Source organism: Streptomyces sp. NPDC007917 (assembly GCF_042959105.1).
Classification (GTDB): domain Bacteria; phylum Actinomycetota; class Actinomycetes; order Streptomycetales; family Streptomycetaceae; genus Streptomyces.
In genome coordinates this window covers 55386-516758 of sequence record NZ_JBIBKK010000001.1, presented here as the reverse complement: position 1 = coordinate 516758, position 461373 = coordinate 55386, and the positions used below count along the sequence as shown (strand labels likewise).

The following is a 461373-nucleotide window of genomic DNA, read 5'->3' as shown; positions in this document are numbered from 1 at the left end:
TCTCCACGGTCGGCGCGAACCGCACCGGCCTGCGGAGGTTGTCGTACCAGTAGCGGGCGTCGGCCTCAGGGCCCGCCATCAGCCGGCCGGTCACCGTCGAGTACCAGGGGACACGGGCCGGTCGCGGGCGGATGTCGGCAAGCTCGTTCAGCAGACGGTCACGGATGGGCTCGACGTGGACGGAGTGCGAGGCGTAGCGGACCGGGATGACCCGGGCCCGTACCCCCTCGGCCTGGTACTCCCCGGTCTGGTACTCCTGGGCCAGCGCGGTGATGGACGCGGTGTCTCCTGCCAGGACCAGGGAGGAGGGCCCGTTGTACGCGGCGACGCTCACCCCGGGCATTCCGCTGATCCGCTGCTCGACGTCGGGTGCCGACTCGACGGACAGCAGCAGACCGGTGCCGGCCAGGGAGGAGCAGAGCGTGCTGCGGCGGACGACCGTACGGGCGGCGTCGCGCAGCGACAGCACGCCCGCGATGTGCGCGGCCGCGATCTCCCCCTGCGAGTGGCCGACCACGGCGTCGGGCACGACGCCGTGGGACTGCCACAGGCGTGCCAGCGAGACCATGACCGCGAAGAGGGCGGGCTGGACGACTTCGTCCCGGCGCAGGGCCGACTCGTCGCCGAGGACATCGGTCAACGACCAGTCGACGAACTCGGCGAGCGCGCGCTCGCACTCCGCCATCGCGGCGGCGAAGACGGGGGAGGAGCCGAGCAGTTCGACCCCCATGCCGACCCATTGCGCGCCCTGGCCGGGGAAGACGAACACCGTCCGGCCCCGCAGGTCCGCCTGACCGGTCACCGCGGCACCGGGCGCCCCGGCGGCGAGCGCGGCCAGGTCGTCCCGGTCGGCGCCGAGCACGACGGCGCGATGGTCGAGCCGTGCGCGCGTGGAGGCCAGCGAGTAGCCCACGTCCGCGGGTTCGGCCCCCGCCTCAAGGAGGGAGAGCACCCGTGCGGCCTGGTCGCTCAGCGCCTGTGGTGACGCCGCCGAGAGGATCAGCGGCACCCCGGCCGCCGGTCGGCGCGCGACGGTCGCGTCCTCGTCGGCCGTTTCGCCGTCCGGCGGGGCTTGTTCGACGATGACATGGACGTTGGTGCCGCTGATCCCGAACGCGGAGACGCCGGCGCGGCGCGGCCGCCCGGTCTTGGGCCAGGGCACCGGTTCGGTGACCAGGCGCACCGCTCCCGCGGTCCAGTCCACGTGCGGGGTGGGCTCGTCCACGTGCAGGGTCCGGGGCACCTCTCCACGGCACAGGGCCATGATCATCTTGATGGTGCCGAGAATGCCGGCGGCGGCCTGGGTGTGGCCGATGTTCGACTTCACCGAGCCCAGCAGCAGCGGGCGGTCGCGGTCTTCCCCGTAGGCCTCCAGGATCGCCCGCGCCTCGATCGGGTCGCCCAGCCTGGTGCCCGTGCCGTGGGCCTCCACCACGTCCACATCGGCCCCCTGGAGCCCGGCCTGCGCCAGGGCGCGGCGGATCACCAGGCGCTGCGCCGGGCCGCTGGGGGCGGTCAGACCGTTGGAGGCGCCGTCCTGGCCCACGGCCGTGGCCCGGATGACACCGAGGACGCGGTGGCCGGCCCGGCGGGCGTCGGAAAGGCGCTCGAGGACGAGCACCCCGACCCCTTCCGAGAAGCCCGTCCCGTCGGCCGCGGCGGCGAACGCCTTGCACCGCCCGTCGGCCGAGAGGGCCTGCTGCCGGGTGAACTCCGTGAAGGTGGCGGGGGTCGACATGACCGTCGCCCCGCCGACCAGCGCCAGCGAGCACTCCCCGTCCCGCAGCGAGCGCGCCGCCAGGTGCAGGGCCACCAGCGAGGAGGAGCACGCCGTGTCCACGGTGAGGGACGGGCCGCGAAGCCCCAGCACATAGGAGATCCGGCCGGAGGCGACACCACTGGTGTTCCCGGTCACCGTGCCGCCGTCGGCGTCCTCGGCCGTTCCGGCGCAGCGCGTTATGTAGTCGGAAGCCATCATGCCGACGAAGACCCCGGTTTCGCTGTCCCTGAGCGAGCCGGGGTCGATCCGGGCGTGTTCGAGCGCTTCCCATGCCGTCTCCAGCAGCAGCCGCTGCTGGGGGTCCATCGTCACGGCTTCCCGCGGGGCGATCCGGAAGAAGTCGGAGTCGAACCAGGCGGCGCCCGGCAGGAAACCGCCGCGGGAGGTGCACGAGGCGCCCGGGGCCAGGTCCCAGCCGCGGTCGGAGGGAAACCCGCCGATCGCCTCCTCCCCGGCCGCCAGGAGGTCCCAGAACTCCTCGGGCGACGCGCCGCCGCCCGGCAGCCGGCACCCCATGCCCACGACGACGACCGGATCGTCCTCGGCGGACCGGGAGCGGAAGGGCGCGTCGTGCCGCTTGCCGGTCTCGCCGGTCTCGCCGCTGAGGAGACCGGTCAGGTGCCGGGCCAGCAGACGCGGAGTGGGCAGGTCGAAGGCGATGGTCGTCGGCAGACCGAGTCCGGTGGCCTCGACGAGTCCGGCGCGCAGCCTGACCGCGGTCAGCGACTTCAGCCCGTACTCCGTGAACACCTGGTCCGGGCCGATCCGGTCGGAGCGTCCGAGCACCGAGGCCAGGAGTTCGCCCACCAGATCCAGCGCCGGCGAAAGCCGCTCGGAGGGGGGCAGCGCCAGGACCCGCCGGGCCCACGGCGTACGCGTGGGCGCGCCCCCGCGGTCGAGCAGCGTGACGAGGCGGCTTTTGGCGATCTTCCCGGTCGGGGTGCACGGCATGTCGTCGAGCACGACCAGCTCGACGGGGATCTTGTACTCGGCCACCCCCTTGGCGGCCAGATGCCCGGTGATCTCGTCCAAGGTGACGGACGCGCCCTCGCGCAGGGTGACGGCGAGGCACGGATACTCGCCGAGACGGTCGTCCGGACGGCCGACGACGGCGATCAGCTCCAGACCGGGCAGATCGTCGAGCAGCGCCTCGACCTCCGGTGCGCCGAACTTCACCCCGCCGACGTTGATCACCTCGGCGTCGCGGCCCCGGAAGGCGATCGTGCCGTCCTCGTTCACGCTCGCCAGGTCACCGGTCCGCAGCCAGCCGTCGTCGGTGAACGCGTCCCGCGTCAGCTCCGGGTCCTCGAAGTACCCCTGGAAGACCGACGGACCGCGGAACTGGAGGTCCCCGGTCTCGCCCGGGGCACACGGGCTGCCGTCCTGCGCGACCACCCGCGCCCGGCCACCGGAGACCGGGCGGCCGATGCTCTCGGCCGCCGTCTTCGGCGGGTCGTCCGGCCGGGTGTACAGGCCCGCGCCCAGCTCGGACATGCCCCAGTGGGTGACCATGCGCGCGCCCAGCAGCCGCCGGGCGTCCTCGACCAGCGTGGCGGGCACGGCCGCGCCGGCGGCCCGCACCTCGCGCAGCCGCAGCCCGTCCGCGTCGTCCGTGTCGCCCGTGTCGTCCGACGAGCGCAGCCGGGAGACGACATCGCGGAGCTGCGCGGGTACGGCGAAGAGCACGGTCGGGTCGCTCTGCCGGGCCAGCGTGAAGAAGTCCGCCACGTCCCACCGGCGCAGCAGCGCCTGCCGGCCCCGCGTCACCAGGCTGAGATGGACCGACAGGAGACCGAAGAGATGGCTGAACGGGCTGCCGCTGACGATCGTGTCGGTGCCGAGCGCCTTGCCGTCGGCGGCCACGGCGGCCGCGTTGGCCAGCAGACCGTGGTGGGTGTGCACACAGATCTTCTGGCGGAGCGAGGTCGTGCCGGAGGACGGGAGGAGAACGAACGGATCGTCCGGCGAGACCCGCACCGGCAGCGGCCCGGTCCCCTGCCAACGGCGCACCAGCGCGTCCAGGGACAGCACATCGCCGCTCCCGTCGCCCTCCGCCCCGTCGGTGACCAGTACGCGCTCGAGCGCCGTCGCCCCCTCCAGGAGCCGCCGGACGAGCTCGCCGCACGGCGGGTCCTGGTGGCCGGGGGCGAGGACCAGCGTCCCGGCCCGGGTGCGCTCGAGCAGCGAGCGCAGCTCCTTCACCCCCAGGCCCATGTGCAGCGGGAGCATCACGGCCCCCGTGGCGGCGACGGCGACATGGACGGTCAGGAACTCCCAGCAGTTGGGCAGGCGCACGGCGACCACATCGCCGCGTCCGACGCCCAGCTCCTGCAGGCCGCGGGTCAGCGCGTCCGCCTCCGCACGCCACCGCGCCCAGGACCGGTATCCGCCGTCGGTGAACACGGCGGGTTCGTCCGCGGCGGCGTCCGCGGCCGCGGCGAACAGTGAGGGAAGCGTGTCACGCATGCTCACTCCAGACGTCGTCACCGGTCGGACCCGAGCGCGCCGCGCAGCACCTTGCCCATCGGGGACCTGGGGATGCGGGGCACGGCCTCGATGCGCCGGATCTTCTTGTACGGCGCCACCCGCTCCGCCACGTACGCCGACACCTCGTCGAGGGGGACCGGGGCGCTGAGGACCACGTAGGCCTTGGGGATTTCTCCGGCGGCCTCGTCCGGGACGCCCACGACGACGGCGTCGCTGATATCCGGGTGGCCGAGCAGGATCGCTTCGAGTTCGGCGGGCGCGACCTGATGGCCCTTGTACTTGATGAGCTGCTTGCACCGGCCGGTGATCGTGACATACCCCCGTGCGTCGCCGCGGCCGATGTCGCCGGTGTGCAGCCAGCCCTCGGCATCGGCCACGGGGACGACGCCGTCCGGCCCCTGCAGACAGCCGGGGGAGATCTGCGGACCGCGGATCCATATCTCGCCGGAGGCCCCGTTCCCGACGTCGAGGCCGGTGTCGGGGTCGACGAACCGCGTCTGCGTGCCCGGGACGGGGACCCCGATCGACCCCGGCGGGCTGGGGCTGCCGTCGGGCGGGGCGTGGGTGCAGCCGGCCGCCTCCGTCATGCCGTAGCTCTGCACGACCTCGGCCCCCAGGACGCGTGCGCAGGTCTCGGCGATCGCCAGGGGGAGCGGTGCGCCGCCCGAGTGCAGCATCCGCAGGCTGGAGGTGTCGTACCGCTCGACGCCGGGGAACCGGGCGAGCTCGGCGAGCACGCTCGGGACCACATAGGCGACCGTGACGCGGTGCCGCTGCACGGCGTCGAGCAGGTTCTCGGCGCTGAACGGTGTGGCCAGGGAGACGAGCGTGCCGCGTGCGCGCAGCGTGCGGTTCATGGCGATCTGCATCCCGTACAGATGCCGGAACGGGGTGATGCCCAGCACCACGTCGTCGGCTGTCAGCCGGTGCACGAAGTCGACCTGGAGGATGTTCGCGGCGAGGTTGTGATGGGTCAGCACGATCTGTTTGGGCGTGCCCGAACTGCCGCTGGACGCGGCCAGCAGCGCCGTCCGGGCGCCGCCCTCGGCCGCCTCGGCCGCCTCGGTGGCCGTCTCCGCGCCGAGCATCCGGTCCCAGTCGGCTGCTTCGACCGTGGGGGACGCCGGCCGGGTGCCGCCTTCCCCGATGACGAAGACGTGCCGGAAGGAGTCCGCGAAGGCCTGCCCTTCGAGCTTCTGCCACACCGTGGCGGTCACGACCGCGAACCGTGGCCGGGTGTGCGACAGCGCCGTGTGCCACTCGTTCCCGCTGCCCAGGGGCTCCAGGGGGAGGACCACGCCCCCGGCCCACAGCGTGCCGTAATAGGACGCGATGAATTCGCCGCTGTTGTCGCAGACGATCGCCACGCTCTCGCCGGGGCGAAGTCCCCGGCGCCGCAGGGCGGCGGCGAACCTGCGTCCGGCGAGCAGCAGATCCTGGTACCGGTGGGTCCGGCCGGTCGGGTGCTCGATCAGCGCGACCCCGTCGCCCTCTCCCGTCCCCCAGACGACGTCGGCGAGGTTCCGCCGCCCCACGGCGGCCTCCGCGTCCCACCCCACGCCCGTCACCGGGGGCTCCAACCGCCGTCGGGAACCGTCATCGTGAACGCGCCGCAGCTGAAGCTGAGACCGAACGCCACCAGAAGGCCCACTCCCGCCGGACGGTGCACCTGCTCGGCCACCATCAGGGGGACCGAACACCCCAGCGTGTTGCCGTGGTCGCGCAGCACCCGGTAGGACGAGGCGACGGATTCGGCGTCCTGGGGATGGCCGAACTGCTCGCACAGGGTGTCCAGGATGCGCACACTGCCGGTGTGCAGGAGCAGCACCGAGGCGTCACGGGGGTCGGACAGGGTGCAGGACTCGTCGGCCAGGACCATGCGGACGGTTTCCCGGGCGTAGAAGGATCCGCGCGGAGTGACGTCGGGGCCCAGCGTGTAGGCCCGCCGCCCGTGCACCACCGGAATGTCCGACCCGCCGTCGGGAACGGTGCCGAGCTCGGCGTCCTCCGGCCGCTCGTTCGTCAGATTGGACACCGGGCCGAACGACGGTCCCTCGCCCTCCGCGCCGAACAGCATCGCCACCGCCGCGTCCGCGAAGAGAAAGCCGTGCAGCACGTTCACCGTGTCCTGGTGCTCGTCCTTGGCGACTTCGGAGAAGTGCGAGTAGAAGCCCGGAAGCTCCGGGGACAGCGGTGTGATCGCTTCCATGAAGCAGACGAGGACCCGTTTGCCGGGATTGCAGCTCAGATACCAACGGGCCGTGTCGACGACCTTCGACATCGCGGAGCAGCCCATGTACTCGATGCTCAGATTGGCCGCGGTCCGCGGCAGTTCCGGCATCCGCGCGAACACATCGCACACCAGGCTGGGCAGCAGCCGGCCGGGGGTGCTTGTCACGCCCAGCACCAGACCGATCGACTCCGCCGGCACATCGGCCTTGGCCAGGCATTTACGGGCGGCGCCGACCGCGAGGTCGACCGCGAGCGTGTCCAGTTTCGGTTCGGCGCCCTGGAAGAGGACGTCCGGGTAATTGGCGAGGACCGAATGCCTCTTCTCCACCCCCAGACTGCCCAGCATCGCCGCGAGCTTGTCGGAGCAGTGCCCCCGGCCGGCCTCGAGTAATTCCTCGGTCGAGTACACGGGGCGAGGCATTTCGGTGGCGATCGAGATGAGCCGGGGATCGATTCCGGTGACGGCGGTCATGCACTCGCTCCTGTTTCTCGGGGGGAGAGCGTCACGTGTATCCGGTCGTCGGCCGCGTCGTAACGGGCCAGCGTCACCTGGTTGTCCAGGCGGTGATCGGCGGTGGGCAGATCGGGGCGGAAGAAGAAACCGCGAGACTCCCCGCGCGCCATGGCCGACCGTGTGTATGCCTCGGCCAGGATGAGCAGATCCATGTCCTCGTTGTCCGGCGTGCCGTCCGCCCGCCGCCGCGCCCGTTCACTCCGGCACCAGCGCGCGAACCGCTCGGCCGAGGCCAGGGAGAATCTGCTGTCCTGAAAGGCGTCCAGACGGTGCCTGATCTCCTGGCGCAACGACGCATCCGGACCCGGCTGGGCCGGCCCGGCACCGAAGTCGGTGTCGGCGACGCCGGTCGACCGGCTCGCCAGCGCGTCGGCGAGCATACGGCCCTTGGCGAGGAACGACGGGAAGGGTTTGCCGGAAATCGAGTCGACGGCCAGGCCGTAGGCGCATTCGCCGGTGGCGTGGACATTCCGCACGGTGGGGGCCAACCGCGTGGCCATGCCCCCCATGCTGAATCCCCTGACTGGCCCGAGCCGGAACGCACCGTCCGCCAATTCCACGGTGTGCGGCACATCGAGGTTGCGGGTCCAGTAGTGCGCGAACACGTCCACGTCGCACCGGTCTCCCTGGTACGCCTCGAGCGCCTTCTCCAGCTCGCTCGCCCGCTCCCCGGCCCGCAGCAGCCGGGGCTGCCCGTCGAAATCCGACGGGTAGAGGGGGCGGCCCAGGTCCGGGAGGCCCAGCGGGAACCGGTTGAACAGTTCGAGACTGGCCAGCCGGCCGCCGTGCCGCGCATAGGTGCCCAGCAGACACCCGGTGTTGCTGCCGACCCCGTCCGCGAACAGTCCGCAGAACCCGCCCGACGCGAAGACCAATTGGGCGCAGAGAATCCTGCCGGGCACGCCATGGTGTTCATAACGCACACCCAGACAGACGTCACCGTCGACGACGAGATCGGTCACCCGCCCCTGGATGACGGTCCCGCCCAGTTCCTCGAACCGTGCCAGCACCGCGTCCACCACACTGCCGCCGCCGCCCATGTGAATACCCGGTTCGGCGAGGCGCGGATGCAGATAAGGACCGAAGGGCCCGTATTCCACCAGCCGGGTCAGTTCCTCGAATTCCTCGGCGACATACGTGGCCATCATGGGCGCGTAGGCCGGGTCCTGGGTGCCGGAGCCGTCCGCGAACACTTCCGCCGCGGGCGCGGTGGCACAGTCGAAGACCCGCTGTTCCACCAGACCGAACGCCCACTGCCGGGATGTCGCCGGCGCATGCTCCTCCGTGGAGATCAGCACCGTCTCCACATCTCGCTGAGCCAGCCGGTAGGCCAGCCAGGCCCCCGCGATACCGCCACCGATGACGGCCACCTCGCTGGTGCGGAGACCATCCCGACTACCGGGCATCGAGATCACCCACAACCTCGTCGCGCCCCTCGCAGGGAGCGGCGAGCACCGCCGCCCTGGCCCCGGTGTCCACACTCTCTCCCAACGGCGAAGCAGCCGACTCGAAGCCGAGATCCCGTCCCCGGGTCTCGGCGGTGTGCCAGACCACGGCGGCGCTGACCAGGCAGGTGGCCAGCATGTACAGCGCGACCAGCCAGGGGGCGTCGCCTCCGGCGGCCGACAGCAGAAGCGCCCCGATCAGCGGCGCGAGGCCGCCACCGACGACGGCGGCCAACTGGTAGCCCATGGACACCCCGGTGTAGCGGGTGCCGGTGCCGAACATCTCGGAGAACAGCGCGGGCACCGGGCCGAGCAGCGAACCCATCGGCAGCGGCGCGAGGATTCCCAGCGCGATCAGCATCAGCGGCAGCGACCCCGTGTTGATCAGCGCGAAGACCGGGAACGCCATGGCGCCGAGGGTGAGCGCCGCGCCCAGGAGGACCGGACGCCGTCCGACCCGGTCGGACCAGGCCGCGGAGACCGGAATCGCGATGGCCGCCGCGACGCCGTTGACCAGCTGGCCGATCAGGATCTCGGTGCGGTCATAGCCGACGTCCTTCGCGAAGCTGATGGTGAACACGCTGGTCAGGGCCTGGGACACGGTGGCCCCGAAGACCACGAAACACGCCTGGAGCAAGGGCTTGGGCTTGCGCAGGATCTCCACCAGCGGTCTGCGCACCACCGCCTTGCTCTCCTGGACCTCGGCGAACAGCGGGCTCTCGGTCACCTTCAGCCGTACGAACAGACCGATCGTGAGCAGGGCGGCACTCAGCAGGAACGGAATCCGCCAGCCCCAGGACAGGAACTGGTCGTCGGGCAGGGTGGAGAACAGCATGAGGGCGAGCGTGGACAGCACCGTGCCGGCCGGCCCTCCCATCTGCACCAGGCTGGTCAGCAGTCCGCGCCGGCGCGAGGACGCGTGCTCGGCGGTCAGCAGCGCGGCCCCGCCCCACTCGCCGCCGACGGCGACACCCTGGACGAGCCGCAGGACGATCAGGAGCGTGGGCGCCAGGTTGCCGACCTGGTTGTGCGTGGGCAGAAGCCCGATGAGCGTGCTGGCGATGCCCATCATCGCCATCGAGACCACCAGCATCGTCTTGCGGCCGAGCCGGTCCCCGAAGTGGCCGAAGATCGCCCCGCCCAGGGGGCGGGCCAGATAGCCGACGGCGAAGGTGCCGAAGGAGGCGATCGTCCCGGCCACGGGGGAGAGGTTGGTGAAGAAGAGCTTGTCGAACACGAGGGATGCGGCAGTGCCGTAGAGCAGGAAGTCGTAGTACTCGATCGTGCTGCCGAGCCAGCCGGACAGCACGACGCGGCGGATCTGCGCACGGTCTTCCGTGCCGGACCCCGGGTCGAGCTGGGACATCGCGATACCCCTTTGCCTGTGCGGATACGGTCGTGCGTGGACGTTGATCCGGACTGCGGGAGCGTGGGGGCGTCAGACCGGCCGGCAGGTCTCCCGGTAGTGGGCGAGGGCCCGGTCGACGAGTTCACCGGCGGCACCGGTGTAGCGGCCGGGGTCGAGCAGTTCGGCCAGTTCGGCCGCGTCGACGTGGCCGGCCAGACCGGGAAGGTCCAGCAGGACCGCGCTCAGCGGTCTGCCGGTGCGCGTCGTCTCCGCCGCGGCCCGGCTCATCATCGACTTCGCCGTGGCCTTGCCGACGGCGGGCGCCAGCACGGCGGCCAGCCGCTCGGTGATCAGCAGGCTGCCGGTGATCCCCAGGTTCCCGCGCATCCGTTCGGGGCGTACGCTCAGCCCTTCGGCCAGCTCGACAGCGGTGTGCGCGGCGCCTCCCGCCAGGCGCAGACACTCCCTCATCGGCTGCCACTCGGCGTGCCAGACCCCTGCGGGCCGCTCGTCCTCGGCCAGCGTGGCCTGGGCCAGCACCATGGCGAGGGCGGGGACTTGAAGGGCCGCGGAGCGAATGAGCGTGGCCAGCGCCGGGTTCCGCTTGTGCGGCATCGCCGAGGACACTCCGCGACCCGCCGCCACCGGCTCGGCAACCTCGGCGATCTCGGTGCGGGAGAGCGTCTGGACGTCCACGGCGAACTTGCCGAGCGCCCCGGTGACCTCGGCGAGCGTCGACCCGATCCGGGCGACGGGAGCGCGCGCCGTGTGCCAGGGCAGCACCGGTTCGGCCAGCCCCAGCTCGGCGGCGAAGGCGGCGATCAGCTCCTCCCCGTACCCCGCGGCGCACCCGCCCCCGGCCTTCCCGCCGTCACCGGGAAGAGCGTCCGTTCGGTGCTGGATACGGGCGTACTCCAGATAGCCCGCCAGGGTGCCCGCCGCACCGCCGAGCTGGGCGGGCAGCTGGGCGCGCAGCCCGCGCAGCCGCTCCCCGGCCTCCAGGACGGCCTGCAGCCAGCCGGCCGCCTTCAGCCCGAAGGTGACGGGCACCGCGTGCAGCGCGAGGGTGCGCCCCGGCATGGCGGTGTCCCGGTGGCGCTCGGCGAGCCGGGCCAGTGCCGCGGTCACCCGGTCCAGGTCGGCCAGGATCAGCCCCGTCGTCCGGTGCGCGACCAGCATCGCCGCGGTGTCCATGATGTCCTGGCTGGTGGAGCCCCGGTGGACGTACTCGGCCGCGTCCGGGTCGGTCACGGCCACGGCGGCGGTCAGTTCCTCCACCAACGCCACCACCGGGTTGGCGGCGTCGCGGCCGCGGCGGGCCAGGCGTACGAGGTCGAGCCGGCCGGCCCGGGCGGTACGGGTGATGGCCTCGGCGGCCTCCTCGGGCACGACACCCAGCCGGGCCTGGGCCCGGACGAGACCCGCTTCCGAGTCCAGCAGCGCCTGGAGCCATGCCTCGTCACCGGTCGCGGCCTCCGCCGGCGTGCCCGCGCGCACCGGGGACAGCAGCCCGGAGTCCAGGCCGCGCCCGGAGGCCGGGGAGGGGGCGTCCCGCGAGGTCATACCGAAGCCTTCGTGGTCTCGGATTCGCTCCCGGACACCTCCGTGGCCAGGGAGAGGGCGGCCCGGGCGATGGCATCGGCGTCGCTGAGCGTCACCGAATTGACGCCCGGACGGATACCCGCGGCGGTCACCCAGTGCACCGCTTCGGTGGGCACGCCGAAGGCGAACCGCCTCGGATGCGGCCGGCCCGCCGCGTCGAGCAGGTGGAAGAGGCCCTCGGTCACGTCCAGGCCGCCGGTCTGGTAGGCCGTGCCGTCGGGATTGGGTATCCGGTGCGGTCGGCACTGGCCGCTGGCCATCAGGTACGTCAGCAGGGGGTCGGCGGTCCTGCGCACGTCGATGTCGGGCAGCCGGGCGTCGACGAGGACCGTGGTCCACACCTCGGACCCCGGTACGGAGCCCGCTTTGACGGCGAAGACCCCGGCCTCCTCGTCGGCGTGCGCGGTCACATCGGGGCCCAGGATCTCCAGCAGGCCCGCCTCGATCAGGGCCACGGCCTCCTCGATCCGCTGTACGGGCGGGCCTATGGAGAGGAAGGCGTTCAGCGGCGTGTACCACCGCTCCAGGTCCTGGCGGTGGGAGCGGCCGGTGAGACCCCGGTTGTCGACCAGCAGCCGCACCTCGTTCCGCAGATCGCGCAGGACGTCCAGCGCGGCCTTGAGCGGACCGCTGACATTGCCCGCCCGCGCCTCGGCGATGTCCTGGCGCAGGTGGTCAAGCACCCAGCCGCGGAAGTCGGCCGGGCCGGTGAACTTCCGGTCGCCGTACGGGCGGGCCATCTGCTCCCAGTCCCATCTGCGGTCGCGGGGGAAGCCGAAGGTGTCCAGGAGCCGGGACTCCGCCGGTGTGCCCCAGGGGAGGGCGAGATAGCGTCCGCGAAACGCCTCGGCCGCCCGTACGCCCTGTGCGGCCGCGAGAAAGGTGGTGTAGTAGACCGTCTCCACCTCTTTGGCCACCAGCGGCCATATGTCGCGACGGAACTCGATGCCACCGTCTGCCGCCCGCGCGCGCAGGCTCTCGACCACCTCGGGGGTGAGGACGACGGGAACGTGCCGCCCGTGCGGGCCCTTCTCGTTCTCGCCCCGGGAGTGGAAGGGGACTCCACGCCGCGAACCCGCGTACAGCCGCGGCTCGTTGCCCGACGGGAGGTAGGTCAGGGAGCCGTCCTCCTCGCGCTCGAACCGGCCACCGCGCCCCACGGTGAACAGGGCGATGTAGTCGAAGGCGCAAAGGCCGAGCCCGAGGAGGGCGACGAGCTCCTTGGGGCGCACCCGGCCGAGATCCGCGTCCGCCGGGTTGGCCGGCGGGATGTACAGCAGTCCGCGCTCGGCCGCGAAGCGGCTCAGCGCGGCCTCACGCCCGGTGGCGGCCGTGGGCAGATGGCCCTGGGCGAGCACCACCGTGTGCAGGCCGTCCAGGCGGGTGCCGTCGTCCAGATGCACCGTCTGCAGATCACCGGCCCCCTGGGCGTCTTCCCCGGACGCCGTCGCGGGGGGAGCGTCGTCGTCCAGGGCGACGGCGCGTGCCCGGTGGACATGGACCTGGACATGGTCCGGGGCTGCGCCCACGACGCGTTGGAACACCCATTCCAGATAGTGTCCGTAGAAGGCCCGGCTCGGATACGAGTCCGGCCCCAGGGCGGCGGCCTCCTCGAGGACGCCGGGCCCGTACTGGTGCCCGTCGATGGGCCCCATCAGGGTGAGGAACCTGGCCCATTCGTACAGGCTCGGGCCGGGGGACAGCGGACCTTCGAGGTCCACACTGGTGTCGGTGAACATGGTCACCTGCGAGGCGACGGTGTTCATCAGGAGGTGTCGCGACTGGGCGGTGCGCCACACCTTGCCCGCCCCAGCCGGATGGGGATCCACGACATGCACGGAGATCCGGGTGTCCGCCCCCGTGTGCCGGGCATTGGCACAGACTCTCTCCAGCACCGAGAGTCCCCGAGGCCCCATGCCGATGATGCAGATGTCGAGTCGTCGGCCAGCCATTACCTTCTCCAATGGGTCGCTTGCGTCAAACCGACGGACAGCAGCCCACGGCGTGGACGGCTGTCTGCGCGCACTCCACCGCCCCGCCGCCCCGCGACGTCCGGAACGTCCGGGGCGGCGAGGGGCGGATCACAGGAGCTTCAATCCGAACTCTGTCGACAGCCCTTCCGCGCCCTCGGGGGTCACCACGACCGCCCGCTTGTGCTCGCGCGCCCGGGTGATCCAGCCCAGCTCGAACAGCTGGTCCGTCAGGGCCGTCGCCGCGGTTCCGGCCAGGTGGTGGCGGCGCTCGCTCCAGTCCACACACCCTTTGATCAGCGGCTGTCCCTCGGCCTTCAACGGGTCGGAGGCCAGGCCGAGCGGTTTGTGCGCGTCCCAGCGCTCCGCGTCGATCTCCAGACCGGTCTCCGTACGGCGCACCAGCCCCAGGTCGAGCAACGCGCCCGCCAGCTCCACCCCGAGGCGCCCGGCCAGATGCCGGTAGCAGGTGCGCGCGTGGCTGAGCGTCTTCAGCAGCCGCGCGGACCGCAGCGAGGTGGGGGGCCGCAGCGGTGCGATGACCGCCAGCGCCTCGATCAACTCGGCCACCTGCGGACTTGAGATCCGGTAATAGGCGTGGCGCCCCATGCGGTCGACGGAGAGCAGACCGCGGTCCACCAGCCGGGAGAGGTGTTCGCTCGCCGTGGGCCTGGAGACGCCCGCGATCGAGGCGAGTTCACCGGCGGGCATCACGAAGTCTCCCGCCAGCGCGCTGACCATCGTCGCGCGTGTCGCATTGCCCAGGAGCTCCGCCACTGTCGCGATATCGGGCCGTGCTTGCCCGGGGTCCAGCATGCTCTCTCCGTTGTCACGCCGTGGGTTGTGATCGGGGAACCAGCGCTACGCACTGCACCTCCACGCGGAGGTTGGGCAGGGGCAGCCCGGAGACGGCCACCGCGGTGCTCGACACCAGAATGTCGCCCAGGATCTCCCTTCGGATCTCGAAGAAGCGAGGAGCGTCGCGCATGTCGGTCAGATAGATGGTCATGGACACCAGGTGTTCCAGACCGCCGCCCGCCGCGCTCAGCACGCGCCGGACGTTCTCCAGCGCCCGGTACGCCTGCTCGTCGAAGCTGTCACTGACCGGCTGGTACTCCTCGTCGATCCCGAGCTGACCCGAGACGAAGAGCAGTCCGCCGGCGCTCGCCGCCTGCGCGTAGCCGAACTTGCGCGGATCGCCGACACCGGGCACATCCACATACCGGACGATCTCCTCGTCCGCCGCTCCGCCGCCGTCCTGACGGTCCGTGGTCATGCCTGCTCTCCGATCCCGGATTCCGATACAGGGAGGGCCTGAATGCTGCCGGCCGGAAGTCCCGAGCCGTCAAGCGGCGCGGTGAAGCGGGTGGGCAGCCGCTCCTGGGAGCAGCATTCCGTGAGGTATTCGACGATCCGGCGCCCGGTGGCGCTCTCGGGCGCCACCGGCACCGGTTCGTTGCCGGCGTCGATCAGCGCCGGGCAGAACCCGGCGGAGAGCACCCCCTCGGAGCCGACCCGGACCACGGCCACGCCGGTCATCCGCGCGTCCGGGTGGAAGGGCAGCAGGGGGTATTCCTCCTTGGGGCTGATGCGGAACTCGCCGAACCGGCGGCTCAGCTCGATCTCGTCCTGCGGCCGCGCCGCGCTGAGGTAGCCGTCCTTGGCCAGGCGCTGGGGCAGGTTCGGCAGATCGAAGACGTAGTGCCCGAGCCCGTAGAAGATCGGCTTGCCCTCGTACCACTCGATGCCGCGCAGCATGTGGTGGTGGTGCCCGAGGACGATGTCCGCGCCGGAATCCACGGCGAGCCGGGCCAGCCGGCGCTCGTTGTCGGTCAGCACGAACGGGCGGGTGAAGTCCCCCCAGTGGAAACTGATCGCGACGATGTCCGCCTGGTCGCGCACGGCTCGGACGTCACGGATGAAAGCCTCCACGTCCTCGGGGAAGTTCTCCGTGGAGACACGGGGGAGAAGCCCGGGGTTCCATTCGTTGAGTTCCCACGGCGTATAGCGGGTGTGGGCGCGCAGCGGGGCGAGTCCGGGAACCCCCGCGCGGGCTTCATAGCCGTGGGGGAAGACCGAGGAGTAGGCGAGGAAGGCGATGCGCACTCCGTCCCGCTCGACGATCGCCGGAGTGCGTGCCTCCGCGATGTTGGCCCCCGCGCCGACCGTCGAGATGCCCAGGTCGTTGAGCGTGTCCCGGGTGTTGAGCAGCGCCTGGTGACCGCCGTCCACGCTGTGGTTGTTGGCCAGCGACATCACATGGAACCCCGCACCCGCGAGCGGTGCGGCGTTCTTGGCCGGGGCCACGACGGGGGAGCCGGAACTCGGCGCCCTTTCCCAGGTGTCGCTGAAAACTCCTTCACAGTTGCCGAAGACGACATCCCCGGTGCTCAGTAGATCTCTGGCCACATCGAACGCGGTCTCGGGATTCTCCCGGTCGATGAACACATCGCCAACCGCGAATAAGGAGACTGCCATATTCACTCTTTCGGACGCTGGAGGCGGGCGTGGTAGATGTCCACTCCGTTTTGCCGAATAAGTCTAAATGCGCCATGATTCGGGGCGGGCCGAATCGTCGTCGGCACGGCGGCCGGGCACCGCCCCGCCCGCGCGGGGGTCAGCCGGTCAGCGGATGGCGGCCCGCGTGGCCGACCATGAGGAGCCGGTGCATCGGCGCCTCGAGCACCGCCACACGCTCCAGGCCCGCCTCCGCCAGCCACTGGTCGTAGGCGCTCAGCGTGTAGGCGTCACCGCCGCCGGTGGCCAGCATGGAGGCGGCGAACAGCATGGCGAAGCGGTCCTGTGCCGTCACCGGCCGCGCCTCGTCCACGACGATCTGGTCGGCGATGCAGATGAGGCCGTCAGGGGCGAGGACGTCGGCGGCGCTGCGCATCAGCTTCTGGACGGAGTCCGGCGTCTGCAGGTGGAAGATGTTGGCGAACAGGATCAGGTCGACGGTCTCGCCCCAGCCGTCCTTCCAGAAGTCGCGGACCGTGCCGGTGAAGCGCGAGGCGACGCCGAGCTTCTCCGCCTGCGCCGTGGCCAGGCGGATGATGGCCGGAGCGTCGATGCCCTCCGCTCTCCAGGTGGGGAACCGCTCCAGGAGCAGCTGGCTGTACAGGCCGGTGCCGCAGCCGACATCGAGGACCGAGACCGCCTCGTCCTTCTTCCAGCCGGCCTCGGTGACCGCGGCGGACAGCACGTCCACGATCGGAGGCGCCCAGAAGTTGATGCCGGAGGTCAGGTCCTCGTAGTTGGACTCGGAGATCTGGTTCGTACGGTCGTTGCCCGACTGGTCGCGGGTGCCGTGCCGGACGGCGTCGCCGAGGTTCCGCCAGCCGTCCCAGGCGACATGCCGGTCATGGAGCATCTTCCCCACCAGGCTGAAGATCCCGCCCGGGAGCAGCGCGTGCCGGAACTCGCCCGGAAGACAGTAGCGGACCTCGCCGTCGACCACGGAGCGCTCGACCACGCCGTAGGCGAGGAGCCCGCCCAGCAGGACCCGGGTGGCCCGCTGATCGGTCCCGAGATCGGCGGACATCTCCTCCACGGTGCCCGACCGGTCGGCCAGCCAGGAGAAGACCCCGATGTCGTGGGCGGCCTCGATGACCGCGGGCGCCCACAGACCTATCAGATGCTCGTAGATCTGATGAGCCGCGCGGACCGTCTTCTGCTCGCCGGTCGTGGCGGACAGATAGGTGAAGTCCACCAGTGCTCTGACGCTGTCGTCACGGCGGGAGGGGATGTCGGACGCGTACGCGCGGTCACCGAGTCCGACGACGGAGCTGTGCGATTGCTCAACCATGTGGGTGTTTCCTCTCATTGCCGGCCACACGGAACCGGCCACACGGAACCGGCCCCGGGGAACGGCCGGCGGGAAGGGGCGGGCGGGGAATGGCCGGCGGGAAGGGGCAGGGGGGATGTGACGGCCGCCGTGCGGGCAGGGAACAGCGTGTCCGGCCGCGGCCGCGGCCGCGGCCGGACACGCTGGGTCGAAGGCCGCCGCTAGGAGTTGCCGCGGGCCTGGAATCGGGTGTCGAAACGCGTGGTGCCGTCCGGAACTCGGGCCGGCCGTTCCTCCCCGTGGACGTCGATGGACCACAGTCGCAGCCAGCCGTCCCGGCTCGCCGCATAAAGCGCGCCGGATTCGACACGCAGCATTCCCGGAGCTTCGGGCTCGGGGAACTTACGGCCCACGTCCTCCACGGTCAGGACGGTGAGCCGGTCCCCCCGGTCGGTGAACACATAGGCACCGGGCCTGCGGTATCCGGCACGGACGGTCCTTGAGATCGCCGCACTCGACTGGGTGAAGTCCAGCCAGTAGTCGCGGTCCTCCGGCTTGCTGAAGTAGCTCCGCAAGTCGGCCGCCTGCGGCGAGGTCGTGTATTCCCGTGCGATCAGCCGTGGGAGGAGCAGCCGCAGCAGCGCCACATTGGCCATCGTATGGGATTCCCTGACCTCCAGGGCCGTTTCGTTGCCGGTCAGCCGGATGGGCTTCTGCATGATGACCGGCCCGCCGTCGATCTCCGGCGTCACATCGATGGCGGTCACACCACTGTCGAGTTCTCCTTCTCTGACCATCCAGAAGAAGGGTGCCCAGCCGGCGTAGCGCGGCAGTGGGCTCGGGTGGAAATTGACCGTGGTGACGGTCGGCACCGCCAGGATGTCGGGCCGGAGGATCTGCTGGTAGTTGCCGATCAGGAAGTAATCCGGCCGCAGTTCCGCCAGTTCGCGGACGACCTCGGGGTCGTTGACCTTCGCCGCGCGGAACACGGGAACGCCTCGTTCACTGGCCTGCTTCTCGAGGTCGACCTGGTCCTCTTCCCCAATGAAGTAGGGGCAGAGCTTTCCAGGCGGGCTGGTGACCACACCGACCAGCTGGACCAGCGGATGCTCGGCGAGAATGGACAGGAACGGGGAGCCGAGCTTCGAGTTGACTTCGGAGAAGAGTACGACCCGGATCGGGTGTAACTCGCTCACTTATTCCCACCACTTCCCCGGGACCATCTTCGCCGTCCAGCTCACCGAGTCGAAGATGGCGTAGCCGGGCTGGACGGGGAGGGGTTCGAGGCCCGGGATCTCAAGGATCTCCAGGGCCAGCCGCTCGGTCAGGATGCCCTCGGCCATCGGCGGACAGGCGCCGAAGATGGGCATGCGCTGCATGTCGACGAACCAGTGGTCGATCATCTCGCGTCCCGGATAGGGCGGCATGACCGCGATGGCCCGCTCCACCAGCTTGTTGATGACCTCGGGGGTGAACTCGGCGTCCTCGGGGATGTCGTACACCTCCTCGATGGTCATCGAGTCCTTGGTGTACTTGTAGACGATGACCGTGTGGCCCACCGTCGGTATCTTGAGCATGAACTTGCACCGGTCGGACTTCCGGAACGCACGGTGCAGCGCATACCGATTCTTTACCTGGTAGAACTCCATCTGGTCCATGACGTAGTCACAGCCGTCCATGAACTCTTCGGCTGAATCCGGCGTGATCCCCTCGGGGAACACATCGATGTTCACATCCTTGGTCAGGTCGTACGTCATTTCCGCGACGACCTCGGCCTTGTTGCGGCCGATGGTCTTGACATCCGCCCCCATCTGTCGCTGCACGTTCGACAGCTCGAAGATGTCAGGGTCGGCGAGCTTGAGATTGCGGACTCCCATACGGGCGAGCCGCATCGCGACCGCGCCGCCGATGCCGCCGGTCCCGACGATTCCGATGACGGAGTCGCGAAGCTTCTCCTGGCGGGCCCGCTGCTCTTCGGGGGTGTTGCCGAGCCAGCCGAGGTTGCGGTCGACACGCTCCCAGTAGAATTTCTCGTCGTAGGTGCCCCGATAGGTGATCCTGTCAGCCATCGCGTGGATCCTCTCGTCAATGAGCGGACAACTCAATGCACCTGGGCGCAGCCGAGGGGGATCGGTGGATCCTCGTTTCCCTCGGGCGTCTGCTCAAAAAGTTACCTGAAGAACAGTTCGGGACCCGCCTAAGTGTGCGAAATGCGCAGGGCGTTTGTTCCGGAAAGAGGAATACCCCGTTCCGTTCCGATGGGGAGTGAATCCATCGACTCCGCCGATTCGCTGGAGGCAAAGATTCCGTTCCTGTACGTCAGGCCGAAAATGACTGTGGAATTCCCTACTTCGGCGTGTCGCAGAGCTTGCCCCCCGCAGTACCGAGGTTAGGGTGATCGACATGGGACGATCAACGGAGTTCGGGCCTGATATCGCCACTGTGGCACAGTTGTTAGGTGACCGGACGCGTGCTCTCATGGTTGGCGAGTTGACAACCGGACAGCCATTGTCGGCCAGTTCGCTGGCGGCCCTGGTGGGTATTTCCAGGCCAACTGCCAGTGAACATCTGCACAAGTTGGTCGAAGGAGGAATACTTCACGTCGAGCGTGTCGGGCGGCACGCCTATTACCGGCTCGCGAGCAACGAGGTCGCAGTCGCATTGGACGCCCTGGCCTCAGTGGCCCCGGATCTGACACCGCCGGCCCCGCCGGCCCACAGTCCGGGCATCCTGAGCGCGACGAGAACGTGCTACGACCATCTCGGCGGGCAGTTGGGGGTCGCGCTCACCGACGCACTGCAGGAACAGGGGCTGATCCGCCGGGACGCCAAGCAGTGGGAGGTCGCGTTCGAGGCCTGGGACGAGCGCCGCCCGCTGGGCATCATCTGTGCCCCGCTCAAGGACTCCCGGCGGCCGATCGTCCGGGGCTGCGCCGACTGGAGCGGGCCCCGCCACCACATCGCCGGGGGCCTGGCCGCGGTCATGACCCGGCGTCTTTTCAGCCTGGGCTGGCTGACCCGGGCTTCCGCGGGCGACCGTATCGTCGCCCCGACGAAGCTCGGTGTGGTGGGGTTACGGCGGACTTTCGGACTGAGGATGAGCGAACTGGGGCCTGCCCGATGACCATTCGTCATCGGCCAGGCCCCAGTTCTTGGAAGCGGCAACGGCACGCCTGGAGCGGTCAGGCGTCGATCGTCCGCATGATTCCCTCCGGATACCGCTCTCCCGACACCGCGTCACCGGGCGCCAGCGCGTCCAGTTCACTGACCTGGGCGGCGGTCAGCACGATGTCGGCCGCCGCCGCGTTCTCCTCCACGTAGCGCACGCGCTTGGTGCCGGGGATGGGAACGATGTGGTCGTTTTTGGCCAGGAGCCAGGCGAGTGCGATCTGCCCGGGGGTCGCTCCCGCCTCGGCGGCGAAGGACTGGATGCGGTCGAACAGGGCGAGGTTGCGGACCAGGTTCTCGCCCTGGAACCGGGGGTCGGTGTGCCGGTAGTCGTCGTCGGACAGCCCCTCCAGGGTGCGGACCGTGCCGGTGAGCATGCCCCGCCCCAGCGGTGAGAAGGCGACCAGTCCGATGCCGAGCTCCAGGCACGCCGGCAGAATGGCGGGCTCGTTGTGCCGGGCGAACAGCGAGTACTCGCTCTCCAGGGCCGCCAGGGGATAGGTGGCGTGCGCCCGGCGGAGCGTGTCCTCGTTGACCTCGGACAGGCCGATGTGGCGGACCTTCCCCTCGGTCACCAGCTCGGCCATGCCGCCGATGATCTCCTCGATGGGCATCGAGCGGTCCCTGCGGTGCAGATAGTAGAGGTCGATGACGTCGGTCTTCAGCCGGCGCAGGGATGCCTCGCAGGCCTGCTTCGCATACGCCGGGCTGGAGTCGAGGACGAAGCTGCCGTCCTTGGACCAGCCCTTGATGCCGAACTTGGTGGCGATCGCCACCTCGTCCCGGCGTCCGGCGATGGCCTCGCCGATCAGCTCCTCGTTGTGCCCCATCCCGGATACGCTCGAAACCCCGTACATGTCCGAGCTGTCGAGGAATGTCATGCCGAGGTCGAGCGACCGGTGGATGGAGGCGATCGACTCACCTCGGTCGGCGGGACCGTAGTTCTGCGACATGCCCATGCAGCCGAGGCCGATGGCGGAGACCTCGAGTCCCCCCAGCGTACGTGTCTTCATCGTGGTGCCCTCCCGTCGATGTGCTTCACTCAGGGTGCAGTTCGAGTTCCGCCGCGATCTCCACCGGCACATCCCACGGCAGCCCGGCGATGCCCACCGCCACCCGGGCGTGGTAGCCGATGTCCTCGCCGAACACGTCGAGCAGGAGCTGCGAAGCCGGGTTGAAGACGGCGGGGAAGTCGATGAAGCCGGAAACCGAGTTGGCCATGCAGTGCAGCCGGCACCACGCCTTCACCCGGCCCAGGTCCCCCACCGTGCGCTCGACGCTCGCGAGGATGGACAGGACCGTGCGCACCGCGGAGTCCTGGGCGGAGGGCAGGCCGACGGTGTCACCGATCTTGCCGTAGGGGCCGGTGAGCTGCCCCTCCGTGCTGATCGGCACATGACCGGAGACAAAGACCCGGGGGCCGACCACCCGCACGAGCTGGGCCGGGATCTTCACATCGGGGCCGATCGGGATGCGCCAGGGTTCCGGCAGCGACAGTCCTCGCTCCGCGAGCCGTTTGGACACCTCCTGGCTCGACACCCGATCGGCGGCCGGCACCGGATGGTGCGCTTCCACGCTGCTCGTTGCGCTCTGCGCCACTATGCGTTTCCTCTTCTAGGCTTCGTACGGCTGACGTTGGGTGACCTCAGGCGGTGTCCCCGGAGTACCGCGCCCGCAGGGTCTTCTTGTCGATCTTGCCGATGCTGGTCTTGGGCAGTTCGGCGACCGGCTCGATGGTGTCCGGGACCCATGAGGCCGCGACCCGGGAGGCCAGGAACTCGCGCAGCTCCTCTCCCGTCACCGACGCGCCGTCCTCCGGGCGGAGCACCACACACGCCAGCGGACGCTCCCCGGTCCTGGCGTCGGGGACCGCGACGACAGCGGCCTCCACCACGGCGGGGTGGTCGAGAAGCTGCTCCTCCAGCTTGAGCGAGGAGATCCACTCCCCGTCGGACTTCACCAGGTCCTTCATCCGGTCCACGATGCGGATGTAGCCCAGCTCGTCGATGACGGCCACATCACCGGTGCGCAGCCAGCCGTCCATGAACTTGTCGGGCTGGGCGCCCTCGTGGGCGTACTGGCGGGCGACCCAGGGGCCACGCGCCTGCAGCTCTCCCATGGTCCGGCCGTCCCGCGCCATCTCCGTCCCCGCGTCGTCGGCGATCCTCATCTCCACCAGCGGCAGCGGGCGGCCCTGTGAGGTCGCGTAGTACGTGCGGGTCTCCTCGGACGGGTTGTCGCCCACCTCGGCGGGAAGCCCGCTGAAGCTGCCGTGGCCGCTCGTCTCGGTCATGCCGAAGACCTGGACGATCGGGAAGCCCACCTCCTCGTCGAAGGCGCGCGAGAGCGGGCGGGCGACCGGGGAGCCGCCGCACACCATGCGCTTGAGCGAGGACAGGTCGGGGCGCTTGGCCCGCCAGTGGTCGAGCAGCCCGGTCAGCGCCGCCCCGAACCCGACGGCCACGGTGGGGCGTTCCCGCTCCACCAGCTCGCACACCCCGGCCGGGGTCAGATCGCGGCCCGGCAGCACCAGCGCCGAACCGTGCAGGGCGGCGGCGAAGGGCAGCCCGACCTGGCTGAGTGCCAAGGGCACCAGGGCCAGCAGGGTCTCGGTCGAGGAAAGCCCCTCGGCGTCGGTGAGGCCGGTGCAGAAACTCTGCAGAACGGTGCTGCGGTGGCTGAAGACCACGCCCTTGGGGCGCCCCGTCGTACCGGTCGTATAGCTGGTGTGGGCCGGCGCGCCCTCTTCCACGACCGGCCAGGCCTCCACCGGCTCAGCCGCGGCGAGCAGCGCCTCGTAGTCCAGCGCGTCTCCGTCCTGAGAGGTGTCGTCGGTGTCGGGCAGGACGATGACGCGGCGCGCGCGGCTCAGATGCTTCTCGGCCAGCCGCCACTCGGCCAGGAGGCTGCGGTCGCAGAGCACGATCGCGTCGTCGGCGTGGTCGACGATGTAGGCCACCTGCTCGGCGGGGAGGCTGATGTTCACCGTGTGCAGCACGGCACCCATCGATGGTACGGCGAGATAGGTCTCGACGTGCCGGTGCGTGCTCCCGGCGAAGGTCGCCACCCGGTCGCCCGGCCGGATGCCGAGCTCCCGCAGCGCCCCTGCCAGCCGGCGTGCCCGGTGCACCACCTCGCCCCAGGTCGAGCGGTGAATGCCGTCCCCGACCCGGCTGATCACCGGCCGGCCGGCAAACAGCTTCTCGGCCCGACTCGTGATCATCGACGGGATGGTGAGCGGGACCTCCGTCACTGCCTGCTGCATCCGACTACCTTTCCCATGAAGAGGCACTCCACCTGCGGGTCGGTCCGGAGCGCCGGCACGGAGTGCGTACCGGCCGCCCCGTTCCAAGTATTCGGAATTACCGTTTGGCAGGGGCCGAAGTGTGCCCGTGGCGGTGCGGCGACGGAGTGTTACCGCGGGCCGAGCCCCCGCAGAAAGGTGTCGACCACCATGTCGGCGGCCTGGGCGTCGCTGAGCCGGGGCAGCTGCTGTGCGGCCAGGTGCATGAGCTGCGGCAGCAGCGAACTCGCCCATGCGGGTGGGGTGTCCGCGCGGAGCAGCCCCTCGTCGGTGGCGCGCTTCAGGAAGGAGTCGACCTCCCGGATCAGGCCATCACGCCGCTCACGGATCGTTTCGTCGGCCCGCATCCGGGTGAGCTCCACGGGCCACTTGCGATTGACCCCGATGATCCCTTCGACGTACCGGTGCAGGGCCACGGCGACGGGGGCCTCGCGCAGCCTGGCGTCCTCGACGGCCCGCTCGACGGCGTCGTAACGCGCCTGGTAGATGGCCGTCAGCAGGTCCTCGCGGCAGGCGAACCGGCGGTAGACGGTGCGTCGGTCGACCCCGGCCTCGGCGGCGATGGCGGCGATGCTCGCGGCCGGATCGACGGCGAGCATGCGCGCTCCGGTCGTCAGGACGGCCTCCAGGTTGCGTGCTGCGTCTGCTCTCACGGGGCGAGCATAGCTCGGTGTGTGGAACCTGACTCGTGTATTGACTCACTAGCGAGGCCGTGTACTCCCTAAGTGCTACATTGAAGTGACAGATATCGGGAGTGACCCCTTCGGTCTTCTGAGGAGAGCAAATGATCACCTACGACCGACTCTTCATCGCGGGTGCCTGGACCGCGCCGAGCGGCCCGGACCTGCTCGACATCCGCTCGCCCCATGACCAGGAGGTCATCGGCCGTGCCGCACAGGCCCTGCCCGACGATGTGGACCGTGCGGTGGCCGCGGCCCGTGCCGCCTTCGACGAGGGCTCCTGGCCCCGTACGGCGCCGGCGGAGCGCATCGCCGTCATCCGGCGGCTCAACGCGCTGCGCGAGGCCCACGCCGAGAAGATCGCCGCCCTGATCTCCGCCGAGAACGGTTCGGCCGGATGGTTCACACGGGCCGGACAGTCGGGGCTCACCCGGCAGGCGGAGGCCTATCTCAAGGCGGCCGAGGAGTTCGGCTGGGAGGAGACTCTGACGCCCTCCGACCCCGCTTCCACCAACCGGAGCGTGGTGCGCCGCGAGCCCATCGGCGTCGTGGCCGCCGTCATTCCGTGGAACTCTCCGTTCTCCGCGGCCATGGCCAAGATCATCCCTGCGCTGCTCGCCGGCAACACGGTCGTCCTCAAGGTGTGCCCGGAGAACTCGCTGAGCATGGGATTCCTGGCCGAACTGCTGGAGCGGACCGGTCTGCCGGAGGGAGTGATCAGTGTCCTGCCCGCCGACCGGGAGGCCAGTGAGTACCTGGTGTCGCACCCCGACGTGGACAAGATCGCGTTCACCGGCTCGACCCGGGCCGGCCGCAGGATCGCCTCCATCGCGGGCGAGCAGCTGAAGCGGTTCAGTCTGGAGCTGGGCGGCAAGTCGGCCGCCGTCATCCTGCCCGACGCCGATGTCGAGGCGGCGGTGCGGGGGCTGAAGTTCGCCTCCCTGCTCAACAACGGCGAGGCGTGCATCGCGCAGACCCGCGTCCTGGCGCCCCGCGGCCGGTACGAGGAGGTCGTCGCCGCGCTCAAGGACCTCGTGGAATCGCTCAAGGTCGGCGACCCGGGCGACCCCGACACCTTCATCGGCCCGATGGTCCGCCGTGACCAGCAGCAGCGTGTACGCGACTACATCCAACTCGGCATCGAGGAAGGCGCCCGGCTCGTCACCGGCGGTCCGCAGGTCCCGCGGGGACTGGAGGGGGGCCACTACGTCACCCCGACCGTGTTCGCCGACGTCGACAACGCGATGCGGATCGCCCAGGAGGAGATCTTCGGCCCGGTCCTCGTCGTCATCGCCTATGACGACGAGGACGACGCGGTGCGGATCGCCAACGACTCCGCGTACGGCCTCTCCGGTGGAGTGTGGTCCGCCGACCGGGCCCGTGCGCTCGACGTCGCCCGCCGCCTGCGGACCGGCACGGTCACGGTCAACGGCGCGCCGATCGCTTTCGACGGCCCGTTCGGCGGCTACAAGGCCAGCGGGATCGGTCGCGAGTACGGCGCTGTCGGGCTGGCCCAGTACGTCGAGTACAAGACCGTCGCCCTGTGACCCGCCCTCGGAAGGACGTCCACGGCACCGAAAGAATCGCGTCACCTGTTTGACCGGTGACGGAGCCTGTGCGACAGTCCCGACACCGGACCGACACCCGACGACGCGGAGGCTTTCCCATGATCAACAGGCGTACCTTCGGCAGGGCCCTGGGCACCGGTGCGGCCGCCTCGCTGACCGGTCCGCAGGGCCTGCCGACCGCCTCCGCCGCCACGTCGAACGCCGCCACGTCGAACGCCGCCGCACCGAACGACACCGCGCGATCGACCCTGCCCCCGGCCGCCCCCGGCGCGCACCCCGCCTTCCCGCGGCTGAGGCAGGTCAGGGCCGGGCTGCTCGACGTCGGCTACGCCGAGTCGGGTCCCGCCCGCGGCCCCGCGGTCATCTGTCTGCACGGCTGGCCCTACGACATCCACAGCTTCGTCGACGTCGCTCCGCTCCTGGCCGAGGAGGGCTATCGGGTGATCGTCCCCTATCTGCGCGGCCACGGCACGACGCGCTTCGTCTCGGACCGTACGTTCCGCAACGCCCAGCAGTCGGCCGTCGCCCTCGACATCATCGCCCTGATGGACGCCCTCAAGATCGAGAAGGCCGTGCTGGCCGGCTTCGACTGGGGGTCGCGCACCGCCGACATCATCGCCGCGCTGCGGCCCGAGCGGTGCAAGGCCCTGGTGTCGGTGAGCGGCTACCTCATCACCAGCCTCAAGGCCAACCTCGACCCCATCGCGGCGAAGGCCGAGTACAGCTGGTGGTACCAGTACTACTTCGCCACGGAGCGGGGCCGGCAGGCCATGGAGGACCGGACCCACCGCCTCGAGCTGACCCGGCTCGTCTGGGAGACCGTCTCCCCGACCTGGGGCTTCGACGACGCCACCTTCGCGCGCACGGCGGCGGCGTTCGAGAACCCCGACTACGCGGCCATCGTCATCCACAACTACCGCTGGCGGCTGAGTCTCGCCGACGGTGAGCGCCGCTACGACGCCCTCGAGAAGCGGCTCGCCGCACGACCGCGTATCGCGGTGCCCACCATCACCCTCGACCCCGAACGCGACCCCTTCACGGCGCCGGGCAACGGCAGCACGTACCGGGACATGTTCACGGGCGCCTACGAGCACCGCACCCTGGAGGGCGTCGGCCACAACCTGCCCCAGGAGGCGCCTACGGCGTTCGCCCAGGCCGTCGTGGACGTCGACCACTTCTGACCAACTCCGCGCGGCCCGGGACTCGTCGGCGCGGTCGCGATCGGCCAACGCCGCGCGGCGGAGCCGCATATCGATGGGGGTGTGGAGGTTTCCCCTCCGCGTGACACCTTGGCAGGGCCCGGAACTGTGTTTATGGTGCAGTGCAATGCTACACGGCACTGGAGGTCGGATGGCTCGTCAGACCGTGACGCCCCTGGAGGGCTCACGTGTGCGCATCACCGGGGGACTGCTGGCCGACTGGCAGCGGCGCAACCGCGAGGCCACCGTGCCGCACACGCTGGAGCAGCTCAGGAAGGCCGGCAACCTCGACAACCTCCGCCGGCTGCTGCCCGAGGTGTCAGAGGAGAAGCGGAGCGAGGCGCCCTACCGCGGCCGGTATCCGTTCCTGGACACCGACCTCTACAAGACGTTGGAGGGCCTGGCCTACGAACTCGCGCGGCCGGACGGCGGGGACCGGCAGCAGATGCGGGACTTCTACGAGGAGACCGTGGGACTGCTGGAGCGCGTCCAGGCCCCCGACGGCTACCTCAACTCCTTCTTCCAGGACCCCGACTGCGCCAAGGCCCCTTGGGAAGATCTTTCCTGGGGCCATGAAATGTACAACCTCGGTCATCTCATCCAGGCCGCGGTCGCCGCCCACCGGCAGCTCGGGGACAAACGGCTGCTGGACGTGGCCGTCCGCTTCGCGGATCTGGTGGTGGAGCGCTACGGACCTCGGGGCGAGGAAGCGGTCTGCGGCCATCCCGAAGTGGAGATGGCGCTGGTGGAGTTGTACCGGGAGACCGGCGAGGAGCGGTATCTGACCCAGGCCCGGCTGTTCGTCGACCGCCGCGGCCGAGGCACGGTGGCCTCGCGGGGCATGGGCTCCGCGTACTTCCAGGACCACCTGCCGCTGCGCGAACTCCCGTCGGTGACCGGACACGCGGTGCGGATGACCTACCTGGCCGCGGGCGCCACCGATGTCTTCCGGGAGACCGGCGACCGGACCCTGCTCGACGCGCTGCGGCGGCTGTGGGACGACATGGTGGCCACCAAGCTGTATGTGACCGGAGGGCTGGGCAGCCGCCACTCCGACGAGGCCGTGGGGGACCGTTACGAACTCCCCTCCGAACGCTCCTACAGCGAGACCTGCGCCGCCATCGGCACCATGCAGTGGGCCTGGCGGATGTTCCTGGCCACCGGCGACGCCCGCTATCCCGACATCCTGGAACGCGTCCTGTACAACGCGTTCGCCGTGGGCCTGTCAGCGGACGGGCGCGCCTTCTTCTACGACAACCCGCTGCAGCGGCGCCCCGACCACGAGCAGCGCAGCGGGGCCGAGGAGAGCGGCGAGCCGCTGCGCCGGGCCTGGTTCGGCTGTCCCTGCTGCCCTCCCAACGTGGTGCGCTGGATGGCCCAGCTCGCCGACTTCCTCGTCGCGGAACGGGACGGAGAGCTGCTGATCGCCGGGTACGCCCAGGCCGGTGTGGACGGGGCGGAGGCCGCGCTGGACATGGCGACCGGCTATCCGTGGGACGGCGAGGTGCGGCTCACCGTGCGCCGGGCGCCCGACCGGCCGTACCGGATCTCCCTCCGGGTGCCCGGCTGGGCGGACGCCGGACAGGTCCGGCTCACGGTGGGCACGGCGGGCGAAGAGGCCGCGGCCGGGGACGTGGCGGACGGCTGGCTGACCGTCGAGCGGCGCTGGCGCCCGGGCGATGAACTGCGGCTGAGCCTGCCCATGCCGGTCCGCGGCCATGTCTCCCACCCCTACCTGGACGCGACGCGCGGCACGGTCGCCGTGGCCCGGGGGCCGCTGGTCTACTGCGCGGAGCAGCAGGACTGCACGGCCGGCGTCGACGACGTGGTGATCGGCGCCGAGCACATCGCGGCAGCCCGGACCGTCGTCGCCCCGGAATCCGGCGGTGTGCCGTCGGGCGCGGTGCTGATCCGGATCGCCGCGGACGTCGCACCGCCGCCCTCACCCGAGCTGTATCCCGTGCTCGCGACCGGTCCGCAACCGGCCGCTGCCGGCGCCGACACCGCCGAGCTGACCCTCGTTCCGTACTTCGCCTGGGGCAACCGAGAGCCCGGCCCCATGCGGGTGTGGATCAGAAACACCTGATCGACCTCCCCGCCTGCATCTCCCCCCCCCACACGTACGTCCCCCCGCGTACGTCCCTTGTCCGTACGTTCCTCACTTCCGGAGAAGGTGCCATGAGAAGATCCGTCCTGTCCTGCGCCGCCCTGTGTACCGCCATTCCCCTGACCCTCACCGCCTGCAGCGGAGGCGGCCCCGCCGCCTCCGGCCAGGCCAAGCCCACCGCGGACCCCGCCACCGGCGGCACCGTGCACTTCCTGGAGAAGCCCGACTTCTCGCACCTCGATCCGGCACGCGGTTTCGACGGCGGGGTCAACAACTTCTACCGCCTGATCTACCGCACCCTCACCACCCGGGAGGCGGCGGGCCCGCACAGCGACGGGACGAAGATCGTCGGCGATCTGGCCACCGACACCGGCCGGCCGTCCGAGAACAACAAGACCTGGACCTTCACCCTCAAGAAGGGGCTGTACTTCCAGAACGGCGCCCCGATCACCAGCCAGGACGTCAAGTTCGGCGTGGAGCGGGCCTGGGACCCCGACGCGGGCATCGGCTCGCCGTACGCCAAGCAGGTCATCGCCGCGCCCGCGGACTACAAGGGCCCGTACCAGTCGGGCGATCTGGACACCATCGAGACCCCCGACCAGCGCACCATCGTCTTCCATCTCAAGAAGTCCTATCCGCAGTTCTCCAGCGTGGTCGCACAGCCGAACTTCACCCCCTTCCCCAAGGGCACCGGCGCCAAGGCCGCGTTCGACACCAAGCCGATCGCGTCCGGCCCGTACCGGGTGGCGAGCTACCGGCGGGGCTCCTCGCTCGAACTGGTCCGCAACAAGCACTGGAAGCGCTCCACCGACACGGTGCGCGCCGCCCGCCCGGACAGTTTCGTGTGGACCTTCGGGCTGGACGCGGCGACCATCGACGAGCGCCTGATAGCGGGGCAGGGCAAGGACATCAACGCCATCGGCCCCAAGGTGCAGCCCGCGACCATCGCCCGGCTCCGCACACCGCAGCTCAAGCAGCGCACGCTCTCCAGCGTGACCGGCTGCACCACGTACATGAGCCTGAACACCACCAAGGGGCCGCTCCGGGACGTCCGGGTGCGCCAGGCGATCGAGTACGCCGTCAACAAGCAGACCACGGTGGACGCCCTCGGCGGCTCCGCCCTGGCCACCGCGGCCACCTCCATCGAGCCTCCGTCGATCCCCGGGCGGGACGCCACGGATGTGTATCCCTCCAAGGACGGCACCGGCGATCCGGCCGCCGCCCGCGAACTGCTGAAGCAGGCGGGCCACGCGGGCGGCTTCACCCTCACCGTGGACACCCGGGCCAACGCCACCGAGCAGGCGGTGGCGGTGGCCGTCCAGCAGGGGCTGAAGCGGGTCGGCATCAAGGTGAAGATCAACACCATTGACACCTCGACCTTCTACGAGGTCATCGGCACGCCCTCGCAGCAGCACGACGCGGCGCTCACCGGCTGGTGCCCCGACTGGCCGGGCGGCACCACCTTCCTGCCGCCGCTGTTCGACGGACGGCTCATCTCCGACAAGGGCAACTCGGTGCTCTCCATGCTCGACGACAAGAAGATCCAGAAGCGCATCGACGAGATCGCGGGGATGGACGACGAGACGGCGCAGAACGCGGCCTACGGCAAGCTCGACGCCGAGATCATGAAGCTCGCCCCGATCGTGCCGCTCAACTACAGCAAGAGCGTCCTGGTGGTCGGCACCAATATCGCGGGCGCCCATGTGTCGATCGCGTACAGCGGCGGCATCGACCTGGTCGGCGTCGGCCTCGCGGACCCGAAGAAGTAGCCGGCATGGCGACCACCACCCCACTCCACGAGGCGCAGCCGCAACTGCCCTCGACCCCGGCCGGCGCCGCGCCACCCGGGGGCACCGGGCGACGTGTCCTGCGCGAGCTGCGGCGCGACATCGGGGCCGTGCTCAGCACCGCGTTTCTCGCCCTGCTCGTGCTGATGGCCCTGTGCGCCCCGCTGATCAGCATGGTGTCCGGGCACGGCCCGGACACCTTCGACAGCGCGGCCGTCGACAAGGACCTGGGCGGGCTGCCCAAGGGGTCCCTCGGCGGCATCAGCGGCGACCACTGGCTGGGCGTGGAACCGCAGAACGGCCGCGACATCCTGGCCCGGATCGTCTACGGGGCCCGGATCTCGCTGCTGATCGCCGTCTCCGCCACCCTGCTGACCACCGTGATCGGCGTGGTGCTCGGCCTGCTGGCCGGGTTCTACGGCCGCTGGGTGGACCAGGTCATCTCCCGGCTGATGGACTTCCTGATGGCCTTTCCGGCCCTGATCTTCATGATCGCGGTGCTGTCCGCGCTGCCGGCCGGCAACCGTCCGGTGCTGCTGGTGATCGTGTTGAGCGGCTTCGGCTGGCCGTATCTGGCGCGTGTGGTGCGCGGCCAGACGATGACCCTGACGGGGCGTGAGTTCGTCGAGGCCGCGCGGGCCTCCGGGGCGGGCAGCCGGGCGCTGATCTTCGCGGAGATCCTGCCCAATCTGCGCAGCACGATCATCGTGATGACCACGCTCACCGTGCCCGGATACATCGGCACCGAGGCCGGACTCTCCTTCCTCGGCGTCGGGGTCACCCCGCCGACCGCGTCCTGGGGGCAGATGATCGCGGGCTCGGTCAGCTGGTACCAGGTGGACCCGATGTACTTCGTGATCCCCGGGACCTTCCTCTTCGGCACCGTGCTCGCCCTCACCGTGGTGGGGGACCGGCTGCGGCACGCCCTGGACGCGGGGGAGGCCTCCTGATGCTCCGCTACGTCGCCGGACGGCTCTCCTGGGTGCTGGTCATCCTGCTGGCCGTCTGCGTGTTCACCTACGTCATCTTCTTCCAGCTCTCGCCCGACCCCGCGGTGATGATCTGCGGCAAGACCTGCACCCAGGAGCGCATCGACACGATCCGGACGTCCCTCGGCCTCGACCGCCCCTTCTTCGAGCAGCTGTGGGACTTCCTGCGCGGCATCGTGGCCGGCCGCGACTACGGCTCGGGCGCCAATCTGGTCCACTGTCCCGCCCCCTGCCTCGGCTACAGCTTCCAGAGCGGCCAGTCGGTGTGGGAGATGGTCCAGCAGCGGCTCCCGGTGAGCGCCACCGTCGCCGTCGGCGCGGCCGTGCTCTGGCTGCTCGCCGGGGTCGTCGCCGGGCTGCTGAGCGGGGTCAAGGAGGGCACGTGGTGGGACCGCTCCACCATGGCGCTGGCGCTCGGCGGCTCCAGCATCCCCCCGTACGTCCTCGCCCTGGCGCTCCAGTACCTGCTGGTGGTCAAGTTGCAGGTGCTGCCGTTCCCCGCGGCGATCCCGTTCGGCGACGATCCGGTGGCCTGGTTCCAGTCGTATCTGATGCCGTGGATCGTGCTCGCCATCGGATACGCCTGTCTCTACGCCCGGATGACACGGGCCAACGTCATCGACACCCTCGCCGAGAACTTCATGCGCACGGCCCGCGCCAAGGGGCTCGGACCGGTGCTGATACTCCGCCGGCACGCGCTGCGTCCGGCGCTCACCCCGATCGTCACCATCTTCGGGATGGACTTCGCCGGCCTGCTCGGCGGCGCCCTCATCACCGAAACCGTCTTCGGCCTCAACGGCGTGGGCAAGATGGCCTCGGACGCGATCGCGAAGAACGACCAGCCGGTGATCATGGCGGTCACGCTGCTGGCCGCGTTCTTCGTCGTGATCGGCAACGTCGTGGTCGACCTGCTCTACACCGCGCTGGACCCGCGCGTAAGGATCACCGCGTCATGACCGAATCCCCAGCCCTGCGGGGCGCACCGGCCGGGCCTGACAGACCGGAGGAGACCGCGGACCTGCTGGAGGTCGAGGGGCTGACCGTGACCTTCCCGACCACCCGCGGGCCGGTGGACGTCGTCCGGAACAACACCTTCACCCTGGGACGCAACGAAACCGTGGGCATCGTCGGCGAGTCGGGCTCCGGCAAGTCCATGACCGCGCTCGCCGTCATGGGGCTGCTCCCACGCGGCGCGCGCACCAGCGGCAGCATCCGGTTCCGCGGCACCGAACTGCTCGGCCGCCCGGACGCGGAGCTGCGCCGGCTGCGCGGAAACGTGATGTCCATGGTCTTCCAGGACCCGCTGTCCTCGCTCAACCCGTACTACACCGTGGGCCTTCAGATCGCCGAGGTCTACCGGTGCCACCGCGGCGGCTCGCGCCGCGCGGCGCGAGCGATGGCCATCGACGCACTCGGCCGGGTCGGCATCCCGGACCCGGCCGAGCGGGTCGACCGCTACCCGCACCAGTTCTCCGGCGGGCAGCGTCAGCGCATCATGATCGCCATGGCGCTGATCTGCGAACCCGCCCTGCTCATCGCGGACGAGCCCACCACCGCGCTGGACGTCACGGTGCAGTCCCAGATCCTCGAGCTGCTGGCCGAGCTGAAGCGGCAGACCGGCACCGGCATGCTCTTCATCACCCACGACCTGGCGGTGATCGCCACGATCGCACAGCGGGTGCTGGTGATGCGCGAGGGGGAACAGCTCGAATACGCCGACACCGAGCGGGTCTTCTCCGCACCGCGCCACCCCTACACCCGGATGCTGCTGGAGAGCATCCCGCGCATCGACGACGAACTCGCCGCGCCGGGCATCGTGTCACCGACGGCCCGACCGACCCGACCAACAGATCCCGCCCCGGCCCAGGAGGAGGTCCGGTGACCGGCAGCCGAGGCAGCCACGCCGACGTACCGCCGCTGCTGCGCGTCCGCGGCCTCACCAAGCGCTTCACGACGCGGGCCGGGGGCGGTCCGCTGGGGCGCACGTCGCATTTCACCGCGGTGGAATCGGTCAGCTTCGAGGTGTTCGCGCACGAGACGCTGGCCCTGGTGGGCGAGTCCGGCAGCGGGAAGTCCACCACCGCGCGCCTGGTGGCGAAGCTGATGGAACCCACCGACGGCACCCTCGAGTTCGCCGGACGGGACGTCACCCATGCCCGCGGGCCCGAACTGGCCCGCTTCCGCAACGACGTCCAGGTCGTGTTCCAGGACCCTTTCTCCTCCCTCAACCCCCGCCACACCGTGGAGCGCATCCTCACCGCACCCCTGGTCTACCAGGGGCTCCCCATCCCCGGAGGGCGGCGGGCCTTCGCCGGGGAGCTGATGGAACGGGTCGGCCTCAACCCCGACCATCTGCACCGCTACCCGGCGCAGTTCTCCGGCGGACAGGCCCAGCGGATCGGTATCGCCCGCGCCCTCGCGGTCGGCCCGAAGCTGGTGATCTGCGACGAGGCGGTCTCCGCGCTCGATGTGTCGGTGCAGGCGCAGGTGATGGACCTGCTGCTGCGCCTGCAGCGGGAGAGCGGCTTCTCCTACCTCTTCATCGCCCACGACCTCGCCGTGGTGCGCCGGATATCGCACCGTATCGCGGTCATGAAGCAGGGTGTCATCGTGGAGTCCGGCCCCTGCGCGGAGGTCTTCGATCGCCCCCAGGACCCGTACACCCGCACCCTGCTGGCCGCGATACCCCGCATCGATCCGGAATGGGACCGCCGGCGCCGCGAGGGCGCCGGTGAGCACGCGTCCATCACCGCCTCACACGAGGAGCTGTCATGACCGACGACCTGTCCCCCCGCTCCGGTACCGCCACGGTCACGGACACCCCCGCCCCCGCCGCACAGGCCCCCGCCCCCGTGTCGCCGCCCGCACCGCAGTCCTCGCCGCGGCCGCCGCAGCCGGACCCGCGCATGCCCCGGCTGGCCGAACTGCCCTCCTTCACGGCGTACATGGCGGAGGGCTGGGACACCCCCGACCGCAGCGCCCGGACCGTGCCGGGAGCCGCGGACGCCGCCGCACACCACCGGGGGCGGCTCAGCGCCGCCCACCCGGGAGCGCCGATCGTGGTGGCCGCCGGGCGGGCCCTGGTGCGCTCCAACGACACCAACTACGACTTCCGCCCGGACAGCGACTTCTTCTGGCTGACCGGGTGCGCGGTGGAGCACGGCGTGCTGGTGATGCGCCCCGTACCGGGGGGCCATGACGCGACCCTCCACCTGCCCGCCCCGGCCCGCCCCGGGAATCCGGCGTTCTTCTCCGACGCCGCGTACGGCGAGCTGTGGGTCGGCGGCTCACCCGGTCTTGAGGAGTGGAGCGAGGCGCTGGGCCTTACCGTCCGCCCGCTCGACGAACTCGACGCCACGCTGGCCGCACTCGCGGGGCCGCTGCTGACCGGCGCGCTCGACCCCGACACCGCACACCGCCACGGCCTCGGCCCGTCCGCCGATCTGGGCCGTACCCTGTCCGAACTGCGCATGGTCAAGGACGCTTGGGAAATCGGTCAGCTGCGGCAGGCCGTGGACCGCACCGTGGAGGGGTTCGGCGCCGTGGTGCGCGAGTTCCCGGCGGCCATCGCCGGCGGCGGGGAGCGCTGGCTGCAGGGCACCTTCGACCGCTACGCCCGCACTTACGGCAACGGCCCCGGGTACGCGTCCATCGTGGGCAGCGGCGCGCACGCGGCCACGCTGCACTGGGTGCGGTGCGACGGCCCGGTGGCCGAGGACCAGGCGGTGCTGCTGGACCTGGGTGTGGAGACGAACAGCTACTACACCGCCGATGTGACGCGCACCTTCCCGGCCTCGGGCCGGTTCAGCCCGGCCCAGCGCGCCGTGCACGACCTGGTGGAGCGGGCGCACCGGGCGGGCCTGGCCGCCGTCGGCCCGGGCCGGGACTTCGCCGACTTCCACACCGCCGCCATGGAGGTGGTGGCGCGGGGCCTGGCCGACTGGGGGCTGCTGCCGGTCTCCGTCGACGAGGCGCTGTCCCCGCAGGGCCAGCACCACCGGCGCTATCTGGTCTGCGGCATCGGCCACCACCTGGGGCTCGATGTGCACGACTGCGCGCGGGCGGACTACGCGGCCTACCAGGGGGCGAAGATGGTGCCCGGCATGGTGCTCACCGTGGAGCCCGGGCTGTACTTCCATGAGCACGACCGCACCCTCCCGCCGGAGCTCCGCGGGATCGGGATGCGCATCGAGGACGATGTGCTGGTCACCGAGGAGGGCGCGCAGGTGCTGTCCTCGGCGCTGCCGCTCGACGCGACGGGTCTGGAGCGCTGGATGACGACCCGCTGACCGTCGGCCGGGCCCCTGGCCGACGGCCCGTCGGCCGGGGCGGCAACGAGCCGACGCCCCTCGTATGCACTCCCAGTCGTATGTAACATTGCACTGCTCCGAAGGAGGAGGACCATGACTGCTGGCCCCGACACACCCTGGCGCGGTGTTCATGTCGCGACACCGCTGCCACTGCGCAGCGACCTCTCCATCGACTACGACGCCTACGCGGAGCACGTCCGCTTCCTCGCCGCGGGCGGCTGCGACGGCGTCTGCCCCAACGGCTCCCTCGGCGAATACCAGACCCTGACCGACGAGGAGCGCGCCCGCATGGTGCGCACCGCCGTCGAGGCGTCCCCCGAGGGCCACACCGTGATGCCCGGCGTGTCCGCGTACGGCGCGCTGGAGACCCGCCGATGGACCGAGCAGGCGGCCGAGGCGGGCGCCGACTCGGTGCTGCTGCTGCCGCCCAACACCTACCGCGCCGACCGCGAGGGCGTGGTGGCGCACTACCGCGAGGCGGCCGCGGTCGGCCTTCCGGTCGTCGCCTACAACAACCCGTACGACACCAGGGTCGATCTCACCCCCGAGCTGCTGGCCGAACTGCACGGCGAGGGCCTGATCGTCGCCGTCAAGGAGTTCAGCGGAGACGTCCGCCGCGCCTATGAGCTGGCCGAACTCGCCCCCGGCCTCGACCTGATCGTCGGCGCCGACGACGTACTGCTCGAACTGGGCCTGGCCGGGGCGGTCGGCTGGATCGCCGGCTACCCGGGCGTCCTCCCGGAGAGCTGCGTCGAGCTCTACCGGCTCGCCACCTCAGGCGAACCCGCCGACATCGCCAAGGCCCTGCCGCTCTACCGCGATCTGCACCCGCTGCTGCGCTGGGACTCCAAGACCGAGTTCGTCCAGTCCATCAAGCTGTCCATGGACGTCGTCGGGTTGCGCGGCGGCCCCTGCCGCCCGCCGCGCACCCCGCTCCCGCCCGAGATCACCGAGCGGGTCGTCCGGGACACCGAAGCCGCCGTCGCCAAGGGATACAAGTGAGATCCAGCCGCGTCTTCCACACCGTCGAATCCCATACGGAGGGCATGCCCACCCGGGTCGTGGTCGGCGGTGTGGGCGTCATCCCGGGGGAGACCATGGCCGAGCGCCGCTCGTGGTTCATGGCCAACCGCGACGACGTACGCACCCTGCTGATGTACGAGCCGCGCGGCCACTCGGCGATGAGCGGCGCCATCCTGCAGCCGCCGACCACCCCCGAGGCCGACTGGGGCGTGCTGTTCATCGAGGTCACCGGCCTGCTGCCGATGTGCGGCCACGGCACCATCGGAGTCGCCACCGTGCTGGTGGAGACCGGCATGGTCGAGGTGCGCGAGCCGGTCACCGTGATCCGCCTGGACACCCCGGCCGGCCCGGTGACGGCCGAGGTGGCGGTGGAGGACGGCCGGGCGCGCTCGGTGACCCTGCGGAACGTCGTCTCCTTCGCCCACGCCCTGGACCGTACGGCCGAGGTGCCCGGCCTCGGCAAGGTCCGCTACGACATGGCCTTCGGCGGCAACTTCTACGCCATCGTCGATCTGGCGGAGCTGGGCCTGCCGTTCGACCGGAAGGCCGGCGCCGAACTGCTGGCGGCCAGCATGGCCATCATGGCCGCGATCAACGAGCAGGACGAGCCGGTCCACCCCGAGCGCCCCGACATCCGCGGCTGCCACCACGTCTATCTCAAGGCGCCCGGCTCGACCGCCGCCCACTCCCGGCACGCCATGGGCATCCACCCCGGCTGGTTCGACCGCTCGCCGTGCGGCACCGGCACCAGCGCCCGCATGGCGCAGCTCCACTCCCGTGGCGAACTGACCCTGGGAGCGGAGTTCGTGAACGAGTCCTTCATCGGGACGCGCTTCATCGGGCGGCTGATCGAGGAGACTGAGGTGGCCGGACGACCCGCCGTGGTGCCCACCATCACGGGGCGGGCATGGGTCACCGGCACCGCCCAGTTCACCCTGGATCCGGACGATCCCTTTCCGGCCGGATTCCTGCTTTAGAAAGAGGCAACCCAGTTGGACGGCGAACGGCCGGTCACGGAGGAGCCGACGACGCACCTCCGCACCGTGGGTAAGCGCGAAATCCTCCGTGACCGGGTGAGAAACGCCCTGCGCGCCGCGATCATCTCCGGAGAGCTGACACCCGGCACGGTCTACTCCGCGCCGACGCTGGCCGCCAAGTTCGGGGTGTCCTCAACCCCGGTGCGCGAGGCGATGATCGACCTGGTCAAGGAGGGTCTTGTGGTGGCGCAGCCCAACAAGGGCTTCCTCATCACCGAGGTCTCCGAACAGGACCTGGACGAGGTGACGGCGGTGCGGCTGCTGGTGGAGCCGCCCTCCGTCCGGGCCGTGGTGCCGCTGGTGCCCGCGGAGGCCTTCCCCGCCCTGCGCGAGCTGGCCCAGCGGATCGTGGAGGCCGCCGAGAAGGGTGACCTCATCGGCTATGTCGAGGCCGACCGGGTCTTCCACCTCGCCCTGCTGGGGCACGGCGGCAACCGGCGGCTGCTGGAGGTGGTGTCCAGCCTCCGCGCCCAGACCCGGCTGCTGGGACTGGCGCCCCTGGTCAGCAAGGGCACCCTCGTGGAGTCCGCGGCGGAACACCACCAGCTGCTGGACTTCGTCGAGTCCAGGAACGCCGAGGCGGCCGAGCTGTTCATGCACCGCCACATCGGACACGTACGGGGCATCTGGGCGGGCGGCACATGACCGGGTCGGCTCCGCGGAGCGATCCGCCGGCCCGCGCCGACACCGCCGACCTGGTAGTGATCGGGGCCGGGGTGGTCGGCGCGGCGGCCGCGTACTTCGCGGCCCGCGCCGGGCTCCGGGTCACCGTCGTCGACCGCGGCCCGCTCGCCGGCGGCACCTCCAGCGCCGGCGAGGGCAATCTGCTGGTCTCCGACAAGGAGGCCGGGCCCGAACTCGACCTGGCCCTGTTCTCCCAGCGGGTCTGGCGCGAGGACCTGGCCGAACACGCCGGTCTGTGGGAGTTCGAGTCCAAGGGCGGCCTGGTGGTGGCCGCCACCCCGGGCGGCGCGGACGCGCTCGCGGGGCTCGTCCTGGAGCAGCGCGCCCAGGGGATCGAGGCCGTCGACGTACCGAAGGACGAACTGCCCGACTACGAGCCCCAGCTGTCGCCCGAGCCGGCCTGTGGCGCCTACTACCCGCAGGACGCGCAGGTCCAGCCCATGCTGGTGGTGGCGCATCTGCTCCGTATGGCGCGGCTGGCGGGCGCCCGGGTACGGACGGACACCGAGGTCACCGGGTTCCTCAGGGACGGCGAGCGGATCACCGGGGTCCGCACCAGCCGCGGCCCGCTCAGCGCGCCCGCCGTGGTCAACGCCGCGGGCACCTGGGCCGGCGCGGTCGCCGAACTGGCCGGGGTGCGGGTGCCGGTGCTGCCCAGGAGGGGATGCGTCCTGGTCACCCAGCCGCTGCCGGTCATGATCCGGCACAAGGTCTACGCGGCGGAGTACGTGGGCGACGTGGCCAGTTCGGACGCGGCGCTGCAGACCTCGCCCGTCGTCGAGGGCACCCGCGCGGGCACCGTCCTGATCGGCTCGTCCCGGGAACGGGTCGGCTTCGACCGCGAGGTCCCGCCGTCCCTCCTCGCCGCCCTGGCCCGCAACGCGATCGCGCTCTTCCCCTTCCTGGCCTCCGTCCAGGCCATCCGCAGCTATCTGGGCTTCCGGCCCTACTGTCCCGACCACCTGCCGGTGATCGGCCCCGACCCGCGGGCCCCCGGGCTCTGGCACGCCTGCGGCCACGAAGGCGCCGGGGTGGGCCTGTCGGTGGGCACCGGCAAGCTGCTCGCGCAGGCGCTGACGGACCGCCCGACCGGCCTGGACCTGACCCCCTTCTCGCCCGAACGATTCGAGCGAGCCCTGCCCGGCGACGAGGTGAGCCCCGATGCCCCCTGACCCGATGCCCCCTGACCCGATGCCCCCTGAGACAGCACAGCCCTTCGACCTGTCCTTCGACGGGCGGACCATCCACGCCCGGCCGGGCCAGAGCGTCGGGGCGGCGCTGGTCGCGGCCGGGGTGGTCGCCTGGCGCACCACCCGCGGGGAGGGCAGGCCGCGCGGGCTGTTCTGCGGGATCGGCGTCTGTTACGACTGCCTGATCACCGTCGACGGCCGCCCCGGCCAGCGGGCCTGTCTGGTGCCTGCGGCCGACGGCATGCGGCTGGAGTCCGGACGTACGGGGAGGGACGCCGATGCGCGGGAACGGTGACGTAACGGCAGAGGCAGTGGCAGATGTGGCGGTGGTCGGCGCCGGTCCGGCGGGGATGGCGGCCGCGGTCGAGGCGGCGGCGGCCGGGCTGACCGTGGCCCTGGTGGACGCCGGCGAGCGGCCCGGCGGCCAGTACTGGCGGCACGGTCCGCACGACGAGGGACCCGTACGAGGTCAGCACGGCCGCCGCACGTTCGCCGCCCTGCGCGCGGGCCTGGCCCGTACGCGGACCCGTACCCTCTTCGGACACCAGGTGTGGCTCATCGCCCGTGACACCGACCGGTTCACCCTCCACCTGCGGCCCACGCACGACGGCCGCGGGCCCGGGACCAGGACGTTGACCGCGCGCTCGCTGATCCTCTGCCCCGGCGCGTACGACCGCCAGCTCCCGGTGCCCGGCTGGGATCTGCCCGGCGTCATGGCGGCCGGCGGGGTGCAGGCCCTGCTCAAGGGGAGCGGCACCCTGGCCGGGCGGCGGGCCGTGGTGGCGGGGACGGGACCCTTCCTGCTGCCGGTGGCCACCGGTCTCGCCGCGGCGGGCGCCGAGATCGTCATGGTCTGCGAGGCCAATCCGCTCCGCGGCTGGCTGCGCGACCCGGGCGGCGCGCTCCGGGAACCGGCCAAGGCGGTCGAGGGCGCCCAGTACGCCGCGCTCCTCGCCCGGCACGGCATCCCGTACCGCACCAGGACCGCCGTCACCGAGATCCGCGGCGAGGACCGGGCGCGGTCCGTCCGGATCGCACCGCTGGATCGCGACGGACGCCCGCGCGACGGGGTGCGGATCGAGGTGGACGCCGATCTGGTCGCGCTGGGCTGGGGGTTCACCCCGTCGCTGGAGCTGCCGCTGATGGTCGGCGCGCGCACCCGGCTGGACACCGACGGCTCGCTGGTCGCCGTGGTCGACGCCCGGCAGCGGGCCGATGTGCCCGGCGTCTATCTGGCGGGGGAGGCCACCGGGGTCGGCGGCGCCGTGCTCGCCGTCCGCGAGGGCCGTCTGAGCGGGCTCGCCGCGGCGGCCGACCTGGGACGGGCCGTCGACGAGGGGCGGGTGCGCCGGCTCCAGCGCGCGATCCGCAGGGGCCGGCGCTTCGCCGCCGCCCTGCACACCGCCACTCCGGTGCCACCGGGCTGGACCGACTGGCTCGACGGGTCCACGCTCATCTGCCGCTGCGAGGAGGTGACCTACGGCGAGCTGTGCCACGCGGCCCGCGAACTCGGCGCGCGGGACCCACGGACGCTGAAGATGCTGGCCCGGCCCGGTATGGGGATGTGCCAGGGCCGGGTGTGCGGCTTCGCGACCGCCCAGGTGGCGGCGGCGCTCACGGGCGGATCATCCGGCGCGCCCAGCGCGGACGCCCTCCTTCCGCTGGCCCGCCGACCGCTGGCCACCCCGGTGACGCTCGGCGAGATCGCCGCCCTGGGCGAGGAGCCCTGACGCGCGCGCTCAACCGTCTGACGCCTGCCGGGTGGCGGCCCGCGCGCGGTCGTTGCTGAGCACCGTCTCCAAGTACTCGGCGATGGCGTCCCGGTTGCGCACCAGACAGCCGATGCGCTCGGTCATCCGGTCGCGTTCGTGCTCCAGCGTGGCGATCATCTCCGGTGTCGCGTCCGAGAAGTGGATGACCCGGGGCTTGTCGAGACAGGGGAGGATCTGTTTGATGATCCGGGTCGGCAGCCCGGCGTCGAGCAGCCCCCTGATCTGCAGGACCCGGTCCACGAAGCGCTCGTCGTAGTCGCGGTAGCCGTTCGCGCAGCGGGCCGCGGCGATGAGCCCCTGCTCCTCGTAGTAGCGCAGCAGCCGGCGGGGCGTGCCGGTGCGTTCCGACAGCTCTCCGATGCGCATGTGCTCCCCCTCAAACACCGTCGCTTGACCTTCACATCAATGTGATGGTTCGAGCATACGCGGCGTGCGCAACGACACCACACAGAAACTTCCCCTGCCCGCGCTGCTGGCGCTGGCCACCGCCGTCTTCATCACCAGCCTGACCGAGACGCTGCCCGCGGGCGTACTGCCCGCGATGGGCGCCGACCTGGGGGTCGGCGAATCCGCGATGGGGCAGTCGGTGACCATCTACGCGATCGGGACCGCGCTCACCGCGATCCCGCTGTCCGCGGCCACCGCGGGCTGGCGCCGCAAGCGGCTGCTGCTGGCGGCGATGGCAGGCTTCGCCGTCGCCAACACCGTCACCGCGGCCTCGGCGAGCTATCCCCTGACCATGGCCGCCCGGTTCGTCGCCGGGGTCGCCGCCGGGCTGGCCTGGGCGCTGCTGGCCGGATACGCCCGCCGTATGGCGCCCGTCCCGCTGCAGGGCAAGGCGGTCGCGGTGGTGATGACCGGCATACCGATCGCCCTGTCGCTGGGGGTGCCCGCGGGCACCTACCTCGGCGAAGTGCTCGGCTGGCGGGTGACGTTCTCCCTCATCACCGCGCTCGCCGCCGCCCTGATCGGGTGGATCGCCGCGCTGGTACCCGACCACCCCGGGCAGCGGCGGGACGGCCGCACCCCGATCCTGCGGGCCCTGACCGTCCCCGGCGTGGCACCGGTCCTGTTCGTCACGCTGGTCTATGTGCTGGCCCACACCATCCTCTACACCTACATCGCCACCTTCCTCGACGGGCTGGACATGGGCGGCTCCACCGATCTCGTCCTGCTGGTCTTCGGCGCCGCCTCCATGGTCAGCATCTGGATCGTCGGCGCCCGGATCGACCGCCGGCTGCGGGCCCTGACCATCGCCGCCACCATCCTGTTCGCCGCCGCGGCCGCCGTCCTCGCGGCCCCGGCCGACAGCCGCGCCCTGGTCTACCTCGCGGCGACGCTGTGGGGCCTGGGCTGGGGCGGCGTCCCCACGCTGCTGCAGACCGCCGTGGCCGACGCGGGAGGCGAGGCGGCGGACTCCGCGCAGGCCATGCTCGTCACCCTGTGGAACGCGGCCATGGCCGGCGGCGGAGTCGTCGGCGGCATCCTCCTCGACCTCGCCGGCACCGGCGCCTTCCCCTGGAGCGTTCTGGCGCTCCTGGCGCCCGTACTGGCCGTGGTGATCGCCGCCCGCGCCCACGGCTTCCCCGCACAGCGGGCGCGTACGACGTGAGGGGTGCCTACTTCTGAGCGTGGCGCTCCGCGGCGGCATGCCACCAGCCGGGCGGGGACGGTCCCACGACCGCCGCGGTCGGCTGGTCGGGGTGCAGCCCGAGGCGTCGCAGCGCGTCGGGGTGGGCCTGGATGTGGATCCAGCCGCGCCGACGGCCGTCGGGCCCGACGCCGCACATCACATCGCAGCGGATCTCATCCGGCGCGAGGGGCATCCAGTCGATGCCGCGGTCGCGCAGTCAAGCGCGAGCGGCCGCCGGGGGCCGCGGACAGCCGGGCAGGTTCTCGTAGGACGCGATGGTGATCCAGGCGTCCGGGGCCGGAGAGGTCATGGCGTCCATGATGCCCGGTACGCCACGGAGTCGGCGGTCCCGGTCGCCGGGCGGCCGGGGCCATCAACGTGCCCATGCGAAGGTTCAGCGTCTGCTGGGTGCGGAGCACCCGCATCGCAGTCAGGCGGAACCGGTGAGGGCGAACGTGTGAGTGATTGGGTCGCTCGTGCAGGTGACTGGTGTACGGAACCGAAATGTTTGTACGCCTGACGCACGTAGGGTCGCGGTCATGAAGCTGGTGGTCCAAGTGAAGCTCCTGCCGACGCCCGAGCAGGCGTCGGCCCTGGAGGCGACCCTGACCGCCTGCAACGAGGCGGCCACCTGGGTCAGTTCGCTCGCATACGAACGCGGCGTCAGCCGGAATTTCGCGCTGCGCAAGCTCGCCTATGCGCAGATCCGTGCCCGGTGGGGGCTCGGGGCGCAGGCCGCCCAGCATGTCGTAAAGAAGGCGTGCGATGCGTACGCCACTTTGAAGGCGAACTTGAGGGCCGGGAACCTCGGCAGGCCAGGTTCGAAGCGCTACCGCAAGGCCACCGGGAAGCCGATCACCTTCCGCCCGGAGGGTGCCCAGCCGTACGACGACCGGATGCTGTCCTGGCAGACCGCCCAGCGGCGGGTCTCGATCTGGACACTGACCGGCCGCATCAAGGACGTGGCGTTCACCGCCTCCGTTGAACAGCTCGCCACCCTGGCTCTGCACCGCAGGGGCGAGTCGGACCTGGTGCGCCGGGACGGCATGTGGTTCCTCATGGCGACCTGCGAGGTGCCAGAACAGCCGCCGAACACCGAACCGGCGGACTTCTTGGGTATCGACCTGGGCATCGTCAACATCGCCACCACCTCCGACGGCGAGATCCTGGCCGGGCGCTGCCTCAACCGCACCCGGGCCCGCGAGCGCAAGCTGCGCACCAAGCTGCAGAGGAAGAACACCCCGTCGGCCAGGCGCCGGCTGAAGAGGCGGCGCCGCAAGGAGGCCCGGCGGGCCAGAGACATCAATCACAAGATCGCGAAGCATTTGGTGGCCGTGGCAGAACGCACCGGTCGCGGGATCGCCTTGGAAGATTTGACGGGCATCCGTGAGCGGGTACGGCTTGGTAAGCCCCAACGGGCCACCGTGCACTCCTGGGCCTTCGCCCAGCTGGGCAGCTTCATCGCATACAAGGCCCGCAAGGCCGGAGTGCGGGTGGTGCACGTCGATCCGGCGTACACCTCCCGCACCTGCGCCGAATGCGGCCACATCGACAAGGCGAACCGGGTGAGCCAAGCCTGGTTCGCATGCCGGTCCTGCGGATTCGTTGATCACGCGGACCGGAACGGCTCCCGCAACGTCCGCGTCCGCGCGCGGCAGTTGTGGCGACGCGGGGCCCAGTCAACGGTCCCCGCCCCACCCCCGAAACCCAAGGGTAGGGCTGGACGCAAACGCAGCATCACCGCCAGTGATGCCCGTTGTGCAAGCCCGGGAACTTCAGTCCCGGGTAGTTGACTACTCGTCCACCGTGGTGCCGTCCGGGACCCGGAAGCAGGCGGACACCAGGTGGAACATGATCCCCGGCTCCGCGCCGCTCCTCCGGGCGTCCCTTTCGGTCGGGATCAGCAAGGTGGCTTTCACGGTGAACTTCTTCCGGGTGGAGTCGACCATCATGTAGGGGGACTGGGCGACGGTCGGCTCCCGGCCCTCGTGGACGATCTCCCAGCCGTGCCGGGGAAGATCCTCCCTGAGGCCCTGCCAGGCGGCCTCGAGGTCCCCGGCCGGCACGCCGTACACCGACCACAGATGGCGGATGACGTAGAACGTCTCGGGGTCCAGGTCGCCGCACACATCCACGCCCGGGCCGGGTGCGGTCGTCTTCCCCTTCACCCGCAGCAGGTCGTACAGCTCGCTGGAGAGCCGCCTGGCCTCCTCCCGGGGCACGGAGACCTCCCGCACCTCGGGGGCGTAGCCGAGACCGAACTCGTCGGGGTCGGACATCGAACACCACTCCCGCTACTTCAAGTGGACCTCGTCGTAGCGTCCCACCACGACTCTCGCCTGGTTCTCCAGGCTCTCAGAACCGGCCAGCCAGTAGTTCCCGTGCCCATGGGTGTCGGTGGCCATCTGGTTGGCGCCGAAGATGGGGTCTTTGGGGGTGATGAACTGCGTCAGACCTTCGTGGTGGCCATGGGTGGGCGCGCCCCACTTGGGCACCCAGTCACCCTCTGCCTTCTGGTTCCACACATGCCCCTCGGGCACGTCCAGATCCTTGGCCCGCCCGACCTGGACGCCAGGGCTGCCGCTGAGCATCACATCGTCCGCCTCCAGGGTGCCCTGGCGGGCGGCGGAGCCCACCACCACGGTGCCGTAGCTCTGCGCCTGCACCGACAGGTGGTCATTGGCCGACGGGTCGTGGGCGGTGTGCAGCCCCGACAGGAACTGATTGAGATCCGGCCCTGCCTCGTCGGCGTACTTGTCCTTCATGGCTTCCGGGAAGAAGCTCTGCGGCGCGTCGTACCCGTGCCAGGTGATGGTCGACACCTTGGGCTCGCCCGGCATCGCGCTGGCGGCCTGCCAGAGGTTGGTGCCCGCGATGACGGGTTTGTTGATGCCGCCGAGCGTGCCGTTGGTGCCGCCGACCATGACGGCGGTGTGATCGGCCGTGTCCGGGTTGCCGTTCGCGATGATCGCGCGGCCGTTCTTCTCGGGGTCGAAATCCAGCAGATACGCGGGCGGCAGACCGTCGCCGGTCGGCTTGTACCCGGAGGGCCGGGTGTTGTCGAAGGCGTCGACCTTCCCCGTGTCATCGAAACGCATCTGAATGCGTTTCATACCGTTGAGGGAGGACTCCAAATGCTTCTTGTGCTCGTCCCACTTGGTCCATTCCCGATTGAGGACCATGGACCGTCCGGCCAGGATGTACTTGGGCTTCGGCTCGGGCGGCAGATTGGCCAGCTCGGTCTGGTACTTCGCCCGCTGCTCGTTGAACCAGATACGGTTGGCCTCGTCGCGGTCCTCGGCGGGAAGGCCGTCCAGCTTGCCCACGCTCGCCGGATAAAGGGAGATGTACTCCGCCTGCTGCTCTTTGCTGAGGCTTTTCCACCAGGCCGCGTTGTCCTTGGGGGACTTGTCCTTGGGAACGTCGCGCAGATAGTCGCCGACCGTCTTCTTGACGTCTCCCCGGTCCTTTTCGGCGTCGGTCCAGTCGTCCTTGGTGACCGACAGATCGGCCGTCGTGATCAGCTTCCCCAGCGTTTTGGCGTACTTGCCGTCCGCCTCCGTCGCGTCCTTGAGCGCGTCACCGATCCGGTCCGCGAACCCCTGGGCCTGCTCCTTGGGCGTCGTCGTGACGAACGGGGTGCGGCCGTTTCCGGGCTGCTCGTACTCCTGGCCCGGGAGCAGCACCACCGGGGGCTTGTACTCGACCGAACCGTCTTCCTTGACGGTCATCCCCGCGTCCTGCGCGTCCTGGACGGCGTTGTCCAGCTTCTTCTTCGCCGCCCGCAACTCCCCGGCCAGCCCGTTCAACGCCGTCAGGATCAGCGCGCACTCCACCTGCATGTAGTGGAAGTTCTCGCTCAGCCGCTCCAGCCGGCCCAGCGCCGCGCCGACTCCCTGGCCCTTCAGACCCCCGCGGAGCTTCGCGTTGATCTCATTGTCCAGCCGGTCCTTGGCCGCACTGGCATTGCTGCTCACCTTGTGCCAGCCGTCCGCCGCCTGCTCGAACTGCGCGGGGTCGACCGCCTTCAACTGCGCGAAAGTCACCATGACGCGGGTCACCAGCTCCCGGACGGGCCGCCCGGCGGGGGTATCGGCCTCGTATCCTGCGCCTTGAACAGCGCCTCTATCGCGTCGTCCTGATTGGCGAGGTCCTTGCCCGCCTTCTGCAGCTTCCCCATGAGTTCGCCGCATTCATCGCGCAGGACGGTCAGCCGGGCCTCCCAGGAGTTGAAGACCCGCTGCTGCATGGACGTGCTCTCCAGCCCCTCGACGCCCTTGCTGGCGACCCCCGCGCCCTCTTGGCCGTGCTTGAGGTCGCCCAGCGCGGTCGTGGCATTCCGGCGCAGATCGTCCAGGGCGTTCGACGCGGTATTCCACGGCCCCTTCGACGATTTCAGATTGCCACCGGAGCCGCCCTTGCCGCCCTCTTTATCCCCATCCGCACTGGCCAGCCTGGTTTGGACGTCTTTGCCGCCGGTATCCGTTCCGCCCGCCGCGTCGTAATACGCCTGCCAACGCTCAGACAGTCCTGTGTCCCCCATACTGCCTTCCTCCACCCGTGCACCATGTTCTTCATGGCAGAACAAGGAAGGTAACAGAGCGCAATAACGGAAGGGAACTTGTCGAGAGCCGGGCCGTGGAGATCCTGGCGAGGCGGCCGGCCGCCGTCGACGACCACCGCACCCACGACCACCGACGCGGACCGGTCTGGTTTGTACGGGGTTTGCAACAGCACCGTTCCGCCGGCTGATTGTGGCGTTGAGTGAACCTATGGTGTCAAAGGTCGCTAGCCGTGCGGGTGGGACCGGGCAGGGCGCGACAGCACGTTGCTCGAACGGCCGCTGATCGGGGGATAAGCGCTCATGGGTCTTGGGGATTTCATTCCGGACTCGGTGGAGGACTGGGTCGAGGACCGTGTCGAGGATGTCGGTGAATTCATCGACGACGCGGGGGACTGGACCGCGGACCGGCTGGATGACGTCGGCTGGGAGAGCGGTGCGGACTGGGTCCGGGACAAGACCGACTCGGCGGCGAACGCGCTGGGCGCGGACGTCGACGAGATGCAGCTGGGGGAGACCGAGGACCCGAAGAAGCTGGTGCACGGCAGTCCCGACAAGCTGCGCTCCACGGCGGGGCATCTGAGGGACTTCCAGACGGCGTTCAACGACGTGGGCAAGGGGCTGCAGGGGCTGGACGCCGGCCATCTCAAGGGGCAGGCGGCGGACGCGTTCCGGGAGAGCGTGTCGGTCGAGCCGAAGAAGTGGTTCACGGCGGCGGACGCGTGCGAGAAGGCGGCCGGGGCGCTGGACAGCTTCGCGGGGACGGTGGAGTGGGCGCAGAAGCAGGCCGAGGACGCCATCGCCCGCTACAAGAAGGGCAAGAAGGCGTCGGACGACGCGCGGACGGCGCACAACGACAAGGTGTCCGCGTACAACACGGCGGTGGACGCGTACAACGCCAAGCCCGCTGACGAGCGTGACAAGTCGACGCTGCCGGAGAAGCCGGGGGAGTTCCACGACCCGGGCACGTCGGACATCACTGCCGCGCAGGACATTCTGAAGGAGGCGCGGCGGCAGCGGAACGAGGCACATACGACGGCGAAGTCGGCGGTGGAGACGGCGCGTGACAAGGCGCCGCAGAAGCCGTCGTACGGCAGGCAGCTGATGGACGGCGTGAACGGGCTGAACCTGGACGCGTCGCATTTCGTCGGCGGCATCGTCAAGGGGACCGCGGGCATCGTCAGCTTCGCGCGGCAGATCAATCCGCTGGACCCGTACAACATCACGCATCCGGCCGAGTACGTGACCAGTCTCAACAGCACGGCCGCGGGTCTGGTGCGGGTGGCCAACGACCCGTGGGGGACGTTGGGCAACATGTGGGACACCTTCCAGAAGGACCCGGGGGAGGGCCTTGGCCGCCTGGTGCCCGAACTGATCGGCACCAAGGGCCTCGGCGGCATCAAGAAGGCCGCGACTCTCGGCAGGCGCGCGGCGGAGATCAAGCCGCCCGGCCGTGGCCTCCTGGACGAGGCGGGGCCGGCGGAGCGGGCCAGGACCGACGGCGGAAAGGCGACCAAGGGGTCGGACCCGATCGACTTCGCGACCGGTCGGATGTTCCTGCCGCAGACGGATGTGGTGCTGCCGGGTGTGCTGCCGCTGGCGTTCCACCGGCGGGTGGAGTCGGGGTACCGGGCGGGGCGGTGGTTCGGGCCGTCCTGGTCGAGTACGGCCGACCAGCACCTGGAGATCGGGCCGGAGGGCGTGGTGTTCGTCTGCGAGGACGGACGGCTGCTGGACTACCCCCATCCGGCGCCTGACCTCCCCACGCTGCCCAGGGCGGGGGCGGCGCGCTGGCCGCTGGAGCGCACGGCCGACGGGGACGCCTACACGGTCACCGATGTCGACACCGGCCGTACGTACTCCTTCACCGCGCTCCAGGACGGGCCCGATGGCATCGCGCCCATCGAGGAGATCCGCGACCGCAACGGCAACCGGATCAGCTTCCACTACGCCCTCGACGGCACCCCGACCGCGATCGTGCACTCGGCCGGCTACCACCTGAAGCTGACCACCGCGGACGGCCGGATCACCGCCCTCCACCTGGCGGGCGCGGCACCCGACGGCTCGGACCAGGAGATCGTCCGCTACGGCTACGCCGACGGCAATCTCACCGAGGTCATCAACTCCTCCGGACTGCCGTTACGGTTCGAGTACGACGACGAACGCCGCGTCATCTCCTGGACCGACACCAACGACCGCCGCTACGACTACGTCTACGACAACCGCCACCGCTGCATCGCCGAGGGCGGCACCGAAGGCCATGTCTCCATCCGGCTGGACTACCACGGCGTCGACCAGCGCACCGGCCACCGGATCACCACCGTCACCACGGCCTCCGGCCACAGCGCCAAGTACCTGATCAACGACGCCTGCCAGGTCGTCGGCGTCATCGACCAACTGGGCACGTACACCCGGACCGAGTACGACCGGTATGGCCGGGTACTGGCCCGCACCGATGCCCTCGGCCGCCGGAGCGAGTGCCGGTACGACGAGTCGGGCCATCGGGTGCGCCTCACCCGCCCCGACGGCAAGGAGTCGAGCGCCGTCTACGGCCCTCTGGGCCTGCCCACGGCGATGACCGGGGCGGACGGGACGACCTGGACGCACGAATACGACGAGCGCGGCAACCGCGTCGCCGAGACCGACCCCACCGGGGCCACCACCCGCTACACCTACGACGACTTCGGCCGGCTGACCTCGATCACCAACGCCCTGGGCGAGACGACCCGAGTGCGCTGCGACCCGGCTGGTCTGCCACTCGAGATCACCGACCCCCTCGGCGCGGTCACCGTCTACCGGCGTGACGCCTTCGGCCGCCCGGTCGCCATCGTCGACCCGCTCGGCGCGACGACTCGTCTGACGTGGTCGGTCGAGGGCAAGCTGCTGCGCCGGCTCGGCCCCGACGGGGCTAAGGAGTCGTGGACGTACGACGGCGAGGGCAACTGCACGAACCATGTCGACGCGGCGGGCGGGGTGACCTCGTACGAATACACCCACTTCGACCTCCTCGTCGCGCAGACCGGCCCGGACGGGGCTGGCTATGCGTTCGAGCACGACGCCGAGCTGCGCCTGACCAAGGTCATCAACCCGCACGGACTCACCTGGACCTATGAGTACGACCCGGCGGGCCGACTGATCACGGAGACCGACTTCGACGACCGCACCATCCACTACGAGTACGACGCGGCCGGGCAGCTCATCGCGCGGACCACACCACTGGGCCGGCGTATCGCTCTGGAGCGCGATGTGCTCGGACGCGTGGTCACCAAGGACGTCGACGGCCAAGCCACCACCTACCGCCATGACACGGCCGGGCGGCTGATCGCCGCTGTCGGCCCCGACGCGGAGATCGTCTTCCAGCGGGACCGGATGGGCCGGGTGAAGTCCGAGTTCGTGGCCGGCCGGGTGATGACACACCGGTACGACGCCCTGGGCCGCCGTACCCGCCGCACCACCCCCAGTGGCGCCACCACCACCTACACCTACGACGCGGCGGGCAACCGCACCGCCCTGACCGCCTCCGGCCACGTGCTCGAATTCGAGCACGACGCCGCGGGCCGCGAGACATCCCGCCGATTTGGCAGCACCCTCTCCCTGACTCAGATCTGGGACCCCGCCGGACGTCTCACCGGCCAAACCCTGACGGGCCCGACCGCCGACACACTCCAGCACCGCGCGTACACCTACCGCGCGGACGGCTACCTCACCGCCATCGACGACCTGCGCACCGGCCGCCGCACCTTCGATCTCGACGCGGCAGGCCGGGTCACCACGGTCCGGGCGAAGGGCTGGATCGAGAGCTACGCGTACGACGAGGCGGGCAACCAGACCCAGGCATCCTGGCCGGACCGGCACCCCGGCGCCGAAGCGACCGGCACACGCGCCTACACCGGCACGCGGATCACCCGTGCGGGCAACGTCCGTTACGAGTACGACGACGCGGGCCGCCTCACCCTGCGCCAGAAGACCCGCCTGTCGAAGAGGCCCGACACCTGGCGCTACACCTGGGACGCCCAGGACCGCCTGACCTCCGTCACCACCCCTGACGGCACGGTGTGGCGCTACCTCTACGACCCCTTCGGCCGCCGCATCGCCAAACAGCGCTTGGCCGCGGACGGTGAAACGGTCGCCGAGCAGACCGACTTCACCTGGGACGGCGCCACCCTGGTCGAACAGACCACCACCACGGTCGACCTCCCCCACCCCATCACCCTCACCTGGGACCACCGGGGCCTCCACCCCGTGGCCCAGACCGAACGCATCACCGACACCACCACCCAGCGCGAGATCGACCAGCGATTCTTCGCCATCGTCACCGACCTGGTCGGCACCCCCACGGAACTCGTGGACGGATCAGGCGACATCGCCTGGCGGACCCGCACCACCCTGTGGGGCACCACCACCTGGGCGGCCACCAGCACCGGCTACACCCCTCTCCGTTTCCCCGGCCAGTACTACGACCCGGAAACCGGCCTCCACTACAACCACCACCGCTACTACGACCCCACCACCGCCCGCTACCTCACCCCCGACCCCCTCGGCCTCACCCCAGCTCCCAACCCCGCCACCTACGTCCACAACCCCCACACCTGGGCCGACCCCCTGGGTCTCGCGCCGGAGTATCCCGAGGGCGAGCCCCCTCCGAGCACCTGGGTTCCGGACGAGAACTATTCGCCGGAAGCGATCGAACGGCGTGTGGCGGGGAACGCCGACCGCAAGGCGTGGCTCGAAACTCCGCAGGACGTCCACGACCTGGTGAACGATCTCATGAACAACCCCAACTACCCGCAACGTGTGACCGGTCCGAAGGGAGCCGAAGAGCTCGACTTCTACCAGAACCACGGGAACGTCCGTGCCGGGCATCGATGGGTGGACTCGCCCATCTACGACAACGGGAATCCTTCCAGCCAGTTGCGCGTCATGGTCGATGATGACGGCAATATCGCCTACCTCGGCAGGCGCAAGGACGGCTCACACAACTACGATCAGATCATTCCCTACCCCTGGGCGAAGAGGCCGCCGGCCGGCTAGCCCTACGCCCGCCCCTACCCGTGATCAGCACCTCAGAGGATTTCATGCAGGAAGCAGAACTGGCAGAAGGGTTGGCCGCAGCGGGCTTGACATACCTGGGCCCGGTGGATCCGTCCACCCCGCTCATTCCGCCGCGCCTGGCAGCCTTCGCGAATTCGACGGCGGCGGAGGGAAAGGAGTGGGCCGCCAGTGTGGAATCCGACGCGCCGGACTTCCGTGAGAGGGTCAACCACGAGTGGTACATGCTGGCCGCGGACCAGGGGCTGTTCCAGAGACAGAACCCGGAGTTCCTGCTCGCTGTCGCCGGAAGGGAACCGGAACACGGCGCCTCATGGTGGGCACGGGTGGCGCTGCGAGCTGAATGGGACCTTGCGGGAGCCGGCGCCGCGGCCCACGTGACGGGGTGCGGATGGGGTCACCCCGAGTTCGTGATGCTGTCGCTCGACGGCGATGTCATTGTTCGAGGGTCGCAGGGACAGAAGTGGACGGATTTTGTCTGCCTGCGGAATCCGCACCACATCAGGTCCCTGCGCGAGATGGGGGCGCACATGACCGAAAGCAGCTCGATTCCGCAGGAGACGCGAGAGGCCATCACACGCTGGCTGGACCATACGTCGGGACGATAACGCGCACCACGGCGTTGAGCTCCTCATGCCCGCCGCGATGGCCTCCTCCACGCTCATGTCCGGCGCGGCCAACTCGGTTCCGCCGGCGCGGGAGAGCACGGCGGCGATCTCGGAACACCACCCCAACGGCGCGGCCGAGATGGAGCGGCTGCTGACACTGGTCACGGAGGGGCTGGCGCCGCGCGGCACCGGCGGCTGATCGGCCCGGCCCGGCGCGGCGCGCGCCAGCCGTCGGGGTTCACGGACTGACGAGGTGGCGCGAGCAGAATCGGGGATCGGAGAGGCGAGCCGTCGAGGGAGCATCGACGTCGTGGAAGCGGGCCACGACGTCATCACCGGCAGCGCGCACCGCCACTCCCTGGGCTGCTCGTCGCTGGTCACCGACGGCACCTGGCTCTGGCGCCAGGACTTCCCGCACTACGTGGAAACGCACCACGCCCTGCTTCCCAAGGCGTTCACCCAGCACGTACGAGACCTGAACTACCGGATGGCGGCCATCATCACCGCGCGGTTCGCCCCCCACGACAACGAGACCATGCCCCTCGTCGGCTGGGCCTCCGCCGTCCCATGGCGATCGACCACGGCTGTGCTGGAACCCGGACCACGAACAGTCACAACCAAGGCCGAATTCGACGCGGCCACGCTAGCCCGGAAACGAAACCGGCCACACGGCGTGTGGGCCAAGCCTCGCAAGTCCAGGAGGGCATGAGTCGGCAGCCACTGGGCTCGGGGTCCATCCGGGACCGACCCCACGCACTGATCGCGACACGCCCCCGATGGCGGTGACAGTGCGTCGCATGTCGAATACCGTTGCGTAGCACGGGAGTTCGGCCAGGGAGGGTGAGGGGCGTGACGTGCCTGCCGGGGCAGATAGCGATACGACGGGGTGGCTGCTGTGAGCTCGCTACGCGTGTAGTGGAGGAACTCAGACACGCCCTGTGCATCGCCCTGCCCGGGGAGGGCGCCCGATGAGCGGTGGTGGCGGAGGTGGCGGCAAGGAGCCGGACCTGAAGCTGGACAAGGAAGCGTTACAGGACATCACCAAGGGTCTGCGGGCGGCCATCAGCGAGTTGAAGGACATCGGCACGGCGACGGACGCGGTGATGGGGTCGGGGTTCGACGAGTTGTCGCTGACGTCGATGGAGGCGGGGCACAACGGTCTGGCGAAGGACTTCGAGGACTTCTGCGAGCGCTGGGAATGGGGGGTGCGCGGCCTGATCCAGGACGCGAACAAGCTGGCGAAGAAGGTGGGTCTCGCGGCGGGGATGCAGTGGGAGGAGGACCGGTACATCGAGGGCACGTACAAGGTCGTGGCGAACTCGGTGGCCGGGAACCCGCATCTGAGCGAGGAGGAGGTCACCCAGAAGGAGTGGGGCGAGCTGTTCTCGGGGGAGACCTGGCGCCCGGACTACAGCAAGGAGTCCTACGAGAAGGCGAGCGAGGAGATCAAGGGCACCTGGCAGGCCACGGGCGACAAGATCGGCGGCACCAGCAGCATCGCCCAATACGCCCTCCCGCCCGATCAGCAGGCCCCTGAGCAGGATGGGGGTGCGGGCTGATGGGCGGGCTCGACCTGACGCCCGACTGGGTCGATGACGCGGTCGAAAAGGGCACGGAGGTCATCGGCGACGGCATCGAGTGGGGCGGCAACAAGGTCGCCGACGGCCTGGACAAGGTGGGCCTGGAGGACGGCGCGGACTGGGTCCGTGACAAGTCCCGCTCGGTGGCGAACAAGCTGGGCGCGGATGTCGCCGAGATGCAGCTGGACGAGACCGAGAACCCGAAGAAGCTGATCTTCGGCAGCGCGAGCAAGATCCGCTCGACGGCTAGCCATCTGCGGGACTTCAAGAAGGCGTTCAACGACGTCGGGGACGGCCTGAAGCGGCTGGACTCGGCGCACTGGAAGGGCAAGGCGGCGGACGCGTTCCGCGAGGAGGTGGCGGTCGAGCCGAAGAAGTGGTTCAAGGCCGCCGACGCGTGTGAGAAGGCCGCGCTCGCGATGGAGACGTTCGCGGGCACGGTGGAGTGGGCGCAGCTCCAGGCGCAGGAAGCGATCAACGACTACAAGGCCGCGAAGAAGGCCTCGAGCGACGCGAGATCGGCCTACAACGAGCAGGTCGACGCGTACAACGCCGCCATCAAGGAAGGCAAAGAGGTCTGCAAGCCCGGGGAGTTCCATGACCCGGGCCCGGGAAAGGCCAAACTGGCCCAGCAGAAACTGGACGAGGCCCGCCGCCAGCGCAACGAGGCCGCGGACACGGCCCGTACGGCCGTGAAGGCCGCGCGGGATGCGGCTCCGCCCAAGCCCTCGTACTTCGAGCAGGCGGAGGACGGCCTGACCGGCCTGAAGCTGGACGCCACGCACTTCACGGCGGGTGTGATCAAGGGCGGTGCGGGGGTCATCGGCTTCGCGCGAAGCGTCAACCCGCTGGACCCGTACAACATCCTGCACCCGGCCGAGTATGCGACGGGCCTGAACAACACGGCAGCGGGCCTGGTCAACGTGGCCAATGACCCCTTCGGCGCGGGCAAGCAAGCGCTGGACGGGTTCGCCAAGGACCCGGGGGAGGGGTTGGGGCGGCTCGTCCCCGAGGTGGTGGGCGCCAAGGGGATCGGTGCGGCCCGCAAGGGGGTCACGGCGGGCAAGTACGGCCGGCCGCGGGGCAGGATCCGCGACTCCTTGAAAAAGTGGGGAAAGAAGGCTTTCAGCCGCAAAGAGAAAGAGACCGGAGGTTCGGACCCGATCGATCTGGCGACGGGAAAGATGTTCCTGCCGCAGACGGACGTGACCCTGCCCGGCGTGCTGCCGCTGGTGTTCACCCGTCGGGTTGAATCGGGTTACGCCGAGGGCCGATGGTTCGGCCCGTCATGGTCGAGCACGGCCGACCAGCGGCTCGAGATCGACGCGGAGGGTGTCGTCTTCCTGACTGAGGACGGCATGCTGCTGTGCTACCCGCACCCTGCGCCCGGCCTGCCCACCCTCCCCGACGCGGGACCTCGCTGGTCACTTGAGCGGGACGAGCACGGTGACTACACCGTCACCGACCCCTCCGCCGGTCACGCGCTCCACTTCACCGGCCCGAGCGGCGGAGGCGACGGGACCGCGCGGCTGGAGCAGATATCGGACCGCTCCGGCAACTTCATCACTTTCGCGTACGACTTCGAGGGCACACCGACCGCGATTGTCCACTCCGCCGGTTACCACCTGAAGCTGACCACTCAGGACGGCAGGATCACCGCTCTCCATCTGGCAGCCGCAGCCCCCGACGGCGGGGACCAAGAACTGCTCCGCTACGGCTACACCGACGGCAACCTCACCGAGGTCATCAACTCCTCCGGACTGCCGCTGCGGTTCGAGTACGACGACGAGCGTCGCGTCATCGCTTGGACCGACACCAACGACCGCCGCTACGACTACGTCTACGACAACCGCGACCGCTGCATCGCCGAAGGCGGCGAAGCGGGCCACATGGCCCTGCGCGTCGACTACGACCAGATAGACCAGGCCACCGGCCACCGCGTGACGACCCTCACGACGGCTGACGGCCATGCCACCCGCTACCTGTTCAACGACTCCTACCAGGTCGTCGCCGAGACCAACCCCCTCGGTCACACCACCCGCACCACGTACGACCGCCACGATCGTCCCCTGACCCGCACTGACCCGCTGGGCCACACCACGGCCTGCACGTACGACGAGGCAGGCAACCTCACAAACATCACAGCTGCGGATGGCCACGAAACCTCTGCCACATACAACGCGCTGGGCCTGCCCACGTCCGTAACCGGCCCCGACGGTGCGACCTGGAGCCAGACCTACGACGAGGCAGGCCACCGCACCAGCGTCACCGACCCGGCCGGCCACACCACCCACTACACCTACGACGACCACGGGCACCTGACCGCCATCACTGACGCGCTGGGCCACACCACAGGCGTGCGCTGTGACGCGGCGGGTCTGCCGGTGCAGATCACCGACCCCCTCGGCGCCACCACCCGCTACCTGCGCGACGCCTTCGGCCGCCCGACCCTCCTCACCGACCCCCTGGGCCACACCACCCACCTGCGGTGGACGGTCGAGGGCATGCTCGCTGCCCGCACCAACCCGGACGGGACGACGGAGAGCTGGACGTACGACGGCGAGGGCAACTGCACGCGGAGCGTCGACGCGGCGGGTGGGGTCACCTCGTACGAGTACACCCACTTCGACCTGCTGGCCGCCCGCACCAACCCTGACGGTGTCCGCTACGAATTCATGCACGACGCGTCGCTGCGCCTGGCTCAGGTCACCAACCCCCAGGGCCTGACCTGGTCGTACGCCTACGACCCGGCGGGCCGCCTGGTGGCGGAGACGGACTTCGACAACCGCACGCTCACGTACACTCACGACGCGGCGGACCGCCTCACGGCCCACACCAACCCGGCCGGCCAGACGGTCCGCTTCGAGCACGACGCGGCCGGCCGCGTCATCAGCAAGAACGCCGAAGACCGCGTCACCCACTACACGTACGACCCCGTAGGCCGCCTCCTGCAGGCCACCAGCCCGGGCGCCGAGGTGATCCACCAGCGCGACCGGCTGGGCCGTGTGAAGGCCGAAATGGTCAACGGCCGAGTGTTGACCCACACCTACGACGCCTTAGGCCGCCGCACCCGCCGTACCACGCCCAGTGGCGCCACCACTACGTACACCTACGACGCGGCGGGCAACCGCACCACGCTCACGGCCTCCGGCCACACCGTCGCGTTCGACCACGACGCCGCAGGCCGGGAAACCAGCCGCCGCATCGGGGACGAGCTAACCCTGTCCCAGATCTGGGACCCGGCGGGCCGCCTCACCGAACAGACGCTGGCCGGATCAACCGCCGATACGATCCATCACCGGGCATACACCTACCGTGCCGACGGCTACGTCACCGCGATCGACGACCGCCGCACCGGCCACCGGCGCTTCGACCTCGACGCGGCGGGCCGCGTCACCACGGTCCGGGCGCGGGGCTGGACCGAGAGCTACGCGTACGACGAGGCGGGCAACCAGACCCAGGCGTCCTGGCCCACCGAACACCCCACCCAGGAAGCCACCGGCGCCCGCGCCTACACCGGCACGCGCATCACCCGCGCGGGCACCATCCGCTACGAACACGACCAGGCTGGCCGCCTCACTTTCCGTCAGAAAACTCGCCTGTCCACGAAGCCCGACACCTGGCACTACACCTGGGACGCCGAGGACCGCCTCACCTCCGTCACCACCCCCGACGGCACGGTGTGGCGCTACCTGTACGACCCCTTCGGCCGCCGCATCGCCAAACAACGCCTCGCGGACGACGGCGAGACGGTGGTCGAGCAGGTGGACTTCTCCTGGGACGGCTCCACCCTTGTCGAACAGACGGCCACCACGCCTGACCTCCCTCACCCGGTCACCCTCACCTGGGACCACGACGGCCTCCACCCCATTGCCCAGACGGAGCGCATCACCGAGGCCACCACCCAGCGGGAGATCGATCAGCGGTTCTTCGCGATCGTCACCGACCTCGTCGGTACGCCCACGGAACTCGTTGACGAGACCGGTGCCATCGCCTGGCACACCCGCGCCACGCTCTGGGGCACCACGACCTGGACCACCGACAGCACCACCTACACACCGCTCCGTTTCCCGGGCCAGTACTACGACCCCGAAACCGGCCTCCACTACAACCACCACCGCTACTACGACCCCACCACGGCCCGCTATCTCACTCCCGACCCCCTCGGGCTCGTCCCAGCTCCGAACCCCACCACGTACATCCACAACCCCCACACCTGGGCCGATCCCCTGGGATTGGGTCCGTGCCCCAACCGTAAAGGCAAGGAAGGTGAGGACCGGGCGGAATCAGAATTACGGAATCGCGGTTACACAATCATAGGGAGGCATGTGAAGATCAGAACCTATCACGGTAAGCATTCCTATGTCGATTTCGTTGCCATGAGGGATGGGGGTCCTGAGTACTTCGAAGTTAAGAACGGGCCTGGGGCGGCATTCAGCTCCCGACAGAAAAAGGCGTATGCTCAACTCGAAGAAGAGGGCATCCTGCTCGACACAGATCAATTGGAGAAATGGGGACTGAATAAGGGAGACTTCCTGCCGGCGTCGCGCGTCCAGGTCATCCTCTATGGTGGAGCAAGGCCATGGGCTCACTGAGCAGTTCACGGCGGTAAGCTATGGGACAGGATCCGGCCGCAGTTGAAGAGCAGAAAGCAAGAGGGTATCTCCAGTGGGATTGAATCTCTACCCGGACAGCAGTGACGCAGAAGACGTTGAGTCGAGCTGGTCGTACTCAGGCTTCGATGCGTTTCGAAGTGCGCTTGCAGCGGCCGAGGGTATCGACCTCCAGACGATGCAAGGCTTTGGAGGTGACCTACCATGGAGTGGGGCCACAACTCCGCTCAGGGCTTTGCTTGATCATCCGGATGATCGAGGTCAGCTCTCGGTAGCCGAATGTGAACAAGTGCTTCCGAGGTTGAGGGATATCGTGGCTCATTGGGCCGCTGGAGACCTTGGAGATTCTGTTGAGGATCTCTTGGATGACGCTGAGGATCTCGTATCGGTCCTGGAAGTCTGCGTGCGACAGAGTGTGCCCATGGTCTTCGCGTGAGCATGGCTTTTGCTTGGTCCAGAGTGTGTCCGGAGGCTTCAATAGCCACTCCCTGGATGTAGCGGCCGCGGTGCTCGCCTTTAGCAGGTTACGGGTGGATAAGGTGGTCGAACCTGCCCTCCGTGGTCGCCCGTATGAAGACGCCGAGGGCGGCGGGGGTGGTGGTGAGGCTGACGTCGGGGTTGTCGCTCTCGCGTAGTTTGATGATGCCGGCGGTGGGGGCCGCGACGTTGAGGCAGGCGGACCCCTCCTGGCTATGCGACGACTTCTGCCAGTCGTAGGCGGACACGTCCGTTCCCTTTCAGGTGTCTTGGGCGATGTGGTGGATCAGGTCGCGGGACTCGGCCGGTTCAAGTGCGCAGGCCGCCATCCGGTCCAGGACGGTCCGGTACTTGATCAGCTGAGGTTGGGCGTCATGGAACTCGGATCCGTAATCCGTGTCGAGCTGCACTGTGTCGAGCTGTGGCACAACACCGTTGAAGTAGACAATGGACTGGGCGGCGTCGGTTGGTGCTGTAAATGACGCCTTGCCTCTTGAGGCGGAACGAGACGCGGTGTTCCACGTCTGGGGGAGCCAGTGGTGGAACGACATCGCTGATGACTGCCCGGGCGTGGTCCCTGGTCTGGAGGAGTCCGGGCATGTGGATCACTGAGGCGACGCGCATCGCGGTGGCGTGATGTTCGAGCTCGGCCAAGTCGAGTGCCCCGGGCGGGAGGATGTCCCGGTATTCCTCCCACCATCCGCGCGTCTGGCGGCCGGTCATCTGGGTCAGGCTCTCGATGAGCTCCTGATCTGTGCAGCTGTAGGAACGGGCGATGGCGCGTACCCGATCCGCGCTCACCGCGTAGCGTCCGGCTTCGATGCTGCTGACGCGCGGCTGGTTGGCGCCCAGGAGGGTGCCTGCCTGGGTGGCCGAGAGGTCGGCCTGCTCGCGGAGCCTGCACAGTTCGGTGCCCAAGCGCCGTTGGCGCACCGTCAGCCGGAGGTGCTCGGGGGCATCGCTCTGCTGTTCCCGACGCGACCATCGCCGCCTGGGGGCTGGCGTATGACGACGGGAGCGCCCACGCCGTCACCGTGGACGGCTGACACCGCCTCACCCTCAAGTCAGGCGAGCGGGCCGCCTGGTGGTTCGGGCGCCACGGCGACACCACCATCCGGCTCCTCTGGTTCGCAGCACCCTCCGCACCCACGTTTGAACCACTGCAGGCGGCCTGAAACCAACGCGGGCCACTACCCCCTAAGTTGCAGTGAGTATGGGACAGCGACACGCCGACACCATGGCGTGTCGCTGTCTCATACTCACCGCAAAGTGCTGGCATACCCTCAGCGCCGCACGGTCCGGCTCTCATCGAGCAGACCACTGGGAGGGCGCTGGACCACCCCCTCCGAAAAAATACGGTTGAGGAGGACCCGCCGGGCCGCCGGGCCGCCGACCCGCCGGGCCGCCGGGCCGCCGACCCGCCGGGCCGCCGACCCGCCGACCCGCCGGGCCACCAAGCCGCCGACCCGCCGGACGGCGACGGCGCGCTCCGCCCCCTCCCCGTTGCCGGCCGCCTTGCGCCGAAGGCGCGAGACGATGCCCGCACCCGCCAGAGCCGCATGCCGCCCAGCGGCGCGCGGGCGGCTGCCCCCGCGCCCTCCGTGCCCACCTTCGAGCCCGCCCAGGCGGCCTGAAGCAAACCAACGGGCCGCGCCACCCCCGCAGGGACGACGCGGCCCGTGCCGGACACAAAGACCCGCTACGCCAGCAGCTCCACCTCCGCCAGCGTCGCCTTGCCGCCCTCCGGCACCAGCCGGTACCGCTCATATGACCCCGGCGACCGTACCGAGAAGATCCGCGTCTGCTTGTCCCACGCGAAGGACTCGCCCGACCGCCGGTCCACATCCGTCCACTTCTCGCCGTCGCGGGACCCCTGCAGCACCCAGCCCGACGGGGCCTTCGTCCGGTCCCCGGGCGACGTCAGCGTGTACTGCGGCACCCGCGACGACCCAGCCGCCACCGGAAGGTCCACCGACTCGAACGACTCCTCCGTCCCCGACGTGTCGTCCAGCAGCGCCGAACCCCCATCCGGCGGCGGCACGGTCACATCACGGCGCGGCGTCGGGACCTTGTCGTCCGTCGTGATGGACGACGGTGCGGCGGACGCGCCCGTGGCCCACTTCGACGGCTTTGGGCCCATCGCGAACTCCAGCGTCCCGCCCCGCGCGAGCACATCGTGCGGCAGCGCGGTCGAGTTCCACGGCTTGCCGTTGACCCTCAGCCCCTGGACGTAGACATTCCGCGTGCTGTTCTTCGGGGCCCGGATGACCAGGTCGCGGCCGTTCTCCAGGTGCACCGTGGCCTTGGTGAACAAGGGGGACCCCACCGCGTACTCGGAGCCGCCCATGACCAGCGGATAGAACCCCAGGGCGCTGAAGACGTACCACGCCGACTGCTCGCCGTTGTCCTCGTCGCCGTGGTAGCCCTGGCCGATCTCGCTGCCGGTGTAGAGGCGGGCCAGGACCTCGCGGACCTTCTCCTGGGTCTTCCAGGGCTGGCCGGCCGCGTCGTACATGTACGTCACATGATGGGCCACCTGGTTGCTGTGGCCGTACATGCCCATGCGGACGTCCCGGGCCTCGGTCATCTCGTGGATGACGCCGTTGTAGGAACCGGCGAATTCGCGGGAGGCGGTCTCCGGGGTGGAGAAGTAGGTGTCGAGCTTCTTCGCGAGGCCGGAACGCCCACCGTAGAGGTTGGCGAGGCCCCGGCTGTCCTGGGGAGCGGTGAAGGCGTAGCCCCAGCCGTTGGTCTCGGTGTAGTCGTAGCCCCAGATCCGGGGGTCGTACTTGTCGGAGTCGACGCGCCAGCGCCCGTCCGCGTCCTTGCCCTGGAAGAAGCCCGCCTTGTCGTCGAAGAGCGTGACGTAGTTCTGGGCGCGGCGCAGGAAGTACTCGGACTCTTCCTTGTAACGCGCCTTCTTGGTCTTCGCGTAGAGCGCCTTGCCCATCTTCGCGAGGCCGAAGTCGTTGAGGTAGCCCTCCAGCGCCCAGGACAGGCCCTCGTGGGTCTTGGTCGTGGTGTAGCCGAGGAAGACGGACCGGTCCATGCCCTTGCGGCCGACGCCTGACGAGGGCGGGACGGTGGTGGCGTTCTTCAGGGCGGCCTCGTACGCGGCCTCGGCGTCGAAGTGGACGCCCTTGAGGTAGGCGTCGGCGAAGGCGACGTCCGAGCTGGTGCCGGTCATCAGGTCGGAGTAGCCGGGGGAGGACCAGCGGGAGATCCAGCCGCCGTCCTTGTACTGCTGGACGAAGCCGTCGACCATCTTCCCGGCCCGGGCCGGGGTCAGCAGGGAGTACGCGGGCCATGTGGTGCGGTAGGTGTCCCAGAAGCCGTTGTTGACGTAGACCTGGCCGTCGACGATCTCGGCGCCGGTGTGGGTCGGGGTGTTCTCGCCGACCGGCTTGGAGAACGCGCTGGCGTACTGGTACCTGGGCTTCTCAACGGTCCCGGTGTTCTCGAAACCGGAATTGGGATACAGGTACAGCCGGTAGAGGTTCGAGTAGAGGGTGGTGAGCTGGTCGCGGGTCGCGCCCTCGACCTCGATCCTCCCCAGGATGTCGTCCCAGGCCCCCTGCGCACGCGCCTTGACCTGGGCGAACGAAGCCGACGCGGGGATTTCGCGGTCCAGGTTCGTCTTCGCCTGGTCGAGGCTAATCAGGGACGTGGCGATCCGGAGCGTGACCGTACGGTCCGCGCCGGGCTTGAAGCGGAAGTATCCGGTGACGTCCTTGCCGCCCCCGCCGGACAGTTTGCCGCCCGCGCTGACGGGGGCGTCGAAGACGCCGTACACGAAGATGCGGCCCGCTCCCGTGCTCCCGCCGCTCTTGACGTCCGAGTAGCCGCTGACGACGCCGTGCTCGGCGTCCAGTGTCAGCCCGCCGTCCCCGTTGACGTTGTCGAAGATGACGCTCGCGTCGTCGCCGGGATAGGTGAAGCGCATGATCGCGGCGTGGTCGGTGGGAGCGATCTCCGTCTTGAGGCCGTTCTCGAACGTCACGCCGTAGTAGTGCGGCCGGGCGGTCTCGTTGGTGTGGCGGAAGGGGAGGGCGCGGGCGGTGCGCCCGGCGTCGGGCACGTCGGACGCGACCGAGGGCATGACCTGGAAGGTCTGCCGGTCGCCCATCCAGGGGCTCGGCTCATGGCTCGCGCTGAAGGCCTGGACGGTGGGGAGGTTGTCGGCGTTGTTGGCGCGGGCGTACTCGTAGAGCCAGCTGGTCGAGCCCGCGTTGGTGACCGGCGTCCAGAAGTTGAAGCCGTTCGGGAGGGCGGTGGCCGGGAAGTTGTTGCCGCGGGAGAAGCTGCCGCTGGAGTTGGTGCCGCGGGTGGTGACGGCGTAGTCGGAGAGGTGCTTGAGGCGCTTCTCGGGGGCCTTGGGGGCGATGGATATGTCGTCGACCCAGCCGCGGAACGTGGCCGCGCCCTTGGGGGAGTCGTACGCGACCAGGACGCGGTCGATCGTCTTGCCCGCCGCGACCGTGCCGATCCGCGACTCCTTGTGGTTCCACTGGTTGACGTACAGCGTCTTGGAGTCGGCCTGGCCCTGGGGGCTCAGCCGGGCGCCGTGCTGGTCGACGGCGCCGGGCAGGTCGCTCAGGTAGGTGCCGTCGGTGAAGGCGAGGTCGACGGAGACGTGGGTGGCCGGATAGTTGAGGTCGGTCTCCGGCATCGAGGGGAAGATCCGGTACGAGAGCAGGGTATCGCGGGTGACGGCCGTGTCCACGTCGAAGATCTTGTTGTACGAGTACGCCCGGCCGTCCGGCTTGTGGGTGCCCGCGTACAGCAGGGCGCGCGTGCCGGTGAAGCCGGCCTTCGCCTTGGCGGTGGGGGAGCCCACGGGGCCGCCGCAGTCGACGTGGGTGCGCATATCGGCGGGGGCGGGCGGGGTGGTGTCGGCGGTCGCGAGCTGCAGTTCGGCCAGTTGCACGATGTCGTCGCCGGCGTTGCGGGTGATCTCCAGCCGGTAGTGCCGGTAGGCCGTCTCGTTGTCGAAGCTGAACTCACGGGTCTGGTGACGCGAGGCGAAGGACTGGTTCTCGCGGGTGTCGAGGGTCTTCCAGTCGGAGCCGTCGGCGGAGCCCTTGAGGGTCCAGTCGGCGGGGTCGCGGCCGGGGGCGTCGTTGGCGGAGGTGAGGGCGTAGCGCACGGCCTTGACCGGGTCGCAGAGGTTGAATTCCAGCCAGGCGGTCTTCTCGAAGACCAGCCACTTGGTGCTGGTGTCGCCGTCGACGAGGTTCTCCTTCACCTCGCCGCCCCCGGTGTTCTCCCCGTTGGCCCGGACCGTGCTGACCTTGTCGGTGACATTGCCGGGGATGCCGCTGTTGTAGTCGCCGTCGACCCCGGAGGCCTTCTTCTCGCCGTCGTCGCCGGTCTCGACCGTGTCGCTCCAGTCGGGTTGCGGGTCGTCCGCTTCGAAGGACGACGCGAACGACGACGCGAACGACGACGCGAAGGACGACGCGAAGGACGACGCGAAGGACGGCTTGGAGGACGAGGGGGTGGGCTCGGCGTGCGCGGCGGCGGCCGCCGCGCCCTGGGCCGTCAGTGTCAGCACAACGGCCGCCACCAGGGCGGCCGGTCGTCGGGGTGCGTGCCATGGTCTGGGGCTGGGGCGTCTCCGTCGCATGCTCCGCCTCTCCACGAGCTAGACAACGTTGTCTGTTCCGTAGCGCAGAGTTAAGTAGGGAGGGGGCGCCCCAGTGGTGTCAAGGATGTGTAGGGGATTTCGGAGCCGGGTGAGCGAACGGGAACGGGCCGGGAGGGCGGGACCGGCCGCGGTGGGGGTGGGGCCGCTCCCGCCTCCAGGTGCTCATCGGCGGCTCGGGGCGCGGTCGTCCGCGGCTCAGCGCGCGTTCATCGACGGCTCAGGACGCGGTCTTGGTCTTGGTGCCGAGGGAGATCCGGCACTTCTTGGCCTTCTTGGAGGAGTCCGCCAGGAGACCGACCACCTTGACGGTCTTGGTGGTGTCTCCGGCCACCGCGGCGTCCGACTCGACCCCCGTGGTCACCGCCTTGTCGTCGGCGCCGACAAAGCCGACCAGCAGCGAGTAGTAGGAGGTGGTGGAGTCGGAGTTGGTTATCTTCACATTGGCGTACGGAATGTTGTCCGAGCCCCATCCGCAGGTGATGCCCTTGATGTCCGGGCTGACGAGGGCGCTACCGCCGGTCGGCGTGTCCGTGGGGTCGTCCGTCGGGTAGTCCGTCGGGTCGTCGGTCGGGCTGGGGGACTCGGTCGGCTCCACCGGGAGCTCGGCCATGCCCTTTCCGAGCGCCGCGCCGCCCTTGGTGTCGCCGGCGGAGGATCCGCCCCCTTCGGAGCCGCACGCCGATATCGACGCGAGTGTCGCGACCACGACAAGCGCGGTGGCGAAGGGGAATTGCTTCCGGACCACAGGGGCCGCCTTTCTTGTTGGTTCACGCGCACGGCGGCGTGCCGTACGGGCTGCGTCCCCTACGGTATGTCGGACAGGTCTCAACTCGGGAAAGACTCTGGCCCAATGACCATTCGATCTTGCCCACCTGAGGCCCAGTGGACTATACCTGTCGCCCCGGGGGGAGGCCGCCATGCGGCCCCACGTCGCGCCCGCCCTTAGCGGGCCTCCGTGCTCCCCGGAGCACACTCAGTAATACTCCGTTTTACGCTTCAACTGACCCGCGGTGTCGGGCCCCTCGCCGGAGGCGAGTATGTACGGGAAACCGCTACACCGCCTGAGTCCTGACGAAGGCGAGGACTTGAGCATGGGATCCACCCCAGATTTCGGCCGTCGCGACCTGATCAAGCGGTCCGCGGCGCTCGGACTGGTTGCCGTGCCGTCCATCAGCACCCTGACCGCCTGCGCGAGCGGCGGTGACGACGACGGGAACAAGGTCGACAAGGGCAAGAAGAGCGACAAGAACCCGCTCGCCGTCAATGAGAGCGCCGCGCTCGACGTCGTCATTTTCGATGGTGGTTTCGGCCAGAAGTACGCGAAGGACGCCGAGGCCGAGTACGCGAAGGCGTACCCGAAGACCAAAGGCAAGATCAAGCACTCCGCCACCCAGAAGATCCAGACGGTGCTGCAGCCGCGGTTCAACGGTGGCACCCCGCCGGACCTGATCGACAACTCCGGCGCCGAGCAGATGGACTTCGGCACCCTGGTCGCCAAGAACCAGCTGACCGACCTGACGCCGCTGCTGGACGCCCCCTCCGTGGACGACCCGAGCAAGAAGGTGCGCGACACGCTGCGCCCCGGTGTCGTGGAGATGGGCCAGTTCGACGGCAAGCCGGTGTGGATCCTGTACTACGCCTACACCGTCTACGGCGTCTGGTACTCCAAGACCAACCTGGAGAAGCTGGACGCGGAGTACCCGGAGACTTGGGACGACATGCTCAAGCTCTGCGAGAAGGCGAAGAAGAAGGGCGTCGCCGGCTGGACCTACCCGGGCAAGTTCCCGTACTACCTGCCGTTCAGCCTCTACCCCTTCATCGCGAAGATCGGCGGTCCCGACACCCTGATCGCGATCGACAACCTGGAGCCGAACGCCTGGAAGCACCCGGCCGTCAAGGCCGCCTTCGAGGCGTACTACGAGCTCTACAAGAAGGGTTACGTCCTCAAGGGCAGCCCCGGCCTGACCCACATCGAGTCGCAGACCGCGTGGAACCAGGGCAAGGCGCTGTTCATCCCGAACGGCTCCTGGGTGGAGAACGAGGCGAAGAAGACCACGCCGGACAACTTCCAGATGGCCGTCGGCGCGCCCTCCAGCCTGGACAGCAGCGACAAGATGCCGTTCGGCACGATCTGGGCCTCGGGCGGTGAGCCCTTCATCGTGCCGAAGGCCGCGAAGAACCCCGAGGGCGGCATGGAGCTGCTGCGGATCATGCTCGGCGAGAAGTCCACCAAGAACTTCGTCAAGCAGGTCTCCTCGCTCACCTCGCTCAACGGCGGCACCGACGGCCTGAGCCTGCCGCCGGGTCTGGCGTCCGCCCAGGAGGCGCTGGAGAAGGCCGGGAAGAACGTCGTCAACCCGCGTCTCCAGGACTGGTACGTGGCGCTCCAGAAGCAGCAGATCGGCGTCGGCGCGCTGGGCGAGATGATGGCGGGCCGGATGACCCCGGCCGAGGCGATCAAGAAGATCCAGAAGTTCGCCGACGACACGGCCAAGGACGACGCCGTGAAGAAGTACAAGCACGCCTGATGAGGTTCGAGCGTCACCAGCGGCCCTGCGCGCAGGGAAAGACCGAGGTCGGTAGAGATGCAGCACGGTAAGCACCAGTCGGCTACGGCGGTGGTCGCGAAGGTCCCGGGCGGTAAACACCCGGGTGTCAAGCAACCGCGCGTCAAGCTGTCCACGCGGCAGAAGATCGAGCGTGCGTATCGGCAGTACGGGTTCCCTCTGGGATTCCTGGCCCTGCCGGTGGTCATTTATGCGATCTTCGTGATTTCGCCGTTCGTCCAGTCCATTTATTACTCGTTCACGGACTGGACGGGACTGAGCTCCGACTTCAAGATGGTCGGGTTCAAGAACTACGACTGGCTCCTGCACGACGACCTGTTCTGGACGGCGGTGGGGCACAATGTGCTCCTGCTGCTGGTCGTGCCGCTGGTGACGCTCGGTCTGGGCCTGTTCTTCGCCTTCATGCTCAATGTCGGCGGCCGCAGCAAGAAGAACGCGGCCGTCTCCGGGGTGCGCGGGTCGAGCATCTACAAGGTGGTGTACTTCTTCCCGCAGGTGCTCTCGATCGCGATCGTCGCCCTGCTGTTCCAGTTCACGTACAACCCGCGGAACGGCGCGCTCAACGCGTTTCTGGGGGGCATCGGGCTGGATTCGCTGCAGCAGGAGTGGCTGGCCGATCCGAAGCTCGCGCTGTGGTGCCTCATGGTGGTCATGGTCTGGTGCAACGTCGGCTTCTATGTCGTCCTGTTCTCCGCCGGAATGAGCGCCATCCCCAAGGACTTCTACGAGGCGGCGCTGCTCGACGGCGCCAACCGCATCACGACCTTCTTCAAAATCACCCTGCCGCTGCTGTGGGACACGGTCCAGACCGGCTGGATCTACATGGGCATCCTCGCCCTCGACGCGTTCGCCGTCGTGCAGATCATGACCGTGGGGCCGGGGGGACCCGCGGACTCCACCCAGGTGCTGGGCTACATGGTCTACACGAAGACGTTCCGCGACGGGCAGGCCGGGCGTGCGACGGCGATCGGCGTCGCGATGCTGATCGTGACCCTGATCTTCGCGGTCATCGTGGGCAGGCTCGGCCGGCGCGAACGGCTGGAGTACTGATGGCTGGAGTACTGAGGGTCAGGCTCTCTTTCGCACACCGGAACCGCCGTATCTCCGCCGACCTGGGGGTAGCACAGTGACCGCGCAAGCACAGCCCTCGGAGCTCCCGGGCGCGACGAAGACGGAGGACGCGCCCGCCCCGGCGTCCCCGGCCAAGGGGCAGCGCCCGCCGAACTTCACCCCCAAGGGCCGCATCAGCAGCGAGGGGAAGGTCCTCAACGTCTTCTCGCACGGCATGCTGGTGCTCTGGGGGCTGCTGGTCACCCTGCCGCTGCTGTGGGCGGTGATGAGCTCGCTCAAGACCGACAAGGAGATCTTCACCTCTCCCTGGGGTCTGCCGTCCAGCCTGCACTTCGACAACTGGTCGCGGGCCTGGAGCAAGTCGAACATCGGCGACTTCTTCCTCAACACCGTCCTGGTGGTGGGGTGCTCGCTGATCGGGACGATGCTCCTCGGGGCGATGGCGGCGTATGTCCTGGCCCGCTTTGAATTCCCGGGCAAGCGGCTCATCTACTTCATGTTCGTGGGCGGAATGAGCTTCCCGGTCATTCTGGCGCTGGTGCCGCTGTTCTTCGTCATGCGGAACATGGACCTGCTCAACACCTTCCACGGGCTGATTCTGGTCTATATCGCCTATTCGCTGCCGTTCACCGTCTTCTTCCTCACGTCCTTCTTCAAGACGCTGCCCTCGTCGGTGGCCGAAGCGGCGCTGATCGACGGTGCCTCGCAGACCCGGACCTTCTTCCAGGTGATGCTGCCGATGGCGAAGCCGGGCCTGATCAGCGTCGGCATCTTCAACTTCCTGGGGCAGTGGAACCAGTACATGCTGCCGACCGTGCTCAACACGGACGAGGACAAGCGGGTGCTGACGCAGGGCCTGGTGCAGCTGGCGGCCAGCCAGCAGTACAAGGGGGACTGGTCCGCGCTCTTCGCGGGGCTGGTGCTGGCGATGCTGCCGGTGCTCGGCGTGTACATCGTCTTCCAGCGCCAGGTCCAGGCGGGCCTGACGGCGGGGGCGCTCAAGTAACAGGGTGTTCCAGGCCCCGCCCTTCCCCAGCACGGGGGAGGGCGGGGCCTTGGTCTGCCGCGGCGTCACTGATTTCCCGATGATGTTGCCGCCAATCCCTCTCACCCGCGCGGTACTCGCCTGTATGGTGCCCGTAGTTTCCCGGCGCTGACCCGGGCGACAAGTCGCTGTTTCCGGGCGGCAATTCCTCAATGGCGGCATTGCGCGTCCTGTGGCGGAATTCCGGGACGCCGGGGCAATCAGGCGATGAGGCTTACAACGGGGAGGAGCCGCGGTGTCCATGGGACTGTGCGAGGAGATCGCGAGCCGGATCGCCGATCCGGGCCGCGTCGCCGTCAGGGAGCAGGCCGGTCACACCTGGAGCTGGGACGGGCTGCTGCGGGCGGCCGAGGACCTGGCCGAGCGCCTGAGGCCGCGGGGGCCGCTGCGGCTGGCGGCGGTGCGTACGAGCAGGCCCGTACAGACCCTCGTCGCCACCCTTGCCTGCGATCTGCTCCAGGTGCCGCTGATGCACCTGGACTCCGGCCAGCCGGAGGCGGAGTACGCCCGTGTCACCGCCGCCTTCGGGCCGCATCTGTTGCTGGCCGACCCCGACCCCGACGCCGACGCCGACGCCGATGCCGGTGCCGACGCCGCATCCGTATGGGAACGTCACGGGCTCTCGCTGGCCGTCTCCGCGAGCGGGGGCGAGGGCGGGGGCGCCTTCCCCTCCCCACGCTCCGGGATCTTCCTCACCTCCGGCTCGACGGGCGAGCCCTCGGGCGCCGTGCGGTCGACGCGCGCCCAGATCGTGGACTCGCTGCGGTGCGCCGAGGCCATGGGCTACGGCCCCACGACCCCCGTGGTGTGCGCGGCGCCGGTCTTCCATCTGTACGGACACACGCTGGGCCTGCTCGCCCCGCTGCTCGCCGGCGCGCCGGTGACGCTGTGCGGATCGCGCGTGGTGCCCTCCCAGATCGCGGCCGCGGTCCGGGACAGTGGGGCGCGGGTCCTGATCGCGCTGCCCTTCCACTACCGGCTCATGGCGGCCGACACCACCTCCCGCTTCGACGGCCTGGAGCGCGCGCTGTCCGCCGGCGCCCCGATCCCCAGCGGCGCCGCGGCGGCGGTGATGAAGACGCACGGCTTCGCGCTGCTCAACATGTACGGCTGCTCGGAGGCCGGGGCGATCACCGTGAAGCCGGTCGATCCGGAGGGCGACCGCCCCGGGGACGTCGGGCAGCCGCTGCCCGGGATCGTGGCGACGCTGCGGGAGGTGGAAGACGCCGATGACGCCGTCGGCGCGGGCGAACTCCAGCTGGCCACGGAGACGCTGGCCGACGGCTACGCCCATGTCGACGGGGTGCGCCCGCTGTCCCTGAACGGGGAGCTGCTGCGCACCGGGGACCTGGCGACGCTGGGCCCCGACGGCTCCATCAGGCTGATCGGCCGGCTCGCCCGGATGATCAACGTCGGCGGGAAGAAGGTCAATCCGGTCGAGGTGGAGCGGGTGCTCGCCGAGCACCCCGCCGTCACCGACGCGCAGGTCTTCGCGGAGGCGGACGGCGGACGGGGCCAGGTGCCGGTGGCCCGGGTCGCCGCCCCCGGGCCGGTGACGGCGGACGAGCTCATCCGCTGGTGCCAGGAGAGGCTGATGGAGCACAAGATTCCGCGGCGCATCCAGGTGACCGAGGAACTGCCCCGGTCGACGACCGGCAAGGTGCTCGCCCCGCGTGCCGCCGCACCTGGGCCCGGGGCCGGGACGGAGCACGAGGCCGGGACGGAGCACGAGGCCGGGCCGGAGCACGAGGAGGAAGGAAGCGCGTGATGGACCGCGAGAGCTTGGTCGAGGAGATCGCCCGGCACATCACGGTGGTGGTGCCCGCGCTGGCCGAGGCCCCGCCCGGCCCCGGCACCAACCTGCTGGAGATCCCCGACTTCGACTCGATGGCCATGCTGGAGCTGCTGGTCTGGCTCCAGGGGCACTACGGGATCGACGTCCCCGACGGGGAGATATCGCCGGAGAACCTCTCGACCGTCGGCCGGATGGCGGACTTCGTGCTGAGGCAGCGTTGACCGGCGCGGACCAGATGAGCATGGACAACAAGGGCGTGGACGGGAAGGCCGCGGGCGAGGAGTCCCTTGGCGACGGGGCCGTTCGCGAGGAGGTCGTCGAGTTCGGCGGGCTGCGCGCCGTACGCGCCCCGCTGACCTGGGGCCAGCAGGTCATCTACCGCGCGCTGCAGAGCCGCGCGAGCCGGGCCCACTACGACTACAACCAGCGCATGTCGCTGCCGGTGCCTGAGGGCCGCTCGCTGCGCGAGGTGATCGACGCCGTACGGGAATTGGTCACCGCCCACGAGAGCCTGCGCACCGTGTACCGGGACGGGACCGCCGACTCCACCCCGTACCAGGAGGTGCAAGGGGAGGGGCGGCTGACGGTCCGGGTCGTCCACGGCGACGACCCGGCCGCGGCGCTGGACGCCCTGGCCGTGACGGACTTCGACCTGTCGCGGGAGTGGGGCATCCGTGTCGCGGTGCTGACCGGGCCCGGCGGCGGGCCGCGGCGGCTCGCGCTGTACGTGTCGCATGTCGCCGTGGACGGCTGGGCGATGGGCCTGGTCGTACGCCGGCTCAAGGCCCTGCTGGCGGATGGCGCCGCCGTACCCGCCGAGGCCGCGCCCGGTCAGGCCGGACCCGCCGAGGCCGCGCCCGGCTCGCCCGCCCCCACCCCGCCCGTACCGCAGCCCGCCGACCTCGCCGAGGCCGAGCGGTCCGAGGCCGGGCGGACCGCGGACCGCCGCGCCGACGCGTACCAGCGCTCGCTGCTGCGGCGCGCGCCCCGGACCATGTTTCCCGCCCGCCCGCAGGCGCTTCCCGCGCCGGCCGGCACCGCGGGGCCGCAGGGTTGGGCCCACGGCGAGTTCCGGTCGGGGCGGCTGGAGGCGGCGGCGCGGGAGGTGGCCGGGCGCTGCCGGGCCGGTGAGGAGACCGTGTACCTCGCGGCGCTCGGCACGTTGCTCGCGCGCCGGGCGGGCCTGGCGCAGTGCGTACTCAAGACGATCTTCGCGAACCGGATCGGCGCCGAGCGGCAGGCGATGGTGACCCCGCTCGCCTCGGACGTGCTGCTCTGCTTCGAGGTCTCCGGGCCCTTCGACGACTGCGTCCGCGCCGCCCACCTCGCCAAGCTGCGCGGCTACGCCCGTGCCCAGTACGACCCCGGCCGCCTGGAGCGGCTGGTCGCGGAGGTCGGCCGGGAGCGCGGTGAGCAACTGGACCTGTCGGTGCTGCACAACGACCTCGGCGCCCTCGTGGCCCCGGGGGAGGACGGCGGCGGCCGCCCGGCGCGCGACCCCGGCGCGGTGGAGACCTCCTTCCGCTGGGCCGAGCCCTTCCAGCTCCCCTCGGTCAAGCTCTACTGCGACGTGCGCACCACGGAGCGCGGCGAGCGGGTGATCGGCCTGGCCGCCGACACCCGGTATCTGCCCGCGCCCGACCTCCGCGGGCTGCTGTACGGGATGGAGGAGCTGGTGGTGAACGCGGCGGGCGGGCCGGGCGAGCGGCCAGGACAGACGCGGGACCGGGATCGGGATCAGGACGTGGACGAGCGGCTGTCGGCCCATGTCTCGTGAGACGGTCGGGGTGGTGATCGCCGCGATGAACTCCGCGGCGTTCATCGACCAGGCGCTCGGCTCCCTGGCCATGCAGACCACGCCCGCCGACCAGGTGGTGGTGGTCGACGACAACTCGGAGGACGACACCGTACGGCTCGTCGAGCGCTGGCGCGCCATCCTGCCGCTGACCCTGCTGCGCAACCACGGCCCGCGCCGGCTGGGGGTGTGGGGTGCGCGGCGGGCCGCGATCGAGGCGCTGGAGACGGATCTGGTGCTCCAGCTGGACGGCGACGACCTCGTACTGCCGCACCACGTGGCCGCGATGAGCGAGGCGTACGCGGCCTCGCCCGGCCTGATCAGCCCGCGCCCGCTCACCTGGACCGGTCAGGGCCCCTTCCGCCCCGCCACGTACACCAAGGGCGGGCTGCCGCTCCCGGGCGACCAGCTGATCCAGCTGCTGGCGCAGAACTACGTCGTGGTGGGGGCGTTGTACGCGCGCGGGCTGTACGAGCGGGTCGGCGGCTACCGCCATGTGGCGTACGGCGAGGAGTGGGACCTGTGGCTGCGGCTGGTGGCGGCGGGGGCGCGGGTGAGCAAGCCGGACGAGCCGTCGTACGTCTACCGGGTGCGGGCCTCCAGCTATGCGGGGAGCTTCGTCCGGAACGAGGCGGAGACCGAAGTGCTGAACCGTTTCCTTGAGGACGCCGAGCACCCCGTCCACCGGCAGGCCGCGAAGGTGGCCCTGCTGCAGCGGACGGGCCTCGCCGCGCTCGGCGCGCTCACCCCGGTCAGCGGCCCGCTGCCCGAGCCCGTACGGGCCTTCGCCGCCGGGCACGAACGGCCCCTGAGGCGGGCGTACCGCGACCCGGACCTGGGCTGGGTCCTCGCTTTCGGCTCCGGTGCCGGGAACGTCGGCGCCGAGGTGGCCGTGACCGACGACGCGGCCCGGGTGATCGTGCACGTGGTCGAGAAGGACGGGAACTACGAGGCCGTGGAGACAGCCGATCCGCTGATGCGCCGTGACGCGTCCTCGCTGCGCGACATCCTGCGAGGTGAGCGATGAGCCGCGAGCAGGCGGTCAAGGAGGTGCTGGAGCGGGCCGCGCGGGTCCCGCACCGCTTCCGGCGGTTCGAGGTGGGCGCCGAGACCGCGGCCCGGGTGCACCGGATCGACGGGGCGCTGCTGGACGAGGCGCTGCACCTCGGCCTCCCGCACGAGGGGAGCGGCGCGGACCGCCGCTTCGACGACTTCGACCTGAAGAACCTCGGACTGGCCTTGCGCATCCCGTCCCCCGCCTGGCTGCAGGTGCGGCTGTCGGCCCAGCCCTTCAACGCGGCGGAGATCGGCACCACCACCTACCGGGCGCGGTTCCAGGGGCGGGTGCCCGGCGGGACCCTGGACGCCTCGGCGCAGCTGGCCTCCGGGGTGGTGGACGGCACGCTGCGGCGGATGGGGCCCGATGTGTTCGAGGCGGACCTCCACGTCTCCGCCGGCGAGAACGCGCCGGACGCGGAGGAGGGCGCCGCCGACTGCGCGCGGGAGCTGGGGCCGGTACTGCCGGAAGCCGCGCGGCTGGAGTACTACCTCGTGCCCGACGAACTCCGCGACGACGCGGGGTTCGTACGGGAGACCCGGCTGGCGGACTGCCGCGCCGGCACCGCCTATCTGGTGCGCGTCGCGGAGGAAGCGGGGGCGGCCGTACGGCCGGCTAGCGGGCTGCTGCTGGCCGGCGCTTTCCCGCTGCCGCACGCCTGGCTCGAGGTGCGCCGCGGCGATCGCTGGCTGCCCGCGGATCCGTACTACCTCGTCAGCATGGCCGGATACGGGCTGCTCGACGGCGAACGGTGGCCGCCGCACCGGTCGGTCGCGGGGACGGTGTGGAGGATCTGCGGCTCGTACCCGGAGCTGTGCTTCCTGGCGGGCGACGGCCGGCCCGTGAAGACCTCCGTCAGGATTCTGCGGCGATCGCCCTGAGCGCCTTGCGGTCCGTCTTGCCGTGACCGGTGAGCGGCAGCTCCGGGACCACCAGGCAGCGGGCGGGGATCTTGTACGGCTCGATCTCCCGCTTGAGCGCGGCCAGCACCTCGCCGGGGCGCAGCGAGGAGCCCGCCACGCACAGCACCGCCTCCTCGCCGTCCCCCGGCGGCGGCAGGACGGCCGCGCCGCGCACCCCGGGCACCCGGCGGGCGGCGGTCTCCACCTCCTCGGCGCTCACCCGGAACCCGCGCTGCTTGTACAGATCGTCGCGGCGCCCGGAGAAATACAGATAGCCGTCCTCGTCCAGATGGCCGAAGTCCCCGGTGCGCAGCTCGGGGAAGAGCCCGTCGGCGCGCGGGAACCGCTGCGCGGTCTGCTCCGGCCGCCGCCAGTAACCCGCCATCACATGCGGGCCGCGCACCACGATCTCGCCCACGGTGCCGGGTGCCACCCGCAGCCCCCGCTCGTCCACCACCAGGACCTCCGTACCGGGCAGCGCCCGTCCGCACGCGCCCGGTCTGCGCAGGTCCTCGTCCGGCGGCATGATGGCCACCCGCTTGCACTCCGTCAGGCCGAACATCAGCTGGACCCGCAGCCCGGGCAGCGCGGCGCGCAGCTCGGTCAGCACCCGCGGCGGCATCGCGGAGCCGGTGTTGGTGAGCAGCCGCAGCCGTATGCCGTCGGCGCCGTAGCGCGGCAGCATGCGGGCCAGGCCCTGCGCGAGCGACGGGACGACGGGCAGCACGGTGGCCCCGGAGCGCCGGAGGTTCTTCAGCAGGACCGGACCCACCTCGGAGGCGCCGCCGAGCCACAGGTGGGCGCCGGCCAGGGTGCTGAGGAAGAGCTGGTAGAGGCCGTAGTCGAAGGAGAGCGGCAGCGCGCAGTAGACGACGTCCTCGGTGCGGTACGCCAGCTCGCCGTGGATGGCCCGGGCCGCGAACAGCAGTTGGGCGTGGGTGGACACGACGGCCTTGGGCGGTCCGGTGGAACCGGAGGTGTAGATGAGGCAGACGGGGTCGACGGACAGCGGGCCTTTCGCCTCGTGCGCCGCCTCTTCCGAGGCGGCGACGGGCACGGCGGGGTCCTCGCCGTCCTCCTCCAGCGGGGGCGGGCCGTCGTCCTCGGTGATCAGGAGGGCCGCTTCGCTGTCCTCGCGGACATGGGCGAGCGCCGGGCCGCGGACCTGCTCGTGCAGTACGCAGAACGCGGCCCCCACCCGCGAACAGCCGTACACCAGGGCCGCCGTGGCCAGGCCGGACGGCAGGGTCAGCAGCACCCGGTCGCCGCGCCCGACGCCCCGCTCGCGCAGCCATGCGGCTGCGCGCAGCGAGGCCGCGCGCAGCCGGGCGTAGTCCCAGGTCAGCCCGGTGTGGGTGAGGGCGGGGCGGGTGGGGTGGCGTCGGGCCGCCGCGTCGAGCACGTCGTGCAGTACGGACGGCTGCCCAAAGCCGAGCACGTCGTGCGGTACGGGCGGCTGCCCGGAGTCAGGCAGGCCGTGCGGTACGGACGGCTGCCCGGAGTCAGGCAGGCCGTGCGGTACGGACGGCTGCCCGGAGTCGAGGTCACCGGCGGGCATTCCGCCCTGCCTCCCGTGCTGCCTCCGCGGCCATCGCCTTGCGGTCGATCTTGCCGTTGTCGTTCAGCGGGAACCGCGCCACCCGCTTCAGGGCGCGCGGAATCGCGGCCCGGGGGAGCAGCTTGCCGAGTTCGTCGACGACCGGTCCCCGCTCGGCGGCGGTCCCGGTGTAAAAGGCGTGCAGGGCATGGGTGTTGCCGGTGGGCACCGCCACCACCACCGCCTCGTCCACGCCCGAGCAGCGCCGCAGCGCCCACTCCACCTCCGGGATCTCCACCCGTACGCCCCGGATCTGCACCTGGTGGTCCAGCCGGCCCGAGTACAGCAGGGTGCCGTCGGGGGCCGTGGTGACCAGGTCGCCGGTGCGGTACCAACGCTCTCCGTCGAGGTCGAGGAAGCGCCCGGCGTCGTCCGCCGGATCGAGATAGCCCGCGAACACCTGCGGCCCGGCGACGCACAGTTCGCCCCGCTCCGGATGGCGGTTCCCCTCCGCGTCGAGGAACATGCCGCGCATCCCGGGGTGGAGCCGGCCCATGGGCACGCCGCCGTGTGCCTCGGGGTGCGGGGTGTCCGTCGCGCGCCACGCGTGGACGGTGCAGTTCATGGTGGCTTCCGTGGGCCCGTACAGGTTCACCACGGTGGACCCGGGGGCGGCCCGCTGCCAGTCGGCCGCGTCGTGTTCCATCAGCGCCTCGCCGGCGAAGAAGCTCCAGCGCAGGCCGGGCATGGCCCCGTCGGTGAGCCGCCGGGTCCTGCGGACGACGGAGATCCCGCTGGGGGCGGAGAACCAGACCGTGATGCCGAGTTCGTTCACCAGCGCGGGGAGATCGGTATAGCCGAGGGCGGGGACGTGGACGACGCTCGCCCCCGCGCTCCAGGCGCAGAACAGATCGAAGATCAGGGGGTCGAAGGTGATGTCGACCGTCTGTGAGAAGACATCCTGCGGCCCGAAGTCGTAGAGGTCGCGCACACACCGCAGAAAGTGCTCGGCATTCTTGTGCGAGATGGGCACGCCTTTGGGGCGGCCGGTGGAGCCGGAGGTGAACATGATGTACGCGCGGTCGTCCGGTTCGACACACCACGGCTCGAACGGCGCGGTCGCGCCCGGATTTCCCGCCGGGGCATTTCCGGCCGGGGCGCTTTCGCCGCCCTCGGCGCCGCTTTGGGTATTCACACCGCCGGTATTGATTCCTTCGGCGTGCACGGCCGGGGGGTGGTCGGTCAGCTGATCGAGGATGCGCGCCCCCTGGTCGTCCACGAGGACCAGGGCCGTACGGGCGGCCCGCAGCATGGCGTCGGTGCGCGCCGCGGGGAATTCCACATTCAGCGGCATCGCCGCGGCGCCCGCGTACATCGCGGCCAGCATGCCGATGTACGCCACCTCGCCGCGCGCCGCGAGGACGCCGACCGCGGTCGGCCTGCCCCCGGCCGCGTCCACCAGGGCCGAGGCCCAGGACAGCGCGGTCCGGTGCACCTCGTCGTAGGTCCAGGTGCGCGTCCCCACCCGCAGCGCGATCCGGTCCGGATGGGCCCGCGCCGAGGCCAGGAAATGGCCGTGCATACCGTGCCAGGCGTCCGGCCCGTCACCGCTGGCCATGCGAGCTCACAAACTCCGTGAGCGTTCCCACGGTGGCGAAATGCTCCAGTTCCAGGCTTTCCGTATCGAATTCGGCGCCCGTCTGTGTCTCGATGAGCATGAGCAGCTCAATAACCGAGGTGGAATCGAGACCCAGGTCCTCGAAGAGCCGGGTTCCGGCGTCGACGCCGGGCAGCTCGCCGCGTCCCAAAACTTGTCGCAGCGCCGCTAGAACGCTCTGCTCGGCGGAGGACTTTCGCATGGTCCGGATCGAAGTGGATACGCCATCAGGTGTCAAGGTCTTGACGCGGATCTTGGTGGCTCCTAGGGTTTTGCCGCACGATTGACCATCACGGGGGCCGGGGTATACGGGGTTGGGGGATATGGCGGCAAAAGCTGCGGAATTGTCCTCCGCGAACCCCGGAGCCGACCCTCTCTCCGCCGCCATGGACGTCTTGCGCACGGCCCGCGAGAGCGGTCTCCCGGCGGCTTTGACCGCCGCCGTGCGGCACCTTGATTTCACCGCACCCTGCTCCGACAAGGGCTTTTGTGTCCTGCCCGACGGGTCGGCGGCCAGTTCCCCAGAAATGCGCGGCTGGCTGATGGCGGGGCGCCTGGTGTCCGGCGAGCGGGCCACGGTACGGCCGGGCCCGCGCCATGAGCTGGCCGAGCGCGAGGGGCTTGAGGTCCTTCAGGTCGTCCCCCATGACGTCCCGGACGGCGCGGCCGGGTCGGAGCCCGCCCCACGGGACCGGCTCGCGCTCGCCGGGACGCTGTTCGCCGCGCTGCGCGCCGGGCTGGCCGAGGCGCTGCTGGAGCGGGCGGTGGCGCATGTGGCGGGGCGGCGCTCCGGTGACCGGCCGCTGATCGAGCGGCAGTTGGTGCGCGCGAAGATCGCCGACTGTGTCGCCGCCGTCCGCGCCTGTGAGCTCCTGCTGACCACCTCCGGCGCCGATCCGTACGCCGCGCAGGAGCTGCACCGGCGCCTCGACGCGGCCGACGCGGCCCTGACCAACCTCTTCGGCGGCGCCGGCTATCTGGCCGACCACCCCGTGCGCGCCCTGTACGTCGCGGCGTACGTCGGCAGCCTGTGGGTGACACCGCCGCAGGACCCCGAACAGGAGTGGTCGTGACGGCCCTGGCCCTGGACGCCGAGGACCCGGTCCTGGACGCCGCGCACGCACGCATGCGTGCCCGCGCGCGCGAGGTCGCCCCCGCCCTGCGGGAGGCCGCCCTCGCCATCGACGCCGACCCGGCCCGGATGGACGACCATCTCGGCAACCCCGCCTTCCGCCTCTTCCGCGCGATGGGCATCCCCGAGCGGTTCCAGGACGAGCGGAACCGGGCCGAGGTCAAGGGCCTGCCACGGGACTTCCTCGCCCTGATGATCTGCTCCATGGAGCTGGCGCGCGGCGACGCGGGCGCCATGTTCGCCGGCCCCGCCCCCGCCCTCGCCGGCGTGGTCGTCCGCACCCTCGGCGACGAGCGGCAGCAGGCCGCGTTCTACGAGCGCGTCGCCGACGGCGCGACCTGGGCCTTCTGCGCCATCACCGAACCGCAGGCGGGCAGCGACGCCACCCGGATGCGGACCGCGCTCACCCCCGCCGACCCCGCCGACCGCGGCGGGGACTGGCTGCTCAGCGGCGCCAAGAAGTACGTCGGGAACGGCTCGCGCGGCGGCGTCGGAGTGGTGTTCGCGCAGACCGGCACCTCGCCGCTGAGCGTGCGCGCCGTGCTCCTGGAGCTCCCGGCGCCCGGCGCGCACGGCGAGGCGCTGGACATGATCGGGCTGCGGGGCGCCCGTATCAGCGAAATGACCTTCCGCGATGTGCCGATCGCGCGGGACCGGCTGCTCGGCGCCCATCTGCCCGCCACCCGCCGGGGGATGTGGGGCGCGGTCACGGCCTTCTACGGCGCGCGCGTACAGATCTCCGCGACCGCCGTCGGGCTCGCGGCCGCGGTGTACGACTACGTACGCGCCGAGCGCCGGACGCCGGGCCCGGCCGAGCGGCGGGTGCTGGAGACGGCCGCGCTGCGCATCGCGGCCGCCGCCCGGCTCGTCCACCGCACCGCGCTCCTCGTGGAGGCGGACCAGGGGCGCGGCGATGCCTCCGCCCTGTGCAAGCTGGAGGCGGTCCGTCTGGTCCGGGACATCACCCGCCGGCTGCCCGCCCTGCTGGGGCGCGGCGCGCTGCTGGACCACCCGCTGCTGGAGAAGTGGGTCCGCGACGCCGCCGCGCTGGAGCTCATGGAGGGCACCAGTGACATCCAACGGCTGCGGCTGGCCCAGGACTTCGCCCGGTCGGGCGCTGTGCCCGCGGGCGGCGATCCGGTGCCCGCGGGCAGTGATCCGGTGCCCGCGGGCGGGGACGGGTGACGCCGATGCGGCTGGGGCCCGTCGGCACCTTCGTCCCGCACACCGCGCTCACGGTCGCGGACGTCACCGCGGGCGCCGGGCTCCCGGACGCCAAGGCCCGCTTCTACCGCGACTACCTCGGCTTCCGTGACGTTCCCCGAAGCGCCGGCCACTCGCTCGCCGACATGCTCACGGCGGCGGGCCGCGAGGCCCTGCGCGGCACGGACCCATGCGACATACGCCAGGTGCTGTACGCGCGCATCGGCGAGGAGGCGGGCCCGGCGGGGGCCGGTCCGGCTGAGACGGAACCCGCGGGGGCCGGACTGCTCGACGGCGTCCGCACCGCCCTCGGCCTCGACCACGCCCCGGCCTTCGCGGTCGGCCAGATGAACTGCGCCGCCGGCCTGTTCGCGCTCTTCCTGGCCGGACAGGTGACCGGGCCCGAGGCCGACGGGAGCGCGCTGCTGCTCGTCGGCGACCGGGTGGCCCGCCCGGAGCGGGGCGTCATCCCGGGGATCGCGGTCGTCGCCGACGCGGCCGCGGCATGTGTGGTGGGCCCGCGGGTGCCGGGCGATCCGCTGCTCGGCTCCGCCTTCCGGACGTACGGGCGGTTCTACCGCAGCCTCGGCGGCGCGGACCCCGACCGGGAGCGGGAGTACAGCCGGTTCTACGCGCCCGCCCTCGCCGCCGTCATCCAGGAGGCGCTGAGGGAGGCGGGCACCGAACCGGGCGGCGTACGGTGGATCGTCCCGCACAACGTCAACCGCCTGTCCTGGAAAGGCGTGGCCAAGGAGCTGGGCATCCCCTTCTCCCAGATCTTCCTCGACAACCTGCCGCGCCTGGGCCACGCCAACTGCGCCGACCCCTACCTCAACCTCGCCTCGCTGCGCGCCTCCGGGCGGCTCGAGCCGGGGGACCGGTATGTGATGGCCACCGTCGGCCTCGGCGCCACCTTCGGCGCGGTGGTCCTGCAACGAGAAGGCGGGCGAGGGAGCGAGGGAGGACGCGATGGAGAGCTTTGAGGCCGTCCAGGGGATCCGGGCCGCGGACCTGGCGGACCACTACGGCACTCCGCTGTACGTGTACGACGGCGAGCTGCTGGCGGGCGCGGTCCGGTCGCTCGCGGCGGCCCTGCCGTACCCCGTGGAGATCTTCTACTCCCTGAAGGCCAACCCCAACAGCAGCGTCTGCTCACTGCTGTTCGCACACGGCGCCCACGCCGAGGTCTCCTCGCTCGTCGAGCTGCGCACCGCCCGCACGGCCGGGGCCCGCCCCGAGAACATCATCTTCCTCGGCCCCGGAAAGAACGCCGACGACATCCGCGCCTGCGTCCAGGGCCGGGTGTACGCCATCGTCTGCGAGTCCTGGGAGGAGCTGGAGCTCATCGAGGCGACGGCGCGGCAGGCGGGGCTGCGGCAGCGGGTGCTGCTGCGCGTCAACCCCTCCTTCGGCGGCGCCGGTTCGCGGCTGGCCATGGGCGGCAAGCCCCGGCAGTTCGGCATCGACGAGGAGCAGGTGCTCAGGGCAAAGGACCGGTTGAGCGCGCTCACCCACGCCGTACCCCTGGGCGTACACGTCTATCTCGGCACCCGGATCCTCGACGCGGCGGCGATCGTGGAGAACACCGCCCAGGTGCTGGCGCTGGCCGAACGCGTCGCGGCGGCCACGGGCATCGAACTGGAGGCGGTGGACGTCGGCGGCGGGCTCGGGGTGGCGTACTTCGACCATGAACAGGACCTCGACCTCGACGCGCTGCGCGCGGGGCTCACACCCGTCGTGGGCGACTTCGCGCGCCGCCATCCGCGCACCCGGCTGCTCCTGGAGTCCGGGCGCTTCCTCACCGCCCGCGCCGGGGCCTATCTGGTGCGGGTTCAGTACGTGAAGGAATCCCGCGACACCTGGTTCGCCGTCACCGACGGTGGTACGCACCACCACATGGCGGCGGTCGGGGTCGGCTCCTACGCCCGCCGCAACTTCCCCGTCGCGGCGGTCGCGGGCGACCGCACCGGACCCGAGCGCCGCTGGCACATCACCGGCCCGCTGTGCACCCCGGAGGACACCCTCGCCCGCGGTGTGCCCCTGCCCGGCCTCGCGCCGGGCGATGTGCTGGCCGTGCTGCGGTCGGGCGCGTACGGCCCGACGGCCTCGCCCGGTCTCTTCCTCAGCCATGGGTTCCCGGCCGAGGTGCTGGTCCACGAGGGCCGCCCGCTGCTGGTCCGCGACCGGGACACCGCCGACGACCTGCTGCGCAAGCAGCGACACCACCAGTTTGTCCAGTGAGTAAGGGGAGGCCCGGGATGGACCGCGCACAGATGGTCGAGACGATCGGCAAGGCGGTGGCCTCGATGGTGCCGTACGCCGACACTCCGGTGGACGAGAGCAAGCGGCTCTTCGAGGACCTGGGACTCGACTCCACCAGCATCGTCGAGCTCATGATCGACCTGGAGGACAACGCGGGGGTGGTCGTCGACACGGACGCCATCGAACCGGACGTCTTCGAGACCGTCGGCTCGCTGGTCGACTTCCTGATGCGCGGCCTCCCGGCAGAGCGGTGAGGGATGGCGGACGCGCGGGGGGCGGGGCTGCGCCTGGGCGCGACCTGGGGGCTGGACTTCCCGGGGCCGGCCGACGGGCGCTCCTTCGTCGCGATGGGCGGCGAACTGCTGGCGGGAGCGCCGGGCGACGGCGGGCAGGACGTCCCGGGGTCCTCGGGGCCGGGGTTGCCGCGCCCGCTGGACTATCTGGTGGTGGCCCACGAGGCGTCTGACGCGGCCCCCGCCGGGCTGGTGGCGGGGTTCCTCGCCGACGCCTGCCCCGGCGAGCCGCGCGCCTTCTCCGTCGCCGACCAGGGGATCGGCGCCCCGTTCAGCGGTCTGAAGGTGCTCGACCGCATCCACCGGGGCGGGGGCCCGGTCGACGCCGCGCTGTTCGTGCTCGACCCGGCGGCCGGGGCGGTGCTGGTCCTCGGCGGGACGGGCGGCTGGGGCCTGGAGTCGGTGGCGGAGGAGCGGGTGGGGGAGCCTGCGGGGGATGTGGCGGACTGCCTGCCGCTGCTCGGGGCGGCGCCGCGTACCGCGTATGTCCTGGGCGACGGCCTGCGCGAGCCGTCGGGGGCCCTGGAGGAGGCGGGGGCCACGGTGCGGACGGCCGGGGCGGGGCACGGCTGCGCCGGGGTGTGGCGGGCGCTGCGCGGCGCGCTGGCGGACGCGGCGGAGGAGGGCGCCGAGCGGCTGGTGGTCGCGGACCGGGACCGGAGGCTGGGGCGGCTGCACCTCGCGGTGTTCGCTCGCCCCGGCGAGTGAGCCGAAGGGGCGCGACCCTGCGACAGGGGCCGAGGCGCCGGGCACCTCCCAGCGGTAACCCAGGGAGAACCGAGCCCAAAAACAGGGAGAACCGAGCCCAAAAAAGGGGGCGACCGCTCAGCTGCTGGACACCCCCTACCCATCGGCGGCGCCCGTCGTACGCTGGCGCGATATCGAGATTGCGCGAGCGGGGCCCGGGAAGTCTCAGGTCGTACCGACACGGCGGAGCGCACCCGTCCGGCCCTGTGCACACTGATCCGATCAACGAGCCCGACCCGGCTCCGTCATGGTCCGTCAAGGACTTGACGGGGGGCGACGGGGAGGGCTCAGCTTAGAGTTCACATGTTGGAGACAAGCCGGGCCTCACTGCTGCGGCCCGGCCGGCGGAGCGGCGGTCGTGTCGCCCGCGGAGACGTGGAGACAGGAGCGGATGGGCGTGGAGACTCCGGGATCGCAGTCGTCGCTGCACCGGGCCAACCTCGAGCGGGTGGTACGCGCGGTGCGCATGGCGGGTTCGCTCACCCAGGCGGAGATCGCCCGGACCACCGGGCTGTCCGCGGCCACCGTCTCCAATATCGTCCGTGAGCTCAAGGACGGCGGCACGGTCGAGGTCACCCCGACCTCGGCGGGCGGCCGCCGGGCGCGCAGCGTCTCGCTCAGCGGTGACGCGGGCATCGTGGTCGGCGTGGACTTCGGGCATACGCATCTGCGCGTGGCGATCGGCAACCTGGCCCACCAGGTGCTGGCCGAGGAGTCCGAGCCGCTGGATGTCGACGCCTCGGCGTCGCAGGGCCTGGACCGGGCGGAGCACCTGGTCAGCAGGTTGATCGCGGCGACCGGCATCAGCCAGGAGAAGGTGGTGGGCGTCGGCCTCGGCGTGCCGGCCCCGATCGACGTCGAGACCGGCACGCTCGGCTCGACCGCGATCCTGCCCGGCTGGGCGGGCACCAATCCGCGCGACGACCTGGCCCAGCGCCTCGGGGTGCCGGTGCACGTGGACAACGACGCCAACCTCGGCGCGCTCGGCGAGCTGGTGTGGGGCGCCGGGCGCGGCGTGGCCGACCTGGCGTACATCAAGGTCGCCGACGGTGTCGGCGCGGGCCTGGTGATCAGCGGCCATATCTACCGCGGGCCCGGCGGCACGGCCGGCGAGATCGGCCACATCACGCTGGACGAGTCGGGCCCGGTGTGCCGCTGCGGCAACCGCGGCTGCCTGGAGACGTTCACCGCGGCCCGGTATGTGCTGCCGCTGCTGTACTCCAGCCATGGCGTGGACCTGACCGTGGAGCGCATGGTGCAGCTCGCCCGGGACGGCGACCCCGGCTGCCGCCGGGTGATCGCGGACGTGGGCCGGCACATCGGCAGCGGTGTGGCGAACCTGTGCAATCTGATCAACCCGAGCCGGGTGGTGCTGGGCGGCCATCTCGCCGAGGCGGGGGAGCTGGTGCTCGGCCCGATCCGGGAGTCGGTCGCGCGCTACGCCATCCCGAGCGCGGCCCGCCGGCTGTCGGTGATGCCCGGGGCGCTCGGCGGCCGGGCCGAGGTGCTGGGCGCGCTCGCGTTGGTGCTGAGCGAGATGGGCGACTCGACACTGCTCGACGGCGCCCTGTCGGCCGGTACGCCCGCTCTCACCTGAGCGGGGCCGTTCGATCTGACCGCCTGACAGCTCCAAAGCTGGATCGAGCCGGGGTTCCGGGCACGGAATGTGCCCGGAACCCCGGCTTTTCTGCCTGGTCTGGACCTGATCACGCTGTGTTCACTCAGATAACGAATGGCACCGTTGCCATCTCGTTAAGGATTTACTTCTTGACGTCAAGCGAGCAGCCGAGTTGACTTCCGGTCACCTCGGCCGCAATGACGCGGCCTCGTCAGGGAGGTCACCCCCACCATGAACGCAACGATGCGTCGCGTCGTCGTCGCCACGGCCGCCGTCACGATGGCCGTCTCGCTCGCGGCCTGTGGCTCCGCCAAGGAAGCCGGCAAGAGCAAGGACGACGACAAAAAGAAGAAGACCGGCCCCCTCACCATCGGCCTGCTCCTGCCAGAAGACCAGACCGCCAGATACGAGGCGATGGACCACCCCTTGATCGAGAAGGAGATCAAGGCGGGCTGTGCGGACTGCAAGGTGGTGTACGCCAACGCCAAGTCGGACACCTCGGTGCAGCAGCAGCAGGTCGACTCGATGATCACCAAGAAGGTGGACGTGATCATCCTCGACTCGGTGGACTCCAAGGCCATCTCCAGCTCGGTCAAGAAGGCGGACGAGGCCGGAATCCCGGTCGTCGCGTACGACCGGCTCGCCGAGGGCCCGGTCTCCGCGTACACCTCGTTCGACAACGAGACGGTCGGCAAGGTGCAGGGCGAGGCGCTGCTCAAGGCGCTCGGCAACAAGGCCAAGTCCGGCAAGGTCGTCATGCTCAACGGCTGGGAGGCCGACCCGAACGCGGCGCTGTTCAAGAAGGGCGCGCTGTCGGTCCTGGAGGGCAAGGTCGACATCGGCAAGAAGTACGACATCGACCGCTGGCTGGCGGACGAGGCCAACAAGCAGATGACCGGTGCGATCAACTCCCTCGGCAAGGACAAGATCATCGGCGTCTACTCGGCCAACGACACCATGGCCGGCGGCGCGATCGCCGCGCTCAAGGCAGGCGGCGTCGACCCGCTGCCCCCGGTCACCGGCCAGGACGCCGAACTCGCGGGCGTCCAGCGGGTCCTGGCGGGCACGCAGTACATGAGCGTGTACAAGCCCTACGGCCAGGAGGCGGTGGCCGCCGCGAAGATGGCGCTCGCCCTCGGCCGCGGCGAGAAGGTCCCCGCCGAGACCACGGCCGACAGCCCGACCAAGAAGGGGATCCCGGCGACGCTGATCCCGCCGGTGTCGATGACCAAGGACAACATCAAGGACACCGTGGTCAAGGACGGCCTGTACAAGGTCTCCGACATCTGCACGCCCAAGTACAAGGCCGCGTGCGACGAGCTCGGCATCAAGTAGTGCGCCACCGGCCGCCCGTGGGCTACGGGCGGCCCGCCCCCGCTGTCGACACCGCACCACCGCCCCCACAGAAGGTGAGAGGAGAGAGAGCGCTCTCTCCTCTCCGTAACACCGCAGGGGCGTAACCCCTGCTCAGATCGGAGATGGCCATCGTGCCGAACGAACCCGTGTTGGCGTTGCGCGGGATCTCCAAGCGGTTCGGCGCCGTCCAGGCGCTGACGGACATACATCTGGAGGTCCACGCCGGTGAAGTGGTCGCCCTGGTCGGCGACAACGGCGCCGGCAAGTCGACCCTCGTCAAGGCGATCGCCGGAGTCGGCCCCGCCGACGAGGGCGTCCTCGAGTGGGAGGGCGGGCCGGTCCAGGTCAGCCGCCCGCACGACGCCCAGGAGCTGGGCATCGCGACCGTGTACCAGGACCTCGCCCTGTGCGACAACATCGACGTGGTCGGCAATCTCTTCCTCGGCCGCGAGATCCGGCGCGCCGGGGTGCTCGACGAGGTCGAGATGGAGCGCCGCTCCCGCGAGTTGCTGCAGACCCTGTCCATCCGGATTCCCAGCGTGCGGATCCCGATCGCCTCGCTCTCCGGCGGCCAGCGGCAGACCGTCGCCATCGCCCGCTCGATGCTCGGCGAGCCCAAGCTGGTGATCCTCGACGAGCCGACCGCGGCCCTGGGCGTCGAGCAGACCGCGCAGGTCCTCGACCTGGTCGAGCGGCTGCGCGAGCGCGGCCTGGCGGTGATCCTCATCAGCCACAACATGGCCGACGTCAAGGCCGTGGCGGACCGGGTCGCGGTGCTGCGGCTCGGCCGCAACAACGGCACCTTCGATGTGAAGACCACCTCTCAAGAAGAGATCATCTCCGCCATCACCGGCGCCACGGACAACGCCGTGACCCGCCGCAAGGCGCGTAACGCGGAGGTCGCCAAGTGACCACCAGGACCGACAAGACCGACGGCGGAGAGGGTGTGCAGGAGGCGGCCCCGGTCGCCAAGGACGCGGTCACCGCGGTCGACCCCCGGCTGCTGGTGCGCCAGGAGGGATTCAAGGGCTACCTCCAGGAGTTCGGCCGCAAGCTGCGCAGCGGTGAGCTGGGCGCGCTCCCCGTCATCGTCGGCATCGCCGTGATCTGGGCGGTCTACCAGATCAAGGACGACGCCTTCCTCTCGCCCAAGAACCTCTCCGACCTGTCGATTCTGATCGTCGGCACCGGCCTGATCTCGGTCGGCATCGTCTTCGTGCTGCTGCTCGGCGAGATCGACCTGTCCGTCGGCTCGCTCAGCGGTCTGGCCGCGAGCACCATGGCGGTGCTCAACATCAGGCACGGGGTGCCCGAAGTGCTCGCCGTCGTCATCGCGCTGGCCCTGGGCGCCGCCCTCGGCGCGCTGCACGGCTTCTTCTTCGCCAAGATCGGCACCCCGGCCTTCGTGGTCACCCTCGCCGGTCTGCTGGCCTGGAACGGGCTGATGCTCCAGGTGCTGGGCACCACCGGCACGCTCGACCTCGACGACGACGGCTTCGTGCAGAGTCTGTCCAGCCACTACTTCTCGCAGCTGATCGCCGCGTACGGGGCGGCCACGGTCGCCGTGGCCGGGTTCTTCCTGGCCCAGTTCCTGGGCGCGCGGCGGCGCAAGGCGGCCGGTATACCCTCCCGGCCGCTGAGCGAGATCCTGGTGCGCACCGCGGTGCTGGCCGTCATCGCCTACGCCGCGGCCTGGCGGCTCAACGAGTACAAGGGCCTGCCGCTGGCGCTCGTCATCTTCGTGGTGGTGCTGCTGGTCCTCGACTTCGTGGTGCGCCGCACCCCGTACGGGCGCAAGGTGATCGCGCTGGGCGGCAGCGTCGAGGCGTCCCGCCGCGCGGGCATCAATGTGGACGCGGTGCGGATCTCGGTGTACGCCCTGTCCGGGCTGATGGCCGCGTTCGGCGGAATCATGATCGCCTCCCGGATCGGCTCCGCGAGCCAGCAGGCCGGCACCGGCAATCTGCTCATGGAGGCGATCGCCGCCGCGGTCATCGGCGGCACCAGCCTCTTCGGCGGCCGCGGCTCGGTCTGGTCGGCGCTGCTCGGCATGCTGGTCATCGGCTCCATCGCGTCCGGCATGGCCCTGCTGGGTGTCGCCAACTCCGTGCAGTACATGATCACCGGTGCGGTGCTGCTGGCCGCGGTCGTGATCGACTCGGTCTCGCGGAGGACCCAGCGCTCGGCGGGGCGCGGCTGAGGGTTGACCGCCCCGTAGCCGGCCGCTGTGCCGTTTGTCACGTGCCCGGTACCGCTTCACGCGAGCGGTGCCGGGCACAGGTGTTCTGCCGCCGAACGCGTGACGTGTATCGCATGGGCCGGACCATCGCCCCCTGGGCGGAACATTAGACTCAGGCGGACCGGCAAGGCTCGACAGGCACGCGTGCAAAGACGCACGGCGGCAAACTCGACAGCAAGGAGGCACGGGTGCTGCTGACCCACATCAGGGGACCGCGGGATCTGGACCGGCTCACTCCGGAGCAGCTGGACCAGCTGGCCGCGGAGATCCGCACCTTCCTCGTCGACGCCGTCTCCAAGACCGGTGGCCATCTGGGCCCCAACCTCGGTGTGGTGGAGCTCACCATCGCCCTGCACCGGGTCTTCGACTCGCCCCGGGACAAGGTGCTCCTGGACACCGGCCACCAGTCCTACGTCCACAAACTCCTCACCGGCCGCCAGGACTTCTCCAGGCTCAAGAGCAAGGGCGGGCTGTCCGGCTACCCCTCGCGCGCCGAGTCCGAGCACGACGTCATCGAGAACAGCCACGCCTCCACCGTGCTGGGCTGGGCCGAGGGCCTGGCCAAGGCCAATGAGCTGCTGGGCAGGCAGGACCACGTGGTCGCGGTCATCGGTGACGGCGCGCTGACCGGCGGCATGGCCTGGGAGGCGCTGAACAACATCGCCGCCGCCAAGAACCGTCCGCTGGTCATCGTCGTGAACGACAACGAGTGGTCGTACTCGCCGACCATCGGCGGCTTGGCCAACCACCTGGCCACCCTCCGTACCACCGACGGCTATGAGCGCTTCCTGGCCCGCGGCAAGGACCTCCTGGAGCGCACCCCGGTCGTCGGCCGTCCGCTGTACGAGACGCTGCACGGCGCCAAGAAGGGGCTCAAGGACTTCATCGCCCCGCAGGGCATGTTCGAGGACCTGGGGCTGAAGTACGTCGGGCCGATCGACGGCCATGACATCCAGGCGCTGGAGTCCGCCTTCCAGCGGGCGAAGCGTTTCGGCGGCCCGGTCATCGTGCACTGTCTCACCGAGAAGGGCCGCGGCTACGCCCCGGCCGAACAGGACGAGACCGACCGCTTCCACGGCATCAGCCCGATCCACCCCGACACCGGGCTGCCGATCTCCGCGTCCGGCGCCGACTGGACCTCGGTCTTCGGCGACGAGATGGTCAAGCTCGGCGAGGAGCGCGAGGACATCGTCGCGATCACCGCGGCGATGCTGCACCCGGTGGGTCTCACCAAGTTCGCCAAGCGGTTCCCCGACCGGGTCTTCGACGTCGGCATCGCCGAGCAGCACGGCGCGGTCTCGGCGGCAGGCCTGGCGACCGGCGGGCTGCACCCGGTCTTCGCCGTCTACGCGACCTTCCTCAACCGCGCCTTCGACCAGGTCCTGATGGATGTGGCGCTGCACAAGTGCGGGGTGACCTTCGTCCTCGACCGGGCCGGGATCACCGGTACGGACGGCCCCTCGCACAACGGCATGTGGGACATGTCCCTCCTGCAGGTCGTCCCGGGGCTGCGGATCGCCGCCCCGCGCGACGCCGACCAGGTCCGCGCCCAGCTGCGCGAGGCCGTGGAGGTGGACGACGCCCCGACGGTGGTGCGCTACTCCAAGGGCGCGGTCGGCCCGGCGGTCCGGGCGGTGGGCCGGATCGGCGGCATGGACGTGCTGCGCGAGCCCGCCCCGGCCGACGCGGACCGGCCGGATGTGCTGCTGGTCTCGGTCGGCGCGCTGGCGCCGATGTGTCTGGAGGTGGCCGACCTCCTCGACAAACAGGGCATTTCCACCACGGTGGTGGACCCGCGCTGGGTCAAGCCCGTGGACGAGGAACTGCCCGCGCTCGCCGAGCGCCACCGCGTCGTGGTCACCGTCGAGGACAACATCCGCGTCGGTGGCGTGGGCTCCTCCATCGCGCAGGCGCTGCGCGACTCCGGGGTGGACATGCCGCTGCGCGACTTCGGCATCCCGCCCCGCTTCCTCGACCACGCCTCCCGCAAGGAGGTCATGGCCGAGATCGGGCTGACCGCCCCCGACATCGCCCGCCAGGTCACCGGCCTGGTCTCCAGGATCGGCGGACGCTACGAGGCAGACGCGGGAGGGCCGGCCGCCGCGGCCGAGCACGCCGGGACCGGGGCGGCGGCGCAGTCCGCCGCCGCCGAGCCCGTACGGGACTGACCCCGCGCCAGCACCTCCGGCCGGGCCGGTCGGGGCCGCCGCGCGACACGCGCGGTGCTCCGACCGGCCCAGTGCTCTTCCCCCGGCCTGGCCCCATCGGGTGAATCGGGAACGCCGAAGGGCGTGCATACATCACGCCTGCCCGGTTACCCCCACGATGGCGCGCACGGACAGGCGTGGAGGTGGCGCGGTGAACGGAAGAGAAGCGGACAGCGGAGGCGCCGGGAAGCGGGCCGGGGGCAGGGGCCGGGGAGGCCTCTTCAGGACCAAGTCCGTGGAACAGTCCATCCAGGACACCGAGGAGCCCGAGCACGCCCTGACCAGGACGCTCTCCGCCCTCGACCTGACCGTCTTCGGCGTCGGCGTGATCATCGGCACCGGTATCTTCGTGCTCACCGGAGCCGTGGCCAAGCAGCAGGCGGGGCCGGCGACCGCGCTCGCCTTCGTGGCCGCCGGGATCGCCTGTGCGCTGGCCGCGCTGTGCTACGCCGAGTTCGCCTCCACGGTGCCGGTGGCCGGGTCCGCGTACACCTTCTCGTACGCCTCGCTCGGCGAACTGCCCGCCTGGATCATCGGTTGGGACCTGGTCCTGGAATTCGCCCTGGCCACCGCCGTGGTGGCGGTGGGCTGGTCCGGCTATGTGCGTTCCCTGCTGGACAACGTGGGCTGGCATCTGCCGGATGCGCTGTCGGGCCCCGATGTGGCACACGGCTTCGGCTTCGACATCCTCGCCTTTCTGCTGGTGCTGCTGCTGACCGGGATCCTGGTCCTGGGCATGAAGCTGTCCGCGCGGGTCACGACGGTGGTGGTCGCGATCAAGGTGACCGTGGTGCTGCTGGTCATCATCGCCGGGTCCTTCTTCATCAACGCCGGGAACTACCACCCCTTCATCCCCGAGGCCCGGGGGACGGTCACCAGCGCCGGGCTCAAGGCCCCGCTGATCGAGGTGATGTTCGGGTACCAGCCGACCTCGTTCGGCGTCCAGGGCATCTTCACCGCCGCCGCCGTGGTCTTCTTCGCCTTCATCGGCTTCGACATCGTGGCCACCACGGCCGAGGAGACCAGAAACCCGCAGCGCGACATGCCGCGCGGCATCCTCGGCTCGCTCTTCATCTGCACCGTGCTCTATGTCGCGGTGTCCATCGTGGTCACCGGCATGCAGAAGTACACCGAACTGTCGGTGGACGCCCCGCTCGCCGACGCCTTCAAGGCGACCGGACACCCCTTCTACGCGGGCCTCATCAGCTTCGGCGCGGCGATCGGGCTCACCACCGTCTGTCTGATCCTGCTGCTCGGGCAGACCCGCGTCTTCTTCGCCATGAGCCGCGACGGACTGCTGCCCAGGGTCTTCTCGAAGGTGCACCCGAAGTACGCCACGCCGTACCGCTCGACGGTCGTGCTCGGCGTCGTCATCGCCGTCGTCGCCGGGTTCACCAGCATCTCCGAACTGGCGGCGCTGGTGAACATCGGCACACTCTTCGCCTTCGTCGTGGTCGCCCTCGGCGTCATCGTGCTGCGCCGCACCCGCCCCGATCTGCCCCGCGCCTTCCGCGCCCCCTGGGTGCCGGTGCTGCCGATCGCCTCGATCGCCGCCTCGCTGTGGCTGATGCTGAACCTGCCCACCGAGACCTGGGTGCGGTTCGGGGTGTGGATGGCGATCGGCTTCCTCGCCTACTTCCTCTACGGGCGCCGGCACAGCAGGCTGGGCGCGGCGGAGGGCGGCGCGAAGGCGCCGCCCCGGCCCGGGCCCTGAGCGGCTGGGTCGCTCAGGCCGTGAGGCGCTGCTGCAGATCCGCCACGACCTCGTCCGCGGCCATCACCCCGAGGCCCAGGTACCAGGTCTCGTCCGGGACGTCGGTGGCGCGTCCCGCCTTGACCGCCTTGAGGTTCTTCCACAGTGGGTTGCCCTGGGCCTTGGAGCGGTCCGTGGCCTTCGGGTCGCCGTAGACGCCTGTGAAGATGTAGTCGGCGTCGGCCTTGTCGATGTTCTCGGCGCTGATCTCGGTGGCCAGGTCCTCCACGTCCTGGTTCTTCGGGCGCGGGATATGAGCGTCCTTCAGGATGGTGCCGATGAACGAGGCGTTGGCGTAGAGGCGGATCACACCGTCGGGCATGAACCGGAGCATGGAGACGGTCGGCTTCTCGGCGCCCAGCTTGGTGTCCAGCGCCTTGACCTTCTTGTCGTACTCGGCGAGCTCCGCCTTGGCCTCGGCCGTCTTGTCCAGCGCGGCGGCGTTGAGGAGGTAGTTCTGCTTCCAGGTGAAGCCGGGGCGGATGGAGAAGACGGTCGGCGCTATCTTCGACAGCTCGTCGTACTTGTCCGCGGCGCGCAGCTGGCTGCCGAGGATCAGATCGGGCTTGAGCGCGGCGATCGCCTCGAGGTTGAGGTTGTTGATGGTGCCGACGTTCTTCGGGTCGCCCGCCTCCTTCTTCAGGTACGACGGGAGCTCCGGGGAGCCCTCGGTGGGCGCGAGGCCGACCGGCTTGATGCCGAGCGACACCACGTTGTCCAGCTCGCCGACGTCCAGTACGACCACCCGCTTGGGCTGGGCCTTGAGCTCGGTCTTCCCCATGGCGTGGGTGATGGTGCGCGGCCACTGGCCGGCCTTGGCGTCCGTGCCCATCGCGGCGGTCTTCCTGGCCGCGCTCGCGAAGTCCTTGCCGTCCTTGGACACGGACTTCTTGTCGCCCTGCCCGCTGCCGCCTTCCTTCCCGCCCTCCGCGCTGTCGGAGGAGCCGCAGGCCACGAGGGAGAGCGCGGCGGCGACGGCGAGGGCGACGGCGGCGGTACCGCGACGTCGATAGGACATGGGAAGGCTCCTGTCACAGGCAGTTCTTAGGCGAGGCTTACCTTATGGTGCGCGGGGGTGCGGCGGTAGCACCACCCCCGTCGGCACCATCGCCGACAGCACGGCCCCCGCCCTGCGCCCACGGGGCGCCCGGCACCACCAGCGGATCGCCCGTCACCGGATCCGGTACGACCACCGAGGCCAGCCCGAAGACCTCCTGCACCAGCTCCGCGGTGACGACGTCGCCCGGCGCGCCCTCCGCCACGATCCGCCCGGCCCGCATCGCGATCAGGTGGTCGGCGTAGCGCGCCGCCTGGTTCAGATCGTGCAGCACCGCGACCACGGTACGGCCGCGGTCATGGTTGAGCTGCCGGACCAGGTCCAGCACCTCCACCTGGTGGGCGATGTCCAGGTAGGTCGTCGGCTCGTCGAGCAGCAGCAGATCGGTGTCCTGGGCCAGGGCCATGGCGATCCACACGCGCTGCCGCTGGCCGCCGGAGAGCTCGTCGACCGGGCGCGTCGCGAGTTCGGCGGTCCCGGTGCGCTCCATGGCCTCGCCGACGGCCCGCTCGTCCGCCTCCGACCACTGCTGCCACCACCTCTGGTGCGGCTGCCGCCCGCGCGAGACCAGATCCGCCACCGTGATCCCCTCCGGCGGCACCGGGGTCTGCGGCAGCAGCCCGATCGCCTGGGCGATCCGCTTGGTCGGCAGGCGGGACAGCTCGGTGCCGTCCAGCAGCACCGCGCCGCGCCGCGGCCGCAGCAGCCGGCCGAGCGCGCGCAGCAGGGTGGACTTGCCGCATGCGTTGGGACCGACGATCACCGTGACCTTCCCGTGCGGGATCTCCAGGTCGAGACCGTCGACGACCGTGCGGTCCTCGTACGCGAGGGTCAGCCCCCGCGCGGTCAGGCGGTTGTCGGTCACGCGGTGCCTCCGGAACGGCTACGGGTGCGGATGAGCAGCCACATCAGATACGGGGCGCCCACCAAGGCGGTGAACACGCCGACCGGCAGCTCGGTCGGCGAGAAGAGCCTGCGGGCCAGCAGATCCGCGACGACCACGACCAGCGCCCCGGTCAGCGCCGAACACAGCAGCGGCGGCTGCTCGGTACGGGCGACCCGGCGCGCGATCTGCGGAGCGAGCAGCGCCACGAAGTCCACCGGACCGGCGGCGCCGGTGGCAACCGACGCGAGGACCACCCCGAGGGCGCTCAGCCCCAGCCGGACCCGGTCAAGACGGACGCCGAGCGCGGTGGCCGTGTCGTCGTCCAGCGACACCCCGCGCCGCGCCCGGGCCGCCCACAGCAGCGGCACCACCAGGAGCAGCAGCGCCGTCGCCAGCGGCGCGGCCTGGTCGTAACCGCGGCCGTTGAGCGACCCGGTGAGCCAGACCTTGGCCTGCTGGGCCACCAGATAGTCGCCCTTGGTCAGGAACAGCCGGGACAGCGAGCCGAGGGCCACCGAGATCCCGATGCCGATGAGGACGAAGCGGGAGGCGCTGAGCCCCTTGCGCCAGGCGAAGACATAGACCAGCGCGGCGGCCGCGAGCCCGCCGCCGACCGACACATACGGCAGGGCGGTGTACGAGGTGATGCCGAAGGTCATGGCGGCGACCGTGGCGGCGCCCGCGCCGTGCGTCACCCCGATGACGTCGGGGCTGGCGAGCGGGTTGCGGGCCATGGTCTGGATGAGCGCACCGGCCAGCCCGAAGGCCACGCCGACCAGCAGCCCGGTCACCAGGCGCGGCAGCCGCAGGGTGCCCACCACCAGCTCGTCGGGGCTGGGCTGCCCCAGCAGCACCCGTACGACCTCGGTCGGCGGGACGAACGACTCGCCGACGCACAGCGACGCCACGACGGCCACGGCCAGCGCGGCGGCCAGGACGACGGCCGCGACCACGGCCCCGCGGTGCACGAGGAAGCTGCCCCGCCCGGCCCTGACCACGGTGTACCCGGCGGCGTGCACGGCCCCTCGGGAGACGGTGCTCACGCTGTCACCACCGCCTTCCTGCGCACCAGGGCGATCAGGAACGGCACGCCCGCCAGGGCGGTCATCACGGACACCGGCACCTCCGAGGGCGGGAAGACGATACGGCCGATGACATCCGAGGTGAGGATCATCACCGGGCCGAGCAGCGCGGCCATCGGCAGCAGCCAGCGGTGGCCGCTGCCGACGAGGGCGCGCGCGATATGCGGAACGGCGAGGCCCGTGAAGGCGATCGGGCCCGCGGCGGCGACCGCGACACCCGTCAGCACCGTCGCGCCCACGGTGCCACCCATCCGCAGCAGCGCGACATTGCGGCCGAGCCCCCGGGCGACGTCGTCGCCGAGGGCGAGCGCGTCGAGCCCCCGGGCCATCGCCAGCACCAGCACCAGCCCGGCGGCCAGGAAGGGCCAGGTCTGGCCCGCGATCGTGGCGTCACGCCCGCCGAGCGAGCCCACGTCCCAGAACCGGAACTCGTCCAGGGCCCGGGCGTTGGTGGTGACGATCGCCGAGACCACCGAGGCGATGAACGCGTTCATCGCGGCACCGGCCAGGGCGAGTTTGACCGGGGACGCGCCCCCGCGCCCGCTGCTGGCCACCGCGTACACGCACACCGCCGCGAGCGCCGCGCCCGTGAAGGCGAACCACACGTACCCGTTCAGCGTGTGCACCCCGAAGAACGCGATCGCGCAGACCACGCCCAGCGAGGCCCCCTGGCTGATGCCCAGGATGCCGGGCTCGGCGATCGGATTGCGGGTGATTCCCTGCAGTACGGTGCCGGCCACGGCGAGGGCGACCCCCACCATGACGCCGATGACGGTCCGCGGCACCCGCAGGGACCGTACGACCTGGGCGTTGTCGCTCGTGCCACCGTGCAGCAGCGCGTCATAGACCTCGCCGATGGCGATCTGGCGGCTGCCGACCGCCAGGCTGAGCACCACGGCGGCCAGGAGCAGCAGCGCCGCCGCGGATATCCAGCCGACGCGGCGGCGCGCGACTCCCGACATTCGCCTTCTCTCTTCCGTACTCTTAGCCAAGGCTTGCCTAAGAGTACGTGGCGCCGGTGGCCCGCTCAGTCGGCGGGGCGGATCGCGCGCGGGCCCGTGACCTCGGCCCCCAGCGCCCGCACCCGCTCCCGCAGCTCCCGGTCGGCGGTCACCACCCAACACGGCCGCCCCGGCTCGCGGGCCGCCACCACCTCCACGATCCGGTCGTCCCCGCTGCCCGGCGCCGCCTCCACCCGTACCCTCGGCACGGGCGCGATATCGCGCGCGGCGCCCTCGACGACCAACACGATGTCCACGGGCGGCCGCCCGGCCCACTCCGGAACCCCGGGACGGGGTGGCAGCCCGCGTTCGGCGAGGGCGGCCAGCCGGTCCCGCAGCCGCTCGGCCGCGCCGCGCCGGTCCCGCCACCAGCCGTCGGGCACCGAACCGATGACATTCGCCGCGTCCACGACGACCAGACCTTCCATAGGGGAGGCAAAATACTATGGGTGGCGCCGCGTCAGCAGGGGTGACGCGCAAGCCCTATGGGGCTCACCCAGGGGGAACGACGTCAGGGAAGGTTGCAGCGGGCCATGGCGTTGCGGTTGCTCCGCGGCAAGGACGGCAGACTCACGGCCTACGCACCGGTGGCGGGCGGCATCGCCCGCTGGACCGAGGAGCGGCCCGGGGGCCCGCGGTGGACCGGGCCGCGGCTGATCGAGGTGCCGGGTCTCACGGCGCTGACGGTGGCCCAGGGCGCGGACGGCTACGCCCATTTGCTGGGGCTGCGGCACCGGCAGGGCGGCGGCGAAGGCCCGGACGTGGATGTCGTCCACGCCACCCAGTTCCAGACCGGCAGGCCCCTGACGGCCTGGCACTCGCTGGGCACCCCGCACCCCAAGGACCGGCGCAAGGCACAGCGGACCGGGGCGCCGGCCGCGGCCGTGGACTCCACCGGGGCCGTGCACGTCTTCGTCCGCAACGCCGGGCGCGGGGTCAGCGCGCGGCGCCAGGACGCCAAGGGCAAGTGGGGCGGGTGGACCGACCTCAAGGGCACCGGCGTACTGGACGGGCTGTCCGCGACCGCGACCGCCGACGGACGCGTCGAACTGCTCGCCCCCGCGGGCCGCGGCGCGCTGCGCTGGTACCAGCCCGAGCCCGGCGCCGCGTACGAGCGCGCCGAGGACATCGCCGCCCGCCCCGAGGCGGCCTCCGCAGCCGCCCTCGCCGGCGGCCGCGACACGGTCACGCACTACTGGCGCGACGCGGAGGGTCGCGGCGTGCTGGCCTGGCGGCCCGGCGCGGACGAGCCGGCGCCGCTCGGCGGGGAGACGGGCACCGGGCCGGTCGCGGTGGTCCGTACGACCGTGGACGGCCACGACTGCACGGTGCTGGCCCACCGCGACGCCAAGACCGGGCGTCTCGGCGTCGCGGCGCACCCGACGGAGGACGAGGCGGCGGGGGTGTGGTGGACGCCCTCGGGCGAGGCGGGCACGGGATGGCCCGCGCTGGCCCTGGACGGCCTGGGCCTGGTCGTGCTCGCCGCGCTCGCGGGCGACGGCGCCCTGCTGGTGGCCCGCCAGAAGACGGACGAGGCGGGGCTGGCGCTGCGGGCGTGGGGGCGGGTGGGGGAGTGAAGGTTTGGGCCTGCCCGCTGCTCAGCCGATGGGGTCCAGATCACCAATGGTCCAGGCGCCCACCTCGGACAGCGGCACCCGCAGCAGCCCGTAATCGTCGATGGGGACGGCGGGGCCGCCGGTGACGATCCGCGCCCAGGTCAGATGGATGTGGGTGGTTTCGGGCTCATGGCGCAGCATATCCGCGGCGAAATCCTTGGCGAATTCGGTCAGCGAACTCTTCTCGGACAGCAGGCTCATGTGCTGCCTGAGCCATTCGTCGCGGGGGAGAATGGCGCCGGTGATGATGACGCCGCCCACCACGATGGTGATGGGGAGCGGGGCTTCGTAGTCTTCGTCGTCGGTTCGGCTGACGAGCTTTTCCAGCAGTGCGTCGTCGTACATGATGAAATCTCCAGATGTTCGGGATTGGCTAGCCGCGGCCGTCGCAGGCCTTGCAGTCGCCGCTGCCGCGGCAGCTGTCGCACTTCCACACGCCGCGGTATCCGGAGCCGCCGCAGGTGGTGCACTTTCCATCGCCCTCGCAGCGTCGGCACATGGGTGGTGGTCCTTTCGGTTCGGGGGTGTCGGCGGTGCTGACCGCGCCGCCGGAAACCACCGTGCACCTGCCCGGGAGGGTGGGCACGTGGTGCAACGGGGTGGCTCGTTGCACTGCCATGTGCACCGCTTTGACCTGCGGACCCTCGCGTTGGAGTGCAACCGGAACCGCCTCGGCCGCCGCTGACTGGCCCGCGATGAAGCCGTGTTCTATGGTTAATGGCATTCACCGCGGGGGGTGTTCATGGAGGAACCATCCGAGCTCTTCAGGGACTTGGCGCACGCCTTGGTCCAAGCCCTCGACGCATGGGCGGCCACGGTCGGCCAGGCGACCGACACCGCGCGGCGCCCCACGCGCGCCGGCCTTGTCGCCGAACTGGAAAGAGAGCGCCTGGAGTTCGAGCGCGTCGGCCGGAACCGTAAGAGAATCGATCTGCCTCTGCTGTCGTACTGGCTCAAAGGCCGCGATCAATTGCTGCCCGGCAGCAAGAAGAATCGACTGCCCAGCCAAGAGGACTGCGAAGCAGTCGCCCGGGCGCTCTCGCAGAAGGCGCCGCGTAGCGCTCAGGAGCTGCCGAAGATCGGTGTCGAAATCGCGGACCTCGCACGGCGGTTGAAAGAGGAGGCCGGTCCCGGCTGGCGGGATGAAGTCCTCGCCTGTCTCGCCCCCGCGGCCACCGTCGCGACGCACGGCGTTTCTGAAGTGAACACCGCCCCTGAGACGCGCCCTGAGACGCGCGCTTTCCCCGAAGCTCCCGCGGAGCCGCGGCGGAAGCGGAGAGGATGGCAATTCGTCGTGGCGACGGCGATCGCCGTAGGGCTGATCACCGGCACCATGGCGCTGCGTAGCGGCGCCTCGGAAGGAGACGGGGCATCGGGCGGCGGGGGCGCCGTGCGGATGGCGGACCTGAAGGGCAATCACCGCTGCGGCCCTCTTCGGGCGGTGGGCGCCGTGTCATGGCGGCCCTGTACCTCGGTCGGCAGGGACTCCCTGTCGTTCGTCGTCCAGCTCAGCAACTCCTCGAACCGGGCGACGACGGTGAAGACCAGGATCGCCTACGTCCAGGCCCGGGCCGAGCACGAGTGCCCCGCGCCGTGGGGCACCGCACGCGATGTCACCGTCCCGGCCGGAGCCACCGTGACCAGCCCCGCGAGCGGCTGTACGGTCCCTGTCGTCCGCGCCCAGGCGTTCCAGGCCAGGGTCTTCGTGGCCGAGGAGAACGCCTCCGCCTGGGGCTACCGGGAGCATTCGCCGACGGTGCACATCCAGGCCGACGGCCGCCGCCTCTGGGCGGACCAGCTCTGAAACGCGAGCGCCGGACGGGCGGGCAGCCCGTCCGGCGCTCGGGGAACAACCGCGTTACGCCGGGACGCTCGCGACGCCCGGGGCCAGGAAGCGGCGGCCGGCCACCCGCTCCGAGACGCCCTCGCGGTCCAGGTACGGCGTGATGCCGCCCAGGTGGAAGGGCCAGCCGGCGCCGGTGATCAGGCACAGGTCGATGTCCTGCGCCTCGGCGACGACGCCCTCGTCCAGCATGAGGCCGATCTCCTGCGCGACCACGTCCAGGACGCGCGCCCGCACCTGCTCCTCCGTCAGGACCGTGTCGCCCTGCTCCAGCAGCGCGGCGACCTCCGGGTCCAGCTCCGGCTTACCGGAGTCATGAACGTAGAAGCCGCGCTTGCCCGCCTCGACCACCCGCCGCAGGTTCTCCGAGACCGTGAAGCGGTCCGGGAACGCCCGGTGCAGGGTCTCCGAGACGTGCAGGCCGATCGCCGGGCCGACCAGCTCCAGCAGCACCAGCGGGGACATCGGCAGGCCCAGCGGCTCGACGGCGCGCTCGGCGACGTCGACCGGGGTGCCCTCGTCGATGACGTTCTGGATCTCGCCCATGAAGCGGGTCAGGATCCGGTTGACGACGAACGCCGGGGCGTCCTTGACCAGGACGGCCGTCTTCTTCAGCTTCTTGGCCACGCCGAAGGCGGTGGCCAGCGAGGCGTCGTCGGTCTTCTCGCCGCGGACGATCTCCAGCAGCGGCAGGATCGCGACCGGGTTGAAGAAGTGGAAGCCGACGACCCGCTCGGGGTGCTGAAGCTTCGAGGCCATCTCGCTCACCGACAGCGAGGAGGTGTTGGTGGCCAGGATGGCGTGGGCCGGCACCACCGCCTCGACCTCGGCGAACACCTGCTGCTTGACGCCCATCTCCTCGAAGACGGCCTCGATGACGAAGTCGGCGTCGGAGAAGGCCTCGGCCTTGTCGAGGGAGCCGGTCACCGCGGCCTTGAGACGGTTGGCCTTGTCCTGGTTGAGACGGCCCTTGAGCAGCAGCTTGTCGATCTCGTCGTGGACATAGCCCACGCCCTTGTCGACGCGCTCCTGGTCGATGTCGGTCAGCACGACCGGCACCTCGAGGCGGCGCGCGAACAGCAGCGCCAGCTGCGAGGCCATCAGGCCCGCGCCGACGACGCCCACCTTGGTGACCGGGCGGGCCAGGGACTTGTCCGGGGCGCCGGCCGGGCGCTTGGCGCGCTTCTGGACCAGGTTGAAGGCGTAGATGCCGCTGCGCAGCTCGCCGCCCATGATCAGGTCGGCGAGGGCGCCGTCCTCGGCGTCGAAGCCCTGGCGCAGATCGCCGTTCTTGGCGGCGGCGATGATCTCCAGGGCCCGGTACGCGGCCGGGGCCGCCCCGTGCACCTTGCTGTCGGCGATGGCCCGGCCGCGCTCGACGGCCGCGTCCCAGGCCTCACCGCGGTCCACCTCGGGGCGCTGCACCTGGATCTCGCCGCGCAGCACGGACGCGGTCCAGATCAGGGACTGCTCCAGGAAGTCCGCGCCCTCGAAGATCGCGTCGGCGATCCCGAGCTCGTAGACCTGCTTGCCCTTCAGCTGCCGGTTCTGGTTGAGCGAGTTCTCGATGATCACCGTGACCGCGCGGTCGGCGCCGATCAGGTTCGGCAGCAGGGTGCAGCCGCCCCAGCCGGGGACCAGGCCGAGGAAGACCTCGGGCAGCGAGAAGGCGGGCAGCGCGGCCGAGACGGTGCGGTAGCCGCAGTGCAGGCCGACCTCGACGCCGCCGCCCATCGCCGCGCCGTTGTAATACGCGAAGGTGGGCACGGCCAGGTCCGCCAGCCGCTTGAAGACGTCGTGGCCGCCCTTGCCGATGGCCAGCGCGTCCTCGTGGCGCTTCAGCAGCTCGACGCCCTTGAGGTCGGCGCCGACGGCGAAGATGAACGGCTTGCCGGTGATGCCGACGCCGACGATCTCGCCCTCGGCGGCCTCCTTCTCGACCTGGTCGAGCGCGGCGTTCAGATTCGCCAGCGAGGCGGGGCCGAAGGTGGTGGGCTTGGTGTGGTCCAGGCCGTTGTCGAGGGTGATCAGGGCGAACCGCCCCGCGGCCTGCGGCAGGTCCAGGTGGCGGACGTGCGCCTGTGTCACGACCTCGTCCGGGAACAGCTCGGCCGCTCCCCGCAGAAGCTCTTCCGTAGTGCTCACTTGTTCCCCTCGAAGTGCGGGTTCTCCCAGATCACGGTGCCACCCATGCCGAAGCCGATGCACATGGTGGTGATGCCGTAGCGGACTTCGGGCTGCTCCTCGAACTGCCGGGCCAGCTGTGTCATCAGCCGCACCCCGGAGGAGGCGAGCGGGTGCCCGAAGGCGATCGCGCCGCCGTACTGGTTGACGCGCGGATCGTCGTCGTCGATGCCGTAGTGGTCCAGGAAGGACAGGACCTGGACGGCGAAGGCCTCGTTGATCTCGAAGAGGCCGATGTCCTCGATCGTCAGCCCCGCCTTGGCGAGGGCCTTCTGGGTCGCCGGGATCGGGCCGTAGCCCATCACCTCCGGCTCGACGCCCGCGAAGGCGTAGCCGACCAGCCGCATCTTCACCGGCAGACCCAGCTCGCGGGCCACGTCCTCGGCGGCGATCAGCGAGGCGGTCGCGCCGTCGTTGAGCCCCGCGGAGTTGCCCGCGGTGATCCGGCCGTGCGGGCGGAACGGCGTCTTGAGCGTCGCCAGACCCTCCAGCGTGGTGCCGGGGCGCATCGGCTCGTCAGCGGTCGCCAGGCCCCAGCCCAGCTCGCCGCCTTCAGGGTTGGTGCGCCGCACCGAGATCGGCACCAGGTCCGGCTGGATCTTGCCGTTGGCGTACGCCTTGGCGGCCTTCTCCTGGCTGCGCACCGCGTACTCGTCGGCGCGCTGCTTGGTGATGTGCGGCAGCCGGTCGTGGAGGTTCTCCGCCGTCATGCCCATGAAGAGGGCCGACTCGTCGACCAGCTTCTCCGAGACGAACCGCGGGTTCGGGTCGACGCCCTCGCCCATCGGGTGGCGCCCCATGTGCTCCACGCCGCCGGCGACGACGACGTCGTACGCGCCGAAGGAGATGGAGCCGGCGGTCGTCGTCACGGCGGTCATCGCGCCGGCACACATCCGGTCGATGGCGTAGCCGGGCACCGACTGCGGCAGCCCGGCCAGGATGCCCGCGGTGCGGCCGATGGTCAGGCCCTGGTCGCCGATCTGCGTGGTCGCGGCCACGGCCACCTCGTCGATGCGCTCCGGCGGCAGGTCCGGGTTGCGGCGCAGCAGCTCCCGGATGCACTTGACGACCAGGTCGTCGGCGCGGGTCTCGTGGTAGATGCCCTTGGGACCCGCCTTGCCGAACGGGGTCCGGACGCCGTCGACGAAGACGACGTCCCTAGCGGTACGAGGCACGTTGGCTCTCCTCCAGGTGCGCGGGGTGGCACTGCTGCGGGCACGCCCCGAGGGGCGCGCCATGACCTCATGCTACTTATGAGTAACCATGGTGCCCAGTCCCCGCTCCGGGAGGGGTGAACGTCACACCTGTGCGCACGTTTCGGCCGGAGTGGTTCGTAGTGAGTATCGGACAGCGACACGCCGTGGTATCGGCGTGTCGCTGTCCGATACTCACCACAAATCTCAGTCCGTCGCTCCCAGGGCCGCCAGGAGGATCGGGGTGGTCTGCTCGATCTGCCAGGGGCGGGCGCCGTAGCCGTGCAGAACGGCCGCGACGGACTCGGCGGTCACCTCGGCCGGGGGCTCCCAGCACAGCCGTCGCACCGTGTCCGGGGCGATCAGGTTCTCCTGGGGCAGATTCAGCCGTTCGGCCAGGGCGGTCACCGCCGTACGGGCCGCCGAGAGCCGGGCCGCCGCGGCCGGGTCCTTGTCGGCCCAGGCGCGCGGGGGCGGCGGGCCGGCCACCGGCTGGCCCGGCTGGGGGAGCTCCGACTCGGGCAGGGCCCGCGCCCGGTCCACCGCGGCCTGCCACTGCTCCAGCTGGCGGCGGCCCATGCGGTGGCCGAAGCCGCCCAGCGCGCCCAGGGCGCGCGCGGTCGTCGGCAGGGCCAGCGCGGCCTCGATGATGGCCGCGTCGCCCAGTACCTTGCCCGGTGAGACGTCGCGGCGCTGCGCGATCTTGTCCCGGGCCGTCCACAGCTCGCGCACCACCGCCATCTGCCGGCGCCGCCGGACCTTGTGCATCCCCGACGTACGCCGCCAGGGGTCCTTGCGGGGCGGGGCGGGCGGGGCCGCGGCGATGGCGGCGAACTCCTGGTGGGCCCAGTCCAGTTTGCCCTGCCGCGCCAGCTCCTCCTCCAGCGCGTCGCGCAGGTCCACCAGCAGCTCGACGTCGAGCGCGGCGTAGTGCAGCCAGGGCTCGGGGAGCGGGCGGGTGGACCAGTCGACGGCGGAGTGCCCCTTCTCCAGGGCGTACCCGAGGATGTTCTCGACCATGGCGCCGAGGCCCACCCGGGCGAAGCCGGCCAGCCGGCCCGCCAGTTCGGTGTCGAAGAGACGGCCGGGGAGCATGCCTATGTCCCGCAGACAGGGCAGGTCCTGGGTGGCGGCGTGCAGCACCCATTCGGCGTCGGCGATGGCGTCGCCCAGGCCGGACAGGTCGGGGCAGCCGACGGGGTCGATCAGGGCGGTCCCCGCGCCGGCGCGGCGCAGCTGGACGAGATAGGCCCGCTGGCCGTAGCGGTAGCCGGAGGCGCGCTCGGCGTCCACGGCGACCGGGCCGTGGCCCTCGGCGAAGGCGGCGATGACCTCGGCGAGCGCGTCCGGGTCGGCGGTGACGGGCGGGATGCCCTCACGCGGCTCCAGCAAGGGGACCGGCGCCGAGGGGAGGTCGTCCGGGGGAGCGCCCCCGGTGGTTCGCAGTGTCGTCTCTGCTGCGGTCTCTTGGGCGTCGGTCACCTGTCAAGGGTAGCTGTGCGTACCGGGTACGCAGGGCGCCCGCCGACGGAACGTTCCGTCGGCGGGCGCCGGGCGTCGGGGTGGACGGTGGTGGCCTGGGCGGGAGCCAGGGGGTGTACGGGGGGTGTACGGGGTCTGGAAGGGGCTGGGGATGGCTTGTGGGTGATCGGCCGGGTGCGTGTCGTGGATGGTCTGTACGGGGCCTGTGCGGGCCCTGTGGGGGCTCAGGCGGCGGATGGGGCGGGGGTCAGTGGATGATCCCGGTGCGCAGTGCGACCGCGACCATTCCGGCCCGGTCTCCGGTGCCCAGCTTGCGGGCGATGCGGGCGAGGTGACTCTTGACGGTGAGCGCGGACAGGCCCATCGAGACGCCGATGGCCTTGTTGGACTGGCCCTCCGCAACCAGCCTCAGCACCTCGACCTCGCGTCCCGACAGCTCGCGGTAGCCGCCCGGGTGTCCGGGGGCGCCCGGCGGGCGGCGGTGCATCCGGGCGGCGGCGCCGAGGGGAGCGGCGCCGGGGCGGCCCGGGATGCCCAGGTTGGTGCGGGTGCCGGTGACGACGTAGCCCTTGACGCCGCCGGCCAGGGCGTTGCGGACGGCGCCGATGTCGTCGGCGGCGGAGAGGGCCAGCCCGTTCGGCCAGCCCGCGGCGCGGGTCTCGGACAGCAGCGTGAGGCCGGAGCCGTCGGGGAGGTGGACATCGGCGACGCAGATGTCGCGGGGGTTGCCGATACGGGGACGGGCCTCCGCGATGGACGACGCCTCGATGACATCGCGCACCCCGAGGGCCCACAGGTGACGGGTGACGGTGGAACGGACGCGGGGGTCGGCGACGACGACCATGGCCGTCGGCTTGTTCGGGCGGTAGGCGACCAGGCTGGAAGGTTGCTCGAGGAGAACAGACACCAGGCCTCCTGGGGGAAGTGGTGGGACGGGTCACCACGTCCTTCGGCACCGATACGGCCCGGCTTTAGGGAATGATCACGATTTGGTGAGTAACAATTCGGGCAATTAGGACGACTGATCGATCAAGCCTGATCAGCGAGCGCTCTGCGAATGCCCGGCGAGCGCTCAGCGCGGCTGGGGGCCGCGCCGCTGCGGCAGCGACACGACCCCCGCCTCGGCCGCCCCGACCGGCGGCAGCCCCGCGATCTGGCACAGCAGATCGCACCAGGCCGCCAGGTGCGCCCCGGTGTCGGGCACCCCGGCCGGTCCGTCGCCCGGGGTGAAGGGATGCTCGGGCCGCAGACGCTCGCCCAGGGGCGGCTCCGCGCCGGGCGGCTCCGACGGCGTCCAGGAGGCGCGGATCTCGATCCGGGTCGACGGCTCGCGCTCGCCGATCCCGCCGAAGTAGTGCGAGCTCGCCCGGGTCACCGTGCCGCTCGGCTGCCGGTACCCGACCCCGCGCGCCTCCAGCGCGCCGGTCAGCCACGACCAGCACACCTCGGGCAGCAGCGGATCCGCCGCCATCTCCGGCTCCAGGTCCGCGTGCACCAGGGTGACCAGGCGGAACGTACCGCACCAGGAGTCGTGCCCGGCCGGGTCGTGCAGCAGGATCAGCCGCCCCTCGGCCAGCTCCTCCTCGTCGCCCGCCTCGCCCACCGCGTCCGACGTGACCGCCGCCTCGAGCGCGTACGAGAACGGCGCGAGCCGCCGCGGTGGCGGGGTCGGGGCGAGCTCCACCTCGGGCCGCGGCCGTACGGCACACAGCCCGGCCACGGCGTGCCGGAAGACGGCCGGGGCCCCTTCCCCGCCCGCCCCGTCCGCCCCGTCGGCGCCCTCAGCGCCGTCAGCACCGTTCGAGAGGTGTCCTTGAACCGCTGCCATGCCCGGAAGACTAGGCGCATCGGGGGCCTCAACCGGGGAGGAACACCCGGGTTGGCGGGTCACTCGTTCGGCCCGTGCGAAGATTTGGGTCATGAGCGCCAACGAGCGGCCCTCGGGCCAGCAGCAGACCGGCCGCACCGCGGCGAGTGCCACAGCCGACTCGGCCTTCCTGCGCGCCTGCCGACGTGAGCCGGTTTCGCACACTCCGGTGTGGTTCATGCGGCAGGCCGGCCGCTCGCTGCCCGAGTACCACAAGGTCCGCGAGGGCATCGCGATGCTCGACTCCTGCACGCGGCCGGACCTCGTCACCGAGATCACGCTCCAGCCGGTTCGCCGCCACCATGTGGACGCGGCCATCTACTTCAGCGACATCGTGGTCCCGCTCAAGGCCATCGGGCTCGACCTGGACATCAAGCCCGGCGTCGGCCCGGTCGTCGAGCAGCCCATCCGCAGCCGCGCGGACCTGGACCGGCTGCGCCCGCTCGATCCGGACGATGTGAAGTACGTCACCGAGGCGGTCGGGATGCTCACCGGCGAGCTCGGCGCCACCCCGCTGATCGGCTTCGCCGGCGCCCCCTTCACGCTCGCCAGCTACCTCGTCGAGGGCGGCCCCTCCCGCAACCACGAGCGCACCAAGGCGCTCATGTACGGCGACCCCGAGCTGTGGGCCGATCTGCTCGACCGGCTCGCCGACATCACCACCGCCTTCCTGAAGGTGCAGATCGAGGCGGGCGCCTCCGCCGTCCAGCTCTTCGACTCCTGGGTCGGCGCCCTGGCCCCCGCGGACTACCAAGCGCGGGTGATGCCCGCCTCCGCGAAGGTCTTCGACGCCGTGGCCGGATACGGGGTGCCGCGCATCCACTTCGGCGCCGGCACCGGCGAGCTGCTGGGACTGCTGGGCGAGGCCGGTGCGGACGTCGTCGGCGTGGACTGGCGGGTGCCGCTGGACGAGGCGGCCCGGCGGGTCGGCCCCGGCAAGGCGCTGCAGGGCAACCTCGACCCGGCCGTGCTCTTCGCCCCGCGCCAGGCCGTCGAGGCCAAGGCCCGCGAGGTGCTGGACGCGGCCCGTGGCCTGGAGGGCCACGTCTTCAACCTCGGCCACGGGGTGCTGCCCAGCACCGACCCCGACGCCCTGACCCGCCTCGTGGAGTACGTCCACACCCACACCGCCCGCTGAACCGGCCCGCCACCGAACGGTCGGAACCCGCACGGGGTCCCTCATCGTCTGGGAGACCATGAGGGACTTCCCTGCCATCACCGCCGACCGCGTCCGGGAACTCGCCGACCAGTGGGACGCCGTCCGCGAAGGCCGCTCCAAGGACGAGGCCGACCGGCTCGTCCGCGACTGTGCCGAGCGGCTGACCGCCGAGCCCGCGGGTGAGCTGGCCTACCTGTGGACGCTCGGCCTGCTGATGACGGCCGAACACACCGGCTGGCTCGCCGGGGACGGCGTCGAGGGCGTCGCCCTGGTGGCGCTCGACGCCGCCGACAGCGCCCTGCGCGAACGCGCCTGCGGGCACGAGCGGCACCCGTACGAGGACGACCTGGACGAGCGCCACGACCACCTGGCGCGGCTGCTGCCGCTGCTGCGCAACGGCAGGAGCGAGGCCGAGGACGAGCAGTGGCACGACGCGGCCACCAAGGAGCAGTGGCTGTGCCCGCGCAACATCGCCGGGTACGCGCGCGTGGCCATCGACATCATCGACCCCGGCACCGTCGCCGACATCCCGCCCCGGCTGCCCCTCATCGACGCGCGCAAGGCCGGGCACCTGCGGTCCATCCTCTGGGACTACCCCCACGTCGACCCCGCGTACGAGCTCTTCGACTACGCCGCCGCGCTGCGCGCCCACCCCGACGGCGACAGCCGCGCCGGGCTCGTGGTCATCCTGTACGCCGCCTGCCGGTACGCCGTGAGCGGCCGCATCCGCGGCAAGTGGGTGCTGGACGAGATGATCGGGGCCCTCGAGGCCGTACTGCCCGGGCTTGGCGACGAGCCCTGCGCACACCGGGAAGGCGAGCACCCGGGGACCGGCGGCGACCCGGCGGCGCTGGCCACCGTCGGCGTCCATCTGCTCAGCCCCGGCGGGCGCGGCGTGTACCGGCGGCGGGGCGGCATCGAGGGCTGGCACACCCCGCTGGAGGGGTGGCTGTGCCCGGCCTTCCTCGCGGGGCTCGCCCGCGAGGCGCTGGACCAGCTGCCGGCCGGGCGCGACAAGCTCTTCGGCAGCCGCGACACCACCCACCTCGACACCGAGTATCTGCTCCCCGACGGGCGGATCGACATCGACACCCTCGCCACCACCTACCGGCAGTCCTGGGTCACCGAACACGACGAGCTGGTGCAGAACGCCGCGCTGTGGGCCGCCCGCCGGTACGCGGCCGGCGCCGGGAGCGAGCGGGAGCGGGCCGCGCTGCTGCTGCTCGCCTGCTGGGCGGTGGACGGGATGGTCGTCGACCTTCCGGCCTCCGTGCTCGGCGTGCTGGAGGAGATCTTCCAGGCCATCGACCTCGCCCCCCTGGACGAGCCGTGCCCGCACCCCGGGGTCCACCCCTGGCAGGGCCTTGAGCGCATCGCGGGCCGCGGATACGCGGTCGCGGGCCACCCCGACGCGCTGTTCGGGGCGCATCTGAACCACTTCTGCGCGCCCGAGGACTTCGAGGCGCCCGACGAGCCGTTCGCCCCCGACGCCTGGAGCTGCCCCCGCCACCTGGCCGGGCGGGTCCGGGACGCGCTGGAGGCGCTGCACGAGGTGAAGCAGGACGACGGGGAGGCCTAGGGGCGCCGGACCTGCTCGCGGATCAGGTAGTACAGCACGGCGCTCGCGAGCATCAGGGCGCCGTCGATGTAGACGGCGTGCGTCCAGGTTCCGTAGTGGTCGAAGAGGGTGCCGCTGAGCGCCGGGCTGATCACCGCCCCGATCTCGCCGACGAGGTTGAACATCCCGAAGGCGGCCCCCCGCTCGGCGGCGTCGACCACATCGTTCAGCAGCGCGTGCGCCATGGGCTGCAGGGCGTTGAAGAACAGGCTGGTGACGAACAGGAGCACCGACATCACCAGCAGCGAGGGCGTCTCGTCGGCCTGCAGATAGGCGCCGAAGACCAGCACCAGCACCCCCTGGACCACGGTGAACGCGACCAGCAGCGGCCGCCGCCCCCAGCCCCGGTCCTTCGCCCGGTCCGAGAGCCAGCCGCCCGCGGGGAAGCCGAGGATGCCCGCGCCCGCGTTGAAGGTGGCGACCAGCGCGGCGTTCTGGAAGGAGCTGTGCGCGGCGTCGGCGACGATCGAGACCGACCAGAAGCTGAAGAACCACAGATTCCACATGACCGCGATGAAGGCGAAGCTGAGCAGCAGCGCGTTGCGGTTGCGGGAGACCGCGCCGAGCCGTGAGCCCCGCCGGGCGAAGATCGCCCCGATGAGGACGAACGCGAGCACGCACTCCAGGACGGCCACGCCCCAGCTCGGCAGCCCCGCCCCGTCGGCGATCAGATAGACGGCCAGCACCGCGGCGCACAGCACCGCCGAGATGCCCAGGAGCCGCAGCGCCGAGCCGGTCGCCCGCAGCGGGCCGCCGATACGGCGCAGATAGCCGGCCGTGACCACGCCGAACACCAGCGTCGCGCCGCCCAGGACCAGGAACGGCATCCGCCAGGCATCCTCATGGCCGAACACATCAGCGCCCCAGTCGATCAGATACGGAGCGCTGATGGTCGCGATCGTCAGCCCGATGGACAGACCGGTGATCGCCACCCCCATGCCAAGACCCGCCTTGGCGGGCGGGGTCCGCTGGGCGATCAGGGTGCGGTCGTTGGAGTAGAAGACGCCCTCGCCGAGCCCGGTCAGCACGCGCAGCACCACAAAGGCGATCAGCCCGCCGACCAGCCCGCTGGCGAGGGTCGCCACGCCCGCCCACAGCAGCGAGATGGCGAGCATCGCGCGGTGCCCGAAGCGGTCCCCGAGATAGCCGCCGGGGTACTGCGTCAGCATGTAGCCCGCGAAGAAGAGACTGCCGATCAGCCCGCCGAGCGCATGCGGATGGCTGGCGGAGCCCAGCATCCCGTGGTCGTTGTCGATGAGCCAGGTGACCACCGGGCCGGTGATGGTGCGGTCGGCGTAGGAGAAGAGCCAGCCGCCGAGCAGCATGGCCCACAGGGTGTGATACGGCTTCCAGCCTCCGGACCCGGCCTCCGGCTCCCGGCCGGTGGTCGGTGCGGTCACGTCGGACATGGCCTCAGGTCCCCCTCCGGGCGCGGCTGCGCGGCGTCAGCCGCTGATGTCACCTCACGGTCCGGCGTCGGTGGCGCGAGGTCGTGAGGTGTGTGGTGTGTGGTGCGTGATGCCGAGGTGTTCCACAGCCTGTGGGCTGAACCACGGCGCGGCAAGGGTGCGGCCATACCCTTTCACCGGCCGGAAGCCTCGGCGACGGGGGCTTGCCCCCAGGCGGCCGCGACGGTACGGGAGATGCCGTGCGCGGCCACCCGCACGGCCGGGATCAGCCCCGGCGCCCGCCCCTCGGCGGCCGGGACCACGACGGACAGCGAGGCCACCACCTCCCCGCCCGGCCCGCGCACCGGAGCGGCGACCGACAGCGCGTCCGTGGTGATCTGCCGGTCGCTGACCGCGATCCCGGTGCGCCGCACCTCCGCGAGGGCGGCCCGCAGCCGGGCCGGGTCACAGATCGTCAGCTCCGTGAAGCGGCGCAGCGGCCCCGCGCACACCCGCTCGCGCAGCCGGTGCGGCCCGTACGCGAGCAGCACCAGGCCGACGCCGGTCGCGTGCAGCGGCCAGCGGCCGCCGACCCGGCTGCGCACCCGCACCGCGGAACGCCCGGAGATCCGCTCGATGTACACCACCTCCAGGCCGTCGCGCACGGCGAGCTGGACGTTCTCGTGGGTGGCCTCGTACAGGTCCTCCATGAAGGGCAGCGCCACCTCGCGCAGCCCCACCCCGCGCGGCGACAGCGTCGCCACCTCCCACAGCCGCAGCCCGATGTGGTAGGCGCCCGACGCGTCCCGCTCCAGGGCGCCCCAGCCGGCGAGCGCGGCGACCAGGCGGTGCGCGGTGGCCAGCGGCAGACCGGCGCGGCGGGCGAGCTCGGTGAGCGACAGCGAGCGGTGCGTGGCGTCGAACGCGTCCAGCAGGGCGAGCACCCGGCCCGCGACCGAGCGGCGGCCCTCCAGGGACCGGGCACCCGGGGGATGGGGGCCCGGGGGAAGGGGCGCGGTCATGACAGCGGAAGGCCGACGTAGTTCTCGGCGAGTTCGGCGGACGCTGCCGGGGAGGCGGCGATCCGCTCCAGCTGGGCCAGTTGCAGCCGCTCCTCGAACGGGGTCCGGTCCGGGTGCGGATGGAGGGTGTCGGTCATGAAGGCCGAGAAGCGCTCGGCCTGCCACACCCGGCGCAGACAGGTCTCGGAGTAGCCGTCGAGCAGTTCCGTGGAGCCGGTCTCGTGGTGCAGGGTCAGGGCGCGGGCCAGGGTGACCACATCGGTGACGGCCAGGTTGAGCCCCTTGGCGCCGGTGGGCGGCACGATGTGCGCCGCGTCGCCCGCGAGGAACAGCCGGCCGTGGCGCATCGGCTCCCGCACATGGCTGCGCATCGGGGTGACCGACTTGGCGGTGATCGGGCCGCGCGCGAGGGTCCAGTCCCCGTCGACGGCGAAGCGGACGGACAGCTCGTCCCAGATCCGCTCGTCGGGCCAGTCGGCCGCATCCGTGCCCGCCGGCACCTGGAGATAGAGCCGGGAGACCTGCGGGGAGCGCATGCTGTGCAGGGCGAAGCCGCGCCGGTGGCGGGCGTAGATCAGCTCCTCGCAGGACGGCGGCACCTCGGCCAGGACGCCGAGCCAGGAATACGGGTAGTCGCGTTCGAACACCGTGGTGCGCTCGGCGGGGACCGCCCGGCGGGCCACGCCGTGGAAGCCGTCGCAGCCCGCCACGAAGTCGCAGGTGAGGGTCTGCTCGCGGCCCTCGTGCCGGAAGCGGATGGTGGGTGTGGCGGAGTCGGGGTCCTCGACGGCCAGGGCCTCCGCTCCGAACAGCAGCGGTGGCCCGTCGGCGAGCTGGAGGGCGACCAGGTCCTTCACGACCTCCGTCTGGGCGTAGACCATCACCGACCGCCCGCCGGTCAGGGCCGGGAAGTCGATGCGGTGGGCGCGGCCCTCGAAGCGCAGCTCGATACCGCGGTGGAGCAGCCCCTCCCGGTCCATCCGCGCGCCCGCGCCGCACTCCCGCAACACATCCACCGTGCCCTGCTCCAGGATTCCGGCCCGCTGACGCGCCTCGACATAGCGGCGGTCGCGGCTCTCCAGCACGACGCAGTCGACGCCGGCGCGGTGCAGCAGACGGGCGAGCAGCAGGCCGGCGGGGCCGCCGCCGACGATGCCGACGGTCGTGCGCATCTCATCGCTCCCTCTCGCTCGGTCGCCCGGTGACCCGTTCACCCAGCGGGTTGTTCGCCTGGTGAAACTTGGTTCATAATCGGCGTGGTGCAGAGTCTCAGCGCGGCTTCGCCGCCTGTCAATGGTTCGGTCGGCCCTCTCGAGCGCGGCCTCGCCGTGCTGCGCGCGCTGACCGCCCTGTCCGCGCACGGCGCGGGACCGGCGGTCCGCCCCGGCGACCTGGTGCGCGCCACAGGGCTGGCCCGCTCCGTCGTCGACCGCGTGCTCGGCACGCTCCAGCAGCTCGGCTACGTACGGCTGGACGGACGCGAGGTCAGCCTGGCGACCGGGCTGATGGAGCTGGGCAACGCCTACCTCGCGGCGAGCGGCCTGCCCGGCGCGCTCCTCCCGTTCGCGGAGCGGCTGGCGGACTCCCTCGACGAGTCCGTCTCCGTCGCCGTCCCGGACGGCGACGGTGTGCGCTTCGTCGTCCAGGCCACCCGGCGCCGCACGATGTCCCTCGCCTTCCGCATCGGCGACCTCCTCCCCGCCGAACGCTGCGCCCCCGGCGCCCTGTTCGCCGCCGAGTGGGACGAGCGCACCTGGGCCGACTGGCGCGCCCGCCGCGCCGCCGACCCCCTGGATGCCTCCTTCCCCGCCGTCCCGCCCCGGCCGGGCCCCGCCGGCGCCCCGGACCTGGACGAGTTCGCGCGGCGCGCCAAGGCGGCGGCCCACGACGGCTGGGCCCTTGACGACCAGCTGATCGAGCCGGGCCTGGTGGCGGTGGCCGTTCCGCTCCGCGACCCGGCGGGCCGTGTCGCCTGCGCGGTGAACGTGGTCAGCCACACCAGCCGCCACGACATCGCGTCCCTCGAACGGACCGCGCTGGCCGCCCTGCGGGACCGGATGCCCGAGATGGAAGCGGCGCTGGCCGCGCCGGCGGAGGCCGGGGCGGGCGCGGTAGCCGGGGCGGGCGCGGCGGCCTGGGCGGGGGCGGGCGGCGAACCGCCGTCGGCCGGTGTCATCGGCGCGGACCCGGCGCGCCTGGTCAAGCGGGAGATGGGGGCGGGCTTTCTGCAGTCGCTCGCCCGCGGGCTGGCCGTCCTGCGGGCGCTGGGCGAGCGGGCCCCGGGCGGCCCGCCGCCCCACGGCGGCATGCCCCTCACCGCCGTCGCCGAGGCGACCGGCCTCGCGCGCGCCACCGCCCGCCGCTCCCTCCTCACCCTCGTGGAGCACGGCTACGCCGCGACCGACGGAGCCCGCCTCTTCCGCCCCACCCCCCGCGTCCTGGAGCTCGGCTACGCCCCGCTCGCCGGGCTCGGCTTCACCGACATCGCGCGGCCGCATCTGCGCGAACTGGTCGGCGCCGTCCACGAGTCGGCGTCCCTGGCCGTGCTCGACGGCGGCGACATCCGGTACGTCGAGCGCGTGCCGACCGTCCGCATCATGAGCGTCAACATCACCATCGGCACCCGCTTCCCCGCCTACGCCACCTCCATGGGCCGGGTGCTGCTCGCGGGCCTGGACGCCGACGCCCGCGCCGCGTATCTCGCCGGCCTCGACCCACAGCCGCTGACCCGGCACACCCTGACCTCCCTGCCCGGGCTCGCGCGTGTCCTCCAGGGCGTGAGGGCAAGCGGATACGCCCTGGTCGACGAGGAGTTGGAGGAGGGGCTGCGGTCCCTCGCCGTGCCCGTACGGGACGCCGACGGGCATGTGGCGGCGGCGCTCAACCTCGCCGTGCACGCGGGCCGGGGCACCCCGGAGGACACCCTGCGCACCCTTCTGCCACCCCTGCGCGCCACTGCGGCCCGCATCGAGGCCGACCTCCGCACGGCCTTCGCCCACCGCCCCCCTGGCCTGGGCGCCAGGCGTCAGGCGGGCGTCTGAGAGAGTGGGTCTATGAGCGCAGCGAGCGGCCGTACGGGCCATGTCGTGGTCGTAGGCGGCGGGATCTCGGGGCTCGCGGCCGCCCACCGTCTCCTGGCCGGCGGGGCCCGGGTGACCGTGCTGGAGGCGTCCGGCCGGCTCGGCGGCAAGCTGTACGCGGGCGAGATCGCGGGCGTCCCCGTGGACCTCGGCGCCGAGTCGATGCTCGCGCGCCGCCCCGAGGCCGTGGACCTGGCGCGCGCGGTCGGGCTGGGCGACCGGCTGCAGCCGCCCGCGACGGCCACCGCCTCGCTGTGGACCCGCGGCGCGCTGCGGGCGATGCCCAAGGGCCATGTGATGGGCGTGCCCGGGGACCCGGCCCCGCTGGCCGCCTCCGGGGTGGTCTCGGACGAAGGGCTCGCGCGGATCGCCCAGGAGTCCCTGCTGCCGCCTGTGGAGCTGGGCGAGGACGTCGCCCTCGGCGGGTTCGTCGCCGCGCGGCTGGGCCGCGAGGTCGTGGACCGGCTGGTCGAGCCGCTGCTGGGCGGGGTGTACGCGGGCGATGTGTACCGGACGTCGATGCGGGCGGCGGTGCCGACGCTCTTCGAGGCGGCCCGTACGCACGGCTGGCTGACCGAGGGCGCGCGGGCGCTCGCCGCGCGGGCCGCGGCGGCGTCGGCCGGCCCGGTGTTCACGGGCATCGACGGGGGGATCGGGCGGCTCCCGCTCGCCGTCGCCGACGCGGTGCGCGCCGCGGGCGGCGAGATCCGCACCGGTGAGCCCGTACGGGAGCTGCGCCCGGCCGCGGCCACGGGCAGCCCCGGCAGCCCGGACAGCCCCGGCAGCACCGGCGCCCCGGGGGAGGGGCGGGTAGCGCGCTGGACGGTGGTCACCGAGCGCGGTGAGACGCTGGAGGCCGACGCCGTCGTGCTCGCCGCCCCCGCGCCCGTCGCGGCCCGGCTGCTCGCCGCCGACTCCCCGGCCGCCTCCGCCGAGCTGGCCGGCGTCGACTACGCCTCCATGGCGCTGATCACCATGGCCTTCCGCCGCGCCGACGTGGCCGGGCTCGCCCAGGGCAGCGGATTCCTCGTGCCGCCCGTCGACGGCCACACCATCAAGGCCGCCACCTTCTCCAGCCGCAAATGGGGCTGGGTGGGGGAGGCCGACCCCGATCTCTTCGTGCTGCGTACCTCGATCGGGCGGTTTGAGGACGAAGTGGACCTGAGCCGTGACGACGAGGATCTGGTAAGGCTGTCGCTCGCCGACCTCGGCCAGGCCATCGGCCTGGCCGCGCGCCCCGTCGCCACCCGCGTGAACCGCTGGGAGGGCGGGCTGCCGCAGTACCCCGTGGGCCACCTCGACCGCGTGGCCCGCATCCGCGCGGAGGTGGCCAAGCTCCCGGGCTTGAGGGTGTGCGGCGCGGTGTACGAGGGCGTGGGCATCCCGGCCTGCGTCGCGAGCGCCCGTACCGCCGCCGACGAACTGCTGGAAGTGCTGGCCGCCACCCAGGCGTGGGGCGCCGGGCGCGGAGAGCGAGAATAGGGACCATGACTGCTGCACCCGCTCCCGAGACCGCCCCGTCCGGCAAGGTTCCCAACGCCGGGAAGAAGGCCAAGGACCTCAACGAGGTCATCCGCTACACCCTGTGGTCGGTGTTCAAGCTGCGCGACCTCCTGCCCGAGGACCGCACCGGCTACGCCGACGAGGTCGAGGAGCTGTTCGCGCAGCTCGCCGCCAAGGACGTCACCGTGCGCGGCACCTACGACGTCTCCGGGCTGCGCGCGGACGCGGACGTCATGATCTGGTGGCACGCGGAGACCTCCGACGCCCTGCAGGAGGCGTACAACCTCTTCCGCCGTACCAAGCTGGGCCGGGCCCTGGAGCCGGTGTGGTCCAACATGGCGCTGCACCGCCCGGCCGAGTTCAACCGGTCGCACATCCCGGCGTTCCTGGCCGACGAGAACCCCCGCGACTACGTCAGCGTGTACCCCTTCGTCCGGTCCTACGAGTGGTATCTGCTGCCCGACGAGGACCGCCGCCGGATGCTCGCGGACCACGGCAAGATGGCGCGCGGCTACCCGGACGTGCGGGCCAACACGGTCGCCTCCTTCTCGCTCGGCGACTACGAGTGGATCCTCGCCTTCGAGGCCGACGAGCTGCACCGGATCGTCGACCTCATGCGGCATCTGCGCGGCTCCGAGGCGCGCCGGCATGTGCGCGAGGAGGTGCCGTTCTTCACCGGGCGGCGCAAGCCGGTCTCCGAACTGGTCGCCGGGCTGGCCTGACCGGCGGCACCGTCCTCACGCGGCGCGGCCGCCGGTCACCAGGCCGCCGCGCCCACCGCCGGCGTCGGTTCCGCCGCTGGTGCCCTCACCAGGCCCGGCGGCGACCAGAGGCTGGGCTCGGGCGCCGCGCGCGGCGCGCAGGACACCGAGCGGCCAGGCGTCCGTCCAGTCAGCAGATAGGTGTCGACGTACCGGTTGACGCAGCCGTTCGGGCCGCCCCACAGCCCGTGCGTACCCGCCTTCCGCTCGGTCACCAGCGACGAGCCCGGCAGTCTGCGCCGCAGCTCCTTGGCGCCCTCGTACGGCGTGGCCGCGTCCCGCTCGGCGGCCAGCAGCAGCACAGGCGGCGGCGTCCCGCGCCCCGCGCCGCCCCCCGGACCCACCGTCAGCGGCCGCTGCCGCGGCGCTGACCAGTAGGCGCACGGCAGGTTCATCGCCACGTTGTCCCAGGTCTCGAAGGGCGCGCGGCGGGCCAGCGCGGTGTTGTCGCGGTTCCACTTCGCCCAATCCCGGGGCCAGGGCGCGTCGTTGCACTGGACGGCCGTGTAGACGGCGTTGCCGTTCTCCTCGGACACCGCCTCGGCCGGGTCGGGCGCGGCCAGCGCGACCAGGGGCCCGGCGTCGCCGCGCAGATAGGCGGCCAGCGCGTGGGCGCTCGGGTCCCAGTAGGCGTCGTTGTAGACGGTGCGCGCATAGGCGTCCTGCAGCTGCGCGGTGCCCACCTTCCCGCCCGCCGGGTGGCGCGCCAGCCGGCGCCGGGCCTTCTTGTACGAGGCGGACACCTCGGCCGCGGTGTCTCCCAGGTGGTAGACCTCGTCATACCGGGCGGCCCAGCGGCGCCAGTCGCGCCAGCGCCGCTCGAAGGCCAGCGACTGTTTCAGATTGCTGCGGTACCAGATCTGCCGCGGATCGGGGTCGACCACGCTGTCGAAGACCATGCGGCGCACATGCCCGGGGAAGAGCGTGGCGTAGACCGCGCCGTAGTAGGTGCCGTAGGAAGCCGCCATGAAGTTGAGCCGCTTCTCGCCGAGGGCGGCGCGCAGCACATCGAGGTCGCGGGCGTTGTTGAGGGTCGTGTAGTGGCGCAGCGCACGGCCCGCGCGGCGGGCGCAGCCGGCCGCGTAGGCCCGGGCCCGCTTCACCATCTTCCGCTTGAAGGCGGCGGAGGGGTGCACGGGGAAGTTCGTCGGCGCCTTGGCGAAGGCGGCCGGGTCCGCGCAGGACAGCGGCGCCGAACGGCCCACTCCGCGCGGTGCGTAGCCGACGAAGTCGTACGCCTCGGCGGCCTTCTTGAACCCGGCCACACGGGCGTACGCGGGGAACGCCATGCCGGAGGCGCCGGGGCCGCCCGGGTTGTAGACCAGCGCGCCCTGGCGGCGCTCCCGGGGGCCGGTGGCGCGGAGCCGGCTGACGGTGAGGGACAGCTGGGTGGAACGGGGATGCGCGTAGTCCAGCGGCACCTTGACGGTGCCGCACCGGGCGGCGGCGGGCAGTTCGTCGCCGGGCGCGCAGCGGCCGAAGTCGATGCCGCGGGCGGCGGCGCGCCGGGCGGCGAGCGCCACGCCCCGGTCCTCGGCGGTGTCGCCGCGGCGGACCGGGGCGGTGGCGGTCGCGGCGGTGGCGGCGGGTGCCGGGGCGGCGAGCAGGGCGGCGGTGACCAGGGCCAGGGACAGCGGCCCGAGGGCGCCGTACAGCGGTACTGCTCTCACGGGCCGTCCCCTCGTGTTCCGTTCGTCTTCCGTCGCGTTCCGCGCGGTGTTCCGCGACGGTGCGTCATTTCATGACGAAAGGGATACTTGGCCCGGTGGTCGGCCATGTAAAGCACCGTGCCGAGGTGTCGGGGTCAATGACCCCAATGCGCCTTGAAGGCCGCGCGCAGGGCGGGGTCGGGGAGGGCCGAGGCGCCGTGCAGCGCGAGCACGGTCAGGATCTCGGCGTCGGCGCGCTCCCGGCCGTACGCGCCGCCCCCGCCGTCACTGTCCCTGCCGTCGCCGTTCCGGCCGTGGGCGGACCGGGCGGGTCGGGCGGGCCGGGCGGGCCGTGGCCGGGGCGTCTCGATCCGGCCCAGCAGCTTCTGCCCGGCGGGCGAGGCCCACCGGGTGTACGGGTGCGCCTCGACGCGGGCTATCGCCAGGCAGCTGAGGGTCAGCAGCAGCGGCAGCGCGAACCACGCGGCCGCCTTCCCCCGCCCCGCGTCCGGCTCCACGACCAGCAGCGCCGCCGCCCCCATGAGCAGGACAAGACCGGCCGCCGCCCGCACCTGACGGACCGCCGCCGCCACGTTCGTACGCGCCGCCGCGGGCACCGCGAGCCCGGTGGCCACCAGCCGGTCGGCGAGCGCCCGCACCGGCGCCGCGCCGGCGAGCGCGGCCCGCACCGGAGGGACGGGCGACTGGCCGTCCGGGCCTATCGCGGCGATGACCGAGCGCTCCAACTCGTCACGGCCGTCCGGGTCGACCACCGTGACCCAGCCGGTGTGCGCCAGCAGCAGCCGGCGCTGCCGGTCCATCGCCACCAGCGCCACATCCCCGACCCGCTGGGGACCGCCGGACAGGAACGCCGCCTCGTACAGGCTCAGCCCGCGGCGGCCGGCCCCGGCGCCCTCGGGCTCCCGGGCGGCGGCGACGGCGGCCGCGCACAGCCGGGCACAGGAGGTGACGGCGGCGGCACAGGCGACGAGCAGGAACAACAGCCAGAGCATGGCCGAGTTGTACTCGACCCGGCCCGCCTCCCGCCAGGGCATTTCACCAGATGAACGCGGCGAAGCGGCGAATGCGGCGAACGCCCGCGAACGCGGCGGGCGAACCGGCCGGCAGGGCGCCGGTCCGCCGGGGGCGCCGGGCGCCGGGGCGCCGGCGCGACGGGGGCGCCGTCCGGGGCCGGTCCGGCGCCGCCGCCGCGCCGCGGGTCAGCCGCCCCCGCAGCCGCCGCCTCCTCCGCCGCCTCCGCAACCGCCCCCGCCGCCGCAGCTCGAGCCACCCCCGCAGCTCGAGCCACCGCTCCCGCCCCCACAGCTGGAGCCGGAGCCGGAACCGCCCCCGCAGCTGGAACTGCCGCAGCTGGAGCCGCCACCCCCCGAGGTGCCGCACCACGAGCCGCTGGTACCGCAGTACGTCGCGGACGAGGAGCCGGACGAAGACGAGGAGGACGAGGAGGACGAGGAAGACACCGAAGACCCGGCCGAGGCCGCCGCGGCGGTCTGGGCGCGGTGCGCCTCCATCAGGTGGTCCCGCAGCAGTTCCTCGGCGGCCAGCGCGCCCACACCCGCCAGCGCGACGGTCTCGGCCACCGACGCCGTCCGTGTGCCGGTCCGGTGCGGGGTGCCGTCCTGCGGCTCGGTCGAGACGTAGGCGAGGTCCTGCCGGAACGCCGCCAGCGCCCGCTTCCCGGCCGCCGTGATCCGCTTCCTGTTCGCGGCGCCGCAGATCACGCCGACCAGGAAGCCGCCGAACAGCGCCGGGAAGATCCTGAAGATCAGCGGCAGCCCGCCGTCGTACCCTCCCGACTCCTCGACGGAGGTTCCCCAGATGCCCAGGAACACGCCCAGGACCGCGGCGACGGTCTGGGCGGCGGCCAGCCGCCGCCAGAAGTTGATCCTGTGCGGCCGCACCAGCATCCCGCGCTCCGCGAGCCGGTCGCCGATCGACTGCACCGCCGGATGGCGCATCAGCTCCGAGCGCAGCAGGGCCAGTCCGCCGTGCGGCGTGCGGGAGTGCACCTCGAGCAGCGCCTGCTCGACCGCGTCGCGGGCGACCGGCTGCCGCACCGAGACCACCCCGGGGCCGCCCACGGCCAGCCGGCCGTCGGCGTGCATCGCGCAGATCACCGTGTCGGCCACCCGGCCCGGGCCGGCCTCCAGGAAGGCGGCCTCCAACAGATCGTGTACGCGGCCGTCCGCCACCGGGCGGCCCGCGCTCCGGGTGCGGACCGTACCCGTGATGAGCGCCGCCGACGACGCGGCGAACGCCAGATAGACCAGTTCCGTCTTCATCTCCATCACCTTCCGAGCAGCGCGCGTCGGGCGGCCCGCGCCAGGCGCGCCGCGGGGCCGGGCCGTACCGGAGCGGGTCCCGACCGCTCCCGCCACCACTGCGTCAACTGCCGCCGCGCCGCGGGGTCCTCGGGCCGCTCGGCGGCCAGCAGATGCTCGGCGAACGCCAGGGCGTCGCGGCGGTAGCCGCCGGTCATCGGACGGCCCCGCGCATAGTCCAGGAACGCGGGGCGGTAGTCCGCGCCCAGGATGCGCGGCAGCTCGGGGGCGACCTTCCCGACCACATCGGCCCGCTTGGCCGCCAGCGCCCGGCTCTGCACCCCCAGCCGCCGCCGGTCGAACCCCTCGGGCGCGGGGGCGCCCGCCACCAGCGAGGACAGCAGGGACGTCTGGGCGAGCGCGATCCGCTCCCGGGCGCCCTCCACGGCCTGCGGCGCGGGCGCCGGCCCAGCCGCCACCAGCACTCCATGGGCCTCGGGGACCTTGCGGGCCTCGGCAGCTCCGGGAATCCCAACGGCCGCGGGGTCCCCAACAGCCACAGAAATCCCAACGGTGCTGGAACCCCCCACAGCCCCGGAACCCCCCACAGCCGCCTTGGCCGTCACGGCGCGGATCGCATCGAGTTCGGCCGCGAGCTCCTCGGTCGCGGGGAAGTTCTCGTCGCGCTCCAGCAGCACGCCGGGCGGCGTCGTACGGGCGCACAGCTCGGCCAGCACATCCAGCACCGGCTGGGTCACCGGGTGGGCGTGGCTGTCGTGCCACACCCCGTCCCGCTCGACCCCGCCCGCCACATGGACATAGGCGATGGCCCAGGTCGGCAGCTCGTCCAGGGCCGCGGCCGGGTCCTCGCCCCGGTTGACGCGGTTGGTGTGCAGATTGGCCACGTCGATCAGCAGCCGTACGCCCGTCCGCTCGACGAGCTCGGCGAGGAACTGCCCCTCCGTCAGCTCCTCGCCCGGCCAGGCGATCAGCGCCGCGATGTTCTCCAGGGCCAGCGGCACCGGCAGCGACTCCTGGGCGATGCGGACGTTCTCGCACAGCACGTCCAGCGCGTCGCGGGTGCGCGGCACCGGCAGCAGGTGCCCGGCCTCGGCCGTCGGCGAGGCGGTGCGCGGGCCGCCCGCCCGTACGAACGCGATGTGCTCGGTGACCAGCGGCGAGCCCAGCGCCTCCGCCCGCTCGGCGAGCGCCGCGAGCCGCCGCGCGTCCGGCCGCTCGGCGCCGCCGAGGCCGAGCGAGACGCCGTGCGGGACGACCGTCGTACCGCGCTCCCGCAGCCGTCGCAGGCCGTCGGGGAGGTGGCCCGGGCAGATGTTCTCCGCCACCACCTCCACCCAGTCGATGCCCGGCAGCCGCTCGATGTCATCGGCGATCTCCGGGCGCCATCCAATACCGGTTCCGAGGCGCCTCATGGCTTCCCCCTCCTCGTTCCGTCCCCTCGTCTGGGGGTGATGACCCCGTTGGAGAAGGACGAACCCAGGAGCGGTCCGGTTCAGAGGTTCATTTGAGCTTCGGGCGTTCACGCCCAATGTCCGCGTGCCGGACGTGATCCGCGTCGCGGAATATCATTACTGTTACAAAAATTTGGTGCTCTGAGGCGACAGATGTTCGGAAAGCATCATAGGGTCATGTCGTCTTCGGGGGGACGGACCATCAGATCTTTGGCCGCGCCCCGCGCGCGGATCGTGGGGGACACGTGCAGGGCAGCAACAACGCCGGGGGCAGACACCGCCGTCAGGCACCGAGCCGCAAGGCCTCCGGCCGCAAAGCGCCCGGACCCAAGGTGCCCGGCCTCAAGGGACGGTCGGCCTCGGTGTGGTGGACGCTGCGCCGCTGGGCCGTCCGCGGCGCCAGGCTGGACTACCCCCGCGCGGGCAGGCGCGGCCCCTTGCGCTGGCTGCCCTCGTGGCGGCAGATGGCCATGCTCTTCCTGTTCTGCTTCGGCGGCCTGACCGGCGTGCTGAGCTATCTGTATCTGCAGACCGACATCCCGGATGACCTGAACGACTTCGCCACCCAGCAGGACAATGTGTACTACTGGGCGGACGGTAGCGAAATGGCCCGTACGGGACCCGTCAACCGGCAGGAGATCCCGCTCAAAAGGGTGCCGGAGAAGGTGCAGTGGGCGGTGCTCGCCGCCGAGAACTCCAGCTTCTACTCCGACAGCGGGATTTCGCCGAGCGGTGTGATGCGCGCCCTGACCCGGATGGTGACGGGGGGTGAGACGCAGGGCGGTTCCACCATCACCCAACAGTATGTGAAGAACGCCTATCTGAATCAGCAGCAGACCTTCTCCCGCAAGCTGACCGAGATGTTCATCGCCATCAAGCTGGACGACAAGATGAGCAAGGAGGACATCCTGGAGAGATATCTCAACACCAGCTGGTTCGGCCGCGGCACCTACGGCATCCAGCGGGCCGCCTACGCCTATTACGGCAAGGACGTCTCCCGGCTCAACCCGAGTGAGGGCGCGATGCTGGCGTCCCTGCTCAAGGGCGCCGGGAACTTCGACCCCGCGATCAGCGACAAGAACCACCGCCGGGCGGTGGACCGCTGGAAATGGGTCCTGGACCGGATGGTCGAGATCGGCAAGCTCTCCAAGTCCGAACGGGCCAAGTACACCAAATTCCCCGAGCCCAAGGCGCCCCCGAAACCGGAGGGGCTGACCGGTCAGGTCGGCTATCTCGTCGAGACGGCGAGGGCGTATGTGTCCTCCCACACCGACATATCCGCCGCCGATTTCGACCTGGGCGGCTATCAGATCCACACCACCTTCGAGAAGTCGAAGGTGAACCAGCTCGCCAAGTCGGTGGACACGATGCGCGACAGCCTCGACCCGAAGCACCGCAAGGAGGACCGGTATGTGAGGGTCGGCGCCGCGTCCGTATCCCCGGACGGCCGGATCGCCGCGCTCTACGGCGGCCCCGGCTATCTCGAACAGGGCTTCAACGACGCCAACGCCTCCACCGTCCCGGCCGGCACGTCCTTCACCCCCTTCGTCTACGCCGCCGCCCTGCGCGACGGCGTCCAGCTCGAACGCGGCGGCGCGCGCACCCCCGTCTCCCCGACCAGCGTCTACGACGGCAACGACAAGGTGGCCGTGCGCACGCCCGAGGGCCCGTACTGGGACCGCAGCGGCAAGATCGTGCGCGGGACGAACGACGGGCACCGCTCGTGGGGGCAGGTGACCCTGCGTCAGTCGATCGTGGAGTCGATCAACACCCCGATGATGCAACTGGGCATGGACGTGGGCCTGGACCGGGTGCGCAAGGCGTCCATCGACGCGGGCCTGCTGCCCAGCAGCTTCGGCGACAGGGTGCCCGCCTTCTCGCTCGGCACGGCCACCCCCAGCTCCATCCGCATGGCCAGCGCCTACGGGACCTTCGCCGCCGGGGGCAGGCACACCCCGCCGTACTCGGTCACCGGGCTCACCCACCAGGGCGAGCGGGTGCCCCTGGAGAAGCAGCCCGCGACCCGGGCGTTCAGCCCGGAAGTGGCCGCGCAGGTGGACGACGCGCTGCACGGGGCGGTGCAGACCGGGAGCGCGCGGTCGGCCGCGGCGGTCGGCACTGATGTGGCGGGCAAGACGGGTACCGAACAGGACAACACCTCGTCGTGGTTCGTGGGGTACACGAAGGAGATGTCGACGGCAGTCTCGCTGTCGCGGGTGGATCCGAAGACCCAGGAGCTGCTGCCGTTGGACGGACTGGGCGGAGCCGGGACCACCGGCACCTCCGGGACCCCCGCGGCCCCCGGGACTCCGGGGGCCGTCGACGGCACCACCTCGGGCACCGGATCCACCTACGCCATCGACATCTGGACGCGCTACATGAAGGCCGTCACTCCGCCTTCGTGAAGGTGGACCAGTCGGGCGCCTGCGCCGGGTCCAGCGTGCGCAGCTTCGCCAGGACCTTCGGGTCCTGGGCGTCCAGCCAGTCGGCGAGCTGCTTGAACGAGACGCACTCGACGCCCTCGCGGGGGCACACGTCCCGCATCACGTCCTCGATGGCCTGCATGTAGATGCCGCCGTTCCAGGTCTCGAAGTGGTTGCCGATGAACAGCGGCGCCCGGCTGCCGTTGTAGACGCGCTCGAAGCCGTTCATGTAGCCCTCGCGCGTCAGCCGCTCCCACTCCGGGTACTTCGCCGGGTCCCCCTCGGTGCTGTCACCCGACTGCTTGTAGAGGAAGTTGAAGTCCATCGAGAGGACCTGCTTCTCGCTCTCCGGGTAGGGCACCAGCTGCAGCGGGAAGTTCCAGATCCCGTCGATCTTCGACGGCCAGATCTGGAAGTCGCCGGGCGAACTCGCGTCGTACCGCCAGCCCATGGACTTGATGGCCGGGATCAGGTTCTTCTGCCCCTCCAGGCACGGGGCCCGGCCGCCCACCAGCTCCTCGTCGTAGTCGAAGGGCAGCGGGGCCACGTCGGTGAAGCCGGTGTTGGTCTTCCAGTTCTTCACGAAGGAGTACGCCTGCTCGGTCTCGCTCTTCCACTCCTCCGTGCTCCACTCCCCGCCGCCCTTGGGGCCGCAGAAATGGCCGTTGAAGTGGGAGCCGATCTCGTTGCCCTCCTGCCACGCGCCGCGCAGCTGCTCCAGTGTCTCCCTGATGTGCTCGTCGGTCGGGTAGGAGATCGCGGCCGAGCCCCGCTTGTGCTGGGGCGGCTGGTAGAGGTCGCTCTTCGACTCGGGCAGCAGGTACATGCCGCTCAGGAAGAACGTCATCGTGGCGTCGCTCTCCTTGGCCACGTCGCGGAAGTGGGAGAAGAGGTGGTCGCCGTTCTCCAGCGCCCCGTCCCAGGAGAAGACCACGAACTGCGGCGGCTTCTCCCCGGGTTTCAGCCTCTTGGGCTTGAGCTGCTTCGGCTGCGGCCCGGTGTACGAGGTGGAGCCGTCCCCGAGCACCTTGACCTTGCCGTCCCAGTCGGCGTACTTGCTCTTCTTCTTCTTGGTGCCGGGAGCGGTCCCGCCCGGCGCCGGGGACGCGCCGGCCACCGCGGCCTTCTTGCCGGACGATCCGTCGGCCTCGCCGCCCGGCAGTACGGTGAGCAGAACGGCGACGACGACGGCCACGGCGACCAAGGCACCCACGGGGCCCGTCACTCCATAGGTGTTCCTCGGCGTTAACGCCTTCAAAGCCTTCAAGGTCTTCAACCCCTTCACGGGTCCCGCCCCCTGAGACAGTACAAACGTACGGCTCCCCAGTATCACTGAAGAATTACCGTCTCTTCACACAGGCCCCGCAGTGACGCACACGGCCCCCGCATCGGGCGGTTGCCTCAGCCGACCGTGTGAACCGGCCGTCGCCCCGCGATGCGCCGCCGCCGGTCCTGGGTGATGCTGGATAGACACGTCGAAAGGCGAGAGGCAACGGATGCGTACCACCGGACTGACATCCCGCACGCTGACAGCCCTCCGCGCCAGGCGCCCCTACCCCGCGGTCACCATCACCCTGCCCACCCACCGGCGCGACCCCTACCGCCCGGCGGACACCGTGCGTCTGCGCAATCTGATCGCCGAGGCCAAGCGCCGCCTGGAAGCGGATCCGGACGTGCCGCGCGAGGCCCGCTACGACATCAGCGAACAGCTCGACCGGGCCATGGCCGACGTGGACCTGCGCTCCGCCCTGGACTCGCTGGTGATCTTCGCGGCCAAGGGCGAGTGGGAGGTGTGGGCCCTGCCGAGGACCGCACCCGAGCGCGTCGTCTTCAGCGACACCTTCCTGACCCGCAACCTCGTCGCCGCGCGGGAGCGGACCCGCCCCTACTGGGTGCTGGCGGTCTCCGTGGACCGTACGGCGCTGTGGCGGGGCAGCGACAGCACGCTCCAGGAGGAGCGGACGGCGGGCTTCCCCCTGGAGCCCGAGCCGAAGTACAACGAGGACACCGAGCGCGAGGAGCAGATCGGCGACGTGCCAGGACCGTACGACGACGAGGGCACCCGCACCTATCTGCGGCAGGTCGACACCGCCCTGGACGCCCTGCTGGCCACCGACCCGCGCCCGCTCTACCTGGTCGGCCTCGCGCCCGCGCTGAGCCTCCTGGAGGAGGTGGGCTCGGCGGCGAAGGCGGCCGTCAGCAAGGTCGTCAAGGGCGGGCTGACCAACGGCCCGGCCCGCGCCCTCGCCGACGCCCTGCGCCCCGCCCTGTGGGAGCAGGCGGAGCGGCACACCGAGCGCGTCCTGGAGCGCATCGGGCAGGCGCAGGGGCGCCGCGCCTTCGCCGCCGGTCTCGAGGAGGTGTGGCAGGTGTGCAAGGAGGGGCGCATCGAACTGCTCGCCGTCGAGGAGGGCTACCAGCGGACGGTGAAGGTCACCGGGGAGCATCTGACCCCGGTCGACCCGGAGGAGACCTCGCCCGCCGAACTGGGCACGGCGGTGCTGGAGGACATCGTGGACGAGATCATCGAGACCACGCTGGACCGGGGTGGGGAGGTCGCCTTCGTCCCGGACGGCTGCCTGGCCGCGCACGAGCGGACAGCGGCGGTCCTGCGCTTCTGACGTCTGACGGGTCTTCGGTCACACAACGCTCACAGGGGGTACGACGCGGCGTTGCCTGCCGCTGCCAACGTGGCGGCCGGTCACCCCCCCACCGCAAGCGACCGAGGACACCACCCCATGACGGCAACCGCCCCGCGCGCGGCGCAGCGACCCCGCACCCTCAACGAGGTCAAAGGATGGTTCCCCAGCCTGGACCAAGTGCTCTTCGACCGCTTCCTGTCCCGCCAGAAACGGCTGGGACAGCGCGGGGACCTGCTGGAGATGGGCGCCTACCTGGGCAAGAGCGCCATCTTCACCGCCGGCTATCTGCGGGCGGACGAGCGCTTCACCGTCTGTGACCTCTTCGACGCGCCCGCGCCCGACGAGCGGAACGCGGCGGAGGCCAGGAAGTCGTACGCCACCTTGACCCGGGTCGCCTTCGAACAGAACTACCTGGCCTTCCACGACGCACTGCCCGACGTCGTGCAGGGACCCACCTCCCTCGTCCCGCACCATGTCGCCCCCGGCAGCTGCCGCTTCGTCCACGTCGACGCCTCGCATCTGTACGAGCACGTGGCGGGCGACATCGACGCCGCCCGCACGGCGCTGGTGCCGACCGGTGTGGTGGCCCTGGACGACTTCCGCTCCGAGCACACCCCCGGCGTGGCGGCCGCCACCTGGGAGGCGGTGTTCGTGCGCGGGCTGCGGCCGGTGTGCCTGAGCACCCAGAAGCTCTACGGCACATGGGGCGACCCCGAGCCGCTGCAGGAGGAACTGCTCGCCGACGAGGAGTGGTGCGCCGGGGCGCACCTGAGTGTGCAGCAGATCGCCGGGCAGCGGGTGCTGCGCTTCTCGGGCCGCCCGCCCAACCCGGAGGCGCCCCGGTCCCGCTACGCCGACGAGCTCCGCGAGCCCGACGCCGCGGCCGAGCCGGAGCGTGCCGCGCGGTCAGCGCGGTCCGTGGCGCGCCGCCGCGGCCCGGTGCGCAGGCTCGCGGCCGACGTCCTGCCGCCGGTCGTCACCCGCGCGATCCGCCGCCGGGGCGGCAGATAAGTGCGCCAGATAAGTGGGGAAGGGGCTGGTCAGCCTCATCCGGCCTGATGAAGGGGCTGATCAGACCCCGTCCGCCCGGTGCCCCGGGCCGCCGGGGCCGCGCAGGGCCGGGTGGTCCGCGACGACCGTGCACGAGCCGGGCGCGATCTCGGTGTACCCCGCGTCACGCACCACGGGCAGCCCGCCGGCGACCAGAGAGGCCCAGCGCTCCGCCGACGGGGTGCGCACCGACAGCGGGAAGCCCGCCGCGCGCCAGGCCGCGCGCGCCGCGTCGTCCAGCTCCCACCAGGCGAGCTGCGCGCCGTGCCCGGCCTGCGCCATCGCCTTGCCCGCCGACATGGTGACCTCCGGGTTCAGCCACAGCACCGGCCCGGCCAGGTCAGGCGCGGGCGGCGGCTCGGGGTCGTCCAGTTCGGTGCCCGAGACCTGCAGCTTGGCCAAGTCCTTCGGCCAGCCGTCGAGCGGCACCGGAGGGAAGACCCGCACCTGTGCCGCCGGCGGTCCGCCGTCCACGGCCGCCCGGCCGCCGACCGTGATCCCCGGCAGCGTCCCGGCCCGCCGCCACTCAGCGCCCCGCGCCCGCCGCACGACCTTGCGGATCCGGGCGTCCTGCCAGCTCCGTACGGCCTCGGCCCACTCGCCGTCCGGCGCCGTCGCCCGCTCGTCCGACAGCAGCACCAGCACGGCGCGCGCCGCCGTCTCCAGGGCGTCCGTACGGGCGGGCGGAGCGGCCTTCTCGATGCGCACCACCAAGGGCAGCACGAACTGCGGCGCGGCGTCCCGGTCGGTCTCCGAGCGCCGGAACGCGCTGGTGCGGACGCGGTCGTCGGAGCCGGCGGGGGCGTTGGGACGGGTGTCGGAGCTGGTCACGCGCCCCAGTGTGCCACCCGCGCCGTCGGCGCCCCCGGAACGTCCTCGACCGCATAGGCTCAACCGTTATGAGACTGCGTGGAGTTGGCCGCCGCTACGGCCTGCGAGGGGCGTGGGTGCTGCGCGGCGTCGACCTGGAGGTCCGACCGGGCTCGCTGATCCGGGTGATGGGGAGCAACGGCAGCGGCAAGTCCACCCTCCTGCGGCTGCTCGCCGGTATCGACGCCCCCACCACCGGCCGGATCTCCGCCCGTCCGCGCACCGCGTACGTCCCCGAGCGCTTCCCCGCGGACCTCCCCTTCACCGCCCTCGGCTACCTCACCCACCTCGGCCGCCTCCACGGCCTCGACCGCGCCACGGCGGCGCGCGGCGCCGAGGAGTGGCTGGAGCGGTTCGACGCGGCCGGACACGCCCACACCCCGCTCGCCGAGCTGTCCAAGGGCACCAGCCAAAAGGTCGCCGTCGCCCAGGCCCTCCTGGCCGCCCCCGGCCTCCTCGTCCTGGACGAGGCCTGGACCGGCCTCGACCAGGACGCCCGCGCCACGCTCGACGAGGCGGTCATCTCCCGCGTCACGGCCGGCGCGACCGTCGTCTACGTCGACCACGACCCCCGCCGCCTGGCCTCCTCCGCCGACGAGATCCTCCACATCACCGACACCCGGCTCGTACGGGCGCGGGACACGTCCGCCGCGCCCCTCCCGGGCGACCCGTCGCTCGGCGTGGACGGCGCGCCGGGTGGGCCGCGGGACGGGGGCTCGTACGGGGCCGGGGAGCCCGGCCATACGGCGGTGTGTGACGCGTCCGCCGCCGAGGTGCGGCGCCTCGCGAACGCGCGGCCGCAGGCGACCGCGGCCGAGGCGCGCGTATGCGTGGAGGTGGAGGGCCCGCCCGGGGCCGTGGTGCCGGACGGCCTGCCGGGTGCCCCGGTCGGCGAGCCGGGCCGGGGCGGCGTCGGCTCCGTGGTCCGGCTGACGGTCGCCGCCGCCCACTCCGACGCGCTGCTGCGCGCGCTGCTCACCGCGCGCCCGCCGTGGCACATCCGGGCGGTGACGCCCGTGGCGGGTCACGCCACGGACCAGGGGCCCGGCGACGGGCCGCGGGGGCGAGCCGGGCGGGGGTCCGGCGCGGGGTCCGCGCCCGTACCGCGGCGGGCCGGGGCGGGCGGCCGTGCGCCCGTACCGCGGTCGGCCACCGCCGGGGCGGGCGGCGGCCGTGCGCTGCCCGCTCTGCTGCGCTATCACGCCGCGCTGCTGGCCCGCTCGCAGCGCTGGGTGGCGCCGGTCGTCCTCTATGGCGCGTTCATGGCCATCGGCGTGATGGCGGGGCAGCCGATCCTCGACTCCTTCGGGTACGCCGCGGCCGCCCTGCTGCCCATCGCGGCCTGGCTGGTGCGGGTATGCGTCGGCAACGAGCCGCCCGCCGCGCGCAACTGCGCCGCCGCGGCGGCCGGCCCCGCCCGGGTCCATCTCAGCTCCGTGCTCACCGGGCTGGCCGCGGCGGCGGGGCTCGGCGTCGTGGGGGCGCTGTTCATCGCGTTGATCAGCGATCCGAAGACCTCCGACCAGCGGATCGACGTCTCCCGCTGGGACGCGACGGCCGCCGGGCTGCTCGCGGCTCTCACCTGCGCCCTGCTGGGCGCGGCGATCGGCGCGCTGTTCAGCCGTCCGCTGCTGCTCAGCACCGGCTGGGGCGTCCAGGCCACCGCGATCGCCTCGCTGCTGGTGCTGGTGGTCTCGGCGTCCCCCGCCAACGCCGTCGTATCCGGCCTGGTCAGCGGCTCGCACACCGGCACGGTGACGCTGCCCCTGGTGCCGCTCGCCCTGACCGGCGCGGCCGCCGCGGGGGCGACCGCGCTGGCCTGCGCGCTCAGCTCACGGCGGTCCTGAGATCCCGGCGGGCGCTCGGGCCGCCCCGGCGTAGGGTCGGGCGCATGGATGACCGTACGGACGACCTCACGCCGGGTTACTGCGAGCCTGCGGTCAGCCCGGGCCCGGACCGCGACGACGCCGGCCCGCCGTACGCGGACTGCGTGCTGTGCGGCGAGCCGACCGAGTACCCCGCGTCGCGGCCCGGGGTCACGCTGTGCCCCGTCTGCGAGTGGCAGGAGGCCCAGCGCACGGCCTGCTCCGGCTGACCGAGCCCGGAAGCAAGCCGCGCAGGCCGTAGCCGGGGACTCAGTGGCGCCAGGGCCCCGTCACCGCGAAGGTCGTGCCCGGGGTGTAGCAGTTCACGTACATCGTGCGCCGGTCCGGCGCGAAGGTCACCCCTGCGAACTCGCCCCACTCGGGCTCTTCCGGGGTTCCGATGTTCTGGCGTCCGCGCGCCATCGGATAGACCTCCCCGCGCCTGCTCAGCCCGAAGACATGCTGCGCGCCGTTGCCGTCCTCGCAGACCATCAGGCCGCCGCTGGGCGCGAGCGTGATGTTGTCGGGTGACTCGCCGGGCAGCTGGACGTCCGTGCTCGGGCCGAAGACGATCACCAGGGTGAGCCGCCGCTGCCGCGGGTCGTACCTCCAGATCTGCCCGTAGTGGTCGGCGGCCGAGCCGTCCGCGCTCTTGGCGAAGCTGGAGACGAAGTAGACGGACGAGCCGCCCCAGTAGCAGCCCTCCAGCTTCTGGGCGTGGGTGATGCCCTTGGGACCGAAGTCCTGGAACCGGATGGGCGTCTGCTGGGCGAGCGGGTCGGGGACCGGCACCCACTCGATGCCGTCGAAGGTCGTGCCGGTCTCCTGGACGGCCGACAGGTCGCGTACGCCGGGCACGCGCATCGCGTACAGGTCGCCGCCCGCGCGCAGCGACCCCGTGCCGCCGAGCGGCTTGCGCGGCTGGAAGCGGTAGAAGAGGCCGAAGGGCTTCTCGAAGGCGTCCTCGGTCTCGTAGACGATTCCGCTGCGCGGGTCGATCGCGATGGCTTCGTGCTGGAAGCGGCCCATGGCGGTCAGCGGCACGGCGCCGGTGCGGCGCGGGTCGTACGGGTCGACCTCGAAGATGAAGCCGTGGTCCTTGGTGTAGCCGTTGGTGCCGGCCTTGTCCTCGGTCTCCTCGCAGGTCAGCCAGGTGTTCCAGGGTGTGGGGCCGCCCGCGCAGTTGACGGCGGTGCCGGCGATGGCGACGTGCTCGGCGAGGACGCGGTTGCCGGCGTCGAGTTCGAGGGCCGTACAGCCGCCCATGCCCATGGGGTCGTAGGTGAGGCCCTGGACGGCGGGGACGCGGATCGCGGCGGTGGGGCGGTTCTCGTGGTTGCGGACCAGGTGGGTGCGGGCTCTGGTGCCGGCCCGGCCGGGGAAGGCGGCCATGCCGTCGTGGTGGCTGGGGACCTTGCCCTCGCCGGAGCGCAGCTCGTCGCCCTCGCGGGAGAGCACCCGGTAGCGGAAGCCCTCGGGGAGGTCGAGCAGGCCGTCGGGGTCGGGGACGAGCGGGCCGTAGCCGCCGGAGCCGGCCGCGGCCTCCGGGCCGGGCTCGGCGGCCACGGCCGTACCGGCGAAGAGTTCGGAGATGTTGCCTGCGAAGGCGATGGCGGCTCCGGCCGCACCACTGCGGGCCAGGACCTGACGTCGCGTTACTGACATGCGGTAACTCCCTGCTGGCGGACAGGAAATGTGACCGCACGTGTGTATCACGCGGATTCCCGCGCGGGAACCATGCGATCAACGGCCACGCCCGCGGGTAGGCCGCGCGGCCCAGCCACCGCCCCCGGCGCCCCCGCTACTCCGCCAGCCGCTTCGCGTCCCGCGCGAGCGCCGTGAGCCGCGATATCGCCCGGAAGTACTTCTTCCGGTAGCCGCCCTGGAGCATCTCCTCGCTGAAGAGACGGTCGAACGGCACCCCGGACGCCAGCACCGGCACCTCGCGGTCGTACAGCCGGTCCGCCAGCACCACCAGCCGCAGCGCGGTCGACTGGTCGGGCACCGGCCCGACCCCGGTCAGGCACACCGCCTCGATCTCGTCGCACATCGCGCCGTAGCGGCTCGGGTGGACCCGGGAAAGGTGCTCGAGGAGGGAGGGGAAGTCGTCGAGCGAGGCCCCGGGCGTGCGGTGCGCGGCGCGGGTGACGGTCTCGGCCGAGTACGGGGCGGGGGCCTCCGGCAGACCTCGGTGGCGGTAGTCCTCGCCGTCGATGCGCAGCGTCCGGAAGTGGGCGGACAGGCCCTGGATCTCGCGCAGGAAGTCGGCCGCGGCGAACCGGCCCTCGCCGAGCTTGCCGGGGAGGGTGTTGGACGTGGCGGCCAGCGCCACGCCCGCGTCGACGAGCTTGCCGAGCAGCGTGGAGACCAGCACCGTGTCGCCCGGGTCGTCCAGCTCGAACTCGTCGATGCACAGCAGCCGGTGGCCGCTGAGGGTCCGCACGGTCTGCTGGAAGCCGAGGGCGCCGACGAGGTTGGTCAGCTCGACGAAGGTGCCGAACGCCTTCCGCTCGGGCGGGGCCGCGGTGGCGTGCCAGAGGGAGGCCAGCAGATGGGTCTTGCCGACGCCGTAGCCGCCGTCCAGATACATCCCGCGCGGGCCGCGCGGCGCGGCGGGCCTGGTCTCCCGGCGGAACCAGCTCCTGCGGCGGCCGTCCCCCGGCCCGCTGTCGCCGCTGATGGAGGTGGCGAAGGCCGCCAGCTCCTTCACGGCCGTGGCCTGGCTGGGCTGCCCCGGGTCGGGGATGTAGTTGTCGAAGCTCACCGTCGAGAAGCGCGGAGGCGGGACCATCTCCGCCACCAGACGCTCGGCGGGGACGTGCGGCGTACGGGAGGCGAGAGCGGCGGGGGTCTGCTCGGCTATCGGACCCGCGGGGCTGTCGGTCGTGGTGGTTCGCGATGACACAAACTCCCAGCGTAGTCGCTTCGGGGGAGGTGACCGCCCGATAGGGAGGCATGTCACACTGCGGCCCATGCGACGCTTGTTCCCTTCGCCCGCCGAAACGCCCGCCGAAGCGCCCGTCGAAGCGCGCCCGGAAACGTCCCCACGAGACGGCCGGGAGCGCCGAGAAGACCGCGAGTGGGGGCTGGACGAGCTGGCCGAGGCGTACGCCTATCCGGACCTCCCGGCCGGGCCGGGGCGGCCCCCGGCGGCCTGGCTGCGGGCCAACATGGTGTCCTCGCTGGACGGAGCCGCCCACCACGACGGGCGGTCGCAGCAGCTGTCCTCCGCCGCCGACATGCGGATCTTCGGGGTGCTGCGCGGGCTGGCCGACGCGGTCGTGGTCGGCGCCGAGACCGTACGCAAGGAGGGCTACCGCCCGGCCCGCGCCCGCGAGGCGTTCGTCGCACGGCGTGCGGCGCAGGGCCGCCCGCCGGTGCCCGCGATCGCCGTGGTCAGCGCGAGCCTGGACCTGGACTTCTCGCTGCCGCTGTTCACCGAGCCGCTGGTGCCCACGCTCGTGGTCACCGGCGCGCAGGCCCCCGCGGACCGCCTGGCGGCGGCCCGGCGGTCGGGCGCCGAGGTGATCCTTGCGGGGGAGGGGGCCAGGGTCGATCCGGCGCGGGTGGTGGCCGCGCTCGCCGAGCGCGGCCTGACGCGGCTGCTGACGGAGGGCGGGCCCAAGCTGCTCGGGCAGTTCGCGGCGGCCGGGGTGCTGGACGAGCTGTGTCTGTCGCTGGCCCCGCTGGTCGCGGCGGGCGACGCGGCGCGGATCGTCAACGGTCCGGCGCTGGTGGAACCGGAACAGTTCTCTCTGTTTTCCGTGTTGGAGGACGCCGGGTTTCTTTTCACCAGCTACCGTCGGAAGCAGCAATAAGGCGATAATTGGGTTGAGTTAAAAAGGGAATATGCGGAATAAATCGCAGGAGAGGGCGCCGGCCGTGTTCACGAGCGTATTGATGATCGAGAAGCCTCTGAGCCCCGTCGACGTGGAATTCGTCACCACCCTGCACGGCGACGACCCGGTCTCCTTCGTCGTGCTCATGCAGCCACGGGGCAGCAAGGACCGGCTGCTGCGCGCGATCGACGACATCGCGCTCGGCGATCTGGAACACGCCGTCCAGGAGCGCGAGGAACCGGAGGGCCAGGAGGCGCTGGAGCCCGCCGAGCGCGCCCTGCGCCTTTCCCTCGCCGCCCTGCGCGCGGCGGGCAGCGAGGCCCGCGGGGAGGTCGTCCAGCGCCATCCGCTGGACGCGCTGCGCGGCGTGGTCGAGCAGGCCGGCGCGGACGAGGTGATCGTGCTGACCGAGCCGCACTTCGTGGAGGAGTTCTTCCACCGCGACTGGGCGTCGCGGGCGCGGCACAAGGTGGGCGTCCCGGTGCTCAAGCTCTTCTCGCACGCGGCCGACGAGGAGCAGCCGGCGACGGGCGCCTGACCACGCGGCGCGCTCCCGCCCCGAACCGCCCGCGCCCCTCCCGCACCCGCCCCCGCCGGTGTGCCGGACGGGCCTTCGCCGAACGCCTCCCCGCAAGGTGCGAGAATCGGGCCCGACAGCGACGAACCGCGACCCAGGGGAGACCCGCACATGGCACCGGCCGGCTTTGCCTCCGACGCGATGGCCCGACCGCACTTCATCGGCATCGGCGGCGCCGGGATGTCGGGCATCGCGAAGATCCTCGCCATGCGCGGCTCGCGGGTCGCGGGCAGCGACTCCAAGGACTCCCCGACCGTGGAGGCGCTGCGCGCCCTCGGGGTGAGCGTGCACATCGGCCACGCCGCCGAGCATCTGGCGACCGACGCCACCAGCGTGGTCGTCTCCAGCGCGATCCGCGCCGACAACGCCGAGCTGACGGCGGCCGCCGAGCGCGGCATCCCCGTCATACACCGCTCCGACGCGCTGGCCGGCCTGATGGACGGCGCCCGCCCGATCGCGGTCGCGGGCACCCACGGCAAGACGACCACCACCTCCATGCTGGCCGTCTCCCTCACCACCCTCGGCCTCGACCCGTCGTACGCGATCGGCGGCGACCTGGACGCCCCCGGCTCCAACGCCCACCACGGCGGCGGCGAGATCTTCGTCGCCGAGGCCGACGAAAGCGACCGCAGCTTCCACAAGTACGCGCCCGAGGTCGCGATCATCCTCAATGTGGAGCTCGACCACCACGCCAACTACGCCTCGATGGAGGAGATCCACGAGTCGTTTAAGACCTTCGTGGAGCGGATCCGGCCCGGCGGCGCGCTGGTCGTCTCCGCCGACCACCCCGGCGCCCGCGAGCTGACCGGCCGCGTCACCGGTCGTGACGGTCTGCGCGTGCTGACCTACGGCGAGGACCCGGGCGCGGACGTGCGCGTCCTGGACATCACCCAGCGGGGGCTGACCAGCGAGGTCACCGTCCTCCTCCCGGACACCCTGGGCGGCGGCGAGCTGACCTTCACCGTCTCCGTGCCCGGCCGCCACTACGCCCTCAACGCCGTCGCCGCCCTGACCGCGGGCACAGCCCTCGGCGTCCCCGCCCGCGAGCTGGCCCCCGCCCTCGCCTCGTACACGGGCGTCAGGCGCCGCCTCCAGCTCAAGGGCGTCGCGGCCGGGGTGCAGGTCATCGACTCCTACGCCCACCACCCCACCGAGATCTCCGCCGACCTCGAGGCGATCCGCGGCGGCGCGGGCGACGGCCGGGTGCTGGTCGTCTTCCAGCCGCACCTCTTCAGCCGCACCCGCGAGCTGGGCGTCGAGATGGGCCAGGCGCTCACCCTCGCCGACGCCAGTGTCGTCCTGGACATCTACCCCGCCCGCGAGGACCCCGTCCCCGGCATCACCAGCGCCCTGATCATCGACGCCGCCGCCGGCCACGGCGCGGACGTCACCGCCGAGCACGACCGGACGGCGGTCCCCGAGCTGATCGCCGGAATGGCCAAGCCCGGTGACCTTGTTCTCACCATGGGCGCGGGCGATGTCACCGATCTCGGTCCGGAGATCCTCGCCCGCCTGCGGAGCGTCGACAGCCCGGAGAGCTAGGAGAGTGTGAGTCCATGTCGTACGAGATCGACAAGCCGGAAGAGCAGTGGCGCGCGGAGCTGACCCCGCAGGAGTACCACGTCCTCCGCGAGGCCGGCACCGAGCGCGCCTTCACGGGTGAGTACACCGACACCAAGACGGCCGGCGTCTACTCCTGCCGGGCCTGCGGGGCCGAGCTGTTCCGCTCCGCGACCAAGTTCGAGAGCCACTGCGGCTGGCCGTCCTTCTACGACCCGGCCGACTCCTCCGCCGTCGAACTGATCGAGGACCGCTCGCTCGGCATGGTCCGCACCGAGGTCCGCTGCGCCCGCTGCGGCTCCCACCTCGGCCACGTCTTCGCGGGCGAGGGCTACCCGACCCCGACCGACCAGCGCTACTGCATCAACTCGATCTCGCTGCGTCTGGAGCCGGAGGAGGGCTGACCCCCGGCCCCCGCGGGGCGCCCCGCCGCAGCACCACGGCCGTCTCCGGCGGCAGCCGCAGGGTGCCGTCCGCGGCGGGCGGCTCGACGGGCCGCCAGGCGGCGACGACATCGAGGGGGCCGCCGGCGTGCGGGCCGAGCCGGGCCTCGGCCGGGCGGTCGTACGGGTTGATCACGACGCCCAGCGGTCCGCGCCAGAAGCTGACGCAGCCGTCCGCGGGGACGGACAGGCGGGTGGCGGACCACCGGGGGTCGGTCAGGGCCGGTTCGGAGCGGCGCAGGGCGATCAGCCGCCGGTGCCAGTCGAGCAGCTTCGCATGCGGTTCGCGGGACGGCTCGGTCCAGTCCAGGCAGGAGCGCAGCCGCGTCGCCGGGTCCTGCGGGTCGGGGACGTCCTCCTCCGCCCAGCCGTGGGCGGCGAACTCCCGGCGCCGGCCGCGCCGTACGGCCTCGGCCAGCTCCGGGTCCTGATGGTCCGTGAAGTACTGCCAGGGCGTGCCCGCCCCCCACTCCTCGCCCATGAAGAGCATCGGGGTGAAGGGCGAGCACAGCACGACGGCGGCCGCGCAGGCCAGCAGCCCGGGGGAGAGCCGGGCGGAGAGCCGGTCGCCGACCGCGCGGTTGCCGATCTGGTCGTGGGTCTGGGCGTAGCCGAGCAGGCGGTACGCGGGGGTGGTCAGGGTGTTCAGCGGGGCGCCGTGGCTACGGCCGCGGAACGCCGAGTACGTGCCGTCGTGGAAGAAGCCGCCGAGCAGGGTCTTGGTGAGGGCATGCGCCCCCTCGGCGGCGAAGTCGGCGTAATAGCCCTGCTGTTCGCCGGTGAGGAGGGTGTGGAGGGCGTGGTGGAAGTCGTCGTTCCACTGCGCGTGCAGCCCGTGGCCGCCCGCCTCGCGCGGGGTCGTGGTGCGCGGGTCGTTCAGGTCCGACTCGCCGATGAGGAACAGCGGCCGGCCCACCCGGGCGGCCAGCGCGTCCACGGCGGCGGACAGCTCGGCCAGGAAGTGGCGGGCGCGGGTGTCGCGCAGCGCGTGCACCGCGTCGAGCCGCAGCCCGTCCAGGCGGTAGTCGCGCAGCCAGGCGAGGGCGCTGCTCAGGAAGTACGCGCGGACCTCGTCGGAGCCGGCGGCGTCCAGGTTGACGGCGGCCCCCCACGGGGTGTGGTGGGCGTCGGTGAAGTACGGGCCGAACTCCGGGAGATGGTTGCCGGAGGGGCCCAGATGGTTGTGGACGACGTCCAGAACCACCCCGAGGCCGTGGCCGTGCGCGGCGTCCACGAAGCGCGCGAGCCCTTCCGGCCCCCCGTACGGCTCGTGCACCGCCCACGGCGCCACGCCGTCGTACCCCCAGCCGTGCGCCCCCGGGAACGGGCAGACCGGCATCAACTCGATGTGCGTCACGCCGAGTTCCGCGAGGTGCGGCAGGCGCCGGGCGGCCGCGTCGAAGGTGCCCTCGCGGGTGAAGGTGCCGATGTGCAGCTCGTACAGGACCGCGCCCGGCAGCGGCCGCCCCCACCACTCCCGCCGCCACCCGAAGCCGGCCGGGTCGACGACCGCGCTCAGACCCTCGGGGCCGTCGGGCTGGCGGCGGGAGCGCGGGTCGGGCAGCGGCGCGCCGCCGTCCAGCGCGAAGCCGTAACGCGCGCCGGGCCCCGCCTCGCCCGCCGCCCGCCACCACCCCTCCCGGGCCGGATCGCGCTCCATGGGGTGCGTACGGCCCTCCAGATGGAGCTCGACCCGCCCGGCGCGCGGCGCCCACACCTCGAACAGCACTGACGTCTCCTCACCTCAGCGGTGCCTGGGAGACCATGCTGCGCGACGCGGGGTGCGCCGCGCAGCATGGCACGGGCATCAGACCAGGTCGATGCGCTCCTGGGTGATGGGATAGCCCGCCTTGGCGAAGTGCGCGGCCATCGGGAGGTTGGGCTGGTCGGTGGCGGCCGCGATCTTCGTCGCGCCCCGCTCCACCAGATCGTGGGTGCACTCCACCAGCAGGTCGTAGGCGTAGCCGTGGCCGCGCTGCTCCTCGACCACCCCGATGTAGCCGACGCACGGGCCGGACGGGTTGTGCGCGGGCACCTGGATGCCGACCAGCTCCCCCTCGGGCGTCCACGCCAGCCGCCACCACTCGCGCGGCGACGGGCACCAGCTCAGGAAGTCCAACAGCTCGCGCACCGGGGCATCGACGCCCCCTTGGGCCATGGCCCGCAGGTCGTGTGCGTCGAGCGTGCCCGGCATGATGCGGCGCAGCGCCTCGGCGATCTTCGCGTCATCGGGCTCGGGCCGGAACTCCAGCCGCCCCGGCCGCTCGGGAAGCCCGCACTCGGGCGTCCACTCGTACCGGTAGCGCTCCACCAGCGGCTCCATCCCGGCGGCGACCGCGGCGTCGACCCGGGCCTGAGCCGCGGCCCGCTCCTCGGGCCTCTCGCGCCAGCCGGGCGCCACCAGCAGGCTGTACTCGGCGCGCAGCGGGGCGGAGCGCAGCAACTCCGCCGCCGCGTCGGCCTCGCCGTCGGCGAAGTCGAACCAGTCCAGAGCTATGGGCGCCTTGTCGTCGGCCGAGCCCCACCAGGCGGCGCGGGCGACCACACGGCCGTCGCGCAGCGCGACCCAGGTCCAGTCGGGGCGGTAGTCGCCGCCCTCGGCGCGGGTGCGGTAGGTGTGGCCGAAGCGGGCGCGGCCGACGAGCGCGGGGACGTGCAGGGTGTGAAAGAGATGTGCGTCGCTCTCGGTGAGCGCGCGGATGACCAGCTCGGTCACGGGATTCCTTCCGGGAATGCGATGCGCTCCCGGTCGGATCGGTGATCAGACGGCGGTACGCCCGGTGGACAAGGGGCGGGAGCGCGGGGACGTCGTTGTGTTCATGGCTCACGCCTCCTTCCTCGATCACGGGCGTGCCCGCACTCTATGCGGGCCGGCGGCTCAGTGTCCAGGCATTTTCGGAGCGGCCCCGATCAGCAGGCGGTCCGTCAGATGCGGCTTGACCTTCTCATTGATGTGAAGGCTTAGCGTCATCCCGCGAGCGGGGATTCAGCTCGCCCCCTTGGACGAATCCGTAAACGCTGATCTGTACCCCTGGAGCGATCATGACGTCTTTTGTCGCGCACCGTAACGGCCGGGCGGCCACCGCCGAGGAGCTGGCGCCGCTCGCCTTCGCGGGCTACGCCCACTTCACCGCCATGCAGGTGCGCGGGGGCCGGGTCCGTGGACTCGACCTCCACCTGGAGCGGCTGCGGACCGCCTCGGTGGAGCTGTTCGGCCGTGCGCTGGCCGACGAACAGGTGCGGTCGTATCTGCGGACGGCGCTGGAGGCCGGCCCGGCCGACCTCTCGCTGACGGCCACGGTCCACTCGAGGGCGGGCGAGTTCACCGCGGCCGGGGCCGAGGCCGAGCCCGAGGTGCTGGTCCGTACCGGACCGCCCTCCCTGGGCCCGGAGGGCCCGCTGGCGCTGGCGGCGGTCGAACACGAACGGTTCCTCCCGGCCGTGAAGCATGTCGGCGAGGTGGCCAAGACGTACCTCCTGCGCCGGGCCGTCGCGGAGGGCTTCGACGACGCCGCCTTCGTCGACCGGCGGGGGCGGCTCAGCGAGGCGACGATCTGGAATCTCGCCTTCTGGGACGGTGATTCCGTGATCTGGCCCCAGGCCGAGGTGCTGGGCGGGATCACCATGGGCATCGTCCGTCGGCAACTGGACCGCCTCGGCGTGCCCCAGCGCGTCCAGCAGGTCACGCTCGCCGATCTGCCGACGCTGGCCGGGGGCGTGGTCATGAACTCCTGGACGCCGGGCGTGGCGGTGAGCCGGATCGGCTCCGTCTCGCTGCCCGACGCGCCGTCCTTCCTGGAGCTGCTGCACAAGGCCTACGAGGCCGAGTCACCCACCGCGCCCTGAGGTTGCCGCGAGGTTGTCCGGTCGCCGTGAGGCTGTCGTGAGGTTTCAGGGAGCGTCATTCCAACAGGCCCGCGTCGTGGGCCAGCAGCGCGATCTGTACGCGGTTGTTGAGATCCAGCTTGGTCAGGATCCGTGACACATGCGTCTTGACGGTCGCGACACTCATGAACAGGCCCGCGGAGATCTCCGCGTTCGACTTGCCCTGGCCCACGGCGACCGCGACCTCGCGCTCCCGGTCGTTCAACTGGTCAAGCAGCGCCCGGGCCCGCCCCTGCCGCCCGTCCCGGCCCGAGCCCGCCACATGCTCGATGAGCTGCTGGGTCACGGTGGGGGACAGCACCGGCTCGCCTGAGGCCACCCGTCGCACGGCCGCGACGAGGTCGGCGGGCGGGGTGTCCTTGAGCACGAAGCCCGCCGCCCCGGCGCGCAGCGCCCGCAGCACATCCTCGTCCGCGTTGAACGTCGTCAGGATCACCACCTCGGGGGCGGGTTCGCGCTGCCGCAGCTGCTCGGTCGCGGCGAGCCCGTCCACCGTGGGCATGCGGATGTCCATGAGGACCACGTCGGGGGAGTGGCGGTCCACGAGCGCGGCCACCTCCGCGCCGTCGGACGCCTCGGCGACGATCCGGATGCCGGAGGAGGCGCCGCCGAGCATCAGCCGCAGCCCGGCGCGGACCAGCGGGTCGTCGTCGACGACCAGCAGGCGGATCGGGGCGGGGGAGATCGGGGTGGGGGAGGAAGCCGGCGCGGGCGCCGGGCTCGGCGCGGACGGGGAAGGCGCGGGCGCGGGGTCGGTGGACTCCGGTGGGGATGAGCTCATGCGGGCCACGGTAGCCAGGCGTACAGCCGGAAGTCCCCGGCCTCGGAAGGGCCGCACTCCAGCCGGCCGCCCGTCAGCGCCGCGCGCTCGGCCAGCCCGGCCAGACCCTGGCCCGCCCCGGGAATCGCCCCGGGGAGCGTCCCGGGAATCGCCCGGGGAATCGCCTCGGGAATCGCCCCGGGGAGCGCCGATGCCATCGGGATCGCCCCCGGCCGCTCCCCGCGAGGCGAGGAGACCTCGTGACGCGGCGGCTCGGCGGGTGTGCGGGCGCGCACCGGGGCGCGTACGGCATTGCGCACCTCTACGGTCAGCCCCTCGCCGGGCGCCCCCGACGCCGTCACCATCACCTCCGCGTCGGGCGCGTGCTTGCGCGCGTTGGTCAGCCCCTCCTGCACGATCCGGTAGGCCGTACGGCCCGTGGCGCCCGGCACGGCCGCCGCGCCCGCCCCGGCGACGCCCGCTTCGTCCGACAGCGTCACCCGCATGCCCGCCCGGCGCGACTCCTCCACCAGCCGCGGCAGATCGGCGAGGGTCGGCTGCGGCCGGTCGGGCGGGCTGCCCTCGGCGCCGGATTCCGGGGCCCGCAGCACGCCGATCACCTCGCGCAGGTCCTGCAGCGCCTGGTGCGCGCTGCTGCGTATCACTCCGGCGGCCTCGGCCACCTCCTGCGGGGACGCGTCGGCCCGGTACTCCAGCGCGCCCGCGTGCACGCTCAGCAGGGAGAGCCGGTGGGCGAGCACGTCGTGCATCTCCCGGGCGATCCGCTCGCGCGTCAGACGCTGGGTCCGCTCGGCGCGCAGCGCCGCCTCCGCCTCGGCCCGCGCCGCCCGCTCGCGCAGCGACTCCAGCAGCTGGCGCCGGGAGCGCACGAACATGCCCCAGCCGATGGCCCCGCTGACGAGCAGGGCGCCGAGCAGCACGTCTGCGGTGTAGTCGAGGTCGGGGTCGGGGTGCAGCACGGGGGCGGCGAAGATCTGGACCAGCGCCGCCCCGCCGATCCATGCGACCGTCCGCAGCGGCCGGTGCACCGCGACCGTGAACAGCGCCACGAGCAGCGGCCCCGACACATAGAACGAGACCAGGCCGACGGCGAGCAGCGCAAGCGCCAGCTCGACCGGCCGGCGGCGGCGCAGCCACAGCGCGAGACAGGCCACCACCCCGGCCATCAGGTCGGCGAACAGCGCCTCGTCCGACATCGAGGGGTCGGTGGCCACCGACTCGGAGGCCGTCAGCGAGAACAGGGCCGCCAGCGAGATGCAGCACACGTCCACGACCCAGTCGCGCATGGTGCGGCACGTCCTGCCCGGCGTGGCGGTGCGCTCGCTGCCGCGCTTGCCGTCGTGCTTGCTGTCGCGCTTGCCGTCGCGCGCCCGCTCGCTGGTTGCCTTCGGCGCGGCCTCTGAGCTGCCCATACCGACGAATCTACTGGCGAGCGGGGGCGCGGTCGCCGGCTCGGCGGCGGGCATCGACCAAAGTCGCACGGGCATAGACCTTTGGCCGACCCGCGCCCGCCGGTCCGCCGCCTAGCCTCGAACACATGAGAAAGGCATGCGAGTTGGTGGGCGGCTTTCTGCTGTTCGAAGGGCTCGTCGGGATCGTCCACGAGCTCATCGGCTGGTTCCGGCTGATGGCCTTGGTCCGTTTTCTGCCCTTCCTGGACGGCTATGAGCTGTACGCGAGTATCGGCCTGGCCGTGGTCGGGTTTCTCGTGGTGGCCGTCGCCGAGGAGTCGGGCAAGTCCCCGTCCGGTCCGCTCATACCTGGTGAAGACCGCGCCCGGCGAGAGTGAGGAAGGCTTCGCCGACGGCCTCGGAGAGCGTGGGGTGCGGGTGGATGTGCTGGGCCACGTCGGAGGGTTCGGCGTCCCAGCCGACGATCAGCTGGCTCTCGGCGACCATCTCCGAGACATGGGGGCCGACGAGGTGGACGCCGAGCACCTGGCCGGTGCCCTCGCCGGCCCGCTCGGCGACGACCTTCACCATGCCTCCCTGGCCGTGCACCATGCCCTTGGCCACGGCGGTCAGCGGCATGGTGTTGACGACGACGTCGAGGCCCCGTTCGCGCGCCTGAGCCTCCGACAGGCCGACGGCGGCGGTCTGCGGACTGGAGTAGGTCACCCGGGGGACGGCGTCATAGTTCACGGGCCGGGGTGAGCGGCCCGCCAGGAGCTCGGCCACCAGCAGACCCTCCGCGAAGGAGGCATGGGCCAGCCCGAGTGACGGCGGGGGCAGCAGATCGCCGACGACATGGATGCCCGGCACCGCGGTTTCCAGCCGCGACCAGTCGGCGGGGGTGACGAATCCGCGGTCGTCGGTGGTCAGCCCGGCGGCGCCCAGGTTCAGACCGTCGGTGACCGGGGCGCGGCCGACGGCGACCAGCAGCCGCTGGGCGTCGAGGGCGCGCGGCTCGCCGCGGGCCGGGCGGACGGTGGCGCGCACCCCGTCCGCGTAGGGCTCGGCGTGCTCCAGCCGGGCGCCGGTCAGCACCTCGATGCCGCGCTTCTTCAGCCCGCGCGTCAGATGGCGGCTGACATCCGCGTCCTCGAGCGGCAGCAGCCGGTCCGCCGCCTCGACCAGGGTGACGTCCGCGCCCATCGAGCGGTGCAGCGAGGCGTATTCGACGCCGATCGCGCCGCCGCCCAGCACCAGGACGGAGGCCGGGAGCCCCGGGGCGAAGAGGGCGTCGTCGCTGGTGACGATCCGTCGGCCGTCCGGCGTCAGCCCGGGGAGGGTGCGCGGGCGGGAGCCGGTCGCCAGCACGATGCCGCGCCGCGCGGTCCACTCGCCACCCGCGTCGGCGCCCGCCCCCGCTCCCGCGTCCGCGTCCGTGCCGGCGCCGGTCGCCGCGCCCGTGACGGTGCCGCTCGCCGTGGCGGCTGGGGCGATGCGTACGGTGCGGGGGCCGGTCAGGGCGGCGGAGCCGCGCACCACGCGGACGCCCGCGTGGGACAGATGGCCTTCGACGCCGCGGTGGTTGCGGGCCACGATGTCATCGCGGGTCGCGGTGAGGGCGGACCAGTCCACGGCCTCCAGCGTGGCCTTCACGCCCCACCGCTCGCGCGCCTCAAAGATGCCGTCGACCAGCTCCGCGGCGTGCAGCATCGCCTTGCTGGGGATGCAGCCGCGGTGCAGGCAGGTCCCGCCCACCAGATCGCGTTCGGCCAGGACGACGTCGAGGCCGAGGGCGGCCGCGCGCAGCGCGGTGCTGTAGCCGCCGGTCCCGCCGCCGATGACGATGATGTCTGTCTCATGCATGAGTCCAGCCTGTGCCCCTACCGATGCATGAGTCCAACACAAGATTTCTCTGGATACGATGAATTTTCTGCATGGGGAGGGTGATGGCGGAGGGGAGGCCGGCGGATGAGCCTGCGTCAGATGGAATATCTCGTGGCGGTGGTCGAGGAGGCGTCCTTCACCCACGCCGCCGAGCTGCTGGGCGTCACCCAGTCCGCGCTCTCGCACCAGATCAAGGCCCTGGAGCGGGAGGTCGGCGGGCCGCTGCTGGAGCGGCTGCCGCGGGGGGTGCGGCTGACGCCCATGGGCCGGGCGTTTCTGCCGCACGCCGAGTTCGCGGTGCGCAGCGCCCGCCAGGCGCGGCGCGCGGCGCGGGCGGCGGCCGATGCGGCGGGCGGCGAGCTGCATATCGCCACCCTGCACGCGTTCGCCATCGGGGTGCTCCCCGAGGTCCTCGCGCGCTGGCGGCGGAGCCACGGGAAGGTGCGCCTGGTGGTCCATGAGTACGCCACGGGCGAGGAGTTGCGCGAGCGCATGGAGCGGGGCGTGGCGGATGTCGCGGTCGGCCACCGCCCCAAGGGGTGGCAGGGGCCGGTGGTGTCGCTGGGCGAGGAGGAGATAGTGGTCGTGGTGGCGCCGGATGATCCGCTGACCGAGCAGGATGTCGTCCGGCTGGCCGACCTGGCGGACCGGGACTGGGTGCGCTGTGCGCTGGAGCCGGTCATCGAGGGCCGCCGCTTTCTGGATCTGGCCTGTGAGCGGGCGGGCTTCACGCCGCGCACCGGCGTGGACACCGAGCACACCTCGACCGCTGTGCGCATGGCCGCCGCGGGTGCGGGGGTCCTCATCACGGCCGCGCACGTGGCCGCGGAGTACGACTGTGCGGTGCTGCCCCTGGACCCGCCCTGGCAGCGCGAGCTGACCGCGTTCTCCCGGGTCGAGCTCACTGGGGCGGCGGCCTCCTTCGTCGGGCTGCTGGACCGCGGGTGGTGGGGGCGGGCGCCGAAAGGCCGGTCTGCCGCCCACGAGGGGGAAGGGGGCGGCAGACCGGCAGGGTGAGGTGCACCTGACAGGGCGGAGGAGCGGATCAGGGCACCAGGTGGATCAGGGCTGCCCGAAGCAGCGCGTTGTGCGGGTCAGCGCGCTGCGCGGTTCGGGTCAGTGCACCATACAGACCGGCGAGGCCGCCGCGTCGGGCGAGCCCCCGCTGGCCGCATAGCCGAACGTCGTCGACGCTCCGGCCGCCAGCGATCCGTTCCAGTCGGCATTGGTGACCGATGCCGATGAGCCCGTGGCGGTCAGTTTGCCGTTCCAGACGCTGTCCACCCGCTGTCCGCTCGGCAGCGTCCAGTCGACCATCCAGGAGGAGATGGGGGTGGCACCGGCGTTGGACACCGTCACCTCGGCCTGGTAGCCGCCGTTCCAGGTGCTGGTGGTCTTCTGGGTGGCGGTGCACTTGGCCGTCGGCGGGTCGGTCGGGTCGCTGCCGCCGCTGGAGGCGCCCGGCACCGTCACCTCACCGTTGCCGCCGTCGAAGACCACGTCGGAGCAGCTGTAGAAGGTCTCCTGGCTGTCCGAGCGGGTCCAGACGGTGTAGATGATGTGGCGGCCGCTCTTGCCGGAGGGCAGATTGGCGGTCCAGGTGTACTTGCCGTCCACCGTGCCGACCGGGCCCGTCTGCGGCGGGTTCGTCACCGTGTTGAACGGCTGGTCCTCCAGGTCGTTCCAGGTGAGCGGCTTCGTCGGGTCGATCGCGTTCTTGGTGACGTAGCTGCGGAACGAACCGGGGTGCGCGGCCCAGGCGTTGTAGCTGAACTGCATCGACTTACCGGCGGTCAGATGAGTCACCGGCCAGTCCTTGCTGCCCAGGTCGAAGCCGGAGAAGTTGTAGACGGTGGCCGCGCCGCTGCACAGCTGGCCGTCCGGGATGAAGCCCTTGGTGCGGCCCGCCCCGTCCGACCGCAGCACCGCGAACCAGTTGTAGAACGGAGTGGCCCCGCTCTTGTCGAACGCGGCCTTGCAGGCGGGGTTGGTCGGCTTGACCTCTCCGGTGCTGGACAGGCTGTACTTCCAGCACAGATAGGTGCGGCTGCCCGGCGCCATCGGGGCGCCGTGCGCGGAGGCGCTGCCGCCGCCGAAGAAGACCAGGCCGAGCGCGGGCAGCACACCGAGCAGGACCAGCAGGACGGACCGGCGGGCGCGGGAGCGGCCCGGCGGCTGAGCGGGACGTGCGAGAGCCATCAATCGTCGTGGCATTGCGCTTCTTCTTCCCTTCGACGCGAACGGGTCAGGAACCGTCGTATGGGAGCGCTCCCAAGTTACTTTGTGAAGGTAGCGCCGTCCGCAGTGCCTGTAAATGCTTTAGGCCGCGAACACAGCACCAGTTCTGGCGGGCCGTCAGCTCCGGATCAGCAGCGCCACCGGAAGACGGTCGAAAAGCTCGCCCAATGGGACGGCGCCCTCGGCCGCCCGCCCGGTCAGCAGGTCCCGCCAGCGGCCCGGCGGCAGAGCCAGCGCCGTGGCGCGCCAGCCGCCCGCCTCCGCGAGCCGCCGCGACAGCCGGGTGACGGCGGTGACCGCCCCGCCGCCCTCGCCCGGGCCCTCGCCCCGGCCCTCGCCCCTGCCGTCCGTCCGCAGAAAGGCCACGCAGTGAGCCGCCGCCGGGCCCTCGGCGGCCAGCGGCGTGTACGCGCCCGACGGGCCGAACCAGCCGGGATGGCGCCGCCGCAGCCGCAGGGCCGCCGCGGTCAGCAGCAGCTTCTCGGCCGACGGCCCGTCCGGCTCGCCCCCCGCGTCCAGCTGGGCGAGCAGTTCGGGGCGCGGTTCTGGCAGGCGGCGGTTGTCCGGGTCGACCAGCGCGGCATAGGTGTGCTCGGTGCCCATGTAGAGGTCCGGCACGCCCGGCATGGTCAGCTGCAGCAGCGCCGCGCCCAGCGCGTTGACCCGTGCCGGGGCGTCCAGCGCGCCGCCCAGCGCCGCCCACGCCGGGTGGTCGGGGTCGCACGGGCCCGCCTTGAGGAAGGCGGCGACCTCGTCCTCGTACGCCAGGTCCTGCTCGGTCCAGGTCGTCCGCAGCCCCGCCTCCCGCACCCCCTTCAGCACCGCGGGGACCAGCCGCTCGCCGTCCGGCGACCCCAGGCCCACCGCGGTCTGCCACGCCGTCCACGCCAGATGCGCGTCGGGGGCCGCCGCGGTGCCCTGCGCCGTTTCCCGCACGTCCACTGTCACCTCCACTCTCTCCCGCACCTCTACTGCCTCCCGCACCTCTACTGCCTCCCGCACCTCTACTGCCTCCCGCACCTCCACTGTCTCCAGCAGCCGCCCCCATCGGTCCGGGCACTCGGTCAGCGCCGCGAGCCGCGCCCGCACATCCGCGCTGCGCTTGGTGTCATGGGTCGACAGCACGGTGCCGGACTGGGGCCAGTCGGCCTGCAGCCGGGCGGCGAAGGCGTGGAACCGGTCGGGGGAGACCGCCGGTTGCCCCGGGTCGCCGCCGACCTCCGCCGCCGAGAGCAGCGGGGCGTAGCGGTAGAAGGCGGTGTCCTCGACCGACTTGGCGCGCAGCGCGGCCGCGGTCTGGGCGAAGCGCGCGCAGAAGTCGCGGTGGTGCGGACCGTCGCCCAGTCTGCCGAGCGCCGCGTCCCGCACCGTGAACACCACCCACGCCTCCTCCCGGACCGCGAACGCCGCCCGAGCGTCCCCCGCCGCCAGGATCAGCATCTCAGCGTCCGTCCGGGGCGGCGGGGCGTCGGGGGAGACGTAGGGGCGGTAGACCGGGAGCCGCACCAGCAGCTCGCGGATCGCCGTGCGCAGCGCCCAGGGCGCGTGGTCGCGCAGCCGCGGCTCGGCGGCGCAGATCCGCACCGCCGAGCGCACCAGCCGCTCCACCTCGGCGGCCAGCTCATGCGTCACCACGCGCCGCGCGGCGCGCCGCACGGTCGCCGGCCAGTCGCCGCCCAGGTCCTCGGGGGGCGCGGCGAAATCGCGGTACCGCGCGGTCAGCTCCGCCAGCCCGGCCGGGTCGACGAAGAGGCCGTCGATGTGGTGCAGGGCGTCATAGCCGGTCGTGCCGGCGACCGGCCAGTGTGCGGGCAGCCGCTCGTCCCGGCCGAGGATCTTCTCCACGACGGTCCACCGGCCGCCGCCCGCCGCGGCCCGCACCTCGCGGTCCAGCCGCCGCAGATACCCCTCCGGGTCGGCGAGGCCGTCCGGGTGGTCCACCCGCAGCCCGTCGATCACCCCGTCCCGCACCAGCTCCAGCAGCTTCCCGTGGGTCGCCGCGAAGACCTCGGGGTCCTCCACCCGCACCGCGATCAGCTCGGAGATGGTGAAGAAGCGCCGGTAGTTCAGCTCCGTGCGGGCCAGCCGCCACCAGCCCAGCCGGTACCACTGCCGGTCCAGCAGCTGGGGCAGCGGCATCCCTTCGGTGCCGGGGCGCAGCGGGAACTCGTGGTCGTGGTAGCGCAGCGCCCCGTCCACCACCCGCAGCCCTGGCAGCTCCTCGCCGAGGGGGCCGCCGAGGACCGGCAGCAGCACCTTGCCGCAGTGGCGGCCCCAGTCGATGTCGAACCATCGGGCGTACGGCGAGGCGGGCCCGTCCTTCAGCACCTCCCACAGCGGTCCGTTGAGCCGCTCCGGCGCGGGCACCGCCATGTGGTTGGGCACGATGTCGACGATCAGCCCGAGCCCGTGGGCGCGCGCCGTGTCGGCCAGGGCGCGCAGCCCCTCCTCGCCGCCCAGCTCCGCCCGCACGGCCGAGTGGTCGACCACGTCATAGCCGTGGGTGGAGCCGGGCCGGGCCTCCAGCACCGGTGAGAGGTGCAGATGCGACACGCCGAGCGAGGCCAGATACGGCACGGCGGCGCGCGCCGCCTCGAAGGGGAAGGCGGGCTGCAGCTGCAGCCGGTAGGTGGCGGTCGGCGCGGCGGACCCGGGCACGGTGCGGTCGGACGTCATAGAACGTACGTACCCACAACCCGCACGGCATCAGATCGAAGCATCCGCCAAACACCCGTACGAGGGTTTTTCCGGCCGAACGGGAACCCGCCCGGCCCGGGGCCCCACCCCGGCGGCCCCCGACAGCGGGGCCCAGACCGCCAGGGCCCCGGCCGCAGGGCCCTACCCCGGCCGCTGCAGCACCAGCAGGCTCCGGTCCACCAGCGTCAGCCGGTCGCCGGCCGCCACCTTCGCCCCGCTGCCGGGCTCGACGCCCTCCGGCAGCGAGGTGTCCACGATCACCTGCCACTGCTTGCCGTGGTCGATGGGGACCGTGAAGTCCAGCGGCTCGTGGTGCGCGTTGAACATCAGCAGGAAGGAGTCGTCGGTGATCCGCTCCCCGCGCGGCCCCGGCTCGGAGATCGCGCTGCCGTTGAGGAAGACCGTCAGCGACTTGGCGTGCGCCGCCTGCCAGTCGCGCTGCCGCATCTCCTCGCCCTCGGCCGTGAACCACGCGATGTCCGACAGCTCGTCGTGGGTGCCCTCCACCGGCCGCCCGTGGAAGAAGCGGCGCCGCCGGAAGACCGGGTGGTCGCGGCGGAGCCAGATCAGCGAGCGGGTGAAGCGCAGCAGCTCCAGGGCCGGCGCGTCCGCCTCCTCCTTGGGGTCGGGCCAGCGCACCCAGGACACCTCGTTGTCCTGGCAGTACGCGTTGTTGTTGCCGTGCTGGGTGCGCGCGAACTCATCGCCGTGGCTGAGCATCGGCACGCCCTGGGAGAGCATCAGCGTGGCGATGAAATTGCGCATCTGGCGCTCGCGCAGCGCCCGCACCGCCGCGTCCTCGGTCTCGCCCTCGACGCCGCAGTTCCACGAGCGGTTGTGACTCTCGCCGTCCTGGTTGCCCTCGCCGTTGGCCTCGTTGTGCTTCCTGTCGTACGAGACCAGGTCGCGCAGCGTGAAGCCGTCGTGGCAGGTGACGAAGTTGACGGAGGCCAGCGGGCGCCGCCCGTCGCTCTGGTAGAGGTCGGAGGAGCCCGTGAGCCGGGAGGCGAACTCGGCCAGCGTGCGCGGCTCGCCCCGCCACAGATCGCGCACCGTATCGCGGAACTTGCCGTTCCATTCGGTCCACAGGGGCGGGAAGTTCCCCACCTGGTAGCCGCCCTCGCCGACGTCCCAGGGCTCGGCGATCAGCTTCACCTGGCTGACCACCGGGTCCTGCTGCACCAGGTCGAAGAACGAGGACAGCCGGTCCACCTCGTGGAACTGCCGGGCCAGCGTGGCCGCCAGATCGAAGCGGAAGCCGTCGACCCGCATCTCGGTCACCCAGTAGCGCAGCGAGTCCATGATCAGCTGCAGGACGTGCGGGCTCCGCATCAGCAAGGAGTTCCCGGTGCCTGTGGTGTCCGTGTAGTACCGCCGGTCGCCTGCCAGCCGGTAGTACGAGGCGTTGTCCAGGCCCCGGAAGGACAGCGTCGGCCCCAGGTGGTTGCCCTCGGCGGTGTGGTTGTAGACGACGTCGAGGATCACCTCGATACCGGCCTGGTGGAGGGCGCGCACGGCCGACTTGAACTCCAGGACCTGTTGTCCCCGGTCGCCCCACGAGGCGTACGCGTTGTGCGGGGCGAAGAACCCGATGGTGTTGTAGCCCCAGTAGTTCGACAGGCCCTCGTCGACGAGCCGGTGGTCCTGCACGAACTGGTGCACCGGCATCAGTTCGAGGGTGGTGACGCCCAGTTCCGTCAGATGTTCGATGATCGCGGGGTGCGCGAGCGCCGCGTAGGTCCCGCGCAGCTCCTCGGGCAGCCGGGGGTGGCGCATGGTCAGGCCCTTGACATGGGCCTCGTAGATGACGGTGCGGTGGTAGTCGGTGCGCGGCGGCCGGTCGTCGCCCCAGTCGAAGTACGGGTTGACCACGACCGAGGCCATGGTGTGCGGGGCCGAGTCGAGGTCATTGCGCTTCTCGGGCCGGTCGAAGTGGTAGCCGTAGACCTCCTCTCCCCAGTTGATCTGTCCGCTGAGCGCCTTGGCGTACGGGTCGAGCAGCAGCTTGGCGGAGTTGCACCGGTGGCCGCGCTCCGGCTGGTACGGGCCGTGGGCCCGGAAGCCGTAGCGCTGCCCGGGCATGATCCCCGGCAGATAGGCATGGCGTACGAAGGCGTCGGTCTCGCGCAGCTCCACCGCGGTCTCCGAGCCGTCGTCGTGCAGTAGGCACAGCTCGATCCGCGCCGCGGCCTCGGAGAAGACCGCGAAGTTGGTTCCGGCGCCGTCGTAGGTGGCGCCCAGGGGGTAAGCCTGTCCCGGCCAGACCTGCATGCGTCGACTCTTCCACTTCTTCCCCGGGGCCCGCGAGCACCCCCGGCACCGGACGAGGAGGAATCCTTGCCCAACTCGCGGCCTGGCGTAGCACTTTCGCCACAAGTTCCTCGGAACGGAGGCAACCTGCGACCAGATCGGTTCGTCCTACGGGGTGACTCCGCATACTGGATCTCCCGGTATGCGGTCCCATGCGACCTGAGGGGTGTTTGGGGGAGAATGTGCGCACGATAATGCACCGCCACCTGGGCAAGGTGGTGGCGGGTGCGGCCGTCGCGGTCACCGCCACCGCGGTGATGGTGGGAGTGACGCTTCCGAGTGACGCGTCCGGCCAGGAGAAAGGCGCGGCCGCGGGGCGCGACGGCGGCCCGCAGAGCTCGACGGCCGAGCAGGGCCAGTCGGCGCGGCAGCAGCCCGCTGTCGTGGAATCCGCCCCCGAGCAGGGGAAGACGGGCACCGGCCGGGATCCGCTCACGGACGACGAGATGAAGCGCGCCGAGCAGATCGCGCTCGGCCGGAACCTCCGCGACAGCGGTGAGAACGTCACCGGCGGCAAGGGCCCGCAGCGGCTGGCCACCGACCTCGCGGAGCTGTCTCCCGACGAGGCGACGCGGGCCGACCCGCCGCGCCGCGCCGAGGTCTCGTACTACGACTACAAGGACGACAGCTACGTCATCAAGACCGTCGACCTCGCCTCCGGCAAGGTCGAACACACCGAAACCCAGCACGGGGTCCAGCCGCCGCCCAGCCGCGACGAGGCGCGTGAGGCCGCCCGGCTGCTGATCGCCGACAAGCTCGGCGACGGCCTCAAGCGGGACTACAAGGACGCCACCGGCAGGGCGCTGACCGGCCCCGACCAGCTGACCGTCACTGGCTTCGTCTACCGCGTCGACGAGGAGAACGCCGGGCCGGCCGCCCTCGCGGACTGCGGGAAGCACCGCTGCGTACGGCTGTTCACCAAAGTCCTGGGCGGGCCGTGGATCGACACCCGTCACATGGTCATCGACCTGAGCGACCGCACCGTCCACCGGCTCAGCTGACGGCCCGGCGCGCTCTTCTCGCACCCCCTTACGCTCATCACAGGAGTACCTCCATGCCTGAAAGAAGGCTTCGCCGTGCCCGTGCCCGGGTCGCGGCGGCCCTCGGCGCCTCCGCGCTCATCGGGGTCACGGGCGTCGCGGCCGGTCCGGCCGGCTCCGCCCAGGCCGCCCCGAAGGCGCCCGCGAAGGCCCCGGCCGCAGCCGCCGACTGCTCCGCCGCGTACAAGATCGAACAGAAGCTGGACGGCGGCACCACCTGGCGGATGTGCTGGCACTACGAGAGCAAGGCCGGGCTCGTGCTCGACAACGTCTCGTACCAGCCCAAGGGCGAGGCCGCCCCCATCAAGGTGCTGACCAGCGCCAAACTCGCCCAGATCCATGTGCCGTACGACGACGGCAGCAACGAGTACGACGATCTCACCGGGCAGGGCTTCGCCCAGGGGCTGCAACAGCTCGACCCGGCCGAATGCCCCGGCGGCACCATCAAGACCGTCCGGGTCCCGGGCGCGTGGGACCCGGACCACCCGGATGTGAAGGGTCTGTGTGCGACCACCCGCGCCCGCGGCCACGCCTACCGCATGGGCGGCGGCGGCCCCGACGGCAACAAGGTCTACCAGCTGCAGGGCAAGGACCTGCTGATCTACACCGTCAACATGGTCGGCTGGTACGAGTACATCACCGAGTGGCGGTTCTCCGGCGACGGCACCATGACCATGCAGGTCGGCGCCACCGGCACGCTCTCCCCGATCGACTACGACGCGGGCGACGGCCGCGGCTGGCCGATCGGCAAGGGTGCCAAGGACTACGCCACCAGCCACGCCCACAACGTCTTCTGGCGGCTGAACTTCGGCCTCGACGGCTCCTCCAAGAGCAGGGTCGAGCAGTACGACTCCAAGACCACCACGGCCACCGGCCAGAAGCCCAAGACCAAGACCACCCGCACCAAGGTCACCAAGGAGCTGGCCGGGGACGCCGCCGCCCAGCGCTGGTGGCGGGTCGTGTCCACCGTGGGCAAGAACAAGGACGGTCATCCGCGCAGCTACGAGATCGTGCCCGGCCACACCAGCAAGTTCCCCGGCCGCAGCTACACCCGGCACGATGTTTACTTCACCGAGTACAACAAATGTGAGCAGTTCGCCAGCCACAACCCGCGCAGCTGTGCCGTGGGCAAGAGCGTCGACAAGTGGGTGAACGGCCAGACCCTCAAGCACCCCATCGTGTGGGTCAACATCGGGTTCCACCACATCGCCCGCGATGAGGACCAGGAGCCCATGCCGGTGCACTGGCAGGGCTTCCAGCTCGCCCCGCGGGACGTCACCGCTATGAATCCGCTCACGCCTTCTGCACTGTCCGATCACAACGGCCATACAGAAGAAGAAGGTTGACCGTAAGGTCGATCGATCGAGCTGCACCGCCCCCGTCCGCCGCAGTAGTCTGCGGTGATCGTTGGATGGGGGCGGGAGGCGGTGCACAGGTGAGCTCGGGCGGGCTGGAGCTGCCTTCTGGGGACGCGGTTCCCGGGGGTGACGGCGCCACCGACACACCCCCCGGTGCGGTGTCCCTGGTACAGCCGGTGGAGATCGGAGCGGAACTGGACTGGGGCGCCGACGCCTGGGCCGAGGTGCGCACCCGCGCACGCCGGGCCGGGCGGGCCTACATCTGGCTGAACCTCGTCGAGCAGCGGCTGCGCGCGGTCGTGGCCGCCGTGCTCCGCCCCATCTACGAGCCGGTCCACGACGACGACTGGGTCGTCGCCGCGGCCGGGCCCGCCGGGCAGGAGTGGGTGCAGCGCGCGGTCGCCGTACGGGAGGTGAGCCGCCGCAAGGGCTATCTGCTGGACCCGGCGGACGACAACGTCCTCAGCTTCCTCACCCTGCCGCAGCTGCGCGAACTCCTCGTCCAGCACTGGCCGTGCTTCGAGCCGTACCTCGACGACCGGCGCGAGGTGGAACTGGCCCTGGACGAGCTGGAGGTCGCCCGCAACGTCGTCTCCCGCAACCGGGCCCTGTCCGAGACCGTCCTGGCCCAGGCCGAGCGCGCCTCCTCCCGGCTCCTGGACATCCTCGGCAGCGGCACCGGCACCCCCTCCGCCGACCGGCTGCCCATCGACGCCGTCGAGGACCTGGTGGGGGACCGGTACGCCGACGTCGTCGGGGTCCACCCCGACCGCGTACGGCTGCAGCGGCAGCTGCCCGTCGAGGACCTGTTCGGCAACGCCCGCCGCCTCGACGCCGTCGGCATCGGGCTGAACCTCCTGGTCCAGAACTACTCCGGCCGCCGGCTGGTCCGGCTGGCCGAGGCCGGCTGCCGGGCCCGGCTGCTGTTCCTCAACCCGGCCAGCAGCGCGGTGCGGCGCCGCGAGCGCGAGCTCGGGCTGAAGAAGGGCGAGATGAGCCGGTCGGTGGAGATGAACATCCTCCATATGCGGCGGGTGCGCGCCCGGCTGCGCGACCCCGGCGCGTTCGAGATCCACGTCTTCGACGAGACCCCGCGCTTCACCGCCTACCTGGTCAACGGCGACGGCTCCGACGGCCTTGCCGTCGTCCAGTCGTATCTGCGCAAGGCCCGGGGCATCGAGGCCCCGGTGCTGGTGCTGCGCGGCGGCGGGCGCGGGCGCGATGTGGTGCGGGACGGGCAGGACCCGGGCCGCGACGGCGACAACGGGCTGTTCGGCACGTACCGGGAGGAGTTCGAGAGCGTCTGGGCGGACTCCCGGCCGGTGTCCTGACCTGCGCTGTCGGTAGCGGCGTTGTCAGTGGCGGCGGTTAGCCTCCCGGCATGCCGGATGCCTACACCATGCTGTGGACCAACCACCTGTGCGCGTACCTGAAGAAGGAGGGATACGAGGGCGAGCGCCTGGTGATCCTCTTCGGCGGGCCGTTCCAGTCGATGCCCAGCTTCCTACGCGCCGGGGTCAAGGAGGGCGACCACATCTACCCCGTGCGCGCCTTCCGCAAGCGGCTGTGGGCGCTGGGCCGCATGGAGGTCGGCCGGATCCTTCCGTACGACACGGTGGGTGAGCTGACCACCGACGAGGACTACGCCCGGGTGCTGCGCTGGCGGGCGCTGAAGGCCGGGGGCGGGGTGAGCGAGGTGCTGCTCGGCCCGCCCGGCTCGCCCCTGCGGTTCGACCGGGCGGTGCCGCCCGACCTCCTGGCCTCCTTGACCTACCGCTCCCGGCGCGGCGAGCGCCGCATCAAGCACGTCGAGGACGGCGAGCTGAAGCGCTCCCACAGCGTGCGGGGCATCTATCGGCTGGCCCCCGAGTCGGCGGCGGCCATGGCGGCGCTGGTGGCCGGCTGAACCGGGCCGCCGGTACGGGCCCGGCCGGTGCGGGCCGTCCAGCGGCCGTCGGTGCGGGTGATGCGGACCGGATGGCCGAAGCAGGCGCTGATCCGCTCCGTGGTGACCACCTCGTCGGCCGGCCCGGAGGCCAAGGCGCGCCCCTCGCGCAGCAGCAGGGCGTGCGTGGTGCCGGCGGGCAGCTCCTCCAGATGGTGCGTCACCAGGACGGTCGCCAGCCGTGGACGGTCGCGCGCCAGCGCGTCCAGGCTGTCCAGCAGCTGTTCGCGCGCCGCCAGGTCCAGGCCGGTGGCCGGCTCGTCGAGCAGCAGCAGGCGCGGGCGGGGCATCAGCGCGCGGGCGATCAGGACCCGGCCGCGCTCGCCCTGGGACAGGGTGGGCCACAGGGCGTCGCGCCGGGCGCCCACGCCGAGCGTGTCGAGCAGCCGCTCGGCCTGCTCCAGCCGGCCGGGCTCCAGCCGTCGGCGCGGGACGGGCTCGACGGTGTTGGTCAGCCCGGTCAGCACCACGTCCCGCACCCGCAGCGGGGAGCGCAGCGGATGGCGGGGGTTGACATGGCCGACGAGGGTGCGCAGCTCCCGCAGGTCCACCCGGCCCAGTGTGTGTCCCAGGACCCGCACCGTGCCCCGGGTGGGGTGGGTCAGCGCGCCGAGCAGGCCGAGCAGGGTGCTCTTGCCCGCGCCGTTGGCGCCGAGCAGCGCCCAGTGCTCGCCCTCGCGCACGGTCAGCGAGATCGACCGCAGCAGATACCGGCCGTCGCGTACGACGTCGACGTCCTCGGCCCGCAGCACGGGAGAGCCGGTCATCGCGCCTCTTCCTCGACCGGGACGGCTTGGCTGACGGGGTCGACGAGGGCCATGACGGCCTCCAGGTGATGGGTGGTGGCCGCGATCGCGGCCGGGGCGTCGCCGCGCGCCAGGGCGTCCAGCAGATCCGCGTGCGCGCAGGACAGATCGGGCAGCCCGGTCTCGTACGTCACCATCTCGACCAGCGCCTCGCGCAGCACCGGCAGCACGGAGGTGAACAGGCCGAGCAGCACGGCGTTGCCCGACAGCTCGACCACCGTCCGGTGGAACTCCAGATCGGCGTCCACGAAGGCGGCGGGCCCGGCCGCGGCGGCCTCCTGCCGCCGCCTCAGGTCCGCGGTGAGCCGGGCGATGTCCTCGGGGCGGGTCCGCCGGGCGGCCAGCCGGGCGGCCTCCACCTCGAGGGCCCTGCGGACCTCGTAGACCTCGAGCAGCCGGGCGCGGCGCAGCAGATGCCGCAGGTCCGGCTCCGCGGGTGGCCCGGGACGCTCGGGCTCGGCCCGTATGACGAAGGTGCCCGAGCCGTGGCGCACGTCCAGCAGGCCGTCCCGGGCCAGCAGCCGTACGGCCTCCCGCACCGAGGACCGGCCGACGCCCAGCTCGGCCGCGAGCATCACCTCGTTGGGCAGCCGTGCGCCGGGCTGCCAGCGCCCCTCGCGCAGCATGTCCCGCAGCGCGCCTTCGACCTGCGGTACGACACGCCCGTGCCGCAGCCGGGTCGGCTCCGCCATGCCCCCACCTCTCCCGGTCATGTCCGACGGCGGGGACTCTAACACGAGTCCTCAGACGTCTGAGGACTCGTCGTGCCGTGGGCTCATCGCCCCGGCGGGCCGGGGGCGTTGTCAGTGGTGCGTGCGAGGGTGGTGAACACCAGGGGGAAGTAAAGGAGGGCCGGTATGGGCTGGCACCGAGAGCTGCTGATCGGATTCGACCTCGAGACCACGGGCACGGACCCGGGCGAGGCGCGGATCGTGACGGCGGCCGTGGTCGAGGTGAGGGGCGGGGAGCCGGTCGGGCGCCGCGAGTGGCTGGCCGATCCGGGCGTGCCCATTCCGGACGGCGCGGTGGCCGTGCACGGCATCTCCACCGAGCGGGCGGCGGCGGAGGGACGCCCCGCGCGCGAGGTGGCCGACGAGATAGCGGACGTGCTGGTGGCCCACTGGAAGGCGGGCGCCCCGGTGGTGGCGTACAACGCGGCGTTCGACCTGAGCCTGCTCGCAGCCGAGTTGCGGCGCCATGGGCTGCCCTCGCTGGGAGAGCGGCTGGGCGGCGCCGAGACCGGCCCGGTCGTGGACCCGTACACGATAGACCGGGCCGTCGACCGCTATCGCAAGGGCAAGCGCACGCTGGAGGCGGTGTGCGGGGAGTACGGGGTGGTCCATGAGCGCGCCCATGAAGCGGGGGCGGACGCGCTGGCGGCGGTCCGCGTCGCCTGCGCCGTCGCGGAGCGACACGGCCAGGTGGCGGGCCTGGACCTGTGGGACCTGCACCGCAAGCAGGTCGTCTGGTACGCCCGATGGGCGGCCGACTTCCAGGATTGGCTGCGCCGCAAGGGCACGGCGGACGCGGTGGTCGACGGCAGCTGGCCGCTCCATGAGGCCGTGGCCGAGGCCGAGGTGGGGGTGGGAGCGGAGGCCGTGGCGGGCCGATAGCCCCACGGGGCGGCAGGCCCGGGCGGACCGGCGGCGGTTCAGCGGGCCGCCTCCTTGGGGAGGCCGCTTCAGAACGCGTACCAGCGGACCGCCGGATCGCCCTCCCGCAAGGAGGCCACCCGGCGGCCGAACTCGGCGAGCGCGGCCGGGTTGGCCGGCGCGTGCTGGGCGACCCAGGCGCAGCTCGCGATCTCCCGCGCGCCCCGCAGCACCGCGCAGCCGTCCCACTCCCGCACGTCCCAGCCGTACGCCGCCACGAACTCGTCGTAGGCGGCGGGGCCGAGCCCGTAGCGGTCCCGGGTGAGGGCCATGACCACGAGGTCGTGCTCGCGCAGATCGCAGGAGAACGTCTCCAGGTCCACCAGCACCGGGCCGGCGGGGCCGATGTGCACATTGCGCGGCAGCGCGTCACCGTGCACCGGGCCGGGCGGCAGCCGCGGGGTCAGCTCGGCGGCGGCCGCCGCGGCCTCGTCCCGGCGGGCCCGCAGATACGCCGCGTCCGCCGGGGCGATCGCGCCCTGGGCCAGCCGCAGCCAGCGCTCGACGCCGCCCAGCAGATCGCGGCCCGGCAGTTCGAAGGGCGGGTCGGGCAGCGCGTGCACCAGCTGCAGCAGTTCGCCGAGGTCGCGGGGGCCGGCGGGGCGTACGGGCGCGGGCAGCTGCTGCCAGTAGGTGACGAGGTGGCCGCCGAAGGGGAGGGGCTGCTCCGGGCCGTACCGGCGGTCCGGGCGCACCGCGGGCAGGCCCTCACGCGCCAGCCAGTCGGCGACCTGGAGCTCGCGCGCGGCCCGGTCCCACACCTCCAGATCGTGGCTGATCCGTACCACGAGGGACAGGCTGTCCACGGCGAAGACGGCGTTCTCGCCGAGCGCCAGCAGCCGCGCCTCGGCGGTGCCCGCCCGGTACGGCGGCAGCGCGGCGGCGAGCACCGCGCGCGCCCGCCCCTCGGTCAGCGCCGCGTTCCCCATGCCGGGCCTCCTGTGTGCATCACGCCGCCGTCTCCCCCGCCGGGCTCACGCCCTCGGGGCCTGCCCATCATGCCGCCTGCCGGGCAGCCGCCGGCGGCGGGGCGGGCGCGTACCGAAGATCCGCCGGAGCGGGCACCGGGCGGCGCCGACGCCCAAGTCCCGTACCGCCCAAGGTGATCAGAACGCTTGACTGCGCCGCGCACCCTCCGCAGGATGACGTGGGCTTCCGCACCGGGCGCCCGGATTCAGCCACGCGGCGGAGCCGCACATTGACAGAGCCCGAGCCCCCGCGGCGGAGCCGCGTATCGATCGCAGCCTAAGGAGCCCCTCGCCGTGACATCGATGGCCGCAATGGCGCGGCCAGGCAACAGACCGCCGGACGGGAGGCCCGATCGCGGCGCGTGGTTCCTGGTCCTGCCCGCACTCATACCGATCCTCGTCCTGAGCGTCGGTCCTCTGCTGTACGGGATCGTGCTGGCCTTCACCGACTCCCAGTCGGGCCGCACCCGCCCCACCCAGTGGATCGGCCTGCGGGGCTTCCAGGACCTGGCCCAGGACCGGCTCTTCTGGGAGTCCTTCCGCATCGGGCTGCAGTGGGCGGTCGGGGTGACGGTCCCGCAGTTCCTGCTGGCGCTCGGACTGGCGCTGCTGCTCAACCAGAACCTCCGCTTCCGCTGGCTGGCGCGCGCCCTCGCGATCGTCCCCTGGGCGATGCCGGAGATCGTCGTCGGCATCATGTGGCGGCTGGTCTACCAACCCGACGCGGGCCTGCTGGGCGACGCGCTGGGCACCGACAGGGACTGGCTGGGCGACCCCGCGACCGCGCTGCCCGCCGTCATCGTGGTCGGCGTCTGGGCGGGTATGCCGCAGGTGACCGTCGCGCTGCTGGCCGGCCTCGCCAATGTGCCCCGTGAGCTGCACGAGGCCGCGGCGGTGGACGGCGCCGGCGCCTGGCGCCGCTTCCGCACCGTCACCTGGCCCGCCATCCGGCCGATCGCCCTCGCGATCAGCGCGCTCAGCTTCATCTGGAACCTCAACTCCTTCGCGCTGGTCTACGTCCTGACCAACGGCGGCCCCGGCGGCCGTACCCGGCTGCCGATGCTCTTCGCGTACGAAGAGGCCTTCCGCTACGGACAGTTCGGCTACGCGGCGGCGATGGGCTGTGTCCTGGTCGCGGCGGTGTCCGTGCTGCTCGCCGTGTATCTGGTCGGGCGGCTGAGGGGAGACGACCGGTGAAGCGCATGGGCACCCGTCGCACGGCGCGCGCCGGGCAGTACCTCGCCCTGCTGTGCTACCTCGGCTTCCTCGTGCTGCCGCTGCTGTGGCTGATGTCGACCGCCTTCAAGCCGCCCCGCGAGCTGGCGACCCTCGACCCGCAGTGGATTCCCGACCACCCCACCCTGGACAACTTCCGCCAGGCGTTCGACGAGCAGCCGCTCCTCCAGGCCGCGGCCAACAGCCTGATCGCCGCCGTCTGCGCCGCCGTGCTCGCCGTCGCCCTCGCGACCCCGATGGCCTACGTCATGGCCCGCCACCGGTCCCCGCTGTCCCGCGCGGCCACCGGCTGGGTCGTGGTCAGCCAGGCGTTCCCACTGGTGCTGGTGATCATCCCGCTGTTCCTGATCCTCAAGAACCTCCGCCTGATCGACTCCCTCGCCGGCCTGGTGGCGGTGTACGTGGTGTGGGCGCTGCCGTTCGCCCTGTGGATGCTCACCGGGTATGTGCGCGCCGTGCCGCGCGAGCTGGAGGAGGCCGCGGCCGTGGACGGCGCGGGCAAGGCGCGGATCCTGGTCTCGGTGACCGCCCCGCTGCTCGCCCCGGGGATCGTGGCCACCGCCCTCTTCGCCTTCATCACCTCCTGGAACGAGTTCTTCTTCGCCCTGGTCCTGCTCAAGTCGCCGGAGAAGCAGACCATGCCGGTCATCCTCACCCACTTCATCGGCGCGGAGGGCGTGGCCGACCTCGGCCCGCTCGCCGCGGCCGCGCTGCTCGCCACGATCCCCTCCCTCGTCCTGTTCGCCGTCATCCAGCGGCGGATCACGGGCGGGGTGCTGGCCGGGGCGGTGAAGCACTGATGCGCCGCAGGCACTTCCTCGCCGGGACGCTGGCCGCGCCCGCCGCCGCCGCGCTGCTGCCCGCCTGTGCGGCGGACCGGCGCCGCCGCTCGGCCGATGGCACGATCACCCTGCGCTTCCAGTCGCTGGCCTGGCAGCAGGAGTCCGTCGCCGTGAACAAACAGCTGGTCGCCGAGTGGAACGCGGCCCACCCGAAGATCCGGGTGAGCTATGTCCAGGGCAGCTGGACCAGCGTCCACGACCAGCTGCTGACCGCCTTTGAGGGCGGCGAACCGCCGGACATCATCCACGACGCCACCGACGACCTCGCCGACTTCGCGTACGGCGGCTCGCTGGCCGATCTCACCGGTCTGCTGCCCCGGCGCCTCAAGGAGGACATCCCGCCGGAGAGCTGGGGGACCGCGACGTTCGGCGACGGCGTCTACGGCGTGCCGTTCCTCCAGGAGCCGCGCATGATCATGGCGAACCGCGCCCTGCTGGAGGCGGCGCGGGTGCGGATCCCGACCGCGCGGGACCCGTGGAGCTGGGAGGAGTTCGAGGAGGTCGCGGGGCGGCTGACCCGCAAGGGCACCTACGGGGTGGCCTGGCCGCTCAAGGAGCCCGTCTCCGCGACCCTCAACCTGTCCCTGTCCACCGGCGGCCGGGTCTTCCACCGGGGCGCCGACGGCAAGGTCACCATCCGCTTCGACGCCGCCGACCAGGCGGTCCCCGCCGTCATCCACCGCCAGCTGGGCGCCGATCGCACGGGCTCGCGGACCACCCTCGGCATGGGCGGCTCGGACACCCTGCCCGGCTTCTTCGGCGGCAAGTACGCGATGGTGCCGCTCGGCTTCTCCTACCGGCAGCAGCTCGCGCAGCAGGCGCCCAAGGGGTTCGCGTGGACCGTCCTCCCGGCGCCCGCGGGGCCGGGAGGGGACCAGCGGCAGGGCGTCAGCCCGCAGACGCTGTCCATCGCCGAGGACTGCCCGTACAAGGAGGAGGCGGCCCGCTTCATCGACTTCTTCCTCCGGCCGCGCAACATGGTGCGGCTCGCGCGCGGCGACTGGCTGCTGCCGACGGGCACCCGCGCCCTGGCCGACCCCGCGCTGCGCACCCGCGAGCACGGCTGGGCGACCGGCACGGCCCTGGCGTCCGCGCTGCGCCCGGCGCCGGCCCAGACGGTGCGCGGCTATCCGGAGTGGAAGGACAAGATCGCCACGCCGGGGCTGCAGGAGTACTACGGCGGCGAGATCGGGATGGCGGAGCTGAGGGACCGGCTGGTGGAGGACGGAAACCTGGTGCTCGCCCGCTACCAGCGATAAGGGCCCCGGTCTCGGAGCCGTGATCGGGTGGCTGGGAAAGGAGTGGACGGGGTGGTGCCCGGGCTTGTAGCTTGCGGCGGACCGTGACACCGCCCGAGGAGGTGAGACCCATGAACGCTGTATCGACGTGGGTGCTCCTCCTTCCCGTCACGGCCGGCGATTGACGTAGGTGTCGCCGGGAGCGCCTCCACACCAAGGCACTCCCGAAAGGCAACACCTATGGACTCTCCGTTCGACGTGATCATTGTCGGCTGCGGGCCGACCGGCGCGATGCTGGCCGCCGAACTGCGACTGCACGAGGTGCGGGTACTCGTCCTGGAGAAGGAAACCGAGCCCGTGTCGTTCGTCCGCATCGTCGGTCTGCACATGCGCAGTCTCGAGCTGATGGCGATGCGCGGACTGCTGGATCGCATGCGCGAGCACGGAAGACAGCGTCCGGCCGGCGGATTCTTCGCCGCCATCAACAAACCCGCGCCCCAGGGCCTGGATTCCGCGCACGCCTATCTGCTGGGCATCCCGCAGCCGGTCGTCGTTCGCCTGCTCGAAGAACATGCGACCCAACTGGGCGCGCAGGTCCGGCGCGGTTGTGCGGTGGCCGGTTTCGAGCAGGACGACGAGGGTGTGACCGTCGAGCTGGCCGACGGCGAACGGCTGCGTGCGCGCCATCTCGTCGGCTGTGACGGCGGGCGCAGTACGGTGCGCAAACTGCTCGGCGTCGGCTTCCCCGGCGAGCCCTCGCGGACCGAGACGCTGATGGGCGAGATGGAAGTGGGTGTGGAGCAGGAGGAGATCGCCGCCAGGGTGAGCGAAATCGGCGAGACCCATGGGCGATTCCGGCTCAGGCCCTTCGGCGAAGGGGCATACAGCGTCGTGGTCCCCGCCGCGGGAGTCAGCGATCGCGCGGAACCACCCACCCTCGAGGATTTCAGACAACAGCTGCGCACCGTCGCCGGAACCGATTTCGGCGTGCACTCCCCGCGCTGGTTGTCCCGCTTCGGGGATGCCACCCGGCTGGCCGAACGCTATCGGGTCGGGCGGGTGCTGCTGGCCGGCGACGCGGCACACATCCATCCACCGACTGGCGGACAGGGCCTCAACCTGGGCGTTCAGGACGCGTTCAACCTCGGCTGGAAACTGGCCGCAGAAATCCGCGGCTGGGCGCCAGGAACACTGCTGGACACCTACCAGGCCGAACGCCGTCCGGTCGCCGAGGACGTGCTGGACAACACCCGCGCCCAGATGGAACTGCACTCCACCGAACCGGGCCCGCGGGCCGTGCGCAGGCTGCTCACCGAACTGATGGACTTCGACGAGGTGAACCGCTACCTCATCGAGAAGATCACCGCGATCGCCATCCGCTACGACTTCGGCGAAGGCCCCGACCTGCTCGGCCGCCGCCTGCCCGACATCGACCTCGAACACGGCCACCTCTACGGTCTGCTGCATCGCGGCCGAGGCCTGCTGCTGGACCGCACCGGACGCCTGACCGTCGGCGGCTGGTCGGACCGGGTCGATTACGTCACGGACCCTACTGCGGCACTGGACGTTCCCTGCGTCCTGCTGCGCCCCGACGGCCACGTCGCCTGGATCGGCGACGATCAGCAGGACCTGGACGACCACCTCGCCCGCTGGTTCGGCACGCCCGCCAACTGATGTCGCTGCCGTGAGTCCAGGGCACCCCTGTTTGCACGAGACGTATCGTCTCGTTTAAGGTCACGGCCGTGGCCGAACCCTTCGACGCCCTCCTGTGCCCGCTGTGCGGCGAAGGCCTCCGGCCCCGCGCCGGGGCGCTCGGCTGCGCCCGGGGCCACGCCTTCGACATCGCCCGCCAGGGATACGCCAGCCTGCTCGTCGGCGGCGCGTCCACCGCGAGCGCCGACACCGCCGCCATGGTCCAGGCCCGCGCGGCGTTCCTCGCGGCCGGGCACTACGCGGGTCTCGCGGACGCCCTCGCGCGGCTCGCCGCGCCGCTGTGCCCGCCCGGCTCCACCGTGCTGGACGCCGGGGCGGGCACCGGCTACTACCTGTCCGCCGTGCTGGACACCGCCCCCGGCGCGGTCGGCCTGGCCCTGGACACCTCCAAGTACGCGCTGCGGCGCGCCGGGCGGGCCCATCCGCGCGCGGGCGCCGCGCGCTGGGACCTCCGGCGGCCGCTGCCCGTGCGGACCGGCTCGGTCGATGTGCTGCTCAATGTGTTCGCGCCGCGCAACGGCGGGGAGTTCCGCCGGGTGCTGCGGCCCGGCGGGGCGCTGCTGGTGGTCACCCCCACGGAGCGCCATCTCGGGGAGCTCAGGCCGGTCATGGGCCTGTTGTCGGTCGACGCGGCCAAGGAGGCGCGGCTGCGCCGTACGCTGGACGGCCACTTCCGGCTGGAGCGCACCGCCTCCTACGACCGCAGGGTCGCGCTGAGTGCCGAGGACGCGGAGAACGCGGTCTCGATGGGGCCCTCGGCCCACCACCTCGACGGGGCCGAGGTGCGCCGCCGTGCCGCCCGTCTGCCCGCCCCGCTGCGGGTGACCACGTCCTTCCGGCTGGCGGTCTACCGGCCCGGCTGACAGGCCGATGCCATGGACCTGCTCCCTCCGGGAGACCGTTACCGCGGGCGAAAGGTTGCGTCCGGCCGACCTTGTGTCCTTTCTGAACGAATCCTTACGGTCAGGTGAACTCTTGACCGATGCCGGAAAGTTGGACATGCGCTCAGACATACCGCCACTCGCCGAAGTGCGTCGTATCACCGAGAAGAAGCGCGACGCGTGGTGGACCGTCCTGCTCGTGGACCCCGTGGCCACACCGCTGGTCCGCTGGACCGCGATGCACACCCGCGCCACCCCGAACCAGCTCACCTGGGGCGCGTTCCTCGTGGGCCTCGGGTCCGCCGCCTGCTTCGCGCAGGGGGACTGGCGCTGGCTGCTGCTCGGCGCCCTGCTCTACCACGTCAGCTTCATCTTCGACTGCATGGACGGCAAGCTGGCCCGGCTGACCGGCACCGGCTCGGTCTTCGGCGCCTGGCTGGACTTCGTCTTCGACCGGATCCGGGTCCTGGTCTGCGCGGCGGCGCTGATGGGCGGCCAGTACGAGCGCACCGGGGATGTGCTCTACGTCTGGCTCGCGCTGGCCGTGACGTCCCTGGACGCGCTGCGCTACATCAACGCGCTCGAGACGTTCAAGATCCGGCACGGGATGCGCGAGCAGATCAAGGCCCGGATGGAGGCCGCCCGCGAGGCGGACAACGAGGCGGAACTCGCCTTCATGGAGGACCTGCTCCGGGAGAACCCCGAGGCCGACGTCGAACACGACCGAGCGGTCGCGGCCAAGGCGGCGGGCGACACGGCGGCGAAGGCACCAGAGGTGACACAGGCGGAGCAGGCGGAGACGGCGGCCGAGGGGACGACGACGGTGACCGCCCCGGAGGCCTCCGACGGGCCCACGGTCGTCGATCTGCAGCGGGAGTTCCGCCGCCGCTTCCCCTGGTGGACGCGGTGCCGCTCGTTCCTGACGCGGCACCGCGTCCGTGCTCATCTCATCAGCGGCATCGAGTTCCAGATGGGCGTGTTCATCATTGGGCCCGTCCTGGACTCGGTGGTGGCGGGGACCGTCGTCTCGGGCGTCCTGCTGCTCGTCTTCGAGCTGGCCATCATCTACAAACTGCTGCTGTCCACCCGGGACTTCACCCGCACCCTCAACTCCTTCGAGTCGACCGCCTGAGCATCTCTCAGCCGGGCGTGCCGCTCAACTCCTCGAAGAGCACCAGCCACTGCCGCGGTGTCGCATACGCCACCACCGCGTCCCGGCCGAGCCCCGCCCGCCGGAACGCGCGGTCCAGCCGCCGGGCGGGGTGAGCGCGGCTCAGCGACGCGTACAAGGTCCCGCCGACGCCGGAGAAGCCGAGTTGGACCATCCGCTCGTACGCGGCCCGCTCGGCCGCGCCCGTCAGCAGCGGCCGGGGGCGCCGCGTCAGCCGCAGAATCCCGCCGTCGACCCGCGGCACCGGCCGGAAGGCGGCGCGCGGAACCCGCCCGCACAGCCGCCAGTCGACGTCCGGCCAGGTCCGTACGGTCAGCAGGCTCCAGCGGCCGAAGTCCCCGGTGCGCTTGCGGGCGTACTCCAGCTGGGTCAGGAAGGTGGCCGAGGTCAGCCGGGGCGCCCGCAGACACCAGTCGACGATCTCGGCGGTGCGGGCGTAGGGCACATTGCCGACCACCGCGAAGGGTTCGAGCGGGGGCCGCGCGGTCAGGAAGTCCTGGTGCACCACGCGCACATGGGGATGCGGGGCCAGGCGCAGCCGCAGGCCGGGGATGAGATGGCGGTCGATCTCATAGCCGATGAGCTCGCGGCAGCGCGGCGCGAGCGCTTCGGTGAGCACTCCTTTGCCCATGCCGACCTCGACCACGAGACCGTCGTGGCACGGCCGCGCGGCCCGCACCACGCGGGCGACGGCGGCCGGGTCGACCAGGAAGTTCTGCGAGAGCGTACGGCGCGCGAGATCGCGTGCGGAACGGTGCGGGTTTCGGGATGGATATCGCTTGCGGGCCACAGCCGGCGGTCCTTTCGGAGCCGGGCGGGCGGCAGCAGCGCGGAACGGGCCCTGCCGCCCGTCCCGGAGTGAATGATTCCTGGACTGGCGGGGGCCCTGGCCGAGGGCATACGGAAGCGAGCCGTGAAGCGGTGAGGGGCGGCAGCCACGCGGTGGTGCGTGCGGCTACGCAGCGCTCAAAGCCTCAGCGGCGAGCGGTCGTCGAGGGGTGTCGGGCGCTCAAGCGGCGAGCGGCCGACGGCTCGGGAAGGCGCGGGACGCGTCCGGGCCGGCCAGGGCACCGGGGCCGCGCCGCGGGCGGCGGGTGAGCAGGACAGAGGCGTTCACACACGCCACCCGGGCGAGGCCACGGGTGTCGCGGATGAACGCTCCGATCAGAGATCCCATCGGTGAGTGCCTTCCGCGCGTGTGCGTAGTGCCTGTGTGCGTGTGTCGTGCCGTCCGTGCCGCCAAAACACGGAACCGGCCGCGCGGCACGAGGCCACGCGACCGGCTCACCGTAGGGACCCGCCCTAACGGATCGCAACCGATTTACGCTCCGGCTCCGCCCCGGGGACCGGCGCCGCGGCCGCGGCCGGCTCGTCGTGCGTGAGGTCCGGCAGCCAGTGCAGCCAGCGCGGCAGGTACCAGTTGCGCTCGCCGAGCAGCGACATCACGGCGGGCAGCAGCACCCCGCGGATCACGGTGGCGTCGATGAGCACCGCGGCCGCGAGGCCCACGCCCATCTGCTTCATGCTCTGCATCGACAGCGTTCCGAAGATCGCGAAGACCGCGACCATGATCACGGCGGCGCTGGTGACCACACCCGCCGTGGTGACCACGCCGTGCACCACCGCGTCCTTGGTGGTCCGCCCGGCCAGCCGCGCCTCGCGGATCCGGGAGACCACGAAGACGTGGTAGTCCATGCTCAGCCCGAACAGGATCACGAAGAGGAACAGCGGCAGCCAGGACACGATCGCCCCGACCCCCTCCGCGCCGACCAGGCCCGCGCCCCAGCCGTGCTGGAAGACGGCGGTGAGGACGCCGTAGGCGGCACCCACCGACAGCAGGTTGAGCACGATCGAGGTGATGGCGACCGTCAGCGACCTGAAGGACATCAGCATCAGCAGGAAGGCGAAGACGACGACGAAGGCGAAGACCGGCGTCACGGCCGAGCCGAGCTTGTCGTTGAAGTCCTTGGACATGGCCGTGGAGCCGCCGATCGGGGCGTCGACGATGCCGTCCGCCGCCTCGAGCGTGTCCGGGCGCACCGTGTCGCGCAGGATGTTCAGGCTCTTCTCGCTCTTGGCCTCGTCGGAGCCGCCGATCAGCGGCACCTCGATGACGGCGAGGTTCTCGCGGTCGTGGAACATCACCTTGACCGGGCCCTTGGAGGCGCCCTTGGCGACGGCCTCGGCGCGGAAGTCCTCGATCGCGGCGCGCACCGGAGCCGCGTTGATGTCATCGGCCTTGACGGCCACCTGGGCCGGGGAGGGCCCGCCGGGGAACGCCTCGTCCATGTGCTCGTACGCGGCCACGATCGGCAGCGAGTTGCCGAACTCCTGGTCCATGGTGAGGTTCGCGGTGTTCATGCCCACGGCCGGGACGGCCACGGCGATCAGCACACCGCCCGCCAGCGCCACCGACAGCTTGGGCTTGCGCAGCACCCGCCCCAGCACCGCACGCCAGAAGCGGCTCTCGCCGTTGCTCCGGCCCTTGGCCCGGGCCAGGAACGGCACCCGGCCCTTCTCGACCCGCTCGCCCAGCAGCGACAGCAGCGCCGGGAGCACCGTCACCGAGCCGATCATCGCCACCGCCACCACCAGCAGGGTGGCCAGGCCCATCGCCTTGAACTCGGCGATACCGGTGAAGAGCATGCCGGCCATCGCCACGATGACGGTGAAGCCCGAGACGAGGATGGCCCGGCCGGAGGTGGCGGCGGCTATCCGCAGCGCGGTCTGCGCGTCCCGGCCGGCCGCCCGCTCCTCGCGCTCGCGCCGCAGATAGAACAGGCAGTAGTCCACGCCCACGGCGAGACCCACCAGCAGCATCACGGAGTTGGCGGTGTCGCTCATGTGCACGGCGTGGCTGACCACCGCCACCAGACCGGTGGTGGCCAGGAACGCGCTCATCGCGAGCAGGACCGGCAGCAGGGCGGCGACCAGCGCGCCGAAGGCGATCAGCAGGATGCCGAGGGCCACGGGCAGCGCGGAGTACTCGGCCTGCTGGAAGTCGTCGCCGAACGCGTCGTCGAACGCCTTCTGGCCGCTCGCGTCGCCGAACTGCTCGATCCGCAGGTCCTTGTGGGCGTCCTGCGCCTTCTGCACCGCGTCCAGCACGGGCTGGACGTGGTCGGCGGCCTTGTCCGGGTCGCCGCGCATGTCGAACTGGACCAGCGCGGAGCGCCGGTCCGCGGAGATCGTCTTCGTCTCGTACGGCGAGGTCACGCCGGTGACCTGACCCGTGCCCCGTACGGCCTCGATCACCCCGTCGACGGCGGAGCGGAACGCCGGGTCGGTGGCCGTGACACCCTTGCCCTTCGCCTGGATGAGCACGGTTTCCCCGGCCGGGTCCTCAATGCCCACGTCATCCAGAAGCTTCGAGACACGCCCGGACTCGCCCGGCATGGCCTCGCCGTCCGATACGTCCACCCGCCCCGCCATCGACCCGACGGCGAGGGCGAGGATGACGAGCAGCACCCACCCTCCGACCGCCGTCCACCGGTGCCGGGCACTCCAACTGCCCATGCGGGCCGCTATTCCATGCGGCCTGTCCAAGCGGCCTGTGTCCGCCACGACGTCCCCTTTTCCCCAGATCTCCCGGTGGCCGACTCGCTGCCGCCGACCTCGGTTCGACGCTATGGGGCGCGGGGGCGCCGTCCCATCCTGCTGTCCGGTGAACCGCCGGGCGGCCTTCTCCACCGAAAGGAGGGGGGATATCCCTACCCCCGGGAATGAGGCCCCTTACACGTAAAAAGCCCGAGACCGCCCGGTCCGCAGCCGCCAACGCCTCGCGATACCACAGAAGTTGACTAAGTCACACGTGGGCGAGGATCTTGAATTGAGCGCGTCAATCAGTCAGGGTTTCCAGTCAGGCCGGAGCGGGTCCCCACCGATGCTCCGGCGCACGTTGTCACGCGAACTTTCCCCCCACAACCACACGAGGAGGACCCCTCGTCATGGCAGTTCACAAGCAAGTCAACGCGCGTCGACTCACCTTGGCCACGGCCGTCGCGGCCGCCGTGGCGGCCGGTGCCTTCATGGCCGTCCCGGCCGGCGCGTCCACCGCCTCCCCGGCCGAGGGCAAGGTCTACGGCACCCAGTCCGCGGACGCCGTCAAGGGCAGCTACGTCGTCCTGCTCAAGGGCGGCAAGAGCATCAAGGCGCAGAGCACCGGCAAGGACCTCGCCGAGCGCTACGGCGGCACGCTGCGCCGCAGCTACGACTCCGCCGTCAACGGCTTCTCCGCGAGCGGCCTGACCGAGACCGAGGCCAAGCGGCTGGCCGCCGACCCGGCCGTCGCCAAGGTCGTCCAGAACCACCGCTTCACGATCGACGCCACCCAGGACGACCCGCCGTCGTGGGGCCTGGACCGCATCGACCAGGCGGACACCGAGGCCGACAAGAAGTACACCTACCCCGACAGCGCGGGCGAGGGCGTCACCGCGTACGTCATCGACACCGGTGTGCGCGTCAGCCACAAGGACTTCGGCGGCCGCGCCACCTCCGGCTTCGACGCCATCGACAACGACGAGGACGCGGACGACGGCCACGGCCACGGCACGCATGTGGCGGGCACCATCGCCGGCGCTGACCACGGCGTCGCCAAGAAAGCCAAGATCGTCGCCGTCCGCGTCCTGGACGACCAGGGCTCGGGCACCACCGAGCAGGTCGTCGCGGGCATCGACTGGGTCACCGAGAACCACCAGGGCCCGTCCGTCGCCAACATGAGCCTCGGCGGCGGCGTGGACGACGCGCTTGACGCGGCCGTCCAGAAGGCCATCGACTCCGGCGTCACCTTCGGCGTCGCGGCCGGCAACGAGTCCACCGACGCGAGCCAGGGCTCGCCGGCCCGCGTCAAGGACGCGATCACCGTCGCCTCCAGCACGGACGCCGACGAACAGTCCGACTTCTCCAACTACGGCGACGTCGTGGACATCTACGCCCCCGGCTCGGACATCACCTCCGACTGGAACACCGGAGACGACGCCACCAACACCATCTCCGGCACATCGATGGCCACCCCGCATGTCGTGGGCGCCGCGGCGGTCTACCTCGCGGGCCACCAGGACGCCACCCCGGCCGATGTGGCCAAGGCGCTGACCGAGGGCGCGACCCCGGACAAGATCTCCAACCCGGGCGCGGGCACCCCGAACAAGCTCCTGAAGATAGTCGAGTAGGACCCGTACGACCCCGTGGCCGCCGCGCTCGTCCCCCATGGAGCGCGGCGGCCTCATTCTCCGCGCGGAAGTGGCCCACCGGTCGCGCTCGGAAATGGCCCAGGGCCCCGGGCCGCCCGGCGGCTAATGTCCCATGCATGAGCACAGGTTCGAATACCGCTGACGCCGCGACGGCCGCCACGACCCCCGCGGCCCCCACGACCCCGACCAAGGTCGACCTCTACTTCGACCCCATCTGTCCCTTCGCCTGGATCACGTCGCGCTGGATCCTCGAGGTCGAGCGCGGGCGCGACCTCGACCTGCGCTTCCGGGTCATGAGTCTGTCCGTCCTCAACGAGGGCCGCGAAGACCTCCCCGAGCGCTACCGCGACCTGCTGGAGGCGGGCTGGGGCCCCGTCCGCGTCTGCGTCGCCGCCGCACAGCACCACGGCGAGGAGGTCCTGCGCGACCTGTACACCGCGCTCGGCACCCGCATCCACAACCAGGGCAACGAGGACTCCGCGGCCGTGATCCGCGAAGCCCTCGCCGAGGTCGGCCTCCCCGCCGACCTCGCCTCGGCCGCGACCAGCACCGCCTACGACGAGGCCCTCCGCACGAGCCACCACGAGGGCATGGACCCCGTCGGCGACGACGTCGGCACCCCCACCCTCCACGTCGACGGCGTCGCCTTCTTCGGCCCCGTCCTCTCCTCCATCCCGCGCGGCGAGGACGCCCTGCGCATCTTCGACGGCGCCCGGCTGCTCGCGGGCTACCCGGACTTCTTCGAGCTCAAGCGGACGCGCACCGGGGGCCTGGACTTCAGCTGAGGTGGTCGAGGGCGCCGGATTTCACGGTGCGTATGAAGGCGCCGAGCTGGGCTGGGGTCCTGGCGAACGACGACAAGGCCGAAGTGGAGCAGCGGATACGGCGACTCGGGCGGCAGCCTTTCGCGGATGTGCTCCCAGGTCGTGTCCATCACACCTCCGTGTTGGCGAGGCCGTCGGCCACGGTGGAGACCGGGGTGCTGAGGACGGCGTCGAACGCCTCGACGACGGGGGTGTGCAGATAGGCGCTCTGTATCCGGATGCGGTCGGGACCGGGGGCGAGACCGGCGCTGCCGGGGTCCTCGTGGCGTGCCTGCCGCAGATCGGCGATGCTGAGCCCGAGTCCGGCATCGGCGAAGGCCGCTTCGATGGATCCCGGCTCGGGCGGCTGCAGCGCGGTGTTGTCGATGGTGAAACCGAAGCGCGCGTTCTCGTCGCGGCGCATGTCCGCGGTGTGTCCGGCGATGCTCGTGAGGCCGACGGCGACGTACTCGTCGCCGAGCGCGCGGTGCAGGTGCCGGCCCATCGGGAGCCCCGTGAGGTGGCCGTCGAAGGAGACCGGGGTTTTCTGGATATGCGCGTTGTGAGCCGCCAGCACGAGGCGGGTGCCGGGTGCGAAGCGCTCCAGGTGCCACAGGACCGACTCGGCCATGTAGTGGTCCCGGGCCGAGGTGTCGGCGGTCAGCCCCTTGCCGGCGAAGAGGTCGGCCATGGCGCGGAAGGTGTAGTCGCCGTGGCAGGCGCCTTCGAGGCGGCGCAGGGCGATGTCGTAGCTCTGCTGGTCGCCTCGGGAGACGTACAGCGGTTCGAGGGAGCGGAACCGGATGAGCAGGCGCGTCAGAATTGCGCTGAGGGCCTCCTGTTCGGCCGTGGCCAGGCGTGCCCACGCGGGCGCGGCGTCGGCGGCGGAGGCACCGGCGAACGATTGGGCGATCCGCATCGCCTCCTGGACCGTCGGCAGGGTTTCGGCATCGATGTGGCGCAGGTAGTCGGCGACCGGGGCCAGGGCGGGGAGCAAGGACCCACCGGCCGCCGGGATGTCGACGCCGGCGAAACGCACTGGTGTCGAGGCTGTGCGGTTGTGCCCGCGCATCCAGCGCAGCGGCTCCTCGACTCCCACCGGGATCGATCCGGCGAGGTGGGCCGACAGGTCGTCGTCCGTCCCCTCGCCCTGGGCCCACGCGTCGAGGGGCCACCCTTCGCTGAAGCCGTATTCGAAGGCCAGGACGGTGAAGCCGCAGCGCTCGACCAGGAATCGCAGGACGCGCTCGCGCAGGACCGCGAACTCGTTGATGAAGTGGGAATTCTCGCCGAGCGCGACCACGCGCGCGTCGCCGACGAGGGCGCGCAGCGGCTCCAGGTCGTCGAGCGGCGCGTCACGGTCGAGGTGGGTGAGCGGGACGGCATGGGTGCGGAGCCAGTCGGCGAACGGATTGTGGTGGGAAGAGGCAGGCATGCTGACAGCTCGATTCTCGGTGCTGGAATGTGGCCGGATCGCTATGCGTCGTGCCGTGCCTGTTCCGTCCGCCCGGGCGCCGCGTTCTCCAGGGCGTCGATGCTGCCGGACATGATCGTGCGGAGGTGTTCGGTGATGTGCTGGAGCGGCCAGTCCCACCAGGCCAGGGCCAGCAGGCGGTCGATGTCCGCGTCGCTGTGGCGGCGGCGGATGAGACGGGAGGGGTTGCCGCCGACGATGCCGTAGTCGGGGACGTCGTCGACGACGACGGAGCCGGAGGCGATGATCGCCCCGTGGCCGATACGGACGCCGGGCATCACCATGGCCCGGTAACCGAACCAGACGTCGTGGCCCACCACCGTGTCACCCCGTCCGGGCAGGCCGGTGATGAGGTCGAAGTGCTCGGCCCAGGAACCGCCCATGATCGGGAAGGGGAACGTCGAGGGGCCGTCCATGCGGTGGTTGGCGCCGTTCATGATGAACCGCACGCCCTCGCCCAGCGCGCAGAACTTCCCGATGACCAGCTTTTCCGGCCCGTAGTGGTACAGCACGTTGCGGGTCTCGAAGGCGGTCGGATCGTCGGGGTCGTCGTAGTAGGAGAACTCCCCGACCTCGATCAGCGGCGAGGTGATCAGCGGCTTCAGCAGCACCACCCGCGGCTGCTCGGGCATCGGATGGACCACGGTCGGGTCGGCGGGAACGGGCGGCATCGATCACTTTCCTTTAGTGCGACATCTGCTGCGTTAGGATGCTGTCACAGCGTTGTCCCCTGAGCAAACGGACCATCAGTGACGACTCACACAGGCCCAGAACCGGAAGACACCCAGCCGCCGCCCACCCAGCGCCGCCCCGGGGGCCGCACCGCCCGTATCCGTGCGCAGGTGCTCGACGCGGTCCGCGCGGAGCTCGGCGAACACGGTTATGACGGGCTCACCACGGACGCCGTCGCCGCCCGCGCCGGCGTGCACCGCACCACGGTGTACCGGCGCTGGGGGGACGTCGGCGGCCTGCTCGCCGACGTACTCGACGCGGCGGGCGACGACAACTGGCAGCCGCCGGACACCGGTTCACTGCAAGGCGACCTGACGGCGCTGAACGAGGAGATCCAGGCGGCCCTGACGGCACAGCCGCCGATCGTGGCAGCGCTGATCGCCGCCTCGTTCCGCTCCGAGCAAGCCGCCCAGGCCCAGCAGCGGCTCTGGGAGGACCGGTACGCCCGCTGCGAGGTCGTCGTCAGCCGGGCTGTCCGGCGCGGTGAGCTCCCGCCCGGCATCGACGCCCGGCGACTGCTCATCGCCGCCACCGCGCCGCTCTACCACCACCTGGTGCTCCTCCGCACGCCGCCCGACCCGCGACTGCCCGGCGACGCGGCCCGAACCGCCGCTCTCGCCGCGGCCGCCGGTGCCTTCGCCGAGCGATCGTCAGCGGGCGGCGCCTGAGCGGGACCTCGTGCCGGGGCGGCGAAATCCGGTCGACGTGGGTCGGCCGGCGGGGAGATCGTTGAGCGCATGCGACAGGACGAGATCTGGGACACCGAAACGGCCCAGGGCTATGACACCCCCGGCGCCGGGATGTTCGCACCGGAGGTTCTGGACCCCACGGTCGACCGCCTCGCCGAGCTCGCCGAGGGCGGACGGGTGCTCGAGTTCGCCATCGGAACCGGCCGCGTGGCCGTCCCGCTCGTCCGGCGAGGGGTGCCGGTCACCGGCATCGAGATGTCGCGGCCGATGATCGGCCAACTGCGCGCCAAGGCGGATGAGGCGACGATCCCGGTCGTCGTCGGCGACATGGCGACCGCCGACGCCCCGGGCACGTTCCAGCTCGTCTATCTCGTCTACAACACCATCTCCAATCTGCTCACCCAGGCCGAGCAGGTCGCGTGTTTCCGCAACGCCGCCCGCCATCTCGTACCGGGCGGGCGGTTCGTCATCGAGCTGTGGGTCCCCGAGGTGCGGAAGCTTCCCCCCGGCCAGCAGGCCGTGGTCTGGCGGTCCGAGGACGGTTACATCGGCCTGGACACCTACGACGTACTGCGTCAGCACGTCGTCTCCCACCACTTCCGGTTCGGTGACGGCAGGCAGGCGCGGGTGTTCCGCAGCCCGCACCGCTACATCTGGCCGACCGAACTCGATCTCATGGCGCAGCTGGCCGGGTTCGAGCTGGAGACCAGGCACGCCGACTGGCACGGAGCCGAATTCACCGCCGAATCGCGCTCCCATGTCTCCGTCTACCGGCTCCCTCGGTGACTACCGTGCCGCCGCCTCCTGGTACGGCGCGTGTGAGGCGCCTCTGACGCCCATGCTGCCGGGCACCGAGAGGAGCGCGTTGTACCAGACGTTGGCCATCTTGCTGTAGCCGCCCGCGTTCGGGTGTACGCCGTCGGCCAGGTCGGCGGTGGTGAGCGCCCGGTACATGTCAACCAGATGGACGCGCTTGCCGGCGTTCACCTTGCTCTGCACGATCCCGGGGATCGCCGCGTTGAAGGTGCGGACGGTGGAGTCGGCGAAGGAGATGGGGACGATCGTGGCCACGAACACCTCCGTGTTGGGGGACGTGGCGGTGATGTGGTCGAGCAGGGTGGAGAGCCGGCCCGGCGCTCCGGCGGGGTCGCTGCCGTACATGTCATTGGTGCCGATGTGCAGGAGCACGGTGCGCGGGGTGTAGGTGCGGAGCCAGTTCACGACGTTGCTGTCGATCTGGCCGATCGTCCACCCGGAGTGACCTTCGTGGTTCCGGTCGCCGAGATTGCCGGGACCGTTGGACATGGAGCCGACGAAGTCCACGTTGCGGCCGCCCGCCACGAACTTCTGCCAGAGGTCGATGCGGTAGCCGCCCGGCACGTTGTAGCCGTCGGTGATCGAGTCACCGAGCGGCATGATGCGCACTCCGGCGGCGGGTGCGGCATGGGCGGTGCCGGTTGCCGTGCCCGTCGCGGTGAACAGCGCGAAGATCAGGGACGCGAGAGCGAGGGAGCTGGTGAGCAGGCGTCTCATCCTTGTCATGATCGCCTTCCTTGGTGGGGGCCAGGAAGCCGCCTCTCGGGCTCTGATGACTCCGGAAGCGGCACTGAAACATTCCGGAGTGTCTTCCGAACTTTTTCAGTCGGCAAGGGTCAAGACACGCCATAGGCGGAACAGCCCTCAGGTTCGGGGGCGGGGACTTTGCGTGATGGCTCCGGGCGGGAACAGGTCGGCGCCGACCACTTCGCCGACGTTGGCGAGCGAGATGTGCAGCCCCTCGACGTCCGCCAGCGGGGTGAGGTCCATGGACGGGGGCCGTTCCTGCTGCGGCAGGATGTGGAGCTTGCGCACACCGGGGAACACCCGCTTCAGCAGGGGCAGGTCGTCACCGCCCGAGTACCCCTCGAGCCTCAGCTCCGTCACCCCGGGGAGCGGGGACAGCGTCTCCAGCGGATCGAGACGCGGGCCGAGGAGTTGCATCCCCGTCAGCCGGGGGAGTGCGCCCACCTCGGCGGCCGCCGGTCCCGGGAGCGATTCCAGCCGCGTCCCGAGAAACCTGAGGTCCGGGTACTTGCTGACGCCGGCGAGCGACAGGGGCGTGTGGGTGGCGCTGACATAGAGCCTGCGCAGCGGGAAGTCGGGGAAGCTCCCGACATCCTCATGCGCCAGGGGCACCCCGAGACTGAGCCGCCGGAGCCCGGGCAGAGGCTCGAGGTGCGCAGGTCCACGCCGTCGATGTCGTCGTCGTACAGGCTCAGTCCGGTCAGCGGAAGACCGGCGACCTGGGAGTAGTCCTCGATCGCACAGTGGAAGAGCTCCAAGGAGCGCAGCCGCGGCAGTGAGGTGAGAAAGCCCAGATCGTCGATCTCGGCGTTCACCGACAGGTCGAGGGAGGACAGCTGCTCCCGGTCGATCGCGGACATGATCTCGGCGACGGTGAAGTCCCCGATCACCCGTACATCGGACCTCCGCCTGAGTTTTGGAAGGGCTTCGAGTTCCGCGCGTGAACTGACGATGACGAGCGGATCCGGGTCGGGGAGGTGGTTGATGATCTCTTCCACGTATTCGTCGGCGTCGAAGCTGTGCCAGGCCACCATCAGGGCGTGGCGGACCTCAGGGGCGGCGTGGAGGCGGTACTTCTTGAGCAGCGTCAGGGCGGCGTCGCCCCCCACGGCCGCCGCGGTGGTGACCACCGCCTTGGCCTCGTCGTCCGCCAGGCCCTCCGGCCCCGGTAACAGGTCGAGGATCACCGGACCCACCGCGGCCAGGGTGTTCGCCTCGGCGTGGCTGCGCGGCGGCAGCAGCGCGGCGACCCGGCTCTCGGCTTCCTGACGTACCGCCGGGTCGAGCTCGGTCGCCTGCTCCAGGCACGCCGTGGCGAGCAGATGCAACCGGATGCGGTGCCTGAACACCTTGTCGCCCCTGGCGATGAGGCGGCGCAGCAGGGTGGCGCGTACGTCCGGATAGGCGTGGCCGACGGCCATGCGGATCACGTCCTCCCACTGGGTGTCGTGGGCGTGGCGCACCAGCAGCGGCAGATCGCGCGCTTCCACCGCGGCCTTGGCGCCCAGGTAGTCCTGGAAGGTGCGGTGCACGAAGTCGATGGTGTCCGCCGTGGGCTGGCGCAGGAGGCCGCTGCGCGAGAGCAGATGCGTGAGGATCCGCGCGGCGTCGCCCTGCGCGGCCACCGCGGGCATGGCCGGGAGCAGGTCCTCGATCACGGCCAGCGCCGTGTCCTGGTCCATCTCGGTCTGGCCGTTGCGGATGAGCCAGTACGCGAGCCGCTGGAGCAGCTGGACGCTCTGCTGCCGGGTGAGGCTGACGCCTTCCGGGGCGCCGATGTCGCGCTCCCGGTCCCTGCGGATGAGCAGCATCGACAAGGCCGCCTCGTACAGCTCCATGCGGCCCTGGGGGAGGTGGCCGCGCCGGTCCCGGTGCAGGGCGCACATCAGCGCGCACATCAGGGGAGTGGTGGCCAGCTGGGCCAGGTTGCGCTGTGCGCGCACCGCGTCCTTCAGGCCCTCCTCCAAGGCGTCCATCGCCTTGCGCTCCGGGCCGTGGGCGAGCTCGGAACGCGCGGCCACATGCCAGCGGGAGATGAACACCGAGACGTCGCGCCGCCGCATCGGCCGTACCGTCAGCTCCCTGAACTCCAGGCTGGTGAGCCAGCCCTCCGGGACCGCGGACGGGCGTGTCGTGACGACATAGCCGCATCGCGGGTAGGCGGCCAGCAGCTCGCGCAGCCACTCCCGGGTGCGGTCGCGCTGCTGCTGGGGCACCTCGTCGATGCCGTCGATGAGCAGCAGCCCACGCCCTGTCGTCAGCACCCGGTCCGGCCACCCCGGCGGCTGCGCACCGGCGAACATACAGCCGGTGGTCTCCAGGAACCGGTCGGGAGCGGGCAGCGCGGCCTGCCGTATCAGCGTGCGCAGCGGCAGTACGAAGGGGATGAGCTCCCTCAGGTCCGCGATCTCGGGCGGAAGGTCGCGGCGCGCGGCGCCGACCGCCAGCCAGTGGAGCAGCGTGGTCTTCCCGCTGCCGGCCAGTCCCCGGACCAGGGTGCGCCGTTGCCCGGCGAGAGCCTGCTCGGCGCGCTCGACCCGCACGGCCGGCGCCCCCTCCCGGGGCCAGTCCGGGGAGGCGTCGGGGACGGCCATCTCCAGGCTGAGATACGCCGTGTCCAGCGGCCAGCACGCGCCCTCGGGGCGGCCCAGGTCCAGCCCGACGACCGTCAGCTGTCGGTAGCGGCCGACCACGTAGTCCCGGTAGCGGCGCTCGAAGTCGGCGTCCTCGTCGTCGAGTTCGGGATCCGGTGAGGTGGCCGCCGAGGACATTCGAGAACGAAGCCGCAACAGTTCGTCCACGTCCGCGCGCAGCGTCTTCGCGAGAGCCACCACCGTGGCCTCGCTGGGGATCCCCCGCCCGTTGAGCGCCTGGCTGACGGTCGTACGGCCCAGGCCCGAGCGGCGCTGCAGGGCCATCACCGTCAATCCGTGCTCGGTCCGCAGCCGCCGCAGTCGGCTTGCCAACTCGGCCGATGCCAGCTCTGGTTCATCCACGACGTTCATTTTGGTACGGCCGAACGGCGGCGAACACGGAACTTGCGAAGTTCGTCCCATGAACGACAAGCTGATGCTTCTGACGCTCATCGGACTCGCGCTGATCGTCGCCACGGTCTTCGCCGCGCTGATCGGCGCGGTGGCCGGACTCCTCGCCAGGCTCGGCGGGGCCGACGCACACTCTTCCCTGCTGCGCGCCACGGCGGCCTTCGGGGGCGCCCTGACCGTGCTGATCGCCGTACTGGCGCTCGTCGCGGGCGTGCTCGCGGGGTAGTCGTGGGGCGCTCAGCCCGCCAGATCGCCGAGCAGCGCGGGGACGTCCAGGTCGACGCTGAACTCTCCGGCGACCTGGATGGATTCCTTGCCCGTGACCGTGGCGACCTCGCGGTAGGTGTCGACCGACAGCTCGTGCGCCACAACCTGTACGTGGGGCTCAAGCTCGACGCGCCAGTAGGCCGGCACCTTCGCCTGGGCGTAGAGCGCGGGCTTGAGGATGCGGTCGGTGGACCGGTTGAAGGGTGACACGATTTCCACGAGCAGCAGGACCGCTTCGAGCGGCACAGCCAGGGTCCCGCGCTGGACGGCGGCGCGGTCGACGATGGCGATATCGGGGATGAACAGTCTGGATTCGCCGGTCACATTCACTGCCTCGGCGCTCAAGAACGGCGCGGCAGAGCTGGTCAGGGCTGTGGTGATCTGGCTGCACAGCCTGAAGGACACCAGCTGGTGGTCCCAGGCGGGTGCGGGGGACATCATGAGGACACCGTCCACGAGCTCATAGCGGGCGCGTGCCGGGTGCTCCGGGAGGGCGAGGACGTCCTCGACCGTCCAAGGGCCTTCGTGATCGTCGACTCGCGCTTTGGCGACGCTCATGACTGCCATCACCGCCTCCTCGTGTTCCTGGACTCCAGCATGGCACGCAGTTCGGACACTCGCCGAGAAGATGCTTGTTTCACTCTGAGGAGTGAGACGGTCACCAGTGAGGGGACGCGGTTCGACGCGTCCAGGTTGCGGCGGATCGCCGCCCTGTCCCTCACCGCTGGCCGCTGATGTGGATGAGGGCGGTGCGTCGCGCCCCGACCAGGAGGAGGCAGGAGTCCCCTTCGCCGGACAGGACGGAATCGAGGGGGAGGTTCTTGGCGTACGCGAGGGTGGGCGGGGTGCCGGGCGCCCCGGTGATCTCGGTGAGGATCGTTTCGAGGAGGTCGCGGGCGAGCCAGGAGACCAGCTCGTCGCCGGGGATCTCGGGGACCGTGGAGTCGAACTCCCAGACCAGGGTCTGGGCCCGGGCCGCCGCGACCATGTTCGCTTCGGACTCGGTCAGCGCGGCTTTCAGGGCGGCGGTGTCCAGTGGCCACAGGACGTCGTCGGTTTCGTCGTCGCCCTCCTCCGCGAGCAGCCAGTGCTCGTCCCCGACCCAGCCCGGGCGGAAGGCGGCGTCGGGGTCGGCGACGTTCAGGTCGACGTCATGGGCGCCGAAGGTCACCTCGAAGGTCACGGCGTCGGTGTTGTTGATCTGGAGGAATTCGCTGAGCAGGGACGTGACGCAGGCGATCCGGTACTCGGGCGTGTCATTGGCGTCGGGGGTGGCCGGGGCGGCCTTGGCGTCGGCCAGGGCCAGCCGGGTTGTTCTGTCGTGGGAGCGAACCAGCAGGTGCAGCTCATCGTCCAGCGCGGGGCCGCCCGGTTCGGCGGCCACCGTGACGCGGAGCAGATCCGTACCGTCCGCCGCCAGATAACCAGCCAGGTATCCGGCGAGCGCCCGGCCCCGGCCCGACTCCGTTCCGTCGGTGAGGAATTCGCTGACGAACTCGAAGGTCTGCTCCGCACCCTCGTCCGGCAGGCCCCACGAGGCGTGCAGGGGGCCGGAAGACGTCTCGTCCGGGTCCTCGATGTCGAACCGCTCGACGGCCACCGGATGGCGCTGTCCGTCGAGGCCGTCGAATGTCGACGGGAAGGCGCCGTAGTCCGACACCTCGGCCAGGGAGGGCGCGTCGGTCCACTCCTCCTCGTACGACGGCGGAGCTTCGCCGCCGACGAGTGCCAGGCGCCAGCGCGGCAGCCACAGCGCGAACAGGTGCTCCACGGCTTCGAGCGGGTCTATATGGCGTGGCTCCGTGTCCGTCAACGTTCCTCCCCCGGGGCCATGTTGGTGATCACGGCGGAGCCTACAAGGAGTGGACCGCGCCGCGCCCCAGCAACCCCGCCAGCAGCCCCGCGATGTTCCACGCGTCGTCCACGCCCCGGTGGTGTGTGCCCTCCATCGGGAGCCCCGCGTGTTCGAGGGCGCCGGCCATGCCCAGTTCGCGGTCGAGGGAGTGCATCAGCGAGTAGAGGTTCTTGACGTTGAGATGCCGGGTGCCGAACGGATAAGTGGAAGGCCGCGCTCCCCCAGAGCTTCGCCTGGGAGGTACCCCCTGCCGGGTGAACTGGGCGCGGTCGTACTCGCCCCAGCCGGCCCATACGCGGTGTCCGGCGCCGTGTTCGTCGCGCAGGATCTCGCAGGCCTCGGCGAAACCGATGCCGGCGGCGGCCTGTTCGGGGGTGATGGTGGTCAGCTCGGTGCAGAAGCGGCTGACGGTGGAGCGCTCGGGGCGGACCATGAGGGAGCGGCGGACGGGGCGTTCGCCGGTGGCGATGTCCAGTTCGCACAGGCCGATTTCGATGATCTCGGATTCCATGCCCTCGGGGGTCGGGCCGTCCCAGCAGGTCGCTTCGATGTCCACGACGAGTACGCGGTCGAGTCGCAGTCTTGCCATACGGGGCAGCGAATCACGGCGATGCGGTTGCGGGCACGCCAATTGTCGTCAGGCGGGGCGCCGCCGGGGCGGCCAGGCGGCGATGGCGCCGGCGGTGCCGCCGCCGAGGAGGGCGAGCGCGATGGTCCAGGCGATCCAGTGGTGGGCCGCGAGGTCGAGGGCGCTCTGGCCGAGGGCCCCGGCGGGCTGTGCCTCGTAGGGGTTCTCCCGGTCGTAGACGACGGTCGTCGCCACGCGGTCCTCGGCGTCGCGGCGGCCGTGCGGGACGTAGAGCGAGCCGTCGATCGTCTCCTCCGGTACGGAGACGGGATCGCCGTCGGCGTCGTGGAAATCGAGCCACACCGATGAGGTGTGGCAGCTGATGCCCCGGCCCTGGGTGCAGGAGGTGGCCAGGGAGGCCTGGGCCCGGGCGTGCAGTCCGTGGGCGCGCAGCGCGGCCAACTCGGCGTGGCCGTCCCATACGTGCTTGACCTGGCCTGCCAGCAGCAGAGCGCCGATCAGCGCAACGGTCACGGCGGCCGCTGTCGTCCCCCATCGGTGCAGCAGACTCTTCACCAAGCCCTCCTCGCTCGTGGTGTCACATCGTCCGGCTAGGGTCCCTGACCATGACACACGACAGGCTCCGCGAACTCCTCGCCACCGGACTGATCGACACCCTCGACGCCCGCGACAAGACCGTGCTGGAGCGCCGCGCGCGGATCAAGGCCAGTGGGGAGGAGCCGTTCCCGCTGGAACCGCGCGGCTGGTGGTACGCGGTGCCCGGCGCGGCGTACGAGGGGGTGTTCGAGGCGCTGGAGCTGCACGACCGGTTTCCGGTCACGCTGGAGGAGGGCGCCGACGTGGAGGACCGGTCGGGCCGCCCGGGCGCGTACCCGGTGTTCATCACGCCGGAACTGGACGGCTGGCGGCTGATCTTCGGCAACCTCGCCGAGGTGGTCGGCTGGGACTGGGACGAGTGGATGGGCGCGGTCGAGCGGCTGAGCGAGCACTGCGGCGAGGCGCAGATGTTCTTCCAGGACGACGCGGCCGGGTCGGACGTCTGGGTGGTGGCCGAGAAGGGGCGGATCCGGCGGCGTTACGCGGCGGAGAGCGACCCCGAGTGGGAGGGGGAGCCGCTGCCGTGGGAGGACCTGCTCGTCGATGAAGAGGACTACGACCCGGAGCTCTACGAGGCAGAGCCCAACGAGGGCACGGCGCGGGCGGCCTACGCGTGCGGGCGGCTGTCCGTCGACCCCACGCGGATCGGGCCCGGCACCCGGATGCGCGGGCACGGCTGGCTGGCCCTGGGCGCCCCGGGCGTCGGGCACAAGGACCTCGACCTGCTCGTGTAGGAGGCATGCGGTTTGTGGTGAGTATGAGACAGCGACACGCCGACGCGTCGGCGTGTCGCTGTCTCATACTCACCACAAAGTTCACCGTGCGGGGAGCACCTGGACCGTGTCGCCCACCGGCCGCTCGCCCGCCACATCCGAGGGGGCGTTGACGAGCTCACCGGCGACGGTCATGGTGCTGGAGCCGCCGCCGTCCAGGTTGAGCGCCTGCTCCGCGCCCAGGGAGCGCATGAACTCCGCGCCTTCCGCCAGGGTGAAGCCCTCGCTGACACCGGGCCGGCGCCCGTCCACGGTGACCAGGAACAGGCGTCCGCGCTTGTCGAGGCCGGCCATGGTGCGGGGCTGCCGGGCGTTGGACCAGGCGTAGCCGAAGGAGAGGTCACGGGGGTCGAGCATGCCCTCGGTGGCGGCGTCGACGGCGATCTTTCCGTCCTCCACCAGGGTGGGCGCGGCGCTGACGATGCTGTCGTCGGGGCCGAGCTCGACCCGCCGGCCGGCGGTGTCGCGGACCGTCTCCTGGACGTCGATCCGCGCGCCCGGACGGCCGTGGGCCACAAGCCAGTCGGCGGCCTCGCCGATGCCCTGCAGCACCGAGCCGCCGGACGGGACCTCGCCGCCGCGCGGGCCGGCGGAGATCACGCGGTGGTCGGCGTCGAGCACGACCTGGACGCCGGGGCCGGTGGGCAGGCCGGCGCGGAACTCCGCGGTGAACGTGACCAGGTCGTCGGCCTTGGCGCAGGTGAGGTCCTGTCGGGGCAGTTCGGTGGGGGTGGTACCGGGGCGGCCGCAGTTGCGCACCTTGCCCGGCACCCGGTTGATGCCCTGCACCGCGTACGTGGCGGACCCGGCCCGCGCGGTGACCGTGGTGGTCAGATCCGCGATACGGGCGCGCCGGCCGCCGTCGCCGAGGATCAGCGCGGCCCGTGAGCCGGCGGCCATCGACTGCAGCTCGCCGTCGTAGGCGCCGATGCCGGCCATCGTGCCCTGCACACCGTCGGTGTCGGAGGTGATGAAGAAGCCGCCGTTGACGCCGACCAGCGAGCCGGTCTCCGCGGCGACCGAGGAGGTCGTCTCGCGGTCCGCGACGTCGCCGTGGTGCGTGGCCTCGACGGTACCGGTGAAGGCGGCCGGGTCGATGACCGCGACGTGCACGCTCTCCCGGTCGGCCGGCTGCTGGATGTCGTAGCCGGTCCACTCCACGGCCGGCTGGAGACCGATCGCGGTCACCTTCGGGGTCGTGCGCTGCGCCTCGGCCGAGCCGGCGTACGAGCCCACGCGCACCCGCCAGCCCATCGTGCCGCCCGGCGTGTCCGTGTACGCGGGCCAGCCGACCTGCTCCACGCGCGGTTCGAGACCGGCGTCGCGCAGCCGCCGCGCGGTGTCCTCGGCCCAGGTGCGCGTGGCGAGCGGGGCGAACGCCGGGGCGCCGGTCAGCCGGTTGACGGTGGGGGCCTGGATGGTGACCGTCCAGGCCGGGGTGGCGTCGGGGCGCTGGATGACGCCGGTGCGGACTTCGACGCCCGGGGCCACGGTCCGCGTCGTCCAGTGGGCCTGGGCGGGGTCGGTGGCCGCGGTGGTGGCGGAGTGGGGGGCCGTGGGGGTGGCCGCCTGCGCCGGTGCGGGCACCGACAGCGCCGACTGGGGGACGACCGTCAGCGCGACGGTGGACGCCACGGCGATCGCGACACGCTTGCGAGGCCCGCGGCGGGCTCTGTGGGCTCCGGGTGTACGAGTGGCGCGTGCGTTGCGCATGACATCCCCCTGGGGGCCTCGACGTCCTGCGACGTCCTGGTGGGTGCAGGGAAAGTCCAGCGGTGTCCGGGGGCCGGGTCGGCAATGGCGGCGGACCGTACGCGGAAGGGGCGGTGAACGGCGGGGAGGGACAGGGGTCGGCCGGGTGATGGGTAGATGGATTATCTCCCAGCGGCGGTCGTCCCGCGCCCCGTACCGGGCACCCGCCGGGCGGCGCCGACCACGCGGGGCCCGTCAGGCCGTGAGCGCCGTGAGCTCCCCCGCCCGCGCCTGGTCCGCCTCGTCATAGCGTTGCAGCAGCAGCCGGGCGAGCTCCGGGGCCGGACCCAGGACGCCCGCCAGGACCTCCGCGCCCGCCTCGCGCGCGCCGTGCGCGATACGGTCCGGGAGGCGGCCGGGGGCGATGACGTACGGGGCGACGGCCACGCGGCGGACCCCCTCGGCGCGCAGCGCGCGCACCGCGTCCTCGGTGCGGGGGAACCCCGCGGGAAATGAAGCGGAGGCGAACGCGGGCCGCACGGCGCACCAACCGGTGTGCCGCCACTCCCGCGCGATTTCTGCGATCACCGCGATCGCCTCCGGGTCGGTGGAGCCCGCCGAGGCCAGGACGACCCCGGTCGAGCGTCGGTCGCCGGGCCGCAGCCCGGCCTCGTACAGGCGCCGCTCCAGGGCCCGCGTCAGCAGCGGGGAGGGGCCCAGGACCTCGGCCTGCCGGACGCGCAGGCCCAGGTGGCGGGCCGTCGCCTCGCGCAGCACCGCCGGGATGTCGGCCTTCGCGTGGAAGGCGCGGGTGAGCAGGAGCGGGAGGGCGACGATGTCGCGGGCCCCCTCAGCCGCCAGGCGGTCAAGGACCTGGCCCACCCTCGGCGCGTTGAAGTCCAGGAACGCCGCTTCCACCCGCAGCCCCGCCCGCAGCGACCGCGCCCGCGCGCACAGCGCGGCGACGGTCGCCGCGTGGCGTGGGTCGCGGCTGCCGTGGGCGATGACCAGCAGGGTGGGGGCGGAGGGTGTCACGGGAGGCGTTACCGGATTCCTTCTGGAGGTACGGGGGCTACGGGCGTCAGTGGGTGCCGGCCAGCAGGCCGCGGCTGCGCAGCACCCGCCGCTCGATCGGGGCGAAGATCAGCAGCTCGATCGCGATCCCCACGAACAGGATCATGATGATGCCGAGCAGCACCCCCGCCATGTCGGAGTTGTTGCGCTGGTTCTCCAGGTACTGGCCGAGCCCGAGCCCCAGGTCGGGGGACTTGGCGATGATCTCCGCGGCCATCAGCGAGCGCCAGGAGAACGCCCACCCCTGCTTGAGCCCGGCGACATAGCCGGGCAGCGCGGCGGGCAGCAGGATGTGCCGGGCGCTGACCAGGCCCCGGGCGCCGAGCGTGCGTCCGGCGCGCAGGAACAGCGGCGGCACCTGGTCGATGCCGGCGACCAGGCCGTTGGCGATCGAGGGGACCGCGCCGAGCAGGATCACGGCGTACATCATCCGGTCGTTGAGGCCCAGCCAGATCACCGCGGGCGCCACCCAGGCGACCGAGGGCAGCGACTGGAGCCCGGACAGGATCGGGCCGATCCCGGCGCGGATCAGTTTCACCCGGGCGACGATCAGCCCCAGCGGGGTGGCGATCGCCAGCGCGATGAGGAAGCCGAACAGGCCGCGCGAGACGCTGGTCCAGACGATGTCGAACAGCTCGCCCCGGAGCCACAGCTGCTCCAGCGCGTCCCAGACCAGTTTGGGGTCGGGGAGCTTGTAGTCGTCGGTGACCTTCGCCCAGACCAGCACCTTCCACACGAGGAGGATCAGGGCGACGGCCACCACGGGCGGCAGCACCTTCTGGACCAGCACCTCGGCCGGCGAGGTGCGCCGGATCTGCACCGCGTCCAGCGCGTCGAGCCCGGCCTCCAGGCCCGCCAGGTCCTGGCTGGTCTGCTTCCGCGGTTCCTCGGCGGCGGGTGCCTCCGCCTTTTCCACGGCGGCCGCCGTCTTCGGCGACTCGCCGGTGATCTCAGTGCCGGCCATGGCGGCGGATCTCCCCACGCAGTTCTTCGGTGATCTCGATGGACAGGTCCGCGACGGCCGCGTCCTCGATCCGGCGCGGCTGCGGAATGTCGACGGACCACTCCCGGACGACCCGCCCCGGCCGCGAGGACAGCAGCACCACGCGCTGGGCCAGGCGCACCGCCTCGCGCACGTTGTGCGTGACGAACAGGACCGAGACACCCGTCTCGCTCCAGATGCGGGTCAGTTCCCCGTGCAGCACATCGCGGGTGATGGCGTCGAGCGCGGCGAACGGCTCGTCCATCAGCAGCACGCTGGAGTCCTGCGCCAGCGCGCGGGCGAGCGCGACGCGCTGCCGCATACCGCCGGACAGCTCGTGCACCCGCTTGCCGTGCGCGCCGCCCAGCCGCACCAGCTCCAGCAGCCGCTCCGCCTCGGGCCTGCGGTCGGCGCGCGGCACGCCGCGCAGCCGCAGCGCCAGTTCGATGTTCTTGCCCGCGGTCAGCCACGGGAAGAGCGCGTGCTCCTGGAACATCAGGGCCGGCCGGCCGCCGGGGACCTCGATGCTCCCGGCGCTCGGCCTGTCCAGGTCGGCGACCAGGTTGAGCAGCGTCGACTTGCCGCAGCCCGAGGCGCCCAGGATGCAGACGAACTCGCCGGGGCGCACATCGAGGCTGATGTCGTCGAGCACGGGCTGAGCGGCGCCGGGGCGGCCGAACGCCTTGTGGACGTGGTTGATCCGGACAGCTCCGGAGGAATCCGAGGGGCCTGCCGCGGCCGCCGTGGCCGCGCCCGCCCGGTCGGCCTTGTCGGTGGTCAGTGCCGGGGACATCCGGTCACCTCCTGATGGGTGCGTACGTGCGTGTGTGCGTGCGTACGGGGTGCCCGCGTACGCGATGCGCGCGTACGCGGGCGGTCGGCGGCTACTGGGCGCCAAGGCCCGCGGCGGAGACCGTCGGCTTGCCCTCCGCCTTGAGGACCTTGTTGAGCAGGGTCAGGTCGTAGATGCCCTTGAGGTCGGGCTTCTCCAGGAGCCCGGCCTTGACCGCGTGGGCCGCCTCGGTGTTGAGGGTCGAGGCCAGCGGGTCGTCGGTGACCTGGATGCTCTTCCACGCCGGGTCGATCACCTCGGCCGGGAGCGCCTTGCCGGTCTCGGCCTTGAGCGTGGCGTTGGCCTCGGCCTTCGCCGCGTCGGGGTTGGCCTTGATGTACGCGTTGGTCTTCACCGAACCGCGCAGCACGGCCTCCACGACGTCCGGGTGCTTCTTGAGGAAGTCCTGCCGGACGATCACGTTGGTGATGACGAACTTCTTGTCCGGCCACAGCGTGGACTCGTCCAGCAGCACCTTGCCGCCCTCGGCGACCAGCTTGGAGGCGGTCGGCTCGGGCACCCAGGCACCGTCGATCGCGCCGGACTTGTAGGCGTCGGGGGTCACCTTGTTGTCCGTACGGACCACGGAGACATCGCCCTTGCCGCTCTGGGCGTCGACCTTCCAGCCCTTCTCGGCGATCCAGTTGAGGAACGCCACGTCCTGGGTGTTCCCCAGCTGCGGGGTGGCGATCTTCTTGCCCTTGACGTCGTCAAGCGTCTTGATCTTCTTCGGGTTGACGACGAGCTTGACCCCGCCGGAGGCGGAACCCGCGATGATCTTGAGGTTCTTGCCGTGGGACTTCACATAGCCGTTGATGGACGGCGAGGGGCCGATCCAGCCGATGTCGATGGAGTTCGCGTTCAGCGCCTCGATCTCGGACGGGCCCGCGTTGAAGACATACGGCTTGATCCGGGTGCCGCCCAGCTCCTTCTGGATCAGCCCGCCGTCGCGCAGGCCCACCAGGGCGGTGGCGTGGGTGAGGTTGGCGAAGTAGCCGATCTTCACCTCGTCCAGGCCGCCGATCTTCTTGCCGCCGGCGGCGGGGACGGTCTTGTCTCCCGTGTCGTCCTTCTCGGAGCCGTAGCCGCAGGCCCCGAGCGCGCCGATCAGCAGCGGGAGGGCGGCGGCTGCCGCGAAGAGGCGGGTGCGTCGGCTGAAGGCGGGTCGTGGGTGCGTGGTGCGGTCGACGGACACGGGAGGTGTTCCTCTCGGAGGGCCGGGGACAGCGTCAGGGGACGCCCGGCAGATCGGCTGGTCTTCGGTTGCGACAGGGCAGGGGGACGGGGAGCGCACAGGTCAGCTGGCACATCGGCCGACCCCTCCCTGGCCGCTGCCCAGGGCGCCGCTGCCGACGCGGCCGCCCTCCTTCGCGAAGGTGGAGAAGACATCACCGGACATGGTCAGAAGTCCCATCCGTCGTCATCGGCCTGGTCGTCATGGGCGGGGACAGGGGTCGCGAACGAGTCGCCCACCATGCCCGCGGTCAGCGTCGTGCCGTCGGCCGGGTCGATCAGGATGAACGAGCCGGTGCGGCGCGAGTCGGCGTAGGAGTCCACCGGCAGCGGCTCGGCGGTGCGGATCTTCACCCGGCCGATGTCATTGGCGACGAGCTGCTCCGGGTGCGGGTGCAAGGACAGGTCGTCGAGCGTCAGCCGGGACGGGATGTCCTTGACGATGGCCTTCACCGTGCGGGTGCCGTGCTTGAGCAGCACCCGGTGGCCGACCGTCAGCGGCTGGTCCGCGACATGGCAGACCGTCGCCTCGATGTCCTGCGTGGCCTGCGGCGCGTCCTTGCTCGGCACGATCAGATCGCCGCGCGAGACGTCGATGTCGTCCGCCAGCAGGATGGTCACCGACTGCGTCGTCCAGGCCACGTCGACCGGCTTGCCCAGCAGATCGATACCGGCGACCGTGGTCGTACGGCCGGACGGCAGCACCGTGACCCGCTCGCCGACACGGAACGAGCCGGCCGCGATCTGGCCCGCGTACCCCCGGTAGTCCGGGTGCTCCGCGGACTGCGGACGGATCACGTACTGCACGGGCAGCCGCGCGTGGCAGTGCGCCAGGTCGTGGCTGACCGGGACGGTCTCCAGGTGCTCCAGGACGGTCGGGCCGCCGTACCAGTCCATGGTCGCCGACGGCTCCACCACGTTGTCACCGGCCAGCGCCGAGATCGGGATGGCGGTGACATCGGGGACGCCGAGCTCGGTGGCGTACGCCGTGAACTCCTCGGCGATGGCCGCGAAGACGGCCTCCCGGTAGTCGACCAGGTCCATCTTGTTGACCGCGAGGACCACGTGCGGGACGCGCAGCAGCGCCGCGATCGCGGCGTGGCGGCGGGTCTGCTCGACGACGCCGTTGCGCGCGTCGACCAGGATCACCGTGAGCTCGGCGGTGGAGGCGCCGGTGACCATGTTGCGGGTGTACTGCACATGGCCGGGCGTGTCGGCGAGGATGAACCGGCGCCGGGGCGTGGCGAAGTAGCGGTACGCCACATCGATGGTGATGCCCTGCTCGCGCTCGGCGCGCAGCCCGTCGGTGAGCAGCGCGAGGTCCGGGCCCTCCTGGCCGCGGCTCGCCGACGCGCGCTCCACGGCCTCCAGCTGGTCGGCCAGGACCGACTTGGAGTCGTGCAGCAGGCGGCCCACGAGGGTGGACTTGCCGTCGTCGACCGAACCGGCGGTGGCGAACCGCAGCAGGGTGGTCTCGGAGAGCTCAGTGGTCGTGGTCATGCTTAGAAGTACCCCTCGCGCTTGCGGTCCTCCATGGCGGCCTCGGACAGCTTGTCGTCGGCGCGGGTGGCGCCGCGCTCGGTGAGCCGGGAGGCGGCGATCTCGGCGATGACGGCGTCCAGCGTGGTCGCGTCGGAGTCGACGGCGCCGGTGCAGGACATGTCGCCGACGGTGCGGTAGCGGACCTGCCGCTTCTCGACCGTCTCGCCGTCCTTGGGCCCGCCCCACTCGCCGGCGGTCAGCCACATGCCGTTGCGCTGGAAGACCTCGCGCTCATGGGCGAAGTAGATCTGAGGCAGCTCGATGTTCTCGCGGGCGATGTACTGCCACACGTCCAGCTCGGTCCAGTTGGACAGCGGGAAGACGCGGACGTGCTCGCCCGGCGCGTGGCGGCCGTTGTACAGGTTCCACAGCTCGGGGCGCTGACGGCGCGGGTCCCACTGCGAGAACTCGTCCCGCAGCGAGAACACGCGCTCCTTGGCGCGGGCCTTCTCCTCGTCGCGTCGGCCGCCGCCGAAGACCGCGTCGAACCGCTCGGCCTGGATCTTCTCCGTCAGCGGGAGCGTCTGCAGCGGGTTGCGGGTGCCGTCGGGGCGCTCCTTGAGGACTCCGCGGTCGATGTAGTCCTGTACGGAGGCCACATGCAGGCGCAGCCCATGCGCCGCCACCACACGGTCCCGGTACTCGATGACCTCCGGGAAGTTGTGCCCGGTGTCGACGTGCAGCAGCGAGAAGGGCACCGGCGCGGGGGCGAACGCCTTGAGCGCCAGGTGCAGCATGAGGATGGAGTCCTTGCCGCCGGAGAACAGGATCACCGGCCGCTCGAACTCGCCCGCCACCTCGCGGAGGATGTGCACCGCCTCGGACTCCAGCGCGTCCAGGTGCGTCAGCGCGTACAGGTCGCCGCTGTCCTCCGAGTTGGGTCCCGTTCCGTCGATCTCAGTCACCGTCGTCACGCCAGACCCCTCTCAGCCAGCAGCGCCCGCAGTGCCGCGGCGGACTCCTGCACACCCTGCTGATGCGTCTCGATGCGCAGGTCCGGGGCGTCCGGGGCCTCGTACGGGTCGTCGACCCCGGTCAGCCCCGCGATCTCGCCCGCGGCCTGCTTCGCGTACAGCCCCTTCACGTCCCGCTCGGCGCACACCTCCACCGGCGTGGCGACGTGCACCTCCAGATACGCCGTGCCCTCGGCCTGGTGGCGCTTGCGGACCGCCTCGCGGCTGTCCGCGTACGGGGCGATCACCGGCACCAGGACCTTGACGCCGTTGGAGGCCAGCAGCTCGGCCACGAAGCCGATCCGCTGGACGTTCACGTCCCGGTCCTCGCGGGAGAAGCCGAGGCCGGAGGAGAGGAACTCGCGGATCTCGTCGCCGTCCAGCACCTCCACCCGGTGACCCTCGCCGCGCAGCCGCTCGGCCAGCGCGTAGGCAATGGTGGTCTTGCCCGCACTCGGCAACCCGGTCAGCCACACCGTAGCGCCCCTTTTGATTGGCGCTCCCGCCTCCGGGCGCCCGATGCCGGTGTCGACGCTCGTCGGCTTCGGTCGCTCGTGCCTCGCTCCCTGTGCCTCCTCACTTTCGACACCGCCGCGCCCTACGGCTCCCGCGCCGCGCCCTGTCACGCTCATCTGGTTCTCCTGGTCAGCCATCAGCCGTGCAGCCCGCACTCGGTCTTGGCGCGGCCCGCCCAGCGGCCGGCCCGTGCGTCCTCGCCCTCCAAAACCCGCCGGGTGCAGGGGGCGCACCCCACCGACGCGTATCCGTCCATCAGCAGGGGGTTGGTGAGCACACCGTGTTCGTCGACGTACGCGTCCACGTCCGCCTGTGTCCAGCGGGCGATCGGGGAGACCTTGACCTTGCCGCGCTTGGGGTCCCAGCCGACCACCGGGGTGTTCGCGCGGGTCGGGGACTCGTCGCGGCGCAGCCCGGTCGCCCAGGCGTCATAGCCGCGCAGCCCCTCCTCCAGCGGCTTGACCTTGCGCAGGGCGCAGCACAGGTCCGGGTTCCGGTCATGCAGCTTCGGGCCGTACTCGGCGTCCTGCTCGGCGACGGTCTGGCGGGGGGTGAGCGTGATGACGTTGACGTCCATCACGGCCGCCACCGCGTCGCGGGTGCCGATGGTCTCCGGGAAGTGGTAGCCGGTGTCGAGGAACACCACATCGACGCCGGGCAGCACGCGGGAGGCCAGATGGGCCACCACCGCGTCCTCCATCGAGGAGGTGACGCAGAAGCGCGGCCCGAAGGTGTCGGCCGCCCAGCGCAGGATCTCCAGCGCCGGGGCGTCCTCCAGCTCGCGTCCCGCGCGCTCGGCCAGTTCTTGCAGGTCCAGTGTGTTCTGCTGCTGCTCGGTCATATCGCCGTGCCCCCTTCGCCGTGGTCGCGCCGCAGGCCCTTGGCCAGCAGCCCGAGGAACGAGAGCCGGAACGCGCGGTTGCAGGAGGCGCATTCCCAGGCGCCGTGGCCTTCTTCGGAGGGGCGCAGGTCCTCGTCCCCGCAGTACGGGCAGTAGAACGGAGCCGCACGCTCGCTCATGACGCCCCCCTCTCGCTGTCGCTCGCTTCGCTCATGACAGCGCCTCCTCGCTCGCCCGCGCCGCCCACGTCGCGAACCGCTCGCCCTCTTCCCGCTCTTCCTGGAAGCGGCGCAGCACGCGCTCGATGTAGTCGGGGAGTTCGGCGGAGGTGACCTTCAGACCGCGCACCTTGCGGCCGAAACCGGCCTCCAGGCCGAGCGCGCCGCCGAGGTGGACCTGGTAGCCCTCGACCTGGTCGCCGTTCTCGTCCATGACCAGCTGGCCCTTGAGGCCGATGTCGGCGACCTGGATGCGCGCGCACGCGTTCGGGCAGCCGTTGAGGTTGATGGTGAGGGGCTCGTCGAACTCGGGCAGACGGCGCTCCAGCTCGTCGATCAGCGCGGAGCCGCGCGCCTTGGTCTCGACGATCGCGAGCTTGCAGAACTCGATACCGGTGCAGGCCATCGTGCCGCGCCGGAACGGCGACGGGGTGACCTGGAGGTCCAGCGCCTCCAGACCGGCGACGAGCGAGTCGACCCGGTCCTGCTCGACGTCGAGCACGATCATCTTCTGCTCGACGGTGGTGCGCAGGCGGCCGGAGCCGTGTGCCTCGGCCAGTTCGGCGATCTTGGTGAGGGTGGCCCCGTCCACGCGGCCGACGCGCGGCGCGAAGCCGATGTAGTAGCGGCCGTCCTGCTGGCGGTGCACGCCGATGTGGTCGCGCCACTGCTGTACGGGCTGCTCGGGCGCGGGGCCGTCGGCCAGCTTGTGCTTCAGGTACTCGTCCTCCAGCACCTGGCGGAACTTCTCCGCGCCCCAGTCGGCGACCAGGAACTTCAGCCGGGCGCGGGTGCGCAGCCGCCGGTAGCCGTAGTCGCGGAAGATACCGGCGACGCCCGCCCAGACCTCCGGGACCTCGTCGAGGGGGACCCAGGCGCCGAGCCGGACGCCGATCTTCGGGTTGGTGGAAAGACCGCCGCCGACCCACAGGTCGAAGCCGGGACCGTGCTCGGGGTGGCGTACGCCGACGAAGGCGATGTCGTTGATCTCGTGGACGACGTCGAGCAGCGGCGAGCCGGAGACGGCCGTCTTGAACTTGCGCGGCAGGTTGGAGAACTCCTTGCTGCCGATGAAGCGGCGGTGGATCTCCTCGATGGCCGGGCTGCCGTCGATGATCTCGTCCTCGGCGATCCCGGCGACGGGCGAGCCGATGATGACGCGCGGGGTGTCACCGCAGGCCTCGGTGGTCGACAGGCCGACGGCCTCAAGACGCCGCCAGATCTCGGGCATGTCCTCGATCCGGATCCAGTGGTACTGGATGTTCTGCCGGTCGGTGATGTCGGCCGTGCCGCGGGCGAACTCCTGGGAGATCTCGCCGATGACCCGCAGCTGCTCGGTGGTCAGCCGGCCGCCGTCGATGCGGACGCGCAGCATGAAGTACTCGTCGTCCAGCTCCTCCGGCTCCAGGATGGCGGTCTTGCCGCCGTCGATACCGGGCTTGCGCTGGGTGTACAGGCCCCACCAGCGCATACGTCCGCGCAGGTCGGCGCCGTCGATGGCGTCGAAGCCGCGGTGGGCGTAGATCGTCTCAATGCGTGTCCGCACATTGAGACCGTCGTCGTCCTTCTTGAACTGCTCGTTGGCGTTGAGGGGCGTGAAGTGGCCCGCGGCCCACTGGCCCTCGCCGCGGTGGCGTCCGGCCTTGCGGCGGGGCGTGGCTGCGCTGGGGCGGTCCGGGGAGGCGGCCATGGCGGTGTGTGTCCTTCTGAGCGGCTCTGGTGCGGGCGGACGGTGCTCGGTACACACCCTCGTTGACCTGCACGTTTGCGTGCAGACGGGCACGGCGGCGCGGTGAGGGTGAGATGCGGTGGCGGAGAGATCGAGGCGTGCGTGGTCGCCCACGTCGTCGGGGGCGGCGGGGAATGCGGGGGTACCGGCGGAGCTCTCCGGGGTCGGGGCCCGCCTACGGGTACAGCCTCAGCGGACTGGACAGATCGCGCTGGACATGCGGCCGAGATCGACGTGGCGCCGACTCACCAAGGCAATTCCAGCTCGAGACATGAGGGAAGCGTGGCATGGGGGTCTCAGGGCAGTCCACCATCATCCAATATTTGGACAACTCTGTCCCGCATGGTGGGATGCTGTGTCCTTGGTCACCCGCCGCGTCACTTGCGGTCCGGGCGGTCGGCTCACTCGTGCTCGGCGCCCGCCCCGGTGCCGGGGTCGGTGCCGGGCTCGGTGCGGGGCTCGGTGTCGTGCTTGGTGTCGAAGACCCGGAACCCGCGCCGCCGGTAGTTGTCCAGCGCGTACGGGCCGTCCTTGCTGCAGGTGTGCACCCACACCCGCTTGGTCGGCGGCCGCCCGGCCCAGCGCTCGGCCAGGTCCCAGGCGCGGGCGGTGCCCCAGGTCAGCAGGTGTCCGCCGATCCGCCGCCCCCGGAAGGCGGGCAGCAGACCGAAGTACGTGATCTCCACCACGCCCTCGTCCTGCGCCTCCAGCTCGATGTACCCCGCCGGGGTGCCCCGCTCATAGGCCACCCACGTCTCCACCCCGGGCCGCTCCAGGAACGCCCGCCACTGCTCGACGGTCCACCCCAGCCGGTCCGTCCAGGCCACGTCCGCGCCGACCGTCGTATAAAGGAAGCGGTTGAACTCGGGGCAGGGGATCTCGGCCCGTACGATCCGCACCCCCGCGGCGGCGGGGGGCTGTTGGGCCGGGGCGAGGTCCGCGGGCGAGGTCTGCTCCAGGGACCAGGTGGTGACCGTGATGCTCATGCGGCCCATCCCATCACGCCCCGGGCCGGTGACTGCAACGCGGCGCAACCTTTGCGCATGGCTGTAGCGGACACGGACAGTGGGCGTGGCGGAGGGCGGTACCGAGTCGGCGCGGCATCCCCTCCGCCGAGTTGGCCCCTTTCCCGCGGCTCGGTTCCCTCGCCGTCCGGCCTGGTCACCGGCTGGTCACGGAGGGAAACACCGGGCGCCCCCGGGCACCCCGGGGCGGATACCGTGAGAAGGTGCAGCCAGGGAAAGAACCGTCGAAGCCGTCCGGTCGGCTCCACAAGGCCCGCGCCTTGTACCGCAATGTGTCCAAGCGCAGGATGGCCTGGCTGCTGCTGAAGGACACCGTCCACTCCTGCATGGAGTACCGGGTCACCGGCCTGGCCGCCGAGGCCGCCTTCTTCACCCTGCTGTCGCTGCCGCCGCTGCTGCTCGGCCTGATCGGGCTCCTCGGCTACTTCGACGCGTGGACCAGCACCGACACCGTGGCCACCATCCGGCAGAACATCCTCGACGCCTCGGGGACCGTGCTGTCCGACAAGGGGGTCCGGGAGATCGCCCGCCCGCTGCTGGACGACGTCATCGAGGGCGGCCGCCCGGACGTCATCTCGCTCGGCTTCGCCATCGCCCTGTGGTCCGGCTCCCGTGCGGTCAACGTCTTCGTCGACACCATCACCATCATGTACGGGCTCGAAGGCCGCCGCGGGATCGTCAGGACCCGGCTGCTGTCCTTCCTCCTCTACCTGGTGGCGCTGGTCATCGGGGCGGTGGCGCTGCCCTTGATGGTGATCGGCCCGGAGGCCGTCGTGGACCTGGTGCCCTCGAGCGGGGACCTGGTGCGGGTCCTGTACTGGCCCGTGGTGATCCTGCTCTCCGTCGCCTTCCTCACCACGCTCTACCACGTCTCCGTGCCGGTGCGTTCGCCCTGGCGGGAGGACATCCCCGGGGCGCTCGTCGCGCTGGCGATCTGGGTGCTCGGCAGCTTTCTGCTGCGCATCTACCTGGTCCACACCGTCGAGGGGCCGACGATCTACGGCTCGCTGGCCGCGCCCGTCGCCGTGCTGCTGTGGATCGGTGTGTCCGCCTTCGCGGTGCTCGTCGGCGCGGCCGTCAACGCCGCCATCGACCGGGTCTGGCCGTCGGTCGCCACCGCCGCCGGGCGCGCCGAGGCGGCAGCCCAGGCCCGGGAGGAGGCGGCCAGGCGGCGGGCCTGGGAGCAGCGCACCGCGGACGACGGGGCGGCGGAGATCACCCCGCCCTCGGAGTTCCCCGAGCGCTGGGCGCAGTTCCTGCCGCACGCCGACGTACGCTCCCGGCTGCACCACAGGCGCACCCCGCGACAGGCCCCCAGAACCCCGGAGACGCGGCCGCCGGAGACGCGGCCGCCGGAGACGCGGCCGCCGGAGACACGGACGCCGGAGACACGGACCCCCGACACGCGGCCGCCGGAGACACGGACCCCCGAGACGCGGAGCCCCGAGTCGCGGAGCCCCGACGCGCGGACCCCCGAGACGCGGGCCCCGGAGCCCAGAACCTCCGAGGACGGCGGGTCGAAGAACCTCCCGGCGGAGAACGGCGCGTCAGTGCCAGACACGGGAGGCCAGTAGCCCCAGCCCGGCCCCGGCCGCCTCCCGCCACACCCGCAGCGGCCCGTCGAGCAGCGCCTCGGCCTCCTTCTCCCCCGGCCAGTCGTCGATCCGGGCCAGCGCCCGCTCGCGCTCCGCCCCGGACACCGCGAGCGCGGCCTCGGCCGCCGGCAGCAGGCGGCGGACCTCCTCGGCTCGGAACACGGCGTCGCCGGCCCAGCCGGGCAGCGTCGCCGCGCGCTCGGGGCCCAGGCCGTGGAAGAGGGCGGCCACCGGGTTGTCCTTGCGCACGGACTCGAAGAACGGCTGGACCGTGTCGCTGTCGATCCGGTCCCACCAGTTCATGACGTGGAGCTTGCCCGTGGTGTCCATGGCGTCGAAGGCCGAGTCATTGACCATGTTGAACAGGTGCAGCGCCTCCTCGGTGTTGTAGCCGTCCTCGCGCCACACCGGCACCGCGCCACCGCCGCGCCCCGCGTCGCGCTCCCAGCGCGACCAGGCCCCCACCGCCGCCGCCCGCGCCGCCGTGGCCTCGATGGCGGGCACCGCGAGCGGCGCGAGCTCCGCGACCTCCGCGTCGCCCAGCGCCCCCATCAGCCAGAAGCTGGACATCCCCATACCGCGCCCCTCCGTACCCACCACTGCCTGGTGCCGCGCCTCCCGGAAACCGCAGGGTGGCATGGGCCACCGACAGCCCGGTTGGCCCCATCAGGTGACACGCGCCTGCCAGGTGGCGCACGTGCCGCCGGGGCTGCTCGACCTGCCCCTGCTCAGATGACACCGTCCAGGCATGGACCACAGCGCTCGAACGCGGAACCTGCGCCCGAGGCTGGTGCTCGCGAGCGCCACCATGCTCTTCGTCGAGCTGGCGCTGATCAGGTGGACCGGCGCCAACATCGTCCACCTGAGCTACTTCTCCAACTTCATCCTGCTGGGCTCGTTCCTCGGCATCGGCCTGGGGTTCCTGATCCCGGCCGGGCGCGGGCAGTGGCTCATCCGCTGGGCGCCCGTGCCGCTCGCCGTCCTCGTGGTCCTGGTGCGGGCGTTCCCCGTACAGGTGCGGCAGACCAGCGGGGAGGTCATCTACTTCACGGCCGTGAAGACCACGGGACTGCCCCAGTGGGTGACCCTCCCCATCCTGTTCGGGCTCGCCGCGCTCATCATGATGGCCATCGGCAAGATCACGGCGGACCTGTTCCGCCGGCTGCCGTCGCTGGACGCCTACCGCTACGACCTGCTGGGCTCGCTGGCCGGCTCGCTTTCGTTCGCCGCGCTGTCCTGGCTGCGCGCCCCGTCGGTGGTGTGGGGGGCCCTCGCCGCGGTGGCGCTGCTGGTGCTGGGCGGGCGTCGCAACACCGTCCGGTACGCGGTGCCGCTGGCCGTGGTGGTGGCGGCGCTGACGCTGGAGTCGCTGGCGAGCGGCATCTCCTGGTCCCCGTACTACAAGATCGAGCTCAAGCGTGCGACCTCGGGCAGCCGGGACTACAAGATCTCCGCCAATGGTGTTCCGCACCAGAGCATCGCACCGCTGAAGGTGCTGCGGCGCTCGGACTCCCCGTACGAGGAGCCGTACCGGGAGACCCCGGCCAACCCCCACCGCCGCATCCTGGTCATCGGCGCCGGCAACGGCAACGACGTCGCCGTCGCGCTCGCCCACGGCGCCCGGCGGGTGGACGCCGTCGAGATCGACCCCAGGCTCCGTCAGATCGGCGCCGACCTGCACCCCGACCGGCCCTACGACGACCCACGGGTGCATGTCCACATCGACGACGGACGGGCCTTCCTGGAGCGCACCGACGCCCGCTACGACCTGGTGGTCCTCGCCCTGCCGGACTCCCTGACCCTGGTGTCCGGCGCCAGCAACCTCCGCCTGGAGAGCTATCTGTTCACCCGGCAGGCCTTCGAGGCGGCACACCGCCACCTGGCCCCCGGCGGCGCGTTCGCGATGTACAACTACTACCGGCAGAACTGGCTCATCGACCGCTACGGCTCCACCCTCACCTCGGTCTTCGGACACGCGCCCTGCATCACCCACTACGGCGGCAAGAAGGCCGCCATCCTCGTCGCCGGGGCCACCCCCGGCGACCAGCGGTGCGCCACCGCCTGGCGGCCCTCGGGCCCGGTGCCCGCGGCCGCCACCGACGACCACCCCTTCCCCTATCTGCTGCACCGCACCATCCCCAGCCTCTACCTCTGGGTGCTGGGCGCGATCCTGCTGGTGACCGTGGTGTCGGTGCGGCTGACCGGGGTCCGGGTCCGGCGCACCGTCAGATACACCGACATGTTCCTGCTCGGTGCCGCCTTCATGCTGCTCGAGACCAAGAACGTGATCGGGTTCGCCCTCTACTTCGGCACCACCTGGCTGGTCAACGCCATCGTCTTCGCCGGTGTCATGCTGGCCGTCCTCGGCGCGGTCGAGACCCGGCGCCGGATGCGCCACGTCAAACAGTCCGTCCTGCAGCTGCTGCTGTTCGCCACCCTGGCCGTGTCCTGGCTCGTCCCGACCCATCTGGTGCTCGGGCTGCCCTTCGCGGCGCGCCTGGCCGCGGCGATCGCCCTGGCCTTCGCCCCGATCTTCTGCGCCAACCTCATCTTCTCCGACCGCCTGGCGGCGGCCCCCGACCCCACGGCCGCCTTCGGGGCGAACCTCCTGGGCGCCCTCACCGGCGGCACGCTCGAATACCTCGCCCTCGTCACCGGCTATCAGGCGCTGCTCCTCGTCGTCGCCGCGCTGTACGCGGGAGCGTGTGTCGCGATGCGCTTCACCCGCCGTACCCGGGGCCCGGCGGAGCCCGTCGAACGGCTCACGGTCGAGCCCACCACCCATCCCTGACCGCTGCCGGGACGTGCGACACGGAGCGGGCGCGGTCGCCCCGATGACCGCGATCTTCCCGATACCGTGTCCACAGACGCGAGTTGGGGGTGGGCTGTGGAGCCGTTCACGATGGCGGCGGTGGCTTCGGCGGTCACCACGGTGACCTCGGGCGCCCTGTCGGGTGCGGGCGGGGAGATGGGGCGGCGGAGCTCGGAGGCGCTGGCCGGGCTTGTACGGAGGATGCGGGGCCGAGACGTGGGTCCTGCCCCCGGCCCCGGCTCGCCGGGGGACACCGGCCCCGAGCCGACGGACGCGGAGCCCGAGGCGTCCGCGGACCCCGGCGTCCGCGCGGACGAGCCGCCCCCGCTGCCCGCTACCGACGAGGAGCGGCGCGAACTGGCCCGGCAGCTGTGGGAGAGCTCCCGCACCTCTCCCGGCTTCGCCCGCGACATGGCGGCCTGGCTGCGGGAGGCCGGGTGGCTGGGGGCCCGGGCAACCCCCGCCGTGGCCCCCGGGGCGTCCCGCCCGCGGATGCTGCCGCCCGCGAACGCCGCCTTCACCGACCGCGAGGCGCTGCCCGAGCAGATCGCCCGGGTACTGGACGGCGGGGACAGGCCCGCGGGCGTCCCGGCGGTCGTGGTGCTGGTGGGGCCCGGCGGCATCGGGAAGACCGCGGCGGCCGTGCACAGCGCGCACCGGCTCGACGAGCGCTTCCCCGACGGCCAGCTCTACATCGACCTGCAGGGGCAGTCCGCGGCGACGGCGCTGACCCCCTCCGAGGCGCTGGTCCGCCTGCTGGAGGCGCTGCGGGTGCCGACCGGCCGGCTGCCGGCCGACGAACGGCGGCTGAGCGAGCTCTACCGCGACTGCGCGGCCGAGCGGCGCATGGTCGTCGTACTGGACAACGCCCACTCCGAGCGGCAGGTCCGGCCGCTGCTGACCGCCGCCCCGGAATCCCTCGCCATCATCACCAGCCGCTACCGCCTCGACCGGCTCGCGGCCGATCCGGGCGCCCGGGTGATCAGGCTCGACCCGCTCACCACCGCCGACTCGGTCCGGCTCCTGACCCGCATCGTGGGCCGGGACGCGACGGCCGGCCGGGGGCCTGGCGTCGCGGCGGTCGCGGAGCGGTGCGGCGGGATTCCGCTGGCGCTGTGCGAGACGGGCGCCCGCGTCGCCGTACGGGAACACCTCACCTGGGACACCGTCGAGCGACAGCTGTCCGAGCGGGCACACCGCGGGGAACAGGAGGCCACCTCCATGGACGACCGGTCGGCCCGGGGCGCGGTGGACCTCACCACCGACGTCACCTACGGGGAGCTGAGCCCGCGGGCGGCCCGGCTGTACCGGATGCTGGGGGCGTGGCCGTGGCCCGGCATCAGCGTGGGGGCCGCGCGCAAGGCCGTGGACGCGGCGGACGACGACGAGGCGCGGACGCTCCTCGACGAGCTGGCGGGCGTCCATCTGCTCGAGGAAGTGGGGGAGGAGCGCTACCGCTTCCACGACCTCGTACGCGAACACGCCGCGCGGCGCGGCGAGACGGAGGACCGCCACGCGGACCGCGCGGCCGCCGTGCGCCGCGTCGTCGGCTGGTACCTGGGGTTCGCGGCGGCCGCCGACATCCGCGTCATCCCCGGGCGCTGGCGGCTGGGCCCCGCCTACGCGCGGCTCGCGCCGCCGGCGGACCGCGACTCCACGCACCCGGTCGGCCGCCTCGCCCTGGCCGAGCTGCGCGCCGAGCGCGAGAACCTGGCCGCCGCGGTACGGGCCGCCGAGCACTACGGCTTCGACGAACTGGCCTGGCAGCTGTGCGAGGCGATGTGGGGCCTCCATCTGCGCCTCGGCTTCCACGAACAGTGGGTCGAGACCCACCTCAGGGGCGTGGCGGCCGCCCGCCGGAGCGCCGCTGAGTTCGGCGACCCGCGGGCCGAGGGCCGGATGCTGGTCCAGCTCGCTTTCGCCCACATGGGCCTCGAACGCTGGGCCGAGGCCGAGGAGGCCCTGCTGAACGCCGCCGCCGCGGACGAGCGGGCCGGGCACCACCGCGGCCGGGCGACCGCCGTCGAGGCGCTTGGGCTGCTGCGGCTCAAGCAGTGGCGATACCCCGAGGCACAGCGGAGCTTCGAGGAGGCCCGGCAGGTGCTGGGGCGGATCGGCCCGGGGGACGACGGGGAGGCGGACGTACCCCGCGCACTGGCGCTGCTCGAGCACCACATCGGCCGCGCCCTGCGCGGTCAGGGGCGCCTGCCCGAGGCCGTACGCGGACTCCACGAGGCCCTGGCCCGCTTCCGGGCCCTGCCCGAGCCCGATCTGTACAACGAGGGACGGGTGTACATGAGCCTGGGCGAGACCCATCTCGACGCCGACGAGCCGGAGTCGGCCCGCGTCTGTCTCGACGAGGCCATCGCCACCATGGGCCGGGAGGGCGCCGAGCTGCAGCACGCCGACGCCGCGGAGATGCGGGCCCGCTGCGCGAGGGCGCTGGGCGACCCGGCCGGGGAGGCCGCTGATCTGCGCACGGCCGTCGCGCTGTACGAGACGGCGGGCGACGACGCGTCCGTCGCCCGCGTCCGCGCGCGGCTGGCGGAGCTGACGGAGGCCTGACGTGCGGTGAGTATCGGACGGCGACACGCCGTGGTGCTGGCATGTCGCCGTCCGATACCCACTACAAAGTCACCGGCATCGGGGCTGGTCCGGGGACAGGCGCTCCACCGCGACCCGGTGGTGCGCCGCCCCGGTGACCACGGTCAGCTCCGCCCGCGCCGCGCCGAGGGGCCCCGCCCCGAGCCAGGCCAACAGCGCCGACGCGTAAGCGGCCGGGTCGCACAGATCGGCCCGGCCCGTCTCGTCGGGGGCGGCCGTCAGCCGCACCAGATCCCCCTGCCGGGTGCGCACCGTGCAGCGGTCCGGGCCGGTCACATACACGGCCAGGGCGCAGTGCGGATGGCGCGCCAGGACCTCCGCGGTCCAGGCGGCGGGCGGGCCGACCCTCGGGTCGTCCTCCGCGGCGTACCGCACGACCACATCCGCGACGCCCAGCCGCCCCGCGTCCTGGGTGTCCTCGTGCACCACCGTGTGCGCGCCGTCGGCGTCCGGGTCCTCCGGCTCGTGGGCGGCGTCGGCGTGGCGGGTGACCGCGACCGTCGGCGGGTCGGCGGCGATCAGCCGGGTCAGGACCCGTACGGGCGCGGTGCGCTCGGCGGGCTCGTACGGCGGCAGCGGCAGCCGGTCGAGGAGGGCGCGGCGGTCGGCGGGCTCGGGGATGCCGATGAGGTCGTAGAACAGGCGGCGCAGGAGACCGGCGGAGCGGCCCGGCGCGGACGTGGTCTGGGCGGCCAACTCGGCGTAGCGGCCGGGGTCGTGGCCCTGGAGGACGCGCTCGATCTGCGCCCGCAGGCTGCCGTGCGGGCGGAGCCTCGGGGCGGCCCGGCCGAGCGCGGCGACCGGCGAGGCGGGGTCGAGGTCGCCGGCGGGGAAGGCGCCGAGGAGCACGGGCCTGCCGATGGAGGCCGCGTAGTACGTGACGCTGCCGTGGTCGCCCAGGACGCAGTCCGCCGCTATCAGGGCCTGTCGCCAGCCGTGCAGCTCCGAGATCAGGCCGAGACCGGCCCGCCGCGCCCGGTCCAGCCAGCCCCGGACCTGTCCGGGGCCGTGCCCGTGCCAGATGTTGGGGTGCAGAACGGCCACCGTGCGGTACTCGTCCGCCGGCAGCTCGGCCGCCAGGCGGGGCAGCAGCCAGGGCAGCAGATCGCCTTCGCCTCCGTCGCCGAAGAGCGAGCGCGGCGCCCATGTGGAGCTGACCACGACCAGCCGCTGGTGCGGCGCCACTCCGAGCGCGCGGCGGAAGCGCTCGCGGTACGGGAGGGCGTCAAGGATGCGGTCGTAGCAGGGGTCCCCGGCGAGGACGGCCGTCGGCGCGGCCTCCGGGCAGGCGGCGCCGAGCCGGTCGAGCTGCTCGGGGTGGGACAGGACGGTGGCGGAGGCGATGGGGCGGCCGTCGTGCAGCAGCCACTCGGGCGCCAGCCCGAAGACCGGTGTTGTCCGGTGTTGTCCGGTGTTGCCAGCCTCTTATTGTACCCAACGCCATGCGACAGCACGGCCACATCGCCCCGCAGCGCGTGGAGTTGGCCGCCGTAGCTCGCGGACAGCGCCAAGTCGACGGGGGTGTCCTTCGCCTGCTCCCAGGGGAGTACGGGCAGCCCGGCGGCGGCCAGCAGCTCGGGGACCCCGGCCAGAAAGGGCGAGGACCGGGTGCAGGTCGCCAGCAACTGCACCCGCGGATCGCCGCTGAGCAGCGGGAGCACATCCAGCAGCCGGGTCGCGGAGGTGACGTTGTGCACCACGAGCAGCACCCGACGGCACTCGGCCCGGGTCACCCACCGCTCCGCGTCGGCGCCGACCGGAACCCTCAGCCGCGGTGTGCCCGTCATCCTGGCGATCTTACCGTCGGTGACGATGGTCCTTCTTCGAGCCGCATCCCGCCGATCTTTGTCCTGTGAGTGGAGAAAGTAGGGGGTAATCCCTGCACAACTTCTTCCCAGGTTCGACAGCCGCTGCTACGTTCCCTACGAAAGCCCGGCACCGGGGCGGAATCTGGGCGGGGAGGGGATCGTGAGACGCATGACGGCAAGACCGGCGAGCGCCCACCAGGCGCGCCTGCTCAAGCTGTTGCGCGACGCCGGCCCCAGCTCCCGTGCCCAGCTGGGCGACCAGGTCGACCTGTCCCGGTCCAAGCTGGCCGTGGAGCTCAACCGGCTGCTGGAGACGGGCCTGGTGGTGGCCGACGGGCTCGCGGCCTCGCGCGGCGGCCGCCGCTCCCACAACGTCCGGCTCAACCCGGGCCTGAGGTTCCTCGGCGTCGACATCGGCGCGACATCGGTCGACGTCGCCGTCACCAACGCGGAGCTGGAGGTCCTCGGCCACCTCAACCAGCCGATGGACGTCCGTGAGGGCCCCGTGGCGGTCTTCGAGCAAGTCCTGGACATGGCCGGGAAGTTGAAGGCCACCGGGCTCGCCGAGGGCTTTGACGGCGCCGGCATCGGCGTGCCCGGGCCGGTCCGCTTCCCCGAGGGCGTTCCGGTGGCCCCGCCGATCATGCCGGGCTGGGACGGCTTCCCCGTACGGGAGGCGCTCAGCCAGGAACTCGGCTGCCCGATCATGGTCGACAACGATGTGAACCTCATGGCGATGGGGGAACAGCACGCCGGAGTCGCCCGTAACGTCGCCGACTTCCTCTGCGTCAAGATCGGCACCGGCATCGGCTGCGGCATCGTCGTCGGCGGTCGTGTCCACCGCGGCACCACCGGCAGCGCGGGCGACATCGGCCACATCCAGGCCGTGCCCGGCGGCAGGCCCTGTGCCTGCGGCAACCGGGGCTGCCTGGAAGCCCACTTCAGCGGCGCGGCGCTGGCCCGCGACGCGGTGCAGGTGGCCCAACAGGGCCTGTCCCCGGAGCTCGCGGCCCGGCTGCGGACGAACGGCACCCTCACCGCCGCCGATGTCGCCGCCGCGGCCACTGCGGGCGACACCACGGCACTGGAGCTGATCCGCGAGGGCGGCACCCGCGTCGGCGAGGTCATCGCCGGCCTCGTCTCCTTCTTCAACCCCGGCCTGTTAGTGATCGGCGGCGGGGTGACCGGCCTGGGCCACACCCTGCTCGCCGCGATCCGCACCCAGGTCTACCGCCAGTCGCTGCCCCTGGCGACCGGCAACCTGCCCATCGTCCTGGGCGAGTTGGGCTCCACCGCCGGCGTCACCGGCGCGGCCCGGCTGATCAGCGACCACCTCTTCTCACCCGCCTGAGCGACCGCCTCTTCTCACCCGCCTGAGCGACCACCTCTTCTCACCCACGCAAGCGATCACAGCCTGCTCCTGGAACGACTGCGCGGCGCCGCGCCGACCGCAGGCGCGGCACGCCCCGACACCGGCCCACGGCTTCAAGCCGCCGTCGGCCCCCTCCGATGCCACATTCTCCAACTGACCCCGGACACCGAGGTCAGTTGTCACAGCTCCGGGATGACGGCGCATCCCGGCGTACGCGCCCGCCCGTACAACCAGCCCCATTCTGGAGGCATTTCGTGCACGGGAACGACCGCATCACCCGCACCCGCACCCGCCCCCGAACCCGCAGACCGCGTCTGCGCAAGGCGATCGCGCTGCTCAGCGGCGCCCTCATTGCCGGCGCCGGCCTGACCCTCACCACCCCCCAGGCCGGCGCAGCCGTCGCCGGCCAGGAGAAGGCCGCGGCTACCGCGGCGGCCGAGGACTTCCAGCAGGTCACCCTCGCCAAGGGGGAGGCGGAGGTCGGCGAGCCCATGTCGCTTGCCGTCCTCCCCGACCGCTCGGTCCTGCACACCTCCCGCGACGGCGAACTGCGCCTGACCGACGCCGCGGGCAACACCAGGCTCGCGGGCAAGCTCGACGTCTACTCCCATGACGAGGAGGGCCTGCAAGGCATCGGCGTCGACCCGGGCTTCACCGACAACCGCTTCATCTACCTCTACTACGCGCCCCCTCTGAACACCCCGGCGGGCGACGCCCCCGAGACCGGCACCGCCGCCGACTTCGCGCCCTTCGACGGCGTCAACCGGCTCTCCCGTTTCGTGCTGAAGACCGACGGCACCCTCGACACCGCCAGCGAGAAGAAGATCCTCGACGTCCCCGCCACCCGCGGCCTGTGCTGCCATGTCGGAGGCGACATCGACTTCGACGCGGCCGGCAACCTGTACCTGTCGACCGGCGACGACACCAACCCGTTCCAGTCGGACGGCTATACCCCGATCGACGAGCGCGCGAACCGCAACCCCGGCTTCGACGCCCAGCGCTCCGCGGGCAACACCAACGACCTGCGCGGCAAGATCCTGCGCATCAAGGTCGAGGCCGATGGCTCGTACTCCATCCCCGAAGGCAACCTCTTCGAGCCCGGCACCGACAAGACGCGGCCCGAGATCTACGCGATGGGCTTCCGCAACCCGTTCCGGTTCAGCGTCGACAAGAAGACCGGCATCCTGTACGTCGGCGACTACGGCCCCGACGCCGGCGCCGCCGACCCCGGCCGCGGCCCCGCCGGACAGGTCGAGTTCGCCCGCGTCACCGGCCCCGGCAACTTCGGCTGGCCGTACTGCACCGGCGCCAACGACGCCTACGTCGACTTCGACTTCGCCACCCGCACCTCCGGCGCCGCCTTCGACTGCTCCGCCCCGAAGAACACCTCGCCGCACAACACCGGCCTGACCGACCTGCCCCCGGCGCAGCCCGCCTGGATGCCGTACAACGGCGGCTCCGTCCCGGAGTTCGGCGACGGCTCCGAGTCCCCGATGGGCGGCCCGGTCTACCACTACGACCCCACCCTCGACTCGCCCGTGAAGTTCCCCGAGGCCTACGACGGCGACTTCTTCGCCGGTGAGTTCGGCCGCCGCTGGATCAAGCGCATCAGCAGCGACGCCGACGGCACGGTGCAGTCGATCAACGACATCCCCTGGAGCGGCACCCAGGTGATGGACATGGCCTTCGGCCCGGACGGCGCGCTGTACGTCCTCGACTACGGCACCGCCTGGTTCGGCGGCGACGAGCACTCGGCGCTGTACCGCATCGAGAACGCGACCGACGGCCACTCCCCGTCACCCCAGGCCGCAGCCGACCGCACCTCCGGACAGGCCCCGATGAAGGTCCAGTTCTCCTCCGCCGGCACCACCGACCAGGACGGCGACAAGCTCACCTACAGCTGGGACTTCGGCGACGGCACCACCTCCACGGCCGCCAACCCGGCCCACCGGTATTCCAGGAACGGCACCTACACCGCCACCGTCACCGCCAAGGACCCCTCCGGCCGCACCGGCAGCGCCAGTGTGCAGATCGTCGTCGGCAACACCGCGCCCAAGGTCGTCCTCGAGACACCCAAGGACGGGCAGCTGTTCAGCTTCGGCGACGCGATCCCGTTCACGGTGAAGGTCACCGACCCCGAGGACGGCCGCACCATCGACTGCTCCAAGGTCAAGGTCACCCTGATCCTCGGCCATGACACCCACGGCCACCCGCTCACCTCGGCCACCGGCTGCTCCGGCACCATCCAGTCCAGCGCCGACGGCGGCCACGACGAGGACGCCAACATCTTCGGCGTCCTGGACGCCGAGTACACCGACGGCGGAGGCGGCGGCCAGGCCCCGCTCACCTCGCACGACCGACACGTCCTGCAGCCCCGCCACCGCCAGGCCGAGCACTTCGGCACCAGCTCCGGCGTGACGGTCGTCGCCCATGACACCGCCCAGGGCGGCAAGGTCGTCGGGGACATCGACAGCGGCGACTGGATCGCCTTCAAGCCCTACGTTCTGAGCGACGCCACGAAGATCACCGCGCGGATCGCCTCCGGCGGCGCGGGCGGCACCCTCGAGGTCCGCGCGGGCTCGGCCACCGGCACCCTGCTCGGCAAGGCCACGGTGCCGGTGACCGGCGGCTGGGAGACCTACCAGGACGTCTCCGCCGACCTGTCCCGCGCACCGCGCTCCACCACCACGCTCTACCTCGTCTTCAAGGGCGGCAGCGGCGCCCTCTACGAGATCGACGGCTTCACCTTCACGACCCGCTGAGCCCGCCGCGGGTCACTGAACGGCGGCGGGCGGGAGACGCCGGACTCCCGCCCGCCGTCACCACCCCTCATCCCACCCCCCTCATCCCTCACGGGGGTACCCCCGCATCCCTTCCGGGAGTTCGTGCCCGGGACAAGGAGGCTGTCCATGTCCGCGTCCCTCACCCGTCCCCCTCGGGTCGGCGTCTGGCTGGTCGGGGCCCGCGGCTCCGTCGCCACCACCGTCGTCGCCGGATGCGCCGCCGTGACCGCGGGGCTGCGCCCGCCGACCGGCCTGGTCACCGAGGCGCCCGCCTTCGCCGGCCGCGGCCTGCCCGCCCTGCCTGCCCTGTCTTCGTTTGTCTTCGGCGGCCACGACACCACGGACTGCCCCCTGCCCAAACGCGCCGAGCAACTGGCCGCGGGCGGCGTCCTGGCGCCCGGCCTCCCCACCGCCGTCGCGGCCGAACTCGCCGCCGCCGACGCGGAGATCAGGCCCGGCGGCCCGCTCCCCGGCGACACCCGGGACGACGACGAACTGATCGCCGCCTTCGCCGCCGACCTCCAGGACTTCGTCACCCGACGCGGCCTCGAGCGCGCGGTCGTCGTCAACGTCGCCTCCACCGAACCGGCCCCGACCGGCACCCGGCTCCCGCCCAGCTCGCTCTACGCGGCCGCCGCCCTGCGCGCCGGCTGCCCCTACGTCAACTTCACCCCGTCCACGGGCCTGCACCACCCGGCGCTCGCCCCGCTCGCCGCATCGAGCGGACTGCCGTACGCGGGCCGCGACGGCAAGACGGGCCAGACCCTGCTGCGCTCCGTCCTCGGCCCCATGTTCGCCCAGCGGGCCCTGGACGTCCGGGCCTGGTCCGGCACCAACCTCCTCGGCGGGGGCGACGGCGCCTCCCTCGCCGACCCGGCCGCCGCCGCGGCGAAGAACGCCGGCAAGGAACGCGTCCTCGCGGACACCCTCGGCACCACCCCCCAGGGCGAGGTCCACATCGACGACGTGCCCGCGCTCGGCGACTGGAAGACCGCGTGGGACCACGTGGCCTTCGACGGCTTCCTCGGCACCCGCATGGTCCTGCAGACCATCTGGCAGGGCTGCGACTCGGCCCTTGCCGCGCCCCTGGTCCTCGACCTGGCCCGGCTCGTCGCCCGCGCCCACCAAACCGGTCTGCGCGGCCCCCTCGCCGAACTCGCCTTCTTCTTCAAGGACCCGGTCGGGGACGCGCCGTCGGCGCTGGGGGAGCAGTACGCGGAACTGGTGCGGTTCGCCCGGACGCTGGGGGAGAGCCAATGAGCCGACCGCGCGCCTGGGCCGAACTGCTGCGCCTGCCCGCCCTGTTCACCGTCCCAGGCGACGGGCTGGCCGGGGCGGCCGCCGTCGCCGCCCGCCCCGACCGCCGCACCGCGCTCGCCGTCGGCTGCTCGCTGTGCCTGTACGAGGCCGGGATGGCCCTCAACGACTGGGCGGACCGGGCGGAGGACGCCGTCGAGCGCCCGCACCGTCCTCTCCCGTCCGGCCGGGTCCGCCCCGCCGCCGCCCTCGCCGCGGCCTGCGCCCTCACGGCCGCGGGCCTCGCCCTGGCCGCCCGCGCGGGGCGCCCGGCGCTGGCGGTCGCGGTGCCCCTGGCGGCCACCGTCTGGTCGTACGACCTGGCCCTGAAGCGCACGCCCGCCGGGCCCGGCGCCATGGCCGCCGCCCGCGGCCTCGACCTGCTCCTGGGCGCCGCGGCCACCGCCGGCCACATCCGCCCGGCCCTGCCCTCGGCCGCCTTGCTCTCTACCCACACCTTCGCCGTCACCGCCGTCTCCCGCCAGGAGACCCGCTACGGGACCCCGCTCGCCCCGCTCGCGGCGCTGGCCGCCACCGCCACCTTGACCCGGCTGCTGCCGGGCGGCCCGGGGCGCGAGGGGGAGGGGCGCCGCCGACCTGCCCTGACAGCCGCGCTACAAGGGCAGGTCGGCGCCTTGCGATCGGCCTTCCCCAGCCACCGCTGGGAGGTGCCCCCCGACGCCGCTGCTCGGCCCACTCCCTCGCGCAGCCCAGGCCGCAACCGGCCAGCGGCCTTCCTCACCACCGCCCTCGCCCTCAACTACGCCGCCGCCACGGCCCGCCCCTACCTCGACGCCGCCCTCAACCCCTCACCCCCGCTCACCCAGCGCGCCGTGGGCGCCGGCATCCGCGCCACCATCCCGCTGCAGGCGGCCCTCGCCGCCCGCGCCGGAGCCGGCGCCACCGCGCTGGGCACGGCCGCCCTCACCGCGCTGGCACGGCGCTTCTCCAGGCGGGTGAGCGTCACATGACCCCCCACGGGAGCACCCTGCGGTTCGGCTACGGCACCAACGGCCTCGCCGACCTCCGCCTCGACGACGCCCTCGCCCTCCTCGCCGACCTCGGCTACGACGGTGTCGGCCTGACCCTCGACCACATGCACCTCGACCCGCTCGCCCCGGACCTCGCCGCCCGCACCCGGCGGGTGGCCCACCGCCTGGCCGCCCTCGGACTCGGCGTCACCGTGGAGACCGGCGCCCGCTACGTCCTCGACCCACGCCGCAAGCACGGCCCCTCGCTCCTCGACCCGGACCCGGAGGCCCGCGCCCGCCGCGTGGACCTCCTGCTGCGCGCGGTCCGGGTGGCCGCCGACCTCGGCGCGCACGCCGTGCACTGCTTCAGCGGAATCGCCCCGCCCGATGACGACACGGCCACGGCCTGGCAGCGGCTGGCCGCAACCCTCACCCCGGTCCTGGAAGCCGCCGCCACCGCCGGGATCCCGCTCGCCATCGAACCCGAACCCGGCCACCTCCTCGCCACCCTCGGCGACTTCCACCACGTCCGCCGCCTCCTCGGCGACCCCACCGCGCTGGGCCTCACCCTGGACATCGGCCACTGCCAGTGCCTGGAACCCCTGCCGCCCGCCGACTGCGTGCGCGCCGCCGCGCCCTGGCTGCGGCACGTCCAGATCGAGGACATGCGGCGTGGTGTCCACGACCACCTCCCGTTCGGGGAGGGCGAGATCGACTTCCCGCCCGTCCTCGCCGCGCTCGCCGCGACCGGCTACCGGGGCCTGACCGTCGTCGAACTGCCCCGCCACTCCCACGCAGGCCCCCACCACGCCGAGACCTCCCTGCCGTTCCTGCGCCACGCGGCCGCCACCGCGCCGCCGAACGCACGGCTCACCGCAGCCCCAGCCACCGCCCCGGCTGATGCCTCGGCCGCTGCCGTGCCGGGCGTTGCCCCGGCCACCACCGCCTCCGCCACCACCGTGCCGGAAGGGAGCACCCCATGACCCACTCGCCCGCCACGGGAACCGGCCCGGACACCACCCCCGACGCCCTCCGCGACCACCTGGACACCCACCTCCACCCGGCCGCCCGCGCCTGGCTCCGGCAGGCGCTGGACGAGGCCGCCCACCCCGGCGGTCCCAAGCCGATCCCCGTGTGGGAGCTGCGCGTGGCCGAGGCCGGGCGGCGCTGCGGCAGCCGGCACGCCGACGCCGCCCGCGTCCTGATCCTGCACGCGGCCCGCGCCGACGCCGCCACCCTGGCCCGCCTCTACCACCGGGGCTCGGCCGCCGAACGCCGCGCCGTGCTGTGCGCCCTGCCGCACCTGGTGCCAGGCCCTGACGCGGTCCCCCTGGTCGAGGACGCCCTGCGCACCAACGACACCCGCCTCCTCGCCGCCGCCCTCGGCCCCTACGCGGCCCGCCACCTCGATGCCCACAGCTGGCGGCACGCCGTACTGAAGTGCCTGTTCTCCGGCGTCCCCGTGGACGCGGTGGCCGGCCTGGCGGCGCGCGGACGCGGCGACGCCGAACTCGCCCGCATGCTCGCCGACTACGCGGCGGAGCGCACCGCCGCCGACCGGCCCGTGCCCGCCGACCTGTACCGCGTCCTGGACCTGGCCGCCGAAGACCCCGAGGCGGACGAGGCGGACGAGGCGGACCACCCCCACGGCAAGGAGTCCTGATGCGTCTGTTCGACCCGCACATCCATATGACCTCCCGCACCACCGACGACTACGAGGCCATGCGCGCCGCCGGCATCCAGGCCGTGGTCGAGCCGTCGTTCTGGCTCGGCCAGCCCCGCACCTCGCCCGCCTCCTTCCTCGACTACTTCGACTCCCTGCTCGGCTGGGAGCCCTTCCGCGCCGCCCAGTACGACATCGCCCACCACTGCACCCTCGCCCTCAACCCCAAGGAGGCGAACGACCCCCGCTGCGTCCCCGTCCTCGACGAGCTGCCCCGCTACCTCGTCAAGGACCAGGTCGTGGCCGTGGGGGAGATCGGCTACGACTCCATGACCCCCGCCGAGGACACCGCCCTCGCCGCGCAGCTCCAGCTCGCCGCCGACCACGGCCTGCCCGCGCTCGTGCACACCCCGCACCGCGACAAGCTCGCCGGTCTGCGCCGCACCCTCGACGTCGTCCGCGAGTCCGCACTGCCCGTGGACCGGGTGCTGGTGGACCACCTCAACGAGACGACGGTCAAGGAGGCCAAGGACAGCGGCTGCTGGCTGGGCTTCTCCGTCTATCCCGACACCAAGATGGACGAGCGCCGGATGGTGGCGATCCTGCGCGCGTACGGGCCCGAGAAGGCGCTGGTGAACTCCGCGGCCGACTGGGGCAGGAGCGATCCGCTGAAGACCCGCAAGGTGGCCGACCTGATGCTGGCCGAGGGGTTCACCGGGACGGATGTGGACCGGGTGCTGTGGCACAACCCCGTCGCCTTCTACGGGCTCAGCGGCCGCCTGGACCTCGAGGTCGCCCCGCCGGAGGCCACCCACGAGGGCAACTCCGTGCTGCGCGGAGGGGAGTGAGCGATGCGCTTCCGCCACCCGGACGGCACCACCGTCCACCTCGCCTACTGCACCAACGTGCACCCCGCCGAAACCCTCGACGGCGTCCTCGCCCAGCTCCGCGACCACTGCGCGCCCGTCCGCCGCCGCCTGGGCCGCGACCGCCTCGGCATCGGCCTGTGGCTCGCCCGAGACGCCGCCCGCACCCTCGACACCGACCCCTCCGCGCTGCGCGCCCTGCGCCGCGAGCTCGACCGCGGCGGCCTGGAGGTCGTCACCCTCAACGGCTTCCCGTACGAGGGCTTCGGCTCCGCCGAGGTCAAGTACCGCGTGTACAAGCCGGATTGGGCCGATGCCGAGCGCCTGGAGTACACCACCGCGCTGGCTCGCATCCTCGCCGGCCTGCTGCCCGACGACGTCACCGAGGGCAGCGTCTCCACCCTGCCGCTCGGCTGGCGCACCACCTGGAGCGCCGAGCGCGCCCGCGCGGGGCAGCGGGCGCTGGCGACCCTCGCCGAGCGCCTGGACGCCCTGGCGGAACTGACCGGCCGGAGCATCAGGGTGGGCCTGGAACCGGAGCCCGGCTGCACCGTGGAGACCACCGGCGACGCCCTCGTCCCGCTCACCGCCGTAGGCCACCCCCGCATCGGCGTCTGTGTCGACACCTGCCATCTCGCCACCTCCTTCGAGGACCCGACGGCGGCGCTGGACGCGCTCACCGCCGCGGGCGTCCCCGTGATCAAGTCCCAGCTGTCGGCCGCCCTGCACGCCGAACACCCCGACCGGCCGGAGGTCCGCGCGGCCCTCGCCGCCTTCGCCGAACCCCGCTTCCTGCACCAGACCCGCACGCTCACCGCGACCGGCCTGCGCGGCACCGACGACCTCGACGAGGCCCTAAGCGGCCTCGGGGAAGTGAGGCACGCCCCCGCGCCGCCCGGCACGGCACCTCGCCGCGTTGTCGCAGCACCCGAGTACGCCCAGTACGAGGGCGCCGCTCCGCCTTGCGACGCTCCCCCAGCTACCGCTGGGAGGGGCCCCCTGCACCGGACGACGCGGGAACGCACCCCACCTCCCCGAGGCCGCTTGGGCGGTTCGGCCCTGCCCTCCACCACCCCCTGGCGCTCCCACTTCCACGTCCCGCTGCACGCCGCCCCCGCCGCGCCCCTCACCTCCACACTCCCGGTCCTGCGGGCCGCCCTGGCCCGCCTCGTCGGCGGCCCGCACCCGCTGACCCGCCATCTGGAGGTCGAGACCTACACCTGGCAGGCGCTCCCGCCCGACCTGCGGCCCCGCGGCCGGGACCGGCTCGCCGACGGCATCGCCGCCGAACTCGCCCTCGCCCGCGACGAGCTGACCGACCTCGGGCTGAAGGAGCTGCCATGACCAATGCCGTGACCAATGCCATGACCACTGCCGTGACCGGGCCCGCGCGCCGCCCCACCCCGCTCCTCGTCCTCGACGTGGTCGGCCTCACCCCCCGGCTCCTCGACCGCATGCCCCACCTCAAGGCACTCGCCGAGGCCGGCTCCCGGGCCCACCTCGGCACCGTTCTGCCCGCCGTCACCTGCGCCGCCCAGTCCACGTTCCTCACCGGCACCCTGCCCTCGGAACACGGCATCGTCGCCAACGGCTGGTACTTCCGCGAACTCGGCGACGTCCTGCTGTGGCGCCAGCACAACGGCCTGGTCGCCGGGGACAAGGTGTGGGACGCGGCCCGCCGCGCCCACCCCGGCTACACGGTCGCCAACATCTGCTGGTGGTACGCCATGGGCGCCGACACCGACCTCACCGTGACCCCGCGCCCCGTCTACTACGCCGACGGCCGCAAGGAGCCGGACTGCTACACCCGGCCGCCCGCCCTGCACGACGAACTCACCGAGACGTTCGGCACGTTCCCGCTGTTCCACTTCTGGGGACCCGGAGCCGATCTGGTCTCCAGCCAGTGGATCATCGACGCCACCCGCCACATCCTCCGCACCCGCCGCCCCGACCTGGCGCTCTGCTACCTCCCGCACCTCGACTACGACCTGCAGCGCCACGGCCCCGACGACCCGCGCTCCCTGAAGGCGGCAGCCGACCTGGACGCGGCCATGGCCCCGCTGCTGGACGACGCCCGCGCCGAGGGCCGTACGGTCGTCGCGCTCTCCGAGTACGGCATCACCCGTGTGAGCAGGCCCGTCGACATCAACCGCGCCCTGCGCCGGGCCGGCCTGCTGGAGGTGCACACCCAGGACGGCATGGAATACCTCGACCCGATGGCGTCGCGCGCCTTCGCCGTCGCCGACCACCAGATCGCCCATGTGTACGTCCGCCGCCCCGAGGACATGGCCGCCACCCGTGCCGCCCTCGACGGACTGCCCGGCATCGAGCAACTCCTCGACGACGAGGGCAAGAAGGCCCACCACCTCGACCACGCGCGCTCCGGCGAACTGGTCGCCGTCGCGGAACCGGACGCCTGGTTCACGTACTACTACTGGCTCGACGACGCCCGCGCGCCCGACTTCGCGCGCCTGGTCGAGATCCACCGCAAGCCCGGCTACGACCCGGTCGAGCTGTTCATGGACCCGCTCGACCCCTACGTCAAGGTCAAGGCCGCCACCGCGCTCGCCCGCAAGAAGCTCGGGATGCGCTACCGGATGGCGGTCGTCCCCCTCGACCCCACCCCGATCCGCGGCAGCCACGGCCGCCTGCCCACGAGCGACGACGACGGTCCGCTCCTGCTGTGCTCCACCCCCCGCGCCGTCGGCGACCGCATCGCGGCCACCGACGTGAAGTCCCTGCTGCTCCACCTCGCCGGTCTCGACCCCGACGGCCCCCCAGACGAAACGAAGGAAGGCACCCCGTGAACCACACGCCTGACACCGACGACCAGCTGCGCCGCAGCCTCGGCATCGGCCGCCGCCGCTTCCTGAGCACCTGCACCGCCGCCGCGGCCGGGGCGATCGCAGCCCCCGTCCTCGGCGCGAGCCCCGTGCAGGCCGCACCCCGGTCGGCCGGCACCGGCAGAGGGCACGCGCTCATCCCCGCCGACAGGCGCGGCATCATCCTCTACACGGTCCGCGACGCCATCGGCCGCGACCCGCTCGCCACCTCCCTCCCCTCCGGCTTCCGGGCCGTCTTCGAACAGCTCGCCCGCTTCGGCTACCGCCAGGTCGAGTTCGCCGGCTACGGCCAGCACCCGAACGCACCCGGCGGCGCGAGCCTGGAGTCCGTCGAGGGCGCCAAACTGCTGCGCCGCTGGCTGGACGACAACGGGCTGCGCGCCCAGGGCAACCACGGCTTCATCCCCGGCTCCTGGCCCCTGACCAGCGCGGACCTGGACACCTTCAAGAAGCACCTGGAGATCGCGAACATCCTCGGCCTGGCCCACATGGGCACCGGCGGCGACCCCACCGGAAGCGCCTACAAAGCCGACTGGGACGTGGCCGCCGACAAGTGGCACGCCCTCGGCGCGATCGCCCGCCGCGCCGGCCTCAAGCTCTACACCCACAACCACGACGCGGCCTACGGCTTCCTCCTCGACGGCGGACCGCTGGACGACCAGGGCCGCCCCACCCGCAGCTCTGGCATCCGCAAGCTGGAGTACTTCCTGTCCATCACCGACCCCCAGCTGGTCTGGCTGGAGATGGACGTCTTCTGGGCACACGTCGCCCAGTACAAGTTCCGCACCTATACCGCTCACGACGGCTCCACCCGGACGAACGTCTTCGACCCGGCCGGCCTCGTCACCCGCCACAACAAGCGCTACCCGCTGTTCCACGCCAAGGACGGCGTCGTCAACACCACCAACGGGATGGGCTACGACATGGTCCCGTTCGGCACCGGCGTCATCGACTACACCACGTTCTTCTCCCGCGTGGGCCACCGCGACTACCACAACCCGATGGTCGAGCAGGACAACGCGCCGAGCACCACCAACCCGGGCCAGTCCCTGGAACACGCGGCGATCGGCTACCGCAACCTGGCCGCCCTGCGCCGCTAGAAGCGAGCACGGGCGGAGGGACTTCCGGGCGACCCGGACCGCCCTCCGCCCGTGCCGGCGGCTGAGCGGAATTCGGTGGCGCGCGCGGGCGGGCGCGCCTAAGGTGGGCGTAGATCGCGGTTGCTGCGGCTGCTGTTTCCGGCTGCCGCTGTCGACCCTTTGAACAGGCGTATGAGGAACGGGAGGTGTGTACCGATGGCTGTCACCGTGATGGGCGCTGCCCTCATCCAGAAGTTCATCCACTCCACCTCCGCGGTCTCCGGCTGACCTCCTCGCCTCACCCGAGCTTCATCCGCGCCTGTTGTGCGCGCCGCCGGGGCCGCCCTTGTGAAGGGTTCCCCTTGAATTTCTCTTCTCTTCTCGCTTCCTACGGCTGGGACGAAGGCTGGGAGGCCGAGTTCGCCCCGTACGCCGAACAGGGCCTGGTGCCCGGGCGTGTCGTGCGGGTCGACCGGGGCCTGTGCGACCTGGTCACCCCCGAGGGCGGTGTGCGCGCCGACACCGAGTTCGTCGTACCCCGCGACCCGATGAAGGTCGTGTGCACCGGCGACTGGGCCGCGGTCGACGCGGCGGGCGACCCGCGGTACGTTCAGGCGCTGCTGCCGCGCCGCACCGCGGTGGTGCGGTCCACGTCCTCGCAGCGCTCCGAGGGGCAGGTGCTGGCCGCGAACGTCGACCACGCCGTCGTGGCCGTCTCCCTCGCCGTCGAGCTCGACCTGGGCCGCCTGGAGCGGTTCCTGGCCCTGGCCTGGGAGAGCGGCGCCCAGCCGCTGGTCGTCCTGACCAAGGCGGACCTGGTGCCCGACCCCGAGGTGCTGTCCCACCTCGTGGCGGACGTCGAGACCGCCGCGCCCGGCGTCCAGGTGCTGACCGTCAGCTCCGCGGCCGGCGAGGGCCTGGACGTGCTCGGCGCCGTGCTCTCCTCGGGAACCTCGGTGCTGCTCGGGCAGTCCGGCGCCGGCAAGTCGACGCTCGCCAACGCCCTGCTGGGCGAGGCCGCACAGCAGGTGCACGAGGTCCGGGACGCCGACGGCAAGGGCCGGCACACCACGACCACCCGCGATCTGCTCCGGCTGCCGTGGGGCGGGGTCCTCATCGACACGCCCGGCGTACGCGGCGTCGGGCTGTGGGACGCCGAAGAAGGCGTCGCACAGGCGTTCTCCGAGATCGAGGCGCTGGCCGAGCAGTGCCGCTTCCACGACTGCGCACACCGGGCCGAGCCCGGCTGCGCGGTGCTCGCCGCGATCGAGAACGGCACACTGCCCGAACGCCGCCTCGACAGCTACCGCAAGCTGCTGCGCGAGAACGAACGCCTCGCCGCGCGCACCGACGACCGGCTCCGCGCCGAGCTGCGGCGGACCTTCAAACAGCGGCAGGCCCTCGGCCGGCACATGATGGAGCGCAAGCGGGGGCCGATGCGCAAGCCGTGACGCCGCCCGGGCTCTCTGCTCCGGCTCCGTTGTTTCGTGTGGCCTACACCGGTGACTTGGGGCCAGGATGGCCCCAAGAAACCGAAAGCCCGGCCACGCACGCCGGAGCCGGGCAGAGAGCGAGTTGCGATGATGGCCGCCACGGAGGAGTACGACGTCGTCGTCCTGGGCGCGGGTCCGGTAGGAGAGAACGTCGCGGACCGGGTCCGCGCCGCCGGGCTCTCCGCCGTGATCGTGGAGAGCGAACTGGTCGGCGGCGACTGCTCGTACTGGGCCTGCGTCCCCAGCAAGGCGCTGCTGCGCCCGGTGATCGCCCGCGCCGACGCGCAGCGCCTGCCGGGACTGCGCCAAGCGGCGGGCGGGCCGCTGGAGACCCCGGCCGTCTTCGCGCGCCGCGACGAGTACGTCGCGCACTGGAAGGACGACGGGCAGGTCTCCTGGCTGGAGTCGGCAGGCGTCGACCTCGTCCGCGGGCACGGTCGGCTGGTGGGCGACAAGCGGGTCGCGGTCTCGGACGCCGACGGGCAGGAGCGCTTCCTGACCGCCCGGCACGCGGTCGCCGTGTGCACCGGCAGCGCCGCGGCCCTCCCCGACCTGCCCGGTCTGACCGACGTCCGCCCCTGGACCAGCCGCGAGGCGACCAGCGCGTCCGCCGTCCCCAGGCGGCTCGCCGTGGTGGGCGGCGGCGTGGTCGCCACCGAGATGGCCACCGCCTGGCAGGCGCTCGGCTCGGAGGTGACCGTGCTGGTCCGGGGCTCCGGCCTGCTGGAGCGCATGGAGCCGTTCGTCGGCGAGCTCGTCGCCAAGTCGCTGGCCGAGGCCGGGGCACAGGTTCGCACCGGCACCTCCGTGACCGGCGTACGGCGGGCCCAGTCGGGCGGCCCGGCCGGCTACGGCTCGGGCGCCGGGCCCGTGACGCTGACCCTCGCGGGCGGGGAGCGGCTGGAGGCGGACGAGGTGCTGTTCGCCACCGGGCGCACCCCGCGCACCGAGGACATCGGCCTGGAGACGGTCGGCCTCGAACCGGGCAGCTGGCTGCGGGTCGACGACAGCTGCCGGGTGCGGGACGTGGAGGGCGGCTGGCTGTACGCCGTCGGCGACGTCAACCGCCGCGCGCTGCTGACCCACCAGGGCAAGTACCAGGCGCGCATCGCGGGCGCCGCGATCGGCGCGCGGGCCCAGGGCGTACCGCTCCTGGAGTCGGACCCGTGGGGCGCCCACGCGGCCACCGCCGATACCGCGGCCGTGCCGCAGGTGGTCTTCACCGACCCCGAGGTCGCCGCGGTCGGCCTCACCGCGGCCCAGGCGGAGGCCGAGGGCCGCCGCATCCGCGTCGTCGACTACGACCTCGGGCGGGTCACCGGCTCCGCGCTGTACGCCGACGGCTACCGCGGCCAGGCCCGCATGGTCGTCGACCTGGACCGGGGCCATCTGATCGGCGTGACCTTCGTCGGCCCGGGGGTGGGCGAGCTGCTGCACTCGGCCACGGTGGCGGTCGCGGGCGAGGTCCCCGTGGAACGGCTGTGGCACGCGGTCCCCGCGTTCCCGACGATCAGCGAGGTGTGGCTGCGGCTGCTGGAGACCTACCGCGGCTAGCGTCCGTGGCCGGCGCGGGCGGTGTTCCGCGCCGGGCTCGCCGGGGAAACAATGAACGGCATGAGCGAGCAGGGGGACAGGCGCCGTCACGAGGACGACTGGTGGGGTGAGCTGTACCGCCGGGACACGGACGACGCGGGCCCCGCCTCCGCGGCGGACTCCGTCGACGACCGGTTCGACTCCGCCTCCAGCACGGTCGGCGGCGCCCCGCCTCCGACCGGCCCCCCACCCGGCCCTCCACCCCGCTCCGCCCCGGCCCCCGGAGCCCCCTGGGGGCCGCGGCCACCGGGGGAGGAGGGGGAGCCGGATGGGTCAGGGGTACCGGGCGGGTCGGCGGCGTCGGACGGACCGGGGGCGCCGGGAGGGCCGGGCAGGCCCGCCCGGTCGGGTGAGCCCTTCGGCTGGTTCTCCGGCCGCAAGGAGCCCGGACCTGGAGGCGGGGACCCCGGAGGGGTATCCCCTGAGGGACCAGGAGAGGGACCGGATGGAGGCCCCGGCGCGGGCCCCACTGCGGGGCCGGGCGCGGGAGCTGCTGCGGCGGAGCGGCCGTCCGAGGCGCGGCCGCCCCAGCCCCAATCACCCCAGCCCCAGCCACCCCAGGCACAACCACCCACCCACGGCGACGAGCCGGTCGAGCTGCCCCTCGCCGATCCGTACGACTTGGCCGATCTCGTGCCCGACACCGTGCTGGACGGTGCCCGCTGTGGGGCCGCCACGCTGCGCGTCGTTTCGTCCCGGGGGGAGTCGGCCCGGCAGGGTGGGGAGCCGCGGCGGGATGCGGTGCTCACGGCGCGGTTCGGGGCCGGGCCGGGCGCGCTGGTGTTGGTGGCGCTCGCGGGTGGCGCGGGGGGCGCCGAGGGGGCGTATCGGGCGGCGCGTGAGCTGTGCGAGTGGATCGGCGGCGCGGTCGGCCGCAGCCACGCGCGCTTAGTGGACGACATACGCGCCGGAAACCGCGGCGCGCTCAAGTCCGGGCTGCACCGGCTCACCGACCGAGGCCTGGGCCGCCTGCGGGCCCGCGCGGCCGAGTTGGGTGTGGACCCGGCCGAGTACACCGCCGCGCCGCGCTGTCTGCTGCTGTCCGCCGACCCCGCCTGCCGTACCCGGGTGTTCTTCGGCGCGGGCGACGGCGGCGTCTTCCGGCTGCGCGCGGGGGCCTGGCAGGACCTGGAGCCGGCCGGGCCGGAACGGGACAGTGTGGGCGGCCCCGTGGTCGGATACGGCGGTGCGGCGCGGCCCGGGGCACACGCCGCCGAGGCGCCGGCGGCGATGGGCCTCGGGCTCGCCACGCCGGGCACCGGCCCCGCCCCGGGGCCACCCCCGGTCCCCGCCGCCGCCCCGTTCCGCTTCCGGGCCTCCATAGCCCGGCCGGGCGATGTGCTGCTGATGTGCGGCGGCGGGCTCGCCGGCCCGCTGCGCGGCCGGCCCGCGCTCGCCGGACACCTGGCGGAACGCTGGGCGCAGGGCGGGCCGCCGGGGCTCGCCGCGTTCCTCGCGGACATCCGGACGCGGGTGCACGGATACGCCGGATACGCCGACGACCGTACGGCCGCCGCCGTCTGGGAGGCGTGAGCGCGCGCGCCACGCGTTTCCGTGGGTTGATGGAGCCGGCGGCCGGCGTACCGGCTTAGGCGGCCATGACCCGGACGGAAGGGCGCGCGATGGGCAAGCAAACCGTGGCCGAGCAGTTCGTGGACCTCCTGGCGCGCGCCGGGGTGCGCCGGCTGTACGGGGTCGTGGGGGACAGCCTCAACCCGGTCGTGGACGCGGTGCGCCGCAACGCGGCCATCGACTGGATCCAGGTCCGCCACGAGGAGTCCGCCGCCTTCGCCGCCGGGGCCGAGGCCCAGCTCACCGGCCGTCTCGCGGCCTGCGCCGGCTCCTGCGGCCCCGGCAATCTGCATCTGATCAACGGCCTGTACGACGCCCACCGCTCGATGGCCCCGGTCCTCGCCCTGGCCTCGCACATCCCCAGCAGCGAGATCGGCAGCGGCTACTTCCAGGAGACCCACCCCGACCAGCTGTTCGGCGAGTGCAGCCACTACTGCGAGCTGATCTCCAACCCGCGGCAGATGCCGCGCGTGCCGCAGACAGCGATCCAGCACGCCGTCGGCCGCAGCGGCGTCAGCGTGGTGGCGCTGCCCGGTGACATCGCGGCGCTCCCGGCGCCCGAGCGGGCCGAGGAGCACGCCCTGGTCACCGCCCGCCCCTCGGTGCGCCCCGGCGACGCGGAGATCGACGCGCTCGCCCGGATGGTGGACGCGGCCGACCGGGTGACGCTGTTCTGCGGCAGCGGCACCGCCGGGGCGCACGCCGAGGTGATGGCCTTCGCCGAGCGGGTGAAGGCCCCGGTGGGGCATGCGCTGCGCGGCAAGGAGTGGATCCAGTACGACAATCCGTACGACGTCGGCATGAGCGGGCTGCTGGGCTACGGCGCGGCGTACGAGGCCACCCATGAGTGCGATCTGCTGATCCTGCTGGGCACCGACTTCCCGTACAACGCGTTTCTGCCCGACGATGTGAAGACCGTGCAGATCGACGTCCGCCCCGAGCACCTGGGCCGCCGCTCCAAGCTCGACCTGGCGGTGTGGGGCGATGTGCGCGAGACGCTGGGCTGTCTGACGCCGAAGGTGCGCGTCAAGGACGACCGCAGGTTCCTGGACCGGATGCTGAAGAAGCACGCGGACGCGCTGGAGGGCGTGGTCAAGGCGTACACCCGCCGGGTGGACAAGCACATCCCGATCCACCCGGAGTACGTGGCGGCGGTGCTGGACGAGGAGGCGTCCCCGGAGGCGGTCTTCACCGTCGACACCGGCATGTGCAATGTGTGGGCGGCCCGCTATCTGACCCCCAACGGCCGGCGCCGGGTGATCGGCTCGTTCACCCACGGCTCGATGGCCAACGCGGTGCCGCAGGCGATCGGCGCCCAGTTCCTCGACCGCCGCCGCCAGGTCGTCTCGATGTCGGGCGACGGCGGTTTCGCCATGCTGATGGGCGACTTCCTCACCCTCGTCCAGTACGACCTGCCGGTGAAGGTGGTGCTCTTCAACAACTCCTCGCTCGGCATGGTCGAACTGGAGATGATGGTCTCGGGCCTGCCCGCATACGGCACCACCAATGTGAACCCGGACTTCGCGGAGATCGCCCGCGCCGCCGGGGCGTACGGCGAGCGCGTGGAGAAGCCCAAGCATCTGCGGGCGGCGCTGCGGGCCGCCTTTCGCTACAGGGGGCCCGCGCTGGTGGACGTGGTCACCGACCCCAACGCGCTGTCCATCCCGCCGAAGATCCGCGCGGAGATGGTGACCGGCTTCGCGCTGTCCGCGAGCAAGATCGTGCTGGACGGCGGGGTGGGCCGGATGGTGCAGATGGCCCGCTCGAATCTGCGGAATCTGCCCCGGCCGTGACCCCGCCGTCCGCAGCGCGCTACGCGGGGGTGAGCCTGAGGGTCAGGATCTCGTGCGGGCGCAGGCTCAGGGCCAGCCCGCCCTCGCCGGTGGCCGCCTCGTGCAGCGGCCGCTCAAGCAGGTCCGTCACCTGGGCGCTGACGACCGGGAAGCCGGTGGTGAGCGTGGCGGACGCCCGCCCGCCGCGCGACTCGTACAGCCGCACCACCACATCGCCGCCGCGGTCCTCCGCCAGCTTGACGGACTCGACGGTGATCGCGGGGTTGTCGACGCCGATCAGGGAGGGGAGCGCCGGCCCGGCGGGGAGGACGCGCGGCGGCAGGTTGAGCGCCAGGCCCTCGGCGACCGCGTCGCCCACCTCGGCGCCGGGCAGCAGCGCGTAGCTGAAGCGGTGGGTGCCGAGGTCGGTCTCGGGGTCGGGGCTGTGCGGGGCGCGCAGCAGGGTCAGCCGCACCGTCGTGCCCAGGACCGGCCCGCCCTCGCCGCCCTCCGCCGCGTGCTCCGTACGGGTCACATCGTGGCCGTACGTCGAGTCGTTGAGCAGCGCCGCGCCGTAGCCGGGCTCGGCGACCCGCAGCCAGCGGTGGGCGCAGATCTCGAACCGGGCCGCGTCCCAGCTGGTGTTGGTGTGCGTGGCGCGGTCGACATGCCCGAACTGGATCTCGGAGGTGGAGACCTTGGCGTGGATGTCCAGCGGGAACGCGGCCTTGAGGACCTTCTCCGACTCCTGCCAGTCCACCTCGGTGGTGATGTCAAGCCGGCGGCTGCCCCGGCTGAGCCGGATCTCCTGGGTGACGCGGGAGGCCCCCGACGCGCCGAAGGCGCGCACCACCCGGACGGCGGCGCGCAGCGGCCCGGACTCGACCAGCTCGACGGACTCGGCGTCGGTGAGGTCGGTGTGGACCCGGCGGTAGTGCCGGTCGATGTCCCAGGCGTCCCACTGGTTCGGGTGGTCGGGGTGCAGCTGGAGGAGGTTGCCGCGGGCGCCGGGCGCGATCAGCTCCCGGTCGGCGGCGAGGTCCCGTACGGAGGTGAGCAGCCCGTCGCCGTCGATGACCACCCGCAGCACATCGTTGTCCAGCACGATGGTGCGCCCGTCGCTCAGCGCGCTGACCGGGGCCTGGGACCCGCCGGCCGCCGGCGTGTCGCCGTGCACGGCCGCCGCGCCCAGCGCGGGAAGCCGCACCGCGACCGCGGCGCGCCCGCCGTCCAGCGGCTGGACCGGCGCGCCCTGAGGCAGGGCCGCCGCCGTCGGCGCGTCGAGCGTGACGACCTCGCCGCGCTCGTACGGGGACGCGTTCAGCACCACCGGCCCGTCCGGCGCGCCGCCGGGCGCGCCGCCAAGGGCACGGACCGCCGCCGCGACGATCTGCTCCAGCTCGGCGCGGACCCGCTCATAGGTGTCACGCGCCTCGCGGTGCACCCAGGCGATCGAGGAGCCGGGCAGGATGTCATGGAACTGGTGCAGCAGCACCGTCTTCCAGATCCGGTCGAGATCGTCGTACGGATAGGCGTACCCGGGGGCCCGCAGCGCGGCGGCCGTCGCCCACAGCTCGGCCTCCCGCAGCAGGTGCTCGCTGCGCCGGTTGCCCTGCTTGGTCTTGGCCTGGGTGGTGTACGTCGCCCGGTGCAGCTCCAGATACAGCTCGCCCGACCACACCGGCGCCTTGGCCCCGTACTCCCGCTCCGCCTCCGCGAAGAACGCCGACGGCCGCTCGATCTCGACCCGCGGCGACCCCTCAAGCGACTTCAGCCGCCGCGCCTTCTCCAGCATCTCGCGGGTGGGGCCGCCCCCGCCGTCGCCCCAGCCGAAGGGGACGAGGGAGCGGCTGGCCAGCCCCTTGTCGGCGAAGTTCTTCTCCGCGTGGGCGAGTTCGCTCGCATGGAACTGGGCGTTGTAGGTGTCCACCGGCGGGAAGTGGGTGAACACCCGGGTGCCGTCGATGCCCTCCCACCAGAAGGTGTGGTGGGGCATCTTGTTCGACTGGTTCCATGACAGCTTCTGGGTGAGGAACCACCGCACCCCCGCGAGCTTCGCCAGCTGAGGGAAGGCGGCGGTGTAGCCGAAGGAGTCCGGCAGCCAGATCTCCTCGGTGTCCACCCCCAGCTCCTCGAGGAAGAACCGCTTGCCGTGCACGATCTGCCGGGCCAGCGCCTCACCGCCGGGCATGTTGGCGTCCGACTCGACCCACATCGAGCCGACGGGTGCCCAGTTGCCGTCCGCCACCGCCTTCTTGATCCGCTCCCAGATGTGCGGCTGGTGCTCCTTCACCCAGGCGTACTGCTGTGCCTGCGAACAGGCGAAGACCAGCTCGGGGTACTCGCCCGCGAGCGCCGTGACATTGGCGAAGGTGCGGGACGCCTTGCGCACCGTCTCGCGCAGCGGCCACAGCCACGCCGAGTCGATATGGGCGTGTCCGGCCGCCGACACGCGGTGTGCGCTGGCGTTGGCCGGGCGGCTGAGCACCTCGCTCAGCGCGGCGCGCCCGGCCGCGGCGGTGCCCGGCACGTCATGGAGGTCCAGCGCGTCCAGCATGTCCTCCAGAGCGCGCAGTATCTCGTGGCGCCGCGCCCGGTCCGCGGGAAGCTCCCGCATCAGCTCCGACAGCACCTCGATGTCCAGCACCAGATGCCAGACCTCTTCGCTCAGCACGGCGAGGTCGGCCGAGGCGAAGCGGTACAGCGGCCGGTCCCCGGCGGTCAGCACATCGCCCAGCAGGGTCGGCTCGAAGCCGTCGCGCAGCACGGCCGGGTTGGCGGCCGCCTCCAGCAGCAGCCGCACCGGCTCGCCCCCGGCTGCCGGGGCGGCGACGGGGATGTGCCGGTTGCGCGGGTGGATGCCCTTGATCGGCACGCCGTCCGCGTCGTACACCAGCCCCTCGGCCTGGAAACCGGGCCCGTCACCGGTGAAGCCCGGGTCGATGACGGCCTCGACCCGCCGCCCCGCCCACTCCGAGGGCACCTCGCCCTCCAGCCGGAACCACCAGGTCGACCACGGCGAGCCCCATTCGGTGCCGGTCTCGAAGGGCTCGTACGTCCCCTTGAGCGCGTCGCCCACCGGTACCGGCTCGCCGGGGGTGCGCCACGCGGACAGCGTGAGCGGGGCGCGCGCCGTGTACTGGGCGGGCCTGATGAACTGGCGCAGCGCCCGGTCAAGGCGCCCCTCCACCAGCGATCGGTCGTCGTGCATACGCGGCTCTCCTCAAGATCGGCGAGGGTCGGTCCTCCAGCCGATCATTTCCCGCGGTGTGTGGGCACCCACACGCGGGAATGCATTCCGTGAGCGTGTTCGACGACATTTCGACGCTGGCCGCGCCGTGTGCGGCCGGGGCGGGGGAGGATGAAGCGTCAGCCTTCACGGCGGGGCGGGACGGCCGGGCGGCCGGAAGCGGGGGCGGTGGCCATCGAGAGTGAGCGGGGCCCGGCCCTCAACAGGCGATTACACAGCGGCGAGCTGTCCCGGGTGGCGGAGGTCCGCGCCGAGCTGCGCGATCTGCTGCGGCACTGGGGCGAGCCGAGCAGGAGGGACCTGGCCGAACTGCTCACCAGCGAGCTGGTGACCAACGCGCTGGTGCACACCGACCGTGGGGCGCAGGTGACGGCCACGCTCGGCGACGGGCCCGGCGCGCCGGCCGGCGGCCGATTACGGGTCGAGGTGCGGGACTTCGTCTCCCGGCATCCGACGCTGCGTACGGATGCGGCCGAGGAGGGCACGTCCGGGCGCGGACTGCTGCTGGTGCACACGCTCGCGGACGCGTGGGGGGTGCGGGCCCACGGCGTGGGGAAGGCGGTCTGGTTCGAGCTCGACGCGTGGTTCGGGCCGGACGCGGGGCGCGGATGAGACACGCCGTGCGGATGGCGCGGGGCGTGGATGGGACACGCCGTTCGGATGGCGCGGGGGCGGGAGAGGAGACGGGCTCCCCGTCCCGCCCACCCGGCGATCAGCCGAAGGCTCGCTCGATCTGCGCCAGCTTCTCCTCGAGGGAGTCGAGTCGCGGCATGGTGAGCGTGTCGTCCTCGGCGGTGAGGTCGATGGTGCGCGGGCGGTCGGCCTCGCGGTCGCCCAGTCCGGCGGTGGCGCCGTCACTGTCACTCGCGGACCGCAGGGCGGGCCGGGCCGCGGGCGCGGGCAGCTGCCCCTTGTCCAGCGAGGAAGAGTTTTCCAGCGACTTCTCCGGTATGGCAGGCTCCGATGTGAGTGCGGGCTGCGGAGAGGACCCGGTGACCTCCACCTGGCGGCCGCCGCGCCGCCCCCACGTGCGGTGCTGCCGGTTCAGCGCCCGGATCCTGGCCCGGTCCAGCTTCTCCTGCTCACGCCTGCGGTGCCGGTTGAGCTCCTTCTCCTTGCGGTCCTCGCGCACCTCCTCGACGGCCTCGTCCAGGGTGCGGACGCCCTCGAGCAGCATCAGCGACCAGGCGGCGAAGGTCTCGCGGGGCGCGCGCAGCCAGCGCACGATGCGGATCTGCGGCAGCGGCCGCGGCACCAGGCCCTGCTCGCGCAGCGCCGCCCGGCGGGTCTGCTTGAGCGCGCGGTCGAAGAGGACCGCCGCCGACAGCGACATACCGGCGAAGAACTGCGGCGCCCCCGCGTGGCCCATACCACGCGGCGCGTGCACCCAGTTGAACCAGGCCGCGGCGCCGGCGAACAGCCACACCAGCAGTCGGGAGCCGAGCGCGGCATCACCGTGGCTGGCCTCGCGCACCGCGAGCACCGAGCAGAACATCGCGGCGCCGTCGAGCCCGAACGGCACCAGGTACTCCCAGCCGTTCGTCAGGGCGAGGTTCTCCCGTCCGAAGCCCACCAGGCCCTGGAAGGAGAGTGCCGCCGCCACTCCGGCGCAGCAGAACAGCAGCACATACGAGGCCATCCCATAGATGGCCTCCTTGCGCCGCCGCCGCTCCTCGCTGCGCTCCCAGGAGTCGGTGGTGGCCTTGTCGTCTTTGGCGTTGCGGCCGCGCGCGAGCACTGTCACCGCTCCCACGACGCCGACGAGTATCACGACGGCCGGGAGGCCCCAGCTCGATATGTCGGTCAGTCTCATCCGGTGTCCCTTGCCTCGCTTCCGTGAAGTTCTGGCCGTAGTACCCGGCCTACTCGCGCGACATCCTGGCGGAAACCCGGCTTGTCGCGAGCGGTTTCTGGACAAGAGGGCGCCAAATCGGCGGGGGGACACGCGGATAGGTGCGATACGGTTCGAACGCTCGCGCTGTGCAAGCGGCTTGCATTCTATTCATGGAACCCGATCGAGCGTAAACAGACTGCTGAGCTTGCGTCAGGACGCTCGATGTGCTCCCGTGTGCTCCGTTCCGTTAGGGTTGCCTTAAATACGGCGTCCGAGGGGTTTGACCTCGCGCGGCCTCCGCATATCGTTTCAGGCGGACGTCAGGAGGAGCCGAGGTGGAGCAGGCCAGTGCCGAAACGGCGGCGGAGCCGCACCCGGGTCCCGGCATCCCCGGCCCCGGCGGGCCCGCCTCACGGAAGCCGCCCCGGCGCCACTCGGTGCGCGGGCAGATCCTGGACGCCCTGAGGGACGCGCTGGTCGGCGGCGAGCTCGCCCCCGGCGAGGTCTACTCCGCGCCGGCCCTCGCCGAGCGCTTCGGCGTGTCGGCCACGCCCGTACGCGAGGCCATGCAGCAGCTCGCCGGGGAAGGCGCCGTCGAGGTGGTGCCGAACCGGGGATTCAGGGTGGCCCGGCGCAGCGCGCGCGAGCTGGCCGAGCTGGCCGAGGTGCGGGCCCTGCTGGAGGTCCCGGTGATGCTCAGCCTGGCCGAGGCGATCGCGCCCGAGCGCTGGGCGGGGCTGCGGCCGTTCGCGGAGGCCACGGCGGTGGCGGCGGCGAAGGGGGACCGCGCGGCGTATCTGGAGTCGGACCGCACGTTCCACCAGGCGGTCCTCAGCCTGGCCGGAAACCAGCAGTTGGTCGTCGTGGCCGACGAGTTGCACCGGCGGGCGCAGTGGCCGCTGGTCGGCGGCCAGATCGTGCGCACCGCCGACCTCGTCGCCGACGCGGCCGAGCACATGGCCCTGCTCGACGCCCTGGCCGCGCGGGATCTCGACACCGTCGAGTCCCTGGTGCGCGACCACTTCAACGGCGGCGCGTGAGCGGCGAAGCTTGAGTTTGCAGTGAGTATGGGACAGCGACACGCCGTCGTATCGGCGTGTCGCTGTCCCATACTCACCGCAAACTCAGTGCCCTGCCTACGCCGTCGCGGAGGGTGCTCTGGAGGGCGCCCGTTCTAACTGCTCCGTGAGCCACACCGGTACCCCGCCCAGCAGCCGCACCAGGCGGATCGCCTCCGTGCGCAGCCGGGCCGCCTCCGGCTCCTCCTCCACCTCGGCCAGCGCCGCGAGCGCCGGGGCGATGCCGATCAGATAGCCCAGCTCCTCGCGGATGCGCAGCGACTCGGCGAAGCCGCGCCGCGCCTCGGCCACATCGCCCTCCTGCTTCGCCATCGCGGCCAGATGGCGCCAGGTGAACGAGCGCAGCAGCTCGTCCGCGTGGTTCGCGGCCCCGGCGTGTGCGCGCTGGAAGGCGGCTTGGGCGCCGGTCGGGTTCTGCGCCAGGTGCTGGGCGATCAGACCGCGGCGGAAGTCCAGCAGCGGGCGGGTCCGCGAGCCGGGGCCGAGCAGCGCGGCGGCGCGCCCCAGCGCGGTCCGCGCCTCGTCGGCCCGGTCGCGCACCCCCAGCAGCGTGGAGGCGTAGGCGAGATAGCCGCGCTCGCACGCCGTGGCGCCCCGCTCCTCGTCGGTCAGCGCCAGCGCCTCCGCCGCCCGCAGGGCGTCCTCGGCCGCGTCCCACCCTTCGGAGGTGTACATGCAGCGCTCGATGAGTACGGCGGTGCGCTTCAGCGCGGCCGTGGCGTCGCCCGCCGCGCGTGGCTGGAGCAGGGCGGCGGCGTCGTGCCAACAGCCGCGCGAGCGTAGCCGCCATACCGCCGTGTCCAGGGGGTCGTCCACGAGACCCTGGCGGAGATCAGAATCGGAATCCGATGATCCAGGTGGTGACATGGCGGTGTCCGCCACATTGCCCTCCCCAAGCGCGCCATCGAGCCGGAAGCTGTGATCCGAATCTCAGCATGAATGCGCGGGCGGGGCCAAGGGGTCGGTGTGAATGAATTCACAAACACCCGGGGGAACAGGGGAAACTGAACATCCCTTGACCAACAGGCGGACCGCCGAACGGGTGAACGGCGGACACCTGGGCGCAGCGGCGCCCGGTCGGTCAGCTCATCCGCAGCGCCAGGAAGAAGTCCAGCTTGTCCTCGAGCCGCGCCAGATCGCGCCCCGTCAGCTGCTCGATCCGGCCCACCCGGTACCGCAGCGTATTGACGTGCAGATGCAGCCGGGTCGCACAGCGCGTCCAGGAGCCGTCGCAGTCCAAGAACGCCTCCAGCGTGGGGATCAGCTCGGCGCGGTGGCGGCGGTCGTAGTCGTACAGGGGGTCGAGCAGCCGGGCGGTGAAGGCGCGGCGGACGTCGTCGGGGACGAAGGGGAGCAGCAGCACGTGCGAGGCGAGCTCCTGGTGGCCCGCCGCGCACACCCGGCCCGGCCGGGCGGCGGCGACCCGCCGGGCGTGCCGCGCCTCCTCCAGGGCGCCGCGCAGCCCGTCGGCGGAGTGGACGACGGCGCTGACGCCGAGCGTCAGCCGCCCGTCGCCGTCGAGCCCGTGGGAGAGCGGTTCACGGACGGCGGTAAGCAGCGCGTCGGCCTGCAGCCCCGTCCCGAAGCCGTACGCTCCGCCGTCGTCGCCCTCGCCCTCGCCCTCGACCTCGCCCTTGGCCGCCGGGGCGTCGGGCAGGGCCGGCAGCGGGACCAGCGCCACCGCCTCGTCGCCGGAGTGCGCCACCGCGATCCGGTCCGAGGGCTCGGGCCCGGTGGCCTCCGGGTCGACCAGGATCTCCTCCAGCAGCGACTGGGCCACCGGGCCGGCCGGCGCCCCTTCGCCCTCCCACTCCACCCGGGCCACCACCACCTGCCAGCGCGGGGCCGAGCCCAGGCCCGGCAGCAGTACGGGGGCGGCGACCCGCAGCCGGGCGGCGAGCTCGGCGGGCGGCGCGCCCGACTGGGCCAGCTCCAGCACCTCCTGGGCCAGCCGGCGCCGTACGGTACGGGCGGCGTCCCTGCGGTCCCGCTCCACCGCGATCAGCTGGGTGACGCCGTGCAGCAGATCCAGCCGCTCCTCCGGCCAGTCGCCCGCGTCCGCCCCGACCACCAGCAGCCAGTCGAAGAGCACGGTCTCGCGTACGTCCCCGGCCTCCGACGCCGTGCGGCCACTGCTGCGGATGGGGAAGAGGGAGTACGCGGAGCCGTCGGCGGCGATCACCCGGTGCGGACCGCGGCGGCCGGAGCGCTGGGCGGCCAGATGCTCGCCCGCGAGCCGCGCGCGCACCGCGGCGGGCAGCTCGGGCGCGCCCCCGGACCCGGCGCCCGCGGCGACGCTGGGCACCGCGATCCGCCGGCCGGTGGGGGAGAGCACCCAGGCGGGCAGGTCGAGGTCGGAGCCGAGCAGATCCAGCACGACCTCCGGGCCGCCGCCCGCGGGCCCCGAGGTCATCAGCCGCCGGTGCCGGTCCACGACGGCCGCCAGATCCCCGGCCCGCTCGCCGGAGACCCGGCGCACCACATACTCGGTGATCGACGCGAACGACACGGCCTCCGCCACCGAGAACAGCGGCAGCCGGTGCCGGGCACACGCCAGCACCAGGTCCTCGGGCACGGAGCCGAGCTCCGCCTCGCCCGCCGCGAGCCCCGCGACCCGGGCCGCCACCAGGATCCGTACGAACCGCTCGGAGTCCTCGGGCTCCCGCCGCCACGCCAGGCCGGTCAGGACCAGCTCGCCACCGGAGAGATAGCGGCTCGGGTCGCGCAGATCGGTGGTCATCACGCCGCGCACGGTGCGGTCCAGCTCCTCCGCGCCCCCGAGCAGCCGCAGGCCCAGGGCGTCGGTCTCCAGCAGTGCGCGCAGCCGCATGTCGTCGTCAGCCGATCCTCGTGCCGGTGGAAGCCTCGCCGTTCCCGTCGCCGTTTCCGGTGAATATCGCCGAGGTTTCCACTCCCCGTCTTTCGTTCGAATCTACAAGACCACGCTGCTGGCCAGCCAACTGCTTCATGGCATCGGTGACTGCACCGGGTGGCCCACACCCCGGTCTACTGGCGGTGAGCCGCGTGCAGACATCTGGGGAGACCCGGAGAGAAGGGACGCCCATGGAATTCCTGCGCCCCGCGAGTTGGGAGGAAGCGCTCGCGGCGAAGGCCGAGCACCCCGAGGCCGTGCCCATCGCGGGCGGGACCGACGTCATGGTCGAGATCAACTTCGACCGCCGCCGCCCCGATCACCTGCTCGACCTGGGCAGGATCGACGAACTCCACACCTGGGAGACGGGCGAGCAGACCGTACGGCTGGGCGCCTGCGTACCGTACGCGCGGATCATCGAGCGGCTGCGGCCCGAGCTGCCGGGGCTGGCGCTCGCCGCGCACACCATCGGCTCGCCGCAGATCCGCAACCGCGGCAGCGTCGGCGGCAACCTCGGCGCCGCCTCGCCCGCCGGTGACGCGCACCCCGCGCTGCTGGCCGCCGGGGCCGAGGTGGAGGCCGCCTCGGTGCGCGGCAGCCGCCTCATCCCCGTCGAGGAGTTCTACACCGGGGTGAAGCGCAACGCGCTGGCCGATGACGAACTGATCAGGGCCGTCCACATCCGCAGGGCCGCCGGGCCGCAGCAGTTCTCCAAGGTCGGCACCCGCAACGCCATGGTCATCGCCGTCTGCGCCTTCGCGATCGCGCTGCACCCGGACACCCGCACGGTGCGGACCGGCATCGGATCGGCCGCGCCCACCCCGGTACGGGCGCGGGCGGCCGAGGACTTCCTGAACGCCGCGCTCGCCGAGGGCGGCTTCTGGGACGGCGGCCGGACCATCACCCCGTCGATCGCCCGCCGCTTCGCCGAACTGTGCGCCGCCGCCTGCGACCCGATCGACGATGTGCGCGGCAGCGCGGCATACCGACGCCACGCGGTGTCCGTCATGGCCCGCCGCACGCTCGGCTGGACCTGGGAGGCGTTCCGCGCGAGCGGCGGCACGACCGGCGGAGACACGACCGAGGGAGGCACATGGTGCGCGTGACGTTCACGGTCAACGGGCGGCCACAGCAGGCCGATGATGTGTGGGAGGGCGAGTCGCTGCTGTACGTGCTGCGCGAGCGACTGGGCCTCCCCGGCTCCAAGAACGCCTGTGAGCAGGGTGAATGCGGATCCTGCACGGTCCGGCTCGACGGTGTGCCGGTATGCGCCTGTCTGGTGGCGGCCGGTCAGGCCGAGGGCCGCGAGATCGTCACGGTCGAGGGCCTCGCCGAGTACGCCGAGGCCCGGAGCCGAGGGGCCGGCCAGGACGGGCCGACCGCGGCCACGCGGCAGCCGCCCCCACTGGCCCCCGTCCAGCAGGCGTTCATCGACGCCGGCGCCATCCAGTGCGGGTTCTGCACCCCCGGTCTGCTGATCGCCGCCGACGAACTGCTGGAGCGCACCCCCGACCCCTCCGACGCCGACATCCGCGAGGCGCTCTCCGGCAACCTGTGCCGCTGCACCGGCTACGAGAAGATCCTCGACGCGGTCCGCCTGGCGGCCGCGCGCACCACGGAGACGAGGTAGCCCATGGGCCCCGGCCGCACCCCCGCCCCCACCCGGCCGCCCCAGGGCGCCACGGCCCGGGGCACCATCGGCGAGTCCACGCCGCGCCCCGACGGCACCCTCAAGGCGACCGGCGAGTTCGCGTACTCCTCCGACCTGTGGCACGAGGACATGCTGTGGGGCTTCACCCTCCGCAGCCCGCACGCGCACGCCGAGATCCGCTCCATCGACACCGGCGAGGCGCTGGCCATGCCCGGGGTGCACACCGTCATGACGTACGCCGACCTCCCCGCCGAGACCCACTACGGCCTGGAGATCCGCGACCAGCCCGTGCTCGCCACGGGCCGGGTCCGCTACCACGGCGAGGCCGTCGCGATCGTCGCCGCCGACCACCCCGAGACCGCGCGCCGCGCCGCCGCCCGGATCAGGGTCGAGTACGCCGAGCTGCCGCTGGTCACCGACGAGGCCACCGCCACCGCGCCCGGCGCGCCCGTGCTCCACCCCGGCCGCACCGACCGCCACGCCGCACACGCCCCGCACCCCAACGTCGTCCACCGCCAGCCCATCACGCGCGGCGACATCGCCGCCGCCAGGGCCCGCGCCGATGTGGTGGTGCGCCGGGACTACGAGGTCGGCATGCAGGACCAGGCCTTCCTCGGCCCGGAGTCCGGCCTCGCCGTGCCCGCCGAGGACGGCGGCGTCGACCTCTACATCGCCACCCAGTGGCTGCACGTCGACCGCGATCAGCTCGCCCCGGTCCTGGGCCTGCCCGCCGAGAAGGTCCGGCTGACCCTGTCCGGCGTCGGCGGGGCCTTCGGCGCCCGCGAGGACCTGTCCATGCAGGCGCACGCCTGCCTGCTGGCGCTGCGCACCGGCCGGCCCGTCAAGATCGTCTACAACCGGTACGAGTCGTTCTTCGGCCATGTCCACCGCCACCCCGCCAAGCTCGCCTACGAGCACGGCGCGACCCGCGACGGCCAGCTGCTCTACGTCCAGTGCCGCATCGTCCTCGACGGCGGCGCGTACGCCTCCTCCTCCCCGGCCGTCGTCGGCAACGCCGCCTCGCTGTCGATCGGCCCGTACGCCGTGGACAACGTCGACATCGAGGCGCTGGCCCTGTACTCCAACAACCCGCCCTGCGGCGCGATGCGCGGGTTCGGCGCGGTGCAGGCCTGCTTCGCCTACGAGGCGCAGATGGACGCGGTGGCGGCGGAGCTGGGCCTGGACCCGGTGGAGTTCCGGCAGCGCAACGCCATGGAGCAGGGCACGCTCATGCCCACCGGCCAGCGCGTCGACTCCCCGGCCCCGGTCGCCGAGCTGCTGCGCCGGGTCAAGGCGCGCCCGCTGCCGCCCGAGCCCCCCAGCGGCCCGCTCGACGTACGGGAGCTGCCGGGCGGGCTGTCCAACACCAGCCACGGCGAGGGCGTGGTGCGCGGCGTCGGCTACGCGGTCGGCATCAAGAACGTCGGCTTCTCCGAGGGCTTCGACGACTACTCCACCGCCCGGGTGCGCCTCGAGGTGCTGGGCGGGGAGCCGGTCGCCCTGGTGCACACCGCCATGGCCGAGGTCGGCCAGGGCGGGGTGACCGTACACACCCAGATCGCCCGCACCGAGCTCGGCGTGGCCCGGGTCGTGCTCCACCCGGCCGACACCCAGGTCGGCTCGGCCGGCTCCACCTCCGCCTCCCGCCAGACGTATATGACCGGCGGCGCGATCAAGCACACCTGCGAGGCGGTGCGCGAGGAGGTGTTCCGGCGCGGCCGCGAGCGGTTCGGCGCCGACCACCCCGGCTGGGCGGGCGCACCGCTGCTGCTGGCGGGCGGCAAGGTGGTCACCGAGGAGGGCGAGGTCGTCGGGGACCTCGCCGAGATCCTGGGGGAGGACGCGATCGACATCGAGAAGGAGTTCCGGCACCGCCCGACCCAGCCCTTCCACCCGAAGACCGGGCAGGGCTTCGGCCACGTCCAGTACTCCTTCTGCGCCCACCGGGCCGTCGTCGACGTCGACACCGAACTCGGCCTGGTCAAGGTCGTCGAACTCGCCGCGGCCCAGGACGTCGGCAAGGCGCTCAACCCGCTGTCCGTGGTCGGCCAGATCCAGGGAGGAACGACACAGGGGCTCGGGCTCGCGGTCATGGAGGAGATCGTCGTATCGGACGGCGCGCTGGTCCGCAACCCGTCCTTCACCGACTATCTGATCCCCACCATCCTCGACACGCCGAGCATCCCGGTGGAGGTGCTCGAGCTGGCCGACGACCACGCGCCGTACGGGCTGCGCGGGGTCGGCGAGGCCCCCACCCTGTCCTCCACCCCGGCCGTCGTCGCCGCCATCCGGGCGGCGACCGGCCTGCGTCTTAGCCGCGTCCCCGTGCGCCCGGAACATCTGACGGATACGTGATGGTTATGGGTAAATGTGGCGTGGCTGTGACCCGCCACCGCCCATGGACGACGGAGTCTGGAGCTGAGCGCCATGCTGGACATCGCCGCCGAGCTGCACCGCTGGTGCCAGGAGGGACGGGACTTCGCCGTCGCCACCGTCGTGGCCGCCGTCGGCAGCGCGCCCCGGCAGCCGGGCGCGGCGCTGGCCGTGGACGCCGCGGGGACGGCGGTCGGCAGCGTGTCCGGCGGGTGTGTGGAGGGCGCGGTCTACGACCTGTGCCAGGACGCGCTGCGCACCGGCCACACCGTGCGGGAGAGCTTCGGCTACTCCGACGAGGACGCCTTCGCCGTGGGCCTGACCTGCGGCGGGACCATCGACATCCTGGTCACCCCGGTGCCCGCCGACGACACCCGGCTGCGCCCCGTCCTCGCCGCCGCGCTGTCGGCCGCCGCGCCCTCCGGCGCCACGCCGTCCGCCGCGGGCGGCCGGCCGGCGGCGCTCGTACGGGTCGCCGACGGGCCGCCGGAGCTGCTGGGCCGCGCACTGCTGGTGCGCCCCGACGGCTCGCACGAGGGAAGCCTCGGCCCGGCCCCGCACCGTGCGGGGGCGGACCGTACGGCCCTGGACCGTACCGCGGTCGACGAGGCCCGCGCGCTGCTGGAGGCCGGGCGCACCGCCACCGTCGAGGTCGGCGCGGACGGCGGCCGCTGCGGTGAGCCGGTCACCCTGCTCGTCGAGTCCGCGGTGGCCCCGCCCCGCATGATCGTCTTCGGTGCGATCGACTTCGCGGGCGCGCTGGCGCGCATCGGGAAGTTCCTCGGCTACCACGTGACGGTGTGCGACGCCCGGCCCGTCTTCGCGACCGCCCGCCGCTTCCCGGACGCGGACGAGGTGGTCGTCGACTGGCCGCACCGCTATCTGGACGCCACCGAGGTCGACGCCCGTACGGTGCTGTGCGTGCTCACCCACGACGCCAAGTTCGACATCCCGCTGCTGGAGCGGGCGCTGCGGCTGCCCGTCGGGTACGTCGGCGCGATGGGCTCGCGCCGCACCCACGAGGACCGGCTGCGGCGGCTGCGCGAGGCCGGGCTCGGCGAGTCGGCGCTGGCCCGGCTGCGCTCCCCGATCGGCCTCGACCTCGGCGCCCGGACGTCCGAGGAGACGGCCCTGTCCATCGCGAGCGAGATCGTCGCCGCCCGGCGGGGCGGCAGCGGAGTGCCCCTGACGGGCGCCCACATCCCCATCCACCACGACCTTTCGGCACAGGTGGGCATGGGGCGGATCGGCTCGGTCGCCTGACGGAGCGCCACCCGTAGGTGGGGGAGCGGTTCGGCCACCCGGCGGACGTACGCGTTGCGAGGTCCCGGTTTCTGATTGAGCCTCAGAAATCGACCCCGAAACCGCCGCTCGAGGAGTGCGCACGTGCGTAGAAGACGGACGATCCCCACCAAGCAAATGGCCTTTCTGGCCGCGATCGCGCTGCCCCTGTCCACCGCGGCCGCCGGGTACGCGGCGGCGCCGGGGGAGCCCGCCCCGGCCAGGGCCCTGCACCGCCTGTACACCCCACCGGCCGGCACGGGCCCCTACCATCAGGTGACCCGGCTGGTGAGGCACGGCGACCGCGGCGCGGCCGCCGGGCTGCTCGAGATGGTCCGTACGCCGCACGCGGTCTGGTTCGGGGACGAGAGCCCGGGAGAGGTCGAGCAGCTGGTCCGCGAGACCACCCGGCGCGCCGTGCGGCGGGGCCATGTGCCCGTCCTCGCGCTCTACAACACGCCGGGCCGTGACTGCGGCAGTTACTCGGCGGGCGGTGCTCAGGGCACCGCCGAGTACCGGGAGTGGATCGACGCCGTCGCCCGGGGCATCGGCAACCGGCGGGCGCTGATCGTCCTGGAGCCCGACTCGCTCGCCCTGCTGCCCTCCGACTGCGGCCGGGCGGGCGGCGAGACCGCCGGGCGCGACGAGCCCGCCGCCGATGTGTCCGAGGAGGAGCCGAACGGCGCCCCGGACGGCGGGGACGCACTCGAGGGCGACGCCTTCGACAGCCGCCTGTTCGGCGCCGAGGCCGGGGCCGGGGTGCTCGGCGGCGTGATCGCACGCGCCGAGGCGCAGGCCGAAGCACACTCCCGGGCGCGGGCCGCGCGGGCCGAAGCGGAGGCCAAGGCACGGGCCGGGGCGCAGCCCACGACGCACGGCGGCCGGCGGGCCGAGGCCCCCGCCGATATCGACCCGGTCACGGACCTGCCCGAGGAGGCGCACGCCGACACGCCGGACGAGGCGCACGCCGACGCGCCCGTGAACACGCCCCCCGGAAGACCTACGGACAACTCGGCCGGGAACCCGGCCGAGAAACCCATCGGCGACGCCACCGGCACACCCGTCGGCACACCCCGGGAGGCGTCCGCCCTGCCCCCCACCGAGCTGAGGGCCCGCAACGCCGCCCGCTACACCGAGCTCAACTACGCCGTCGACACCCTGGAACCGCTGCCCGGCACCAAGGTCTACCTGGACGCGGGCCACTCGGCCTGGCACCCCGTCAGCAGCATCGTGCGCCGGCTGCTCCAGGCCGGTGTCGACCACGCCACCGGCTTCGCCATCAACGTCTCCCACTACCAGACCGACGAGGACAACGCCTGGTACGGCCGGCTCATCTCCTCCTGCCTGGCCTATGTGGCCGACGGCGGCAACCCGGCGGAGTGCCCCGACCAGCGGTGGCCGCGGCTGCGCGCCGAGCGGTGGCTGGAGGTCAACGTGCTCAACGAGCCCGATGAGATGAAGCACTTCATCACCGACACCAGCCGCAACGGACGCGGCCCCTGGACGCCCCGGGCCGGCAGCCACGCCGACCCCCAGTCCTGGTGCAACCCTCCCGGCCGCGGCCTGGGCATGCGTCCCACCACCAGGACCGGCGACCCGCTGCAGGACGCCGCGCTGTGGGTGAAGACCCCCGGCGAGTCGGACGGCCAGTGCCTGCGCGGCACAACCGGGCCCCATGACCCGGAGCGCGGGATGGTCGACCCGGAGGCGGGCGAGTGGTTCCCCGAGCAGGCCCTCGAGCTGGTCCGCTTCGCCCAGCCCTCCCTGTGACGCCACGTCAGCGGTCCGTCGGCGCCCCCGGTACGGTCATTCCGGCCGGGGGTCCCAGCGGAAGCGGCGGACCGCGACGACCGCCCCCGCCACACCCCAGATGAGCAGTACGCCGAGGCTCCGCCAGGCGAAACCGGAGTCGAAGGGGAGGGCCAGGGCGTCCATCAGGGCCTGGTTGAACGGCCGTACCGGCAGCGCGTCGGCCACCTCGGCCACCGTTCCGGAGTGGATCGGCAGATAGGTGCCGGAGATGAACACCAGCGGGAACAGGACGAGCTGGACGACCGCCGGCGCGGCCTCGGCGTTGCGGATCAGCGAGGCCACCGCGACCCCGAGGGCGCAGAAGCAGCCCGCGCCCAGCACCAGCGTCACCACGATCGCGGGCCACCGCGCCACAGCGGGCAGCGGTACGCCGTACAGCCGCCCGACGCCGACGATCAGCAGCACGTCCACCACGCTCAGCATGGCGCAGTGCGCCAGCAGCCCGAGGAAGTACACCCAGGCGGGCAGCGGCGTGGCCCGTACCCGTTTGAGGATCCCGTTCTGCCGCCGGGTGGCCAGCACGATGGCCAACTGGCTGTAGCAGGAGCCCAGGACGGAGACCGCGGCGATCGTGGACACGTAGTAGCCCAGCGCCGAGAGCCCGTAGAAGTACGGGTCGGTGCCGCCGCCGCCGAACATCGCGCCGAAGACCGCGATGACCACGACCGGGAAGACGAAGGTGAAGAAGGCGCTCTGCGGATTGCGCCAGAAGGACAGCTGCTCGTAGCGGATCTGGTGCCACAGCAGCGCCAGGGCGCGGCGCGGTGGCCGGCGGCCGGCGGCGCTCATCGCCCGTCCCCCTTCCCCATGGGTCCGGTCAGCCGGAGGTAGACGTCCTCCAGGCTCGGCCGCTCGACGGTGATCCCGTCGAGCGATACGCCGCGCCCGAGCGCCCAGCCCGTCAGCCGGTGCAGCGCCTCCGTCGGCTCCTCGGTCTCCACGGTGACCAGTCCGCCGTCGCCCGGCGCGGCGGCGACCGGCAGTTCGGCCGCCGCGCACCCCTCGGGCAGGGCGAAGCGAATCCGCGCGCGGGCGGTGTCACGGCCGCCGAGGGACGCGGGAGCCCCCTCGGCCACCACCCGGCCGCCGGCGATCACCGCCACCCGGTCGGCCAGCTCCTGGGCCTCCTCCATGGAGTGCGTGGTGAGCAGGACGGTGGTGCCGGCGTCGCGCAGCTCGTGTACGAGCCGCCAGGCGCCGCGGCGCGCGTTCGGGTCGAATCCGGTCGTCGGCTCGTCGAGGAACAGCAGGCTCGGGCCGCCGATCAGACCCAGCGCCAGGTCAAGCCGCCGCTTCTGCCCGCCCGACAGCGCCCTGACCTTCCGCCGCTCCTGCCCGGCGAGACCGACCAGGCCGATGACCTCGTCGACATCGCGCGGCGACGGGTAGTACCCGGCGTCGCGGGCGACCGTCTCCCGGACGGTCAGATACGGCTCGACCGCGATGTCCTGCAGCACCAGCCCGATCCGCTCGCGCAGCCGGCGCCCGGCGGCCGGGTCCGAGGGGTCGAGGCCGAGCACCTCGACCCGCCCCGCGTCCCGGGCGCGGAAGCCTTCGAGGATCTCCAGCGTGGTGGTCTTGCCGGCCCCGTTCGGCCCGAGCAGCGCGAAGATCTCCCCGGGCGCGACGGTGAAGCTCACCCCGCGCACGGCCGCCACCGCTCCGTAACTCTTGTGCAGGTCCGCCACCACCACGGCGGCGGCCCGCCCTCGCGTCGTCATGGGTCCATTGCACGGCGGTCGGGGCGGCGGGCGGCAGGGCGAGTGGTCGGCGGCCGGGGCGACGAAGGCATGGCCGTCCCAGGCGGCGTGCGACTTTCGTAGGGTCCGCCCCCGACGGACGTCGTGGCCTGGGACAACGCCCGCTCGACGGGCGCGGGCGATGTCCTACCGTAGGCCGCATGACTGCCGGACCGTGGCACCGTAGGCATCCGGTCGCCGTGGACGTGGCGATCGCGGTGGCTTTCGCCCTGCTCGACACCGGGCTGACGCTGCTCCGCGCGACCTGGTGGCCGGCCCACCCGGGCCCGCTGGCCTGGGCCATGCTCGGCGCGCAGGCGCTCGCCTGCCTCTCGCTGGCCGCCCGCCGCCACGCGCCCCTGGCGGTCATGGCCGTCCTCGGCGGGTTCACGCTCGCGGTGTCCCTGCTGATCTCCCCGGCGGGCGCGCTGACTCCGGCGCATCCGGGCAATGTGTGGGCGCCCCTCGCGACGGCGCTCGCGGCGTACGGGCCGGCCTTCTACGGCCGGAAGCGGTGGTCCCGGCTGACGGCGCTCGTCGCGCTCGGCGTCTTCACGGCGATCGTGGCGCGGGTGTGGCAGCCGTCGGTCACGGTCATCACCATCGGGGTGCTGCGCACCGCCCTCGGGCCGCTGCTGACGCTGTACTTCGAGGCCCGCAGACGGCTGGTGCTGGCGCTGACCGAACGCGCCGAGCGGGCCGAGCGGGAGCGCCACCTGCTCGCCGAGCAGGCCCGTGCCGAGGAACGGGCGAGGCTGGCGGGGGAGATGCACGACGTGGTGACCCATCGGGTGAGCCTGATGGTGCTCCAGGCCGGGGCGCTGCGGATCACGGCGCCCGACGAGGCGACCCGGCAGGCGGCGGAGGAGCTGCGGGCGGCCGGCTGCCAGGCCCTCGACGAGCTGCGGGACCTGGTCGGCATCCTGCGCACCGCCCCCGAAGGGGACCCGACGCCCTCGGTGGCCGGGTTCGCCGCGCTGGTCGCCGAGTCGACCGCCGTGGGCACCCCGGCCCAGCTGACCGAGGAGGGCGACCGGGCGCTCGCCTCGCCGGTGGTCGGGCGCACCGCGTACCGCATCGTGCGCGAGGCGCTGACCAATGTGCGCAAACACGCCCCGGGCGCGCGGGTCACCGTACGGGTCGAGTACGGCGCGGCGCGGCTGCGGCTCACGGTCCGCAACACGCCGTCGGCCGACGGCCCCCACCGCGCCCTGGCCGCCACCGGCTCGGGCCTGGGCCTCGCGGGCCTGCGGCAGCGCGTGGAGCTGGTGGGCGGCACCCTGCGCGCCGGGCCCGAGCCGGACGGCGGCTTCGGCGTCGAGGCCACGCTGCCCTCGTATGTGCCGACGGCGGAGACGGTGGGGTGAGGCCGGTGGTCCGGGTGGTGGTCGTGGACGACGAGCCGATGGTGTGCGTGTTTCTGCGCACGATCCTCGGCTCGGCCGAGGACATCGAGGTCGTGGCCGAGGCACACGACGGCGCGGCCGGCGCCGAGGCGGTCCGCCGCCACCGGCCGGACGTGGTGCTCATGGATCTGCGGATGCCGGGCGTGGACGGGCTCACCGGGATCGAGCGCATCAGGGAGCTCGCCGACCCGCCGGTCATCGTGGTCCTCACCACCTTCGACGCCGACCAGTACGTCCTGCGCGCGCTGCGGGCCGGCGCGACGGGCTTTCTGGTCAAGACCACGCCGCCGGAGGACCTGATCGGCCTGGTGCGGGTGGCCGCCGAGGGCCACACCGTGCTCTCCCCGGCCGCCGCCCGCCGGCTGGTCGCGGCCTCCTCCGACGGCCACTTCGCGCGCGACCGGGCGCGGCGGCTGGTCGCGTCGCTGACCGAGCGGGAGGCCGAGGTGCTGGCCGGGCTCGGCGAGGGGCTGTCGAACGCGCAGATCGGGGCGCGGCTGTACCTCTCGGAGGCCACCATCAAGGGCTATGTGTCGCGGCTGCTCGACAAGCTGGGCTGTGCGAACCGCACCCAGGCCGGGCTGATCGCCCACGAGGCGGGGGTCAGCTGACGGGCCGCCCGCGCATCCCCACCACGGGCAGCGCCAAGAGGGCTGTCGGTCAGTGGGTGCCGGGCGTCTTGCGCGTGGTGACGTTCATCCGGTTCCACGCGTTGACGGTGAAGATCAGCGCGATGAGGTGGGCGAGCTCCGTCTCGTCGAAGTGGCGCGCGGCCTCGTCGTAGACCGCGTCCGGCACGCCCTCCGGCAGCCGGGTGACGGCCTCGGTCAGCGCCAGGGCGGCCCGCTCCTCCTCGGTGAACAGGCTCGACTCCTCCCAGGCGGAGAGCTGGTGGATCCGCTCCTCCGTCTCCCCGCCCTTGCGGGCGTCCGTGGTGTGGTAGTCGATGCAGTACGCGCAGCGGTTGATCTGGGAGGCGCGGATCTGCACCAGCTCCAGCAGGACGGGGTCGATCCCCTCACGGGCGGCGGCGTCGAGTGCGAGAACGGCCTTGAAGACCTTGGGGGCGACGGTGGTGAAGTTCATGCGCTGGGACACCTGGAACGTGTTCATGTTTCGACCCTAGGAGCGGAAGCGACCCCAGATGTGGTGCATTTCCGCGGCAGAAACACGGGTCAATTCTCAGGCCGCCGGATTGTGCCGGATCAGGGTGTCCACGAGGCCGGAGACAGTGTTCGGGAAGTCCATCGGCACCACCCCGAGCCCCGTCCAGCCGGTGGCCTCGGAGCTCTCCAGGAAACCCTTGACCTGCGGGTTCAGCCGGTCCGCATGGGAGCGGGGCGGGAGCAGGGCGGCGGTGGAGACATAGTTGAAGAAGAGCTTGCCCGGCTGGGCCGCGGCCTTGCGGAACTGGGCCTGGATCTTCGGCCACTTGCCGAACGGCTCCGCCATGTAGTCGTCCTGGATGTCGAAGAGCCCCGCGTCGGCGTACCGCACCCCCGGCATGTTGTCGGAGTCGGCGAGCAGGACGACCCTGCCGCGGGCCTGGCCGAGGGTGGGGAGCGTGGCGTCGAGGCGGAACAGCGGCCGCCAGCCCTTGCCGTCGAGATAGGTGTCGAAGATGCGGCGGAACTCGGCGGCGCTCTCCTCGGAGTACTCCTGCTTGACGCGCATCAGTACGGTCTCCGACGGGTGCGCGGTCAGGAAGGAGCGGCACGCGGTGAGGACGTCGTCGAAGTTGAGGTGCTGGTAGAAGGCGCCGTGGTGGATGGGGAAGGCGCCTTCGAAGGCGCGGCACCGGATGTCGAGGAAGCGTATGCCGCTGTTCAGCTGGTCGCCGATGGTGGTGTTCTGGCACTCCGTCCAGGGGCCGCCGTAGCGGGCGCCGGAGTCATGGGTGCCCGGCAGCGTCAGCCGCTGGACGGGGGTGGCGTCGGCGATGCCGGACAGCCAGTCCTGGGGCGCCAGTGCCCTCGGTGCCGAGTCGGCCGTGGCTGTCCCGCCCGCCGCCGGGACCAGCCCCGCGGCGGACACCGCGGCCATGCCTCTGAGGAACCCTCGCCGGTCCATGCGCAATCTCCCGTCGCCGTCGCTCGCCTGTGCGTGCCGGACGGCATCGAACCACAAGTCAGCTGACAAAACCGCCAGTTGTGCTCAGACCTGATCAAAATAGTGTGCCAAGCGGTCAACTTGTGATCAGCTCTTGCGAACTCCCGGGCCGCGGTGGGGCCCCGGCATGCCGCCGCGGCCCCACCTGAGGCATCAGATCCGGCGAACGACACCGCACTGGGCCAGCGCGCGGTTCACGGCCGCCGCCATGGCCTGCTCACCCTGTGCGTTCGGGTGGGCCGGCGCCGCCGGAGTCTGCGGAGCGAGGCTCTCGATCCAGCGCTCGCCGACGGGCCGGCACATGTCGTGGCCGATCGTGGGCTTGTACGTGTCCACGTAGGAGGCCCTGCCCAGCTTGGCGCGGTGAGCGATCATGGAGTTGAGGGACTTCGTCTTGTCCCGCAGATAACCGAAGTCACCGGCGGCGAAGGGGACGCTGGGGCTCGTGCAGCCGACTCCGCTGTCGGGGAAGAGCGACGGGTAGCCGACCATGACCACCCTGGCGTGCGGGGCCCGGCGGTGAACTTCCGCGATCACCTGGGAGATCTTCGGCGCCGTGGCGGCGATGCCCTGCTCCACCTGGTCGCTGCCGCCCTGGGTGAGCGCGTCGCGGCATGGGCTACCGGAGGGGTCTCCCGCGCCCAGCGCGGCGCAGCGTCCCAGTACGGTGGAGAAGCCGATGTCGTTGCCGCCGATGCTCACGGTCACCAGGTCGGTGTCGCGGCTGAGGGCGTCGTACTGGGCGGGAGCCGTGTCCGTCGCCAGGGCCAGGTCCGCTGTGGTCGCACCCGAACACGTGACGTCCGTCAGTCGTGCGCTGTTCCGCTCGGCCACGAGATGCGGATAGTTGGCGTTGGAGCGGGCACACGCGGTGTCGATCTGCTCCGGGACGCCGGGGGCCGAGGCGTAGGAGTCTCCCAGGGCGACGTAGTCGAGCGATCCGGCGTGCCGGGGCGCGGCGCTCGCCGGCGCGGAAGAGGTCATCGCGAAGGCCAGTGCGCCGGCGGCGGCCATGACGCCGAGGGCGGCGGCGCGTTGACGCGGGCTGTGCGTGGAATGTGGTTTCACCCGGGCAAGTATCGCGAACGCCCTCGTATCCTCCAAGCAACTGACCGCCCACCCCCCCGACTTGGGAAGAGGCGCGGACCAGGACAGAAGCTGAACGCAAGGTCTCATAGCGTGGAGCGCATGACGAACGACGTACTCGGCCCCCGAGCCCTCAACAGGGCGCTGCTGGAGCGCCAGCTGCTGCTGAACCGGTCGGGGTCCCTCACCGCCCTCGAGGTGATCGAGCGGCTTGTCGGCATGCAGTCCCAGGCGCCCGGCGCCCCGTACATCGGCCTGTGGACGCGCCTGGACGGGTTCGCGTTCGAGGAGCTGGAGCGGCTGATGAAGGAGAGGGAGGTGGTGCGGATGGTGCTGATGCGCGGCACCGTGCACCTCGTCTCGGCGGCCGACGCGCTGCGGCTGCGGCCAATCGTTCAACCCATGCTCGACAAGCAGTTCCGTGGCACGCCCTTCGCGCCCGGGCTGACCGGTGTGGCGCGGGAGGAGCTGGTGGCGGCCGGGCGCAAGCTGCTCGCGCGCGGCGCCCTGGGCCCGGCCGAGCTGCGCGCCGAGCTCGGCCCCCGGTGGCCGGACGCGGACCCGGGTGCGCTGGTCAACGCGGTGCGGCTGTGGGCGCCCCTGGTGCAGGTGCCGCCGCGCGGGCTGTGGGGGAAAAGCGGCGGGCCCCGGTACGCGGCCGTCGAGGACTGGCTGGGACGGCCGATGGAGGCCGAACCCTCCGTGGACGCCGTGGTGCTGCGCTATCTCGCGGCCTTCGGGCCCGCGACCGTCGCGGACATCCAGAAGTGGTGCGGGTTGACCGGGCTGCGCGAGGTGGTCGAGCGGCTGGGGCCCGGCCTGCGGAGGTACCGGGACGAGAGCGGGCGCGAGCTGTACGACCCGGCGGACGCGTCGCTCCCGGACCCCGACCTGCCCGTCCCCGCCCGCTTCGTGGCGGACTTCGACAACCTGCTGCTCTCGCACGCCGACCGCGCCCGCATCCTCGCCGATGAGTACCGGCGGCCGGTGATGGGCGACAACGGCATCGTGCGCGGCACGATCCTGGTGGACGGCTTCGTCGCCGGGATCTGGAAGGTCGAGCGCGCTCGCGGGGTGGCGGTGGCGCAGGTGACCCCGTTCGTCCGGCTCGGCGCCGCAGAACGGGAGACGCTGGAGGCCGAGGGCGCGCGGCTGCTGGCGGTGACCGACCCGGCGGCGGGGGAGCGGGATGTGCGGTTCAGAGCCAGTCCCGCCGCTTGAACACCACGTACAGGCTCAGACAGACCACCGCCATCAGCAGGATCGCGAACGGGTATCCGAAGGCCCAGTGCAGCTCCGGCATATGGCGGAAGTTCATCCCGTAGATGGTGCCGACGAGGGTGGGGGCGAAGAGGATGGCCGCCCACGCGGAGATCTTCTTGACCTCCTCGTTCTGCTCGAAGCCCGCCTCGGCCAGCGCCCGCATCTCCGCGTTCTGCTGCTGGGTGACCAAGGTGGCGTTGACCGCGAGGATGTCGGTCAGGGCCGAGCGGAAGCCGTCCACGCGCTCGCTGGTGTGGGTGACGTGGTCGGCGACGTCACGCAGATAGCGCTGCAGCTCCTCGTCGGTGCCGTACTTGTCGAACCCGGCCATCAGCCCGTGCAACATCCCCACCAGCGGGCGGGTCGCGCGCTGGAACTCCACCATCTCGCGGGAGAGTTCATAGATGCGGCGGGAGACCTCGGGGTGACCGCGGAACACCTCCGTCTCGATCTCGTCGATGTCGTTCTGCACGCCCGCGACCACCGGGGCGTAGCCGTCCACGACCGAGTCCAGGATGGCGTACAGCACGGCCTCCGGCCCGAGCGCCAGCAGCTCGGGCGCGGCCTCCATCCGGCGGCGCACCGCCGACAGGTCGGGGGCGGCGCCGTGGCGTACGGTGATGACGAAATCGGGGCCGACGAAGACATGCAGCTCGCCGAAGTCGACCTCCTCGGGCGCGTCGAGGTAGCGGGCCGCGCGCAGCACCACGAACAGCGTGTCGCCGTAGCGCTCCAGCTTGGGCCGCTGGTGGGCCTCCATCGCGTCCTCGATGGCCAGCTTGTGCAGATCGAACTCGTCCGCGAGCGACAGCAGCTCCGCCTCGGTGGGCCGCAGCAGCCCGATCCAGGCCATGCCCCCCGGCTCCTCGCGCAGCCGCCGGTAGGTGGCGGCCAGGGAGTCGGGCGTGCCGACCCGGCGCCCGTTGCGGTAGACGGCGGAGTCCACCACGCTGCGGTCGTCCTCCGCCATGGCCTGGGCCCCCGGGCCCGCGGGGCGCGGTTCGGGGTTCGGCGGGGAGCCCGGCGCCGAACCACCGGGCCGGGGGGTGCCGGAGCCGCCACGGCCCTGTGCGGGACGCAGCCAGGAGGGCTTCCGCGAGGAGCGCGGGGGCCGGGAACGATGCTCTGACATGGGGCTTCCTTACGGGTAGCAGGCGCTGGGGCAGGCGGCCGTGCACACCTCTTCCTTCGAGGCTCGATTCACCTCCGGACACCGCCGCCGGGCCGCTGAGCCGCTGGGGCCGCGCCTCAGCGCGGCCGGACGGCAGTGGTGGCTCGCGGCAGGCGACTGGGAGGTTCGCTGTGCATCGCGGACCTCACCTCCTCGGTCGCGGGCGCGCGGGCACGGATCACTGACCTCAGGGCAGGATATACGCCCCAAATCCCCCACCCCCGACCGGCCCCCCGAGCCCGGCGGGGCGCCGGGCGTCACGCCGCGGCCGCGCTCCTGACGCCGGCGTTACGGCAGCAGTCCCGCGCGGCGTGCCTCCACGACCGCGTGCAGACGCGTATGCGCGCCCAGCTTGCGCATGGACGAGCGCAGGTAGCTCTTCACCGTCTCCGGCCGCAGCCCCAGCCGGTCCGCCGCCGCGGAGTTCGTCGCTCCGGACGCCACACACGCCAGCACATCCACCTCGCGCGGCGACAGCTCCACCCCCGGCCGCGCCGCCACGTCCCCCGCGCCGCCCGAGGAGGCCCTGGCCAGCCGTCCGCAGGCGCTGAGGATGCGCTCCCGCAGCTGCGGGTCGGTGACCTGCTGGGCCAGTGCCCGCAGGTCGCCGTGTGCTTCCCGTACCTCCTCCCACAGCGCCGGGTCCGCCTCGGGCTGCGCTTGCTCCACCGTGAACAGCCGCTGCGCCTCGTCCTGCACCGCCAGCGAGTGCTCCAGCTGGCGCGCCGCCTCCATCGCCGCGTTCAGCGCCCGGTCGCCGAGCGCCAGCGGCTGGCGCAGCGCGCCGTACAGCACCCCGCGCACCCGGCCGCGGACCACCACCGGGACCGCCAGCATCGAGCGCAGGCCCTCGGCGCCGACCGCTCCGTCGTACTCGTGGCTGATGGCGCGCGAGGTCGGGTAGTCGACCACCGAGATCGGCCGGGACATGGTGAGGACCTTGCCGCCGAGACCGTTGCCGGGGGTGACGGCGAGCCCGCGCAGGGAGTTGGTGGTGGTGCCGGTCAGTTCGGAGATGCGGAACTGCCGCGCGCTCGAGAACAGCCCGCCGAAGGCCACGGGCAGCCCGCCGCGCCGCCGCATCCGCAGCAGGGCCGTCCGTACATCCACCGTCCGGTCCGATTCCGCCACGGTCACCTCCCCGAAATACCACCACCCCCGTCCGGGGGTGGTGAGACTCAGATCACCCGTCGCACGATGCTAGCGAGCGGTACGGCAATCAGGAGGAGATGTGACAGCAAACGGCCCGACTCAGAGTTTCCGGGCGGCACGGGATTTCCTCCTGGCCCACGGAGACGACTACGCGGCGGCGTACGAGGGTTTCAGATGGCCGCGCCCGGCCGAGTTCAACTGGGCGCTCGACTGGTTCGACGAGATCGCCCGGGACAACGACCGTACCGCGCTGCACATCGTCGAGGAAGACGGCCAGGAGACCCGCATCAGCTTCCGGGACATGCGCGGCCGCTCCGACCGGGCCGCGAACTGGCTGCGTGCCCAGGGCGTGCGGGCGGGTGACCGCATCGTGGTCATGCTCGGCAACCAGGCCGAGCTGTGGGAGACGGCGCTGGCGGCCATGAAGCTGCGGGCGGTGGTCATCCCCGCCACCCCGCTGCTCGGCCCGCTCGACCTCCTCGACCGGGTGGAGCGCGGCCGCGCCGCGCATGTGATCGTGCGGGCGGAGGACGCCGCCAAGTTCGTTGAGGTGCCGGGCGAGTACACGCGCATCGCGGTCGGCGGCGCCCCCGACGGCTGGCTGGCCTACGCGGACGCGGGTACGGACACCTGGGGGGAGCCCAGTGCGGGCGGGGCCGCCGACGCGCCCTTCGTGCCGGACGGGCCGACCCTGGCCACCGATCCCCTCATGCTCTACTTCACCTCGGGCACCACCGCCCGCCCCAAGCTGGTCCAGCACACCCACATCTCGTACCCCATCGGCCATCTGTCGACGATGTACTGGATCGGGCTCCGGCCCGGCGACGTCCACCTCAACATCTCCTCCCCAGGGTGGGCCAAGCACGCCTGGTCCAATCTCTTCGCCCCCTGGAACGCCGAGGCGACCGTGTTCGTGCACAACTACACGCGCTTCGACCCCGCCCGTCTCATGGCCGAGATGGACCGCTGCGCGGTGACCACCTTCTGCGCCCCGCCGACCGTGTGGCGGATGCTCATCCAGGCCGATCTGACCCAGCTGCGCACCCCGCCCCGCGAGGCCGCGGCGGCCGGTGAGCCGCTGAACCCCGAGGTCATCGAGCATGTCCGGCGCGCCTGGGGGGTGACCATCCGGGACGGCTTCGGCCAGACCGAGACCTCCGTGCAGGTCGCCAACACCCCGGGCCAGCCGCTCAAGGTCGGCTCGATGGGCCGCCCCAGCCCCGGCTTCGCGGTCACCCTGCTGGACCCGGTCACCGGGCAGCCGGGGGACGAGGGCGAGATCTGTCTCGACCTGTCGGGTCCATCGGGCCGGCCCGTCGGTCTGATGACCGGTTACGAGGGTGACGAGGAGCGGACCGCCGAGGCGACGGCGGGCGGCTACTACCGCACCGGCGACATCGGATCGCGCGACGCCGACGGCTACATCACCTATGTCGGCCGCGCCGACGACGTCTTCAAGGCGTCCGACTACAAGATCTCGCCGTTCGAGCTGGAGAGCGCCCTCCTGGAGCACGAGGCGGTCGCCGAGGCCGCCGTGGTCCCGGCCCCCGACCCGCTGCGGCTGGCGGTGCCGAAGGCGTACGTCGTGCTGGCGGAGGGGTGGGAGCCGGGGCCCGAGACCGCGAAGGTCCTGTTCGCTCACTCCAGGGCGGTCCTTGCACCGTACAAGCGTGTCCGTCGACTGGAATTCGCGGAACTTCCCAAGACCGTGTCCGGCAAAATCCGCCGTATAGAGCTACGCGAGCGCACCCTGCGCGGCGATGGTGTCGAGTTTCATGAGGAGACCACCTCATGACCGACCCGCACTCACCACGCGATCACGAGGAGTACTCATGACCGACCGCCCGGCCGACCCCTCAGGTCCACCCGACTCATCGGGCTCCTCCGGCCCCCCGGACCCGGCCGCCACCGCCGCCACGGCCGGCCCCTCCGCCCCCGCGAAAGCCACCGCGCCCGCCCCCGCGCTGTCGTACGCGAGCGGGGCGGGCGAGGTCCCGCTGCTCGGCGACACCATCGGTGCCAACCTGGCCCGCGCCATAGAGCGGTTCGCCGACCGGGAGGCGCTTGTCGACCTCCCCAGCGGCCGCCGCTGGACCTACACCGAGTTCGGCCGGGCCGTCGAGGAGGTCGCGCTCGGGCTGATGGCCAAGGGCGTCGGCAAGGGCGACCGGGTCGGGATCTGGGCCGTCAACTGTGCCGAGTGGGTGCTGGTGCAGTACGCCACGGCCCGTATCGGCGCGATCATGGTCAATATCAACCCCGCCTCCCGCGTCCATGAGCTGACGTTCGTGCTGCGGCAGGCCGGTGTCTCCGTACTGATCTCCTCGACCGAGCACAAGACCAGCGACTACCGCCGCATGGTCGAACAGGTGCGCTCCGAGTGTCCCGCCCTGCGCGATGTCATCTACATCGGCGACCGCACCTGGGACGGTCTCGTGCGCGCGGGCGCCGATGTGTCACGCGAGCGGCTGATGGAGCGCGAGGCCCGGCTGACCTGCGACGACCCGGTCAATATCCAGTACACCTCCGGTACGACCGGCTTCCCCAAGGGCGCCACGCTCTCCCACCACAACATCCTCAACAACGGCTACTCCGTCGGGGAGGCGCTGGGCTACACCGACCAGGACCGCGTCTGTCTGCCGGTGCCCTTCTCCCACTGCTTCGGCATGGTGACCGGCAACCTGGGCGCCACCAGCCACGGCGCCTGCATCGTCATCCCCGCCCCCACCTTCGACCCGGCCGCCACGCTCCGGGCGGTCGAGCAGGAGCGCTGCACCTCGCTGTACGGCGTGCCGACGATGTTCATCGCCGAACTGGGGCTGCCCGACTTCGACGCGTACGACCTCTCCTCCCTGCGCACCGGGATCATCGCCGGCTCCATCTGCCCGGCGGAGGTCATGCGGCGCGTCGTGGACGAGATGCACATGGCCGAGGTGTCGATCTTCTACGGCATGACCGAGACCTCGCCGGTGTCCACCCAGACCCGGCGCGACGACGATCTGCGCCGGCGCACCGGCACGGTCGGCCGGGTGCTGCCGCACCTGGAGATCAAGGTCGTGGACCCGGTGACCGGCGTGACGGTGCCCCGCGGCACCCGCGGGGAGCTGTGCACCCGCGGCTACTCGGTGATGCTGGGCTACTGGGAGGAGCCGGAACGGACGGCCGAGGTGATCGACTCGAGGCGCTGGATGCACACCGGCGACCTCGCGATCATGGACGAGGACGGCTATGTCCGGATCGTCGGCCGGATGAAGGACATGATCATCCGGGGTGGGGAGAAGGTGTACCCCCGGGAGATCGAGGAGTTCCTGTACACCCATCCGAAGATCGCCGATGTGCAGGTCGTCGGCGTGCCGGACGAGAAGTACGGCGAGGAGATCCTGGCCTGCGTCATCCTGCGGGAGGGCGCCAAGTCGCTCACCCGTGACGAGCTGGCCCGCTTCTGCCGGGGCCGCCTCGCCCACTACAAGGCGCCCCGCTATCTGCGGGTCATGGACGCCTTCCCGATGACCGTCAGCGGCAAGGTCCGCAAGGTCGAGCTGCGCCAGGCGGGCATCGCCGACGCGGTCCGGCTGCGGAACTCCCGAACAGAACAGACGGAACAGGCGGAACAGACGGACGCCAAGGCCCAGGCCACCCCCCTGCGCTGACGCGTCCGGCGCCAGAAGCATGTCCGGCGGCAGCCTCACCCGCTGCCGCACGGCATCGAAGCCGGACCCCTGGACGCCCCCCGACCCGGGCGGTGGCTCTGTCAGTGCCACGTGATGGACTGTCATCGGTACGGCAAGCGATGTGGCAGGGCACTACGGGGGCACAGATGGCACGGGCTTCGGCACTGGCCGGGATCGACACACTGCGCGGGCTCTCCCGGGGCGCGCCTCCGCTGCCCGCGGACGAAGGCGTGCTGCGGGTGCTGGGCGCCACGCATGTCAGTTTCTGGCCGGGCGCGGAGTTCCCCCGCTGGGTGCGCGAGGCATGGGATGCCTGGGACGGCCGCGGGATCGCAGACCCGCTGCGGCCGGCGCCGGCGCCCGAGACCGGCCGGGTGCTGAGCAGGCTCCGCGAGGACCGCGTGTGGAGCGCCGAACTGGGGCTCAGCGAAACACTCCGCGGCGAGCTGGACACGGCCTGGTTCGCGGGCACGGTCACCGGACCGGACCTGCTCGCCGCCATCCCCGCCCGGTACACCATGCCGGTGTGGAATCTGTCCGACTCCCCGGCCCTGCACGGGCTGGAGCGGACGCTGCGCACCTTCCTGGCCGGCGCGCTCGGCACCGACACGGACGCCTGGCTGCGGCTGATGACCGCCGCGGAGGAGGTGCGCACCCTCCCCGGCGCGGACCGGGACGCCACCTGGCCCGACCTGCTGGCGCGCGCCGCCGACACCGCCCCCGACCCCGAGCGGATCGTCCCGTACACCAAGGTCACCGGCCAGGACCGGGAGAAGCTGCTGGGCCGGCGCACATGGACCTGGCCGGCCGGGGAGGTGCTGCGGCGGGCGCCCGACGCCAAGATCCTGGACGCCCTGATGCCGCTGCTGCCCGACCACACGGGATGGCTGCTCGCGCTGTACGTGATCGCCCAGCGGCAGGCCGCGCCCGAGGCGGTCGTCGAGCACCTGGTGCGGCGCGGTGACCGGGAGACGCTGGTGATGCTGGCGGAGTGGGTCGACCTGGACCCGCCCACCTGCCGCGCCCTGCTCGCCCAGGGCGACCCCGAGGTCCACCTCGCCCTGCTCGATACGCATTTCTACCTCGGCCCGGAGGAGGCCAGGCGGGTGCTGGACGGCACGGTGCCGCTCGCCCCGTACGAGCAGCGGATTCCCTACGGCGCCCGTCCCGACCTGCTGCACGCGGCCGAACCGGAGCTGATCGAGGCCGCGTTCGCGCACGACCGCGGGCGGCTCAAGACCCCCGAGCAGCTGTTCGGCTGCCTGAACATGCTGCGGCGCGGCGGCCCCTCGCGCCTGTCCGCGCTGCTGGCCACCGGCCTGGTGGGCCCGGCCGTCACCAAGGTGTGCCAGCAGGCCCTTACCTCCGCCGACCCCCTTGCCGCGCTCGAAAGGCGGGCGGAGCGCGAGCTGACGACGAAGAGGCTGGCGAGCCGGCTGCGCGGGGTCCGTTCCACCCTCGGCTCCACGGACACCGACCGGCTCCTCGCCCTCTTCCCGGACATCGACTGGGCGTATCTGGAGGCCGAGCACGCCCGCGAGCCGTTCACATTCTGGTCGGTGGTGGTCGGCCATGCCACGACTCCCTCCGCCGTCGCCGCCCGCCATGCCGACGCGATCCTGCGTGACCGCCGCGCCGGCTACCGCCGCCGTCCCGCCCGGGACGCCGAGATCGCCCGCGGCATGATCCGGCACGGCCTCCGGGCCTCCGACTGGCGGGCGATCACCTCACGCGCCGACCGGCTGCTGGCCGACGGGCTGCTGACGGACCGCGATCTGGTCTCGGTCGCCGCCCCCGCCGACCGCATCCTCGGCTACCTCGGCAGCGCCCTCCGCCGCCCGGACGCCCCGCCCCAGACCCGGGCGGCCACCGAGCGGATCGCCGAGCTCGTCGCGGTCCACCTCGACGGGAGCGACGACCCGGACGCGGCCTGGCAGCGGACGTACGCCCGCCTGACCGGGCAGGACCCGCGGTGGCCACGGTCCAGCAGCATCGAGGCCACCCTCACCGAGGGCTGACACCGTCGGGCCGTCATGGGCGCGAGTGCAGGCCGGTGGTGAAGGAGCGGATCAGATCGGCGACCGCCGTCGGGCGCTCCAGGAGCATCGCGTGCGAGGCGTCGAGCGTTTCGAGGGTGATGTGGGGGTGTGCGGCGGCCAGCTCGCCCAGGTCGCGGTCGAGTCCCTTGACGTACGCGGCCATCAGCTCGTCGAACCACGCCAGCGGGCCGCCCTGCGCCACCAGCCGCCCCGCGCGGACGATCAGCACCGGGCGGGTGAGGCGGCGGTAGACCGGGAAGAGGTCGAGCGCGTTCATCTGGTCGAGCATCTCCAGGCCCCGCTCCCGCTCCGGCCGCAGATACAGCCGCCCCTGCGGGGTCTCGCCCAGGGCGCGCCGGATGCCCTCGTCGAGCACGTCGGGCGCGATCCCCAGCGCCTGGGCCATCGCCGCCTGCTGGGCGAGCACGGTCGTCTCCAGCTCCTGTGGCGCGAAGGTGCTGCCCATCGCGGCCGCGGAGAACTGATGGGCGCGGTCGAGGCCCTGGACCACGGTGTCCCGGTCCAGGCCGACGTACTGCTCGGGGCGGCCGTGGCCGACGCCGTCGAGGTTGACCGCGGCGGGGGTGTGCGCGTGGGCGTCCGCGTACAGCGCGGCGGCCATGCCGCCGAGGGAGTGGCCGACCGGGATGGCCTCCTGGATGCCGCAGGCCTCCAGGACGGCCTCCATGTCGTCGAGGACGGCGGGGAACGTCCAGGGGGCGGAGCCGGGGCCGGAGCGGCCGTGGGCGCGCAGGTCCATCGAGACGACCCGGTGGTCCGTGGCGAGGTCGGCCGCCGCGACCGACCAGTCGGCGAGGGTGCGGGAGGCCCCGTGGAGCAGCAGCAGCGGGGTGCCGGCGCCGCCGTGGTCGCGTACGGCCAGCGGCACGCCGTCGCGCTCGACGGTGAGCTCGGCGGGGGTGTCCGGGGAGGCAGGAGGGGATGAGGGCATGGGGTATCGCTCCATGGCGTCGTGGAGATCCGCGGCATGCGCGGACCGGGAGAAAGCCGAAGGGAAGGGAATCGACCACCGATCGGGGCCGACCACCACCGTAGGGCGCTCCGACGACGTGAAGATCGTCCCCGAAGGGGAGGCCCGGGGGCCTTCCGCCGGGTCATAATGAACAAGGCGCGAACGCGGGGCGGGGGTTCACCGCCGGGTGCGTTCACCGCTTGGGCGGCCCCACCCGGATCAGCGTGTCCGCAGGATCGTTGACGGGCTGTGGGGTGCCGGTCAGGTCCATGATGAAAAGCGGCATGTGCAGCGCGTCGGCGCGCGCCCGTGCGTCCCTGGCGTAGCCCGCGAGCGAGAAGAAGACGCCGACGGCGGATTCGTTGAGCCCGTTCAGCCACAGGCACTCGATGTCGCGCAGCGCGGTGGGCCGGGTGGTCGGGTCCACCTGGGCGACCAGGCCAGGACCGCGCAGGCCCACCCCCGACGCCTCCTGGCCCTCCGGCTGCCGCACACCGCCGAAGCCGAGCCAGGTCAGATACTGCCCGGCGGCCGTCACCGCGTCCTGCGCCGTGCGGATCGTCACCGGCTGGAACGCGGGCCGCAGCACGGCCCGCCCCGGGCCGCCGGGCCGGGCGGTGGCCGGGGCGTGCTCCGTGGGGTCGGGCGCCGGCGCCACCGGGACGCGGACCAGCGCCCCGCAAGCGCAGCCGAACTCCGGCTGGGGCCACTGGCCCTGCCTGCCGCACATGGCGCAGTTGGCCGCCACCCAGGTGTCCTCCCAGGTGCGGTGCTCGATCTCCCGCGGGGCGCCGTCGCGCAGCACGGGGAGGGTGAGCGGCGCCCCGCACGAGCAGGGGTAGGTGGGCGGAGTGAACGACTGCTCGCGGCGGCACGCGGGGCAGCGCACCGGCACGCTCTCTGTCATCTTCTACTCCGGGGTCCGGGGGAGGGGTCTGCGCCCATGCTCCACGAAGCGCGGGGCTGTGGGCGGCGACTTGCGGGTTCTGCGCCCGGCGGGCCGACCGCCGTGGGACGCTCGTGACGTCGCGTGTGCGGGCGCAGTAGGTTGGCGGCGTGAGACTGAGGGTTGAGTTCACCACTGAGCCGTTCGACCTCGACGAGGTGCCGCCGCACGCCGTGGTGGCCCGCGATGTCGTCCAGGGCGCCCCGCTGGACTCCGTCGACGTCGGCCCGTTCGGGAACACCGCGGAGGGCGGGGCGGAGAGCGTCCTGGCCGCCGTCCACGAACTGCTCCGCAAGTCCCTGGAGGCGGGGGCCACCCGGGTCTCGCTCCAGGTCAACGTCGTGCCGGAGGCGGCCGCGGCCACGGGCGAGGCGGGGGAGGGCGGCAGGTGACCCGTCCCGCCGACGACCCCTTCGTCACGGCGGTGAGGCCGCTGGTGGACGCCATCGGCGGCGAGCTGATCGCCCCGGACCGCGCCCAGGGCGACGATGTGGTCCTCTCCTGGGAGGGCCGGGAGGTGGTGGCCGTACGCCTCCCTCACCTCTCCGACTCGCTCGACCACATCCTCGCCGACCTCCGCCGCCGCCACGGCGTCCCGCTCGCCGACCTCGACCGGAGGACCAAGCAGTCGGTCGTCCGCCTCCTCGAACAGCGCGGAGCCTTCTCCATGCGCCACGGCGTGGAGACCGTCGCGACCGCGCTCGGCGTCAGCCGCTTCACCGTCTACAACTACCTCAACCGGGAGAGCGCCGAGCGGGGCGCGGAGCCCCGGGGGGACGGCGCGTAGGCGGCCCGGTCGCCCGGCTCGCGGCTGTCAGGCCAGGCCGCCGTTGCTCTGGAGCAGCTGGCCGTTGACCCAGCCGCCCCGCTCGGAGCACAGGAAGGTGACCAGGTGGGCGCAGTCCCGGGGGGTGCCGAGGCGGCCCAGCGGGGTGGCGCGGCTCAGGTCGGTCTTCTGCTGCTCGGTCATCCAGCCGGTGTCGGTGGGCCCGGGGTTGATGGCGTTCGCGGTCACCCCGAGGTGGGCGAGTTCGCGGGCGGCGGCCAGCGTGATGCGGTCCATCGCCCCCTTGCTCGCCCCGTAGGGCAGGTTGCCCACGGTGTGGTCGCTGGTCAGGCTGATGATCCGGCCGGTGCCCCGGGTGCCCCGGAACCTGAGGCCGTACTCCTTGATCAGCAGCCAGGTCGCCCGCGCGTTCACCGCGAAGTGCCGGTCGAAGCTCTCCACGGAGGTGTTGAGCAGGCCCGAGTCGACGGACTCGCAGTGGCAGAGCACCAGCGCGGTGACGCTGCCCAGCTCCTTCTCCACCGTGTCGAAGAGCGTCACCGGGGCGGACGGGTCGCTCAGATCGGCCTCGATCGCCATCGACCTCGCCCCGAGCGCGCCCAGCCGCCCGCGCAACTCGTCGGCGGCGTCCGGCTGGGCTCCCCAGGGCATCCTCCGGTCGTACGGGGTCCAGTGGCTGAACGCCACGTCCCAGCCGGTCTCCGCCAGGCCCAGGGCGACGGCGGCGGCGATGCCCTCCCGCCGGCCGGCCCCCGTGACCAGGGCCAGCGGACGCTTCGCGCCGGCCCCCTCCCGCTCGCTCACCGCACCCGCGCCATCGCTCATGGGGGTCATCCTGCCCGGCGGCCCGGCCGCTCGGCACGGGGTTTTCCGGGCGGGGCCGCCGTCCGGGGCCGCGGGGGCCGTGCGCCGGCGCCCGAGTTTTCAACAAACTGTTGACGTAGCGCGGGGGCGGCTCCTAGTTTGCGCATGTGACTACCAGCGCTCCGCCGGGACTGGCCCGGTTCAACTCAGCGGACGAGTCCGGCCTGGCCGCGCTGCTGCACGAGGTGTGCGCCAGCCGGGCATGGGCGGCGGCGGTGGCGGCCGGACGGCCGTACGGCAGTGTCGAGGCGCTGCTGACCGCCGCCGAGGAGGCCATGGCCGGGCTGACCGCCGCCGACCTCGCCGAGGCGATGGCCGGGCACCCGCCCATCGGGCGGCCGAAACCCGGCGACGCCACCTCGGCGCGCGAGCAGAGCGGGGTGAAGGAGGCCGAGCGCGGCCGGCTGCTGGAGCTGAACCGCGCCTACCAGGAGCGCCACGGGCATGTCTTCCTCATCTGCGCCACCGGGCGCGGCGGCGCGGAGATACTGGCTGCTCTCAACGAGCGGATCGGCAACGACACGGACACCGAACGCGAGATCGTCCGCACCGAGCTGGGCAGGATCAATCGCAACCGGCTCGCCCGGCTCATGGACGTGGACGAGGAGGGAGGGGAGCGGTGACAGCCAGGACGGCCGGTGCGCACACCACCGTCTCGACACACATCCTCGACACCGCCCTCGGCCGCCCGGCCGCAGGCGTCGCCGTCGAGCTGTCCTGCCGCCCCGCGCGCGACGCGCCCTGGGCGGCCCACGCCGGCTCCAGGACGGACGCCGACGGCCGCTGCAAGGATCTGCCCGCCCTCCCCGAGGGCACCGCGTACGCACGGCTGCGGTTCGAGGTCGAGCCGTACCTCGCGCGCCCGGGACACCCGTCAGCCGAGGAGCGGGGACACGGAGCCTTCTTCCCGGAGGTGGCGGTGGTCTTCGCCGTCGAGCCCGGGGAGCACTACCACGTGCCCCTGCTGCTCAACCCGTTCGGCTACTCCGTATACCGAGGGAGCTAGCGTCCGATGCCCACACTCGGCCAGAACCAGTACGGCAAGGCGGAAACCCGCGTCGTGCGGATCGTGCGGCAGGGAGCCGTCCACCACATCAAGGACCTGAACGTGTCGGTGGCGCTCTCCGGCGACATGGACGAGGTCCACCTCTCCGGCAGCAACGCCAACGTCCTGCCGACGGACACCACCAAGAACACCGTGTACGCCTTCGCCAAGGAACACGGCATCACCTCGCCCGAGCAGTTCGGCATCCTGCTCGCCCGCCACTTCGTCACCGGCCAGGAAGCCATCCACACCGCGCGCATCCGGATCGAGGAGTACGGCTGGGAGCGGATCGAAACCCCGGGAGCGGCCCGCCACTCCTTCGTCCGCACGGGACAGGAGACCCGCACCGCACAGGTCACCTTCGACGGCGAGCGGTGGGAGGTCATCTCCGGGCTGACCGGCCTTACGGTCCTGAACTCCACCGACTCGGAGTTCTGGGGCTTCGTCAAGGACAAATACACCACGCTGCCGGAGGCGCACGACCGCATCCTCGCCACCGATGTGCACGCCCGGTGGCGCTACGGCTGGAGTTCCGACGACGGCGGCGAGCCCGTGCCGGACTGGGAGGGCGGATACGCCGGGGCGAGAGACGACCTGCTGTCCGCCTTCGCCGAGACGTACTCGCTCTCGCTCCAGCAGACGCTGTACCAGATGGGCGCCCGCGTGATCGAAAACCGCCCCACGATCGACGAGATACGGCTCTCGCTGCCCAACAAACACCACTTCCTGGTCGACCTGGAGCCCTTCGGGCTGAAGAACGACAACGAGGTGTACTTCGCCGCCGACCGGCCGTACGGCCTCATCGAGGCCACGGTCCTGCGCGACGGCGTCAGGCCCCGGATCGCCACCGACTGAAGGGCGCCACCCCAGACATGAACCGCACCCCAGACGTGAACCGCACCGCAGACATGACCCGCACCCCGGAAGCACCCCGCACCGTCATCGAGAACTGCGCCATCGCGACCGTGGACGGCCACGACACCGAGTACGCCGAGGGCCACATCGTCGTCGCCGGCAACCGCCTGGAGTCGGTGGGCCCCGGCCCCGCGCCCACCGGCCTCGACGGGGTGGTCCGCCGGGTCGACGGCACCGGACACCTCGCGACCCCCGGCCTGGTCAACACCCACCACCACTTCTACCAGTGGCTCAGCCGAGGCCTGGCCCAGGACGACAACCTCTTCGACTGGCTGGTCGCCCTCTACCCGATCTGGGCGCGGATCGACGAGCCGATGGTGTACGAGGCGGCGCGCGCCTCGCTGGCGATGATGGTCCGCGGCGGCGTCACCAGCGCCATGGACCACCACTACGTCTTCCCGCGCGGCACGGGCGACCTGCTGGGCGCCGAGATCCGCGCGGCGCGGGAGCTGGGCGTGCGGTTCACGGCCGCGCGCGGCTCCATGGACCTCGGCACATCGAACGGCGGGCTGCCGCCCGACTTCGCCGTCGAGACCACCGAGGGCGCGCTGCGCGCCACCGAGGAGGCGGTCGACACCCACCACGACCCCTCCTACGACTCCATGCTGCAGATCGCGGTCGCGCCCTGCTCGCCCTTCTCGGTCTCCACCGAACTGCTCCGCGAGGCCGCGGTCCTGGCCCGCCGCAAGGGCGTACGGCTGCACACCCACGGCTCGGAGACGGTGGAGGAGGAGAAGTTCTGCCACGAGCAGTTCGGGATGGGCCCCACCGACTACTTCGAGTCGACCGGCTGGCTGGGCGAGGACGTGTGGATGGCGCACTGCGTCCACATGAACGACGCCGACATCGCGGCCTTCGCCCGCACCGGCACGGGCGTGGCGCACTGCCCCTCCTCCAACGCCCGCCTGGCCGCCGGTATCGCCCGTGTCCCCGACCTGCTGGCCGCCGGCGTGCCGGTCGGCCTGGGCGTGGACGGCACAGCCTCCAACGAGTCCGGCGAGCTGCACACCGAACTGCGCAACGCCCTGCTGATCAACCGCCTGGGCAGCCACCGCGAGACGGCCCTGAACGCCCGTCAGGCGCTGCGGCTGGGCACGTACGGCGGGGCGCGGGTGCTCGGCCGCCAGGAGCAGATCGGCTCCCTGGAGCCCGGCAAGCTGGCCGACCTGGTGCTGTGGAAGCTGGACGGCCTCGGCCACTCCACGATCGCCGACCCCGTCGCGGCGCTGGTCCTCGGCCCGCCGGCGCCGGTGACCCTGTCCCTCGTGGACGGCCGCCCGGTGGTGGAGTCGGGCCGGCTGCTCACCGCCGACGAGGACGACATCGCCCGCCGCGCCCGCGACGAGGCCCGCAGGCTCGCCCGTATCGCCGCCGACGGCTGAGCGCTGCCGACGGCTGAGCGGTGCCGCGCGGGCGTCACCGCAGGGCGCTCTTGGCCCGCCACTCCTCCCAGCCGACGTTCCAGTCGCCGAAGCCGTTGTTCAGCGCCACCTGCCCCTTGGTCTCCGCGCCCTTGACCTCGAACGGGTCGCCGACCCGCGCCTGGCCGTAGAGCCATTTCGCGTCGGCGTCGCTCATGCCGATGCAGCCGTGGCTCTTGTTGGCCTTGCCGAAGTAGGCGGCGTTCCAGGGCGCGGCGTGCGCGTACGTGCCCGACCAGGTCAGCCGCATCGAGTAGTCGACCATCTCGTCGTAGGCGTTGCCGAGCCCGACGGTCTCGGAGTTCATCCGGATGGTGCCCTCCTTGGCCATCAGCACCTCCGTGCCCCGCCAGGAGCCGGTGTCGGCGCCGGGCGTGCCGCCCGAGACCGGGAAGGTCTTCACCGCCTTGCCGTCGCGCTCCAGCGTGAGTTGTTTGCTGTCGAGGTCGACCTTGACCACCTGCCGGGCGCCGACGGTGAAGCCGAGCTTGTAGTCGCGTACGAACCAGCCGCCGCCCTTGCCCGAGTCGGTGCCGTTCAGCCGGGCGTCCAGGGTGACCCGGGTGCCGGGCCGCCAGTACTCCTTGGGCCGCCAGTCCACCCGGTCCCTGCCGGACCAGTCCTTCAGCCAGCCCCAGGAGCCCTCGGTGTGGTTCGAGGTGGTGACCTGGAGCTGCTTCTCGACCGCGGCCTTGTCCTTCACCGGGCGGTCGAAGACCAGGGAGATCGGCTGCGCCACGCCGACCGTGGTGGCGTCGCCCGGCCGCCACTCCACCTTGTTGACCAGGCCGGCCGCGGCGGTGGTGAAGGAGGACTCAGCGTTTCCCGACGCGCCGCCCTCGGCGCGGGTGGCCGCCTTGACGGTGTAGGTGGTGCCGGGCGCGGCGTTGCGGTCCGAGGTCCAGGTCCTGCGGTCGTGCGAGACCGCGCCGGTGAGCCTGCCACCGCGGCCGTCGGTGACGGTCACCGAGGCGAGGGTGCCGCCCCTCGCGGCGACCTCGACCGGCTCGCCCGCCCGCCGGGGCGTGACGGTGACCGTCACCGTCCCGCCGCCCGAGCGCCCGCCGCCGACCTTCGCGTCCGTCTTCGCCGGGGCCCGGCCGTCGGAGGAACAGCCGGTCAGCGCGGCGGTCAGCAGGGCGGCGGCGGCCGTGGCCGCGGCGGCGGGGCGCACACGTATCTGGCGCAACGGAAACCTCCGTGAAAGTCGGGGAGATGACGGGATGCTCGGGACTCTAAGCCGCGAAAAGCACGGGAAACGGCCTTCACGGCCATGTGACAGCAGTTGCAGAGGAACGGTCATCGTCCGGTCACATTCGCCGCTCGGCACGGTCATGGGCGGCTGTGAATCTTCCTCGCGTTCCCATCAACGGCACCCGAGGAGGCGCAGTGTCAGCGCTGCTCGTGACGGCGAGCCCTCGTCCACAGCAGGCCCGGCTGGGGCCCATCGACCCCGAGACATACCGCGCCTTCCTGGCGTCCCGCACCGGCTCCGCCCTGGGCCCCGGCTTTCTGCAGTGCCCGTCCTGGGCCGCGGTGAAAGACGGCTGGCAGCCCCAACTCCTCGGCTGGGGCCCGGAGACCGGCCCCGGGGCGGGGGAGTTGAGCGGGGTCGCACTGGTGCTCCTGCGCCAACTGCCCGGCACCCGGAAGTACTTCGCCTATCTGCCCGAGGGGCCCGTCGCCGACTGGACCGACCCGGACATCGACGGCTGGCTCGACCCGCTGCTGCACCATCTGCGCACCACCGGCGCATTCGCCGTGCGCATCGGGCCGGCGCCCGCCTACCGCAGCTGGGACGCCGCCGCGCTCAAGGCGGCCACCGGACCGGGGCGCCGCCTGTCAGACGTCCTCACCTGCCGCGTCGACCCGCTGGGCACCGTCGTGACCGAGCGGCTGCGGGCCCGCGGCTGGCACCGCTGCGGCGACGACGGAGACGGGGGCGGCGACGCGCAGCCCCGCTACGTCTTCCGGGTGCCGCTGGCCGGCCGCACCCCCGAGGACCTGTGGAGCGGGCTCAACCAGGAATGGCGGCGCAACATCCGCCGGGCCCACAAGTCGGGCGTACAGGTGGGGATCGGCGGCGCCGCCGAACTGCCCGAGTTCTACCGGCTGCTGCGGATCACCGAGGAGCGCGACGGCTTCCGCCTCGGCCGCTCACTGGCGTACTACGAGCGCCAGTACGCGGCCCTCAACGCCGAGGCGCCGGGCCGGATGAGGCTCTACCTCGCCCGCCACCAGGGCGAGATCCTCGCCGCCCACACCATGATCACGGTCGGCCGGCGGGTCTGGTACCAGACCGGAGCCTCGGCCGACCACCGGCGCGAGGTGCGCCCCTCCAACGCCCTGCAGTGGCAGATGATGCTGGACGCCCACACCCAGGGCGCGGAGGTCTACGACATGCGCGGGGTACCCTCCACACTCGACCCCGACGAACGGCCGTTCGGGCTGACGCGCTGGAAGCTGGGCACCGGAGGCCAGGTCGTCGAGACGCTGGGGGAATGGGAGACACCATTGAGCGGCACCGCCAACCACGCGCTCCACCGCGCCTTCCAGCTGTACATGGCCCGCCGATGAGCGCCCCCGCGAATCGGGTGGGCCCCGCCGCGAACCCGGTCGGGCCCGCGGGCCCCGCGGTCCCGGCAGGCCCCGGGCGCCCCGCGGTCCCGGCGGGCCGGGCGACCTCGCCGCCTCCGGCGGCGGGTGCGCCCTCGACGGCCAGCGCGGCTCCGGCGGCTGAGGTGCCCCCGGCGGTCGGGGATGCGCTCACGCCCCCCGCCGCGACGCGTCCGGCCGGCGAGGGCCGGCCGGACGCGTCGGTCGCCGAGCGGCCCGCCTCCGTGCTGCGCAGCGGGGCCGTCATGGCCGCCGGGTCGCTGGTTTCGCGCGCCACCGGATTCGTACGCTCCGCCGTCGTCGCCGCCGCGCTCGGCGTCGGGCTGGCCGCCGACGGCTACGCCGTCGGCAACTCCGTACCCAACATCGTCTACACCCTGCTCCTCGGCGGCGCGCTCAACGCCGTCTTCGTGCCCGAGCTGGTCAAGGCCGCCAAGGAGCACGCGGACGGCGGGGCCGCGTACACCGACCGGCTGCTGACCGTCTGTACGGCGGCCCTGCTGGTGATCACCGCCGGGGCGGTGTTCGCCGCGCCCGCCATCGTCGCGGCCTACACCGACTACACGGGCGCACAGGCCACGATGACGGTCGCCTTCGCCCGCTACTGCCTGCCGCAGATCTTCTTCCTCGGGCTGTTCACCCTCCTGGGCCAAGTTCTCAACGCCCGGGGCAGGTTCGGCGCGATGATGTGGACCCCCGTCCTCAACAACCTCGTCGTCATCGCCGTCTTCGGCCTGTATCTGGCGACGGCCGGCACCGGGGCCACGCTCACCTCCGCGGAGACCGCGCTGCTCGGCTGGGGCACGACCGCGGGCATCGCCGTCCAGGCGCTGGCGCTGCTGCCGTCGCTGCGCGCGGCACGCTTCCGCTGGCGGCCGCGGTTCGACTGGCGGGGCAGCGGGCTGTCCCGGCCGCTGCGCTCGGCCGGGTGGCTGGTGCTGCTGGTGTTCACCAACCAGCTCGCGTACTGGGTGGTGACCTGGCTGGCCACGATGGCCGGGGAGCGCGCGGCGGCCCAGGGGACCGACGGCGCCGGGTTCAGCGCGTACAACAACGCGTATCTGCTGTGGGCCGTGCCGCACGGGATCGTGACGGTCTCGCTGGTCACCGCGCTGATGCCGCGGATGAGCGGGGCGGCGGCCGACGGCGACACCGCGGCCGTGCGGCGGGACGTCTCGTACGCCCTGCGCAGCAGCGCCGCCGCCGTCGTCCCCGCGGCCTGTGTGCTGTTGGCGCTCGCCGAGCCGGTGATGGCGGTGGTCTTCCAGTACGGCAGGACCGGCGCGGACGACATCGCGGTGATGGCGGGGGCGCTGATGGCGTTCGCCCCGGGGCTGGTGGCCTTCTCCGGGCAGTACGTCCTCTCGCGGGCCTTCTACGCGCTCTCCGACACCCGTACGCCCTTCCTGCTGAACCTGGTGATCTCCGGGCTCAACGCGGGGCTGTCCGCGGCCGCGTATCTGCTGCTGCCCGCGCGCTGGGCGGTGACCGGCATGGCCGGGGCGTATTCGGTGGCGCTGTTCGCGGGCTGGGCGGCCACCGCGTACGTGCTGAACCGCAGGCTCGCGCTCGCGCCGGCCAAACGGGGGCGGGGGCGGGCGCGGCGCGCCGGGCTGTGGCGCTCGCCGTCCGTGGCCGCCCTGGCCCGGCTGCTGCTGGTCGCCGTACCGGCCGCGGCCCTCGGCCGGTTCGCGGCCACCAGCACGGCCCCGCTGGGTCCGTTCGCCGCCGCCACGGCGGGCGCGGCGGCCATCCTGCTGGCCTTCGCGGTCCTGGCCCGCCCGCTGCGGCTGACCGAACTGGACGCCGCGCTCAAGGCCGTGCCCCGCAAACTGGGCCGCCGCAGCTGACGGGCCGGCGGGCGCGGCCGCCCGCCCATCCCGTCCGGCCACCCCCTCACCTGCCGAAATGGAATACTCCGCACATGCCACGCGTCCTTCTCATCGAAGACGACCCCTCCGTCCGCGAAGGGATCGAACTCGGCCTGCGCCGCCGCGGGCACGAGGTGCGCACCGCCGCCACCGGGGAGGCCGGGCTCGCCGCCATCCGCGAGTTCCGGCCGGATCTGCTGCTCCTGGACCTGATGCTGCCCGGCATCAACGGAGTCCAGGTGTGCCGCCGGGTCCGCGAGTCCAGCCAGCTGCCGATCATCATGCTGACCGCGCGCGGCGACGACTTCGACGTCGTGGTCGGCCTGGAGGCCGGGGCCGACGACTACATCGTCAAACCCGCCCGCACCGAGGTCATCGAGGCCCGCATCCGGGCCGTGCTGCGCCGCATCGAGGAGCCGGGAGGCCGCCCCGCCGTCGAGTTCCACGGCGACCTCGCCGTCGACCGCGCCGGGCTGGCCGTCTCCAAGGCCGGGGAACGCCTCGCGCTCGCGCCCTCCGAGATGAAGCTGCTGCTGTATCTGACCGCCGCGCCCGAGCAGGTCTTCAGCCGTCAGCAACTCCTCGAACAGGTCTGGGAGCACAGCTACCACGGCGACGCCCGGCTGGTGGACGCCTGTGTACGGCGGCTGCGCCACAAGATCGAGGACGTGCCCGGCAGCCCGCGCTACATACAGACCCTGCGGGGCTTCGGCTACCGCTTCGGACCGCTGTGAGCCCCCGGTGACCCGCTGGAGAGCCCGTATCGGGCTGCGCACCCGGCTCGTGCTCGCCTTCCTGCTGGTCGCCGCGGTCAGCGCCGGCACCACCGCGACCCTCACCTACCGCAAGGCGCGCACCGCGATCCTCGAACAGGCCCAGGACACCGCCGTCTCCTCCTTCCGGGACCGGGTCAGTGACATGGGCACCCCGCTCCCCGTCGAGCCCAAGTCCCTGCAGGAGCAGCTGCGCCGGCTCGCCCGGCAGGGCAATCCGCATCCCTGGGTGGTGTTCGCCGAGTACGGGTCGGTCCGGGTCTCCTCCGGCACCAGCCCCGTCTCCACCGTCATCACCCCGCAGCTGCGCCGCGCCGCGCTCGCGAGTCCCCGCAGCGGCAGTTTCCAGCGGGTCGAGAAGCACGGCCGCCCCTGGCTGACCATCGCCGTCCCGACCGTCTTCCAGGCCGGGAAGACCGTGCGCCCCACCGGTCTGGTGCTGTACGCCGTGATGCCGCTGACCGACGAGGAGGCCAACGTCCGCGCCATGGTCACCGCGGCCCGCGACGGGGCACTGCCGGGGCTCGCCGTGGCGCTCGTCCCCGCGCTGCTGGCCGCGCGCAGCGTGCTGCGCCCGGTGCGGGATCTGCGGAAGGCCTCGCAGAGCATGGGCCGGGGCCGGCTCGACACCCGGATCCAGGTCAAGGGCAGCGATGAACTCGCCGACCTCGCCCGCACCTTCAACGAGTCCGCCGTCGCGCTGGAGCGGTCCGTCGGCGACCTCCAGGACGCCGAGGCGCGCGCCCGCCGCTTCGCCTCCGACGTCTCGCACGAGCTGCGCACCCCGCTCGCCGGGATGCTCGCGGTCACCGAGGTCCTGGACGAGGACGCCGCCCGCCTGGCCCCCGACACCGCGGCCGCCGTCCGGCTGATCAGCGCGGAGACCGGCAAGCTCGCGGTGCTCGTCGAGGACCTGATGGAGATCTCCCGCTTCGACGCCCGGGCCGCCGAGCTGAACACCGACGAGGTCGATGTCGCGCAGACCATCCGCAAGACCCTGACCAGCCGCCGCTGGACCGACCCCGAACAGATCGTCACCGACCTGCCGGACGGCATCAGGGCCCGGCTCGACCCCCGCCGCTTCGATGTCGTCGTCGCCAACCTCGTCGGCAACGCGCTGCGGCACGGCGGCGCGCCGGTCGTCGTACGGCTGTGGCTGGAGACGGGGCAGGAGCCGGACGGTGCGGGGGCCCGCCTCGTCACCGAGGTCGCCGACAGCGGCCCCGGTATCCGCCCGGAGGCGCTGCCGCACATCTTCGACCGCTTCTACAAGGCGGAATCGGCCCGCACCCGGTCGGAGGGCAGCGGCCTCGGCCTCGCCATCACCCAGGAGAACGTATGGCTGCACGGCGGCACGATCCGGGCGGCGAACGGCCCCCAGGGGGGCGCCGTCTTCACCGTGGAGATCCCCCTGACGGGCACGGCCGGGGAGGTGACGGTGTGAAGCGCCTGGACCGCCTGAGCCGCCTGGGCCTTCCCGTGGTGGCGGCCGTGTTGCTGACGGGTTGTGGGGTGCGGCAGAGCGACGTCATCGAGGCCGGCGGCCCGGCCACCGTCACGGTCTTCCCCGACGCCGAGCAGCGGCAGATCCTCTTCTTCGTCTCCTCGGAAGGCCGCCTGACTCCGGTGGCCGGGGGAGTCTTCACGGACCGGGAGGGGGAGTACGACGGGAAGGTGCCCGGCGAGATCGCCCTCTCGATGCTGCTCTTCGGCCCGAGCGAGAAGGCGCGCGCGGCCGGGCTCCACACGGAGCTGCCCCGGTCGGCGGGGCACATCGATATGGAGTCGGGCACGGACCAGGTGCTGGTCCGTGTGCCGGTCGCGGTGCGGGGGCTCGGAAAGACCGCCGTGCGCCAGCTGGTCTGCACGGCGGCGTATGCGGAGGGCGGCGACGGCACCGCGGAGGTGACCGTCGTGGGCGACGACGGCAGGCTCCCGCCCGCCCACTGCGACGCGTGACGCCGCAGGGCGATGTGCCCCGACCCCGACGGGTGGGGCACACAGCCCGCTGCGAGGCTCCGGCTCAGCGCAGCAGCTCGTACGCCGGCAGCGTCAGGAACTCCGCGTAGTCCTCGTCCAGCGCGACCTTGAGCAGCAGATCGTGGGCCTGCTGCCAGTTGCCCGCGGCGAACGCCTCCGCCCCGATCTCCTCGCGGACGGCCGCAAGCTCCTCCGCCGCGATGGTGCGGACCAGGCCCGCCGTCGCCTTCTCGCCGTCCTCGAAGACGACACCCGCGTTGATCCACTGCCAGATCTGGGAGCGGGAGATCTCGGCCGTGGCCGCGTCCTCCATGAGGTTGAAGATGGCGACCGCGCCCAGGCCCCGCAGCCAGGCCTCGATGTAGCGGATGCCGACCTGGACCGCGTTGCGCAGCCCGGCCGAGGTGGGCTTGGCGTCCAGGGAGGCGATGTCGATCAGCTCGGCCGCGGTGACCCGGACGTCCTCGCGCAGCCGGTCCTTCTGGTGGGGCTTGTCGCCGAGCACGGCGTCGAACGAGGCGCGGGCGATCGGGACCAGGTCGGGGTGGGCGACCCAGGAGCCGTCGTAGCCGTCGCCGGCCTCGCGGTCCTTGTCGGCCCTGACCTTCTCGAACGCGACGGCGTTGACCTCCGGGTCGCGGCGGGAGGGGATGAAGGCCGCCATGCCGCCGATCGCGTGGGCGCCGCGCTTGTGGCAGGTGCGGACCAGCAGTTCGGTGTAGGCGCGCATGAAGGGGGCGGTCATGGTGACGGCGTTGCGGTCGGGGAGGACGAAGTCGGGCCCGGCGTCACGGAAGTTCTTGACGATGGAGAAGAGGTAGTCCCAGCGCCCCGCGTTCAGCCCGGAGGCGTGGTCGCGCAGCTCGTAAAGGATCTCCTCCATCTCGTACGCGGCGGTGATGGTCTCGATGAGCACGGTGGCGCGGATGGTCCCCTGGGGGATGCCCACGTAGTCCTGGGCGAAGACGAAGATGTCGTTCCAGAGGCGGGCCTCCAGGTGCGACTCGGTCTTGGGGAGGTAGAAGTACGGGCCCCTGCCCTGGTCGAGCAGGCGCCGGGCGTTGTGGAAGAAGTAGAGCCCGAAGTCGACGAGGGCGCCGGGCACGGCGCGGTCGCCGGCCCGCAGATGGCGCTCGTCCAGGTGCCAGCCGCGGGGCCGGGCGACGACGGTGGCGAGCTCTTCGGCGGGGCGCAGCGCGTACGCCTTGCCCTCGGGGGTGGTGAAGTCGATGCGGCGCTCGTAGGCGTCGATGAGGTTGAGCTGGCCGAGGACGACGTTCTCCCAGGTCGGCGCGGAGGCGTCCTCGAAGTCGGCGAGCCAGACCTTGGCGCCCGAGTTGAGGGCGTTGATGGTCATCTTGCGGTCGGTGGGGCCGGTGATCTCCACCCGGCGGTCGTCGAGCGCGGCCGGGGCGGGGGCGACGCGCCAGTCGGGGTCCTGGCGGATGTGTGCGGTCTGGGGGAGGAAGTCAAGGGTGCCGGTTCGGGCGATCTCGGCGCGGCGTTCGGCACGGCGGGCCAGGAGCTCGTCGCGGCGCGGGGTGAAGCGGTGGTGGAGCTCGGCCAGGAAGGCCAGGGCCGAGTCGGTCAGCACCTCTCCCTGCCGCTCCAGCGGCTCGGCGTCGACGATGGCCAGCGGGGACGGTGCTGGTGCGGACATGGGCGGTCACTCCTCGGGCGACACATGTGAGACACGTGAGCTTCTGTCTTCTGTCTAGTGGATACTAATTTCCTCATGGCGGAACTTCAACGTTCTGTTGGGCTCGCCACTCGCCGGCGCTCACTCCAGCCGCCGCTCACTCCAGCCGCTTCAGGTCCTCCGGGGTGTCGATGTCATCGGGCCGGGCGACATCGGAGCAGTCGACGAGCGTGATCCCCGACTGATGCTCCTTCAGATAGGCGCGTGCCCCGCGGTCGCCCACCGCACTCGCCGCGACCTGTGCCCACCGCTCGGCGCCGAACAGCACCGGGTGGCCCCGCCGCCCGTCGTACACCGCCGCGACCAGGCACGACGGCGAGTCGTACGCCGCCGCCACCCGGGCCACCGCCGCGGCCCCGATCCCCGGCTGGTCCACGAGCATCACCAGCGCCGCCCCCGCCCCCGTGCCGGTCAGCGAGGCGAGCCCCGCCCGCAGCGAGGAGCCCATGCCCTCGGCCCAGTCCGGATTGTCGACCAGCGTGCACCCGGGGAGCTCGGCCTTCGCCCGTACGGTCTCGGCGGCCGCCCCCAGGACGATGTGCACCCGGTCGCAGCCGCCCTCCCGCAGCGCCCGCGCCGCGTGCTCCACCAGCGGTCTGCCCCGGTGGACCAGCAGGGCCTTCGGCCTCCCGCCCAGCCGCCTGCCCCCGCCGGCGGCCAGCAGCACCCCGGCGACCTGCGCTTTGTCGTGCGATGTGTGATCTGTGGGCATTGGCTACCGCTCATCCCTTCGTGATCCCCGTTTGTCTCCCCTATCGCACCCGGTCTGATTTTCGCTCTCCGTATGGCGTGTCGCGCACAGAGTGGCGTTAACTGATCCGCGGCCTCTCGTGTCCGATCGGCGCGTTCAGGGGCCATGGGGAGAAGGGGGCAGGCTTCGTGCAAAGGGGCGCGAGGGCGAGCAGGGCAGTGATGTCCGACGATCACACGAGACGCCGGGGGACGCCCGGCGCCTGGTCAGTGGAGGGCGCCGCGGTCGTGGAAGACAGGCGAGTGGCCGGCACCGAGGAGGATCCGAGAGCGGCGGAGCTGCGCCGGGCCGTCGCCCGGCTGCGACGCGAACTCGCAGCCCACCCGGCCGACTTGCCGGACCGGGCCATAGCGGACGACGAGCTCGCCGCGCTGGACTCCATGGCGCGCGAGGGAGTGCCCGAGGTGCCCCGGCTGCGCCGCGCGCTGCTGCTCATCGCGGGCGCGCTCGGCTCGGTGAGCGCCCTGGCGCCCGCGCTCAGGGGGGTCCGTGCGGCGATCGACCTGTTCGGCGATGTGCCGCAGGCAGGGGGGAGGGACTGAGGGGACCCCGTCAGGCGGACCCCGTGCTGGCGAGCGCGGAGGACAGCTCGGCCGCGACCTCCTTGAGGACCGGCACCATGTCCTCCGTGGCCTCGTCCGTCACCCGCCCGGCAGGGCCCGAGATCGAGATGGCGGCCGCCGTCGGCGAATCGGGCACGGCCACCGCGAGGCAGCGCACGCCCATCTCCTGCTCGTTGTCGTCCACCGCGTAGCCCAGTTCGCGCACCCGCCGCAGGGCGTCCAGGAAGTCGTCCGGCGAGGTGATCGTCTTCTGGGTGGCGGCCGGCATGCCGGTCCGGGCCAGCAGCGCGCGCACCTCGTCGGCGGGCACGTCCGCGAGCAGCGCCTTGCCCACGCCGGTCGAATGCGGCAGCACCCGCCGCCCGACCTCGGTGAACATCCGCATCGAGTGGCGCGAGGGCACCTGCGCGACGTACACCACCTCATCGCCGTCCAGCAGCGCCATGTTCGCGGTCTCGCCGGTCTCCTCCACCAGCCGCGCCAGATAGGGCCGGGCCCAGGTGCCCAGCAGCCGGGAGGCGCTTTCGCCGAGCCGGATCAGCCGGGGCCCCAGCGCGTAGCGGCGGTTCGGCTGCTGGCGTACGTAGCCGCAGGCGACCAGGGTGCGCATCAGACGGTGGATGGTCGGCAGCGGAAGCCCGCTGGTGCCGGACAGCTCGCTCAGCCCGACCTCGCCCCCGGCGTCCGCCATCCGCTCGAGCAGATCGAAGGCGCGCTCGAGGGACTGGACGCCGCCGGAGTTGGCAGCGGCGGTCTTGGACTCGGCGGACGGCACGTCGACGGTTCCTTTCACGGCAGGAGGGACCGGCCCCCGTGTGGCTGACGCGCCCCCCGGTCGACCGGCCAACGGGCAGCCTACCCTTCCCCAAGCTCTCGGCTCCGCTCGAGCAGGGGAGACCCCATCCCGGTCGGCCAGGTTCTGCGCTCCGAAAATCGCCTTCCATTCTATGGACGGCCGTCCAGCGGCGGGGCCGCTGGACGGCCGTCCAGTGCCGGGGCCGCGGCCGGTGGGGTCTTGACCCGGCAGGCGGCTCGGTGAAGACTCCTGCAGCAGAAAAGCATTTCCGCCTGACGGAAGAATAGTGCTGATCTGAAGAGCCGAGAAGAGTCTGCCGAGAAACGGAGGGCGCGGGTGCCAGACGCGGATCCGGACCTGATGTTGCGCTCGACCCGCGTGGTGACCCCGGAGGGGATGCGCGCGGCATCGGTCGCCGTCTCCACGGCCGACGGAACGATCTCGGCCGTCCTGCCGTACGACACGGCCGTCCCCGCCACCGCGGCCCGGCTGGAGGACTTCGGGGACGACGTCCTCCTCCCCGGCCTCGTCGACACCCACGTCCACGTCAACGACCCCGGCCGCACCGAATGGGAGGGGTTCGCCTCCGCCACCCGCGCCGCCGCGGCCGGCGGCGTCACCACCCTCGTCGACATGCCGCTCAACAGCGTCCCGCCGACCACCACCGTCCGGGCGCTGGAGATCAAGCGGGCCGTCGCCCGCGCCGCCGCCCATGTCGACATCGCCTTCTGGGGCGGCGCCGTCCCCGGCAACCTGCGCGACCTCAGACCCCTGCACGACGCCGGCGTCCTCGGCTTCAAATGCTTTCTGCTCCACTCCGGCGTGGACGAGTTCCCCCAGCTGGCCCCCGCCCAACTCGACGCGGCGCTCGGCGAGATCGCCGGCTTCGGCGGCCTGCTCATCGTCCACGCCGAGGACCCCCAGCTGATCGACCGGGCGCCCGGCCCCAGCGGCCCGCGCTACGCCGACTTCCTCGCCTCGCGCCCGCGCGAGGCCGAGAACCGGGCCGTCGCGGGGCTGATCGAGCTCGCGCGCAAGCACTCCGCCCGCGTGCACATCCTGCATCTGTCCTCCGCCGAAGCGCTCCCGCTGATCGCAGCCGCCCGGAGCGAGGGCGTCGAGGTCACGGTCGAGACCTGCCCGCACTTCCTCACCCTGACCGCCGAGGAAGTCCCCGACGGCGCCACCGAGTTCAAGTGCTGCCCGCCCATCCGCGAGGCCGCCAACCAGGACGCGCTGTGGCAGGGCCTGGCCGACGGCACCATCGACTGCGTCGTCTCCGACCACTCGCCGTGCACCGCGGACCTCAAGACTGGCGACTTCGGGCAGGCCTGGGGCGGCATCTCCTCCCTCCAGCTCGGCCTCCCCGCGGTCTGGACCGAGGCGCGGCGGCGCGGCCGTACGCTCCCCGACCTCGCGCGCTGGATGTCCACCGCCCCCGCCGCACTGGCCGGCCTCGCACACAAGGGCGCCATCGAGCCCGGCCGCGACGCCGACTTCGCCGTCCTCGCGCCCGAGGAGACCTTCACCGTCGACCCGGCCGCGCTCCACCACCGCAACCAGGTGACCGCCTACGCCGGGAAGACCCTGTACGGCGTCGTACGGTCCACCTGGCTGCGCGGCCGGAAGATCGCCGACCACGGCGCCCCGGCCCACCCCACCGGACAATCCCCCCGACCCACCGGCCGACTCCTGGAAAGGCAGCACAGCGCATGACCGCGCCGATCCCCCGCTTCACCGGCGACGCGAGCCCGTACGGCGGCGGCGACCCGTACGCCGACTACCGCACCGCGGACCTCCCCTTCACCCACCTCGCGGACCTGGCCGACCGGCGGCTCGGCGGCAGCGTCATCGCCGCCAACGACGAGTTCTTCGCCGAGCGCGAGAACCTGCTGCGGCCCGAGCCTCCGCACTTCGACCCCGAGGCCTTCGGCCACAAGGGCAAGGTCATGGACGGCTGGGAGACCCGCCGGCGGCGCGGCGCCTCGGCCGAGCGCCCGCACCCCGCCGACGACGACCACGACTGGGCCCTGATCCGCCTCGGCGCGCCCGGCGTCATCCACGGCGTCGTCGTCGACACCGCCCACTTCCGCGGCAACTACCCGCAGTCGGTCAGCGTGGAGGCGACATCGGTCGAGGGCACACCGTCCCCCGAGGAACTGCTCGCCGACGGGGTGCGCTGGACGGAGCTCGTCCCCCGCACCCCCGTGGGCGGCCACGCCGCCAACGGCTTCGCGATCGCGGTGGCGCGCCGCTTCACCCACCTCAGGCTCAAGCAGCACCCCGACGGCGGAATCGCCCGCCTCCGGGTGTACGGCGAGGCCGTCCCCGACCCCGGCTGGCTCACCGCCCTCGGCACCTTCGACCTGGCCGCCCTGGAGAACGGCGGCGCGGCCGAGGACGCCTCCGACCGCTTCTACTCCCCGCCCGCCAACTCCATCCAGCCCGGCCGCTCCCGCAAGATGGACGAGGGCTGGGAGACCCGCCGCCGCCGCGACCAGGGCCACGACTGGGTCCGCTACCGGCTCACCGAACAGGCCCTGATCCGGGCCGTCGAGATCGACACCGGCTGCTACAAGGGCAACGCCCCGGGCTGGGCCGCGCTCTACGCCCTCGACGCCACCTCCGGCGCCGACCCGGCCGACTCCACGGCCCCCGGCTGGACCGAACTCCTTCCCCGCACCCGCCTCCAGCCCGACACCGTCCACCGCTTCCCCCTCGAGGCGGCCCCACCCGCCACCCACGTCCGCATCGACGTCTTCCCGGACGGCGGCGTCGCCCGCCTCCGGCTCCACGGCACGCTCACGGAGGCGGGCGCACGGCGGCTCGCCGAGCGCCATGGGGAGTTGGGCGGGGGTGAATCTCACCGGTAGCGGACCTGCACGCCCGGCCCGAGCCGGTCGGTGCCCGTGACGACCTGCGTGGTGCCCACCTCGACGGTGAGGCGGGGACGGGCCGGGCGGCCGGCCAGCGAGGACAGGTCCAGCGGGCCGGGATACGGGCCGTGGCACGCGCCGAAGAAGACCGAGGTGAGTGAAGGGATCGCGTTCAAGGGGCTGAGGTCGGCGGGAAGGGCGCAGTCAAAGAAGAGCAGGTCTTTGGTGCGGAGGCCGACGGCAGGCAGGAGGCGAAGCTGCTCGGTCAGATCGAATCCGCCCAGACGCAGTCGCTCGAGACCGGCGATCACAGCCGAGCCCATGAGACCGCGAGGGCTCCCCGAGCCGTCCAGGGAAACATAGGTGAGCTGAGGCAGACGGTCGAGGAACCCCAGGTGGGGATCGGCCGGGAGGTCTCCCAACCCCAGGCTGGTCAGCGACGGTGGCAGCGGGATCTCGGTCAGCGGAGGCAGGGAGGACCAGTAAGCGAGGTGCAGCGACCGCAGACGAGTGAGTTCACTCAGCACCTCCACTCCCCTCAAGGGGCCGTTTCCGTTGACCAAGAGATCCTCCAGCTCTGGCTGGTCGGCCAGCGGGCTGAGATCGCTCCCACCCATGAACCGACGGATCCGCAGCCACGAAAGCCGGGGTAGTTCCTTCAGGGCCGCGAGACCGGACGTGAACGGATAGTTGATCGCCATTCGCCGTGCGGACCGCAGCCGCGTGGCCGCCGCCCACTGGCTGGGCCACCCGAGGGCGAGAGGAACGTCTTCCAGCGAAAACTTGTGCAGCACACGCCGGACGTATTCATCAGGGTCGAAATAGTGCCAGGACTGGGCGAGTTGTTCGTGTACCCCGGCGCGCCCGTCCTCCGCGTAATCGCTCAGCAAGTCCAGCGCGCCCCCTCCGCCGATGAGCGCCGCAGTACGCACCGCCGCCCTCGCCGCGGCCTCCGTCAGACCGTCGAGCGAGCGCGGCAGCCGGCCCAGCACCGGATCGCCCACAGCCGCCAGCGACTCCGCGTCGCTCTTGCGCCGGGGCGGCACCAACTGGCCGAGATTCACGTCCAGCCGTTCGCCGAGCCCGACGGGCACCGACTCCATCGTCTCCAGGCAGGCCGCCGCCAGCAGCCGTAACCCCCGCGCATGGCGGCGTTCCGCCTCCGCGCGGTCCAGGATGCCGGTGATCAGCTCCTCCCGCTGGCTGCGGTTGGCGTGCCCCGCGGCCATGATGATGGTCTCGCGCCAGGTGTCCAGATGGGCCCGTTCGATCAGGTTGCCGATGCGGTCCTCCTCCGCCGCCTCCTCGGCGGCCAGGTACTCCTGGAAGCTGCGGTGCAGGAAGTCGATGCGGTCGTCGGCGGGGGCGCGCAGCACTCCCGAGCGGGTCACCAGGTGCTCCAGGGCCTGCCCGCCCTCGACGTCCAGATGGCGCATCGACCCCAGCTTCGCCGTGACATGATCGAGCGCCTTCTCCCGGGCGATCTCGCTGCGGTTGTTGTCCGACAGCCGCCAGGCCAGATCGCGCAGCAGGCACAGCTTGTCCGTGAGGCTCAGCCGTACGTCCAGGGCGCTGGGCACCCCGCGTTCCGCGTCGCGGCGCTGCACCAGCAGCTCCAGCGCGATCCGGTACAGCTCCATGCGGTTTCGCGGCAGCCGGCTGCGCCGGCCCAGGTGCAGCGCGCACAGGAGAGCCGCCAGGAGCGGGTTCGCGGCGAGTGCCAGCAGATGGGGGCGGTCCTGGAGGCTGGCCACGAGCGCACGCTCGTAGTGGGGGAGCTCTTCCGGTGCGCACGGGGCTCTGCCGGAGTGCAGCTGTACGGCCTGATGCCACTGCTGGACGAAGGCGCGCAGGTCGGCGGGTGTCATCCGTTCAAGACCCACGGGGGCGAAGCCCTCGGACCGCAGCCAGTCGCCGCTCGCGGCCGTCGGCCGGGTCGTCACCACGGCGCGGGTGTCCGGGTAGGCGCTGAGCAGCAGCCGGAGCCAGTCGCGGACCTTGCGCCGCTCGCTCGCGACGAGTTCGTCAAGACCGTCGACCAGGAGCAGGACCCGGCCCGCCTGGAACTGGCGGTCGACCCACGCGGCGGGCATATGGCCGGTCAGCGGGCCGGCGGTGGCGTCCAGCAGCTGTTCCAGGCGCGGCAGTTCACGGGTCGCGTAGTGGCGGAGCTTGACGAGGACGGGGACCAGGCCGTTCCAGTCGGCCAAGTCGCCACCGAAGGAGCCCCGCGCCGCGGTGACGGCCAGCCAGCTGAGCAGTGTCGTCTTGCCGGAGCCCGCCTCCCCGCGCAACAGCACACGCGGCGCCTGCTTCAGCGCCGCCTCGACCCGTACGCTCGCCGACGACTCCTGCTCGGTGGTGTCCCACGCGCCGATGCCGGTCCGTAACCGGTCGGCGGACCCATGGCCCGTCCGCCGGGCCGCACGCCCCTCGTCGGTGCTGACCCGCAGGCTGAGGTAGGCGATGGACAGCTTGGTGCGGGGCGCCTGCCCCGCTGTGAAGCTGAACAGCTCCACCTCGTCCATGGTGCGGCTGATGAACTCCAGGTACTCGCTGCGGAAGGCGGCGTCCTGATCCGCGCCCTGCGGCGCGTACAGCGACCTCATGGGCAGCCGCTCCAGCACCCGGCTCAGCTCCGAGCCGAGCTCGCTCACCCGCCCCAGCAGCTCGGTGACGCCGCGTTCGGTGAAGACCGGGAGGCGGCGCAGGGTCTGCACATAGCAGTCGCAGCACTCGGCCAGCAGCAGCTCGTGGAAGCGCGTCTCCACCTCGCTCAGCCCGGTGGGCGGGGGAGCGGCGGTACGGACGCGGCGGGCGAGTTCGGCGGGGTTGGCGTCGGATGCGAGGATCGCGGCGTCGGACAGGTCCGCGTGGGCGAAGGCCGCCGTCACGGCGTCGAGCGCCGCCTGCCGTCCGCCCTCGTCCAGGCCGCGGAACTCATGCCCGCAGATCGGCTCAAGACGCGCCGCGACCGCGTCCGCGATCTGCTCGAACTGCCGCTCCACGCCGCGCTGGGCCCGCAACCCCGGTATCCGCCGCCGGATCAGCGCGGACATGTCCATCCGGCCCTCCTGCTCGCGCGCACGCGGGTCGAGCCACATCCGGACGGCGCGCGTCGCCAGCGTCCGCCCCAGGTTGATCGCCGCGACCTCAGCGCTCACACCACTCCGCCCCTTCGAGGTAGTCGTCGACTACCAGGATTCCCCGACCGGAGCCCTCCTGCCGGAGTGTCGCGCGTCACATCGCCCTCATGTCACATACGGCCGGGCTGCTCGCATCTCGTGGTCGTCAGCAGCCAATGAGGGAGGACGGAACGATGAACGCACACCGTGTGGTGGTCCTGGGGGCCGGGTACGCGGGTATGTCCACGGCGATTCAGCTCGCCGCCCGGGTCAAGGGGCGCGAGGACGTGCGGGTGACCGTGGTGAACGCGCAGGAGCGGTTCACCGAGCGGCTGCGGCTGCACATGACGGCGACCGGGCAGCGGCTTGCCGAGCTGAGCATCCCGGAGCTCCTGGAGGGAACCGGGGCGGGGTTCGTACGCGGCTGGGTGACGGCGGTCGACGCCGACGCCAAGACCGTGCGGATCGATGACGACCAGGTGCTGCGCTACGACACGCTGGTGTACGGGTTGGGCAGCGTGGCGGACACGGTGGCGGTGCCCGGGGTCGACGATTACGCGTACACCCTGAACAGCGCGCAGGACGCCGAGGTGCTGGCCGGCCGGCTGGCGCGGCTCGGCGGTGGGACGGTGGTGGTCGGGGGCAGCGGGCTGACCGGCGTCGAGTCGGCTGCGGAGATCGCGGAGCGGCACCCGGAGCTGAACGTGGTGCTGCTGGGCCGGAGTGAACCCGGTGCGGACATGAATCCGAAGGCCAGGGCGTATCTGCGGGCGGCGCTTCAGCGCCTGGGCGTCGAGATGCGCGGCGGGGTCGAGGTGGTGAAGGTGCTGCCCGACACGGTGGAGCTGGCGGGCGGGGAGAGCGTCGCCGCCGATGTGGTGCTGTGGACGAGCGGTACGCGGGTGTCGCCGCTGGCGGCCGCCGCCGGGCTGACCGTCGACGAGTACGGCCGGATCGTCACCGACGCCGCACTGCGGTCGGTGTCGCACCCGGAGGTGTACGCGGTGGGGGACGCGGCGGCGGTCCGTCAGGGCTACGGCGTCATGCACGGCACCTGCCAGGGGGGCATGCCGACCGGTGTGCACGCCGCGCTGTCGATCGTGCGTGAGCTGAAGGGCAGGCAGCCCAAGCCGTTCCGCTTCGGCTTCTACCACACGCCGGTGAGCCTGGGCCGCGACGACGCGGTGGTGCAGTTCACCCACCCCGACGGCAGCCCCCGGCGGATATCTCTGACCGGTCGCCTGGCGGCCAGGTATAAGGAGACGGTGACCGCTTCGCCCTGGCCGACGTACGGCCGTATGAAGAAGATGCCCGCCTCGGGCGCGTTCTGGCCGCACGGCGGCCGCTTCACCCGGGTGCGGGGGGCGCGGTGAGCCACGCCTTCCCGGACCCGTCGGCGGATCTGTCCCCCGACCTGTCCCCGGAGCAGTCCCCGGGCCCGTCCCCCGACCCGTCCCCGGGCCCGTCCCCGGACGCCTTCGTGGGCCCCGACCAGCAGGTGTTCAACCAGCATCGCAAGCTGCTGTTCTCCGTGGCCTACCGCGTCCTCGGCGTCGCGGCGGACGCCGAGGACGCGGTCCAGGACGCCTGGATCAAGTGGTCGGCCGCCGACCGCTCGCAGGTGGCCGACCCCAGGGCGTACCTGACGCGGATCGTGTCGAATGTCGCGCTGGCGCGGCTGCGCTCCACCCAGTACAAGCGTGAGACGTATGTGGGGCCGTGGCTTCCGGAGCCCATCCTCACCATCGGCGACACCGCCGAGACCGTCGCGGACGCCGAGTCCGTGTCCATGGCCATGCTGGTGGTGCTGGAGACGCTGAGCCCGCTGGAGCGCGCGGTGTTCGTGCTGAAGGAGGTCTTCGACTTCAGCCACGCCGAGATCGCGGAGGCGGTGGAGCGCTCCGAAGCCGCGGTCCGGCAGGCCGCACACCGCGCCCGTGAGCATGTACGGGCCCGGCGGCCGCGTTTCACCGCGGACCGGGTGCGGCAGCGCGAGGTGACCGAGCGGTTCTTCGCGGCGGCGACCGGGGGTGATGTCAACGCCCTGATGGAGTTGCTGTCCCCGGACGTCACGCTGTGGACCGACGGCGGCGGCAAGGTCCGCCAGGCCATGCGTCCGGTCGTGGGCGCCGCCAAGGTGGCCGCCTGGTTCGCCGCCATCGGCTCCGTCCCCTACCAGGGCATCGCGCCCGCTGACATGAAGGTCGAATTCGTCGAGATCAACGGCGGGCCGGGCGTGGTGTTCAGCGGCCCGGGGCGTGTGATCGCCACCGTCACCTTCGATTTCGACCCCGACGGCCGTGTCACCGCCATCCACAACGTGGCCAACCCCGACAAGCTCCGGGCCGTCGCCACCGGCACCGCCCATGACGTCGGGACCCGGTGAGCCAGGTACGAGGTCACCCCGTCGGCTCGGGGACCCCGATCGGGTTGGGGAAGCGGAGGGCGGCGCCGCAGGCGGTCGCGAGCGGGGTCAGGAGCCTGACCAGGTCGGCCCCCTCGTCGGGGCCGAGCGTCCGCCAGGGGCGCTCGGCGGCCCGGTCCGTCGCCGCCTCCACCGTACGCAGGGTCTCGCGCCCGGCGTCCGTCGCGGAGCCGTCCGGGGCGAGCAGGCCGCGTTCGCACAGGCGGTGTTCGGCGGCCTGCCACTGCTGGTCGGTCCAGCCGCGCTTGGGCTGGAGTTCGGCGCGGGGGAGGTCGACGGCGGCGCGGAGCACGAGGGTTTCGCAGCCGTCGAGGCCGGCGGCGACGAGGGCCGCGACATGGCCGTCGCCGCGGTGTTCGCGGAGCACGGTGGTGGCGTGCCAGAGGCGCCCGAGGGGGTCGTCGGGGACGTCGAGCGAGCCGTTCGCGGCGGCCAGGACGCGCCCGGCGCCGTCCAGGTCCGCGGCGCGCGCGGCCAGGGCCTCGGCGGCCCGCTCCACCTCGCGCTCGTGCCCGGCGAGCAGCCGGGCCAGCGAGGCCGCGGCGCCGGCGCGGCGCAGTTCCAGGGCGCGCCCGGGGGTGACCCGGGCCCAGAGGGCGGGGAGGGCGCGGGCCACCATGGGCGGGGCGAAGCCGAAGAAGGCGGCCACGACGGGCTCCGGCCCGACCGGGCCGAGGGGTGCGGCACGGCCCGCGAAGTAGCCGCGCCAGAAGCCGCGGAGGCCCGCGTCCTCGTACGCGGCCAGGGCCTCCGGCGCGAAGTACGTGACCGCGTGGATCGGCTCGAACAGGGCCCACATCGTGCGGGCCGTCGCCGCCGCGTTGTCTGCCATCGTGGTGCTCCCTCCGGGTCGGGGTGGGTCGTCACAGGCCGTACTCCCGGCGTACATGCTCCCAGCCCAGTTTCACCAGCGAACTGATCGTGGCGCCGAACGCGATACCGGCCCCCTTCTTCGCGTAGCCCGCGTATTTCCGTTCGGCTGTCCGCCGGCTGCGTCGGATTTCTTCTTTCCTGCGCATTGTCTGCCTCCTCGATGTCTTCACAGAGAAGACGCGGCCGGGGAGGGAAATCCGTCACAGAGCATGCGCACAGCCGATAAAGAAATATGGCGGGGCCCGGTCTCGTAAGCACCCCACGTGCCGAGACCGGGCCCCTCCCCCGAAGCGTGCGCGGTCATCCGTGTCATATCCCGCGCACCCGTTGCGTCACGTCTCGCTCGGCCCCGACCCCCGTCCTGGTCCGAGCGAACCGATCAGCGGGAAAACGCTGGGCCGTTCTCCCGAGAGGTCTTGCTCCGCATGCAGTTCCTCGACGACAGCGACCGCTACTTCGTCGCCGGCCCGCGCTGCGTGGCGCCACCACGCGTAGGCCGCTTCTTCGCCGTCCAGGAGCTCCACGATTTCCGCGATACGTCGGAGTCCCGCTCCATCCTTTCCGTCTCGATTCCGGGTGATCTGTCGCAGCTCGTCCAGCAGCTCCTCCCGGCCGGGGCCGGGAGGAATCGCGTACTCCTGAACGAGGTCTTCCGTGGATTCGGCCCGCCGGGGGCCGGCCGTGTCATGGCCGGCCCCTGTGGCGGAAACCGTTGAAGAGACGAATCCCAGCTCGGGAAAGACCCGGGCCAGGAAGGTCTCCGCGTCGGGCCGAACCGAATCCGGGGAAGCGTGCTGGGATGCCAGGACGAGACGTTCAACGACGTCCACCCTCGCCTCCTTTCTCTCCCCACGCCCGTTCGGCTTCCGCGAGGGCGATGAGCGCCCTCTTGTCGAATCGGCGGGCGGTCGACTCCGAGATGCCCATGATGGCGGCGATCTCGGGGAACGACCTGCCCTGCTGGTACCGCAGTTCAATGACTGAACGCCAGGTGGGATTGAGCATTTCCAGCATGGGCGGAAGGCTCAGCTTCCACTCGATGTCGGAATACAGATCCTGTGTTTCCGGCACCAGCTCGCCGGAGGCGTATTTCTTCAGACGCTCGCGTTCCGCGGTCTCGCTGCGCTCCATGGAGCGCCAGGCGTTGATCACGCAGCGCTGGGCGTATCCGGGTGTGTTCTTGACCTTCCGGCGAAGGTCCGCGTCATCCCATTTCTTCCAGAAGCTCTCCAGTACCTGTTGTACGGCGTCGTCCGCGGCCTGGTGGTCACGAGCGTGGCGACGCGCGGTCAGCCGGAGCGGCCCGGTGTGTTCACGGCACCAGGCCATGAAATCCACCCGCGCGTCGAATTCCTCCTCGCTCATGCACACCTCCCGGACGCGTGCGCGACGCCGGCCGCGTGCGCTGTCGCCGGGGCGGCGGGGTGGTGGACCGGCTGCCGGGGTCCGACGGTGTGGCGCAGCGTCGGATGGCCGCCGGGGGTGACCTCGCGGGCGGTGGTGTGGGCGGCGGCGCGGACCTGGGTGGCCCGGCTCTCCGCTCGGTGGCGCGCCGCGGGGTCGCGCGGGAAGGCGTCGTCGACTGCGGTCATCGACGGCTCCCCCTCTCGGTGAATCGATCGCTTCGGACCCCGGTCCCAGTGGGGGCCGAGTCCGATGGCCGCCGAAGAAGTACGGCCGACCACCCCATAGACGCGGCCGTCCCGGTGGTTCTGTCACAACGGCCGGGAAATTTTTGCCCGTTGGGTCGGCGGTCGGCCGGCTCCAGGCGGTCAGTTGATCTGTGACCGAGATTGCGCCCCGCCCGTGGAACCCAGGGCTTCGGGTCGAACGTTGAGCAGGCGTTCCCTGTCACTTTGCGATATATCCGCCATGTCCGTACCGAGGAGTCCTGCTGTGACCCTGCGCCAAGAGATCGTCGGCAACGCCATGCAGATGGCGGTCTGCAGCCTCCAGCCCGGCCAGACCGTCTACTGCGAGGCCGGGAAGTTCCTGTTCAAGACGGCGAACGTGACGATGGAGACCCGGCTGTCCGGGCCCGGTCCTGGCAGCGGGCAGGCCGCCGGGGGCGGCGGCCAGGGCGGCGGAATGGGCGGCATGCTGCGCCAGGCCATGGGCACCGCCATGCAGATGGGCCAGCGGGCGCTGGCGGGGGAGTCGCTGGCCTTCCAGTACTTCACCTCGACCGGTGGTGAGGGCACCGTCGGCTTCGCGGGCGTGCTGCCCGGGGAGATGCGGGCGCTGGAGCTGGACGGCGGACGCGCCTGGTTCGCGGAGAAGGACGCCTTCGTGGCGGCCGAGTCGACCGTGGACTTCGGCATCGCCTTCCAGGGCGGCAGAACGGGCCGCAGCGGCGGTGAGGGGTTCATCCTGGAGAAGTTCACCGGGCGCGGCACGGTGATCATCTGCGGCGCGGGCAATTTCATCGATCTGAACCCCGCCGACTTCGGCGGCCGGATCGAGGTCGACACGGGCTGCATCGTGGCCTTCGAGGAGGGCATCGAGTACGGCGTCCAGCGCATCGGCGGGCTCAACCGCCAGGGTCTGATGAACGCGGTGTTCGGCGGGGAGGGCCTGTCCCTGGCCACGCTGGAGGGCAATGGCCGGGTGATCCTGCAGTCGCTGACCATGGAGGGCTTGGCGAACGCGCTGAAGAAGGCGCAGGGCGGCGACAAGCAGGGTCCGACGGGCGGGCTGTTCTCCACCCACGCGGGGTGACGGCGCTGTTGTGGCGGGCGGGCTATTTCGCGCCGGCCAGATAGAACAGCAGGAAGAAGAACGCGGCGATGAAGTGGACGCCGACGAGGTAGATGGAGACACGGACGGCGAGCCCCATCGGCGCCCGGTCCTCCTCCCGCACGGTCTCAGTACGCACGGGCTCAGTACGCACGGGCTCAGTACGCGCGGGCTCGGTGCGCGCGGGCTCGGTGCGCACGGGCTCGGCGCGCATGGGCTGGCCCCCGGGTGCGGCCCCGTGTCCCGCGCCGCCCGTCGCCGTGGGGTCCGGGGTGTTGTCGGCGTCCGTCATGGTGCCTGGTGCCTCCCTCCGCGGCCGGTATCGCCGAGGCACAGGTCGGCCGTGCCGCTCTGCAGCAGTGTGTGGACGAACAGCAGCTCCGTGCCGCCGGGCGAGGCGGCGGCTATCCGGTGCGGGGTCAGCGAGTCGAAGTGGGCCGCGTCGCCGACGCCGAGCACATGGACCGCCTCGCCGAGCGTCAGCCGCAGCCGCCCCTGGGTGACGTACAGCCACTCCTCGCCCGGGTGGACCCGCACCAGGTTTTCCTGCCGGCCGGTCCCCGCCGGTACGTGCACCCGCAGCGCCTGCATGGCCCGGCCGGGGCTCCCGGCCCGCCAGTACGTCCAGCCGCCCGCCTCCGAGGCCGCCATCCGGTCGGCCCGCAGGATCGGGTCCCGCTCCTGCGAGACCTCGCCGAGGAGGTCGGATACCGTGGTGCCGTAGGTGCGGGCCAAGGCCAGCAGCATGGGGAGCGACGGCTGGCGCCGGGCGGTCTCCAGACGGGACAGGTGCGCGGGCGAGAGTCCGGCCAGCCGGGCGGCGGCTTCGAGCGTCAGGCCGCTGCGCCGCCGCAGGTCGCGCAGGCGCGGAGCGACGGAGGGCAGCTCGGCGGGGGGCCCGTCGGCGGGCCCCCCGGAGGACTGGGTCATGCTTCCGGTATAAGCCGGCATTCGCCCCTCGGGCAAAACTTTTGCCTCTGAGGCAAACCGGGCGAAGGCGCCGCCGCCGGGCCCGAGGTGGCGCGGGCGTTACGTCTTCATCACTTCTCCCGGCGCTTCGCGAGGGTCTTGTGAACTCCCGGGAAACTCCCCCTTCTTGGCATTGACATGTCAGGGTCTACGCGCGTCATGCTGTGAGGCATGAGAATCCCCCCACGGATCGCCCGCATCGGTGTGCTCGGCGCCCTGGCGTCGAGCCTTCTCATCGGCGGCCCGGCCGTCGCCTCCGCCACGGCCGCCCCGCCCGCCCCCCAGGCCGCCTCGTCGGTCCTCCAGATCACGGCCGTCGGTGACATCTGCTACTCCGACCTGCCGTCGCAGGCCCATGACACGCTCGACCTGATCGAGTCCGGCGGCCCCTTCCCGTACCCGCAGGACGGGACCGTCTTCCAGAACCGGGAGGGCATCCTGCCGTCCCAGGCCAGCGGCTACTACCACGAGTACACCGTCAAGACCCCCGGCTCGGACACCCGCGGCGCCCGCCGCATCGTGACCGGGAAGAAGACGGACGAGGACTACTACACGGCCGACCACTACGCCTCGTTCGACCTGGTCGACCACAGCTGCTGACCACCGAAGACCGCCACCCCCCGCACCGCGGCCGCTGCCTGCTCGCAGGCAGCGGCCGCCGCGTTGTGCGACCTCCGCAGGCCGGAACGGCACTGCGTACAAAGGGATGTGACGGGGCGACAACTGGCCTGAACCCCGCAGGGGCGGCTGTCGGCGGAGCCAGGTAGCGTGGCCGGGAGAAGGGGACGTGCGGGGGCAAGGGGAGGCATCGGTGGCGAGCGGCCCTGAAGTGGTCACATGCGGTGAGGCGATGCTGTTGTTGCTCGCCGAGCCCGGGGTTCCCCTGGAGCGGGCCGTGCACTTCCGCCGCTCGGTCGCCGGAGCGGAGTCCAATGTGGCCACGGGCCTCGCCCGGCTCGGCCACCGCGCCCGCTGGCTGGGCCGGGTGGGCGCGGACCCTGCCGGCCGGACCGTGCTGCGCGAGCTGCGCGCCGATGGCGTCGACGTGACGTTCACCGGGGTGGACGACCAGGCCCCCACCGGGCTGCTGCTGCGCGACAGCCATCCGTACCGCGCCATCGACGTGCAGTACTACCGCTCCGGCTCGGCCGGCTCCCGGCTCGCGCCCGAGCACATATCGGCCGAGGCCGTCAGCGGCGTCCGCCTCCTGCATGTCTCCGGGATCACCCCGATGCTGTCGCCGACCGCGGCGGCCGCCACCGACCGGATCGTCGAGCTGGCCCGTGCCGCCGGGGCGGAGGTCTCCTTCGACCCGAATGTGCGGCGCAAGCTGGGCGGCGCGGCGCAGTGGGCCCAGACGGCCGGGCGGTTGCTGCGCGAGGCCGAGCTCGTCCTCGCGGGCGAGGACGAGCTGGAGCTGCTGACCGGCAGAGCAGCCGACGAGGCCGCGGCGGAACTGCTGGACGGCCGGGCGCACACCGTCGTCATCAAGCGCGCCGACCACTCGGCGACCGCCGTGACCGCGGACGGGCGCTGGGACCAGCCGCCCTATCCGGTGCCGGTCACCGACCCCGTGGGGGCGGGAGACGCCTTCGCCGCGGGGTATCTGTCGGGGTGGCTGCGCGGGCTGCCCGAGCCCCGGGCGCTCGCCGAGGCCGCCTGTGTGGCCGCGCTGGTCGTCCAGACCGCGACCGATACGGACGGGCTGCCCACCGCGGCGGGGCGCGAGCGGGCCCTGGCCGCGTTCACCGGCGGCGCCCACTCCGTCCACCGCTGAGCCCGGCCCTTTCCCCCCACGCCATGCTCCCCCCACATCGACCATCGCACAGCGAAAGGCCGCATATCCCGGAGGCATCCCGGGGCGGCATCTCCAGGAGACCCTTCTGAGAGGAAAGGCGGCGAATTGCCGTGTACCGCTGGGAGATCACCCGGGCCGCGCTGGCACAGCGGGTCTTCGCCATCATCCGCAGCGACAGCTATGAACACGCGACGGCGACGGCGGACACCCTGCTCTCCGCCGGCCTCACCACCGTGGAGTTCTCGCTGACCACCCCCTTCGCGCTGGAGGCCGTCACCACCTTGGTCCGCGAGGTCGGTGACGAGGCGGTGATCGGCGCGGGCACGGTGCTGGACGCCGCCTCCGCCCGGATGGCGGTCGACGCGGGCGCCCGGTTCCTGGTCTCCCCGAGCCTGGACCCGGAGGTGATCCGCACCGGCCACCGCTACGGTCTGCCGGTCTTCCCCGGCGTCGCCACGCCCACCGAGATGGTGCGCGCGCTGGAGCTGGGCGCGGACGCCCTCAAGCTGTTCCCGGCCTCCGCCCACAGCCCCCGCTGGGTCAAGGACGTACGGGCAGCCCTGCCGCAGGCCGCCCTGCTGCCCACCGGCGGGGTGACCGTCGCCGACGCGCCGGAGTGGATCGCCGCCGGAGCGGTCGCCTGCGGGATGGGCTCGGCGCTGTCGGAAGGTGACCGGGACGTGGTCGCCAAGCGCACCGCGGAGCTCCTTGCCCGGCTGCAGGACGTCGCTCCGGCCGACGCTTGCTGACCATCGCACCGGCCGACACCGCCGACGCCGGTCCCCCTGGGGCCTGTTGACGCTCCGTCGGCCGACCCGTTCCGATACCGGGCCGGCCGACGGGGCCGGGATGGTGTTCCAGCAGGTGATCAACGGGTTCCGCCGCGCGGTCTCTTCTGCCACCCTGAGCGCGCTGTGATCACGCGCACGGTTCAGCACCGCCCGTGCGCCTGCGCGTGCCGTCCCGTGCCGCTCGCCGCGGCCTGTGCGAAGGAGTCGCCATGCGACGTTCCGTCACGCTGTCCGCCCTGGCCGCCGTGCTGGCCGCCACCGCCGCCGGCTCGGCCCTGGCCGCCGGGCCCACCGCCGCGCCCGCCGCCGCGGTCAAGCACCAGCGCGGCAGCCTGCTGGACCGGGTGCCCGAGCGCGGTGTGCTGCGCGTGTGCACCACGGGCGACTACCGCCCCTTCACCCACCGCGACTCCAAGACCGGCGACTACACCGGTATCGACATCGACATGGCCCGCGACCTGGCCAAGAGCCTGGACGCCAAGCCCGCGTACGTCGCCACGACCTGGGCCAAGCTGGTCGACGACCTGGCCGCCGGGCGCTGTGACGTCGCCATGGGAGGGGTGTCGGTGACCCTGGCCCGGGCCCGTAAGGCGTACTTCAGCGAGCCGTATCTGACCGACGGCAAGACCCCGGTGGTGCGGTGCGAGGACGAGCAGAAGTACCAGACGCTGGAGGACATCGACCAGCCGGGCGTGCGGGTGATCGTCAACCCGGGCGGCACCAACGAGCAGTTCGCCCGCGCCCACATCAAGCGGGCCACCCTCACCGTCCACCCGGACAACACCACGATCTTCGACGAGATCATCGCGGGCCGCGCCGATGTGATGATGACCGACGCCAGCGAGACCCGTTACCAGGCGAAGATCCACCCGGAGCTGTGCGCCGTCCACCCCGACAAGCCGTTCTCCTTCTCGGAGAAGGCGTACGCGCTGCCGCGCGGCGACGCCGAGTTCAAGGAGTACGTCGACCAGTGGGTGCACCTGGCCACCCACGACGGCACGTACGCCAAGTACGAGCAGGAATGGATGAAGTGACTGCTCCCCCTGACGGGGGATTTCCGGCTCGGGCAGCTTGGCCGCACTGCGTGCGGTCGAGCCTTACGCCCACCAGGTGCACGGTCGAAGCGCATCGACAATGACATTCGCAGGTGAAGGAAATGTGTCTTCCTGCGCAGAGTCTTGCTGTTCAGAAACCCCCTCATTACTGTCCACGCAGACGCAAGCGCTTCGACACTTCGCTCCTGCGTCTGGCAAGCCCGGTGCTTGAAAGCAAGGAGACCGAGCACCGTTCCCGCAGTTCTTGAGCGCGCCACCTCGACGACACGAGCCACCCACCACCGCGAGCAGCACCGCATGCGAACGGAGTGAAGGTGTCAACACGTCAGCTGATCGGCCACCTCGGCCGCCTCGCTTTCGGCGGGGACTCCAACTGCGAGCAGTGGAAGGAACCACTCCGCCCAGGGCCGGCCATCGAGCCGATCAGTCGGCCACCTGCGCAAACACCTCGGACGGGGCTGAGCCGCGCCGTCACGAGCCCGGACTCGCCGGCGAGCGACACCTCGCGGCGCCGGAGTCCGCCACCAGACCGGGGGGTCTGGAACAACCCGTCGCCGTCCTTGGAGGGACACATGAGATGGCAATCCCTTAAATCCATCAGCGGCAAGCCGGCCGGGTTCGGTCGGCTGGCCCTGATCGTCGCCGTGATCGCCGGGTTCCTGAGCTTCGCGTCTCCGGCGCAGGCCCAGGCCCAGGCATCCTCCACCTGTGACCGGTGGGGCCAGTACACCCAGGGCACCTGGACGATCTACAACAACATCTGGGGCGAAAACGCCGGCACGCAGTGCCAGACCGTCAACAGCATCAAATCCTGGTACGTCGACGCCAACCACTCCGGCGGCGGGATCAAGTCCTACCCGAACACCTCGGTCCGGCCCCAGACGCCGCTGTCGCAGTTGAATTCGGCGGGCTTCTGGTACAACACGTCGTCGGCTCCCGTCGCCGGCAGTGACCACTGGAACTGGACGAGCGACATCTGGTCGGCCGGCAACCAGGACGAGATCATGGTCTTCACCAGCTGGTCCGGGGGGACGGCAGGCGGCTGGGGAAGGCAGATCGCGTCCAACGTGACCATCGGCGGCGTCCGGTACGCGTCGGTCTGGCAGGCCGATCCCGGCTGGAACGTCCTGCAGCTCATCCCCGCCCAGCAGAGCGACACCGGCACCATCGACGCCTCGGCGGTCTGGCGATGGGCCGCGTCGCAGAACCTCCTGCGCAACACCACCTTCGACACGATGCAGTTCGGCCTCGAGATCACCTCGACCAGCGGTGTGCAGAAGCGGTACTCGCTGAACGCCTACAGCGCCTGGTGGAACAACACCTCCGGCGGCGGATCAAGCATCTAGCCGCACTGCGCGCGACACGACGGTGCACTCCGTCCGCGCATAGAGGCGAACGCCGGAGCGATTCCCCAACGCATACCTTTCCGCCGGGCCTCGAACGACAAATTCCGGCGGAAAGGTTTGCGGAATCTGCGAATTGAGGCGGGGTGGAGGCGGCCTCGGGCCCGGCGGGTGGTGACGCGGCGTGTGCGTAGGCGTTGGTTGGTGGGGTTGCGGAAGCCGTGGGCGGCTCGCGCGACGAGCTTGAGCACCCAAAGATCGCAGGGCGGCGGGGCGTCGGGCGTGACCGGCCGTCAGGCCGAGTTCGCCCGAGCGCCCGGGTCGACCGGCGCGCCGTAGGCGCCACGTCCGGGTCGGCAGATCGTCCGATACTCACCGCAAAATCAGGGCCAGGCCGCCCTGCCGGTTTCAGCTCTCCAGCCGCAGCACCCGCACCCCGTACGGCTCCAGGACCACCGTCTCCGCCGGAGAGCCGTCCAAGGTGGTGAGCCTGCCGTCCGCGACCGCCGGCTTGACCGACAGCTCCTCGTTCGCCTGGCTGACCAGCCAGACGAAGACCCGGCCGTCCTCGTGGACCAGGCGGTCCACGGCGACCCGGGGGTCGGAGGTGGTGACCGGGCGGCGGACGCCGGCGTGGGCGGCGAGGGCGTCGTACAGCGTGCTGGTCGCCTCGGGGTTGACGCGCGGGGTGACGGCCGCCATGTGCTCGATCGGATAGGTGCAGAAGACCACGCACCCCTCGCCGGTCTCGCGCAGCAGCAGCGCGGGGCGGCCGCGGCCGTCGACCGCGAGGACCTGCGCGCCGTCGGGTTCGACGGGGAGGAAGACGCGGCTGCTGACGGTGCCCGCGGCGCGGAAGGTGAGCCGGGCGCCCTCGGGGAGGGTGCCGAAGGCGCGGGTGAGGGTGAAGGTCACCTCGTCGTCCTCGATCGGGTCGACCAGGCCGTACTCCAGCTGGTGGCTGACGCCGAAGAGCTCGTTCAGATGGGCGTACCAGGGGCCGCGCTGCTCGTCGTGGGCGCCGGGGGAGTACGAGACGTAGACCGTGGCGCCCTCCCGGGCCCGGCGCTCCAGCTCGTACCAGGTGGGGGAGAGGAGCTGTTTGGTGGAGGGGACCAGCCACAGGCGTACGTCGGTGGGCAGCGTGCCGTCGCTCTCGCGCACCACCGCCGCCGGGGCGTCGGCGAGCCGGGCGGCCACCCAGGCCTGGCGGCCGGTCTGCTGGACGTAGGCGCGGTCCTCGGCGCGGGTGAAGGGGTGGAGGGTGTCGAGGTAGGAGGAGACCAGCAGGGCCGTGCCGGTGTCGGCGCGGTGGCAGCGGGGGAAGTCCACCGCGCTCAGCACCTCGGAGAAGGCGCGCAGTTCGCGCAGTTGCGGCTTGGGGGCGCCGGTGGTGTCGGTGAGGCCGAAGTGCATCTCGAAGGCGTGATGGCGGTAGGGGGGCTGCTCGCTCAGGTTGTCGTAGTCGGTGTTGTTCCAGGCGACCCAGCCGGTCGCCCCGGCCAGCAGGCTGTTGTGCAGGGTCTGCCGGTAGTAGCGCGCGGCGCCGGGGCCCGAGGCGAAGTCGGAGCTCACACCGAACTCCTCCAGTACGACGGGGCGCTGGAAGGTGCCGGTCAGCTCGCACACCCAGGCGGCGGCGTAGTGCTGCCGGACCGGGTCGTTCTCCATGCGGTAGACGTGCGGGCCGAGGAAGTCGCACAGCTCGGCGGTGTCCTGGAGCCGGAAGCCGTTGTCGTGGCCGGAGTTCTCCAGGCCCCAGGCGCCGTCGCCCAGCGAGACGGGCTGGGTGCCGCCGCCGGCCCGTACGGCGTCGACGAGGATCTGGGCCCAGGCCGCGACCGCCTCGCGCGCGGCGGGCTCCGCGTCGGAGCGTACGCCGGGTTGGCGGCCGTAGATGGGCATCTCGTTGGAGATCAGCCAGCCGGCCACCGCGGGGTGCCCGGCGAAGCGGCGCACCGTCTCGCGGGCGAACCAGGCCTGGCGGGAGACCAGCCACACATCGCTGTACAGGTCGCGGTCGCCGCGCCAGGACGGGTCCCAGTTCTCGCCGGACATATGGCCGACGAGGAAGGTGGGGACGGTGGTCATGCCGAGCGCCTGGTGGCGGTCGAGGAAGTCGGCGAAGCGCGCGCAGAGCTCCTGGTCGAGGCGGTCCGGGGCGGGCATGAAGTCCGGCCAGTAGAAGAACGACCGGGTCATGTTCAGCCCGTGGCCCCGCAGCACGCGCAGCTCGCCGTCGACCACCTCCGGGTCGTACGAGCGCCACATCAGCGGACCGCCGGTGCGTGACCAGTAGTTGGCGCCGAGCCAGACGACGGGGTGGTCGCCGACGGTGAGCCGTGCGGACGTGCGCTGCATCTGCGAACTCTCCCTCAGGCAGGGTCGTCAGGGATGCGGCCCGGTGCGGACGGGCGGTGCCGCGCAGCAAGCAGTGAACGGCTTTACCGGTTTAGTGTCAACACTTCGGACAAGGATCGTACGCGGCGCGGCCCGGCGGTCTTGATCATCCAACTTGGGCTCTGTGGTGCGGCTTTGGGCCGGGACCTGGGGGTTCGACGGGTTCGACTGGTCCGGTTCAGTGACAGTGTCGTGTCAGCACTATTGACACCCTCTTCCGGGCGCCCTTAATTTCGCGGCCCTGGAGGTGCGCGGACCGCCGTCCGGCATTCGCCCCGTGAACCCGCACCGCTTCGACCCGCACAGCGAGGGGAACCCATGATCTCCAGGACAACGGCCGGTCCGCGCCGCGCGCTCGCCGCCGGGGCCGCACTCACGCTCACCGTGACGCTCGCCGCCTGCGGCGGGGGCAAGAACAACAACGGCGGGTCGGGCGGGGTGCTGACCGTTGCCACGGGATCCACGGGCAACTTCATCCGGAACTTCAATCCGTTCGCCCCGCAGCCCCTCCAGGCGACCAACGGAATGATCTACGAGCCGCTGTTCCACCTGAACGCGGCGAAGGCCGGGGAGATCGAGCCGTGGCTGGCGACCAAGTACGCCTGGTCGGACGGCGGCAAGACGCTCCGCGTCACGGTACGTACCAACGCCACCTGGAACGACGGTAAGCCGTTCACGGCCGAGGACGTCGCCTGGACCTTCCAGATGGCGAAGGAGAACAAGGCGCAGAACATGTACGCCCTCCCCATCGCCTCGGCGAGCGCCGAGAGCAAGGACACGGCGCTCATCAAGTTCTCCAAGTCCGCTTACACCAAGGAATACTTCATCCTCGGCAAGATGAAGATGCTGCCCAAGCACATCTGGTCGAAGATCCCGGTCAAGGAGCGGGCGACCACGCTCAACACCAACCCGGTGGGCACCGGCCCGTGGAAGGTGAAATCCGTCAAGGGCATGACCATGGATCTGGTCGCCCGCGACGACTATTACGTCAAGGGGCTGCCGCACTTCAAGATTCTGCGGTATCGGTCCTTCACCGGAAACAGCGCCGTCACCGCCGCGGTCACCTCCGGGCAGATCGACTGGGGCGGCGGTTTCATCCCCGACATCAAGAAGAACTACCTCGCCAAGGACAAGAACTTCGAACTCGTCAACATTCCCCTGGCGACCACGTTCTTCCTGCCCAACGCCAAGCAGGGCCCGACGGCCGACGTCAATGTCCGCAAGGCCATCAGCGCCGCCCTCGACCGCGAGTTCATGAACCGGAGCGTGTACGACGGCCAGGCGCCCGTCGCCAACCCCATGGCGCTGCTGCTCCCCAACTACGAGTCCGTGCTCGACCCGTCCCTGAAGGACGCCGTGCTCGAGACCGGCCAGAGCAAGGTCGACAAGTATCTGACCGCTTCCGGATACACCAAGTCGGGCGGCGCGTGGCAGAAGGACGGCAAGAAGCTGTCCGTGACGGTCGAGCTGGTCTCCGGCTGGACCGACTACGTCAGCGTCGCCCAGCTGGCCAAGCAGCAGCTGAAGAAGGCCGGGATCGAACTCGTCGTCAAGGCCGAGTCCTACGCGCAGTGGTCCAACAACCGCGCCCGGGGCCAGTTCGAAATGCTGCTGGACAACAGCGGCTACACCCCGGACCCGCGCGCCTACTACGCCCAGCTGCTGGACAGCACCATCCCGCCGAAGATCGGTGAATCCACCAACGTCGGCAATTTCGGCCGCTACGCCAACCCGGCCATCGACAAGGCCCTGGACGAGATCGCCTCCACCAAGGACCCGGCGAAGCAGAAGCCCTGGTACTACAAGATCCAGCAGGAATTCATCAAGGACATGCCGGCCATCCCGCTCTTCTACGCCCAGAACGAGCAGGAGTTCAACGGCAACCGCGTCACCGGATATCCCACCGAGGACAACCTCTACGCCGCCGCCTCCATCTGGCTGGACCCCGACGGCGGCTGGGTGGCCGCCCGTATCAAGCCCGTCAACGGCAAATCCGGTAAGTAAGGGCGCGGCAGCGTGCGCTACGTCCTGAGAAAGCTCGGCTTCTACGCCGTCGCCGCCTGGATGGCCGTCACCGTCAACTTCTTTCTGCCCCGGCTCATCCCCGGCGATCCGGTGCAGCTGATGATGGCCCGGATGGCGCAGTCCGGGCCGGTGGAGCAGGGCCAGGAGGAGGCCCTGGCCAGCATGCTCGGCCTGAGCCACGGCAACATCCTGACCCAGTACTGGGACTATCTGGGCTCCGTGGTCCACCTGGACTTCGGACTCTCGGTCACCTATTTCCCCAGCCCCGTCACCGACGTCCTGCGCGACGCCCTGCCCTGGACGCTCGTCCTCGTCGGCGCCGCCACCCTCATCAGCTTCGTCCTCGGCCTGACGCTCGGCACCCTCGCCGGCTGGCGGCGGGGCAGCTGGCTGGACTCCCTCGTCCCCTCCACCACCTTCCTGGCCGCCGTCCCCTACTTCTGGCTCGCGCTGCTGCTCCTGTACCTCTTCAGCCAGGTGTGGGGCGTACTGCCGCTGGGCGGCGGCTACGACGAGACGCTGGACATCGGGCTCAGCGGCGACTTCCTCTCCTCCGCCGTCGAACACGCGGTGCTGCCCGCCGCCACCATCGTGCTCAGCTCGGTCGGCGGCTGGATGCTCGGCATGCGCAACATGATGGTCTCCACCCTTGCCGAGGACTACGTCACCGCCGCCGAGGCCAAGGGGCTGCGCCCGCGCACCGTCATGGTCGGCTACGCCGCCCGCAACGCGGTGCTGCCCTCCATCGCCGGATTCGCCATCTCGCTCGGCTTCATCGTCAGCGGCTCACTCGTCATGGAGATCGTCTTCTCCTACCCCGGCATGGGCTTCACCCTCCTCCAGGCCGTCGAGAACACCGACTACCCCCTGATGCAGGCGGTCTTCCTCGTCATCACCTTCGCCGTCCTGGCCGCCAACTTCCTGGTGGACCTGGTGTACGGCTTCGTCGACCCCCGGACCAGGCAGGCCCGATGACCGCCACCCTCCCCACCGCCGCCACCGCCCCCGGACGCCCCGCCGCCGGCCGCGGCCTGCTGCGCCTGGCGCTGCGCTCCCGCCGGCTGGCCCTGGGCCTCGGCGTCCTCGTGGTCTTCGCGCTCACCGCGCTGATCGGCCCGTGGCTCGCCGACGACCCCGACGCGGTCAGCGTCGACCTGGGCCTGGGCCCCTCCGGGGCGCACTGGCTCGGCACCACCCAGACCGGACAGGACGTCTTCGCCCAGCTCGTGGTCTCCGCCCGCGGCACCCTCGTGATCGGCGCCGCGGCGGCCGTCATCGCCACGGTCGTCTCCGTCGTCGTCGGCATCGGCGGCGGCTTCCTCGGCGGCATCGCGGACGAGACCATCTCGCTGATCAGCAATGTCTTCCTGGTCATCCCCGGGCTGCCGCTGGTCATCGTGGTCGCCGCGTACGTCAAGGGCGACGGGGTCCTCTCCACCATCCTCGTCATCGCCCTGACCAGCTGGGCCGCCTCCGCCCGGGTGCTGCGCGCCCAGACCCTCTCGCTGCGCACCCGCGACTACGTGCTGGCCGCGCGCGTCTACGGGGAGAAGCGGTGGCGGATCGTGCTCGTGGAGATCCTCCCCAACGAGCTGGCGATCATCGTCTCGCAGTTCATCCACGCCGTGATCTTCGCGGTGCTCACCCAGGCCGGCCTGGCCTTCCTCGGCCTCGCCGACCCCTCCTACCTCACCTGGGGCACGATGCTCTACTTCGCCCAGAACGCGGAGGCCCTGAGCGGCGGCGCCTGGTGGTGGTTCGTCCCACCGGGGCTGTGCATCGCCCTCCTCGGCACCGCCCTGTCCCTCGTCAGCTTCGGCCTCGACGAGGTCCTGGACCCGCGGCTGCGCACCGGCCGCCCGCGCAGGCGGAAGGAAGCGCGATGAGCGACACGCCTGTGGACCACAGCGCCGCACCCGACAGCACCGGGAACGACACCGTGCTGCGCGCCGACCACATCGACGTCGCCTACGAGGGGTACGGCGGCGCCCGCCCGACCCGGGCCGTCCGCGACGTCAGCTTCGAGCTGCGCCGCGGCGAACTGCTGGGCATCGCGGGCGAGTCCGGCTGCGGCAAGTCCACCCTCGCGTACGCCGTCGCCCGCTGTCTGCAGCCGCCCGCCCGGCTCACCGGGGGCTCGGTGACCTTCCACAGCCGCGACGGAGGCGAGAGCGATCTGCTGGCGCTGGAGGGCGAGGCGCTGCGCGCGTTCCGCTGGAACAAGCTGTCCATCGTCTTCCAGAGCGCGATGAACGCCCTCAACCCGGTCACCCGCGTCGGCCGCCATTTCGACGACATCTTCCGCGCGCACCGGCCCGGTATGCCGGGACCCGAGCGCCAGGAGCGCGCCCGCGCCCTCCTCGACATGGTAGGCATCGACCCCGCCCGGATACGCGCCTATCCGCACGAGCTGTCCGGCGGTATGCGCCAGCGCGTCGTCATCGCCATGGCGCTCGCCCTGGAACCCGAGGTCGTCATCATGGACGAGCCGACGACCGCCCTCGACGTGGTCGTGCAGCGGGAGATCCTCGACGAGGTGGAGCGGCTGCGCGAGGAGCTGGGCTTCAGCGTCGTCTTCATCACCCACGACCTGTCCCTGCTGCTGGAGATCAGCGACCGGCTCGCGGTGATGTACGCGGGCGGCATCGTCGAGTACGGGCCGTGTGACCGCATCGCGGCGGGCGCGGGCCACCCGTACACCCAGGGGCTGCTGCGCTCCTTCCCCGAGCTGACCGGCGAGCGGCGCGCGCTGCGCGGCATCCCCGGCTCGCCGCCCGATCTCCGCGAGGAGCTGGCCGGGTGCCCGTTCGCGGACCGCTGTGAGCGGGCGTTCGCGCCGTGCCGCACGGTAGCCCCGCGCCCGGTGCCGCTGCCCGGCGGGGGCTGGGCCGCCTGCCATCTGCACGACCCGGCCCATGCCGCCGCCGCGGCGGCGGGGCCACTGCGCGAAGGGAGCCGGCCGTGACCGCACTGGAGGTGACCGGGCTCACCGTCGACTTCCCCCAGCCCGGCGGGCGGCCCTTCCGGGCGGTCGACGGGGTCTCCTTCGCCCTGCGGGCCGGGCGCACCCTGGCGCTGGTGGGGGAGAGCGGCAGCGGCAAGTCGACCGTCGTACGCGCCCTGTCCCGGCTGGTCGCGCCCACCGCCGGGACGGTGCGGCTCGACGGGGCGCACCGCACCCGTGGCGCCGACTACCGGCGCGCCGTCCAAATGGTCTTCCAGGACCCGTTCGCCTCCCTCAACCCGGCCCACACCATCGGCCACCATCTGCACCGGCCGCTGCTGGTCAACGGGAAGGCGCGGCGCGGGGCCGACGTACGCCAGAAGGCCGAGGAGCTGCTGCGGTCGGTCAATCTGACGCCCCCGGCCGATGTGGCCCGCAAGCGCCCGCACGAGCTCTCCGGCGGTCAGCGGCAGCGGGTGGCCATCGCCCGGGCGCTGGCGCCGGGCCCCCAGGTGCTGCTGGCCGACGAGCCGGTGTCGATGCTGGACGTCTCGATCCGGCTGGAGATCCTGGGGCTGCTCGACCGGCTCAAGGACGAGCGGGGCCTGGCCCTGCTGTATGTGACGCACGACCTGGCCACCGCGCGCCACTTCTCCTCCGAGGTGATGGTGATGTACCGGGGCGAGATCGTCGAGCGCGGCCCCAGCGACGAGGTCATCCTCGCCCCCCAGCACCCCTACACCCAGCTGCTGGCCTCGGCCGCGACCGGTTCCGGGGCCTCACGGGAGGAGGCGCGCGCGGCGCGGGCCGCCCGGCTCACGGCGCGGGCGCGGCAGGACGACGTTGCCGCGCGGCGGGAGATCGTGGTGGGCGACGGCTGCCGGTTCCGGCCCCGCTGCCCGCTGGCCATGGACGCCTGTACGCGCCGGCCGCCGGAGGCCGAGGTGGGGCCCGGGCACCGCGCCCTGTGCTGGCTGCGGACAAGTTCTGCGTAGTTTGTCCGGACAACAGAACTTCACGACTTCCCGTCATGTGCTCGTCCGGCTACGCTCGCCCCGTGGCAATGCAGGAAGAAGGTTCCTCTGGCTCAGCGGAGGCGCTGCAGTTCAGCGTGGACCGCAGCAGCCCCGTCCCGCTGTACTTCCAGCTGTCCCAGCAGCTCGAAGCGGCGATCGAGCAGGGGCGGCTGGCCCCCGGCAGCCTGCTCGGCAATGAGATAGAGCTGGCCGGGCGGATGGGCCTGTCCCGTCCCACCGTCCGCCAGGCCATCCAGTCGCTGGTCGACAAGGGGCTGCTGGTGCGCCGCCGCGGTGTGGGCACCCAGGTGGTGCACAGCCAGGTCAAGCGCCCGCTCGAGCTGAGCAGCCTCTACGACGACCTGGAGACCGCGGGCCAGCGCCCCGCCACCCGCGTGCTGCGCAACACGACCGAACCCGCGACCGCCGAGGTCGCCGCCGCCCTCGGCGTCGCCGAGGGCACCGAGGTCGTGCTGCTCGAACGGCTGCGCCTGGCCCACGGCGAGCCCATGGCCCATCTGTGCAACCACCTCCCGGCGGGCCTGCTGAAGCTGGACAGCGCCGAGCTGGAGGAGACCGGGCTCTACCGGCTGATGCGCGCCGCCGGGATCACCCTGCACAGCGCCCGCCAGACGGTCGGCGCCCGCGCCGCCACCGCCGAGGAGGGCGAGCGGCTCGGCGAGCCGGAGGGCGCGCCGCTGCTGACCATGGCGCGGACGGCCTTCGACGACACCGGCCGGGTCGTCGAATACGGCTCGCACACCTACCGGGCCTCGCGCTACTCCTTCGAGTTCCAGCTGCTCGTACGCCCCTGAGGACCGCCCCCTCTTCCCGCGTGAGAGGCCGCCCGAAGAGAAACCGCCCCCGAAGCCCCTGAAGCCCCCGGAACCCCTGGCGTACACCCCCTGGACCCCGGCCGTGCACCGTGGCGGATACTTGGGCGGCGCCCGGGCCGATCACCCATGCCCGGACGCCACCGAAACGGGACGTCTTCGAGAAGGGGCTGGGTCTTCGTGGCCAGGGTTGGGACAGGGGCACGTGCGTTGACCGCTGCCGTGCTCGCGGCGGTGCTGGGGTTCGCCTCGGCGGGATGCAGCAGTACGGGCGGCAAGCGCGCCGAGGAGCGGGCCGAGAGGGCGGCGAACGCTTCGGGGCGGGCGGCGGTGAACACCCCGAGGATGACCTTCGCCATGGTCACCCACTCCGGCGACGGCGATACCTTCTGGGACATCGTCCAGAGCGGGGCCGAGCAGGCCGCCGTCAAGGACAATGTGAAGTTCCTCTACGCCCACCACGAGGAGGGCAAGGACCAGGCGCAGCTCGTCCAGTCCTACATCGACCAGAAGGTCGACGGGCTGATCGTCACGCTCGCCAAGCCCGACGCCATGAAGGCCGTGGTCAAGAAGGCCGAGAAGGCGGGCATACCGGTCATCACCGTCAACTCCGGGTCGGCGGAGTCCAAGTCCTTCGGCGCGCTCAGCCACATCGGCCAGGACGAGACCATCGCGGGCGAGGCGGTCGGCGAGGAGCTGAACAAGCGGGGCCGCAAGAAGGCCCTGTGCGTCCTCCACGAGCAGGGCAACGTCGGCCATGAGCAGCGCTGCGACGGCGCCGAGAAGACCTTCGACGGCAAGCTGGAGCGGGTCTACGTCGAGGGCACCAACATGCCCGACGTCGAGTCCACCATCGAGGCGAAGCTCCAGTCCGACAAGGACATCGACACCGTCGTGACGCTGGGCGCGCCCTTCGCGGCCACCGCCGCCAAGGCGGCACAGCAGGCGGGCAGCAAGGTGGAGATCGACACCTTCGACCTCAACGCCAAGGTCGCCGAGTCGCTCCAGGACGGCACCCTCGGCTTCGCCGTCGACCAGCAGCCGTATCTGCAGGGCTACGAGGCCGTGGACCTGCTGTGGCTCTACCACTACAACGCCGATGTCCTCGGCGGCGGCCGGCCGGTCCTCACCGGCCCCCAGATCATCACCAAGGAAGACGCCGCCGACCTGGCCGAGTACACCAAGCGGAGGACCCGATGAGCGCGGACGCGCCGCCCGCGACCAAGGACGAGCGGATCATCCGCCGCTCGCTGCCGCGGCGCCTGGCCGGCCGCCCGGAGCTCGGCGCGATCGTCGGCGCGGTCGCCGTCTTCGTCTTCTTCTCGGCCGTCGCCGACAGCTTTCTGCAGTGGTCGAGCTTCAGCACGGTGCTGTACGCCTCCTCCACCATCGGGATCATGGCGACGCCGGTCGCGCTGCTGATGATCGGCGGCGAGTTCGACCTGTCGACCGGGGTGATGGTCACCTCCTCCGCGCTGATCTCGTCGATGTTCTCGTACCAGATGACGGCCAACGTCTGGGTCGGCGTCGGGGTGTCCCTGCTGGCCACCCTCGCCCTCGGGTTCGTCAACGGCTTTCTGCTGGTGCGCACCGGGCTGCCGAGCTTCATCATCACCCTCGGCACCTTCCTGATCCTCCAGGGCTGCAACCTCGGCTTCACCAAGCTGATCAGCGAGACGGTCTCCACCAAGACCATCGCCGACATGGAGGGCTTCCCCGAGGCACAGAAGGTCTTCGCCTCACACCTGACGATCGGGGACGTCGATCTGCAGGTCACCGTCCTGTGGTGGCTCGGCCTGGTCGCGCTCGCCACCTGGGTCCTGCTGCGCACCCGCGCCGGTAACTGGATCTTCGCGGTGGGCGGCGCCAAGGAGGCGGCCCGCGCGGTCGGCGTGCCGGTGAACCGCACCAAGATCGGGCTCTATATGGCGGTCGCCTTCGGCGCCTGGATCTCCGGGCAGCACCTGCTGTTCAACTACGACGTGATCCAGTCCGGCGAGGGCGTCGGCAACGAGTTCCTGTACATCATCGCGGCCGTCATCGGCGGCTGTCTGCTGACCGGCGGCTACGGCTCGGCGATCGGCGCCGCCGTCGGCGCGTTCATCTTCGGCATGGCGAACAAGGGCATCGTGTACGCGCAGTGGAGCGCGGACTGGTTCAAGTTCTTCCTCGGTGCGATGCTGCTGCTCGCCACGATGCTCAACTGGTGGGTCCGCAAGCGGGCGGAGGCCGGAAAGTGACCACGACAGACACCGCCACCGGCACCTCCACCCGGACGCCGCTGATCGAGCTGCGCGAGGTCAGCAAGAGCTACGGCAACGTCAAGGCGCTGCGGGGCGTCTCCCTCGAAGTGCACGCCGGGGAGATCACCTGTGTCCTCGGCGACAACGGCGCGGGCAAGTCCACCCTCATCAAGATCGTGGCCGGGCTGCACCAGCACGACGGCGGCAGCCTGGCCATCGAGGGCGAGGAGACCCGGCTCGGCTCGCCGCGCGAGGCCCTGGACCGCGGCATCGCCACGGTCTACCAGGACCTCGCGGTGGTGCCGCTGATGCCGGTGTGGCGCAACTTCTTCCTCGGCTCCGAGCCCCGGAAGGGCCGCGGCCCCTTCAAACGGCTCGACGTGGAGGAGATGCGCTCCACCACCCGGGCCGCGCTGCTGCGCATGGGCATCGACCTGCGCGACGTCGACCAGCCCATCGGCACCCTCTCCGGCGGCGAGCGGCAGTGTGTGGCCATCGCCCGCGCCGTCCACTTCGGCGCCAAGGTCCTGATCCTGGACGAGCCGACGGCGGCGCTCGGCGTCAAGCAGTCCGGGGTGGTGCTCAAATACGTCGCGGCCGCCCGTGACGCGGGTCTCGGTGTGGTTCTGATCACCCACAACCCGCACCACGCCCATCTCGTCGGCGACCGCTTCGTCCTCCTCAAGCGCGGCACGATGGCCGGCAGCCACCTCAAGTCGGAGATCGCGCTCGACGAGCTCACCCGCCAGATGGCGGGCGGCAGCGAGCTGGAACAGCTCAGCCACGAGCTCGCCCGCCCGACCGAGAAGGAGGACGCGGGAGAGGCCTGAAAGAACTCGGGAGCACGCCGGGCGCGCCGCATGGCGCGATCCCCCGCCCCGGGCGGGACTCGCCATGCGGCGCCCGGTGCCGGTGAGGCACAATCGCACGGCGGGCCCCACCCGCCACGACCGCGTACGCCGAGGCCCCGGCCTCCCGAGACCCCCGCAGGGACGACGAACTCTTGCGAGCACGCACCCGCAGCGACCGCACCCCCCACGCCTGCGCCGCCGCCCTCGCCCGGGCGGTCCTCGGCCCTGGCCCTGGTGTAACCGGCCCCGGTGAAGGGGCGAGCCGATGAGCCTCTACCGCGAAAGGGTGCACCGGGGGTCGGCCCGGGCGACCGTGCTGCGCACCGTCGGCACCCGCGAGCGCCGCTCGCACCTGACCGCGCCCCGGGTCCCCACCGTCGGCATCGACATCGGCGGGACCAAGGTGATGGCCGGGGTCGTCGACGCCGACGGCAACATCCTGGAGAAGCTGCGCACCGAGACGCCCGACAAGTCCAAGAGCCCCAAAGTCGTCGAGGACACCATCACCGAGCTGGTGCTCGACCTCTCCGACCGGCACGATGTGCACGCCGTCGGCATCGGCGCCGCGGGCTGGGTCGACGCCGACCGCAACCGCGTGCTGTTCGCCCCCCACCTGTCCTGGCGCAACGAGCCGCTGCGCGACCGCCTCGCCGAGCGGCTCGCGGTCCCGGTGATGGTCGACAACGACGCCAACGCCGCGGCCTGGGCCGAGTGGCGCTTCGGCGCGGGGCGCGGCGAGGACCACCTCGTCATGATCACCCTCGGCACCGGTATCGGCGGTGCCATCCTGGAGGACGGCCAGGTCAAACGCGGCAAGTACGGGGTGGCGGGCGAGTTCGGCCATATGCAGGTGGTGCCCGGCGGCCACCGCTGCCCCTGCGGCAACCGCGGCTGCTGGGAGCAGTACAGCTCCGGCAACGCGCTGGTCAGGGAGGCGCGTGAGCTGGCCGCTGCCGAGTCCCCGGTCGCGTACGGGATCATCGACCGGGTCGGCGGCAACATCACCGAGATCACCGGGCCGCTGATCACCGAGCTGGCCCGCGAGGGCGACGCCATGTGCGTCGAGCTGCTGCAGGACATCGGCCAGTGGCTCGGCGTCGGCATCGCCAACCTGGCCGCGGCCCTCGACCCCTCCTGCTTCGTCATCGGCGGCGGCGTCAGCGCGGCCGACGACCTGCTGATCGGCCCGGCCCGGGACGCGTTCCGGCGCACCCTGACCGGCCGCGGCTACCGGCCGGAGGCCCGTATCGTCAAGGCCCAGCTGGGCCCCGAGGCCGGCATGGTCGGCGCCGCCGACCTGGCCCGGCTGGTCGCCCGCCGGTTCCGCCGTGCCAACCGGCGCCGCGTGGAGCGCTACGAGCGCGCTGGGGCCACCCCGTGGCTGGCGTCGCGCGGTCAGGCGGGCCGGCAGTGACCGCGGCCGAACAGCGCCCCGCCGCGCCCACCGCCCCCGCAGGCGGCGCCTCCGCCGCCTCCGCCAACGGCGCCGCGCCGCCGGGCCGGGGGGCCGGCGGGGACGCCGGGGACCGGCCCGGCGAGGGCGGGCGCCGCTCGCGCCGCTGGCTCAAGGCGTTGGTGATCTTCCTGCTGATCACGATCCCGGCGGGCTACATGGTCATCTCCGCCCTCCAGAGCCGCAACAGCGGCGAGGACAAGCAGGAGAACGCCGCGGCGACCGGCCTCACCGAGGGCTGGCCGAGCAAGGTCCAGCGGCGCATCTACGACGTGTGGATCCCGGGCTACTCCGACGACGTCGCGTTCTACGAGTCCAACTCCTGGGAGACCAGCTCGCTGTACGTGCAGTTCGTCACCTCGGTCCAGGGCCTGGACCGGTTCCTGGTCCGGCTCGGCACCGACCGCGCCGAGCTGAAGGCCGGCCGGATCACCATCGGCGCCGACGACGCGAAGAAGGTCGGCTGGCGGGTCGGCGGCGACGAGGACTGGGCCGGGACGGTGGTCAAGCAGAAGGAACCCCAGCCGAAGCTGGACATCACCGTCGATTTCGACAACCGGCGCCACCCCAAGGTGTACGTCGTCTCCACCGTGACGCCCTAGCCACCTGGGCCAACGCCCGGGCCGGCCGGCCGCGGCGGCCGTTCCGCCGGCTGTCCGGGGTCCCGCCGGGGCCCGTCCCGGGCCCGCCCGGAGGACCGGTCCGCCGGGGCCTGATCTCCGTCGGGACCGTCGGATACCGTGACCCGGTGAGCGAGACGCAGACTCTTCAATACCGGTTCGACGGCCCCGAGGACGGGCCCGTCCTCGTCTTCGGCCCGTCGCTGGGCACCACCTGGCACATGTGGGACCGCCAGATACCCGAGCTGTCCCGCCACTGGCGCGTGCTGCGGTTCGACCTGCCCGGCCACGGCGGCGCCGCCGCCCACCCCGCCGCCTCGGTCCCCGACCTCGCCGAGCGCCTGCTGGCCACGCTCGACATGCTGGGCATCGACCGCTTCGGCTACGCGGGTTGCTCGATCGGCGGGGCCATCGGCGCGGAGCTCGCGCTGCGACATCCGCTCAGAGTGGGCTCCCTCGCGCTCGTCTCCGCCTCACCGCGCTTCGGCACCGCCGATGCCTACCGCCAGCGCGGCGTGGTGGTCCGCACCAACGGCCTCGACCCGATCGCCCGCGCCACCCCCGACCGCTGGTTCACCCCCGTCTTCGCCGCCGGTCAGCCCGCCATCGTCGACTGGTCCGTCCAGATGGTCCGCACCACCGACCCCGGCTGCTACATCGCCGCCTGCGAGGCCCTGGCCGCCTTCGACATCCGCGCCGAGCTCGGCCGCATCGGCGCGCCGACCCTGGTCGTGGTGGGCGCCGACGACGAGGTGACCCCGCCGGCCGACGCCCGGGTGCTGGTCGCCGGGATTCCCGACGCCCGGCTCGCGCTGGTCCCCGGCGCCTCCCATCTGGCGCCCGTCGAACAGCCCACCGCCGTCACCGACCTCCTGGTGCGCCACTTCTCCACCTCCTGGCAGTCCGCGGACCAGCCGACCGGCCTCACCGCGATCCCCACCCCCGCGTCCCGAGCGGTGCTCGCCACCGCGCCGCCCACCGGCGCCCCCATGAACGGCGCCCCCATGAACGGCGCGCCCGCGGGCGGCGTTCAGCTCAGCGGCGCCCCGGTCGCCGAGATCGGCTACGTCGAGCCCGGCTCCGCCCTCATCGACACCCGTTCGGACGCGTACGACAAGGGGATCAGGGTGCGCCGGGAAGTGCTCGGCGACGCCCATGTGGACCGCGCCCAGTCCAACGCCGACGAGTTCACCGACGACTTCCAGGACTTCATCACCCGCTACGCCTGGGGCGAGGTGTGGACCCGGCCCGGCCTCGACCGGCGCATCCGCAGCGTGGTCACCCTCACCGCGCTCGCCGCCCGCGGCCACCTCGACGAGCTCGCCTTCCACACCCGCGCCGCCCTGCGCAACGGGCTGACCCCCGCCGAGATCAAGGAAGTGCTGCTGCACACCGCCGTCTACTGCGGGGTGCCCACCGCGAACTCGGCCTTCGCCGTGGCCCAGCGCGTCATCCGCGAGGAGACGACGCCCGAGGGGTGACTCCCCTGGAGGTGGCCCCCTGGAGGTGGCCCCCTGGGAGCGCCCGGCGCGCCCGCCGGGAGCACAATGATCCCCATGAAGCTCACCAAGAAGGGCCACGCCTGCGTGGCGCTGGAGAAGGACGGCCAGACGCTCGTCATCGACCCCGGCGCGTTCAGCGAGGAGGACGCCGCGGTGGGCGCGGACGCCATCCTGGTCACCCACGAGCACATCGACCACTTCGACGAGCGGCGGCTGCGCGCGGCGCTCGACGCCAACCCCGCCGCGCGGATCTGGACGCTCGCCGCCGTCGCCGGGCAGATCGAGGACGCCTTCCCGGGACGGGTGCACACCGTCGGAGAGGGCGACACCTTCACCGCCGCGGGATTCGACATCGAGGTCCACGGACAGCTGCACGCCGTCATCCACCCGGACATCCCCCGGATCACCAACGTGGGATATGTGGTGGACGGCTCCGTCTTCCACCCCGGCGACGCGCTCACGGTGCCCGGGCGGCCGGTCGAGACCCTGCTGCTGCCGGTCCACGCGCCGTGGAACAAGCTCGCCGAGATCGTCGACTACGTCCGCGAGGTCGCGCCGGGCCGCGCGATCGACGTCCACGACGCCCTGCTGTCCGATGTCGCGCCCATGGTCTACGGCCGCATGCTCGGCCCCGAGGGCCCCGGGATCGGCGCCGAGCACCTGCGCCTGGCGCCGGGGGAGAGCGTGCCGGCCTGAGGGAATCCCGCGCGGTGAGCGTTGTCGGACCCGCGCGGTAGGTTGTCCCCTATGCGCATCGCGACCTGGAACGTCAATTCGATCACCGCGCGGCTGCCCCGCCTGCTCGCCTGGCTGCAGAGCAGCGGCACGGACGTGCTGTGCATACAGGAGATCAAGAGCGCCGAGAGCGCCTTCCCGTACGAGCCGCTGCGCGAGCTCGGCTATGAGGCCGCGGTCAACGCCACCGGCCGGTGGAACGGGGTGGGGGTGATCTCCCGGGTCGGCCTGGCGGAGGTGACCTCGGGCCTGCCCGGCGGCCCGGACTACGAGGGCGAGCAGGAGCCCCGCGCCATCGCCGCGACCTGCGACGGCGTCCGCGTCCAGTCGGTGTACGTGCCCAACGGCCGGGAGATCGGGCATCCGCACTACGACTACAAGCTGCGCTGGTTCGAGGCGCTGCGGGCCTCCGCCGCGGTCGACGCGGCGGCCGGCCGCCCCTTCGCCGTCCTCGGCGACTTCAACGTGGCGCCGACCGACGAGGACGTGTGGGACCGGGCGTACTTCGAGGGCTCGACGCATGTCACCACCAAGGAGCGCGAGGCGCTGGCCGCCCTGCGCGAGGTGGGCCTGTCCGATGTGATGCCGCGCCCCCTGAAGTACGACCACCCCTTCACCTACTGGGACTACCGGGAGCTGTGCTTCCCGAAGAACAAGGGCATGCGGATCGACCTGGTCTACGGCAACGAGGCCTTCGCCAAGGCCGTGGGCGACGCGTATGTGGACCGCGAGGAGCGCAAGGGCAAGGGCGCCTCGGACCACGCGCCGGTCGTCGTCGACCTCGACGTCTGACACGTCTGACACGTCTGACACGTCTGACACGTCTGACGCGGCTGACGCGTCGGGCGGGCCGGCCCGGCGCGCGGCCCGGCCCGCGGGTCACCCGGTCAGCTGCCGCAGATCGATCGCGTCGGCCATCGCCCGCAGCCCCGCGTCGCCCGGGTGCAGATGGTCGCCGCTGTCGTAGGCGGGCAGGATCCGCTGCGGCCGCTGCGGATCCCGCACCGCCGCGTCGAAGTCCAGCACCGCGTCGAACGCCCCGCCGCTGTCCCGGATGAAGGCGTTGACGGCGGTGCGCCGGGCGTCCACGTCCGCGGTGCACAGGGACTCGCCCTCGCAGGGCGCGATCGTCGCCACCACCACCCGCAGCCCGCGCTCGTGCGCGCGCTGGGCGATGGCCCGCAGCCCGGCGGTCAGCTGCTCGGCCGAGGCGCCCCAGCGCAGGTCGTTGATGCCCTCGAAGACCACGACCGTGCGCACACCGGTCTGGGCGAACACATCGCGCTCCAGCCGGTGCTGGGCGCTCACCCCGCCGGTGTCCGTGCTCACCCCCTCGCCCGGATAGCGGTCGCTCACCACGCGGTTGGCGGAGATGCCCTGGTTGAGCACCCCGTACGCGGGCACGTCGGACTGGCCCAGCAGCCGCCGGGCCAGCACGTCCGGCCAGCGCCGGTTGGCGTCGGTGGTCGACTTGGTGCCGTCGGTGATCGAGTCGCCGAGGGTCACCACCGACCCCGGCCCGCCCCCGACGTCCACACCGGTCAGGAACGGCCAGGTGGTCAGGGTGCCGGTGTACGCCTCGCCGCCCGCGTCGGCCGTGTGGTCACCGCTGCCCGGCGGGCTCAGATACGAGCGCTGGGTGGCCTGACTGTGCACCGGCACGGCCTGGACCGTGTCCGGCAGATGGATGCTCACCAGCAGATTGGCGTCCGGCGGGACGTCGAAGCCCACCGGGTCGCTGAACTCCTGTACCCCCGCCGCGAGCTCGATCCCCTCCCGGCCGCCGAAGGTGAGCGGCACCGGGTCGCCGTCCGCCGCCGCGCCCGCTGCCTGCAGGGAGACGCTGGCGTGGCCGATCCGCACCGGGGCCGCCGCGAAGGTGTTGGCCAGCCGGATCCGGGCCGTCGGGCCGCCCGCGCTGGTGTGCACCACCAGCCGCAGCGTCTGGTCGGTCCACGGGCCGACCGCCGTATAGCCGCTGGTGGACGCCGACCAGCTGCCCGTCCAGCCCTCGGCGGCCCGGCGCACCGAGGCGGCGAACACATGCAGATCGGCCGTGCCCGGGTCGCGGGGCAGCACCACCGAGGAGATCTCCCGGCCGCGCTCCACCGGCACCGTCACCGCGTACAGCCGCGCGGTCTCCACCCGCTGTCCCGCGCCGCTGTTGATGTGGGGGAGGGCGACGGCCCGGGTGGCCGTCGGGCCCGAGCGCCAGTCCGGGGCGGTGAGGGTGTACGTACTGCTCGACCCGTCGCGGTAGCGGACGGTGCCGGTGCCGCTCGCCTCGCCGCCGGTGCCCGCGACCAGGAAGGACAGCGCGTCGCCGCGCCCGCGCAGCCGTACCGCCTGCCCGTCGGCCCGTACGTTGTCGGCGCGCGCGTCGCCCGCCGCTCGGGGCCAGGTGAGCCGGGCCGAGTCGATGGTGAGGGTGCGGCCGGGGGCCCAGCCGGCGGCCCGCAGGTCCTGCGCGGACAGCGAGTTGCCCGCCCCGTCGAAGTCCGCGCCGCCGGGGTCGGCGTCGTCACTGACCGCCCTGTTGTCGAAAAGCCGCTCCAAGGGGAGCGGCTTTCGGGGTTCTTCGCCGGGCGGCCCGGGCGTGGCGGCGCCCGCGGGCGCCGCCGTCCAGGCGAAGGAGAGGGCGACACCTCCCGTGACGAACGCGGTCGCTGTCCACCGTCTGCCGACGAGCATGCGTGTGTCCCCTCTCGCAACCAACCCAACCGGCGATCCGACAGGTGCGGGACGAACGTAGAGAGACGGATGGGTGTCGTCAAGACAATGATCAGATCACGGGACCGCCGCGCGCCCTGTGGTGCGGTGGGCGCGGGGGTGCCACGCTGAGTGGTATGAACATCCCGTTCTTGGGCAACTGGCGCAAGCGACACGACCAGGCGCACGGCACGGCTGTCATGACCGTTCGGGAGGCCGATCCGCAGGGCGTGGCCCAGCTGCTGTCGGAGTGTGAGCTGCTGCGCGCCCGGGCGGCGTCCGCGGGGGTCGGGCTCGACGACTCGGCGGCCTCCCTGGAGGCGCTGGACCAACTGCTGCCGCGCTGGCGCGACGACCCCGACGAGCTGCCGTGGCTCGGCAACGACGCGGGTCTGTATCTGGGCACGGTGATCATCCGTACCGTGCCCGGTGCCCTGTGGCAGGTGTGGCCCAACGGGCGGCCGGTCGTCCGGCTCGCCTCGGGGCGGGAGATCGACGTGGTGGGGGCGGGCCATGAGTGGGCGGCGGACGGCGCGCCCGAGCTCTCGCACGTGTACGCGGAGGTCGCCGAGGTCTGAGCCGCGTTCCCGGGCCGTGTTCCCGGGCCGCGTTCCCCCGGTCGGCCCCTTCGGGGGGTTGGAAACCCATTGATGCGTGTCGTCGGCAAGGCGCCCGTTATGTGCGGATAGTTTGCGCTGAGCCCGACACAGCTGAAAGTGGGTGTGGCCGGTATGCCCGTCGGCGAATCGCTGATCGAGCTGCGCGAGGTCAACAAGTACTTTGGCGCGCTGCACGTCCTGCGGGACATCGACCTCGCCGTCGGCCGCGGCGAGGTGGTGGTCGTCATCGGCCCCTCCGGCTCCGGCAAGTCGACCCTGTGCCGGACGATCAACCGCCTCGAGTCGATCGACTCCGGTGCCATCACCGTCGATGGCGTCCCCCTGCCCGAGGAGGGCAGGGAGCTGGCCCGGCTGCGCGCGGACGTCGGGATGGTCTTTCAGTCCTTCAACCTCTTCGGGCACAAGACCGTGCTGGCCAATGTGATGCTCGCCCAGCTCAAGGTGCGCGGCCGGACCAAGCAGGAAGCCGAGCGGCGCGCCCGCGAACTGCTGGGCCAGGTCGGGCTCGCCGACCAGGCGGACAAGTACCCCGCCCAACTGTCGGGCGGTCAGCAGCAGCGGGTGGCCATCGCCCGCGCGCTGGCCATGGACCCCAAGGTGATGCTCTTCGACGAGCCGACCTCCGCGCTCGACCCGGAGATGATCAACGAGGTGCTGGAGGTCATGCGCCGGCTGGCCCGCGACGGTATGACGATGATCGTGGTCACCCACGAGATGGGGTTCGCGCGCTACGCCGCCAACCGCGTGGTGTTCATGGACGGCGGCAGGATCGTCGAGGACCGCCCGCCGGACGACTTCTTCGCGTCGCCGCGCACCGAGCGCGCCAAGGACTTCCTCTCCAAGATCCTCAAGCACTGAGCCGGGGGTGGACCACATGACGCGCATCCGCCGCGCGCTCGCGGCCCTGGCCCTCGCCGTGGTCGCCCTGGCGCTGCCGGCCGCCGGCGGCTGCGGCAAGGAGGGCAGCCCCCCGGTCAAGGGGCCCAAGCCCGAGGCGCTGCCCGCCTACAAGGTGGCCACCGGCTTCCGGCTGCCGCCCTCTCCCACCTGGCGGAAGGCCAAGCGCCGCGGCTACCTCGTGGTGGGCGTCAAGGAGGACCAGCCGTACCTGGGCGAGAGGGACCCGGCCACCGGCCGCTACTCCGGCTTCGACATCGAGATCGCCAGGATGATGGCGGCCTCGCTCGGCTTCGACCCCGGGACGATCAGGTTCAGGACCATCGCGTCCGCGAACCGCGAGACCGCCCTCCAGAACGGCCAGATCGACTACTACGTCGGCACCTACACCATCAACCCGCTGCGCAAGCGCCTGGTCGGCTTCGCCGGCCCCTACTTCATGGCCGGCCAGTCGCTGCTGGTCCGCACCGACGAGAACGACATCCACGGCCCGAAGGACCTGGCCGGCAAGACCGTGTGCTCGGTGGCCGGCTCCACCCCGCTGATGCGCCTGCAGACCGACTACCCCAAGGCCCGCGCGGTCGCGTACGACACCTACTCGGTCTGCGTCGACAACCTGATCAGCCTCCAGGTGGACGCGGTCACCACCGACAACACCATCCTGCTGGGCTACGCGGCCAAGGCCCCGAAGGTGCTGAAGGTCGTCGGCAGGCCGTTCTCCAAGGAGCCGTACGGCATCGGCGTGCCGAAGAAGGACAACGCGCTGCGCTTGGCACTCGACGACGCCATCGAGGCCCATGAGCGCAACGGCGACTGGCTGAAGGCGTACGACGCGACCCTCGGCCTGTCCGGTGTGCCCGCCCCGAAACCACCGCCCGTCGACCGCTACCCGCCGCGCTGAGACACCCCCTCCGACCGACCCCAGGACCACCCCCATGGACGTTCTCACGCACAACTTCTCCCTCTACGGCGAGGGCTTCCTCGGCACCGTCGAGCTGACCGTCCTCGCCTCGCTGCTCGCGCTCGGGCTCGGCGTCCTGATGGCCGGCTTCCGCGTGGCGCCCGTCGCCCCGCTGCGGGCCTTCGGCACCGCGTGGGTGACGGTGCTCCGCAACACGCCGCTGACCCTGCTCTTCTTCGCGGTGATGCTCGGCCTGCCCCGCTTCGGGGTCGTCCTGCCGTTCTTCACCTTCGCGGTGCTCGCGCTCGGCTGCTACACCTCGGCGTTCATCTGCGAGGCGGTGCGCTCCGGCATCAACACCGTGCCGGTCGGGCAGGGCGAGGCGGCCCGCAGCCTGGGCATGAACTTCCCGCAGACGCTCGGCGCGGTGGTGCTGCCGCAGGCGTTCCGCACCGTCATCCCGCCCATCGGCTCGACCCTGATCGCGCTCGCCAAGAACTCCGCCATCGCCGGCTCGTTCAGCGTCACCGAACTGCTCGGCACCTACAAACCGCTCAACGAGCGCGGCTACAGCGTCATCTGGACCTTCGTCTGGATCGCCCTCGGCTATCTGATCATCACCCTCGCCATCAGCGGTCTCTTCCATGTGCTGGAGCGCCGCTGGGGGGTGCCCCGATGACCACCGCCAGCGCCCTCTACGACATCCCCGGCCCCCACGCCCGGGCCCGCCACCGCGCCTACGGCCTGCTCGCCGCCGTCGTCCTGCTGCTCCTGCTCGGCTGGATCGTCTACGCCCTCATCGACACCGGCCAGTTCGCGGCCGAGAAGTGGCGGCCCTTCGAGTACAAGGGCATCCAGCTCCTGCTGGTGCGCGGCCTCGGCAACACCCTCAAGGCCTTCGCCCTCGCCGCGGTCCTCTCCCTGGCCCTCGGCGGGCTCCTCGCGGCCGGGCGGCTGTCCGACCACCGCGCGGTGCGCTGGGCCGCCACGCTCGTCGTGGAGTTCTTCCGGGCGATGCCCGTGCTGGTGATGATCTTCTTCGTGTTCGTGGCGCTGAAGGTGCAGCCCCTGCCCGCGCTCGTGGCCGGACTGACCCTCTACAACGGCTCGGTGCTGGCCGAGGTGTTCCGTTCGGGCGTCAACTCCGTCGAGCGCGGGCAGCGCGAGGCGGCGTACTCACTCGGTCTGCGCAAGACGCAGGTCATGGCGTATGTGCTGGCGCCGCAGGGGGTGCGGGCGATGCTGCCGGCCATCATCAGCCAGCTGGTGGTGGCCCTGAAGGACACCTCGCTCGGCTTTCTCATCACCTACGAGGAGTTCCTGCACGCGGGCAAGCTGATCGCCGGCAACCTCGACTACGGCCTCCCGTTCATCCCCGTCGTCATGATCATCTCCCCGGTCTACATCGGGATGTGCATGCTGCTGTCGTGGTTCGCCAACTGGGTCGCCAAGCGGGAGCGGCGCAGCGTGAAGACCAAGGCGGTGGAGGTGGCCCCGGCCGAACCCGCCACGATGCTCCCGGGCGACACCAGGACGTGACGGGAGTGAGTCGGTCCCGGACCGGGACCGACAGATACGACGGGTCGCCGACCGGGGAGGCCGAGGGCCGCGCCGGCCAGCACGGTCGCGGTCACGCCGCCCGCGCGCCCGGCAGCACCACCCGGAAGACCGTCCTCCCCGGTCTGCTCGCCACCTCGACCGTCCCGCCGTGCGCCGCCACCACGGCCCGCACGATGGCCAGCCCCAGACCGGTGTTGCCCGCGGCCCGCGAACGGCCGTGGTCCGCGCGCGCGAAACGCTCGAACACCTCGGCCTGCAGCGCCTCGGGGATGCCGGGCCCGTCGTCCGTGACCGTCAGCTCCGTCAGCTCTGTCAGCTCTGTCAGGTCCGTCCGCCCCTTGCGCGCCGCCAGGCGGACCGCCACCTCGGTGCCCGGCGGGGTGTGCGTACGGGCGTTGGCGAGGAGATTGGCCACCACCTGCTGCAGCCGGTGCTCGTCGCCCGTCACCGTCACCGGCTCCTCCGGAAGCTCCAGCGTCCAGCGGTGGCCCGGCCCCGCGGCCCGCGCGTCCCCCGTGGCGTCCAGCACCAGCCGCGTCAGATCGACGGGCCCGCGCGCCAGCGGCCGGCCCGCGTCGAGCCGCGCGAGCAGCAGCAGATCGTCGACCAGCGTGCTCATCCGCTCCGACTCCGACTGGATCCGCTCCAGCGCGTGGCGCACCTCCCCGGGCACCGGCCCCGGATGGCGCAGCGCCAGCTCGGCGTGGCCGCGCACCGTGGCCACCGGGGTCCGCAGCTCATGGCTGGCGTCCGCGGCGAACTGCCGCAGCCGCTCCTCACTGGCGTGGCGGCGGGCCAGCGCGTCGCCGACGTGCCCGAGCATCCGGTTCAAGGCCGCGCCCACCTGGCCGACCTCGGTGCGCGGATCGGTGTCCGGCACCGGCGCCGGCATCGCCACCTCCCCGCTGGCCAGCGGCAGCCGCGCCACCCCGGCCGCGGTGGCCGTCACCCGCCGCAGCGGACGCAGCGACAGCCGCACCCACAGCGCCCCCGCCACCCCCGTCACGGCGAGCGCCGATCCGAAGACCACGGCCTCCACCAGCTCCACCCGGTGCACCGTCTCCTCCACCGGGCGCAGCGGCAGACCGGTGACCAGGACGTCGCCGTCGTCCCCGGCCACGGCGAACACCCGGTAGGCGCCGATCGCCGACAGCCGGACGTCATGCCCGCGGCCATCGGTCGGCAGCTGGGCGAGGGCCCGCCGGTCGGCGCCGGTGAGCGGCACTGGGGCGTCCGTTTTGTCCCGCACCACCGCCGCCTGCGTGGCCTCACCGCTCTTCAGCCGGGCGCCGAAGGTGTACGCGGACTGGCCGCGCGTATCGGGCCGGTTGTCCGCGTCCGGACGCTCGCCGTGCTCCAGGCTCGCCGGAAAGCGGCCGCCCGCCGCGGTCAGCTGCTGGTCCAGGCGGCGCACCAGAAAACCCTCAAGCGCCAGGACCGTGGTCAGCCCGACCGCCAGGGACGCGGCCGCGAGCAGCACCACGAGCCCGGCGGTCAGCCGGGCGCGCAGCGTCCGGGGAAGTACGGCCCGCAGCGCGCGGATCACGGTGCTTCTTTGCTGTCTCGTCTGTGGCCCGGCGGCCGCGCGCCCGTCGCTCACGGTGCTTCCGGCTGGTTCGGCTTGAGCACATAACCGACTCCGCGCACCGTGTGGATCAGCGGGGTCCGGCCCGCGTCGATCTTCTTGCGCAGATAGCTGATGTACAGCTCGACGACATGGGCCCGGCCGCCGAAGTCGTAGGACCACACCCGGTCCAGGATCTGCGCCTTCGACAGCACCCGGCGCGGATTGCGCATCAGGAACCGCAACAGCTCGAACTCGGTGCGGGACAGCTCGACCACCACCCCGCCCCGGGTGACCTCCCGCGCCTTCTCGTCCATCACCAGATCACCCACCACCAGCCGGTCGGCCTGGTGGAGGTCCGACCCGCGCGCCATCCCGGCCCTGCGCAGCAGCCCGCGCAGCCTGGCCAGGACCTCCTCCAGGCTGAACGGCTTGGTCACATAGTCGTCGCCGCCCGCGGTGATCCCCGCGATCCGGTCCTCCACGGCGTCACGGGCGGTGAGGAAGAGCACACAGACGCCCTCCAGCTCGGCGCGCAGCTCGCGCAGCACGGTCAGGCCGTCGGAGTCCGGCAGCATCCAGTCCAGCACGACCGCGTCCGGACGGAACGCGCGCGCCGCGGCCAGCGCGGACGCCCCGTCCGCCGCCGTGCGCACCTCCCAGCCCTCGTAGCGCAGGGCCCCCGACACCACCTCGGTCAGATCGGGCTCGTCGTCGACGACGAGGACGCGAACGGGGCTGCCGTCGGGCCGCAGCAGGAAAGGGCCGGTGATCTGGTTCTCCATGACTCGTCCAGCATCCCCCGGGCGCCCCGCGTGCCGGGCCTCCGGGCCCTGTGAGCTTGCTCTGAGTTTCCTCTGAAACGTCCCCCGAGTCCGCTTTCCAAAGCCTTTTCAGAGGGTCCTCAGAAGAAGCCCTGTGATGCTGACCGCCCTGACCACCCCCACCAGCCGCGAAAGGACGACTCAGTGGCCACCACCGCCCACGACCGCCGCGCCGGTGCGCCGAGCGCCCGACCGCTCGCCCCGGGACCGCCCGACCTCGTCCCCGCCCTCACCCAGCTGGCGATCTGGGCGGGCGCCGCCGCCGTGCTGGCCCTGTGGTGGCACGACACCACCTCCGTGGTCGGCGCGGCCGGCTGGCTGACCGGCGCCGGGCGCATCACCGGACTGCTCGCCGGATACGCGACCGCCGTCCTGCTGCTGCTCATGGCCCGGGTGCCGGTGCTGGACCGCAACGTCGGCAGCGACCGGCTGGCCCGCTGGCACGCGATGGGCGGGCGGTACGTCGTCTCCCTCGCCCTCGCGCACACCCTGCTGATCATCTGGGGCTATGCGCTGACCTCGCACACCGGCGTCGTGGACCAGACCACCACCCTCGTCCTCCACTACCCGGACCTGCTCAAGGGCACCGTCGGCTTCCTGCTCCTCCTGGCCACCGGCGTCCTGTCCGCGCGCGCCGCCCGCCGCCGGATCTCCTACGAGACCTGGCACCTGCTGCACCTCGCCACCTACCTGGCGATCTTCCTGGCGTTCGGCCACCAGCTCTCCGACGGCGCCGACTTCGTCGGCAACCACACGGCCCAGCTGGCCTGGTACGCCCTCTACGGCGGCGTCGCGGCGCTCCTGCTGTGGTTCCGGTTCGCCGTCCCCGTACGGCGGGCGCTGCGCCACCGGCTGTGGGTCTCCGAGGTCAGGCCGGAGGCGCCCGGCGTCGTCTCGGTGTATCTGACCGGCGACCGTCTTGACGAGCTGCGCGTCGAGCCCGGCCAGTTCTTCCGCTGGCGCTTCCTTGCGCCGGGCCTGTGGTGGGCCGCCAACCCGTACTCCCTCTCGGCCGCCGCCCACCCCTCCTACCTGCGGATCACCGTGAAGGCGGCAGGCGGCCACAGCGCGGCGCTGGCCCGGCTCACACCCGGCACCCGGGTCCTGGCCGAGGGCCCGTACGGGGCGCTCACCGCCCGCCGCCGGCGCGCGCCGAAGGTGCTGCTGCTCGGCGGCGGGGTGGGCATCACCCCGCTGCGGGCGCTGTTCGAGACCATCCCCGGCGAGGTGACCCTCGTCTACCGCGCCCGGCGGCCGGAGGACCTGGCGCTGCGCGCGGAACTCGACCAGCTCGCCGCCCGGCGCGGGGCGACCGTCCACTACGTCGTCGACGAGCCGGCCGTGTACTCCTCCCCGCTCACCTCGCGCGGTCTGCGCCGGCTGGTCCCTGACCTGGCCGAACGCGATGTGTACCTGTGCGGTCCGCCGGGGATGGCGGAGGCCGCCCAGCGGGCCCTGCGCGGCGCGGGGGTGCCACGCCGCCGCATCCACCACGAGTCGTTCGCCTTCTGACCCCGACCCCCGACCCCCGACCCCGACCCCCGACCCCAGCCCCACCCCGACCTGACCCGAGCCCGCAAAGGAGTTCCGGCCGTGAGCAAGGCCGCCATCACCACCGTCTCGACCGTCGCGGGCGTGGTCCTGCTGCTGTCGCTCAAACCACACGTCAACGCCACGACCACAACAACAACCCAACCGCCGTCCCCAACGGCCTCCTCGCCCTCGTCGAGCGGCTCGTCGTCGCCGTCCACCTCCCACACCACCTCGGCCGGCGCCACCGGCACCTACACCGGCAGCACGATCGACACCCGCTACGGCCCGGTGCAGCTCGCCGTCACCCTCTCCAAGGGGAAGATCACCGCCGTCAGGGCGCTGCAGACCCCCTCGGGCGACGGCCGCTCCCAGCAGATCGCCTCGTACGCCGTACCGCAGCTCACCGACGAGACACTGCAGGCCCAGAGCGCGCGGATCGACGCGGTCTCCGGCGCCACCTACACCAGCGACGGCTACGTCCGGTCCCTGCAGAGCGCCCTGGACAAGGCCGGTGTCTGACGGGCGGCGCGGGGGCCTGCGCCACGTCGAGCACATCATGGGCACGGTTTTCTCGTTCGACATCCGCGACCCGGCCACCCCCGCCGTCCGCCGGGCCCTGGAGGAGGCCGTGACCTGGCTGCACCACGTGGACGAGGTCTTCTCCCCCTACCGCCCGGACAGCGCCATCAGCCGGCTCGGCCGGGGCGAGCTCCCCGTGGCGCGGTGCGAGCCCGAAGTGGCCGAGGTGATGGGCCTGTGCGAGGCGGCCGCGCGCGCCACCGACGGCTGGTTCAGCCATACGGCCGGGGGCCGGCTCGACCCGTCCGGGATGGTCAAGGGCTGGGCGGTGGAGCGGGCCTCCCGCATCCTGTACGGGGCGGGGGCGCACAACACCTGTGTGAACGGCGGCGGGGACATCCAGCTGCGGGGCGAGGCGGCCCCGGGCGTCCCCTGGCGCATCGGCATCGCCCACCCCCTGCGCCCGGGGGCGCTGTGCGCCGTCGTCACCGGCGGGGGAGGTGGTTTGGCCGTCGCCACCTCGGGCACGGCCGAACGCGGCCCGCACGTGCTGGACCCGCACACCGGCGAACCGGCCACCGCCCTGGCCTCCCTCACCCTGACCGGTCCCGGCCTGACCTGGACCGACGCCCTGGCCACAGCCGCTTTCGCGAGGGGCCCGGCCGCCCGCGCCTGGGCCGGGGCCCTGGAAACCCATCAGGCCCTGGGGGTCACCGCTGGCGGCGAACTCTGGCAGACCCCGGGCTTCGCCGCCTGAATGTGTAGTGAGTATGGGACAGCGACACGCCGACGTCACGGCGTGTCGCTGTCCCATACTCACTACAAACGCGCTCAGTCCGACTTGTGGGCGGCGCGCGAGCGGCCCGGCGCCGAGGTCGCCGCCTTGGTGACGTCCGCGACCACCTCGACCACGTCCGGGCCGTACGCCTGCGAGTTGACGACCTTCAGCAGCAGGCAGAAGGAGCCGTGCGCGCCGTACTTGCGGGCGAACCGGGCGCGGTTGCGCACCAGGTGGCGGATCGCGGCGCGATGGGTGACCGGCCGCTGGCCGGCGGCCAGGAACACCGGACGGCCACCCTCGGCCGCCGTGAGCCGGGCCAGCAGCACATACTCCACCGCGCCGGGCTCCGGACGGTACTCGGTGCCGCCTATGGTGAACGAGCCGCGCTCCTGGTTCTCGTCGCCCTGGTGGACCGCGACCCCCGGCAGCAGATTCCCCATATGGGCGGCGAGCCGGCGGTGCGCGGTCGGGTCGCCCACGCAGAACTCGGTGCGCGCCCCGAACCCCTGCAGCCCGGTGTCGTGCGGGGCCACCTCGGCGTGTGCGCCGCAGTTCTCCACGACGGCGGCGAGCCCGAGCAGCGCGAGCGCGTCATGGCGCGGGATGCTCCAGTGCGCTGAGGTGCTGTCGCGGTGTGTGACCAGTACGCACTCCGAGCCGTCCGGCAGGCCGAAGAACGACTGCTCGCGGGTGCGCCTGCGGCGCACGTAGGCTGAGTGCACGGCCCAGCCGAGGGCCAGGCCCACGACGAGGGCCGCGCCGGAAGCGATCAGGTCCTGCACGGTGTCAGTCATGGCCGCGCATCGTAGCCGCGATGTGGGTGTTTGTTCGAGCGTATGGGTGCCTTCGCCTTCTGTGCGCCCCCTGTCGTTTCCGGGACGGTCACCGGTAGGCTCCGGCCCCCTGCCGCTCGCTTGGAGGCCCGGATGGAGCACGCCGCAAGACCAGCCGAATCGTCCCCGACCACAGCCGCTTCCACCGCTTTGCGCCGACTGCCGGCCCTCGCCGCGACGGCCGGTCTGGTCGTCGCCCTCGGCATCGCCCCGGCGGGCGCGCGAGGCGGCGCGACGGACGCGGCGGCCCCGGCCGGTACGCCCGCCAAGACCCCCGTGGCCGTCGGCTACGGCGGCGCGGTCTCCAGCGTGGACCCCGACGCCTCGGCCGCCGGTATCGAGGTGCTGCGGCACGGCGGCAACGCCGTGGACGCGGCCGTGGCCACCGCGGCCGCGCTCGGCGTCACCGAGCCGTACTCGGCGGGCGTCGGCGGCGGCGGGTACTTCGTCTACTACAGCGCCAAGCAGCACAAAGTGTTCACCCTCGACGGGCGCGAGAGGGCGCCGCAGAGCGCGGACGAGAAGCTCTTCCTGGGCGCGGACGGCAAGCCGATCCCGTTCGCCGACGCCGTCACCAGCGGGCTCAGCATCGGCACCCCCGGCACCCCCGCCACCTGGGACGAAGCGCTGGACACCTGGGGCACCCGCTCGCTCGCCCAGGTGCTCGGGCCCGCCCAGCGCATCGCCCGCGACGGCTTCACCGTCGACGCCACGTTCCGTCAGCAGACCGCCGACAACCAGGCGCGTTTCAAGGACTTCCCGGACACCGCCAAGCTGTTCCTGCCCGGCGGCGAACTGCCGGTCGTCGGCTCCACCTTCACCAACCCCGACCTGGCCCGCACCTACGCGCTGCTGGCCAAGAAGGGCGTCGGCGCCGTCTACAAGGGCGAACTGGGCCGCGACATCGTCAAAACGGTGCGCAAGCCCCCCGTGGACCCGGCGGCGCAGCGCGTCGTACGGTCCGGCGACCTGACCGAGCGGGACCTCTCCGCGTACGAGGTCAAGCGTCAGGCCCCGACCAGGACCTCGTACCGCGGCCTTGACGTGTACGGCATGGCCCCGTCCTCCTCCGGCGGCACCACGGTCGCCGAGGCGCTGAACATCCTGGAGAAGACCGACCTCACCAAGCTCAGCGACCGCGACTATCTCCACCGCTACATCGAGGCCAGCCGGATAGCCTTCGCCGACCGCGGGCGCTGGGTCGGCGACCCCGCCTTCGAGGACGTGCCGACCAAGGGCCTCACCTCGCAGCGGTTCGCCGACTCGCGGGCCTGCCTGATCAAGGCCGACGCCGTGCTGAGCAGCCCGCTCGCCCCCGGTGACCCCACCCGCCCCACCGGCTGCGACAGCGGCGGAACCGCGGCCCCCACCACGTACGAGGGCGAGAACACCACACACCTCACGGTCGCCGACAAGTGGGGCAACGTCGTCGCCTACACCCTCACCATCGAGCAGACCGGCGGCAGCGGCATCACCGTGCCCGGCCGTGGCTTCCTGCTCAACAACGAACTCACCGACTTCTCCTTCGCCCCCGCCAACCCCGCCGTCCACGACCCGAACCTGCCCGGCCCCGGCAAGCGGCCGCGCTCGTCCATGTCGCCCACGATCGTGACGGACAAGGGCCGCCCCGTGCTCGCCCTCGGCTCGCCCGGCGGCGCCACCATCATCACCACCGTGCTGCAGACCCTGCTGAACCACCTGGACCGCGGCATGCCCCTGGTCGACGCGATCGCCGCGCCCCGCGCCAGCCAGCGCAACGCCGCGCAGACCGAGCTGGAACCGGGGCTGTGGAACAGCCCGCTGCGCGGACAGCTCACGACGCTCGGCCACTCCTTCAAACAGAACCCCGAGATCGGGGCGGCGACCGGCGTACAGCGGCTGTCCGGCGGGCGCTGGCTCGCGGCGGCGGAGACGGTACGGCGTGGCGGCGGCTCGGCGATGGTGGTCAGCCCGGCGAAGTGACGCCGACCTGACGCCGATGTGAAGCCGACGTGATGCCGCGCGACGTGGCCGACCGTGCGCTGGGCGCGGTCGGCCGCGTCGCGTGTTGTGTGCGGCGGGCGTGTGCGTCGCGGGTGTTGGCGAGCGTGTGCGGAGTCGGAAAAACGCCCGTAGCACGTTCGTAACCGTTCCCGTAACACAGAGGGTGTCGAATGCGTGCCCACTGGAGGGGGATTCGTCCACGGGGAGCCAGGGGAGAGGATGACGACCATGGCTGGCGGTCAACTCCCGGCCCAGGTCGCGGAGTTCGCGCGCTATCTGCGTGCGCTGACGAGGCGTCTGGACGTGGAGAAGGGCTGGTACGGGGTCTTCGCGCAGCGCGACCCGGAAGGCATGCGCGCATGTCTCGACGGCCGGGAGGTGCCGCCCTGGGACGTGGTCCAGGCCCTGCTCCAGGACCTGTCCGCCCAGCGCGGCCCCGACGTCGCCCAGGAGGCCGCCGCCCGCGCCGCCGGCCTCTACCGGGCCTCCGTCACCGCCTACGACACCACCGTCGGCGGCCACGCCGCCCTCCAAAGCCGGCTGGAGGCGATGCTCCGCGAACAGCGACACGCGGCCAAGCGCGAACGCGAACTCCACGCCGCCGTACGCGACGCCACCGCCGAGGACGACACCGACACCCGGGAACGCCTCGCGACGGACCTCGCCTGGGCCCGCGACGACTGGGAGCGCGCCACCGCCCGCTGCGACGAACTGCGCGCCCGCCTGACCGCCCTGGACACCGCCTTGTCCGCCCGTACCCCCGCCCCCCGCGGGGGTTCGTCGTCCGCGGGCGGGCGGGGTGGTCTCGCCGCGCCCGACGGGTGGTTCCGGGGCGAGGCGCCGTCGGCTGATGACGGCACGGGGGCGGGCGGCCCGCGAGCGGGCGCGGGGGCCGCCCCCCGGGTCCGGCGGCCGCGCGGGTCGCGGTTCGCGACGGCGTACGAGGGGATGGACGACGAGGCGGCCGTCGGGCAGGAGCCCGCCGACCCTGGCCCGTACGCGTCCGGCACCGGGTCCGCCCCGGCGGCCGGGCACGGGGTGGTCTCGCGCGTGGACGGCGCCCGGGCGGCCGATGGCGGCCCGGGGGCCCGGGTGGGCGCGGCTGAAGGGCCGGGCGGTCGCGGGGCGCCGGTGGGCCCCGACGCTTCCGGGGCCGGGGCGGTTCAGGGGCCCGGAGGGCCGAGCGCGGCTGTGGCCGGCGGGTCCGGCGAAGCCGGGGCGGCGGAGGGCCAACCGTTCAGGCCCCGGGGCGCGCGGTTCGCGGGGGCCGCGCCGGCCGGGGACGCCGGGGGCGCTCCGGGGGAGCCCGCCGTGGCACGGGCCGAGGAGGCCACAGCGGCCGCAGGGGATCGGGTCACGCCGCGTGGCGCGCGGTTCGCGGGGGCCATCTCGGCGGAGGCCGTCGCGGCGCCCGCCGGGGCCGGGGCGGAGGCGGGGCAGCCGGTCACGCCGCGGGGCGCGCGGTTCGCCGGGGCGTATGAGGGCGGTGGGGACGGCGCGAGGCGGCGCAGGCGGGGCGAGGTGCAGGAGGAGGCGGAGCGGCGCGCGGCGCGGGAGGCGGCGCGGTCCGCCGAGGCGCGGCGGGCCGCCGCCGAGGCCGTGGAGCGGCTGGCGCGGCTGCGGGCGGACGGCCGGGGCGGGGAGGCGCATGTCCTGCTGTGCGAGGCCGCCGCCTGGCCCGCCCCCTGGCTCCCTCTGCTCGCCGCCGAGCTGGAGCGCGCCGGGCTCGAGGCGGACGTGGCGACCCTGCTGTGGGAGGTGGCCTGTCTGCCGCCCGCCGCGCTGGCGGCCGCCGCCGGCGCGCTCGTCGCCGCGGGGCGCGGCGAGGACGGCGCGCGGCTGCTGCGGCAGGGCGTGGCGCGCCCCGTCTCCGAGGTGGCGCAGACCGTGCTCGCGCTGCTGGCCTCGGGCAGCCGGGCGGAGGCGGCGTTTCTGCTGGAGGCGCTGGTGCGGGCGCGCAGACCCGACGAGGCCGCGCAGGCCGCGGCGGGCGCCCCGGCGGAGCTGGTGCCGCTGCTGCTGGACGCCGCGAGCGGCGTGTCCTCCAGCAGCCACCACGATCTCGCGCACGCCCTGCGCGTCGCGGGGCTGCCGGGCGTGCCCGGCCCCGCCTGACACCACTTGCCTGACATAACACGAAACGTGAACGTCTTCGTTGAGTAACGGCCGCGCTATTGCCAGAGTGGTCAGTGCGCTTCTACGTTCTTTCCACAGCCGGAATCTACGTGCGTAGACGTCTGCGAAGGCGAAGGAGCTGACCATGGCCAACGTCGTACGTGCCGCGCTCGTCCAGTGCACCTGGACCGGCGATACCGAATCGATGATCGCGAAGCACGAGGAGTACGCCCGGCAGGCGGCCGCGCAAGGCGCCAAGGTGATCGGCTTTCAGGAGGTGTTCAACGCCCCCTACTTCTGCCAGGTGCAGGAGGCGGAGCACTACCGCTGGGCGGAGCAGGTCCCGGACGGGCCGACCATCCGTCGGATGCGGGAGCTGGCGCGGGAGACCGGCATGGTGATGGTGGTGCCGGTGTACGAGGTGGAGCAGTCCGGCTTGTACTACAACACCGCGGCGGTGATCGACGCGGACGGCAGCTTCCTCGGCAAGTACCGCAAGCACCACATCCCGCAGGTCAAGGGGTTCTGGGAGAAGTACTACTTCAAACCGGGCAACCTGGGCTGGCCGGTCTTCGACACCGCGGTCGGCAAGGTCGGCGTGTACATCTGCTACGACCGCCACTTCCCCGAGGGGTGGCGCGAGCTCGGCCTGGCCGGGGCCGAGCTGGTCTACAACCCCTCGGCGACCTCGCGCGGCCTCTCGGCGTATCTGTGGCAGCTGGAGCAGCCGGCGGCCGCGGTCGCCAACGAGTACTTCATCGCCGCGATCAACCGCGTCGGCGTGGAGGAGTACGGCGACAACGACTTCTACGGCACCAGCTACTTCGTGGACCCGCGCGGTCAGCTCGTCGGCGAGGCCGCGAGCGATAAGGAGGAGGAGCTGGTCGTCCGGGACCTGGACTTCGGCCTGATCGACGAGGTGCGCCGGCAGTGGGCGTTCTACCGGGATCGACGGCCGGACGCGTACGAGGGGCTGGTGAAACCGTGAGTGACGAGCTGTACGAGCGCCACAAGGCCGTGCTGCCCGACTGGCTGGCCCTCTACTACGAGCGGCCGATCGAGCTCACGCACGGCGAGGGCCGCCACGTCTGGGACGCCGACGGCAACCGATACCTCGACTTCTTCGGCGGAATCCTCACCACCATGACCGCCCACGCCCTCCCCGAGGTCACCAAGGCGGTCAGCGAGCAGGCGGCGCGGATCCTGCACAGCTCCACCCTCTATCTCGACCGCCCCATGGTGGAGCTGGCCGAGCGCGTCGCCGAGCTGTCCGGCATCCCCGACCCGCGCGTCTTCTTCACCACCTCCGGCACCGAGGCCAATGACACGGCCCTGCTCCTGGCCACCACGTACCGGCGCTCCAACCAGATCCTGGCGATGCGCAACAGCTACCACGGCCGGTCCTTCTCGACCGTCGGCATCACCGGCAACCGCTCGTGGTCGCCCACCAGCCTGTCCCCGCTGCAGACGCTGTACGTGCACGGCGGGGTGCGCGGCCGCGGCCCGTACGCCGGGCTGTCGGACGCCGAGTTCATCAAGGCGTGCGTCGCGGACCTGGAGGATGTGCTGGGCCAGGCGTACGGGCAGGTCGCGGCGCTGATCGCGGAGCCCGTGCAGGGCGTCGGCGGGTTCACCTCCCCGCCCGACGGGCTGTTCGCGGCCTTCCGCGAGGTCCTGGACCGGCACGGCATCCTGTGGGTCAGCGACGAGGTGCAGACCGGCTGGGGGAGGACCGGCGACCACTTCTGGGGCTGGCAGGCCCACGCCGCCTCCGGCCCGCCGGACATCCTGACCTTCGCCAAGGGCATCGGCAACGGCATGTCCATCGGCGGCGTCGTCGCCCGCGCCGAGGTCATGAACTGTCTGGGCGCCAACTCCATCTCCACCTTCGGCGGCAGCCCCATCACCATGGCCGCCGGCCTCGCCAACCTCACCCACCTCCTCGAACACGATCTGCAGGGCAACGCGCGCCGGGTGGGCGGGCTGCTGATGGAGCGGCTGCACACCGCCGCCGCCGGACTCGACGTCGTACGCGAGGTGCGCGGCCGGGGGCTGATGATCGGCATCGAGCTGGTCGAGCCGGGCAGCGACCGGCCCTCGCCCGAGGCGGCCTCGGCCGTCCTGGAGGCCGCGCGCGAGGGCGGGCTGCTGCTCGGCAAGGGCGGCGGCCACAACAGCAGCGTGCTGCGCATCGCCCCGCCGCTGAGCCTGACCGCCGCCGAGGCCGAGGAGGGCGCGGAGATCCTGGCGACGGCGCTGCGCACGGCGCAGGCCATGGCGGACGGTTCGGCGGAAGCGGCTGACGAGGCCGGAAGGAGCGCGCTGTGACGTCCCGCACCGTGATCCGCGGCGGCCTGGTCGTCACCGCCGCCGAGGAGACCCGCGCCGATGTCCTCGTCGAGGACGGCCGGATCGCCGCCCTCGCCGCGTCCGACAGCGCGTACGCCCAGGGCTGGACGGCCGACCGTACGATCGACGCCACCGACAAGTACGTCATCCCGGGCGGGGTGGACGCGCACACCCACATAGAGATGCCCTTCGGCGGCACCTTCGCCTCCGACACCTTCGAGACCGGCACGCGCGCCGCGGCCTGGGGCGGGACGACGACCATCGTGGACTTCGCGGTCCAGTCGATGGGCCACTCGCTGCGCGAGGGGCTTGACGACTGGCACGCCAAGGCGGCGGGCCAGTGCGCGATCGACTACTCCTTCCACATGATCCTCGCCGACGTCAACGAGAGCTCGCTCAGGGAGATGGACCTCCTCGTGGCGGAGGGCATCACGTCGTTCAAGCTCTTCATGGCCTATCCGGGCGTCTTCTACAGCGACGACGGAAAGATCCTGCGGGCCATGCAGCGCGGCGCCGCGAACGGCGGGCTGATGCTGATGCACGCCGAGAACGGCCTCGCCATCGACGTCCTGATCGAGCAGGCGCTCGCCGAGGGCAGGACCGACCCCCGCCACCACGGCGAGGTCCGCAAGGCGCTGCTGGAGGCGGAGGCCACCCACCGCGCGATCCAGCTGGCCCGGGTGGCCGGGGCCCCGCTGTACGTCGTGCACGTCTCGGCCCAGGAGGCCGTGGCGGAGCTGGCCCAGGCCCGCGACAAGGGGCTCCCCGTCTTCGGCGAGACCTGCCCCCAGTACCTGTTCCTGTCCACGGACAACCTCGCCGAGCCGGGCTTCGAGGGCGCCAAGTACGTCTGCTCCACCCCGCTGCGGCCGCGTGAACACCAGGCCGCGCTGTGGCAGGGCTTGCGCACCAACGACCTTCAGGTCGTCTCCACCGACCACTGCCCCTTCTGCTTCGCGGGCCAGAAGGAGCTGGGCCGCGGCGACTTCTCCAAGATCCCCAACGGGATGCCGGGCGTGGAGCACCGGATGGACCTCCTCCACCAGGCGGTCGTCGACGGACACATCTCGCGCCGCCGCTGGATCGAGATCGCCTGCGCCACCCCGGCCCGGATGTTCGGCCTCTATCCGAAGAAGGGCACCATCGCGCCCGGGACGGACGCCGACCTCGTCATCTACGACCCGCGGGCCCAGCAGACCCTGTCCGCCGAGACCCACCACATGAACGTCGACTACTCGGCGTACGAGGGCAAGCGGATCACCGGGCAGGTGGAGACCGTGCTGTCGCGCGGCGAAACCGTCATCGACCGGCGGCGGTTCACCGGTCGCGCGGGGCACGGGCGGTTCATCGCGCGCGACACCTGCCAGTACCTGGACTGACCCTTATCCGGACCGACCCTGGGAGCGAGTATGGACTTCGGGCTCGTCCTGCAGACCGATCCGCCGGCGGCGGGGGTCGTCGAACTGATGCGGCGTGCGGAGGGCGCGGGCTTCACACACGGCTGGACGTTCGACTCGGCCGTGCTGTGGCAGGAGCCGTTCGTCATCTACAGCCGCATCCTGGAACACACCGAGCGGCTGATCGTCGGCCCCATGGTCACCAACCCTGGCACCCGCACCTGGGAGGTCACCGCCTCGACCTTCGCCACCCTCAACGAGATGTACGGCAACCGCACCGTGTGCGGCATCGGCCGCGGCGACTCCGCGATGCGCGTGGCGGGCCGCAAGCCCAACACCCTCGCCCGCCTCGGCCAGGCCATCGACGCCATCCGAGACCTGGCCGAGGGGCGGGAGGCGGTCGTCGACGACACCCCCGTGCGCATCCCCTGGGTCGAACACGGCAGGCTGCCCGTCTGGATGGCCGCCTACGGCCCCAAGGCGCTCGCCCTCGCCGGGCGCAAGGCCGACGGCTTCATCCTGCAGCTCGCCGACCCGTATCTGACGGAGTGGATGGTCAAGGCCGTACGGGCCGCCGCGGCGGACGCCGGGCGCGATCCGGACGCGCTCACCATCTGCGTCGCCGCGCCCGCGTACATCGGGGACGATCTCGCGCACGCCCGCGAGCAGTGCCGCTGGTTCGGCGGCATGGTCGGCAACCACGTCGCCGACCTGGTGAAACGCTACGGCGAGCACTCCGACGCCGTCCCCGAGGCCCTGACCGCGTACATCAAGGGCCGCGCCGGCTACGACTACAGCCACCACGGCCGCGCCGGCCACCCCAGCACGGGCTTCGTGCCCGACGAGATCGTCGACCACTTCTGCCTGCTCGGCCCGGCCGAGGCCCATGTCGAGAAGCTGCGGGCGCTGCGCGCGCTGGGGGTCGACCAGTTCGCGGTCTACGCCATGCACGACGCGAAGGAGGCCACCATCGACGCGTACGGCGAACGCGTCATCCCGGCGCTGGCCGGCTGAGCGGTCCTCCCCTTCCCGTCCTCTTCCCGTCCTCACCGCCGTCGAACGAAGAGGGGTCCCATGAGCACCAGCGCACCGCCCACCCCGCCCCCCGGATCCGCCCAGACCACTCACCCCGACGGCCGCGTCGAGCTCCCGGTGGGCGCGGCCGTCCCCACCGGGCGGTACGCCAACGAGGATCTGCTGCCCGTCCCCGTGGCCCGGCGGACCTGGAACACCTACAACTTCGCCGCCCTGTGGGTCGGCATGGCCCACAACGCGGCCACCTGGACGCTCGCCTCCGGCCTCATCCAGCTCGGCATGGACTGGAAGCAGGCGGTGCTGACCATCGCCGTGGCCAATGTGATCGTGCTGGTGCCGATGCTGCTCACCGGCCACGCCGGCCCCCGCTACGGCATCCCCTTCCCCGTCTTCGCCCGCGCCTCCTTCGGCGTCCGGGGCGCCAACTTCCCCGCGCTGATCCGCGCGGCCGTCGCCTGCGCGTGGTTCGGCATCCAGACGTGGATCGGCGGGGCCGCCATCTTCCTGCTGGCGGGGAAGATGTTCGGCGGCTGGTGGACCGGCGCGGCTTCCCTCGGGGGCTATCCCTGGACGCACTGGCTGTCGTTCGCCCTCTTCTGGGGCCTGCAGATAGCCATCATCGTGCGCGGCATGGAGACCCTGCGGCGCTTCGAGAACTGGGCGGCCCCGTTCGTCATCGTCGGCGCGGTCGCCCTGCTGATCTGGATCTCCGACAAGGCCGGCGGCCTCGGCCCGCTGCTGGACCAGCCCTCCCGGCTCGGCTGGGGCGGCGACTTCTGGTCGGTGTTCTTCCCCGCCCTCATGCCGATGATCGGCTTCTGGTCGACCCTCTCGCTCAACATCCCCGACTTCACGCGCTACGGGGCGAACCAGCGCGCCCAGCTGTGGGGCCAGTCCCTGGGCCTGCCCACCACCATGACGCTCTTCACCCTGCTCTCGGTCCTGGTGACCTCCGGCACACAGGCGGTCTACGGCGCGCCCATCTGGCAGCCCGAGCAAGTGGCCGCCAAGATCGACAACTGGGCGGGGGTCCTCTTCGCCCTGATCACGATCCTGATCGCCACCGTGTCCGTGAACATCGCGGCCAATGTCGTCTCGCCCGCCTTCGACCTGTCCCACATGGCACCCGGAAAGATCACCTTCCGGGTGGGCGCGGTGATCGCCGCGGTCGTCGGGGTCGCCATCTTCCCCTGGAAGCTGTACTCCAGCCCCGATGTGTACATCTTCACCTGGCTCGACACGGTCGGCGCCCTCCTCGGCACCGTGGCGGGCATCCTCATCGCCGACTACTGGATCATCCGCCGCGCCTTCCTCCACCTGCCCGACCTCTACCGCGCGGGCGGCCGCTACTGGTACTCCGGCGGCTGGAACTGGCGGGCGCTCGCCGCCTTCGCGGCGGGCGGGGTGCTGGCGATCGGCGGCGCGCACACCGACCCCGGAAAGGCGGGCCCGTTCCCGGCGGACGGGCTGATCCCGTTCCTGAAGCCGCTGGGCGACTACGGCTGGGCGGTGGGGCTCGGGACCTCTCTCGTCCTGTACGCCCTGCTGATGCTGGGGCGGCGGGAGAGGGAGGCTTCCCAGCGCTAGTCATCGGACCTTTATTGGCCGCGCTCCTTGACGATTGGCGTGGTGGCGCCCATCATCTCGCGACATGAAGCGACGACAAGCACTCACATTGCTCGGAGGTCTGGGTCTGGGCTTAGCCGGGCCCCTCACCACCCTCACGCCCTCCGGCAGGGCCTCGGCCGCCGAACTGCCGGAGGGCGTCACCTTCCAGAACCGCGGCAGCGTGGAGGGCTGGGACTACAGCTACACCCAGAAACAGGGCTCGATCAGCACCATCGACACCCCGGCCTACAAGGGCGCGCACTCACTGGAGGCGACCCAGACCTACATCAACGAGACCGGGGGCTACCACTCCGAAGTCCTCCGGCGGGGCGCGCAGAGCGTCGGCCAGGACCGCTACTACGGCCAGGCCATCCGCCTGGCGCCCGACTGGCGGTTCCACAACCAGAACGTCACCTTCCAGCAGTGGTCCCCCGAGGACCCGGAGGGCCCCTGGCTGCTCATGTTCGTCCAAGGGGACGAGATCCGTTACGGCGGCCGCGCGGTCTCCGGGACCGTCGGCAAGATCACCGACCTGCGCGGTACATGGATCAGGCTGGTCGTACGGCTCAAGCTGGCCGGCGACGGCCAGGGCGCGTACGAGGTGTGGCTGGGCGGACGCAAGACCGTGAGCTCGACGGGCATCACCCTGCTGCCCTCCACCTCGCAGACCATCCGCTGGTCCAGCGGCATCTACTGCACGGCCTGGCGGGACGGCACCCCCGCGGGGGCGTCCACCCTGACGATCCTCCACGACCAGCACCGGATCGCGACGTCGTACGCGCTGGCGGAGCCGGCCAACTGGACCTGACGCGCCCACGCTCTGCCCGCTCAGGCCGCCGTCACGGCACCCGCGTGGTCCACTCCCGCGCGCCGAACTTCTCCTCCGCCAGCCGCTGCGCCCGCGCCGCCTCGTCCGCCGTCACCTTGCCGTCCGCGAGCCCGTACCGCTCGCGGAAGGAGGCGATCATCCGGTCGATGACGGCGGCGCGCGGCAGGCCGGTCTGCCGGCGCAGCGGGTCCACGCGCTTCTTGGCGCTCCTGGTGCCCTTGTCGGACAGCTTCTCCCGCCCGATGCGCAGCACCTCGACCATCTTGTCCGCGTCGATGTCGTACGACATCGTCACGTGGTGCAGCACCGCACCGGCCCCGGTCACCACCCGCTTCTGCGCCGCGCCGCCGATCTTCCCGGCGTCGGTCGCGATGTCGTTGAGCGGCTGGTACCACGCCGCGATCCCCATGTCGCCGAGCGCGCCCAGCACCCAGTCGTCGAGGTAGGCGTACGAATCGGCGAAGGACAGGCCGGAGACCAGCGACTCGGGCACATACAGCGAGTACGTGATGGTGTTGCCGGGCTCCACGAACATCGCCCCGCCACCGCTGATCCGCCGCACCACCTCGACGCCGTGCCGCCCCGCGCCCTCGGGGTCCACCTCGTTGCGCAGCGACTGGAAACTGCCGATGATCACGGCCGGGGAGGCCCACTCCCACACCCGCAGCGTCGGCGGCCGCCGCCCCAGCGCGACCTCCTCGGTCAGCACCTCGTCCAGCGCCATGTGCAGGGCGGGCGGCTGCGGACCCTCATGGACCAGCTGCCAGTCGTAGTCCGTCCAGTCCGTGGCGTGCGCCAGCGCCCGCCGCACCGCGACGCCCACGGCATCGGCCGTGAACCCGAACATGACCGTGCCCTCCGGCAGCGCCGCCTCGACCCGCCCCGCGAGCCCGCGCGCGTCGGTGTCGGCGGGAGCGCCCTCCAGCGCGCGGTTGATGGCGAGCAGGGCCTCGTCCGGCTCCAGGAAGAAGTCACCCGCGACCCGGACGTCCTTCAGCCGTCCGCCCGCGACCTCGAGATCCACGACCACGAGCTTCCCGCCCGGCACCTTGTACTCACCGTGCATCCGCGCACCTTCGTTTCTTGTTGCTGCTTCCTATGTCGCTAGCTCGGACGTCACCGGGGATTATTCCGCCACGGGGGACTCAGCCGAGCGGGCGCGGCCGCGACTGGCGGTGTGGCGGGGCGAAAGACAGCCCGTTCTCGTCGAGGGCGTTGGAGACGGTGATCCGGCTCTCTGGGAAGACGAAGCTGATGTCGACGGTTCCTCGGGCCGCGTCGTGGCCGGTCCATTCGAGGAATTCGACGTTCCGGAGGGGGCGGCCCAGGAGGGGTGCCGCTTCGGGGACGGCGTCGTCGCGCCATCGGAGGGCGAAGCCCGGCCACTCGACGGGGCGGCGCGGATCGATGGCGTTCCAGGTGAGGGAGGGCTCGTCGAGCTTCCAGTGGTTGATCTCCACCTGCTCGCCGTGAAAGTCGAGCAACACGGGACAGTCCGGGAACCACTCGTCGTCCCCGAGGTCCCACACCACCCACAGCCGGGTCAGGGGGCGGCCGATGAGGGTCCGCAGCCGGGCTCCGTGGGCCTCTTTGACCGCGCGGGCGCCGCTCGTCCAGTGCGGCCGGTAGCCCTGGATCCCGAAGTCGAACACGCGAGGATTATGCACGCCTGGTACGAGTACGGGAGGGGACCGGCAGCCCGGCGTCCTCCGGGCGCAGCCGGTCGCGGCGCGAACGCAGGAAGTCTCCCAGTTCGGCGATGCGACCGGTGTGATCCGTACGCATGACTCCAGGGTCCCGCCCGGCTGGCGGGGGAGCGCGTCTGAAGGTGGCCCAGTTGCACCCAGGCTCAGCCGGGTCGGACGACCGTGAGCTGCGTCGTGTAGCCGATCTGCTCGGCGAGGCTCAGTTCCTGGCACACGGTGAGCCGGGATGTGCGCCGCCCGCGGCCCGGTGTTCCCCCGGGCCGTTCCCGGCGGCACTCCTCCGGTTTCCATCGCAAGAGCTGCGTGTCGCCGTCCGAGCCTGCCCAGCCAGTCCCAGGCTCGCAGTCGAACAGATCAGTGATTGCACTGTTACAGTCCGCTTACCCCGACTACGGGGACACGACGGAAAACAGAATGAGGGGACCAGAGTTGCGCTTACGACTGAGACGGATGACCGCGGCGATCGGGGTGGGGCTCGCGCTGGCTCTGACGCCGATCACGGGGACCGCGGCGGCGCAGGAGACGGGCACCATGGCCGTGACCGACATGGACTTCACCCCGTCCGAGGTGGACGCGACGCCTGGCGGCCAGACCGTCACGCTCCGCTGGACGATGACGGACACCACCCCGGACACCGACGGCATGAGCACGCGGGTCTACCTGCACCGCCAGGGCGCGACGGCCGGCACCTACCTGGGCGTGCCGCTGGTCGGGACCTATGACGTGGGCTCCTTTGGCCAGGACATCACCGTGGTGCCCGGTTCGACGCCTCAAGAGGCCACTTATGAGTGGACCCTGGCCGTTCCGCAGCACGCGGCCGGGACGTCGGTCACCTGGGCTGTCACCCGCTTAGAGGCCTGGGACAACCAGGGCACCTCGCTGGACTGGGACGCCACCAAGCTGGGTGCTTTCCACAACACGTTCGAGGCGAAGACGCTCGCCGACGAGCAGGGCCCGACGTACGACGACCTCGCGGTGAACCACGAACAGGAGCCGTACGTCTACGTCGGCGAGGACTCGTCGAGCATGACCTACGATCTCGACGTGCACGACCCCCAGGCCGGCATCTCCGGCGGCACCCTGACGGTGACCGGCCCCGACGGGCAGCACCTGACCGGCTCGTTCGCGATCGAATGGACCTGGTACGCGGGCTACGAGGGGTGTGGCTACATCGACTGGGGCCAGACGTACGCCGGGTCCTGCCGCGTGTCCGTGACCTTCCCCGCACACGCGGCATCAGGCACGTGGACCGTCTCGCAGGTCAAGCTCACCGATAACGCGGGCAACACCAGCACCTACAACAACCTCTCAGCCGCCCCCGTCCACGTCACCTCCAACGACGTGCTCTCCGCGGACGGTTTCACGGCGACGCCCAACCCGGTCGACACCTGGCACGGCGCCCGGACGATCAAGGTCGGTTTCCAGCCCCACGGGGACCAGGGCGAGGTCGCGTCGGCGGTCGTGAACACCAACAGTGCCAACGGCTGCCGGCAGACCTCCATCACGGCAACGACCGCGGCGGACGGGACCGTCTCGGTGAAGTACGACGTGCCGCGGGGGGTCTTCACCTGCCACATCACCGGCGTGATCATCACGGACAACGCCGGGAACGTCGCCCTGTACGGCTCGGAGTTCGGCGCACCGGAGACCGGTCTGACGATCACTTCGGCACCCGACACGGTGCTGCCCGAGATCGACCAGGCCACGCTCTCGCCCACCACCATCCCGGCAACGGACCACTTCACGGACATCCGCCTCACCGTCAACGTCTCGGGTACCACCGCGGGTGTCAACAGCCACGACCTCTACCTGATCGACTCCTCGGGGCAGTGGATCCCGGCCGTGTCCGGCGGTAACTCAGTGACCTTCAGCGGCCCGTTGACCCTCTCCTTCTCACTCCCCTCCAACGTGGCCCCCGGGACGTACACCATCGCCCTGCGCCTATCCGACCAGGCGCGCAAGTCCTCGTCCTTCGGCTTCCCGAACGGCACCCCGATGCCCGATGGGCCGGTGACTTTGACGGTCACCTAGGCGCCCCGGAGCCGGAACAGACCGCCCAGCATCACTGAGGAGGTGCCCGGTCTCGCTGCGAGGCCGGGCACATCGCCGTCACTGCCCCGCGGAGGTAGGCTAGATGATCGATTCCAAGGGTTGGTGGTCGTAGCGTTTCCGGACCGGAGGGGTGGCGCGGCCCCATAGGCTGAGCCCCCGTCCGCACTGTCTGGGGGAGTAATGACCAGTAGCTCACCGAGTTGGTTGTCGACTGCCACGATCCGGAGCGGCTCGCGGCCTTCTGGTGCGCGGTCCTGGACTTCAAGGTGATCGACCGGAGCGAGGGCAAGGTCGAGATCGGCTCCTGGGAGCCGACCGTCGAGGAGGTCCGGGCCCGTCAGATGCCGGGAGGTGGCCAGGCTGCTTGGCCTTGGCGCCGTCGAGGTGGACGTGGGCCAGGGCCCTGGCCGGAGCTGGGCGGTCATGGCCGACCCCGAGGGCAACGAGTTCGACGTCCTGCGCACCCTGGCACCGTTCAACTAGATGATCACTTCATGCGCGCAGCCGATCCCTTGGAATCGATCATCTAGATGACGCTCGGGTCGACGCCGGTCAGCTCACGGCTCGCGTCCCACAGGCGCGCCGCGACCGCGGTGTCGCGAACATCAACTCATGGCCGTCCTTGGTCTCGCGGCGGGGTGGATGGTCAAGCATCACCCCGGCGTTGAGGACGACCGCGTCGAGGGCGCTACCGAATGGACCATGTTCATACGTGGTGTTAAGGCTGACGAGTTCGAGGCCCGAGGATAGGTTCTTGGCGGCATGATCCCTCCCGCCGCCCTCGCGTCCCCCGACGAAATACGGGACTACCTCGTCGACCGCCTCAACCTGGCTCTGCGCAGGCCCGGAATGATGGGCGGGGAGCTGGGCCTCCGGCTACTGCTGGATCATCTGCTGTTCGTGGAGCGCCGGGAAGAGGCGTGGGCCGAGGAGCGGCGGGCGATGGAGGAGCGCGGGGCTTGGACGGCGACCGGGGTGGTGGGGGCGTTCCGGTCCCTGCTGCCGGGCGATCACGGGCACGAGACGGCCTCGGTCTACGCGGAGTTCGCCCGCCGGGCGGGGTGGCTGGAGGCGGATCGCGTGCTGGACGCCGAGGCGTACGCGTCGATGCGGGGGCGGATCGCGGAGTGGGTCCGTCAGGACCGGGGATGGGCCGATGTGGTCGCCGCGTTCGGGCCGCCTTCCGTGCTGTTCGGCAGCACGAACCCGCTCTACGGCAAGACGCTCGGCTATCTGACGGCGCGGGCCGAGGACCCCATGGTGTTCTTCCACCTCTGGAACGGCACCGCGCCCGAAGCCGCCTCGTCCTGGCCGCCGGACTACGACGAACCCCTGCTGCTCGCGGTCCGCTGCGGCATGGAGCGCTTCGCGGACACTTTCACCTTCACCCCACACGGGCAGGCGCTGCGTCCGCCCCCCGGACAAGAGCTTCCGTAACGCCAATACCGGTGACCTTGGCGCCCGAGGCTTGAGTTGTGGTGAGTATCGGACAGCGACACGCCGTGGTGTCGGCGTGTCGCTGTCCGATACTCACCATAAAGTCACTGGCGTTGTGGTGCGCGTTCGCTGGGAGGCAGGGGCTGCGTGCCGTCAGGGCCGGAAAAGCCTGACAGCAAGGAAGCACGGCGCCTGGTGGAGCTTGGTGTAGGCCGTTTCGTCGAGTTCTCGCAGGGCAGGCGTCGGGCGAGGCTCAATGAGTTTTTCCAGCATGAATCCGGCGGCCAGCAGCTCGTTCAGGAACGTTTCCAGCGGCATGCGTTCGTAGTGGATTGCCAACGCGCCTCCGGCGACCGGGAGATCGACCCAGTCCTCGGCGTAGTAAGAACCACCGAATTTCCGCCAGTCAGCCGTGGGGTGGGTCGTCGAGACCAGCAGCCACCCGCCCGGACGCAGGACGCGTCGTAGCTCGCCGAGGAGACGCGGCCGGTCGACGATGTGGTGGAGCATCAATGCGCACACGACTCCGTCGAACGACGCGTCGTCGAGGAAATCCAATGGCTTCTCCGCATCGTGCACGCGCAGTTCGGCCCGGTCGCCCAGTCGCTCCCGCGCGTGCCTCAGCAGAGTCGCGCTACCGTCGATTCCGACTACCTCGGCACCACCCGCCAGGAGTTCGGCCGCGTAGTGCCCGGCCCCGCAGCCGACATCGAGAACCCTCAACCCGGCAACGTCACCCGCGAGTGCGAGCATCGCGGGCCGGTCGGTGCGCGAGCGTTTTAGGACCGGCGGTGGGCCGACCGGGCTCGCCGGGTTTTTATCTCGCGGTAGCAGTACGCCGCGACGCTCAGGAAGATCGCCGTGCAGTACAGGGATATGTCGTGGGCGAGTGTGGGCCCCGGGCCCAGGGTCACCCCCAGCACGAAGCCGACGGCGTTGAAGAATGCGAACACGTAACCCGCGCCTCGGGTAGCGGCCTTGGACTGCGGTGTCAGTGCAGCGGTGAACACGAGAAGGCCCACCACGAGGAAGCGCACAAGCCAGACCGAGAAGGCCCCGGCCGAGTTGAAGCCATAAGCTTCGATGTTGGTGCTCCAGAAGTCGGATGACACGCAGACGAGCACGAACACGGCCGCCGGAGGGCCGAACCGCGCCCACTGGGCACCGCCCCCGGGCCCTTCCGGAGCCGGCCTCGGCGGCGAGGGGACCGCGCGGACCCACGGCTCGGTTTTCTGGGCAGCGACGGCCGGGGGCGGTGACGGAGGGGGAGCGACCTTGCGGAGATGATCCAGCAGCGTCGCCTGGTGGGTGACGGTTTCTGCGGTGCGTTTGGCGAGCAGAGCGCGCATGGCGAGCGCGATGCGCCTCGGGGCATCGCCATGGACAACCCGCGGCGGAGTCGTGGCCGGCACGGTGGGGGGTGGGGCGGGCTCGCCCGTTGACGGCGCGGGCTCAGGCGCGTGGTCGAGTTGTCGCAGTGCCTGGGCAAGGTCGGCGGCATTCGGGTACCGCTGGTCGGGGTCCTTGTCCAGCAGGGCCAGCACGAGTTCGTCCCAGGCGGATGGGATGCCCATGGACACCGAGCTGGGGGCGGGGGGTGCCTGGGTGAGGTGTGCCGTGAGGTAGCCGACGGTGTCGGGGGCCTGGAACGGCAGTCGGCCTGTGATCAGTTCGAAGAGGAGGCAGCCGAGTGCGTACAGGTCGCTGCGCGGTTCCGGGAAACCCCGTGCCTGTTCGGGTGCCATGTACGGGGGTGTGCCCACGATGAACCCGGTCTGGGTGAGGCGGTCCGCGGTCGCGTACGGGTCGGCCGCCCGCGCGACGCCGAAGTCGAGGACCTTCACGATGCCGGAAGGCGTGATGAGGATGTTGGACGGCTTGATGTCCCGGTGCATGATTCCGGCGCCGTGCGCGTCAGCGAGCGCGTCGCATATCTGCTTGCCCCATCGGGCCGCGTCCGGCAAGGTGACGGCGCCTCGGCGCAGCATCGCGTCCAGGCCCTCGCCCCGGACCAGCTCCATCACCAGGAACGGGGCCCTGTTGCCCTCGGTGCCGGTCTCGCCGAGGTCGTGGATGGTCACGATGTTGGGGTGCTGTAGCCGGGCGGTGATCCGTGCCTCGCGCAGGAACCTGGCGCGCGCCTCGTCGCCACGGCTTCCGCCACCTGCGAGCAGGGAGATCACTTTGACTGCGACAGGGCGGCCCAGCGTTTCGTCCTGCGCCTCCCATACTTGGCCCATGCCGCCCTCGCCGAGCTCTCGCACCAGCCGGTAGCGGCCCCCGAGGAGCTGGTCTCGCACTGCTATGCCTCCCCCGTATCGGACATTCCTGCCCCGACCTCGATCTGATGCGGGCCAGGAGCAGAGGCCATTATGCGGAACGACCTCAGCCGGACGACACCGCCCGCAGCGCACCCGGGTGGCGGCCGGTGAGGCGGTCGAGGGCGGCGGAGGTGGCGTCGTCGGCGGGGAGATGGACGATGAGGCGCTGGTCGTCGTCGGCGGGCAGTTCGAGGGTTTCGTACGCCAGACGGAGCTCGCCCACCTCGGGGTGGCACAGCCGGGTGACGCCGTTGGACCTGGGGAGGCCGGGCAGCGTGGCCACGCGCTCGGTGAAGGCCTCTCCCGTGGTGACGGTCAACTCGTCGGCGAACCGGGCGATATGGGCGTCCGCGCGGAACGGGCCCTGCTTGAGGGCCGCGACCTGTTCGTCGGCGACGCGAGCCCAGTCGGGATAGGCGGTGCGGGCGCGCGGGTCGGTGAAGACGAAGCGGGCCAGGTTCGGCGGGCTGCCGTCCAACAGGCCGACGGGGCCCGCCAGTCGCTCGTAGCCGGCCGTGTGGGCGAGGATTTCGCTGAGCCGGTTGAGCAGCACGGCCGGGGCGGGCTCCAGGCGGTCGAGCAGGGCCCGTACGGTGGGCCGCACCGTACGGACCGGGTCCGCGCCGCCCATGCAGCTGAAGCCGGGCTCGGCGCCCTTGGTCAGGCGGTGCAGATGGACGCGTTCGGCAGGGGTGAGGCGGAGCGCGTCGGCCAGCGCGGAGATCACCTGCGCGGAGGGGCGGCGGTCGCGGCCCTGCTCCAGCCGGGTCACATACTCCACGCTGACCCCGGCCAGCGTGGCCAGTTCGGCCCGGCGCAGACCGGGCGTACGGCGGCGGGGTCCGACGGGCAGCCCCACCTCGGCGGGGGAGACCGCCTCACGGCGGAGGCGCAGGAACATGCCCAGCTCGTTGTCGCTCACCCTCCGAACGTAACAGCCGCGCCGAACGGGATCGTGGCCCTGCCACTACCAGTCTCGGCCCGGCCTTCCTGGTACCGGCGCGGCCCGGCAGGTTGGAGGACGTGGCCCTCCCGGCCACCTCGTCACTTCACAAGGAGCGATCCCAGCCATGTCCAGTCAGCCCCTCAAGCTCGCGGTGATCCTCGGCAGCGTCCGGGAGGGCCGGTTCGGCCCGACGGTCGCCAACTGGTTCGTCGAACAGGCCCAGGCGCACGGCCGGTTCGACGTGGACCTCATCGACCTCGCCGACACCCCGCTGCCGCTCGCCCTGCCGCCCATGCCCCCGGCGATCGACCCGAACCTGCCCCGCCCCGCCGAGATGGCGGACCTCACGGCGAGGCTCGCGGCGGCCGACGCGTTCGTCGTGGTGACGCCGGACTACAACCGCGCCTACCCGGCCGCGCTGAAGGCCGCGATCGACTGGCACTACCTCGAGTGGCAGACCAAGCCGGTCGGCTTCGTCGGCTACAGCGGGGCCAGCGGCGGGCTGCTGGCCATCGAGGGCCTGCGGCAGGTCTTCAACGAACTGCAGGCCCACACGGTCCGCGGCTACGTCTCCTTCCCCCGGTACTACGAGCTGTTCGGCCCCGACGGCGCGCTCAAGGACCCCGAGGCCCCGAACGCCGCGGCGAAGACGATGCTGGACCAGCTCCAGTGGTGGGGCTCGGTCCTCCACGACGCCCGCCGCGACCGGCCGTTCGCCGCGGTGTAGGCGGGGCGCAGGCGGGGCGGGGATCAGCGGGGGCCGGGCGACGCTCCGGCCCCGGTGGCGGGCTCGGGGTCGGGTGCGGGCCCCGACTCCGGCCCAGACTCCGACTCGGGCTCCGGCTCCGGCTCCGGCTCCGGCTCCCTGAGCGTGCCCGCGATGAGCCAGGCCAGGGCGCACAGCGCGATCAGCGGGGCCAGCGCGGTGCGCAGACCGGCGACATCGGCGAGGGCGCCGATGGCCGGGCTGGCCACGCCCCCGACGCTGACGGCCAGGCCCAGCGTGACGCCGCTGGCCGTGCCGACGCGGTTCGGCAGATAGTCCTGGCCCAGCGTGACGTGCAGCGAGAACGGTACGTACAGCGCGGCGGCCGTCAGGGCGGCGAAGGCGTAGAGGGCAGGCCCGGGGATGAACACCAGCCCGGCGACGGCGGGGACCCCCACCGCGTAGGCGATGCGGAGCGTACGGACGCGGCCCCAGCGCGCGGCCAGCGGACCGCCCAGTACGGTGCCGACCGCGCCCCCGGCGAACAGCGTGAACAGCGCCGCCGACCCCGCCGCCGAGCCCCCGGGCACGCGCTGCTGGGCGTACAGGGCGATGAACGCGCTCAGGCCTACGAAGACGATCGAACGGCAGACGATGACCGCCGAGAGCCGCAGGAACTGAGGCCAGTTGTCACGGCCGGTGCCCCGCGCGGCGGCCTGCTCGGCCGCCGCGCGCCGGGACAGGGACCGGATCGCGGAGGCCGTCAGCGCCACCCCGGCCACCGCGGGCACCACCAGCCACGGCGACGCGCCCAGCCCTCCGGCGGACAGGACCGGGGACACGGCGACGGGGGCGAGGGCGAAGCCGATGTTGCCGCCGAGGGAGTACCAGCCCATCGCCACATGGCTGCCGCGGCTCGCCGTCCGGGCCAGCCGCGCCGACTCGGGGTGGTAGGCGGCGACCCCGATGCCGGAGAGGGCGACCGCCAGCCAGGTGAGCGCATACGAGTCGCCGGGCCCGGACAGGGCGATGCCAAGACCCGCGCCGAGGGAGCTCGCGGGGATCAGCCAGGGCATCGTCCACCGGTCGGTCAACGCCCCGAACAGGGGCTGCACGATCGAGGACAGCAGCGTGGCCGCCAACACGATGCCGGACGCCGCCGCATAGCCGTAGTGGCGTTCGGCCACCAGGAACGGCACCAGCGTGGGCACAGCGCCCTGGTAGAAGTCCACGGTCGCGTGGCCGATGGCCATCATCGTGATCGGTCTGGACACGGAGCGGTCGGTGGAGCCGACGGCGGGTTTCTGGGTCACGCCGACGATCCTCCGGGCGCGGCGGGCTGGCAGGCTTCCGATAAACTGCCAGGTGATGTCGGTATCCCGCCAAGTGTCCCGCCGGACCGTCGTCCCGGCCCGGCCGCACAGGCCGACGACCACCCGTTTCCTGGACCCGGGCAGCGGACTGTCCGCTCACCGCCATGACGTGCACCAGGTCGTCTACGCGGGACGCGGTGTGCTGTCGGTGACCACGGAGGCCGGGAGCTGGGTCGCCCCGGCCACCCGGGCGATCTGGGTGCCCGTCGGCACCCTGCATGAACACCGGGCCTACGGGCGCACCGTGCTGCACGGCGTCGGCCTGCCGGTGGAGGCCAACCCGCTGGGCCTGGACCGGCCCGCCGTGCTGGCGGTCGGCCCGCTGCTGCGCGAGCTGATCATCGCGTACAGCAGCCCGGACGCCGACCCCCAGGCCGCGGAGTCCCGCCGTCTGCTGGCGGTCCTGCTCGACCAGTTGCGGCAGGCCCCGCAGCAGCCCCTGCATCTGCCCACGGCCCGGGATCCGCGGCTGGCCGCCGTATGCGCGCTCCTCCAGCACGACCCCGCGGATGCCCGGCCGCTGCCCGAGCTGGGCGCCCGGGTGGGGGCGAGCGCCCGCACGCTCACCCGCCTCTTCCGCGCCGAGATGGGCATGACGTTTCCCCAATGGCGCACCCAACTACGGCTGCACCACGCGCTGCTGCTGCTCTCCGACGGCCTGACCGTCACCGCGGTCGCCCACCGCTGCGGCTGGGCCTCGGCCAGCGCGTTCATCGATGTCTTCCGCCGCGCGTTCGGATACACCCCCGGCGACTACCGCACGCAGGCCTGACGCCTGACCGACGGCTGCCTGGCGCCTTCCTGACGCTCAGCCGCAGCCGATCCGCGCGGTCCCGACGGCCACGTCGTCGTACCAGAGCGTGTCGTCGCCCTCGCCGTAGCTCTCCCAGCCCAGCCGCAGATCCGTGGGCGCGGGGCGCCAGCCGCCCCGGGCCAGCCACTGCTGGTCGACGTCCTGGGTCGGGGTGCCGTCCACGACCAGGCCGGTGACGAGGGAGCCGTTGACCCAGGTGTCCAGCCGGCCGGCCGAGCGGTCGAGCCGGAACTCCAGACACGTCCAGGTGTTGACCGGCAGCGGCGTGGACAGCGCCACGCCCGCCGGGCTCTGCGCGGGCAGGGTCGCGTCGTCGGACTCGCGGTTCCATTGGAGGGCTTTGTTCTGCCCGCCCATCCGCAGGTCCTTCGAGTTGTCGTTGGTGTCGCGGAGGGCGGCGAACGTGACGTGCTGGGCGGGGAGCGCGGTGGTGTGGCGGACCCAGAAGCGCGCGTACAGCTGGGAGCCGGCCGGCACGCCGGACAGGGACGTACCGGCGAAGGCGTGGTTGCAGTACCCGGCCTTGCCGGTCACCCGGACGGACTTGGTGCCGCCGTGGGCGACGGTGGAGTCCACGGTCGCGGTGCCGGTTCCCGAGCAGTTGGCCACGTTCGTGGTCCAGCGGCCCGAGGGGGCGGTGCCGGTCTGTGACTCGAAGTCCTCGCAGAAGCCGTTCGCCGAGCACGCGGCCGCGGTGGGGGCGGACGCGGCCGCGGACGAGGCGGAGGCGGAGGCGGTGGGGGTGATGGCCGCGGCGGCGGCCAGCGCGGCGGTCGCGGCGGCGAGGGCGCGGCTGCGCTTGGACGTACGGGCGGGGCGGTTGCGGGGGTGCGGGTCGGGTGCCATGGAGATCCTCCTTGGGGGCTGCGCGCTTCTGCGGGAGTGGAGAATGTGGGAGCGCTCCCATTCAGGAATGTAGCCGTGCCCATGACAGTCGGGAAGTCGCGGCACGGTGTTTTGAACCGATGCCGTCGACGAGCCGTAAGGAATAACGGCGGCCCCGACCTCCCGAGCCTGGCCCGCCGTGCCACCATCAGGCTTCGCAAGCACGGAAGGAACTTCGGGGTGTCGCTCTTCACGCGCTCTCGTCAGCTGCCGGACAGGGACAAGACGAACGCCGAGGAGGGCCCAGCGCCGGACGGCCCCGCGCCGCACCCGCCGGCCGAAGCCGCCCCGGGGGACGCCGCGGCCGCCTCGGATGACACGGCCGCGGACGAGGGCATGGCGCGCGACGCCGCCGACGAGGCCGTGGCCGACAGCGTCCCGGCAGACGCGGCCGTCGCAGGCGGCGGCGCGGGCACAGGCCGCGGCTGGCGGGACAAGTACCCCGGCGCGGCGAGGGCGTTGGCGTGGGGGGCCACGGCCCTGTCGGTCGGGGTGGTGTTGTTCGCGCTGCTGCTGCCGAGTCGGCTCGCGCTCATCACGCCCAGCGCTTTTCTGCACATCCCCGTGGAGGCGGTCCTCGGGGCCGGGGTGCTGCTGCTCCTGCCGCCGGTTCCGAGGCGGGTGGCGGCGGTGGTGGCCGGGGTGTTCCTGGGCCTGGTGACCATCCTCAACCTCCTCGACATCGGCTACAACGAATTCCTCGGGCGCGGGTTCAACGTCGTACTGGACTGGATCCTGCTCGACGACGCCCAGTCCTACCTCGAGGACTCGCTCGGCTCGACGACCGCGAAGCTCGCCGTGGTCGGGGTCGTGGTGCTCGTTCTCGTCCTGTTCGCCGTCCTGACGCTGGCGTGCCTGCGGATCGGCAAGGTCATGGCCCGGAACAACGCCGTGGCGACCCGTACGGTCCTCGTGCTCGGTACCGCGTGGGTCGTCTGCAGCGCGCTCGGTCTGCAGGTGTCGGGGGCGCCGATCGCCTCCAGGAACACGGTCGTGCTCGTCCAGAACCGGGTGAAGTGGGTGAAGGCGACCCTGAAGGACGAGCGGGAGTTCAAGAAGCTGGCCGCCGTCGACTCCTTCGGCGACGTGCCGGGCGATCAGCTGCTGACCGGGCTGCGCGGCAAGGACGTCATCTTCACCTTCATCGAGAGTTACGGCCGCAGCGCCATCGAGGACCCGGAGATCGCGCCCGGGGTCGACGCGGTGCTCGACGAGAAGACCAAGGAGCTGGGCGACGCCGGGTACTCCGCCAAGAGCGGGTGGCTCACCTCGGCGACGTACGGCGGCAACAGCTGGCTCGGCCACTCCACCTTCCTGTCCGGCCTGTGGATCGACAACCAGAGCCGCTACCGCACCGTCACCTCGGGCGATCACCTCACCATCACCCGCGCCTTCAAGCGCACCGGCGCCTGGCGCACGGTCGGCATCATGCCGGGTGTCACCAAGGAGTGGCCGGAGGGCAAGTTCTACGGCCTCGACCACGTCTACGACTCCCGGGACCTCGGGTACGAGGGCCCGAAGTTCAGCTGGTCGACCATGCCCGACCAGTACGCCCTGACGGCCTTCGAGCGGCTGGAGCACGGCAAGCGGCACGACAAGCCGCTGATGTCGGAGATCATCCTGACCTCCAGCCACCAGCCCTGGGCGCCCATCCCCAAGATGATCGGTTGGGACGAGGTCGGTGACGGCTCGGTCTACGACGACATCGAGAAGGCGGGCAAGGACCCCAAGGACGTGTTCACGGACTCCGCCCAGGCCCGCGCCGAGTACGGCAAGTCCATCCAGTACTCGCTGAACAGCCTCATCGACTACGTGGTGAAGTACGGCAACAAGAACACGGTGCTCGTCTTCCTGGGCGACCACCAGCCGATGGCGAAGGTCAGCGGGGACCACGCCAGCCGGGACGTGCCGGTCGCGATCGTCGCGCACGACCCGGCCGTGCTGAAGCGGATTTCCGACTGGGGGTGGCAGGACGGGCTGAGGCCCGGCGCGGAGGCCCCGGTCTGGCGGATGGACACCTTCCGGGACCGCTTCCTGACCGCCTACGGCCCGCAGCCGGGCTCAGGCTCGCCCAGCTCCGGGACGTCCGGCTCCGGGACGTCCGGCTCCGGGTCACCCGCCTCCGGGTCACCCGGTTCCGAGCAGCCCACCTCCGAACAGCCCGCCTCCGGGTCACCCGCCTCCGAGCCGGCCCGTTCCAAGCCCTCTCGCTGAAGCCGTCAGCCGCCGATGTCCAGCACGGCCTTCCCCCGCACCCGGCGGCCCAGCAGCGCCTCCACCGCCTCCGGCGCCCGCTCCCACGAGCCGCGCCAGCCGATCTGCGGGTCGAGCCGGCCCTTGGCCAGCAGGCCCACCAGATACGCGAGGTCCGGGCCGAAGGGCGCCTGTACGGCGAAGGGTTCGAGGCGCCTGTCACCGCCCCTCAGCCGCTCCCGCTCGAAGTCGACGGTGGTCGGTTCGAGCGACGCCTTGCCGATGGACTGGGCCGAGCCTCCGGGCTCGACCAGGGCGAACGCCTCGGCGAGCAGCGGGCCGCCCACGTTGTCCAGGACGCCGCAGACAGGTGCGGTGACGCGCTCGAGGCCGACGACGACCTCGTCCGCGCCGAGTTCCCGCAGCCCCTCGCCGCGCTGCTGGCTGCCCACCGCCGCGATGACGTACGCGCCCGCGAGAGCGGCCAGCTGCACCGCGAAGCGTCCCAAGCCGCCCGAGGCGCCGGTGATCAGCACCCGGCGGCCGATCACCGGGCCCAGCCGGCGCAGGGCCTGGAGCGCGGAGACCCCCGCGCCCGGCAGGGCGGACGCCGCGCCGAGGTCGACCGCGTCCGGGACCACGGCGAGTTCGGCGGTGTCGACCGCGCGCCGCTCGGCCCACGCTCCCGGTGGTCCGAAGGACACCACGCGGGTGCCGGCCGCGGGGCCGGAGCCGTCGGCGGCGGCGCGGACGACGATGCCCGCCGAGTCCCAGCCGAGCACCTGCCCGGGGCGTGCTCGCTCTTCCCGGTAGGCGAGTTCGCCGAAGTTGAGGGAGGTCGCGTGGACCTCGACCAGGGCCTGTGCGTCGTGGGGCACCGGCTCGGGGGCCTCGCCGAGCCGCAGGCCCTGGGGGGCCTCGGGGTCGTAGAGCAGAGCGCGCATCGCGGTCGCGTCCTTTCGGGTCGCTTGGCCCGGCGCCGAGGGCCGGCGCCGTCGCGTTCACGCTGCCTCGGGGCGCGACCGTTGTCCAAGAACTGCCGTTATAGCCATCGGTTATCGGGGGTTGCGGGCCGGGGGCGCGGTTAAGTTCAGGTAACACCTATTTCCGGGGGCTGTCCCTCCGCTTGACCTCGCCTTTAGGTTCGGCGGGATCGTGATCTTCAAGTGGAGGGTACGGCTGTGGGCATATCGCGCAGAAAGCTCATCCGGCGCGGCGGACAGGCCGCGGCCGGGGCCGGAAGTCTGTGGCTGGGCGGCCGGCTGACCGGACTCGCGACGGTGGCGAACGCGGCCGAGAACACCGGGAAGGCCGAAAACGCCGACAGCGCCACACAGGCGGCGGACGGCGCCACTCGACGGATCACCGTCACCCAGGCCACCAACGCCTCCGCCGCGCTCTCCCCCGACGGCCGGACCGTCGTCCTCGACCTGCTCAATCTGCTCTGGACGGTCCCGGCCGCCGGAGGCGAGGCCACCCGGCTCACCGGGATCGACCAGGAGGCGACCGAGCCCGACTTCTCGCCCGACGGCCGCCATCTCGTCTACCAGTCGTACACCGACGGCAACTTCCACCTCTGGCTCGCCCGCGCCGACGGCACCGGGGCGCGCCGGCTGACCAAGGGCGGCGCCGACCACCGCGAGCCGCGGTTCTCCCCGGACGGCAAGCGGATCGCCTACGCGGGGGAGGCGGACGGCCGGTACGCGATCCACGTCCTCGACCTCGACAGCGGCGCCACCAAGGTGTGGGCGCCGGGCACGGACGCCACCGTCCAGCAGGCGCAGCCCTTCTGGCACCCCGACGGAAACGCGATCGCCTTCACCTCCGGCAAGGGCGACGCCCCGCAGTCCGTCGTCCGGGTCGACGCCGACGGCAAGCGCATCACGCTCGCCACCGTCACCGAGGGGCGGGTGGCGGGCCCCTCCTTCTCGCCGGACGGCGCCCGCTTCGCCTACGTCCACCTCACCTCGGCGGCCACCGCACTCGTGGTCGACGGCGAGACGGTGTCGGACGCGGAGGAGGACGTGTTCCCGTTCGCGGCCCGATGGCCTTCCGCGGACGAGGTGTTCTACACCGCCGACGGCAAGGTCCGCCGCCGAAAGCTCTCCGGGGGCAAGGCCCGCGCCAAGGAAGCGCGGGACATCCCCTTCGCCGCCCACCTCACCGTCCCCCGCGTCCAGGAGCGGCCCGCCGCACACGACAGCGACGCGGCCCCGGCCTCCGCCTCCCCCCGCCCCGTCAAGGGCATCGTCTCCCCGTCCCTCTCCCCGGACGGGGAACGGATCGCCTTCGCCGCGCTCGGCGACATCTGGATCGCACCCGCCAACCCGCGCGACGGCAAGGGCACGGGCTCCGCGCCCAAGGCCGTCGTCTCCGACGGACACCTGAACACCGACCCCGCCTGGTCCCCCGACGGCTCCACCCTCGTCTACGTCAGCGACCGGGGCGGCGCCGCCGACCTGTGGGCGTACGACATCGCCGACGGCACGACCCGGCAGCTGACCGACCTCCAGGACGCGGTGTCCGGCCCGGCGTTCAGCCCCGACGGCGCGAGCGTCGCCTTCGGCCTCGGCTCCGGCACCCTGCACACCGTGGCCGTGGCCACCGGCGCCGTACGCAAGGTCGCGGGCCCGCTCAACTCGCCCGGCAGGCCCACCTTCTCCGCCGACGGCACCAAGCTCTCGCTGGCCGCCCTGGCGCCCGTCACCGCCCGCTACCGCGAGGGCTTCAACCGCGTCCTGACCGTCGACCTGGCCACCGGCGAGGCACACTACGACGACCCCGTCCCCGGCAAGTCCCTGGCCAACCGCATCGACGCGGGCCCGGTCCACTCGCCCGACGGCAAGCACACCGCGTACATCGTCGGCGGCACCCTGCGCCTGAGCGCCCTGAACGCCGCCGGGCGGCCGACCGGGACCGCGCGCGAGCTGAACGGCGAGACCGCCGACGCCCCCAGCTGGAGCGCCGACTCCCGTTCGCTGCTCTACCTCTCCAACGGCCGGCTGCGCCTGGCCGACGCCCGTACGGGCCGGGCGCGGACCGTCCCGGTCAGGCTGACCTGGCGCCCCGCCAAGCCGACCGGGCGCACGGTGGTGCAGGTGGGGGCGGTGTGGGACGGCACGGGCGAGACGCTGCGCCGCGACGTCGACATCGTCATCGAGGGCGACCGCGTCAAGGCGATCGTGGCGCGCGGATCGGTCCGCGCCGGAAGCGGTGGCCGTACCGTCGACGCGCGCCACCTGACCGCGCTGCCCGGCCTGATCGCCGTCCACGAGCACGGCCCCTGGCAGCGGGCCGACACCATGAAGCTGTGGCTGTCCTACGGCGTGACGGCCGTGCGCTCGCCCGGCACCGCCCACTACGCCGCCGTCGAGGCCAAGGAGGCCACCGCCTCCGGGCGCCGCGTCGGGCCCCGGGTCTTCGCGGCGGGCGATCTGATCGACGGCTCGCGCGTCTACTACTCCTCCGGCCGCCCCATAACCGACACCGAGGAGCTGGAGCGCGAGCTCGCCAAGGCCGAGGCGCTGGGCCACGACCTGGTCAAGACCTATGTGCGGCTGCCCTACGCGATGCAGCGCGCCGCCGTCCGCGGCGGCCACCGGCTCGGGCTGCGCGCCACCTCGCACTACCTCTTCGGCCCGCTCGGCTTCGGCGCCGACGGCACCGAGCACCTGGGCGGCACCAGCCGCTACGGCCGCCGCCAGAAGGAGACCCACCTCGGCCACGCCTACGAGGACATGACCGAGCCCCTGATCGCCTCCGGTATGGCCTTCACCCCGACCTTCGGACTGTCCGGCGCGGGCCTGCCCGCCACCCGGGCGGCGCTCTACCGCTACGCCGAATGGGCGGTCGGCGACCGGCGGCTGACCTCGCTGATGAGCGAGGCGGAGTACGAGGAGTTCCGCAGCGGCGTGGCGGCCGCGCGGCAGACCGTCCCCACCGATCTGCTGGCCTTCGTCGCCCGGCACGGGGCGACCGTGCGCAGGCTGCTGGAGGGCGGGGCGCACGTCGGGGTGGGCACCGACAGCCCGCTGGTGCCCCCGGCCATCTACTACCACCTCAACCTGCAGGCCATGGTCCGCTACGGCGCCACCCCCCACCAGGCGCTGCGCTCCGCGACCGTCGAGGGCGCGCGGGCGCTGGGCATGAGCGCGCGGATGGGCACCGTGGAGCCGGGGACCCTTGCCGACCTGGTGCTGGTGGAGGGCGACCCGCTGAGCGACATCCGCGCGGCCGCGGCGGTGCGCAGCGTGGTGCTCGGGGGCGTGGTGCACTCGGTGGACGACCTGGTGAGCGGGAAGTCCGCCGGCCCGGCGTCCGTACGCGGTGCGTCGGCCGTACGCGATGCGTCGGCCGTACGAGGCGCGTCGGCCGTACGCGGCGCCGCGGCCACGGGAAGCAGCGCCACCGTACGCGGCGCCTCAGCGGCCACCTCCGCCCAGGTGGCCGACGTGCCGCAGGACCCCGCCCGCGAGCGCTACTGGTGGCACCGGGAGGAGCACGCCCACCACAGCTGCTGCTGAGACCTGCCCGCCGAGGCCGTTCACGCGGCGGCCATCCTGTGGCCGCCGCCCGGCCACCGGCCGTCGCCGGAGCATGGTTCGATGAGGGGCATGATGGAGCAGTTTCTCGCCTCCGGTGCACTGTCCGACGTCGAGGAGGCGGTGCGCAAGGCGGCCGCCGCCGAGGTCATGCCGCGGTTCCGGCAGCTCGCCGACCACGAGATCGTCGAGAAGAACGGCCCGCACGACCTGGTGACGACCGCCGACCGGCTGGCCGAGGAGCATCTGACCGCCTCGCTCACCGCGCTGCTGCCCGGCTCGGCCGTGGTGGGCGAGGAGGCCGTGCACGCCGACCCGTCCGTGCTCGGCGCGCTGGGCGGCGACGCGCCGGTGTGGATCGTCGACCCGGTCGACGGCACCCGGCAGTTCGTCCACGGCGACCCGGGCTTCGCGATGCTGGTCGCCCTCGCCCACCGCGGCGAGCTGCTGGCCTCGTGGACCTACGCCCCGGCCCTCGACCTGATGGCCGTCGCCCGCCGGGGCGGGGGAGCGGTGCTGGGCGGCGAGCCGCTACGCTCCGGCCGGCCCGAGCCCGGCAAGGAGCTCGACGTCGCGATCTCGCACTACGACTTCACCACGGACGCGGAGAAGCGCGCCCTGTCCGTACTGCGGACACCGGGTGTCGCGCCGCGCCCGTGCGGCTCGGCCGGCCTGGAGTATCTGAACGTGGCCCGTGGCCTGCTCGACGCGGTGGCTTTCACCTGGGAGAACGCCTGGGACCACGCCGCCGGGCTGCTGCTGGTCGCCGAGGCGGGCGGTGCGAGCGCGACGCTGACCGGCGATCCGTTCCGGATCGCGGGCGGAAACGCGCTTCCTTTCACAGCGGCGCGGGACGAGGCGACCGTACGGCATATCCTGAGCCTGCTGGCGGCCCCGGCTGACCGGGCCGCCGACTGACCGATCCTCAGGAGTCCCCAGGGACGGGGAGGGAGACCCGACGTGCCGTCCATGCTCGACGCGGTCGTGGTGGGTGCCGGGCCGAACGGGCTGACCGCGGCCGTCGAACTGGCCCGCCGCGGCCTCGCGGTGGAGGTCTTCGAGGCCGCCGAGGCGATCGGCGGCGGCGCCCGCACCGAAGAGCTCACCCTCCCCGGCTACCGGCACGACCCCTGCTCCGCGGTGCACCCGCTGGGCGTGGGCTCCCCGGCCTTCCGCGCCATGCCGCTCGCCCGGCACGGCCTGGAGTGGCTGCACCCCGAGCTGCCGCTGGCCCACCCCTTCCCGGACGGCACGGCCGCCGTCCTGGCCCGCTCGGTCGGCGAGACCGCCATGTCGCTGGGCCCGCGCGACGCCGGTACGTACCGCCGACTGGTCGCCCCGTACGTCGGCAGATGGGACACCCTCGCCCGCGACTTCCTGCGCACCGCGTGGGACGGGGTGCCCGCCGACCCGGTGACCTGGGCGCGCTTCGGGCTGCACGCCATCCAGCCCGTCTCCCTCCTCAGCCGCCGCTTCCGCGACGAGAAGGCCCGCGCGATACTCGCCGGGATGGCGGGCCACGCCATCGCGCCGACCGGCGGGCTCGCCACGGCCGGCCCGGCGCTGCTCTTCGCGCTCGCGGGCCACGCGGTCGGCTGGCCCGTCCCGCGCGGCGGCTCCCAGGCGATCTCGGACGCGCTCGGGTCGTATCTGCGCGAGCAGGGCGGCGCGATCCACGTGGGCGTGGAGGTCAAGCGGCTGGACGAGCTGCCGCCCGCCCGCGCGTACGTCTTCGACACCTCACCGACCGCCCTGGCCCGGATCGCCGGGCTCGGCAACGCGTACCGCCGCTTCCGCTACGGGGCCAGCGTCTTCAAGATCGACTACGCCCTGGACGGACCGGTGCCCTGGACCGCTCCGGAGGCCCGGCGCGCCGGCACCGTCCACGTCGGCCCCACCGCCGGTGAGATCGGCACCGCGCTGCGGGCCGCCACCGAGGGGCGCGCCCCCGACGTCCCCTTCCTGATCACCGCGCAGCCCAGTGTGGTCGACGACTCGCGCGCTCCGGCGGGCAAGCACGTCTTCTGGGCGTACGGCCATGTCCCCCGGGGCTGGGACGGGGACGCGACCGAGGCCATAGAGCGGCAGATCGAGCGCTTCGCGCCCGGCTTCCGCGACCTGGTGCTCGCGCGGGCCGTGGCCGGGCCGCCCCAGCTCGCGGCGCGCAACGCGAACTACGTGGGCGGCGACATCGCGTGCGGCGCCTTCGCGGGCCTGCAGACCCTGATCCGCCCCAAGCTGGCGCGGGTCCCCTACGCCACGGCCCATCCGTCGGTCTTCCTGTGCTCCTCGGCCACCCCGCCGGGGCCCGGGGTGCACGGCATGTCCGGGCACCACGCGGCGCGCGCGGTGTGGCGGCGGCTGCGCGGCCGGGGCTGACCCGGCCCCTTCGGTCTTGCTCCGTGTGCGGAATGCCGGGGCGGCGTCCGGGCGTTGACCTTGCGAGAGCCGCACGTCATCGACGATGGGACGGAAGCCATGCCTCTGCAGGGCGAGTACGAGCCGAGCCCCGAGAAGTGGGTGCGCGATCAGGTCGAGCAGATCGAGAGCTCCGGCGGCACCAAGGGGATGTCGATCCGGGGCCTGCCGGTCATCCTCCTGACCACCCGGGGCGCGAAGTCCGGCAAGATCCGCAAGTCTCCGCTCATGCGGGTGGAGCACGAGGGCGTCTACGCGGTGGTGGCCTCGCTGGGCGGCGCCCCCAAGAACCCCGTCTGGTACTACAACGTCGTGGCCGACCCCCGGGTCGAGCTGCGGGACGGCCCGGTGAACCGCGACATGATCGCCCGCGAGGTCCACGGGGAGGAGAAGGCCCTGTGGTGGGCGCGCGCGGTCGAGGCCTTCCCCGACTACGACGACTACCAGAAGAAGACGGACCGCGAGATCCCCGTCTTCGTCCTGGAGCCCGCGGCCGATCCCCACTGACCGCCGCTTGAGGACGCCGTCGGCGGGCGGGGAATGCGGGCGGGTCCCGGAGCGTTGTAGCGGGCGGAACAAACGGAAATGAAAACCATTCCTCCGGGGATGGGAACGTCTGGAGGCAGTCATGGCCCGCTCCGAAGCCCGCCCGGTCGTCACGCTCCGGTCGACCGCAGGCACCGGACACACCTATGTGACCCGCAAGAACCGCCGCAACAACCCCGACCGGCTGGTCCTGCGCAAGTACGCCCCCGCCGCCGGCACGCACGTCCTCTACCGCGAGGCCCGCTGACCGGCGGCCGCCGCGCCGCCGCACCCGCCCCGCCGGCAGTCCGTCCTCGTCAAGAAGGGATCCGTCATGAAGCCTCGTATCCACCCCGACTACCGTCCCGTCGTCTTCCGTGACCGCGCCGCCGGGTCGGCCTTCCTGACGCGTTCGACGGCCGAGACCGCGCAGCGCGTGCTGTGGGAGGACGGCGAGACCTACCCCGTCGTCGACGTGGAGGTCTCCTCGCGGAGCCACCCCTTCTACACCGGGACGTCCCGGGTGATGGACAGCGCCGGCCGCGTGGAGCGCTTCGAGCGCCGGTACGGCACCGGGTTCCGCGCGCGGGGCTGAGCCGGGCCACGCGCGGACATCGAACGCCACCGGGCGGCGGCCGCCGCCCGGTGGCGTTCGTTCACGTCAGGCGCACGACAGGCACGGGTCAGGCGCGCGTCAGGCCGGGATCAGGCGCGTCAGCTCGTCGGCGACCAGTTGGGCGGCGGGCGAGGTCCAGCGCCTGCGGTGCCGGGTGAGCTGCACCGGCACCGGCTCCACCGGTGGCCCGTCGACCAGGGCCAGGAGGCCGTCGCGCAGCTGCCGCTCCACGGTCGCCCGCGGCAGCAGCGTCAGCCCGAGCCCGGCGGCCACGCAGGAGCGGGCGGCCTCGATGCTGCCGAAGCGGGTCAGCCGGGGCGGCGGGCCGGGCAGCGCGCGCAGGGAGCGCACCAGCCGGTCGCTGTACGAGCAGCCCTCCTCGTGGACGAAGAAGCTCTCCCCGGCCAGCTCCTGCCACCCCGCCCCGCGCCCGGCCAGCCGGTGGTCGGGCGCGGCCACGTACACCAGCGGTTCGTGGGCGATGGGCCGCGCGACCAGCTCGGCGGCCTCCACCTCCGGCTCCAGGAGGAGCGCCAGGTCGAGCCGCCCCGAGCGCAGCCCCTCCAGGGCCGCTGCGGTACCGGTCGCGTGCAGATGGATCTCCACGCCCGGGTGGGTGCGCCGCAGCGAGGCGATCACCCGGGGCAGATGCGAGGAGCACAGCGACTCGCCCGCGCCGAGGGCCACCTGTCCCTCCACCGCCCCGTCCGCCCCCTCGCCGTTCCCGGCCGCCGCGGTCGCCCGCAGCCGGGCCTCGGCGTCCAGTACCCGCTCGGCCTCTTCGAGGAGCCGCCGTCCGGACGGGGTAGGGGTCGTGCCGGCGGGGAGCCGGTCGAACAGGCGCGTGCCGAGCTCCCGCTCCAGCGAGCGGATCTGGACGGTGACGGTGGACTGGGCGAGGTGCAGCTCGGTGGCCGCGGCGGTGAAGCTGCCGGTGCGCGCCAGGGCCACGAAGGTACGCAGAAGTCTGGTGTCCATCAGCACCCCAGCCTAGCGGGTCCTATCGGGTTACTCGATGGAGGCGAGCGAAAAGAATCGTTGGACGCGATGGGTGCGCCGGTGAAACGGTATCCCCATGAACGCACACACCGCACACACCGCAGACAGCACGTCCCACGCACTCGGCGCACTCGCCGCTGACACCGACCAGGTCCTGCGCTACTCCGCCTTCACCACCGACCCCTCCGGCGGCAACCCCGCCGGGGTCGTCCTGGACGCCGAGTCGCTCGACGACGCCGAGATGGTGGCCATCGCCGCCCGCGTCGGCTACTCCGAGACCGCGTTCATCACCGCGCGGGGCGACGCCGCCCGCCGCTACGGGCTGCGCTACTTCAGCCCCCGCGCCGAGGTGGCGTTCTGCGGACACGCCACGATCGCCACCGCCGTCGCGCTCGCCGAGCGCATCGGCCCCGGCGAGCTGGTCTTCGACACGATGGCGGGCGAGATCCGCGTGGCGACGACCCTGGGTGATGGGGCCGAGGGTGACGGCGGGGCGCCGCAGGCCACCCTCACCAGCGCGCCCACGCACTCCCGCCCCGCCGACGAGGCCCTGACCGACCAGGTGCTGAAGGCCCTGCGCTGGACCCGGGACGACCTGGACCCGGCCCTCCCGCCGCACATCTCCTTCGCGGGCAACGACCACCTCGTCCTCGCCGCCGCCACCCGCGAGCGGCTGGCCGACCTGGACTACGACTTCGACGCGCTGGAGGAGCTGATGCGGGTCCACGGGTGGACCACCGTCCACCTGGTGTGGCGCGAGGCCCCGGACCGCTTCGACTTCCACGCCCGCGACCCGTTCCCGCCCGGCGGAGTCGTGGAGGACCCGGCCACCGGCGCGGCGGCCGCCGCCTTCGGCGGCTATCTGCGGGCGCTCGGGCTGGTGACGGAGCCGACGCGGGTCCGGATCCGGCAGGGCGAGGACATGGGGCGCCCCAGCGATCTCCTCGTCGACGTGACGCCCGACGACGACCGCAGCCGGGTCACGGGCCGGGCGGTGGCGATCCCGGAGGCGTAGGGGTGCGTCCGGCACCTGAGTGCGCGACGTTTGTAGTGAGTATGGGACAGCGACACGCCGTACCGTCGGCGTGTCGCTGTCCCATACTCACTACAAACCCAGTGGCCGCTCAGTGCGGGATGGTGTCGATCACCTCGCGCGCACCCTGGCGCAGCAGGGCCACCGCCACCGAGGTGCCGAGGGTGGCCGGGTCCAGCGGGCCCGCCCACTCGTGCGCGTCCAGCACCGTCTTGCCGTCGGGGCTGAAGACGCGGGCGCGCAGGGAGAGCCGGCCGTCGCGCTCGGCCCTGGCGTAGCCCGCGATGGGGGAGTTGCAGTGGCCCTGCAGCACGTGCAGGAGCATGCGCTCCGCCGTGATCTCCTTCCAGGCGTCGGCGTCGCCGAGCCCGGAGACCGCCTCGATGGTCGCGGTGTCGTCCTCGCGGCACTGGAGCGCCAGCACCCCGGCCCCGATCGGCGGGCACATCGTCTCGACGGGCAGGATCTCGCTGATCCGGTCCGTACGGCCGATGCGCTCGAGCCCGGACAGGGCCACCAGCAGCGCGTCGCACTCGCCCGCGTCCAGCTTCTCCAGGCGGCGGTTGACGTTGCCGCGCATCGGCACGCACTCCACATGCGGGTGGGAGACGGCCAGTTGCGCGACCCGGCGCACCGACGAGGTGCCGATGCGCGCGCCCTCCGGCAGCTGATCGAGCGTCAACCCGCCGGGGTGCACCAGCGCGTCGCGGATGTCGTCGCGCTTGAGGTACGCCGCGAAGACCGTGCCCGCGGGCAGCGGCCGGTCGGCGGGCACGTCCTTGACGCAGTGCACGGCCAGATCGGCCTCGCCCGCCAGCAGCGCCGCGTCGACCTCCTTGGTGAACGCGCCCTTCCCGCCGAGCGCCGACAGGTCGCCCATCCACCGGTCGCCGGACGTGGTGACCGGCACCACCTCGGTACGGATGCCGGGACGCAGCGCGGCCAGCTCGGCGCGGACCCGCTCGACCTGGGCGAGGGCCATGGGGGAGGAGCGGGAGACAATGCGGATGAGGTCGGTGGACGACATGGCGTACACGATAGGCCCTCCGCCGCGCGCCCCGGGCACCGGCCGGGGGGTGGGCCTTCGCCGTCAGGGCGCGGTGCGCGCGAGCACCTGGGCGAAGACATCCGCGATTTCCGCCGCTGTCGGGCGGTCCCGGCGCGGGTTGAACCAGCAGGTGGAGACCAGGGTCCGCAGCGGCTCCCAGGCCGCGTCCTCCCATCGGGACCCGATCCAGTTGATGGCCTTCCCGGTGTAGGTCCCGGTCTGAGTGCCGGCGTGCGCCCCGAGGGTGTTGATGCCGCGCCCCTCGTAGGTGATCAGCCGACCACCGCCCAGAGCCATCAGGATCTCGCCGAGCGCGAAGACGTCGTCCTCGGGCGTCAGCCGCCTGGTCAGACGGCGGAACCTCCGGTCGATGACGGCCGTCTGCCAACTGACCAGCTTCACCGCGCCGTCGGCGACGAGCACCGTATCCGTCGTCAGACGGCCGTGCACCATCCCCTTCGCCGAGCAGACGCTCACCGCCTCGGCCACGTGCATGCCGATGGCGGCCGCCGTCCGCGCGCCCCAGCTCTCCGCCGTGCCGTCGGAGAGCAGGGCGGTCAGGGTGCGGGCCATGGAGCCGTCGGAGGCGAGGACGTGCTCCTCGGCGATCCACGGCGGATCGGCGTCGAGGTCCTGCCCCAGGAGCTTCGGCGCACAGCGGCCCGCCATCCGGCGCAGCGCTTCCGCTTCCGTGCTCAGCTCGGTGAACGCGCCCCGCCGCCCGGACTCCCGGTCCACGGTGCGCAGCACGGCGTACTCGTCGCTCTCCGGGTTCCGCCCCAGATACGCCGGGGGGCCGCTGAGGGTGCGGATGTGGCAGTGCAGGGTGTACGGGCCGAGCGCGTGCGGGTCGGTGTCCGACAGCGGGACCCAGCCGTGGGCCCGCTGTTTCCGCCTGAGCTCCAGGAGGGAGAAGCGGGCCGGTTCGGCGGGGTCGAACCGCTCGAAGACCTCCCACACCTCCTGCGCCGTCGGCCGGTTGCGCATGTCCAGACACGCCATCACCGCGTCCCGGATCGGCCGCCAGCGGTCGGTGCCCCAATGGGACATGTGATACACGTTGCCCGCGCGACGCGACCACCCTCCGCCGCCCAGGCACAGCAGGATGTCTCCCAGCGCCCGGACGTTGCCCTCGGGGGTCGGCGGGCGGCCGTCCGTGAGCGCCGGGGACGGCACGCCGTCGATGCTGGCCGACGACCAGCCGGTCAGGATGAGGTCCCCGTCGGCCACATACACCGTGCTCGCGGTGAGATCGCCGTGCACCATGCCCTCCGCGGCGCACACGCGCACGGCGTCCACGAGTCGCCGGGCGAGCGCGAAGGCGGCTTGTGGTGTCCACCGGTCCGTGCCCGCGCGGAGGATGTCGTCCAGCCGGTCCAGGATGATGGGCTCTTCGGCGATCCACGGCGTATCGCCGTGCAGGTGCTCCCGCAGCAGGGTGCGCGCATACCGACCGTCCATCCGGCGCAGCGCTTCCGCCTGCACGCCGAGCAGGGCGGCGGCCTGGGCCCCGCGTAGCCGGCGGGATGTGTGCACGATGACCTGGTCGCCGTACGCGTCCTCGCCGAGGTAGGCGGTGACGCGCGATCCCGAGTGGTCGGCCAGGCGCAGCGTGTACGGGCCGATGGTGCGCGGGTCGTGGGGTGTCAGGGGGCGCCAGCGGCGTTCCCGGGTGAGGCTGATCGGCAAGATCGCGCCCAGCCGGGCCGCCAGCCCCCGCTCCACCGTGCCGAACGGCCGGGCTCCGGCCCGGAGGCGGTCGGCGCCCGACGGGTGGGCGAGCCAGGCCGGGAAGTCGGGGGAGTGGCCCGCGAGTTCCTTCAGGCGTCGGCCGATCACCTCGCGGGTCTCATTGAGTTCGGGCAGCGGCACCGCGCCCAGCAGCGCGCGCCGGACGGTGTCCGTGAAGGTAAAGGGGCGTTGCTGGGGCGGGAACGGGCCCGGGCCCGCCGAGGACGGGGGCTCGGTCGGGCGCATCAGGCCGCCGAGGAAGACCTCGGCCAGGTGCCCCGTGTCCGCCTGCCACTCCACCGCCGACTGCACCAGCCGCATCACGGGCACCGGCAGCGGGGCCACCGCGGCCATGTGGGCCGCCAGGCGGTACGCCTCGGGCGAGGCCGCCTCCCGGAACCGCTTCAGATGGCTCAGGTCGTCCACCGGTGCGGCCACCTGGTGCGTGGTGGCCGGGCGGCGCGGGCGCGGCGGGGCCAGCAGGGGGAGGACGGCCGTGCCGCCCGCGGAGGCGATCAGCCGGGCCCAGTCGGCCAGCGGCCCGGCGTCCGGTTCCAGGACGGGTACGGGGACGCCGTCGAAGCGCGCGAGCTCCGGGGGCAGGACGGGGTCGGTGACCGTCCAGTCCGTGCCCGGCGAACCGGGCCTGCGGGTGCGCACCTGCCAGCGCTGCGCGCGGATACCGGACCCCTCCCACAGGCGCGGCGGCAGGGCGTGCAGCACGGCCGTCGGGCCGAGGCCCGCCCAGCGCCCCAGGACGGCGGACATCCGGCCGTCGCGCCACGCCGCGCCCACCCCGTCGCTCAGCACCAGCACCAGCGTGTGCCCCGACGGGTCGGACACCGCCGTGACGGGCAGGGCGGGCGCCTCGGGTACGTACGGCTTGGCGCGCAGCACGGGCGCGTCACCGCCCCGCGTGTGCAGGCCCAGGACCCGTACCACGCGGAACGCGCCCGCGCGCTGCAACAGGGTGCGCAGCTCGACCGCGAGCCGCCGCCACAGCAGCATCGACATCCCGTCGTCGACGACGAGCGCGAGGTCCAGCCAGCGCTCCCGGGCCGGGCGGGTGACCACGTCGGGCAGGCCGGTCTCGGCGAGCGCCGACGCGGTGGCGACCTCGTCGACCTCCCGCTTGAGCGGGTTGGGCCGGTACTGCTTGAGCGGGCGCAGCGCCCGCCCGATGGGCAGCTCGGCGCGGAGCGCCTTGGCCTCCGGCACCCGCAGCGGCAGCGCGCGGCGCGCGGGGGGCGGCGGGGGAGCGCCGGGGTCGGGCGGCGGCGCCTCGGCCGATCCGTACAGACCGCTCGTGCCGTCGTCCGTACTGTCGCGCCGCGGCGGTACGGAGGGCTGGGCGGGCGGCCCCGGCGGCGGGGGCGGGGGCGGGGCGGTGGACGCGGGGGGACGGGGCCGGGCGGCGGTGGCTGGGGTGGTGTCGGGGGAGGTGTCGGAGGCGGCGCCGGGGGAAGCGTCGGAGGTGGCGCTCGTACGGGCGCGCTCCAGCGGCGCCCCCGCGCCGGCCGCACCCGCTGCGGCCGCGGGCAGCCGCGTGGCCAGCCAGAGCGCGTCGAGCAGCTGCTCCTGGGACAGCCGCGCACCGCTGTCCGCGAGGATCGCGAGCGTGTCATCCAGCCGCCCGAGCGCCCCCGGCCGCCGTCCGCCCCGGCCTTCCCCCGCCACGGGTCACACCACCCCGCCCAGCCGGTGCAGCACCGCGTCCAGCAGCCCGTCCGCCGACAGGTCCACGCCGCTCGTGCGGAGGAACACCGCGTTCAGCAACTGGTCGGTGGCCAGCTGGCGGGCGGAGCGGCGGCTGAGGAACGCCTCCAGCAGGCGGTCGACGTCGTCCAGCGCGCCCTCGCCCAGATGCGCGGTGACGATCTCCCGCAGCCGGGCCTCGTCGGGGGTGGGCAGCTCCAGGCGTACGCAGCGGCGCAGGAAGGCGGGCGGGAAGTCCCGCTCGCCGTTGCTGGTGATCACCACGACGGGGAACTCCTGGCAGCGCAGCCGCCCCCGCCGTACCGTGGCCCGCTCGTCCGCGCGCTCGGTGAGCACCTCGACCACCGACTGCTCCTCGGGCAGCCGGGCCAGCTCCGGGATCTCGAACTCGCCCTCCTCGAAGACCGTCAGCAGGTCGTTCGGCAGATCCACATCGCCCTTGTCGAGCTCGTCGACCAGCAGCACGCGGGGCCGCGCGCCGGGCACCAGCGCCGTGCCGAGCGGCCCGAGCCGTACGAAGCTGCCCAGGGGCGGCTCGGCCTCGCCGCGGTCGCGGCTGAGCGCGGTTTCCCGCAGCCGCCCGATGGCGTCGTAGCGGTAGAGGGCGTCCTGCACGGTGGAGCGGCTGTTGACCGGCCAGTGCAGGACCTCGCCCAGGTCGAGTTCATGGGCGATGGCGCGCGCCAGCGAGGACTTGCCCGTCCCCGGGTGGCCGGTGACCAGCAGGGGGCGGCGCAGGTGCAGCGCGGCGTTGACCACGTCGGCGTGTTCCGGCGAGATGAGGTACGGCCGGGCGGGGGCCTTCACCAGGGCGCCGTCCGCCGGGCCGCCGTCGGGTGAGACCGGGCCGAAGGTGCGCCAGGGCGGGGCGGGCGGCATCTCGACCGGGCGCTGCCGGCCGTCTCCGTGGAACAGCCGCCAGCTGTCGTACGTGGTCACCATGCGAAATCCTCAGGGTCGTCGAAGTCGGTCGGGTCCGTCAGCTCCAGCACGGGCAGCGGCCGGCCGGCGTTCGGCAGCGGCCCGTCGGTGTCGGGCGGCGACAGGTGGTCCAGCGGTGGATGGGTGTCCTGTACGGCGGTCAACATGCGCTCGACCTCCTCGGCCGCGGCAGCCAATTCGCGGGCCTGCTCCAACGAGTGGACGGACACCTCGGAGACCGTGCAGGCAGGCGGAGGCGCGGCAGAAAGGGAATCCTTCACCTCCAGCAGCTCATACGACCGATCTTCCTCCTCCGGCACCGGCCGCCCCGCCCCCTCTGGCGGCAGCAGGTCGGGGTCCGCCCAGGCCAGCACCGGGCGGCCTGGGCAGGTCAAGGGGCGCTGGAGCGCCATGGCCCGGTAGATCCGTACCTGCTCGGGCAAGTGCCCGTGCGGGTCGGTGAGATGGCTCAGGACGGGGGAGTCGGGCTTGTCGCCGCGGTCCCACAGCACCACGGGCACTCCGGCGGCCAGACACGTCTGCACGGCGGCGGAACGGCGCTGCCGCGACGCCACGATGTGCGCCTGCCCCGCGTACCGCCGCTCCATCAGCAGCCCGTACAGGGCCCGCGTGCTTTCGGCCGCCACGTCGTCGATGTGCAGCGGCTCCTCGCTGTCCAGCCGCCGCCACCGCTCCCGCCAGTCGGACAGGATCCCTTCGCCGCCCCGCTCGCGCAGCTCGGGGCAGTTGACCACCACGGGGTACTCCGCGCCGAGCACCCGTGGCAGCGGCTGGTCCGGGTCCTCCCAGTCGTCGAGGGGCAGTTCCAGCGAGTCGCGGTCCACGATCAGTTCGACGACGGGGAGCAGCCCGTCCCCCCGGCGCAGCGAGCCGACGACCGCCAGGATCTCGCGGGCCACTTCGCCCGGCGTACGCGGCCGCTGGTCCTGCTCCGAGACCGGCTGCGGGCCGGATCCGTCGTCGCACCACAGCCGCATGCGGTAGCGCTCGGGGCCGTTGTCGCGGGTGGGCGACGCGCGCAGTTCGACCAGCACGCGCGGCGGGGTCGGCCGCCACTTCTTCGCCCAGTCCGCGGCGTCCTTGCGGCGGTCCCACAGGGCCGTCCCGGGTACGCCGAGCCGTTCGGCGGCCCAGTCGCACCACCGCCGCAGCGCCGCGCCCGGGTCCCCGCCCGCGCCCGGGCCCCCGCCCCCGCCCGTCCCACCGACCCCGGAGCAGGCCGCCGCCACGTACTCGACGGCGCGCAGCAGCCTCGGCACGGCCACCCCGCCGTACGGGTCGGGCGCGCTGTCGCCGTGCAGGGTCTCCAGGTGTTCGACGAGCGCGGCGCGGCTCTCCCGGCCGTTCAGCAGCGCCGCGGGCACGGCGGCCAGCGGCAGCGCCGCCCGTACGGCGGCGGGGATGCGGGCCGCCGCGGGTGCGGGCAGCGCGTCCAGGAGCCCGACCAACCGCTGGTACGCCTGGGGTGAGAGCAGCCGCGGCAGCCCGTGTGAGCGCGCCACGGCCAGCAGTTGGTCCGCCAGGTCCGGGGCGGTGGGGCGCAGGGTCTCCACCAGGGCGGGCAGCGCCCGCTCATGGGTGAGCAGCAGCCGGGCGAACTCCTCGGCCGACGGCTCCCCCTCGACGCGGTGGCTGAGGCGGCACTGCCGGGCGACGGACCGCCCGCAGCGCGCCCAGCCCTCGCCGGGCAGCAGCGGCCCGTCCACCAGCAGGGCGACCAGCTCCGGGTAGGCGGGGTGGTCGCGCACACCGTCCTCGGGGGTGGTGGTGAGATGGGCCATCCCCGCGCGGTCCAGCTCCCGCCGGACGCGCTGCCAGGGGATGCCCCAGGCGCGGCGGGCGAGACCGCCGCGGATGTCCAGCTTCGCGGTGACGAGCCCGACCACGACACTCTCGTCGTCCGTCCACAGGGGGCCGCCGCTGTAGGACTGTTCCACGTCCAGGGAGCGGTCGTGCCCGTCGAAGTAGCCGAACCGGCCGTCGCAGCTGGTCACTTCGGCGTCGGCGAAGACCCCCGGCTCCCCGCTGCCGTGCCAGGCGCGGACCCGCTGCTCCTTGGCCATGGGGTGCCAGGGCGGCGGCTGGAAGGCGGGCGGCAGCGCGCCGGTCACGCGCAGCACCGCCAGATCGCCGTTCCACTCGTAGCCGCCGAGCCCGCCGTCGTCCAGCCGCGGCGGGATCCAGGCCGTCAGCTTCGCCTCGCGCTCGACGGTGACCTCCCGGGCGATGATCCGCACCCGCACCGCGACCGGGCCCGGGTGGTCAGGGGCCAGCGGATCGGGCCTGCCCAGGGCACAGTTGACGACATGCGCGCAGGTCAGCAGGTGCTGCCCGGGCAGCAGTACGGCGGAGCCGGCGGGCTCGCCGTCGGCCCCGGCCAGGACGGAGACCGCGGGCCGCGAGGAGGGTCCGCGAGTGTGGAACCACCCCATGGCTCAGGCGGCGGGGCCGGAGCCGTCGCCCGGCCGTGTGGCGGCAAGCTGGCCCTGGCCGTCTGCCTGACCGCCGCCCGGCCTGCCCGTCTCCGCCGCGAGCTGCCAGGTGGCCGAAACGGTCAGGCTGGCCTGCCCGTTGGCGCCCACGATGCCCAGCTTGAGGTCCTGTCCCACCTGCACGCCGAACTGCACATTGATCTCGTGCGGCGGATTCGGCACGGCGCACACCGCGTCGTGCACCTCCTGCAGCAAGGGGCCCAGCGGCCGCAGCACCGTACGCAGCGCGTCCGTGGCCAGCGCCGCCGCGGCCCGCGAGCCGCGCCCCACCGGCGTCACCCCGCCCACCCCGCCGATCCCACCCGGTCTGCCGGGCCGCGGGCCCCCCGCCTCACCGCCGGGCCCGCCGGGGGCCGCGCCCACGGGGGCCAGCTCCAGGCGTACGGAGGTGTCGTCGGCAAGCACTATCTCGGCGTAGTCCGTCACACCCCCATGATGCCGATCACAGCGCCTCTGGACTGCCCTTTCGCGCCAACGCGCCGTAGCCCGGCCAGGCGGGCCGCCCCCTGGTGGCCCGCGGACATCGATGTCGCATTTTCGCGAGCCAGGCGCCTTCCGATGTCCGATGCTTGAGCCATGCATACCGACACCGAGCGGTGCCTGCGCGCCGCCCAGGCCAAGGACGCGCGGTTCGACGGCTGGTTCTTCGTGGCCGTCGTCACCACCCGCATCTACTGCCGTCCGAGCTGCCCGGTCGTCGGCCCCAAGCCCGAGAACATGCGCTTCTACCCCAGCGCGGCGGCCGCCCAGCAGGCCGGCTTCCGGGCCTGCAAGCGCTGCCGCCCCGACGCCAGCCCCGGCTCGCCGCAGTGGAACGAGCGCGCCGACCTGGTCGCCCGCGCCATGCGGCTGATCGCCGACGGGGTCGTCGACCGCGACGGGGTGCCCGGCCTCGCCGCCCGGCTCGGGTACAGCACGCGCCAGATCGAGCGGCAGCTGCGCGCCGAGCTCGGCGCGGGCCCGCTCGCCCTGGCCCGGGCGCAGCGCGCGCAGACCGCGCGGCTGCTCATCGAGACCAGCGGGCTGCCGATGGCCGAGATCGCCTTCGCGGCCGGCTTCGCCAGCATCCGGGCGTTCAACGACACCGTCCGCGAGGTGTTCGCGCTCTCGCCCACCGAGCTGCGGCAGCGCGCCAAGGGCGGCGGGCGGCCCGCCGCGCCGGGCGTGCTGACCCTGCGGCTGCCGTTCCGGGCGCCGCTGTGTCCCGACAACCTCTTCGGCCACCTGGCCGCCACCGCCGTACCCGGCGTGGAGGAGTGGCGCGACGGCGCGTACCGCCGCACGCTGCGCCTTCCGTACGGACACGGGGTCGCGACCCTGCGCCCGGAGCCCGACCACATCGGCTGCCAGCTGTCCCTCACCGACATGCGCGACCTGGCCGGCGCCATCAGCAGATGCCGGCGGCTGCTCGACCTGGACGCCGACCCCGCCGCGACCTGTGACCTGCTGCGCACCGACCCCGACCTCGCGCCCCTGGTCGACAAGGCGCCGGGGCGGCGGGTGCCGCGTGCGGTGGACGCCGACGAGTTCGCGGTGCGCGCGGTGCTCGGCCAGCAGGTGTCCACGGCGGCGGCCCGTACGCACGCGGCCCGGCTGGTCACCGCACATGGCGAGCGCATCGAGGACCCGGCGGGCGGGCTGACCCATCTCTTCCCGACCGCGCGGGCCCTGGCGGGCCTGGACCCCGAGGCGCTGGCCATGCCGCGCACCCGCCGCGCCACGCTCATCGGGCTGATCGACGCGCTCGCCTCGGGCCGCGTCGCCCTCGGCGTCGGCAGCGACTGGGACGAGGCGCGGGCGCGCCTGGCCGAGCTGCCCGGGATCGGGCCGTGGACCGTCGAGGTGATCGCGATGCGCGCCCTCGGCGACCCGGACGCGTTCCTCCCGACCGACCTCGGGGTGCGGCGCGCCGCGGCCGAACTGGGGCTGCCCGCCACCCCGGGGGCGCTGACCCGCTACGCGACCCGCTGGCGCCCCTGGCGCGCCTACGCCGTCCAGTACCTGTGGGCCACCGACGACCACCCGATCAACCTCATGCCCACACCGTAAGAAACCCGGAGTCGAAAGAGCCCCGCCATGTCCCGCACCCACACCGTCATCGACAGCCCGTACGGACCGCTCACCCTGGTCGCCGACGGTACCGCCCTGGCCGGGCTCTACATGACCGACCAGCGCCACCGCCCGGCCGAGGAGACCTTCGGCGCGCCCGGCGACCCCGACGAGCCCCCGTTCGCCGAGACCGTCCACCAGCTGCGCCGCTACTTCGCGGGCGAGCTGACCGAGTTCGACCTGCCGCTGCGGCTGTCCGGCACCCCGTTCCAGCGCCGCGTCTGGTCCGAGCTGCAGCGCATCCCGTACGGCGAGACCGTCTCGTACGGACAGCTCGCCGACCGCCTCGGCCAGCCGACCGCCGCGCGCGCCGTGGGCCTGGCCAACGGCAAGAACCCGGTGGGCATCATCGTCCCCTGCCACCGCGTCGTCGGCGCCGGCGGCAGCCTCACCGGCTACGGCGGCGGTCTCGACCGCAAGCGGCAGCTGCTGGACTTCGAGGCGCGGGGGCGGCAGCCCGGTCTCCAACTTTTTTGACGACACTTTTTGACGGACACTTTTTTGACGGACCCGGCATAGCGGCGCGGCCCCGCACGCGTCCAAGGAGGTGACCGACGAACCGGAGACGACCGATCACGGGGACCCATGGACGATGAGGAAGAGCGCTCCTTCCGCGCCTTCGTCGCGGCACGCTCGCCCGCGCTGATGCGCACGGCGACCCTCCTGACCGGCGGCGACACCCACGCCGCCGAGGACCTGCTGCAGACGGCGCTGGCGAAGGCGGCGGGGCGCTGGGGCAGGCTGGAGAGCCCCGAGGCGTATCTGCGGCAGGTGCTCTACCGGCAGCAGGTGAGCCTGTGGCGGCTGCTGCGCACGCGCCGCGAGACGACGGTGGCCGAACTCCCCGACACCGCCGGGCGAGAGGACTCCACCGGCGCCGCCGAGCTGCGGATCCAGATGCGCCGGGCCCTCGCCCGGCTGACGGCACGTCAGCGCTCCATGCTGGTGCTGCGCTATTTCGAGGACTGCCCCGAGGGCGAGGTGGCCGAACTGCTCGGCTGCTCGGTGGGCACGGTCCGCAGTACGACGCACCGGGCGCTGGCCAAACTGCGCAAGCTGGTCCCGGAGCTGGACCCCGGCGCCGCGTCCCGCGGCCCCGAATTCGGCAACTCACCCGCGGGGGTGTGGAAGTGAACGCTGACCAGCTGTTGCGGGACACCCTCCGCGAATGGGCCGAGGAGACACCGCCCCCCGCCGGGGCCGACCTTGCGGGGCGGGCGCTGCAGCGGCGCAGCCGGCGCCGGGCCACCGCGCTGACGGTGACAGCCGCCGCCTTCGCGCTGCTGGCGGGCGGGGTGGCGGTGCCGGTGCTGGCGGAGCACGATCAGCCCGCCCAATCGGGGCCGGCGCAACGGATGCCGAGCGACGTGTCCGCGTACCCGCGCGAGTCGCCGCCGCGCCATCTGATCGCCGCCGGGGACGTCGCGGTGTCCGCGTACCAGGCGGACCGGAAGACCCGGAAGCAGGACGGGGTCGAGCGGACGACCTACACCTGGTACCTGTACGACCCCGGGACGCAGCGGTACGAGAAGACACGTTGGGGCTGGCTGGACGTCGCCCCCGGCATGCGGCGGGCGGCCGTCCTGGAGCAGACACTGCCCGCGTCCCGGGTCGGGATCCTCGACATGACCACCGGGAAGGTGACGAAGTGGATCCCGCTGAAGCACAAGGCGGGCGGGGTCAAGTGGTCGCCGGACGGCAAGCGGCTGGTGGCGACCACGTACAGCGGATATCCGGACAGCGAGCCCTCGCCCGGCTCCGGCGAGGAGCACACGGCCCCCGTGCGGACCGGCTACTACCTGGTCGAGGTCGCCTCGGGCCGGACGCGGTACCGCCCGATGGGCGTCCACAACGGCGACGCGGTCATCACCTCCGGCCGTACGGATGTGACGTGGAGCCGTGACGGCAGGCTGCTGCTGGTCCGGTACTCGCCGGACGCCGCCGGGGACACCTGGTACGACCTGGAAGGGCGGGTGAGCCAGAAGGCCCCCTCGTACGAGGGGGCGGACGCGCCACCCGCCGGCCCGTCACCGGACGGCCGCTACTACACGGTGGGCGACGGCTGGAAGGCAACCGTGAAGGAGACGCGGACCCACCGGACAGTCGGCGCGGAGTACGGGGGCATGGCACTCGCGTGGGCCGACAGTGACCGCCTGGTGCGCTGGGACTGCCCGCCGGATGCGTACTGCACGCGTGGGTTGGGCGAGCGGCTGGTGCTGACCGACGTCAAGGGGCGGATCAAGGTGCCACTCACCGGCTCCCGGTACGACGACAGCCCCCAGGACTGGGAGCCGCTGATCACCCGCCGCTGACTGCTGGGCACGGCGCCCGCCCACTCCGCCCGGACGGGCGCCGTCCGCCTTCAGCCCCTCACCCCTCCGCCGCCGCGATGCGCTCCAGCAGCGCGGGCAGGGCCGTGCCGATGGGTTCGCGGATCAGCTCGTCCGCGAGTTCGTCGTACGGCGTGGGCTCGGCGTTGACGATGATCAGGCGGGCGCCCGCCTCGGCGGCCATTCCGGCGAGTGAGGCCGCGGGCTGGACCTGGAGGCTGGTGCCGACCGCGATGAAGATCTCGCATGCCTCCGCCACCGCGACCGCGCCCGTCAGTACCTCCGGATCGAGGTTTTCCCCGAACATCACCGTGGCCGACTTCAGGATCCCGCCGCACGCCAGGCACGCCGGGTCCGGCTCGCCGCCCGCCACCCGCTCCAGGGCCTCCGCCATCTCGGAGCGCGCGTTGCAGCGTGTGCACTGCACGGCCCGCGCTGTGCCGTGCAGTTCCAGGACCTTGCGCGCGGGGAGCCCGGCGAGCTGGTGCAGCCCGTCCACGTTCTGCGTGATCACCCGCACCGGTGTGCCCGACCGCTCCAGCCGCGCCACGGCTTCGTGCGCCCGGTTCGGCTCGGCGCGCAGCGCCTGGCTGTCCCGCCGCATCAGCCAGGAGCGGCGGCGGATGTCCGGGTCGGACATGTAGTACTCGTACGTCACCAGCTTCTCGGCCTCCGGATCGCGCCGCCACAACCCTTGCGGACCGCGGTAGTCGGGGATCCCGGAGTCCGTGGAGATGCCCGCCCCGCTGAGGATCGCCACGAGGGGGCGGCGCGTCGTTTCGGTGCTCATGGGGCGAGCGTACGCACCGGGTGCGGACGGCAGCGAGCGCGTTTATCCGGACCGGTAAAGTCCGCCTTCGAACATGATCGGCGCGGCGGAGGCGGAGAGTTCGAGATGACGCGGTCAGTGTGGCTGAGCGATACGCGGGTGCGGCGGAAGGGTGATCCACCGCCTCAGGACGGGCGCGTCACCTTGGAGATACGCACCGCCGACGGCCCCGACCCCGAGGGCGGCGAGGTGATACGGACCGTGGCCTACCCCGAGCGGCGGCTTCCGCCCGGCGGCGGCCACGACGAGTACCGCGCGGCCCGCAAGCAGGGCGTCCGTGCCTTCACCCTCTGGGCCGACCCGCATCGCACCCAGGTGTTCGCGCAGGTCGTGACCAAGTCGGCGGCCAAGGGCGCCCCCGCCACGTACGAGGTCCTGGGCGCCGCGGGCGAGCCCCTGGCCCTCATCACCCGCGAACCGGCCATGAAGGGCGGCCGGGTCCGCACCCGCTGGACCGTCCAGCCGGCCGGGGCACAGCCCGTCGTCGGGCTCAAGGGGCGCCCCTTCTGGTGGGGCGTGTGGTGGCTGATCTCCCCGATCCAGGCGGCCATCATGGTCGGCAGCCTGATCGCGGCCAGCGGCGACGTCGCGCGCATGCCGCGCCGTACGAAGTGGCGCGCGGGGGGCCGGGTTGTCCTCGACTACCACAACGGGGTGGGGGACAGCTTCGTGCTCGACGCGGTGGCGGACGGATGGGACGAGCGCGTGACCGCGTCGCTCCTCGCGCTGCTCGACAGCTACGACGGCTGGCTGGGTGATGCGTGGGACGCGGTGGAGCGCAACCGCGCGTGACGGGCCGGCCCCCGGACCACGGCCGTGAGGGGGCGCGCCCCAATGGCCGCGTCCACCGGGGCCGCGGCCAGGCCACGGGCGATGGTGACACCCCGGCCGTGGGAGGGCGCTCAGCCCGCCCCCGCCCCCGCCCGCGACCCCGCCAGCGCCAGCCGGTGCGTGCGGGCCGCCAGGTCGCTGATCCGGGCCCCGTCGAAGCCGAACACCGCGCTGCGCACCCGGTCCCGCAGCGGGTCGGTCCACTGCGGCGGGACCGCGGCCGCCCCGCACAGGACGCCCGCCACCGATCCGGCCGTCGCGCCGTTGGAGTCGGTGTCCAGGCCGCCGCGTACGGTGAGGGCGATGGTCGAGGTGAAGTCGCCCGCTCCGTAGAGCAGCCCGGCCGTGATGACGGCCGCGTTGGGCACGGCGTGGATCCAGTGCAGCCCGCCGGTCTCCCGCTCCAGCTGGTCCAGCGCGTCCGACCGGCTCACCCCCGCCTCGTGGAGGGCGGCGGCTTTGCGGACCGTACGGGCCAGGCGGCAGCGCGGTGGGATGCGCTCCAGGGCCGCCTCGATCGCGTCGCGCGGGCCGTCGGCCGTGAACGCGGCGGCGATCAGGGCGGCCGCCCACATCGCCCCGTACACGCCGTTGCCGGTGTGCGACAGCACGGCGTCGCGCCGGGCCATCGCGGCGGCGGTGTGCGGGTCGCCGGGGTTGGTCCAGCCGTGGATGTCGGCGCGGATGAGGGCGCCGATCCACTCCTGGTAGGGGTTGTCGAGGGTGGCGGTGAGCGGCGGCTTCACCCCGGCGGCGAGGTTGCGGTAGGCGACGCGTTCGGCGGTGAAGGTCTGGAGATACGGCAGGCGCAGCAGCCACAGGTCGCCGACCTGCTCGGTGGTGAAGTCGAAGCCGTGGGTCTCCAGGAGCTGCAGCCCCAGCAGGGTGTAGTCGATGTCGTCGTCCCGGCAGCTGCCGTGGATCCGGCCGCGGGTGCACTCCTGCCACTCCGGGCGCAGCTCGAACTCCACGGGGTCGGGTGGCGGCTCCAGCGCGGGGAAGTAGTCGGTCAGGGGGAGGGCGTCCGCGCGGCGCAGATAGCGGTCGATCCGCTCCCGGGTCCAGTGATCGCCGCGCTCCACGGGCTTGCCGAGCATGTTCCCGGCGATGCGGCCGAGCCAGCCGCCGAGGATCCGGTCCGCGAGTGCGCTCCCGCCAAGGGCCATGTGTCAGGTGTACCTGAGGCCGTGCGAATGCGCAGGCCGAGTCCGGATAGGGTCCGGCTGAGGGGTGGCGGGTCGGTGGGGGGCGGACAGCGAGGGGTGACGACGGTGACGGATGCTGCGAAGACAGAGGCGCGGGGCCGGGACGGGATACGTCCGGGGGCGCCGACGCGGGTGCTGATCGCCGCGGACAAGTTCAAGGGCTCGCTGACGGCCGTGGAGGTCGCCGCGCATGTGACGGCCGGGCTGCGGCGCGGGGCGCCGGGCGGGGCGGGGGCGGTGAGCGTCGAGGCGCTGCCGGTCGCCGACGGTGGCGACGGGACGGTGGACGCTGCGGTCGCGGCCGGGTTCGAGCGGCGTGAGGCACGGGTGACCGGGCCGCTGGGCGAGCCGGTGACCGCGGCGTACGCGCTGCGCGGCGAGGTGGCGGTGGTCGAGATGGCCGAGGCGTCCGGGCTGCGCCATCTGCCGGCGGGGGTCTTCGCGCCGCTGACGGCGACCACGTACGGCAGTGGCGAGCTGCTGCGCGCGGCGCTGGACGCGGGCGCCCGCACCATCGTCTTCGGGGTCGGCGGCAGCGCCACCACCGACGGCGGCGCGGGCATGCTGGCCGCGCTGGGCACCCGGCTGCTGGACGCCGCGGGCGAGCCGGTCGCGCCTGGGGGCGGCCCGCTGCGGGGGCTGGCCACGGCGGACCTGAGCGGCCTGGACCCGCGGCTGGCGGACACCGAGATCGTTCTCGCCAGCGATGTGGACAATCCGCTGACCGGGCCGAAGGGCGCGGCGGCGGTGTACGGCCCGCAGAAGGGCGCGACCGAGGCGGATGTCGCGGCCCTGGACGCCGCGCTCGCCCACTACGCGGAGGTCCTGGAGCGGGCGGGTGGACCGCGGGCCGCGGAGTGCGCGCAGGCGCCCGGCGCGGGCGCGGCGGGCGGCATCGGCTATGGCGCGCTGGTCGGCCTCGGCGCGACCTTCCGCCCCGGGATCGAGGTGATGCTGGACGTGCTCGGCTTCGCCCCGGCACTCGAACGAGCCGATCTCGTGATCACCGGCGAGGGCTCGCTGGACGAGCAGACCCTGCACGGCAAGGCCCCGGCGGGCGTGGCGGCCGCCGCGCGGGCGCGCGGTGTCGAGGTGGTCGCGGTCTGCGGCCGTCTCGCGCTGCCCCCGGCGGCCCTCGCCGCTGCGGGCATCAGCCGGGCCTACCCGCTGACCGCCTTGGAGCCGGACCCGGCCCGCTGCATCGCCGAGGCGGGCCCCCTCCTGGAACGCGCGGCGGAACAGCTCGCGGCGGATTTCCTCGCCTGAGTTCCTCCACCCCAAACGCCTGCGGGTACGGGTGCGTACCCGTACCCTGGGCTCAATGAGTGGAAGGAGCTTCACCATGGCCGACGCCAACATCCGCATCCCCAGCGAGGCACGCGACCGGCTCGCCCAGATAGCGGCGGCCGAGGGGCTGTCCCTGCGGGCGTACCTCGCCCGGCTCGCCGACACCCTGTTGACCCCGGCCGAGCGTGCCGAGCGCGCCGAGCAGGCCCGCGCCGCACTGCGGGCCTGGAACGGCTACGACCCCAGTCCGGCCGATGAGGCGGGTCTCGACGCGGAACTGGACCGGCGCCTGGCCGAGACGGCCGCCCAGTGAGCGACAGCCTGCACATCGTGCTCGACGACGCGGCCATGGTCGCCGCCGGGCAGGGCAACATCCTGGCGTCCCGGCTCATCCACCGGGCGCACGCCGAACCGGGCTGGTTCCTCTACGCCCCGGCTTGCGCGCTGGTGGAGGCCGACCGGGCCCGGCCCGGCACCGCCGAGCACATCGCCGCTCTGCCCGGCATCACCGTCCTGGACCTCGATCTGCCGGCCGCCCTGGCGGTAGCGCGCGACACCTCCGCATGGGCCGTCGCGCACGCCCGGTACGCGGCTCAGCCGACGCCCGAGCGCCCTGACGGCGCAGTGGTGGCGACCGCCGCCGCGGACACGTGGAAGGGGCAGGTGGTACGCGTTCTCGACCTGGCGCCGTGAACCGGGCAAGGACACGGAAACGGGGCGGGCCCGAGCGCATCGCTCGGGCCCGCCCCGTTTTTGTAGGCCGAAATGCCTGATCCCGCGCTACGGCAGCTGTGCCGTCCTGGCCTCGCGGCGGTTGTCGCGGAAGGCGTTGACCCGGCGGGCCATGGCGAAGAGGGGGATCACCGCGCCGAGGACCAGCTGCAGGGCGCAGGCGGTCTGGAGCAGCAGCTCGCCGCCGGGGGCCTCGAAGGCCCAGGCCGCCAGGAGGGCCATGCTGGTGACGATCCAGCTCAGCATGGCGACCGCGAGCCGGCCCCGGGGCTTGGGGTACTCCACCCGGCTCACCATCAGCCAGGCGACGCCGACGATCGCCAGCAGTGTGGGGACGAACGGCAGGCCCAGCAGTACCACCGACACCACGGTCAGCGCGCCGAAGGGGCTCGGCATGCCCTGGAAGACCCCGTCGGGCATGGTCACGCAGGAGAATCTCGCAAGCCGTAGCACCACCGCCAGCAGCACCACGATCGCGGCGACCGCCGACACCCGCTGGTACGCGTCGGGGGCGGCGACCATGCCCCACACCACCACGAAGTACGCGGGGGCGAGCCCGAAGCTGATCAGGTCGGAGAGGTTGTCCAGCTCCGCGCCCATCGCCGAGCTGCGCAGCTTGCGCGCGACGAGCCCGTCGAACAGGTCGAAGACGGAGGCGAGCAGCATCAGCATGACCGCGGAGGCGGCGCTGTGCCGGGTCATGCCGCCGTCCTCGCTTCCCGTCAGGTGCGGGATGAGGACGCCGGTGGTGGTGAAGTACACCGCGAGGAAGCCGCAGGTCGCGTTTCCGAGGGTGAGCGTGTCCGCTATCGACAGGCGCGTCGACAGCGGCATGTCGTCCGTCTCGTCGATGTCCTCGTCCACCTCGGCCCCGGGGACCCAGGTGGCGGCCTGTGCCTCGGGATCAGTGACGGTCAATTCGAGTCACCCCCGCTGTGGTGGCCTGGCCGACCTCGACCGCGACGTCGATGCCCTTGGGGAGGTAGATGTCGACGCGCGAACCGAAGCGGATGAGGCCGATCCGCTCGCCCTGCTCCACCTTGGTGCCCTGGGGCACGTACGGCACGATGCGCCGGGCCACGGCCCCGGCGATCTGCACCATCTCGATGTCGCCGAGCTCGGTGTCGAAGTGCCAGACGACCCGCTCGTTGTTCTCGCTCTCCTTGTTGAACGCGGGAACGAAGCCGCCGGGGATGTGCTCGACGGAGGTCACGGTGCCGGCCAGCGGGGCGCGGTTGACGTGGACGTTCAGCGGGCTCATGAAGATGGCGACGCGGGTGCGCCCGTCCTTCCACGGCATGATGCTCTGCACCACGCCGTCGGCCGGTGAGATGACCCGGCCCTGAGCGATCTCTCGCTCGGGGTCGCGGAAGAACCACAGCATGCCCGCCGCGAGAGCGGTGGCGGGCACGGCGACCGCCGCCCAGCGTCCGGAGCGGCGGGCGCGAGTGAGGCTGACCGCCGCGGTGGCGACGGTCGGGAGGAGCCACGGCGACGCTCCGCGCGCGAGGCGTACGCCGGCCAGGCTGTCGCGAGGTGCAGAGGATTGGCTGTGGGGCATGGATGACCTTCGTAGCGGAGGGTGCCGCGACATGAGACTGGGGACGGCGGCTTTCCGGGATCGTATCGGTTGCGAGCGGTAACTGGGCAAGCGCCGGGGCCTGTCGGTGGCTGAAGTCTCCCCGGCATGGTGTGATCTTCTTCTCTCGGCTACCACCGCAATACCATGCCAAAAGGTACATTCAGCCGTTGATTCGGTACTCCTCCAGCAGTCGTCGTCCGATAATCATTTTCTGGATCTCGGCGGTGCCTTCGCCGATGAGAAGCATCGGGGCTTCGCGGTACAGGCGCTCGATCTCATACTCCTTGGAGAAGCCGTAGCCGCCATGGATGCGGAAGGCGTCCTCCACGACCTCCTTGCAGTACTCGGAGGCCAGGTATTTGGCCATCCCCGCCTCCAGGTCATTGCGCCGGCCCGAGTCCTTCTTGCGGGCCGCGTTGACCATCATCGCATGCGCCGCCTCGACCTTTGTGGCCATTTCGGCCAGTTTGAACTGGATGGCCTGATGTTGTGCGATGGGTTTGCCGAAGGTGTGCCGCTGCTGTGCATATGCAACGCCGAGCTCGAAGGCGCGGCGCGCCACACCGCAGCCACGGGCCGCCACATTGACCCGCCCGACCTCCACTCCGTCCATCATTTGGTAAAAACCGCGACCGGAGGTGCCGCCGAGGACACGATCCGCCGGAATGCGCAGTCCGTCCAGGATGAGCTCGGTGGTGTCGACACCCTTGTAGCCCATCTTCTCGATCTTGCCGGGGATGGTGAGCCCGGGGCGTACCTCGCCGAAGCCCGGCTCCTTCTCCACCAGGAAGGTGGTCATGGACTTGTGCGGGGCCGGCGCCTCGCCCGCCGGGTCCGTCTCGTCCGTCCGGCACAGCACCGCCACCACCGTGGAGGTGCCGCCGTTGGTCAGCCACATCTTCTGGCCGGTGAGCAGGTAGTCGTCGCCGTCCCGGACGCCCTTGGTGGTGATCGCGGACACATCCGAGCCCAGGCCGGGCTCCGACATCGAGAAGGCGCCGCGGATCTCGCCCAGCGCCATCTTGGGCAGGAAGTACTCCTTCTGTTCCTGGGTGCCGTGCTGCTTGAGCATGTATGCGACAATGAAGTGGGTGTTGATGATGCCGGACACGCTCATCCAGCCGCGCGCGATCTCCTCCACGCACAGCGCGTAGGTCAGCAGCGACTCGCCGAGCCCCCCGTACTCCTCGGGGATCATCAGCCCGAAGACGCCGAGCTCCTTGAGGCCCTCGACGATCTGGGCCGGGTACTCGTCGCGGTGCTCCAGCTCGGTCGCTACCGGCAGGATCTCTTTGTCGACGAAGTCCCTGACGGTGGCCAGGATCTCCTGCTGGACGTCCGTCAGGCCGTCGGTCTGCGCGAGGCGGCTCATCTCAGTCCTCTCCCAGCTCGGAGGAGACGGGCGGCCGACCGGGCTGCTCCCCGCCCCGCTCCTTGATGTACGTCGCCGTCGGCACCATCACCTTGCGCCGGAAGACGCAGACGAGCGTGCCGTCCTGCTTGTAGCCCTTGGTCTCCACATGGACCACGCCCCGGTCGGGCTTGGACTTCGACGGGGTCTTGCCGAGCACCGTCGTCTCGCCGTAGATCGTGTCGCCGTGGAAGGTGGGCGCGACGTGCCGCAGCGACTCGATCTCCAGATTGGCGATGGCCTTGCCGGAGACGTCCGGCACCGACATGCCGAGCAGCAGCGAGTAGACGTAGTTCCCGACCACCACGTTCTGGCCGAAGTCGGTCGTCTTCTCGGCGTAGTTGGCGTCCAGGTGGAGCGGGTGGTGGTTCATGGTGAGCAGACAGAAGAGGTGGTCGTCGTACTCGGTGACGGTCTTCCCCGGCCAGTGCCGGTAGACATCGCCCACCGTGAACTCCTCGTAGGTGCGGCCGAACTGCATGGCGCTCACCCCTCCGGGGCTTCGAAGCGGGAGGTACGGGCCATGCCGGCGGCCCGGCCCTTGCCGGCGATCACCAGCGCCATCTTGCGGCTGGCCTCGTCGATCATCTCGTCGCCGAGCATCGCCGAGCCCTTTTTGCCGCCCGCCTCGGACGTGTAGTACTCGTACGCGTCCAGGATCAGCTCGGCGTGGTCGTAGTCCTCCTGCGAGGGCGAGAAGACCTCGTTGGCGGCCTCGACCTGGCCCGGGTGCAGCACCCACTTGCCGTCGAAGCCGAGCGCGGCGGCGCGGCCGGCCACCTCGCGGAACCCGTCCACGTTCTTGATCTGCAGATACGGGCCGTCGATCGCCTGGAGGTCGTTGGCGCGGGCGGCCATCAGGATCTTCATCAGGATGTAGTGGTAGGCGTCGGCCGGGTAGCCGGGCGGCTGCTCGCCCACGACCAGCGACTTCATATTGATCGACGCCATGAAGTCGGCCGGGCCGAAGATGATCGTCTCGATGCGCGGGGAGGCCTGCGCGATCTCGTTGACGTTGTTCAGGCCCTGGGCGTTCTCGATCTGCGCCTCGATGCCGATCCGGCCGACCTCGAACCCCATCGTCTTCTCGATCTGCGTCAGCAGCAGATCGAGCGCGACGACCTGCTCGGCGCTCTGCACCTTCGGCAGCATGATGCAGTCGAGGTTGGGGCCCGCGCCCTCCACCACCGTCACGACGTCGCGGTACGTCCACTCGGTCGTCCAGTCGTTGACGCGCACCACCCGGGTCTTGCCCGTCCAGTCGCCCTCGTTGAGGTACTTGACGACGGTGTGCCGCGCCTCGGGCTTGGCCAGCGGCGCACACGCGTCCTCCAGGTCCAGGAAGACCTGGTCGGCGGCCAGGCCCTGGGCCTTCTCCAGGAAGCGCGGATTGCTCCCGGGGACCGCGAGGCAGGAGCGGCGCGGACGCAGGCGGTTGATGGGGGACGGCGCGGTCATACGGGGACCTCCAGGGGGTCGAGGCGGTTCGCGGTGCGGATCTCGTCGACGATACGACCGATGATCTCTGTGATACCGAAGTCCTTCGGGGTGAAGACGGCCGCCACTCCGGCCTCGCGCAGCGCGGCGGCGTCCGCGGCCGGGATGATCCCGCCGACGATCACCGGGATGTCGGGCGCCCCGGCCGCGCGCAGCCGGGCCAGTACGTCCGGCACCAGCTCGGCGTGCGAGCCGGAGAGGATGGACAGGCCGACGCAGTGCACGTCCTCGGCGACGGCCGCCGAGACGATCTGCTCGGGGGTGAGCCTGATCCCCTGGTAGATCACCTCGAAGCCGGCGTCCCTGGCCCGTACGGCGATCTGCTCGGCGCCGTTGCTGTGCCCGTCCAGGCCGGGCTTGCCGACCAGCAGCCGCAGCTTGCCGGCGCCGAGGTCGGCGGCGGTCGCGGCGGCCTTCGCGCGGACCGCGGCGAGCGGGCTGCCCTCCTCGGCGGCGACCGCCACGGGCGCCCCGCCGACCCCGGTCGGGGCGCGGAACTCGCCGAACACGTCCCGCAGTGCCCAGGCCCACTCGCCCGTGGTGACGCCCGCGCGGGCGCACTCCAGGGTGGCGGCCATCAGGTTGTCGCTGCCCGCGGCGGCCTTCTTGAGCGCGGCCAGGGCGTCCTGGGCCCGGCGCTCCTCGCGCCTCTCGCGCCAGGCGACCAGTGCACGGACCACCCGCGCCTCGTTCGAAGGGTCCACCGTCATGATCGCGGTGTCCAGGTCGGCGGTGAGCGGATTGGGCTCGGTGGACTCGTAGCAGTTGACGCCGACGATCTTCTCCTCGCCCGCCTCGATGCGCGCCCTGCGCTCGGCGTGCGAGGCGACCAGCCGCGCCTTGAGATAGCCGGACTCGACGGCGGCCATGGCCCCGCCCATCTCCTGGATACGCTCGATCTCGGCCAGCGCGGCCTCGACGAGGGCGTCCACCTCGGCCTCGATGACGTGCGAGCCGGCGAAGATGTCGTCGTACTCCAGCAGATCGCTCTCATGGGCGAGGACCTGCTGGATGCGCAGCGACCACTGCTGGTCCCAGGGGCGCGGCAGCCCCAGCGCCTCGTTCCAGGCCGGGAGCTGTACGGCGCGGGCGCGGGCGTCCTTGGAGAGGGTGACCGCCAGCATCTCCAGCACGATGCGCTGGACGTTGTTCTCCGGCTGGGCCTCGGTCAGCCCGAGGGAGTTGACCTGGACGCCGTAGCGGAAGCGGCGGTGTTTGGGGTCCTGGACGCCGTAGCGCTCCAGGGTGATCCGGTCCCAGATGCGGCCGAAGGCGCGCATCTTGCACATCTCCTCGATGAACCGGACGCCCGCGTTCACGAAGAAGGAGATACGGGCCACCACATCGCCGAAGCGCTCCTCGGGCACCTGTCCACAGGCCCGTACGGCGTCCAGCACGGCGATCGCGGTGGACATCGCGTAGGCGATCTCCTGCACCGGGGTGGCCCCTGCCTCCTGCAGGTGGTAGCTGCAGATGTTGATCGGGTTCCACTTGGGGATGGCGCCGACCGTGTACGCGATCATGTCGGTGGTCAGCCGCAGGCTCGGCCCGGGCGGGAAGACATGCGTCCCGCGCGACAGGTACTCCTTGACGATGTCGTTCTGGGTGGTGCCCTGCAGCGCCGCGACGTCCGCGCCCTGCTCCTCCGCGACCACCTGGTACAGCGCCAGCAGCCACATGGCGGTGGCGTTGATGGTCATGGAGGTGTTCATCCGCTCCAGCGGGATGTCCTGGAACAGCCGCCGCATGTCCCCGAGGTGGCAGACCGGGACGCCGACCCGGCCCACCTCGCCGCGGGCCAGGATGTGGTCCGGGTCGTAGCCGGTCTGGGTGGGCAGGTCGAAGGCGACGGACAGACCGGTCTGGCCCTTGGCGAGGTTGCTCCGGTACAGCTCGTTGGAGGCCTCGGCGGAGGAGTGTCCGGCGTAGGTCCGCATGAGCCACGGCCGGTCCCTCTTCCGCCGTTCCTCTCCCCGCTCCTCGCCCGGCGTCATGCGGCGTCCCGGAAGATGTTGATGGCGTCGATGTGGCGCTCGCGCAGCTCCGGGTCGCGGACGCCCAGGCCCTCCTGGGGGGCCAGGCACAGGACGCCGACCTTGCCCTGGTGGACGTTGCGGTGGACGTCGTGGGCGGCCTGGCCGGTCTCCTCCAGCGGGTACACCTTCGACAGCGTCGGGTGGATCTTGCCCTTGGCGATCAGCCGGTTGGCCTCCCAGGCCTCGCGGTAGTTGGCGAAGTGGGAGCCGACGATGCGCTTGAGCGACATCCACAGGTAGCGGTTGTCGTACTCGTGGGTGTAGCCGGACGTGGACGCGCAGGTGACGATGGTGCCGCCCTTGCGGGTCACGTAGACGCTCGCGCCGAAGGTCTCCCGGCCGGGGTGCTCGAAGACGATGTCGACGTCCTCGCCGCCGGTCAGCTCGCGGATGCGCTTGCCGAAGCGCTTCCACTCCTTCGGGTCCTGGGTGTGTTCGTCCTTCCAGAACCTGTAGTCCTCGGCGCTGCGGTCGATGATCGCCTCGGCGCCCATGGCCCGGCAGATCTCGGCCTTGCGGGGCGAGGAGACCACACAGATCGGGGTGGCGCCGCCGGCGAGGGCGAACTGGGTGGCGTAAGAGCCGAGCCCGCCGCTGGCGCCCCAGATCAGCACGTTGTCGCCCTGTTTCATCCCGGCGCCGTTGCGGGAGACCAGCTGCCGGTACGCGGTCGAGTTGACCAGCCCGGGGGCGGCCGCCTCCTCCCAGCTCAGGTGCCTGGGCTTGGGCATGAGCTGGTTGGACTTGACCAGCGCGAGCTCGGCGAGGCCGCCGAAGTTGGTCTCGAAGCCCCAGATGCGCTGCTCGGGGTCGAGCATGGTGTCGTCGTGGCCGTCCGCGGACTCCAGCTCGACGGACAGGCAGTGTGCGACGACCTCGTCGCCGGGCCGCCAGATGTTCACGCCCGGACCGGTGCGCAGCACGACGCCCGCGAGGTCGGAGCCGATGATGTGGTACGGCAGGTCGTGCCGCTTGGCGAGCGGGGAGAGCCTGCCGTACCGCTCCAGGAAGCCGAAGGTGGGCAGCGGCTCGAAGATCGAGGTCCACACGGAGTTGTAGTTGACGGAGCTGGCCATGACGGCCACCAGCGCCTCGCCGGGGCCGAGTTCGGGCACCGGCACCTCGTCCACGTGCAGTGACTTGCGGGGGTCCTTCTCCTTGGTGGTCTGGCCGGCGAACATCTCGGCCTCGTCCTTGTGCACGGTCACCGCGCGGTACGACTCGGGGACCGGCAGGGCGGCGAAGTCCGCGGGCCCCAGCGCGGGGCCGTGGTCGGGCGCTGTCGACGCCAGGATCGCGTCCAGGATTTCGTTCATCGGTGCCTCCGGCGAAGCGTCGGGGGACGCTTGAGGGAACGCTGGGCTCATTGACGGTTGCTGCGTTGCTGCTGGTGCCGTCGGTTCGGCGGAGGTGGTGCTGAGCGGCGCGCGGGTAGCGCGGAGGTGCCTGGTGACGCAGGCGGTCCGGGCGCGCGAAGCGGGCGTGCGGGGACAGCCGGCGCACAGTGGTTTTCTGTGCGTCGTCCACCCGGACACCCTCACCGTATGGCACCCTGTGCCAGCTCGCAAGACACTGCGTGCCAACAAATTCTCTCAGTTGTCATCTTGAGTGCACACATGAGCGGGCAACGGCCGTCCCGGAAGGGACGGCCGTTGCGTTCGGTGTGTGATGGTGTGCGAACAGGTATCGGCTTCAGCTGCTCTTTTCCAGCGTGAGCGCGAAGATGTGCGCCCTCGCGGTCCCCGACGGGGCGCCCAGGGCGACGGTGGAGAGCTCCTTGGCCGGGTCCAGCGCCACCTTCTGGTGGAAGATCGCCGCCTTGGTGGACAGCGGGCCGGTGCGGGTGTGGATCTGGCTGGTGCGCACCGCCTCCGTCTCGCCGTACTTCGGCCCCGACAGCCACGCGGTGAGCTTGACGTCCGCCTTCACGGTCGAGCCGTCCGCGTAACCGAACACGGCGGGCACCGTCACATCCCCCGTATCGCCCGAGCCCAGCACATGCAGCTTCGCGTAGGAGCCGGCCGGGACGGAGATCTTCTGACCGGCCGCGACGACGTTGTTGTTCGAGCCCTCGCTGCCGTTGGTGAACGAGAAGGTGATCCCGTCGTCCACGGTCTGCCCGGTCTGCGGCAGCTGGACCATCGGATACGTCCGGCCGGTGCCGTCGAAGTCGCCGTCCCCGTAGTACATCTCGGTGGTGATGGCGTCGTTGTCGAAGTGCCCGGCCAGATCCACCGGGGTGGCCGCGCCCGTCTCCGGCAGCGCCGGCAGCCCCCAGCGCTCGGCGGGCACCGTGACCTTCACTGGCGCGATCTCGAAGTCCGGCCGCGACCCCGCCGGGTACACCACCGCCTCCTCGTCCCGGTCCAGCTCCAGCTCGATCACCCCGTCGGCCACCTCACGCCACGTCGGCGCGGGCCCGTCGACCCCGGCCACCGTGACCCGCCCGGCGATCGAGTGCCGGACCTTGCACGGCTCCCCGGCCAGGCTGCGCACCCGCACCCAGCGCGTCGTACCGCCCCTGCGCACCCCGCTGACCAGGAACGCGCCCTGGGTGCGGAAGTCGTGCAGGGTCACATCCCGCCACTCGCCCGGCACGCCCGGGAAGAAGCGGATGGTGTCGCCCCAGCTCTGGCAGAGCATGTCGTGGATGGACTGCGCGCCCGACAGCGGGGTCTCGATCACCGGACCCGCCTCGTAGTAGTGCGTATTGGGCTGGATGAACCGCGCCACCAGCTCGCGCAGATACTTCAGCGCGTCATCGCCCCGGCCCATCTGGGTGGAGATCGAGGCCGCGCCCGTGAAGCTGTAGCCGCGCAGCGCGCCCTCGAAGCTGATCCAGTGCTCCAGGGAGCGGGCGATCAGGTCGCGGTTCTCCTTCTGGTCCCAGTTGACCAGGTAGAGGGGGTAGACGGAGAGCATGTGGGAGTAGTGGCGGTGCGACTTCGCGAACGGCACCCCGGTGCCGATCATGAAGCCGTTCTCGTCCACCGGGTAGTCCACCAGCTTGTCCAGCACCTCGCGCCACCTCGGCGCCAGCTCGTCGTCCCTGTCCAGCAGTTCGACGGTCTCCAGCAGGGTTTTGCAGCTCCAGCGCAGCAGCGCCAGGTCGTAGTTGCAGTCCGGGGCCGACCCGTACTCGGGGGAGAAGGTCTTCGGCAGATGCAGCCTGCCGTCCGACTGCTCCTGGAGGAAGTGCAGGTAGTAGTTGGTGGAGCGGCGCAGCAGCGGATAGAGCACATCCTCCAGCAGGCCCCGGTCCATGGAGTGCCGGTAGGTCAGCCACACGTTGTGCAGCGCCCACGGCAGATTGCCGACCTCCGGGTCGCCGACGCCCGGGACCGGCACCGAGCCGTTGTCCTCGCACTGCGCGTCCGTGGAGCGGCGCAGTCCGGCCGAATCGGCCTGGTACTCGGGCTTGAGCGCCTTGATCAGGACGTCGGTGTTCTCGGTGAGGGTGCGCGGGATCGCGTCAAGCTCCAGGTGGTTGGAGCCGTGGACCGGCCAGTACTCCAGCTGCACATTGAGGTTCCACCACACCCCGGGCCAGGGCGTGGGCTCCACCCAGGGGCCGGTGGTGGCCATCACGGGGGCGTGCTCACGGGCCGCGCAGGCCAGCTTGTAGAGCTGGATCCAGTAGAAGCTCTGCAGCATGCCGTCGGGGACGGAGATGAAGCTCTTGCGGTAGAAGCGGTGCCACCAGTCGCGGTGCGAGCGCAGCAGGCTGGAGACGGGCAGCGCCGAGGCCTTGCGTACCGTCGTGCGGACCCGGCCCTCCGCGTCCGTGCCGGGGAAGGAGTGCGCCACCGCCAGGTAGTACGTGCGCTCCCGGCCCTTGCCGCGCTCCTTGTACGCACTGGCCGTCTGCCCGCCCGGGACCAGCGACTGGACGGTGATGCCCATCCCGTCCTCGGTGCGGCTGACCGGGGCCGGGTTCGGCTCGAAGCCCGCCGGCGGGTTCTCGCGGACGATCCGCGGGCTGACCGCGGGGGAGGGGCGGTACTCCCAGCGGAAGCCCTCCTCGCCCTCGCTCGCCTCCACGGTGGCCAGCAGCATCGTCCGGTCGTTGTGCACCAGGGCGCGCAGCTTCAGCGTGCCCTTGTCGGTGGTGACCGTGCCGCGCACCTCGGCGTTCCACAGGTCCAGACGCAGATCGACGCCCGTGATCGCGCCGGCCGGGCGCAGCAGCAGATTGCCGACCGGCAGCCGCGCCACGCCCCAGTCGCTGCCGCCCTGGGTGGGGCGGTGGTCCTGGGACTCGCTGTGGTGGACCGTGAAGCGCAGGGCGTTCTCGCCCGGCTCCTGGTAGACGATCGAGCCGAACAGCCCGTTGCCGAGGAAGGGCCCCTCGTACCAGGTGCGCGGCATCCGTTTCCAGAACAGGTCCTGCCCGGCGAGGAACCGCTCCCACTCCCTGTCGGTCCGCATGCCCCGCAGGGCCACGGCCTGCTGGGGCGCCGCCGAGGCCGGCTCGGCGAGGGCGGCCCCCGCCGTCGTCCCGGCGGCCGCGCCGGCCGCCACCCGGCTGAGGAATCCACGTCTGCTGACTGCCATCCTTCGATCAGCTCCGTCCCACGAGACGTCCAGATTGTTCGACCTGTTCGGCAGATTGATCCGATGATTTGGCTAGACGGGAGCGTAGGAACGGGCTAATGATGCGTCAAGACACTGGATAGGTCAGATGTATAGAGCCGCACTCCTGCCGCACCCCCAGAGCCGACTCCATCGGGAGGGAACGTTGCGCGTCATACGATCCAAGGCCACCAGAGCCGCGGCGGCCATCGCCTGCGCCGTGGCCGTCCTCGTACCCCTACAGGCCCAGGCCGAGGGGAAAGCCGGCGGCCACAGCTGGCGGCTGACCGGACAGGGCCAGGTCAGCGGTCAGCTCACCCTGACCAGCGAGGGCGGTCTCACCCTCTCCGCCCAGCACGGCCGCACCACCGTCCTGCGCCCCTCCGCGCTCGGTATCCGCACCGCCGACACCGACTTCAGCACCGGGCTGCGCTACGAAGGGCGCAGCGACCGGCGCATCCACGCGACGTACACGACCGTCAGCGGGCGCCGCACCCACCACACCTCCGACGCCTCCGAGTCCACCTTCACCTTCCGCAAGCAGGGGCGGACCCTCAAGGTCGTCGTCCGGGTCTCCGCCGACGGGCTGGCCTACCGCTACGCGCTGCCCGGCAAGGGCACCGTCACCGTGCTCGGCGAGGCCACCGAGTTCGCCGTCCCGCCCACCGCCGACTCCTTCCTGCTGCCGTACGACAACGGCCGCCAGGACTACGAATCCGCCCACGACCACACCACCGTCGCCGACGCCGAAGGCGGCGACTACGGCTACCCCTCGCTGTTCCACATCGGCGACAGCTGGATGCTCGTCGAGGAAGCCGACCTCAACAGCTCCTACGGCGGCTCCCGCCTCACCCTCGACGCCGCCACCGACCGCTTCGAGCTGACCCTCCCCGACCCCGCCGAGGTCAGCTCCCCCGGCCTCACCACGCCCTGGCGCACCCTGGTCATCGGCGACCTGGCCACCGTCACCGAGAGCGACCTGCCCACCGACCTCGCCGCGCCCTCCAAGGTCGCCGACACCTCCTGGATCAAGCCGGGCAAGGCCGCGTGGTCCTGGTGGTCCGACGGACAGAGCCCGACCAGCCTCGCCGCCCAGAAGAAGTTCGTCGACTTCGCCGCCCGGGAGGGCTGGAGCTACGTCCTCGTCGACTCGGGCTGGAGCAACGACTGGATGCCCGAGCTGACCGCCTACGCCAAGGAGAAGGGCGTCGGCATCTGGCTGTGGGCGCGCTGGCAGACCATCGACGCGCAGAGCGAGCGGGACCGGCTGATGCCGCTGTGGAAGTCCTGGGGCGTGGTCGGGCTGAAGATCGACTTCCTGGAGTCCGACGGGCAGGACCGGATGCGCTGGTACGACGCGGTCTTCAAGGACAGCGCGAAGTACCGGTTCATGCTGAACTTCCACGGCGCCACCATCCCGCGCGGCCAGGAGCGCACCTGGCCCCAGCTGATGAGCACCGAAGCGGTCAAGGGCGCCGAGGGCACCCGCCCCAAGCCCGGCCGCGAACCCTTCCCGGCCGCGCACTACACCACGCTGCCCTTCACCCGTAACCTCATCGGCTCCATGGACTTCACCCCCGTCACCTTCACCGGGGTGCGGCCCACCAGCGACGCGGCGGAGCTCGCGCTGTCCGTGGTGTACGAGTCGGGGGTGCAGCACTTCGCCGACAGCGTCGAGGCGTACGACAGCAGGCCGCTCGCCCGGAAGTTCCTGCGCGACGTGCCCACGGTGTGGGACGAGACCGAGCTCGTCGACGGCGCCCCCGGCGACCGCGCGGTCCTCGCCCGCCGCTCCGGCGACGACTGGTACCTCGGCGCGATCACCTCGGGCGACGCGCGCACGCTGGACGAGCCGCTGAGCTTCCTGGGCACGGGAAAGTGGCGCGCCGAGCTCTACAAGGACGGCGCGGACGGCCAGATCGTCACCGAGACCCAGGAGGTGACGTCCGCCTCCCGGCTGTCGGTGGCCATCCCAAAGAACGGCGGCTTCGCGGTCCGCTTCACGCGGGCGGGGTAGCGGCGGTGCGTTTGCGGTGAGTATGGGACAGCGACACGCCGTGACGTCGGCGTGTCGCTGTCCCATACTCACCGCAAAGTCAGCGGGGACCCGCTGCGGGCGGACGCTACCGCTTGAGGGCCTGCTCGATCGTGCGCATCACCTCGTCCAGCGGGGCGTCCGTGCGGGCGACCATCACCACCACGTCCTCCTCCTCGCCCTTGGACGACACCGTGGCCGCCGGGCGGGTGGGGACGGGGCGGGCGGCGCCGATGCCCGTGCCGAAGGCCTGGCGGACGATGTCGAAGGCGTGGTCGAGCTGCGCCTCCACATCGCCCACGCCACCCGCGCGCAGCCAGCGCCGCAGCACGTGGTTGTGCGCGGTGACCACGGCGGAGGCGGCGACCTCCGCGAGCAGCGGGTCGTCGTCGCCGTCGTGGTGGGCGCCCTCGTCGAAGTGGCCCAGCAGATAGCGGGTGAACAGCCGCTCGTAGCGGGCCACCGAGGCGATCTCGCGCTCCCGCAGGGCGGGCACCTCGCGGGTCAGGCGGTAGCGCTCCACGGAGACCGCGGGGGAGGCGGCGTACATCCGCATGACCTCCTTGATTCCTCGGCACACCGTGTCCAGCGGGTGCTCGTGCGGCGGTGCCGCGTCCAGCACGTCCGAGGCCCGCACCAGTGTGTCGTCGTGGTCCGGGAAGATCGCCTCTTCCTTGGAGCGGAAGTGGCGGAAGAAGGTGCGGCGGGCGACCCCCGCTCTCGCCGCGATCTCGTCGACCGTCGTCGCCTCGTAGCCCTGCGTGGCGAACAACTCCATGGCCGCGGCCGCCAGTTTGCGGCGCATGGTCAGGCGCTGCGCGGAGGCCCGGCGGGCGCCGGCGCTTCCGCTGCCGGTGGAGGAGTTCGAGCGGTTCGTACGCGGCGTACGAGTGGCCTTCAGGGGCTGGGACATGTGGGGAACGTACTGCATTTTCCGGGGGGATGCCCCCTGGACCCCCGGGGCCGCCGGGGCCGCCGGGGGCTCCTGCGGCGGCGGACCCGGCGGGGAGCCCGGCGGGGGCCCCGGCTGCGGACCCGGGGCGGGCTCCAGCAGCCCGCCCCAGCCCGCCCGCTCCTCAGGCCTTCGCATACTCGCGGAAGCCGCGTCCCGTCTTCCGCCCCAGGCACCCCGCCGCGACCAGGTGCTCCAGCAGCGGTGCCGGCGCGAGGCCCGGCTCCCGGAACTCGCGGTGCAGCACCCGCTCGATGGCCAGGGACACATCCAGGCCCACGACGTCCAACAGCTCGAAGGGGCCCATCGGATAGCCGCCGCCGAGCTTCATCGCGGCGTCGATGGCGTCCGGCGAGGCGTAGTGCTCCTGGACCATCTTCACCGCGTTGTTGAGATACGGGAACAGCAGGGCGTTGACGATGAAGCCGGCCCGGTCGCCGCAGTCCACCGGGTGTTTGCGCACGGCCCGGCACACCGCGTGCGCGGTGGCCCGCACGTCGTCCGCCGTGAGGACCGTACGCACCACCTCGACCAGCTTCATCGCGGGCGCCGGGTTGAAGAAGTGCAGGCCGACCACGTCCTGCGGGCGCGAGGTCGCGCGGGCGCAGGCGATCACCGGCAGGGAGGAGGTGGTGGTGGCCAGCACCGCGCCCGGCTTGCAGACCTTGTCCAGCGTCGCGAACAACTGCTGCTTGACGGCCAGGTCCTCCGCCACCGCCTCGACGGCCAGGTCCACGTCCGCGAAGGCGTCCAGCGACCCCGCTGGGGCGATCCGGGCCAGCGTCTCGTCGCGGTCCTGCTCGCTCAGCCGCCCCTTGGCCACCGACCGCTCCAGGGACCGGGCGATCCTGGTTTTGGCCGCCTCCGCCTTCTGCGGGGTGCGCGCGGCCAGGACGACGTCGTGGCCCGCCTTGGCGAAGACCTCGGCGATCCCGCTCGCCATGGTGCCCGAGCCTGCGACCCCCACCGCGCGGACGGGCCGCGCGGCGACCGTGGCCCCGGCGGCGGGGTCCGGGGTCAGCGCGTCCGGGACCACGGCACCGCTGCCCGGCGCGTCGTACGTGTAGAAGCCGCGGCCCGCCTTGCGGCCGGTCAGCCCGGCCTCGGCGAGCTGGCCCAGGACGGGCGCGGGCGCGTGCAGCCGGTCCCCGGAGGCCGCGTACATCGCCTCCAGGACCGTACGGGCCGTGTCGATGCCGACCAGGTCGAGCAGCGCCAGCGGGCCCATCGGCAGGCCGCAGCCCAGCCGCATCGCGGCGTCGATGTCCTCACGCGCCGCGTACTTCGCCTCGTACATCGCGGCGGCCTGGTTGAGATAGCCGAACAGCAGCCCGTCGGCGACGAACCCCGGCCGGTCGCCGAGCGCGACCGGCTCCTTGCCGAGATCGCGGGCCAGCGCGGTGACCGCGGCGACGGCGGCCGGCGCGGTCAGCACGCTGGAGACGATCTCGACGAGCTTCATGGCGGGCGCGGGGTGGAAGAAATGCAGGCCGAGAACGCGCTCCGGGCGGGCGGAGTCGGCGGCCAGCCGGGTCACGGACAGCGCGTTCGTGCCGGTCGCCAGGATGGTGTCGGGCCGGACGACGGCGTCCAGGGCCGCGAAGACCTCCTGCTTGAGGTCATAGCTCTCCGGCACCACCTCGATCACCAGATCGGCGTCGGCCGCGGCCCGCAGATCGGTGCGGACGCGGAAGCGGGCCAGCGCGTCCTGCCGCTCCGACTCGGTCATCCGCTCGCGGCGCACGGCGCGGGCGGTGGCGCTCTCCAGCGCGGCGAAGGCCCGGCGGGCGGCGCTCTCGCTGATGTCGACGCCGATCACCTCGCGGCCCGCGCGGGCCAGCAGTTCGGCGATTCCGGTGCCCATCGTGCCGAGCCCGATGACGGCGACAGTAGTGAGCGGGGCCTTGGAGGGGGAGAGATCTGGGGAGGGCGTACGGCTGGGCGCGGGGCCAGGCGTGCGGCTGGCCGTACGGCCGGAGGGACGGCCGGCGTCGTTGGTCGGAAGACGGTCCATCGCGGACTCCAGAGGGTGTTCCCCGGAAGTGGGGATGACGTGACGACTGAGAGGAGCTTTCGGTCATGCGCGTTTGGGTCATGCGCGGCGGGCTGACACGAAACTCCGGCGGAAGGGCTTGCACGCTCCCTGACGGACAGCGCCACACGGAGGAAACTGCCCCTGGGAGACACCCGGCCGGCCCTGTCCCGGGGCCAGGCCGTACACATCTGCACTGCCGAACCGACTTCACACGGCGGCTGCGTCACCAGGCCGCCAGAGCAGGGGTGCTGCTCGTGTGGCCAGTTTAACTCGCGGGTAACCAAGACGCCAGAGCTCACTTTGTGACCCGCGCGCCGGGGCGCCGGTCACCGGGGAGGGGAGACCACGACATGGACGAAGAATTCCGCGTATTGACCGACCGGGTGCGGGCCTCGCTCTCGTCCCCGGAGGAGACCAGGGCCCACGCCTCGCTGCTCGCGCTCGTACGGCAGGGCACCCCCGCCGCCCGCGAACAGCTCGCCCGCATCCTCGTCGCGCCCGAGCAGCCGCTGTGGGCGCGGGAGACCGCCGCGTTCGTGCTCGGCAGCGCGGGCGACCGGCGCGCCTTCGAAACCCTGGTGCTCCTGCTCAACTACCGCGAACCGGCGCGCTGTGCGACCGCCGCCCGCGTCCTGGCCCGCCTCGGCGATCCGCGCACCGCCCGCGCCGCGGCCGCCCTGGCCACCAACCCGCTGCGCACCGCCTACTCCCTCCACCCCATCCGCCTCCTCGTCGAGCTCCGCGCCCCCGAATCCGTCCCGGCCCTCGTCGCCGCCCTCGAACGCCAACTGGCCGCCCGCGACCGCCACTGGCCGATCGCCCGCGCCTGTGTTGAAGGCCTCGGTGCCATCGGCGACGAACGCGCCGTCCCAGCCCTCACCTCCGCCTCCCGCCACCCCCGCCTGAGCGCGGCCGCGGCGGCGGCCCTGGCCCGCATCAGCGGCGGGGGCGGTCTCGCGGGCGGCGGCGACGGCGCCGCCCGCCGCCCCGCGCCGGACAAGCCGGGTCGGGCGCGGGTGCGGTGACGCGTGGCGGTGGGCGGTCGGTTCTGCGGCCTGGCGCTGCCCGCCGCCCTCCTGACTGATCGGGGCCGCGGGTGCGTTGAGGCGCGGGGGCGTGGTGAGCGCGGGGCGGCGGCGGACGACCGCACGCCGGGCGTGCGGTCCGGGGCCGGGCATGGCGCGCCTCGCGCGGACCGCGCCGCTGCGCGGTCGCGGCGGGCGGCTCCGCGCGCCGGAGGACCGCTGCGCGGGGCCCGGCGTCGCGTCCTCGGGAGGCGCCGCCTACGGGGACCGCCGTCGGGGGACGTGTCGCTGGGGCCTCAGGCCGGCGTGAGGGCGAGAGTTCGTACGTAGCGGAGTTCGGGGACGGGGACGCCGTTCACCTCGTAGTCCTCTTTGCCGCCGTCCGGGGTGAATCCCGCGCGTTCGTAGAAGCGCCGCGCGTGGGTGTTGCCCTCCAGGACCCACAGCCGCAGGTGCGGGAAGGCGCGTTCGGCGGCCCTGGTGACGGACTCCGTCAGCAGGGCGTGCCCGATGCCGGTGCCGATCAGGTCGGGGCGTACGTAGATCGCGTACAACTCCGCGTCGCCGGACGGCAGATCGTGGTCACGGTACGGGCCGAGACACGCCCAGCCCACCACCTCGCCGACCGCGCTCTCGGCCACGAGGTTGACGACGTCCCCCACGCCCCGGGAGAAGAACTCCCGCCGCCGCGCCGCGTCCTCCTCGACGCTCAGGCCGTCCAGGTGGGCCTGCGGTATCAGCCCCCGGTACGCCGCCTGCCAGCCGCGCACCCGCACCGCCGCCACAGCGTCGATGTCCGCCTCCGTCATGAGCCTTACGGTTACGCCGTCCATCCGTCCACCGTAGGCTGCTTGACCCTGTCGTTGGCGGCAGGGTCGCAGGATCCCGGCCATGAACGACAACAGCGACAGCGAAACCACTCTCCCGTTCGCCGGCAAGGTCGCACTCGTCACCGGCGCGGGCACCGGCATCGGCCGGGCCACCGCCCGTGCGCTCGCCGGGCAGGGCGCGCGGGTGGTGGTTGTCGGGCGGCGGCCGGGGCCGCTGGACGAGACGGCGGCGGGGCACCCGCGGATTCAGCCCCTTCCGGCCGACATCACCGCGGAGGGCGCCGCCGAGGACATCGTGCGGCGCGTGACCGAGTCGTACGGGCGACTGGATGTGCTGGTCAACAACGCCGCGGTCGTGCGCTCCGCGGCGCTTGGCGACATCACCCCCGAGCTGGCCGCCCCACTTCTGGCGACCAACCTCCTCGCGCCCGTCCTGCTGACACGGGCGGCCCTCGGCCCGCTGGAGGAGAGCGGCGGCGTGGTGGTGAACGTCAGCACCTCCGTCGGCCAGCGGGCCTGGCCGGGCAACTCCTTCTACGCGGCGACGAAGACCGCCCTCGAAACGCTGACCCGCAGCTGGGCGGTGGAGCTGGCGACGCGCGGGGTGCGGGTGGTGGCCGTCGCGCCCGGGGCGATCGAGACCCCGATCGGGGAGCACCAGGGGCTGACGCCCGAGCAGCGCGTGCGGGTGCGGGCCTGGCAGCTGGCCCACACCCCGCTGGGGCGGATCGGGCGGCCGGAGGAGGTGGCGTGGGCGATCGTCCAACTGGCCTCGCCGGGGGCGGCGTTTGTGACGGGGGTCGTGCTGCCGGTGGACGGCGGGGCGGTGATCGGCTGATGGGCGGCTGAGCGACAGCTGATAGAAACGGCACCGGAGGTGGGACCGGTGCGGATCGGGGAACTGGCGAAGGCCACGGGCGTGACGCCGCGCGCGCTGCGCCACTACGAGCAGGCGGGGCTGATCACGTCCTCGCGCGAGCACAACGGCTACCGCGACTACGACGAGCGCGCCGCCGTCCGCGTCCGCAACATCCGGCATCTGCTCGCCGTGGGTCTCACGCTGGACGACGTCCGCTGCTTCCTGCCGTGCCTGGACGGCGACATGACGAGGGCGAAACCCAGTCAAGAAGGGCTCGACATCGCCCGGGACCGGCTCGCCGTCCTCGACGCGCGCATCGCCGCCCAGATCGAGGCCCGCGACCGGCTGGCGGCCGCCCTGAACAGGGTGAGCGCGAGCGTGTGACGCCCCCACGGAGTGGGGGCACTCACAGCAGTGTCAGTTGGTCGGGCGCATGGGCGGTGACCCCAGCCGTGCCCGTCTCCGTCTCCGCGTCCGTGTCCGTCTCCGTATCCGTATGGTCCGGGACGCCCCGGTGCGCGCCCGCGCGGTACGGGCCGATGCCGTACTCGTCGGCGAACTCGTGGACCATCCCGGTGATCCGCCGCTGATACCACCGGGGCGCGTACGTCCCGCCCTCGTACAGCGCGTCGTACCGGCGCAGCAGGCGCGGGTGGTGGCGGGTGAGCCAGGCCGTGAACCACTCGCGGGCGCCGGGCCGCAGATGCAGTACGAGCGGCGTCACGGAGGTGGCCCCGGCCGCCGCGACGGCCCGTACGGTCGCGCGCAGCTGCTCGGGGGAGTCGCTGAGGAAGGGGAGGACCGGGGCCATCAGCACACCGCACGGGATGCCGTGGTCGGTCAGCGTGCGCACCGCCTCCAGCCTGCGCTGGGGCGAGGGCGTGCCCGGCTCGACGGTGTGCCACAGCTCGGGGTCGGTGAAGCCGACCGAGACGGAGACGCCGATGTCGGTGACGCGGGAGGCGCGCCGCAGCAGCTCCAGGTCGCGCAGGATCAGGGTGCCCTTGGTGAGGATGGAGAAGGGGTTGGCGCGTTCGGTCAGGGCGGTGAGGATGCCGGGCATCAGCCGGTAGCGGCCCTCGGCCCGCTGGTAGCAGTCGACGTTGGTGCCCATGGCGATGTGCTCGCCGCGCCAGCGGCCTGAGGCCAGCTCGCGGCGGAGCAGTTCGGGGGCGTTGACCTTGACCACGATCTGGGTGTCGAAGCCGAGCCCGGTGTCGAGGTCGAGATAGCTGTGCGTCTTGCGCGCGAAACAGTAGACGCAGGCGTGACTGCAACCGCGGTACGGGTTCACCGTCCATTCGAACGGCATCCGGGAGGCGCCGGGCACCCGGTTGACGATCGAGCGGGCGCGGATCTCGTGGAAGGTGATGCCCCGGAACTCGGGGGTGTCGAAGGTGCGGGTGGTCACCGCGTCCGCCGGGAAGAGGGCGGGCGCGGCCGCCCCGTCGCCGTCGGTCAGGTTGTCCCAGCGCATGGCTCGCACCTCCGGGGGTCTCGCTCGTACCCAGAATTAGAACACATGTTTCATTCATGGGTGTCAACCCCCGGAGGCCGGTGTCGTGCGTTCCGCGTCGCCCTTGTCCCGGTCGGCCCGGTCGGCCCGGTCGGTCCTGTCGGCCCCGTCAGCCCCGGGCGCCCGGCGCCGTGGCCCGGGGCTCGGTGAGTGCGGGGCCGCCGGCGGCGCGCAGGGTCCCGGCCGTGTGGCGGGCTCGGCGGGCCGGGACGAGCAGGGCCGCGAGGGCGGCGGCGAGGCAGAGCAGGGTCAGCAGGGCGAAGCCATGGGCGTAGCCGGATTCGTACGGCAGGCCGGAGGGCTGGAGGTGGCCGGTGACCAGCACGCTGGTGACGGAGGCGCCGATGGAGCCACCGATGGTGCGGATGTTGGCGTTCATGCCGGTCGCGGCGCCGGTCTGCTCGGCGGGGACGCTGCCCACGATGAGGTTGGCCATCGAGGCGAAGGCCAGGCCGATGCCGAGGCCGAAGATCCCGGCGACGAACGCCACCTGCCACTGCCGGTCGTGCCACAGGGTGAGGAAGCCACAGGCGACGGCGCCGAGCGCGGCGCCCGTCACCAGCAGCCGCTTGGCGCCGAGGCGCGGTTCGAGGCGGCCGCTGAGCACGCCCGCGGCGAACATGGCGATCAGCATGGGGAGCATCAGCAGCCCGGCCCCGGTGACACTGGCGCCGAAGCCGTACCCCGCGGCGGACGAGGTCTGCGCGAAGGCGGGGAGGAAGGACCAGATCGCGTACATGCCCGCGCCGAACAGCAGCGCCGCGGCGTTGGTGGTCCACACGGCGGGCAGCCGCATGACGCGCAGGTCGATCAGCGGGTGGGCGGAGCGGGCCTCGGCCAGCAGCCACAGGGCGAACAGCAGCGCGGCGGCCGCGAAGAGCATGATCACCCGGGCCGATCCCCAGCCCCACACGGTCGCCTGGCTGAGCGGCAGCAGCAGCGCGACCAGCCAGCCCGAGAGCAGCAGGGCGCCGGTCCAGTTGACGCGTCCGGTGGCGCGGGTGGGGGAGTCGGGGATGAAGCGCAGGGCGATCAGCGCGGTGGCGGCGACGATCCCGACGGGCAGCCAGAACAGCCAGCGGTAGTCGAGGGCGCTGACGATGGGCCCGGCGGCGACCATGCCGACGCCGCCGCCCGCGGCGATGACCGCCGAGAGGTTGCTGATGCTGGGGCTCACCTCCTCGGCGGCGAACTCGTCGCGGATGATGCCGAAGGAGAGCGGGAAGAGCGCGCCGCCGACGCCCTGGATCACCCGGGCGACGATGAGGACGCCGATCGTGGGCGCGAGCGCCGCGAGCAGACAGCCGAGCGTCAGCGCGCCGAGGACCGCGACCAGGGTGCGCTTCTTGCCGATCAGATCGCCGACGCGGCCGAGGATCGGGGTGAAGATCGAGGCGGAGAGCAGATACGCGGTCATCACCCAGGTCGCGGTCGACTGCGAGGTGTGCAGGGCGTGCTGCACGGTCGGCAGGGCCGGGGCGATCAGCGACTGGAGCATGGAGAACACGCCGGCGCCTGTCGCGAGGACCGCGAAGGTGAGGCGGGTGGAGCTGCGGGGCATGGTGACCTCTCCGGACGGGACAGGGGACGGGCGGCGCGCGCCGGGCGCGGCCGACCAGGGGCACGGGCACGGTGGAACGGTGGGCGCACGAGGGTGCGCGACCGGCAGTGCACGGCCCCGACTGATAAAGTGGAGGTGTACCTCCACTCTAACGGAGGTGAACCTCCACTTTCAAGCGACTCCCCTCCTGCCTCGACCCGATTCCGCCCGGAGGCCCCCGTGACCGTCCCGCAGCTCCCCGTCGACGAGATCGTCGCGGCGCAGCGCCCGCACCGCCGGGATGCCGCGCGCAACTACGACGCGCTGCTCTCCGCCGCGCGCGAGGTGTTCGCCGAGAGCGGCGCGGACGCGCCGCTGGAGGACATCGCCCGCCACGCCGGGGTGGGCATCGCCACGCTCTACCGGAACTTCCCCACCCGCCGCCATCTCTTCGAGAGCGTCTACGCCGACGAGGTCGCCGCGCTCTGCCGGGTGGCCGGGGAGGCCGCCGCGCTGGAGCCCTGGGAGGCGCTGGACTCATGGCTGCGCCGCTTCGTCGGCTACAGCGTCACCAAGCGGGCGATCCGCGAGGCCATGGACGGCGAGTCGGACATCTTCCAGGCCTGCCGCGAGTCGATGTACCGGGCGGGCGGTCCGCTCTTCGACCGGGCGCGGCAGGCCGGTGAGATTCGTACCGATATCGACTTCGATGACCTGCTGCGGATGGTGGCCGGGATCACCGCGACCAACTTCCTTGACGACGCCCAGCGCGACCGCGTCCTCGGCGTGGCCCTCGACGGCGTCCGCGCCGCGCGCTGATCCAGCCGCCGCCGCTCGTCCGGTGGCGGCCTCCAATTAGGCAAAGTCCCAGCAAAAATGGTTGGCTTGCCGCAGTCGATGGCGCCGCAGCCGAGGCGCCGTTCAGCGAGTGGAGGAGAGCAATGGGCCAAGTCGAGGCCACCACCGAGCGGATCGTCACGGGCAGCCCCGAGGACGTGTTCGACGCGCTCGCCGACTACAGCGGTGTGCGCGGCCGGCTGCTGCCGGAGCAGTTCAGCGAGTACGAGGTACGCGAGGGCGGCGACGGTGAGGGCACGCTGGTCCACTGGAAGCTCCAGGCCACCAGCAGGCGGGTGCGCGACTGTCTGCTCGAGGTGACCGAGCCGACCGACGGGGAGCTCGTCGAGAAGGACCGTAACTCCTCGATGGTCACCACCTGGGTCGTGACCCCGGCGGGCGAGGGGCAGGCGCGGGTGGTCGTCACCTCGACCTGGCAGGGCGCGGGCGGCATCGGCGGCTTCTTCGAGCGGACCTTCGCGCCCAAGGGCCTGGCCCGGATCTATGATGCGTTGCTCGCCAACCTCGCCACCGAGGTCGCGAAGCAGAAGTAACCGAAGGCTCACCGGATCGGGTGGTTTTCTTCGCGGCGCGATTAACCGCCGCACACCCTCCGACCGGGGCGAAAGCCCCCCACGTCCCTCTCCCCACCGGTCAGCGGCGATTCGCCGCGCTTGCTCACAGTTGTCGCGTAATGCGAGAAAAGGGCGGCGGTGCAGGCGCGACGAGGGGAGAAGGACGTGGGCGGGATCACCTGGACCCCCGTGGCCAAGGGGGGCGAGCCGGGGCGCGCCGCCGCGCCCGTACCCGCCTGGGCCCGGACGGCACAAGAAGCGGCCCAGCAGGCGCAGCAAGCGCAGCAGACCCAGCAGGCCCTGCCGGTACACGAGACGACACGGCAGACGGCGCACCAGGCCACACATCAGGCCGCGCACCACGCCGCACTCGACGCCGCGCACCAGGCCGCCGGGGAGGCGCCGGGCCGCGGCGGGGCGGGCCCTGGCGCGCCGGGCGGCGGCACTCCGGCCGGGCTCAGCCCGGCCCGGGTCCGGATGGTCTTCTTCGGGCTGATGCTCACCCTGCTGCTGGCGGCCCTCGACCAGACCATCGTGGCCACCGCCCTGCCGAAGGTGGTCGGTGAACTGCACGGCCTGGACAAGATGTCCTGGACCATCACCTCCTATCTCCTCACCTCGACCATCGTCCTGCCGGTCTACGGCAAGCTCGGCGACCTCATGGGGCGCAAGGGCGTCTTCCTCTTCTCCATCGCCGTCTTCGTGGCCGGCTCCGCGCTCGCGGGCTGGTCGCGCACGATGGACGAGCTGATCGCCTTCCGGGCGGTCCAGGGCGTGGGCGCCGGCGGCCTGATGATCGGCATCCAGGCGATCATGGCGGACATCGTCCCGGCCCGTGAACGCGGCCGCTACATGGGGCTCATCGGCGCCTCCTTCGGCCTCGCGTCGGTCGCGGGCCCCCTGATCGGCGGCTTCTTCACCGACCACCTGTCCTGGCGCTGGTGCTTCTACATCAATGTGCCCTTCGGCCTGGTCACCCTCGCCGTCGTGGCCGTCGCCCTCAAGCTGCCCAGGCAGACCCGCCGGGCGCGCTTCGACTACGTGGGCGCGCTGCTCCTGGCCGTGTCCTCGACCTGTCTGGTGCTGCTGACGAGTTGGGGCGGCACCGAATACCCGTGGAAGTCCCGCGTCATCCTCGGGCTCGCGCTCGGGGCGCTGGGCAGCGCGATCCTCTTCGTCGTCGTCGAGTCCGTGGCGGTCGAACCCATCATCCCGCTGCGGCTGTTCCGCGACTCGATCTTCTGCGTCACCGGGCTCGTCGGCATGGTCCTCGGCGTGGCGCTCTTCGGGGCCGCCAGCTATCTGCCCACGTTCCTCCAGATGGTCGACGGCGTCAGCGCCACCGAGTCGGGGCTGTTGCTGCTGCCCATGATGGGCGGCATGGTCGTGGCCTCCGTCGCCTCGGGCCAGCTCATCAGCGCCACCGGCCGGTACCGGATCTACCCCATCCTCGGCGGCGCGCTCTCCGTCATCGGCATGTGGCTGCTCTCCCGGATGGACGAGGACACCTCCCGCCAGGACTACAGCCTGTGGATGGGGGTCCTGGGGCTCGGCATGGGGCTGGTCCTGCCGGTGCTGGTGCTCGCCGTCCAGAACTCCGTACGCCCCGCCGACATCGGCTCCGCCACCAGCGCCAACAACTACTTCCGGCAGATGGGCGGCAGTGTCGGCGCGGCCGTCTTCGGCACCCTCTTCGCCCACCGCCTCGCCGACCGGCTCGCGGTCGAACTCCCCACGGGCAGCGCCGATCCCGGGGCGTCCGGCGCCGGGATCCCCGACCCCGAGTCGGTCACCCCGCAGCTGGTGCACTCGCTGCCCGGCGCGCTGCGCGACGGCTACATCGCGGCGTACGCCGACGCCATGCCGCGGATCTTCCTCTATCTCGTGCCGGTGCTCGTCCTGGGCTTCCTGCTCGCCTTCCTGCTGAAGGAGAAACCTCTGGTGTCCCACACCGACTTTGCCGTCCAGCAAGACCCCGTCGTCCCGGCCGCGCGCACCGTGCCCCGCGCCGCCCCGACGCCCACCACCGCCGGCATCCCGGTCTGCGGCACCGTCCAGCACCACGACGGCACCACGGTCCCACGGGCGGCGCTCACCCTCATCGACGTCGCGGGACGCCAGATCGGGCGCGGGGCCACCGGGGAGGACGGGCGGTACGCGCTGAGCACACCGGGCGCCGGTTCGTACATCCTGATCGCCGCGGCCGGCGGCCATCAGCCGCGGGCGGTCAGCGTCACCGTCGGCGACCGCCCGGTCGACCTGGACGTCGTGCTCGGCGGCGCCGGGCGGCTGGCCGGGACGGTCCGCACCGCGGACGGCGCCCCGGTGCGGGACGCGACGGTCACCCTCACCGATGTGCGCGGCGAGGTCGTCGCCACCACCCGCAGCGGGATCGACGGCGGCTATGTGATCGCGGAGTTGGTGGCCGGCGAGTACACCCTCGCCTCCAGCGCCCCCGCCTTCCGCCCCGCCGCGCTGCCGGTCACCGTCCAGGCCGCCCGCGAGACCCGGCAGGACATCGAACTCGCGGGCGGCGCCGTGCTGCGCGGCGTGGTGCGGGCGGGCGGCGGACGGCTCGTCGAGGACGCGCGCGTCACCCTGCTGGACGCGGCGGGCAACGTCGTCGACACGGTCACCACCACGGCGGACGGCGCCTTCCGCTTCGTCGACCTCTCGGCGGGCGAGTACACGGTGATCGCGGCCGGCTATCCGCCCGTCGCGACCGTCCTCCAGGTCGCGGGCGGCGGCCGCACCGAACGCGACCTCCAACTCGGCCACGAGGACTGAGCGCTCCGGGGCAGGCAAGGGTGATCAGGCTGCGGCCCGGCCCGCCCGACGCCCCGGATCGACTTCCGCTTTCCCCTCCGGTTCCTGACCTGCTCTGCCGGTTCCAGGTTCCGCCAAGGTTCAGGCCAGCCCGGCCGCGCACAGTGTCAACGGCTGATGCGGCCAGGCGAGGGAGGCGATCGCGATGGACCGGAGTTACGAGGCGTTCTGTATCACCGATCCCGACTTCTACGATCGGATCGACGTCGACGTCGCGGACGAGCATCTCTTCCCGGTCCTGCGGAAGGGTGCCGTTCCGGCGGGGTGGCGGCGGATCGCGGCCCCGGGCTGGGTGACCCTTCATCCGCCGGGAGTGCGCCTCCCCGTGCAGGGGTGGAAGGTCCACGTGTCGGCGGCCATGGAGCACGCCGACGCCGTGACCGAGAAGGTGTGGACCTACTGTGTCGAGCACATCACGACCTTCAAACTCGTTCCCAGCCGCCGCGAGTACCGCAATCGCAACTCCAAGTACGGGGAGCGGGCGGGGAGCGGGAAGCTGGCGACGATCTACGCCGTCGACGAGCGGCACCTGCTCGCGATACTGACCGGGCTTGGGGAGGCGCTCCACGGCGTCCCGGGGCCTTACATCCTGAGTGATCTCCGCTGGGGCAGCGGACCGCTGTACGTCCGGTACGGAGCCTTCAGGCCACGGACCCTGGTGACGGCCGACGGCCGCGAGACGATGGCCATCGAGACGCCTGACGGCACACTCGTGCCGGATCCACGAGGCCCCGTCTTCACGGTCCCGGATTGGGTCCGAATACCGGACTTCCTCCAGCCGGAAGTCGCGCGCCGGAACGCCACACGCGTCGACGACCTGCCGTGCGACATCGTCCGTGCCCTCCACTTCTCCAACGGCGGCGGCGTCTACGAAGGAAGAGACAAGGACTCCGGGGCCAGGGTGGTCGTGAAGGAGGCCCGGCCGTACGCGGGTCTCGACGGCGCCGGCCGGGACGCGGTGAGCCGGCTGCGGCGCGAACGGGACGTCCTGGAACGGCTGCGCGGACTGCCCGGGGTGCCCGAGCTCAAGGGGTATTTCACGGCGGCGGACCACGAGTTCCTGATCGAGGAATTCGTCGAGGGGGAGTCCCTCTACAGCGAGTGCGGTCAACGCAACCCGCTCATCGCGCCGGGCCCGGCCGGTGCGGAGGAACTGCGGGAGTATCGCCGCTGGGCCATGACGGTCTGGCAGCAGGTGGCCGACCTGGTGCGGGCCATGCATGCGAGAGGTGTGGTCTTCGGCGACCTGCACCAGTTCAACGTTTTGCCGGCCCCGAGCGGGGAGCGGGTCTCCCTGATCGACTTCGAAGCGAGTTGGTTCATCGGCGAGAACGGACGGCAGACACTGGCCAACCCGGGTTTCATGGCCCCACGGGGCTTTACCGGGCCGGACGTCGACGAATTCGCACTGGCCGCCCTCAAAATCGCGATCTTCGCGCCGCTGACACCGTTGATCTGGCTGGACGGCGGCAAGGCCGCCCATCTGGCCGCACTCGTCGCCGAGCGGTTCGGGGTGCCCGAGGAGTGGCTGGCGGACGCGGTGGCTGTGCTGCAGAAGGCCGCGGACGCCCCCGGGAAGGCGAAGCAGACTCCTGGAGAGGCGGGGGAGCCCCCTGAGCGGGCAGCCGTGTCACGGCCGGTCGGCGCCGTGACTGCGGCATGGCCCGCGTGCCGGTCGTCGATGGTCACCGCGATCCGCGACAGCGCCACCACCGCACGCACCGACCGGCTCTTCCCCGGAGACATCGCCCAGTTTCTCGAACCGGGGGCGGCCCTCGGAATGGCCCACGGTGCCGCGGGCGTGCTGTGGGCCCTGCACACGGCCGGCGCCGAGCGGTTCCCCGAGGGGGAGAAGTGGCTGCTCGAACAGGCTTTGCGGGACCGCTCCGATGATCCTCCCGGCTTCTACAACGGCCTGCACGGAATCGCCTACGCGCTATGGGACCTGGGCCGCTGTGACGCCGCCGTCCAGATACTGGAGAACGTTCCGCGAGACGACGCGAAGCTGCCCGACAGCAGCCTGTTCAAAGGGCTTTCCGGGGTAGGCCTGAACTGGCTGCATTTCGCCCGGGTGTGCGGCGAAGACCGATATCTGCGGCGAGCGCTGCACGCGGCAGACACGGTGCGGGAACGTCTGGGAAAGGTAACGGACGTCCCTGAGGTCAGCGGAGGTGGCAACGGCATCGCCGGGCTCATGCTCGGTTCCTCCGGGCCGGCACTGCTGCTGACGGCGGTCTTCGAGGAAACCGGGGATCCAGGGTATCTCGACGCGGCCGCGACGGCTCTTCGGCAGGACCTCCGACGCTGTGTGCTCGACGACAAGGGCACGCTGCAGATGAACGAGGGTTGGCGGGCCACTCCCTATCTCGCCAGTGGCAGCGTCGGTGTCGGGATGGTGCTCGACCGTTACCTGAGGTGCCGCCCCGACCCGGAACTCGCCGGCCGGCTCGCACAGATCCGGTCCGCGGCCACTTCGTCGTTCTATCTCTTTCCCGGGCTCTTCCACGGGGCCGGAGGAATGGTCCTCTTCAACGCGAACCACGCACCTGGCCCGCAGAACTTCGGCGACCGGCTGCCCACTGTCCTCGACTGGCACGTCCTCGACTGGCGGGGACACCTCGGCTTCCCAGGGAGCCAGTTGCTCAGGCTGTCCATGGACCTGGCCACCGGCAGCGCGGGGGTCCTCCTCGCCCTCACGGCGGCAGACCGGGCGGGAGGCGGACGGGAACAACGCGTTTCCCTCCCCTTCCTGCTGCCCTCAGAACTCCCGGCGGCGCGCACCCGAAGCGCCGGCCGGGGATCGGAAACGGAAGTGAAGGAAGGAGGTGAATGATATGTCCATCTATGACCTGCAGGGTCTGGAGAACGACGCGGAGACGGCGATGATTCAGGCGAGCTCCCCGAGCGTCAGCTGCTGGAATCCGTCTCCCGCGCCCAGCACAGTCTCGATCGGCTGCTGGGACTGGTGATCGCCAGACCGGTTGCCTAGCCGAGCACAACCGAAGGGGTGGCCGCTCCAGGGTATTCCGGAGCGGCCACTCCACCCACGCGACGGGAGAAAGGCCGGAGGACAGCAACCGTGGACGACATAGGGCAACACGCGGGCTATCGCCGCCTGTGCCGGTTCCTGCGCCCTTTTACCGCCAGGATCACGCTCCTGGTCGGCCTGGTCGCGTTGCAGTCCGTGCTGGCCGTGGCCCCCGCGTTGGTCGGGCAGCACCTCATTGACGACGGTGTCCTGCGGCGGGACACCGGCACCGTGCGGTCGCTCGGAGGGGTTCTGGTGCTGCTGGGCCTGGCTCAGGCCGTGGTGGCGTTCGCGCAGATGTGGTTCGCCACCCGTCTTGCCGAGGACATCGTCATGAGGCTGCGGATCGACCTCTTCGCCCATCTGCGCCGGCAGTCCCTCGGATTCTTCATGGCGGCGAGGAGGGGAGCCATCGTCTCGCGGCTGCACGGAGACGTCCTCGGTATGCAACGCCTCATCTCTCAGACGCTCCCCGCCGCTGTCGGGGCACTGGTGACGCTCGCGACAGCCGGATCCGGCATCGTGACCGTGAACTGGCGACTGGCCCTCATAGCGCTGTGCCTGGTGCCCATGGTGGGGCTGGTGACGTCCTCCTTCAGCAGGACGCTGCGCAGCACGAGTCAGCGGCAGCTTCAGGTGCAGGCCGACATGGATGCCCTGGTCGCCGAGCGATTCAGCCCAGGTGGCGCCGAGGTGGGGTGTTACTACGGTCACGCCGGGCTCGATACGTCCCATTTCCGCGCTCGAGCCGGACGGGTGCGGGACGTCGCGGTCCGAAGGGCTCTGCTCAGCGCCGGGCTGGCCGGCTCACTGACCCTGATCATCGGCATCACCGCGGCGGCGACCTATGTCCTCGCCGGCCAGTGGGTGATTTCCGGGGCGATGAGCGTCGGCACCATGGTGGCCTCGGTGGCGCTGCTGGCCATGCTTCACGGGCCGCTCACCGCCCTCTCCGGCGTCAAAGTCGACCTGGTTGCCGGAATGGTGGGCTTCGCCCGTGTCCAGGAGGTCCTGGACTTCGCTCCGCCGATCGCTGACGAGCCGGGAGCACGTGCCCTTCCCCAGCGCGGTGGCCGCGCCCCCGTGGTGACGTTCTCCCATGTGGACTTCACATACCCGCCACGCAGCGGCCTGGTGGTGCCCTCCCTGGCCGTTGGCGACGAGGGAGCCGGCGACGAGGGGGGAAAACACGAGAGCCGGCCCGCTCCGCTCCTCCGGGCGGTGGACTTCACCGCCGCGCCCGGGACGACCGTCGGCATCGTTGGACTCTCCGGCGCCGGCAAGTCCACTCTCATCAAGCTGTTGACCCGCACCTGGGACGTCGACGCGGGACAGGTGCTGATCGACGGCGTGGATGTCCGGAAGCTGCGGCTGGCCGAACTGAGGGCGATCATCGGAGTGGTCACCCAAGAGACGTTCATGTTCAACGACACCATCCGCAACAACCTCAGACTGGCCCGCCCGGACGCCGACGAGGACGAACTCGTCGAGGCCTGCCGCACCGCCCAGATATGGGATCTCATCGAAAGTCTTCCCGACGCACTCGACACGGTCGTCGGCGATCAGGGTTTGCGGTTGTCCGGAGGAGAGCGTCAGCGGCTCGCCATCGCCCGGTTGCTGCTCAAGCGCCCACAGGTTGTGGTGCTCGACGAGGCGACGTCCCACGCCGACAATGTGACCGAGCGGGCGGTACGGAACGCTCTCCGACCCTTCCTGCGAACCCGCACCTGCCTGGTGATCGCCCACCGACTCTCCACCGTACGGGACGCCGACCTGATCCTGGTCATGCGCAACGGGCACGTGGTCGAACGTGGCCGCCATGAGGAACTGGCACAAGCCGGCGGCTGCTACGCGAGCCTTCACCAGGCGCAGCAGGGGATCGCTCCGACAGCACCCTGAGACTGGCCATCCGCCGGTCACCTCGGTCCTCCCCGCGCGCGCCGGGCTGTCCTAGACTCCCAGCGTTGTCAACGAGAACGCGTCGATGTAGCCGGATCCCGATGGTCGGCCGCATCCGGGGGAGAGGAGCCGCCATGGCAACGGGGGGATGGGGTCCGCCGAGCGGCCCCGGGCAGGGAGGCAATCGCTGGGGACCGCAGCCCCCGGCACCCGATCCGTACGCGCCGCCGCCGACACCGGATCCCTACGGGCCGCCGCCGACGCCCGATCCGTACGGGCCGCCGCCCAACCCCTACGGGGCGCCGCCCCCGTCGCCCGGGCCCTACCGGCCGGCGCCCACGGGCCGGCGCTGGTACCGGCGGGTGCCCTTCCTCTCCTTCCTCGTCCCCCTGCTCCGCCTGGCGCACCGGCCCGCGCGGAAACTGTTCGACCAGGACGGCGGTGGGCGTGTCCACGACCCCGTGGTGGACCGCGTCCAGATCACCCGCACGGTGCTCGGCCTCCTCGCCACGTTCGCCCTCTACTACACGTACGGATCGGAGGGCGACCTGAAGGACCAGGCCAGCGAGAGCGCCGGCCAACTCATCGTGACCCCGGTCCTGCTCCTCATCGCCGGACCGGTGATCATCGCCCTCTTCATCCGCTACGCGCCCGCGGAGCGGCGGCGGTTGCTGCGCGCCCGGCTCAGTGTCCCGGCCAAGACCGTCGGCTGGTACGTCCTGACCGTGGCCGTCCTCGTCGCCACGTTGTGGGGGATATCGGCCAACCCCGACGTGCTGGAAGGGCTGCACGGGGTGTGGCTGTTCGTGGCCGCGGTCCCGGCGCTCGTGTTCGTGCTGTGGGGGCTGCCGTTCTTCTTCATGGCCTCGGCCTACGTCGCCCGCTCAGCCTTCAACACCGCCTATGTGCACGCCGCGCTGCCGGCCGTGATCACCGTGGTGATGGTGTGGATCATCGCCGTCCTGAACGCGACCGGGGGCGGTATGCCGGGCGGGCCGCTGTGGGCGCAGTTCTGCGCCCTGTTCGGCGGCCCGCTGTCGGTGACCGGGCTCTCCCTGTGGGAGCTGCACCGGCTGCGCACCCGGCACGGCGTGACCATACGCGGCTGAGACAACCCCCTATTCGGGTATTGCGGCGCACGGCCGCCCGCGGCGGTCGTACCGTGGGTAGCGGTGGCGCAGATCTTGCCTGGCTAAGGAGTCTTCCGCCTATGGACCGTGGCACGTCGCGCGGCGACGACGAGGTGGGCGGGGTGCCCAGGGTGCCGGTGCAGCGGGGCGGCGGGCCCGGGCAGATGCCGCTCGCGGTGGTGGTCATCGACGCCGACGGGCTGGTGACGCACTGGAGTTCAGGGGCGCGCCGGCTCTTCGGGCGCAGCCGCGAGGAGGCCGTGGGCTGCCGGGCCGTGGATCTGCTGCCGGTCTCGGGCGCGCTCGGCGGGGCGGACTGGGAGGGCGGGGAGCGCGGGCCGGAGCTGGACGCCCCGCTGGGCGCGGCGGCGCCCTATCCCACGGCCGGGCGGGCCCGCATGGGCGATCGGGCGGACGGCCCCGTTGATGTGTTGTGGTGGGCGTATCCGCTGGTCGGGCCGGGGCCTGAGCGGCTGTTGGTGCTCGCGGCCGACGCGTCGGGGCCGGCCGGGGCGGAGCGTGCGGCCGGCGGGGAGCGGGAGCGGTTCTCGCCGGGCTTCGCGCTGCACACCGAGTTCCCCGGCGCGGACCGGCTCGCCGGGCGGCTGCCGGACATCCTGCCCAACATGGGCCCGGTCAGGGCCGGCCGGATCGTCGCGCAGGTGCTTGAACTCGGCTACCCGGTCCTGGAGATCAGCAGGCACGAGCGGGTGCCGGTGACCCCGGACTGGGGCATGCCCCGCTACCGCGAGCGGCAGGCGCGGCAGGAGGCGGCCCGGCGCGCGGCGTCCGCCGGGGCCGCAGCCGGGGACGGGACCGGGGCCGGGGACGGGACCGGGGGCGCGGCAGGGGCCCGGGCCAGGATCAGGGCCGGGGATGAGGGCGCACGGGAAGTGTCGCGCGCCCCCGGTGTGCCGTACGCATCTGATGCCCCGTACGCATCCGAAGCCCCGTACGCATCCGAAGACCTCGACCTCGAGTACGCCGCCGTCCGCGAGCGCCTGGAATTCCTCAACGAGGTCAGCGGGCGCATCGGCAGCTCGCTCGACCTCGCCCGCACCATCCGCGAGGTCACCAGCGCCGCCGTGCCCCGCTTCGCCGACTTCGCCGGCACCCATCTGCGCGCCCAGGTGCTGGCCGGCGAGGGCTTCCCCGACGGCCCGCCCGACGTCACCACCGTCTGGCACCGGGTGTGGGTCGAGCACAACGACGAACCGGGCCGCTGGGACGACACCGTGCCGGTCGGGGAGTCCATCGCCTTCCCCGAGCACACGCCGTTCTTCCAGTGCATGGTCACCGGCGAGCCCGTGCTGATCCCGTACATCGACGACGCGTTGGGCGACCGGATCGCCGGGGAGTTCGAGAAACGGGACCTGCGGCCGCTGATCAACGGGCGGTCGCTGCTGATCGTGCCGCTCAAGGCGCGCAATGTGGTGCTGGGCTTCATGGTGCTGATGCGCCGCGCCGGGCGGGAGCGGTTCCACGACATGGACCGTACGACGGGCGCCGAACTCGCCGCCCGCGCCGGTCTGGTGCTCGACAACTCCCGCATGTACACCTACCAGGAGAACGTCGCCGAGACGCTCCAGGACAGCATGCTGCCCCAGGTCACCCCGCGCATGGCCGGATGCGACACCGCCACCCGCTATCTGCCGGGCACCCGGCTCGGCCGGGTCGGCGGCGACTGGTTCGACTGCGTCAAGCTGCCCGGCTCGCGCACCGCGCTCGTCGTCGGCGACGTCATGGGGCACGGCCTCAACTCGGCCGCGATGATGGGCCAGCTGCGCACCGCCGTACAGACCATGGCCGCCCTCGACCTGCCGCCCGCCCAACTGCTGCGCAACCTCGACGACCTGGCGCAGCGGCTCGGCGAGCACTACCTCGCCACCTGCCTGTACGCGGTCTACGACCCCATCCGCTCCGAACTGCTGATATCCAACGCGGGCCACATCCCGCCCGTGTTGGTGCGCGCCGAGGACGGCCGCAGCGCCCTGCTCGACCTGCCGACCGGAGCGCCCATCGGGGTCGGCGGGGTGCCCTTCGAGACGGCCCGGATACGGGTGGCGCCCGGCGACCGCCTGGTGCTGTGCACGGACGGCCTGGTGGAGGTGCGCGGCCAGGACATAGGCGCCGGCCTGGCGGCGCTGTGTGAGTCCGCCGCGCACCCGGCGGCGTCGATGGACGAGGCCTGCGACACCATCATCCGCGCCCTCAACACCAGGGGCGGCCGCAAGGACGACGTGGCGCTGCTGATGGCCCGGCTGGGCGGCATCCCGGCCGGGGACGTGGCGCAGTGGCGGCTCGCGCTGGAGCCGGGCGAAGTGGGGCGGGCGCGGCGCCTGGTGCGCGAGCGGCTGCTCCAGTGGGGGCTGCCCGAGGCGGTGGAGACCGCGCAGCTGCTGGTCAGCGAGGTGGTGACCAACGCGATCCGGCACGCCCACACCCACCATGTGGTGCTGCGTCTGGTGCGTACGGACGCGCTGCTGTGGGAGGTCTTCGACGACGACCACGAACTGCCGACACTGCTCAGCGCGGGCAGCGACGACGAGACGGGGCGCGGGCTGAGGGTGGTCGGCGCCCTGGCGCGGGAGTGGGGCAGCAGCCGGTCGGCGGACGGCAAGACCGTCTGGTTCGACCAGAGCCTTCCCCGCCCGGCGCAGGAGGAGGCCACTACGCGGAGGAGCGGCGGATGAGCGTGTCGGAGCGCTACAGGCAGGCGTGGGAGAGCTACTGGCAGAACACTTCGGACGCGCCGGGGGAGGCCATCTGGGACGCCGACCCGTCGCTGTCCGCGGTCCCGCACCTCGCGCTGCTGGCCCCGTACGCCGACGCCTCACTGCCGATCGCCGACCTCGGCTGCGGCAACGGCACCCAGACCCGCTGGCTGGCCACCCGCTTCCCCCGCGCCATCGGCGTGGACCTGTCCCGGGCGGCCATCGAGCACGCCCGGCGCGCCGATACGGAGAAGGTGGCGGAGTTTGAACAACTCAGCCTGACCGACACCGCGCGCGTACACGAACTCCATGAGCGGCTCGGCGACGTCAACGTCTATATGCGCGCCGTCATCCACCAGAGCGACCCGCCCGACCGGCTGCTGGTCGCCGAGGCGGTGGCCACGCTCCTGGGGCGGCGCGGCCGGGCGTTCGTGGCCGAGCTGACCGAGGAGTCCAAGGCCGTGCTGAGGGAGGCCGCGCAGGACCCCGGCGGCCCGCCGCCCAAACTCCGCCGGGTGTTCGACCACGGTCTGCGCCCCGCCGACGCGCGCACCGCGGAGGTGCCGGAGCTGCTGCGCGAGGCGGGCCTGACGGTGCTGGCCCAGGGGCCCACCACCCTGCCGCAGACCGAGTACCGGGCGGACGGGACGCGGATCGACCTGCCGGCGCAGTGGTTCGTGGTGGGCCCGGCGGAAGCGGGCCGGGGACCGAACGTCGGTGACGTCGCGCTGACATTGCGCTGACGTGAGGTGCCCTTCAGGGCAGACGCGATTGCCCCCAAGCGCGCATCCACGGCCCTCATCTGCCGGCGCCACCTGAGGGAAGCTCGGCCGGGACTGCACCGGAACCCCGCCGACAGGACCGCCCCCTGTGCATGCCCACGACCACGTGCCCGAGCCGGACGAGGCCAACGCCCGGAAACCGCAGCCGGGTCAGGCCGGAGACCAGGGGACTTCGCGGTCCACGGGGCCCGGCAGGGGCGCGCTCGACGCACGCTCGGTCCAGCGGTTGCAGCGTGGGGCGGGCAATGCCGCCGTGTCGCGGCTGCTCGCCGCGCAGCGGCCCACCGCGGCTCCGTTACGCCCGCCCCTGGGCCCGCCCCTGGGCCCGCCGGGGCAGGCGGGCGGCCCCGGTGCCCAGGGCCGGACGACGACCGCAGGAGCTACCGAGGCCCCCGGCCCCGTGCCGGACCAGCAGAACGCCGTGCCCCGGGCCGGCCCGGGGCACGCGGCGGCAGCCGCCTCGGGGAACGGGGCCGATGACGGCCGCTCGTCCCCGCACACGACCGGAGCCCCGGCCATCGCGAGGGCGGCGCCGGGGCAGTCGCCGGGGCGGCCGGAACGGCCCCGTCCCCCGGCGGACACGTCCGCGGTGCCGGAGCGGCTCCCGGACGGCGCGGCCGCCGCTGCTGCCGCCACCGCCGCGTCCCGCCGGGGCGAACTGCAGGAACTCCGTACCAGGGAGCGACCGGGCGCGTCGCTGCTGAAGGGGCAACACGAGGCGGCCGGGGGAGACCGTCCCCGTCACGGCCCCCAGCACCCAGCCCCCGCTCAGCCCTCCGGGGCACAGGACGGCGACAGGGACCGGGACCGACACGCCGATGAAGGCGCCGGCGGAGGTCCGGCGCCGCAGGGCGGCGACGGAAAGCAGATCGGCTTCGTCGAACTGGACCCGGAGCCGCTGATGCCCCCGCTGTGGGGCCAGTCGCCGGAGCAACACGCCCAGGAGGTGCGGGGCGTCAAGCAGACCCTGGCCCGGGACCGCGGTGTCGGCAAGGAGAAGCTGGCCGCGTTCACCGCCAACCTCCAGGCGAAATCGGCGGAGCTGGGGTCCCTCGCCCCCCAGCTGACCCGTCAGGTGGCCGCCGCCAGGGCCGCCGCCGTGGCGCGGATCGGCTCCGCCGAGAGCTCCGGAGTGGCGGCGGTGCAGGCCGCGGTGAGCGGTGCCCGGTCCCGCGTCAGGGCCCAGGCGGCGGCCGCCCGCGCCCAGGTGGAGGCCGCCCACTCGGCGGCCGTCGCGGGGATGCAAACGGCCACCACGGGCGCGCAGACCGCGATGGACAACGGCTTCCGCGCCTCCGATGAGTCCGTCACCGCCAAGCAGAACGACCGGCTGACCGCGCTCGGCGAGCTCTACACCCGCACCGAACAGCGCATGCGCGAGGCCGCGAGCCACGCGGGCACCCTCGCGGTCGGCGAGGGAAACCGCCGTGCCGAGCAGTACCGCGCCAAAATGATCCACCGCGACGACAACTGGTGGGACGGCCCCCTCACCGACAACCGCTGCAAGGCGCAGGCGAACGCCGCCACGAGCGTCGGCGAAGCGTACCGGGACGAGCTGCCCAAGGCCGTCGACGAGCCCATCGGCGACATGAACAGCGGCAGGCCGGAGGCGGAGAAAACGGTCCGGTCGGTCGCCGACGACGTCCGCAAGACCCTCGACACCGTACTGAAGCAGAGCGGGAAGAGCCTCACCGACGCGCACACCCAGACCCTCAGGGGCGCCGAGGACGCCAAACGCGCCGCCCTGCAGGGCATCAGCCAGGCCGTCGCCGCCGCCGAGGCGAGCCTGACGCAGCTGCAGACCTCGCAGACCGCGGCCATCCGCGCCCAGGCCGGCCAGCAGCGCCAGGCCGCCGAACGGAGCGCCACCGCGACCGCCGCCGCGATCGGCAAGGGCGTCGCCACGGCGCGCGCCGGCCTGGACCGTGGCCTGAAGGAGTTCCTGCGGATACTCGGCCAGGACGAGGTGCCCGACCCCGAACAGCTCGAGGAAGTACTCCGCGACACCGGCACCCAACTCGACGAACAGCTGGAGAGCTCGGCCAAAGGCCTGCGCGGACAGGCCGACCGGGCCGCCACGGGGCTCGGCACGACGGCGGAGCGCGCGGCCCAGACCATGTCGGCCGCCGCCCGCGCCGCGTCGGGCTCGGCGCAGCAGACCGCGTCGTCCGCCGGCCAGACCCTGTCCCGCACCGCCTCCCAGACGGCGACCGGCCTGCGTCAGGTGCAGCAGAGCTACGCCGAGACCGCTCGCGCCGTGCAGACGGGCCATCAGGACGCCGACCGACAGGTGCTCGAGGGACTGGACAAGGCGTACACCGAACTCGCGGGCAAGTTCCAGCAGGGAGCGGACCAGCAGGTCAAGGCCGTCGCCGAAGGCCTCAACAAGGCCGCCACGCAGGACATCCACCCGACGATCGACAAGGAGGCGAAGAAGGCCCGGGACAAGGTCAAGCCGCGATGGCACACCGTCCTGACCATCGTGGTCGTCATCGTCGTGGTGGTGGCGCTGTCGATCGCCCTGGGCCCGCTGGTCATCGGCGCCGTCACGGCGGGAGCGGCGGCGCTCGGCGCGAGTGCTGCGGCCGCGAGCGTCATCGGGGTCGTCGTCGGCGGCGCCATCGTGGGCGCGGCGGCGGGCGCCGTCGGACAAGTGGTGAGCAACGCCCTCAACGGCCAGCCCCTTCTGGACGGCGTCGTCAAGGCGGCGATCTTCGGCGCGGTCGGCGGTGCCGTCGGCGGCGGGGCGTCGGCCACTGTCGCTCGCACCGCCCTGAGCACGGGCGCCCGCGTCGGAGTCGAGATGGCGGTCGAGGTGGTCACCGAGGTCGGGCTCGGGGCCCTGGACGCGATGATCAGCGGCCAGGCGTACACCTGGAACGACGTACTGCTGGGCGCGGTCACCACAGTGGCCGTCACCGGGGTGATGGCCCACCCGCGCGTCGAGGCGATGACGGCACGCGTACAGGCGAGCGTGGCCGGCGGCCTCAGGAACCTGGGCATCAAGGTCCCCGAGCTCGCGGGAGCGGTCGACACCCCCGACGTCGACACCCCCGCCGCGCCCCGGGCCGACGTCGACACCCCCGCCGCGCCCCGGGTGGACGCCCCGGACGCCCCGTCCCCGACCCGACCGGACGCCCCCGGCCCGACCCCCGGCCCCGACTCGGGCGGCGGCCCGGCGGGCACCCCACAACCCGGGCGCGGTCCCGGCGGCGCCACCTCCTGGGACGTCTCGGACATCGACCCCGCGACCGGCGGCGCCGGCAGCGCCGACGGCCCCGTACGCCCCCGCGACCAGGACGCGGTCGCGGCCGAACTCCGCGGCGCGCTGGGCTCCCTGGGCGACCGCGTCGACGTCACGATCGACCCCGACCTACCGGGCCGCACCGTACGCGTCCACTACGACATCGGCGAAGACGGCCTGATCACCAACGTCCGCATGGCCGCGGGCCCCTCCGCCACCCCCACCGACATCCGCCTCCACGCCCCCACCGCCCGCACCATGCTCCGCTACGGCGGCCTCAGCGGCCGGGTCCGCCAACTCCTGCGCCAGGTAACCGAATGGGTCGGCATCCACGGCTCGCCTCCGGTCGGCACGAGAGCCTGGGAAGCCCGCCTCGAACTCCGCAAACTCCCCAACGTCATCGCCGACCGCGCCCGCGCGTACGCCGACGCGGACCCGGCGGCCCGCGCCGAACTCGAAGCCGAGCTCGCCTCCCTCATCGCCCAGGTCGAGGTGCACGCCGCCACCCTCAAGGAATGGAACCTCGACCCGGGCCGGGGTTATGTCGCAGCCGAAAGCATGGGTAGAACGGAGGCCCATCGCCTTGGCTACACCGATGAGGACTTGCCCCCTGGACATACATGGCGCAAGTACCCTGACAAACCGCTGGAGCTCGTTCAAGTCGATACATCCACCAGGAAACACTGGTTCATTCCGCCGTCTGCGGAAATTCCGAATGGAATCATCGTCGACGAAAGGCCGCCGACCGCTCGGCCGCCTAAGCCTCGATTCGACGCCGATGCCGATCCCCCCATTACCCGGGAGCAGGCATTCGATATGCTGGGCGGCAATGACCCGAACCGCTCCTTGGGTAAGTTCATATCGGTGCTCAAGAGCGAAGGGATCATTGGCTCGGAGGCTGAGTTCATAGCGAAAATGCCGGATCCGGCGGGTCGTCTGCATGACGACGTGCGGCACACTGCCAAGGAATCCTTCGTCAAGCTGTTGGCCGAGAAGATCAACAGTCATGCTGATCTGATCCGCATCAGCGAGCAATTGCACGGTTCCGATCGTGGGCCCGTGGGCGAAGCCTGGTATCAGAAGACTCATGCGCCTGATGGAATCTCTCAGGTCGTGGTGGGCAAGGACGCTGTGCCCGGTGTCACCTTGGTGAAGCCTCGCAGGCTCGACCTTGTCGTGGACGATACGATCGTGGAGATCAAGAACATCTCGACCTATGACATAGAAATAAGGGGGCAGCTTGAGGACCTGATTAAAATTCCAGGGAAGAAGATATCCGTGAATGGGGAGGATCAGCATATTGCTCTCGTGCGCTTTACCATCCTGGACCATGAGGGTGTGCTGAACAATTCCTCCTGGCTGTACAAGTTCCTCCGCGACAATCAGAGCGCGGACCTCGTGGTGGAAGTGTTCAATGTCAAGGGTGAATCCAGGGAGATTACCCCACGAGACTGGAGGAGCCTCGATAATACGACTCCGCAGGGGCGCGACATGGTGGAATGGCTGAACGGCAAAACAACTGCGAAAGGCAAGTGACATGCTGGGACGGATCGCGGTGGCTCTGGAGACCGCGGATGTGACCGCAACAGCACGCGCCCTCCGGGAGCATGGGCTGTGGGGGCATGGTGTGGTCCCGCGTGAGGTCGATGTCGACTACAACAGCGCGCAGGCTTCGGCGGACTGGATCGAGCGGTACGCGGGCGCAGGGCGAACCGTCGCGGCCTTCTTCGACGCCGACGCCAACTACTACCTCGTCACGCACTCCGACGAACACGTGAACGCCGCCTTCGACTTCAAGGGCAGTCCGACCGAGCTGGTCGAGCTGCTGAGCGAGGTGCCTTTTCATGTCGCGTCATTCGAAACACTCCACGACGCCTGGCGCACTCGTGGCTCGTCGTACCCGGGGGCGACGAGCTTCGGCGGACATCACTTCCGGCATGGCTGGGCCTGCGCCTTCCAGGGCTCCGGGCATCACTCCCTGGTCTCCCGCCGCTGGCTCCGACAAGATTGCTGGCAGGTACACCGTGGGCCGAACGACACCACGTTGGTCCAGTTCCACGACCTGAACCTGGACGCTTCGGCCGCGCTTGCCCAGGCGAAACCCGGACATCGGCGGATGGGCATCGCAGACGAAGGGGGCTTTCTCCAGAAGGAGTACGTCTACGCGAACGACGTCCGCGGCTTCTACGACGCGGAGCGCCGCGTGTTGGAGGTCGTCGTGCTCGGGCGGACCGTATCGCCCGTGGAGATGCTCGACGCCTGCGCCGCGCGGCGGTACCAGATCCTCGGGCCGGAAAAGCCGCTGGACAACGTGGCTTTTGTCCTTCTCGATCCTTCCGAGGCCCGCGCGCACCTGCCCCGACTCTGGCTGTACGGCCTGGAGTGCTGGACCATCGTCGACGAGGTCAAGACCCGCCTGGACACCGAAGAGCCACCCGAGGGAGTGGATGATCTGACGTGAGTGCCGACAACGAGAAGGACGACGATCCGGCCCGGTTCCTGAGGTCACTACAGGCCCTCGCGGCCGCCTCCACAGCCCACGGCAGCAACGCCCACCATCTTCGGCAGGAAGCCATCGCCGCCATCACCGACTGGTCGGACGAGTCCAGCGCCGGCCAACTGGCCCCCGACATGGAACACATCCTGCGCGGCATCACCCGCGAGGATCGGGCGCTGCTCGCCGAAGGGCTGCGGGTGATCGAGCAGTGGGTGCGGCAGCCGGGGGAGGAGACGGGGCGTCAGGTGGATGATGTGGTCGCGCGGATGCGGCGCGAGCTGGGCCCGCTGATCGCGCGCGACCGCGCGGCGGAGGAGACGGCGGATCGGGAGCGGCTGCGCGTCTCGGTGCGCGAGTCCATCAGCCGCCGTCTCCGCGAGGCCCGCGCCGACAATGACGCCCCATAGGGCGGCGCCGCGCTCAGCCTCTCGCGCGCAGCGTGATGACCGTGGCCGTGCCGAGGGAACCGTCGGTGGGGATCGTACGGGTCGTGGTGGGGCGGCCGCCGATGAGGCGGCGCAGGGACGCGGGGCCGGGCTGGAGGCGGCCCCGTTCGAAGAGGACGAGGCTCACCTCGACGCCGGACGGAGGCGCCATCCGCCGGTACTGGCCGAAGGTGACCGCGTCGCAGCCGGAGTACCAGCCGAGGTCGGGCTCGTAGCCGGTGACCAGCAGACAGGGCCGGTCATCGGCGAGCTGCCGGGCCACGGCGAGGGTCGAGACGCGTTGGGCGGTGGGGCCCGGCATCGCGTCGTGTGCCACGTACCGCGCGGTCGCGGGCACGGTGAGGGCGGCCAGTGCGGCGACGGCGGTGAGCAGGGCCGCGGACCAGCGGCCGGCGGACTCGGCGAGGGTCTGTACGCCCAGGATGGTCAGCAGGATGACGGGCAGGTAGACGAAGCGGGGCTCGCCGTCCGTGGCCAGGCCGAGCAGTACGAAGGTGAGGATCGCGGACAGGCCGAGGAAGACACGGCGCCGGTCGCCGGGCCGCGTTGTCGGCTTCCCTGTAAGCGGGTTGCCGGGCCGCGGAGTCGGTTCCCCTGTAAGCGGGTTGCCGGGCCCCGGAGTCGGCTCCCCTGTAAGCGGGTCGCCGGGCCGCGAAGTCGCCGCCCCGTTGGCCCGGTCGCCGCGACGGCGCCGGATCGCAACCCCCACCCCCCACAGCCCCGCGGCCATGACGACGCCGCCGAGGTCGCCGGCCAGCCGGTACGGGAAGATCGCCAGGTAGTAGGCGAGGCCGTCGCCCACATAGGCCCGGCCCGCGTGCTCGGTCGCGGAGAGGATCAGGCCGAGGGGGTCGCCGGTGACCTCGGTGGCGTAGACGAAGTGCGGTATCAGCCCGGCGAGGAAGACGCCCGCGCACAGGGCCAGTCGGCGGCCCTGCGCCAGCCAGGCCCGGGGGCCGTAGGCGAGGACGGCGGCGACGGCGACGGCCGCGAGGGTGCCCACCACGCCGTACCGCAGGTAGAAGGCCGCGAGCGCCGCGAAGGGCAGCAGCATCAACGCCTTTGAACCGGGCTTCTCCTGTGCGCGGATCAGCAGATGGACCACGATCAGGAGCAGGCCCGTGGCGCCGATGTCATTGAGGAACAGCGGCAGGCGGCGCAGGAAGCCCAGCCCGCAGAGGACCAGAAGCGTCACCACCACGGCCCGTCGCGGAGTGGTCAGCCGAGCGGCGACCAGATAGGTCGTGGTGAGGGTGAACAGGGTCAGGAGCAGCGCGATCACCCGCAGCGCCCCGACGTCGTCGTGCACGGCCAGGGCGATCCGGCCGAGCGCGGGGAGCCCCACCGGGCGGTAGGTGCCCCAGCCCGCGTCCGGGGTGCCGTCGAGCCAGGAGCGGGCCTTGTTGCCGTACACCGCCTCCTCGTGGCCGATGAGCGGCTCGTGGTCCTGAAGCGCGGCCCATACGGTGGTGGCCATGGCCAGTACCCCGGCGGCCCCCGCCCACGCGGGTATGCGCCGCAGCCGGTCCACGGCCCGGACGGCCACCGGCGGCGGTGCGGGCGCCGCCCGCAGGCCTCGCCGGGCGAGCAGCCATGCCGGGGCGGCGACGAGCAGCAGGGGCCAGGGCTGCCCGCCGATGACGCCCACCGCGTGCAGCACCTGCTGCACGACGGCGGCCAGTGTCGTCACGACGGCCACCACCAGAGCCACCCGCCGCCCCCGGGGCGGCCTGACTTCTCCGGAGGGCTGCGGGGTGCCGCGGACCGGATCGGGGCTGAGGACGGGGGCGGTGGTCATCGGTCACCTCAGGGGCCGGAGGGCAGGGGCGGGAAACGGCCCGATGCTCACCCGGAGCTGCTGAGACGACGCTGAAGGATTCTGAAGACCTCTTCAGGGGCGGCGGGAGCGGCTGTGGATACTGAGGCGGTGCGGCTACTGGTGGTGGAAGACGAGGAAGGGCTCGCGGTCGCCCTGAAAAGGGGCCTGGAAGCGGCCGGATACGCGGTGGACGTGGCCCATGACGGTCTGATCGGCCTGCACATGGCCCGCCAGAACCCGTATCAGGCGATCGTGCTCGACATCATGCTGCCCGGCCTGAACGGATACCGGGTCTGCGCCAGGCTCCGTGCGGAGGACATCGAGACGCCCATCCTCATGCTGACCGCCAAGAACGGCGAGTACGACGAGGCCGAGGCGCTGGACACCGGCGCCGACGACTTCCTGGCCAAGCCTTTCTCGTACGTGGTGCTCGAGGCCCGGCTGCGGGCCCTGCTCCGCCGCGGAGGCGCCCGGACCCGCACCGTGCTGCGCGTCGGCGACCTGTGGGTCGACCCGGCCAACCGGTCAAGCGGCCGCGGCGATGTCCGGATCAGACTGACCGCCAAGGAGTTCGCGGTGCTCGAATGCCTCGCGCGGCGGGCCGGTGAGGTCGTACCCAAGATCGACATCGTCGATCAGGTCTGGTCGGCGGATTTCGAAGGCGATCTGAACATCGTCGAGGTGTATGTGAGCGCCCTGCGCCGAAAGATCGACACGCCTTTCGGCCGCGCGTCGATCGAGACGGTCCGGGGCATCGGCTACCGCATGACCGGCCATGGCGCCTGAAGCGCCGAACGCCCGGGAGGCACGCACTCGGCGCGAGGCGGTCACGCCTCACGTACGCGCCGCCGTCCGGGCCGGACTCACCGCGGCCTGGTTGCTCGTCGCAGCCGCCGTGTGTCTCCCGTACGTGGATGTCCTGGAGCTGGTACGCAGGCCCGAGGTCGGTGGTCCGGCCGTCATGCTGGTCGTCGGCGCCACGGTGTGGGCGTTCGCACGGCCTGTCCGACAGGCGCTGTCCCTGCGGCTGCGCTTCGCGCTCGTGGTCGGGGCCGCCACGGCCTTCTTCTTCGCCGCCGAACTCTGGTGGTCGGTCACCACCGGCGGGTCCGCGCTCGGCTATCTGGCCGGCCTCGGGTGGGGCCTGGCGTTCTGGGGACCCCTCGCCGTCGTGATCCTCGCCGTCACCGCGTGGACGGCGGCGGACCGGGCGCTGCGCCCCGTCGAGGCCATCCGCCGGGAGCTCGAGGACATCACCGCCCGGTCGCTGGGCCGTCGGGTGCCGGTCTCGGATTCGGCCGACGAAATCGCCCGGCTCGCACGGAGCATCAACACGACCCTGGAACGGCTGCAGCGGTCGGCCGAACTCCAGCAGCGGTTCGTCGCCGACGCCTCCCACGAGCTGCGCAGCCCCCTCGCCGGGCTGCGGGCCTCCCTCGAATCGTCACTCACGCATCCCGAGGGCGTCGACTGGGAGGCTCGCGTCCGTGACGCCCTGCGCGACATCGTGCGGCTGCAGAACCTCAGCCACGACCTGCTGCTGCTGGCCCAGCTGGACGGCGGTGCGCCGATCGCCGACACGAGCGTCGATGTCACCGACCTCGCCCACGACCTGGTCGTGGAACACCGGCATCTGCCCCATCCCCGCCCGCTCGACATCCGCTGCGTCGTCGACGGCCCCCCGGCCCTGGTCCGGGGCAGCGACCCCCAGCTCGAACGGCTGCTGCGCAATCTGCTGGGCAACGCCTGCCGTTACGCCCGCGCCACGGTCGAGGTCACGGTCCGGACCGTACGCCACGAGGACGGGGACACCGTCGTGATCGAGGTCCGCGACGACGGCCCCGGCATCCCCGCGGCGGACCGGGAGCGGGTCTTCACCCGCTTCAGCCGGCTGGAGGACGCCCGCACCCGGAAGTCCGGTGGGGCGGGGCTCGGCCTGGCCATCGCCCGGGAGATCGCGGTCCGCCACGGCGGAACCCTCCACTTCGCGGAAACGGCGCGCGGGACCTGTGCCGTCGGGCGACTGCCGTCCATTGCACGGTAGGTCAAGAGCTCTGCGCTGGGAATCAATGACATTCCGGCCCTCTGGTGACAAAGTTGCCGCTTACCTGCGCCCCGGTATGCGGCTCGGAAAGTCGGCACGGGGGAATTAATGAGGCAAGGAGGCCAGGGTAGTGACTGCCCCGAAGCAGGTCGGATACGACTTCAATGCCGCGGATGCGTTGAGCAAGACGCTTTCCCTGTTCCACGACAAAATAACCGCGCTCGCAGAGCTGCGCGCAGGGCAGTGCACGGCGCAGTTCAATCAGTTCGGGAGGGAATGGCGAGGCGGGAAGCGTCGGCAGTTCGAATCCGAGTTCACTGCCCAGCAAGCCGCATTGGGCAGGCTCGCCCAGGAAGTGCTCGGCATCAAAGCCAAGGTCGACCATGCGACCTCGCAGGCGGAAAAGGCCCGTGCGGCCCTCCTCAAGAACCCCGAAGGGAACTGAGCGCATGGGTGAGGCATCCGCGGTTCCGCAAAATCTCTACAACTATTCCGATAAGACGACCGGTGCCGCCCGCGACCTGAAGGGATGGATTACCGGTGTGTTGTCTCCGGCGATCTCGTCCTATCAGGCGGGCGCGAAGGACTTCGGAAATGACATCAGCAATCTGACCATCGCGCGGTGGGGGCCGAGCGGGGGCGCTGTGGACGGCGAGGTGCTCAACAATCTCGGAACGATCGCCGCCACCGACGCCGAGGTCAAGGCCGTTGGCAAGGCATTCGAGACAGCTGGGGGCGGCGGCGGGGCGACGGTATTCAACCAGAGCTTGCTGCCTTCACACGCGTTCGTCGTCACGACGGATGACAAAATCAACCAGACGCGTGAACTGGCCGACGTCTACGACAAATACTTCGGTGCGATACCTCCGATGTCGTCACGGACGACGACATGGGTCCGCCCGCTGGGTGGCAACCATGGGGTCATCCTCGGCAGGTTCTTCATCCCGTACAAAACGGGGGCGTTCGGCGTTCTTGAGGGTGACAATCGCTCATTCTCGGCCAATGTGAACGCTCCGTATCGCATAGCCTTCGCATGGGATACGGCCACCGGAAAGATCACCTACACCGTCACTCCGTCGACGGAGATCATCCCGGGCCGGATGGCGGGAAGGACATATATACCGCCCTCGACCAAAGTGATCCCGGCAAAAGGTATCGGTAAGGACTTCTGGGAGAACAACGTCAAGGTTTACCTGGACAACAACGGGTCTCTCCAGATGAGGTACAAGGGTATCAACAGTAAGATGCCCGTTTTTGCCGTGAACGGGGACATCGGAATAAAGTTGAACGAGTCGGGTGGCTCCCAGGTCAAGCTTGAGGGTGATGCATACCCGAACTTCGAGCTGCTTCAGTATCGTGCGGGTCACCCGCCCCAGTTCCTGGCGCAGTCGAAAACCCGGGAGAATCTGGGGAATTCCATCGAACCCGGCCTGAACTCGACGCCTCATTGGCCGGCCGGCCAACGGGAAGAGGCGTGGGACAACGGGAAACGCGTACCGTTCGACAGCTCTCCTGTTGAGACTCCGAATACGCACATATGGAGGGAGCCGGGGCCGCCTCAGCAGCGAACGGTCTCCTGAGGTGCGACCGGCGCCTGGGCGGCGGAGGCGAGGAGCGCCAGTTTCTCGGCGCTGTCGGTGCCGGGGTCCGGGTGGAAGACGATCAGCGTCTGGCCTGCCGCGCCCCCGATGCCCAGCCGCTCCCGGTTCAGCCGCAGGCGACCGACCTGGGGGTGGTCGATGGACTTGGTCTCGCCTTCGCACACCACCACGTCATGACGGGCCCACAGCCGGCTGAAACGGGGGCTGGCGATGGAGAGCTCACCGACGAGCTCGATGAAGCGGGGGTCGTCCGTATCGGTCCCGACGGACTCGCGGAACCCGGCGACCATGCCCGCGGTGGCGCTCTCCCAGTCCGGGTAGAGGGCCCGCTCGGCCGGGTCGAGGAACGCGTCCAGCAGGCGGTTGGCTCCCACCGTGAGGCGCGGTGACAGGGCGGTCGCCAAGGCGTTGGCGGCGAGCACGTCGAAGTAGCGGCCCTCGACGTACGCGGGCAGCGGGAGCGCGGCCGTGAACTTGGCGATGCCCGCAGGGACGGTCTCCTTCCGGCGCGGGCGCCGTCGCCGTCGGGGTTTGTCGGCGCCGGAGCCAAGGCGCAGCAGGTACGCCGTCGCGTCGTCGTCGAGCTGCAGTGCGCGCGCGAGCGACTCCAGGACCTGTACGGAGGGGTGGCGGTCGCGGCCCTGCTCCAGCCGTAGGTAGTAGTCGGCGCTGATCCCCGCGAGCATCGCGACCTCCTCCCGGCGCAGGCCCGGCACGCGCCGTACCCCCACCACGGGGATACCGACCTGCTCAGGAGTGACGAGCTCTCGGCGGGCGCGCACGTAATCGCCCAACAGGTTCGGTTCGTCGGTCATCCCGCCACGGTAATGCGCACCGGTACGTGTGTGCCTGGTCCTGTCACCCCCAGGATCGCGGGGGCCCTGGCTCGGCCGGAGCCCGGTCGGCAGCGTGGTCAGCCGACAGCGGCGACAGCAAGGAGACAAACCATGTCCACGTATCTGCTCGTACACGGCGCCTGGCACAGCGGTCAGTGCTGGGAGCGGGTGGTCCCGCTGCTCGAGTCCGCCGGACACCGCGTGTTCGCGCCGACCCTGACCGGCTACGGCGACACAGCGCATCTGCTCAGCCCCGAGGTGGGGCTCGACACGCACGTCGACGACGTCGTCAGGCTGATCACCGAGGAGGACCTGAACGAGGTGATCCTCGTGGGCCACAGCTACGCGGGGCTGGTCATCTCGTCCGCGGCCAACCAAATCCCGGACCGCATCGCGCATCTGGTCTACCTCGACGCGATGGTCCCGGAGGACGGCGAGACCGCGGTCGATGTCCTCCCCGTCGCCCAGGCCCAGATCGACCGCGCTCTCGCCTCCGACAGCGGCTGGCGCGTCCCGCCGCTCCCTGAGTTTCCGCCGCCCATGGGCCTGTTCGGGGTCACCGACCCGGCGGACGTCGCCTGGCTGCGCACGATGCTGTCGGATCAGCCCGTGCGCTGCCTCCAGCAGCCGGTCCGGCTGGACAACCCTGCCGTGAACACGATCCCCCGGACGCATATCCACTGTGTTGTCGGCGAGCCCGAAGGCATCACCCGGCGGCCCGTTCCCCCGATACAGCCCAACGGTGCCCCGGCGCAGGTGTGGGAGCTGGCGACCGGCCACGACTGCATGATCACCATGCCGGTTGAGCTCACCGATCTCTTGCTGAAGCTCGGCTACTGAGGTTTTCGGCTCGGGTCCGTCTGTAAGAGGGCGCGGAGTGTCACTCCTCGAAGGCCCCCAGCCGGTGCGCGATGGCCGCGGCCTCCCCTCGGCCTGAAGCGCCCAGCTTGGCCAGGATGTTGGAGACATGCACGCTCGCTGTCTTCGGCGAGATGAACAGCTCCTCCGCGATCTGCCGGTTGCTCCGCCCGGCGGCGACCAGCCGCAGTACGCCCCGCTCCCGCTCGGTGAGCCCCAGCGCCGCCGCCGGCGCCGGGGGCGGGGCCGTCTCCCCGTTGGCCTGCCGCAGCGGAATCCGGGCGCGGCCGGCCAGCGTGGTGATCTCCGTCTCGAGCGGCGCCGCGCCCAGCTCGCGCGCTACGGCCTCGGCTTGCCGCAGCAGATCACCGGCCGTTTGGCGGGACTCGGTGCCGCGCTGGGTGATCAGCGCTTCAGCGAGTCGCAACCGGGCGGTGGCCAGCAGCAGCGGGGCCTCCAGCTGCTCGGTGGCGGCGACGGCCTTCGTCCAGTGGGCGGTGGCGTCCCGGCCCTCGGCGGTGAGCAGTTCGGCCTCGATCATCAGGGCCTGCGCGGCCCACAGCGGTGCGAATACGGGCTGGTCTTCCATCGCTTTGCGGATTCGCTCCACCGCCGCCTCGCGCCCCAGATCGGCCACCGCGAGCCCACGGGCCCGTGCCTCCGCCGCCGCGGCCTCGTACAACAGGGGCCAGCCGTAGCGGTGATGGCCGAAGGGGATGGCCTCGCCGACCGCCCTCTCCAGCAGGGAGCGGACGTCGAGAATCCGGCCGTCGGCGGACGCCAGCGCGATGGCCATGCGGCCCACGGCCAGGGTGTGCTGTGGCTCCGGGTAAGGGCCGGTGGTGCTGCCGCCGGCCTCGTCCATCCGGCGCCGGGCTTCGTCGTACGCACCCCGGGCCAGAGCCAGTTCGGCCCTCCGCTCGGCGATCAGCGCCCGCATGCGGACGCTCACCCCGCGGCGGCCGAGGGCCCGCTCGACGACTTCGTCGGCGTCGGCCCAGCGGCCGAGGTGGATGAGGGATTCGGCGAGGTTGGCGTCGATGTACGAGGCGGTGTTCGGCAGCCCGTGCTGATCGGCGAGGCCACTGCCCCGCTCGGCGGTCTCGACGGCCTCGGCGTAGCGTCCGAGGCCGTGCAGCGCCGTGGCCAGGTTGCCGTAGCCGCGCAGCAGGACGTTGGCGTTGCCCGGCTCCAGGTCCTGGGCGCACACGGCGCGGGCCCGCTCGAGCCCGGCCTCGACGTCGCCCGAGTGGATGGTGAGCCAGGCCAGGATGTGCTGGGCGGCGAGTCCGGTGATGTCGGCGCCCGTTATCCGGCAGAGCTCCACCGCCTGCTCCGCGGTCTCGAGGGCGCTCGGCGCCGGCTGGTGCACGGCGTACCAGTGCGCCGCATACGTCAGTACCTCGGCGTGTACGACGGACGGTGGCAGGCCTTTGACCAGCGTCTGGGCCTGGGAGATCTCGTCCCAGCCGTCGGAGCGGGACAGGTCTCGCACCAGCTGGTACCGCTCCATCCAGAACCAGGCCGCCCGCAGGGGGTCGCCCTCCAGCTCGCGCAGCGCCCGCTTGCCGAGGGCGAGCGCCCGCTCCCGCTCGCTCGCGAGGCGCGCGGCGACGCTGATCGCGGCGAGCAGGTCCACGAAGTCGCCTGGCATGTCCGGGTAGATGGCCGGCGACAGCCCGTTCTCGATGCCCTGACGCATCGTCTCGCGGCGCAGCTCCTCAGGGACGTCGTCCCACAGTTCCAGCGCCCGCTCCAGCAGCTGATGCTGCTCGGCGAACGCGTGCCGGCCGCGGGCGGCGGCCGCCGCGGCGATCACGGCGGGCAGCGCCCTGGCGGGGTCGCGGGCGCCGAACCAGTAGCCGGCCAGCCGCCCGGCCCGCTCCTCGGACCGTACGAGCGTGGGGTCGGCCTCCAGCGCCTCGGCGTAGCGGCGGCTGAGCCGGGAGCGCTCGCTGGGCAGCAGGTCGCCGGCCACGGCCTCGCGCATCAGGGCGTGCCGGAAGCGGAAGGACTCGCCCTCCTGTGAGGGCTGCAGGACGGCGGCGCCGACAGCGGTACGCAGGGTCTCGATCAGCTCGTCCTCGGCGAGGCGCGTGACGGTGGCCAGCAGCCGGAATTCCACCTCGGAGCCGCCTTCGGCGGCGATCCGCACCACGCGCTGCACCTCGTCCGGCAGCGCTTCGACCCGGACCAGCAAGAGGTCGCGCAGGGAGTCGCTGATGCCGCCCGGTGAGCCTTCGAGGATGCTGCAGGCCAGCTCCTCGACGAAGAACGCATTGCCCTCGGAGCGTTCGAAGACCTGGTCCAGCACCTGCTCAGGCGGGGCCTCGCCGCGGATGGCGGCGAGCTGGCGGCGGACCTCGGCGCGCTCGAAGCGGGGCAGTTCGAGGCGGGTGACGGTGCGCAGCCGCTCGTACTCGGCGAGGGCGGGGCGCAGCGGGTGGCGGCGGTGCAGGTCGTCGGCGCGGTAGGTGGCGACGATGAGCAGGCGGCTGTGGGTGAGGGCGCGCAGCAGATAGCTGAGCAGCTCGCGGGTGGAACGGTCGGCCCAGTGCAGGTCCTCCAGGGCCAGAACGAGGGTCCGGTCCGTGGCGAGGTGCTCGAGGAGACGGGCGGTGAGCTCGAAGAGCCGGGCCCGGCCCTCGGTCTCGGGGCGTCCCCGGTCCATCTCGCCGAGCTCGGGCAGCAGCCGGGCGAGCTCGCCTTCCTGGCCGGCGACGGCGGCGTCAAGCTCCGCGCCGAGCTGGCGGCGCAGGGAGCGCAGGGCGGTCGAGACGGGGTGGTAGGGCAGAGCGTCGGCGCCGGTTTCCACGCAGCCGCCGAGGGCGACGACGGCCCCGCCGGCGACGGCCCGGCCGAGGAACTCCTGCATCAGCCGGGTCTTGCCGACGCCGGCCTCGCCGCCCACAAAGAGGGCGCGGGGCTCCCCGGCGTCCGCCCGGGACAGGGCCTCGTCGAGAGCGGTGAGTTCGGCGCTGCGGCCTACGAAAACAGGGCTTATGTGACTGCTGTGCACGGTGTCGAGCATCGCATGTCGCACGAGGTCAGGGACAGCGGTCCCGGCTGCGGCGGGGACCGCCGCAGCCGGGTGCCAGGCCCCGCGATGCCCTTGCTCCGTCACACGGCGCGGGGTCGGCGGCGGACGTTTCACGCGCGTCGTGAGCGTAGGAAGTAGTGCTTGCGGCTGTCGGCGCCGGAGGTGCGCTCGGCGGTGGTACGGACCGCCCTCGCGTCCTGCCTGGCCTCGCGGACCAGGCGGCGCTGTGCGGCGCGGGCCAGGACGGCGGCCTGGCGGGCGGCCTGGAACTCGTAGTGCAACATGAGGTTCCCCTTGGACGAGCTGGTCTCTTGCTGTGCTTCCAGCGTCGTGTCCAAGGTGGGGGCGCCACATGGGGAGGCTTGCGTATCTTGCCGCCCAGGGGGTGCCTTAGGCCTGGGGCCAAGGAGACCTCAGGGGTGCCGGCCGTGGTGAAGCCCTGGTCGAGCCGTGTTGCGCGCGACGAGGTGGCCGGCTGCCACGGCGGCTGTTGGTCCACTACGCTCTGGTGCGGGGTGGGGGAGGGCAGGATGGGCGCTGCGCGGGTCGAACCGGCGGCTGTGGAGCGGTCGCGGCATGTGAAGCGTGCGGCGCGGGCCGCCGGGGTCGGGCTTGCCGCGGTGGCCGCTTCCGTGTTCGCGACGTGGCTGTTGCTGGACTCCAGCGACTGCAACGCGCCGGGCTATGGCTGCCTCGGCTTGGCCGTCCTGTGGTCCTACGTCGTGCCCTTCCTGCACTTTCTTTTCACCTGGGCGGCCCTGCGCATCCTCGACATCCGGCCGGCCTGGCTCACCGCTCTGCTCGGCACCGGCATCGGCTGGTATCTGGTCACGAGCATCAGCGTGGTCTGGTCGCTCCCTGGTGACACGCAGTACGTCCAACCTGTCTTATACGCGGCTGCGTTCGCCCTCGCGGCCTGGTTCACCCAGTCCCGCAGGCCGCTGTGGCCGCGAGCAGCCGCGGCCCTCGCCCTGGTCCTGCTGATGCCACTCGACTCGCTTGCCACCACAGAGCTCGCCCGGAGCAAGCAGGAGAACGAACTGGCCGATGCCCGTGTCCCCCTGCTCGGGCCGCAACTACCCGCGGGCTACCACCTGAACGGCGTGGGCACCAACAGGGCGGCAGCCGCGGACGAGGCCACCTTCTACTACCGGATCTCACCCGACAGCCCGGGCGGGGGCGCGAACACCATGGACGAGCTCGACCAGGAGATCCAGGTGACCGTCGGCCCCGTACAGCCGGGTTTCACCCCACCCTCCCACTGCGCCGCGCTCACCAGCGTCCACCCTGTGCCGTCACCCGCCTGCACCCCGGTGGCTCCTGGAGTGTGGCGGTGGTCGAACCACGAGTACGTCGAGTACTTCACCCGGGTCGGCGACGCCGTCGCAGTCCTCGAAGCCCGCACGCCCCCAGTGAGCAGCGCCGTTCTCCGGGAGATCGCCAGCACCATGCGAGTCCGCCTGCCGTCGTACTTCACCGGCGGCTGAACGGCTTCCAGGGTCTGTCCGACCGGTGGCGCGGTGCTCAGCGCGGGGCCGGGGTGGGCGTGTTGTCGGCCTTGACGTCGAACTTGATGTTGTCGCCGTCGACGCCGGTCACCGTGACCGTGACGCCCAGGGTGCTGCCGTCGTCCGCGGTGAGCTTGCACCGGGTGGTGGTGTCGACCTTGCCCTTGAGCTCCTTGGGGCAGGTGATGTTCGGCTTCGGCCGGCCTGTGGTGGCGGCGAGTCTTTCGGCGACTGTGGTGGCCAGCTTGTCCGCGGACAGTTTCGGCGTGGACTTTTCGGCGCTGACCGAGGCTGAGCAGCCGGCGAGCAGCGCACTGGCGGCTACGGCCGTGAGGATCGACGTTGTTGCGGACAACCGGATGGCGGGCATGGTGGAACTCCGGCCTGGGTGGTCATGACAAGAAGACACGGGAAGCATAGTTGGCAGGAATGCTCCGGTCCTGATCGGGGTGCAGATGAAAAGGTGGCCACAGTGACCTGGGAGGAGCGAGGAAAGTCGTGAAGATCCTCATCAGCGCCGACATGGAAGGCGCCACGGGCGTGACCTGGCCCGCGGACGTGCTGCCGGGCACGCCACAGTGGGAGCGCTGCCGCCGTCTGTTCACCTCCGATGTGAGCGCGGCGGTGACCGGCTTCTTCGACGGGGGCGCGGACGAGGTGCTGATCAACGAGGCGCACTGGACCATGCGCAATCTGCTGCTGGAGGAGCTGGACGAGCGGGCCGTCATGCTGACGGGCAAGCACAAGAGCCTGAGCATGGTCGAGGGCGTGCAGCACGGCGACGTGGACGGGATCGCGTTCGTCGGCTATCACACCGGCGCCGGGACCGAGGGCGTCCTCGCGCACACCTACCTCGCCAACTCCATCACCGGCGTGTGGGTGGACGGTGTGCCCGCGAGCGAGGGGCGGCTGAACTCGCTGGTGGTCGCCGAGTACGGGGTGCCGGTGGTGCTGGTCACCGGGGACGACCGGACGTGTGAGGACGCCAAGGGGTACGCGCCGGAGGCGCGGTCGGTCGCGGTGAAGGACTATGTGTCGCGGTACGCGGCGGTGTGCCGCACCCCGGCCCGTACGGCGGCGGACATCCGGGCGGCGGCGCGGGAGGCGGCGGCGCTGGCGGGGCGTCATGAGCCGGTCCAGGCCGGGCCGTTCACCGTCGAGCTGGAGTTCGACGCGGAGCACCTGGTGGGGGCGGCCACGGTCGTGCCCGGGGTGGAGCGCAGCGGGGTGCGGCGCGTGGCGTACACCTCGCCGACCATGTACGAGGGCATCCGCTGCTTCAAGGCGGTCACGACCCTCGTCTCGGCCGCGGTGGAGGAACAGTATGGGTGAGCTGGAGTCGCCGGCCGAGGCGATCGACGGGCTCGCGCTGGAGGAGGTGGTGCGGTTCACCTCCGAGCTGATCCGCATCGACACCACCAACCGTGGGGGCGGCGACTGCGCGGAGCGCCCCGCCGCCGAATACGTCGCGGAGCGGCTGGGCGAGGTGGACATCGACGCCACCTTGCTGGAGCGGGACCCGGGCCGTACGAACGTCGTCGCGCGGATCGAGGGCACCGACCCGTCGGCCCCCGCGCTGCTGGTCCACGGCCACCTGGACGTGGTGCCCGCCGAGCCCGCCGACTGGAGCGTGCACCCCTTCTCGGGGGAGGTGCGCGACGGCGTGGTGTGGGGCCGGGGCGCCATCGACATGAAGAACATGGACGCGATGGTGCTCGCGGCCGTCCGCGCCTGGGCCCGCGCGGGGGTGCGTCCGCGCCGCGACATCGTGCTGGCCTTCACCGCGGACGAGGAGGACAGCGCGGAGGCGGGCTCCGGGTTTCTCGCCGACGAGCACGCCGAGCTGTTCGAGGGCTGCACGGAGGGCATCAGCGAGTCGGGCGCCTTCACCTTCCACGCCGGGTCGGGGATACGGCTGTACCCCATCGGCGCGGGGGAGCGCGGCACGGCATGGCTGAAGCTCACCGCCCGGGGCACGGCGGGACACGGCTCGAAGGTCAACCGCGCCAACGCGGTCAGCCGGCTGGCCGCCGCCGTGGCGCGCATCGGCGAGCACCGCTGGCCGGTGCGGCTGACGCCGACCGTGAAGAGCGCGCTGACCGAGATCGCGGCGCTGCGCGGGCTCAAGGCCGATGTGGACGCGGCCGACTTCGACGTCGACGCGCTGCTGGCCGAGCTGGGGCCCGCCGCGGGCCTCATCGAGGCGACGGTCCGCAACAGCGCCAACCCGACGGTCATGGAGGCCGGTTACAAGGTCAACGTCATTCCCGGAAGCGCCACGGCGTATGTGGACGGCCGGATCGTGCCGGGCGGCGAGGAGGAGTTCCACACCACCTTGGACCGGCTCACCGGGCCGGACGTCGACTGGGAGTTCCACCACCGCTCAGTCGCCCTCCAGGCCCCGGTCGACAGTGCGGCCTTCGCGGCCATGCGGGCCGCGGTCGAACACTTCGACCCGGGCGGACACGCCGTGCCGTACTGCATGTCCGGCGGCACGGACGCCAAGCAGTTCTCCCGGCTCGGCATCGTCGGATACGGCTTCTCGCCGCTGCGGCTGCCGGAGGGCTTCGACTACCAGGCGCTCTACCACGGCGTGGACGAGCGGGTGCCGGCCTGTGCGCTGCACTTCGGCGTCCGGGTGCTCGACCACTTCCTGCGGAGGGCCTGAGACAGGTCGACGGGGCTGGATCTGCGGTGAGTACGAGACGGCGACACGCCGAAGCGACGGCGTGTCGTTGTCCCGAACTCATCACAAAGTCAGCGGCATTGGGGTTAGGTGACGGAATGGGTGACGGGATGGGAGACAGCACGGTGGCCACGGCCCCCTACGGGGCCTGGCGGTCCCCGATCGACGCCGCGCTCGCCGCGTCGCACGACGGCCGCCCGGAGTACGTGGGCACGGTCGGCGACGAGGTGTGGTGGACCGCGCCGCGCCCCGACGAGGGCGGGCGCCGCACGCTGATGCGGCGCCGGCCCGGCGGGGCGGAGGCCGACGCGCTGCCCGCGCCGTGGAACGTGCGCAGCAGGGTCATCGAGTACGGCGGCCTGCCGTGGGCCGCCGTGCCCCGCCCGGCGGGCGGCCCGCTCGTCGTCTTCGCGCACTTCGCCGACCAGCGGCTGTACGCGTACGAGCCGGACCACCCGGAAGGCGCCCCGCCGCGCCCGCTGACCCCGGTCTCGGACGTCGGCGGCGGGCTGCGCTGGGCGGACCTGCGGCTGCACGCCGACCGCGGTGAAGTGTGGGGCGTGCTGGAGGAGTTCACCGGCGAGAGGCCGACCGACGTACGCCGCGTGATCGCCGCGGTGCCGCTGGACGGCTCGGCCGCCGACGACCGCGCCGCGGTGCGCGAGCTCTCCGACGACCGCCACCGCTTCGTCACCGGGCCCCAGCTCTCCCCGGACGGGCGGCGGGTGGCCTGGATCGCCTGGGACCATCCGCGGATGCCGTGGGACGGCACGGTGGTGATGGTGGCGGACGTGGCGGAGGACGGCCGCTTCCAGGGTGTGCGCCCAGTGGTGGGGGAGACGGACGAGTCGGTGGTGCAGGTCGAGTGGGACGCCAACGGCACCCTGCTGTTCGTCTCCGACCTCAGCGGCTGGTGGCAGTTGCAGCGCATCGACCCCGACGCGACAGGCAACGGCGTCATCCCGAGCACCGCGGTCGGCCCCCACCGCCAGGAGGAGTTCGGCGGGCCGCTGTGGACGCTCGGGCGGCGCTGGTTCGCGCCGCTGGCCGACGGGCTGATCGCCGTCGTGCACGGGCGGGGCGCCGCCCGGCTCGGCATCCTCGATCCGCGCACCGGCGAATTGGTCGACGCGCCGGGCCGCTGGACCGAGTGGGAAGCGACGCTCGCCGTGGCCGGCAGCCGGGTCGTCGGCGTCGCCGCGAGCCCGCACAGCTCGTACGAGGTGGTGGAGCTGGACACCCGTACCGGCCACGCCCGGGTCATCGGCGCGGCGCACACCGACGCGGTCGACCCGGCCTACTACCCGCAGCCGGTGGAGCGCACCTTCACCGGGCCGGGCGGCCGGGAGGTCCACGCGCACATCTACCCCCCGCACAACCCCGGCCACACCGCGCCCGACGGCGAGCTGCCGCCGTACGTGGTGTGGGCGCACGGCGGCCCGACCGACCGCGCCCCGCTCGTGCTCGACCTGCAGATCGCGTACTTCACCTCGCGCGGCATCGGCGTCGCCGAGGTCAACTACGGCGGCTCGACGGGCTACGGCCGCGCCTACCGGGACCGGCTGTGCGAGCAGTGGGGCGTGGTGGACGTCGAGGACTGCGCGGCCGTCGCCGAGGCGCTGGCCGAGGAGGGCAGCGCCGACCGGGCCCGGCTCGCCATCCGGGGCGGCAGCGCGGGCGGCTGGACCGCGGCCGCTTCCCTCGCCGCCACCGGGCTGTACGCGTGCGGCACGGTCAAATACCCGGTCCTCGACCCCACGGACTGGACCGACGACGGGACGCACGACTTCGAGTCGCGCTACATGGAGTCGCTGATCGGGCCGCCGGCGGAGGTCCCCGACCGCTACCGCGACCGCTCACCGGCCCATCACGCCGACAAGGTCTCCGCGCCCTTCCTGCTGCTGCAGGGGCTGGACGACCCGGTCTGCCCGCCCGCGCAGTGCGAGCTCTTCCTGCGGGCGGTCGCCGGGCGCGGCGTCCCGCACGCGTATCTCACCTTCGAGGGCGAGGGCCACGGCTTCCGCCGGGCGGACACCATGATCCGCGCCGTCGAAGCCGAACTCGGCCTGTACGCACGGGCGTTCGGGCTGACCCCGCCCGGCATTCCGGCCCTGGAGCTGGCCGAGTGAACCGCGTACCGTGAACCGAGCCCGCCTCACCGACCCATCTGGAGGAGCGAGTTGACATCCCCAAGGGCGCCGCGCGTCGTCGGCCGCGATCCGCTGCCCGCAGCCGTGGCCGGCGCGTGGCCCGACGGGCCCGAGACCTGGCTGCTCAGCGTCTCCCGGTACATCTCCGCCATGGACGAGGGCGCGCCCGCCAAGATCCTCGACGCGGAGGAGCGGGAGCGCGCCGCGAGGTTCGTACGGACGGAGGACCAGCAGCGGTACACGGCCGCGCACCTGGGCCTGCGGGAACTGCTCGGCGCCTATCTGGACACCGAGCCCGCGGCGGTGCCGTTCACCCGGGAGGACTGCCCCGGCTGCGGCGGACCCCACGGCCGCCCCGCCGTCGTCGGCACGCCGCTGCACTTCAACATGTCGCACGCCGGTGACCTGGTGCTGTTCGCCTTCGCGGGCTCGCCGATCGGCGCCGATGTGGAGAAGGTGCAGCCCGCCTCCGTCGTGGACCAGGTCGCCCAGAGCCTGCACCCCACCGAGCGCGCCGAGCTGGCCGCGCTCGCCGAGGCCGACCGCCCCGCCGCCTTCGCGCGCTGCTGGACCCGCAAGGAGGCGTATCTCAAGGGCATCGGCACGGGCCTGTCCCAGGACCCGGCGATCGCTTACGTCGGCACGGGCGAGCGGCCGGTGCCGGTCGGCCCATGGACGCTGACCGACCTGCCCACCGACCACCTGGCCACGGCCGCCGCCGATTCCGCCGGACCCGCGGCGTCAGCCGCTGATGTCACCGTCGGGTACGCGGCGGCGTACGCGCTGCTGGAGGAGGCCTCGTAGGGATGTGCTGGACGGGTACCGGCCCGGCGGGCTTAGATGTGCGAATGCCCGACACGCCGTACGTCGCCGTGGGACCCCGCGTGGCCATCCGCCACACCGAGCGCACCGACCGCGCGGAGTTCACCCGGCTCGCCCGCACCAGCGCCGCCCTCCACCACCCGTGGCTGACCGCGCCCTCCACCGACGAGGCCTTCGACACCTTCATGACGAAGCTGGAGCGGGACGACCACGAGGGGTTCCTGGTCTGTCTGCCCCAGACCGGCGCGATCGCCGGCTTCATCAACATCAACAGCATCGTCCGCGGCGCCTTCCAGTGCGGTTTCGTCGGCTACGGGGCCTTCGCGCCCCACGCCGGGCACGGCTATGTCTCCGAAGGGCTCGGGCTGGTGCTGGGCCATGCCTTCGGGCCGCTCGGGCTGCACCGCATCGAGGTCAACATCCAGCCCGGCAACGAGGGGTCGCTGGCGCTGGTGAAGCGGTACGGCTTCCGGCTGGAGGGCTTCTCGCCCGACTACCTCTACATCGAGGGCGCGTGGCGCGACCACGAGCGCTACGCCATCACCAGCGACATGTTCCACGCACAGAGCTGGCGCCTCTGATCAGCTTCAGCTGACGCTCTGTTCAGCTCGGCCCCGCCGTTGTTCCATGGTCACCGGACGGTCGCCGCAGCCGGGGGCGACCCACGGCAGTCGGAGTGAGGCAGCCCGTGGCCACGAGCCTGCGACGTACCACCCTGACCCTTCCCGCCGCCCCGCTCGGGCCCGAGAACCCCCTGCCCGCGCTGCGGCTCCCGCGCGAGGTGCACCGCATCGACGAGGCCACGCGCGCCACGCTGCCCGCCGACATGGCCCGTCAGTCCGCCTACGAACCGCTGGGCTCGGTGCTGCCGGTGCGGCTGCGCGACGGCTACGGGCGCGGGCGGGCCCCCGCCGGGCTCGACGCCCTCGTCCTCGAGAACGACCGGCTGCGGGTCACCGTGCTGCCCGGCCTCGGCGGCCGGGTGCACTCCCTCCACCACAAACCGACCGGCCGTGAACTCCTCTACCGCAACCCGGTGCTGCAGCCCGCCGACTTCGGGCTGAGCGGCGCCTGGTTCTCCGGCGGCATCGAGTGGAACATCGGCGCCACCGGCCACACCACCCTGGCCTGCGCCCCGCTGCACGCCGCCCGCGTCCCCGCGCCCGACGGCGGCGAGATGGTGCGGCTGTGGGAGTGGGAGCGGCTGCGCGACCTGCCCTTCCAGGTCGACCTGTGGCTGCCCGAGGACTCCGACTTCCTGTACGTGGGCGTACGCGTCCGCAACCCGCACCACCAGCCCGCGCCCGTCTACTGGTGGTCCAACATCGCCGTCCCGGAGGCGGAGGGCACCCGCGTCCTCGCCCCCGCCGACGCCGCCTGGCACTTCGGCTACAGCCGCACCCTGCGCCACGTTCCCGTCCCCGAATGGGACGGGGAGGACCGGACGTACCCGCTGCACGGCGCCTACCCCGCCGACTACTTCTACGACCTGCCCCAGGACGCGCGCCCCTGGATCGCCTCCCTCGACCGGGAGGGCCACGGCCTCGTCCAGACCTCCACCGACCTGCTGCGCGGCCGCAAGCTCTTCCTGTGGGGCGCGGGGCCCGGCGGCCGGCGCTGGCAGCGGTGGCTGACCGAACCCGGCACCCCCGGATACGCCGAGATCCAGGCCGGGCTCGCCCGCACCCAGCTGGAGCACGTCCGGCTGGACGCGGGGGAGGAGTTCGCCTGGCTGGAGGCGTACGGACCGCTGGCCGCCGACCCGGCGGCGGTCCACGGTGGCAACTGGGCGGCGGCCCGGCGGGAGGTCGAGGCCCGGCTGGAGTCCGCCGCGCCGCGTGCCGCCGTGGCGGCGGCCTACGCTGCCTGGCGCCCGTACGCCGACGCCGAGCCCGGGGAGCGGCTGGCCACCGGCTCCGGGTGGGGCGCGCTCGAGGTCGAGCGCGGCGGCTACCGGCTGCCCGGCACCCCCTTCCCCCCGGACACGCTCGGCGAACCCCAGGAGCCGTGGCGCCGCCTGCTGCGCACCGGCACTTTTCCGGCCTGGGAGGCGGGCGGTCCCCCGGCCGACCCCGGCTGCTCCCTGACCGCCCCCGCCTGGCGCGACCTCCTGGAGTCGGCGCCCTCCACGGCCGCCGCCGAATACCACCTGGGCGTGGCCCAGTGGCACGCGGGCGACCACGCCCAGGCCACCCGCAGCTGGGAGAGGTCGCTGCGGTGCACGGAGACGCCGTGGGCACTGCGCTGCCTGGCCGTCGCCGACACCGCCGCCGGCCACCCGTCCCGCGCCGCGGAGCGCCTGAGGCGCGCGATGGACCTGATCCTCGCCGCGGCCCGGACCTCGGACCCGGCCCCGGCCCTGGCGTCGGTCTCGGGGGCGGCCCCGGCGGCCCCGGCGGCGGCCCCGGGCCTGACGGGAGGCCTCGGCGGCGCCCCGGCCGCCGAGGCCGGGACGGAGGCCGCCGAGGCCGCGCTCGGGCGTGAGACGGTGGCCGCGCTGCTCGCGGTGGGGCGCGCGGAGGAGGCCCGTACGGTGCTCGACGCGTTGCGCCCCACCATCCGTGAGCGCGGTCGCTTCCGGTTGCTCACGGCGCAGGTGCTGCTGGCCCAGAACAAGGCCGGGGCCGCCCGGGCGATCTTCGACGAGGGCTTCGAGGTGGCGGATCTGCGCGAGGGCGACGAGACGATCAGCGACACCTGGTACGCGATCGCGGAGCGGCTGATCGCGGGTGACGGCGAGCCGGTGACCGACGCCGTACGGGAGCGGGCGCGCGCCTGGCACCCGCTCCCGGAGCGGTACGAGTTCCGGATGCGGCCCGCATAAGGGCGGCCGTCAGGGGCACTCGGCGGACCTCCGGAACCACACACGGAAGGAGCCGCGACCGTGAAGACGCCGCACGACCCCGGCGCCGACCCCGAGGACGAGGGGATCCCGGACCTGCAGGACGGCACCCCCGAGCAGCAGCGCGCGAGCGATCCGCAGCAGTTGCCGGTGCCCGGTGACGAGCCGACGATCGCCGGGTACCGCTCGACCACCAACGAGGGCGCGCGGGAGCGCGAGTCCCTGGACGAGCGGCTGCGGGACGAGGAGCCGGAGCCGTGGGAGCGGCCCATCGAGGCGGAGGAGGAGCGGGCCGGGCTGCTCTACGACGAGCCCGACCCCGATCTGCCGCGCGAGCAGGACGTCTACTCCCAGGAGGGGTCGACCAGCGGGCTGTCCGCCGAGGAGGACGCGGTCCGGATCAAGGACGACGAGGACCTCGGCGAGGAACCCTTCCCGCCGGCCTGAGAGCCGGCGGGAGGGAGGGTGGCGCTCAGGCCGCCTGGCCCTGATTGCGGTCGACGTATTCGAAGACCGAGCCGTCGGGGTGGCGGGCCACCAGGTTGCGGCCGATCGGGGTGGGCAGCGGACCGGCGATGATCTCCGCGCCCACCGCCTTCAGATCGGCCACGGCCTCGTCCACGTCCGTCACCGCGAGCGTCGCCGTGACCTTGCGGAGGATGGACAGCTCCGCCTCGGGACCGCTCATCAGGAAGAAGCAGCCGACGGCCGCCACCGCGACACCGCCGCGCTGGAAGCGCAGCGCCTCGGCGCCGGTCAGCCGTTCGTACACGGCGATCGCCGCGTCCAGATCCTTGACGCACACCCGTAGCGAGGTCCCGAGAATGTCCATGCGGGCGAGCCTAGTTGACGAGGCGCCGGGCGTCATACGGGGCGTGAGCCCGCGCGGCGGGCGTGGTACAGGCGCCGTATGCGCCGCTCAGACGCGGCAGACGAGTTCCCCGTGCAGCACGGTGAACCAGCCGTCCTCCGCCGCGCCCCACTCGCGCCACGCGTCCGCGATCCGCCGCAGCTCCTCCTCCGTGGCGTGGCCGCCCTCCACCGCCAGCCGGGCGTAGGACGAGGCGACGGTGCGGTCGGCCCACAGGCCGCTCCACCACTCCCGCTCCTCGGGCGTGGCGTAACACCATGTCCCGGCGGTCGCGGTGATGTCGGTGAAGCCCGCCCGGCGGGCCCAGGACAGCAGTCTGCGGCCGGCGTCCGGCTCGCCGCCGTTGGCGCGGGCCACCCGCTGGTAGAGGGCCAGCCAGCCGTCCAGTCCGGGGACGGACGGGTACCACGTCATGGCGGAGTAGTCGGAGTCGCGTACCGCCACGATGCCGCCCGGCTTGCACACCCGGCGCATCTCGCGCAGCGCGGCCACGGGGTCGCCCAGGTGCTGCAGCACCTGGTGGGCGTGGACGACGCAGAACGAATCGTCGGGGTGGTCCAGTTCGTAGACGTCGCCGACCGCGAAGTGGACGTTGGACACTCCGCGCGCCGCGGCCATCGACCGGGCCTGCTCCAGGACGCCGGGTGCGGCGTCCACCCCGACGACCTCGCCCTGGGGGACCAGTCCGGCCAGGTCGGCGGTGATGGTGCCGGGTCCGCAGCCGATGTCCAGAATCCGCATATGGGGCTTGAGCAGGCCGGTCAGATACGCCGCGGAGTTGGCCGCGGTGCGCCAGGTGTGCGAGCGCAGCACCGACTCGTGGTGTCCGTGGGTGTAGACGGTGGCGGCGGCTGTGCCGGTGTCGTCGGGCATGGCTCGACTCCCCTTCGAGGCGACCTGATGGGCTGTCGCCACCGTACGCCGCCATCTCGTATCGCGAGAGTGGCGTCTCACCATACGGGCGAACGGTATGGGTGAAGGGGGTGTCCCGGGTGTTACGTCCTGGGGTGCAGGCCGAGCCCGGAGACGAGCTCCTGCACCGTGCGGTACGTACGGTCCTCGGGCAGCCGGTCGCCGACCAGCTCGATCAGCCGGTCCGGGGCGTGCGCCTCGTGCAGGGCGTGCAGCAGGGCCCCGCGTTTGGCGGGGAACGGCGTACGCCCCAGGTGCCGGGCCAGTTCGAACCGCAGCGCCTCCGCCTCGCCGCCCGCGCCGCGCGGCGGCGCCGTGGTGGCCTCGGGGTCGTCGTCCGCGGCCGGCTCCGGGTCGTACCACTCCTCGGCCCGGGTGGGGTGGCCCGAGCGGATCAGGCCCTGGAGCTCGTGCTTCATCTCGTCGTCCTTGCGGACGCTCAGCCGGTCACTGCCTCGTTGCATGTCGTCGTCCTCACCTTCGCGGTTCACGGCTCGGCCGGGCTGCCCTCGTAGGGCCAGCGCAGCAGCGCCCCGAGCCCGCCGACCGGCAGGGCGTCCGGGTCGTCGGGCGCGGTTCGCACGGCGACCGCCTCGGCCCCGGTGGCGGCGGCGGAGCGGATCAGCGCGTCGTCCGCGCGGGCCGCCGAGGGCCGGGTGTCGCCCAGGTACTGGATGTCGGTGCGGCGCAGCGCCACTTGGTCGGGGTCGGCGCCCACCCACACCTCGCGGTAGACATCGGCGCCGTCGGGCCGCACCAGCAGGGTGTCGATGCGGTGCTCGCGCGCCGCGTCGACGAGCGTGGGCACGCCCTCGGCCGCGTCCAGCCGCCCGTCGGCGGGTACCCGGCCCGCCCGGAACCGCTCGACCGCGTCGTCGGTGTGGTCCCGTATGTGCCGGGCGCGCGCCTCGTCCACATCGTGGTCGAGCAGCCGGGCGGCGCGGGTGCCGCGCGGGGCCGAGCCCAGGGCCCGGCCGCCGTGTTCGGTCTCGACGGTCGCGGAGCGCAGCTGCTCGGGCAGCCGGTCGTGCACGGCCCGCCGCCCTCGTGCGTCGCCGACCAGGACCAGCAGGTCGGCGTTGGTCTGCTCCTGGCGGGCGCGCAGCTCCTCGGCGATCCGGGCGGCGTTGTGCTCCCAGGTGTTCTCGACCTTGAGCTGGAAGTGGCGCTCGGACCAGTCGGCGGTGGCGGTGCGGTGCACCGGCCACTGCTTGCCGCTCAGCCGCCCGGCGGAGGTGGCGCCCCGCACGCCGCGCAGCTCGAAGTCGGCGCCCGTGCGGTCGATGTACGCCACCAGGCACGACGGGTCCTCCCCGCCGAGGTCGAGCAGCGGCCCCACGTGCGGCAGCGCCGACCAGCAGGCCCGCACTCCGCCCGGGGAAGCGGTCAGGGGCGGGTCGAGCACCACCTCGCCGTGGGTGGCGAAGACGGCCCGGCCCACCGGCTCCGCCGCGGGCGGCAGCGCGCACAGCGCGTCGTACACCGCGCGGTAGGTGTCCTGATCGGCGCCCTGCTGCTGCAGCCGGCGGCAGGCGGCGCGTGCGGAGCGCTCCCGCTCCTCGGCCGATGACTGGTCGTGGTGCGAGGTGTCGAAGTAGACGGTGGCCCAGGGGCCTGGGCGTTCGAAGAGCGGATTGAGGAATCCGAGTTGCATGTGTTCCCTCCCGGGAGGTCCCGGTTTCGCGTCCTCCCCGCGTACCCGTGGCGCGGCCATCGACACGAGGTTTGACGATGCCGGGGATGGGGACCCGACGGTCGGCCGAGCGGCCATCGGGAGTGAGGGACGACATCGGGCGCGGGAGATCAGGGGCCCGCGCCCGATGCCGTGTCCGCTCGTCGCGACGCGTGACCGGTGGCACCGCCACTCCCGCCGTGTTAGGCCGTCGGGGGCATGGGTACCTGTCGCTTATGACTGATAAGTCGAATTCCGGAGCAGGAGATCATGTGCCCGGCTTCTCGGCCGGGGACCTGTCAGAACCCATGGCCCGCGCCATCCGCGAGCAGGTCCGGGAAGAGGTGCGCCTCGTCCGCGACGAGCTGGGCGCGGAGCTGCGCGAGCAGTCCGGGCGGCGCACCGTGCGGCTGTACGCCGGCGCGGCAGCCGCGGCCCTCTACGGAGGCGGTGCGCTGGCCGCGTGCCTGGTGCTGCTCTTCGGGCTGGCGATGCCCGTGTGGATCGCCGCGCTGATCGTCGGTGTGCTGCTGACCGTGGTCGCCGCCGCGCTCAAGAACTCCGCCGGAACGCACCCCCACGCGGCGTCGCACCGGCTGTGGCCGCATCACGGGACCCGCTGAGACGGTGTGCCGAGCGCGCGCCGGGAGGGGAGCCGAGTATGGGGAAACTGCCAGGAACGGGGGCGCACCATCGGCCCAAGGTCGTGGTCGTGACCGGTGCCAGCGCCGGCGTGGGGCGGGCCACGGCCCGCGCCTTCGCCGACCGCGGTGACCGGGTGGCCCTGCTGGCCCGTGGCGGCGAGGGGCTGGCCGCCACCGCCGAGGACGTGGTGCGGCGCGGTGGAGAGGCGCTGGTCGTGCCGCTGGACATCGCCGACCACAAGTCGGTGGACGAGGCCGCGGTGCAGGTCGAGGAGGAGTTCGGGCCCATCGACATCTGGGTGAACAGCGCCTTCACGACCGTGTTCGCGCCCTTCACCGAGGTGGGCCCGGAGGAGTTCCGGCGGATCACCGAGGTCACGTATCTGGGCTTTGTGAACGGCACCCGCGCCGCCCTGCGCCATATGCTGCCCCGCGACCGCGGCACCGTCGTGCAGGTCGGCTCCGCGCTCGCCTACCGCGGGGTCCCGCTGCAGGCCGCCTACTGCGGCGCCAAACACGCCATCCAGGGCTGGAACGAGTCCGTGCGCTGCGAGCTGTTGCACCGTCGCAGCGGGGTGCGGGTGACGATGGTGCAGCTCCCGGCCGTCAACACGCCGCAGTTCGACTGGGTGCTGACCCGACTGCCGCGCAAGGCCCAGCCGCTGCCGCCCATCTACCAGCCCGAGGTCGCCGCCCGCACCGTACGGTACGCGGCCGACCACCCGCGGCGCCGGGAGTACTGGGTCGGCGGCAGCACCGCCGCCACCCTGCTGGCCAACCGCGTCGTCCCCGGTCTGCTGGACCGCTACCTGGCCCGTACCGGCTTCGACGCCCAGCAGCGCCCCGAACCCGCCGACCCGGACACCCCGGGCAACCTGTGGCTGCCCGCGGACGGCTCCGGCGGCCACGACTTCGGCGCGCACGGCAGCTTCGACGACCGGACGGCGCGCCATGTGGTGCAGCCCTGGCTCGCCCGCCACCGCCCCGGCCTCCTCCTGACGGCCGCCGCCGTGGCCGCCGGGGCCTGCGGCGCGCTCGCCGCCACCCGACTGCGCGAGAGGAAGTGACGCCATGGCTGACCAGGAACGGGATCGGGACCGGGAGCGGGATCGACAGGCCGAGCGGTCCGGCCGCGACAATCCGCTGCTCGCCAGGCACGGCGAGGCGCTGGAGCTCTTCACCGAGCGGGTGCACGCCATCCGGCCGGACCAGTGGGACGATCCGACGCCGTGCACCGAGTGGACCGTGCGCGACCTGGTCAACCATCTGGCGGTCGAGCAGATGTGGGTGCCACCGCTGGTACGGGAGGGCCGCACGATCGCCGAGCAGGGCGACAGCTTCGAGGGCGACCTGCTGGGGGAGGACCCCGTCGCCGCCTGGGACGAGGCGGCCACCGCGGCCCGCGAGGCGTTCACCGCCCCGGGGGCCCTGGAGCGTACGGTCGAGCTCTCCTACGGCGAGAGTCCCGCGGCGGAGTACTGCGCGGAGATCACGATCGACGCCGCGGTCCACGCATGGGACCTGTCCCGGGCCATCGGGGCGGACGAGCGGATTCCGAAGGCGCTGGTGGACTTCTCGGTGCGGGCGGTGGCGCCGTACGCGGCCGACCTGGAGAAGAGCGGGATGTTCGCCGCCGCCGTCGAGCCCCCGCCGGGGGCCGACGCCCAGACCAAGTTGCTCGCCCTCCTCGGCCGCGAGGCCTGAGCGCCGGAGACAGAAAACAGCAACAGAAACGGGCACCGCGCCCCGGGCGCGGTGCCCGTACCCGTTGCCACTCGGCCCTCAGCAGCGCAGCCGGGGGCGGTCCCAGTGCCGGTGGGCGGCGATGGCCTCGGTGAAGGCCTGGGTGAACTCCTCGCTCGCCGTCCCGGTCGTGGCGTCCGTGACCACGCCCCGGTCCGCGCACACATGCCCGTGGCCCGAGGCGATGTGCAGCCCCTCCGGCTCCAGCGCGGACAGGATGCCCACGCCCGAGCCCAGCGCCCCGATCGCCTTGCCGTGCCGGTAGGCGTCCCGGACGAACCGCATCGCCGCCTCGTCCGACCTCAGCTCCGGGGTGCCGGTCGGCCCGCCGGGCAGCAGCACCGCGTCGTAGAGCACCGAGGCGACCGTCGGCAGTGCCCGGTCCACCGCGTAGCCGTTTCCGTCGCTGCCGAGCACCTTGCCGTCGTGCCCGGCCAGGGCCTCGACGACCGCGCCCTGCGCGCTCAGCGCCTCCTGGGCCTGGGTGAGCTGGTCGGTGTCCACTCCGTCGGTCACCAGCACCGCGATCTGGCGGGTGCGGATGGAGTGGTCGCCGCGCAGGTTCTCCAGGCTGAGGGCGGGGGAGGCCAGCGGCTTGTGTTCGGTGTTCACGGGGGTGGGCGGCGCCACCCCGATGCCCTCGGCCACGGCCGTCGCCAGGGCCGAGTCGATGTGTGCCAGCTCGCCGACCGTACGCTCGCGCACCTGCACGGCGCCGACCTTGCCGAGCTCGAAGCGGAAGGCGTCGACGATGTGCCGCCGCTCCCAGTCGCTCATGCTGTTCCAGAACAGCGCCGCCTGGCTGTAGAAGTCCTTGAAGCTCTCGCTGCGCTTGCGGATCTTGGCGCCGTCGACCCGCTCGGTGTAGTGCGAGAACGCGTACCCGTCCGCGCCGGCGAGGGCCGGGCAGCCGCCACCCAGCGAGTTCGGGGAGTAGCTCGTCCCGCTGTGGATCGCGGACTGGTGGTAGCCGTCGCGCTGGTTGGTGCGGACCGGGGCGACCGGCCGGTTCACCGGGATCTGCGCGAAGTTGGGCCCGCCCAGCCGGATCAGCTGGGTGTCCAGGTACGAGAAGTTGCGGGCCTGCAGCAGCGGGTCGTTGGTGAAGTCGATGCCGGGCACCACGTTGGCCGTGTGGAAGGCCACCTGCTCGGTCTCCGCGAAGAAGTTCTCCGGGTTGCGGTCGAGCACCATCCGGCCGATGGGCCGCACCGGCACCTGCTCCTCCGGAATGATCTTCGTGGCGTCGAGCAGATCGAAGTCGAAGGTGAACTCGTCCTCCTCGGGGACCAGCTGCACCCCCAGCTCGTACTCCGGGTACTCGCCCGCCTCGATCGCCTGCCACAGGTCGCGCCGGTTGAAGTCCGGGTCCCGGCCCTGGCACTCCTGCGCCTCGTCCCAGACCAGCGAGTGCACCCCGAGCTTGGGCTTCCAGTGGAACTTCACAAAGGTGCCCCGGCCCCGCGCGTCCACGAACCGGAAGGTGTGCACCCCGAACCCCTGCATCATGCGGTAGCTGCGCGGGATGGCCCGGTCGGACATCAGCCACATCATCATGTGCATGGTCTCGGGCTGCAGCGACACGAAGTCCCACAGCGTGTCGTGTGCGGACGCGCCGGTCGGGATCTCGTTGTGCGGCTCCGGTTTGACCGCGTGCACGAAGTCGGGGAACTTGATGCCGTCCTGGATGAAGAACACCGGCATGTTGTTGCCGACCAGGTCGTAGTTGCCCTCGGAGGTGTAGAACTTCGTGGCGAAGCCCCGCACATCGCGCACCGTGTCCGCCGAGCCGCGCGGCCCCTGCACCGTCGAGAACCGCACGAACACCGGGGTGCGCACGGACGGGTCCTGCAGGAAGGCGGCCCGGGTGAACTCCGCGCAGGACTCGTACGGCTCGAAGTAGCCGTACGCGCCCGCGCCGCGCGCGTGCACCACCCGCTCCGGGATCCGCTCATGGTCGAAGCGCGTCAGCTTCTCGCGGAAGTGGAAGTCCTCCATCAGGGTCGGGCCGCGCTCGCCCACGCTGAGCGAGTCATCGGTGTGGTCGACCGCCACCCCCTGGTCCGTGGTCAGCGGTCCCTCGGCGGGGTCGGCGGCGCGGTACATCTCGCGCTGGCGTTGCTTTCGATCGGTCATCGGGACGCTCCCTTCTTGCCGAGCCCGGCGAACACATCGAGGAATGCCTCGCAGAACGCCTTGAGATCGTCCGGCTTACGGCTGGTGATCAGAGTGTTGGGACCGCCCTCGCAGATCCGCACCTGTTCGTCCACCCAGGTGCCGCCCGCGTTGCGGATGTCGGTGCGCAGACTCGGCCAGGAGGTGAGGGTCCGGCCGCGCACCACATCGGCCTCCACCAGGGTCCAGGGGGCGTGGCAGATCGCGGCGACCGGCTTGCCCGCGTCGAAGAAGCCCTTCGCGAACGCCACCGCCCTCTTGTCCAGCCGCAGGAAATCGGGGTTGGCGACCCCGCCCGGCAGCACCAGACCGTCGTACTGGTCGACCGTCGCATCGGTGACGACCTGGTCCACGGCGAAGGTGTCCGCCTTGTCGAGGTGGTGGAACGCCTGCACGCGGCCGGACCTCGTGGACACCAGGCGGGGGGTGCCGCCGGCGCCCCGAACCGCCTGCCAGGGGTCAGTGAGCTCCACCTGCTCAATGCCTTCCGGCGCGACCAGAAAGGCGACCTGCATGGTGTTTCACGTCCTTTCGGCTCCGGGGTGCTCCGGGCTGCTCCGGGTGCTCCGGGTGCTCCGCGGGGCGGGTAGCCAGCCGGATGGGGCCGAAACCGGAAACGTCACGGACGAGGGCGGACGGGGAGGTGTGTCACAGCACGCGATACGCGGTGGCGGCTTCGTGCCGGAAGGCCATGCCGTGGCCCGGCTCGCCGCTCGCACCCGGCCGCACCGTGCCACCTGTGGGGTCGAGCGCGCCCGTGAAGAACGCGGACTCGATGCGCACGTGGTCGTGAAACCATTCTAGGTGGCGCAGATTGGGCACGCACGCGGCGGCGTGGGCGTGTGCGTGCGGCGCGCAGTGCCCGGACAGCTCCAGACCGTGGGCCTCGGCGACGGCCGCGGCGCGCAGCCATACGGTGAGCCCGCCGCAGCGGGTGATGTCCGCCTGCAGACAGTCGACGACCGGCGTCATCCGGGCGAAGTACGACAGGTCGTAGCCGTACTCGCCGGCCGCCACATCGCTCACCACCTGGTCGCGGACGACCCGCAGCCCCTCCAGGTCGTCGGAGGACACCGGCTCCTCGAACCAGCCGACTCCCTGGTCGGCCAGCGCATGGCCCACCCGCACCGCCTCCTTGCGGGTGTACGCGCCGTTGGCGTCCACGTACAGCTCGGCGTGCGGGCCGATGGTCTCCCGGGCGTGGCGCACCCGGGCCAGGTCGCGCTCGACGGCCCGGCCCCGGTCCTCGCCGATCTTGATCTTGACGCGCTCGATGCCGTGTCCGTGCACCCAGCCGGTGAGCTGGGTGGCCAGATGGGTGTCGTGGTACGTGGTGAAGCCGCCCGAGCCGTAGACCGGCACCCGCTCGTGCACCGCGCCGATCAGATGGACCAGCGGCACATCCAGCAGCCGCGCCTTGAGGTCCCACAGCGCCAGGTCCACGGCGGAGATCGCGCAGGCCACCAGGCCGGGGCGGCCGGCGTTGCGCACCGCGCGGCTCATCGCCTCGTTCGCCCCCGGCACATCCAGCGGGGAGCGCCCCAGGACCTCGCCGCGCAGCAGGTCGCACACCACCGATCCGGCGTCCGCCGGGGCGTAGGTCCAGCCGAGCCCGGTCGTCCGCCCGGCGCGGGCCTCCACCACCACCAGCGTCGTCTCGGTCCAGGCGAGGGTGCCGTCCGCCTCGGGGGCGTCGGTCGGCACCGTGTACGCCGTGACGTCGAGCCGGTCGACCTTGAGGTCCGTCGTCCTGCCCGTCTTCGGGTCCGTCGTCGCGTCCATCGTCATGTCCGCCTTCGTGACCTGGCCGCCTTCCCGGGGGGTGTCTCGGGGACCCGGCTGCGGATCAGTCGGTCCGCCGCCCGGTCCGCGAGCGCCATGATCGTCAGGGCCGGGTTGGCGCTGCCCTGCGTCGGCAGCACGCTGCCGTCGGTGATGAACAGATTGGGCACCGCGAAGGTGCGCAGATCGGAGTCCACCACGCCCTCCTCGGGGGTGCGGCCCATCCGGCAGCCGCCCACCAGGTGCGCGTAACGCTCGACGGTCATCAGCTCGCCCGCCCCGGCGGCGCGCAGGACGTCCTCCATGACCGTCCGGGCCGCGGCCATCAGCAGGTCGTCATTGGCGCACCGGCTGTGGTCGAAGCGGGCCACGGGCAGGCCCAGCCGGTCCTTCTCGTCGGCGAGCGTGACCCTGTTGCCGGGCTGGGGCAGGAACTCGCACAGCGCGCCCAGGGTCGCCCAGTGCACATAGTCCCGCATCCGGGAGCGCAGATCGGCGCCCCAGTGGCCCTGCGCGGCGACGTGCTCGGCCCAGATGATCGGCAGCGGGGACACCGTCTGGACCGAGAAGCCGCGCCGGTACGGCTTGGCCGGGTCGGTCTCGTAGAACTCCTCGCTGGACACCTCGGGCGGCGGCGCCTTGTACATCCGGATCTCGTCGGGGAAGCGGCCCGCGGTCTGCGGGGCGCCCTGGACCATCACATAGCGGCCCACCAGGTCGTGGCCGTTGGCCAGGCCGTGCGGATGGCCGGGGCCCGCGGAGTTCAGCAGCAGCCGCGGGGTCTCGATGGAGTAGCCCGCCACCGCCACCGCCCTGGCCCGCTGGAGGCGCTCACGGCCACCGCGTACGTACGCCACGCCCGTCGCGCGCCGCCCGGCGGGGTCCATGACCACGCGGGTGGCCATCGCGCCGTCGCGGATCTCGGCGCCGTGCGCGAGGGCGTCGGGGACATGGGTGATCAGCGGCGACGCCTTCGCGTCCACCTTGCAGCCCTGGAGGCAGAAGCCCCGGTAGACGCAGTGCGGGCGGTTGCCGAACCGTCCGTTGGCGATGGCCACCGGCCCGACCCGGGCCTCGATGCCCAGCCGCGCGCAGCCCTCCAGCATCACCTCGCCGTTGCCGCCGACCGGGTGCGGGGCGTGCGGATGGGGGTGCGGATCGCCCCACGGCCAGTACTGGCCCGCCACCGGCAGCTCCTGCTCCAGCCGCTCGTAGTACGGGCGCAGCTCCTCGTAGCGGATCGGCCAGTCGGCGCCCACCCCGTCCTCGGTGCGGGTACGGAAGTCGGAGGGGTGGAAACGCGGCACGTAGCCCGCGAAGTGCACCATCGAACCGCCCACCCCGCGCCCGGAGTTGTTCGCCCCCAGCGGCACGGGATGGCTGCCGCCGATGACACGCGGCTCGTTCCAGTACAGGTTGCGGGAGCCCGCCTCGTCGCTCACCCAGTCCTGCTCCGGGTCCCAGAACGGCCCCGCCTCCAGGCACACCACCCGCCACCCGGCGTGTGCCAGCCGCTGGGTGAAGGTCGCGCCGCCGGCGCCGCAGCCGATGACCACCATGTCGACCTCGTCGTCGTCCTCGAACCGCCGCATGGAAGGGCGCAGCCGGGTGACATGCGGCAGCCAGGCCGAGGCGTTGCGGGCCCGCACCGAACCCTGGGGGCGCAGCGTCTCGCGCAGGGTGCCGGTGGCCGGGCGCCACCACCGCGCCCCGCTCACCGGCCCGTCTCCGCCCCGTCCTGGGCGGGCGCGGTCTCCCACGGCTCGCGCGCCCCGCGCCCCAGCCGCATATAGCCGCGCGGGTAGGCCGGGCCGCCGAAGCCGATCTCGTCCCAGGCGTACGGGTGGGCGTAGTACGCGGTGCACGCGTAGCGGGTCCACAGCGTCCAGACGTGTCCGGCAGGCATGCCGTACCAGTCGTGGCTCCCCAGGTCCTGGATGTGGCGCAGCAGCCGGTGCCGGTCGCCGTGGGTCACCTGGCCGAAGGTGCGGCCGTCGTGCCGCACGGCGACCTCCTCGTCCAGCGCGGCCAGCGAGCGGCGCCACGCCTCGTCGTCCTCCGGCATGTCCGCGAACCGCCAGCCCTCGAACTCGCGGGCGGCCAGCCGGGCGTCGATCACCGGCAGCACGGGGATCGGCGGACCGTCGGGCCGGCACGCCAGCAGCAGATCCAGCAGCGGCCCGGCGGCCGCCTCCTCGGCCGGGGTGAAGAAGGACAGCGGCGGCCGAGGGCCGAGCCGGGCCAGCACCACCCCGGCCGTCGCCGCGTCCCAGGTAGAGGCCTGAGCCAGCACGCCGCGCCTTTTCAGCGGCTCGGTTCTCCCCCAGCTACCGCTGGGAGCGGGGGCGGGGCGCCGCGCCGTCATCGCTCCCGCCGGAGCACGCTCGCGAGCAGTCCCATCCCGCCCACCATGCACATCAGCAGCGGCGCGAACAGCGGGGGACCCAGCTCGATGTTGTAGCGGGCCATCCGCCAGCCGCCGGGCTTGGCGGCGATCCCGCGCACATGCAGATAGGTGCCCTGCAGGCCGTTGGCCACGATGGCGGCCGAGGCCAGTGGCAGCGCGGTGTGCGCGGCCCGCTCGCTCGCGTACCCCGCCACGCCCGCGGCGACACCGACCGGCCCGAGCGCCACCGGCCACCACATCACGCGGTTGCCGAACCCGGCCCGGTCGTGTTCCAGGAAGATCTCGGCCGCCGTGATCGCCGAGCCCGCGGCGGTCAGCAGCGAAAGCGACCGCTCCAGCCGGCCGTGCCGCACCTCGTGGGCGAGCCGTACGGCGCGGCGGGCGGCCGGGCGCCGCGCGGGGCCGCCCCGCACCTGGTGCGTGAGTGCTCTCACATCCCGTCACCCCTCGCTCTTCTTGCCGCGGTGCTGCCGGTGCGGCAGGAACTCCTGCACCTTCGCCTTGATGCCCTGGCGCACCATGCCCGTCCGGTCCGTATCGCCCTTGACGATCGACTCGAGGGTGGCCTCCATCTGCTCCCAGGTCGCGTGCGGCGGGATCGGCGGCACATCGGGGTCGGTCAGGAACTCGACCACCGCCGGGCCGTCCGCGTTCAGCGCGTCACGCCACGCCTGCTCCACGTACTCGGGCTTCTCCACCCGGATGCCGGTCAGCCCCAGCGACTGGGCGAACCGCGCGTACTGCACATCCGGGATCGCTTGCGAGGGCAGGAACTGCGGGGCTCCGCTCATCGCCCGCATCTCCCAGGTCACCTGGTTCAGGTCGTGGTTGTTCCACACCCCGATCACCAGCCGGGGGTCGTCCCACGCCTGCCGGTACTTGGCCGCGGTGATCAGCTCGGCCATGCCGTTCATCTGCATCGCGCCGTCCCCGACCAGCGCCACCACCGGCCGGTCGGGCGCGGCGAACTTCGCGCCGATCGCGTACGGCACCCCGGAGCCCATGGTGGCCAGCGTGCCGGACAGCGAGCCGCGCATCTGGCCGCGCATCCGCACATGGCGGGCGTACCAGTTGGCCACCGAGCCCGAGTCGCAGGTGAGGATGGCGTCCCCGGGCAGCAGCGGATCGAGGCAGTGGGCGACGTACTCGGGGTTGATCGGATCGGCGGTCACCTCGGCGCGCCCCCGCATCGCCTCCCGCCACCGCCGCACCCCCGCGACGATCTCCTCCTGCCATGCGCGGTCCTCCCTGGACCGCAGCAGCGGCATCAGCCGCCGCAGGGTCTCGCGGGCGTCACCGACCAGGTTGACCTCGTACGGGTAGCGCATGCCGATCATGTGCGGATCGAGGTCGATCTGCACGGCCCGCACCTTGCCGAACTCCGGCAGGAACTGGGTGTACGGGAAGCTGGAGCCGATCGTCAGCAGCGTGTCGCAGTCCCGCATCAGCTCGTACGAGGGGCGGGTGCCCAGCAGCCCGATGGAGCCGGTGACATACGGCAGCTCGTCGCTGAGCACATCGAGGCCCAGCAGCGCCTTGGCCACCCCCGCGCCCAGCTGCTCGGCGATCGCCTCGACCTCCGCCCGCGCCCCCGCGGCGCCCTGGCCGACCAGGATCGCCACCTTCTGGCCGGCGTTCAGCACATCCGCGGCGCGCTCCACCGCGCTCGCCGAGGGCACCGCCGACCAGCCGCTGCGGTCCAGGCTGGAGGGGACCATCTTGAACTCGTGGGTGGGCGGGGAGTAGTCCAGCTCCTGGACGTCCGCCGGGATGATCACGGCGGTGGGGGAGCGGCGGGCGTACGCGGTGCGGATCGCCCGGTCGAGCACGTTCGGCAGCTGCTCGGGGACCGTCACCGTCTCCAGGAAGTCGGACGCGACGTCCTTGAAGAGGGTGTGCAGGTCCACCTCCTGCTGGTACGAGCCGCCCATCGCGCTGCGGTGTGTCTGGCCGACCAGCGCCACCACCGGCGCGTGGTCGAGCTTCGCGTCGTACAGGCCGTTCAGCAGGTGGATCGCGCCGGGGCCCGATGTCGCCGCGCAGACCCCGAGCCGCCCGCTGAACTTGGCGTACCCGACGGCCTCGAACGCGGCCATCTCCTCGTGCCGCGCCTGCACGAACCGCGGCTCGTTGTCGGCCCGCCCCCATGCGGCGAGCAGGCCGTTGATTCCGTCGCCCGGGTAGCCGAAGACATGTCGGACACCCCACTCGCGCAGCCGGGCGAGCACATAGTCGGCGACTTTCTGAGTCATGGTGGTCACTCCTTCGCCCGGCTCAGCCGGTCAGCTGCGGCAGCACCTTGGTGCGGTAGAAGTCGAAGAAGCCGCGCTGCTCGGGGCCGATCTGGTTGACGTAGACGGTGTCGAAGCCGGCGTCGGCGTACGCGCTGAGCGCGGCCACATGCGCGTCAGGGTCGTCGCCGCAGGTCACCTGCTGGGCCAGCTGCTCGGCCGGGACGAGCTCGCTGGCCTGTTCGAAGTGGGCCGGGGTGGGCAGCACCTGCGACAGCTCGCCCGGCAGCGCCATGTTCGGCCACAGCCGGTGGACGGTGCGCAGCGCCTCGTCGGCGTCCGGGCCGTAGCACACCTTCAGACCCCCGCGGGCCGGTTTGGCGTTGCCGCCCGCGCCGCTGCCGCGCCGGAACCGCGCGACCAGCTCGGCGTCGGGGACCATCGTGATGAAGCCGTCGCCGACCCGCCCGGCCAGCGCGGCGGCGGACGAGCCGAACGCCGCGATGTCGATGGGCACCGGCTGCTCGGGCAGCGTGTACAGGCGGGCGTTCTCCACCGTGTAGTGCTTGCCGTGGTGGCTGACCTCGTGGCCCTCGAACAGCTGGCGGATCACCGTCACGGCCTCCTCCAGCATCTCCAGCCGCATGGCCGCCTGCGGCCAGCGGTCGCCCAGCACATGCTCGTTCAGCGCCTCTCCGGTGCCCACCCCCAGCCGGAAGCGGCCCTCCAGCAGCACCGCGCTGGTGGCGGCGGCCTGGGCGACGATCGCCGGATGGATACGGGTGGTGGGGCACGTCACCGCGGTCTGCACGGGCAGTGAGGTCGCCTGGGCGAGCGCGCCGATCACCGACCAGACGAACGGGGACTGGCCCTGCGCCCCGTTCCAGGGGTGATAGTGGTCGGAGATCCACAGGTGGGAGAAGCCCGCCTGTTCCGCCATCCGCGCCTGCTCGACGAGCTCGGCGGGCCCGTGTTCCTCGGCGGCCAGGAAATAGCCGTACTCGGTCATGGGGCCCTCCTCGTACGCTCGTGCCGGCAAGGCACCGACGCCGCTGACGGGCGCTGGTGCCACGGGGCGACGGGTAACCGGGGCGCGGGGAAGGAAACATCATCCGGGCAGGCGAGCGGCACCGGACGGGGGTGGGAGGGCCTGCGGGCGCGGGTTTACGAGCCGGGCGCCGCCGCGCGCTCGGCCGCCTGCTGCGCCTCTTGTCCTTGGTGCTCGTGGTGGTCCTGGTGCTCCTGGTGTGAGCTTCGGTCCAGCGCCAGGGCGATATGGCGGGAGAGCCGGTCCACCACGCCCGCCTCCGCCATCTCGAACACCCCGCGCCCACCCGTACGGAACAGCGTGAGCGCGCCCAGGACCGGCTCCGCGGGCGAGCTCCGCAGCGGTACGCACAGCAGCGAGGTGACCTCCTCGCGGATCAGAACGGGCACGCCCGAGGCGTCGCGGCCGAAGGCGTCCACGTCATGGGGGCGAACCTGCAGCGCGGAGACCCCGTCGCGGATCGCCTCGGCCACCAGCGGGCAGCCGGCCGGGTCCTGCTCGGCCACCGAGGTCACGCGGCCGTCCGCGGCGTCGGGCGGGCCCAGCGTGACCACCCGGCGGGCGGTCTCGGGCCGCGCCGGGGCGGCGGTCACATCGGCGATCACCCAGTCCGCGAAGCCGCCGTGCAGCACGGCGGCCGCCCGCCCCAGCACGGCCCGCGGCCCGCTGTCGGCGAGCGGCGCCGTGCCGAGCAGCGCCGTGGCCATCTCGTCGATCAGGTCGAGCAGCTCGGCGTGGCGCGTCACCTCGTCCAGGTCGGGCCGGGCCCCCGACGGCCGCTCCCCGGCGGCCTGGCCGGGGACGGTGGGGGCCGCGACGGCCACCGGGCCCTCGCCGGTGGGCTGGAAGGTGGCCAGCACGGCGGAGTGCGGCTCGCCCGGCGGGCGCAGCCCCGCCAGCGTCACCCGCAGCGCCCCGTCGCTCCCGGGCCCCGGCAGATGCACCACCAGGCTGCGCCCGCCCTCCTCACGCGCGACGGCGGCGACCTGGGAGCGCAGCACCGCCCGCCCGTCGCGCCGCAGCGAGTCGGTCAGCGGGCGCCCGGTGGCATAGCCCGCGCGGGTCTGGAACAGCTGGGCGGCGGAGACGTTCATCCGCCGCACCACGCAGTCCCGGTCCAGCAGCACGACGGCGATCGGCAGCCGCTGGAACAGGGCGCGCAGCAGTTGCTGTTCGCGCGGGTCGGTGCGGCCCCCGCCGGGGGGCCGGGCTGCCGCGGCCAGCTGCTCGTACCGCGGCCACAGCACCTCGGCGGCGTGCTGGAGCTCGATGAGCGCGGCGTCCAGTACGGCGAGCCGCTGGTGCGTGGGCAGGGCCCGCGCGGTCTGCAGTTCGGCGACGCGTCTGCGGAAGTCGATCAACTCGGCGCCGTACTCGTTTGCCCCGGACATGCGCACACGGTAACCCGCCCGGAGCGGGGGCATCGCACCATGGCCCGTTTTCCCCCCGGCGGAGCGGGCAGCCGAAAGACGGAACGCACCAAGGAGAGCCCGACGCCGCGCGACGCCCCAGGCGGTGCCCTGGACGCGGTCGGAAAACGTCTGGAAACAGAGCATCTGAGCGGAAGGAGTTGACCCGACCATGCCGGATCGTGCCCTCACGCGCATCTGGTCCTGGGAGACCGACGCACCCTCCCTGGACCGCGGCCTGGCCGAGCTGGCCGAACAGGCCGCCTCCTGCACTCCGGCCAGCTGCGGAGCCACCGCCACCGCCATCCTCGACCCGGCCTCCGGCGGGAGCGCCGTCGAGGAGCAGCCGACCGCGGCCACCCACCCCGACCTGTCCGCGCTGGTCTCGGTGCAGCTGGCCTCGGGTGAGGGCCCGATCCCGGCCGCCCGGGCCACCGGCCGCCCGGAGGGGGCGGACGACCTGTTGTACGACCCGAGGTGGCCGGGCTACCGGGCCAGGGCCCTGGACGCGGGGGTGCGCTCCAGCGCCACCCTGCCGTTCGTGAGCGAGGGCCTGACCGTGACCATCTCCGTCTACGGGCTGCGCCCCGGCCCCCTGGAGGAGGCGGCCCAGGGAGCCACCCGGCTGCTCGGCGACCTCGCCACCGAGAGCCTGGCGCGCGACCGTCGCTACCGCGCCGCCCTCACCGAGATCGACCAGCTGGACACCGCGCTGCGCTCGCGCCCGGTGGTCGACCAGGCGTGCGGGATCGTGATGTACGTGCTGGGCTGCGACGCGGACGTCGCCTTCGACCTGCTGCGGCGCACCTCCCAGCGGACCAACCGCAAGCTGGCCGAGCTCGCGGAGACCGTGGTGCGCACCCGTGGCCGCGGGATCGAGCGGGAACTGCTCAAGATGGGCCGGAAAGCCACTCCCGCACCCGCTGGGTCAGCGGACGCTCCATGCTGACCCCCTCGCCGGCCCCGCCGCCGGACGACGGGTTCCCGGGTGACGGATTCTGTGTCGCGCTGCCCTGCGCCTCGCCGCCCTGGGACCGGCCGGGGTACGGCTGGGCCGGCGTGATGGCCTTGGCCTCGCCGACCCGCAGCCCGAGGGCCAGCCGCTCCTCGGCGGTGAGGCGCTCGCGCAGCTCGGGGAAGATCACGTCCTCCTCGCCCCGGATGTGCATGGACACCACGTCGTACAGCTCGCGGACCAGCGCGTCGAACCGCCGGTCCGCGGTGTCCGTCCGCTCCAGGTCGCCCAGGATCCGCTCGGCCTCGGCAAGCTCCTCGATCTCGCGCTCGGCGACCTCGTCCCCATTGGGCAGCGCCTTGCGGACCGTCGGATACAGATACTGCTCCTCGGCGACCGAGTGCCGCACGATCTCGACGGTGATCCGTTCCACCAGCAGCCGCCGCTCCCCGGGGTCGACGCTCGCCCGGTACCCCTCGAAAAGCTCCTGCACCTCGTGGTGGTCCGAGGTGAGCAGGTCCACCACGTCATGTTGCTGAGGCATCCCTGTCATGCGCGCCGGGTGCCCGCCGCCGGCCCGGGCAAACGGCACCGGCCACGTGTCGGCTCCGCCGCCGCATCCGCCGATCTGCGAAGGTGGACAGGTCGGGACAGATGCGCCGATACGACAGGCGCAGCAGGCACGGCAGGCACAGCGAACACGGCGGAGACAGACGGTTCTGTCGATCCGGAGGTGTGTTTCGAATGCAGCGGGAGCTGACCGCCCCGGCTCCGGCGGACCCGGAGGACGGCGGACTGCCGGTCCTCCCGGAGCTGGCCGCGCGCTTCGCCGGGGCGGCCGACCGTACCGCCCCCGAGCCGGTCGGCGGCGGCCCGGCCCTGCGCGCCGCGGCCTGCGGCTACTGGGAGCGGCGCGGCCTGTGGACCGACCCGGGGCATGTCGCGGCCGCCCCCGGCGGGCAGCCGCTGCTGCTGTCCCTGCTCGCCGCGGCCGGCGGCGACGTCCTGCTGACCCGGCCCAGCGCCTCCTGGTACGCACCGCTGGCCCGGCTCGTCGGCCGCCCCGCCTACCACGTGCCGGTGCCCGCCGAATGCGGTGGCGTCCCCGATCCGTTCGCGCTGCTGGAGACCGTCCGCCGGGTGCGCGCGGAGGGCGGCGAGCCGCGGGTGCTGCTGCTGGCCGTCGCCGACGACCCGACCGGCACCACCGCCCCGCCCGAGCTGCTGCACGAGGTGTGCGAGGCGGCCGTGGCCGAGGGGATGCTGATCGTGAGCGACGAGACCTGGCGGGACACCGTGCACCACCCCCATGGCACGGTGCTGCTCAGCCCCGCCGAGATGTGCCCCGAGGACGTGGTGGTGCTCACCGACCTGGCCGGCGCCTTCACCCCGCCCGGCTGGCCCGCCGCGGTCGCCCGGTTCCCCGCCACCGAGCGCGGCGTCGAACTGCGCGCCCGGGTGCTGTCCACCCTGGACGCGCTGCGGGCCGCGCCCCTGCCGCCCGTCGCCGCGGCCGCCGCCCACGCCCTCGACGAGCCCGAGCCGGTCCGCGAGCGCACCGCGGCGGCGGCCCGCGCCCACGGGGCGGTGGCCGCGGCGGCCTACCGCGCGCTCACGGCGGTCGGCGCGCTGTGCCGCCCCCCGCAGGCCGGCCGGCAGCTGTACGCCGACCTCGACGAGTTGCGCGGCGACCTCGCGGCCCGCTCCATCACCGACTCGGTGGAGCTGGAGCGCGAGCTGACCCGGCGGCTTCGCCGCCCCGTACCGGGCGGCCACCGCTTCGGCGACGCCCCGCACACCCTGCGGGTGCGGCTGTCGACCCTGCCGCTGCTCGGCACCGGGGACGAGACGCGGCTGGCCGCCCTCGCCGCCGCCGACCCGCTGCGGGTGCCGCAGGTGGCCGAGGCGCTGACCGCCTTCGAGACGGCCTTCCGCGAGCTGACCCAGGCCGGACCGAGGCCGGCCGGCACCGAAGGGAGCCCCCTGTCATGACCGACCAGGCCGACCAGGCCCAGCCGGCCGGGCGACGCCCGGCCGGGCGGGCGCGCCCCGCCCCGTGGACGCCCCCGCGGCTGGGCCCCCTCCGGGAGATCTTCTCGGGCCCGCGGCGCCGGCTGCGGCGCCTCGGCGCGCTGGGGGAGCCGCCCGCCACGTCGCGGCAGGGGCATGGTGACGGAGGTGTCCCGTACGAGGGCGATCCCGTGCCCGGTGATCCGGCGCCGTGCGACCCTGCGTCCGTCGATCCTCCCGTGGCGACCGCCGGCAGGGGTCCCCTGCGGTTGACGCCGCGGGCCCCGGCGCGGCAGCCGCAGGAGGCGCCCCCCGGCCCGAAGCCGGGGGAGGGCCGGCCCCCGCGGCCGCCCGGACCGGGCCTCGCCGCCCCGCGCCCCCGCGGTGAGCTGCGCACCTGGCCGCGGTCGTTCGCCCACCGGCTGACCTCCCCGCTGCCCGGTGTCCGGGCGGTCGCCCGGATGGCCCGGGAGGGGCGGCTGCGCCCGCCCGTCGAGGCGCTGCGGCAGATCCCCGAACTCCCCTTCGAGCCGGGCCCGCAGCCGGTCGTCGGACCCGGCGACACGGCGGTCACCTGGGCGGGACACGCCAGTTGTGTGCTGCGGACCGGCGGGCTGACCGTGCTGACCGACCCCGTCTGGTCCCGCCGGATCCTCGGCACCCCGGCCCGGGTCACCCCGGTCGGGGTGCGCTGGGAGGACCTGCCGCCCGTCGACGCGGTGGTCATCAGCCACAACCACTACGACCACCTCGACGCGCCCACGCTCAGGCGGCTGCCGCGCGACACCCCCCTGTTCGTGCCGGCCGGGCTCGCCGCCTGGTGCCGCGCGCGCCGCTTCACCGACGTCACCGAGCTCGACTGGTGGGAGGCGGCCGAACTGCCGGGCCCGGAGGGACCGGTGCGGTTCGACTTCGTACCGGCCCACCACTGGAGCAAGCGCACCCTGACCGACACCTGCCGCTCCCTGTGGGGCGGCTGGGTCATCACCGCACCGGGC

General features: G+C 72.2%; 383 protein-coding genes and 5 pseudogenes (2 of these 388 running past the window's edge). 219 read left to right on the top strand and 169 right to left on the bottom strand.

Annotated features, from left to right (window positions below; all coding sequences use genetic code 11):
* The 13 genes from ACFZDL_RS02205 to ACFZDL_RS02145 all read right to left on the bottom strand — a co-directional run.
* Nucleotides 1–4246: the 5' portion of a type I polyketide synthase gene (locus ACFZDL_RS02205; RefSeq protein ID WP_353590999.1), read on the bottom strand. It extends 3611 nt beyond the left edge of the window; 4246 of the gene's 7857 nt are visible here — the first part of the coding sequence; it begins with the start codon at nucleotides 4244–4246; its stop codon lies beyond the left edge, outside the window.
* A gap of 17 nt (nucleotides 4247–4263) precedes the next feature.
* Complete coding sequence (locus tag ACFZDL_RS02200) at nucleotides 4264–5835, bottom strand: AMP-binding protein (RefSeq protein WP_353591000.1); 1572 nt, start codon at nucleotides 5833–5835, stop codon at nucleotides 4264–4266.
* Nucleotides 5832–6971, bottom strand: coding sequence for a 3-oxoacyl-[acyl-carrier-protein] synthase III C-terminal domain-containing protein (locus ACFZDL_RS02195; protein ID WP_353591001.1), 1140 nt, complete (start codon nucleotides 6969–6971; stop codon nucleotides 5832–5834). Before ACFZDL_RS02195 ends, ACFZDL_RS02200 begins: the two co-directional genes overlap by 4 nt.
* Nucleotides 6968–8419: an FAD-dependent oxidoreductase gene (locus tag ACFZDL_RS02190; RefSeq protein ID WP_353591002.1), complete on the bottom strand. Its 1452-nt coding sequence runs from the start codon at nucleotides 8417–8419 to the stop codon at nucleotides 6968–6970. The genes ACFZDL_RS02195 and ACFZDL_RS02190 overlap by 4 nt, the downstream gene beginning before the upstream one ends.
* On the bottom strand, nucleotides 8409–9824 hold the full coding sequence (locus ACFZDL_RS02185; protein ID WP_353591003.1) for an MFS transporter: 1416 nt from the start codon (nucleotides 9822–9824) through the stop codon (nucleotides 8409–8411). The genes ACFZDL_RS02190 and ACFZDL_RS02185 overlap by 11 nt, the downstream gene beginning before the upstream one ends.
* Nucleotides 9825–9896: 72 nt before the next feature.
* A complete protein-coding gene (locus tag ACFZDL_RS02180; RefSeq protein WP_353591004.1) occupies nucleotides 9897–11369 on the bottom strand; it encodes an adenylosuccinate lyase family protein in 1473 nt (490 codons plus the stop codon).
* Complete coding sequence (locus tag ACFZDL_RS02175) at nucleotides 11366–13360, bottom strand: FAD/NAD(P)-binding protein (protein ID WP_353591005.1); 1995 nt, start codon at nucleotides 13358–13360, stop codon at nucleotides 11366–11368. Before ACFZDL_RS02175 ends, ACFZDL_RS02180 begins: the two co-directional genes overlap by 4 nt.
* Before the next feature lie 129 nt (nucleotides 13361–13489).
* Nucleotides 13490–14194: a metalloregulator ArsR/SmtB family transcription factor gene (locus ACFZDL_RS02170; RefSeq protein ID WP_353591006.1), complete on the bottom strand. Its 705-nt coding sequence runs from the start codon at nucleotides 14192–14194 to the stop codon at nucleotides 13490–13492.
* A 13-nt stretch (nucleotides 14195–14207) separates the two neighbouring features.
* The gene (locus tag ACFZDL_RS02165; protein ID WP_353591007.1) at nucleotides 14208–14654 is read right to left on the bottom strand and encodes a RidA family protein; all 447 of its coding nucleotides are present in this window, start codon (nucleotides 14652–14654) and stop codon (nucleotides 14208–14210) included.
* Entirely contained in the window at nucleotides 14651–15856 is a 1206-nt protein-coding gene (locus ACFZDL_RS02160; RefSeq protein ID WP_353591008.1) for a CapA family protein, read from the bottom strand. The genes ACFZDL_RS02165 and ACFZDL_RS02160 overlap by 4 nt, the downstream gene beginning before the upstream one ends.
* Before the next feature lie 139 nt (nucleotides 15857–15995).
* Nucleotides 15996–17183, bottom strand: a complete 1188-nt coding sequence (locus ACFZDL_RS02155; protein WP_353591009.1) for a class I SAM-dependent methyltransferase — start codon at nucleotides 17181–17183, stop codon at nucleotides 15996–15998.
* A gap of 200 nt (nucleotides 17184–17383) precedes the next feature.
* Entirely contained in the window at nucleotides 17384–18358 is a 975-nt protein-coding gene (locus ACFZDL_RS02150) for a formyltransferase family protein (protein WP_353591010.1), read from the bottom strand.
* Complete coding sequence (locus tag ACFZDL_RS02145) at nucleotides 18359–19231, bottom strand: ThiF family adenylyltransferase (RefSeq protein ID WP_353591011.1); 873 nt, start codon at nucleotides 19229–19231, stop codon at nucleotides 18359–18361. It lies immediately after the preceding gene.
* A 334-nt stretch (nucleotides 19232–19565) separates the two neighbouring features.
* Between ACFZDL_RS02145 and ACFZDL_RS02140 the strand changes: the two genes are divergently transcribed.
* Nucleotides 19566–20285, top strand: a complete 720-nt coding sequence (locus ACFZDL_RS02140; protein WP_353591098.1) for a winged helix-turn-helix domain-containing protein — start codon at nucleotides 19566–19568, stop codon at nucleotides 20283–20285.
* A gap of 58 nt (nucleotides 20286–20343) precedes the next feature.
* Here ACFZDL_RS02140 and ACFZDL_RS02135 read toward each other — a convergent pair whose 3' ends face one another.
* The 4 genes from ACFZDL_RS02135 to ACFZDL_RS02120 all read right to left on the bottom strand — a co-directional run bounded on the left by ACFZDL_RS02135 (nucleotide 20344) and on the right by ACFZDL_RS02120 (nucleotide 24232).
* Complete coding sequence (locus ACFZDL_RS02135) at nucleotides 20344–21342, bottom strand: aldo/keto reductase (protein ID WP_353591012.1); 999 nt, start codon at nucleotides 21340–21342, stop codon at nucleotides 20344–20346.
* Nucleotides 21343–21367: 25 nt separating this feature from the next.
* Entirely contained in the window at nucleotides 21368–21928 is a 561-nt protein-coding gene (locus tag ACFZDL_RS02130; RefSeq protein ID WP_353591013.1) for a RidA family protein, read from the bottom strand.
* Nucleotides 21929–21974: 46 nt separating this feature from the next.
* Nucleotides 21975–23594 carry a long-chain-fatty-acid--CoA ligase gene (locus ACFZDL_RS02125; RefSeq protein WP_353591014.1) on the bottom strand — a complete coding sequence of 540 codons (1620 nt, stop codon included), beginning with the start codon at nucleotides 23592–23594 and terminating at the stop codon, nucleotides 21975–21977.
* 149 nt (nucleotides 23595–23743) lie between these two features.
* Nucleotides 23744–24232, bottom strand: a complete 489-nt coding sequence (locus tag ACFZDL_RS02120) for a TetR family transcriptional regulator (protein WP_353591099.1) — start codon at nucleotides 24230–24232, stop codon at nucleotides 23744–23746.
* Nucleotides 24233–24417: 185 nt separating this feature from the next.
* Here ACFZDL_RS02120 and ACFZDL_RS02115 point away from each other — a divergent pair, with 185 nt between their 5' ends.
* The 15 genes from ACFZDL_RS02115 (at nucleotide 24418) to ACFZDL_RS02045 (ending at nucleotide 41937) form a co-directional block, all read left to right on the top strand.
* A complete protein-coding gene (locus ACFZDL_RS02115) occupies nucleotides 24418–25860 on the top strand; it encodes an aldehyde dehydrogenase (protein WP_353591015.1) in 1443 nt (480 codons plus the stop codon).
* Between the two features lie 119 nt (nucleotides 25861–25979).
* On the top strand, nucleotides 25980–27062 hold the full coding sequence (locus ACFZDL_RS02110) for an alpha/beta hydrolase (RefSeq protein ID WP_353591016.1): 1083 nt from the start codon (nucleotides 25980–25982) through the stop codon (nucleotides 27060–27062).
* A gap of 169 nt (nucleotides 27063–27231) precedes the next feature.
* Nucleotides 27232–29166, top strand: a complete 1935-nt coding sequence (locus ACFZDL_RS02105; RefSeq protein ID WP_353591017.1) for a beta-L-arabinofuranosidase domain-containing protein — start codon at nucleotides 27232–27234, stop codon at nucleotides 29164–29166.
* 92 nt (nucleotides 29167–29258) lie between these two features.
* Nucleotides 29259–30956, top strand: coding sequence for an ABC transporter substrate-binding protein (locus ACFZDL_RS02100; RefSeq protein WP_353591018.1), 1698 nt, complete (start codon nucleotides 29259–29261; stop codon nucleotides 30954–30956).
* Between the two features lie 5 nt (nucleotides 30957–30961).
* Nucleotides 30962–31924, top strand: a complete 963-nt coding sequence (locus ACFZDL_RS02095; protein WP_353591019.1) for an ABC transporter permease — start codon at nucleotides 30962–30964, stop codon at nucleotides 31922–31924.
* Nucleotides 31924–32919: an ABC transporter permease gene (locus ACFZDL_RS02090; protein WP_353591020.1), complete on the top strand. Its 996-nt coding sequence runs from the start codon at nucleotides 31924–31926 to the stop codon at nucleotides 32917–32919. Before ACFZDL_RS02095 ends, ACFZDL_RS02090 begins: the two co-directional genes overlap by 1 nt.
* Nucleotides 32916–33845: an ABC transporter ATP-binding protein gene (locus ACFZDL_RS02085; protein WP_353591021.1), complete on the top strand. Its 930-nt coding sequence runs from the start codon at nucleotides 32916–32918 to the stop codon at nucleotides 33843–33845. The genes ACFZDL_RS02090 and ACFZDL_RS02085 overlap by 4 nt, the downstream gene beginning before the upstream one ends.
* Nucleotides 33842–34738: an ATP-binding cassette domain-containing protein gene (locus ACFZDL_RS02080; RefSeq protein WP_353591022.1), complete on the top strand. Its 897-nt coding sequence runs from the start codon at nucleotides 33842–33844 to the stop codon at nucleotides 34736–34738. The genes ACFZDL_RS02085 and ACFZDL_RS02080 overlap by 4 nt, the downstream gene beginning before the upstream one ends.
* Nucleotides 34735–36252 (top strand): aminopeptidase P family protein, encoded by a 1518-nt coding sequence (locus ACFZDL_RS02075; protein ID WP_353591023.1) that lies wholly within the window; start codon nucleotides 34735–34737, stop codon nucleotides 36250–36252. Before ACFZDL_RS02080 ends, ACFZDL_RS02075 begins: the two co-directional genes overlap by 4 nt.
* 114 nt (nucleotides 36253–36366) lie before the next feature.
* Nucleotides 36367–37275, top strand: coding sequence for a dihydrodipicolinate synthase family protein (locus tag ACFZDL_RS02070; RefSeq protein ID WP_353591024.1), 909 nt, complete (start codon nucleotides 36367–36369; stop codon nucleotides 37273–37275).
* On the top strand, nucleotides 37272–38273 hold the full coding sequence (locus tag ACFZDL_RS02065) for a proline racemase family protein (protein WP_353591025.1): 1002 nt from the start codon (nucleotides 37272–37274) through the stop codon (nucleotides 38271–38273). The genes ACFZDL_RS02070 and ACFZDL_RS02065 overlap by 4 nt, the downstream gene beginning before the upstream one ends.
* A gap of 15 nt (nucleotides 38274–38288) precedes the next feature.
* A complete protein-coding gene (locus ACFZDL_RS02060; protein ID WP_353591026.1) occupies nucleotides 38289–38978 on the top strand; it encodes a GntR family transcriptional regulator in 690 nt (229 codons plus the stop codon).
* Nucleotides 38975–40189 (top strand): FAD-binding oxidoreductase, encoded by a 1215-nt coding sequence (locus ACFZDL_RS02055; protein ID WP_353591027.1) that lies wholly within the window; start codon nucleotides 38975–38977, stop codon nucleotides 40187–40189. The genes ACFZDL_RS02060 and ACFZDL_RS02055 overlap by 4 nt, the downstream gene beginning before the upstream one ends.
* Before the next feature lie 19 nt (nucleotides 40190–40208).
* Complete coding sequence (locus ACFZDL_RS02050) at nucleotides 40209–40502, top strand: (2Fe-2S)-binding protein (protein ID WP_353591028.1); 294 nt, start codon at nucleotides 40209–40211, stop codon at nucleotides 40500–40502.
* Nucleotides 40503–40518: 16 nt separating this feature from the next.
* Nucleotides 40519–41937 (top strand): NAD(P)/FAD-dependent oxidoreductase, encoded by a 1419-nt coding sequence (locus tag ACFZDL_RS02045; RefSeq protein ID WP_353591029.1) that lies wholly within the window; start codon nucleotides 40519–40521, stop codon nucleotides 41935–41937.
* A gap of 9 nt (nucleotides 41938–41946) precedes the next feature.
* Here ACFZDL_RS02045 and ACFZDL_RS02040 read toward each other — a convergent pair whose 3' ends face one another.
* Nucleotides 41947–42345 (bottom strand): MerR family transcriptional regulator, encoded by a 399-nt coding sequence (locus tag ACFZDL_RS02040; RefSeq protein ID WP_353591030.1) that lies wholly within the window; start codon nucleotides 42343–42345, stop codon nucleotides 41947–41949.
* 64 nt (nucleotides 42346–42409) lie between these two features.
* On the opposite strand from ACFZDL_RS02040, the gene ACFZDL_RS02035 reads away from it, so the two are divergent.
* On the top strand, nucleotides 42410–43591 hold the full coding sequence (locus ACFZDL_RS02035; RefSeq protein ID WP_353591031.1) for an MFS transporter: 1182 nt from the start codon (nucleotides 42410–42412) through the stop codon (nucleotides 43589–43591).
* Between the two features lie 7 nt (nucleotides 43592–43598).
* Here ACFZDL_RS02035 and ACFZDL_RS02030 read toward each other — a convergent pair whose 3' ends face one another.
* On the bottom strand, nucleotides 43599–43805 hold the full coding sequence (locus tag ACFZDL_RS02030) for a hypothetical protein (protein ID WP_353591032.1): 207 nt from the start codon (nucleotides 43803–43805) through the stop codon (nucleotides 43599–43601).
* 346 nt (nucleotides 43806–44151) lie between these two features.
* Here ACFZDL_RS02030 and ACFZDL_RS02025 point away from each other — a divergent pair, with 346 nt between their 5' ends.
* Nucleotides 44152–45405 carry a transposase gene (locus ACFZDL_RS02025; protein WP_353591033.1) on the top strand — a complete coding sequence of 418 codons (1254 nt, stop codon included), beginning with the start codon at nucleotides 44152–44154 and terminating at the stop codon, nucleotides 45403–45405.
* Here ACFZDL_RS02025 and ACFZDL_RS02020 read toward each other — a convergent pair whose 3' ends face one another.
* From ACFZDL_RS02020 to ACFZDL_RS02010, 3 genes are read right to left on the bottom strand one after another with little or no spacing between them, the layout of a single operon-like run.
* Entirely contained in the window at nucleotides 45406–45891 is a 486-nt protein-coding gene (locus ACFZDL_RS02020) for a hypothetical protein (RefSeq protein ID WP_353591034.1), read from the bottom strand.
* A gap of 15 nt (nucleotides 45892–45906) precedes the next feature.
* Nucleotides 45907–47661, bottom strand: coding sequence for an alpha/beta hydrolase (locus ACFZDL_RS02015; protein WP_353591035.1), 1755 nt, complete (start codon nucleotides 47659–47661; stop codon nucleotides 45907–45909).
* An 8-nt stretch (nucleotides 47662–47669) separates the two neighbouring features.
* The gene (locus ACFZDL_RS02010) at nucleotides 47670–48155 is read right to left on the bottom strand and encodes a hypothetical protein (RefSeq protein ID WP_353591036.1); all 486 of its coding nucleotides are present in this window, start codon (nucleotides 48153–48155) and stop codon (nucleotides 47670–47672) included.
* A 321-nt stretch (nucleotides 48156–48476) separates the two neighbouring features.
* Here ACFZDL_RS02010 and ACFZDL_RS02005 point away from each other — a divergent pair, with 321 nt between their 5' ends.
* The 6 genes from ACFZDL_RS02005 to ACFZDL_RS01980 all read left to right on the top strand — a co-directional run bounded on the left by ACFZDL_RS02005 (nucleotide 48477) and on the right by ACFZDL_RS01980 (nucleotide 60005).
* Entirely contained in the window at nucleotides 48477–53204 is a 4728-nt protein-coding gene (locus tag ACFZDL_RS02005) for a putative T7SS-secreted protein (protein WP_353591037.1), read from the top strand.
* A 44-nt stretch (nucleotides 53205–53248) separates the two neighbouring features.
* On the top strand, nucleotides 53249–53830 hold the full coding sequence (locus tag ACFZDL_RS02000) for a hypothetical protein (RefSeq protein WP_353591038.1): 582 nt from the start codon (nucleotides 53249–53251) through the stop codon (nucleotides 53828–53830).
* A 25-nt stretch (nucleotides 53831–53855) separates the two neighbouring features.
* Nucleotides 53856–54029: a hypothetical protein gene (locus ACFZDL_RS01995; RefSeq protein ID WP_353591039.1), complete on the top strand. Its 174-nt coding sequence runs from the start codon at nucleotides 53856–53858 to the stop codon at nucleotides 54027–54029.
* 111 nt (nucleotides 54030–54140) lie between these two features.
* Nucleotides 54141–54539, top strand: coding sequence for a hypothetical protein (locus tag ACFZDL_RS01990; RefSeq protein ID WP_353591040.1), 399 nt, complete (start codon nucleotides 54141–54143; stop codon nucleotides 54537–54539).
* 259 nt (nucleotides 54540–54798) lie between these two features.
* Entirely contained in the window at nucleotides 54799–55389 is a 591-nt protein-coding gene (locus ACFZDL_RS01985; protein ID WP_353591041.1) for a hypothetical protein, read from the top strand.
* On the top strand, nucleotides 55389–60005 hold the full coding sequence (locus tag ACFZDL_RS01980) for a putative T7SS-secreted protein (protein WP_353591042.1): 4617 nt from the start codon (nucleotides 55389–55391) through the stop codon (nucleotides 60003–60005). The genes ACFZDL_RS01985 and ACFZDL_RS01980 overlap by 1 nt, the downstream gene beginning before the upstream one ends.
* Before the next feature lie 542 nt (nucleotides 60006–60547).
* Here the strand turns inward: ACFZDL_RS01980 and ACFZDL_RS01975 are convergent.
* The 4 genes and pseudogenes from ACFZDL_RS01975 to ACFZDL_RS01960 form a co-directional block, all read right to left on the bottom strand.
* Nucleotides 60548–60748, bottom strand: coding sequence for a DUF397 domain-containing protein (locus ACFZDL_RS01975; RefSeq protein WP_353591043.1), 201 nt, complete (start codon nucleotides 60746–60748; stop codon nucleotides 60548–60550).
* A 12-nt stretch (nucleotides 60749–60760) separates the two neighbouring features.
* Nucleotides 60761–61439: pseudogene (locus tag ACFZDL_RS01970) on the bottom strand (Scr1 family TA system antitoxin-like transcriptional regulator).
* A gap of 760 nt (nucleotides 61440–62199) precedes the next feature.
* Nucleotides 62200–66126, bottom strand: coding sequence for a GH92 family glycosyl hydrolase (locus ACFZDL_RS01965; RefSeq protein WP_353591044.1), 3927 nt, complete (start codon nucleotides 66124–66126; stop codon nucleotides 62200–62202).
* Between the two features lie 238 nt (nucleotides 66127–66364).
* Complete coding sequence (locus ACFZDL_RS01960; protein WP_353591045.1) at nucleotides 66365–66892, bottom strand: hypothetical protein; 528 nt, start codon at nucleotides 66890–66892, stop codon at nucleotides 66365–66367.
* Nucleotides 66893–67238: 346 nt separating this feature from the next.
* On the opposite strand from ACFZDL_RS01960, the gene ngcE reads away from it, so the two are divergent.
* The 8 genes from ngcE (at nucleotide 67239) to ACFZDL_RS01920 (ending at nucleotide 76358) form a co-directional block, all read left to right on the top strand.
* A complete protein-coding gene (ngcE, locus tag ACFZDL_RS01955) occupies nucleotides 67239–68675 on the top strand; it encodes an N-acetylglucosamine/diacetylchitobiose ABC transporter substrate-binding protein (protein WP_353591046.1) in 1437 nt (478 codons plus the stop codon).
* 57 nt (nucleotides 68676–68732) lie between these two features.
* Nucleotides 68733–69764 carry a sugar ABC transporter permease gene (locus tag ACFZDL_RS01950; RefSeq protein WP_353591047.1) on the top strand — a complete coding sequence of 344 codons (1032 nt, stop codon included), beginning with the start codon at nucleotides 68733–68735 and terminating at the stop codon, nucleotides 69762–69764.
* A gap of 76 nt (nucleotides 69765–69840) precedes the next feature.
* Nucleotides 69841–70791, top strand: coding sequence for a carbohydrate ABC transporter permease (locus ACFZDL_RS01945; RefSeq protein ID WP_353591048.1), 951 nt, complete (start codon nucleotides 69841–69843; stop codon nucleotides 70789–70791).
* A gap of 280 nt (nucleotides 70792–71071) precedes the next feature.
* Nucleotides 71072–72598: a fatty acid--CoA ligase family protein gene (locus tag ACFZDL_RS01940; protein ID WP_353591100.1), complete on the top strand. Its 1527-nt coding sequence runs from the start codon at nucleotides 71072–71074 to the stop codon at nucleotides 72596–72598.
* Nucleotides 72598–72846 carry a phosphopantetheine-binding protein gene (locus tag ACFZDL_RS01935; protein ID WP_353591049.1) on the top strand — a complete coding sequence of 83 codons (249 nt, stop codon included), beginning with the start codon at nucleotides 72598–72600 and terminating at the stop codon, nucleotides 72844–72846. The genes ACFZDL_RS01940 and ACFZDL_RS01935 overlap by 1 nt, the downstream gene beginning before the upstream one ends.
* Complete coding sequence (locus ACFZDL_RS01930) at nucleotides 72843–74402, top strand: condensation domain-containing protein (RefSeq protein WP_353591050.1); 1560 nt, start codon at nucleotides 72843–72845, stop codon at nucleotides 74400–74402. Before ACFZDL_RS01935 ends, ACFZDL_RS01930 begins: the two co-directional genes overlap by 4 nt.
* Nucleotides 74392–75447, top strand: coding sequence for a glycosyltransferase family A protein (locus tag ACFZDL_RS01925; RefSeq protein ID WP_353591051.1), 1056 nt, complete (start codon nucleotides 74392–74394; stop codon nucleotides 75445–75447). Before ACFZDL_RS01930 ends, ACFZDL_RS01925 begins: the two co-directional genes overlap by 11 nt.
* On the top strand, nucleotides 75444–76358 hold the full coding sequence (locus ACFZDL_RS01920; protein ID WP_353591052.1) for a hypothetical protein: 915 nt from the start codon (nucleotides 75444–75446) through the stop codon (nucleotides 76356–76358). Before ACFZDL_RS01925 ends, ACFZDL_RS01920 begins: the two co-directional genes overlap by 4 nt.
* Here the strand turns inward: ACFZDL_RS01920 and ACFZDL_RS01915 are convergent.
* The 3 genes from ACFZDL_RS01915 to ACFZDL_RS01905 are packed head-to-tail and all read right to left on the bottom strand — an operon-like array spanning nucleotide 76333 to nucleotide 79775.
* Entirely contained in the window at nucleotides 76333–77937 is a 1605-nt protein-coding gene (locus tag ACFZDL_RS01915; protein ID WP_353591053.1) for a class I adenylate-forming enzyme family protein, read from the bottom strand. The two genes, ACFZDL_RS01920 and ACFZDL_RS01915, sit on opposite strands and share 26 nt — an antisense overlap.
* Nucleotides 77924–79534, bottom strand: a complete 1611-nt coding sequence (locus ACFZDL_RS01910) for an AMP-binding protein (RefSeq protein ID WP_353591054.1) — start codon at nucleotides 79532–79534, stop codon at nucleotides 77924–77926. Before ACFZDL_RS01910 ends, ACFZDL_RS01915 begins: the two co-directional genes overlap by 14 nt.
* On the bottom strand, nucleotides 79521–79775 hold the full coding sequence (locus ACFZDL_RS01905; protein ID WP_353591055.1) for an acyl carrier protein: 255 nt from the start codon (nucleotides 79773–79775) through the stop codon (nucleotides 79521–79523). The genes ACFZDL_RS01910 and ACFZDL_RS01905 overlap by 14 nt, the downstream gene beginning before the upstream one ends.
* A 184-nt stretch (nucleotides 79776–79959) precedes the next feature.
* Between ACFZDL_RS01905 and ACFZDL_RS01900 the strand changes: the two genes are divergently transcribed.
* The 12 genes from ACFZDL_RS01900 (at nucleotide 79960) to ACFZDL_RS01845 (ending at nucleotide 94344) form a co-directional block, all read left to right on the top strand.
* On the top strand, nucleotides 79960–80646 hold the full coding sequence (locus ACFZDL_RS01900) for an acyl-CoA dehydrogenase family protein (protein WP_353591056.1): 687 nt from the start codon (nucleotides 79960–79962) through the stop codon (nucleotides 80644–80646).
* Nucleotides 80643–81890 carry an acyl-CoA dehydrogenase family protein gene (locus ACFZDL_RS01895; RefSeq protein ID WP_353591057.1) on the top strand — a complete coding sequence of 416 codons (1248 nt, stop codon included), beginning with the start codon at nucleotides 80643–80645 and terminating at the stop codon, nucleotides 81888–81890. The genes ACFZDL_RS01900 and ACFZDL_RS01895 overlap by 4 nt, the downstream gene beginning before the upstream one ends.
* 5 nt (nucleotides 81891–81895) lie before the next feature.
* The gene (locus ACFZDL_RS01890) at nucleotides 81896–82891 is read left to right on the top strand and encodes a 3-oxoacyl-[acyl-carrier-protein] synthase III C-terminal domain-containing protein (RefSeq protein WP_353591058.1); all 996 of its coding nucleotides are present in this window, start codon (nucleotides 81896–81898) and stop codon (nucleotides 82889–82891) included.
* Nucleotides 82878–84149 (top strand): type III PLP-dependent enzyme, encoded by a 1272-nt coding sequence (locus tag ACFZDL_RS01885; RefSeq protein ID WP_353591059.1) that lies wholly within the window; start codon nucleotides 82878–82880, stop codon nucleotides 84147–84149. The genes ACFZDL_RS01890 and ACFZDL_RS01885 overlap by 14 nt, the downstream gene beginning before the upstream one ends.
* A 17-nt stretch (nucleotides 84150–84166) precedes the next feature.
* Nucleotides 84167–84424 (top strand): phosphopantetheine-binding protein, encoded by a 258-nt coding sequence (locus tag ACFZDL_RS01880; RefSeq protein WP_353591060.1) that lies wholly within the window; start codon nucleotides 84167–84169, stop codon nucleotides 84422–84424.
* 3 nt (nucleotides 84425–84427) lie between these two features.
* Complete coding sequence (locus tag ACFZDL_RS01875; protein WP_353591061.1) at nucleotides 84428–85171, top strand: hypothetical protein; 744 nt, start codon at nucleotides 84428–84430, stop codon at nucleotides 85169–85171.
* A gap of 436 nt (nucleotides 85172–85607) precedes the next feature.
* Nucleotides 85608–86807 carry an ROK family transcriptional regulator gene (locus ACFZDL_RS01870; RefSeq protein ID WP_353591062.1) on the top strand — a complete coding sequence of 400 codons (1200 nt, stop codon included), beginning with the start codon at nucleotides 85608–85610 and terminating at the stop codon, nucleotides 86805–86807.
* A gap of 252 nt (nucleotides 86808–87059) precedes the next feature.
* Nucleotides 87060–88163, top strand: coding sequence for a substrate-binding domain-containing protein (locus ACFZDL_RS01865; protein ID WP_353591063.1), 1104 nt, complete (start codon nucleotides 87060–87062; stop codon nucleotides 88161–88163).
* A 143-nt stretch (nucleotides 88164–88306) separates the two neighbouring features.
* A complete protein-coding gene (locus ACFZDL_RS01860; protein ID WP_353591064.1) occupies nucleotides 88307–89095 on the top strand; it encodes an ATP-binding cassette domain-containing protein in 789 nt (262 codons plus the stop codon).
* Nucleotides 89092–90384 carry a sugar ABC transporter permease gene (locus ACFZDL_RS01855; protein WP_353591065.1) on the top strand — a complete coding sequence of 431 codons (1293 nt, stop codon included), beginning with the start codon at nucleotides 89092–89094 and terminating at the stop codon, nucleotides 90382–90384. The genes ACFZDL_RS01860 and ACFZDL_RS01855 overlap by 4 nt, the downstream gene beginning before the upstream one ends.
* 227 nt (nucleotides 90385–90611) lie before the next feature.
* Nucleotides 90612–92591: a 1-deoxy-D-xylulose-5-phosphate synthase gene (dxs, locus tag ACFZDL_RS01850; RefSeq protein ID WP_353591066.1), complete on the top strand. Its 1980-nt coding sequence runs from the start codon at nucleotides 90612–90614 to the stop codon at nucleotides 92589–92591.
* A 274-nt stretch (nucleotides 92592–92865) separates the two neighbouring features.
* Nucleotides 92866–94344, top strand: a complete 1479-nt coding sequence (locus ACFZDL_RS01845) for an amino acid permease (protein ID WP_353591067.1) — start codon at nucleotides 92866–92868, stop codon at nucleotides 94342–94344.
* 13 nt (nucleotides 94345–94357) lie between these two features.
* On the opposite strand, the gene ACFZDL_RS01840 is transcribed toward ACFZDL_RS01845, so the two are convergent.
* From ACFZDL_RS01840 to ACFZDL_RS01820, 5 genes are all read right to left on the bottom strand, one after another.
* Nucleotides 94358–95401 carry an iron-siderophore ABC transporter substrate-binding protein gene (locus ACFZDL_RS01840; RefSeq protein WP_353591068.1) on the bottom strand — a complete coding sequence of 348 codons (1044 nt, stop codon included), beginning with the start codon at nucleotides 95399–95401 and terminating at the stop codon, nucleotides 94358–94360.
* A 37-nt stretch (nucleotides 95402–95438) separates the two neighbouring features.
* Nucleotides 95439–96305 carry an ABC transporter ATP-binding protein gene (locus ACFZDL_RS01835; protein WP_353591069.1) on the bottom strand — a complete coding sequence of 289 codons (867 nt, stop codon included), beginning with the start codon at nucleotides 96303–96305 and terminating at the stop codon, nucleotides 95439–95441.
* On the bottom strand, nucleotides 96302–97369 hold the full coding sequence (locus ACFZDL_RS01830) for an iron chelate uptake ABC transporter family permease subunit (RefSeq protein WP_353591070.1): 1068 nt from the start codon (nucleotides 97367–97369) through the stop codon (nucleotides 96302–96304). Before ACFZDL_RS01830 ends, ACFZDL_RS01835 begins: the two co-directional genes overlap by 4 nt.
* Entirely contained in the window at nucleotides 97366–98370 is a 1005-nt protein-coding gene (locus ACFZDL_RS01825) for an iron ABC transporter permease (RefSeq protein WP_353591071.1), read from the bottom strand. The genes ACFZDL_RS01830 and ACFZDL_RS01825 overlap by 4 nt, the downstream gene beginning before the upstream one ends.
* A gap of 65 nt (nucleotides 98371–98435) precedes the next feature.
* A complete protein-coding gene (locus ACFZDL_RS01820; protein ID WP_353591072.1) occupies nucleotides 98436–98837 on the bottom strand; it encodes an NTP pyrophosphohydrolase in 402 nt (133 codons plus the stop codon).
* 105 nt (nucleotides 98838–98942) lie between these two features.
* Between ACFZDL_RS01820 and ACFZDL_RS01815 the strand changes: the two genes are divergently transcribed.
* Nucleotides 98943–99986, top strand: coding sequence for a hypothetical protein (locus ACFZDL_RS01815; protein ID WP_353591073.1), 1044 nt, complete (start codon nucleotides 98943–98945; stop codon nucleotides 99984–99986).
* 21 nt (nucleotides 99987–100007) lie between these two features.
* Here the strand turns inward: ACFZDL_RS01815 and ACFZDL_RS01810 are convergent, their stop codons facing one another.
* A complete protein-coding gene (locus tag ACFZDL_RS01810; protein ID WP_353591074.1) occupies nucleotides 100008–100370 on the bottom strand; it encodes a hypothetical protein in 363 nt (120 codons plus the stop codon).
* Nucleotides 100371–100767: 397 nt separating this feature from the next.
* Here ACFZDL_RS01810 and ACFZDL_RS01805 point away from each other — a divergent pair, with 397 nt between their 5' ends.
* Nucleotides 100768–101829: a hypothetical protein gene (locus ACFZDL_RS01805; protein WP_353591075.1), complete on the top strand. Its 1062-nt coding sequence runs from the start codon at nucleotides 100768–100770 to the stop codon at nucleotides 101827–101829.
* Between the two features lie 54 nt (nucleotides 101830–101883).
* Here the strand turns inward: ACFZDL_RS01805 and ACFZDL_RS01800 are convergent, their stop codons facing one another.
* From ACFZDL_RS01800 to ACFZDL_RS01780, 5 genes are all read right to left on the bottom strand, one after another.
* The gene (locus ACFZDL_RS01800; RefSeq protein ID WP_353591076.1) at nucleotides 101884–104013 is read right to left on the bottom strand and encodes a 3-hydroxyacyl-CoA dehydrogenase NAD-binding domain-containing protein; all 2130 of its coding nucleotides are present in this window, start codon (nucleotides 104011–104013) and stop codon (nucleotides 101884–101886) included.
* Complete coding sequence (locus ACFZDL_RS01795) at nucleotides 104010–105227, bottom strand: acetyl-CoA C-acyltransferase (RefSeq protein ID WP_353591077.1); 1218 nt, start codon at nucleotides 105225–105227, stop codon at nucleotides 104010–104012. The genes ACFZDL_RS01800 and ACFZDL_RS01795 overlap by 4 nt, the downstream gene beginning before the upstream one ends.
* 225 nt (nucleotides 105228–105452) lie before the next feature.
* Nucleotides 105453–106727 (bottom strand): ribonuclease D, encoded by a 1275-nt coding sequence (locus ACFZDL_RS01790; RefSeq protein WP_353591078.1) that lies wholly within the window; start codon nucleotides 106725–106727, stop codon nucleotides 105453–105455.
* Nucleotides 106728–106974: 247 nt separating this feature from the next.
* A complete protein-coding gene (locus ACFZDL_RS01785) occupies nucleotides 106975–107634 on the bottom strand; it encodes a response regulator transcription factor (protein ID WP_014175686.1) in 660 nt (219 codons plus the stop codon).
* A 165-nt stretch (nucleotides 107635–107799) separates the two neighbouring features.
* On the bottom strand, nucleotides 107800–108555 hold the full coding sequence (locus ACFZDL_RS01780; RefSeq protein ID WP_353591079.1) for a DUF3000 domain-containing protein: 756 nt from the start codon (nucleotides 108553–108555) through the stop codon (nucleotides 107800–107802).
* Between the two features lie 91 nt (nucleotides 108556–108646).
* Between ACFZDL_RS01780 and hemE the strand changes: the two genes are divergently transcribed.
* Both hemE and ACFZDL_RS01770 read left to right on the top strand, forming a co-directional pair.
* A complete protein-coding gene (hemE, locus tag ACFZDL_RS01775) occupies nucleotides 108647–109732 on the top strand; it encodes a uroporphyrinogen decarboxylase (RefSeq protein WP_353591080.1) in 1086 nt (361 codons plus the stop codon).
* A 58-nt stretch (nucleotides 109733–109790) separates the two neighbouring features.
* Nucleotides 109791–111332: a hypothetical protein gene (locus tag ACFZDL_RS01770; RefSeq protein ID WP_353591081.1), complete on the top strand. Its 1542-nt coding sequence runs from the start codon at nucleotides 109791–109793 to the stop codon at nucleotides 111330–111332.
* Here the strand turns inward: ACFZDL_RS01770 and ACFZDL_RS01765 are convergent.
* The 3 genes from ACFZDL_RS01765 to ACFZDL_RS01755 form a co-directional block, all read right to left on the bottom strand.
* A complete protein-coding gene (locus ACFZDL_RS01765; RefSeq protein WP_353591082.1) occupies nucleotides 111329–112780 on the bottom strand; it encodes an MFS transporter in 1452 nt (483 codons plus the stop codon). The two genes, ACFZDL_RS01770 and ACFZDL_RS01765, sit on opposite strands and share 4 nt — an antisense overlap.
* A 173-nt stretch (nucleotides 112781–112953) precedes the next feature.
* Nucleotides 112954–113781: an IclR family transcriptional regulator gene (locus ACFZDL_RS01760; RefSeq protein WP_353591083.1), complete on the bottom strand. Its 828-nt coding sequence runs from the start codon at nucleotides 113779–113781 to the stop codon at nucleotides 112954–112956.
* Entirely contained in the window at nucleotides 113778–114953 is a 1176-nt protein-coding gene (locus ACFZDL_RS01755; protein ID WP_353591084.1) for a 4-hydroxybenzoate 3-monooxygenase, read from the bottom strand. The genes ACFZDL_RS01760 and ACFZDL_RS01755 overlap by 4 nt, the downstream gene beginning before the upstream one ends.
* An 84-nt stretch (nucleotides 114954–115037) precedes the next feature.
* On the opposite strand from ACFZDL_RS01755, the gene ACFZDL_RS01750 reads away from it, so the two are divergent.
* Genes ACFZDL_RS01750 through hemQ form a run of 3 tightly spaced genes read left to right on the top strand, consistent with a single transcriptional unit; the run spans nucleotide 115038 to nucleotide 119086 of the window.
* A complete protein-coding gene (locus ACFZDL_RS01750; RefSeq protein ID WP_391189952.1) occupies nucleotides 115038–116822 on the top strand; it encodes an IclR family transcriptional regulator C-terminal domain-containing protein in 1785 nt (594 codons plus the stop codon).
* Between the two features lie 12 nt (nucleotides 116823–116834).
* Complete coding sequence (hemG, locus tag ACFZDL_RS01745; RefSeq protein ID WP_353591086.1) at nucleotides 116835–118343, top strand: protoporphyrinogen oxidase; 1509 nt, start codon at nucleotides 116835–116837, stop codon at nucleotides 118341–118343.
* 5 nt (nucleotides 118344–118348) lie between these two features.
* Nucleotides 118349–119086: a hydrogen peroxide-dependent heme synthase gene (hemQ, locus tag ACFZDL_RS01740; RefSeq protein WP_353591087.1), complete on the top strand. Its 738-nt coding sequence runs from the start codon at nucleotides 118349–118351 to the stop codon at nucleotides 119084–119086.
* Between the two features lie 35 nt (nucleotides 119087–119121).
* Here hemQ and ACFZDL_RS01735 read toward each other — a convergent pair whose 3' ends face one another.
* The 4 genes from ACFZDL_RS01735 to ACFZDL_RS01720 all read right to left on the bottom strand — a co-directional run bounded on the left by ACFZDL_RS01735 (nucleotide 119122) and on the right by ACFZDL_RS01720 (nucleotide 124489).
* Nucleotides 119122–120795, bottom strand: a complete 1674-nt coding sequence (locus ACFZDL_RS01735; RefSeq protein WP_353591088.1) for an alpha/beta hydrolase — start codon at nucleotides 120793–120795, stop codon at nucleotides 119122–119124.
* Between the two features lie 134 nt (nucleotides 120796–120929).
* Entirely contained in the window at nucleotides 120930–121787 is an 858-nt protein-coding gene (locus tag ACFZDL_RS01730; protein WP_353591101.1) for a TIGR04222 domain-containing membrane protein, read from the bottom strand.
* Nucleotides 121788–121994: 207 nt separating this feature from the next.
* Nucleotides 121995–123077: a TIGR04222 domain-containing membrane protein gene (locus ACFZDL_RS01725; RefSeq protein WP_353590790.1), complete on the bottom strand. Its 1083-nt coding sequence runs from the start codon at nucleotides 123075–123077 to the stop codon at nucleotides 121995–121997.
* A gap of 5 nt (nucleotides 123078–123082) precedes the next feature.
* Nucleotides 123083–124489 carry a DUF692 domain-containing protein gene (locus tag ACFZDL_RS01720; protein WP_353590789.1) on the bottom strand — a complete coding sequence of 469 codons (1407 nt, stop codon included), beginning with the start codon at nucleotides 124487–124489 and terminating at the stop codon, nucleotides 123083–123085.
* Nucleotides 124490–124860: 371 nt separating this feature from the next.
* On the opposite strand from ACFZDL_RS01720, the gene ACFZDL_RS01715 reads away from it, so the two are divergent.
* Nucleotides 124861–126933, top strand: a complete 2073-nt coding sequence (locus tag ACFZDL_RS01715; protein WP_391190191.1) for a transglycosylase domain-containing protein — start codon at nucleotides 124861–124863, stop codon at nucleotides 126931–126933.
* On the opposite strand, the gene ACFZDL_RS01710 is transcribed toward ACFZDL_RS01715, so the two are convergent.
* Entirely contained in the window at nucleotides 126917–128176 is a 1260-nt protein-coding gene (locus ACFZDL_RS01710; RefSeq protein WP_353590788.1) for a hypothetical protein, read from the bottom strand. The genes ACFZDL_RS01715 and ACFZDL_RS01710 overlap by 17 nt on opposite strands.
* 271 nt (nucleotides 128177–128447) lie before the next feature.
* Between ACFZDL_RS01710 and ACFZDL_RS01705 the strand changes: the two genes are divergently transcribed.
* Together ACFZDL_RS01705 and ACFZDL_RS01700 are read left to right on the top strand one after the other, a co-directional pair.
* Entirely contained in the window at nucleotides 128448–129572 is a 1125-nt protein-coding gene (locus ACFZDL_RS01705) for a chemotaxis protein (protein WP_353590787.1), read from the top strand.
* Nucleotides 129573–129689: 117 nt separating this feature from the next.
* Nucleotides 129690–130604 carry a class I SAM-dependent methyltransferase gene (locus ACFZDL_RS01700; protein WP_353590786.1) on the top strand — a complete coding sequence of 305 codons (915 nt, stop codon included), beginning with the start codon at nucleotides 129690–129692 and terminating at the stop codon, nucleotides 130602–130604.
* Nucleotides 130605–130664: 60 nt separating this feature from the next.
* Here the strand turns inward: ACFZDL_RS01700 and ACFZDL_RS01695 are convergent, their stop codons facing one another.
* Nucleotides 130665–131474: a peptidyl-tRNA hydrolase gene (locus ACFZDL_RS01695; protein ID WP_353590785.1), complete on the bottom strand. Its 810-nt coding sequence runs from the start codon at nucleotides 131472–131474 to the stop codon at nucleotides 130665–130667.
* Nucleotides 131475–131542: 68 nt separating this feature from the next.
* On the opposite strand from ACFZDL_RS01695, the gene ACFZDL_RS01690 reads away from it, so the two are divergent.
* Nucleotides 131543–133360, top strand: a complete 1818-nt coding sequence (locus tag ACFZDL_RS01690) for an ATP-binding cassette domain-containing protein (protein WP_353590784.1) — start codon at nucleotides 131543–131545, stop codon at nucleotides 133358–133360.
* Nucleotides 133361–133404: 44 nt separating this feature from the next.
* A complete protein-coding gene (locus ACFZDL_RS01685) occupies nucleotides 133405–133608 on the top strand; it encodes a hypothetical protein (RefSeq protein WP_353590783.1) in 204 nt (67 codons plus the stop codon).
* A 40-nt stretch (nucleotides 133609–133648) separates the two neighbouring features.
* On the opposite strand, the gene ACFZDL_RS01680 is transcribed toward ACFZDL_RS01685, so the two are convergent.
* Together ACFZDL_RS01680 and zapE are read right to left on the bottom strand one after the other, a co-directional pair.
* Nucleotides 133649–135043, bottom strand: coding sequence for a PhoX family protein (locus tag ACFZDL_RS01680; protein WP_353590782.1), 1395 nt, complete (start codon nucleotides 135041–135043; stop codon nucleotides 133649–133651).
* A 136-nt stretch (nucleotides 135044–135179) separates the two neighbouring features.
* The gene (gene zapE, locus ACFZDL_RS01675; RefSeq protein ID WP_353590781.1) at nucleotides 135180–136283 is read right to left on the bottom strand and encodes a cell division protein ZapE; all 1104 of its coding nucleotides are present in this window, start codon (nucleotides 136281–136283) and stop codon (nucleotides 135180–135182) included.
* A 67-nt stretch (nucleotides 136284–136350) separates the two neighbouring features.
* On the opposite strand from zapE, the gene ACFZDL_RS01670 reads away from it, so the two are divergent.
* The 4 genes from ACFZDL_RS01670 to msrB all read left to right on the top strand — a co-directional run bounded on the left by ACFZDL_RS01670 (nucleotide 136351) and on the right by msrB (nucleotide 139758).
* Nucleotides 136351–137196, top strand: a complete 846-nt coding sequence (locus tag ACFZDL_RS01670) for a pyrimidine reductase family protein (protein WP_353590780.1) — start codon at nucleotides 136351–136353, stop codon at nucleotides 137194–137196.
* An 82-nt stretch (nucleotides 137197–137278) separates the two neighbouring features.
* Nucleotides 137279–137755: an indole-3-glycerol phosphate synthase gene (locus ACFZDL_RS01665; protein ID WP_353590779.1), complete on the top strand. Its 477-nt coding sequence runs from the start codon at nucleotides 137279–137281 to the stop codon at nucleotides 137753–137755.
* Nucleotides 137756–137905: 150 nt separating this feature from the next.
* The gene (gene murC / locus ACFZDL_RS01660) at nucleotides 137906–139336 is read left to right on the top strand and encodes a UDP-N-acetylmuramate--L-alanine ligase (RefSeq protein ID WP_353590778.1); all 1431 of its coding nucleotides are present in this window, start codon (nucleotides 137906–137908) and stop codon (nucleotides 139334–139336) included.
* A gap of 14 nt (nucleotides 139337–139350) precedes the next feature.
* On the top strand, nucleotides 139351–139758 hold the full coding sequence (gene msrB, locus ACFZDL_RS01655) for a peptide-methionine (R)-S-oxide reductase MsrB (RefSeq protein ID WP_353590777.1): 408 nt from the start codon (nucleotides 139351–139353) through the stop codon (nucleotides 139756–139758).
* On the opposite strand, the gene treZ is transcribed toward msrB, so the two are convergent.
* Together treZ and ACFZDL_RS01645 are read right to left on the bottom strand one after the other, a co-directional pair.
* Nucleotides 139718–141526, bottom strand: coding sequence for a malto-oligosyltrehalose trehalohydrolase (treZ, locus tag ACFZDL_RS01650; RefSeq protein WP_353590776.1), 1809 nt, complete (start codon nucleotides 141524–141526; stop codon nucleotides 139718–139720). The genes msrB and treZ overlap by 41 nt on opposite strands.
* 78 nt (nucleotides 141527–141604) lie before the next feature.
* A complete protein-coding gene (locus ACFZDL_RS01645) occupies nucleotides 141605–142513 on the bottom strand; it encodes a GNAT family N-acetyltransferase (protein ID WP_353590775.1) in 909 nt (302 codons plus the stop codon).
* A gap of 326 nt (nucleotides 142514–142839) precedes the next feature.
* Here ACFZDL_RS01645 and ACFZDL_RS01640 point away from each other — a divergent pair, with 326 nt between their 5' ends.
* The gene (locus tag ACFZDL_RS01640; protein WP_353590774.1) at nucleotides 142840–143643 is read left to right on the top strand and encodes an aminotransferase class IV family protein; all 804 of its coding nucleotides are present in this window, start codon (nucleotides 142840–142842) and stop codon (nucleotides 143641–143643) included.
* A 55-nt stretch (nucleotides 143644–143698) separates the two neighbouring features.
* Here the strand turns inward: ACFZDL_RS01640 and ACFZDL_RS01635 are convergent, their stop codons facing one another.
* Together ACFZDL_RS01635 and ACFZDL_RS01630 are read right to left on the bottom strand one after the other, a co-directional pair.
* Nucleotides 143699–144463, bottom strand: coding sequence for a response regulator transcription factor (locus tag ACFZDL_RS01635; protein WP_353590773.1), 765 nt, complete (start codon nucleotides 144461–144463; stop codon nucleotides 143699–143701).
* Nucleotides 144460–145875: a histidine kinase gene (locus tag ACFZDL_RS01630; RefSeq protein ID WP_353590772.1), complete on the bottom strand. Its 1416-nt coding sequence runs from the start codon at nucleotides 145873–145875 to the stop codon at nucleotides 144460–144462. The genes ACFZDL_RS01635 and ACFZDL_RS01630 overlap by 4 nt, the downstream gene beginning before the upstream one ends.
* 125 nt (nucleotides 145876–146000) lie before the next feature.
* Between ACFZDL_RS01630 and ACFZDL_RS01625 the strand changes: the two genes are divergently transcribed.
* A complete protein-coding gene (locus tag ACFZDL_RS01625; RefSeq protein ID WP_353590771.1) occupies nucleotides 146001–146252 on the top strand; it encodes a hypothetical protein in 252 nt (83 codons plus the stop codon).
* Here ACFZDL_RS01625 and lpdA read toward each other — a convergent pair.
* Nucleotides 146218–147717 carry a dihydrolipoyl dehydrogenase gene (lpdA, locus tag ACFZDL_RS01620; protein WP_353590770.1) on the bottom strand — a complete coding sequence of 500 codons (1500 nt, stop codon included), beginning with the start codon at nucleotides 147715–147717 and terminating at the stop codon, nucleotides 146218–146220. The genes ACFZDL_RS01625 and lpdA overlap by 35 nt on opposite strands.
* 105 nt (nucleotides 147718–147822) lie before the next feature.
* Here lpdA and ACFZDL_RS01615 point away from each other — a divergent pair, with 105 nt between their 5' ends.
* The gene (locus ACFZDL_RS01615; protein WP_353590769.1) at nucleotides 147823–148755 is read left to right on the top strand and encodes a LysR family transcriptional regulator; all 933 of its coding nucleotides are present in this window, start codon (nucleotides 147823–147825) and stop codon (nucleotides 148753–148755) included.
* Nucleotides 148756–148854: 99 nt separating this feature from the next.
* Here ACFZDL_RS01615 and ACFZDL_RS01610 read toward each other — a convergent pair whose 3' ends face one another.
* The 3 genes from ACFZDL_RS01610 to glgX all read right to left on the bottom strand — a co-directional run bounded on the left by ACFZDL_RS01610 (nucleotide 148855) and on the right by glgX (nucleotide 154944).
* The gene (locus tag ACFZDL_RS01610) at nucleotides 148855–149952 is read right to left on the bottom strand and encodes a lytic polysaccharide monooxygenase (protein WP_353590768.1); all 1098 of its coding nucleotides are present in this window, start codon (nucleotides 149950–149952) and stop codon (nucleotides 148855–148857) included.
* A 141-nt stretch (nucleotides 149953–150093) separates the two neighbouring features.
* Entirely contained in the window at nucleotides 150094–152652 is a 2559-nt protein-coding gene (treY, locus tag ACFZDL_RS01605) for a malto-oligosyltrehalose synthase (RefSeq protein WP_353590767.1), read from the bottom strand.
* A 162-nt stretch (nucleotides 152653–152814) separates the two neighbouring features.
* The gene (gene glgX / locus ACFZDL_RS01600; RefSeq protein ID WP_353590766.1) at nucleotides 152815–154944 is read right to left on the bottom strand and encodes a glycogen debranching protein GlgX; all 2130 of its coding nucleotides are present in this window, start codon (nucleotides 154942–154944) and stop codon (nucleotides 152815–152817) included.
* Nucleotides 154945–155165: 221 nt separating this feature from the next.
* On the opposite strand from glgX, the gene ACFZDL_RS01595 reads away from it, so the two are divergent.
* The 4 genes from ACFZDL_RS01595 (at nucleotide 155166) to ACFZDL_RS01580 (ending at nucleotide 159287) form a co-directional block, all read left to right on the top strand.
* A complete protein-coding gene (locus ACFZDL_RS01595; RefSeq protein ID WP_353590765.1) occupies nucleotides 155166–155984 on the top strand; it encodes a Tat pathway signal sequence domain protein in 819 nt (272 codons plus the stop codon).
* Nucleotides 155985–156037: 53 nt separating this feature from the next.
* Nucleotides 156038–157369: a copper amine oxidase gene (locus ACFZDL_RS01590; RefSeq protein ID WP_353590764.1), complete on the top strand. Its 1332-nt coding sequence runs from the start codon at nucleotides 156038–156040 to the stop codon at nucleotides 157367–157369.
* A 65-nt stretch (nucleotides 157370–157434) separates the two neighbouring features.
* Nucleotides 157435–158712, top strand: a complete 1278-nt coding sequence (locus ACFZDL_RS01585) for an SAV2148 family HEPN domain-containing protein (protein WP_353590763.1) — start codon at nucleotides 157435–157437, stop codon at nucleotides 158710–158712.
* 50 nt (nucleotides 158713–158762) lie between these two features.
* Nucleotides 158763–159287, top strand: a complete 525-nt coding sequence (locus ACFZDL_RS01580) for a hypothetical protein (RefSeq protein WP_353590762.1) — start codon at nucleotides 158763–158765, stop codon at nucleotides 159285–159287.
* Here ACFZDL_RS01580 and ACFZDL_RS01575 read toward each other — a convergent pair.
* Together ACFZDL_RS01575 and ACFZDL_RS01570 are read right to left on the bottom strand one after the other, a co-directional pair.
* On the bottom strand, nucleotides 159233–160093 hold the full coding sequence (locus ACFZDL_RS01575; protein ID WP_353590761.1) for an ATP-binding cassette domain-containing protein: 861 nt from the start codon (nucleotides 160091–160093) through the stop codon (nucleotides 159233–159235). The two genes, ACFZDL_RS01580 and ACFZDL_RS01575, sit on opposite strands and share 55 nt — an antisense overlap.
* A complete protein-coding gene (locus ACFZDL_RS01570; protein ID WP_353590760.1) occupies nucleotides 160090–160824 on the bottom strand; it encodes an FCD domain-containing protein in 735 nt (244 codons plus the stop codon). The genes ACFZDL_RS01575 and ACFZDL_RS01570 overlap by 4 nt, the downstream gene beginning before the upstream one ends.
* A gap of 165 nt (nucleotides 160825–160989) precedes the next feature.
* Here ACFZDL_RS01570 and ACFZDL_RS01565 point away from each other — a divergent pair, with 165 nt between their 5' ends.
* Nucleotides 160990–161745, top strand: coding sequence for a 3'-5' exonuclease (locus ACFZDL_RS01565; protein WP_353590759.1), 756 nt, complete (start codon nucleotides 160990–160992; stop codon nucleotides 161743–161745).
* A gap of 68 nt (nucleotides 161746–161813) precedes the next feature.
* Here the strand turns inward: ACFZDL_RS01565 and ACFZDL_RS01560 are convergent, their stop codons facing one another.
* Nucleotides 161814–162698 (bottom strand): aminoglycoside phosphotransferase family protein, encoded by an 885-nt coding sequence (locus tag ACFZDL_RS01560; protein ID WP_353590817.1) that lies wholly within the window; start codon nucleotides 162696–162698, stop codon nucleotides 161814–161816.
* Nucleotides 162699–163055: 357 nt separating this feature from the next.
* On the opposite strand from ACFZDL_RS01560, the gene ACFZDL_RS01555 reads away from it, so the two are divergent.
* The 6 genes from ACFZDL_RS01555 to ACFZDL_RS01530 all read left to right on the top strand — a co-directional run bounded on the left by ACFZDL_RS01555 (nucleotide 163056) and on the right by ACFZDL_RS01530 (nucleotide 169794).
* The gene (locus tag ACFZDL_RS01555) at nucleotides 163056–163949 is read left to right on the top strand and encodes a sugar ABC transporter permease (protein ID WP_353590816.1); all 894 of its coding nucleotides are present in this window, start codon (nucleotides 163056–163058) and stop codon (nucleotides 163947–163949) included.
* 5 nt (nucleotides 163950–163954) lie between these two features.
* Nucleotides 163955–164788, top strand: a complete 834-nt coding sequence (locus ACFZDL_RS01550; RefSeq protein ID WP_353590758.1) for a carbohydrate ABC transporter permease — start codon at nucleotides 163955–163957, stop codon at nucleotides 164786–164788.
* Nucleotides 164788–166089: a sugar ABC transporter substrate-binding protein gene (locus ACFZDL_RS01545; protein ID WP_353590756.1), complete on the top strand. Its 1302-nt coding sequence runs from the start codon at nucleotides 164788–164790 to the stop codon at nucleotides 166087–166089. Before ACFZDL_RS01550 ends, ACFZDL_RS01545 begins: the two co-directional genes overlap by 1 nt.
* Nucleotides 166090–166308: 219 nt before the next feature.
* On the top strand, nucleotides 166309–167742 hold the full coding sequence (gene rox, locus ACFZDL_RS01540) for a rifampin monooxygenase (RefSeq protein ID WP_353590755.1): 1434 nt from the start codon (nucleotides 166309–166311) through the stop codon (nucleotides 167740–167742).
* A gap of 68 nt (nucleotides 167743–167810) precedes the next feature.
* Nucleotides 167811–168644 carry a putative RNA methyltransferase gene (locus tag ACFZDL_RS01535; protein ID WP_353590754.1) on the top strand — a complete coding sequence of 278 codons (834 nt, stop codon included), beginning with the start codon at nucleotides 167811–167813 and terminating at the stop codon, nucleotides 168642–168644.
* Nucleotides 168645–168780: 136 nt separating this feature from the next.
* Complete coding sequence (locus ACFZDL_RS01530) at nucleotides 168781–169794, top strand: CDP-alcohol phosphatidyltransferase family protein (RefSeq protein ID WP_353590753.1); 1014 nt, start codon at nucleotides 168781–168783, stop codon at nucleotides 169792–169794.
* Nucleotides 169795–169801: 7 nt separating this feature from the next.
* Here the strand turns inward: ACFZDL_RS01530 and erm are convergent, their stop codons facing one another.
* The 3 genes from erm to ACFZDL_RS01515 all read right to left on the bottom strand — a co-directional run bounded on the left by erm (nucleotide 169802) and on the right by ACFZDL_RS01515 (nucleotide 173349).
* Nucleotides 169802–170623, bottom strand: a complete 822-nt coding sequence (gene erm, locus ACFZDL_RS01525) for an ErmE/ErmH/ErmO/ErmR family 23S rRNA (adenine(2058)-N(6))-methyltransferase (RefSeq protein ID WP_353590752.1) — start codon at nucleotides 170621–170623, stop codon at nucleotides 169802–169804.
* 219 nt (nucleotides 170624–170842) lie between these two features.
* Nucleotides 170843–171010, bottom strand: coding sequence for a hypothetical protein (locus tag ACFZDL_RS01520; protein ID WP_353590751.1), 168 nt, complete (start codon nucleotides 171008–171010; stop codon nucleotides 170843–170845).
* A 125-nt stretch (nucleotides 171011–171135) separates the two neighbouring features.
* Nucleotides 171136–173349, bottom strand: coding sequence for an MMPL family transporter (locus tag ACFZDL_RS01515; RefSeq protein WP_353590750.1), 2214 nt, complete (start codon nucleotides 173347–173349; stop codon nucleotides 171136–171138).
* A 431-nt stretch (nucleotides 173350–173780) separates the two neighbouring features.
* Here ACFZDL_RS01515 and ACFZDL_RS01510 point away from each other — a divergent pair, with 431 nt between their 5' ends.
* Together ACFZDL_RS01510 and ACFZDL_RS01505 are read left to right on the top strand one after the other, a co-directional pair.
* Nucleotides 173781–175001, top strand: a complete 1221-nt coding sequence (locus tag ACFZDL_RS01510; protein WP_353590749.1) for a S8 family peptidase — start codon at nucleotides 173781–173783, stop codon at nucleotides 174999–175001.
* Between the two features lie 137 nt (nucleotides 175002–175138).
* A complete protein-coding gene (locus ACFZDL_RS01505) occupies nucleotides 175139–175807 on the top strand; it encodes a disulfide bond formation protein DsbA (protein WP_353590748.1) in 669 nt (222 codons plus the stop codon).
* Nucleotides 175808–175955: 148 nt separating this feature from the next.
* Here the strand turns inward: ACFZDL_RS01505 and ACFZDL_RS01500 are convergent, their stop codons facing one another.
* A complete protein-coding gene (locus ACFZDL_RS01500; protein ID WP_353590747.1) occupies nucleotides 175956–177260 on the bottom strand; it encodes an erythromycin esterase family protein in 1305 nt (434 codons plus the stop codon).
* Between the two features lie 41 nt (nucleotides 177261–177301).
* The gene (locus ACFZDL_RS01495; protein WP_353590746.1) at nucleotides 177302–177970 is read right to left on the bottom strand and encodes a CatB-related O-acetyltransferase; all 669 of its coding nucleotides are present in this window, start codon (nucleotides 177968–177970) and stop codon (nucleotides 177302–177304) included.
* A gap of 78 nt (nucleotides 177971–178048) precedes the next feature.
* On the opposite strand from ACFZDL_RS01495, the gene ACFZDL_RS01490 reads away from it, so the two are divergent.
* Nucleotides 178049–178699: a TetR/AcrR family transcriptional regulator gene (locus tag ACFZDL_RS01490; protein ID WP_353590745.1), complete on the top strand. Its 651-nt coding sequence runs from the start codon at nucleotides 178049–178051 to the stop codon at nucleotides 178697–178699.
* A 69-nt stretch (nucleotides 178700–178768) separates the two neighbouring features.
* Nucleotides 178769–179506, top strand: coding sequence for a class I SAM-dependent methyltransferase (locus tag ACFZDL_RS01485; RefSeq protein ID WP_353590744.1), 738 nt, complete (start codon nucleotides 178769–178771; stop codon nucleotides 179504–179506).
* Here the strand turns inward: ACFZDL_RS01485 and ACFZDL_RS01480 are convergent, their stop codons facing one another.
* From ACFZDL_RS01480 to ACFZDL_RS01470, 3 genes are all read right to left on the bottom strand, one after another.
* Nucleotides 179507–180262, bottom strand: coding sequence for an SGNH/GDSL hydrolase family protein (locus tag ACFZDL_RS01480; protein ID WP_353590743.1), 756 nt, complete (start codon nucleotides 180260–180262; stop codon nucleotides 179507–179509).
* Nucleotides 180263–180400: 138 nt separating this feature from the next.
* Nucleotides 180401–180727 (bottom strand): hypothetical protein, encoded by a 327-nt coding sequence (locus tag ACFZDL_RS01475; protein WP_353590742.1) that lies wholly within the window; start codon nucleotides 180725–180727, stop codon nucleotides 180401–180403.
* Nucleotides 180706–183279 (bottom strand): NACHT domain-containing protein, encoded by a 2574-nt coding sequence (locus ACFZDL_RS01470; protein ID WP_353590741.1) that lies wholly within the window; start codon nucleotides 183277–183279, stop codon nucleotides 180706–180708. Before ACFZDL_RS01470 ends, ACFZDL_RS01475 begins: the two co-directional genes overlap by 22 nt.
* A gap of 58 nt (nucleotides 183280–183337) precedes the next feature.
* On the opposite strand from ACFZDL_RS01470, the gene ACFZDL_RS01465 reads away from it, so the two are divergent.
* Nucleotides 183338–183553: a hypothetical protein gene (locus ACFZDL_RS01465; RefSeq protein WP_353590740.1), complete on the top strand. Its 216-nt coding sequence runs from the start codon at nucleotides 183338–183340 to the stop codon at nucleotides 183551–183553.
* A gap of 11 nt (nucleotides 183554–183564) precedes the next feature.
* Here ACFZDL_RS01465 and ACFZDL_RS01460 read toward each other — a convergent pair whose 3' ends face one another.
* The 4 genes from ACFZDL_RS01460 to ACFZDL_RS01445 form a co-directional block, all read right to left on the bottom strand.
* Nucleotides 183565–184161 carry a Uma2 family endonuclease gene (locus tag ACFZDL_RS01460; RefSeq protein ID WP_353590739.1) on the bottom strand — a complete coding sequence of 199 codons (597 nt, stop codon included), beginning with the start codon at nucleotides 184159–184161 and terminating at the stop codon, nucleotides 183565–183567.
* Nucleotides 184162–184312: 151 nt separating this feature from the next.
* Complete coding sequence (locus tag ACFZDL_RS01455) at nucleotides 184313–185407, bottom strand: hypothetical protein (protein ID WP_353590738.1); 1095 nt, start codon at nucleotides 185405–185407, stop codon at nucleotides 184313–184315.
* Nucleotides 185408–185447: 40 nt separating this feature from the next.
* Nucleotides 185448–186038, bottom strand: coding sequence for a 3'-5' exonuclease (locus tag ACFZDL_RS01450; RefSeq protein WP_353590737.1), 591 nt, complete (start codon nucleotides 186036–186038; stop codon nucleotides 185448–185450).
* 48 nt (nucleotides 186039–186086) lie between these two features.
* Nucleotides 186087–186593, bottom strand: a complete 507-nt coding sequence (locus ACFZDL_RS01445) for a hypothetical protein (protein ID WP_353590736.1) — start codon at nucleotides 186591–186593, stop codon at nucleotides 186087–186089.
* Nucleotides 186594–186643: 50 nt separating this feature from the next.
* Between ACFZDL_RS01445 and ACFZDL_RS01440 the strand changes: the two genes are divergently transcribed.
* Complete coding sequence (locus ACFZDL_RS01440) at nucleotides 186644–187369, top strand: hypothetical protein (RefSeq protein ID WP_353590735.1); 726 nt, start codon at nucleotides 186644–186646, stop codon at nucleotides 187367–187369.
* A gap of 81 nt (nucleotides 187370–187450) precedes the next feature.
* Here ACFZDL_RS01440 and ACFZDL_RS01435 read toward each other — a convergent pair whose 3' ends face one another.
* The 13 genes from ACFZDL_RS01435 to ACFZDL_RS01375 all read right to left on the bottom strand — a co-directional run bounded on the left by ACFZDL_RS01435 (nucleotide 187451) and on the right by ACFZDL_RS01375 (nucleotide 200006).
* Nucleotides 187451–189043, bottom strand: a complete 1593-nt coding sequence (locus tag ACFZDL_RS01435) for a phosphodiester glycosidase family protein (protein ID WP_353590734.1) — start codon at nucleotides 189041–189043, stop codon at nucleotides 187451–187453.
* 312 nt (nucleotides 189044–189355) lie between these two features.
* Entirely contained in the window at nucleotides 189356–190135 is a 780-nt protein-coding gene (locus ACFZDL_RS01430) for a sirohydrochlorin chelatase (protein ID WP_353590733.1), read from the bottom strand.
* A gap of 46 nt (nucleotides 190136–190181) precedes the next feature.
* Nucleotides 190182–191138, bottom strand: a complete 957-nt coding sequence (locus ACFZDL_RS01425; protein ID WP_353590732.1) for an ABC transporter permease — start codon at nucleotides 191136–191138, stop codon at nucleotides 190182–190184.
* Entirely contained in the window at nucleotides 191125–191949 is an 825-nt protein-coding gene (locus ACFZDL_RS01420) for an ABC transporter ATP-binding protein (protein WP_353590731.1), read from the bottom strand. The genes ACFZDL_RS01425 and ACFZDL_RS01420 overlap by 14 nt, the downstream gene beginning before the upstream one ends.
* Nucleotides 191950–192040: 91 nt before the next feature.
* Nucleotides 192041–193183, bottom strand: coding sequence for an aliphatic sulfonate ABC transporter substrate-binding protein (locus ACFZDL_RS01415; RefSeq protein WP_353590730.1), 1143 nt, complete (start codon nucleotides 193181–193183; stop codon nucleotides 192041–192043).
* 206 nt (nucleotides 193184–193389) lie between these two features.
* Nucleotides 193390–194721, bottom strand: coding sequence for a GTP-binding protein (locus ACFZDL_RS01410; RefSeq protein WP_353590729.1), 1332 nt, complete (start codon nucleotides 194719–194721; stop codon nucleotides 193390–193392).
* Between the two features lie 2 nt (nucleotides 194722–194723).
* On the bottom strand, nucleotides 194724–195677 hold the full coding sequence (cysD, locus tag ACFZDL_RS01405; RefSeq protein WP_391189907.1) for a sulfate adenylyltransferase subunit CysD: 954 nt from the start codon (nucleotides 195675–195677) through the stop codon (nucleotides 194724–194726).
* Nucleotides 195674–196210, bottom strand: a complete 537-nt coding sequence (gene cysC / locus ACFZDL_RS01400) for an adenylyl-sulfate kinase (protein ID WP_353590814.1) — start codon at nucleotides 196208–196210, stop codon at nucleotides 195674–195676. Before cysC ends, cysD begins: the two co-directional genes overlap by 4 nt.
* A 158-nt stretch (nucleotides 196211–196368) precedes the next feature.
* Nucleotides 196369–197073: a phosphoadenylyl-sulfate reductase gene (locus ACFZDL_RS01395; RefSeq protein WP_353590728.1), complete on the bottom strand. Its 705-nt coding sequence runs from the start codon at nucleotides 197071–197073 to the stop codon at nucleotides 196369–196371.
* Entirely contained in the window at nucleotides 197070–197252 is a 183-nt protein-coding gene (locus ACFZDL_RS01390; protein ID WP_319694816.1) for a hypothetical protein, read from the bottom strand. The genes ACFZDL_RS01395 and ACFZDL_RS01390 overlap by 4 nt, the downstream gene beginning before the upstream one ends.
* Nucleotides 197253–197283: 31 nt before the next feature.
* On the bottom strand, nucleotides 197284–198981 hold the full coding sequence (locus ACFZDL_RS01385) for a nitrite/sulfite reductase (protein WP_353590727.1): 1698 nt from the start codon (nucleotides 198979–198981) through the stop codon (nucleotides 197284–197286).
* Nucleotides 198982–199209: 228 nt separating this feature from the next.
* Complete coding sequence (locus ACFZDL_RS01380; RefSeq protein WP_353590813.1) at nucleotides 199210–199293, bottom strand: putative leader peptide; 84 nt, start codon at nucleotides 199291–199293, stop codon at nucleotides 199210–199212.
* A gap of 128 nt (nucleotides 199294–199421) precedes the next feature.
* Nucleotides 199422–200006 carry a GNAT family N-acetyltransferase gene (locus tag ACFZDL_RS01375; RefSeq protein ID WP_353590726.1) on the bottom strand — a complete coding sequence of 195 codons (585 nt, stop codon included), beginning with the start codon at nucleotides 200004–200006 and terminating at the stop codon, nucleotides 199422–199424.
* 311 nt (nucleotides 200007–200317) lie between these two features.
* Here ACFZDL_RS01375 and ACFZDL_RS01370 point away from each other — a divergent pair, with 311 nt between their 5' ends.
* A complete protein-coding gene (locus ACFZDL_RS01370; RefSeq protein WP_391190184.1) occupies nucleotides 200318–201619 on the top strand; it encodes a YhjD/YihY/BrkB family envelope integrity protein in 1302 nt (433 codons plus the stop codon).
* Here ACFZDL_RS01370 and ACFZDL_RS01365 read toward each other — a convergent pair.
* The gene (locus tag ACFZDL_RS01365; protein ID WP_353590725.1) at nucleotides 201593–202216 is read right to left on the bottom strand and encodes a hypothetical protein; all 624 of its coding nucleotides are present in this window, start codon (nucleotides 202214–202216) and stop codon (nucleotides 201593–201595) included. The genes ACFZDL_RS01370 and ACFZDL_RS01365 overlap by 27 nt on opposite strands.
* Nucleotides 202217–202388: 172 nt before the next feature.
* Between ACFZDL_RS01365 and ACFZDL_RS01360 the strand changes: the two genes are divergently transcribed.
* Complete coding sequence (locus ACFZDL_RS01360; protein WP_353590724.1) at nucleotides 202389–204431, top strand: spermidine synthase; 2043 nt, start codon at nucleotides 202389–202391, stop codon at nucleotides 204429–204431.
* A 111-nt stretch (nucleotides 204432–204542) separates the two neighbouring features.
* A complete protein-coding gene (locus ACFZDL_RS01355) occupies nucleotides 204543–207017 on the top strand; it encodes a tetratricopeptide repeat protein (protein ID WP_353590723.1) in 2475 nt (824 codons plus the stop codon).
* Nucleotides 207018–207086: 69 nt separating this feature from the next.
* Here the strand turns inward: ACFZDL_RS01355 and ACFZDL_RS01350 are convergent.
* Nucleotides 207087–208843, bottom strand: a pseudogene (locus ACFZDL_RS01350) (hypothetical protein).
* Between the two features lie 190 nt (nucleotides 208844–209033).
* Between ACFZDL_RS01350 and ACFZDL_RS01345 the strand changes: the two are divergent.
* The 15 genes and pseudogenes from ACFZDL_RS01345 to ACFZDL_RS01275 all read left to right on the top strand — a co-directional run bounded on the left by ACFZDL_RS01345 (nucleotide 209034) and on the right by ACFZDL_RS01275 (nucleotide 228188).
* A complete protein-coding gene (locus ACFZDL_RS01345) occupies nucleotides 209034–210215 on the top strand; it encodes an ROK family transcriptional regulator (protein ID WP_353590722.1) in 1182 nt (393 codons plus the stop codon).
* Between the two features lie 275 nt (nucleotides 210216–210490).
* Nucleotides 210491–212998: a PQQ-dependent sugar dehydrogenase gene (locus tag ACFZDL_RS01340; RefSeq protein ID WP_353590721.1), complete on the top strand. Its 2508-nt coding sequence runs from the start codon at nucleotides 210491–210493 to the stop codon at nucleotides 212996–212998.
* Between the two features lie 147 nt (nucleotides 212999–213145).
* Nucleotides 213146–214279 (top strand): inositol-3-phosphate synthase, encoded by a 1134-nt coding sequence (locus tag ACFZDL_RS01335; RefSeq protein ID WP_353590720.1) that lies wholly within the window; start codon nucleotides 213146–213148, stop codon nucleotides 214277–214279.
* Nucleotides 214276–215286, top strand: a complete 1011-nt coding sequence (locus ACFZDL_RS01330) for an SCO3242 family prenyltransferase (protein WP_353590719.1) — start codon at nucleotides 214276–214278, stop codon at nucleotides 215284–215286. Before ACFZDL_RS01335 ends, ACFZDL_RS01330 begins: the two co-directional genes overlap by 4 nt.
* Nucleotides 215283–216269 carry a sugar phosphate isomerase/epimerase family protein gene (locus tag ACFZDL_RS01325; protein WP_353590718.1) on the top strand — a complete coding sequence of 329 codons (987 nt, stop codon included), beginning with the start codon at nucleotides 215283–215285 and terminating at the stop codon, nucleotides 216267–216269. Before ACFZDL_RS01330 ends, ACFZDL_RS01325 begins: the two co-directional genes overlap by 4 nt.
* Nucleotides 216266–216949 carry an EboA domain-containing protein gene (locus tag ACFZDL_RS01320; protein ID WP_353590717.1) on the top strand — a complete coding sequence of 228 codons (684 nt, stop codon included), beginning with the start codon at nucleotides 216266–216268 and terminating at the stop codon, nucleotides 216947–216949. The genes ACFZDL_RS01325 and ACFZDL_RS01320 overlap by 4 nt, the downstream gene beginning before the upstream one ends.
* Nucleotides 216949–217797, top strand: coding sequence for a TatD family hydrolase (locus tag ACFZDL_RS01315; protein ID WP_353590716.1), 849 nt, complete (start codon nucleotides 216949–216951; stop codon nucleotides 217795–217797). The genes ACFZDL_RS01320 and ACFZDL_RS01315 overlap by 1 nt, the downstream gene beginning before the upstream one ends.
* 3 nt (nucleotides 217798–217800) lie before the next feature.
* Nucleotides 217801–218676 (top strand): annotated as a pseudogene (gene eboE / locus ACFZDL_RS01310) (metabolite traffic protein EboE); the annotation flags it as partial.
* Nucleotides 218677–218865: 189 nt separating this feature from the next.
* A pseudogene (locus ACFZDL_RS01305) lies at nucleotides 218866–219159 on the top strand (xylose isomerase); the annotation flags it as partial.
* Nucleotides 219156–220622: a nucleotide pyrophosphatase/phosphodiesterase family protein gene (locus tag ACFZDL_RS01300; RefSeq protein ID WP_353590714.1), complete on the top strand. Its 1467-nt coding sequence runs from the start codon at nucleotides 219156–219158 to the stop codon at nucleotides 220620–220622. The pseudogene ACFZDL_RS01305 and the gene ACFZDL_RS01300, both read left to right, overlap by 4 nt.
* The gene (locus ACFZDL_RS01295; protein ID WP_353590713.1) at nucleotides 220619–221758 is read left to right on the top strand and encodes a sugar phosphate isomerase/epimerase family protein; all 1140 of its coding nucleotides are present in this window, start codon (nucleotides 220619–220621) and stop codon (nucleotides 221756–221758) included. The genes ACFZDL_RS01300 and ACFZDL_RS01295 overlap by 4 nt, the downstream gene beginning before the upstream one ends.
* Nucleotides 221759–222099: 341 nt before the next feature.
* Complete coding sequence (gene rsgA / locus ACFZDL_RS01290; protein WP_353590712.1) at nucleotides 222100–223188, top strand: ribosome small subunit-dependent GTPase A; 1089 nt, start codon at nucleotides 222100–222102, stop codon at nucleotides 223186–223188.
* A gap of 132 nt (nucleotides 223189–223320) precedes the next feature.
* A complete protein-coding gene (locus tag ACFZDL_RS01285) occupies nucleotides 223321–224784 on the top strand; it encodes an FAD-dependent oxidoreductase (RefSeq protein WP_391190181.1) in 1464 nt (487 codons plus the stop codon).
* Nucleotides 224785–224844: 60 nt separating this feature from the next.
* A complete protein-coding gene (locus ACFZDL_RS01280) occupies nucleotides 224845–226356 on the top strand; it encodes a protein phosphatase 2C domain-containing protein (protein ID WP_353590710.1) in 1512 nt (503 codons plus the stop codon).
* Nucleotides 226357–226445: 89 nt separating this feature from the next.
* Nucleotides 226446–228188 carry a pyruvate dehydrogenase gene (locus ACFZDL_RS01275; RefSeq protein WP_353590709.1) on the top strand — a complete coding sequence of 581 codons (1743 nt, stop codon included), beginning with the start codon at nucleotides 226446–226448 and terminating at the stop codon, nucleotides 228186–228188.
* Nucleotides 228189–228207: 19 nt separating this feature from the next.
* On the opposite strand, the gene ACFZDL_RS01270 is transcribed toward ACFZDL_RS01275, so the two are convergent.
* Nucleotides 228208–231378 (bottom strand): glycoside hydrolase family 38 C-terminal domain-containing protein, encoded by a 3171-nt coding sequence (locus tag ACFZDL_RS01270; RefSeq protein ID WP_353590708.1) that lies wholly within the window; start codon nucleotides 231376–231378, stop codon nucleotides 228208–228210.
* 207 nt (nucleotides 231379–231585) lie between these two features.
* On the opposite strand from ACFZDL_RS01270, the gene ACFZDL_RS01265 reads away from it, so the two are divergent.
* A complete protein-coding gene (locus tag ACFZDL_RS01265) occupies nucleotides 231586–232029 on the top strand; it encodes an ATP-binding protein (RefSeq protein WP_353590707.1) in 444 nt (147 codons plus the stop codon).
* A 100-nt stretch (nucleotides 232030–232129) separates the two neighbouring features.
* On the opposite strand, the gene ACFZDL_RS01260 is transcribed toward ACFZDL_RS01265, so the two are convergent.
* Nucleotides 232130–233230 (bottom strand): DUF2637 domain-containing protein, encoded by a 1101-nt coding sequence (locus ACFZDL_RS01260; protein ID WP_353590706.1) that lies wholly within the window; start codon nucleotides 233228–233230, stop codon nucleotides 232130–232132.
* A gap of 356 nt (nucleotides 233231–233586) precedes the next feature.
* Between ACFZDL_RS01260 and ACFZDL_RS01255 the strand changes: the two genes are divergently transcribed.
* Nucleotides 233587–234291, top strand: coding sequence for an FCD domain-containing protein (locus ACFZDL_RS01255; protein ID WP_391189888.1), 705 nt, complete (start codon nucleotides 233587–233589; stop codon nucleotides 234289–234291).
* A 96-nt stretch (nucleotides 234292–234387) separates the two neighbouring features.
* Here the strand turns inward: ACFZDL_RS01255 and ACFZDL_RS01250 are convergent, their stop codons facing one another.
* Nucleotides 234388–235197, bottom strand: coding sequence for a hypothetical protein (locus ACFZDL_RS01250; protein WP_353590810.1), 810 nt, complete (start codon nucleotides 235195–235197; stop codon nucleotides 234388–234390).
* A gap of 214 nt (nucleotides 235198–235411) precedes the next feature.
* Nucleotides 235412–237160, bottom strand: coding sequence for a PucR family transcriptional regulator ligand-binding domain-containing protein (locus tag ACFZDL_RS01245; RefSeq protein WP_353590705.1), 1749 nt, complete (start codon nucleotides 237158–237160; stop codon nucleotides 235412–235414).
* Between the two features lie 233 nt (nucleotides 237161–237393).
* Between ACFZDL_RS01245 and ACFZDL_RS01240 the strand changes: the two genes are divergently transcribed.
* The 5 genes from ACFZDL_RS01240 to ACFZDL_RS01220 all read left to right on the top strand — a co-directional run bounded on the left by ACFZDL_RS01240 (nucleotide 237394) and on the right by ACFZDL_RS01220 (nucleotide 244277).
* Nucleotides 237394–238308 (top strand): xanthine dehydrogenase family protein subunit M, encoded by a 915-nt coding sequence (locus ACFZDL_RS01240; RefSeq protein WP_353590704.1) that lies wholly within the window; start codon nucleotides 237394–237396, stop codon nucleotides 238306–238308.
* Complete coding sequence (locus ACFZDL_RS01235) at nucleotides 238299–238832, top strand: (2Fe-2S)-binding protein (protein WP_353590809.1); 534 nt, start codon at nucleotides 238299–238301, stop codon at nucleotides 238830–238832. The genes ACFZDL_RS01240 and ACFZDL_RS01235 overlap by 10 nt, the downstream gene beginning before the upstream one ends.
* A gap of 3 nt (nucleotides 238833–238835) precedes the next feature.
* Entirely contained in the window at nucleotides 238836–241208 is a 2373-nt protein-coding gene (gene pucD, locus ACFZDL_RS01230) for a xanthine dehydrogenase subunit D (protein WP_353590703.1), read from the top strand.
* Nucleotides 241209–241280: 72 nt separating this feature from the next.
* Nucleotides 241281–242489, top strand: a complete 1209-nt coding sequence (locus ACFZDL_RS01225; protein ID WP_353590702.1) for an XdhC/CoxI family protein — start codon at nucleotides 241281–241283, stop codon at nucleotides 242487–242489.
* A 123-nt stretch (nucleotides 242490–242612) separates the two neighbouring features.
* Nucleotides 242613–244277, top strand: coding sequence for a glycoside hydrolase family 6 protein (locus tag ACFZDL_RS01220; protein ID WP_391189882.1), 1665 nt, complete (start codon nucleotides 242613–242615; stop codon nucleotides 244275–244277).
* A gap of 36 nt (nucleotides 244278–244313) precedes the next feature.
* Here the strand turns inward: ACFZDL_RS01220 and ACFZDL_RS01215 are convergent, their stop codons facing one another.
* The gene (locus tag ACFZDL_RS01215; RefSeq protein ID WP_353590701.1) at nucleotides 244314–245108 is read right to left on the bottom strand and encodes an ABC transporter permease; all 795 of its coding nucleotides are present in this window, start codon (nucleotides 245106–245108) and stop codon (nucleotides 244314–244316) included.
* Entirely contained in the window at nucleotides 245105–246040 is a 936-nt protein-coding gene (locus tag ACFZDL_RS01210) for an ABC transporter ATP-binding protein (protein ID WP_353590700.1), read from the bottom strand. The genes ACFZDL_RS01215 and ACFZDL_RS01210 overlap by 4 nt, the downstream gene beginning before the upstream one ends.
* Before the next feature lie 179 nt (nucleotides 246041–246219).
* Here ACFZDL_RS01210 and ACFZDL_RS01205 point away from each other — a divergent pair, with 179 nt between their 5' ends.
* Nucleotides 246220–247425 (top strand): histidine kinase, encoded by a 1206-nt coding sequence (locus ACFZDL_RS01205; protein ID WP_353590699.1) that lies wholly within the window; start codon nucleotides 246220–246222, stop codon nucleotides 247423–247425.
* 5 nt (nucleotides 247426–247430) lie between these two features.
* On the top strand, nucleotides 247431–248075 hold the full coding sequence (locus tag ACFZDL_RS01200) for a response regulator transcription factor (protein WP_353590808.1): 645 nt from the start codon (nucleotides 247431–247433) through the stop codon (nucleotides 248073–248075).
* Nucleotides 248076–248124: 49 nt separating this feature from the next.
* On the opposite strand, the gene ACFZDL_RS01195 is transcribed toward ACFZDL_RS01200, so the two are convergent.
* From ACFZDL_RS01195 to ACFZDL_RS01185, 3 genes are all read right to left on the bottom strand, one after another.
* Nucleotides 248125–248550, bottom strand: a complete 426-nt coding sequence (locus ACFZDL_RS01195; RefSeq protein WP_353590807.1) for a carboxymuconolactone decarboxylase family protein — start codon at nucleotides 248548–248550, stop codon at nucleotides 248125–248127.
* Nucleotides 248551–248646: 96 nt separating this feature from the next.
* Entirely contained in the window at nucleotides 248647–249534 is an 888-nt protein-coding gene (locus ACFZDL_RS01190) for a phosphatidylinositol-specific phospholipase C domain-containing protein (RefSeq protein WP_353590698.1), read from the bottom strand.
* A gap of 192 nt (nucleotides 249535–249726) precedes the next feature.
* Nucleotides 249727–250641 (bottom strand): SGNH/GDSL hydrolase family protein, encoded by a 915-nt coding sequence (locus ACFZDL_RS01185; protein WP_353590697.1) that lies wholly within the window; start codon nucleotides 250639–250641, stop codon nucleotides 249727–249729.
* Between the two features lie 120 nt (nucleotides 250642–250761).
* Here ACFZDL_RS01185 and ACFZDL_RS01180 point away from each other — a divergent pair, with 120 nt between their 5' ends.
* Nucleotides 250762–251880 (top strand): winged helix DNA-binding domain-containing protein, encoded by a 1119-nt coding sequence (locus ACFZDL_RS01180; RefSeq protein WP_353590696.1) that lies wholly within the window; start codon nucleotides 250762–250764, stop codon nucleotides 251878–251880.
* Here ACFZDL_RS01180 and ACFZDL_RS01175 read toward each other — a convergent pair.
* Together ACFZDL_RS01175 and ACFZDL_RS01170 are read right to left on the bottom strand one after the other, a co-directional pair.
* Nucleotides 251858–253054 carry a CorA family divalent cation transporter gene (locus ACFZDL_RS01175; protein WP_353590695.1) on the bottom strand — a complete coding sequence of 399 codons (1197 nt, stop codon included), beginning with the start codon at nucleotides 253052–253054 and terminating at the stop codon, nucleotides 251858–251860. The genes ACFZDL_RS01180 and ACFZDL_RS01175 overlap by 23 nt on opposite strands.
* Before the next feature lie 327 nt (nucleotides 253055–253381).
* Nucleotides 253382–254224, bottom strand: a complete 843-nt coding sequence (locus ACFZDL_RS01170) for a LuxR C-terminal-related transcriptional regulator (protein ID WP_391189874.1) — start codon at nucleotides 254222–254224, stop codon at nucleotides 253382–253384.
* A gap of 100 nt (nucleotides 254225–254324) precedes the next feature.
* Between ACFZDL_RS01170 and ACFZDL_RS01165 the strand changes: the two genes are divergently transcribed.
* From ACFZDL_RS01165 to ACFZDL_RS01155, 3 genes are all read left to right on the top strand, one after another.
* Nucleotides 254325–256040, top strand: a complete 1716-nt coding sequence (locus ACFZDL_RS01165) for an AMP-binding protein (protein ID WP_353590694.1) — start codon at nucleotides 254325–254327, stop codon at nucleotides 256038–256040.
* A gap of 37 nt (nucleotides 256041–256077) precedes the next feature.
* A complete protein-coding gene (locus tag ACFZDL_RS01160; protein WP_353590693.1) occupies nucleotides 256078–257895 on the top strand; it encodes an AMP-binding protein in 1818 nt (605 codons plus the stop codon).
* A 167-nt stretch (nucleotides 257896–258062) separates the two neighbouring features.
* Nucleotides 258063–259934 (top strand): hypothetical protein, encoded by a 1872-nt coding sequence (locus ACFZDL_RS01155; RefSeq protein ID WP_353590691.1) that lies wholly within the window; start codon nucleotides 258063–258065, stop codon nucleotides 259932–259934.
* A 13-nt stretch (nucleotides 259935–259947) separates the two neighbouring features.
* Here ACFZDL_RS01155 and ACFZDL_RS01150 read toward each other — a convergent pair whose 3' ends face one another.
* Entirely contained in the window at nucleotides 259948–260907 is a 960-nt protein-coding gene (locus tag ACFZDL_RS01150) for an alpha/beta hydrolase (RefSeq protein ID WP_353590690.1), read from the bottom strand.
* 214 nt (nucleotides 260908–261121) lie between these two features.
* The gene (locus tag ACFZDL_RS01145) at nucleotides 261122–261835 is read right to left on the bottom strand and encodes a hypothetical protein (RefSeq protein ID WP_353590689.1); all 714 of its coding nucleotides are present in this window, start codon (nucleotides 261833–261835) and stop codon (nucleotides 261122–261124) included.
* Between the two features lie 149 nt (nucleotides 261836–261984).
* Between ACFZDL_RS01145 and ACFZDL_RS01140 the strand changes: the two genes are divergently transcribed.
* Both ACFZDL_RS01140 and ACFZDL_RS01135 read left to right on the top strand, forming a co-directional pair.
* The gene (locus ACFZDL_RS01140; RefSeq protein ID WP_353590688.1) at nucleotides 261985–262266 is read left to right on the top strand and encodes a hypothetical protein; all 282 of its coding nucleotides are present in this window, start codon (nucleotides 261985–261987) and stop codon (nucleotides 262264–262266) included.
* The gene (locus tag ACFZDL_RS01135; RefSeq protein ID WP_353590687.1) at nucleotides 262263–262661 is read left to right on the top strand and encodes a helix-turn-helix domain-containing protein; all 399 of its coding nucleotides are present in this window, start codon (nucleotides 262263–262265) and stop codon (nucleotides 262659–262661) included. The genes ACFZDL_RS01140 and ACFZDL_RS01135 overlap by 4 nt, the downstream gene beginning before the upstream one ends.
* A gap of 27 nt (nucleotides 262662–262688) precedes the next feature.
* On the opposite strand, the gene ACFZDL_RS01130 is transcribed toward ACFZDL_RS01135, so the two are convergent.
* Nucleotides 262689–263495, bottom strand: a complete 807-nt coding sequence (locus ACFZDL_RS01130; RefSeq protein WP_391189866.1) for an SDR family oxidoreductase — start codon at nucleotides 263493–263495, stop codon at nucleotides 262689–262691.
* A 137-nt stretch (nucleotides 263496–263632) separates the two neighbouring features.
* Between ACFZDL_RS01130 and uraD the strand changes: the two genes are divergently transcribed.
* The 4 genes from uraD to ACFZDL_RS01110 are packed head-to-tail and all read left to right on the top strand — an operon-like array spanning nucleotide 263633 to nucleotide 266867.
* Nucleotides 263633–264148, top strand: a complete 516-nt coding sequence (gene uraD, locus ACFZDL_RS01125; protein WP_353590685.1) for a 2-oxo-4-hydroxy-4-carboxy-5-ureidoimidazoline decarboxylase — start codon at nucleotides 263633–263635, stop codon at nucleotides 264146–264148.
* Complete coding sequence (gene uraH / locus ACFZDL_RS01120; protein WP_353590684.1) at nucleotides 264145–264531, top strand: hydroxyisourate hydrolase; 387 nt, start codon at nucleotides 264145–264147, stop codon at nucleotides 264529–264531. The genes uraD and uraH overlap by 4 nt, the downstream gene beginning before the upstream one ends.
* Before the next feature lie 6 nt (nucleotides 264532–264537).
* Nucleotides 264538–265425: a factor-independent urate hydroxylase gene (gene pucL, locus ACFZDL_RS01115; protein WP_353590683.1), complete on the top strand. Its 888-nt coding sequence runs from the start codon at nucleotides 264538–264540 to the stop codon at nucleotides 265423–265425.
* A gap of 17 nt (nucleotides 265426–265442) precedes the next feature.
* The gene (locus ACFZDL_RS01110; protein ID WP_391189862.1) at nucleotides 265443–266867 is read left to right on the top strand and encodes an 8-oxoguanine deaminase; all 1425 of its coding nucleotides are present in this window, start codon (nucleotides 265443–265445) and stop codon (nucleotides 266865–266867) included.
* Between the two features lie 34 nt (nucleotides 266868–266901).
* Here the strand turns inward: ACFZDL_RS01110 and ACFZDL_RS01105 are convergent, their stop codons facing one another.
* On the bottom strand, nucleotides 266902–268095 hold the full coding sequence (locus ACFZDL_RS01105) for an Ig-like domain-containing protein (RefSeq protein WP_353590682.1): 1194 nt from the start codon (nucleotides 268093–268095) through the stop codon (nucleotides 266902–266904).
* Nucleotides 268096–268295: 200 nt separating this feature from the next.
* On the opposite strand from ACFZDL_RS01105, the gene ACFZDL_RS01100 reads away from it, so the two are divergent.
* From ACFZDL_RS01100 to ACFZDL_RS01080, 5 genes are all read left to right on the top strand, one after another.
* Nucleotides 268296–269483 carry a peptidoglycan bridge formation glycyltransferase FemA/FemB family protein gene (locus tag ACFZDL_RS01100; RefSeq protein WP_353590681.1) on the top strand — a complete coding sequence of 396 codons (1188 nt, stop codon included), beginning with the start codon at nucleotides 268296–268298 and terminating at the stop codon, nucleotides 269481–269483.
* Nucleotides 269480–271372, top strand: a complete 1893-nt coding sequence (murJ, locus tag ACFZDL_RS01095) for a murein biosynthesis integral membrane protein MurJ (RefSeq protein WP_353590680.1) — start codon at nucleotides 269480–269482, stop codon at nucleotides 271370–271372. Before ACFZDL_RS01100 ends, murJ begins: the two co-directional genes overlap by 4 nt.
* A gap of 74 nt (nucleotides 271373–271446) precedes the next feature.
* Nucleotides 271447–272127: a response regulator transcription factor gene (locus tag ACFZDL_RS01090; RefSeq protein ID WP_353590679.1), complete on the top strand. Its 681-nt coding sequence runs from the start codon at nucleotides 271447–271449 to the stop codon at nucleotides 272125–272127.
* A 7-nt stretch (nucleotides 272128–272134) separates the two neighbouring features.
* Nucleotides 272135–273610, top strand: a complete 1476-nt coding sequence (locus ACFZDL_RS01085; protein ID WP_353590678.1) for an ATP-binding protein — start codon at nucleotides 272135–272137, stop codon at nucleotides 273608–273610.
* Nucleotides 273607–274125: a hypothetical protein gene (locus tag ACFZDL_RS01080; RefSeq protein ID WP_353590677.1), complete on the top strand. Its 519-nt coding sequence runs from the start codon at nucleotides 273607–273609 to the stop codon at nucleotides 274123–274125. The genes ACFZDL_RS01085 and ACFZDL_RS01080 overlap by 4 nt, the downstream gene beginning before the upstream one ends.
* Before the next feature lie 64 nt (nucleotides 274126–274189).
* Here ACFZDL_RS01080 and aceB read toward each other — a convergent pair whose 3' ends face one another.
* On the bottom strand, nucleotides 274190–275806 hold the full coding sequence (gene aceB / locus ACFZDL_RS01075; RefSeq protein ID WP_353590676.1) for a malate synthase A: 1617 nt from the start codon (nucleotides 275804–275806) through the stop codon (nucleotides 274190–274192).
* Between the two features lie 136 nt (nucleotides 275807–275942).
* A complete protein-coding gene (locus tag ACFZDL_RS01070) occupies nucleotides 275943–276557 on the bottom strand; it encodes a nucleotidyltransferase family protein (RefSeq protein WP_353590675.1) in 615 nt (204 codons plus the stop codon).
* A gap of 200 nt (nucleotides 276558–276757) precedes the next feature.
* On the opposite strand from ACFZDL_RS01070, the gene ACFZDL_RS01065 reads away from it, so the two are divergent.
* Complete coding sequence (locus ACFZDL_RS01065) at nucleotides 276758–277138, top strand: DUF5955 family protein (RefSeq protein ID WP_391189854.1); 381 nt, start codon at nucleotides 276758–276760, stop codon at nucleotides 277136–277138.
* 10 nt (nucleotides 277139–277148) lie between these two features.
* Here ACFZDL_RS01065 and ACFZDL_RS01060 read toward each other — a convergent pair whose 3' ends face one another.
* Entirely contained in the window at nucleotides 277149–277934 is a 786-nt protein-coding gene (locus ACFZDL_RS01060; RefSeq protein WP_353590673.1) for an IclR family transcriptional regulator, read from the bottom strand.
* Between the two features lie 381 nt (nucleotides 277935–278315).
* Between ACFZDL_RS01060 and allB the strand changes: the two genes are divergently transcribed.
* Both allB and alc read left to right on the top strand, forming a co-directional pair.
* Entirely contained in the window at nucleotides 278316–279671 is a 1356-nt protein-coding gene (gene allB, locus ACFZDL_RS01055) for an allantoinase AllB (protein ID WP_353590804.1), read from the top strand.
* Nucleotides 279668–280828, top strand: a complete 1161-nt coding sequence (alc, locus tag ACFZDL_RS01050; RefSeq protein WP_353590672.1) for an allantoicase — start codon at nucleotides 279668–279670, stop codon at nucleotides 280826–280828. Before allB ends, alc begins: the two co-directional genes overlap by 4 nt.
* Here the strand turns inward: alc and ACFZDL_RS01045 are convergent.
* Complete coding sequence (locus ACFZDL_RS01045; protein WP_353590671.1) at nucleotides 280819–283995, bottom strand: NACHT domain-containing protein; 3177 nt, start codon at nucleotides 283993–283995, stop codon at nucleotides 280819–280821. The genes alc and ACFZDL_RS01045 overlap by 10 nt on opposite strands.
* A 155-nt stretch (nucleotides 283996–284150) precedes the next feature.
* On the opposite strand from ACFZDL_RS01045, the gene ACFZDL_RS01040 reads away from it, so the two are divergent.
* Both ACFZDL_RS01040 and ACFZDL_RS01035 read left to right on the top strand, forming a co-directional pair.
* On the top strand, nucleotides 284151–285329 hold the full coding sequence (locus ACFZDL_RS01040; protein ID WP_353590670.1) for an FAD-dependent oxidoreductase: 1179 nt from the start codon (nucleotides 284151–284153) through the stop codon (nucleotides 285327–285329).
* 125 nt (nucleotides 285330–285454) lie between these two features.
* Complete coding sequence (locus tag ACFZDL_RS01035) at nucleotides 285455–286342, top strand: RNA polymerase sigma-70 factor (protein ID WP_391190175.1); 888 nt, start codon at nucleotides 285455–285457, stop codon at nucleotides 286340–286342.
* 13 nt (nucleotides 286343–286355) lie between these two features.
* Here ACFZDL_RS01035 and ACFZDL_RS01030 read toward each other — a convergent pair whose 3' ends face one another.
* The 5 genes from ACFZDL_RS01030 to ACFZDL_RS01010 all read right to left on the bottom strand — a co-directional run bounded on the left by ACFZDL_RS01030 (nucleotide 286356) and on the right by ACFZDL_RS01010 (nucleotide 288846).
* A complete protein-coding gene (locus ACFZDL_RS01030; protein ID WP_353590669.1) occupies nucleotides 286356–287213 on the bottom strand; it encodes a hypothetical protein in 858 nt (285 codons plus the stop codon).
* A gap of 31 nt (nucleotides 287214–287244) precedes the next feature.
* Nucleotides 287245–287400, bottom strand: a complete 156-nt coding sequence (locus ACFZDL_RS01025; RefSeq protein WP_353590668.1) for a hypothetical protein — start codon at nucleotides 287398–287400, stop codon at nucleotides 287245–287247.
* A gap of 186 nt (nucleotides 287401–287586) precedes the next feature.
* Nucleotides 287587–288084, bottom strand: coding sequence for a hypothetical protein (locus ACFZDL_RS01020; RefSeq protein WP_353590667.1), 498 nt, complete (start codon nucleotides 288082–288084; stop codon nucleotides 287587–287589).
* On the bottom strand, nucleotides 288071–288619 hold the full coding sequence (locus ACFZDL_RS01015; protein WP_353590666.1) for a sigma-70 family RNA polymerase sigma factor: 549 nt from the start codon (nucleotides 288617–288619) through the stop codon (nucleotides 288071–288073). Before ACFZDL_RS01015 ends, ACFZDL_RS01020 begins: the two co-directional genes overlap by 14 nt.
* Nucleotides 288616–288846, bottom strand: a complete 231-nt coding sequence (locus tag ACFZDL_RS01010; RefSeq protein ID WP_353590665.1) for a hypothetical protein — start codon at nucleotides 288844–288846, stop codon at nucleotides 288616–288618. Before ACFZDL_RS01010 ends, ACFZDL_RS01015 begins: the two co-directional genes overlap by 4 nt.
* A gap of 304 nt (nucleotides 288847–289150) precedes the next feature.
* Here ACFZDL_RS01010 and ACFZDL_RS01005 point away from each other — a divergent pair, with 304 nt between their 5' ends.
* Complete coding sequence (locus ACFZDL_RS01005) at nucleotides 289151–289972, top strand: AIM24 family protein (protein ID WP_353590664.1); 822 nt, start codon at nucleotides 289151–289153, stop codon at nucleotides 289970–289972.
* A 22-nt stretch (nucleotides 289973–289994) separates the two neighbouring features.
* Here ACFZDL_RS01005 and ACFZDL_RS01000 read toward each other — a convergent pair whose 3' ends face one another.
* Both ACFZDL_RS01000 and ACFZDL_RS00995 read right to left on the bottom strand, forming a co-directional pair.
* Complete coding sequence (locus tag ACFZDL_RS01000; protein WP_353590663.1) at nucleotides 289995–290282, bottom strand: DUF6126 family protein; 288 nt, start codon at nucleotides 290280–290282, stop codon at nucleotides 289995–289997.
* The gene (locus tag ACFZDL_RS00995; protein WP_353590662.1) at nucleotides 290279–290920 is read right to left on the bottom strand and encodes an XRE family transcriptional regulator; all 642 of its coding nucleotides are present in this window, start codon (nucleotides 290918–290920) and stop codon (nucleotides 290279–290281) included. Before ACFZDL_RS00995 ends, ACFZDL_RS01000 begins: the two co-directional genes overlap by 4 nt.
* 210 nt (nucleotides 290921–291130) lie before the next feature.
* Between ACFZDL_RS00995 and ACFZDL_RS00990 the strand changes: the two genes are divergently transcribed.
* The 5 genes from ACFZDL_RS00990 to ACFZDL_RS00970 all read left to right on the top strand — a co-directional run bounded on the left by ACFZDL_RS00990 (nucleotide 291131) and on the right by ACFZDL_RS00970 (nucleotide 295949).
* Nucleotides 291131–291559: a ribonuclease gene (locus ACFZDL_RS00990; protein ID WP_353590661.1), complete on the top strand. Its 429-nt coding sequence runs from the start codon at nucleotides 291131–291133 to the stop codon at nucleotides 291557–291559.
* A gap of 211 nt (nucleotides 291560–291770) precedes the next feature.
* Entirely contained in the window at nucleotides 291771–292736 is a 966-nt protein-coding gene (locus ACFZDL_RS00985) for a sugar kinase (RefSeq protein WP_353590659.1), read from the top strand.
* 131 nt (nucleotides 292737–292867) lie between these two features.
* Nucleotides 292868–293506, top strand: coding sequence for a bifunctional 4-hydroxy-2-oxoglutarate aldolase/2-dehydro-3-deoxy-phosphogluconate aldolase (locus ACFZDL_RS00980; protein ID WP_353590658.1), 639 nt, complete (start codon nucleotides 292868–292870; stop codon nucleotides 293504–293506).
* A 251-nt stretch (nucleotides 293507–293757) separates the two neighbouring features.
* Nucleotides 293758–294582, top strand: coding sequence for a transporter substrate-binding domain-containing protein (locus ACFZDL_RS00975; protein ID WP_353590657.1), 825 nt, complete (start codon nucleotides 293758–293760; stop codon nucleotides 294580–294582).
* Nucleotides 294583–295175: 593 nt separating this feature from the next.
* Nucleotides 295176–295949, top strand: a complete 774-nt coding sequence (locus ACFZDL_RS00970) for a hypothetical protein (protein WP_353590656.1) — start codon at nucleotides 295176–295178, stop codon at nucleotides 295947–295949.
* A 405-nt stretch (nucleotides 295950–296354) separates the two neighbouring features.
* Here ACFZDL_RS00970 and ACFZDL_RS00965 read toward each other — a convergent pair whose 3' ends face one another.
* On the bottom strand, nucleotides 296355–298307 hold the full coding sequence (locus ACFZDL_RS00965) for a cellulase family glycosylhydrolase (RefSeq protein ID WP_353590655.1): 1953 nt from the start codon (nucleotides 298305–298307) through the stop codon (nucleotides 296355–296357).
* A gap of 357 nt (nucleotides 298308–298664) precedes the next feature.
* Between ACFZDL_RS00965 and ACFZDL_RS00960 the strand changes: the two genes are divergently transcribed.
* From ACFZDL_RS00960 to ACFZDL_RS00895, 14 genes are all read left to right on the top strand, one after another.
* Entirely contained in the window at nucleotides 298665–300350 is a 1686-nt protein-coding gene (locus ACFZDL_RS00960) for an ABC transporter substrate-binding protein (protein ID WP_353590654.1), read from the top strand.
* Between the two features lie 12 nt (nucleotides 300351–300362).
* On the top strand, nucleotides 300363–301346 hold the full coding sequence (locus ACFZDL_RS00955) for an ABC transporter permease (RefSeq protein WP_353590653.1): 984 nt from the start codon (nucleotides 300363–300365) through the stop codon (nucleotides 301344–301346).
* Nucleotides 301343–302257: an ABC transporter permease gene (locus tag ACFZDL_RS00950; RefSeq protein ID WP_353590652.1), complete on the top strand. Its 915-nt coding sequence runs from the start codon at nucleotides 301343–301345 to the stop codon at nucleotides 302255–302257. Before ACFZDL_RS00955 ends, ACFZDL_RS00950 begins: the two co-directional genes overlap by 4 nt.
* The gene (locus ACFZDL_RS00945; RefSeq protein ID WP_353590651.1) at nucleotides 302254–303336 is read left to right on the top strand and encodes an ABC transporter ATP-binding protein; all 1083 of its coding nucleotides are present in this window, start codon (nucleotides 302254–302256) and stop codon (nucleotides 303334–303336) included. The genes ACFZDL_RS00950 and ACFZDL_RS00945 overlap by 4 nt, the downstream gene beginning before the upstream one ends.
* Nucleotides 303333–304310 carry an ABC transporter ATP-binding protein gene (locus ACFZDL_RS00940; RefSeq protein WP_353590650.1) on the top strand — a complete coding sequence of 326 codons (978 nt, stop codon included), beginning with the start codon at nucleotides 303333–303335 and terminating at the stop codon, nucleotides 304308–304310. The genes ACFZDL_RS00945 and ACFZDL_RS00940 overlap by 4 nt, the downstream gene beginning before the upstream one ends.
* A 68-nt stretch (nucleotides 304311–304378) precedes the next feature.
* Nucleotides 304379–305146 (top strand): GntR family transcriptional regulator, encoded by a 768-nt coding sequence (locus ACFZDL_RS00935; RefSeq protein WP_353590802.1) that lies wholly within the window; start codon nucleotides 304379–304381, stop codon nucleotides 305144–305146.
* 228 nt (nucleotides 305147–305374) lie between these two features.
* Nucleotides 305375–306364: a sugar ABC transporter substrate-binding protein gene (locus tag ACFZDL_RS00930; RefSeq protein WP_353590649.1), complete on the top strand. Its 990-nt coding sequence runs from the start codon at nucleotides 305375–305377 to the stop codon at nucleotides 306362–306364.
* Nucleotides 306361–307404, top strand: a complete 1044-nt coding sequence (locus ACFZDL_RS00925; RefSeq protein ID WP_353590648.1) for an ABC transporter permease — start codon at nucleotides 306361–306363, stop codon at nucleotides 307402–307404. Before ACFZDL_RS00930 ends, ACFZDL_RS00925 begins: the two co-directional genes overlap by 4 nt.
* On the top strand, nucleotides 307401–308237 hold the full coding sequence (locus ACFZDL_RS00920) for an ATP-binding cassette domain-containing protein (RefSeq protein ID WP_353590647.1): 837 nt from the start codon (nucleotides 307401–307403) through the stop codon (nucleotides 308235–308237). Before ACFZDL_RS00925 ends, ACFZDL_RS00920 begins: the two co-directional genes overlap by 4 nt.
* A gap of 286 nt (nucleotides 308238–308523) precedes the next feature.
* A complete protein-coding gene (locus ACFZDL_RS00915) occupies nucleotides 308524–309672 on the top strand; it encodes an ROK family glucokinase (protein WP_353590646.1) in 1149 nt (382 codons plus the stop codon).
* Nucleotides 309669–310313, top strand: coding sequence for a hypothetical protein (locus ACFZDL_RS00910; protein WP_353590645.1), 645 nt, complete (start codon nucleotides 309669–309671; stop codon nucleotides 310311–310313). The genes ACFZDL_RS00915 and ACFZDL_RS00910 overlap by 4 nt, the downstream gene beginning before the upstream one ends.
* A 146-nt stretch (nucleotides 310314–310459) precedes the next feature.
* On the top strand, nucleotides 310460–311812 hold the full coding sequence (pcaC, locus tag ACFZDL_RS00905; protein WP_353590644.1) for a 4-carboxymuconolactone decarboxylase: 1353 nt from the start codon (nucleotides 310460–310462) through the stop codon (nucleotides 311810–311812).
* Between the two features lie 75 nt (nucleotides 311813–311887).
* Nucleotides 311888–312529: an MBL fold metallo-hydrolase gene (locus ACFZDL_RS00900; protein WP_353590643.1), complete on the top strand. Its 642-nt coding sequence runs from the start codon at nucleotides 311888–311890 to the stop codon at nucleotides 312527–312529.
* 51 nt (nucleotides 312530–312580) lie between these two features.
* The gene (locus tag ACFZDL_RS00895; RefSeq protein ID WP_353590642.1) at nucleotides 312581–313360 is read left to right on the top strand and encodes an exodeoxyribonuclease III; all 780 of its coding nucleotides are present in this window, start codon (nucleotides 312581–312583) and stop codon (nucleotides 313358–313360) included.
* Nucleotides 313361–313447: 87 nt separating this feature from the next.
* Here ACFZDL_RS00895 and ACFZDL_RS00890 read toward each other — a convergent pair whose 3' ends face one another.
* Nucleotides 313448–315259 (bottom strand): SGNH/GDSL hydrolase family protein, encoded by a 1812-nt coding sequence (locus tag ACFZDL_RS00890; protein ID WP_353590641.1) that lies wholly within the window; start codon nucleotides 315257–315259, stop codon nucleotides 313448–313450.
* Nucleotides 315260–315414: 155 nt separating this feature from the next.
* Between ACFZDL_RS00890 and ACFZDL_RS00885 the strand changes: the two genes are divergently transcribed.
* The 5 genes from ACFZDL_RS00885 (at nucleotide 315415) to ACFZDL_RS00865 (ending at nucleotide 319234) form a co-directional block, all read left to right on the top strand.
* Nucleotides 315415–315855 (top strand): DUF6278 family protein, encoded by a 441-nt coding sequence (locus tag ACFZDL_RS00885; RefSeq protein ID WP_353590640.1) that lies wholly within the window; start codon nucleotides 315415–315417, stop codon nucleotides 315853–315855.
* 153 nt (nucleotides 315856–316008) lie between these two features.
* Nucleotides 316009–316755 carry an amino acid ABC transporter ATP-binding protein gene (locus ACFZDL_RS00880; protein WP_353590639.1) on the top strand — a complete coding sequence of 249 codons (747 nt, stop codon included), beginning with the start codon at nucleotides 316009–316011 and terminating at the stop codon, nucleotides 316753–316755.
* A 16-nt stretch (nucleotides 316756–316771) separates the two neighbouring features.
* Nucleotides 316772–317695 carry a glutamate ABC transporter substrate-binding protein gene (locus tag ACFZDL_RS00875; protein ID WP_353590638.1) on the top strand — a complete coding sequence of 308 codons (924 nt, stop codon included), beginning with the start codon at nucleotides 316772–316774 and terminating at the stop codon, nucleotides 317693–317695.
* A 34-nt stretch (nucleotides 317696–317729) separates the two neighbouring features.
* On the top strand, nucleotides 317730–318374 hold the full coding sequence (locus ACFZDL_RS00870; RefSeq protein ID WP_353590637.1) for an amino acid ABC transporter permease: 645 nt from the start codon (nucleotides 317730–317732) through the stop codon (nucleotides 318372–318374).
* Nucleotides 318371–319234 (top strand): amino acid ABC transporter permease, encoded by an 864-nt coding sequence (locus tag ACFZDL_RS00865; RefSeq protein WP_353590636.1) that lies wholly within the window; start codon nucleotides 318371–318373, stop codon nucleotides 319232–319234. The genes ACFZDL_RS00870 and ACFZDL_RS00865 overlap by 4 nt, the downstream gene beginning before the upstream one ends.
* Before the next feature lie 91 nt (nucleotides 319235–319325).
* Here ACFZDL_RS00865 and ACFZDL_RS00860 read toward each other — a convergent pair whose 3' ends face one another.
* On the bottom strand, nucleotides 319326–320789 hold the full coding sequence (locus ACFZDL_RS00860) for an ATP-binding protein (protein ID WP_353590801.1): 1464 nt from the start codon (nucleotides 320787–320789) through the stop codon (nucleotides 319326–319328).
* A gap of 62 nt (nucleotides 320790–320851) precedes the next feature.
* Nucleotides 320852–321604: a response regulator transcription factor gene (locus ACFZDL_RS00855; RefSeq protein ID WP_353590635.1), complete on the bottom strand. Its 753-nt coding sequence runs from the start codon at nucleotides 321602–321604 to the stop codon at nucleotides 320852–320854.
* Nucleotides 321605–321787: 183 nt separating this feature from the next.
* On the opposite strand from ACFZDL_RS00855, the gene ACFZDL_RS00850 reads away from it, so the two are divergent.
* From ACFZDL_RS00850 to ACFZDL_RS00840, 3 genes are all read left to right on the top strand, one after another.
* Entirely contained in the window at nucleotides 321788–323155 is a 1368-nt protein-coding gene (locus ACFZDL_RS00850) for a ferric reductase-like transmembrane domain-containing protein (protein ID WP_353590634.1), read from the top strand.
* 81 nt (nucleotides 323156–323236) lie between these two features.
* A complete protein-coding gene (locus ACFZDL_RS00845) occupies nucleotides 323237–323695 on the top strand; it encodes an FMN-binding protein (protein ID WP_353590633.1) in 459 nt (152 codons plus the stop codon).
* Nucleotides 323696–323732: 37 nt separating this feature from the next.
* On the top strand, nucleotides 323733–324452 hold the full coding sequence (locus tag ACFZDL_RS00840) for an FAD:protein FMN transferase (protein ID WP_353590800.1): 720 nt from the start codon (nucleotides 323733–323735) through the stop codon (nucleotides 324450–324452).
* Between the two features lie 74 nt (nucleotides 324453–324526).
* Here the strand turns inward: ACFZDL_RS00840 and ACFZDL_RS00835 are convergent, their stop codons facing one another.
* Nucleotides 324527–325270, bottom strand: coding sequence for a hypothetical protein (locus ACFZDL_RS00835; protein ID WP_353590632.1), 744 nt, complete (start codon nucleotides 325268–325270; stop codon nucleotides 324527–324529).
* 132 nt (nucleotides 325271–325402) lie between these two features.
* Here ACFZDL_RS00835 and ggt point away from each other — a divergent pair, with 132 nt between their 5' ends.
* From ggt to ACFZDL_RS00795, 8 genes are all read left to right on the top strand, one after another.
* Nucleotides 325403–327271: a gamma-glutamyltransferase gene (ggt, locus tag ACFZDL_RS00830; protein WP_353590631.1), complete on the top strand. Its 1869-nt coding sequence runs from the start codon at nucleotides 325403–325405 to the stop codon at nucleotides 327269–327271.
* A 240-nt stretch (nucleotides 327272–327511) separates the two neighbouring features.
* Nucleotides 327512–329407, top strand: a complete 1896-nt coding sequence (locus tag ACFZDL_RS00825; RefSeq protein ID WP_353590630.1) for a hypothetical protein — start codon at nucleotides 327512–327514, stop codon at nucleotides 329405–329407.
* Between the two features lie 145 nt (nucleotides 329408–329552).
* A complete protein-coding gene (locus ACFZDL_RS00820; RefSeq protein WP_353590629.1) occupies nucleotides 329553–330395 on the top strand; it encodes a nitrilase-related carbon-nitrogen hydrolase in 843 nt (280 codons plus the stop codon).
* Entirely contained in the window at nucleotides 330392–331735 is a 1344-nt protein-coding gene (locus ACFZDL_RS00815; RefSeq protein WP_353590628.1) for an aspartate aminotransferase family protein, read from the top strand. The genes ACFZDL_RS00820 and ACFZDL_RS00815 overlap by 4 nt, the downstream gene beginning before the upstream one ends.
* Nucleotides 331732–333135, top strand: coding sequence for a dihydropyrimidinase (gene hydA, locus ACFZDL_RS00810; protein WP_353590627.1), 1404 nt, complete (start codon nucleotides 331732–331734; stop codon nucleotides 333133–333135). Before ACFZDL_RS00815 ends, hydA begins: the two co-directional genes overlap by 4 nt.
* A gap of 30 nt (nucleotides 333136–333165) precedes the next feature.
* Nucleotides 333166–334167 (top strand): TIGR03842 family LLM class F420-dependent oxidoreductase, encoded by a 1002-nt coding sequence (locus ACFZDL_RS00805; protein WP_353590626.1) that lies wholly within the window; start codon nucleotides 333166–333168, stop codon nucleotides 334165–334167.
* A 60-nt stretch (nucleotides 334168–334227) separates the two neighbouring features.
* Complete coding sequence (locus tag ACFZDL_RS00800; RefSeq protein WP_353590625.1) at nucleotides 334228–335775, top strand: NCS1 family nucleobase:cation symporter-1; 1548 nt, start codon at nucleotides 334228–334230, stop codon at nucleotides 335773–335775.
* Between the two features lie 64 nt (nucleotides 335776–335839).
* The gene (locus ACFZDL_RS00795) at nucleotides 335840–336604 is read left to right on the top strand and encodes a polysaccharide lyase (protein WP_353590624.1); all 765 of its coding nucleotides are present in this window, start codon (nucleotides 335840–335842) and stop codon (nucleotides 336602–336604) included.
* A 31-nt stretch (nucleotides 336605–336635) separates the two neighbouring features.
* On the opposite strand, the gene ACFZDL_RS00790 is transcribed toward ACFZDL_RS00795, so the two are convergent.
* The 3 genes from ACFZDL_RS00790 to ACFZDL_RS00780 all read right to left on the bottom strand — a co-directional run bounded on the left by ACFZDL_RS00790 (nucleotide 336636) and on the right by ACFZDL_RS00780 (nucleotide 338410).
* Entirely contained in the window at nucleotides 336636–337691 is a 1056-nt protein-coding gene (locus ACFZDL_RS00790; RefSeq protein WP_353590623.1) for a biotin/lipoate A/B protein ligase family protein, read from the bottom strand.
* Between the two features lie 79 nt (nucleotides 337692–337770).
* Nucleotides 337771–338277 (bottom strand): hypothetical protein, encoded by a 507-nt coding sequence (locus ACFZDL_RS00785; protein WP_353590622.1) that lies wholly within the window; start codon nucleotides 338275–338277, stop codon nucleotides 337771–337773.
* 7 nt (nucleotides 338278–338284) lie between these two features.
* Nucleotides 338285–338410, bottom strand: coding sequence for a hypothetical protein (locus ACFZDL_RS00780; RefSeq protein ID WP_353590621.1), 126 nt, complete (start codon nucleotides 338408–338410; stop codon nucleotides 338285–338287).
* Nucleotides 338411–338781: 371 nt separating this feature from the next.
* Here ACFZDL_RS00780 and ACFZDL_RS00775 point away from each other — a divergent pair, with 371 nt between their 5' ends.
* From ACFZDL_RS00775 to ACFZDL_RS00765, 3 genes and pseudogenes are all read left to right on the top strand, one after another.
* Nucleotides 338782–340362 (top strand): hypothetical protein, encoded by a 1581-nt coding sequence (locus tag ACFZDL_RS00775; RefSeq protein ID WP_353590620.1) that lies wholly within the window; start codon nucleotides 338782–338784, stop codon nucleotides 340360–340362.
* A 221-nt stretch (nucleotides 340363–340583) separates the two neighbouring features.
* Nucleotides 340584–340866 (top strand): annotated as a pseudogene (locus ACFZDL_RS00770) (VOC family protein).
* Nucleotides 340867–341145: 279 nt separating this feature from the next.
* The gene (locus ACFZDL_RS00765) at nucleotides 341146–341820 is read left to right on the top strand and encodes a hypothetical protein (RefSeq protein ID WP_353590619.1); all 675 of its coding nucleotides are present in this window, start codon (nucleotides 341146–341148) and stop codon (nucleotides 341818–341820) included.
* A 153-nt stretch (nucleotides 341821–341973) separates the two neighbouring features.
* On the opposite strand, the gene ACFZDL_RS00760 is transcribed toward ACFZDL_RS00765, so the two are convergent.
* The 3 genes from ACFZDL_RS00760 to ACFZDL_RS00750 all read right to left on the bottom strand — a co-directional run bounded on the left by ACFZDL_RS00760 (nucleotide 341974) and on the right by ACFZDL_RS00750 (nucleotide 345063).
* A complete protein-coding gene (locus ACFZDL_RS00760; protein WP_353590618.1) occupies nucleotides 341974–342573 on the bottom strand; it encodes a class I SAM-dependent methyltransferase in 600 nt (199 codons plus the stop codon).
* Nucleotides 342574–342599: 26 nt separating this feature from the next.
* Nucleotides 342600–344120: a serine/threonine-protein kinase gene (locus ACFZDL_RS00755; RefSeq protein ID WP_353590616.1), complete on the bottom strand. Its 1521-nt coding sequence runs from the start codon at nucleotides 344118–344120 to the stop codon at nucleotides 342600–342602.
* An 85-nt stretch (nucleotides 344121–344205) separates the two neighbouring features.
* On the bottom strand, nucleotides 344206–345063 hold the full coding sequence (locus ACFZDL_RS00750) for a helix-turn-helix transcriptional regulator (RefSeq protein ID WP_353590615.1): 858 nt from the start codon (nucleotides 345061–345063) through the stop codon (nucleotides 344206–344208).
* 148 nt (nucleotides 345064–345211) lie between these two features.
* Here ACFZDL_RS00750 and ACFZDL_RS00745 point away from each other — a divergent pair, with 148 nt between their 5' ends.
* Nucleotides 345212–345814, top strand: coding sequence for an NAD(P)H-dependent oxidoreductase (locus tag ACFZDL_RS00745; protein ID WP_353590614.1), 603 nt, complete (start codon nucleotides 345212–345214; stop codon nucleotides 345812–345814).
* Between the two features lie 23 nt (nucleotides 345815–345837).
* Here the strand turns inward: ACFZDL_RS00745 and ACFZDL_RS00740 are convergent, their stop codons facing one another.
* Complete coding sequence (locus ACFZDL_RS00740) at nucleotides 345838–347049, bottom strand: MFS transporter (protein ID WP_353590799.1); 1212 nt, start codon at nucleotides 347047–347049, stop codon at nucleotides 345838–345840.
* Between the two features lie 112 nt (nucleotides 347050–347161).
* Between ACFZDL_RS00740 and ACFZDL_RS00735 the strand changes: the two genes are divergently transcribed.
* Nucleotides 347162–347938, top strand: a complete 777-nt coding sequence (locus tag ACFZDL_RS00735) for a helix-turn-helix transcriptional regulator (protein WP_353590613.1) — start codon at nucleotides 347162–347164, stop codon at nucleotides 347936–347938.
* A 36-nt stretch (nucleotides 347939–347974) separates the two neighbouring features.
* Here ACFZDL_RS00735 and ACFZDL_RS00730 read toward each other — a convergent pair whose 3' ends face one another.
* A complete protein-coding gene (locus tag ACFZDL_RS00730) occupies nucleotides 347975–348826 on the bottom strand; it encodes a hydrolase (RefSeq protein WP_353590612.1) in 852 nt (283 codons plus the stop codon).
* Between the two features lie 219 nt (nucleotides 348827–349045).
* Between ACFZDL_RS00730 and ACFZDL_RS00725 the strand changes: the two genes are divergently transcribed.
* A complete protein-coding gene (locus ACFZDL_RS00725; RefSeq protein WP_353590611.1) occupies nucleotides 349046–351079 on the top strand; it encodes a sulfatase in 2034 nt (677 codons plus the stop codon).
* Nucleotides 351080–351084: 5 nt separating this feature from the next.
* Here the strand turns inward: ACFZDL_RS00725 and ACFZDL_RS00720 are convergent, their stop codons facing one another.
* Complete coding sequence (locus tag ACFZDL_RS00720; protein ID WP_353590609.1) at nucleotides 351085–352002, bottom strand: zinc-binding dehydrogenase; 918 nt, start codon at nucleotides 352000–352002, stop codon at nucleotides 351085–351087.
* A 237-nt stretch (nucleotides 352003–352239) separates the two neighbouring features.
* Between ACFZDL_RS00720 and ACFZDL_RS00715 the strand changes: the two genes are divergently transcribed.
* From ACFZDL_RS00715 to ACFZDL_RS00690, 6 genes are all read left to right on the top strand, one after another.
* A complete protein-coding gene (locus ACFZDL_RS00715; RefSeq protein ID WP_353590608.1) occupies nucleotides 352240–355581 on the top strand; it encodes an amidohydrolase family protein in 3342 nt (1113 codons plus the stop codon).
* Between the two features lie 90 nt (nucleotides 355582–355671).
* Nucleotides 355672–356517: an inositol monophosphatase family protein gene (locus tag ACFZDL_RS00710; RefSeq protein WP_353590607.1), complete on the top strand. Its 846-nt coding sequence runs from the start codon at nucleotides 355672–355674 to the stop codon at nucleotides 356515–356517.
* Nucleotides 356518–356568: 51 nt separating this feature from the next.
* Nucleotides 356569–357978, top strand: a complete 1410-nt coding sequence (locus ACFZDL_RS00705) for an NAD(P)/FAD-dependent oxidoreductase (RefSeq protein WP_353590798.1) — start codon at nucleotides 356569–356571, stop codon at nucleotides 357976–357978.
* A 99-nt stretch (nucleotides 357979–358077) separates the two neighbouring features.
* Nucleotides 358078–358524, top strand: a complete 447-nt coding sequence (locus tag ACFZDL_RS00700) for a nitroreductase family deazaflavin-dependent oxidoreductase (RefSeq protein WP_353590606.1) — start codon at nucleotides 358078–358080, stop codon at nucleotides 358522–358524.
* 121 nt (nucleotides 358525–358645) lie between these two features.
* Nucleotides 358646–358810 (top strand): 50S ribosomal protein L33, encoded by a 165-nt coding sequence (gene rpmG / locus ACFZDL_RS00695; RefSeq protein ID WP_353590605.1) that lies wholly within the window; start codon nucleotides 358646–358648, stop codon nucleotides 358808–358810.
* Nucleotides 358811–358876: 66 nt separating this feature from the next.
* Nucleotides 358877–359137: a type B 50S ribosomal protein L31 gene (locus tag ACFZDL_RS00690; RefSeq protein ID WP_353590604.1), complete on the top strand. Its 261-nt coding sequence runs from the start codon at nucleotides 358877–358879 to the stop codon at nucleotides 359135–359137.
* A 99-nt stretch (nucleotides 359138–359236) separates the two neighbouring features.
* Here ACFZDL_RS00690 and ACFZDL_RS00685 read toward each other — a convergent pair whose 3' ends face one another.
* Complete coding sequence (locus tag ACFZDL_RS00685) at nucleotides 359237–360136, bottom strand: LysR family transcriptional regulator (RefSeq protein ID WP_353590603.1); 900 nt, start codon at nucleotides 360134–360136, stop codon at nucleotides 359237–359239.
* 97 nt (nucleotides 360137–360233) lie between these two features.
* On the opposite strand from ACFZDL_RS00685, the gene ACFZDL_RS00680 reads away from it, so the two are divergent.
* Entirely contained in the window at nucleotides 360234–361172 is a 939-nt protein-coding gene (locus tag ACFZDL_RS00680) for a PhzF family phenazine biosynthesis isomerase (protein ID WP_353590602.1), read from the top strand.
* A 109-nt stretch (nucleotides 361173–361281) separates the two neighbouring features.
* Here ACFZDL_RS00680 and hemC read toward each other — a convergent pair whose 3' ends face one another.
* From hemC to ACFZDL_RS00655, 5 genes are all read right to left on the bottom strand, one after another.
* Nucleotides 361282–362217 (bottom strand): hydroxymethylbilane synthase, encoded by a 936-nt coding sequence (gene hemC, locus ACFZDL_RS00675; protein WP_353590601.1) that lies wholly within the window; start codon nucleotides 362215–362217, stop codon nucleotides 361282–361284.
* A gap of 63 nt (nucleotides 362218–362280) precedes the next feature.
* Nucleotides 362281–365646, bottom strand: a complete 3366-nt coding sequence (locus ACFZDL_RS00670) for an SAV_2336 N-terminal domain-related protein (protein WP_353590600.1) — start codon at nucleotides 365644–365646, stop codon at nucleotides 362281–362283.
* Between the two features lie 3 nt (nucleotides 365647–365649).
* Nucleotides 365650–366627, bottom strand: coding sequence for a MoxR family ATPase (locus ACFZDL_RS00665; RefSeq protein ID WP_353590599.1), 978 nt, complete (start codon nucleotides 366625–366627; stop codon nucleotides 365650–365652).
* Complete coding sequence (locus ACFZDL_RS00660; protein WP_353590598.1) at nucleotides 366621–369059, bottom strand: trypsin-like peptidase domain-containing protein; 2439 nt, start codon at nucleotides 369057–369059, stop codon at nucleotides 366621–366623. The genes ACFZDL_RS00665 and ACFZDL_RS00660 overlap by 7 nt, the downstream gene beginning before the upstream one ends.
* 3 nt (nucleotides 369060–369062) lie before the next feature.
* Nucleotides 369063–369545, bottom strand: coding sequence for a CU044_2847 family protein (locus tag ACFZDL_RS00655; RefSeq protein WP_353590597.1), 483 nt, complete (start codon nucleotides 369543–369545; stop codon nucleotides 369063–369065).
* A 150-nt stretch (nucleotides 369546–369695) separates the two neighbouring features.
* Between ACFZDL_RS00655 and ACFZDL_RS00650 the strand changes: the two genes are divergently transcribed.
* The 4 genes from ACFZDL_RS00650 to ACFZDL_RS00635 all read left to right on the top strand — a co-directional run bounded on the left by ACFZDL_RS00650 (nucleotide 369696) and on the right by ACFZDL_RS00635 (nucleotide 373540).
* Nucleotides 369696–371168: an AlkA N-terminal domain-containing protein gene (locus ACFZDL_RS00650; RefSeq protein ID WP_353590596.1), complete on the top strand. Its 1473-nt coding sequence runs from the start codon at nucleotides 369696–369698 to the stop codon at nucleotides 371166–371168.
* A 27-nt stretch (nucleotides 371169–371195) separates the two neighbouring features.
* The gene (locus ACFZDL_RS00645) at nucleotides 371196–371705 is read left to right on the top strand and encodes a methylated-DNA--[protein]-cysteine S-methyltransferase (protein ID WP_353590595.1); all 510 of its coding nucleotides are present in this window, start codon (nucleotides 371196–371198) and stop codon (nucleotides 371703–371705) included.
* Between the two features lie 108 nt (nucleotides 371706–371813).
* Nucleotides 371814–372362: a SigE family RNA polymerase sigma factor gene (locus ACFZDL_RS00640; protein WP_353590594.1), complete on the top strand. Its 549-nt coding sequence runs from the start codon at nucleotides 371814–371816 to the stop codon at nucleotides 372360–372362.
* Nucleotides 372359–373540, top strand: coding sequence for a hypothetical protein (locus ACFZDL_RS00635; protein ID WP_353590593.1), 1182 nt, complete (start codon nucleotides 372359–372361; stop codon nucleotides 373538–373540). The genes ACFZDL_RS00640 and ACFZDL_RS00635 overlap by 4 nt, the downstream gene beginning before the upstream one ends.
* Nucleotides 373541–373598: 58 nt before the next feature.
* Here the strand turns inward: ACFZDL_RS00635 and ACFZDL_RS00630 are convergent, their stop codons facing one another.
* Entirely contained in the window at nucleotides 373599–374348 is a 750-nt protein-coding gene (locus ACFZDL_RS00630; protein WP_353590592.1) for a Sir2 family NAD-dependent protein deacetylase, read from the bottom strand.
* A gap of 105 nt (nucleotides 374349–374453) precedes the next feature.
* On the opposite strand from ACFZDL_RS00630, the gene ACFZDL_RS00625 reads away from it, so the two are divergent.
* Nucleotides 374454–375179 (top strand): hypothetical protein, encoded by a 726-nt coding sequence (locus ACFZDL_RS00625; protein ID WP_353590591.1) that lies wholly within the window; start codon nucleotides 374454–374456, stop codon nucleotides 375177–375179.
* A gap of 110 nt (nucleotides 375180–375289) precedes the next feature.
* Here ACFZDL_RS00625 and ACFZDL_RS00620 read toward each other — a convergent pair whose 3' ends face one another.
* On the bottom strand, nucleotides 375290–376384 hold the full coding sequence (locus ACFZDL_RS00620) for an ADP-ribosylglycohydrolase family protein (protein ID WP_353590590.1): 1095 nt from the start codon (nucleotides 376382–376384) through the stop codon (nucleotides 375290–375292).
* A gap of 171 nt (nucleotides 376385–376555) precedes the next feature.
* Between ACFZDL_RS00620 and ACFZDL_RS00615 the strand changes: the two genes are divergently transcribed.
* From ACFZDL_RS00615 to ACFZDL_RS00605, 3 genes are all read left to right on the top strand, one after another.
* Entirely contained in the window at nucleotides 376556–377689 is a 1134-nt protein-coding gene (locus ACFZDL_RS00615; RefSeq protein WP_353590797.1) for a glycerate kinase, read from the top strand.
* A gap of 76 nt (nucleotides 377690–377765) precedes the next feature.
* Nucleotides 377766–378023, top strand: coding sequence for a hypothetical protein (locus ACFZDL_RS00610; RefSeq protein ID WP_353590796.1), 258 nt, complete (start codon nucleotides 377766–377768; stop codon nucleotides 378021–378023).
* Nucleotides 378020–378403: a hypothetical protein gene (locus tag ACFZDL_RS00605; protein ID WP_353590589.1), complete on the top strand. Its 384-nt coding sequence runs from the start codon at nucleotides 378020–378022 to the stop codon at nucleotides 378401–378403. Before ACFZDL_RS00610 ends, ACFZDL_RS00605 begins: the two co-directional genes overlap by 4 nt.
* Before the next feature lie 87 nt (nucleotides 378404–378490).
* Here the strand turns inward: ACFZDL_RS00605 and pssA are convergent, their stop codons facing one another.
* The 8 genes from pssA to ACFZDL_RS00565 all read right to left on the bottom strand — a co-directional run bounded on the left by pssA (nucleotide 378491) and on the right by ACFZDL_RS00565 (nucleotide 389522).
* A complete protein-coding gene (gene pssA / locus ACFZDL_RS00600) occupies nucleotides 378491–379360 on the bottom strand; it encodes a CDP-diacylglycerol--serine O-phosphatidyltransferase (protein ID WP_353590588.1) in 870 nt (289 codons plus the stop codon).
* Nucleotides 379347–380003: a phosphatidylserine decarboxylase gene (locus tag ACFZDL_RS00595; protein WP_353590587.1), complete on the bottom strand. Its 657-nt coding sequence runs from the start codon at nucleotides 380001–380003 to the stop codon at nucleotides 379347–379349. The genes pssA and ACFZDL_RS00595 overlap by 14 nt, the downstream gene beginning before the upstream one ends.
* A 181-nt stretch (nucleotides 380004–380184) precedes the next feature.
* Entirely contained in the window at nucleotides 380185–381396 is a 1212-nt protein-coding gene (locus ACFZDL_RS00590; RefSeq protein WP_353590586.1) for an acyl-CoA dehydrogenase family protein, read from the bottom strand.
* Nucleotide 381397: 1 nt separating this feature from the next.
* Nucleotides 381398–381916, bottom strand: coding sequence for a MaoC family dehydratase (locus ACFZDL_RS00585; RefSeq protein WP_353590585.1), 519 nt, complete (start codon nucleotides 381914–381916; stop codon nucleotides 381398–381400).
* A 5-nt stretch (nucleotides 381917–381921) separates the two neighbouring features.
* Nucleotides 381922–382893, bottom strand: coding sequence for a CoA ester lyase (locus ACFZDL_RS00580; protein WP_353590583.1), 972 nt, complete (start codon nucleotides 382891–382893; stop codon nucleotides 381922–381924).
* Nucleotides 382890–384926, bottom strand: coding sequence for a protein meaA (locus tag ACFZDL_RS00575; RefSeq protein ID WP_353590582.1), 2037 nt, complete (start codon nucleotides 384924–384926; stop codon nucleotides 382890–382892). Before ACFZDL_RS00575 ends, ACFZDL_RS00580 begins: the two co-directional genes overlap by 4 nt.
* On the bottom strand, nucleotides 384923–386284 hold the full coding sequence (gene ccrA / locus ACFZDL_RS00570) for a crotonyl-CoA carboxylase/reductase (RefSeq protein ID WP_353590581.1): 1362 nt from the start codon (nucleotides 386282–386284) through the stop codon (nucleotides 384923–384925). The genes ACFZDL_RS00575 and ccrA overlap by 4 nt, the downstream gene beginning before the upstream one ends.
* 376 nt (nucleotides 386285–386660) lie before the next feature.
* Nucleotides 386661–389522: a Tat pathway signal sequence domain protein gene (locus ACFZDL_RS00565; protein ID WP_353590580.1), complete on the bottom strand. Its 2862-nt coding sequence runs from the start codon at nucleotides 389520–389522 to the stop codon at nucleotides 386661–386663.
* A 184-nt stretch (nucleotides 389523–389706) separates the two neighbouring features.
* Between ACFZDL_RS00565 and ACFZDL_RS00560 the strand changes: the two genes are divergently transcribed.
* Nucleotides 389707–391557: a glycoside hydrolase family 97 catalytic domain-containing protein gene (locus ACFZDL_RS00560; protein ID WP_353590579.1), complete on the top strand. Its 1851-nt coding sequence runs from the start codon at nucleotides 389707–389709 to the stop codon at nucleotides 391555–391557.
* A gap of 106 nt (nucleotides 391558–391663) precedes the next feature.
* Here the strand turns inward: ACFZDL_RS00560 and ACFZDL_RS00555 are convergent, their stop codons facing one another.
* Both ACFZDL_RS00555 and ACFZDL_RS00550 read right to left on the bottom strand, forming a co-directional pair.
* Nucleotides 391664–392488: a TetR family transcriptional regulator gene (locus tag ACFZDL_RS00555; RefSeq protein WP_353590578.1), complete on the bottom strand. Its 825-nt coding sequence runs from the start codon at nucleotides 392486–392488 to the stop codon at nucleotides 391664–391666.
* Between the two features lie 163 nt (nucleotides 392489–392651).
* The gene (locus tag ACFZDL_RS00550) at nucleotides 392652–394541 is read right to left on the bottom strand and encodes a 3-hydroxybutyryl-CoA dehydrogenase (RefSeq protein ID WP_353590577.1); all 1890 of its coding nucleotides are present in this window, start codon (nucleotides 394539–394541) and stop codon (nucleotides 392652–392654) included.
* Nucleotides 394542–394912: 371 nt separating this feature from the next.
* Between ACFZDL_RS00550 and ACFZDL_RS00545 the strand changes: the two genes are divergently transcribed.
* The gene (locus ACFZDL_RS00545) at nucleotides 394913–395587 is read left to right on the top strand and encodes a HEAT repeat domain-containing protein (RefSeq protein ID WP_353590576.1); all 675 of its coding nucleotides are present in this window, start codon (nucleotides 394913–394915) and stop codon (nucleotides 395585–395587) included.
* Nucleotides 395588–395883: 296 nt separating this feature from the next.
* On the opposite strand, the gene ACFZDL_RS00540 is transcribed toward ACFZDL_RS00545, so the two are convergent.
* Nucleotides 395884–396396 (bottom strand): GNAT family N-acetyltransferase, encoded by a 513-nt coding sequence (locus ACFZDL_RS00540; protein WP_353590575.1) that lies wholly within the window; start codon nucleotides 396394–396396, stop codon nucleotides 395884–395886.
* An 82-nt stretch (nucleotides 396397–396478) separates the two neighbouring features.
* Between ACFZDL_RS00540 and ACFZDL_RS00535 the strand changes: the two genes are divergently transcribed.
* Together ACFZDL_RS00535 and ACFZDL_RS00530 are read left to right on the top strand one after the other, a co-directional pair.
* Complete coding sequence (locus ACFZDL_RS00535) at nucleotides 396479–397255, top strand: SDR family oxidoreductase (protein ID WP_353590574.1); 777 nt, start codon at nucleotides 396479–396481, stop codon at nucleotides 397253–397255.
* Between the two features lie 48 nt (nucleotides 397256–397303).
* Nucleotides 397304–397660 (top strand): MerR family transcriptional regulator, encoded by a 357-nt coding sequence (locus ACFZDL_RS00530; protein ID WP_353590573.1) that lies wholly within the window; start codon nucleotides 397304–397306, stop codon nucleotides 397658–397660.
* Nucleotides 397661–397682: 22 nt separating this feature from the next.
* On the opposite strand, the gene ACFZDL_RS00525 is transcribed toward ACFZDL_RS00530, so the two are convergent.
* Nucleotides 397683–398753 (bottom strand): Rv2578c family radical SAM protein, encoded by a 1071-nt coding sequence (locus ACFZDL_RS00525; protein ID WP_353590572.1) that lies wholly within the window; start codon nucleotides 398751–398753, stop codon nucleotides 397683–397685.
* A gap of 148 nt (nucleotides 398754–398901) precedes the next feature.
* Nucleotides 398902–400353 carry an MFS transporter gene (locus ACFZDL_RS00520; RefSeq protein ID WP_353590571.1) on the bottom strand — a complete coding sequence of 484 codons (1452 nt, stop codon included), beginning with the start codon at nucleotides 400351–400353 and terminating at the stop codon, nucleotides 398902–398904.
* 219 nt (nucleotides 400354–400572) lie between these two features.
* On the opposite strand from ACFZDL_RS00520, the gene ACFZDL_RS00515 reads away from it, so the two are divergent.
* From ACFZDL_RS00515 to ACFZDL_RS00460, 12 genes are all read left to right on the top strand, one after another.
* Nucleotides 400573–401151 (top strand): helix-turn-helix domain-containing protein, encoded by a 579-nt coding sequence (locus ACFZDL_RS00515; protein ID WP_353590570.1) that lies wholly within the window; start codon nucleotides 400573–400575, stop codon nucleotides 401149–401151.
* A gap of 122 nt (nucleotides 401152–401273) precedes the next feature.
* Entirely contained in the window at nucleotides 401274–401723 is a 450-nt protein-coding gene (locus ACFZDL_RS00510; RefSeq protein ID WP_353590569.1) for an SRPBCC family protein, read from the top strand.
* 186 nt (nucleotides 401724–401909) lie between these two features.
* Nucleotides 401910–404531, top strand: coding sequence for an MFS transporter (locus ACFZDL_RS00505; RefSeq protein WP_353590568.1), 2622 nt, complete (start codon nucleotides 401910–401912; stop codon nucleotides 404529–404531).
* Between the two features lie 184 nt (nucleotides 404532–404715).
* Nucleotides 404716–407403, top strand: coding sequence for a class III lanthionine synthetase LanKC (gene lanKC, locus ACFZDL_RS00500; protein ID WP_353590567.1), 2688 nt, complete (start codon nucleotides 404716–404718; stop codon nucleotides 407401–407403).
* Nucleotide 407404: 1 nt separating this feature from the next.
* The gene (locus ACFZDL_RS00495; RefSeq protein WP_353590566.1) at nucleotides 407405–407539 is read left to right on the top strand and encodes a SapB/AmfS family lanthipeptide; all 135 of its coding nucleotides are present in this window, start codon (nucleotides 407405–407407) and stop codon (nucleotides 407537–407539) included.
* 110 nt (nucleotides 407540–407649) lie between these two features.
* Complete coding sequence (locus ACFZDL_RS00490) at nucleotides 407650–409497, top strand: ABC transporter ATP-binding protein (protein WP_353590565.1); 1848 nt, start codon at nucleotides 407650–407652, stop codon at nucleotides 409495–409497.
* A 134-nt stretch (nucleotides 409498–409631) separates the two neighbouring features.
* A complete protein-coding gene (locus tag ACFZDL_RS00485; protein ID WP_353590564.1) occupies nucleotides 409632–410606 on the top strand; it encodes a hypothetical protein in 975 nt (324 codons plus the stop codon).
* 101 nt (nucleotides 410607–410707) lie between these two features.
* Nucleotides 410708–413320 (top strand): SpoIIE family protein phosphatase, encoded by a 2613-nt coding sequence (locus ACFZDL_RS00480; protein WP_353590563.1) that lies wholly within the window; start codon nucleotides 410708–410710, stop codon nucleotides 413318–413320.
* Nucleotides 413317–414084, top strand: a complete 768-nt coding sequence (locus tag ACFZDL_RS00475; RefSeq protein ID WP_353590562.1) for a class I SAM-dependent methyltransferase — start codon at nucleotides 413317–413319, stop codon at nucleotides 414082–414084. Before ACFZDL_RS00480 ends, ACFZDL_RS00475 begins: the two co-directional genes overlap by 4 nt.
* 127 nt (nucleotides 414085–414211) lie before the next feature.
* A complete protein-coding gene (locus ACFZDL_RS00470) occupies nucleotides 414212–418903 on the top strand; it encodes a hypothetical protein (RefSeq protein ID WP_353590561.1) in 4692 nt (1563 codons plus the stop codon).
* Between the two features lies 1 nt (nucleotide 418904).
* Nucleotides 418905–419828 carry a hypothetical protein gene (locus ACFZDL_RS00465; protein ID WP_353590560.1) on the top strand — a complete coding sequence of 308 codons (924 nt, stop codon included), beginning with the start codon at nucleotides 418905–418907 and terminating at the stop codon, nucleotides 419826–419828.
* Complete coding sequence (locus ACFZDL_RS00460) at nucleotides 419825–420271, top strand: hypothetical protein (protein WP_353590559.1); 447 nt, start codon at nucleotides 419825–419827, stop codon at nucleotides 420269–420271. Before ACFZDL_RS00465 ends, ACFZDL_RS00460 begins: the two co-directional genes overlap by 4 nt.
* Nucleotides 420272–420284: 13 nt before the next feature.
* Here ACFZDL_RS00460 and ACFZDL_RS00455 read toward each other — a convergent pair whose 3' ends face one another.
* Nucleotides 420285–422108, bottom strand: a complete 1824-nt coding sequence (locus tag ACFZDL_RS00455) for a PT domain-containing protein (RefSeq protein ID WP_353590558.1) — start codon at nucleotides 422106–422108, stop codon at nucleotides 420285–420287.
* 129 nt (nucleotides 422109–422237) lie between these two features.
* Here ACFZDL_RS00455 and ACFZDL_RS00450 point away from each other — a divergent pair, with 129 nt between their 5' ends.
* The 4 genes from ACFZDL_RS00450 (at nucleotide 422238) to ACFZDL_RS00435 (ending at nucleotide 425753) form a co-directional block, all read left to right on the top strand.
* Nucleotides 422238–422915: a response regulator transcription factor gene (locus ACFZDL_RS00450; RefSeq protein WP_353590795.1), complete on the top strand. Its 678-nt coding sequence runs from the start codon at nucleotides 422238–422240 to the stop codon at nucleotides 422913–422915.
* On the top strand, nucleotides 422905–424173 hold the full coding sequence (locus ACFZDL_RS00445; RefSeq protein ID WP_353590557.1) for a HAMP domain-containing sensor histidine kinase: 1269 nt from the start codon (nucleotides 422905–422907) through the stop codon (nucleotides 424171–424173). The genes ACFZDL_RS00450 and ACFZDL_RS00445 overlap by 11 nt, the downstream gene beginning before the upstream one ends.
* Before the next feature lie 130 nt (nucleotides 424174–424303).
* Nucleotides 424304–424618 (top strand): hypothetical protein, encoded by a 315-nt coding sequence (locus ACFZDL_RS00440; RefSeq protein ID WP_353590556.1) that lies wholly within the window; start codon nucleotides 424304–424306, stop codon nucleotides 424616–424618.
* Between the two features lie 4 nt (nucleotides 424619–424622).
* Nucleotides 424623–425753, top strand: coding sequence for a hypothetical protein (locus ACFZDL_RS00435; protein WP_353590555.1), 1131 nt, complete (start codon nucleotides 424623–424625; stop codon nucleotides 425751–425753).
* On the opposite strand, the gene ACFZDL_RS00430 is transcribed toward ACFZDL_RS00435, so the two are convergent.
* Nucleotides 425732–426589 carry a helix-turn-helix transcriptional regulator gene (locus ACFZDL_RS00430; RefSeq protein ID WP_353590554.1) on the bottom strand — a complete coding sequence of 286 codons (858 nt, stop codon included), beginning with the start codon at nucleotides 426587–426589 and terminating at the stop codon, nucleotides 425732–425734. The genes ACFZDL_RS00435 and ACFZDL_RS00430 overlap by 22 nt on opposite strands.
* Nucleotides 426590–426721: 132 nt before the next feature.
* Between ACFZDL_RS00430 and ACFZDL_RS00425 the strand changes: the two genes are divergently transcribed.
* A complete protein-coding gene (locus ACFZDL_RS00425; RefSeq protein ID WP_353590553.1) occupies nucleotides 426722–427450 on the top strand; it encodes an alpha/beta hydrolase in 729 nt (242 codons plus the stop codon).
* Between the two features lie 40 nt (nucleotides 427451–427490).
* Here ACFZDL_RS00425 and ACFZDL_RS00420 read toward each other — a convergent pair whose 3' ends face one another.
* Nucleotides 427491–430499: an AAA family ATPase gene (locus tag ACFZDL_RS00420; RefSeq protein WP_391190166.1), complete on the bottom strand. Its 3009-nt coding sequence runs from the start codon at nucleotides 430497–430499 to the stop codon at nucleotides 427491–427493.
* 119 nt (nucleotides 430500–430618) lie between these two features.
* On the bottom strand, nucleotides 430619–430792 hold the full coding sequence (locus ACFZDL_RS00415; protein WP_353590551.1) for a hypothetical protein: 174 nt from the start codon (nucleotides 430790–430792) through the stop codon (nucleotides 430619–430621).
* 246 nt (nucleotides 430793–431038) lie between these two features.
* Here ACFZDL_RS00415 and ACFZDL_RS00410 point away from each other — a divergent pair, with 246 nt between their 5' ends.
* Nucleotides 431039–431995: a hypothetical protein gene (locus ACFZDL_RS00410; RefSeq protein WP_353590550.1), complete on the top strand. Its 957-nt coding sequence runs from the start codon at nucleotides 431039–431041 to the stop codon at nucleotides 431993–431995.
* A gap of 37 nt (nucleotides 431996–432032) precedes the next feature.
* Here the strand turns inward: ACFZDL_RS00410 and ACFZDL_RS00405 are convergent, their stop codons facing one another.
* Nucleotides 432033–432386, bottom strand: coding sequence for a DUF4333 domain-containing protein (locus tag ACFZDL_RS00405; RefSeq protein WP_353590549.1), 354 nt, complete (start codon nucleotides 432384–432386; stop codon nucleotides 432033–432035).
* Nucleotides 432387–432514: 128 nt separating this feature from the next.
* On the opposite strand from ACFZDL_RS00405, the gene ACFZDL_RS00400 reads away from it, so the two are divergent.
* The 7 genes from ACFZDL_RS00400 (at nucleotide 432515) to ACFZDL_RS00370 (ending at nucleotide 440963) form a co-directional block, all read left to right on the top strand.
* Entirely contained in the window at nucleotides 432515–433348 is an 834-nt protein-coding gene (locus tag ACFZDL_RS00400; RefSeq protein ID WP_353590547.1) for a M55 family metallopeptidase, read from the top strand.
* Nucleotides 433341–434684, top strand: coding sequence for a M20/M25/M40 family metallo-hydrolase (locus ACFZDL_RS00395; protein WP_353590546.1), 1344 nt, complete (start codon nucleotides 433341–433343; stop codon nucleotides 434682–434684). Before ACFZDL_RS00400 ends, ACFZDL_RS00395 begins: the two co-directional genes overlap by 8 nt.
* Nucleotides 434685–434812: 128 nt before the next feature.
* Nucleotides 434813–436831 (top strand): prolyl oligopeptidase family serine peptidase, encoded by a 2019-nt coding sequence (locus ACFZDL_RS00390; RefSeq protein WP_353590545.1) that lies wholly within the window; start codon nucleotides 434813–434815, stop codon nucleotides 436829–436831.
* Nucleotides 436832–436882: 51 nt separating this feature from the next.
* Nucleotides 436883–437656 (top strand): 4'-phosphopantetheinyl transferase superfamily protein, encoded by a 774-nt coding sequence (locus ACFZDL_RS00385; protein ID WP_353590544.1) that lies wholly within the window; start codon nucleotides 436883–436885, stop codon nucleotides 437654–437656.
* Between the two features lie 44 nt (nucleotides 437657–437700).
* The gene (locus ACFZDL_RS00380; RefSeq protein WP_353590543.1) at nucleotides 437701–438255 is read left to right on the top strand and encodes a GNAT family protein; all 555 of its coding nucleotides are present in this window, start codon (nucleotides 437701–437703) and stop codon (nucleotides 438253–438255) included.
* Nucleotides 438256–438362: 107 nt separating this feature from the next.
* Nucleotides 438363–440498, top strand: a complete 2136-nt coding sequence (locus ACFZDL_RS00375) for a DUF5107 domain-containing protein (RefSeq protein ID WP_353590542.1) — start codon at nucleotides 438363–438365, stop codon at nucleotides 440496–440498.
* A gap of 60 nt (nucleotides 440499–440558) precedes the next feature.
* Nucleotides 440559–440963: a DUF5709 domain-containing protein gene (locus tag ACFZDL_RS00370; protein WP_353590541.1), complete on the top strand. Its 405-nt coding sequence runs from the start codon at nucleotides 440559–440561 to the stop codon at nucleotides 440961–440963.
* Between the two features lie 25 nt (nucleotides 440964–440988).
* Here ACFZDL_RS00370 and ACFZDL_RS00365 read toward each other — a convergent pair whose 3' ends face one another.
* The 4 genes from ACFZDL_RS00365 to ACFZDL_RS00350 form a co-directional block, all read right to left on the bottom strand.
* Nucleotides 440989–441348, bottom strand: coding sequence for a VOC family protein (locus tag ACFZDL_RS00365; RefSeq protein ID WP_353590540.1), 360 nt, complete (start codon nucleotides 441346–441348; stop codon nucleotides 440989–440991).
* An 87-nt stretch (nucleotides 441349–441435) separates the two neighbouring features.
* Entirely contained in the window at nucleotides 441436–442260 is an 825-nt protein-coding gene (locus tag ACFZDL_RS00360; RefSeq protein WP_353590539.1) for a methyltransferase domain-containing protein, read from the bottom strand.
* A 122-nt stretch (nucleotides 442261–442382) separates the two neighbouring features.
* Complete coding sequence (locus ACFZDL_RS00355) at nucleotides 442383–442763, bottom strand: DUF2795 domain-containing protein (RefSeq protein WP_353590538.1); 381 nt, start codon at nucleotides 442761–442763, stop codon at nucleotides 442383–442385.
* A 23-nt stretch (nucleotides 442764–442786) separates the two neighbouring features.
* Nucleotides 442787–443953 carry a Vms1/Ankzf1 family peptidyl-tRNA hydrolase gene (locus tag ACFZDL_RS00350; protein WP_353590537.1) on the bottom strand — a complete coding sequence of 389 codons (1167 nt, stop codon included), beginning with the start codon at nucleotides 443951–443953 and terminating at the stop codon, nucleotides 442787–442789.
* Between the two features lie 290 nt (nucleotides 443954–444243).
* Here ACFZDL_RS00350 and ACFZDL_RS00345 point away from each other — a divergent pair, with 290 nt between their 5' ends.
* Genes ACFZDL_RS00345 through ACFZDL_RS00335 form a run of 3 tightly spaced genes read left to right on the top strand, consistent with a single transcriptional unit; the run spans nucleotide 444244 to nucleotide 446319 of the window.
* The gene (locus ACFZDL_RS00345; RefSeq protein ID WP_353590536.1) at nucleotides 444244–444594 is read left to right on the top strand and encodes a phage holin family protein; all 351 of its coding nucleotides are present in this window, start codon (nucleotides 444244–444246) and stop codon (nucleotides 444592–444594) included.
* Between the two features lie 38 nt (nucleotides 444595–444632).
* A complete protein-coding gene (locus ACFZDL_RS00340; protein WP_353590535.1) occupies nucleotides 444633–445682 on the top strand; it encodes an SDR family oxidoreductase in 1050 nt (349 codons plus the stop codon).
* A 4-nt stretch (nucleotides 445683–445686) separates the two neighbouring features.
* On the top strand, nucleotides 445687–446319 hold the full coding sequence (locus tag ACFZDL_RS00335; RefSeq protein WP_353590534.1) for a TIGR03086 family metal-binding protein: 633 nt from the start codon (nucleotides 445687–445689) through the stop codon (nucleotides 446317–446319).
* A gap of 78 nt (nucleotides 446320–446397) precedes the next feature.
* Here the strand turns inward: ACFZDL_RS00335 and ACFZDL_RS00330 are convergent, their stop codons facing one another.
* The 9 genes from ACFZDL_RS00330 to ACFZDL_RS00290 all read right to left on the bottom strand — a co-directional run bounded on the left by ACFZDL_RS00330 (nucleotide 446398) and on the right by ACFZDL_RS00290 (nucleotide 457392).
* A complete protein-coding gene (locus ACFZDL_RS00330; protein WP_353590533.1) occupies nucleotides 446398–448494 on the bottom strand; it encodes a catalase in 2097 nt (698 codons plus the stop codon).
* Nucleotides 448491–449048 carry a type 1 glutamine amidotransferase domain-containing protein gene (locus tag ACFZDL_RS00325; RefSeq protein WP_353590532.1) on the bottom strand — a complete coding sequence of 186 codons (558 nt, stop codon included), beginning with the start codon at nucleotides 449046–449048 and terminating at the stop codon, nucleotides 448491–448493. Before ACFZDL_RS00325 ends, ACFZDL_RS00330 begins: the two co-directional genes overlap by 4 nt.
* A 133-nt stretch (nucleotides 449049–449181) precedes the next feature.
* The gene (locus ACFZDL_RS00320) at nucleotides 449182–450321 is read right to left on the bottom strand and encodes an enolase C-terminal domain-like protein (RefSeq protein ID WP_391189744.1); all 1140 of its coding nucleotides are present in this window, start codon (nucleotides 450319–450321) and stop codon (nucleotides 449182–449184) included.
* Entirely contained in the window at nucleotides 450318–452033 is a 1716-nt protein-coding gene (locus ACFZDL_RS00315; protein WP_353590530.1) for a GMC family oxidoreductase, read from the bottom strand. The genes ACFZDL_RS00320 and ACFZDL_RS00315 overlap by 4 nt, the downstream gene beginning before the upstream one ends.
* Nucleotides 452030–452608 (bottom strand): gluconate 2-dehydrogenase subunit 3 family protein, encoded by a 579-nt coding sequence (locus tag ACFZDL_RS00310; RefSeq protein ID WP_353590529.1) that lies wholly within the window; start codon nucleotides 452606–452608, stop codon nucleotides 452030–452032. Before ACFZDL_RS00310 ends, ACFZDL_RS00315 begins: the two co-directional genes overlap by 4 nt.
* Nucleotides 452609–452676: 68 nt before the next feature.
* Nucleotides 452677–453156: a hypothetical protein gene (locus tag ACFZDL_RS00305; protein ID WP_353590527.1), complete on the bottom strand. Its 480-nt coding sequence runs from the start codon at nucleotides 453154–453156 to the stop codon at nucleotides 452677–452679.
* A 6-nt stretch (nucleotides 453157–453162) separates the two neighbouring features.
* Nucleotides 453163–454974 (bottom strand): thiamine pyrophosphate-requiring protein, encoded by a 1812-nt coding sequence (locus ACFZDL_RS00300; protein WP_353590526.1) that lies wholly within the window; start codon nucleotides 454972–454974, stop codon nucleotides 453163–453165.
* A gap of 22 nt (nucleotides 454975–454996) precedes the next feature.
* Entirely contained in the window at nucleotides 454997–455962 is a 966-nt protein-coding gene (locus ACFZDL_RS00295) for an LLM class F420-dependent oxidoreductase (RefSeq protein ID WP_353590525.1), read from the bottom strand.
* Between the two features lie 155 nt (nucleotides 455963–456117).
* Entirely contained in the window at nucleotides 456118–457392 is a 1275-nt protein-coding gene (locus ACFZDL_RS00290; RefSeq protein WP_353590524.1) for a PAS domain-containing protein, read from the bottom strand.
* Between the two features lie 190 nt (nucleotides 457393–457582).
* Between ACFZDL_RS00290 and ACFZDL_RS00285 the strand changes: the two genes are divergently transcribed.
* Nucleotides 457583–458359 carry a GAF and ANTAR domain-containing protein gene (locus ACFZDL_RS00285; RefSeq protein ID WP_353590523.1) on the top strand — a complete coding sequence of 259 codons (777 nt, stop codon included), beginning with the start codon at nucleotides 457583–457585 and terminating at the stop codon, nucleotides 458357–458359.
* Here the strand turns inward: ACFZDL_RS00285 and ACFZDL_RS00280 are convergent.
* On the bottom strand, nucleotides 458301–458909 hold the full coding sequence (locus tag ACFZDL_RS00280; RefSeq protein ID WP_353590522.1) for a hemerythrin domain-containing protein: 609 nt from the start codon (nucleotides 458907–458909) through the stop codon (nucleotides 458301–458303). The two genes, ACFZDL_RS00285 and ACFZDL_RS00280, sit on opposite strands and share 59 nt — an antisense overlap.
* Nucleotides 458910–459109: 200 nt before the next feature.
* On the opposite strand from ACFZDL_RS00280, the gene ACFZDL_RS00275 reads away from it, so the two are divergent.
* Together ACFZDL_RS00275 and ACFZDL_RS00270 are read left to right on the top strand one after the other, a co-directional pair.
* Complete coding sequence (locus tag ACFZDL_RS00275) at nucleotides 459110–460357, top strand: aminotransferase class I/II-fold pyridoxal phosphate-dependent enzyme (RefSeq protein WP_353590521.1); 1248 nt, start codon at nucleotides 459110–459112, stop codon at nucleotides 460355–460357.
* 287 nt (nucleotides 460358–460644) lie between these two features.
* Nucleotides 460645–461373, top strand: the 5' portion of a protein-coding gene (locus tag ACFZDL_RS00270; RefSeq protein WP_391190164.1) for an MBL fold metallo-hydrolase. 348 nt of this gene lie beyond the right edge of the window; the window shows 729 of its 1077 coding nt (coding positions 1–729); its start codon is at nucleotides 460645–460647; its stop codon lies off the right edge, out of view.

Coding starts and splice junctions, on each gene's coding strand:
- ACFZDL_RS02195 (WP_353591001.1), bottom strand. CDS start 6,971: ATGACCGCCGTCACCGGAATCGATCCCCGGCTCATCTCGATCGCCACC.
- ACFZDL_RS02190 (WP_353591002.1), bottom strand. CDS start 8,419: ATGCCCGGTAGTCGGGATGGTCTCCGCACCAGCGAGGTGGCCGTCATC.
- ACFZDL_RS02185 (WP_353591003.1), bottom strand. CDS start 9,824: ATGTCCCAGCTCGACCCGGGGTCCGGCACGGAAGACCGTGCGCAGATC.
- ACFZDL_RS02180 (WP_353591004.1), bottom strand. CDS start 11,369: ATGACCTCGCGGGACGCCCCCTCCCCGGCCTCCGGGCGCGGCCTGGAC.
- ACFZDL_RS02175 (WP_353591005.1), bottom strand. CDS start 13,360: ATGGCTGGCCGACGACTCGACATCTGCATCATCGGCATGGGGCCTCGG.
- ACFZDL_RS02170 (WP_353591006.1), bottom strand. CDS start 14,194: ATGCTGGACCCCGGGCAAGCACGGCCCGATATCGCGACAGTGGCGGAG.
- ACFZDL_RS02165 (WP_353591007.1), bottom strand. CDS start 14,654: ATGACCACGGACCGTCAGGACGGCGGCGGAGCGGCGGACGAGGAGATC.
- ACFZDL_RS02160 (WP_353591008.1), bottom strand. CDS start 15,856: ATGGCAGTCTCCTTATTCGCGGTTGGCGATGTGTTCATCGACCGGGAG.
- ACFZDL_RS02155 (WP_353591009.1), bottom strand. CDS start 17,183: ATGGTTGAGCAATCGCACAGCTCCGTCGTCGGACTCGGTGACCGCGCG.
- ACFZDL_RS02145 (WP_353591011.1), bottom strand. CDS start 19,231: ATGGCTGACAGGATCACCTATCGGGGCACCTACGACGAGAAATTCTAC.
- ACFZDL_RS02140 (WP_353591098.1), top strand. CDS start 19,566: ATGGGACGATCAACGGAGTTCGGGCCTGATATCGCCACTGTGGCACAG.
- ACFZDL_RS02135 (WP_353591012.1), bottom strand. CDS start 21,342: ATGAAGACACGTACGCTGGGGGGACTCGAGGTCTCCGCCATCGGCCTC.
- ACFZDL_RS02125 (WP_353591014.1), bottom strand. CDS start 23,594: ATGCAGCAGGCAGTGACGGAGGTCCCGCTCACCATCCCGTCGATGATC.
- ACFZDL_RS02120 (WP_353591099.1), bottom strand. CDS start 24,232: ATGCTCGCCGTCGATCCGGCCGCGAGCATCGCCGCCATCGCCGCCGAG.
- ACFZDL_RS02115 (WP_353591015.1), top strand. CDS start 24,418: ATGATCACCTACGACCGACTCTTCATCGCGGGTGCCTGGACCGCGCCG.
- ACFZDL_RS02110 (WP_353591016.1), top strand. CDS start 25,980: ATGATCAACAGGCGTACCTTCGGCAGGGCCCTGGGCACCGGTGCGGCC.
- ACFZDL_RS02105 (WP_353591017.1), top strand. CDS start 27,232: ATGGCTCGTCAGACCGTGACGCCCCTGGAGGGCTCACGTGTGCGCATC.
- ACFZDL_RS02100 (WP_353591018.1), top strand. CDS start 29,259: ATGAGAAGATCCGTCCTGTCCTGCGCCGCCCTGTGTACCGCCATTCCC.
- ACFZDL_RS02095 (WP_353591019.1), top strand. CDS start 30,962: ATGGCGACCACCACCCCACTCCACGAGGCGCAGCCGCAACTGCCCTCG.
- ACFZDL_RS02090 (WP_353591020.1), top strand. CDS start 31,924: ATGCTCCGCTACGTCGCCGGACGGCTCTCCTGGGTGCTGGTCATCCTG.
- ACFZDL_RS02085 (WP_353591021.1), top strand. CDS start 32,916: ATGACCGAATCCCCAGCCCTGCGGGGCGCACCGGCCGGGCCTGACAGA.
- ACFZDL_RS02075 (WP_353591023.1), top strand. CDS start 34,735: ATGACCGACGACCTGTCCCCCCGCTCCGGTACCGCCACGGTCACGGAC.
- ACFZDL_RS02070 (WP_353591024.1), top strand. CDS start 36,367: ATGACTGCTGGCCCCGACACACCCTGGCGCGGTGTTCATGTCGCGACA.
- ACFZDL_RS02055 (WP_353591027.1), top strand. CDS start 38,975: ATGACCGGGTCGGCTCCGCGGAGCGATCCGCCGGCCCGCGCCGACACC.
- ACFZDL_RS02050 (WP_353591028.1), top strand. CDS start 40,209: ATGCCCCCTGAGACAGCACAGCCCTTCGACCTGTCCTTCGACGGGCGG.
- ACFZDL_RS02040 (WP_353591030.1), bottom strand. CDS start 42,345: ATGCGCATCGGAGAGCTGTCGGAACGCACCGGCACGCCCCGCCGGCTG.
- ACFZDL_RS02030 (WP_353591032.1), bottom strand. CDS start 43,805: ATGCCCCTCGCGCCGGATGAGATCCGCTGCGATGTGATGTGCGGCGTC.
- ACFZDL_RS02025 (WP_353591033.1), top strand. CDS start 44,152: ATGAAGCTGGTGGTCCAAGTGAAGCTCCTGCCGACGCCCGAGCAGGCG.
- ACFZDL_RS02020 (WP_353591034.1), bottom strand. CDS start 45,891: ATGTCCGACCCCGACGAGTTCGGTCTCGGCTACGCCCCCGAGGTGCGG.
- ACFZDL_RS02015 (WP_353591035.1), bottom strand. CDS start 47,661: ATGGTGACTTTCGCGCAGTTGAAGGCGGTCGACCCCGCGCAGTTCGAG.
- ACFZDL_RS02010 (WP_353591036.1), bottom strand. CDS start 48,155: ATGGGGGACACAGGACTGTCTGAGCGTTGGCAGGCGTATTACGACGCG.
- ACFZDL_RS02005 (WP_353591037.1), top strand. CDS start 48,477: ATGGGTCTTGGGGATTTCATTCCGGACTCGGTGGAGGACTGGGTCGAG.
- ACFZDL_RS02000 (WP_353591038.1), top strand. CDS start 53,249: ATGCAGGAAGCAGAACTGGCAGAAGGGTTGGCCGCAGCGGGCTTGACA.
- ACFZDL_RS01995 (WP_353591039.1), top strand. CDS start 53,856: ATGCCCGCCGCGATGGCCTCCTCCACGCTCATGTCCGGCGCGGCCAAC.
- ACFZDL_RS01985 (WP_353591041.1), top strand. CDS start 54,799: ATGAGCGGTGGTGGCGGAGGTGGCGGCAAGGAGCCGGACCTGAAGCTG.
- ACFZDL_RS01980 (WP_353591042.1), top strand. CDS start 55,389: ATGGGCGGGCTCGACCTGACGCCCGACTGGGTCGATGACGCGGTCGAA.
- ACFZDL_RS01965 (WP_353591044.1), bottom strand. CDS start 66,126: ATGCGACGGAGACGCCCCAGCCCCAGACCATGGCACGCACCCCGACGA.
- ngcE (WP_353591046.1), top strand. CDS start 67,239: ATGGGATCCACCCCAGATTTCGGCCGTCGCGACCTGATCAAGCGGTCC.
- ACFZDL_RS01950 (WP_353591047.1), top strand. CDS start 68,733: ATGCAGCACGGTAAGCACCAGTCGGCTACGGCGGTGGTCGCGAAGGTC.
- ACFZDL_RS01940 (WP_353591100.1), top strand. CDS start 71,072: ATGGGACTGTGCGAGGAGATCGCGAGCCGGATCGCCGATCCGGGCCGC.
- ACFZDL_RS01935 (WP_353591049.1), top strand. CDS start 72,598: ATGGACCGCGAGAGCTTGGTCGAGGAGATCGCCCGGCACATCACGGTG.
- ACFZDL_RS01925 (WP_353591051.1), top strand. CDS start 74,392: ATGTCTCGTGAGACGGTCGGGGTGGTGATCGCCGCGATGAACTCCGCG.
- ACFZDL_RS01920 (WP_353591052.1), top strand. CDS start 75,444: ATGAGCCGCGAGCAGGCGGTCAAGGAGGTGCTGGAGCGGGCCGCGCGG.
- ACFZDL_RS01915 (WP_353591053.1), bottom strand. CDS start 77,937: ATGCCCGCCGGTGACCTCGACTCCGGGCAGCCGTCCGTACCGCACGGC.
- ACFZDL_RS01910 (WP_353591054.1), bottom strand. CDS start 79,534: ATGGCCAGCGGTGACGGGCCGGACGCCTGGCACGGTATGCACGGCCAT.
- ACFZDL_RS01905 (WP_353591055.1), bottom strand. CDS start 79,775: ATGCGAAAGTCCTCCGCCGAGCAGAGCGTTCTAGCGGCGCTGCGACAA.
- ACFZDL_RS01900 (WP_353591056.1), top strand. CDS start 79,960: ATGGACGTCTTGCGCACGGCCCGCGAGAGCGGTCTCCCGGCGGCTTTG.
- ACFZDL_RS01890 (WP_353591058.1), top strand. CDS start 81,896: ATGCGGCTGGGGCCCGTCGGCACCTTCGTCCCGCACACCGCGCTCACG.
- ACFZDL_RS01885 (WP_353591059.1), top strand. CDS start 82,878: ATGGAGAGCTTTGAGGCCGTCCAGGGGATCCGGGCCGCGGACCTGGCG.
- ACFZDL_RS01880 (WP_353591060.1), top strand. CDS start 84,167: ATGGACCGCGCACAGATGGTCGAGACGATCGGCAAGGCGGTGGCCTCG.
- ACFZDL_RS01875 (WP_353591061.1), top strand. CDS start 84,428: ATGGCGGACGCGCGGGGGGCGGGGCTGCGCCTGGGCGCGACCTGGGGG.
- ACFZDL_RS01865 (WP_353591063.1), top strand. CDS start 87,060: ATGAACGCAACGATGCGTCGCGTCGTCGTCGCCACGGCCGCCGTCACG.
- ACFZDL_RS01860 (WP_353591064.1), top strand. CDS start 88,307: ATGGCCATCGTGCCGAACGAACCCGTGTTGGCGTTGCGCGGGATCTCC.
- ACFZDL_RS01840 (WP_353591068.1), bottom strand. CDS start 95,401: ATGTCCTATCGACGTCGCGGTACCGCCGCCGTCGCCCTCGCCGTCGCC.
- ACFZDL_RS01825 (WP_353591071.1), bottom strand. CDS start 98,370: ATGTCGGGAGTCGCGCGCCGCCGCGTCGGCTGGATATCCGCGGCGGCG.
- ACFZDL_RS01820 (WP_353591072.1), bottom strand. CDS start 98,837: ATGGAAGGTCTGGTCGTCGTGGACGCGGCGAATGTCATCGGTTCGGTG.
- ACFZDL_RS01815 (WP_353591073.1), top strand. CDS start 98,943: ATGGCGTTGCGGTTGCTCCGCGGCAAGGACGGCAGACTCACGGCCTAC.
- ACFZDL_RS01810 (WP_353591074.1), bottom strand. CDS start 100,370: ATGTACGACGACGCACTGCTGGAAAAGCTCGTCAGCCGAACCGACGAC.
- ACFZDL_RS01805 (WP_353591075.1), top strand. CDS start 100,768: ATGGAGGAACCATCCGAGCTCTTCAGGGACTTGGCGCACGCCTTGGTC.
- ACFZDL_RS01780 (WP_353591079.1), bottom strand. CDS start 108,555: ATGGCAGCGGTTCAAGGACACCTCTCGAACGGTGCTGACGGCGCTGAG.
- hemE (WP_353591080.1), top strand. CDS start 108,647: ATGAGCGCCAACGAGCGGCCCTCGGGCCAGCAGCAGACCGGCCGCACC.
- ACFZDL_RS01770 (WP_353591081.1), top strand. CDS start 109,791: ATGAGGGACTTCCCTGCCATCACCGCCGACCGCGTCCGGGAACTCGCC.
- ACFZDL_RS01765 (WP_353591082.1), bottom strand. CDS start 112,780: ATGTCCGACGTGACCGCACCGACCACCGGCCGGGAGCCGGAGGCCGGG.
- ACFZDL_RS01760 (WP_353591083.1), bottom strand. CDS start 113,781: ATGACCGCGCCCCTTCCCCCGGGCCCCCATCCCCCGGGTGCCCGGTCC.
- ACFZDL_RS01755 (WP_353591084.1), bottom strand. CDS start 114,953: ATGCGCACGACCGTCGGCATCGTCGGCGGCGGCCCCGCCGGCCTGCTG.
- hemG (WP_353591086.1), top strand. CDS start 116,835: ATGAGCGCAGCGAGCGGCCGTACGGGCCATGTCGTGGTCGTAGGCGGC.
- hemQ (WP_353591087.1), top strand. CDS start 118,349: ATGACTGCTGCACCCGCTCCCGAGACCGCCCCGTCCGGCAAGGTTCCC.
- ACFZDL_RS01730 (WP_353591101.1), bottom strand. CDS start 121,787: ATGCTCTGGCTGTTGTTCCTGCTCGTCGCCTGTGCCGCCGCCGTCACC.
- ACFZDL_RS01725 (WP_353590790.1), bottom strand. CDS start 123,077: ATGAAGACGGAACTGGTCTATCTGGCGTTCGCCGCGTCGTCGGCGGCG.
- ACFZDL_RS01720 (WP_353590789.1), bottom strand. CDS start 124,489: ATGAGGCGCCTCGGAACCGGTATTGGATGGCGCCCGGAGATCGCCGAT.
- ACFZDL_RS01705 (WP_353590787.1), top strand. CDS start 128,448: ATGCGTACCACCGGACTGACATCCCGCACGCTGACAGCCCTCCGCGCC.
- ACFZDL_RS01700 (WP_353590786.1), top strand. CDS start 129,690: ATGACGGCAACCGCCCCGCGCGCGGCGCAGCGACCCCGCACCCTCAAC.
- ACFZDL_RS01690 (WP_353590784.1), top strand. CDS start 131,543: ATGAGACTGCGTGGAGTTGGCCGCCGCTACGGCCTGCGAGGGGCGTGG.
- ACFZDL_RS01685 (WP_353590783.1), top strand. CDS start 133,405: ATGGATGACCGTACGGACGACCTCACGCCGGGTTACTGCGAGCCTGCG.
- ACFZDL_RS01680 (WP_353590782.1), bottom strand. CDS start 135,043: ATGTCAGTAACGCGACGTCAGGTCCTGGCCCGCAGTGGTGCGGCCGGA.
- ACFZDL_RS01670 (WP_353590780.1), top strand. CDS start 136,351: ATGCGACGCTTGTTCCCTTCGCCCGCCGAAACGCCCGCCGAAGCGCCC.
- ACFZDL_RS01665 (WP_353590779.1), top strand. CDS start 137,279: ATGATCGAGAAGCCTCTGAGCCCCGTCGACGTGGAATTCGTCACCACC.
- murC (WP_353590778.1), top strand. CDS start 137,906: ATGGCACCGGCCGGCTTTGCCTCCGACGCGATGGCCCGACCGCACTTC.
- msrB (WP_353590777.1), top strand. CDS start 139,351: ATGTCGTACGAGATCGACAAGCCGGAAGAGCAGTGGCGCGCGGAGCTG.
- ACFZDL_RS01640 (WP_353590774.1), top strand. CDS start 142,840: ATGACGTCTTTTGTCGCGCACCGTAACGGCCGGGCGGCCACCGCCGAG.
- ACFZDL_RS01635 (WP_353590773.1), bottom strand. CDS start 144,463: ATGAGCTCATCCCCACCGGAGTCCACCGACCCCGCGCCCGCGCCTTCC.
- ACFZDL_RS01630 (WP_353590772.1), bottom strand. CDS start 145,875: ATGGGCAGCTCAGAGGCCGCGCCGAAGGCAACCAGCGAGCGGGCGCGC.
- ACFZDL_RS01625 (WP_353590771.1), top strand. CDS start 146,001: ATGAGAAAGGCATGCGAGTTGGTGGGCGGCTTTCTGCTGTTCGAAGGG.
- lpdA (WP_353590770.1), bottom strand. CDS start 147,717: ATGCATGAGACAGACATCATCGTCATCGGCGGCGGGACCGGCGGCTAC.
- ACFZDL_RS01615 (WP_353590769.1), top strand. CDS start 147,823: ATGAGCCTGCGTCAGATGGAATATCTCGTGGCGGTGGTCGAGGAGGCG.
- ACFZDL_RS01610 (WP_353590768.1), bottom strand. CDS start 149,952: ATGCCACGACGATTGATGGCTCTCGCACGTCCCGCTCAGCCGCCGGGC.
- treY (WP_353590767.1), bottom strand. CDS start 152,652: ATGACGTCCGACCGCACCGTGCCCGGGTCCGCCGCGCCGACCGCCACC.
- glgX (WP_353590766.1), bottom strand. CDS start 154,944: ATGCAGGTCTGGCCGGGACAGGCTTACCCCCTGGGCGCCACCTACGAC.
- ACFZDL_RS01590 (WP_353590764.1), top strand. CDS start 156,038: ATGCCTGAAAGAAGGCTTCGCCGTGCCCGTGCCCGGGTCGCGGCGGCC.
- ACFZDL_RS01585 (WP_353590763.1), top strand. CDS start 157,435: ATGGGGGCGGGAGGCGGTGCACAGGTGAGCTCGGGCGGGCTGGAGCTG.
- ACFZDL_RS01580 (WP_353590762.1), top strand. CDS start 158,763: ATGCCGGATGCCTACACCATGCTGTGGACCAACCACCTGTGCGCGTAC.
- ACFZDL_RS01575 (WP_353590761.1), bottom strand. CDS start 160,093: ATGACCGGCTCTCCCGTGCTGCGGGCCGAGGACGTCGACGTCGTACGC.
- ACFZDL_RS01570 (WP_353590760.1), bottom strand. CDS start 160,824: ATGGCGGAGCCGACCCGGCTGCGGCACGGGCGTGTCGTACCGCAGGTC.
- ACFZDL_RS01565 (WP_353590759.1), top strand. CDS start 160,990: ATGGGCTGGCACCGAGAGCTGCTGATCGGATTCGACCTCGAGACCACG.
- ACFZDL_RS01555 (WP_353590816.1), top strand. CDS start 163,056: ATGGCCGCAATGGCGCGGCCAGGCAACAGACCGCCGGACGGGAGGCCC.
- ACFZDL_RS01550 (WP_353590758.1), top strand. CDS start 163,955: ATGGGCACCCGTCGCACGGCGCGCGCCGGGCAGTACCTCGCCCTGCTG.
- ACFZDL_RS01545 (WP_353590756.1), top strand. CDS start 164,788: ATGCGCCGCAGGCACTTCCTCGCCGGGACGCTGGCCGCGCCCGCCGCC.
- rox (WP_353590755.1), top strand. CDS start 166,309: ATGGACTCTCCGTTCGACGTGATCATTGTCGGCTGCGGGCCGACCGGC.
- ACFZDL_RS01530 (WP_353590753.1), top strand. CDS start 168,781: ATGCGCTCAGACATACCGCCACTCGCCGAAGTGCGTCGTATCACCGAG.
- ACFZDL_RS01520 (WP_353590751.1), bottom strand. CDS start 171,010: ATGGGATCTCTGATCGGAGCGTTCATCCGCGACACCCGTGGCCTCGCC.
- ACFZDL_RS01515 (WP_353590750.1), bottom strand. CDS start 173,349: ATGGGCAGTTGGAGTGCCCGGCACCGGTGGACGGCGGTCGGAGGGTGG.
- ACFZDL_RS01510 (WP_353590749.1), top strand. CDS start 173,781: ATGGCAGTTCACAAGCAAGTCAACGCGCGTCGACTCACCTTGGCCACG.
- ACFZDL_RS01505 (WP_353590748.1), top strand. CDS start 175,139: ATGAGCACAGGTTCGAATACCGCTGACGCCGCGACGGCCGCCACGACC.
- ACFZDL_RS01500 (WP_353590747.1), bottom strand. CDS start 177,260: ATGCCTGCCTCTTCCCACCACAATCCGTTCGCCGACTGGCTCCGCACC.
- ACFZDL_RS01495 (WP_353590746.1), bottom strand. CDS start 177,970: ATGCCGCCCGTTCCCGCCGACCCGACCGTGGTCCATCCGATGCCCGAG.
- ACFZDL_RS01485 (WP_353590744.1), top strand. CDS start 178,769: ATGCGACAGGACGAGATCTGGGACACCGAAACGGCCCAGGGCTATGAC.
- ACFZDL_RS01480 (WP_353590743.1), bottom strand. CDS start 180,262: ATGACAAGGATGAGACGCCTGCTCACCAGCTCCCTCGCTCTCGCGTCC.
- ACFZDL_RS01465 (WP_353590740.1), top strand. CDS start 183,338: ATGAACGACAAGCTGATGCTTCTGACGCTCATCGGACTCGCGCTGATC.
- ACFZDL_RS01460 (WP_353590739.1), bottom strand. CDS start 184,161: ATGGCAGTCATGAGCGTCGCCAAAGCGCGAGTCGACGATCACGAAGGC.
- ACFZDL_RS01450 (WP_353590737.1), bottom strand. CDS start 186,038: ATGGCAAGACTGCGACTCGACCGCGTACTCGTCGTGGACATCGAAGCG.
- ACFZDL_RS01440 (WP_353590735.1), top strand. CDS start 186,644: ATGACACACGACAGGCTCCGCGAACTCCTCGCCACCGGACTGATCGAC.
- ACFZDL_RS01425 (WP_353590732.1), bottom strand. CDS start 191,138: ATGGCCGGCACTGAGATCACCGGCGAGTCGCCGAAGACGGCGGCCGCC.
- ACFZDL_RS01420 (WP_353590731.1), bottom strand. CDS start 191,949: ATGTCCCCGGCACTGACCACCGACAAGGCCGACCGGGCGGGCGCGGCC.
- ACFZDL_RS01410 (WP_353590729.1), bottom strand. CDS start 194,721: ATGACCACGACCACTGAGCTCTCCGAGACCACCCTGCTGCGGTTCGCC.
- ACFZDL_RS01395 (WP_353590728.1), bottom strand. CDS start 197,073: ATGACCGAGCAGCAGCAGAACACACTGGACCTGCAAGAACTGGCCGAG.
- ACFZDL_RS01390 (WP_319694816.1), bottom strand. CDS start 197,252: ATGAGCGAGCGTGCGGCTCCGTTCTACTGCCCGTACTGCGGGGACGAG.
- ACFZDL_RS01385 (WP_353590727.1), bottom strand. CDS start 198,981: ATGGCCGCCTCCCCGGACCGCCCCAGCGCAGCCACGCCCCGCCGCAAG.
- ACFZDL_RS01380 (WP_353590813.1), bottom strand. CDS start 199,293: ATGTCTCGAGCTGGAATTGCCTTGGTGAGTCGGCGCCACGTCGATCTC.
- ACFZDL_RS01375 (WP_353590726.1), bottom strand. CDS start 200,006: ATGAGCATCACGGTCACCACCTGGTCCCTGGAGCAGACCTCGCCCGCG.
- ACFZDL_RS01365 (WP_353590725.1), bottom strand. CDS start 202,216: ATGGGGATGTCCAGCTTCTGGCTGATGGGGGCGCTGGGCGACGCGGAG.
- ACFZDL_RS01360 (WP_353590724.1), top strand. CDS start 202,389: ATGGACCACAGCGCTCGAACGCGGAACCTGCGCCCGAGGCTGGTGCTC.
- ACFZDL_RS01355 (WP_353590723.1), top strand. CDS start 204,543: ATGGCGGCGGTGGCTTCGGCGGTCACCACGGTGACCTCGGGCGCCCTG.
- ACFZDL_RS01345 (WP_353590722.1), top strand. CDS start 209,034: ATGACGGCAAGACCGGCGAGCGCCCACCAGGCGCGCCTGCTCAAGCTG.
- ACFZDL_RS01335 (WP_353590720.1), top strand. CDS start 213,146: ATGTCCGCGTCCCTCACCCGTCCCCCTCGGGTCGGCGTCTGGCTGGTC.
- ACFZDL_RS01330 (WP_353590719.1), top strand. CDS start 214,276: ATGAGCCGACCGCGCGCCTGGGCCGAACTGCTGCGCCTGCCCGCCCTG.
- ACFZDL_RS01325 (WP_353590718.1), top strand. CDS start 215,283: ATGACCCCCCACGGGAGCACCCTGCGGTTCGGCTACGGCACCAACGGC.
- ACFZDL_RS01320 (WP_353590717.1), top strand. CDS start 216,266: ATGACCCACTCGCCCGCCACGGGAACCGGCCCGGACACCACCCCCGAC.
- ACFZDL_RS01315 (WP_353590716.1), top strand. CDS start 216,949: ATGCGTCTGTTCGACCCGCACATCCATATGACCTCCCGCACCACCGAC.
- ACFZDL_RS01300 (WP_353590714.1), top strand. CDS start 219,156: ATGACCAATGCCGTGACCAATGCCATGACCACTGCCGTGACCGGGCCC.
- ACFZDL_RS01285 (WP_391190181.1), top strand. CDS start 223,321: ATGGCCGCCACGGAGGAGTACGACGTCGTCGTCCTGGGCGCGGGTCCG.
- ACFZDL_RS01280 (WP_353590710.1), top strand. CDS start 224,845: ATGAGCGAGCAGGGGGACAGGCGCCGTCACGAGGACGACTGGTGGGGT.
- ACFZDL_RS01275 (WP_353590709.1), top strand. CDS start 226,446: ATGGGCAAGCAAACCGTGGCCGAGCAGTTCGTGGACCTCCTGGCGCGC.
- ACFZDL_RS01270 (WP_353590708.1), bottom strand. CDS start 231,378: ATGCACGACGACCGATCGCTGGTGGAGGGGCGCCTTGACCGGGCGCTG.
- ACFZDL_RS01260 (WP_353590706.1), bottom strand. CDS start 233,230: ATGAGACTGACCGACATATCGAGCTGGGGCCTCCCGGCCGTCGTGATA.
- ACFZDL_RS01250 (WP_353590810.1), bottom strand. CDS start 235,197: ATGTCACCACCTGGATCATCGGATTCCGATTCTGATCTCCGCCAGGGT.
- ACFZDL_RS01245 (WP_353590705.1), bottom strand. CDS start 237,160: ATGCGGCTGCGCGCACTGCTGGAGACCGACGCCCTGGGCCTGCGGCTG.
- ACFZDL_RS01240 (WP_353590704.1), top strand. CDS start 237,394: ATGGAATTCCTGCGCCCCGCGAGTTGGGAGGAAGCGCTCGCGGCGAAG.
- pucD (WP_353590703.1), top strand. CDS start 238,836: ATGGGCCCCGGCCGCACCCCCGCCCCCACCCGGCCGCCCCAGGGCGCC.
- ACFZDL_RS01225 (WP_353590702.1), top strand. CDS start 241,281: ATGCTGGACATCGCCGCCGAGCTGCACCGCTGGTGCCAGGAGGGACGG.
- ACFZDL_RS01215 (WP_353590701.1), bottom strand. CDS start 245,108: ATGAGCGCCGCCGGCCGCCGGCCACCGCGCCGCGCCCTGGCGCTGCTG.
- ACFZDL_RS01210 (WP_353590700.1), bottom strand. CDS start 246,040: ATGACGACGCGAGGGCGGGCCGCCGCCGTGGTGGTGGCGGACCTGCAC.
- ACFZDL_RS01205 (WP_353590699.1), top strand. CDS start 246,220: ATGACTGCCGGACCGTGGCACCGTAGGCATCCGGTCGCCGTGGACGTG.
- ACFZDL_RS01195 (WP_353590807.1), bottom strand. CDS start 248,550: ATGAACTTCACCACCGTCGCCCCCAAGGTCTTCAAGGCCGTTCTCGCA.
- ACFZDL_RS01190 (WP_353590698.1), bottom strand. CDS start 249,534: ATGGACCGGCGAGGGTTCCTCAGAGGCATGGCCGCGGTGTCCGCCGCG.
- ACFZDL_RS01180 (WP_353590696.1), top strand. CDS start 250,762: ATGACGAACGACGTACTCGGCCCCCGAGCCCTCAACAGGGCGCTGCTG.
- ACFZDL_RS01175 (WP_353590695.1), bottom strand. CDS start 253,054: ATGTCAGAGCATCGTTCCCGGCCCCCGCGCTCCTCGCGGAAGCCCTCC.
- ACFZDL_RS01160 (WP_353590693.1), top strand. CDS start 256,078: ATGACCGACCGCCCGGCCGACCCCTCAGGTCCACCCGACTCATCGGGC.
- ACFZDL_RS01155 (WP_353590691.1), top strand. CDS start 258,063: ATGGCACGGGCTTCGGCACTGGCCGGGATCGACACACTGCGCGGGCTC.
- ACFZDL_RS01150 (WP_353590690.1), bottom strand. CDS start 260,907: ATGCCCTCATCCCCTCCTGCCTCCCCGGACACCCCCGCCGAGCTCACC.
- ACFZDL_RS01145 (WP_353590689.1), bottom strand. CDS start 261,835: ATGACAGAGAGCGTGCCGGTGCGCTGCCCCGCGTGCCGCCGCGAGCAG.
- ACFZDL_RS01130 (WP_391189866.1), bottom strand. CDS start 263,495: ATGACCCCCATGAGCGATGGCGCGGGTGCGGTGAGCGAGCGGGAGGGG.
- pucL (WP_353590683.1), top strand. CDS start 264,538: ATGCCCACACTCGGCCAGAACCAGTACGGCAAGGCGGAAACCCGCGTC.
- ACFZDL_RS01110 (WP_391189862.1), top strand. CDS start 265,443: ATGAACCGCACCCCAGACGTGAACCGCACCGCAGACATGACCCGCACC.
- murJ (WP_353590680.1), top strand. CDS start 269,480: ATGAGCGCCCCCGCGAATCGGGTGGGCCCCGCCGCGAACCCGGTCGGG.
- ACFZDL_RS01090 (WP_353590679.1), top strand. CDS start 271,447: ATGCCACGCGTCCTTCTCATCGAAGACGACCCCTCCGTCCGCGAAGGG.
- aceB (WP_353590676.1), bottom strand. CDS start 275,806: ATGTCCGCACCAGCACCGTCCCCGCTGGCCATCGTCGACGCCGAGCCG.
- ACFZDL_RS01070 (WP_353590675.1), bottom strand. CDS start 276,557: ATGCCCACAGATCACACATCGCACGACAAAGCGCAGGTCGCCGGGGTG.
- ACFZDL_RS01065 (WP_391189854.1), top strand. CDS start 276,758: ATGTCCGACGATCACACGAGACGCCGGGGGACGCCCGGCGCCTGGTCA.
- allB (WP_353590804.1), top strand. CDS start 278,316: ATGTTGCGCTCGACCCGCGTGGTGACCCCGGAGGGGATGCGCGCGGCA.
- alc (WP_353590672.1), top strand. CDS start 279,668: ATGACCGCGCCGATCCCCCGCTTCACCGGCGACGCGAGCCCGTACGGC.
- ACFZDL_RS01040 (WP_353590670.1), top strand. CDS start 284,151: ATGAACGCACACCGTGTGGTGGTCCTGGGGGCCGGGTACGCGGGTATG.
- ACFZDL_RS01030 (WP_353590669.1), bottom strand. CDS start 287,213: ATGGCAGACAACGCGGCGGCGACGGCCCGCACGATGTGGGCCCTGTTC.
- ACFZDL_RS01025 (WP_353590668.1), bottom strand. CDS start 287,400: ATGCGCAGGAAAGAAGAAATCCGACGCAGCCGGCGGACAGCCGAACGG.
- ACFZDL_RS01015 (WP_353590666.1), bottom strand. CDS start 288,619: ATGAGCGAGGAGGAATTCGACGCGCGGGTGGATTTCATGGCCTGGTGC.
- ACFZDL_RS01010 (WP_353590665.1), bottom strand. CDS start 288,846: ATGACCGCAGTCGACGACGCCTTCCCGCGCGACCCCGCGGCGCGCCAC.
- ACFZDL_RS01000 (WP_353590663.1), bottom strand. CDS start 290,282: ATGACGGACGCCGACAACACCCCGGACCCCACGGCGACGGGCGGCGCG.
- ACFZDL_RS00995 (WP_353590662.1), bottom strand. CDS start 290,920: ATGACCCAGTCCTCCGGGGGGCCCGCCGACGGGCCCCCCGCCGAGCTG.
- ACFZDL_RS00990 (WP_353590661.1), top strand. CDS start 291,131: ATGAGAATCCCCCCACGGATCGCCCGCATCGGTGTGCTCGGCGCCCTG.
- ACFZDL_RS00975 (WP_353590657.1), top strand. CDS start 293,758: ATGCGACGTTCCGTCACGCTGTCCGCCCTGGCCGCCGTGCTGGCCGCC.
- ACFZDL_RS00970 (WP_353590656.1), top strand. CDS start 295,176: ATGAGATGGCAATCCCTTAAATCCATCAGCGGCAAGCCGGCCGGGTTC.
- ACFZDL_RS00965 (WP_353590655.1), bottom strand. CDS start 298,307: ATGCAGCGCACGTCCGCACGGCTCACCGTCGGCGACCACCCCGTCGTC.
- ACFZDL_RS00960 (WP_353590654.1), top strand. CDS start 298,665: ATGATCTCCAGGACAACGGCCGGTCCGCGCCGCGCGCTCGCCGCCGGG.
- ACFZDL_RS00950 (WP_353590652.1), top strand. CDS start 301,343: ATGACCGCCACCCTCCCCACCGCCGCCACCGCCCCCGGACGCCCCGCC.
- ACFZDL_RS00945 (WP_353590651.1), top strand. CDS start 302,254: ATGAGCGACACGCCTGTGGACCACAGCGCCGCACCCGACAGCACCGGG.
- ACFZDL_RS00935 (WP_353590802.1), top strand. CDS start 304,379: ATGCAGGAAGAAGGTTCCTCTGGCTCAGCGGAGGCGCTGCAGTTCAGC.
- ACFZDL_RS00925 (WP_353590648.1), top strand. CDS start 306,361: ATGAGCGCGGACGCGCCGCCCGCGACCAAGGACGAGCGGATCATCCGC.
- ACFZDL_RS00915 (WP_353590646.1), top strand. CDS start 308,524: ATGAGCCTCTACCGCGAAAGGGTGCACCGGGGGTCGGCCCGGGCGACC.
- ACFZDL_RS00900 (WP_353590643.1), top strand. CDS start 311,888: ATGAAGCTCACCAAGAAGGGCCACGCCTGCGTGGCGCTGGAGAAGGAC.
- ACFZDL_RS00895 (WP_353590642.1), top strand. CDS start 312,581: ATGCGCATCGCGACCTGGAACGTCAATTCGATCACCGCGCGGCTGCCC.
- ACFZDL_RS00890 (WP_353590641.1), bottom strand. CDS start 315,259: ATGCTCGTCGGCAGACGGTGGACAGCGACCGCGTTCGTCACGGGAGGT.
- ACFZDL_RS00885 (WP_353590640.1), top strand. CDS start 315,415: ATGAACATCCCGTTCTTGGGCAACTGGCGCAAGCGACACGACCAGGCG.
- ACFZDL_RS00880 (WP_353590639.1), top strand. CDS start 316,009: ATGCCCGTCGGCGAATCGCTGATCGAGCTGCGCGAGGTCAACAAGTAC.
- ACFZDL_RS00875 (WP_353590638.1), top strand. CDS start 316,772: ATGACGCGCATCCGCCGCGCGCTCGCGGCCCTGGCCCTCGCCGTGGTC.
- ACFZDL_RS00870 (WP_353590637.1), top strand. CDS start 317,730: ATGGACGTTCTCACGCACAACTTCTCCCTCTACGGCGAGGGCTTCCTC.
- ACFZDL_RS00865 (WP_353590636.1), top strand. CDS start 318,371: ATGACCACCGCCAGCGCCCTCTACGACATCCCCGGCCCCCACGCCCGG.
- ACFZDL_RS00855 (WP_353590635.1), bottom strand. CDS start 321,604: ATGGAGAACCAGATCACCGGCCCTTTCCTGCTGCGGCCCGACGGCAGC.
- ACFZDL_RS00840 (WP_353590800.1), top strand. CDS start 323,733: ATGGGCACGGTTTTCTCGTTCGACATCCGCGACCCGGCCACCCCCGCC.
- ACFZDL_RS00835 (WP_353590632.1), bottom strand. CDS start 325,270: ATGACTGACACCGTGCAGGACCTGATCGCTTCCGGCGCGGCCCTCGTC.
- ggt (WP_353590631.1), top strand. CDS start 325,403: ATGGAGCACGCCGCAAGACCAGCCGAATCGTCCCCGACCACAGCCGCT.
- ACFZDL_RS00825 (WP_353590630.1), top strand. CDS start 327,512: ATGACGACCATGGCTGGCGGTCAACTCCCGGCCCAGGTCGCGGAGTTC.
- ACFZDL_RS00820 (WP_353590629.1), top strand. CDS start 329,553: ATGGCCAACGTCGTACGTGCCGCGCTCGTCCAGTGCACCTGGACCGGC.
- ACFZDL_RS00805 (WP_353590626.1), top strand. CDS start 333,166: ATGGACTTCGGGCTCGTCCTGCAGACCGATCCGCCGGCGGCGGGGGTC.
- ACFZDL_RS00800 (WP_353590625.1), top strand. CDS start 334,228: ATGAGCACCAGCGCACCGCCCACCCCGCCCCCCGGATCCGCCCAGACC.
- ACFZDL_RS00795 (WP_353590624.1), top strand. CDS start 335,840: ATGAAGCGACGACAAGCACTCACATTGCTCGGAGGTCTGGGTCTGGGC.
- ACFZDL_RS00790 (WP_353590623.1), bottom strand. CDS start 337,691: ATGCACGGTGAGTACAAGGTGCCGGGCGGGAAGCTCGTGGTCGTGGAT.
- ACFZDL_RS00780 (WP_353590621.1), bottom strand. CDS start 338,410: ATGCGTACGGATCACACCGGTCGCATCGCCGAACTGGGAGACTTCCTG.
- ACFZDL_RS00775 (WP_353590620.1), top strand. CDS start 338,782: ATGACCGCGGCGATCGGGGTGGGGCTCGCGCTGGCTCTGACGCCGATC.
- ACFZDL_RS00765 (WP_353590619.1), top strand. CDS start 341,146: ATGATCCCTCCCGCCGCCCTCGCGTCCCCCGACGAAATACGGGACTAC.
- ACFZDL_RS00760 (WP_353590618.1), bottom strand. CDS start 342,573: ATGCTCGCACTCGCGGGTGACGTTGCCGGGTTGAGGGTTCTCGATGTC.
- ACFZDL_RS00745 (WP_353590614.1), top strand. CDS start 345,212: ATGTCCAGTCAGCCCCTCAAGCTCGCGGTGATCCTCGGCAGCGTCCGG.
- ACFZDL_RS00740 (WP_353590799.1), bottom strand. CDS start 347,049: ATGATGGCCATCGGCCACGCGACCGTGGACTTCTACCAGGGCGCTGTG.
- ACFZDL_RS00735 (WP_353590613.1), top strand. CDS start 347,162: ATGTCGGTATCCCGCCAAGTGTCCCGCCGGACCGTCGTCCCGGCCCGG.
- ACFZDL_RS00730 (WP_353590612.1), bottom strand. CDS start 348,826: ATGGCACCCGACCCGCACCCCCGCAACCGCCCCGCCCGTACGTCCAAG.
- ACFZDL_RS00720 (WP_353590609.1), bottom strand. CDS start 352,002: ATGCGCGCTCTGCTCTACGACCCCGAGGCCCCCCAGGGCCTGCGGCTC.
- ACFZDL_RS00710 (WP_353590607.1), top strand. CDS start 355,672: ATGATGGAGCAGTTTCTCGCCTCCGGTGCACTGTCCGACGTCGAGGAG.
- ACFZDL_RS00705 (WP_353590798.1), top strand. CDS start 356,569: ATGCTCGACGCGGTCGTGGTGGGTGCCGGGCCGAACGGGCTGACCGCG.
- ACFZDL_RS00700 (WP_353590606.1), top strand. CDS start 358,078: ATGCCTCTGCAGGGCGAGTACGAGCCGAGCCCCGAGAAGTGGGTGCGC.
- rpmG (WP_353590605.1), top strand. CDS start 358,646: ATGGCCCGCTCCGAAGCCCGCCCGGTCGTCACGCTCCGGTCGACCGCA.
- ACFZDL_RS00690 (WP_353590604.1), top strand. CDS start 358,877: ATGAAGCCTCGTATCCACCCCGACTACCGTCCCGTCGTCTTCCGTGAC.
- ACFZDL_RS00685 (WP_353590603.1), bottom strand. CDS start 360,136: ATGGACACCAGACTTCTGCGTACCTTCGTGGCCCTGGCGCGCACCGGC.
- ACFZDL_RS00680 (WP_353590602.1), top strand. CDS start 360,234: ATGAACGCACACACCGCACACACCGCAGACAGCACGTCCCACGCACTC.
- hemC (WP_353590601.1), bottom strand. CDS start 362,217: ATGTCGTCCACCGACCTCATCCGCATTGTCTCCCGCTCCTCCCCCATG.
- ACFZDL_RS00665 (WP_353590599.1), bottom strand. CDS start 366,627: ATGGTGACCACGTACGACAGCTGGCGGCTGTTCCACGGAGACGGCCGG.
- ACFZDL_RS00660 (WP_353590598.1), bottom strand. CDS start 369,059: ATGGGGTGGTTCCACACTCGCGGACCCTCCTCGCGGCCCGCGGTCTCC.
- ACFZDL_RS00650 (WP_353590596.1), top strand. CDS start 369,696: ATGCATACCGACACCGAGCGGTGCCTGCGCGCCGCCCAGGCCAAGGAC.
- ACFZDL_RS00645 (WP_353590595.1), top strand. CDS start 371,196: ATGTCCCGCACCCACACCGTCATCGACAGCCCGTACGGACCGCTCACC.
- ACFZDL_RS00640 (WP_353590594.1), top strand. CDS start 371,814: ATGGACGATGAGGAAGAGCGCTCCTTCCGCGCCTTCGTCGCGGCACGC.
- ACFZDL_RS00630 (WP_353590592.1), bottom strand. CDS start 374,348: ATGAGCACCGAAACGACGCGCCGCCCCCTCGTGGCGATCCTCAGCGGG.
- ACFZDL_RS00625 (WP_353590591.1), top strand. CDS start 374,454: ATGACGCGGTCAGTGTGGCTGAGCGATACGCGGGTGCGGCGGAAGGGT.
- ACFZDL_RS00620 (WP_353590590.1), bottom strand. CDS start 376,384: ATGGCCCTTGGCGGGAGCGCACTCGCGGACCGGATCCTCGGCGGCTGG.
- ACFZDL_RS00610 (WP_353590796.1), top strand. CDS start 377,766: ATGGCCGACGCCAACATCCGCATCCCCAGCGAGGCACGCGACCGGCTC.
- ACFZDL_RS00595 (WP_353590587.1), bottom strand. CDS start 380,003: ATGCCCCACAGCCAATCCTCTGCACCTCGCGACAGCCTGGCCGGCGTA.
- ACFZDL_RS00590 (WP_353590586.1), bottom strand. CDS start 381,396: ATGAGCCGCCTCGCGCAGACCGACGGCCTGACGGACGTCCAGCAGGAG.
- ACFZDL_RS00585 (WP_353590585.1), bottom strand. CDS start 381,916: ATGCAGTTCGGCCGCACCTACGAGGAGTTCACGGTGGGCGATGTCTAC.
- ACFZDL_RS00580 (WP_353590583.1), bottom strand. CDS start 382,893: ATGACCGCGCCGTCCCCCATCAACCGCCTGCGTCCGCGCCGCTCCTGC.
- ACFZDL_RS00575 (WP_353590582.1), bottom strand. CDS start 384,926: ATGACGCCGGGCGAGGAGCGGGGAGAGGAACGGCGGAAGAGGGACCGG.
- ccrA (WP_353590581.1), bottom strand. CDS start 386,284: ATGAACGAAATCCTGGACGCGATCCTGGCGTCGACAGCGCCCGACCAC.
- ACFZDL_RS00565 (WP_353590580.1), bottom strand. CDS start 389,522: ATGGCAGTCAGCAGACGTGGATTCCTCAGCCGGGTGGCGGCCGGCGCG.
- ACFZDL_RS00555 (WP_353590578.1), bottom strand. CDS start 392,488: ATGTCCCAGCCCCTGAAGGCCACTCGTACGCCGCGTACGAACCGCTCG.
- ACFZDL_RS00550 (WP_353590577.1), bottom strand. CDS start 394,541: ATGGACCGTCTTCCGACCAACGACGCCGGCCGTCCCTCCGGCCGTACG.
- ACFZDL_RS00545 (WP_353590576.1), top strand. CDS start 394,913: ATGGACGAAGAATTCCGCGTATTGACCGACCGGGTGCGGGCCTCGCTC.
- ACFZDL_RS00540 (WP_353590575.1), bottom strand. CDS start 396,396: ATGACGGAGGCGGACATCGACGCTGTGGCGGCGGTGCGGGTGCGCGGC.
- ACFZDL_RS00535 (WP_353590574.1), top strand. CDS start 396,479: ATGAACGACAACAGCGACAGCGAAACCACTCTCCCGTTCGCCGGCAAG.
- ACFZDL_RS00525 (WP_353590572.1), bottom strand. CDS start 398,753: ATGCGCTGGGACAACCTGACCGACGGCGACGGGGCGGCCGCGCCCGCC.
- ACFZDL_RS00520 (WP_353590571.1), bottom strand. CDS start 400,353: ATGCCCCGCAGCTCCACCCGCCTCACCTTCGCGGTCCTCGCGACAGGC.
- ACFZDL_RS00510 (WP_353590569.1), top strand. CDS start 401,274: ATGGGCCAAGTCGAGGCCACCACCGAGCGGATCGTCACGGGCAGCCCC.
- lanKC (WP_353590567.1), top strand. CDS start 404,716: ATGGACCGGAGTTACGAGGCGTTCTGTATCACCGATCCCGACTTCTAC.
- ACFZDL_RS00495 (WP_353590566.1), top strand. CDS start 407,405: ATGTCCATCTATGACCTGCAGGGTCTGGAGAACGACGCGGAGACGGCG.
- ACFZDL_RS00485 (WP_353590564.1), top strand. CDS start 409,632: ATGGCAACGGGGGGATGGGGTCCGCCGAGCGGCCCCGGGCAGGGAGGC.
- ACFZDL_RS00480 (WP_353590563.1), top strand. CDS start 410,708: ATGGACCGTGGCACGTCGCGCGGCGACGACGAGGTGGGCGGGGTGCCC.
- ACFZDL_RS00475 (WP_353590562.1), top strand. CDS start 413,317: ATGAGCGTGTCGGAGCGCTACAGGCAGGCGTGGGAGAGCTACTGGCAG.
- ACFZDL_RS00465 (WP_353590560.1), top strand. CDS start 418,905: ATGCTGGGACGGATCGCGGTGGCTCTGGAGACCGCGGATGTGACCGCA.
- ACFZDL_RS00455 (WP_353590558.1), bottom strand. CDS start 422,108: ATGACCACCGCCCCCGTCCTCAGCCCCGATCCGGTCCGCGGCACCCCG.
- ACFZDL_RS00445 (WP_353590557.1), top strand. CDS start 422,905: ATGGCGCCTGAAGCGCCGAACGCCCGGGAGGCACGCACTCGGCGCGAG.
- ACFZDL_RS00435 (WP_353590555.1), top strand. CDS start 424,623: ATGGGTGAGGCATCCGCGGTTCCGCAAAATCTCTACAACTATTCCGAT.
- ACFZDL_RS00430 (WP_353590554.1), bottom strand. CDS start 426,589: ATGACCGACGAACCGAACCTGTTGGGCGATTACGTGCGCGCCCGCCGA.
- ACFZDL_RS00425 (WP_353590553.1), top strand. CDS start 426,722: ATGTCCACGTATCTGCTCGTACACGGCGCCTGGCACAGCGGTCAGTGC.
- ACFZDL_RS00420 (WP_391190166.1), bottom strand. CDS start 430,499: ATGCTCGACACCGTGCACAGCAGTCACATAAGCCCTGTTTTCGTAGGC.
- ACFZDL_RS00415 (WP_353590551.1), bottom strand. CDS start 430,792: ATGTTGCACTACGAGTTCCAGGCCGCCCGCCAGGCCGCCGTCCTGGCC.
- ACFZDL_RS00410 (WP_353590550.1), top strand. CDS start 431,039: ATGGGCGCTGCGCGGGTCGAACCGGCGGCTGTGGAGCGGTCGCGGCAT.
- ACFZDL_RS00405 (WP_353590549.1), bottom strand. CDS start 432,386: ATGCCCGCCATCCGGTTGTCCGCAACAACGTCGATCCTCACGGCCGTA.
- ACFZDL_RS00395 (WP_353590546.1), top strand. CDS start 433,341: ATGGGTGAGCTGGAGTCGCCGGCCGAGGCGATCGACGGGCTCGCGCTG.
- ACFZDL_RS00390 (WP_353590545.1), top strand. CDS start 434,813: ATGGGAGACAGCACGGTGGCCACGGCCCCCTACGGGGCCTGGCGGTCC.
- ACFZDL_RS00380 (WP_353590543.1), top strand. CDS start 437,701: ATGCCCGACACGCCGTACGTCGCCGTGGGACCCCGCGTGGCCATCCGC.
- ACFZDL_RS00365 (WP_353590540.1), bottom strand. CDS start 441,348: ATGGACATTCTCGGGACCTCGCTACGGGTGTGCGTCAAGGATCTGGAC.
- ACFZDL_RS00360 (WP_353590539.1), bottom strand. CDS start 442,260: ATGCCCGACGACACCGGCACAGCCGCCGCCACCGTCTACACCCACGGA.
- ACFZDL_RS00355 (WP_353590538.1), bottom strand. CDS start 442,763: ATGCAACGAGGCAGTGACCGGCTGAGCGTCCGCAAGGACGACGAGATG.
- ACFZDL_RS00350 (WP_353590537.1), bottom strand. CDS start 443,953: ATGCAACTCGGATTCCTCAATCCGCTCTTCGAACGCCCAGGCCCCTGG.
- ACFZDL_RS00340 (WP_353590535.1), top strand. CDS start 444,633: ATGGGGAAACTGCCAGGAACGGGGGCGCACCATCGGCCCAAGGTCGTG.
- ACFZDL_RS00335 (WP_353590534.1), top strand. CDS start 445,687: ATGGCTGACCAGGAACGGGATCGGGACCGGGAGCGGGATCGACAGGCC.
- ACFZDL_RS00330 (WP_353590533.1), bottom strand. CDS start 448,494: ATGACCGATCGAAAGCAACGCCAGCGCGAGATGTACCGCGCCGCCGAC.
- ACFZDL_RS00325 (WP_353590532.1), bottom strand. CDS start 449,048: ATGCAGGTCGCCTTTCTGGTCGCGCCGGAAGGCATTGAGCAGGTGGAG.
- ACFZDL_RS00320 (WP_391189744.1), bottom strand. CDS start 450,321: ATGACGATGGACGCGACGACGGACCCGAAGACGGGCAGGACGACGGAC.
- ACFZDL_RS00300 (WP_353590526.1), bottom strand. CDS start 454,974: ATGACTCAGAAAGTCGCCGACTATGTGCTCGCCCGGCTGCGCGAGTGG.
- ACFZDL_RS00295 (WP_353590525.1), bottom strand. CDS start 455,962: ATGACCGAGTACGGCTATTTCCTGGCCGCCGAGGAACACGGGCCCGCC.
- ACFZDL_RS00290 (WP_353590524.1), bottom strand. CDS start 457,392: ATGTCCGGGGCAAACGAGTACGGCGCCGAGTTGATCGACTTCCGCAGA.
- ACFZDL_RS00285 (WP_353590523.1), top strand. CDS start 457,583: ATGCCGGATCGTGCCCTCACGCGCATCTGGTCCTGGGAGACCGACGCA.
- ACFZDL_RS00280 (WP_353590522.1), bottom strand. CDS start 458,909: ATGCCTCAGCAACATGACGTGGTGGACCTGCTCACCTCGGACCACCAC.
- ACFZDL_RS00275 (WP_353590521.1), top strand. CDS start 459,110: ATGCAGCGGGAGCTGACCGCCCCGGCTCCGGCGGACCCGGAGGACGGC.